Raw genomic sequence first — 456,508 nt, forward strand, 5'->3', positions numbered from 1 at the left:
CACTGTGCAGGGCCGCATAAATCAACTCAGCGAGTTTTTTGCTGATTCCAGGTGCTTTGGCAATTTCTTCGATGCTGGCACGTGATAACTCTTGCAGCCCACCAAAATAATTAAGCAGCTCACGCCGGCGCTTAGGCCCTACGCCCGCGACGTCCTCAAGTGTTGAGGTGCGACGGGTTTTACCGCGACGGGCACGATGTCCGGTGATAGCAAAACGGTGTGATTCATCGCGGATCTGCTGTATCAGATGCAGCGCTGGTGAATTCCCCGGCAAGGTGAACTCATGTGCGGCGTCATTCAAGTAGAGGGTTTCCAAACCCGGTTTGCGCGTGGTGCCTTTGGCGACGCCGAGCAGAATCAGGTCTGGCACCGACAGCTCTTCGAGCACTTCACGGGCCATGGCCAGCTGCCCTTTGCCACCATCGACCAAGAGGATGTCCGGCAGCTTGCCTTCGCCATCCTTGATCTTGCTGAAGCGCCGAGTGAGCGCCTGGTGCATGGCGGCATAATCGTCACCCGGCGTCACGCCCTCAATGTTGTAGCGGCGGTAATCGGATTTCAGCGGCCCCTCGGGGCCGAATACCACACAAGAGGCCACGGTCGCCTCGCCGCTGGAATGACTGATGTCAAAGCACTCCAGGCGTTGCGGCACTTCATCCATATCCAGCGCTTCGGCCAGGGCGTCAAAGCGCGCGGCAACGTGCTGTCGATTGGCTAGGCGTGCTGCAAGGGCCTGCTCCGCATTGGTCACGGCCAACTGCTGCCAGCGCGCGCGGGTACCGCGAACGCGGTAGCTGATGCTCAGCTCGCGGCCACGCAGCTCATCGATGGCGGCGATCAATGTGGGGAAGTCTTCGTGCTGCGCATTGACGATAAGCTCGCTCGGCAGATCGCGTTCCTGACTGCTCAAGTAATACTGCGCGAGGAAGGCAAGCAGTACGTCACTGCCTTCCTCCTCAATCGCCACCTGCGGGAAAAAGTTTTTACTGCCGAGCACTCGACCACCACGCACGCTGATCAAATGCACGCATGCGCCGCCTGGGTTGACCATGGCAGCGACCACGTCCACATCACCGGTTCCGCCTTCCATGCTCTGCTGGTCTTGAACCCGGCGCAGCAGCGATATCTGGTCGCGTAATCCGGCAGCCCGCTCAAAATCGAGGGCCATGGCGGCAGCCTGCATGCCGCTGGACAGCTCATCGGTCAGAGCATTGCTGCGCCCCTCAAGAAACATCACCGAATGGCGGACGTCATCAGCATATTCAGCGGGCTCTACCAGGCCGACACAGGGGCCTTTGCAGCGTTTAATCTGGTACTGCAGACAGGGCCTTGTGCGATTTTTGTAGAAACTGTCCTCGCACTGGCGCACCAGAAAAGTTTTTTGCAGCAGGTTAAGGCTTTCGCGAATGGCCCCTGCGCTGGGATACGGGCCGAAGTACCTGCCTTTCTGCTTTTTCGCCCCGCGGTGAATGCTCAGACGCGGGAAGTCGCCGTCGGAAAGCAGCACATAGGGATAGGATTTATCGTCGCGCAGCAGAATGTTGTACGGCGGCCGCCATTCTTTGATCAGCGTCTGCTCAAGCAGCAGGGCTTCGGTTTCGTTGGCGGTGATGGTGGTTTCGATCTGAGCGATTCGGCCGACCAACGCGGCGGTCTTTGGCGCTAAGCCGCTCTGGCGGAAGTAGCTAGCCAGGCGCTTTTTCAGGTTTTTGGCTTTGCCGACATACAGCAGTTTAGCGTCCACATCGAACATGCGGTACACGCCAGGACGACCGCTGCAGGTGGAGAGGAATGCGCTGGAGTCGAAAGCGGCAGGACTGTTATCAGGTGTTGGCATCAATCATGCCGTGGCGTACGGCCAGCAGGGCCAGTTCGACATCACTGGTAATCGAGAGCTTTTCAAAGATGCGATAGCGGTAGGTATTCACGGTTTTCGGCGACAGGCAAAGCTTATCGGAAATGGCCTGAACCTTTTGGCAGCCTGCAATCATCAGGGCGATTTGAATTTCGCGCTCGGACAGTAAGTCGAACGGTGAGTTACTGCTCTGTGGCTGAAATGACTTGAGTGCCAGCTGTTGTGCAATCTGCGGACTGATATAGCGTTGCCCGCTGAATACCATGCGAATCGCCTGAACCATTTCTTCCAGCGCAGCGCCTTTAGTGAGATAGCCAGCGGCACCAGCTTGCAGGAGGCGCGTGGGGAAAGGGTCTTCCTCACATACGGTTACGGCAACAACTTTAAGATCAGGATGGCTGCGAATCAGCTTGCGGGTGGCTTCAAGACCGCCGATACCTGGCATTTTGATGTCCATCAGAACAACGTCAGGTTTCAGCTCGCGGGCTTTTTTCAGGGACTCTTCGCCTGATTCGGCTTGACCGACCACCTGTAAACCGTCGATATCGGCCAGCATACGAGTAATGCCGGTGCGTACCAGGTCGTGGTCATCAACAACGAGAACTCTGATCAAGCGTCACCCCGGTCGACATCAACTGCGTTGAGCAGTTGCTGGGTTGAAAGTCTGGTGCATGTAGGCCACCAGCTTGGCGCATAACCGTCAAAAGGCAAGCGCCAATAAGTGAGCGCTAAATGACGGCCAGAGAAAATATGGCGGAAGCGGTGAGATTCGAACTCACGGAAGAGTTTCCCCTTCGACGGTTTTCAAGACCGTTGCATTCAACCGCTCTGCCACGCTTCCGGCGTTTGCGGGCGGCAATCTTACCCGAACGCAACACGCTGTCAAACTCTGCGTGTTGGCTCTTTATTCGCCTCTGCTATGATCGGGCCTGACCTTGGTCACGGAACCATCAGCCATTTCAGGAGTGTCGCCATGAACGAACACAATTATGCACTTGACCATACGCAGGTTGAGCAGCAAGAAGTCAGCCGCGTCCTGCGCAACACCTATGGCCTGCTGGCCATCACCCTGGCCTTCAGCGGCTTGGTGGCGTACATCGCGCAGCGCGCCAATGTGCCTTACCCGAATATCTTTGTGGTGCTGATCGGCTTCTATGGCCTGTTCTTCCTCACCGCCAAACTACGTAATTCGGCTTGGGGCCTGGTTTCGACCCTCGCTCTGACCGGCTTTATGGGCTACACCCTCGGCCCAATCCTCAATCGCTACATGGGCATGGCCAACGGTGCTGAAGTTGCCAGCTCGGCCTTCGCCATGACGGCCCTGGTGTTCTGCGGCCTGTCGGCTTACGTACTGACCACCCGCAAGGACATGAGCTTCCTCAGTGGCTTCATCACTGCGGGTTTCTTTGTCCTGCTGGGCGCGATGGTTGCTGGCTTCTTCTTCGAGATTAGCGGTCTGCAACTGGCGATCAGCGCAGGTTTCGTGCTGTTCTCCTCGGCCTGCATCCTGTTCCAGACCAGCGCAATCATCCATGGCGGTGAGCGCAACTACATCATGGCGACCATCAGCCTGTATGTATCGATCTACAACCTGTTCGTCAGCCTGCTGCAGATTTTCGGCATCATGGGCAGCGACGACTGATTAAAGTTGCTGTGAAAAGCCCGCTCCGGCGGGCTTTTTTATGCTTGCCATCCATGGCTCGCCCCCTTCGGGCCGTCGCTAGCGACGTTAAAAATAACTCCCGGTCATTTTTTATGCCTGCCGCGCGCATCTTGGCAGTTCAGGCTTTATCATTCCGGCAAATTGGCTCGCCAGGTTTGCTATGAAGTTCGCCATCGCCCTGTTCTCCCCTCCCCATGCGCCCTCCTCGCGCCGTGCGCTGCGTTTTGCGCAGGCTGCATTGGCGGGCGGGCATGAGATCGTACGGCTGTTCTTTTATCAGGATGGCGTACACAGCGCCTCGAGCAATGTGGTTTGCGCGCAGGATGGGGTGGACCTACCCCGCGAATGGCGAGAATTTGTGAAAACGCAGCAGCTGGATGGCGTGGTGTGTATCGCCGCCGCCTTACGCCGTGGCGTGTTGAATGACGATGAAGCCCGGCGCTACTCGCGCACGGCTGCCAACCTGGATGCGCCCTGGGAGCTTTCTGGCCTGGGCCAGTTGCACGAAGCGGCGCAGCTGGCGGATCGACTGGTGTGCTTTGGAGGGCCTTGAAATGAGCAAGTCGCTGTTGATCATCAGCCGTCAAGCGCCCTGGTCCGGCCCCGGCGCACGGGAAGCGCTGGATATCGCGCTGGCCGGCGGCGCCTTCGATTTGCCGATTGGCATGCTATTTCTCGATGACGGGGTATTCCAGCTGAGTGGCGCGCAGCAACCGGCCACCCTGCAGCAGAAAGACCTCAGTGCCAACCTGCAGGCCTTGCCGATGTTCGGTGTGGAGGCGCTGTATGTCTTGCAGCGCAGCCTGGCCGAACGTGGCCTGCAGGATCAACCCAGCAGCCTCGCTGTCGAGCGCCTCGATGACTCATCAATAAGCGCCTTGATTGACCGTTACGACCAGGTGATTACGCTCTGATGGCTACCTTGCACGTACTTTCGCACTCGCCCTTTACCGATAGCCGCCTGAGCAGTTGCCTGCGCATTCTCGGCAGCCAGGATGCCCTGCTGCTCTGCGGTGATGCCGTATACGCCTTGCAGGACGGCAGCGCGCAGCGTCAGGCGCTTGAATTGATGCCTGAAAGCATTGCGCTGTATGCGTTGGATGAAGACGTGCAGGCTCGCGGCCTGCTGTGCCCTACCCGCCTCAAGCAGGTCGATTACCCCGGTTTCGTTGCGCTGAGCTGTCAATACGACAAGGTAAACACCTGGCTATGACGGCATTGAATGTTGAAGGTCGCAGCCTGGCGCTGGACAAAGACGGCTATCTGCTCGACCTGGCGGATTGGTCCGAAGCTACCGCGCACGCCCTGGCGCAACGTGAAGGCATCACCCTGAGTGCCGAACACTGGGAAATCCTTTGGCTGGTGCGCAGCTTTTACGACGAATTTCAGTTGTCCCCGGCCAACCGTCCGCTGATCAAATTTATAGCCGTGAAAATCGGCCCCGAGAAAGGCAATAGCCTGAACCTCAATCGCCTGTTCAATGGCGCTCCTGCCAAACTCGCCGCCAAGCTGGCGGGCCTGCCCAAACCGACCAATTGCCTATGAACCTTGTTACTCCGCCGGAACATCCTTTCGCTCAATTTGTACGCATTCTAGGTAAGGGCAAGCGTGGCGCACGTAACCTGACTCGCGAGGAAGCCCGAGACGCCATGGGCATGCTGCTTGATGGGAAAGTCGAAGACACCCAGTTGGGTGCCTTTTTGATGCTATTGCGGCACAAGGAAGAAAGCGCCGAGGAAATGGCCGGCTTTGCCGAAGCCGTGCGCGCGCGCCTGCAAGCGCCAGCGATTCAGGTTGATCTGGATTGGCCGAGCTATGCCGGGAAGAAGCGCCACCTGCCTTGGTTCCTGCTAGCCGCCAAAGCACTGGCAAATAGCGGTATTCGCATCCTGCTGCATGGCGGCGGCCCACACACAGCCGGGCGGATGTACAGCGAACAGCTGCTCGAAACCCTGCACATCCCGCTGTGCCGTAACTGGGATAGCGTCGAGCAGGCATTGGCACACCAGCACCTGGCGTTTATCCCGCTGGGCGACTGGATGCCGCAACTGCAACGCATGATCGACCTGCGCAATATCCTCGGCCTGCGCTCACCGATTCATTCCCTGGCGCGCATTCTCAACCCGCTGGGCGCGCGTTGCGGCCTGCAGAGCATCTTTCATCCGGGTTATCAGGCAGTACACCGTGAAGCCAGCCAGTTGCTTGGCGATAGCGCTGTGGTGATCAAGGGCGAAGGCGGCGAAATCGAGATCAACCCGGACGCCACCAGCCACCTATATGGCACGGCTAACAGCACCACCTGGGATGAAGAATGGCCGGCACTATCGCCGCAGCGCCATGTCAAACCCGAATCATTGCAGCCCGCTCACCTGGCCGCGTTCTGGCGTGGTGAAGTGGCCGATGATTACGGCCAGCTTGCCGTAATCAGCACCATGGCTCTGGCCCTGCGCGCCCTCGGCGAACCGCGTGAACAAGCCCTGGAGCGCGCCGCCCAGATGTGGGGGGCGCGCAATCAGACGCTCGCCTGAGCCCCTTCGAACCAGGCCAGTTTCTCCCGCAGCTGTACCACTTCGCCGACTATGACCAACGTCGGCGCATGCACCTCATGCTCCGCCACCAGCTCCGCCAGATTGGCCAGGGTGCCGGTAAACACCCGCTGGTTCTGCGTGGTGCCCTGCTGGATCAATGCTGCCGGGGTTGTCGCGGCGCGGCCATGGGCAATCAGCTGCTGACAGATGATCGGCAAACCCACCAGCCCCATATAAAACACAAGAGTTTGACTGCTGGCGGTGAGTTCATTCCAGGGTAAATCACTGCTGCCATCTTTCAGGTGACCGGTAACAAAACGCACCGACTGCGCATGGTCTCGGTGGGTCAGCGGAATCCCAGCATAAGCGGCGCAGCCAGAGGCTGCGGTAATGCCAGGAACAACCTGAAAGGGGATGCCGTGGGCGGCCAGCTCTTCAATTTCCTCTCCGCCGCGGCCAAAGATGAACGGATCTCCGCCTTTAAGACGTAGCACCCGCTTACCTTCTTTGGCCAGATTGACCAAGCGCTGGTTGATCTGCTCTTGCGGTACGGCATGCTCGGCACGCCGTTTGCCGACATAAATGCGCTCGGCATCACGGCGGCACAGTTCGATAATCGCAGGCGCCACCAAGCGGTCGTAAAGCACTACATCGGCTTGCTGCATCAGGCGCAAGGCGCGGAATGTCAGCAAATCAGGATCACCCGGCCCTGCGCCAACCAGATACACCTCGCCCAAGGTGCGCGGGGCAATGCCGGCAATTTTCTCTTCCAGCAGACGCTGACCTTCCTGCAGCTTACCGGCGAATACGCTTTCGGCCACCTGGCCCTGGAACACATCCTCCCAGAACACCCGGCGCTGCTGTACATCGGGGAAGAGCCCTTTGACCTGGGCACGAAAACGTTTGGCCAGACCAGCCAGCTGGCCATAGGTTGCGGGAATCCAGGTCTCGATCTTGGCGCGAATCAGCCGTGCCAATACAGGAGCATCGCCGCCACTGGTAATCGCCACAATCAAAGGTGAGCGATCAACAATGGCGGGGAAAATCACGCTGCACAGATTCGGCGCATCCACCACATTGACCGGAATGCCAAGGGCCTGCGCCTCAGCCGATATTTGCGCATTCAGCGGTTCGTCATCGGTGGCCGCAATAATCAGCGCCACACCGTGAAGATCCGTCGACTGGTAATCACGCAGCAGCACCTCGCCTTGCCGAGCGCTGGCCATCTCACGCAGCTCATCGCGAATCTCCGGCGCAACCACACGCAAGGTGGCACCTGCATCACTGAGCAAGCGCGCCTTGCGCACGGCAACTTCGCCGCCACCGACCACCAGTACCAGGCGATCCTGCAGTTTGTGGAACAGGGGCAGAAAATCCATGACGCACGCTCTCGATCTGATAAACAAAACGGGGCGGCACTGGCCGCCCCGTCGCAGGTAACTGAAATTCGGATTAACCGATGATTTCGATACCGCCCATATAGGGCTTCAGCACGTCCGGCACGCGGATGCTGCCATCGGCCTGCTGGTAGTTCTCCAGCACGGCGACCAGTGTGCGTCCTACCGCCAGGCCTGAGCCGTTGAGGGTGTGCACCAGCTCGGGTTTTCCGGTTTCTGGGTTGCGGTAGCGTGCTTGCATGCGACGCGCCTGGAAGTCGCCGCAGTTAGAGCACGAGGAAATCTCGCGGTACTTATCCTGGCTCGGCACCCAGACTTCCAGGTCATAGGTTTTCACCGCACCGAAGCCCATGTCACCGGTACACAGCGCCAATTTGCGGTATGGCAGCTCAAGCAGCTGCAGCACACGCTCAGCGTTGGCGGTCAGACTTTCCAGCGCTTCGAAAGATTTGCTCGGCTCGACGATCTGCACCATCTCAACCTTGTCGAACTGGTGCTGACGAATCATCCCGCGGGTATCACGACCCGATGCGCCTGCTTCGCTACGGAAGCACGGGGTGTGCGCAACCAGCTTGAGTGGCAGCTGCTTAGGGTCAAGGATCTCGCCAGCAACGATATTGGTCAGCGACACTTCAGCAGTCGGGATCAGGTAAAGATCGGCTTCGCCTTCGCGACTGATCTTGAACAGGTCTTCCTCGAACTTCGGCAGCTGGCCGGTGCCTTGCAACGCCGGCGCTTGCACCAAATACGGCGTGTAGGCTTCTTCATAGCCATGCTCGCCGGTGTGCAGGTTAATCATGAACTGTGCCAGGGCGCGGTGCATACGGGCGATGGGGCCCCGCAGCAAGGCAAAGCGCGCGCCAGAGAGCTTTGCGGCAGTCTCAAAGTCCAGCCAGCCGTGCTGCTCGCCGAGGGCAACGTGATCCTGAATCGGGAAGTCGAAGCTGCGCGGCGTGCCCCAGCGCGACACCTCAACGTTACCTTCTTCGTCTGCACCAACCGGCACCGACTCATGCGGCAGATTGGGGATATTCAGCAGCAGGTTGTCGAGCTCGGTCTGGATGCTGTCGAGGTCACGTTTACCCTGCTCCAGATCGCTGCCCATCTGGTCCACTTCCGCCAGCAGCGGCGCGATGTCTTCACCGCGCTGCTTGGCCTGGCCAATGGATTTAGAGCGACTGTTGCGCTCGGCCTGCAACTGCTCGGTGCGGGTCTGCAGTGTCTTGCGCTGGGCTTCTAACGCTTCAAAACGCGCAACATCGAGGACAAAGCCACGGGCAGCCAGGCGCTCGGCCACTTCATGGAGCTGGGTACGAACGAGTTTGGAATCAAGCATGTTCTGGTCTCAACACTTCACAAGGGTTTGCATGGCTTTGGCCATGCCGCGCAATGCCGCGCAGTTTAAGGCTTTAGCGGGGGGAAGTGCCAATCGACAACGCCGTTACTGACACAGTCGCGCCAAGCTAAGTCCCGCCCAGGTCGCTAGCAGGCTACCCAACACGCTGACTGCCGCATAGCCCAGGGCCAACGGTAGCTGACCGCTCTCCAGCAGCCGTAAGGTGTCGAGGGAAAAAGATGAAAAGGTGGTCAGGCCGCCAAGAAAGCCAACAATCAGCCCCGCGCGCAACTCCAGCGGCAGCTCAGGGCGCAACAGGAACAGGCCATATAGGTAGCCGATCAGTAGGCAACCGAGAATATTCACCGCCAGGGTCGCACCGTAGAAGTGCTGCGGCCAGTTTGCGCTGACCCAGTTGGCCGTGGCGAAGCGCAACAGCGTGCCGAACATACCGCCCAGGGCTACGGCAACCACTACACCGATCATGGTTTTCTCCGCTGCCGAGGGCTATTGCGGTCCTGGCTTTTCAAATGCTGCAGCTTGTCGCGAATCTTCAACTCCAGACCACGTGGCACTGGCTGGTAATACTCGCGCGGCTCGAAGGTTTCCGGAAAGTAATCCTCACCTGCCGCATAGGCATCGGGTTCATCGTGGGCGTAGCGGTATTCGTCGCCATACCCCAACTCTTTCATAAGTTTGGTCGGTGCATTACGCAGGTGCAGTGGGACTTCCTGCGAGCCATGCTCGGCAGCGTCACGCTTGGCGGCGTTGAAGGCGTTGTAGACCGCATTGCTTTTCGGCGCGCAGGCGAGGTAGACAATCGCCTGAGCCACTGCCAGCTCGCCCTCGGGACTGCCCAGGCGCTCTTGTACATCCCAGGCGTTTAGGCACAGGGTCAGCGCCCGTGGGTCGGCGTTGCCGATGTCTTCGCTGGCCATGCGCACCACGCGCCGGGCGATATACAGCGGATCACAGCCTCCATCGAGCATGCGCGCAAACCAATACAGAGCGCCGTCCGGGCTGGAGCCGCGTACGGATTTGTGCAGCGCGGATATCTGGTCGTAAAAGGCCTCGCCGCCCTTGTCGAAGCGCCGACGGGTATCGCCAAGCAGATTGAGCAGCAACTCACTGCTGATCTCGCTGCCGTCTTCGGCCAGATCCGCAGCGTTTTCCAGAAAATTGAGCAAGCGCCGGCCATCACCATCGGCGGCGGCTTGGAGAATCTGGAAGCTTTCTTCTGGAAGGCTAAGTTTGCGCTCGCCCAGGCCCTTTGGGTCGCTCAAGGCGCGATCGACCAGTTTGCGCAGCGCGCTTTCATCCAGGCTTTTCAGCACATACACGCGAGCCCGTGAGAGCAAGGCGTTGTTCAACTCGAATGACGGGTTTTCCGTGGTGGCGCCGATAAAGATCAGCGTGCCGTCTTCCACGTAAGGCAGGAAGGCATCCTGCTGCGACTTGTTGAAGCGGTGCACTTCATCGACAAACAGGATGGTCTGACGGCCATATTGCGCGGCATGCTGCTGCGCTACCTCCACGGCCTGGCGAATCTCCTTGACCCCGGAGAGCACCGCAGAAATCGTCTCAAAATGCGCATCGGAAACCTGCGCCAGCAGCCGCGCCAGGGTGGTCTTGCCGACGCCTGGCGGGCCCCAGAAGATCATCGAGTGCAGCGCGCCCTGCTCCAGCGCTTCACGCAAGGGTTTGCCACGGGCCAGCAAGTGCTCCTGACCGACGTACTCATCCAGGCTGGCTGCACGCAAACGGGCAGCCAGGGGTTGAGCAACGGGAGCCTTGCGAAACAGATCCATGACTGCGGTTTAACGCCTCTTGCTTTAAGCTTTCTACTCTTGAATCACGTCCGCGCCGGCCGGAATTTCGAAGGTGAACTGCGCATCGTCCTGAGGCTCATTCATTTTCACGTTGAGGAAAAGAATGTTGGTGCGCTGGCCGATGCTGTCGATCAGCTGCATATCGTTGAGCACCTTGTTGCGGAACGACAGACGCAGGCTGTCGAACAGAGTGTCCTTGGATTTTGGCTTGAGAATAAAATCGACCACGTTGCCACCCTCTTTGTGGCTGATCTCGAAGTTCTCACGGATCTTCGACACATCGCCGGACAGCAGCAGCGCCGGGGTGTGGGTCAGGCGCTGATCGAGGGTCTGAATGGTCACCTGTTGCAGATCCGGGTCATACAGCCAGACCTTCTCGCCGTTGGAAACCAGCAGCTGCTCCATCGGCGCATCGGTGTGCCAGCGGAACAGACCCGGACGTTTCAGCGCGAGCTGGCCAGCAGTTTCCTGCAGCTGGGTGCCGCTGCCGTCGAGGGTCAGCTGGGAAAAGCGTGCGTTGATGGTCTGCGCCTGGTTAAGCAGCTCGGTCAAACGCTGCACGGCAACTTCATCGTCGGCCATGGCGGCAACGCTGGTAAAACTCAGTACGGTCAGCAACAACATGCGAATCAGGCGCATGGGACTCCTTATCAGATCGGGCTAGGCGTTAATCGCGAACGGGGCTTGGTGCTATGACCTCGCGAGAGCCATTGGTGTTCATTGAGGTGACGACGCCGGCCATTTCCATGGCCTCGATCATCCGTGCGGCTCGGTTGTAGCCGATCTTCAGCTTGCGCTGCACCGCAGAAATAGAGGCGCGGCGACTTTCCAAAACGAAATTGACTGCTTCGTCGTAAAGCGGATCGGACTCGCTGCCTTCACTGCCTTCGCCGCTGCCACCCTCAAAGCCGCTACCGGACTCTTCAGCGCCGGCCAGGATGTCATCGATATAGTCAGGCGTGCCGCGCTGCTTCCAAGCCTCAACCACGCGGTGTACTTCCTCGTCGGAGACGAAAGCACCGTGTACGCGAATCGGCAAGCCGGTGCCCGGCGGCATATAGAGCATGTCACCGTGGCCCAGTAGCTGTTCGGCGCCGCCTTGGTCAAGGATGGTGCGCGAGTCGATCTTGCTCGATACCTGGAACGCCATACGGGTCGGGATGTTGGCCTTGATCAGACCGGTGATCACATCCACCGAGGGGCGCTGGGTCGCGAGAATCAGGTGAATCCCCGCGGCACGGGCTTTCTGCGCGATACGGGCGATCAGCTCTTCAACCTTCTTGCCGACGATCATCATCATGTCGGCGAACTCGTCGACCACCACCACGATGGTCGGCAGGGTTTTCAGCAGCGGCGCTTCGTCGTGCATGCTTTCGCGCTTGTACAACGGGTCGCTAAGCGGCTCGCCCGCCTCTTCGGCGTCTTTGACCTTGCGGTTAAAGCCGGCCAGGTTGCGCACGCCCATCTTCGACATCAGCTTGTAGCGACGCTCCATCTCGGCCACCGACCAGCGTAGGGCGTTGGCGGCTTCCTTCATGTCGGTCACCACCGGGCACAGCAGGTGCGGAATGCCTTCGTAGATCGACAGTTCGAGCATTTTTGGGTCGATCATGATCAAGCGCGCCTCTTCCGGCGTGGACTTGAACAGAATCGACAGGATCATTGCGTTAACCCCTACCGACTTACCAGAGCCGGTGGTACCGGCCACCAGCAGATGGGGCATCTTCGCCAGGTCGGTGATCACCGGTTTGCCGCCGATATCGTGACCCAAGGCCAGGGTAACGGGCGACTTGGCTTCGTCGTACTCGGGCGACGACAGCACTTCGGAGAAGCGCACGATCTGCCGGTCTTCGTTGGGAATTTCGATACCGACGGTGGTCTTGCCCGGAATTACTTCCACCACGCGTACGCTGATAATCGCCATCGAACGCGCCAGGTCCTTGGCCAGGCCAGAAATACGGCTGACCTTGACCCCAGCTGCGGGCTGAATCTCGAAACGGGTAATCACCGGGCCCGGATGAACCGACTCGACGATAACCTCGACGCCAAACTCCTTGAGCTTGATCTCAAGCAGGCGCGACATGGCTTCCAGGTATTCGGGTGAATATTTCTTCTGAACTTTCTCTGCCACATCGAGGATCGAAATCGGCGGCAGGCTGCCGGCCAGAGCGCTGTCCTCGAACAGGTTGACCTGCTTCTCTTTCAGCACGCGTTTGCTCGGCTCAGGTGCTTTCGGCGCGACTGGCGGCGTGATCACTGGAGCTGGACGGTTGACCCGCTCGCTCATGTGCTTGTTCAGCGACTCTTCGCGCTCAATCAGGCGTTCCTTGACCTTGGCCTGTTCGCGGCGATCCAGCACGATCGGCGCGGAGACTTCACTGACGCGCTCATCGACCTCACGTAGCTGCGCCACCAGTTGCTTTCGCTCAACTCGCGCACTCCACCAGCGGTTGGCCAGACTCTGGATCAGCTCGATCAGATCAAGGGTGATTTTGCCGGTCAGGTCCATCACCTTGAACCAGGACAGATCGGTAAACACCGTTAGACCGAACAGAAACAGCGCAATCAGCAGCAGCGTACTGCCTTGCACATTCAGCGCATTGATCGCCAGCGCTCCGAGGCTTTCACCCAGCGCTCCACCTGCGGATGCCGGCATGCTTGAGCTGGCGTGAAAATGGATATACGCCAGCGCGGCACCGGACAACACCAGAAAAACCAGGCCAATCAGCCGCCAGGAAAAAAGCCAGCCGCTCCACTGCCACGGCTGATGGCGGGCGCGGAACACCTGCAGGGTTTTTACTGCCAACAGCAGCGGGAATAGATAGGCGAAATAACCCAGCGCCATAAACAGAATGTCGGCAAACCATGCACCGGCGCGGCCGGCGGCGTTCTGTACCTGCTCAACATTGCTGGTGTGGGTCCAGCCCGGATCGGCCGCATCGTACGTCAGCAGAGCCATCCATAGATAAAGGCAAAGTGCGCCCAGGCCAATCAGCGCGCCTTCTTTGAGTCGATAAGGCAGCTGCTGACGCCAGAGAGGGGCTTGTGCGGTTGGGCTAGATTTCTTCAAAACGCATCTGTTCCTGCGCCAGAGGCGCCGAATAATTGGTTAATGGCAAAATATGCAGCGATTGTACGGGTTTAACCACACGATACCAGACCGAGCTGTATGCATGAACAGCTACGGCGGTTGACTCCCGCTCCTTGCCTGCTTCGGTGTAGCATATCCGCCAATATCTTCCGTGCGGCTCAATTGGAGCATGCATTCTCTTTTGTGACAAAGGCTTATGAGGTGTTTTTATGAGCGAAGTCAAGCATTCACGCTTGATCATCCTGGGCTCCGGCCCTGCTGGTTATAGCGCTGCCGTTTACGCTGCCCGCGCCAACCTCAAGCCTGTGATCATTACTGGCATTCAGCCCGGTGGTCAGCTGACAACTACTACCGAAGTGGACAACTGGCCTGGTGATGTTGAAGGCCTGACCGGCCCAGCGTTGATGGAGCGCATGCAAAAGCATGCCGAGCGCTTTGAAACCGAGATCGTCTACGACCACATCCACACTGCTGAGTTGCAATCGCGCCCTTTCACCTTGAAAGGCGACAGCGGTACCTACACCTGTGACGCACTGATTATCGCCACAGGGGCATCGGCTCAGTACCTGGGCCTGCCGTCCGAAGAGGCGTTTTCCGGCAAAGGCGTATCGGCGTGCGCCACCTGCGATGGCTTCTTCTACCGCAACCAGGTGGTCGCGGTGATTGGCGGCGGCAATACCGCGGTCGAAGAAGCGCTGTACCTGTCGAATATCGCCAAGGAAGTGCACCTGGTGCATCGCCGCGACAAGCTGCGGTCGGAGAAGATTCTTCAGGACAAGCTGTTCGAAAAAGCAGCCAACGGCAACGTGGTGCTGCACTGGAATCACGCTCTTGAAGAAGTGCTTGGTGATAACACAGGTGTTACCGGGGCGCGCCTGAAAGATACGCAGAGCGGCGTGAGCAAAGATCTGCCTCTAGCCGGCGTATTTATCGCCATCGGCCACAAGCCCAATACCGAGCTGTTCCACGGCCAGCTGGAGATGCGCGACGGCTATCTGCTGATCAAGGGTGGCAATGAAGGCAATGCCACTGCCACCAGCATTGAAGGTGTGTTTGCGGCGGGCGACGTGGCCGACCACGTTTACCGCCAGGCCATTACCTCCGCCGGTGCTGGCTGCATGGCCGCGTTGGATGTCGAGAAGTTCCTCGACGACAATTGATGCATTCAGGGCGGACGCACAGTCCGCCCTACCCTCCTCTGTCCAACTCCGGCCCTGCACATGCTGACGTGGCTGCAACGCGACTCACTGGATTTCCCGCATCTTAATAAAGCCCTGCGCGAGCCCAACGGGCTGTTGGCGGCGGGTGGCGATCTGCGCCCCGAGCGTTTGATCCAGGCTTATCGCCACGGTTGCTTCCCTTGGTTTCAGGATGGCCAGCCGATTCTCTGGTGGTCGCCCGACCCGCGCACCGTGTTGCTGCCTGACAAACTGCATGTCTCGCGCAGCCTCTCCAAGGTGCTGCGTCAGGGCCGTTATCGGGTGACCTTCGATCAGGCTTTCGCCAACGTTATCCGCGCTTGCGCCGCACCGCGCAGCTATGCGGCTGAAACTTGGATCACCAGCCCTATGCAGGACGCCTATCTGGAACTGCACAGGCGCGGTATAGCTCATTCAGTTGAGGTCTGGCGCGATAGCGAGCTGGTTGGCGGGCTCTATGGCCTGGCTATGGGCCAGCTGTTCTTTGGCGAGTCGATGTTCAGTAGCGCGGACAACGCCTCCAAAGTGGGCTTCGTTACTCTGGTTGAACACTTGAAGAACTGGGGTTTTGTGTTGATTGACTGCCAGATGCCAACCGAGCATCTGCTCAGCCTCGGCGCTCAGACGATTTCCCGTGCCGAGTTTGCCGGCTACCTGAGCGACCATCTTGATCAATCCAGCCAGGCCGACTGGGTCGCCTAGGCGAGTTTGCCAGCCTGGCTTACACTTAATTCAAGACCGATCCCGAGAGTCGATCATGACTGAGCTGGCCCGCCTGAAGTTTTATGCCACTCAACCGCACCCCTGCAGCTATCTGCCCGGTGAGCAGGCGACAACCCTGTTCCTCGACCCCAGCCAGCCCATGGATGCGGATGTTTATGCTGAGCTTTCGGAAATGGGCTTTCGCCGCAGCGGCGACCACCTCTATCGCCCGCACTGCCAACGCTGCACCGCCTGCGTCCCAGCGCGCATCCCTGCCGCGCAGTTCAGCCCGAATCGCCAGCAACGGCGCATTTTAAAGCGTAATCAGGACATTCAGGTTCGCCTGGTGCGCCCGGCATTTACCGAAGAGTATTACGCGCTGTACGTGCGCTACATTGAGCAGCGGCACGCCGATGGCGATATGTACCCGCCCAACCGCGAACAATTTTCGACCTTTCTGGTGCGTGATCTGGCTTTTTCGCGTTTCTATGAATTCCGCCATGACAACCGCCTACTGGCAATTGCCGTAACCGATGTACTGCCCAATGGGTTGTCGGCGGTTTACACCTTTTACGAGCCAGGCGAGGAACGACGCAGCCTTGGGCGCTTTGCCATCCTCTGGCAAATTGCCGAAGCGGCGCGTTTGGGACTGCATGCGGTCTATCTAGGCTACTGGATCAAGAACTGCCGCAAGATGAGCTACAAGACCCAATACCGGCCGATTGAGCTGTTCGTCAATCAACGCTGGGTCAGTCTTAACTGAAGCCCTTGGCGCAAACCCCAAATTTCGGGCACAATGCACGCCGCTTTTGCCTGGCGCCAGTTGCACCGGGCCATTCATTGGATACCGAGGGCTTTACTGCATGTCGAAAGAAGACAGCTTCGAAATGGAAGGCACTGTCGTCGACACCCTGCCCAACACCATGTTCCGTGTGGAGTTGGAAAATGGGCACGTCGTTACTGCGCACATCTCCGGAAAGATGCGCAAAAATTACATCCGCATTCTGACTGGCGACAAAGTTCGCGTTGAACTTACGCCTTATGACTTGAGCAAAGGCCGCATTACTTACCGCGCCCGTTAACAGGCCAGCGAAACTCAGTTTTCTGGCATCTGTTACACCAAGCTCCAGTAAAAACGCCCGGCAGAGCCGGGCGTTTTTGTGCGCGCAGGAAACTACGCCTAGGCCATTTCCGCCGTGGTTTCAAAATCGAAGGTCAGCTCGCCACTTTCGATATCGATATGCACCACACCGCCGTGCTCAGCCAGCTCACCAAACAGAATCTCTTCCGCCAGCGGACGCTTGATCTTGTCCTGGATCAGGCGCGCCATCGGTCGAGCACCCATCTGCACGTCGTAACCGCTTTCTGCCAACCAGCTGCGCGCTGCATCACTAACTTCCAGCGTGACGCGCTTGTCCTCCAGCTGCGCCTGCAGTTCGGTGAGGAACTTGTCGACGATGCTTTTGATTACTTCATGGCTCAGGCGGCCGAACTGGATAATGGTATCCAGGCGGTTACGGAACTCCGGAGTGAAGCTCTTCTTGATCACTTCCATGGCATCAGACGAGTGGTCCTGATGTGTGAAGCCGATGGATGCCCGCGCCGCTGTTTCAGCACCGGCGTTAGTGGTCATGATTACGATCACGTTGCGGAAATCAGCCTTGCGGCCGTTGTTATCGGTCAGGGTGCCGTGATCCATGACCTGCAGCAGCAGGTTAAAGACTTCCGGGTGAGCCTTTTCGATCTCATCGAGCAGCAATACGCAGTGCGGCGTTTTGGTGATGGCCTCGGTTAACAGACCACCCTGATCAAAGCCGACATAGCCCGGAGGTGCACCGATCAGGCGCGACACGGTGTGGCGCTCCATGTATTCGGACATGTCGAAACGAACCAGCTCAACGCCCATGGCCTTGGCCAGTTGGCGAGCGGCTTCAGTTTTACCAACACCAGTAGGGCCGGCAAATAGGAAGGAGCCTACCGGCTTATCCGGCGCCTTGAGCCCAGCCCGCGACAGCTTGATCGCGGTCGACAGCGAGTCAATCGCGGCGTCCTGGCCAAATACGGTGAGTTTCAGGTCGCGCTCAAGGTTGCGCAGCAGTTCTTTGTCCGAGCTGCTGACGTGTTTTGGCGGAATACGGGCAATCTTCGCCACGATGTCTTCGACCTGCGCCACATCGATGCGGGTCAGGCGTTTTTCTAGCGGCTGCAAGCGCTGATAGGCGCCTGCCTCATCGATTACATCAATGGCCTTATCAGGCATATGGCGGTCATTGATATAGCGCGAGGCCAGCTCAGCAGCTGCACGCAGGGCCTCATCACTGTATTCGATACTGTGATGTTGCTCGAAGCGACCTTTCAGGCCACGCAAGATGCCAATGGTGTCTTCCACTGAGGGCTCGACCACATCGACTTTTTGGAAGCGCCGCGCCAGAGCGCGGTCTTTCTCAAAGATGCCGCGGAACTCCTGGAAGGTTGTGGAACCGATGCAGCGAATCTCACCCGATGAAAGCATGGGTTTAAGCAGATTGGAGGCATCCATGACACCGCCTGATGCAGCGCCCGCACCAATGATGGTGTGGATTTCATCAATAAACAGAATGGCATGTGGGCGCTTGCGCAGCTCATTCAGCAGCGCCTTCAGGCGCTTCTCAAAATCACCACGGTACTTGGTGCCGGCCAGCAGTGCGCCTAGATCCAACGAGTAAACCACGCTGTCCGCTAGCAGATCAGGCACCTGGTTATCGACAATGCGCTTGGCCAGGCCTTCAGCAATGGCGGTCTTGCCGACACCCGCTTCACCCACCAATAGCGGATTGTTCTTACGCCGACGCGCAAGAATTTGCGCCACACGTTCGACTTCCGACTCGCGACCGACAAGCGGATCAATGCGGCCCTGGCGAGCGAGTTCGTTCAGGTTACTGGCATAAGCATCCAGCGGATTGCTCGAGCTGGAGGACTCGCCGCCCTCGTCGTCCTGCATTTCCTGTTCGGTTTCCGAATGGCCACCATGGCCCGGTACCTTGGAGATGCCGTGGGCAATAAAGTTGACCACATCGATACGCGCGACGCTCTGCTGCTTAAGTAAAAATACCGCCTGACTTTCCTGCTCGCTGAAGATTGCTACCAGTACGTTGGCACCGGTCACTTCACGCTTGCCGGAACTCTGCACGTGGAACACCGCGCGCTGCAGAACGCGCTGGAAACCCAGCGTAGGCTGCGTTTCGCGCTCTTCGTCGTGTTGTGGGATTAGCGGCGTGGTGGAGTCGATAAATTCCTGCAGATCATGCCGCAACTTGTCCAGGTTGGCCCCACACGCGCGCAGCACGCTGGCAGCGGCCTCGTTATCCAGGAGGGCCAGCAGCAAGTGCTCAACCGTCATAAACTCATGACGCTTGGTACGAGCCTCCTTGAAAGCCAGATTGAGGGTGACTTCGAGCTCTCGATTTAACATAGCTTCACCTCATGCCCAAGTGGCCGGCGTTAACCGTCCTTCTCTATTTCACAGAGTAGCGGATGCTGGCTCTCTCTCGCATATTGATTCACCTGTGTCGCTTTGGTTTCAGCAATATCGCGGGTAAACACTCCACACACTGCCCGCCCCTCTGTATGGACGGTCAGCATGATTTTGGTCGCCATTTCTCGATTCAGGTTGAAAAACACCTCGAGAATCTCGACCACGAAATCCATGGGCGTGTAGTCGTCGTTAAACAAAATCACTTTATACATAGGAGGCGCCTGCAGGGCAGGCTTGGATTCCTGAACGGCTAAGCCGAAGGAATCGTCCTCATGCTCTGCGGGGCGATCCTGATTGAATGTTAGTCGAATCTGGCTACGTGCATGCATGCTGAATAGCTTCGTTGATGGGCGAATAGTCTGTGCTAGACAGAGTTTGAACGGCTTCTCAGCCAGTTACAGCATTGCCTTGACTATCGGCAAAACGGTGTTACAAACAATGAATACCCACTGTGGGTATTAAGGGGTTTCACAGCTTTACTGGCTTACGTCAAGCAAAGCGTGGAATTGAAGTGGATGATACTCCAGTGATGGAGTCCTTTGCAGAGGGATATCAGCATGGTTAGCGGTAAGGTCAAGTGGTTCAACAACGCCAAAGGCTATGGGTTCATCCTGGCCGATGGTCGAGATGAGGACCTGTTCGCCCACTACTCGGCAATCCAGATGGACGGCTATAAAACGCTGAAGGCTGGCCAGCCGGTAAGCTTCGATATTATTCAAGGTCCAAAAGGACTCCACGCCGTAAACATCAGTGCGGCTACTGCCGTCAGTGAAGCGCCCGCCGCAGTCAAGCAACACCAGGGCTCAACGGTTGAAGTCTGATTACAGTTATCTGGGCAGTTAATCGCCCACAAAAAAGGCCGGTCATATGACCGGCCTTTCTTTATGTGACTGATTTGCTTACATGTGCGAAATCAGTGCATCACCGAATGCCGAGCAGGACAGCAGCTTGGCACCGTCCATCAGGCGCTCGAAGTCGTAGGTCACGGTTTTTGCACCGATGGCGCCATTTGTACCCTTGATGATCAGATCAGCCGCTTCGGTCCAGCCCATGTGACGAAGCATCATTTCGGCGGAGAGGATCAGTGAGCCTGGGTTCACCTGGTCCTTGCCAGCGTACTTCGGTGCAGTACCGTGGGTAGCTTCGAACATCGCAACGGTGTCGGACAGGTTGGCACCTGGAGCGATACCGATACCACCGACTTCAGCCGCCAACGCGTCGGACAGGTAGTCACCATTGAGGTTGAGGGTGGCGATTACGTCGTACTCGGCCGGACGCAGCAGGATCTGCTGCAGCATGGCGTCGGCGATGGCGTCTTTGACAATGACATTCTTGCCGGTTTTTGGGTTCTTGAACTGCATCCAAGGCCCGCCATCGAGCAGGGTTGCGCCGAATTCTTCAGCGGCAATTTCGTAGGCCCACTCTTTGAAGGCACCTTCGGTGAACTTCATGATGTTGCCTTTGTGCACGATGGTCAGCGAGTCGCGGTCGTTATCGACGACGTACTGCAGCGCTTTACGTGCCAGACGCTTGGTACCTTCTTTGGAAACCGGCTTAACGCCGATACCGCAGTCCTGGTCGAAGCGAATTTTGGTTACACCCATTTCCTCTTTGAGGAACTTGATCACCTTAGTCGCTTCTGGCGAGCCAGCTTTCCACTCGATACCGGCGTAGATGTCTTCCGAGTTCTCGCGGAAGATCGTCATGTCGACATCGCCAGGCTTCTTCACCGGGCTTGGCACGCCTTCGAACCAGCGTACTGGGCGCAGGCAGACGTAAAGGTCGAGCTGCTGACGCAGCGCAACGTTGAGAGAGCGGATGCCGCCACCGACTGGTGTGGTCAGCGGACCCTTGATGGAGACGACGTAGTCTTTGACTGCATCCAGGGTTTCCTGAGGCAACCAAGTGTCCTGGTCGTAAACCTGAGTGGCTTTCTCGCCTGCGTAAACTTCCATCCAGGAGATCTTGCGTTCACCGCCGTAGGCTTTCTGTACGGCAGCATCAACGACTTTGATCATCACCGGGCTGATATCGACACCGATACCATCACCTTCGATAAAAGGGATTATTGGATTGTTCGGTACGTTCAGGGATGTATCGGCATTGACGGTGATTTTGTCACCGGTGGCAGGCACCTGGATCTTTTGGTATCCCATGCTGGACTCCGTCTTGTGGTTAAAACAGTCATATCGCCCCAGAGTAACCCACTTGAATCGGGCGAAACCATATGTTCGTTGGTCTTATGCGCCAAGGCATTCTGCGACGCCTTAGCGCGGTGGTATACTTCGCAGATGACTCACAGGTCATAAGGCGCGGATCGTTCAAACAGGTTGTCCGCCTCTTGAATCCGTCGAACTGCTACAGCGCTTCAACGGCTCGAAACGTTCAACACTCTACTGGTGCATCCAACATCACCGCGGCAAGTCCTCGACTTCTGGCTCATCCATATGGGCCTCAGCGCTTACCTGCGCATATCGAGTGGCTATGCACGCTCAGCAAAGAAGAGAGTTCACTCAGAATGTCCACCCCCTCGAAGATCATCTACACCTTCACCGACGAAGCCCCAGCCCTTGCGACCTATTCGCTTCTGCCTATTGTAGAAGCCTTCGCAGCCTCTGCTGAGATTGCCGTCGAAACACGCGACATCTCTCTTGCAGGGCGCATCCTCGCAAGCTTTGCCGACCAGTTGGATGCTGACAAGCAAATCGCCGACGACCTCGCCAAGCTGGCTGTACTGGCCACCTCGCCAGATGCCAACATCATCAAATTACCGAACATCAGCGCCTCGGTGCCGCAGCTCAAAGGCGCAATCGCCGAGCTGCAAGCCCAGGGCTATAACGTCCCGAACTTCCCGGAAGACCCGCAAACTGACGCCGAGAAAGACGCCAGTGCCCGCTACAGCAAGGTACTTGGCAGCGCAGTAAACCCCGTGCTGCGTGAAGGCAACTCCGACCGCCGCGCACCTGCCGCAGTCAAAGCCTTCGTGCGTAAGCATCCGCACTCCATGGGCAAGTGGAGCATGGCCTCGCAATCCCATGCTGATTACATGCGCGGTGGCGATTTCTTCTCCAGCGAGCAGTCGATCACCATGGCCAAGGCCGGTGATGTACGCATCGAGTTTGTCAGCAAGAACGGTCAGGTCGTGGTCAAGAAGCAGCTCGCCCTGCAGGAAGGCGAAGTCTTCGACAGCATGTTTATGAGCTGCCGCAAATTGCGTGAGTTCTTCGAGAAGACCCTGCAGGACTGCAAGGAAACCGGCGTGATGTGGTCCCTGCACGTCAAAGCGACCATGATGAAGGTCTCCCACCCGATCGTCTTCGGCCACGCCGTCAGTGTCTACTACAAAGACGTGTTCGATAAATACGGTGAGCTGTTCAAAGAATTGGGCGTCAACCCGAACAACGGCATCAGCAGTGTCTACGACAAGATCAAATCCCTGCCCGCCTCGCGCCAGGAAGAAATTCTCGACGACATTCACGCCTGCTACAGCCATCGCCCGGAAATGGCCATGGTCGACTCAGTCAAAGGCGTCACCAACCTGCACATCCCGAGCGACGTAATCGTCGACGCTTCGATGCCAGCGATGATTCGCAGCTCCGGGCAGATGTGGGGCAAGGACGGCAAGCTCAAAGACACCAAAGCGGTGATGCCGGAAAGCACCTACGCCCGCATCTACCAGGAAATGATCAACTTCTGCAAAACCAATGGCGCGTTCGACCCGACCACCATGGGCAGCGTTCCAAACGTCGGTCTGATGGCGCAGAAGGCCGAAGAATACGGCTCCCACGACAAGACCTTCGAATTGACCGAAAGCGGCATCATGCGTGTCGTAGCAGCCGACGGCACTGTGCTGATGCAGCATGAAGTCGAAGCCGGCGACATCTGGCGCGCCTGCCAGACCAAAGATGCGCCGATCCGCGACTGGGTCAAGCTGGCCGTGACCCGCGCTCGCCAGTCCAACACCCCGGCAATCTTCTGGCTGGACCCGGAGCGCGCCCACGACCGCGAGCTGCAGAAGAAGGTTGAAGCCTACCTGCAGGAACACGACCTGACCGGCCTGGACATCCGCGTTATGGACTACAACCAGGCCATTCGCGTAAGCATGGAGCGTTTGATTCGTGGCCAGGACACCATTTCGGTAACCGGCAACGTACTGCGCGACTACCTGACCGACCTGTTCCCGATCATGGAGCTGGGCACTTCGGCCAAAATGCTCTCCATCGTCCCACTGATGGCCGGTGGCGGCATGTACGAGACCGGTGCTGGCGGCTCCGCGCCCAAGCATGTGCAGCAGCTGATCGAAGAAAACCACCTGCGCTGGGACTCGCTGGGCGAATTCCTGGCTCTGGCGGTTTCCCTGGAAGAAACTGGGATCAAGGCCAACAACCCGAAAGCCAAACTCCTGGGTATCACCCTCGATGCGGCCACCGGCAAGCTGCTGGACAACAACAAGTCACCATCGCGCAAGACCGGCGAACTGGACAACCGTGGTAGTCATTTCTACCTGGCGCTGTACTGGGCTCAGGAACTGGCCGCGCAGAACGATGACGCTGAGTTGAAAGCGCAGTTCGCGCCATTGGCCAAAAACCTGACCGAGAATGAAGCAACCATCGTTGCCGAACTCAGCGCCGTGCAGGGCAAACCCGTGGACATCGGCGGCTACTACCGCTCCAACCCGCAACTGACCAGCCAGGTCATGCGCCCAAGCGCGACCTTCAATGCCGCACTCGCTGCGCTGAACTAAAACGTAGCACCCTGTGCCCCCGGGCACAGCAACACCGCAAACCCCGGCCATGTGCCGGGGTTTGTGCATTCAGGGTAGAGCGAATCAGGATAAGATCGCCTTTTCTCATAACAGGTAGCACGTTTATGCAGTGGCAGCCGCATATCACCGTGGCCACGGTCATCGAAGACCAGGGCCGTTTTCTGTTGGTCGAAGAAATGGCCGAAGGCCGTGCCGTGTTCAACCAACCTGCCGGCCATCTGGAAGCCAATGAAAGCTTGCTGCAGGCGGCGCTGCGCGAAACCCTCGAAGAGACCGGCTGGGATGTCGAGCTGACTGGCGTTACCGGCATTTACCTGTACACCGCCCCCAGTAACGGCATCACCTACCAGCGCGTGTGTTTTGCTGCCAAACCCTTGCAGCAGCGGCCTAGTTACCCGCTGGATGACGGCATCATCGGCCCACGCTGGCTAAGCCGTGACGAACTAGCAGCGCAGCCCGAGCGCTGGCGCAGCGAACTGGTATTGCGCTGCATTGATGACTACCTGAGCGGCCAGTGTTTTCCCCTGAGCCTGATCCGCGATTAACGGCCACAGCTCTGCGCCTGCTAGAATCGCCCTCTTTTTAAGCCCGTGCCCAGTATCCCCATGCCAGATCCAACTACTCAGCGCGTAATCGTCGGCATGTCCGGCGGCGTCGACTCCTCGGTTTCAGCTCTACTCCTGCTTGAACAGGGTTATCAGGTCGAAGGCCTGTTTATGAAGAACTGGGACGAAGACGACGGCACCGAATACTGCACCGCTATGGACGACCTGGCCGACGCGCAGGCCGTGTGCGACAAAATTGGCATCAAGCTGCACACCGCCAACTTTGCCGCTGAATACTGGGACAACGTGTTCGAGCACTTTTTGGCTGAATACAAGGCCGGACGCACGCCGAACCCAGACATCCTGTGTAACCGCGAGATTAAGTTCAAAGCCTTCCTCGACTACTCCCTGATGCTCGGTGCAGACCTGATTGCCACCGGCCACTACGTGCGCCGTCGTGATATCGACGGGCACACCGAGCTACTCAAGGGCCTCGATCCGAATAAGGATCAGAGCTACTTCCTGCATGCGGTCGGTGGCGAGCAGATCGCCAAGACGCTATTCCCGGTCGGCGAGCTGGAAAAACCAGCGGTGCGCGCCATCGCAGAGAAATATGCGCTGGCCACGGCGAAGAAGAAGGATTCCACCGGCATCTGCTTTATCGGCGAGCGGCGTTTCAGCGACTTCCTCAAACAGTACCTGCCAGCTCAGCCCGGCAATATCGAAACCACCGAAGGCGAGATTATCGGCCGTCATCACGGCCTGATGTACCACACTATCGGTCAGCGCCAGGGCCTGGGCATTGGCGGTTTGAAAGACGCCAGTGACGAGCCCTGGTATGTCCTGCACAAGGACCTGAGCCGCAATGTGCTGGTGGTTGGTCAGGGTAATGAACACCCATGGCTGTTCAGCCGCGCCCTGCTCGCCTCGGAAATTTACTGGGTCAACCCGATTGATCTGAGCACGCCGCGTGAGCTGACGGCCAAGGTGCGCTATCGCCAGAGAGATCAGACCTGCACGCTGGAGAAAACCGCCAGCGGCTACCGCGCTGTATTCAATGAACCGCAGCGCGCAGTGACCCCGGGCCAGTCCGTGGTGTTCTACGACGGTGAAATCTGCCTGGGTGGCGGCGTGATTGAAACCGCTGAACCCTGGACTGTGCGGGAGCAAACGGCGTGAATCCTATCCGCGAGCAACTGATCGCCCTCGGCGCGGTATTCGAATCAGCCGTATTGGTCGACAAGCTGGCGCGTACAGGCCAGATCGGCGAGCCCGCCGTAGGCTGCATGATCAACAGCTTGTTGGTACGCAACCCGAAAGACACGCTCGACGTTTACGGCGGCGATGACCTCAACCTGCGTGATGGCTACCGCGCCCTGGTCAGCGCCCTGGAGCGCGATCCGGCCAGCCTGCAACGTGATCCACTGCGTTATGCCTTGGCACTGCTGGCCCTGGAGCGTCAGCTGGATAAGCGCGGCGATATGCTGCAAGTCATGGGCAGCCGCCTTGATCAAGTACAGCAGCAGGTTGAGCACTTCGGCCCGACCCATGAAAACGTGATATCCAACTGCGCCAGCCTGTATCAGGACACCATCAGCACCTTCCGCCAGCGCATCCAGGTGCAGGGCGATATGCGCCACCTGCAACAGACCAACAATGCCGCGAAGATCCGTGCGCTACTGCTTGCAGGCATTCGCTCGGCGCGCCTGTGGCGCCAACTGGGCGGCCACCGCTGGCAGATGGTGTTCAGTCGTAGCAAGCTGCTCAAGGAACTTTACCCGCTGCTGCGGTCCTGAGCGCATGAGCACGCGCTCGGTCAAGCCGCTGCAGGGCGCTGCCTTGCTGGCGCTTTCCGCTTTGCTGTTTTCCCTGATGGGTGTGGGCATTCGCGAAGTGTCGGTCAGCGTCAACAACGAGTCGGTGGTGTTCTTTCGCAACCTGGTTGGCGTGTTGTTCTTTATGCCGCTGGTCTTGCTCAAGGGGGTTGGCCCGCTCAAGACCACCCGTTTGAAGTCTCACCTGTGGCGCACCACCTATGGCCTGGCAGCGATGTACTGCTTCTTCTACGCCATTGCCCACCTGCCACTGGCCGACGCGATGCTGTTCACCTACTCGGCGCCGGTATTCACCCCGCTGATCGCCTGGTGGTGGCTGAAGGAGCCGCTCAGTAAACGCATGCTGCTGACCACTGGCATCGGCCTGGTTGGCGTACTGTTAGTGGCCAAACCCTCCGCTGCATTGCTCGACAGTCAGGCCCTGATCGGCCTTGCAGCCAGTGTGCTGGCCGCATTCGCCTTTGTCTCGATACGCGAGATGAGCGACACCGAGCCGGCTTTTCGTATTGTCTTCTACTTCTCCCTGTTCAGCGCACTGATCTCGGCTATCCCGCTGACCTGGGCCTGGCAACCGATGACCCAGCATGAGCTGGGCTTGCTCCTAGTGATCGGCCTGCTGGCCACCGCCAGTCAGATCATCATGTCCAAAGCCTATGGCCTGGCACCACCTGGGCTGATTGGCCCCTTCGCCTACCTGGCGATTGTGTTTGCTGGGCTGATTGCCTGGCTGCGCTGGGGGGAAACCCCGGACTTGACCTCGCTGATCGGTGCGGCGTTGATTTTCAGCGCCAGCCTGCTGTCGATTGCTCGAAGTAAACGCAGCTGAACGGTCGCAGCCAATCGCGATTCAGCGGCCAATTTCATGTATGATACGCGCCCTTTTCAATGCCCGATTGTCCGAGAACGCCTCCCATGCAGCTTTCCTCGCTCACCGCGGTTTCCCCCGTCGATGGCCGCTACGCCGGCAAAACCAGCGCACTGCGCCCGATCTTCAGCGAATACGGTCTGATCCGTTTCCGCGTACTGGTTGAGGTCCGCTGGTTGCAGCGCCTGGCCGCCCACGAAGGCGTCGCCGAAGTCGCGCCCTTCTCCGCCGAGGCCAACGCCCTGCTCAATGAGCTGGCGGACAACTTCGCCGTCGAGCATGCCGAGCGCGTCAAGGAAATCGAGCGCACCACCAACCACGACGTCAAAGCCGTGGAATACCTGCTCAAGGAACAAGCGGCCAAGCTGCCTGAGCTGGACAAGGTCAGCGAGTTCATCCACTTCGCCTGCACCAGCGAGGACATCAACAACCTGTCCCACGCGCTGATGCTGCGCGCCGGTCGTGACGACGTGCTGCTGCCGCTGATGCGCCAGACTGCCGAAGCCATCCGCGAACTGGCGATCAAATTCGCCGACGTGCCGATGCTTTCGCGCACCCACGGCCAGCCGGCTTCGCCGACCACCCTCGGCAAGGAACTGGCCAATGTGGTCTACCGCCTGGAGCGGCAGATCGCTCAGGTCGCAGCCGTGCCACTGCTAGGCAAGATCAATGGCGCCGTGGGCAACTACAACGCCCACCTCTCGGCTTACCCGCAGATCGACTGGGAAGCCAACGCTCGCCAGTTCATCGAAGGTGACCTGGGCCTGCAGTTCAACCCCTACACCACGCAGATTGAGCCGCACGACTACATCGCCGAGCTGTTCGATGCGATTGCCCGCTTCAACACCATCCTGATCGACTTTGATCGCGATATCTGGGGCTATATCTCCCTGGGTTATTTCAAGCAGCGCACCATCGCTGGCGAAATCGGCTCCTCGACCATGCCGCACAAGGTCAACCCGATCGACTTCGAAAACTCCGAAGGCAACCTGGGTATCGCCAACGCGCTGTTCCAGCACCTGGCCAGCAAGCTGCCTATCTCGCGCTGGCAGCGCGACCTGACCGACTCCACCGTGCTGCGTAACCTCGGTGTCGGCTTCGCTCACAGCGTTATCGCTTACGAAGCCAGCCTCAAGGGCATCGGCAAGCTGGAGCTGAACGAAGCACGCATCGCCGCCGATTTGGACGCTTGCTGGGAAGTGCTCGCTGAGCCGATCCAGACCGTGATGCGCCGTTACGCCATCGAGAACCCATACGAAAAGCTCAAGGAACTGACTCGCGGCAAGGGCATCAGCCCCGAAGCGCTGCAGACCTTTATCGATGGCCTGGACATGCCAGCAGAAGCCAAAGCCGAGCTCAAGCTCCTGACCCCTGCTAGCTACATCGGCAACGCGGTCGCTCAGGCCAAGCGCATCTAACCGGCAACAGCCTCCCAGACGCCCGGCTGCGCCGGGCGTTTTTATTTATGGGTATTTACTTACTTCAAGGGCTTAGCGATGAATCCTGATACTCCGCTGCAACTGTTGGGTGGCCTTACTGCTCGCGAGTTCATGCGTGACTACTGGCAGAAGAAACCCCTGCTGGTACGCCAGGCCATTCCCGGTTTTGAGAGCCCTATTTCCCCCGACGAGTTGGCCGGCCTGGCGCTGGAAGAAGAAGTCGAATCGCGCCTGGTCATCGAACATGGCGAGCGCCCCTGGGAGCTGCGCCGCGGCCCGTTCGCAGAAGACGCCTTCGCTGAGCTGCCCGAGCGCGACTGGACCCTACTGGTGCAGGCCGTCGACCAGTTCGTCCCGGAAGTCGCCGAACTGCTGGAAGAGTTCAAATTTCTGCCCAAGTGGCGCATCGATGACGTGATGGTCAGCTTCGCCGTACCGGGCGGCGGCGTGGGCCCGCACTTCGACAACTACGATGTGTTCCTCTTGCAGGGTTACGGCAAGCGCCGCTGGCAGGTCGGTCAGGTGTGCGATTCCGACAGCCCAATGCTGCAACACGCGGATCTGAAGATCCTCGCTGAATTCGTTAAAACTGAAGAATGGGTTCTGGAACCCGGCGACATGCTCTATCTGCCGCCGCTTCTGGCCCACTGTGGTACCGCTGAGGATGACTGTATGACGTATTCCGTAGGCTTCCGTGCGCCAAGCGCAGCTGAAGTTCTCACCCATTTCACCGACTTTCTCGGCCAGTTCCTGCCTGACGAAGAGCGCTACAGCGACGCTGACGCGCAGCCGACCAGCGACCCGACGCAGATCCAGCGCGACGCCCTGGATCGCCTCAAGGCCCTACTCACCGAACACATGAGCGATGAGCGGCTGCTGATGACCTGGTTCGGCCAGTTTATGACCGAACCCAAGTATCCAGAGCTGATTGCCGGCATCGAGATCGACGAAGAAGGCTTCCTCGGCAGCCTAGAAAATGGCGCAATCCTGATCCGCAATCCCAGCGCGCGCATGGCCTGGTCGGAAGTCGGTGACGACCTGGTGCTGTTCGCCAGTGGCCAGAGCCGCCTGCTGTCTGCCAGCCTGCGTGAACTGCTGAAGCTGGTGTGCGCGGCCGACGCCCTGCATATCGAAAACCTCGGCGCGTGGCTCGCCGATGACGAAGGGCGTAACCTGTTGGTTGAACTGGTCAAACAAGGCAGCCTGGAGTTTGCTGATGAGTGAGATACAGGTTCGTCTGGCGGACTGGCAGAAGGACAACGCTGACTTGCGGCGCATTCGCGAAACCGTGTTTATTGCGGAACAAGCAGTGCCGCCGGAGCTCGAATGGGATGCCGAAGACGCTGATGCCGTGCATTTTCTAGCGTTGGAAGGCGATTACCCGATTGGCACCGCACGGTTATTGCCTGATGGTCATATTGGTCGGGTGTCGGTGCTCAAGGACTGGCGCGGTCTGAACGTGGGCGTCGCGCTGATCCAGGCGGTGATCGCCGAAGCGGAAAAACGCGGCCTGACGCAACAAATGCTCAGCGCCCAGGTGCACGCCACGGCCTTCTATGAAAAGCTCGGGTTTGCCATCGTCAGCGGGGAATACCTCGACGCCGGCATCCCACACGTGGACATGGTGCGTCATAGCGCCTAGAGGCCAAGATGAACGACGAAAACGCCCCGAGTGACCCTACCGAGCCGCTGGAGCCTATAGAGCTCCCTGCTATCGAGTTTAAGTCACCGGGGCGTTTTGCTGTGCACAATCCGGGCAGCCCCAACTCGGATAGCCCACGGGCGGAGCCGGCGCCGTTTACCCTCGGCGCACATGCCACGCTGGAACGCTTCAACCAGCCCGAACAGGCCCGCGCCCATGCACTGGCCCTGTTGCAACAAGCACAGCGCAGCCTGTGCATCTACAGTCACGACCTGGAGCCTTGGCTCTATCACCACAGCAGTGTGCAAGACGCCTGCACGCGTTTTCTGCTTGCCAGCCCCCGCAACCAACTGCGCATTCTGCTGCGCGACCCCAGCCGTGCAGTCAAGGAAGGCCACCGCCTGCTCAGCCTTTCGCGCCGGCTGTCGAGCAACCTACAGATCCGCAAGCTGCACCCGGACTACCCTAGTGAGGAGCTGGCGTTTCTGCTGGCCGATGATCGCGGCTTGCTGCTCTTGCCGGAAATTGGCCAGGCCAGCGGCTATGCCCTGTACCAAGACCCCGGCCGCAATCGCCAGCGCCGTGCACAATTTGATCAAGCCTGGGACACCAGCATCACCGACGCTGATTTACGGAGTTTTCTGCTATGAAGGTTCGCGCCCTGCTCGCCGCCGCACTGTTGAGTTTTAGCCTGTCCCTAAGCGCCGCTACCGAAGTGATTCCGCTGAATTTCCGCACGGCTGATGAGGTACTCAGCGTGGTGCAATCGGTGCTCGGCCATGAGGGCAAGGTCAACGCCTATGGCAACCAGCTGATCGTCAATGCTGAACCGGCGAAGATTGCCGAAGTGCGCGCCCTGCTGCAGCAACTCGATACCGAGCCACGGCGCCTGCTGATCAGCGTCGACACCAATGAATCAGGCTTCCAGTCTGATCGCGGCTACCGCGCCGACGGCACGATCAGCGCGGGCGATGCCGAGGTGCAGATCGGCCAGGGTGAAATCAATGGTCGCGATCAGGTGCGCATCATTCGCCGCAGCACCGACAGCCGCAGCGGTGGCACTCAGCAGGTACAGGCCACCGAGGGCTATCCTGCTTTAATTCAGGTTGGCCAGAGCGTACCCCTGACCACCCGAGGCCGTGATGCCTACGGCCAGCCTTACAGCAACACCCAGTACCGCAATGTAACCCGTGGGTTTTACGTCACTGCCAGCCTCAGCGGCGAGTTGGTGCACATCAACATCAGCAGCAACCGTGACCGCCTCAGCCAGTCGCAGCCAGGCGCTATCGATGTGCAAAGTACCGATACGCGGGTCAGTGGCCGCGTAGGCGAGTGGATCAGCATTGGCGGCGTTAGTGAGCAGAGCCAGGGCGAGCAAGGCGACTTTATGCGACATCGCTCGACCCAGGGCCGCGAAGACATGAGCATGCGTGTCAAAGTCGACGTGGTGAACTAAACCTCGCAGCCCCCTCTCACTGGGCCGCCCTGGCCCAGTGCCGATAACCGCTCATCGGTTGATCTTCGCCGCTGCCGCAAAGCAAATACCTCGCAGCCATTGGCCAACCCCGCAAGCCGCCGGATAGAGCCGTAAAAGCTGACTTGTCAGTCGTTTTTGGATTTATGTAGTAGTCATACGAAAAGCACTACAAAATAATTGACGAACACTTTTGGCAGAGGCATGATGGCCCCGCTCCCGCTAATCAGAGGTGCTTAAAGGCCCTCCGAATCGCGCTCCAACTTACCGTCCGAGCCGATTTGCGTTGTAAAGCCCACAAGGCCGTTCGATGAGATTGCGACTGGAACGAAGTTGTCCTGAGGGACGGGGAAGCGTTTAGCCACAGTGCGCAGCAAGTTGAATGGTTTACGGGCTCACGTCCGATAAACACCAAATGACCCGCTCATTTGTAACAGCTGAAGCCGCGAACTGTTTAGCTCGTCACCCTCCTCCCGGATCAATTCCGTCTCAAGTCGATGTCTCGGCGTTCTGCAGTTGGCTACAACAACCTCCAGCAACACAGGTGTTCAGTGGGGAAGTCGGTGCTCAACCAAACACATACTTTGAAGGATTGACCATGTCAGCTTATCAAAACGACATCAAAGCCGTAGCCGCCCTTAAAGCCGCCGCAGGCAGCAGCTGGAGCGCTATTGACCCTGAGTCCGTGGCCCGCATGCGCGCCCAGAACCGCTTCAAAACCGGTCTGGAAATCGCTCAGTACACTGCCGACATCATGCGCAAAGACATGGCTGAGTACGATGCTGACTCCTCCGTCTACACCCAGTCGCTGGGTTGCTGGCATGGTTTCATCGGTCAGCAGAAGCTGATTTCGATCAAGAAGCACCTGAAGACTACCAACAAGCGCTACCTCTACCTGTCTGGCTGGATGGTTGCTGCTCTGCGTTCGGATTTCGGTCCGCTGCCGGATCAGTCCATGCACGAGAAAACCTCGGTTTCCGGCCTGATCGAAGAGCTGTACACCTTCCTGCGCCAGGCTGATGCCCGTGAGCTGGACCTGCTGTTCACCGCTCTGGACGCTGCCCGCGCTGCTGGCGACAACGCCAAAGCTGCTGACCTGCAGAACCAGATCGACAACTACGAAACTCACGTAGTACCAATCATCGCCGACATCGACGCTGGTTTCGGTAACCCGGAAGCCACCTACCTGCTGGCTAAGAAGATGATCGAAGCGGGTGCTTGCTGCATCCAGATCGAAAACCAGGTTTCCGATGAGAAGCAGTGCGGCCACCAGGACGGTAAAGTAACCGTTCCTCACGCCGACTTCCTGGCCAAGATCAACGCTGTTCGCTACGCATTCCTCGAGCTGGGCATCAACAACGGCGTGATCGTTGCGCGTACCGACTCCCTGGGTGCTGGCCTGACCAAGCAGATCGCTGTTACCAACCAGCCGGGCGACCTGGGCGACCAGTACAACTCCTTCCTGGATTGCGAAGAAGTCTCCCCTGCCGACCTGAAGAACGGCGACGTGGTTCTGAACCGTGAAGGCAAGCTGCTGCGTCCTAAGCGTCTGCCATCCAACCTGTTCCAGTTCCGTGCTGGTACCGGTGAAGCGCGCTGCGTACTGGACAGCATCACCTCGCTGCAGAACGGCGCTGACATGCTGTGGATCGAAACCGAGAAGCCACACGTCGGCCAGATCAAAGGCATGGTTGATGAAATCCGTAAGGTCATCCCGAACGCCAAGCTGGTTTACAACAACAGCCCATCGTTCAACTGGACCCTGAACTTCCGTCAGCAGGCTTACGATGCATTCGTAGCCGAAGGCAAGGATGTTTCCGCCTACGACCGCGCCAAGCTGATGAGCGTCGAGTATGACGAAACCGAACTGGCTCAGGTTGCTGACGAGAAGATCCGTACCTTCCAGCGCGATGGTTCGGCCAACGCCGGCATCTTCCACCACCTGATCACTCTGCCGACCTACCACACCGCCGCGCTGTCCACCGACAACCTGGCCAAAGGTTACTTCGCAGACCAAGGCATGCTGGCCTACGTGAAAGGCGTTCAGCGTCAGGAAATCCGTCAAGGTATCGCCTGCGTTAAGCACCAGAACATGTCCGGTTCCGACATCGGCGACGCTCACAAAGAGTACTTCGCTGGTGAAGCGGCCCTGAAAGCCGGCGGCAAAGACAACACCATGAACCAGTTCAGCTAAGAACCGGCTCACTCAACCGAGGCCACGATCAAGGTTGAGGGTGTTAAGAAAATCCCAGCAGAAATGCTGGGATTTTTTTATGGCCGGCCATCCATGGCGGCCACCCTTCTAGCCGTCGCTGTACGACGTTAAAAAATGGCTCCCGGCCATTTTTTGCCCGCGATTCGCCCTTCTTCCGGTTTTGTGCGCTTTCGCACAACCGCTGTCATTTTTACGTCAATTTCCTTGGATAGCGTCAGACACCCGTCGATTAATCCAAGGAGCCTGCATGAGCCAGAATAATGACAACTCAGTGCTGTTCGGCAATGGCGATGAATTGCCCAGCAATGCGTCCGATAACCCGCATATCAATCAGCTGATCGACGGCGTAGGCCGTAGGCAGGTGCTGGCCGCCGGTGCAGCGCTCGGCACCCTGGCGTTTCTCGGCAGTGTTATGCCTGGCGCCGCGGTGGCAGCAGAGCCAGCCGCCAAAGGCCTGGAAAAACTGCACTTTAGACCGCGCAGCAAGCTGCCCTTCACGGCTATCGCGACCAACCGCTTAGACAGCATCAGCGTACCGACCGGTTACCGTGCCACCCCCTTTATCCCTTGGGGTACGCCGATCACCGGTAATTACCCGGCCTACCTGAGTGACGGCAGCAACAGTGCCCAGGATCAGGCCGAGCAACTCGGCATGCACCATGACGGCATGCATTTCTTCCCGATTGACGCACAGCGCGGCGGCAAGAAAAGCGATCACGGCCTGCTGGTACTTAACCACGAATACATCGACGCGCCGCTGCTGCACCCCAACGGCCCGACCCTGGTGGCCGGCAAACGCAGCAGCGCCGAAGAAGTACGCAAGGAAATCAACGCCCACGGCGTTTCCGTGGTGGAAGTCCACCGTGGCCTGAATGGCAAGTGGAGCGTATTGCCGAGTGCCAGAAATCGCCGAATCACCGGCGCAACGCCCATGCAGATCAGCGGCCCGGCGCGCGGCCATGCGCTATTGAAAACACGCTACAGCCCAAAAGGCACGGCAACGCGCGGCACCTTGAACAATTGCTCCCATGGCTTTACCCCGTGGGGCACCTACCTGACCTGCGAAGAGAACTGGGCCGGCTACTTTGCCAGCCGCGATACCGATTTGCCGCGCGAGCTGAGCCGCTACGGCCTGCGCAGCAGCAGCCGCTACGGCTGGGATCACCTCAAGGGCGATGAGTTCGAGCGTTTCGATGCCACGCGTACCACTACCACGGCCAGCGCGGACTATCGCAACGAGCCCAACCACTTTGGCTGGATTGTCGAAATCGATCCATTTGCGCCGGAGTCCGTGCCCATCAAGCGCACAGCGCTCGGTCGCTTCGCCCACGAAGGCCTGGTGTTCGCCCCGGTGAAATCAGGCCGCCCGGTGGTCTGCTACTCCGGCGATGATTCACAGAACGAGTACATCTACAAATACGTCAGCCGTGACAAATACCGCCCAGGGCGTAGCAATGGCCGTTTGCTCGACGAAGGCACACTGTATGTCGCGCGCTTCGACGCCAGCGGCAAGGGTGAATGGCTGGCGCTGGATATCTACGACAAGAAATTCCAGCAAGCCTGCAGGGCTTCTGGAGTGAGTTTTGCCGACCAAGGTGAGGTATTGATCAATACTCGCCTGGCAGCTGACGTGGTGGGCGCCACCAAGATGGATCGCCCGGAATGGGGCGCGGTCAATCCGGACAACGGCGAGGTGTATTTCACCCTGACCAACAACAGTGCCCGGACCAGCGCCGATGCTGCCAATCCGCGCCCCGCTAACGCGTTCGGCCATATCATCCGCTGGCGTGAGCTGAGCAAGGATTACGCCGGCCGTCAGTTTGCCTGGAGCCTGTTTATGCTGGCCGGACCGGAGACCGACAGCATCGGCCCGAACGGTAAACCGCTGACGGCAGATAACCGCCTGGCCAGCCCCGACGGGCTGTGGTTTGACGAGGAAGGCCGGCTATGGATTCAGACCGACATGAGCGGCAGTCAATTAAGCAGTGGTCCATTCGGCAACAACCAGATGCTGGTGGCCGAGCCACGCACCGGTGAGCTGAAGCGTTTCCTGGTGGGTCCTGTCGGCGCCGAAGTAACCGGCATTACCGCGACCCCGGACTTCCGCACCCTGTTCGTCAATATCCAGCACCCGGGCGAAGGCTCAACGTCGACCAACCTGCTCAGCACCTGGCCCGATGGCCCCGGTCAGCGACCGCGCTCGGCTACGGTGATCATCACCCGCGAAGACGGCCGTAGATTGCTCTAATCGACTGGCAATAATGTGACCGGTCAGCCCTGGCCGGTCACATTTCGCTGTGACAGACTCACGCCCTTCCCTCTGCGCAAAGAGCATCAGCATGTCCAGCAACCGCTTGAGCCGTATCGTCGGCAAAATCCAGCAACTGCCCAGCGCTCTGCAAAGCCCGGCGCTGTCGCTGCTGTTTGGCTCCCAGGTGAAGTTCGCCGGTACCGCCAAGGTACGCGTGCATACGCTGACCCAACAGCAGGCGGTGATGAGCATCGCCAACAAACGCAAGGTGCAGAACCACATCAAAGGCGTGCATGCCGCCGCCATGGCGCTGCTGGCTGAATCCGCTACGGGTTTTCTGGTCGGCATGAACGTGCCCGATGACAAACTGCCGCTGATCAAAAGCCTCAAGGTCGACTACCTCAAGCGTGCTACCGGCAGCTTACGCGCCGTGGCAAGCCTGACACCCGAGCAGATTCAAGCCATCCACACCCAGGAAAAAGGCGAAGTGCTGGTTGCCGTGACCGTGACCGATGAAGCCGGCATCCAGCCGATCCAGTGTGAAATGCTTTGGGCCTGGGTCAGCAAGAAGCGCTGAAAGCAGACTGGTCTAAGCTGAAAACGCCGCACGATGCGGCGTCATTCAGGAGATAGCCGGTGCAGGGAAAACCTCTTCTAGTGGGTGGTGGGCTGGTGCTGATTGCGGTGCTCGGCACCTTGTATTGGCGCCTGCACAGCGAGCCGCAGGTTGTTGCGCAGGCCAGTCAGGCCGACAATTCCACCAGCGTGCTCTCGGGCGTTAGCCCAACAACGCCGATGCCCACCGAGGCGCAGTTGCACGAGCTGCTGCAAAACCCCGCCGTGAAAAACCAGGAGCAACGCCTGGCGTTCCATCAGGCTTACCGCAGCTTTGTCAGCGGCGCCGCCGAGCTGTCCCCCGCGCAACGTGAAAGCCAGGCGCAGGCCTTGCGTGAACAGATCGAAACGTACGAGCAACGCAGTGAACTGGCCATGAGTGAGTCGCTGTTACTGCAACTGGGCCTGATTCAGCTCACCACTGGCGATGAACAAGCGCAGAAAGATCAGGCCGCCGCATTGGTCGCCCGCTACAAGGCGATTAGCGCCGAGCGCGAAGCCAAGGCTGCGACACCCAGCGCCGAGTTTCGTCGTTACAAGGCCGATGAGAAACGCATCGTTGAGGAAGTCCTGAGCATGGACAGCTTTCCCGATGGTTTGAGCCGCGATGAGTACTTGCGCCAACGCCTGCAGCAGGCACGCGAACAGCACTATCAATAACCCGACCTGAGCAGGCTGCTCAGGTCGGGCGATAGCATTACAACAGTTGGTCGAGCGCGTAGTACAGCAGGTTGAAGGGTTTGTTGCGGTCGGCGGTGTCACTCTGCTCAGAGGCATCGAGTACCGGGCCGCTGCCATTCATCACGTTATTGACGAAGTCATCCAGCTGCAGGTTCTGCTCCTGAATATCCGCGTTGGCAAACTCGATGATGCTGGTGCAGTGGCTTTCATTAACCGCACGGTACTGCGGGAAGTAACCGCCGACATTCGGCAGGTTAGCAAGCTCGTTACGCAGCCTGCCGCTGTCCACATCCCACTTGGCGTGAATCAGCGCCTCCTTGGCGGCCTGGTTCGGTGCATTGATGATTTCCGGGTAGAAACGCTCATAGGAATAGGACGAATAATTCAGGTCCTTCCAGAAGTGCGTATGACCCATGCGATCAGCCGCCAGGTTGCTCGACAACGCCGGGTAAATGGTGCCCAGGTTGTTCAGGTTAAGCCCCGGCAAACGCGACTGCAGGTACGGTAACGGCCCAGCGTCCAGCCCCCAGGCATTGCGGATAAAGCCCTGCAACGGCAGAGAGGGATAAGCCTCGTTACCACCGCCAGTGATGGCCGAGAACACCGGGCCGGAGTCATTGATCAGGAAGCTGCGCGTCGGCGCAATGTCCTGCCGGGTTGGTGCATAGTTGGTCAGGCTGCCGGCACCGCCTGCGCTGCAACCGGTGGTCAGCATCTGCGTGGGGCGCGGCAGGTTGTCTTTCAGCCAACCCACCACCGCGCGCATATTGCGCAGGCCGTTGTGGTGCCAGACCAATGGCGCCTGCTGGCTTTGCGGGTCTTCATAGACCGCGACCTTGTCGCCGGAGTAGATGTCGCCGGTGCAATACGGCACATAGACCATGTTCCAGTTCTGAGTCTTTACCCGCGTCCAGGGATGCAGACGCACCACGAAGGGGCTGACCAGACTGGCACCCGGATTGAGTAGGCTCATGTAGTCATTGGGAATGCCGTCGGGGTTACGTGCGCCGCGAATGCCGCTTTGCCCGGTGCAACTGGCGTAATCCCAGCAGGCCCCGCCGCCCTCCAGGTAGATGATGGTGTTGCGGGTATTGGGCACGCGGTTGACGAAGAATTTGTACGGCGAGCCGTTGCCACACACGGCGCCGGTTTGCGGGGCCATTTGCACAGTTTGCCAGGCGTAGTAGTTAGCCGGTTTGAAGCCGCTGTTGAAACCGCTCGGGTTGGCCAGCAGCGGATACGGCCCTAACCGTTGCGCCGGAGTGACCTTGTTATCTGCCGCAGGTGCAACCACCAGGTTGCTCAGGGTTTGCCAGAAGTTGTAATCGCCCTGTTCGGCCTGCACCGGCATTGCCAGGGCCGAAACCATCAGCGGCGCGGCACAGCGCCGAAGTGTTATCGCTACAGACATAGTGAGTCCCTCATCTTGTTTTTATCGATGGGTCCACATACCCGAGCCGTTGTACGAATCCCCTCCAGCTGTCACCCGAAATCAGCCCATCACCCACTGGAGACTGCTCATACACCGCGCCGAAGCAGCAGTAACTGCGCGCACCCAAACGTGTCGCCGCTGCTCAAATTTCAAGCGGGCCCGGCGATTCATGCACGCTAGTCCAAGAAACTCTGACTAACCACAGCCCTACATATTTATTGGATATAGCGCTGCTGGTTTTAAGCTGCGGCGGTTATCTGCGGCCTGCGCCGACAGAACACTGCTCATGACAATAAAAAAGGGAAGCCAAACTTCCCTTTGTGTATGCCTGCCTCAGGTGCTAGATGCGGAATTGACGCACCAATGCGCCCAGGCGTTCGCCCAGCCCAGCTAGATTGCGCGCGGTCTGCGCGCCCTGTTGGGTTTCGTCGGCCACGCTGTCAACCGCCACGGCAATCTTGTGCACGCTGCGGTTGATCTCTTCGGCCACAGCGGTTTGCTCTTCGGCGGCGCTGGCGATCTGCGCGTTCATCGCGTTGATGGTGGCGATCAATTGAGCGATGGCATCCAGCGAGGTGCCGGCGCGGTTAGCTTGCTCGCTGGTGACATCACCGGCATCACTGGAGCGACGCATCGCGGTCACTGCATCCTGGGTGCCCTTCTGCAGGCGATCGATCATTCCCTGAATTTCCTGGGTACTCTGCTGCGTACGGCTGGCCAGCGCGCGCACCTCGTCGGCCACTACAGCAAAGCCTCGCCCAGCTTCACCTGCACGTGCCGCTTCGATGGCCGCGTTGAGGGCCAGCAGGTTGGTCTGCTCGGCGATGGAGCGAATCACATCGAGCACGCTGACAATCGACGACACGTCTTTTTGCAGCGTGTCGAGCGACACGCCGCTGTCGCGGATATCCTGCACCAGGGTGTGGATGCGCTCGATGCTGCCATCGACCACGTGTTTCGCAGCCTGGCCTTCGGTGTCGGTTTTTTGCGCCGCTTCTGCTGCGCCCTGAGCACTTTGCGCGACTTCATGGGCGGCGGCGGACATTTCATTGATGGCCGTAGCCACCTGATCGGTCTCATGGCGCTGACGCTCCATGGCCTCTTCTGAACGCTGCGTCTGGGCCGAAACCTGGCCGACCAACTCAGTCAGCTGGCCGGTCATGTCGACGATCTGCCGAACCAGGCCGTGGATTTTTTCGACAAACCGGTTGAACGAGCCGGCCAGCTGGCCAAGCTCGTCGTCGCCATTGATCGGTAGGCGACGCGTCAGGTCGCCTTCACCGGCGGCGATGTCATCGAGGTTGTCCTTGATCTGCTGCAGCGGGCGCAGGAAGGTGTTGCTCAGCACCACCCCGACAATGCCGAATATCACCAGCAGCACGGCGGCAATCACCATGATGCTGGTAATGATGGTGCTGATACGCTCGTCGATTTCACCTTGCACCTGAGCAATCTGCGCTTCGACGCCGTCGAGGTTGATTGCCGTGCCTAGGGCCATGTCCCATTTTGGCAGGTAGTAGCTGTAGGCCATTTTCGGCACCAGCACAGAGTCATCAGTCGGTAGCGGCGAACTGTAATTGACGTAGTAGCTGTTGTTCTTGGCGACATTCACCAGTTCACGGTTGATGTATACGCCATTCGGGTCGCGGCGATCGGCCAGGCTTTTGCCGACGTCTACCGGACTATCGCCGCGGAACAGGCGCACCACGTTGGAGTCGTGGCCAAAGAAGTAGCCGTCCTTGCCGAACTTGATCTTCGACAGAATGACGATTGCCTGTTCTCGGCTGGCCATGTCGCCTTGCGCAGCACCGTCATACAGCGTTTGTACAGATCCAAGGGCGATCTGTACGTAGTGCTGCAGCTCGTTGCGGCTTTCCTGCAGCAGACGTTCGCGGGTTTCTTTGACTTCCTGAGCGGCCAGGTTCTGTAACACCTTGGCGGCAGCACCACTGAGCACCAGGGCAAACAGCACCACCGGGATCAGTGCCAACAGCACGACTTTTGATTTCAAGGTTAGGCGCATCGGCAGGTCCTTGGTTGGCAGTGGAGCGAAATAAAAACGGGGCTATCGATTTATCGGTAGCCCCGCTGAAAAGTTGAATCACCTAAAGCAATAACGCTGCAGGCGAGCAATGCCCCGGTTAAATCACCATAGCTGCTGCCCAACCGAATACCAGCAGCGGCAGGTTGTAGTGCAGGAAAGTTGGCACAACGCTGTCCCAGATGTGGTTGTGCTGGCCATCGACGTTAAGCCCGGCGGTTGGGCCAAGGGTAGAGTCGGAGGCTGGCGAGCCGGCATCACCCAGTGCGCCGGCGGTGCCAACGATGCACAGGATGGCCAGCGGACTGAAGCCGAGTTGCAGACCCAACGGTACGAAGATCGCCGCGATGATTGGCACGGTGGAGAACGACGAACCGATGCCCATGGTTACCAGCAGGCCAACCAGCAACATCAGCAGCGCACCCAGCGCCTTGTCATGGCCAATCAGTTCAGCAGAGCTCTCGACCAGGCTTTTCACTTCACCGGTCGCCTTCATCACTTCGGCAAAACCGGCGGCAGCGATCATGATAAAGCCGATCATTGCCATCATTTTCATACCTTCGGTAAACAGGCCATCGGCCTCTTTCCAGCGCACCACGCCAGACACCGAGAAGATGATAAAGCCGACCAGGGCACCGATGATCATCGAGTCCAGCCAAAGCTGCACAACAAACGCGGCAGCAATCGCCACACCCGCCACCAGCAGGCTCAATGGGTTGTAGGCAACATCCACGCGCTCGGCCTGCTCAATCTTGCTCAGGTCGTAGACACGTTTTTTGCGGTAGCTGAAGAACACCGCCACCAGCAAGCCAAACAGCATACCCAGTGCGGGTATCGCCATGGCTTTGGTCACGTCCAGGCCGCTGGTGTCGACGCCGCCACTGGCGACATTGGCCAGCAGAATGTCATTGAGGAAGATTCCGCCAAAACCCACCGGCAGAAACATGTACGGGGTAATCAGGCCGAAGGTCAGCACGCAGGCGATCAAGCGGCGATCAAGCTGCAGCTTGCTCAGCACATACAGCAGCGGCGGCACCAGCAGCGGGATAAAAGCGATGTGAATCGGCAGGATGTTCTGCGAGGAAATCGCCACCACCAGCAGTAGACCGATCAGCAGCCACTTGAGCAAACCGGCGCCTTTGGCGTCCTGTTTGCCAACCATGGCCAGGGCTTTGTCAGCTAAGGCGTGGGCCAGACCGGATTTGGCAATCGCTACGGCGAATGCACCGAGCAAGGCGTAGGACAGTGCCACTGTCGCCCCGCCGCCCAGGCCTTTATTGAATGCCGCCAGCGAGCCTTCAATACCCAGGCCACCAAGCAGACCGCCCGCCAATGCACCGACGATCAGGGCCACCACCACATGCACACGGCACAAGCTGAGGATCAGCATGATTCCCACTGCCGCAACGACTGCGTTCATCGATTTACTCCCGCGATTTAAATAGGTCCACGAAGGTTTGACCCATTGTGGATGCTGCGCCGGCTCGGCGAAGGGCGCGTACTCTGCCTAATGCTGACTGACCTGTCAAAACAGCCGTAAATTATTCTATACACTGCGTTGCAGATTTCGATTACCCTGCGGTTTAAATTGTTAACACTGGCCTGCTATTTGCTCTGCTTAACTTGACGTAACACTTAAAGAAAAGCGCCTATGCGCCGATAGGCGTTCTAAGCCACTGCCCTATAAAGGTCCTGAAAATGTTGTTCAGCCGACTTTCCATCCAGTTGAAAATCACCCTATTGGCCGGCCTGTGCTTGCTGGCCATTGTTGCGGTGCTGGTATCCGCCTCGGTCATTCAGGCCTCACGCAGTGCCAGCCTGGTCAAGCAGGCCAGCACCGCCATGCTGCAGGAGTCTGCGCAACTGCGGATGTCCGCACGCGGCGAATCCCAAGCGTTGCAGATTCAACGCTACTTTATGGACGCCTATCAATACGGTCGCGGCGCGGCGACGCAGGTGTTGTTTATTCGGGAACAGGCTGAGAAGCGCTTTCTAGATGCCTTTGACCTGCGTGAAGACCTGACTCGACAGGTGCGCAGTGCGCTAGAGGCCAACCGCAGTTTGCTGGGTATTTATGTCGCATTCGAACCGAACGCGCTGGATGGCAAAGATGAGCTTTTTGCTGATCAAGGCAACCTCGGTAGCAATGACAAAGGTCGCTTTTCGGTCTATTGGTCACAGGGTGATAACGGTGAGCTGAGCTCCGAGGCCATGACAGAAGAAAGCCTCAATGACACCACCCCGGGAATCAGCGGCGCGCCCTACAACGCGTGGTACAGTTGCCCACTGCAGAAAAAAAAGGTGTGCCTGCTTGATCCCTATATTGATGAGGCTGACGGGGTAAAGACTCTGATGACCAGCATCGCCTTCCCCTTGCTCCAAGGCGACAAGGTGATTGGCGTATTGGGGGTTGATATCAGCTTGACCAGCCTGCAAGAGCTCAGCACCAGTGCTCATCAAGGTCTATTCGACGGCGCCGGCCATGTGAGCATCATCAGCCCCGCCGGCTTGCTGGCTGGTCACAGCCGCGACAGCAGCCTGCTGGGCGGGAAACTGGAAAAAGCCTTTACCAATCAACACAACGAAATCCTCAGCCTGGTGGCAAGCAATCGTCAGGAAACTTTGCACCATGATGGCGCACTGCAAGTGCTGCAACCGCTGCTGCCAATCCCTGAGTCGCAGCCGTGGGGGGTGCTGATGGAGGCGCCTGAGAAGGTTTTGTTAGCGCCCGCTGCCCATCTCGAAACGCAAATGGATGAAATGGGCACGCGCAACACTGCGGTGTCCTTGGGCCTTGGCCTGGTTGCCGGGGTGGTGGGGATTCTGCTCATCTGGTTGACGGCGCTTGGGGTCACCCGGCCGATTATCGGTGTTGCAGCAATGCTGAAGAACATCGCCAGCGGCGAAGGTGATCTGACCCGTCGCCTGGAGTACGCCAAGCAGGATGAACTGGGCGAACTGGCCAGCTGGTTCAACCGTTTCCTCGACAAACTGCAACCCATCATCGCTGACGTTAAACGCAGCGTGCAGGATGCGCGCAGCACAGCCGATCAGTCCGCCCTGATCGCCAGCCAGACCAGCGACGGCATGCAGCAGCAATACCGTGAAGTGGATCAGGTGGCTACAGCGTTCCAGGAAATGAGCGCCACAGCGCAGGATGTTGCGCACAACGCGGCTCAAGCCGCAGAAGCCGCGCGCACTGCCGACCAAGCCAGCCGTGAAGGCATGAGTGTGATCGGTAAAACCACTTCGACCATCGAACTGCTGGCCAATGAAATGAACGTCGCCATGCAGGAAGTCGAAGGCCTGGCCAATAGCAGCGAGAAGATCGGCTCAGTACTCGAAGTGATCCGCTCGATCGCTGAACAGACCAACCTTTTGGCCCTGAACGCTGCGATTGAAGCCGCCCGCGCCGGTGAAGCAGGCCGTGGTTTTGCCGTGGTGGCGGATGAAGTGCGCAACCTCGCGAAACGCACCCAGGACTCGGTGGAGGAAATTCGCCAAGTTATCGAAGGCTTGCAAAGCGGCACCAAGGAAGTGGTCAGCACCATGCACAGCAGTCATCGCCAGGCGCAGGGCAGCGTTGAGCAGGTTGAGCAGGCAGTGGCCGTGCTGCAACGCATCAGCCAAGCGGTCAGCGTGATCACCGACATGAACTTGCAGATCGCCAGCGCGGCTGAGGAGCAGAGCTCGGTGGCCGAAGAAATCAACCGTAACGTCGCTTCGATCCGGGATGTCACTGAATCGATTTCCGCCCAGGCAGACGAGTCAGCAAAAATCAGCCAAGGGCTGAACAAATTGGCCAACCACCAGCAAAGCCTGATGGACCAATTCCGCGTTTAACGCAGATGGCATGATCGGACCGCCACTCTGGCGGCTGCTTCCTTGTGACGCAGGCTAACCATTGTTAGCCTGCGTTTTTTATTGATGCCGCAGAAATCGAGAGGTGAACGATGCTCAATATAGCCCTAGTGGCCGGTTCCAGCCGCAGTAACAGCCAATCGGGCAAGGTTGCCCGCTTTTTGCGCCAGCGTCTGATTCAGTTGGGCTACACCGATGATGCGCAAAGCAATGTGATCGACCTGGGCCTCGCCCCGCTGCCGCTGTGGCCTGCTGAAGACGCCGGTCCATGGGGGCTGTACAGCAAGCAACTGGCCGCTGCCGATGCCGTGGTGATCATTTCTCCGGAGTGGAATGGCATGGCCTGCCCGGCCATCAAGAACTTCTTTATCTACGCCAGCAAAGCTGAGCTGGCGCACAAGCCAGGCCTGTTAGTGGGCGTTTCGTCAGGGGTAGGTGGGGCTTATCCGATCAGCGAGCTGCGCGCCTCCAGCTACAAAAACTGCCGCCTCTGCTACTTGCCTGAGCACTTGATCGTACGCAATGTCGAGAAGGTGCTGAACACGCCAGAACCGAGCCACGAAGAGGACCAGCGCCTGCACGCACGGATCGATTACGAGCTGGATATTCTGGTCAAGTATGCGCACGCCCTGCTCCCCGTTCGCGCCAGTATTGATATGAGCAACCCGGCATTTGCCAACGGCATGTAAAGATTGCACTGAACGCACCTGATGACCTCAGGTGCGTTTTAGCGGCAAGCTGACCGTGACGCGCAACCCATCCAGCGGGCTCTCTGCCAGCTGTAAACTTCCGCCCCACGCATCAACAATATCGCGCACGATACCCAGCCCCAGGCCGTGACCGGCGACCTGTTCATCCAGACGACTACCACGGCTGAGCACTTCGTCCCGCAGCGCGGCGTCGATACCCGGGCCATCATCATCAATCGTAACTTGGTAGCCCGCTGTCACTTTGCAGATATGCAGCTGTACCTGGCTATCCGCCCACTTGCAGGCGTTGTCCAGCAGGTTACCGAGCAGTTCCAGCAGGTCTTCACGGTCCCAGGGTAAGCGCAAACCAGGCTCGGCCTGCCACTCCAGTTGCAGGTGGTTGCCGTGGATCATTGTCAGGGTCGAGAACAGCTCCGGCAGCTCGCTGGCGCAGTCAAAATGCGCGCCGGGCAAGGCCTCCCCAGCTAAACGCGCACGCCCCAGTTCACGGGCGATGCGCTGCTCGATCTGTTGCAACTGACTGTTCAGGCTTTCGCGCAATTGCGGCAGCTGTTTGAGCTCTTCCCGCGTCGCCAGACTGACCAACACCGCAAGCGGTGTTTTCAATGCATGGCCGAGGTTACCCAACGCATTGCGCGACCGTTTGAGGGTGTCTTCGGTGTGCGCCAGCAGGTGGTTGATCTGCGCCACCAGCGGTTCCAGCTCAAGCGGCACCTGCTGATCCAGCTGGCTACGTTGGCCTTGCTGCAACTGCAAAAGCTGCCTGCGGACTTGTTCCAGCGGGCGCAATGCCCGACTGACGATCAGCCGTTGCAGCAACAAAATCAGCACAAGTGCACTGACTCCCAAGCCCAGAATAAATTTCTGCACCTGACTGAAACTATCGAGTATCGGCCTGTAATCACGCGCCACATGAATCACGATGGGCTGGCCATAACGCTGATAATCAGCACGGTAGACCAGCCATTGCTGACCTTGCGGCCCGTCGCCGAGTGCGTCCTTCAAGCCTTCGGCTTCAACTTTGTGCAGCTCTCGGTCCCAAAGTGAGCGCGAGCGCCAGCTCTGCTCATTCAGGTCGATGCGAAAGTACAAACCGGAGTATGGCCGCTTGTAGGCGGCACTGAGACGACGTTCATCCAGCTGCAAGCCATTGGGCCCACGCACGACCGCGCCCAGTAACGTCTGAGTTTCATCCTGTAAGGTTGTTTGCAGGTAACCCCGTAGGCTGCGGTCAAACAGCCAAAGGCTGCTTTGCGCCAGCAGCAGACCGACAATCAGCAATACGCTGACCAGGCCAAGGCTCAAACGCCGTTGAATCGACCTCAAGCAGTATCCCCGCTGAATCGATAGCCCTGCCCGCGGCGGGTTTCGATGATCTCGCGCCCCAGCTTGCGCCGCAGATGGTTAACGTGCACTTCGATGACATTCGAGTCGCGTTCGCTTTCACCGTCATACAGGTGCTCAGCCAGGTGGCTCTTGGACAGCAATTGCCCAGCATGCAGCATGAAATAGCGCAGCAGGCGGAATTCCGCAGCAGTCAGCTGCACTTCTTCGCCGTTGCGTTGTACCGATTGTCGCCCTTCATCCAGTTGCAAGCCCGCCGCTTCGAGTTGCGGCTGGTTAGCCAGACCATGAGCGCGGCGCAGCAAAGACTGGATTCGCAGGTGCAGCTCTTCTGGATGGAAGGGTTTGCTCATGTAGTCATCGGCGCCCGCCTTGAGCCCTTCAATCCGCTCAGCCCAGGAGCCGCGTGCGGTAAGGATCAAGACCGGTGTGGTGAGCCCACCAGAACGCCATTCCTGCAACACCTCAATCCCCGGTTTGCCAGGCAAGCCGAGGTCGAGAATGATCAAGTCATAGGGTTCAGTGGCCCCCTGATAAGCCGCATCGCGGCCGTCTGCCAACCAATCCACCGCATATCCTTGGCGGATCAAACCGGCCAGCAGCTCATCAGCCAGGGGAACATGGTCTTCAACCAGCAACAGGCGCATTCAGTCTTCCACCTCATCCTTGAGCACTTCGCCGGTGCTGGCATGTAATTCCAGTTCGCGCACAGTGCCGTCGTCAGTCACCAGTTCGACTTCGTAGACCAGTACGCCGTCCTCTTCTTCCAGCTCGACTTCCAACAGCACCGCGCCAGGATGGCGCTGCAAGGCCATCTGCAGCAATTGCTCAAGGGGCATGATCAACCCCTCGCGGCGCAGACGGAGTGCTTCATCCTGATCCAGGTCGCGCGCACTGCTGCTGAGCGTCAGCGTCAGCAGCAGGAAGGCCAGGAGTGCGCGAGGCAGCCAAGCAGTGGTGTTCATTAATCGTCTCGTTGGTTCTTCAGCACTTGTGCATTAGTGGCATCCAGTTCGACATCCCACTGCACGCCCTGGGCGTCGCGAACTTCTACCTGATAGATGTAGCGGCCGTACTCTTCTTCCAGCTCGGTGTCTTCGGTCTTGCTGCCTGGATGCAGCGCCAGAGCGGCGGCATTGAGTTTTTCGAAGGACTGAATGGTACCAGCGTCACGCAGTTTGAGTGCTTCATCCGGGCCCAGGTCACGGGCTTGAACGAGGCCGGCAGTCAAAGTCAGAGCAGCAGCGGCACATACAGCAGTCAGTGTTTTCATGTTCAGATTCCTTAATGGAGTTGGCTTTCGACGGAGTCCAAGTTACTGCACACGACTTAACTCAAGCTGAATTTGCTTAATACTTGGCGCAAGCACTATTTATCTCAACCCACGCGCACATCATTCACACGCTGAAGTCGCTTGGCCTGGCCATTCAGCACCCTATAATCGCTGCCTTGCGCGATGGAGGCCAGCATGAGTGCGATATTAATCAAGTCCCCTGCTTTGACAATCAAGGCCGGCAAACGCGCCCTCGCGCGTATTCGCGAGCACGGCTTGCAACCAGCCGATGTCGGCATTCTGCCCGGCGCTGCGGGTGGGCCGAAAGCGTTAGGGATTCAGGGGTTGGATCTGGCGCTGTTCGGCGACTGGCTGCAGCGCGCGCCGCGCGAGCGTTCGCTGATCGGAGCCTCCATCGGTTCTTGGCGTTTCGCCAGCGCCTGTTTGCCGGATGCTGCAGCAGGCCTGCGTCGCCTCGGCGAGCTGTATACCTCGCAGCGCTTTGCCAAAGGCGTGAGCATGGCGCAGGTGTCGAGTAGCTGCAGCCTGATGCTTGATCAACTCCTCGGCAACGACGACGCCAACATCCTCAGCAACCCGCATTACCGTTTGAATATCGTCGTGGTGAAAAGCCATGGCCTGCTCCAGCACGATCACCGCGGGGCACTCGGCCTGGGCCTGTCATCGGTGATTGGCAGCAATCTGCTGGGCCGTCCGCGACTGGCTAAGCACTTCGAGCGGGTGATTCTGCACGACGCCCGCCTTGCTCCGCCCTTAGGGACGCTCAGCGACTTCCCCTCGCGTTATCTGCAACTCGACAGCGGTAATCTGCGTCATGCATTGCTGGCCTCCGGTTCCATCCCGATGATCATGCAAGGGGTCCGCGATATCCCCGGCGCCGGCCCTGGCACCTACCGCGATGGTGGCCTGCTTGATTACCACCTCGACCTGCCGTACAGCGGCGACGATATCGTGCTCTACCCGCACTTCACTGATAAGGTCATTCCCGGCTGGTTCGACAAAGGCATGCCCTGGCGCCGAGGTGATGGCGGACGCCTGCAGGATGTTCTGCTGCTGGCCCCCTCACGTGACTACCTAGCCCGCTTGCCCCATGGCAAACTCCCAGACCGCAAGGACTTCAGTCGTTATCTGGGCGATGATGCCGGCCGCGAGCGCTATTGGCGCACGGCCATGAGCGAAAGCCAGCGGCTTGGCGACGAATTTCTCGAACTGGTCGACAGCGGCCGCCTCGGCGAGCGTCTGCAGCCACTCTAAAAACTGAAGCCGACCGAACACCCAAAGCAGCATGACCAAGGATGGGCAGGATGAAACTCGCAGTCGCCATTATCCACGGCATCGGCACGCAACCCGACCTGCGTGACGACGAAGGCCAGCACGCTTTCGCCCACAGCCTGATCGCCGGGCTGCGCCAACGCCTCGGCGCCGAAGCCGACCAGGTGGCTTTTCAGACGTTGTACTGGGCCAGCGTGCTGGATAAGCGACAACTGGCTTTTCTCGACAAACTGCGCGACCAGCCCGTGCGCTGGCGCTGGTTACGACGCATCGTCACGCTGTTTCTGGGTGATGCCAGCGGCTATCGCAAAGTCAGCCAGGCATACGACACCACTTATGAAGAAGTCCATCAGTGCCTGCGCAGTGGCCTCAATGCCTTGCGCGCCAAGGTCGATGCCGATACGCCGCTGGTGGTGCTGGCGCACTCACTAGGCGGGCATATTTTCTCCAATTTCGTATGGGATCAGCAGCGCATCAATACCGCTGAAGAATGCCCATTGGATCCCTTTCTGGCCTTGGAAACCCTGAGCGGGCTGATCACCTTTGGCTGCAATATCCCCCTGTTTACCTTTGCTTATGACCCGGTCGTGCCGATCCGCTTCCCAGGCCACTGCCTGACTGACGCGGTGACCAAACAGGCGCGCTGGCTAAATCTCTACGCGCCTGCTGACCCGCTGGGTTATCCGCTGCGCCCATTGCCCAACTATGCCTCCGTGGTCGCTGAAGATCGCGCCATGCCAGTGGGGCCCTGGTACAAGCGCCATACCCCGTTGAGCCACTTGGGCTATTGGGATGATCGAGGCTTTCAGCGCTATATCGCTCATTACCTGCAGCAATTACTGGCCGTCTGCAAAGGCTCAGAGAAGGCCTAACCTCCCTCTTCCTCGCCCTGTTTCTCGGCTTACACGATTAAAACTGTGATTTATCGGACAATTCCGTGCATTTTTTCGCCAGCATGTGACTTGCTGGTCAGCTTCGGTCATCAACAACTATGACTGGCAAATGTGAATTCACCGTTTGCCCTTGTGTATTTGGGATCACCTCGGAGAAACCGACCCCATGAACGCACCGCTGCGTTTTAACGAAGCCCTGCTGATTGCCGACCGCGCCTTTCAACCTTTCCAATGCGTCGCCTGGGCCCCGCAAGATGGCACTGGCAACCTCAGCCTTAGCGTGATTGACCGGACCAGCACCCGCCTGCTCGGCCGCACGCAGCTGTCCAGCACCATCTACAGCGACCCGGTGCAATTTGCCGACGTGCTCAAGCAGTCCCGTGAGCAACTCAGTCAGCAAGGTTTCGCCTTGGAGCCCTGGAGCATGCCGGAGTAATCGGCTGCTGTAATAAGGGCTCTGAGCTGCCAATCGGCCCCTCTTGTCAGAGCCCTTCCCTTCCTTCTTTACCCCGTTTCAAATCCCACCCTGCGGCCCTTGCACTCATTTCCTGACTGAGCTTTGCTGCACCCGTGCATTAGCGCTTATGCTCAGCAAATCAATCATTGCGAGGAGTTTGCCATGCTGCAATTGCGCCCCAACTGTGAATGCTGCGACCGAGATTTGCTGGCTGACTCCACTGATGCATTGATTTGCTCGTTCGAATGCACGTTCTGTCGGGAGTGTGCGGACAACAGGCTTAATGGCACCTGTCCTAACTGTGGGGGCGAATTGCTCCAGCGTCCTCGTCGTCCCGCCGCCAAACTGCTCAAGTACCCCGCGTCAACTGAACGAGTCAATAAAGCCTAATTCGTTTAAGGCCACTCAGGACAAAGCAGGAGACACACATGAGCGACGAGGACAACAAGCCGTTGACGCTGTGGGAGATGATGCAAAGCGTATTAAGCGCAGCGTTCGGTGTGCAGAGCGGAAAGAACCGTAGCCGTGACTTCTCAAGGGGCAAGCCCAGCCACTTCATCATTCTCGGCGTGCTGTTTACCGCCGTCTTCGTGCTGGTGATCTTCGGCATCGTCAAACTCGTGCTGCACCTGGCAGGCGTCTGACTTATTGCAGCAGCGGTTTTATGGAGAACTGGTAATCCTTGAGCTGCGGTCGGTAGACGGCACTGAACTGGCGAAAATCAAGGCCAAAACCTGGCACTTTGAGGCGTTTCTGCAAATGAGCAGCTTGTTTGGCGTCCAGTAAGCTGAAAAGCGGGTCGACTCGGTCTTTGCCACCACGCTCGGCAAAATCCAGCCCTGCATGGTAGTCATGCAACATCACCATGGCCCACCCTCCGAGGGTGAAATGCCCGGCCACCAAGACGCATAGTTTGCGGTCTATACGCGCTTGCAAAACCGCGTCTGAGTTATTCAGCGCCGACAGATAAATATCCTTGCCCGGTTGCCGGCCGATTTCTTGTGCTGCTTGCATCACACCAAACGCCATTTCATCGTTAGCCGACCACACCAGCTTTGCCTCCGGGTGGCGTGGAAGGATCAGTTGCGCCTGTTCATAAGCGCGTTGACGCTTCCACTCACCTTGCAACATCTGCTGCAATTTGATCTCCGGGTGCTCACGCAAGGCACGATGCAGGCCCTCTTCACGCAAGCTTGAAGAGGGGGTGAATCGCACACCAGCAAATGCCAGCAGACTGCCGGGCTTACCCTCCAGCTTGGCGATCAAGGCCTTAGCCATCCAATAGCCTGCTTGCTCGTCGTTGGGCACCAAGCTGCCAATCCAGTTGCGATAGCGTTCGCGTGAGGCGCCGATAAGCTGTTGCTGTTCAGGCGTAAGGGTACTGTGCAGGGAAAACAGCTTGATCGGACTGTCGGCAAACTGCCGGAGCAACTCCGGCGCGGTGTACATCTCGTTGACGAATATCAGGTAATCCGGTGGGTTATCGCGGGTCAGTAACTCGCGGGCTTTTTCCAGTAGCTGCGACGGGTTGCGCTCACCGTAGATAATCTGCAGCTGCATGCCCAGGTCATCGGCAGCGGCTTGCATAAAGTCACTGTAACCGACCCAGAAAGGCTCATCGGAAAACCCCGGATTGAGAAAGACCACCGAAGCCGGCGTCTTTCCCGCTGTGCGCGCGCTCTCGGCGATGACCGGTGTTGTCACGCCAAGTGCCCATATGCACACAGCGCTGATAACCGTTAAAACAAACCTGAACACGCAATGCCTCCTCATCGGGACGCTGAGTATATCGGCAAAGCCATAGCAATTAGCCATCTCATCGAAATGAGCGGCCTGTGCAACCAAGACGGCACACAGTGCAGTCGTTACAATCGCCTCCCTGCGCTTTCGTTGATCGGTGTTATATGTCGCCTCTGGAAATCATTGCTTCAGCCCTTGGCGTGTGGGCCGTTTGGCTGACCGTGCGGCAAAACCGCTGGTGCTGGCCGCTGGGTTTGCTGATGGTGCTGATGTACGCCTGGATCTTCTATGACGGCAAGTTGTACTCAAACATGCTGCTGCAAGGTGTGTATGCCGTCTTGCAAGGTTATGGCTGGTGGCTTTGGACGCGCGGCGGTAGCAGCCAGACTGGCGTACAGGTCAGCCGACTGAGCCAGCAAGGCATGATGATCAGCTTAGCAACAGGTGCAGCCGGTGCACTTGTGCTCGGGTATCTGATGGCCACATTCACCGATGCGGCCGCGCCCTGGCAGGATGCAGCGCTAAGTGCATTCAGCCTGGTCGCGCAGGTATGGATGGCGCAGAAACGTGTGGAGTGCTGGCCACTGTGGGTCATTCTTGATCTGCTTTTCGTCGCGCTGTTTGTACAGCAAGGCTTGTACCCGACAGCTGCACTGTATGGGCTGTTTACCCTGTTAGCGGTCAATGGCTGGCTGACATGGCGGCGTGATCACGCGCTGGTTAACCCATGAAGGTACAAGCATGAAGGTGCTGGTACTCACCGGGCCAGAGTCCAGCGGTAAAAGCTGGCTGTCTGAGCATATCCAGGCGAATTTTGGCGGCGTGTTGGTAGGCGAATACGTGCGGCATTTTATCGAGCGTGAGCAGCGTGACACCTGCTATGCCGACATCAACGCGATCGCCCAGGGCCAATTGGCCTGGGAAGATCAAGCCCGGGCTGAACGCCCTGAATTGCTCATCCTCGACACACATTTGCTCAGCAACATGCTCTGGAGCCACGCGCTGTTTGGGGACTGCCCCGCCTGGATTGAACCGGCCTTACTCGAACGTGACTATCACCTGCACCTGCTACTCAACCCTGTCGATGTGCCCTGGGTCGACGATGGCCAGCGCTGCCAGCCAGCGCTGGCTCAACGGTTGACGTTTTACCAACACTGCGAACACTGGCTGCGGCAGCATCAACAGCCGCTGCAATGCATTCAAGGCAACTGGTCGCAGCGCCGAGAGCAGGCGCTGGTCACCGTGGCTGACTGGCTCAACTCAACGCAATAGCACGCTGGCCCATGCCAGCAGCAAACTCAGGCAGACAACCAACGTCAGCGGTCGGCGTAGCCGTGGGTACCATTGCGGTGCCAAGCCCAGTTTGACGGCCCTCAAGTCAGCGGCATACAACCCACCGAACGCTACTAAGCACAGCGGTAACGCCAAGCTGGTTGGCATACCGCCGCTGATGGCCAGCCAGCCCAGCAAAGGCGGCACCACGGATAACCCCAGCTGCATCTGCGCTTGCTCGTCAGTACTTTCCGCACGCATTGCCAGGCCCCAGTGGATCGCCCCCATAAATGCCAAGATCACAGCGGCATAATCCAACAACGCAGCCAACACCAGCTCTCGCCACCCTTCAGGTGTCACCCAGATGCCCAGTGCGCCGGTGACAAAAGGCACCAACCCGGCATAGCCCAACATCAACGCTAATTTGGGCGGCTGTGGCGCGTCAAATGGATGCATCAATTCACTCCTGTGGGTTATTTCGTCATCACCGCACTGTAAAACGATTTTCGCCCCTAGAAGAAGCCTATTTCCGGGATTTTGCTGTAATGGCTGCTTGCCATCTGCGGCTGCAGTTGGCATAAAAACAACAAACAAAAACACCACAAGGAAGTTTCCATGCGCATCCTCCGTCGGGCCCTGTATGGGCTTCTTTTACTATTTATCGCAGGCTTGCTGATCGCCCTGTACTTCATCGCCAATCCCAACCTGCCGGTTTATCAGCAGCCAGACAAGCTGCACTACCTCGATCAGTGGTCCTCTGATGAACGCCAAACCTATTACTACACCCCTCAGGGTACCCAGGTAAAAGGCCTGCGCTATGAGTGGTTCCGTGCCCTGGAGCTGCCGTTCAGCACCAGCAAGTTCGCCACCCCCGACTATCTGGCGCGTTTTGGCTTTCTCGTCGATCCCGCGCAACAACCTACGCCGCTGAATCCTGGAAACCTGCCCGTGGGCTTTGCCCGCCACGCAGATGCGGAGAGTGGTGAGCATTATTTGGATATCAGCTGCGCCGCTTGCCACACCGGTGAGTTGCGTTACCAGGGCCAAGCTGTGCGCATTGATGGTGGTGCTGCGTTGCACTCACTGGCATCCACGGTACCGACCGTGCGCGGCGGCAGCTTTGGCCAAGCGCTTGGGATGAGCATGGCGTTCACCTACTACAACCCACTGAAATTCAACCGCTTCGCCCAGCAAGTACTGGGAGATGAGTACGCCCGTCACAAGGCGCAGCTGCGTCGAGACTTCAAGGTAGTGCTCGACCGCTTGTTGGGCACCGCATTCAATGACTGGCACCGTGGCTTGTATCCAACCGAGGAGGGCTTTGGTCGTACCGATGCTTTCGGCCGTATCGCCAATAGCGTATTTGGTGATGCCATTGACCCAAGCAACTACCGCGTTGCCGATGCGCCAGTGAGTTACCCGCAGGTCTGGGATATCTGGAAATTCGACTGGGTACAGTGGAACGGCTCAGCCATGCAGCCCATGGCCCGCAACGTCGGCGAGGCCTTGGGAGTCGGTGCGACCCTGCGCTTGCTGAATACTGACGGTCATCCGGTAGCCGAAGCTGAACGCTATGCCTCCAGCGTGCGGTTGCGTGACCTGTTCACCCTTGAAGAAACCCTGAAAAAGCTGCGACCACCGACCTGGCCTGAAGACGTTTTTGGCAAGGTCGATCTGCCGCTGGCCAGCCGCGGCCGTGCGTTATTTACCGAGAACTGCGCGTATTGCCATGCCCCTGATCCAAAAACACCTCAGGACAGCTTCGCACCTGCCCGCGATCCGGAATGGCGGATGCGCGTGGTCCCGACCTCAATCGTCGGCACTGACCCTACTACTGCTGACAATATTGCCGACCACCGCTTCGATATCAGCAAGCTGGGCTGGACCAAGGCCGAACTGAGTAAGCTTGATGTACGCCTGTACGGCGCGAAGCTGGATGACATCGACATGCGCAGCATCTCCAGTGCCAAGGCCCTGGCCTACGTCACCGCCTATGTGGAAAACCGCGCGTATCAGGATGCCGGCATCACACAACCCGAACGCGGCAATATGGATGGTTTCAACCTCCCTATCGGCGTACAGGAAAAACGTGGCTACAAGGCTCGTCCGCTCGACGGAATTTGGGCCACACCGCCCTTCTTGCATAACGGCTCAGTGCCGACCCTGTTCCAGCTGTTGTCGCCGGTGTCGGAACGGCAAACCGAGTTCTGGGTAGGCAATTTCGAGTTCAACCCCAAGCAAATTGGTTACCAGAGTGAGAAATTCACCGGTGGTTTCCATTTCGATACGCAGGTCACCGGCAACAGCAATCGCGGTCATGAATTCCGTGCGGGATGCCGTGAAGATGGGGTAATTGGCCGCGCTCTGCAACCGGAAGAACGCTGGGCGCTGATCGAGTACCTCAAGGTTTTGGGTAACCCAGCATTGGAACAACAATTACAGCCGGTGGCCGCCAAAACGTGGACGCCCGGCCCGTCTTGCCAGAACTGAACTGCACTGCGCCTGTGATCGCACACTGAGAATAATTAAAAGGAATTGACTCCATGTTTAAACGATTCTGGCTCTGGCTCGGCCGCATACTGGGCAAATTACTGGTGCTCGTATTGGCTATCGGCATCGGCGGCTGGGCCATTGGAGCCGCCTATTACGGCTGGAAGTTCTCCGGCCCTGTATCTACTGAAGAGCAGATCCCGCCCGATGAAGCCGCGCTCACCCAAGGCATCATTGAAGATGCCATCCGCGTGGTCGAACAGCACCGCGACAATACCCGCGTGCTGCGCGATGCCCACGCCAAGGCCCATGGCTGCATGAAGGCCGAAGTCACCGTCAGCGCCAATATCGATAGCAGCCTGCAACGCGGCGTACTCAGCGAACCAGGCAAGACCTGGCAAGCCTGGATGCGCCTGTCCAACGGCAATGCCTACCCGCAATTTGACCGCGCCCGCGATGCCCGCGGCATGGCAATCAAGCTACTGGATGTCCCTGGTGAAAAGCTGACACAAAGCCCGCAGCATGCCAGCGAGCAGGACTTTGTGATGTTCAATCACCCAGCTTTTTTCGTGCGCGATGTGGCCGAGTACAAAAGCAATTTCGCTGCCCAGGCCGACGGTAAAAAGGTCATGGCATTCTTCCCCAGCTGGAACCCCAACACCTGGGAAATCCGCCACCTGATCATTGCCCTTAAAACACTGTCCCCTGCCCCGGAAACACCCGTGGCGACCACCTACAACTCCATCGCGCCATTCAAACTGGGTGAGCACAACATCAAGTACCGAGTTATTCCTCAACCAGAGGCCTGCCCGGAGTACCAGTTACCTGAACAGAATCAGGATCTGCCAAATTTCCTGCGCAATGCGCTGTACCAGCAGCTGTCGCTGGACCGCGTACCCGCCTGTTTTGCCCTGCAAGTGCAGCGACAGAACGCCGAGTACTACATGCCTATCGAAGACCCCAGTGTTGAGTGGAGCGAAGCCATTTCACCGTTCGAAACCGTCGCCACCATCAAGGTGCCGGCGCAGGACTTTGATAGCCGCGAGCAGAACCTGTTCTGTGACAACCTCTCCTTCAACCCCTGGCATGCACTGCCCGAACATCGTCCGATTGGCGGCATCAATCGCCTGCGCAAGGCGGTCTACGAGGCTGTCAGCATCTACAGGTTGGAGCGGAATCAACCATAAAACTGTATCCAATTCTCTGTGCTACTCGGTTAACAGCCGCTGAGCTGGTAATATTCGCGCCTTGCTAAACGCGCTGTTAGCCGCGTACCACCTGAGAGAAAGACCGTGGAATTGTTCAAAGAGTTTATGTTCGAGGCCGCGCACCGCCTGCCTCACGTCCCCGAAGGGCACAAATGCGGGCGTCTGCACGGCCACTCCTTCAAGGTCGCGGTGTATATCGAAGGTGAGGTTGACCCCTACACCGGTTGGATTCGCGACTTCTCCGAGATCAAGGCGATCTTCAAGCCGCTCTACGAACAACTCGACCACAACTACCTGAACGATATTCCTGGCCTGGAAAACCCCACCAGTGAAGTGCTGGCCAAATGGATCTGGCAGCAACTCAAGCCGCTGTTACCTGAGCTGTCGCGTATCCGTATTCATGAAACCTGCACCAGCGGCTGTGAATACCGCGGCGATTGATTCGCCGCCTGGCGCCCGATCGAGGCGCCAGGCACCTCCCAGCTCCTCGCCGTTCTCCATTGGACTGCCAAATCAAGTGAGCTGCACGCAAGAACAGCGGCTTGCAAAAAATCCACCGAAAGATTTCATAAATTTGAAACCGGTTTGAAAACAAGCAGGCGAACTTGTTATTGCCCGTGCACTGCTTTAGGGTGCCCGTGCACTTTACCTGGATGGGTAAAGCTTCTTATGGATAAGCGAAAAGGAATCACAACATGTTGAAGAAAATTGCTCTGGCTGCCGGCCTGGTTACCCTGCTCAGCGGTTGCGCTTCTGGCCTGTCGCCAGTCAGCGTTGGCCTGATCACCGACGTTAAAGGTCCGATCACCGCCACCACCGCTTCCGGTAACAAAACCGGTACTGCTTGCGCCACCACCATCATTGGTCTGATCAACAAAGGCGACGCTTCCATTGCTGCCGCCAAGGCCAATGGCAACATCGGCACCATCGCTACCGCTGATTACCACACCAAAGGCTTCTACCCGTTCTTCGGCGAAACCTGCGTGAACGTAACCGGTAACTAAGTTGCCCGACTGCCCCCAAACCCTGTTTGGGGGCAGTACAGAAAACTCGCACCTCTAGAGGCCGTAGCCTGCCAAGGCTGACAAGAACTGCGCCTCGTCAATCACCCGAACACCCAGCTCACTGGCCTTTGCCAGCTTCGAACCAGCACCAGGCCCAGCCACCACACAACTGGTTTTTGCCGAAACCGACCCTGCTACCTTGGCGCCCAGACTTTCCAGCTTTTCCTTGGCCACATCGCGGCTCATCACTTCCAGCGTGCCGGTCAGCACCCACGTCTGACCAGCCAGCGGCAAGCCTTCGATCACTTTTTTCTCGCAGTGCCAGTGCATGCCAAAGACTTTTAGCTGCGCTTCGATGGCGCGCGCGCGCTCTGCATTGGCAGCAACCTCGAAAAACTCGCGCACCGCCTTCGCTTGCTTCTCGGGCAAGGTCTGCCGCATATCCAGCCAGTCAGCCGCCAATACTGCATCCAGGCTGACAAATTTATCCGCTAGCTTCTGCGCGCCACCGGGGCCTACGGACGGGATATTTAGCTTGTCGAGCATTCCGGCCAGGGTAGCGCTGGCACTGAACTCGGCACTCAGCTCGCCTTGCTCCTGCAGTTGCAGCCCGCACTGATCACTGGCCAACAAGGCCGCGATAACCTGCTGGTTATGGCTGTCGGCAAAGAAACTGTGGATCTCATGGGCCACTTCCAGACCGATATCCGGCAGATAAGTCAGCACTTCCGGCAAAGCCTGCTGCACGCGTTCCAGAGATGCCAGCGATCGAGCCAACACCTTAGCGGTTTCCTCGCCTACATCGGGTATGCCTAGGGCATAGATAAACCGCGCCAGGGTCGGTTGTTTACTGTCGGCGATGGCCTGCAGCAGCTTGTTGCAGGAGACCTCGGCAAAGCCTTCCAGGTTGATGATCTGTTCATAGCTCAGCGTGTACAGATCGGCCGGCGAGGCGATCAACTGCTCATCGACCAGCTGCTCGATGGTTTTATCGCCTAAGCCTTCGATATCCATGGCGCGGCGCGAAACGAAGTGGATGATTGCCTGCTTAAGCTGCGCAGCACATGCCAAACGACCGACACAGCGGTACACCGAACCTTCGCTAAAGGTTTCCTTGCCCTTGCTGCGCTTGACCAGCTGGGTGCGCTCAACATGGGAGCCGCACACCGGGCAGCTTTCAGGAATCTGCACAGGCCTGGCATCCAGTGGACGCCGCTCAGGCACCACCTGCACCACCTGCGGAATCACATCACCGGCTCGGCGGATGATTACCGTATCCCCGATCATCACCCCCAGGCGCGCCACCTCATCCATATTGTGCAGAGTGGCATTAGACACCGTAACTCCAGCCACTTTGACCGGTTTCAGGCGCGCCACCGGAGTAACCGCACCGGTACGGCCAACCTGAAATTCCACATCCAGCAACTCGGTCAGCTCTTCCATCGCCGGGAATTTGTGAGCAATCGCCCAGCGCGGCTCGCGGGCGCGGAAGCCCAGTTCGCGCTGATAGGCCAAGCTATTGACCTTGAACACCACACCGTCGATCTCATACGCCAGCGACTCGCGACGCTCTCCAATACTGCGGTAGTAAGCCAGACACTCATCGGCGCCTCTGGCCAACTTCAGCTCGCGACTGATCGGCATGCCCCATTGCTTGAGGGCCTCAAGAATGCCGATATGCGTTTGTGGCAGCTCGCCTTGCACCTGACCAATGCCGTAGCAGCAGAATTCCAGCGGACGGCTGGCGGTAATTTTAGAATCCAGCTGGCGCAGGCTGCCGGCTGCCGCATTACGCGGATTGGCGAATGTCTTACCACCCTGCTCCAGCTGCCGTGCATTCAGCGCCTCGAAACCGGCCTTGGACATAAAGACTTCGCCACGCACTTCCAGCACAGCCGGCCAGCCCTCGCCCTGCAGCTTTAATGGCACATTACGAATGGTGCGCACGTTAACGCTAATGTCCTCGCCCGTGCTGCCATCGCCACGCGTAGCGCCACGCACCAGCAGGCCATCGCGGTACAACAGGCTGACCGCCAGGCCATCAAGCTTAGGCTCACAGCTGTATTCAACCTCGGCGCCGCCACCAAACAGATCGCCTGCAGGCAAATCCAGCCCTTCACGCACCCGGCGATCAAAGTCGAGCAAATCGGCCTCTTCAAAGGCGTTGCCCAAGCTGAGCATTGGCACTTCGTGCTTAACCTCACCGAAGGCCGAAAGCGCCAGGCTACCGACGCGCTGGGTCGGTGAGTCGGCCGTGACCAGCTCTGGGTGTTCGACCTCAAGTGCTTTGAGCTCATCGAACAGGCGATCATATTCGGCGTCGGGAATACTCGGCTCATCGAGTACGTGATAGCGATAGTTATGCCCATCCAGTTCGTCGCGCAGTTGCACTATGCGCTGGGCAGCAATCGAGGCATCGGTCATTGCGGTGTGCTCTCAAACGAAAAGAGCAGCCTTGGCTGCTCTTGGTATTTCATCGATTAAATCAGCGCTTATTGGTCAGTTGCTTGCGTTCATATTCGACGATGCGCTGGCGGTAGTGTTCGATAGTTTGCGCGGTCATCACGCTGCGCTGGTCATCTTTCAACTCGCCATTGAGTTCATGGGCCAGTTTGCGCGCTGCGGCAACCATTACATCGAAAGCCTGTTTGGGATGACGCGGGCCAGGCAGACCGAGGAAGAAGCTCACAGCACGGGTGCTGAAGCCCTCGATATCATCCAGGTCAAAGGTGCCAGGTTTTAGTGCATTGGCCATGGAGAACAACACTTCACCATTACCGGCCATGCTTTCGTGGCGATGGAAGATGTCCATTTCGCCAAAGCGCAGGCCACTTTCCAGAATGTTCTGCAGCAACGCCGGCCCCATAAAGCCTTCATCGCCACGGGCGATCACGTTGATCACCAGTACTTCTTCAACCGGCGGCAATTCCTTGGTGCTTTCTTTGACCGGGCTTGCAGGTTTGCCTACCACCTCATCATCAACTGGGTTGAGCAATGTCGGTACGGGTTCATCCTGGCCCAAATTCAGGTCGCCCTGTTGCGGCTCTCCGCTGCGACGACGATTCAGTTCACGGGCGCTTAGCGATGGCAGGTCTTCTTCATCAAAAGCCGGCTCATGGCTGCGGTCAATTACACGCGGCGGGCTAAGCAGATCGGGATCGCTGTCATCATCAGGCAGATTGGCAAAACTGCGGTCAAGTTTGAACTTGAGTTTGCCCTTACCACCGCGCATCCGCCGCCAGCCATCAAACAGGATGCCGGCAATCACAATAATGCCGATGACAATCAGCCACTCGCGCAGACCGAATTCCATGAAATACCTTAACCCCTAATAAAAATGTGATGAAAAAGGCCTTCCTGGGCCATTTTGCTAATTCTTTTCCGCGACGCCAAGCCTATGTTATGCCAGGCCTTTCCCTGAGTTATAACGCCACGTCTAATAACAATGCGCATTAAGCTAGCACGACGAAAGATAACTTTACACCGCCCTGGCCATCATGATTCAACCAAGGCCAGCGCTTCCTCCACATCCACGGCCACCAATCGCGAACAACCGGGCTCGTGCATGGTTACGCCCATCAACTGATCAGCCATTTCCATGGCGATTTTATTGTGGGTGATATAGATAAATTGCACCGTTTCAGACATCTCTTTTACCAGCCGTGCGTAGCGCCCGACGTTGGCATCGTCCAGCGGTGCATCTACTTCATCGAGCATGCAGAACGGCGCCGGATTGAGCTTGAAGATGGCAAACACCAAGGCCAAGGCCGTCAGCGCCTTTTCCCCACCAGAAAGCAAATGAATGGTGCTGTTTTTCTTGCCCGGCGGACGCGCCATGATGGTTACGCCGGTATCCAGCAAATCTTCACCGGTCAGTTCCAGATAAGCGTTGCCGCCACCGAAGACTTTCGGGAATAGCGCTTGTAGGCCACCGTTAATCTGATCGAAGGTTTCCTTGAAGCGATTGCGGGTTTCCTTGTCGATCTTGCGAATAACGTTTTCCAAAGTATCCAGCGCTTCCACCAGGTCGGCGTTCTGCGCGTCCAGGTAACGTTTACGCTCGGATTGCTGCTGGTATTCATCGATCGCCGCCAGGTTGATCGGCCCCAAGCGCTGAATACGCGCGGCCAGGCGTTCCAACTCTTCTTCCCAAGCTTTCTCGCTGGCCTCTGCGGGCAAGGTCGCCAGCACGCCATGCAGGTCGTAGTTGTCTTCCAGCAACTGATCCTGCAACGCCTTACGCCGCACGGTCAGCGATTGCCAATCCATACGTTGCTGTTCCAATTGGCCGCGCAACAATTGCGATTGCTGCTCGGCCTGAGTGCGGCGCTTCTCCGCATCACGCAACTCGCGGTCGGCATCTTCCAGGGCCAGACGCGCCAGCTTGAGCTCGTCTTCCACGGCCATACGCTTGTCGAGCTGCTCTTCGAGCTTCATGCGCAGCTCTTCCAGCGGCGCTTCGCCCTCCTCCAGATTGAGGTTGAGCTGCTCGCGCTTCTCGTGCAGACGCTCGGCCTGCAACTCCAGGCGTTCCAGGGCCTGGCGGGTGGAATCATGCTGGGCTTTCAGCGAACCCAGGCGCACGGCTAGCTGGTGGGCATGATCCTTGTGCTGACGAGCTTCCTGGCGCACGCGGTCGAGGCGTTCACGCAGGCTGTCGCGGCGGGCCAACAGACCTTCGCGCTGCTCATTGTCATTGGCCATGGCATCCAGGGCATCTTGCAGCTGCAAGCGCGACTCACCCAGTTGCTCATGTTCGATTTCACGCTGTTCGCCCAGCTCCAGCAACTCACTGTCCAGACGAGTACGGCGCAAAATCAGCTGTTCGACCTTGGCCTGGCCGGCAGACAGCTGAGCCTTCAGCTCGCCGAGACGACGGGCCAGGTCCTGCGCTAAGCGCCGCTGCTGCTCGCGCTGTTCTTCCTGAGCACGCTGGTTTTCGCGCAGATGGGTCAAGCGCTCATCCAGCACGGCCAATGCAGCTTCACGCTCATCGCGTTCCAGCGTTAGCCGTTCGATCTCCTGACCACGGGCCAGCACACCGCTTTCCGCTTCACTGGCGCGGCGCACACGTAGGAAATGTCGACCGACCCAGTAACCATCACGGCTGATCAGACTTTCGCCTTCGGCCAGGCTCAAGCGTACGGCCAGTGCTTCATCCAGACTCTGCACCGGTTTGACCTTGACCAGCCAAGGCGCCAGATCGACGTTGGCTTCGACCTTATCCAGCAAACTACCCGCCACCCGCGCGCCGCCCTTGCTCGGGCTGGCCAGGCGCAGATCGCCTTGAGTCAGGCCGGCAAAATCCAGCCCTTGGAAATCATCCAGCAACACGGCCTGCAGATCGGCGCCGAGCACGGTTTCCACCGCCAGTTCCCAGCCGGCTTCAACCCGAAGGCCTTCAGCCAGACGTGGGCGTTCGCTCAGTTGCTGCTCGCGTAGCCAGTCGCCAGCACCTTTGCCGGGATCAAGCGCCGCTTGCTGCAGCGCCTCCAGCGAGGCCAGGCGACCATTCAGGCGTTGCAATTCACCTTGTGCCTTCTGCTGGGCCTGACCGCTGTGCTGCAAATCATTGCGCAGCTGCTGCAGACGCTCGGCCTGCTGCTCTTCTTCCAGCTGCAGGTCTTCCAGGCTGATTTCACCGGCGGCAATCTGCTCGCTCAGTTCGATAATCGCGGCATCTTCCGGGTCGGCCGCCAGTTGCTGCAGCTCATCGGTGAGACGCCGCTGGCGCTCGGCCAAACGCTCCAGGCTCTGCTCCAGCTGGGCGATTCGGGATTGTTGCACCTCGGCCTGACGCCGAGGTTCGGCGCTGCGCTGGTTGAAGCTGTCCCACTGTTCCTGCCAGCCATGCATAGCCGTTTCGGATTCTTCCAAGCCGGCGGCGGACTCTTCGGCCGCCGCTGCAGTCAGCTCCTGCTCAGGCTCGAGCATGGCCAGCTCTTCGCCCAGAGTTGCCAGTAGCGTGCGGTCGTGCCCCAGATGCGATTCGGTTTCCAGGCGCGCGCGCTCGGCTTCGTTAAGATCATCCTGCAACTGGCGCAAACGCTGCTGGCCGTGCTGGATGCTCTGCTCAATACGCGCGATATCGCCGCCCACCGAGTAGAAACGGCCCTGCACCAGGTTGAAACGCTCGCTCAGCTCATGGTGGCCATCGCGCAGGCGTTCGATGCTCGCATCGGCGTTGCGCTGCTCGGCGACCAGGGCTTCGAAGCTGACTTCCTGGTTGCTGATCACCGCCTCGCGGCTACCCACCTGCTCATTCAGCGCCTGCCAACGCAGGGCGGTGAGCTGGGCTTTGAGCTGACGCTCCTCGGCCTTGTATTCCTGATACTTCTCCGCCGACTGGGCCTGGCGGTGCAGGCGGTCGAGCTGACGCTCCAGCTCTTCCCGCAGATCGGTCAGACGCGCGAGGTTTTCATGGGTGCGACGGATGCGGTTCTCGGTTTCGCGGCGGCGCTCCTTGTACTTGGAGATGCCGGCAGCTTCCTCGATAAAGTTACGCAGGTCTTCCGGCTTGGCTTCGATCAGCTTGCTGATCATGCCCTGCTCGATGATCGAGTAGCTGCGCGGGCCCAGACCGGTGCCGAGGAAGATATCGGTAATGTCGCGGCGACGGCATTTGGTGCCGTTGAGGAAATAGGTGTTCTGGCTGTCGCGGGTGACCCGGCGGCGGATCGAGATTTCGTTGTAGCCGGCGTATTCGCCGGTCAGGGTGCCGTCGGAGTTGTCGAAGATCAGCTCGATCGATGCCTGGGTCACCGGCTTGCGGGTATTGGAGCCGTTGAAGATGACGTCGGTCATCGACTCGCCACGCAGGTTCTTCGCCGAGCTTTCGCCCATCACCCAGCGCACGGCATCGATGATGTTCGACTTACCGCAGCCGTTAGGCCCGACCACTGCCGCCATATTACTGGGGAAGGTCACAGTGGTTGGGTCAACAAATGACTTGAAACCGGCCAGTTTGATGCACTTGAGCCGCATAAACAGCCTTCCTTAAGCGTCGGCCAGTGCGGCCAGCACCAGCTGACAATTGTGCTCGCCGTAACCCAGCAATACCTCACGGATGGCCTGGTGGTCACGGGCGATAATTGCCTGCAGCAAGGCGGCAAAGGTATTGAGGAACTGGCCCATTTCACCTTTGCGCCGCTCCAGCGCCAGGTGATAGGTGCGGCTGATGGCCGGTAGCAGGTTCTCCACGGTTTCCTGCAGGTAGGGATTATTGGAGAACGGGAAGGCAGCACGCATGATGTCAAAGCTGCTTTCGACAAAAACGTTGATATCTTCGCGCTGCAGGCTGTCCTGCAGACGTTGCTGAATCAACAGGAACGGCCCGAGATCCGCCTCGACCTGCCAGCTATCCGCAACCGCCTTGCCCAGCAGGATGTACAGCTCCATGACAAGGGCATAAAGGCTCTTGACGTTATGCGGCGTCAGTTCAGCCACCTGCGCGCCACGGCGCGGTGGAATCACGATCAAGTGCCGGCGTTCCAGAATCAGCAGCGCTTCACGCACCGACCCCCGGCTGACATTCAGCGCCTGGGTAACTTTCTGTTCCTGAATCCGCTCACGCGCCTTCAACTCACCACGAATGATGCGTTCGGCAAGGTGATGGGCGATCTGCTCAGCGAGGCTATCCGGTGCCTTGAACGTCATGATGATCCTTAGGCTCTATCTGACCTATTGGAGAGGCTTAAAGCGGCTAAACCCGCGCCAGGCTTGGCCTGAGCGGTCGAGCACCGGCGCGAGTGTAACACAGGGTGTTACCGGGCCAAGGCCACCAGCGCCCTGCTTTCAAACCAAAAGGTGGGCTGCAAGGGGATGGGCAGCAACATGGATTGTCCTACAATCCAACCATCACCCCATTCCAACAATAACAAGTACGGAGCCACCATGTTCGAACGCCTGCCCTCCAACTGGATGCTTGTGATTAAAAGCATCGGCTACTGGTTCTGGTTGATCCCTGTATTGGGCATCCCATTGAGCTATTACTGGTCATTAAACAGCCAATACGCCAACGCCTGGCCCTGGCTGGTGGTGCTGGTGGTGTTCGGCGTTATCCCGCTGCTGGATTTCATCATCGGCCGTGATCCGGCCAACCCCGACGAGGCCGTGCAAGTACCGCAAATGGAGCAGCAAGGTTACTACCGCCTGCTTAGCCTGATCACCGTGCCGGCTTTGCTCGGCATGCTCGGCTGGGCTGGATGGGTATTCGTCAACCATGAGGCCTGGAGCTGGGTTGGCCAACTCGGCTGGGTGCTGTCCGTCGGCACGGTGACTGGCGCCATCGGCATCACCGTGGCCCATGAGTTTATCCATAAGGACCCGCAGCTGGAGCAGAACGCCGGCGGTTTGCTGCTGGCCGCCGTGTGCTACGGCGGCTTCAAGATCGAGCATGTGCGCGGTCACCATGTGCATGTATCGACCCCGGAAGATGCCAGCTCCTCGCGTTACGGCCAGAGCCTGTATGCCTTCCTGCCGCACGCCTATGTGCACAATTTCCTCAATGCCTGGAAGCTTGAAGCAGAGCGGCTGAAACGCAAGAGTCTGCCTGTCCTGCACTGGCGCAATGAGCTGATTGGCTGGTACGCGGTCAGCGCGCTGTTTCTCCTCGGTTTCAGCCTGGCCTTCGGCTGGCTCGGCGCGCTGTTCTTTATCGCGCAGTCGGTGGTCGCCTTCACCTTGCTGGAAATCGTCAACTACGTGGAGCATTACGGTCTGCACCGCCGCAAGCTGGAGAATGGCCGTTATGAGCGCACCAATCCGACGCACTCATGGAACAGCAACTTCCTGCTGACCAACCTGTTTCTCTTCCATCTGCAGCGCCATTCCGACCACCACGCCTATGCCAAACGCCGCTACCAGGTGCTGCGCCATTTCGAGGACAGTCCGCAGCTACCTAACGGCTATGCCGGGATGATTGTCCTGGCGCTGTTTCCGCCGCTGTGGCGCGCGGTGATGGACCCACGGGTACGTGCCTACTACGCCGGCGAAGAGTATCAACTGACTGATTCGCAGCTGACCCATTCCTAAACGCAGTTACCGCAACAAGAAAACGCCAAGGGCACACGCCCTTGGCGTTTTTTATGTCCTGCACTTTTGTTTCTGCAGCGCCTTGCTTGGCATAAAAACGGCTAGCGTTTAGCCGAGCTGCAAGGCTTTTCGTGCTCATAACTGAATCGCATGACAATCACCTGACCAAAGAGTCAAATATTTGTTGACCCTAAAGTCAGAAAACTCTAGATTCGCCTCATGCCAAGCCGTGTGGAAACGCTGCGCCGTTGTGCTCAGTCGTTTCAGCAGAGCCTGATACGAGAACAATAAAGTGCCTGGAGGTCGTCCTTGATCCAGTTTTTACTCAACCGGGAGCTGCGTACTGAGCATGCCCTGGACCCAAACATCACCGTGCTCAACTACCTGCGTGAGCATGTCGGCAAATCCGGAACCAAAGAAGGCTGCGCTTCTGGCGATTGCGGTGCCTGCACCGTGGTAGTCGGTGAGCTGATTGGAGAGCGCGTGCGTTATCGCACCCTCAACTCCTGCCTGACCTTCGTTTCCTCCTTGCACGGCAAACAGCTGATCACGGTTGAAGACCTCAAACACCAAGGCCAACTGCACAGCGTGCAGCAAGCCATGGTCGACTGCCATGGTTCGCAATGTGGCTTCTGCACCCCAGGTTTCGTTATGTCGCTGTTCGCCCTGCAGAAGAACAGCAGCGGCTTCAACAAGGCTGACACCATGGAAGCCCTGGCCGGCAACCTATGCCGTTGCACCGGCTACCGCCCGATTATCGACGCCGCCGAGCAAGCCTGCTGCCAGAAGCTGCCGGACCAGTTCGACACTGCCGAAGCGCAAACCGTCGTGCAACTGAAAGCCATCGCCCCGCAGGACACCGCCGAGCTCAACAGCGGCGACAAACGCTGCCTGCTGCCGCTGACCGTTGCTGACCTGGCCGATATCTACGCTGCCAACCCAGAGGCACGCCTGCTCGCTGGCGGCACCGACCTGGCGCTGGAAGTCACCCAGTTCCACCGCGAACTGCCGGTGATGATCTACGTCGGCCATATCGAAGCGATGAAGCGCGTCGACGTGACCGCCGAGAGCATTGAAATCGGTGCCGCCACCGCGTTGTCCGATTGCTACGCCGCCCTGGCCCAGGATTACCCGGACTTCGGCGAGCTGCTACACCGCTTCGCCTCGCTGCAAATCCGTAACCAAGGCACCCTGGGCGGCAATATCGGCAACGCCTCGCCGATTGGTGACGCCCCGCCGCTGCTGATTGCCCTCGGCGCGCAGATCGTGCTGCGCAAAGGCAACACCAGCCGCACCCTGCCGATCGAAGACTACTTCCTCGACTACAAGGTGACTGCGCGCCAGGAAGCCGAATTTATCGAGAAGATCATCGTGCCGCGCCATCAGCCCAGCCAGGCGTTCCGCGCCTACAAGGTGTCCAAGCGACTGGACGATGACATCTCCGCCGTCTGCGCCGCCTTCAACCTGGTGGTCGAAGATGGCGTGGTGCAAAGCGCGCGTATCGCCTTTGGCGGTATGGCGGCCATCCCGAAACGCGCCGCTGCCTGCGAAGCCGCGTTGCAAGGTTCGGCCTGGTATCCGGGTGTGATCGAACGCGCCTGTGCCGCGCTGGCCGAGGATTTCACTCCGCTCAGCGATTTCCGCGCCAGCAAGGAATACCGCCTGCTCACTGCACAGAATCTACTGCGTAAATTCTTCCTCGAGCTGCAAGCTCCCGAAGTTGAAACCCGGGTGACCGCCTATGTCTAATCATCATGTAATTAAAAGCCAGGCCGAACTGGCCGAACTGTTCCGCGCCGACATCACCACTGGCGTCGGCAAGAGCGTCAAACATGAAAGTGCGGACAAACACGTCTCCGGCGAAGCCATCTACGTCGACGACCGCCTGGAATTCCCCAATCAGCTGCACGTCTATGCCCGCATGAGCGACCGCGCCCATGCGCGCATCGTCAGCATCGACACCGCGCCCTGCTACGCCATTCCTGGCGTGGCGATTGCCATCACCAAGGATGACGTACCGGGCCAGCTGGACATCGGCCCGGTCGTGGCTGGCGATCCGCTGCTGGCGGACGGCAAGGTTGAATACGTTGGTCAGGTGGTATTGGCCGTAGGTGCCGATAGCTTGGAAACCGCACGCAAGGCGGCCATGGCCGCAATCATCGAATACGAAGACCTTGAGCCGGTACTCGATGTCGTCGATGCGCTGCGCAAGAAGCATTTCGTCCTCGACAGCCACCAGCACAAGATCGGCAACTCCGCCGCTGAGCTGGCCAGCGCGCCGCGTCGACTGCAAGGCAGCCTGCATATCGGCGGCCAGGAACACTTCTACCTGGAAACCCAGATTTCCTCGGTGATGCCGAGTGAAGACGGCGGCATGATCGTCTACACCTCGACGCAGAACGCCACCGAAGTGCAGAAACTGGTGGCCGAAGTACTCGGCGTACCGATGCACAAGATCGTTATCGACATGCGCCGCATGGGCGGCGGTTTCGGCGGCAAGGAAACCCAGGCCGCAGGCCCGGCGTGCCTGTGCGCGGTGATCGCGCACCTTACCGGCCGGCCGACCAAGATGCGCCTGCCGCGCGTTGAAGACATGCAGATGACCGGCAAGCGCCATCCGTTCTACGTTGAATATGACGTTGGCTTCGATGACAACGGCCTGCTGCACGGCATCGAGATTGAACTGGCTGGCAACTGCGGCTACTCGCCGGATCTGTCCGGCTCGATCGTCGACCGCGCGATGTTCCACTCCGACAACGCCTACTTCCTCGGCAACGCCACCATCAATGGTCACCGCTGCAAGACCAACACTGCCTCGAACACCGCCTACCGCGGCTTCGGCGGCCCGCAAGGCATGGTCGCCATCGAGGAAATCATGGACGCAGTGGCGCGCAGCCTCGGCAAAGACCCGCTGGAAGTGCGCAAGACCAACTACTACGGCAAGACCGAGCGCAACGTCACCCACTACCACCAGACCGTCGAGCACAACGTTATCCACGAGATGACCGCCGAGCTGGAAGCCAGCAGTGACTACGCCAAGCGCCGCGAAGAAATCCGCGCATTCAACGCCAAGAGCCCCGTGCTGAAGAAAGGCCTGGCGCTGACCCCGGTGAAATTCGGCATCAGCTTTACCGCCACCTTCCTCAACCAGGCCGGCGCGCTGATCCATATCTACACCGACGGTTCGATCCACCTGAACCATGGCGGCACCGAGATGGGCCAGGGTTTGAACACCAAGGTCGCGCAGATCGTCGCCGAAGTGCTGCAGGTGGATATCTCGCGTATCCAGATCACCGCGACTAACACCGACAAGGTGCCAAACACCTCGCCGACTGCTGCATCCAGCGGTGCCGACCTCAACGGCAAAGCCGCACAGAACGCCGCCGAAACCCTCAAGCAGCGTCTGGTTGATTTCCTGGTGCGCGAGTACAAGGTCACCCCGGAAGATGTGGAGTTCCGCAACAGCCAGGTGCGCGTACGCGACCTGTTCCTGAGCTTCGAGGAAGTGATCCAGAAGGCCTACTTTGGCCAGGTATCGCTATCCAGCACCGGCTTCTACCGCACGCCGAAGATTTTCTATGACCGCGACAAGGCTGCCGGCCGTCCTTTCTACTACTTCGCCTACGGCGCAGCCTGTTCGGAAGTGATAGTCGATACCCTGACTGGTGAGTACAAGATGCTGCGCACCGACATCCTGCATGACGTGGGCGCATCGCTGAACCCGGCTATTGATATCGGCCAGGTCGAAGGCGCATTCGTCCAGGGCATGGGCTGGCTGACCATGGAAGAGTTGGTGTGGAACGGCAAGGGCAAGCTGATGACCAATGGTCCGGCCAGCTACAAGATCCCGGCCATCGCCGACATGCCACTGGACCTGCGTGTCAACCTGGTGGAAAACCGCAAGAACCCGGAAGACACCGTGTTCCACTCCAAAGCCGTTGGTGAACCACCCTTCATGCTCGGCATCGCCGTGTGGTGTGCGATCAAGGACGCCGTGGCCAGCCTGGCGGACTACCGCGTACAGCCGCAGATCGACGCGCCGGCCACGCCTGAGCGCGTGCTCTGGGGTGTGGAGCAAATGAAGAAACTGCAGCAGACCGCCAAGTCGACGGCCGCTGCAGAGGTTGAACCGGCGTAATGCCAAACCGCCTGGGTGGTCACCCACCCAGGCACTGCACACACAGGTGTACAACAATGACAAAACACACCGAGCCAAAAAACCAGACACCCCGACCGATACCCGTACCCATACTGGATCCGTCCCCTAGCAACTGGCGCTTGCCGCGCCCTGGACAGACCACGCCTTCCTGGAGGCTGAGCAAATGAGCTGGATCAGCGCCCTCGCCGACCTGCAGCAACGCGGTGAACCCTGCGTGCTGGTGACCATCATCGAAGAACGCGGCTCAACCCCGCGCAATGCAGGCTCGAAAATGGTGGTCACCGCTGACCGCATCTTCGAGACCATCGGTGGTGGTCATCTGGAGTTCAAGGCGATGGAGCTGGCCCGCGAAATGCTCAGCAGCCGCAGCCAGGACACCCGCCTGGAGCGCTTCAGCCTCGGCGCCAGCCTTGGCCAGTGCTGCGGCGGTGCCACTGTGCTGCTGTTCGAGCCCATGGGCCAGCCGCAGGCACAGATCGCAGTGTTCGGTGCCGGCCATGTTGGCCGCGCCCTCGTGCCGCTGCTCGCCAGCCTGCCATGCAAGGTGCGCTGGATCGACTCGCGGGAAAACGAGTTTCCCGAGCAGATCCCCGCAGGCGTGGACAAGGTGGTCAATGAAGAGGTGATCGACGAGATCGAACGCATGCCCGCCGGCAGCTACTTTATCGTCATGACCCACAACCATCAGCTCGACCTAGAGCTGACCGCCGCAATCCTCAAGCGCAACGACTTTGCCTACTACGGCCTGATCGGCTCGCAGACCAAACGCGCCAAATTCGAACACCGCCTGCGTGATCGCGGTTTCGACCCAGGCGTTGTCGCGCGCATGCGTTGCCCCATGGGCATTGCCGAGGTGAAAGGCAAATTACCGGTGGAAATTGCCGTATCCATCGCCGGCGAAGTAATCGCCACCTACAACGCCGCCTTTGGCCAAGAGAGCAAAAAGGGCCAGTCCAGCGTGGCCAAGCTGCTGCCCGCCTCTCGCCGAAGCCAGGCCTGACTATCTGCCCAGGCGCCCGCGTGCCTGAGCGACCAACTCCATAGATTGAGATCAGCGTTACATGACTAGCCCAGTGAAAGCCTACCGCGCCGCCATCCTGCACAGCATTGCCGACCCAGCCGTGGTGGGCGTTGAGCAATCCTATGAGTATTTCGAAGACGGTGTGCTGGTCGTAGAGAACGGTCAGGTGGCCAAAGTCGGCCACGCCGTAGACCTGCTGCCAACGCTCAAGGGCGTTGAAATCACTGAGTATCGTGATGCTCTGATCACCCCCGGTTTTATCGACACCCATATCCACTACCCGCAAACCGGGATGATCGCCTCCTACGGCGAACAGCTGCTGGACTGGCTGAACACCTATACCTTCCCCACCGAGCAGCAGTTTGCCGACAAGGCCCATGCCGCGGACGTGGCCGGTATCTTCCTGAAAGAGCTGCTGCGCAACGGCACCACCACCGCCCTGGTGTTCGGCACGGTGCACAAGCAATCGGTGGACGCCTTCTTCGAAGCCGCCGAAGCGCTGAACCTGCGCATGATCGCCGGCAAGGTGCTGATGGACCGCAACGCCCCGGACTACCTGACCGACACGGCCGAATCCGGCTATGCCGACAGCAAGGAGCTGATCGAGCGCTGGCACGGCAAGGGCCGTCTGCATTACGCAGTCACCCCACGCTTTGCCCCCACCAGCACCCCGGAGCAACTGACCCTGGCCGGCAAGCTGCTGGGCGAATACCCGGACCTGTATATGCACACTCACCTGTCCGAGAATCGCAAGGAAATCGAATGGGTAAAAGCGCTGTTCCCCGAGCGCAAGGGCTATCTGGATGTGTACGACCACTACAAGTTGATCGGCGCCCGCTCGGTATTCGCCCACGGCGTGCACCTGTGCGACGACGAATGCAAACGCCTGGCCGAAACCGGCTCGGCCGTGGCCTTCTGCCCGACCTCCAACCTGTTCCTCGGCAGCGGTTTGTTTGATCTGAACAAGCTGGAAGAGTACGGCGTGCGCGTCGGCCTGGGCACCGACGTGGGCGCTGGCACCAGCTTTAGCCAACTGCAATCGCTGAACGAGGCGTACAAGGTGATGCAACTGCAGGGCAAGAAGCTCGATCCGTTCAAGTCGCTGTACCTGGCCACCCTCGGCGGTGCCAACGCGCTGTACCTGGACGACAAGCTCGGCAACTTCGAAAGCGGCAAAGACGCCGACTTCGTGGTGCTCGACTATAACGCCACGCCGCTGATCAGCTACCGCATGCAACAGGCCAAGACCTTGGACGAGAAGCTGTTCGCCCTGACCATGCTTGGCGACGACCGCGCCGTGAAGGAAACCTTCGCCGCCGGCCAGTCGGTGCATCGCCGCGATTGAGGTAGGCAAAACCCCAACCAACAAAAAGCCCGCTCATTGAGCGGGCTTTTTCGTTTAGGCCGGTTGCCCCTATTAGCGGCTCGCGGCTTTCTTCTTGCTGCCTGGCAGCAGGTGCGAGAACACCGCGTGCAGGTCATCGGAGGCGGTTTCGCCGTCCAGGTTGAGCTTGGCGTCGACGCTGTCCATGTGGCGCATCATCAGGTCCACGGCCACTTCCACATTGCCGGCCTCGATAGCGTCGATCACCTGGTCGTGTTCGGCATCCGAGCAATGCGTGCGGCTGTTGCTTTCGTAGAGGGCGATGATCAGCGAGGTCTGCGAAATCAGGCTACGCAAAAAGCCCAACAAGGTCAGGTTGCCGGCAGCTTCCGCAAGTTTCAGGTGGAACTCACCCGACAGGCGAATGCCCATGCCGCGATCACCACGGGCGAAGCAGTCGCGCTCATCGATCACCATCTGGCGCAGTGCGGCAATCTGTTCCGGCTTGGCGTTCTTGCAGGCCAGTTCGGTAATCGCCCGCTCGATCATGCGGCGTACATAGAAAATCTGCCGCGCTTCTTCCGCACCTGGGCTGGCCACTACCGCGCCACGGTTAGGCCGCAGCAGCACCACACCTTCGTGGGCCAGGCGCGACAAGGCGCGACGGATGATGGTGCGGCTGACGCCGAAGATTTCACCGAGCGCCTCTTCACTGAGCTTGGTGCCAGGAGCCAGACGCTGCTCGAGAATGGCATCGAAGATATGGGCGTAAACGACATCGTCCTGAGTCCCGCTGCGAGTGCTTTTGCCTTCGCGCGTCTGCTTCTTAAGGGGCTGCAATTGTTCGTTCATTGTGGCTCGCGTGATCAAGGTTCGGCGGTTGCTGATGCAACTCTACTGTGTGCTACCTACCCTCTGGCAAGCGGCAAATCAGTGAAAAGTCACAAATAAAAAGCCTTTGCATTGTACACAATGTAACCAGCACGTACACCGCTACCAAGGCATAACCCTTGTGCAAAGGTGCATTTGCACACGCTTTCTGTTCGCACCTCTCTGCCGAAGAACGCGCAGTCGGCAGATTCATTTCTTATATCCAGCATTTTTCTTGTTCGCGAATCTGCTTAGCAACTGCCCTGGTGAGTTACGGCGGCAACACCGCGATGCCCACGATTATTGCCGAAGCCCCACTGATCATGAGGGGTGTAAACGCCTCGTCAGATCAGCGAAACAAATGCTGCGGAACACATCAGTAACAGGACAGGTACTGCATAGGTAAAAAAGCCGAGTACATAGCAGCTTTTAACCAGAAACATTATTTGCTTTTTTTGTATACAACATCATAATCGGCCCCAGCGTTATTTCTTGACCGAAAGGTCAGCTAAGCACGCCAGCAAGGCAAAAAAACACCACCTACCTCAAGAGTCGAGCAGTGCGCAGCACAGGCTCTGGGTGGCACACAACAAGAGATGAGGAGTACCCCTGTGGAAAGCGCTAAACAAGAACAACAGGCGACGCAGATGCAAGACCTGATCAAACCCGGTCTGCTTGACCGCTTCTTCAAACTGACCGAACACCGCACCACAATCAAAACCGAACTGCTGGCGGGCCTGACGACTTTCGTCACCATGGCTTACATCATTTTCGTTAACCCCAACATCATGGCCACGGCTGGCGTCGATCATGGCGCGGCGTTTGTTGCCACCTGCATCGGTGCGGCCATCGGTTGTTTCCTGATGGGTCTGTACGCCAACTGGCCAGTCGGCCTGGCACCAGGCATGGGTCTGAATGCCTTCTTCACCTACACCGTTGTCGGTGAAATGGGCTATAGCTGGCAGATTGCGTTGGGCGCGGTGTTTATCTCCGGCGTGCTATTCATGATCATGAGTCTGTCAAAGATCCGCGAATGGCTGCTTAACAGCATCCCCATGAGCCTGCGCTTTGCCATGGGTGCGGGAGTCGGCTTGTTCCTCGGGCTGATCGGTCTGAAGACTGCAGGCATCGTCGTCGACAGCCCAGCCACGCTGCTGACCATGGGCTCGTTCGGTGAACCGAGTGCAATCCTGGCGGCCGTGTGCTTCCTGCTGATTGCCGTGCTCAGCCATCGCAACGTGTTCGGCGCCATCCTGTTCAGCATGCTCGGCGTGACTGCCATCGGCTGGGCTGTGGGCCTGGTTGAATACAACGGCCTAGTTTCCATGCCGCCAAGCCTGGCGCCGACCTTTATGGCGATGGACATCGCCGGGGCCTTCAACATTGCCATGGTCAGCGTGATTCTGGCCTTCCTCTTCGTGAACATGTTCGACACCGCTGGCACCCTGATGGGCGTTGCCCATCGCGCTAACCTGGTGGATGAAGACGGCAAGATCCAGAACCTTTCCAAAGCCCTCAAGGCGGACAGTACCTCCAGCGTGGTTGGTGCCATGGTCGGTTGCCCGCCGGTAACCAGCTATGTGGAGAGTGCTGCTGGCGTTGCTGCCGGTGGCCGTACCGGTCTGACCGCTGTCGCTGTGGGCGTGCTGTTTCTCTGCGCGATGTTCTTTGCCCCACTGGCCGGCATGATCCCTGCCTACGCTACCGCTGGCGCACTGATTTATGTAGCAATGCTGATGATGAGCGGCATGGCGCATATCGACTGGAAAGATCATACCGACACCATCCCGGCGATCGTTACCGTGGTCATGATGCCGCTGACTTTCTCTATCGCCAACGGTATTGCCCTGGGCTTCCTGACCTACGCGACACTGAAACTGCTGACCGGTCAGCGCGACAAGGTATCGGTAAGCTTGTACGTTCTGTGCATCATCTTTATCGCCAAGTTCGCCTTCCTGTAAGGTTGGCCGGCTGGTAACCAAGCCCCGGCGCACGCGTCGGGGCTTTTGCGCATCTGGAGAATCGCTAATGAGCCTGGAAACCTGGCTGTTGTTCGCAAGTGCTGCACTGGTGGTGATTCTGATCCCTGGGCCGCTGTCACTGTTGATGGTCAGCAACAGCCTGAACTACGGCCTGCGCCGCTCGGCGCCGGCCTTTATTGGCGGGGTGTCCGCCTCGATCTGCCTGTTGAGCGCCTCGGCCCTCGGCCTTGGCGCGCTGCTGCTGGCCTCGGAGCAGCTGTTCAGCTTGCTGAAGATTGTCGGCGCGCTGTACCTGTTTTACCTCGCCTGGCAAAGCTGGCAGGAATCGCGCAAAGCCGCCAAGCCTATGACGGCCGAAGAGCAGCCGGTCAATCCGAGCTTTCGCGCCATGTTCTGGAAGGCCTTCGGCCTGGGCGCCAGTAACCCCAAGGACATTCTGTTCTTTGCCGCCTTTCTGCCGCAGTTCATCAGCGCCGAGCGTCCCATGCTTGGCCAGCTGCTGGTGATGATCGCCACGTGGGCGGTGCTGGACTTGGCCTGCAAGCTGTTCTACGGCCTCAGTGCCCAGGGCGCGGCGCGTTATCTGCGCTCGGGCAAGGGCCAGGTGTGGTTCAACCGCATCAGCGCGGCCTTGTTTGGCGGGGCTGGCGCGGCCTCGCTGCTTAGCCGCTAGGTTATTGCTGAGCGCGCGAAGCTCACTGTTTGGGTTTCGTGCAGCCCAAACACCCGGCCCCGATCAGCACCTCAAATCGCAGGCAAAAAAAAGCCCGCAGTGTGTACGGGCTAGGGACTCTTAAATTGAGTCAGAGGGTGACAAGTATTCGGTTCAGCTACCGCGGTAGGTGGAGTAGCTGTAAGGGGAAATCAGCAGCGGCACGTGGTAATGCTCCTGCCCGGCATCAATACCGAAGCGCAGCACCACAACATCGAGAAAGGCCTGTTCAGGCAATTTGACGCCGCGCGCGCGGTAGTAATCGCCAGCATGGAAATGCAGCTGGTAAACCCCACTGCGGTAATCGTCACCTTGCAGCACCGGCGCATCACAGCGCCCGTCGTGGTTGGTGACAACGCTATTGAGCAGCTCCATCTGAGCCCCTTCAACGCGATACAACTCAATCTTCAGTTCGCTGCCTGGGCAACCATGGGCGGCATCCAGTACGTGTGTGGTCAATCGTCCCATCGCTTATGGGCACCTGCGCAGATAAGCCTACGTAGACGCCGCACCTCCTCTACTTTTATTGAATTCGGCAGATTTATCAGGCTAAGCAGCCTCGACTGAGCTGAAGCATAGCATGCTGAAATTCAAAAATAAGACACTTTTATAAAAAACTGTACACAATAAATCGATCATTACGCCTGCTCAGCGCACCGTAAACGGGCAGTAAATCGGCCATAAGTGCTTGCGAGCACTGCTTTTGCACAGCAACAGCTGACGCACTGGACAGAATCAGCATTAAGGCAAAATTTCGCAAAATAAGTGAATTTTAGATTTACAAGATGCAAAGCACTTTGTATACAATTAACCCATCACGGTCGTGCAACGCATTCATGCCTGCCAATGACCGCCACAAACAGCAAGAAGGAAGACTGCAGTGAGCGCTGACTACCCACGCGACCTGATCGGTTACGCCAACAACCCGCCCCATCCGCACTGGCCCAATGATGCGCGCATCGCCCTGTCGTTTGTTCTTAATTACGAGGAAGGCGGCGAGCGCAACATCCTGCACGGCGACAAGGAATCCGAGGCATTTCTCTCCGAGATGGTTTCCGCGCAGCCGCTGCAAGGCCAGCGCAACCTGTGCATGGAATCGCTCTACGAGTATGGCAGCCGTGCCGGCGTCTGGCGTTTGCTGAACCTGTTCCAGAAACACAACATCCCGCTGACCATCTTTGCCGTGGCCATGGCCGCGCAGCGTCATCCAGATGCGATCAAGGCGATGGTCGCCGCAGGCCACGAGATCTGCAGCCACGGTTACCGCTGGATCGACTACCAGAACATGAGCGAAGCCGAAGAGCGCGAGCATATGCTCGAAGCCATCCGCATCCTGACTGAACTGACCGGCGAACGCCCGGTGGGCTGGTACACCGGCCGCCTCGGCCCGAACACTCGCCGCCTGGTACGTGAAGAAGGTGGCTTTCTGTATGACAGCGACACCTACGACGACGACCTGCCCTACTGGGACCCGGCCAGCACCGTAGCCAAACCGCACCTGGTGATCCCTTACACGCTGGACACCAACGACATGCGCTTCACTCAGGTGCAGGGCTTCAACAAGGGCGATGACTTCTTCGAATACCTGAAAGACGCTTTTGATGTGCTTTACGCCGAAGGCGTGGCCGGCGCGCCGAAGATGCTTTCGATCGGCATGCATTGCCGCCTGCTCGGCCGTCCGGCGCGTCTGGCATCACTCGCGCGCTTCCTTGAATACGTGCAGAGCCACGAAAAAGTCTGGTGCGCCCGCCGCGTCGACATCGCCCAACACTGGCACGCGACCCATCCGCTGCAAGAGCCATCCAAGGAGAGCTCGAAATGAGCCGTTTTCAAACCCTGACCCCGTCCCGTTTGAGCCGCGAAGACTTCGTAAAAGTCTTCGCCGATATCTACGAACACTCGCCCTGGGTCGCCGAGAAAGCTTTTGACCTGGGCCAGGATGACAGCATCAACGAAATCAACGGCCTGCATCAGCGCATGGCCGACCTGTTGCTCAGTGCCAGCCATGCTGCACAGCTGGCGCTGATCAATGCTCACCCGGATCTGGCCGGCAAGGCAGCCGTTAGTGGTGAGTTAACCGCCTCTTCGACGTCGGAGCAGGCCGGTGCGGGCATTCATGAATGCACCGCAGAAGAGTTCGCCCGCTTTACCGAACTGAACGATGCCTACAAAGCCAAGTTCGGCTTCCCCTTCATCATGGCGGTGAAAGGCAGCAATCGGCACCAGATTCTGGCGGCCTTCGAGGAGCGGATTCATAACTCCCCGGAGCAGGAATTCGCCTGCGCCCTGGCCGAGATCAACAAGATCGCGCTGTTCCGCTTGCAGCAGCTGTAGGCCGCAAGCCCTCCGCCCTCCCCAACGCCATCACTAAGGCAGACATTTCATGAAAGCTTACGCCGTACCCTTTGAGAAATACGTCAACCTCGCCGACGCACGCCTGGGCACCAAGGCCATCTCGGTCACCGACGACTGGTTCGCCGACGTTAACCGTCTGTTCCAGCCGACCCCGGCCGTATGGAAGGAGGGCGTGTTCGATGACAACGGCAAGTGGATGGATGGCTGGGAATCGCGCCGCAAGCGCTTCGAAGGTTATGACAGCGCGGTAATCCGCCTGGGCGTACCGGGCTCGATCAAGGGTGTGGACATCGACACCAGCTTCTTCACCGGTAACTTCCCGCCGTCGGCATCCCTGGAAGGCTGCTTTGTCGCTGAAGGTGACCCAACCGACGCCACCCAGTGGACCGAAGTGCTGGGCGCAGTCGAACTGCAAGGCAACAGCCACCACTATCACGAAATCAATAACGCCCAGGCCTTCACCCACCTGCGCTTCAACATCTACCCAGACGGCGGCGTCGCCCGTCTGCGCGTCTACGGCGTGCCGTTCCGTGACTGGAGCAATGTCGGCGACAACGAGCAGATTGACCTGGCAGCCGCACTGAATGGCGGTCGCGCCCTGGCCTGCTCGGACGAACACTTCGGCCGCATGAGCAACATCCTCAACCCAGGCCGTGGCATCAACATGGGCGATGGTTGGGAAACTGCACGTCGCCGTACCCCAGGTAACGACTGGGTGATTGTCGCCCTCGGCCATCCGGGCGAGATCGAACGCATCGTCGTCGACACCCTGCACTTCAAAGGCAACTACCCGGACAGCTGCTCGATCCAGGCGGCCTTCGTCAAAGGCGGCACCGACAGCCAGATCGAAACCCAGAGCCTGTTCTGGCGCGAGCTGCTGCCAAGCCAGAAACTGCAGATGCACGCCGAGCATGAGTTCAGCGAGCAGATCAAAGCGCTGGGCCCGATCACCCACGTACGGGTGAACGTGTTCCCGGACGGTGGTATCAGCCGCCTGCGCCTGTTCGGCAAAGTCGCCAAGTAAGCCAATAAAACCCCTCTCCCATTGGGAGAGGGGCATAAACGAACGAACAAGAAGACCAACATGCGCACATTGATCATTGAGCCGCTGAGCAAAGAAGCCTTCGCCCCCTTTGGTGACGTTATCGAAACCGAGGGCAGCGAGTACTTCATGATCAACAATGGCTCCACTCGCCGCTATCACAAACTGGCCACGGTCGAGACCGCACAGCCAGAGGATAAGGCGATCATCAGCATTTTCAGTGCCGAGGCCCTGGATATGCCGCTGACCATTCGCATGCTGGAGCGTCATCCGCAGGGCAGTCAGGCGTTTATTCCGCTGCTCGGCAACCCCTTTCTGATCGTGGTCGCGCCACTTGGCGATGCACCTGAATCAGAGTTGGTCCGCGCTTTCCGCAGCAACGGCAGGCAGGGCATTAATTACCATCGCGGCGTTTGGCACCACCCGGTGCTGACGATCGAAAAGCGGGATGACTTCCTGGTGGTTGATCGCAGTGGTTCTGGCAACAACTGCGATGAGCATTTCTTTACCGACGACGAGCAACTGCTCCTCGCCCCCCACCAATAAGAGAAGCCCAGCATCGGCGTGCCGGCACTGGGAAAGAGGTACTGATTGTGGAAGCGCATTTGACTGAGTGGCTGAACCTGGGTATCCGCTGGATCCATATGATCACCGGCATCGCCTGGATCGGCGCATCCTTCTATTTCGTCTGGCTGGAAAATAACCTCAACCGCAGTAACCCTCGCGAAGGCCTGTCTGGTGACCTGTGGGCGATTCACGGTGGCGGTATCTACCACCTGGAAAAATACAAACTGGCTCCGCCGAAAATGCCGGAGAACCTGCATTGGTTCAAATGGGAGGCCTATTTCACCTGGCTGTCGGGCGTAGCCCTGATGCTGGTGGTCTATTACCTCAACCCGAGCCTGTACCTGCTCAAGCCGGGCGTTGATCTGGCCCCGGAAATGGCCATTGCCATCGGCTTCGGTTCGATGGTGGCGGGCTATGTGGCGTATCACTTCCTCTGCGATTCGCCGCTGGGCAAACGCCCGGCCCTGCTTGGCGCCGTGCTGTTCGTGCTGATCATCGCTGCCGCCTATGGCTTCAGCCAGATCTTCAGCGGCCGCGCTGCCTATATCCATGTCGGCGCGATCATCGGCACCATCATGGTCGGTAACGTGTTCTTCACCATCATGCCGGCCCAGCGCGCGCTGGTTAAGGCCATCGAAGACAACACCACGCCGGACCCGACTCTGCCGGCCAAAGGTCTGCTGCGTTCGCGCCACAACAACTACTTCACCCTGCCGGTGCTGTTCATCATGATCAGCAACCACTTCCCGAGCACCTACGGCAGCCAATACAACTGGCTGATTCTGGCGGGTATCGCGATGCTGGCGGTACTGGTGCGCCACTACTTCAACACTCGCCATGACAGCAGCAAGTACATCTGGACCCTGCCTGCCGCCGCACTGGGCATGATCTGCCTGGCGTTCGTCACGGGGCCGAGTATGAAAGCCGCCAACACCGAAGCGCCTAAAGCAACCGCTATTACCTACGCAAAAATTCCGGCCACTGCTGTAAGCGGTAATCCGGATGTAACCAAGGCAGCTGAACCCGCCAGCACACCCGCTGAGCCAGCAGCCACCACACCTGTTGTAGCAGCTGTCGAGTTTGCCAAGGTCAGCAGCGTGATTCAGGAACGCTGCAGCGTCTGTCATTCGGCCACGCCGAGCAGCCCAATGTTCAGCGCGCCACCGGCCGGCTTCATGCTCGACACCCCTGAGCAGATCAAAGCGCAAGCCGCAAAGATTCATGCGCAAAGCGTGGCCTCACAGATCATGCCGCTGGGCAACATCACCCAGATGACCCAGGAAGAGCGCGACTTGATCGGCTCATGGATCGACCAGGGCGCACAGCTCAACTGATCCACCCGCATGCCGCACCCGCTCAGGGTGCGGCATTTGTCTTTCGGCCAACAGCCGCACGCCCCTCCCCGCGCCAATACGCCCTGCCACACGCCCTACGCACGTTTTGCCGTGACGTTCAGCAATCTGACTGGCGGTGCATTTTTTGTGCACAATATTTAAATAAATTGTTTTTAACGATGTAAACAAATTGCTATAGTCAATCAACCTGACTACGCGGACAACTTTATGTCGCATTCAGGACAGAGGCCCGTGAAGCCTCATGTAAGCCCATGACCATATAAGAACAACTGGCAGGCTCAGACATGACAACCCCTCACACTCCACGCACCCCAGCTCCGTCTGAGGTCAGCCACAAGCGGATGACCCCATTGGTAATTCGCGCACGGATACGGCTCAGCGCTATCCCCCTGGCCGCAATCAAACTGATCCCGAAAGCCACGCTGCCAAAGCCAACCCAGGCCGATCTGCCCAATTCGCTATACGCCGCCCTGCATGAGTTCAACACGCCCCAGCGGCCCAGTTGAGACGTCACACTATTTGCCTGTTCGACCCTGCGGTTCGCCACGGGGCTGAGAAACCCTGTAAGTCCACAATAAGGAAAACGTGATGAAACTGAAGCACCTGCCCCATTGCATCGCTCTCTCAGCCGGTCTGTTTACCGGCCAGCACGCCTTCGCCGAGGGTGCCTTCCTCTGGCAAGACACCAGCCTCTCCTACCTCTATGGCAGCAACTTCCAGCGACTGAACAACAACGGTGAAGAACAGCGCTCGCAGACCACCTTCACCCTGGAAAACGCCAGTGGCTGGACCTGGGGCGATACCTTCTTCTTCCTCGACTACATCGACGCCGACAACAAGCAGGCCCGTGGCAGCAACTTCGGCAACCTGGATGTCGATGAGAAGAGCAGCTTCTATTACATGGAATTCTCGCCACGCGTCAGCCTCAGCTGGCTGACTGGCCAGGACCTGTCCGCAGGCCCGCTGAAGGATGTATACGCAGCCTTTACCTATGAAAAAGGCAACGGCGGCCCTGGCACCGAGAATTACCTGTACGGCATCGGCACTGCCTGGAACGCTCCAGGCTTCGCCTACCTGAACGCCAACCTGTATGCGGTGAAGGTCAACAACCACATCTTCTTCGATCATGACTTCAAGGCATCGGACAAGGGCAACGGCCACACCTACCAGCTGACCGTGAACGGCGCTTATCCGTTTGCCATTGGCGAACAGGACTTTGTGGTCGACGGCTACATCGACTGGCGCGCGCCATCCAAGGATGCCGGCACCCAGACATCAGTCGGCTCCTCAATCCAGATCAAATGGGATGCGGGCAAGGCGCTGTTCGGTGAAGGTCGCAAACTGTATGTCGGCACAGAACTGAACATGTGGCACAACAAGTACGGCATCAAGCCAATCGACGGTTCCACCGATGGCTTCGATCAGACCGCAGTACAAGCGCTGGTGAAGTACCACTTCTAAGCCCATATGCTTGATGTGGGTTGCCGGGTAGGCGGCAACCCTCAACAAAAAGGGGATGGCAACGATGCCATCCCCTTTTTTATTGCGCCTATTCCCTCTTGTTACGCGCAGAAAAAACCGCTCACTTGGAGCGGCTTTTGTTAGCTCAGCGCATTACTGCGATTGCGCGTCCTTGAGCTTTTTGCGCTCGATAAAATCCAGCTTCCACTGCTCCAGGCCGATGCGGTCAGCCTCCAGATTAGCCTCGACCTTGTACTTACTTTTCAGCGCGACAATTGCAGGCTGCTGCTCGCTCAAGAATCGGTCAAAACGCTGCATAAACGTCGCATGCTTGAGCGTGGACAGCTTGAAGCTGCCACGGCTGTGCGGCAACTGCGCATCGAATATCAGCGCGCCCGGACGCGCGCGGATGTTGTCCAGATAATGGGTGGCCACCACCACGTTGAAATAGGCGCCATCGGTGTCCTTCTTCAGCGCCTGGCGAATCATCTGGCGTAGATCATCGCTGTAAGTCAGCTCAATCTGCCCGGCATCGATACGTTCCTGATAGCCCCGTGGCGTCCAGCCGTTGACCATGGCCAGGCGCTTGATCTGCTCGATGAGCTGGCCATGACGCTGCGGCGCCACCAGCACACCATCGACATACTCGACCACGCCCTGGCTGTAGCTCAGGGCCTTGCCGGCCTTCTGCTCCTGCGCCCAGGTTTCGCTGTCAGGGTATTTGAAATCCACCTGGCCGCTTAGCAGCGCGGGCAACAGCTGCTCAACAGGCAGCACCTTGTAACTCAGCTCCACTCCGCTGGTCTGCGCGAACAGCTCGAACAGCTCACGGGCAAAGCCCTGGTACTGGCCTTGCGCATCGATGCTGTAGTGCGGCGCAAAGGCCAGCTTCTCTACACCGATCACATAGCTTTCAGCGCTGACCGCGCTGGAACAGACAACGGCGAACAAACTGCAGACGTGCGAGGGCTTCACAGCAAACCTCCTGTTTAATCGTGGTGTTGAAATAAAGGGAACCGCCAAGGCGGTGGCAAGCAGTTCGGCGCTAGCCGCCGGTCATGCTCATAAAGCGAATAACCTGCACCTGGGCATCGGTCTCGAAGTGGTGACGTTCGGGTTTCAGTTGCAAGGCTTGCATCAAGGCTTCACTCAGGCGCTGGCTGTCGCCGGGGTGGGCACGCATAAGGCCTTTCAGATCCAGGGCATTTTCATGACCCAGACAGAGCACCAACTTGCCCTCGGCGGTGACCCGCACGCGGTTGCAGTCGCCGCAGAAGTTGTGGCTGTGCGGTGAGATAAAACCAACCTGGGTGTCGCTGCCGACCACCTGCCAGTAGCGCGACGGCCCGCCGGTCAGCTTGCTGCTACGCACCAGGGCATAACGCTGCTCGATGCGCTCACGCACCTCATCGCTGGAGCAGAAGGTCTGCTCGCGCTGATGGCTGGAAATACTGCCCAGCGGCATTTCTTCGATAAAGCTGATGTCCAGGCCCCGCGCCATGGCGAACTCGACCAGGTCGAGCACTTCGTCATCGTTGCGGCCTTTCTGCACCACGGCATTGAGTTTGATCTTGCGAAAACCCGCCGCGCGCGCCACCTCGATGCCGTCCAGCACCTGATCGAGCTTGTCACGCCGAGTAAAGGCAGCAAAACGCTCGCGCTGCAACGAATCCAGGCTGACGTTCAGGCGCTTGACCCCGGCTGCGTGTAACTGCGGCGCCAGGTCAGCCAGCTGTGAGCCATTGGTGGTGATGGCCAGGTCTTCCAGCTCGGCACGCTGGCCCAGGCGGGTCAGCAGGCTGATTAGGTTCTTGCGTACCAGCGGCTCGCCACCGGTAATGCGGATACGCTTGACCCCGAGGCCGATAAAAGCGTCCGCCACTGCATAGAGCTCTTCGAGGGTGAGGATCTGCTCGCGCGGGGCGAACACCATGTCCTCACTCATGCAATAGGTGCAGCGGAAATCACAGCGATCGGTGACCGATAACCGTAGATAGGTGATGCGCCGACCGAAGGGGTCAACCAATTGATTGTTCACTACGTGTCTCCTGGAGCTCAACGAGCCGAGACTTTTTGTTATGAATGCATGCAGCGAGATAAAAACAGAAATATTAAATTTTGTATACAACAACCTGACCTGCAGGTCAGATAGCCCGCCGAAGCCCAGGCCACAAGCCTTGAGCGCCGCTCAAAGCCGGTGCTACCATCCCGGCGCTGCCCAGCGACGGGCGTTCGACAGAAGCAAAGAGGCTTATGACCAGTATTCGCGAGCGTAACAGAGAGCTGATTTTACGCGCAGCCAGTGAGGAGTTCGCCGACAAAGGCTTTGCTGCCAGCAAAACCAGCGATATCGCCGCCAAGGCCGGGGTGCCCAAGCCCAACGTCTACTACTACTTCAAGTCGAAAGAAAACCTCTACCGCGAAGTGCTGGAAAGCATCATCGAACCGCTGCTGGAAGCCTCTTCGCCGTTCAATCAGCCAGGCAAACCGGCCGACGTACTGCGCGCTTATATCCGCTCGAAAATCCGTATCTCCCGCGAACTGCCGTTTGCCTCCAAGGTATTCGCCAGCGAAATCATGCACGGCGCGCCGCATCTGTCCGCCGACCAGACCGCGCAACTGAATGCCCAGGCCAAGCACAATATTTCCTGCATCCAGGGCTGGATCGACCAGGGCCTGATGGCCAAGGTTGACCCGCACCACCTGCTGTTCAGCATCTGGGCCGCAACTCAGACCTACGCTGACTTCGACTGGCAGATTTCCACCGTCACCGGCAAAGCCAGCCTGGATGAGGCCGACTACGAAGCCGCCGCGCAAACCATCATCCGCCTGGTGATCAAGGGCTGCGAAATCGACGAAACCCAGCCCAGCCCCTCCGAGCAGGTCACCAACGCCTAAGCCCGGTTATCCGCCCTGCCCTTGGCTTAAGGCAGCCATAAATAAAAACGGTGAATGCCGCAAAGCATCCACCGTTTTTTTATTGCCTGAAACCATTGTGGGAGGCGCTTTATTGGCGAGCTGTTAATCGCATCAGTCGCGGCTACGACTGCATGGACGGCGAAGCAGGACGCCAGAGCCGAAAGCCGCTCCCACAAACCGCGCACTATCAGGCGGCGATACCCGCATCCGGCTTCAGCCCGACCGATACCACTGCGCTCACGGCGCATTGCTCATCGATATCCGACGTATCACCGGTGATGCCCACTGCGCCAATTACCTCGCCACGCTCATCACGAATCAGCACACCACCCGGTGCCGGCACCAGCTGACCGTCTGCCAGGTTGTTAACCGCGCCGATAAACGCTGGGCGCTGCTGCGCGTCGGCGGCGATTAGGCGCGAGCCCTTGCCCAGTGCCAACGCGCCCCAGGCCTTGCCGATGGCAATTTGCGGGCGTAGCAGGCTGGCGCCGTCTTCGCGCTGCAGGCTGATCAGATGCCCGCCGGCATCCAACACGGCAACAGTCAGCGGCGCGGCGGAAATTTCCCGGCCGACCGCCAGGGCGCGGTTACTGATGGTGGTGGCGATTTGCAGATTCAACGTACTCATGTTGGGTCTTCCTCGATGCTGATAAATCCTACGAAACACCCGGCGCCGCGCTGCCTGCAGGGCGGCTGACAGCGGCCGGGCAATCCAAAGCTCAACACCACTATCCCACTAGAAACAAAAAACTCAATAGACGCATACAATTCAAACAGTACTTGTATACATTTATCCGGGCTATTTTCCGCAGCAGATCAAGCACCCCAGCTAAAACGGTTGTTTTAAAAGATTTTTTACCAGACAGCGCCTCGACAATAAAACGTGTTGACCGGAAGGTCAGGCCATGAATAGAATCCAAGCCAGCTGTTTTGTATACAATCTGATAACAAACGAGGCACAAGACAATGGCCAAAATGAGAGCAATCGAGGCCGCCGTACTGGTGATGCGCCGCGAAGGCGTTGACACTGCGTTCGGCATCCCCGGCGCCGCCATCAACCCCCTGTACGCTGCACTGAAGAAAGTTGGCGGTATCGACCACGTCCTGGCTCGCCACGTCGAAGGTGCCTCGCACATGGCTGAGGGTTACACCCGCACCAATGCCGGCAATATCGGTGTGTGCATCGGCACTTCCGGCCCTGCAGGCACTGACATGGTCACCGGGCTGTACTCGGCATCGGCCGACTCCATTCCAATTCTGTGCATCACCGGTCAAGCACCGCGTGCCCGCATGCACAAGGAAGACTTCCAGGCCGTCGACATCACCAGCATCGTCAAACCGGTGACCAAGTGGGCGACTACCGTGATGGAGCCAGGCCAAGTGCCGCGCGCCTTCCAGAAAGCCTTCTATGAAATGCGCAGCGGTCGTCCTGGCCCGGTGCTGATCGACCTGCCGTTCGACGTGCAGATGGCCGAGATTGAATTCGACATCGACGCCTACGAGCCGCTGCCACTGGCCAAACCGGCGACCAACCGCGTGCAGGCAGAAAAAGCCATCGCCATGCTCAACGACGCCGAGCGTCCGTTGCTCGTTGCCGGTGGCGGTATCTTCAATGCCGACGCCGCCGACAAACTGGTGGAGTTCGCCGAACTGACCGGCGTGCCGGTTGTACCGACCCTGATGGGCTGGGGCGTGATCCCGGATGACCACAAGCTGATGGTCGGCATGGTCGGTCTGCAGACTTCACACCGTTACGGCAACGCCACCCTGCTGGCTTCCGACCTGGTGTTCGGTATCGGTAACCGCTGGGCCAACCGCCACACCGGTTCGGTTGATGTCTACACCGAAGGCCGCAAATTCATCCACGTCGACATCGAACCGACGCAGATTGGCCGTGTATTCAACCCGGACCTGGGCATCGTTTCCGATGCGGGTTCGGCGCTGGACGCTTTCCTGGAAGTGGCTCGCGAGTGGAAAGCCGCTGGCAAGCTGAAAGATCGCAGCGCCTGGCTGGACAGCTGCCGCGAGCGTAAGCGCACCCTGCAGCGCAAGACCCACTTCGACAACGTGCCGGCCAAGCCGCAGCGCGTGTACGAAGAGATGAACGAAGCGTTCGGCAAGGACACCTGCTACGTCACCACCATCGGTCTGTCGCAGATCGCCGGCGCGCAGTTCCTCCACGTCTACAAGCCGCGTCACTGGATCAACTGTGGTCAGGCCGGCCCGCTGGGCTGGACTATTCCGGCAGCCCTGGGTGTGGTCAAGGCCGACCCGACCCGCAAGGTCGTGGCGCTGTCTGGCGACTACGACTTCCAGTTCATGATCGAGGAACTGGCGGTGGGCGCGCAGTTCAACCTGCCGTACATCCACGTGCTGGTGAACAACTCCTACCTGGGTCTGATCCGTCAGGCGCAGCGCGGCTTTGAGATCGACTACTGCGTACAGCTGGCGTTCGAGAACATCAACGCGCCGGAAATCAACGGTTACGGCGTTGACCACGTTGCCGTGGTTGAAGGCCTGGGCTGTAAGGCAATCCGCGTGTTCGACCCGAACGAGCTGCAGAACGCCTTCGCCGAAGCCAAGCGCCTGATGGCTGAGCACCGCGTACCGGTGGTGGTGGAAATTATCCTGGAGCGTGTCACCAACATCTCCATGGGTACCGAAATCAACGCCGTCAACGAGTTCGAAGAACTGGCCGAGCGCGGCGTCGACGCCCCGACCGCCATCTCGCTGCTCGACTAAATCGCCTTTGAACCAGCAGCCCGGATGCTTTATCCGGGCTGCGCAAGACAAGGAGCACACCATGCCCCGTTTTGCCGCCAACCTGTCCATGCTGTTCACCGAAGTGGACTTTCTGGACCGTTTCGACGCTGCCGCAGCCGCAGGCTTCAGCGGTGTCGAATACCTGTTTCCCTATGATTTTCCGGCTGAAGTGATCAAGGCACGCCTGGATGCCAACCGTCTGGAGCAGGTGCTGTTCAACCTACCCGCCGGTGATTGGGCCAAGGGCGAGCGAGGTATCGCTTGCCACCCCGACCGCATTGAAGAGTTCCGCGCCGGTGTCGACCAGGCCATCGCCTACGCCAAGGTGCTGGGCAACAAGCAGATCAACTGCCTGGCCGGTATCCGCCCGCAAGGTCTGGATTGCACCACCGTCGAGCAGACCTTTGTCGACAACCTCAAGTTTGCCGCCGGTAAGCTCGAAGCTGCGGGCATCAAGCTGGTCATGGAAATGATCAACACCCGCGACATTCCGGGCTTCTACCTGAACACCACGAAGCAGGCTCTGGCGATTCGCGACAAGGTCGCAAGCCCCAACCTGTACCTGCAATACGACATCTACCACATGCAAATCATGGAAGGTGACCTGGCGCGTACCGTCGAGGCCAACCTGCCTGTGATCAACCATGTGCAGCTGGCTGACAACCCGGGCCGCAACGAGCCGGGCACTGGCGAGATCAACTACCGCTTCCTCTTCGAGCACCTGGACCGCATCGGTTACCAGGGCTGGATCGGCTGTGAATACAAGCCGGCAACCACCACCGCTGCCGGTCTCGGCTGGATGAAAGCGCACAACGCAATCTGAATCAGAGGATATTTCTCATGGCAAAAATCGGATTTATCGGCACCGGCATCATGGGCAAGCCTATGGCGCAGAACCTGCAAAAAGCCGGGCACACCCTGTTCTTCTCCGAACACTTCGACAAGGCCCCGGCCGACCTGCTGGGTGACAACGGCATCGGCCTGGCCAACCCGCGCGAAGTAGCGCAGGAAGCCGAATTCATCATCATCATGGTTCCGGACACCCCCCAGGTTGAAGACGTGCTGTTCCGCGCTGACGGCGTAGCCGCAGGCGTGGGCGCTGGCAAAGTAGTGATCGACATGAGCTCGATCTCGCCGACCGCCACCAAGCAGTTCGCCGAGAAAATCAAAGCCACTGGCGCGGCCTACCTGGACGCCCCGGTATCCGGCGGTGAAGTCGGTGCCAAAGCGGCCACCCTGTCGATCATGGTCGGCGGTTGCCCGAATGCCTTCGAACGCGCCCTGCCGCTGTTCCAGGCCATGGGCAAGAACATCACCCGCGTTGGCGGTAACGGTGACGGTCAGACCGCCAAGGTCGCCAACCAGATCATCGTTGCCCTGAACATCCAGGCAGTGGCTGAAGCCCTGCTGTTCGCCGCCAAGAATGGCGCCGATCCAGCCAAGGTGCGTGAAGCACTGATGGGCGGTTTCGCCGGCTCGAAGATCCTTGAAGTGCACGGCGAACGCATGATCAAGGGCACCTTCGACCCAGGCTTCCGTATCAGCCTGCACCAGAAGGACCTCAACCTGGCCCTGGCCGGTGCGCGCGAGCTGGGCCTCAACCTGCCCAACACCGCCAACGCCCAGCAAGTGTTCAGCACCTGTGCGGCCATCGGTGGCAGTAACTGGGACCACTCAGCGTTGATCAAAGGCCTGGAACATATGGCCAACTTCAACATCCGCGGTGAGTAAGTAACAGGTTTCAGGGCGGGGTCAGCCGCGCTGAAACAACCCTTTCGATCTGTCCGGCAGGCGGTGTCACGGCCTGCCTGCCGGGTGGGTCGATTCTAGTGCGCAGCGTCTGCATCGCGGAGGCTGCGCACTAGAATCGAAGTCAGTCATAAGCAGTTGATCCAGACCAAGAGAGATCACCATGTCCATCGATCCGTCTTTCAATCCAACGTCTCTGCTGCGCGAGCTGTTCGCCAGCGCCATCGACGCCGCTCACCCGCGCCAAGTGCTGGCTGATTACCTGCCGGAAGACCGCAGCGGCCGCGTTATCGTGATCGGCGCAGGTAAAGCCGCCGCAGCCATGGCCGAAGTGATCGAGCAGGAATGGCAAGGTGAAGTCTCTGGCCTAGTGGTCACCCGCTATGAACACGGCGCCAACTGCCGGAAGATCGAAGTGGTCGAAGCCGCCCACCCGGTTCCAGATGATGCCGGCGAGCGCGTAGCGCGCCGCGTACTGGAACTGGTGAGCAACCTCAGCGAAGCCGACAAGGTAATTTTTCTGCTGTCCGGTGGTGGCTCTTCCCTGCTCGCCCTGCCCGCTGCCGGCATCAGCCTGAAAGACAAACAGGCGGTCAACAAGGCGCTGCTGAAATCCGGCGCCTCGATTGGCGAAATGAACTGCGTGCGCAAGCACCTTTCCGCCATCAAAGGCGGCCGCTTGGCCAAAGCCAGCTGGCCGGCCAGCGTCTACACCTATGCGATTTCCGATGTACCGGGCGATGAAGCCACGGTGATCGCCTCCGGCCCGACCGTGGCCGACCCGACCACTTCGGCCGAGGCACTGGCAATCCTCGCCCGCTACAGCATCGAGATCCCGGCCAACGTACGCGCCTGGCTGCAGAACCCGGCCTCGGAAACCGTCAAACCAGGCGACCCGTGCCTGGCCCGCAGCCACTTCCAGCTGATCGCCCGCCCGCAGCAATCCCTCGACGCCGCAGCGGCCAAAGCCCGCGCAGCAGGCCTCCCGGTGCTCATCCTCGGTGATCTGGAGGGCGAATCGCGGGAAGTGGCCAAGGTGCATGCCGGCATTGCCAAACAGGTGCGCTTGCATGGCCAGCCGATCAAGGCACCCTGCGTGATTCTCTCCGGCGGTGAAACCACCGTGACCGTGCGCGGCAATGGCCGTGGCGGGCGCAACGCCGAATTTCTCCTGAGCCTGACTGACAGCCTCAAGGGCCTGCCTGGCGTCTACGCCCTGGCTGGCGACACCGATGGCATTGACGGTTCGGAAGACAACGCCGGGGCCATCATGACCCCCGACAGCTATGCCCGCGCCGCGGCGCTGGGGCTAAGCAGCAGCGATGAGCTGGATAACAACAACGGCTACGGCTACTTCGCCGCCCTCGATCAACTGATCGTCACCGGGCCGACGCGTACCAACGTCAACGATTTTCGCGCCGTTCTGATTTTAGGGTCTGTTGACGTTTCGCTCGCGGCCGCGCCGGAGCCAGTTTTTGCGCGGGGCAAGGCATGAGGAGAGAAGTTTGGCCATTCCAAATGAACGACGAATAACGCAGTACCGCGCAAAAACTGGCCCGGCCCTCCGGGTTGCGCGGCAAATGACGCCATGCGGCGTTGCGAGACTTGGCAAGGGAACAACCATTGCCTGCGTCCCGCGCCTTGCCTGGCGTCATTTGGCGCAGCAACGCGGCTCGCGCCGAAACGTCAACAGACCCTAGAGACCCCTGCCAAATGAACGCCGACAAGAAAGTAAAAATCCTCGCCACCCTTGGCCCAGCGATCAAAACTATCGATGACATCCGCCAGCTGGTGGAGGCCGGGGTCAACCTGTTCCGCCTCAACTTCAGCCACGGCGAACACGCCGACCACGCCCAGCGCTTCGACTGGGTGCGTGAAGTCGAGCAGCAGCTGAACACCCCGATTGGCACCCTCATGGACTTACAAGGGCCGAAGCTGCGCGTCGGCCGTTTCGCCGAGGGCAAGGTCAATCTGCAACGCGGCCAGACCCTGCGCCTTGATCTGGACAGCACGCCGGGTGACGTCAACCGGGTCAACCTGCCACACCCGGAAATCATCGAAGCACTGCAACCGGGGATGAGCCTGCTGCTCGACGATGGCCGCCTGCGCCTGCAAGTTACTGCCAAGCACAGCGATGCAGTGATCACTGAAGTGATCGCCGGTGGCGAGCTGTCCGACCGCAAGGGTGTCAACGTGCCGGAAGCCGTGCTGCAATTGAGCCCGCTGACCGAGAAAGACCGCCGCGACCTGAGCTTCGGCCTGGAACTGGGTGTGGACTGGGTCGCGCTGTCGTTTGTGCAGCGCCCGGAAGACATTGTCGAAGCCCGTCAGCTGATCGGTGATCGCGCCTTCCTGATGGCCAAGATCGAGAAGCCGTCTGCGGTGATTCACCTGGAAGAGATCACCCAGCTTTGCGACGCAATCATGGTCGCCCGTGGTGACCTAGGCGTGGAAGTGCCAGCCGAGAACGTGCCGCGCATTCAGCGAGACATCATCCGCACCTGCCGCCAGCTCGGTAAGCCGGTGGTGGTGGCCACGCAGATGCTCGAGTCCATGCGCTTCTCCCCTGCGCCGACCCGCGCCGAGGTCACCGACGTGGCCAACGCCGTTGCCGAAGGTGCCGATGCGGTGATGCTGTCAGCGGAAACCGCCTCCGGCGACTACCCGCTGGAAGCCGTGCAGATGATGAGTAAGATCATCCGCCAGGTGGAAAACGGCCCGGACTTCCAGGCTCAGCTGGATGTCAGCCGCCCGCAGGCCGAAGCCACCGCCTCGGATGCGATCAGCTGCGCGATCCGCCGCATCAGCACCATCCTGCCGGTGGCCGTGCTGGTCAACTACACCGAGTCGGGCAACTCCAGCCTGCGCGCCTCACGCGAGCGGCCGAAAGCGCCGATCCTCAGCCTGACGCCGAGCCTGGATACCGCGCGGCGCCTGAGCGTGGCCTGGGGCGTCTACTCGGTGGTCAACGAGCGCCTGCACAAGGTTGAGGAAGTCACCCGCACCGCTCTGGAAACCGCCCGTTCAGCTGGGCTGGCGAAAACCGGCGATACCGTGGTGATTACTGCCGGCGAGCCATTCGGCCAACCGGGCAGTACCAACAGCCTGCGTATCGAAATTCTGCACTGATCCAGTTCTGCGGCAGGTTGTAAGACCCGCTGCAGAACGCAACTCCCACGCTGGCTTTGCCAGTTTGAAGGCACTCACTGTTCCCGCGGTGGGTGCCTCTTTTTATTCCCGCCCCGGTGATTGTTTATTCAGGTTCGTCTGTATGTCGCCATTACCGCTCCCCACCCACGCCCTGCAAGGCTTTCGCGCATTACTCAACGGCTTTAGCCAGATATTTCTGCAAACCAATCCCGCCTGCGGCTTGCTGGTGCTGTTGGCGATTGCCATCGGTGCGCCGCAACTGCTCGGCGGCGCCCTGCTTGGCTGCCTGAGCAGCACACTGACGGCTCAGCGTCGCGGTTATGCCAAGGCAGATATTGAAATTGGCTTGTATGGCTATAACGGGGTCCTGCTGGGCATGCTGATCAGCCTGCAGTTCGCCTGGTCAGCACTGTTGCCGCTGCTGATCATCGTCAGCGCCGGGGCATCCAGCCTGCTGCTGGCCGCCTGGATGCAGCGCATGCGCGAGCGTCAGTGGCTGCCTGCGTTCACCTTCCCCTTTGTCGGCTTGAGCTGGTTGCTGTTGTGGTTGGCTCCTGCGCTGCAGCTTGAGCTGGCACAGACCATACCTAGCCAGGCGCAGCCACTCGATTGGTGGGCCAGCCTGATTGCCATGGCGCGCGGCTTAGGTCAGGTGATTTTTCTCGATCAACCATTGGCCGGTGTCTGTCTGCTGCTTGGCCTGTTACTGGCGGATCGACGCGCCGCCTGCTGGGCGCTGCTCGGCTCCACTGGTGGCCTTGCTCTGGCGCTGTATCAAGGCCTGCCGCAGCACAGTGCGCTGACCGGCCTGTATGGCTATAACGCAGCGCTGGCGGCCATCGCCCTCAGCCAGGTGCATCGCCGTCCTTGGCTGCCAGCTCTCGGTATCGCCCTGGCGCTGGTGCTGCAACCCGGCTTTAGTGCACTGGGCCTGCCAGCCCTGACCATGCCGTTTATTCTCACCTGCTGGCTGGTAAGCGCCACCCAGCGTCTACTGCGCAAAGCCGCGGCCGACTGCACACCGCTGCCTACCAGCAAAGGTAAAGGCTTGCATCACCGCGACAAAACTCCCTAGGCTGCTTGCCTGTTCGCGTTATCAGCGAACACCGCATACGGAGCAGCCAGAGCATCATGGACACGCCGCAGAACCTGCGTCAGCAGCTGTACAGCATCATCTTCCATACCGACACACCAGCCGGTCAGCGCTTCGACCGCTACCTGTTGCTGACCATCATGGCCAGTCTGGTAGTGGTGATGCTCGACAGCATCGACAGCGTGCACAGCCAGTACGCACCGCTGCTAGCGGGTATTGAGTGGGGATTTACCGCGTTGTTCGCCATCGAATACGTGGTGCGCCTGTACTGCTCACCGAAACCACTGCGCTACGCCTTCAGCTTCTTCGGCCTGATTGACCTGCTGGCGATCCTGCCGGGCATTCTCGCTCTGTTCTACGCAGACGCCCAGTATCTGCTGATCATCCGGGTGATCCGCATGCTGCGGGTGTTCCGCGTGCTCAAGCTCAGCCCGTATCTACGTCAAGCCAACTTCCTGCTCACCGCGCTGCGCGGCAGCAAGCAGAAGATCATCGTGTTCTTCGCCTGCATCGCCACCATGGTTACGGTGTTCGGCACCCTGATGTACGTGATCGAAGGGCCCGCGCACGGCTTTACCAGCATTCCCAAGGGCATTTACTGGGCGGTGGTTACGCTGACTACCGTCGGCTTCGGCGATATCGTGCCGAAAACCCCGCTGGGCCAGGCGCTGTCGACCCTGGTGATGATCACCGGTTACTCGATCATCGCCGTGCCCACCGGCATCTTCACCGCAGAACTGGCTAACGCCATGCGCGGCGGCGACGAACTGATTCACGATTGCCCAAGCTGCGCGAAAAACACCCACGAACACGGCGCCGCCTTCTGCACCCGCTGCGGCAACCCGCTGTTTCCGCGGCAGGTCGACAAACCTGAGTAATCACCCGGCCAATAAAAAACCGCAGCGAGCTGCGGTTTTTTATGTGTTCTCAGTTAACTCAGCCACGTTCGATTGGCGTAGAGGTCAGCTCAAAAGGGCTGTTGCTGCGGCGCTGGTTGCGGTCTTCGCGCGGGGTGGCGCCGAAGAAGTTGCGGTAGGCGCTGGAGAAATGCGGGCCGGAAGAAAAGCCGCAGGACAGGCCGATCTGGATGATCGATTTGCTGGTTTGCATCAGCAACTGGCGCGCCTTGTTTAGACGCAGCTCTAGATAATACTGGCTGGGGACGCGGTTGAGGTACTGCTTGAAGATGCGCTCAAGCTGACGCCGTGACACGCAGACATGCTGGGCAATTTCGTCGGTGGTCAGCGGCTCTTCAATATTGGCTTCCATCAGCAACACGGCCTGAGTCAGCTTGGGGTGGCTGGAGCCCAGACGGTTCTGCAACGGAATACGCTGGCGCTCGCCACCTTCGCGGATACGCTCTACTACCAACTCCTCGGATACCGCACCGGCCAATTCGGCACCGTGGTCACGGGCCAACAAGGCCAGCAGCAGATCGAGCACGGCCAGGCCGCCACAGGCGGTCAAGCGATCACGGTCCCAGTCGAACAGATGGCTGGTGGCGATGACCTTGGGGAAGCGTTCAGTGAAATCATCCTGCCAGCGCCAGTGCACCGAAGCACGGTAGCCATCGAGCAGGCCCAGCTGCGCCAGCGGATAAACCCCGGCGGCAATCGCACCGATCACGCAACCGCCGCGCACCAGTTGTTTAAGCGCACCGGAGAGCGCTGCAGGCATCGGTCCTGGTGGTTCGTCGGCAAGCAGAAAGAGCTTCTGGCAGCCTTCCAGCTTGCCCACCCAGGATTCCCCCGGTAGCCGCCATGCGCCTTCAAGCGGCGCTTCAGCCTGCAAGAACACCAGCTCGTAGACCACCTCGGGGTGAACGCGCTGGGCAACGCGCAGCGCTTCTTCCGCCAAAGCCAGGGTCAAGGGCTTGGTGGTGGGCCAAAGCAGGAAGCCAATTCGGTGCGCATTCATGGGGGGCAGTTTAGGCTCTGTTGGCGATTATGGGCATAGCGTGGGTGCGTGCAGATGTTGCCGCGGGTTATTTGAGACTGCCAGAGAGGAACTGCTGCAAGCGCTCGGATTGCGGATTGGCCAACACTTCTCTCGGGCAGCCGCGCTCTTCCACCACGCCTTTGTGGAGGAACACCAACTGGTTGGAGACTTCACGGGCAAAGCCCATTTCGTGGGTCACCACGACCATGGTGCGACCTTCCTGGGCCAGGTCCTGCATGACTTTCAGCACTTCACCCACCAGTTCCGGGTCCAGCGCCGAAGTCGGCTCATCAAACAGCATCACCTCAGGTTCCATGGCCAGGGCGCGGGCAATCGCTACACGCTGCTGCTCGCCGCCGCTCATGTGCGCCGGATAGGCATCTTTACGATGAGCCACGCCAACTTTGTTCAGGTAGTGCTCGGCCTTTTCCAGGGCTTCCTTCTTGCTCATGCCAAGCACGTGCACGGGGGCTTCCATCACGTTTTCCAGGGCGCTCATGTGCGACCACAGGTTGAAGTGCTGAAACACCATGGACAGGCGCGAACGCATACGCTGCAGCTGCTTGGGATCAGCGGCTTTCAGGCCACCGTCCTTGTTGGCCACCAGTTTCAGCTCTTCGTTGTTGAGCAGAATTTTGCCACCGTGGGGCTGTTCCAGCAGGTTGATGCAACGCAGGAAGGTACTCTTGCCCGAGCCGCTGGAGCCGATGATGCTGATTACATCGCCGGCCTTGGCCGCCAGTGACACGCCCTTCAATACTTCGTGGCTGCCGTAGCGCTTGTGCAGATCCTGAACTTCAAGTTTGTACATGGTTTCCACTCTCTTGAATCAGTCGCTGAGCAAGCGACCCTGGCGAATAGGGGTACGACCGGCCACTTTAGCCAGCCACAAACCGGGCTGAGCAAAACGCAACCGCTCGCGCGCATAGAGCACACCATCTGTAACGGCACAGACAGTTGTGTGGCGATCGTCCAGCGGATCGATCACTTCAAACAATGGGTCGCCGGCCTTAACCCACGCGCCCACCGGTTGCAGAAAACTCACCACCCCAGCATGTGGGGCATAGGCGTATTGCGCACCATCAAATGGCGTGGCATCGCAGCTTTCAGCAGGTGCGGGCGGCCAGTCACCGGCAATCAGGCCCTGCTCGGCAAGGAATGCCAAAATGCTTTCGGCGCTGGCTTCGGCTTCTGGCTTGCCAGTATCGGCCATGCCGCCCAGCTCAACGGTTACTGCCAGACAAGCCAGCGGCACAGAGGCCTGGGGAAAATGACGGGCTAAGTGAACCCAAGGCAAGGCGCAGGCTTCATCAAATGAACTGCCGCCGGAATCCTCGACGGTCAGCGCCGCCCCGGCCTGCAGGCGTGCAGCCAGCGAGCGCAGTTGCGGCCACTGTTGTGGCAGCAGGTATAGATGCACTGCGGCATCAAAATCACAATGCAGATCAAGCACCACATCGGCATCGCAGGCATGTTTTAGCAACAATCGCTGCATGCCTTGCAGTTCTGATCCGGCGGGTGGCAAGGCTTCCAACGCAGCTTGCATGGCGGCGCGAATCAGCCGCACATTGCTCGGGCCATCACTGCCCAGGCAGCCTTCCAGCGCCGGCGCGATGGCAGTGGCCAAAGCAAAAAAGTCGCGGTTGAAGTTCTTCCCGCTGCCCATTTCAAAACGGCCCTGATGGGTCGCCTGGAACATCTGCCCCAAACCAATCGGGTTGGCCACCGGCACCAGCTCGATCACCCCAGTCAGCCGCCCCTGGGCTTCCAGTTGACGCAAGCGGCGCTTGAGTTCTACCGCTACGCGCATCCCAGGCAGTTCGTCAGCATGCAGCGAGGCCTGAATGTAGGCCTTGCACGGCCCCTGACCGAAACGGAATACGCTAACGTGGCGTTCGGTGCCGGGGCAGCCCCAGGGCAGTGGATGGTCGATACGCTGCATGCTCTCTTCCTCAGGCCTTACGCGGGGCCAGGTAAGCCAGCCAGCGGCGTTCGGCCAGCTTGAACAGGCGTACGAGGATAAAGGTCAGGCACAGGTAGAACAGGCCGGCAGTGATAAACGCCTCGAACGGCAAGTAGTACTGCGAGCTGACGGTACGTGCTGCGCCGGTGATGTCGATCAGGGTGACGATCGAGGCCAGCGACGTGGTGTGCAGCATCATGATTACTTCGTTGCTGTACTGCGGCAGTGCGCGGCGCAGGGCAGACGGCAGCAGGATGCGGCGGTACAGTTTGAAGCGCGACATACCCATGGCCTTGGCGGCTTCAATCTCGCCATGCGGCGTGGCTTTCAGGCTGCCAGCGAGAATCTCCGCGCTGTAGGCACTGGTGTTGATGGCAAACGCCAGGCAGGCGCAGAAGGTGGCGCTGGAAAAGTACGGCCACAACACGCTCTCACGGACGGCCTCGAACTGCGCCAGGCCGTAATAGATGAGAAACAGCTGCACCAGCATCGGTGTACCGCGAATCACGTAGGTGTACAGCCAAGCTGGAAAGTTGACCAGAGGCGACTTGGAGACGCGCATCAAGCCCAAAGGAATGGCCAAGGCCAAGCCGCACGCCAGGGAAATCAGCAGAATTTTCAGGGTGACGCCCACTCCGCTGATGTACAGCGGCAGGTTTTCCCAGATTACGGTGTAGTCAAAAATCATCGCTGCGCTCCCCGCTTACAGATCAGCGGCTTTAATGCCGACCGAGTAACGTTTTTCCAGGTAACGCAAAGCCAGCAGCGACACGCTGGTCAGCACCAGGTACAGGGCCGCTACAGCCAAGTAGAAGGTGAAGGGCTCGCGGGTCGCATCGGCGGCACTTTTCGCCTTGAACATCATGTCCTGCAGACCCACCACGGAAATCAGCGCGGTAGCCTTGGTCAACACCAGCCAGTTGTTGGTGAACCCAGGAATGGCGAAGCGAATCATCTGCGGCACCAGGATGCGGAAGAACACCTGCATGCCATTCATGCCATACGCCGCGCCTGCTTCAGCCTGCCCTTTGGGGATGGCCATAAAGGCGCCGCGGAAAGTCTCCGACAGGTAAGCACCAAAGATAAAACCCATGGTGAACACGCCAGCAATAAAGGGGTTGATATCGATGTAATCGTCGTAGCCGAGCATCGGCGCCAAACGGTTAACCATGTCCTGACCGCCATAGAAGATCAGCAGGATCAGCACCAGATCGGGAATCCCGCGGATCACCGTGGCGTAGGTTTCGCCCAGCAGCGCCAGCCACTTGATCGGCGACAGGCGAAACGCCGCGCCCAGCAGCCCCAAGACAATGGCCACGGCCATCGAGGTCAGCGCCAGAATCAGGGTGAGCCATGCACCGTCGAGAATTGTCGAGCCGTAGCCGTTGAGCATGCTCTGGTTACCTCATGCAAGCGCCAGGCGGCGCCAGGAAGCACAACAAGAAAGTGACGCAGGCCTACAGGCTGCGGGCTTGCGCCACTTTGAGTGAAGACGACGCGGTCAGGAAAATCAGTCGCCGTAGACGTTGAAGTCGAAGTACTTGTCCTGCACTTCCTTGTACTTGCCGTTGGCGCGGATCGCCAGGATGGCAGCGCTGATTTTATCAGCCAGGGCCTTGTCGCCTTTGCGCACGGCAATACCAGCGCCCATGCCGATGTATTTCTCGTCGGCGAAGTCTGGGCCTACCAGGGCGAAGCCTTTACCGGCGTCAGTCTTGATAAAGCCATCGTCGATGTTGACGACGTCAGCAAAGGTGGCGTCCAAACGACCGGAAGTCAGGTCGAGGAAGGCTTCGTTCTGCGAGCTGTAACGCACGATTTCGACACCGGCAGGTGCGAAGATATCGGTGGCGTAACGGTCGTAGGTGGAGGCGCGCTGTACGCCGACTTTTTTGCCTTTCAGATCCACCAGCGGGTCGTTGATCACGGTGCCGGCCTTCATCGCCAACTTGCCTGGGGTCTGGTAGTACTTGCCGCTGAAATCAACCGATTTCAGGCGATCTTCGGTGATGCTCATCGAGGAAAGTACGGCGTCAAACTTGCGTACTTTCAGGGCTGGGATCAGGCCGTCGAACTCCTGCTCGATCCATTTGCATTCCACTTTCATCTCTTCGCACAGGGCGATGCCGATGTCGTAGTCGAAACCGCTGATGGCACCATCAGCCGTTTTGAAGGCGAACGGCGGGTAAGCCGCTTCGATACCGATACGCAGAGGCTTGGCGTCTTCAGCCATGGTCAACGGCGACAGCATGGACAGCGCCAGTGCGCCGAGAAGTGCAATCTTCTTCATTGTGTGACTCCTTCGAATGGGAATGGCATCGGTTGGCAGAGATTGTTCGGGTATGCATCCAGCCTTGCATGAATTGTAGTGAGTCACCGCCAAGCTGCGCGCTACGCAGGCGCCGGACGGCCCCAGCCGGGTGAGCGGCATTCTAGCGACAGCTCGGAAGTCGATATTTCTTCAATGCGACAAGTAATTACAAAAGGCCAGGACGGGTATAGCGAGGATATTGACAGGCTCTGAAATTTATGCAGAGACAGAAAAGGCAGTTAACCATTGGTTAAAGCAATTAACGCGCCCAGTTTTAACAAGGCCTTTATTTACCTGGCCTGGTGGCAGTTTTTATTTCTACAGCCGCAGCGAACGACGCGCCATCTTGGCGCAAAACGTTCCCGCACACCCCATAAAAGTGCGCGTTGTTACGCCCGAGTGACAACGAAATACCCAGATGAAAATCGATAATGCCGCACAAAGCACAACGCCCTGCCCGGCTTGTGGCCGAAACAGGGCGTTGTTTACAGGCGCTTCAACCGAAGTCAGGCAGCCTGCATCTCGCGGTGAGTGTCGATAAGGTGCTGCACCACGCCAGGATCGGCCAGCGTGGAGATATCGCCGAGTGCATCGTATTCGGCGGTTGCGATCTTGCGCAGGATACGGCGCATGATCTTGCCCGAGCGGGTTTTCGGCAGGCCTGGGGCCCACTGAATCACGTCCGGCGAGGCAATCGGGCCGATCTCCTTGCGCACCCAGTTTTTCAACTCTTGGCGCAATTGCTCGGATGGCTGCTCGCCGCCATTCAAGGTGACGTAGACATAGATGCCCTGCCCTTTGATGTCATGCGGCACGCCAACCACGGCGGCCTCGGCGACTTTCGGGTGAGCCACCATGGCGCTTTCGATTTCGGCGGTGCCCATACGGTGGCCGGACACGTTCAACACGTCGTCGACGCGACCGGTAATCCAGTAGTAACCATCTTCGTCACGACGCGCACCGTCACCAGTGAAGTACATGCCCTTGAAGGTTTTGAAGTAGGTGTCGACGAAACGGTCGTGGTCGCCATACAGCGTACGCGCCTGGCCCGGCCAGGAATCAATGATCACCAGATTGCCTTCGGCAGCGCCCTCGATCAGATTGCCGAGGTTATCCACCAGCGCTGGCTGCACGCCGAAGAACGGACGGGTCGCCGAACCCGGCTTGAGTGCAGTAGCACCCGGCAACGGGCTGATCAGGATGCCGCCGGTTTCGGTCTGCCACCAGGTATCGACAATCGGGCAACGCTCTTTGCCGACAGTCTTGTAATACCAGTTCCAGGCTTCCGGGTTGATCGGCTCGCCGACCGAGCCAAGCAGGCGCAGGCTGGAGCCATCAGCACCGGCAACCGCCGCATCACCCTGGGCCATCATCGCGCGGATCGCTGTCGGTGCGGTGTAGAGGATATTGACCTTGTGCTTGTCGATGATCTTCGACACCCGGGTAATGTCCGGATAATTCGGGATGCCTTCGAACAGCAGCGTGGTCGCGCCATTGGCCAGCGGGCCGTAGACGATATAGCTGTGGCCGGTGACCCAACCCACGTCGGCGGTACACCAGTAGACGTCGCCTGGTTTGTAGTCGAACACCCGCTCATGGGTCAGCGCGGCATACACTAGGTAGCCGCCGGTGGTGTGCTGCACGCCTTTCGGCTTACCAGTGGAGCCGGAGGTGTAGAGGATAAACAGCGCTTCCTCGGCGCCCATTTCCTTCGGCGCACAATGGCTGGACGCCACGGCCATCAGGTCTTCGTACCAGATGTCACGGTGCTGGTTCCACTTGATCGGGCTGCCGGTGCGCTTGCACACGATGACCTTCTGCACACTGCTGGTTTCCGGGTTGGTCAGCGCGTCGTCGACGTTGGCTTTCAGCGGGGTTTTCTTACCGCCGCGCAGGCCTTCATCGGCGGTGATTACCACCTTGGATTGGCAGTCGATGATGCGGCCGGCCAGTGCTTCCGGGGAGAAACCGCCGAACACCACCGAGTGGATCGCACCGATACGGGTACAGGCCAGCATCGCCACAACCGCCTGCGGAATCATCGGCATATAAATAGTCACTACGTCACCGCGGTGCACGTCCTGGCCGCGCAGGGCGTTGGCGAACTTGCAAACCTGTTCGTGCAGCTGGCGGTAGGTGATTTCCTCGTGCTCGGACGGGTCATCGCCTTCCCAGATGATCGCCACCTGATCGCCACGTTCTTCCAGGTGACGGTCCAGGCAGTTGTAGGACACGTTGAGGGTGCCATCGGCGAACCACTTGATATCGACGTGGTGATCGTCGAAAGAGGTCTGTTTGACCTTGGTGAACGGCTTGATCCAGTCCAGGCGCTGAGCCTGTTCACGCCAGAAACCGTCAGGATTGATCACCGACTGCTGGTACATGGCTTTATAGGTGGCCTCATCAGTCAGCGACTGGGCCGCCACCTCAGGGCGCACGGGATACAAGGACGCAGCACTCATCAGAAACACCTCGGTGGGTAGTTGTTGTTCTATGGGCCATTTTGTAGCCAGGACCCCACCTTTGAGCCATTCGACCATGGTCTTAACGCTCTACGACCATGGTTGCAGACGCTTTTTTCAGGCAAAAAAATTACCGGGAGCAATTTTTAACGTCGCCTAGCGACGGCCAGCAGGGTGACGGCCAGGGATGGCACGCCACAAAAACGCCAGGAGCGTTTTTGCGCGCAAGCCCCGTCGAGGGAGAAGCACATGGATGTGCTGAACATAAAAAAGGCGGTCATCTGACCGCCTACCCAAATCATTCCAGGGAGAGGAATGGAGAAACGCTTGCATCCAAACCACGCAGGATTGGAACGCCGCCACTTTCGCCCAGCACGCTGCGCTGCACTATTGCACCTTGGTCGTAGGCTGCGGCGTACTCGCCTGCCTGGCACTCAACGCAACAAACCAGGGCTCCAGCCGACGACCGAAGGCGACTTCGGCGCTAAACAGCTTCTGATAACCCGAGTAGTCGACGCCTTGCTGCTCAGCTTGCTGGGGCAGGCTGTCGAACGTTGCATGCCAGCGCTGCGGCAGATTGAGGCTCTGCACCCCTGGGGTTTCGGCCGAACCGCCGAGCTGCCAGGTCCAGCGCTGGTTATCCGGGCGCGGATCATCGCCCTCTCCATCCCAGTCAGTCGCTACGCTGCTGGCCTGCACCTCGATGATGCTGCGCACAATGGCGTAGCGCGCACGATCAGGGTAACGCTCGCGCAATGCCTGCTGATCCATTCCAACATCGACCACCAGCAAGCGAGTGGCGCGCCGCCGCTCATAATCCAGCGCATTAGCAGCATGCTGAGCTGCCTCGCGCAGCTCTTTGCTGTCCGGCACAGACTTCTGCAAGCGCAAGGCTTCGGCATGGGCGGCAACCTGCAGCGCCACTTCACGCTGATAAGCCGGACCATCGAGTTCCAACACCAGCAACGCATCGCGGTCCAGCTGACGACGGTAACGCCGCACGGTCTGCTCGTTAAGCTCAGTGGGTACATTGAAGCCTAGCTCGGCCATCTTTTCGGCGCTGATCGACGGGTAGTAGTGGTCATCATCCGCCTGGCTCGGCCAGCGGTAATCAAGGCGCAGCGCCAAGCTGCTGTTGTCCTTGCGCCAATAGGCGTAGGTCGCGCCCAGCTCGCGCTCGGACAGTTGTAGGCGGCTGTCCTCAGGCTCCTGGCGATTCCAGGCCACGCCCGCCAGGACAATGGCGTTAACCAGCCCGATCAGCAGCAGCCCGGCAATCAGATAACGCGCACGCACACCGCTCATTGCCCACCTCCCAGCAAACCGTGGCGGCTACGCAAGCGCCGCAGAACCAGCAAAATCAGCACCGCACTCAAACCCAGCACCAGGAAGAACAGATATTTGGGCATGCTCTCCCACCACCAGTCGAACAGCTTGGTGTAGAGAAAAATCACAAAGAAACTCAGCCCGGTGTTCACCACATCCGCCCAGCCACGGCGCACGCCTAGCCAGATCACCAACGCTGCGAGGATAAAGCCGCCGATATGGTAGGCATTCTCGATGTACTCGGGCGAATAGTCGAAGTAACTGCCAGCCCCCCAATGCGCCAGCACCAGTACCGGCACAAACACCCCAAGCAGGCCAAATACCCGATAGATAGCGGCAAAGCCATCAAAACGGCGCTGATCAATCAGCAGCGGCACCGCAAAGACCAGCAGCGCCGGCAGGATGAAATTCTCCGGCCGCTGGGCAAAACCCAGCCAGTAGATGCCGTCCCAACTGCCAATCCGCGCCGCGACAAAGGCCAGCAGACAGCTCAGCCCGGCCGCCAACAGCAGACGCGCACCACAGGCATAAGCCAGCAGCAACGCGTAGAGCGCCCAAGGCAACAAGGCGTTGTTCGAGGGAGTGATATTGAAGATCTGCCCAAGCATGACGATGTTCAGCACAAAGCAGGTAAAGGCTACCAACGCCGCAAGCTTGCTGAAATAGCCCGAGCTATCGAGGCGTTGCACCCACAGTGTCAGACCAAACGAAGCGATGCTCGCGGTCAGCAGAATCGCCACTTGGCTCTGAGTCCCGAACAGCCCCCAGAACTGGTAGAACAGGAAAAACACACTGGCCGCCAACGCCAGCGCGCCGAGAAACGAGGCAATGCGCATGCCCAGCGACAGCTGCCGAGCCTGAATATCGTGATCGATATCGAAGGCCGCTAGGTAGCTGTTGAGTAATTGCTGCTGATAGCCGTGCAAATTGGCACGCTGGCTATCGCTTAGGTTCAACACCTGCTCTGCCTCAAGGCGCGCCAATTCACGGTTGAAAACGCCAATGTCATCGGCACGTTGCTGGGCATCACTGCGGTTTATGTTGGGCATGGCAATCCTTGCGGCGGGTCCATCAGGTCATAGGCTGATCAGCACACTCTAGCGCTAAAGTTTCGGCGATGGGCTGACCCAGTAGAAGGTTCGTAACTGCGAATAGCCCTTACGGCTAAAGGCTCCCTACTCCTTCCCCAACCCATGCTGACGCAGCTTGTTGGCAATCGTGGTGTGTGACACACCAAGACGCTTACCTAACTGACGGCTGCTGGGATGGTCATGGAACAGACGCTCCAGCACGGCTTTCTCGAAGCGCCCGAGAATCTCGTCCAGGCCGCCTTCCACCGAGAACTCGCCCAGCGGCTGCGGCGCGCCGTAGTCCGGCAGGCGGATATGCTCGCCCTTGACCACGCCGCCGTCGCACAGTGAAACAGCCTGGAACAGCACGTTCTCCAGTTGGCGCACGTTGCCCGGCCAATGGTAATGGCTGAGTTTGTCCAGCACTTGCGGTGCGAGTTTGGGCAGCGGGCAACCGATCTGCCGGCTGGCCTGGTCAAGAAAGTGCTCCACCAGCGGCGGCAGGCCATCCAGGCATTCGCGTAGCGGCGGGATATGCAGGCTTAGTACGTTGAGGCGGTGATACAGATCCTGACGAAACTCGCCCTTGGCGCACAGCTCGGACAAATCGACCTGGGTGGCGCAGATCACCCGCACATCCAGATACACCTCCTCGTCACTGCCGACCCGGCGAAAGCAGCCGTCCTGCAGAAAGCGCAGCAGCTTGGCCTGCAGCCGCGGGCTCATCTCGCCGACGCCATCGAGAAACAGCGTGCCGCCTGCAGTCAGCTCCAGCAGGCCGAGCTTGCCTTCAGGCCGAGCACCTTCAAAGGCACCAGGGCCGTAGCCGAACAGCTCGGTTTCTGCCATGGATTCCGGCAGACCGGCGCAGTTCAGCGCCATAAACGGCGACTGCCCACGCGGGCTGGCCAGGTGGCAGGCGCGGGCCAGCAACTCCTTACCGGTACCGGTTTCGCCCTCGATCAGCAACGGCGCATCTAGCGGTGCCATCCGCCGCGCTTCGCGCACTACAGCGGCCATTACCTTGGAACTCTGAAAGATCGAATCGAAGCCACGCAGTTCCTGCTTGCGCACGTTGTAGATGCGCTCGCCTACTCGATCCGCGCGGTGCAGGGTCAACACCGCGCCGGCCATGGCATCGCTCTCTTCATGCTCGGTTTGCAGCGGTGCGATATCGGCGAGAAACACATCGCCCTTAACTTTCACCCGCAGCCCATTGATCCGCGACTTGTTGGCGTGCACCAGCTCGGGCAGGTCGAAGTCCTCGGCATAACGCGACAGCGGAATGCCCGGCACCTCGTCCACCCGCACGCCCAAGAGCTGCGCGGCGCTGCGGTTGGCGGCGACGATAGAGCCACCCATATCAATCGACAACACCGGAAAATCCAGCGCACCGAGCAAGGCATTCAACTCCAGATGACGACGTTCGCTGGGCATCAGACCCACACGCTTAACGCCGAACACCCCGGAAATCGCCTCGAACTTAGGTCGCAGCGATTGGAACTGCAGGTTGATCAGGTTCGGGCAGTGCAAGTAGATGGCGTTGCCCTGCTCGCCACCAACTTCACCGCGGGCGACGTTGATGCCGTATTCGACCAGCAGGTTGAGGATGTCGCGCAGGATGCCAATTCGGTTCTGGCAGTGGACTTTGATACGCATGGCAGGGCTCTTATGGGTCTTGTTATGACCGTAAACGACGAACAATCGACGTTGCCGGCGGATTATCCGTCAAGAATATGTGACAGATTAGCGCATCAGCAAGACGATAGTTCGCTGCACCGACGCTAACGTAACCAATTCTTTACGCAATAACTGCCCTTTTCTCCCTTAACAGACCCAACCCAGGGCTGCATTACCGCACGAGCTGGCGTATTCCTGAGTCCAATACAACAACAAAGCCCCAGCAGGAGGCAGTGATGAAGAGCACGCAATACCTGGCGCGTGAACCGGATGACAGCGGCTTTATCCATTACCCGGAGGCCGAGCATCAGGTGTGGAACACTCTGATCACCCGTCAGCTCAAGGTAATTGAAGGGCGTGCCTGCCAAGAGTACTTGGATGGCATCGAGCAGCTCGGCCTGCCACATGAGCGTATTCCGCAGCTCGGCGAGATCAACCAAGTGCTGCAAACCAGCACCGGTTGGCGCGTGACACGGGTGCCGGCACTGATTCCTTTTCAGACCTTCTTCGAGCTGCTGGCCAGCAAGCAATTTCCGGTAGCGACGTTTATCCGCACGCCTGAAGAGCTGGACTACCTGCAGGAGCCGGACATCTTCCACGAGATTTTTGGCCACTGCCCGCTGCTGACCAACCCCTGGTTCGCCGAATTCACCCACACCTACGGCAAGCTCGGCCTGGCCGCCAGCAAGGAAGAGCGCGTGTACCTGGCGCGGCTTTATTGGCTGACCATCGAGTTCGGCCTGGTTGATACCAGCCAGGGCCAGCGCATCTACGGCGGCGGTATTCTTTCCTCTCCGAAAGAAACCCTCTACTGCCTGTCCGATGCACCGCAACGTTTGGCTTTCGACCCGATTGAGGCGATGCGCACGCCCTACCGAATCGACATCCTGCAGCCGCTGTATTTTGTTCTGCCCGAGCTTAAGCGCCTGTTCGAACTGGCCCATGAAGACATCATGGCCATGGTGCAGCAAGCCATGCGCCTGGGCTTACATGCACCGAAGTTTCCGCCGAAAGCGGCATAACCTTTGTAGGATGGCCCCACACCCATCCTACGGCTCACTTTTGACCCTTGGAGAATACCCATGTCCCTTGCCCAAGCCCAATGCGAAGCCTGCCGCGCCGATGCGCCAAAAATCAGCGATGACGAACTGGCCGAACTGATCCGCGAGATTCCGGACTGGAACATCGAAGTACGTGACGACCACATGGAGTTGGAGCGGGTTTACACGTTCAAGAACTTCCGTCATGCCCTGGCCTTTACCAACGCCGTCGGCGCAATCGCCGAAGAGGTCGGCCACCACCCAGCGCTGCTCACCGAATGGGGAAGAGTCACCGTGACCTGGTGGAGCCATGAGATGCGCGGCCTGCACCGGAACGACTTCATCATGGCCGCACGCACCGATGTTCTTGCCGCCAGCGCCGAGGGCCGCAAGTGAGCTATTTCCACAGCATTGTGCGAGTGCCTGGCGACCCAATTCTCGGCCTGATGGACGCCTACCGCGCTGACCGCAACCCGGCCAAGCTCGACCTCGGCGTGGGCGTGTACAGGGACGCTCAGGGCCTGACGCCGATTCCCCGCGCGGTAAAGCTCGCCGAACAGCGGCTGGTGGAAAGCGAAACCAGCAAAAGCTATATCGGCGGCCATGGCGACCCGCTGTTTGGCAGCCTGCTCAGTCAGCTGGTACTGGGCGCCGATAGCCCGTTGCTGGCCGAACGTGCAGGCACCACCCAGACCCCAGGCGGCACCGGGGCGCTGCGCCTGTGTGCGGACTTTATCGCTAACTGCCTGCCGGGCCGTGGCATCTGGCTGAGTGACCCGACCTGGCCAATCCACGAGAGCATCTTTGCTGCCGCCGGCCTGCGCGTTGGGCATTACCCCTATGTCGGCGCGGACAACCGGCTGAATGTCGAGGCGATGATCGCCGCCCTCGCCCACGTGCCCAAAGGCGATGTGGTGCTGTTGCACGCCTGCTGCCACAACCCCACCGGCTTCGACCTCACCCCACGCGACTGGAAGCGCGTGCTGGAGGTGGTCAAAGCCCGTGAGCTGCTGCCGCTGATCGACTTTGCCTACCAGGGGTTTGGTGATGGCCTGGAGCAAGATGCCTTTGCCGTGCGCCTGTTTGCCGCCGAGTTGTCGGAGTTACTGATCACCAGTTCCTGCTCGAAAAATTTCGGCCTGTACCGCGAACGCACCGGCGCGCTGATCGTCTGCGCGGAGAACGCAGAAAAACTGCTGGATGTACGCAGCCAGCTGGCGTTTATCGCGCGCAACCTCTGGTCCACCCCGCCCGCTCATGGCGCGGCAGTGGTCGCCAGTATTCTGGCTGACGGTGAACTGCACAGTCTCTGGGTCAGCGAGCTGGACGCCATGCGCCAGCGCGTCGCCAGCCTGCGCGCCGGCCTGGTCGAAGCCCTGCAGCCGTATGACCTGAGTGAGCGTTTTGCGCATATCACGGTGCAGCGCGGGATGTTCTCCTACACCGGCCTGAGTCCAACCCAGGTGCAACGCCTGCGCGATGAGTTCAGCGTGTATATGGTCGGTTCAGGCCGTGCGAATATGGCCGGGCTCGACGCCGAGCGCCTGGATCAGCTGGCCAACGCTATTTCGCGCGTCTGCTGCGACTGACGCGCACCTGAGCCCCGCACAGCGCTGGGGCTCTGGTAGCAGCATGTGCCGATAAGCTTGCTATAGTCGCCGCACGCCCATCGCACCGAGACGCCCGTGCCCCGCTTGTTGAATTTCGCCTTCCGCCTGTACCAGCGCATCTTGCACAGCCTGGCCCTCTACCCAACGCTCATCGCATTGGGCTTCTTCGTTTTGTGCCTGCTGAGCATGAGCATCGAATATCAGCCCTGGATGATGTCGCTCAAAGGCGAGATTGATGTCGGCCTGGTGCGCAATGCCGACAATGCCCGCTTGATTCTCGGCACGTTGGTCGGCGGCATCCTCTCGCTGATGGTGTTCAGCTTCTCCATGGTCATGGTGGTGCTCAACAATGCCGCCGCCGCGCTGTCACCGCGCGTAGTGCCTGGCCTGATCAGCGACAAGAGCCATCAGAAGACCCTCGGTTTCTACCTCGGCACCATCCTCTTCTCACTGCTGCTGATCACCACGATTGAACTGGACAACTCCACCCAGGTACCCAGCCTCGGCGTATTGATGGCATTGGCGATGGGCATCGCCTGCCTTGGCCTGTTTGTGCACTTTATCCACTCGATTTCCCGCTCGATTCAGGTGGAGTACATCCTCAACAACCTGTACCACACCACCCTGGCGAAACTCGCCGCGCGCGAAGCCAAGCTGGCCGCTATCGACAACCTGCCCAGTTGGCCAGAGGAGCAAAACTGGCAGGAGGTCTGCGCGCAACGCAGCGGTTATTTCAAAGAGCTCAATGTCAACACGATCAACACCATCTTGTGTGAGCACGACCTGCGCATGACCGTGATGATCCACCGCGGCTTCTTCGTGATGAGTGGCCGGCCGCTGTTCAAGCTAGACCGCCAGGTCGATTCGGCAATCACTGACGCGCTACTCGACTGCTTCGATTTCTTTCTCGAGGAATACGCGCACTCCCACTACCTGTTTGGCTGCACGCAGATGTCGGAAATCGCCGTCAAGGCGCTCAGCCCCGGCATCAACGATCCCGGCACGGCGATTACCGCCATCGACCTGCTCAGCGTGCTATTCAGCAAGCGCCTGGCGTTGCCGGACCTCGATGTCACCCTGGCGGACGATGGCCCACCACGCCTGCTGCATTACGAACTCTCGCTGGATGAGTTGCTGCAACGGGTATTCGGCCCCATTCGCCACTACGGCTGCGCCGATGTGAGTGTGCTGATCGGGTTGCTGCAGGCCTTCAAGAACCTGCTCTACCAGCCGCTGCGCGCAGCGCAGAAAACCGATCTGCTGCGGCATGTGCGTAGCGTGCAGGAAACTGCCGATCAGCACCTGAGTAACAGCCGCGATCGCCAAGCCATCAACCAGCTGCTCGAACGCATCAACCAGAACAGTTCAGCCCTGGAGCCGATTGCCCTGCTTGGCATACCGGGCAGCAAGAGTGCGGAAAACAACACCCAGCAACCTTCTACCGGTTCGCGGGAAGCCCTGTAAGCGCGAAGGGAAGCCTAGGGCGGAGCGCGAGCAGTATTGGTGCTGCACGGCGTTTCAGCGCCCTCGGCGCACGCACAGGCAATGCCTGGAAAAATCAAAATACCGTTTATCTATAAAATTAACTGTTTAAAAACAACAACTTAATTCGTTACCTGACTAAGCATTGGCACCCTTCATGCTTGCACTCAGCGGCATAGTTCCCTAGGGTAGTTCGCCATGTGGTCCCTGATTGCCCCTATCAGCTCGTTGCTCGGTGGGGTTGCTTTACTCCTCCTCGGCAATGGCCTGCTCAACACCCTACTGACCTTGCGTGGCGTCGCCGAAGGCTACTCCACCTCGATGCTCGGCCTGATTATGTCCGGGTACTTTGTCGGTTTTCTCCTTGGCACCTGGCTGGCGATTCCGCTGGTCCGCCGCGTTGGGCATATCCGTGCGTTTGCCTTTTGCGCCGCCCTCGCCGCCATCACCGCCCTGCTGCATGTACTGATCGTCGACCCGTGGGTCTGGCTGGGCCTGCGCGTGCTCTACGGCCTGGCGCTGGTCAGTCTGTATATGGTGATCGAGAGCTGGCTTAACGCCCAGGTGCCCAACGACAAACGCGGCCAGGTGTTTGCCGTGTATATGGCGGTCAACCTCGGCGCGCTGGCCGCCGCGCAGCAGCTGCTCAACCTGGCTTCGCCCAGCGACTTCGTGCTGTTCGCGCTTGCCGCCATGCTGATCAGCGCGGCCTTGATGCCCATCACCCTGACTCGGCAGATCCAACCCAGCGTGCCGGACACCCTGCACACCAACCTGCAGCAGATCGCCGGTATCGCCCCATTGGCGCTGGCCGCCGCTGGCTTATCCGGCCTGGCCCTCGGCGCGTTCTGGGGCATGGCGCCGGTATACGCCAGCCTGAACGGCTTCGATGCCACCGGCGTGGGTTTGCTGATGAGCAGCACGATCCTTGGCGGCGCCCTGCTGCAATGGCCGATTGGCATTTACTCGGATAAACACGACCGCCGCCTGGTGCTGTTCTGGGTGGTCGCGCTGGCCGTAGTGGTTGCCGTGCTGATGAGCCTGTTGCCGGCCGGTCGCCTGCTGCTCGGGCTGATATTTATCTGGGGCGGTTTGGCCTTTGCTATCTACCCGATTGCAGTGGCGCAGCTGATCGACCAATTGCACAGCGATGAAATCCTCGCCGGTTCCAGCAGCCTGCTGATGGTCAACGGCATCGGTTCGGTGTGCGGCCCGCTGCTCGCCGGCCTGCTGATGCATCACCTCGGCGCCCAGGCGCTGCCGCTGTATTTCGCCGCCACGCTCGGCCTGCTCGCGGCTTACACGCTGTACCGCCTACGTCATGTCAGCGACCTGGTCAGCGCACCGGCCGGGCACTTTATGCCCATGCTGCGCACCAGCCACACGGTACTTGAGCTGATGCCCGATGCACCGCCCACAGACGACCCAGACCCAACTGACTCACATGAGGACCCGCCCAACCCGGCGCCGCAGACGCCTGGGTAAACCAAGAGACGAACGCCCCGTGGCGCAATCGTCCATAGCTCGTCGGCTTTTGTCGGCGCGTCACTGCACCCACTTAACTGGACAGGAAGACAGCGCATGTTACTTGCCACCGATCTCGATGGAACCTTTCTCGGCGGCGATCCCAAGGATCGCTTAAGCCTTTACCAAACCATCGCCGCCCACCCGGAAATCCGCCTGGCCTACGTCACCGGCCGCAGCCTGGAGTCGGTGCTGCCACTGCTGGCAGACCCGACCCTGCCGCAACCGGATTTCATTATCTCCGACGTCGGCGCCAGCCTGGTACATGGCGACAGCCTGCAGCCGATTCAGCCGCTGCAAAGCGCGGTGGACGCCCTCTGGCCCGGCGACAGTCAGGTGGCCAGCGCCATTGAGCGCTTTGCCCTGGAGCGCCAGGACGTACCGCAGGTGCGCCGCTGCTCCTACTTCTGCAACCCTGAGCAGGCGGCCAACCCGGAACTGTTGGAAGTTGCAGAAAGCTTGGGCTGCGACCTGCTCTACTCAGCCGAACGTTACCTGGACTTTCTGCCTAAGGGCGTGAACAAGGGCAGCAGCCTGCAGGCGCTGATCGACTGGCTGGAACTGGACAACGACCAAGTGTTGACTGCCGGCGACACACTCAACGACCTTTCCATGCTGAGCGGCCAGTTCAAAGGCGTGTGCGTCGGCGCATCCGAGCCGGGCCTGCTGCAGGCCACGCGGCAATATTCGCGGGTGTTCCACGCCGAGCGCGCCGGTTGCGGCGGTATTCTTGAAGCCTTTGTGCACTTTGGCTTTCTCGGCAAACAGGGCATCGCCGCCGAAGGCAAGCAAGTTGCCGAACCCGGCAAAGCCGATCTGGTGATGGTCTACCACCGTCTGCCTTACGAAGAATTCCGCGGTGCCGATGGTAAGTTGCAACGCCGCCGCCCGACTTCCCCCAACGGCATTATTCCGACCCTGCTGAGCTTCTTCGGCGATGGTCGCGCCGGCTCCTGGGTAGCCTGGGCTGAGCATGACGAAAACAGCGGCGAAACCTTCGACAGCCACACCACCGTGGATGCCGAGCGTTACCCAAAGCTGACCGCCGCGCGGGTGGCGCTGAGCAAGGAAGAGGTCGACATCTTCTACAAGCGCTTCTCAAAGGAAGCCTTCTGGCCGACCCTGCACACCTTCTGGGAGCGCGCGCAGTTCCGTGAGGACGACTGGCAGGTGTTCCTCAAGGTCAACCGCGCTTTTGCCGAGCGCACCGCCCTGGAAGCAGCCGAAGGCGCCACCGTCTGGCTGCACGATTACAACCTGTGGATGGTGCCCGGCTACCTGCGCGAGCTGCGCCCGGACCTGCGCATCGCCTTCTTCCACCACACCTACTTCCCATCGGCGGATGTGTTTAACGTACTGCCTTGGCGCCGGCAGATCATCGGCAGCCTGCTGCAGTGCGACTACATCGGCTTTCATATCCCGCGCCAGGTGGAAAACTTCGTCGATGCCGCGCGCGGCGTGATGCCGCTGCAAACCGTCAGCCGGCAGAACTGCGCGCCACGCTTTATTACCTATGGCTGCGCCGTGGGCCTGGAGCGCATGACCACCGCCGTGGACACTGGTAACCGCGTGGTCAAACTTGGCGCCCACCCGGTGGGCCTGGATATCGAGCGGGTACGCAGCGCCCTGGCCGCACCGAAGATCAGGGAAATGATGGAACGTCTGCGCAGCGAACTTGCCGGGGTCAAACTGATTCTCTCGGTAGAACGCCTCGACTACACCAAAGGCATTCTGGAAAAGCTCAACGCTTATGAGCGCCTGTTGGAAGAAAACCCCGAGCTGCTCGGCAAGGTCACCCTGGTAACCGTGTGCGTGCCGGCGGCCAAGGAAATGACCATTTATGACGAGCTGCAAGGGCAGATCGAGCAGGCCGTGGGCCGCATCAACGGCCGCTTCGCCCGCATCGGCTGGACGCCGCTGCAGTTCTTCTTCCGCAGCCTGCCGTTCGAGGAAGTCAGCGCCTGGTACGCCATGGCCGACGTGATGTGGATTACCCCACTGCGCGACGGCCTCAACCTGGTGGCCAAGGAATTTGTCGCCGCTCAAGGCCTGCTGGATGGCCGTGGCGTGCTGGTACTTTCGGAGTTTGCCGGCGCTGCCGCCGAGCTCAAAGGCGCGCTACTGACCAACCCGCATGACCCGGTGGATATGACGCAAACCTGTTATGTGGCGCTGAACATGCCTAAGGCCGAGGCCCAGGCACGCCTGCGTGAGCTGTTCGATATCGTCAACTACAACGATATCCGCCGCTGGGGTGATGAATTCCTCGCCGCCGTCAGCGACCCGCAGGAGCAACTGGACCGTGCCCTCGGGCTGGTCGGCTAGGCGGCAACAGCGCAGCTGCATAGATCAGCGGCGCCGAGCCAAGCCTGCATACCTAGCCCATCTGCGCATCAATATCGCAGTTAATCATCCAGCCGACGCCAAAGCGGTCGGTGAACATGGCAAAGCGCGTGGCCCAGAAGGTCGCCTGCAACTCCATCTGCACCGAACCGCCCGCTGACAGCGCTTTATACAGGCGCTCGGCCTCTGGCACATTTTCCACCTGCAGGGAGACGGAAGCGCCTTTGATGCCCTCGTACGGCATACCGGGGAAGGTGTCGGACGCCATCAGCAGCTGATCGCCCACGGTCAGGCACACGTGCATCACACGGTCATGAAACTGCTCCGGCACATTGCCTGCTTCCGGGCTTTCGCCCATGCGCATCAGCTCCAGACTGCCGCCCAGGCATTCAGCGTAATAGTTAAAGGCCGCTTCGCACTGGCCATCGAAGGTCAAGTAGGTATGGATCTTCATCTGCACTCTCCTTAGAACTCGCGTACTTGATTGATAGCCTGCCACTGGGGCTTTTTCCGGGTATGTAATGGCAGACCGCAAACCCAAGGCTAGGTTCTGTACGCTGGTCGAACGGCGAAATGGCCAATCGACAGGCGTGCAAAAAGTACTGAAGTTAACCCCCACTCACAGCTGACGCGGGTGAGGCAGCGGACACTCAGCCAGCTGACTGCTCAGGTAATCGAGAAAGCAGGTGATGCGCGAGGTCAGCGCGGTGTTGCGGTAATACACCGCATGAATCGGTTGACGCACCTCGACGGTGTCGCGGGCCATCAACTGCACCAACGCACCGTTGGCCCGGTCAGCGCCGGTCATAAAGTCTGCCAGGCAGACGATTCCAGCGCCGCTCAAGGCCAGCTGACGTAACGTCTCGCCGCTGGACGCGCTCAGACTCGGAGTAATGCTGTAGGCATCGCCCAGCGCATGGCGCAGCGGCCATTGGTTAAGGCTGTCGGGCTGGGTAAAGCCGAGCAAGCTATGCCCGCTCAGATCTTCAACACGTTTCGGCATGCCCTGTGCCTTGAGGTAAGCCGGGCTGGCAAGAATACGCAGGCGATTACTGCCCAGTGGGCGCGCATGCAGGGTGGAGTCGCGTAATGGACCGATACGTATTGCCACGTCGGTGCGCTGCTCCAGCAGATCGATGATCTGGTCGCTGCTGTGCAGCTCCAGCTGAATCTCCGGGTATTGCGCCCGAAAACCCGCCACCAGCGGTACCACTGCATGCAGCATGAAAGGCGCGGCGGCATTCACCCGCAAGCGCCCTGCTGGCTTCTGCCGCCGCTTCATCATCTGCTCTTCGGCGCTTTCCACGGCATCAAGTATTTTGCGCGCCTGTACCAAGAAGGCCTGGCCCTCCTCGGTCAGCTCCAGACGCCGGGTGGTGCGGCGCAAAAGGGTGACATCGAGCTTTTCTTCCAGCCGACTCAGCGCACGGCTGACACCGGAAGCCGTCTGCGTCAGTTGTTCGGCAGCGGCACTGATCGAGCCGCCGTCCACCACGCTAACAAAGGCCAGCAGTTCATCAAGGGTCGTTTTCATTCATGCATATTAGTCAAATATTCACGCCTAAAAACACTGCATTTACTCACGAAAATAAGCTGATAGCGGCTGTTTTAACCACGCAGCGGACTGTAAGCAGATTATTAGAAGTCGACCTTGCCACGCCCGGCCTTGATCGTACCGCGGATGCTCTTGCCTTCCAGGCGGCGTTTTTTCGAACCCAGGGTCGGTTTGGTCGGACGGCGGGCTTTCTCAGTCTTAGCGGCGCTGCGAATCAGCTCGGCCAGGCGCTCCAGCGCGTCGGCGCGGTTCTGCTCCTGGGTGCGGTACTGCTGGGCTTTGATAACCACCACACCTTCGGCGGTGATGCGCCCGTCGCGCAACGCCAGCAGCCGCTCCTTATAGAACGGTGGCAAGCTGGATGCCTGGATATCGAAACGCAGATGGATCGCGCTGGACACCTTATTGACGTTCTGCCCGCCTGCGCCCTGGGCACGAATGGCGGTCAGCTCGACCTCATCGTCGGGCAGGTGAACGCTGTTGGAAATGATCAGCATGGCGTGCAAGTTCAGAAACCAGGGCGCACAGGATAACTCGCAGCACTGCCTGTCGACACAATGCAGCTAAGCGCAATGCGCGCGACGGCGAAGCAAGGAAGCGGTTCGATCGCCTCAGTGGCATGTCACGAGCCCAATGAGGTTGTAGCTGGCCACACAAAACCTGGGCCCCACAGCTAAACAGCGGCACATCCCCCACGAAAATACGCATCAGATGGTTTAGTGAACGGTTTACGGGGCTCTCGACCATCGTTTATTTGCGCGCCCAGTATCGCCGTTAACGGCTACACATGACGCCTGTCGCGAGCACGCGCCATTGGCACAGAGCGATGCAAACGCATGAGAAGGAAATACGAAGTAAACGCATTAGCTGCACACAGCCAGACGATTGATATGGCTCGGAAAAACCATTCACGTTAAACAAGCACAAGGCGCTACTGCACTAGGCTATGAGTGACCTAGACTGTGGAAAAACAGAGGCCATTGCTATGCCACTCCGCTCGCTCCTGACCTTGGTCCTGTTAACCCTGTTTTGCTCATCATTACACGCCAAGCCGCTGCTACGCGTGCTGGCTTGGCCCGGCTATGCCGATGCGGACTTAGTCGAAGCCTTTGCCGAACGCTATGACGCTGACGTGGAAGTCACCCTTGTCGGCAACGATGATGAGTTGCGCCTGAAATTGAGTAAGGATGGCGGCCAACATTACGATGTGATTGCGGCCAACACCTCAGAAATCAACTATTTCGTGCAGCAGCAACTACTGCAGCCTCTGCGCTTGTCGAATTTGACCCAGCGTAGCCGCCAGCTTCAACAGTTCCGTCAACTCAATGACATCCCAGGCTTGATGCACGATGGGCAGGCGTATGGCGTTCCGTATGCCTATGGCGAGATGGGGTTGATCTATAACCGCAAAATGATGAGCCGCCCGCCGACCTCCATCAACAGCCTGTGGGACCTACGCTGGCAGGGCCAAGTGCTGGCCTATGACGGCAGCAGTCATAACTTCTCCCTGGCCAGGCAAACCTTGGCTAAACCGCCCTTCGCCATCCCCAGCGAAGACATGCCCGCCACCGTAGACAAGCTTATTGCACTGCGGCGCAACGTGTTGAGCTTCTACAGCCTGCCAGAAGAGTCCGTCAGCCTGTTCATGCAAAACTCCATTGCCTTGATGTACGCCAACTACGGTCGACAGCAACTCAAGTTACTCCAAGATGCGGGCGCTGATGTGGGTTACGTGATCCCCCAGGAAGGTGCTCTTGCCTGGCTCGATTGCTGGGCCATTACCCGCACCACCCCCCACCGTGACCTGGCTGAACAATGGATCAACTACACCCTGGAACCGCAAGTCAGCGGTGCTCTGACCGAGCGCCATGGCCTGGAAAACACACTGCGTACCCTGCAAGCCTCCAGTGCTCCTCTGCGCCTGATTTGGCTAGAGCCGGTGGCAAACGCTGAACTGCGCGCCAAGCTCTGGAAATCCATACTCGCCGGTGATCGTCCGGGAAATGTGGTGCTGCCTTGAAATTACGCCTGGGCAATAAACTCACCGTACTGCTTTGCATGTTCGGCTTGCTGCTGGGCGGTATTGCCAGTTATTACTCGCTCAGTAGCAGCAAGCAAATATTGATTGCGGCTGCCAAACGCGACCTGCTGCTGGCCAACCAAGTGCTGGGACGTAACCTGCAGATCAGCCTGGAAAATTTTGCCAGAGACCTAAAGGTACTGAGCGACCAATCGCAACCGGTTGAAGTGCTGCAAGACATGCCGAATAACAGCAAGGAGGTAGAGGAGTTAGCCAGGCTGTTCACCTCGATGCTGGATGCTCACCCCGAGTACCAACGGATTCGTCTGATCGAAGCCAAAAACTATGGTTTAGAACGCATCAATGTTGATCGTCAGGGCATCGTTGCCAGCACGGCGTTACAAGAAAAGGGCCACATTCCCTATGTATTCAAAACGCTGAAACTGTCGCCCGGCCAGCAATTCTTCTCTGAGATAGCCCCTTCGCGCCTGGATCCCGACAAAGCCTTAACGCTGCACATCGCCAGCCCCATTTGGACAAACGAACCCCGTGCCGTGGGGGTGATCGTGCTGAGCATCGACGTTAAAACGCTGTTCAGCCGGCTAAAGCGTGAGCTACCGGACTACTACCAGTTTTTTTTAGCCAACAGCCAGGGCGAATTACTCCTCAATCCAGAGCGTGAGCAATCCCAAGATCAAGGCTCTATTGCCATGCTGCAAGCTCAGCTGCCGGAGATTCTTACGCTGCTGAGCGGTAAAAGCAGCAGCATGCTTGGCATTCTGCCCGCTAAACGCGAACAGCCCTCACGACTGGCGGCATTCACGACCATCAGCATCGAAGCCGAAAGTAATCATTTACTCCTCGGTCTAGCGGTTCCCGAAAAACATATTCTGCAAGCATCCCAAGCACTCGATCAGCGCCTGATTCAGATCATCGCCGCGCTCGGCCTTATCACCCTGATACTGTCCCTGTGGCTTGCACGACAAATGATTCGCCCGTTAAACCAAATCGGCCTGGCGATAGCCCACTTCAGCCAAGACCTCAGCCTGCAGCCCCTGCCAACCGAGCGGGGGGACGAGCTCGGCAAGCTGGCACGGGATATCCGTGCCATGCAGGAGAAAATCCTTGCCCAGATCATCCAGCTCAACACCAACCAGCAAGAGCTGCAGCGCATGGCGCATATCGACCCATTGACCGGGCTACCCAATCGCCGCCTGTTTTTCGATCGTTTAGAACATGCAATCAGCAACGCAGAGCGCAGCGGGAAATTATTGGGGTTGCTCTATGTCGACCTTGATCACTTCAAGGAGATCAACGACACCCATGGCCACGCTGCCGGTGACGAGGTGTTGAGTAACGTGGCACACCTGCTGGTTTCAGTGACCCGCAGCGGGGATACCGTGGCCCGCCTGGGCGGTGATGAGTTCGTTATTCTGTTTGACGAGGTGGAAAGCCGCGCGACCCTGCTGGGAATAGCTCAAAAACTCCTGTCCTTGCTGCAAAACCGTCTGTTAATTGATGGTAAAGACCTTCAGGTAAGGGCCAGTCTCGGTATCAGCCTGTACCCGCAAGACGGCAGCGATGCGCAAACGCTGCTGCAAAACGCCGACCGCGCCATGTACAGCTCCAAGCGCAGTGGGCGCAATACAATCACCAGCAGCCACATCACATAAGTACCCCTTGCAGTTGCGAGTGCTGGGAATGCCTACCCGCTACTCACGCGCGACCTGACTCGTGCTGCCGATACTGAGTTGCCCCATGGTTGTGGCACTTGGTGCATCAGCCATTGCCCTGTGAATGTGCTGCGGTCATCACTCGCACCGCGCAGAACTGCCAGCACCGACGGTGCCACCGCGCATCTGATCCGCTTTTTATTTGAAAACCTGAGTCTGTTACTCAAACAGACGTGCTCGCATTATGCCCCTCGCCTGATAAAGCCCGACGAGGCCCGCAATGAGCGAACGCATACCTGCGCAGATCATCGAAACCATCGACCCGCGCCAACCTATCCGCCTGACGCCTTCACAAGCGGGTGGACCGATTCATACCCGCAGTTTCAGCGGCCGTTTTCGTAACCTGCGCCTGTACGGAGCAGGTTTGCTGTTTCTGATTTTCTTCGGCACCGCATGGCTTGACTGGGATGGCCGGCAGGCGGTGCTGTGGAACTTGGCCGAGCACCGCTACTACATTTTTGGCGCAACCTTCTGGCCGCAAGACTTCATATTGCTCTCAGCATTACTGATCATCGCCGCCTTCGGTTTGTTCGCCATCACGGTAGTGGCTGGGCGCGTATGGTGTGGCTACACCTGCCCGCAAAGTGTGTGGACCTGGGTGTTCATGTGGGCGGAGAAGATCACCGAGGGCGAACGCCACCAAAGGATCAAGCTGGATGCGGCCCCCTGGTCGCTGAACAAGTTGGCGCGGCGCAGTGCCAAGCACGCCATCTGGCTGGCGGTTAGCCTGCTCACGGCCCTGACCTTTATTGGCTACTTCACGCCAATCCGTGAGCTCACCCGCGAACTGCTGAGTTTTCAACTGGAGAGCGGCACGCTGGTCTGGGTACTGTTTTTTATGACGGCTACATACCTGAACGCCGGTTGGCTGCGTGAGAAAGTCTGCGTGCACATGTGCCCCTACTCACGCTTTCAAAGTGCCATGTTTGACGACGACACCCTGCTGGTGGCCTACGACGCCACGCGTGGTGAAGGCCGTGGCCCACGTAAGAAGGAAAGCGATCACAAAGCTGAAGGACTGGGTGATTGCATCGACTGTTATATGTGCGTGCAAGTGTGCCCCACCGGTATCGACATCCGTGATGGCCTGCAGATCGACTGCATCAGCTGCGGAGCATGCATCGATGCATGCGATTCCATCATGGACAAAATGGGCTATGCCCGGGGCCTGGTTGGCTACCACTCAGAACGCGAACTGCAGGGTGGCAAAACCCACTGGCTTCGGCCACGGCTGATTGGCTACGGCATCGCGTTGGTATTGATGATCGGGGCCTTCATCTGGGCATTGCATGACCGCTCGATGCTGTCCATTGATGCAGCCAAAGACCGCAGCATGTTCCGTGAGAACCAATTGGGGCAGATCGAGAACACCTACCTGCTCAAGGTGATCAACAAGACCCAGCAACCACAGCGCTATGCGCTGACACTGGCCGACAGCCCTGATCTGCGTCTACAGGCTCCTGCGCAACTGCAGCTCAACCCTGGGGAAATCCTCGACGTACCGGTGACCGTGATCCAGGAAAACCAGCAGGCCACATCCAGCACCCTACCCGTGCAGTTCGTGATCCAGAACCTGGCCAATGCCCGTGAGCAGGCACAGACGCAGAGCATCTTTCTCTCACCCAGTGGGCGCTGACAGTCGCATGGTCAGGCAACTCCTCGTAGAGTGCGCGAATCTGCAACGCGCACCTACGGACACGATGAAACGCTACGAGATATTTGCCGACCAGATTGCCGAACTGATCCGCAGCGGCATGCTCGCGCCTGGTGAAAAAGTGCCCTCGGTGCGCCACGCCAGCCGCACCTATGGGGTCAGCCCATCCACGGTGTTCCAGGCCTATTACCTGCTGGAAGACCGTGGCCTGATCCAGGCGCGCGCCCGCTCCGGTTACTTCGTGCGCGAGCTGGCGCGGCATTCCCTGGCCGAACCGGAAACCAGTCAACAGCCGACCCAGACCACCGAGGTGGATGTCAGCGAGTTGGTGTTCTCAGTCCTTGCGTCGCTAAAAGACCCCGGCACTGTGCCATTCGGTTCGGCGTTCCCCAGCCCACAGCTATTTCCCCTGCCACGCCTGGCCCGTTCAATGGCCCAGAGCGTGCGCGACATGCAGCCACAGGCGGTGATTGCCGACATGACCGAGGGCAACCCCAGCCTGCGCCGGCAAATTGCCCTGCGCTACATGGTCAGCGGCGTGATGCTGCCTTTGGAAGAACTGGTGATCACCAGTGGCGCCATGGAAGCACTCAATCTGTGCCTGCAAACCGTCACCCAACCCGGTGATCTGGTGGCCATCGAGGCGCCCGCCTTTTACGCCACGCTGCAGGTGCTGGAGCGCTTGAAGCTCAAGGCCGTGGAAATCCCGGTCAACCCACGTGAAGGCATCGACCTGGACGTGCTCAGCGAACGTCTGGCCAGCCTGCCAATCAAAGCCTGCTGGTTTATGAGCAGCCTGCAGAACCCGCTGGGCGCGAGCATGAGCGATGACAAAAAGCGCGCCCTTTATGAGGTGCTCCATCGCCATCAAGTACCGCTTATAGAAGATGACGTGTACGCCGAACTGTACTTCGGCAGCCAACCACCTAAACCCGTCAAGAGCTTCGACCGCGACGGCCTGGTGATGCACTGCGGCTCGTTCTCCAAATGCTTGGCCCCGGGTTATCGGGTTGGCTGGGTGGCCGGCGGACGTTATGCCGAGCAGATCAGCCGGCTCAAGCTGATGACCACCATCTCCCCCTCCGTACCAGCCCAGGCCGCCCTGGCCGATTACCTGCAGCACGGCGGCTACGATCGCCACCTGCGCAAACTGCGCCATGCTCTGGAAGCGCAACAGGCGTCAATGCTCGCCTCCGCCGCACGCCATTTCCCCGCCACGACCAAGGTCTCTCGCCCCAACGGGGGCTATTTCCTCTGGTTCGAGTTCCCTGAGCAGGTTGATGCACTGCGCCTGTTCCGACTGGCCCTGGCCCAGGGCATCAGCCTGGCACCAGGGCCGATCTTCTCGGCCACCCGGCGCTTCGGCAACTGCGCTCGCCTGAACTATGGCCACCCCTGGGATGCGCAGAGCGAACAGGCGATGGCTGTGCTGGGGCGCATACTCGCCTCGTTCTGATCAAGGCTACCCAGGCCGTATACAGCGGCCTGCTCATGATCAATCGGCATAAGGCTATTACAGCCTCACGCTCAGCCTGTACAACTTTCGTATAACCCGACAGATGATCTGCCTGCTCAGCTTGGCAGATCAATTCGCCCTTCCTGAACCTCAATAAACCCCATATTTGCGGGCATTACGGCCATTTCAAGGACTCCTGTGCAGCGCCGTTACCGGCCATCTATCACTATGGCTAAAACCCAAAACAAAATTGTACAAAGCAATTATTATGTATAAGATTTGCATAAGAGAGTACTCACCACCTGCTGAGCCTCCCCTTAACGCTATAAGCAGTCGCCGCCCCAAGGGGCAAGAGGAGTCGATTTCATGCAATCACAATTGAGTATTGCGCAACGCCTGAGCCTTGGATTTGGCTTGATCCTGTCACTGATGATCCTAATTACCCTCATCGGTGTAATACGCGTTGGCTTTATCGACGAGACCCTGACCGCAGTCAGTGAAGGGGCCTCGCTCAAGCAGCGTTATGCCATCAACTTTCGTGGCAGCGTGCATGATCGCGCCATCGCCATCCGCGATGCCGTGTTGGTGGATAACGATGTGGCGCTGAACCGTCAACTGAGCGAAATTCAACGCCTTAAAGACTTTTATCAAGAGTCGGCGCGATCCATGGACAGCTTGCTGCGCGAACAAGCGCCAACAGCTACCGAACAGCGTCTTCTGAGCGATATTCAAACTATTGAGCGCAGCACCCTGGCCTTGACCGAGCAATTGGTCAGCCTGCGCAGTCAAGGCGATACGGACGCAGCTAGAACTCTGCTGATGGAGCAAGCCTCTCCGGCTTATGGCGAATGGCTCAAACGCATCAATGCTTATATCGACCATCAGGAACAAGAAATCGGCCAGGATATTGGTGCGGTGCGTGAGGCCGCCGGCGGCTTTCGCCTGCTGATTCTGCTGGTTACCGCGGCGGCCGTACTGCTGAGCATTGGCGTGTCACTGATCATCATCAACAAGTTGAAATCCACGCTGGGCGCCGAACCCTACAAAGTCGCCGAGATTATTCAGCGTCTGGCCAATGGCGAACTCAATCAACGCATCCAGACCCACTATCCGGACAGCGTTATGGGCGCCCTGCAGGACATGGTCAAACACCTGGCTGATACCATTACCCAGGTACGCGGAGCCGCCAGCGAACTGACTCTGGCCTCAGACCAACTGCTGACCACATCCGACAGCAACAATAAGCAGATCCGCCTGCAATCCAGCGAGGCTGAGCAGATGGCCACCGCCATCAACCAGATGGCCGCCACCGTCAATGAAGTGGCCAACTACGCAGCCAGTGCAGCCTCCGCCACCCGCAACGCAGACAGCGAAGTCGCCACCGGCAATCAAGTGGTCGGCGCTACCGCCAGCGCCATCCAGAACCTGGCGCGCACCCTGGAAAGCGCTGCCGAAAGCGTGCAGCAGGTGTCCACGGACAGCGAGAGCATCGAGAAAATCATCGAGGTGATTACCTCCATTGCCGAGCAAACCAACCTGCTCGCCCTTAACGCCGCCATTGAGGCCGCACGAGCGGGCGAACATGGCCGTGGCTTTGCCGTGGTGGCCGACGAAGTACGCTCCCTAGCTACCCGTACTCAGGATTCCACCCGGGAAATTCGCGGCATGATCGGCAAGCTGCAGGAAGGTGCTGGCAAAGCCGCAGAAGTAATGCGCAATAGCCGTCAACTGGCCCAACAGACCGTCGAACAGACCGGTCAGGCCGAAACTGCGCTGAACAAGATTCGCCGCGAAGTCACCGCCATCAACGAAATGAACGCACAGATCGCCAGCGCCTCGGAAGAGCAAAGCGCGGTGGCTGAAGAGGTCAACCAGAACATCAACCGCATCCACAGCGCCACCCTGGAAACCTCCTCCGGCTCCGAACAGGTGGCAGCCTCCAGCCGTGAACTGGCCACCCTGGCCAATCGCCTAACGGACAAAGTCAGCTTCTTTAAGTTATGACTGTAGGCAAGGAGAGCCCTGGCGCAGAGGCCATAGATTCCAATGCGCGGGGCGATTTGCACTATTGATTCCGGCAGAGCAATGGCACAGTGATATCATCCGCTATGTTCTACAATCCTACAGCGCGACAGTATCAGTAGTGCCTGCTTCTTCTACGGAGTCACCTTATGACCTTCTCCGCTCGCCGCCTGTTTTCAACACTTGTTTTACTGACTATCAGTTCAGCGCCTTGGGCGGAGACTTCCTGGCAGGAGCAACCGTCAGGGCCGCTGATACTGACTATCAGCGGCGAACTGGACTGCTGCCCCAGTGGCACTGCCTATTTTGACCTGCAACGCCTGGATGCTCTGCCGCAGAGCGTTGTCAGCACCATGACCCCCTGGACTGAAACCACCGACAGCTATTCAGGTGTCAGACTGAGTGAATTGCTCACAGCCCTGGGCGCCAAAGGCAACAAGATAAGTGCAACGGCACTGAATGATTACAGCACTGAGTTCAGCAGTGATGCCTCGCTAGAGTACCCGGTCATTTTGGCAACCCGCCGCAATCAGCAATTGATGCGTGTACGCGACAAAGGGCCCATCTGGATCATGTATCCGCTGAACGACTATCCGCAGTTACGCAAAGAAGAACACCACCACGCCATGGTCTGGCAGCTCAAATCTCTGCAGATCAGTGAGTAATTCAGATGCGGCGTCTGCGCTATGTCTTTTTGTTGTTGGTGACACTGGGCTTTGCCATTGGTATCGCGGCATCACTCATCAGCAGCCAGCGCAGTGCAGAATTGACCTCCAGCCGTATCCAGCTATCCGCATGGTCGTTAGCCCAGCTTGAGCATGAATTTCTAAAGTTTCATGCCAGCCTGCGACTATTCCAGGCAGATAAGCTGCTGGCGGAACAGCTGCAGCTTGATTACGACTTGCTCTGGAACCGTTTGGAAGTTTTCCTCAATGGTGAAGAAAACCGAGCGATTCGCGAGCGCTTTGATGCCGCCGCGCTGGCAAGAAGCTTACTGAACCAGCTGAAACAGGATGAAGCACTGCTGTTTGCGCCCCAACTGCAGCCAAGCGAGCAAATCGAGCAATTGATTGCGGCTTATAGCCAGTACCAACAGCCCATTCGACGACTGATTGTGCGCAATTTCACGGGCCCAGAGGCGGCCAGTATCGTCGATGAAGCTCATGCCCAGCGCTTTCTGACTCAAGGCCTTCTGCTCGGTTTACTGTTTTGCGGCGGAGCCCTGCTGTCGCTGCTGTTCTTTGAAAGCCGCCGCAACAACTTTCTTGCGCGCAACGACGCCCTGACTCAGCTACCCAACCGCCAGAGTCTATTGGCATTGCAAACATCCAGTATGCGCACAGCCACTTACAGTGCTGTTGCGGTCATTGAGATGAACAACTTTCGTACGGTCAACGAAACCATCAGCCATGAGGCAGGTGATCGTCTACTGGAAAGAATTGGCCAGACCTTGAACCAGTTAAAACCCGAAGGCAGCTTTATTGCGCGCGTTGGCGGTGATGAGTTCCTTATGACATTCAGTGAACGCTTCCCCGCAGACTTGGTCATTGAAACCCTGAAAGCGCTGACAAAAGCCCTGAGCTTTGACTTCCAGAGTGATAAACAGCTTTTTCAGGTCAACGCCCGCATTGGCGTCGTATTCAACAGCGACAATACCCACAGCATCGAAAAGCTTTACTACTGCGCAACGCTTGCTACACGCGAAATGCGCCTGAGCCACACCCGTGGGCTCAAGGTATTCGATGAAGAAATTAACCACCGTTATCTGCGCAGCCAGCAGCTGCTGAGCGATCTACGCCGCGCCATAAATGGCACGTTCCCCGGCCTCGCGCTGCATTACCAGCCGATTCTCGGGCTCAAGCAAGATGTCATGGGCGTTGAGGTGTTGCTGCGCTGGAACCATCCAAGCATGGGTTACATCTCGCCGCTGGAAGTCGTGGAACTGGCCGAGAATAATCGGCTTGGCTTAACGTTTGGCCGCTGGTTGCTGCAACGACTGAAGCAGGATCTTTATAAGCTGCCGGACGAGATGCGCGAGCATCTGTACTTTTCTATCAACGTATCGCCTTCCCAGTTCACCCCTCGCTTACCTAACAGCCTGGCCAAATGGCTGGCGGATGCGCCCATAAGCGCAGACCAGTTGCTACTGGAAATGACCGAGTCGATTTCTGTGGCCAATTTCAATGAGTGCCAAGGCATTCTGCAGCAGATAAATGCACTAGGCATTGATATTGCACTGGATGATTTCGGCACCGGTTACTCCTCGCTCTCCTACCTCAGCAGCTTAAAAGTGCAGCGCATAAAAATTGATAAATCCTTTATCCAGGGCATCAGCAAGGATCTGCAAATGCAGAGGGTTGTGCGCAGCATTATCGAGCTGTGTCATGGATTCAATTTCAGTGTCATCTGTGAGGGCATTGAAGACCGTGCTGATGACCAGCAGATTCGCTCGCTTGGCAGCGACTATGCCCAAGGCTACTTCTACGGCAGGCCGATGGCTTTGCCTGGCTTAATCGCCTGGTATAGCGAAAACCGCCCACAGCTACTCTTCAGCGCCCAAGAAGTGCATGACCATCACGTCCGCCACTGAAACCTTTGCTCGAAAATTAGCCGCTGCCAAAACCTGGGCGTTCGGCTAATTTAGCCGCCTGTTTAATTCAGAGATCAGTCATGGACTCGATAACCCAGGCGGTACTGGGCGCCACTATTCAGGGCGCACTGCTCGGTCGTTGGCAGGGACGCAAGGCGCTGCTTTATGGCGCCATGCTCGGCACATTGCCAGATCTGGATGTAGTCATAGATTATGGCGACGCCGTGGCTGATATGACCTACCACCGGGGATTCAGCCATTCGCTGTTTGTCCTCACCGGTCTCGCGCTGTTCCTGACGTGGATCACACGACGCTTTCGCAACCACCCTGGTTATTCCGCCCAACGTCTGTTCGTGACGGTGTGGCTGGTGCTGATTACCCACCCATTGCTCGACAGCTTTACCAGTTACGGCACCCAGTTGCTCTGGCCGCTAACCCCTGTACCAACTGCATGGTCGAGCATCTTTATTATCGATCCGCTCTACACCGTGCCACTGTGCATCGCCGTGGCGCTCGGGTTGCTTTATGGCTTACGCGACACCACTGGGCAGAAGACGGCCACCAAGGCGCCCGCACTGGCCTTGCTGGTGTCTTCGCTGTACCTGGGTTTTACCGTCGCGGGTAAGTACATGGCCGAGCAACGCGTGGAAGCCGAACTGGCGCGTCAGGGCATCGAGCCCCAGCAAATCTTCAGCACCACCACGCCGTTCAACAGCCTGCTGTGGCGGGTGATCGTTTTGGATGGCGAGGATTACCACGAGGCGCTGGTCAGCTGGTTTGACGATACGCCACCGACGCTAGAGCGCATCCCCCGGGGGACGCACCTAGCAGCAGCGCTGGCAGATTCACCAGCGCATGCCCGGCTGGCCTGGTTTACCAATGGTGTGCTGCGCTATGACCAGCTCGGTAATCACTTGGTCGTGACCGATATCCGCCTGGGCATGACCGGCTTCCACCCCTTCCGCTTCGACTTCGCCACCCTGGAAAGCGGCCAATGGCGCGTACATGACAACATACAGCGCCTGCCGGTAGAACGCGGCGATGTATCGCGCCTGCAGCTGCTGTGGGCGCGCATCTGGCAGCCTGAGGTGCAAGTACCGCTGCTGGTCTGGGCTGATGAGTTACGTAAAGTGCCGCTGGCCAGCAGCGACTTGCCATAACCGAGCCTGCCGGCCTGCATAGGCCGGCCCTACAGAGATGCTGCGCATGGTCTAGGCTGAACTCCAACCTCTATCCGTTGGAGTCTAACCATGAATATCCGGCAGAAAATGATCGCCTGTGGTGCTATCAGCGTACTCGCAGCCACCCTGCTGGGTAGCATTGGTTTCTGGGGGCAAACCCGCCTGGCCAGTGCCCTCAACGAGAATCAGCTGAGCGTCAGCGCCCTGCGCAACCACTTGGAAGGCGACATGATGCATGACGCCCTGCGCGCCGATGTACTCGCAGCCTTCTATATCGACCCCGCCGACAGCGCGGCGGTCACCCAAGTACGCGATGACCTGCGCGAGCACAGCGAATGGTTTACCCGTACCCTGAATGACAACGCCAAACTGCCGCTCAGTGCGGATATTCGCCAGGCCATCAGCCAATCGCAGCCGGCCCTGGCCAGCTACATTCAGCAGGCCGAGGGCATCGTCAATCTGGCTCTGACTGACCCACAGGCCGCACGGCAACAGATGGCTGCCTTCGATGCCAGCTTTGGCGACCTGGAAGAAAAGAACGAAGCCCTCAGCGGCCTGATCGAAACGCATTCGGCAAAAACCCGTAGCGACGGCGAGGCCGCCGTGCAACAGGCGGCCTGGTTGCTGATTGGCGGCATTCTGATGGTCTGCTGCCTGCTGTGCCTGCTCACCACCCAGTTAATGAAAGCCGTTTTGCGCCCACTGGAGAAAATCATCGGGGTGGCGCGCAATATTGCTCAAGGCAACCTGCGTAGCACCATCACCATCGACAGTAACGATGAAGCCGGACAGCTGCAGCAAGCACTGGCGGATATGCAAACCAACCTTCGGCAAATGATTGATGACATTCGGCAGGAGGGTGAGCAGTTGCAGCAAACAGCGCGCAACCTCAACGGTGCTTCGCAGAGCATCGTACACAGCACCACAGAAGAATCACAAAGCGCCAGCAGCATGGCTGGCGCGATGGAACAGATGATGCAAAACATCGAACAAATTGCCGGCCATGCACGCAATGCTCAGGAAATTTCTTCGCACTCGGAACACCTGGCCAGTAACGGCGGCCAGGTCATCATGGGCGTGGTCGATGGCATGAGCCGGATCGCTGAAGCCGTCAATGAATCCAGCGCCACCATCACCGCGCTGGGCGAATCGTCCGAAGAAATTCACTCGATCATCCAGGTGATCAAAAGCATCGCCGAGCAAACCAACCTGCTCGCACTCAACGCGGCCATTGAGGCTGCTCGCGCCGGTGAAGCAGGTCGTGGCTTTGCCGTGGTAGCCGATGAAGTACGCAACCTCGCCGCACGTACCGCGCAATCGACCCAGGAAATCACCGGGATGATCGAACGCATCCGTAGTAGCACCGAACAAGCAGTGAACAGCATGCAGACGGGGGTAACTCGGGTCAGTGATGGCGTGGCGCTGGCTCGTCAAGCCGGTGAGTCGATCAACGAGATCCGTGGCGGCGCGCACCGTGCAGCTGAAGTGGTGGAAGAAATATCGCAAACCATCAACGAGCAGAGCCGTGCCAGCAGTGAAGTGGCGCAGCAAGTCGAACATATCGCGCAGATGTCGCAACAAAACAGCCGCACCGTCAATGAGTTGGCCAGTGCGGCGCAAAGCCTCGACCGCGTTGCGCGCAGCATGCAGAACGCCGTGCTGCAATTTCAGACCTGAGCCACGCACTGAGCCGGTTACTCAATACCCTTGGTCAGCCCACCGAGCCCAACCGCTCGGTGAGTTTCGCACATCAATCAGCTGCGGAACTGCGCCACAAGCCCCTGTAACTCAACGCCCAAGCGCGCCAGTTCGGCACTGGATGTTGCTGTTTGCTGACTGGCACTGGCGCTTTGTTCGCCGATATCGCGCACCCGCGTCACGCTTTCACTGATGGTTTCCGCCACCGCGCTCTGTTCTTCGGCGGCCGCAGCAATTTGCTGGTTCATCTGCTCAATGGTGCTCACCGCCTGAGTGATACGGCCCAGTGCAGCGCCAGCTTCGCCGGCCAGAGTGACAGTGCGCTGCGTCAGATTGCGGCTGCTGTCCATCTTGTCCACGGCGCCCTTGGCCAGGCGCTGCAAGCTGGCGATCAGACCTTCAATTTCTTCGGTAGAGTCCTGCGCGCGCTTGGCCAGGGCACGGACCTCATCGGCAACCACCGCAAAGCCACGCCCCTGCTCGCCAGCCCGTGCGGCTTCGATCGCCGCATTCAATGCGAGCAGATTGGTCTGCTCAGCTACGTTGCGAATCACCTCCAGCACACCGCCAATTCGAGCGCTTTCCTGATTCAGCGCGGCAATCGCTTCGGCAGATTCTTCAACTTCGCTGGCCAAGCTGCTGATCTGGCTGACAGCTTGCTGCACCACCTGGTTGCCCTGTTGCGCTTCCTGATCGGCGGCGCGGGCGGCCAAAGAAGCCTGCTCGGCGTTCTGCGCCACTTCCTGCACGGTTGCAGCCATTTCATGCATAGCGGTGGCGGTCTGTTCGGTTTCCATCTTCTGGTTCTGCACACCAACGCTGGTTTGCGCGGTAATCGCCGACAGCTGCTCGGCGGCAGCAGCAATCTGGCTGACGCCACCGCCAATGCGCCCAACCAGGGTGCGCAGGCTCACGCTCATCACTTGCATGGCGGCCATCAGTTGGCCCGGCTCGTCACGGCGATCCTGCGGCAGGTCGTGGGTCAAGTCGCCGGCTGCGATGCGCTGGGCAAACACCACGGTCTGCTGCAAGGGCGCAACAATCAAGCGGGAGATAATCAGCGCCGCCAGCATGCCGATAATCACCGCAGCAATGCCCATCGCGCCGAGCAACAGCATGGCTTGGCGGCTATCAGCGGCCATGGCCTGCTCTTGCTGAACCTTGGCTTCATCCACCAATGCCAGCACGGCCTGGGCACGTTCAACCATGGCAACTTCGCTCTGCTGGCTCTGCCCGCGTACCTGTTGGTAATTAGTGAATGCCTGCTGATACAGGGTCAACGCCTTCAAAGCCGTTTCGATGGCGCCTTTCTGATCGTCATCCAGCCAAACCATCAAGCTGCGTGCGACGGTTTGCAGGTCGTCATTGATATAGGTCCACTCTTCCAGGGCTTCGGCCGAGCCATCGATGATGTACTGGCTCTCATGGCCGCGCAGGTCGAGCATGCGTTTGCTCAGGCCCGAGGCGGTTTCCGCCAGGGTCAGCGGGTCGCTGCCGCGCAGCTTGTCACCTTCCAGGCGCAGCTCACGTACCGCGTCATACATATCCAGTTCGATCACATCGAACTGATCACGCGCCTCGCCGGCCGCTTCACGCATCTGCGTGCGCGCCGCGCGGGCATTGCTCTGCTGCTCGACAAAGCTGTCGAACTGCCGGCGATAGTCGTCGATGGCCTGCTGCATGCTTTGCAGACGCGCCTGATCGGCGCCGGAAGCGGTCGCCAGCTGCTGAGCGAGCGTGGCGCCGACCCGATCCAACTGCTCACGCACCTGCGCGGCGGCCTCGCTGTTCTGCCGCAGAGCAAAATCACGCTCGGCGCGGCGCGCCTGCAACACCTGCGCATCGATTGCCGACAAACCACTGGTACTGGCATGCCCATCCAACACGGCTTGCACTGCCAGAAAGCCACTGCCGGTAACGGCAACTGTGAGCAACAGCACCAGGCCGAAGCCACACATAAGCTTTTTTCCGACAGACAGATCGGCGAACAGACGCGCGGCAGAAGAGGACATAGCAACAACTCCGTTTTTATTATCGAGCGCAGCAAGGCGGCGTGATGGCGGCCTAGGCAAGCTCATGAACAACTGATGGCAGTTTAGCCCCGCTTTATTGCAACCCTTGCGCCAGAGGCCTGACCCGGGCTTAGGTATCAGCGCCAAGGCCCGAGCCAGAGCCGTTGACCGTTGTTCAGCGAGATAAAGCCAAAGGTCGAAAGCTGCGGATAACCCGGCTTATCGGCATGTTTCCGCTGATGCCTTACCGAGAGTGGCGATTTATCGCCAAAAAGCCCACGCCAAGGTTATGGCGGACCAATCTGTAAATAAGAAAAAAGGCGCACGGCTTTTGCCCGTGCGCCCTTCTCTATTGCGGCTCAGCTTGGCGTGATTAACGCCCGGCAAGCGCCGGTACGACTCGTGGTCGCAGCACTTCACCGAGCACCGCGAGCAAGCCAATGGCGCCAGCAATCCAGTACCACTGGGCAATCGGGTCAAACATCAACCAGCCCAGAGCGTGGAGGAACACCACCATGATCAGCACCGGGCTGACGTAGCGCACCATAAACAGCCAAAGTGCATAGCCCAGCGGCGGCAGGTTCAGCTCATCACGCATGATTTCATCGCGCAGGGCGTAACCGGCCAGCAGCACCATGAAGATCCCGCCCAGCGGCATCATCCAGCGCGAAGTCAGGTAATCCAGCCAGTCGAAGAAGTTCTTGCCCAGCGGCGTCCAACCGGCCAGCAGGTTGAACGAGAGCATCGCCAGCAGACTGATCACCAGCAGCACCGCACCGGACGCGGCAGCGGCCTTGACCCGGCTGACGCCGTGTTTCTCGTTGAGATAGGCAACCAGTGCCTCGATCATCGAGATGGCCGAGGTCAGCGCCGCCACCGACACCATGGCGAAGAACAACACACCGAAGACAGTGCCAAACGGCATCTGCTGGAAGGCCAGCGGCAAGCTCATAAAGATCAGGCCAGGTCCCGCGCTCGGACTCATGCCGTTGGCGAAGATGATCGGGAAGATCGCCAGCCCCGCCAGCAGCGCCACGCAGGTGTCGCAGACCACCACCATAAAGGTGGTACGGGTAATCGACTGGCCGTCAGGAATATAGGAGCCGTAGGTGAGAATCGCACCGGACGCCAGGCTCAGGGTAAAGAAGGCATGGCCCAGAGCCGCCAGCAACGCTTCGCCTGTAATTTTCGAGGCATCGAAGGTAAACAGGAAATCAAAGCCGGCCTTGAAGCTGCCACTGGTGAAGGCATAGCCGACCAGTACGATCAGCATTACAGCCAGGCCCGGCATCATCCAGCGAAAGGCTTTTTCGACACCAGCCTGCACGCCCTTGCCGACAATCCACAGGGTCAGCAGCGCAACCAACACGCTCCAGCCACCGAGTTGCCATGGGTTGGCGTTATGCGCTTCGAATACCCCGCCCAACTGTTCGACACTGGTTGCCGCCAAGGAGCCGTCGAGCATCTTCCACGTATAGGCAAAGGCCCAACCGGCCACCACCACGTAGAAACACAGGATCATAAAGCCGGCCAGCATGGCCATGCCGCCGACGGCCTTCCACAGCGGGTTACCGCCGTTTTCCTTGACCACCCGACCAATCGCATCAATGGGGCTGCCACGGCCGCGTCGACCAATGGCGATCTCGGTCATCATCACCGGAATGCCGATGGCCAGGATGCAGGCCAGGTACATCAGTACAAACGCACCACCGCCGTATTCGCCGGTGATGTAGGGGAATTTCCAGATATTGCCCAGGCCCACAGCGGAGCCGGTTGCAGCAAGAATAAAGCCCCAGCGCGAGAGCCAGAGGTTCTTTGGTTTTTCACGGGTCATGCGTCACCTGTTTGTTTTTATCTGTGACGAAATAGAACCCGCAGCGCTTATGGCGCGGCGGAGTGGCAAGGCATTCAGATCGGTTTAAAGCTACTGCGCTCGGCTATGCCGCTTTGCGCCTACCTGAGGAAGCCGGATTCGCCAGACCCTAGCGGCGGCGAAGCCGGCTGGGATCACTGAGCGTCGGGTTGCACCTCCGGCGCCGCCTGTTTAAAGGCATCCAGAGACTCACAACGCGCCGCCATGGCGAGGATGCGCGGGTACGCATCAAGGTCACAGTTAAAACGGCGCGCATTATACAGCTGTGGAACCAGACAGGCTTCCAGATATCCGGGCCGTTCGCCGAGTGACAGGCGATCATTGAATACCGCCAGCCCAGCCTCGACCGCAGCCAGCCCCTTGTGCAGCCAATGGCGATACCAAACGTCCTTGGCCGGCTCGCCCACCCCAAGCTCTCCGGTCAGATACTGCAGCACCCGCAGGTTGTTCAGCGGATGCAGATCACAGGCGATATGCAGAGCCAGAGCGCGCACCTGAGCACGCTGCGCCGGATCGCTGGGCAGCAGCGCCGGCGTCGGAAACACCTCATCAAGGTATTCAAGAATCGCCAGCGACTGGACGATGCGCACCCCGCCGTTGCCTTTGTCCACCAGCAAGGGCAGCAGCTCCTGCGGATTCAGCGCCTGATACTCGGCCGAATGCTGCTGACCGCCGTCCTTAACCAGATGTACCGGTACTTGCTGGTAGGCCAGACCCTTGAGATTAAGCGCGATACGCACCCGGTAGGCCGCGCTGGATCGCCAGTAGCCGTAGAGCGTCAACTCAGTGTTCATAACGCTCCACCGCCTGGTCGATGGCGCCGAACAGGCTATGGCCGGCGGCGTCGAACATTTCGATGCGCACCCGGTCACCGAACTTGAGGAACGGGGTTTTCGCCTCGCCGCTCTCGATGATTTCTAGCATGCGTTTCTCTGCCAGGCAGCTGGAACCCGCGCTGCGGTCGTAGTTCGACACGGTGCCGGAACCGATGATGGTGCCGCAGCACAACGGCCGGGTCTTGGCGGCGTGGGAGACCAGGGTCGGGAAGTTGAAGGTCATGTCCACGCCGGCATCCGGCTGGCCGAACAGCGCGCCGTTGATATGCGACACCAGCGGCCGATGCACCTTGCCATCACGCCAGGTGTCGCCCAACTCATCCGGGGTGATCGCCACAGGCGAGAAACTCGACGACGGCTTGCTCTGGTAGAAACCGAAGCCCTTGGCCAGTTCGCCGGGAATCAAATTACGCAGTGACACATCGTTGACCAGCATCAGCAGCTGGATATGCCCGGCGGCCTCGGCAGCGGTCGCGCCCATCGGCACGTCATCGGTGATCACCGCAATCTCGGCTTCCAGGTCGATGCCCCAGGCTTCGTCGGCCATCTGAATCGGGCTATGCGGCGGGATAAAGCAGTCGGCACCGCCTTGGTACATCAGCGGGTCATGCCAGAAGCTTTCCGGAATTTCGGCGCCACGCGCCTTGCGCACCAGCTCCACGTGATTGACGTAGGCGCTGCCGTCGGCCCAGTGATAGGCGCGCGGCAATGGGCTGTGGCAGGCCGCCTGATCGAAGGCAAACGCGCCCTCTTCCAGACCATCGTTCAAACGCTGATACACAGCCTCCAGCTTGGGCTTTGCCGCTGCCCAGTTATCCAGCGCGGCTTGTAGGGTAACGGCAATCGCCGGGACTACAGTGGCGCGACTTAGATCGCGGGACACCACGACGAGTACACCGTCGCGGCCTTGCTTCAGTGATGCGAGTTTCATCAGGATTCCTTGCCCGGCGCACGCCAGGAATTCACATATTCGGGAACATCCACCCCGGCGGCGGCTTCGCCGACTTCCAGGGCGCGGCGGGTATCGATCATCACCGCCACTTCATCGATAAAGGTGGCCGGATCGGTCTGCGCCTTTTTCAGCGCCTTGGGATGCGGGCCGTGGGGGAAGCCGCACGGATGCAGAGTGACCATGCCCTGCTCGATATTGTCGCGGCTGAAGAAGTTGCCACGGTGGTAGAACAGCACTTCGTCGTAGTCGTCGTTGTTATGATAGAACGGCACCTTCAGCGCGCCGGGGTCGCTTTCCACCGGGCGAGGGGTAAAGGTGCAGATCACAAAACCATTGGCCACGAAGGTGGTGTGCGCCGACGGCGGCAGATGATAACGGTGGCTCATCAGCGGGCGAATATCGCGCCAGTTGAGGCGCACCACGGTGTTATCGCCATGCCAGCCGACCACATCCAACGGGTTGTAGGGATAGGTCACGGTGCTGATCTGGCCGCGGCGCTTGATGCGAATCTGCCAGGTGTTCTCGTCCTGCTGGGCTTTGAAGGCGTCATCGATACGCGGATGATCGAGCACCGCCGGATCGAAGATCGCCTGCGGGCCGAGCAGGCCCTTGTCCGGTAGCTGATAGGCACCGTCGGTGCTTTCGATCAGCAGCATAAAGGTCGGCTCGCTGGCCTCGATGCGCCAGGCGGTGCCACGCGGAATCAGCAGGTAATCGCCATCGCGGTAGGTCAAATGACCAAAGTCGCAGTAGAAGTGCCCTGCCCCCTCATGGATAAACAGCAGGTCATCGCCATCGGCGTTGCGCACCAGATGACGCATGGCGCCGTGGGTTTTCCACACGCGCAGCTTCACATCGCTGTTATGCAGGGTCAGCGGCGCGGCAAGCGGGCAGTCGCGCTCGCTGGAAATATCATTGAAGTTGAACGCATGCGGGCGCAGCGGCCCCTGCCAATCGATCCAGCCAGTGGGTGGATGCTTGTGGTGCAAGTGCGCCGTAGGCCCGAAGAAACCCTCGCGGCCCATCTCGCGCTCGTAAGTGCCTTCGGGAAAGTCGCAGTGCGCCTGACGCGAACACTCGCCTTCACGCAGGGGAAAACTGATCCAGTTACGGCTCATAACAGAACTCCATCGTGGATAAACCCGGCCCCGGTTGCGGGGCCGAACCCGCTATCAGTCCGCGGAAATCACGCCGCGCTTGATCTGGTCTTCCTCGATGGACTCGAACAGCGCTTTGAAGTTGCCCTCGCCAAAGCCCTGGTTGCCCTTGCGCTGGATGATCTCGAAGAAGATCGGGCCAATCACTGTATTGGTGAAAATCTGCAGCAGGATGCCGTCATCGCCCGGCGCGCCGTCGATCAGGATGCTCAGTTCGCGCAGTACATCCGTCGGCTCACCATGCCCGGCCACGCGGGTGTCGACTTTGTCGTAATAGGTGCCGGGGGTGACCATGAATTGCACGCCATTGGCGCGCAGCTGGCGCACGGTGGCGTAGATGTCTTCGGTGCTCAGGGCGATATGCTGGATACCCTCGCCCTGGTACTCGCGGATAAATTCCTCAATCTGCGACTTGTCGTCGGCCGACTCGTTGATCGGGATGCGAATCTTGCCGCACGGCGCGGTCATGGCGCGCGACAGCAGGCCGGTGAGCTTGCCTTCGATGTCGAAGTAGCGGATCTCGCGGAAGTTGGCGATGCGCTCGTAGAAGCCTGACCACACATCCATCTGCCCGCGTTTGACGTTGTGAGTCAGGTGGTCCAGCTCTTTCAGCCCGACCGCATTGTCGTTCGGCGTGCGGCCTTCGATGTACTCGAAATCGACGTCGTAGATGCTCTTGTCGCCGAAGCGGTCCACCAGATACAGCAAGGAGCCGCCGATACCCTCGACGCAGGGGATGTTCAGCTCGCCGAAGTTGGCGTGACTACCGACCAGTTTGGCGCCCTGGGATTCCACATAAGCCGCTGCCTGAGCGGCGTTCTGCACGCGGAAGGCCATGGCGCAGGCACTCGGGCCGTGTTTAAGACCGAACTCGCGCACGTGCCCGATGGGGCTGCCGTTAAGCACGAAGTTGATGTCGTTCTGCTGGAACAGCCAGACCTCTTTCGAGCGGTGCTTGGCGGTTTCGGTAAAGCCCATGGCAGTGAACAGCTCACGCAGCTGCTGGATGCCTTCCGGGGTCGGCGCGGTGTATTCAACGAACTCGAAGCCGTCGGTACCGATAGGGTTGTGCTGTTCGATCTTGTTCACGGCGTTCATTGCGCCTCCTCGTTGTTGTTTTGATCAGCCGCTGCGTCAGCGGGATTGACCTCATAACAACCGAGCACAGGCCCGCTAACAAGCCAGCCCAGAGCGCCCTGCCCCAGGCTTGGCCATGGCTTTCGGCAAGTTTTTAATACAGCTAGAGAAACAGCGGGAATGCTGACCGAAAGCACTCACCATGCGTAACGATAGATTTACAAAGCGGTCGATTTAACTGCCAGGTGCGAGGTCGCAGGGACTCAGGCCTGATTGAAACTCACAACAAATCGCGGGCATGGCCCGCTCCTACGCGGGTAGGAGCAGGCCATGCCCGCGAAATAACGGTGCGTTTAATGCTTTTTTAGTGCTGCAGATGGCCGTAGAGCTTGGCGTAGAGCCCGCCTTCGGCAATCAACTCCTGGTGGCCGCCGTCTTCGGCGATGCTGCCGCCGTCGAATACCAACACCCGATCAGCCTGCTTAACCGCACTCAGGCGGTGAGCGATGATCAGCGTGGTACGGCCATGCAGAAACTGATTGAGCGCCTGGTGCAGGGCGTATTCGGTGGCGGCATCCAGAGCCGAGGTGGCTTCATCGAGAATCACCACTTTCGGCTCGGCCAGCACCATCCGGGCAATCGCCAGACGCTGACGCTGGCCGCCGGAGAGGCGCACGCCGGAGCGACCAACGATGCTGTCCAGGCCTTGTGGCAGGCCGTGAATGGTGTCAGCCAATTGAGCAATCTCCAGGGCACGCCAGCAAGCGTCATCGCCCCGCTCACGGCCCATGCACAGGTTGGCGCGCACCGTGTCGTTGAACAGAGCCGGATGCTGCAACACCACCGCGACGTGCTCACGCACACCTTCCAGACCGATCTCTTCCTGGCTGCTGCCGCCAAAACGAATGGTCCCGGCCTGCGGCGTATACAGCCCAAGCAACAACTGCACCAGGGTGCTCTTGCCGCCGCCGCTGGCGCCGACGATGGCGACCTTCTCGCCTGGGGCGATGCTCAGGTTGAGTTGATTCAGCACCGGCTCGTCGTTATAGGCAAAGGTCAGCCCACTGACTTCGATGCCCACGGTGTCGCGGCCTTTGAACGGATCGACGCGCCCGGGGTATTGCGGCTCGTCCTTGCGCGCCAGCAGCTCGTTGATTCGCGTCAGCGCGCCACCGGCGGCGTAGAAGGCATATTGCAGGCTAAGCAGCTGCTCGACCGGGCCGATCATAAACCACAGGTAACTGAACACCGCGAGCATCTGGCCGATCGACAGATCAGAGAACAGCACGGTGAGCATCGCCGCCGCGCGGAACACGTCGATACCGAACTGGAACAACAGACCGCTGGCGCGGTTCGAGGCATCGGTCTTCCACTGCGAGGCCACGGCGTAGTCGCGCACTTCCTTGGCGCGGCCACCGAGACGACCAAGGAAGAAGCCCTGGCGGTTGCCGGCACGGATTTCCTGAATCGCTTCGAGGGTTTCGGTCAGCGCCTGGGTAAAGCGCGAAGTGCTGTCGTTCTCCAGCTTCTTCAGGTGTTTGACCCGCTTGCCCAGTTGCACCGTGGCGTAGATCACCAGCGGGTTGAACAACAGGATCAGCAGCGCCAGCTGCCAGTGCATCCAGATCAGGATCGCCGAGGTGCCGGCCAGGGTGAGCATGGCCACCAGAAAACGGCTAAGCGTCTCGCCGACAAATTTATCGAGGGTATCGAGGTCGGTAACCAGGTGCGTGGTCACCGTGCCGCCGCCGAGACTTTCATATTCGCCAAGGGAAATCCGCTTGAGCCGTTCGATCAGGCGAATGCGGATGCGGTAGACGATGTCTTTCGACAAGCGGGCAAACAACCGCGCCTGCAGCACGTTGAAGATCAGCGCACCACCGCGCAGAAACAGGGTCAGCACCAGCATCAGGCCGATATAGCCGGCGGCAGTTTCCCAGTGCGCCGGCAGGAAGTTATCCATGACCTTGAGCGCGGCGTCACCGTCGTTGAGCAGCACTTCGTCGACCAACAGCGGCAGCAACAGCGGGATCGGCACGCTGCATAGAGTGGCCAGCACGGCAACCAGGTTGGCCCAGATCAACGCCTTCTTGTGCTGCAGGGCCAGCCGACGAACTTCTGCCCAACTCAAACGATCAGGCATGGGCAACCCGCTCCAGCCAGCGCGTCAACAAGGGCTGCAACACGTCCAGGGGTTGATAGCCGTTGGTCAGCAGCGCCAGTTGGCCGTTGCGTTCAGCGAGCAGCGTGGGAAAGCCGGCAATGCCCAGATCCTGAGTCCAGCTGAAGTCAGCGGCGGTGGCGGCGCGCTGTGCAGCGCTGTCGAAGGCTTCGGCAAACACGATGCGCGGAATCCCGGCGCGCTCGGCCAACTCCACCAACACACTGGCGCGGGTGACATCCACGCCTTCGGTGTAGAACGCCCGCTGAATCAGTCGGGCCAGCGGCCAGACCAGCTCGGGCGCCAGGTTGCGTGCAGTCACCAAAGCGCGGCAGGCCGGTTCGGTGTCGTAGACCAACCCCTCAGGCAAACCAGCATTGAAGTTGAATAGCTGCCCGGTGCTGGCATTGACCGCCTGCCAATAGCCCAGATATCGCACGCGGGCGGCGGCATCAATAGCCACCCCATCACGGCGCAAACCGCCCATCACTAACTCCAGCCCAACACCGGCCGCAGCCGCTTGCTCGGCGAGGGACTCGAGCACTGGGGCAAAACCCCAGCACCATGAACACATCGGGTCCATCACATAGAGCAGGCGTGCGTGCATGCTTAAGCCTCGCGATTTTGTCGGGGGTTGTAGCCCAATGGGTGCGGCTGATTGCGCTCTTTAGCCAATTCAATCTGCCGTTGACGCTCGCGGGCGCCGGCGCGGGTTTTCTCCGGCAGCGAATCCCAACAATGCGGACAGCTGACGCCAGGGGTGTAGAACTCGGACTGACGATCTGCCACCGACACCGGAGTGCGGCAGGCGTGGCATTGGTCGTAATCGCCTTCGCTGAGGTCGTGACGTACGGTAACGCGGTTATCGAAAACGAAGCAGTCGCCCTGCCATTTGGTCTCTTCCTGCGGCACTTCTTCGAGGTACTTGAGGATGCCGCCCTTGAGGTGGAAAACCTCCTCAAAGCCCTCACCGAGCATATAGCTGGAAGCCTTCTCGCAGCGGATGCCTCCGGTGCAGAACATCGCAACCTTCTTGTGTTTTGCCGGGTCGAAGTGCGCTTTGATGTAATCGGGAAACTCGCGGAACGACTTGGTTTTCGGATCGACCGCGCCCTCGAAGGTGCCAATCGACACTTCGTAATCGTTGCGCGTATCGATCAGCAGCACTTCGGGGTCGCTGATCAGCGCGTTCCAGTCCTTGGGCTCGACGTAGGTGCCGACCTTCTGGTTCGGGTCGACGCCGGGCACACCCAGGGTGACGATTTCCTTCTTCAACTTGACCTTGGTGCGATAGAACGGCTGCTCGTCGCAATAGGATTCCTTGTGGTCGATATCGGCAAGACGCGGATCCTGGTCAAACCAGGCCATCAGGCCATCGATACCGGCACGCGAGCCGGAGACGGTGCCATTGATGCCCTCTTCAGCCAGCAGCAAGGTGCCCTTTACCGCGTTATCCAGCATGCATTGCAGCAGCGGCTCACGCAGGTCCTGGAAGTCAGGCAGGGAAACGAATTTATAAAGCGCGGCGACAACGATCTTGTCAGTCATAAGCAAATCCTTCAGTAGTCGCCCACGTAAAGGGCGGACCGGGATACAAACGTGACCAGCAGCGGCTTTGCCAGGCTGGAGGACCACAAAAAATTGCCGGGAGCAATTTTTGACGTCGCTCCGCGACGGCCCCGCAGGGGTGGCCGCCATGGAAGGCGGGTCACAAACAAAACCGCCGGCGCTAGGCCGGCGGGGTGCGCAGTTTACTGCCCTTGAGAAGCGACGTGTAGAGGCGAATTGCCTCAGAACCTGTTTACGATCTGCTGCGCGTCGGCCCTGCTGCGTTAAAAGCAGGCTCGGATGCTCATGTACAACTCGTACACTGCGCGTCCTCGCCTGCTTTTGCCTTACGGGGCTCTAGCTCGCGAGATCGTAAGCAGGTTCTCAGTGGCCGCCCTTGCAGGTCGGCGAAGCCGGAGCCACGCCCTGCTGTGTCCACTCATCGGGTGTGTAGGTATGCAGCGCCAGGGCATGGATCTGCCCCATCAGTTCACCTACGGCGGCGTAGACTTTCTGATGGCGTTTAACCGCATTCAGGCCAGCAAACTGCTCGCTGACGATCACCGCCTTGTAATGGGTTTCCAGCCCCCGGCTGTGCATATGGCTTTCATCCAGCACATCGAGTTGCTGGGGCTGCAGGCTTGCCAGAGCGGCCTGCAACAAATCGATCTTCGGCATAGGGACTGTCACTCAGGGCTTCTTTGGAGTCAGCTTGGTGGTCATTTCCGCCAACAGCTGATTGACCTTGGGTACGGCGGCTTCCAGCTTGCCCTGGGTCAGCTGCGCCGACTGTGCGGTCAGCGTTGGCATTTTCTCCAGGACTTTCTTGCCCAGTGGCGATTCGTAGAAACGGATCAGGTCCTTCATTTCCTGCTCGTTGAAGTTGCTGGTGTAGAGCTTGACCATATCCGGCTTGAGCTTGTCCCAACCCACGGCCTGTTCCAGAGCCGCATTGGCCTGAGCCTGGTAGGTTTCCAGCACAGCCTTCTCGCTCTGCGGCGCATTACTTTCGGCAAAACGCTGGGCAAACATCTGCTGCACCTGGGCATACACCGGAACAGCCAGCTTGTCAGCACGTGCCAGCAGCAGGAAGCGCTCAGCGTCAGCCGCGTGGCTTTTGGCATCGGCGAGCACCTGAGCACTACCGCACGTCAGTATTAGGGCAGCGCAAAGGGCAGGTAAACGTGACATGTACTACTCCTGAGAAAGGGTATGAGTGCTGTTGGACTCAATTGCCGGCATTTTGTGCCCAACCGCGGGTCACACTCAAGCCAGTCAGAGCATCGATTGATTCACGCTACAACTGTGCACTGGCGCACTGACTGGTTAAAGGCCAAAATGCCAGCACTTGCCGAGCAGGTCTGCGCCTGTGCATGCTCGACGAGATAAGCCATCTTCTGCTTCAGCGCGCCTTTGAGCCCACAAGGTAGGCGCCAGCACACACATGGACGTGTCGATGAACAGTTTCACTCACCCAGAGCCTTTTGCCGCCATCGCACTATGCGACAGCCGCGGCCTGCTCAACCCGCAGGCCATCGGCTGGTCGCCAAGGCCCATGATCGATTGCGCCATACCCGGGCACTTCGGTCGGCGCAAACGCTGGAACCATTGGTGCATCACCACCCCGCAGTGGATGCTCTCCTTCACCCAGGCCGACCTTGACTACCTGGGTTACGCCGCCGCCTACTTCCTTGATCTGCAAAGCGGCCAAGCCGTCGCCTACAGCCAGTACCGCCTGTTCGGCCGTGGCTGTGACCTGCCAGACCAACCGCAGGCAAGCCACGAATTCAACCACCCACGCCTACAACTGCGCGTGGCTGAACACACCGGACGCACCCGTATCACCATCAATGCACCGGATATTGGCGGGCAACCACTGCAAGTCGCCCTGGACATTCAGCGCCCTAGCCACCTGGATTCGGTCAACCTAGTCGCCCCGCTTGGCCCGCATAGCTTTCACGCCACCAGTCGTCAGCTTGGCCTGCCCTGCAGTGGCAGCGTGCAACTGGGCAAACAGCATTACAGCTGTGTAAACGGGCAAAGCTTTGCCTCACTGGATTTCGGCCGTGGCGTCTGGCCGCTCAATAGTCACTGGACCCGCGCCGCTTTTGCCGCGCCGGGTGGCATCGCCGGCAACTTCGGCTCTGGCTGGACGGATCATAGTGGCCTGTCGGAGAACACCCTGTGGTTTGGTGGCGAGTTGCAGCATCTGGATATCCCCATTGCCATCACTCAGGCGCCGCACAACCCCCTGGCGCCCTGGCAACTGCGCAGCCCGGATAATGCCGTACAGCTGACCTTCACCCCACGTCAGCGTCACCAGGCCTACCGCCGTCTCGGGCCGTTTTATGCTGATACGCAGCAGTGGTTCGGACATTTCGAGGGGGTTTTACGCGGTCCGGAAGGTGAACGAGTGCCAGTCAGCAACGCCCTTGGCTGGCTCGGTGAAACCCGCGCCCGTTGGTAATCGGCCATTGCGGTTGAACCTCTCCTGCTGCATCGCAACCTAAGCTGACAGACACCCCGCCGGGCAAGTTGCTTGCTGCACGTTCAACCCTCAGGAGAATCGCCATGAGCCGCACTGAAACCGACAGCCTCGGCCCCATCGACGTACCGGATGAAGCCTACTGGGGCGCACAGACTCAGCGCTCGCTGATCAACTTCGCCATCGGCCAGGAGCGCATGCCCTTGCCAGTGGTGCATGCCCTGGCGCTGATCAAGAAAGCTGCGGCGCGGGTTAATCAGCGTATCGGTGAATTGCCCGCAGATCTGGCCCGGCTGATTGAGCAGGCCACCAATGAAGTCTTGGCCGGCCAGCATGATGAGCAATTTCCCCTGGTGGTCTGGCAGACCGGCAGCGGTACGCAGAGCAATATGAACGTTAATGAAGTGATCGCTGGGCGCGCCAATGAACTGGCCGGCAACGGCCGTGGTGGCAAAACACCGGTGCACCCCAACGACCACGTCAACCGCGCACAAAGCTCCAACGACAGCTTTCCCACCGCCATGCATATCGCCGCCGTGCAAGCGGTGCAGCAGCAACTTCTGCCCGCACTGCGCGAACTGCGTGATGGCTTGCAGGAGCAGGCTGAACGGCATGCTCGGCTGGTCAAGACCGGGCGCACACACATGATGGACGCCACCCCAATGACCTTCGGCCAGGAGCTATCGGCCTTTGTCGCACAGCTGGGTTATGCCGAACGCGCCATCCAGGCTGCGCTGCCAGCCGTCTGCGAACTGGCCCAAGGCGGTACGGCCGTCGGCACCGGACTGAATTCACCGCAGGGCTTTGCCGATGCTATGGCTGCCGAACTGGCCGCCTTAAGTGGCCTGCCACTGGTCAGTGCGCCGAACAAGTTTGCCGCCCTCTCCGGCCATGAACCTTTGGTGGCGCTGTCCGGTGCCTTGAAAACTCTGGCGGTGGCCCTTATGAAACTGGCTAACGATCTGCGGTTGCTGGGTTCCGGCCCGCGTGCCGGCTTGGCCGAGGTGCGTTTGCCGGCCAATGAGCCAGGCAGCTCGATCATGCCGGGCAAGGTCAACCCGACTCAATGCGAGGCGCTGTCTATGCTGGCGTGTCAGGTACTGGGTAACGACAGCACGATTACCTTTGCCGCAAGCCAGGGCCATCTGCAACTCAACGTATTCAAGCCGGTGATCATTCACAACCTGCTGCAATCGATCCGCTTGCTGGCGGATGGCTGCCATAACTTCCAACAACACTGCGTCGCTGGCCTGCAACCGGACGCAGGGAAAATGGCCGAGCACCTGGAGCGCGGTCTGATGCTGGTCACGGCGCTGAACCCGCATATCGGCTATGACAAAGCCGCACAAATCGCCAAACAGGCCTACCAGGACGGCACCACCTTGCGCGAAGCAGCACTGCAGTTGGGCTACCTGAGCAATGAACAATTCGACGCCTGGGTGCGTCCTGAAAACATGCTGGAGGCAGGTCAACATGAGTGAAGCGGTAAAGAGTGGCGCAACGCCACTAGAAGGTGATGGCAAACGCATCCTGATGATTCTCGGCACACCGAAAAGCAACAGCTTCTGCCATGCCCTCGGTGAAGCTTACGCTCAAGGCGCACGCAGCAAGGGCCACGTGGTACGCCAGCTGAAACTGGGTGAAATGATCTATGACCCGGTACTGCGCGACGGCTATGAGCAGAGCCAGCAGCTGGAGCCCGACCTACTGGAGGCGCAGCGGCAGATTCACTGGGCCGAGCATCTGGTCTTCGTTTATCCGGTTTGGTGGGGCGGCATTCCTGCGCTGCTCAAAGGCTTTTTTGACCGCACCTTTCTACCCGGTTTCGCCTTCAAGTATCGCAACCGCTCGCAACTCTGGGACAAGCTGCTGACGGGGCGCACGGCTGACCTGCTAGTGACCATGGATACCCCGCCCTGGTACTTCCGCTGGATTTATGGGGCACCCGGGCATCGGCAGATGACTCGCACCATCCTCGGTTTCAGCGGCATCAAAACTCGCCGCCTGGCCGAATTCGCGCCGGTGCGCCCTTCCAGCGAAGAGCAACGTCAGAGTTGGTTACGCCGTGCAGAAACGCTCGGCAGCCGGGCCTGAACGTTACTTACGTCAGAGCAGCCAAACGCGCCTTGCGGGTGCGCCAACCCGCCAACAACGACGGCCCCAGCGCCGTCAGCGCCGAGCCCAGCACCACCAGCACGGCGCCGCCATAGGCCAACCAGTTGATCTGTTCGGGCTGCACATGGTCAGGCCACCAACTGGCAGCCATGGCCACCGACGCAAACGTCACCAACGGCGTAATCGCCAATGCGGCGCTGACCCGCGAAGCCTCCCAATGCGCCAATGCTTCGGCAAACGCGCCATACGCCACCAGGGTGTTCAGGCAGCAAGCGAACAGCAGCCACCCCTGTAACGGGTTGAGCTCGAGTGCTTGCAGCGGGTGTGCCCAGGGCGTCAGCAATACAGCGCAGGCCAGGTAGATCACCATCATCACCTGCAGCGAATTCCACGCCGTCAACAGTTGTTTTTGCGCCAAGCCGTAGAACGTCCAAACAAACGCCGCAAGCAATACGATCAATACACCGGTGGTGTAGGCCGTCAGCGAGGTCAGTAGCTCATCCAGACGCTGGTTGAAGAACAAAGCAAAACCGACCAGCAGTACCAACAAGCCAAGCCCTTGGCCAACGCTGAATTGCTCGCGAAAGATAAAAATACTGCTGACAAGCAACAGAATCGGGGCTACCTGAATCACTAGCTGAGTCGTGCCAGGGCTAAGCAGGTTAAGCCCCGTCAAATACAGCACATAGTTGCCGGTCAGCCCGGCAATCGCCAGCAGCAGAAGCCCGCCACCTTTCTTGCCCAGCGGACGAAACGCGGGTAAGCGCTGACTGGCAGCCAGATAGGCCAACAAAATAGAGCCGGAAACCAGCAGGCGATACCAGGTCACCGTGACCGGGTCCATCACCTGCAGCACTTCCTTGAGTTTGATCGGCAGCACGCCCCACAGCACGGCGGTCAGCAGCGCGAGAAACAGACCGTAGAGCCAACGACCGGAAGAAATGTGCATAAACGCCTCGCAACCAGCACCATACCCCCTGCCCGATGCGGGTTGGAGCGGTGACACTGCATTCTAGGTCGTCCCTGCAAACCGGCACAGTCACAGACAAGCACCTCAATTCACGGAAACTGTACTGATGGCTGCACCGCATCAAGCCAGCGCTCTGGCGTCAAAAAATATGAAAACCAGTGAAATCAAGCCGAATTTCGGCAAAACCGACCATTTGTCGTCAAAATCTGCAGCCATCAAAACGCCGTTTAGACTGACCTCAGCAGCTCATTTTGCGGGAGGTTCATCTATGTTCGGCCAACGTCATATCGACCATAACCCCGGGACCCACTACCGCAGTGAGCGCGTCAGCGCGGTCAACGGGCAATACTTCTTTTCAACCCGCGAGGGCACGCTGGAAGGCCCTTACTTCAACCGAACGGATGCAGAACGGGAGATCGCTTTCTATATCCGCCGGATGAAACATGCCAACGAGATCATCGAAAGTCGCGCATTCTGAACACAAAAACCAGCCAATAAAAAACCGCGACATGTCGCGGTTTTTTATTGAGAGCAGGACGATCAGCGCACGGCTTCAAACAACCCGGTCGCGCCCATGCCGCCGCCCACACACATGGTGACGATGCCGTAACGCAGGTTACGCCGCTGCAGCTCACGCACCAAATGGCCGACCTGACGCGAACCCGTCATGCCGAACGGGTGGCCGATGGAAATCGAGCCGCCGTTGACGTTGTACTTGGCATTGTCGATTTCCAGACGGTCGCGGGCATACAGACACTGCGACGCAAACGCCTCGTTAAGCTCCCACAGGTCGATGTCGGCAATACTCAGGCCCTTGGCCTTGAGCAGTTTGGGCACCGAGAACACCGGGCCAATGCCCATCTCGTCGGGCTCGCAACCGGCGGCAACAAAGCCACGGAAGAACGCCAGTGGCTTGAGACCCAGCTCGATGGCTTTTTCCAGGCTCATAACCAGGGTCATCGACGCGCCATCGGAGAGCTGTGAGGCGTTGCCAGCGGTGACCGAACCGTCATCGGCAAACACCGGTTTAAGCGCGGCCAGACTTTCCAGAGTGGTGTCTGCGCGGTTGCAGTCGTCGTGAGCGACGACGCCGTCGACGATGCTCTTCTCGCCGGTGGCTTTATCTTCAACTTGATACTTGACGGGCATCGGCACGATTTCATCGTCGAACAGGCCTTCGGCCTGCGCCCGCGCAGTGCGCTGCTGGCTCTGCAGAGCATAAGCGTCCTGGGCTTCGCGGCTGACGTTGTAACGACGGGCGACGATCTCGGCGGTCTGGCCCATCGGGTAATAGATGCCCGGCACCTCTTTTTGCAGCAGCGGGTTGAACAGGTTCTGCGTGTTCATGCTTTTAAGGGTCATGGTGATCGACTCAACGCCGCCCGCCACGATTACATCGCTGCAGCCCGACGCCACCTGGTTGGCTGCAATCGCAATGGCCTGCAGGCCCGAGGAGCAGAAACGATTGAGGGTCATGCCCGCCACGTTGGTGCCCAGGCCGGACAGCACGGCCACGTTACGGCCAATGTTCATGCCCTGAGCGCCTTCATTGGAGCCGGCGCCAACGATGCAGTCATCCACCAGCGCTGGGTCGATACCGGTGCGCGCCAGCAATGCATTGACGCAATGAGCCGCCATGTCGTCTGGACGGGTCAGATTGAACTTGCCACGGAAGGACTTGGCCAAACCAGTCCGTACGCTGTCAACGATCACCACTTCACGCATGTCGCACCTCATTGTTATTGGATTGAGTTGCCAATAAGAATAAAGCCGGACAATCTCGCTCAGCGATGATCATTCATCAGCCGTATGCGCGACCATCCTCTTACCCATGTGCCTTAGTCTTTGCTGAACGCCGCTTCGAGCGCCTCGTTGATGGTGCGCAGCACCTTGATCCGGGCAAAGCGCTTGTCATTGGCTTCCACCAACGTCCACGGGGCGATTTCCGTGCTGGTGCGGTCGACCATATCGCCTACCGCATCGCGGTACAGCGGCCATTTCTCACGGTTGCGCCAGTCTTCTTCGGTGATCTTGAAGCGTTTAAAGGGGATCTGCTCGCGGGCTTTGAAGCGCTCCAACTGGGTCTGCTGATCAATCGACAACCAGAACTTCACCAGCACCACGCCGGCTTCGCTGAGCTGCTCTTCGAAATCATTGATCTCACCATAGGCGCGTAGCCAGTCGCCCGTACTACAGAAGCCCTCGACCCGCTCCACCAGCACCCGGCCATACCAGGAGCGATCAAATACGGTGAACTTACCGCGCGGTGGAATATGCCGCCAGAAACGCCACAGATAGGGCTGCGCGCGCTCTTCTTCGGTCGGCGCGGCAACTGGAACGATGCGGTACTGGCGCGGATCAAGCGCACCAATCACCCGGCGAATCGCGCCGCCCTTGCCGGCTGCATCATTACCTTCGAACACCGCGATCAGCGAATGGCGGCGCATGCGCTTGTCGCGCATCAGGCTAGACAAGCGTGCCTGCTCAACCACCAGTTGCTCGTTGTAGCTGTCCTTGTCCAGCGCCTGGGTCATGTCCAGGCTATCGATCAGCCCACGTTCATCCAGGCTGGATGTCAGCGGCGCGGCATGAGGATGAGGCACTGGGCGCGCCTTGGCCTTCAACGCGGCTTGCAAGCCATCGAGCAGAATGCGTCCGACCGTCAGGCTGCGGTAATACTCGTCAGCCCCCTCGACCACATACCAGGGCGCATAATCGCGACTGGTGCGGCGCAGCACACGCTCGCCAACGCGTACAAATTTGTCGTAGGTTTTTGACTGTTGCCAGTCCAATGGACTGATACGCCAGCTGTGCAGCGGGTCATCCTGCAGCGCCTTGAGCCGCGCCTTCATCTGCTGTTTGGACAGGTGGAACCAGAACTTGAAGATCAGCGTGCCCTCATCGCAGAGCATGCGCTCCAGCCCAAGGGTGGTATCGATGGCCTGATCGAGCACAGCATTCTTGATCCGCCCGTGCACCCGCCCCTGCAGCATCTGGCTGTACCAGTTGCCGAAGAAAATGCCGATACGTCCCTTGGGCGGCAGTTGCCGCCAGTAACGCCAGGCCGGCGGGCGCGCCAGCTCTTCATCAGTCTGCTGATCGAAGGTACTGACCTGAATCAGTCGCGCATCCATCCACTCATTGAGCAGCTTGACCGTCTCGCCCTTACCCGCACCTTCGATGCCGTTAATCAGAATAAGTACGGCAAAACGCCCTTGCTGCTGCAGCTCATACTGCGCTTCCAGCAGCGCTTCGCGCAGCGCGGGGGCCTCGGCCTCAAAGGTTTCTTTATCAATGCTGCGGCCGATCTCGGCGGATTCGAACATAGCCCACTCCCTGACAATATCGTTTGAGCCTAGCGGATCGGCGGTGGCTTTGGCCAAAGCTATTGTGGGGTTCACTCAGCGCCGGGTAATCAGCCCCTGCTTGGCTACGCGCGTCAACTGCCGCACGGTTTCATCCAGCTGCGCGGCCGTTGGCGCCTGGATCACCGCCATATCGAAATGATTGCTGGCAAAGCGTGCCAGGGATTCGCCGTCGTGAACAAGGTTGATCAGAAAGGTCCGCGGTCCCGGCCAACGCTTGGGCCAACCATCGAGGTAGCGCAGCAAGGTCGGCTGGTGGCTACCGCCAAGGAGGATTTTCGGATTGTGCAGGGTCAGCCCGGACGTGATCGGGGCTAGGCGAATAAGCGGTTGGGGACAGTGCATCGATATGTCTCCGCCTCATTGAGTCCGCTGGGCAGCGGTGAGAGGCGACACCGAACCAGCGCTTTAGCGGAATTTCAAAGCCTCAGAAGAGTGCTTCTCAGGGCACTGCAATCAGCAGTTAACCCGGCGCCCCGCAAGTAGCTGTTTAAATCGGCGCATGGGTTGGCATCCTAGAGAAGCCCGCGCAAAGCTGTCAAGCCACGATCCTGCGGCCCTCCCCAATCACCCCAACCTTTGACTGGTGGCACCCCTATTCGGCCGGCCAACCTGGCTTTTTGCCGCTGGCTCGCAGGCCGCTGATCCGCCATCTGGGGCCTGAATCCAGACCAGCACCGTTTCACCCCGTAACAAACCCGCGGCACCGCGCCTGCACCGGATTGCGCACAACTTCGATGTATCGCCCGTGGCAGAGGGCTATACGGCTGTTTGCGACTACTGGCATGGTTTCTGCCACTACCCTTGGGCTGATGTACGCGCCACGGGATGGGCGTTTTGGCTGCATGGATTGCCTTGAACTGCCCGATAAACCCTAGCGAGAGCACCAATGAACAACAATAAAACCCTGCTCGCCCTCTGCCTGGGCGCCGGCTTGCTGGCCTCTGGCAACACCCATGCTTTCTGGTTCGGCTCCTCCGGCTACACCCAGACCAAGTACCCGGTTGTACTGGCCCACGGCATGCTCGGCTTCGACAGTATCCTGGGCGTCGACTACTGGTACGGCATTCCTGCCGCGCTGCGGCGCGACGGTGCCAGCGTGTACATCACCGAAGTCAGCCAACTGAACACCTCGGAAGCACGCGGCGAAGAACTGCTGGATCAGGTGGAAGAGATTGTCGCCATCAGCGGCAAGCCCAAGGTCAATCTGATCGGCCACAGCCATGGTGGGCCGACCATCCGCTACGTCGCTGCCGTCAAACCAAACCTGATTGCTTCCGCTACCAGCGTCGGTGCACCACATAAAGGCTCGGCCACCGCCGACTTTATCCGCCAGGTACCGCCGGGTTCAGCTGGAGAAACCCTGCTATCGGGTATCGTCAATGGCCTCGGCACACTGATCAACTTCCTCTCTGGCAGTTCGAGCACCACCCCGCAGAACGCGCTGGGATCGCTGGAGTCTCTTAACAGCCAGGGTGCGGCGCGTTTCAACGCCAAGTTCCCACAGGGGATTCCAACCACCGCCTGCGGTGAAGGTGCTTACAGCGTCAATGGCGTGCGCTACTACTCTTGGAGTGGTACCAGCCCGGTGACCAATATCATCGACCCGAGCGACCTGCTGCTGGGCGCCACCGCGCTAACCTTCAATGGCGAAGCCAACGACGGCCTGGTTGGCCGCTGCAGCTCGCGCATGGGCAAGGTAATCCGCGATAACTACCGGATGAACCACCTCGATGAGGTCAACCAGACCCTCGGCCTGACCAGCCTGTTTGAAACGGACCCGGTCACGGTCTATCGCCAACATGCCAACCGCCTGAAAAACGACGGACTGTAACGGCTTCACCAGGGGCTGCCGTGCAGCCTCTGGTGCTGTTGTACGTTTCGCCAAACTCGCCTGCCCGCCTGAAGAGTGCCTGTGAAAAAATTTCTGCTGCTCTCACCGCTTTTGTTCGCCGCCTGCCTGGCTCTCGCGCTGTACCTGCAACCCGTGGATATTCCCGCGCAGCTCAGTGGCGATGCGCCACAGCCGATTCAACGCAGTGATACGCCATCGGCTTCACCAAGCCAGATCGGCATGCAGACCCAAGTCGCGCCACTAAAAAACCTGCCCGCTTCATTCGGCGGCACCACAGTGGATGGCGTCTTTCGTCTGGACGCTAACGGCAACCTGCTGATCAGCGAAGACATCCGGCGCATCTTCGATTATTTCCTTGCCGCAGCCGGTGAAGAACCGCTGCGTACCAGCGTCGAGCGGCTGCGTGCCTATATCGCCGCAGAACTGCCGGCCAATGCCCGTGAGCAGGCCCTGGTTCTGCTCAACCAGTACCTCGACTATAAGCGCGAGTTGGTACTGCTCGAACGCGACCTGCCGCAGATGGCCAATCTGGATGCCCTGCGCCAGCGCGAGGCCGCTGTGAAGGCACTGCGCGCGCGGATTTTCGACAGTGAAACGCAGCAGGCATTCTTCGCCCGCGAAGAGGCCTACAACCAATTCACCCTGCAACGCCTGGCGATTCTGCAGAACGGCGAGCTGGACGATGCCGGTAAAGCCGCCGCTGTTGACCAACTGCGTAACAGTCTGCCTGCAGAGATGCAGGACACCGTGCTGCCGCAACTGCAGAACGAGCTGCGCCAGCAAACCGCGCGACTGCAGGCGGCCGGCGCCAAACCGGAACAGATCCGCCAGCTGCGTCAGCAACTGGTCGGCGCCGAAGCCACCCAGCGCCTCGAAGTGCTCGATCAGCAGCGGCAAACCTGGAAAAAACGCATTGCCCAGTACAGCACTGAAAAAGCCGCCATCGAAAACAACCCAGGCATGAGCGCCAGCGACAAACGCGCCGCCATTGCCCAGCTGGCCGCAGAGAACTTCGATGAGCGTGAACAACTGCGCCTGGAAGCTGCCGAACAGCTGGCGACGCAGAACAAACCCCAACCCTGAAACGTAAAAAGCCCACCGAAGTGGGCTTTTTACTGGCTGCTGCGTATCGATTAACCAGCGATGCGCTTGTCCAGGGACAGCTTGCCAGCGCCCTCAATCAGGATTGCTACGCTGATCGCCAAGAGTGCCAGGGCAAACTCATAACCGTTGTTGCTCATGAAGAAACCATTGGCAAGGTGCACAGTGGCAATCGCCACCACCATGGTCACTGCCAGTACCGCTGCAGCTGGGCGCGCCAGCAGACCGATAATCAAGGCAATGCCACCAAAGAACTCGGCGCTACCGGCCATCAGTGCCAACAAGTAGCCTGGCGCCAGACCGATGCTTTCCATCCACTGACCTACGCCTTCCAGGCCGTAACCGCCAAACCAGCCAAACAGCTTCTGCGCACCGTGGGCGGCGAAGGTGATGCCGGCAATGATGCGCAGCACGGTAAGGCCATAGCCAGCTTGAGTTGCAACAACAGATTTGATCAGAGCGTTCATGTGCAGCAGTCCTTGTAGTCAGGGGTTGATGGAGAGAAGATTAACCCAATTAACCAATATTTAAAGCGCATAAAATCGCTTTAAAATATCGAATAAATTAATAAATCAACATTCTCAACCCGCGCGCTAGGGTTCAAGCAGATAGCGCTCACGGTCATAAGCAAGGTAGTACTTATTCACGCTATTCACATAGCTGACCACGCCCATGCCCATCTGCTCCATCGCCACCCGTTCGACCTGGAAGAACCACTGGTTAGGATTTAGGCCACGCCGACGCGCTTCAGCCCGCAAACTCTGCACCCGTTGCGGGCCCAGGTTGTAGCCAGCCAGGATAAAGGCCATGCGCTCACGTTCGTTAAGCTGTGGGCTGTTGAAGTAGTTGCGACGAATCATCGCCAGGTACTTGGCGCTGGCCTGCACGTTGTTATCCAGCACGCCGATATTGCTCACGCCAACACTGCGTGCGGCCGCCGGGGTGATCTGCATCAGACCGGTTGCACCGCCCGCACCTCGGGCGGCGGGGTTAAGGGTCGATTCCTTAAAGGCCACGGCAGCCAGCGCCAACCAATCGAAATCATGCTGGGTCGCATAGCGTTGTAGCACTGGACGGACTTTTTCCAGGCGCTGACGCTCGGTACGGCCCAGCGGATAATGCACTTTGTACAATCGCCGATAGACGCGCTGGAACGCGGCATCTAAATCCGCAGGATCACGGTAACCCTTGAGGAAGCGGTCGATACTGGCGCCAAGCATGGGGGTGTCGCGACGCACATACCAGCGCATGTCACCGTCGCTGGCCAATGGCAGGTGGCGGTCCAGGCGCAACTTAGGCATCACCTTGGCCCAACGTTCAGCAATCGGCTGCTCCACTGCGGTGACACTGAATATCCCAGCCTGGACCATTTCCAACACGTCCTCGACCGCCAAGCTCGGGTCAACCCACTCAACGATAATCGGTGAGCGTTTGCTGTCGATCAGCCGCTGATTGAGCGCCCGTACCGCCTCACCCGCCACACTGCCTGCAGGTAATGCCAAACTGCGTCCGGACAGCTGTTCGAGGCTCTGATAACGCCGGTTACCCTGCTTGGCAACGATGATCACTGGCACGTTGCTGCGGATCGCCGCGCTGGCGCTGAGGTTACTGCCGCGCGGCATATTCAATAGTTCGCCAGGCGCGACCAGATCGCCTTCACCCCGCTGCAGGGCGGCCAGCAATTGGTCCTTGGCGCGCGGAATGATCTTCAGCTTGAGTGTGCGGCCATCCCGCGAGTTGCGATTGAGGTACTGCTCGAAGGCGCGCATACGTTGATATTCAACACCAATGCTCTGGCCTTTGACTTCACCCGAGCTGTTGCGGCTCTGGTTGACCAGCACGCGCAATTCGCCGCTGCTGCGAATACTCGCCAGGTCGCGGACCGCCTTAGGCTGCTCGACTTCCAGCGGGCCAGCCACGCGCGCTACCGCCGTGCAAGACAGCAGCAATAGGCAGCAGATGAGCAGCACTCGCGACATCAAGGCTCCAGGGCAGAATCGGCCGAAAGATCAGCACCGCCACCCGGTTAAACAGGCTGCAGACAAGGCAACTGACCCCTCGCGCGGGGCGCGGAGGTTCGCACAGCCCGCACTCAGACGCCAGCCGACAATCACATACGACATCACATAAAAGCTTTAAGTTGCTGTATTTATTAGCTTTTAATCTATTAAAAAAGCTCTGCTATGCTGCCCAATCAATTCAGCAGGTAGCACCATGCAACTCATCGACATCGGCGTCAATCTGACTCACCCAAGCTTTGCTGAACAACGCGAAGCACTCCTCGCTCGCGCCTATGCGGCGGGCGTCCAGCAAATGCTGTTAACCGGCACCAGTCTGACGGAAAGCCAACACGCCCTGGAGCTGTGCCAGCAGTTGGATGACAGCGCAGAACATTTGTTCAGCACTGCCGGTATTCACCCCCACGACGCTAGCAGCTGGAACAGCGACAGCCATGCGCAGCTCAAAGCTTTACTGGAAGAACCCAGAGTGCGCGCGGTGGGCGAATGCGGGCTGGACTTCAATCGCGATTTTTCACCACGGCCACAACAGGAACAGGTGTTGGAGCAGCAGTTAGCCCTGGCGTTAGAACTGCAACTGCCGGTATTCCTGCATGAACGCGATGCCGACGAGCGCCTGCTGGCCATCCTGCGGCACTTCCGCGACCAGCTGCCGGCGGCCGTGGTGCATTGTTTTACCGGGGAGAAGCGCGCGCTGTTCAACTACCTGGATATGGACCTGCACATCGGCATCACCGGCTGGATCTGCGACGAGCGCCGCGGCAGTAACCTGCATCCGCTCGTCAAGGAAATCCCCCGCGGCCGCCTGATGCTGGAAAGTGATGCGCCGTTCCTGCTGCCACGCAGCCTGCGCCCGAAGCCGAAGAACGGTCGTAACGAGCCGGCCTTTCTGGTTGAGGTGTTGCGTGAAGTGGCGTTGCACCGCGGTGAAACCGAACAGGTTTTGGCGGCCCATACCAGCGCTACAGCCAGGGCCTTCTTCAACCTGCCCACCCCAAAGGGTACGACCGACTGACCCCTGAGTAGCGCAGTGAGTGCTAGCTTGTTGATAAGGATCAATAGCGCCGCAGTGTCGTTGACCGACACTACTGGCACTTTGCCAAGCCTTCACCTCACACAGAGACACCTGCATGGGCCATTGGATCAGCGACCTTTCCCTGAAGTACAAGTTCTGGGCCGTAAATGCCGTGGCCTTCTTTACCACGCTGCTGTTGGTACTCTATGCGCTGCAGCTGGAGCAGCAGGTGCATCACACCGCCGCCAAGCAGGCCGCACAGCAGCAGGCCCGACTATTAAGCCAATGGCCGCAGGATAAGGCCCTGCCAAGCGCGAGCAACCTGCTGAGCGTTGCAGCCGGCCAGACTCCACGCCTACCGGACAATCAGGGCAGCGCCCTGGCCAACGCCCGCGGCTGGGTCGATTTGAATGGCAGTGAGGGTCTGATTGGTGCCGAAGTCATCGTCCGTGAAGACGGTCAGCGCCTGGCTATCACCGCCTCGGCGCCAAGCCTGCCCGAGGTGTTTTTCGACCGTGCCCCGAGCTATGCCCTGGTTGTTGCGCTATTGATGCTGCTGTTGCTGGCGGCATCGCAGTTGCTGATTCGCTTTCTGCTCAGCCACCTCAACACCCTCAAGGATGTGATGCTGCAGGTGGAAAAAAGCGGCGACCTCAGCGCCCGCGTACCACTCGACTGCAAAGATGAAGTGGGCCAGATGGCCAGTGCCTTTAATGCCATGCAGGCCGGCTACCAGCGTGTTGTTGGCATCGTTGCCCAGTCAGCAGCGCAGCTGGATGAAGGTGCCGAACGCTTGGCCGGTAATATGCGCGATGTACGCCAGGGTATGCTCGAACAGCAAAGCGAAACGGAGCAAGCAGCTACGGCGATCAATCAGATGTCCGCCACCGTGCATCACATTGCCGAACACACCGCCGATACCCGTGACCAGTCCAAGAATGCCGAACACCTTGCGCACAGCGGCCAGCAGGCAGTCAACCGCGTGAGCCTATCGATTTCCGGGCTGTCCAGCGGCGTGCAGCAAACCGCGCAGATGATCGAAAAGCTGGCCGCCGATAGCCAGAAGATTGGTGGTGTGGTCAGTGAGATCCATGGCATTGCCGAACAGACCAACCTGCTCGCCTTGAACGCTGCCATTGAAGCGGCCCGCGCCGGTGAAATGGGGCGCGGCTTTGCCGTGGTGGCAGATGAAGTACGCAACCTGGCTAGACGGGTGCAGGACTCCACCGATGTGATCACCCAAATGATCAATACCCTGCAAAGCGGCACCCGTGATGCCGTGGACTTTATGCAGGACAGTTCGATCAAGGCCGACGAATGCGTCAAACAGGCCGGTGAGGCCGGCCAGGCGCTGGTGGCCATCACCGAGTCGGTGGCGCATATGCGTGAAAGCAACACGCAGATTGCCGTGGCGGCGGAACAGCAGAGCCAGGTGGCTGAAGAAATGAACCGCGCGGTGATCCGCATCCGCGACGTGACCGAGCAAACCGTCAGCCAAACGGGGGAATCGGCACTGACCAGTGCCAACCTGGCCAATTTGGCCGGCTCGTTGAACACCGCCATCCGTCAGCTCAAGCTGTGAAGAACGGGCAATTCAGCCGTTGCAGTACGTCACGGCAACGGCCGTAATCAGCGCTTAACCGAACACCGCCACTGTCTGCCGGCTGATGGCCAGCAACTCCCCTTTGGCGCTCCACATTGCTGCGGCCACATGGCCGTAGCCATCGCGGGCATGCTCAATGTGCGCCCGGTACAGACACCAGTCCTGCGTCGTCAGCGCCGTCATTGGCTGCACAAACTCAATCGTCCAGGTCAACGTACTACCGGGCGCTGGCGCACTCAGGTGTGGCAAAACCGCAGGCGGCCACGCATCCACCAAAGCCAGCAGGTGAGCCTCAGTGACCACCTCGACCGCTTCCTGGTCACGTAGACGCACCCAGCCGCCCATGTCCCGCGACGGATTATTGGTGAAAGGCAAACCACCAAACGCCCAGCGCATGGCCAAAAAACGGGTGAACTCAGGGGTTACAGTCGGGATATAAGGCATTTCCTGGCAGGCTTCCACGGCCTTGGCCTCCGGTGCCGGCTCTGCCGACACGGCGATACGCGAGTCGCGCCCAGCACCGAAGCTCCCCTGGACGATGGTCACCACTTGCCCATCTTGGATTGCCCGCCCCAATACCTGGCTGACGGCCTTGCCTTCACGCAGCACTTCCACCTCAAAGCACACGGGTACGTCAGGCGCCGCAGGGCCAACAAAGGTAATCGCCAGAGAACGCGGCGGTCGCCCGCTTGGCACCTGAGCACGCATGGCCTCATAGGCCAGCGCCGCCACCAAACCGCCGAAACTGGCACGGCCTTGACCCCATGCGGCAGGAATCCGCACCGCCTCAGGGTTATCACGCACTGCCTGGAGTAACTCGGAAAAGCCCATAAGCACCTCAACACTGAAGATGCGGGTGATCTTAGGGCAAAGACGCCAACGAATGACACGCCATTTCGGCCAAACACGCCGAAGGTTTAACGACTTTTCAGCCAACTCAGTCGTCAGCGCGCGCAAAACCTGTGGCCAATGCCTGCAAGGCCAGATCAGCTTGCTGCTCGGCGTCGAGCATCGCCGCCCGCCAAACCGCTACGCACGGTTGCAAATCTGCTTCGGCTTCGGCGCGCTGCAACCATTGCCAGTGGTCATGCCAATCACCCAGCGCGGACTGCGCCTGTTTAAGCTGCAGGCGCAGACGACCGGAAAAACCGGCCACCTGCGGATAGGCCTCGGCGGCATAACGCAGACGCTTGACCAGCAAGCGCAGGCGATGACGGTCATGTGCAGGGTCAAGCAGTGCCTGTTTCAGGCGCTTGCGATCCTTGCGCAAGCGTTGCTTGATCAACTTGTCCAAACCACGCAGTTGTCCGTTGCTAGCCGCCTGACGCCATTGCCACGGCCAGTCATCCAGAGCAGTGAGCAGGTGGGCCAACGGCGCGCAGTCCAACAGCTGCAGGTAGCCCTGCTGTAACAGTGGTAGCCGAGATTTAGCGGCGCTATCGAGCCCTTGCTGTTGCAGATAGTCCTGCAGCACTTCAAGGTCGCGCAGCGGACCGGTCAAGCGGCCCAGTTCTGCCGCCCGCTGCTGCAACGCCTCACAGGCGGCGACCGAAAATAACGGCCGCAGCAAGCTGCGCAACTGGCGCAAGGCAATACGCAGATCGTGCAGGGCCTCGCCATCGGTGGTCACCCGCAGCCGTTCACGACAGGCAAATAAGCGCATCTGAACCCGCAGTACGTGTCGTGGCACCTCATCAATCAAGCCCTGCATTGCCTCACTCCTGTGAAATCACTACCCAGACTATGCGCTTATTGATTAGCCACAAGTGGCCAATGGTCGCGGTACTAAGGTTCCAGGCGAGTAAGCCGCCAAGGCAGCGCGCGCCTGAGGGCCTTCAGGTGCAGGCGTAACTGCAGGGTAGAGAGTTCTTGCCCGGCATAACGCTGCGCCTCGAAGGCCGCCGCAAAATCGCCAATCGCTTGCGCCTGGGCTGGCATCAGCTGGGATGCCCGCACGGCATAGTCGCGCGGTCCTTCGCCGGGTTTACGCGGCACGCCATGGCGCGCCAACAAACCCTCAAAACGACGGAATAGCCGCTGCTGCACATCACGTTCACGCTGCCATGGCTTGAACAGCCAAAGTGATAGCAAACCAAGCAGCAGCGCCCCACCACCGACCAGGCCGATCACCAGCGACTGGGCATCCACCCGCCCCAGCCAACGCTGAAGAAACTCCAGCTGCTGCTGACTCTGGTAGCCCAACACCCAGCGTTGCCAGCCGTAATTGATATTGTCCCAGGCCAACCGCAACTCATTCAGCCAACTGAGGTTGCGATAGCGCAACGGCGAGAAAGGCGAGTCTTCGAGAAAACTCTGCTCACCTGCCAGGGCCTCTTCCAGGCCCATGTCGATCCGCTCGGGCGCCACCTGGAAGGTCGGATCGACACTGACCCAGCCCCGTCCCTCCTGCCAGTACTCAACCCAGGCATGGGCATCAAACTGGCGCACCTGCACATAGTTACCCGCCGGGTTGTATTCGCCCCCCTGATAACCCGCCACCACCCGCGCCGGGATGCCCGCAGCGCGTAGCACGTAGGTCATAGCTCCGGCGTAATGCGCACAGAAGCCGCTGCGGGTTTCAAACAGGAAATCATCAATATTGTTCACCCCTAACGTTGGCGGAGTCAGGGTGTAAGCAAAGGGCTCGCGGTTGAAATGGCTAAGCAGTGCCTGCACCAACAATTCGGGCTGCGGATGCTCGCGCTTAAGCTGCTCAGCCCAAGCGCGGCTGCGTGGCTCGCCTTGATCCGGTAACTGCAGGGCGCGGCGCAGGGCTTCCTGAGACGGCTTAGGCTCGCGTAGCGCCTGCGGCCAGGAGGTGGCCTGATAGATCAGCGAGCGATCCACCGGCTGCCGACGCTGCAGACGGAAATCGCTCATCTGCCGAGTCTGCTCCAATGTGGTTTCCGCCACATCCAAGGCAAATAGCCAGCGCTGTGTACTCGGCTGCATCACGATGCTGTAACTCAGCGCCTCACCACGTTTCTGCCACTGCGCGCCAGGGCCAAACTCGGCGTAATTGGATTGCGACCAACGCCGCCCGTCGAAGCTATCCAGAGTCAGCGCACGCCAGTACAACTCACTGCGCGGCGGGGTTTCACCGTTGAAACTGGCGCGAAACGCCAGGGCAGCGGAGCGACTTAGATCGGCAATATCCGCCGGCGCCATGCTGTCCGACAGCCCGGTGGTGGCCTTGTCATTCGGCACCGGCAACGACCACAGCGGACCCATGCGCGGGAAGAACACAAACAGCAGCAGCATCACCGGCAGCGCCTGCAGCAGCAGTCCCCCGGCCAAGCGTGCGGTCGGCCAGGGCTGGGTGGCCAGGCTGCTCTGCTGCAAACCAATCAGCGCAGCGAGCAAGGCGGTAACCGGCAACAAGCTGTAGAACGCCATCAGCATGCTGTCATCGAATAGGTAGGCAGTGACCACAACAAAGAAGCCGAGAAAGATCAGCACCAATGCATCACGCCGCGTGCGCATCTCCAGCAGCTTGAGCACGAATGCCGCGATCAGCAGCACCACCCCGGCATCCAGACCGATCAGGCTGCCGCGGGAAAGAAACACCCCGAGCGCTGCGGCCAGCATCAAACCGCCCTTGGCCCAGGCATTCGGGTAGCGCGCACGCATGCGGAAAATTTGAATACGCCAGGCCGCACTGCCCAGCCACAGACCAATAATCCACAACGGTAAATGCATCAGATGCGGAAGGATCACCAGCACCTGCGCCACCAGCAGCCAGGTCAGGCTGATGCGCGGAATCGCAGTAACCCGGCTCATGCTGCACGCCCGAATAGCGCCAGAGCGCGCAAGCAGGCATCCCGGTGCAACTCGCCACTATCGGCGCCCAGCACCTGGCCTGGCAGGCTCAGGGCAAAGGGTTGCTGACGCTCGGACAGCTGCAGCACCCAATGGCAAAGCAGCGACAGACGGGTTTCGACATCACCGGCCAATGCATCGAAATCCAGGTACAGGTCACGCCCGGTGATCGAGGCAAAATCCTTGACCAGCAAACCCTGGCCACGGGAATAGGCTTTCCAGTGCAAGCGACGCTTCGAGTCGCCCGGCTGATAAGTCTTCAGCCCCTGATAATCATCCACGCCCTGACCGTGGGGCCGACTGCCCTCCTCGTCCTGATCCTCACTGGCGCCGGCGGACAGCGGCAGATCACCGGGCAAGGGACGCGGATAAACCAGTACGCGCTGATCCAGATCGACCCAGCTCCAGGCCACCAGAATCCCCAGGGGGAAACGGCTCTCGACCCGCAGACGACCGGGCCTTAGCCAACCGCGCTGCAACGCTGGCAGGTTTAGCTGGCATTCGCTCACGCCTTCGGCTGGCACATCCAGCGTCTGCAATTCGGCCGGTGGCCAACCCAGGCTGACGGCCTGATGAGGCCGCTGACTGCTTTCCAGGCGCACGCGAAAACCGGCTGGCTCGCCAACAAATACTGCCGGCGCACTGCCGGCCTTGAGGATCAACCCGGCCAGGTTGCGGTAGGTGTGCAGAATGGCGACTACAAACACCGAGGCCAGCAGGAAGGTCAGGCCATAGGCCAGGCTGTTCTGGTAATTGATCGCCGCCAGCAACATCAACAGCAGCGCCAGCATAAAGGCCGCGCCAACACGGCTGGGGATGATAAAGATCCGCCGCTGGTTCAGGCGTACGCTGCTGGCTGCCGGAATGCGCCGCGCCAGCCAGCGGTTCCAGCGCGGTCGGAGCTGGGCGATCAAAGCGCCGGCACCTCACGCAGCAACCACTGCACCAGGCTGCCGGCACCATGTCCGGCCGGGTCCGCCCGCTCACGCAGGCGATGGCCGACCACTGACGGCAGCACGGCCTGCACATCTTCTGGAATCACGTAATCTCGCCCGGCGAGGAAGGCCCAGGCTTTCGCAGCCGCAAGCAGCGCCAGGCTGGCCCGAGGCGACAGGCCCCAGGCGAATTGCGGCTGAGTACGGGTGGCATCGACCAGGCGCAACACGTAGTCGATCAATGCATCGCTGGCACGCACTTTCGGTACTTCGGCCTGCAGCAGAGCCAGTTCAGCGTGATCCAGCAGTGCCGGCAGCGTCGGCAACAGCGAACGCCGTGAGTCGCCCAGCAGCAGGGCCTTTTCCGCCGCCTTGCCTGGGTAGCCAAGCGATAGACGCATCAAAAAGCGATCCAGCTGCGACTCAGGCAAGGCGAAAGTGCCACCCTGACTGACCGGGTTCTGCGTGGCGATTACAAAGAACGGCTCAGGCAGCGGCCGAGTCGCACCTTCGATGGTCACCTGACCCTCCTCCATGGCTTCAAGCAGCGCACTCTGGCTTTTCGGCGTGGCGCGGTTGATCTCATCGGCCAGCACCAGCTCGGCGAAAATCGGCCCCGGATGGAAGATAAATTGCCCGGTGTCCTTGTCGAAAACTGAGGTGCCGAGGATGTCACCTGGCAGCAGGTCGGAGGTGAACTGTATGCGCTGAAAACTCAAGCCCAATACCTTGGCCAGGGCATGGCTGAGGGTGGTTTTGCCCATGCCGGGCAAGTCCTCGATCAGCAGATGGCCCTGGGCCAACAGGCAGGTCAGCGCCAGACGCACCTGCGGTTCCTTGCCCAGAAGCACGTGATTGACCGTCTGCAGCACAGTTTCCAGTTTGGCGCGCATGTATCACTCCTTTAAGACCGATTGACGATGCTACTGCGCCGCGTTGCCACGGCATAGCGGCTGGAAATCTTTACTGACGAACTTGTGAGCCATTCAATTGATCCAAGCTAACACCCACCTCGTTTGTGGTGTTTAGGCTAAAGACCCGAACAGCGCTGGAGCACATTGAATGCAAGCGCCATCAGGTCATGACTGGCACGCCCAGCCAGGGCAACAAGGCCTGCAGAACCTCAACAGCAGTGCCCAAGGTCTGGACAGTTCCGACGCCGCCCAACGCCTCAGCGAGCATGGTCCCAACCTGCTGCCACAACCACAGGCCAACGGGCCGTTTAAGCGCTTTGCGCTGCAGTTTCACAACCTGCTGATCTACGTCCTGCTCGGCGCTTGCCTGCTTACTCTCTTGCTGGGCGAGTGGCTCGACAGTACGGTGATCTTTGCCGTGGTGCTGATCAACGCCCTGGTCGGTTTTGTCCAGGAAGGCAAAGCCCAGCACGCCATGCTGGCGATTCAGCAGATGCTCAGCCTGGAAAGCCGGGTACGTCGTAACGGCCAGGTGCACAGCATTGCCGCCGAACAACTGGTGCCCGGCGACTGGGTGCTGCTGGAGGCCGGCGACCGCGTGCCTGCTGACCTGCGCCTGCTGGAGACCCGTGATCTGCGCATTGACGAGGCCGCGCTGACCGGTGAATCCCTACCCGTGGATAAACACCACGACGCCGTAGCCGCCTCGGCCAGCCTGGCCGACCGCCGCAGCATGGCCTATTCCGGCACACTGGTGAATGCCGGCAGCGCTGCGGGCGTGGTGGTGGCCACGGCCAAGCAGACCGAGCTGGGCAAGATCAGCCACATGCTGGAAAGCGTGGTCAGCCTGCAAACGCCGCTGCTGGTCGATATGGCTAAGTTTGCTCGCCACCTGACCCTGGGCATTCTTGCCCTGGCGCTGCTGACCTTTGCCTTTGGCGTGCTGCTGCGGGGGTACAGCGCAGAGGACATGCTGCTGGCCTCAGTCAGCCTGGCGGTGGCTGCAATTCCGGAAGGCCTGCCGGCGGTGCTGACGATCATCCTCGCCCTCGGCGTGCAGCGCATGGCCAAGCGCCGGGCGATCATTCGCCATCTGCCAGCGGTGGAAAGCCTCGGTGCGGTCACGGTGATCTGCTCGGACAAAACCGGCACCCTGACGCGCAACGAGATGACCGTGCAGCAAGTATTTACCGCCGCACATCATTACCGCGTCGAGGGCGTCGGCTATGCCCCGCAGGGCAGCATTCACTGCGATGACGGCCTGCTCTGCCAACTGGACGCCGCTGAAGACCTGCGCGAGCTGGCCCGTGCCGGCCTGCTGGCCAATAACGCCAGCCTGCGCAGCGGCGAGAACGGCTGGTGCATCACCGGCGACCCCACCGAAGCCGCGCTGCTGACCCTGGCTGGCAAGGTCGGTCTGGAGCTGCAGCATGAAGCGCGTAATCTGCCGCAGGTCGATGCCATCCCCTTCAGTTCCGAGCAACGCTGCACCGCCAGCCTGCACCATGATCATGCCCACCATGGCCTGATCTATATGATCGGCGCTCCGGAACGCCTGCTCGAAGCCTGCAACCGCCAATGGCGCGACGGCCATCCCGAACCGCTCGACCCACGCCACTGGCACCAGGCCCTAGACAGCGGCGCCCGCCAGGGGCTGCGCATGCTCGGCCTGGCCATTCGGCCGCTCGGCGAACCGCAGCAGAGTCTCGACTATCAGGACCTGGACGGCGATTACGTGCTGCTCGGTCTGGTCGGTATGCTCGATCCACCGCGCGAGGAAGCCATTGCCGCCATCGCCGACTGCCACAGCGCAGGTATCGCGGTAAAGATGATCACCGGCGACCATGCCGGCACCGCCAGCGCCATTGCCCAGCGCCTTGGCCTGGGGGATGGCAAACCGCTGACTGGGGCCGATCTCGACAGCCTCAGCGACAGCCAACTCGATCAGCTGATACCCACCACCAACGTGTTCGCCCGCACCAGCCCTGCGCACAAACTGCGCCTGGTTGAGCGCCTGCAAGCCTGCGGCGCGCGGGTGGCCATGACCGGCGACGGCGTCAACGACGCGCCGGCCCTGAAACGCGCAGACATCGGCATCGCCATGGGCATCAAGGGCACTGAGGCGGCCAAGGAAGCCGCGCAAATGGTATTGGCCGACGACAACTTCGCCACCATCGCCCATGCGGTCGAGGAAGGCCGCACGGTCTATGACAACCTGAAGAAGACCATCCTGTTTATCCTGCCCACCAATGGCGGCGAAGCGATGATCCTGCTGGCGGCCATCGCCCTGGGCCTGACCTTGCCGATCACTCCGCTGCAGATTCTCTGGATCAATATGATCACCGCCGTGACCCTGGCGCTGGCCCTGGCGTTTGAGCCGGCAGAAGCCGACCTGATGCGCCGCCCGCCACGCGATCCCAGGGTCAATCTGCTCAGCCGCCATCTGCTCTGGCGCGTGCTGTTTATCGGAGCGTTGATGACCCTGGCCAGCCTGGGCCTATTCCTCTACACCCAGACTCTTGGCTGGAGCCTTGAAAGCAGCCGCACCCTGGCGGTCAACGCAGTGGTTGCCGGCGAAATCGGCTACCTGTTCAGCAGCCGTCGCCTAGAAGGGTCGGCGAACTTCGGCCTACGCGATAATCCGATGATCTGGAGCATGATCGGCCTGTTGCTCAGCCTGCAACTGCTGCTCACCTACTGGCCGGCGATGCAGCAGGTCTTCGCCACTGCCGCCCTGCCAGCATATGCCTGGGGTTGGTGCCTGCTGGTAGCGCTGGGGGTATGCGTCTGTGTTGAAGCGGAGAAGTGGCTGTTGCGGCGGCAACGCCCCTAGGGGCGTTGCAACTCAAAGCGCTGCAAGGTGCGGGTATAACCACTGCCGCCGAGACGTCCAATCAGGTCGAGTTGCTGGCTGTCGATACGGCCCTGCTCATTGAGCACCGCATCGTCGATATGCGCCAACAGCACTTCGGCGAAGATCAGATGGCAATTGGGCTTATCCGCTGGGTAGGCCTGGATCTGCGCTACCCGGCATTCAAAGGCCACTGCCGCACCAGCTACCCGAGGCGGCGCCACCCGCTGCGATGGCAGGCTGGCGATACCGCACTGCTCGAACTCGCTGATGCCATAGGGCAGCACCGCCGCACTGGCATTCATCGCCTCGGCCTGGGCGAAGGACACCAGCTGAATCACCAGCTCGCCGCTGGCCTGCACATTCAGCAGCGTGTCCTTCAGTCCGCCATCCGCACGATGATTAATGTTGACCATCAGGGTCGGCGGGTCATCGCTGATCACCTGAAAAAAGCTGAACGGCGCCAGGTTGCTGACCCCTGCGTCCGATTGGCTGGAGACCCAGGCAATCGGTCGAGGCGTGATAGTCGAGGCCAACCAGCGGTAGCGTTCGAGCGGTTCAAGCGCGTTGAAATCCAGTTGCATCAGCGGCCAGCTCGCGACTCACGGATATAGAAACGGGCGCGCTCGGACTTCGCCGTACAGCCCTTGTAGCCCTCGAACTGCTGCTGGGTTTTCGCCGCAGTCAGCAGCGACACCGCCTTGGAATAACTCACCGTGCCGGCAAACCCTTCGGCCTTGGCCAGATCCAACTCGCGCCAGGCGGCGTCCAGCTGATTGGCGCAGCTGGTGCGATAGGCCGTTTTTCCCGCACAACCGCTTAGCACCAACAGCAACATGGGCAACACGATCAACAGTTTCATCTGGTAACTCCTGCAAAGAGACATACGTTTCACTCGGTATAAGGACACATCGCCAGACTCATTGCGATGCATCAATACAGCCAGTAAGACGTGCAAAACAGGCAAAAGTGCCAACGCCTCCAATTGCCGTCGCACTTAGGCCCGAATGCCGTGGATACTAGCAAATCGCGCCTTGGCGGCGCGCGGCACGGCGCGTATGTTCGCTGCATTAATAGTTACGAGGAACATCAGGATGAGTAAGCGCATTGCGCTGGTACTGGGCTCCGGTGGTGCGCGCGGTTATGCGCACATCGGCGTAATCGAGGAGCTGGAAGCCCGTGGCTATGAAATCGCCTGCATTGCCGGCTGCTCCATGGGCGCGGTAGTCGGCGGCATCTACGCCGCCGGCAAACTCAATGAATACCGCGAATGGACGCAGAGCCTGGATTATCTGGATGTGCTGCGCCTGCTCGATGTGAGCTTTCGCCTGGGGGCGATTCGCGGTGAAAAGGTCTTCGGCAAGATTCGCGAAATAGTCGGCGAGATCAACATCGAAGAACTGCCGATTCCTTTCACCGCCGTGGCCACCGACCTGACCAACCAGCAGGAAATCTGGTTCCAGGAAGGCTGCCTGCACCAGGCCATGCGCGCTTCAGCGGCAATTCCCAGCCTGTTCACCCCGGTGGTGCAAGGCAAACGCATGTTGGTCGATGGTGGCCTGCTCAACCCGCTGCCCATTGTCCCGGTGGTCTCCAGCCACTGCGACCTGATTATCGCGGTCAACCTCAACTCGACCAACCAGCAGCACTACGAGCTGCCGGTGATCGAACGCGCTCCCGCGCTCAAGGGCCGCTTCGATCTGCTGATGAGTTCCCTCGGCTCGCGCCTGCCCTCCTTCAAACGCAAACAGGGCGAGGACGACGAACTGCTTCTGCTGGAAGACCAGAGCCACGCCGTGCTGCCTGAAGCCATCAACCCCTGGCAACAGAACGTCCGTGGCAACCTGGACAAAGCGGCAGCACCTAAGTCTGCCAGCGGCTCACGGGTCGCCGACCTCAGCGGCCCAGCCTCATTGCTGGAGTTGATCAACCAGAGTTTCGAGGTGATGCAGACATCCTTGGCCCAGTACAAGATCGCCGGCTATCCGCCGGACATTCTGATCAACGTGCCCAAGCGCGTGTGCCGCTTCTTCGAGTTCTACAAGGCGCCGGAGCTGATCATGCTCGGCCGACAGATCGCCCGCGATACGCTAGATAAGTACGAACGCGGTGACCGTTAGGCTTCACGCAGGCGATAGCCAACACCTGCCTCAGTGACGATAAAACGCGGTGCGGTGGGGTCGTCGCCGAGTTTCTGCCGTAGGTGGCCGACCACCACGCGCAGGTAGTGGCTGTCCTCGCCGTGGGTCGGGCCCCAGATGTCCTTGAGCAGTTGCTGCTGAGTCACTACCCGGCCGATATGCCGCGCCAGTTGCGCCAGTACCGCATATTCCTTACGGGTCAGGCTGACTTCAACACCATCGAGGCTGACCCGGCGGTAGGCGAAATCCACCTGCAGCGGGCCGCTGCTGACCGCCGCGCTGGCCTGTTCCACACCGCCGGCCAGGCGCAGCAACACGCGCACGCGGGCGAGGAATTCCTGAATGCCGAACGGTTTGGTCACGTAGTCATTGGCGCCGCCATCCAGCGCCAGGACCTTTTCGCCCTCGCTGGCGCGCACCGACAGCACCAGTACCGGCACTTGCGACCAGGCGCGCAGCTCACGCAACACCTGTTGGCCGTCCATGTCCGGCAGGCCGAGGTCGAGCACCACCAGGTCCGGTTTACCCAGCGCGGCCTGGGCCAGGCCTTCCTGCCCCGTAGCGCCTTCCAGCACCTTGTAGCCCTGGGCCGTAAGGCTGATGCGCAGGAATTTGCGAATCTGCGCTTCGTCATCGATAACCAGAATGGTCGCGGGGTTTTGGCTCATCGGCTATCCATCACTGTTCTTCATCCATCTGCGGCTGGGTGTGCAACGGCAAGTGCAGGGTCAGGCTCGCGCCCAGGCCATCCAACCCTTCGCCCACCGTCACCCGGCCGCCATGGGCGCCAAGCATGCCCTGGCAGATCGCCAGGCCCAGACCAGTGCCCTGCCCGCCGCGATCACCACGGGCGGCGGTATAAAACATATCGAAAATCTTCGTGCGCTCATGCTCAGGAATACCCGGCCCCTGGTCACTGACAATAAAGCGCAGTTCCTCGGCATCCGCCTCGATGGCCACACGCAAACGCCCCTGGGGCGGGGAAAAACGCGCAGCATTCTCCAGCACATTGACTAACGCCTGCTCGATCAGCGCGGCATGCACATAGAGCAGCGGCAGCTGTTGCGGCACCTGTATTTCCAGCTGCAAAGCGGATAACACCGGGCGCAGGCGCTGCGTCGCACTGGCCACGATATCCGCCGGGGCCACCCAGTCACGCGCCAGCTTCAGCCCGCCATGGCCAAGACGGGTCATGTCCAGCAGGTTCTGGATATAGCGGTCGAGGCGCTCGGCCTCATCGCGGGTGCCCTCCAGCAGCTCGCGGCGATCCGCCAGGGGAATCTGCTCACCCAGCGCCAGCAGACTGTCGATTGAGCCGCGCATGGCGGTGAGCGGTGTGCGCAGGTCATGGGACACCGAGGCCAGCAGCGCGCTGCGCAGCTCCTCGGTCTGCCCGTGCAGGCGCGCGGCTTCCAGATCCTCCGCCAGCTGCGCGCGTTCCAGCGCCTGGGCCAGGGGCTGGCCCAGCGCCGTGAGCAGGCGCCGTCGCTCGGCAGGTAAGGCCCTGCCGTCCTTGGGGCTGATGCCGAGCAGCAGCAACGGCCCCTCTTCACCCGACAACGGCAACCACCACCAGCGCCCGTCCGGCAAGGTACCGGTGCCCAGTCCGGCGGGCTGATCGTGCTGCCAGGACCAGTCCGCCGCCGCCCGCTCCAGATCGGTGAGCAGGCGCTGCGCCCCCGCCTCCACCTTCCACAGCGCATCCGGACTACGCGACAGCAAGCTGACCTCGACGTCCTGCCACAGGCCCAGCTGCTGCATGGCCGCAGCCAGAACCGCCTGGCGGTCGGTGGCCGCTGTCAGTTTGCGCGACAGTTCCAGCAGTGCGCTGGTCTCTCGCTGCGTCTCACGCAGGGCCTGTAATTGCTGGCGCTGGCGGCTAGCCAGGTTACCGGTCAGCCCAGCCATAAGCAGAAAGAACAACAGGGTCAGCACGTCCTGCTGACGGTCGATGGTCAGGGTCAGGGTCGGCGGAATAAACAGAAAGTTGTACGCCAGAAACGACAGCCCCGCGCATGCCATGGCCGGGCCCAGGCTGCTGCGCACCGCCACCACCAATACCGCCGCCAGCAGAATCAGCGAGATATTCGGCAACGCCAGTACACGGGATAAACCCAGCGCAACGGCAGAGGCCAGCAGCGTCGCCAGCAAGGCCAGCAGATAGTCACGCCAGACTACAGGCTGGCGGCGCCGCGACAGGGCCGGAGTATGGCTTGCCTCGGTATCCAGCACGCTGATTTCCAGGCCCTGCCCCAGTTGCAGCAAACGCTCAGCCAGGCCCCGGCCGAGGTGCCAGATACGCCGCAGACGTTGTCGGCTGCGGCCGACCAGAATCAGGCTGGCGCGGCGTTCGCGGGCATGCTCGATCAGGGTTTTCGCCACCTCGCTGCCGCGCAGGCTGACCACCTCGCCGCCTAGGCGTTCGGCCAATTGCTGCGCGCCCTGCAAGTAACTCAAACGGGTTTCATCGCGCTCACCGCCGGTGTCCACATAAACCACCGACCAGGGCAGATGACGGCGCTCGGCCACCCGGCAAGCATGCCGCACCAGGCGCTCGGCCTGAGCATCGCCGTCAATGCCGACCAGCAAGCGGCCACGCAGCGCAGGCGCTTGCTGACCTTGCTGGCGGTAGCGTCGGCTGAGGTCCGCATCGACCCGCGCAGCAGCAGTCTGCATCGCCAGTTCACGCAACGCGGTGAGGTTGGTCTGGCTGAAAAATGCATCGATGGCGGCGCGCGCCTGTTCCGGCACATACACCTTGCCCTCACGCAGGCGCTCCAGCAGCTCGCGTGGCGGCAGGTCGATCAGCAGAATCTCGTCGGCTTCCTGCAACACCCAATCCGGCAGGGTTTCGCGCACCTGCACGCCGGTGATATCGCGCACCTGATCATTCAGCGCTTCGAGGTGCTGCACGTTGACCGTGGTGTACACGTCGATGCCGGCATCCAGCAGCTCCTGCACATCCTGCCAACGTTTGCTGTGGCGGCTGCCGGGGGCATTGCTGTGCGCCAGCTCATCGACCAGCAGCAGCTTTGGTGGCTTGGCCAGAATGCCGTCGAGGTCCATCTCGCTCAGCGCCACGCCACGGTATTCCAGACGCTGCTGCGGCTGTTGCGGCAAGCCGGTAAGCATCGCCTCGGTTTCCGCACGGCCGTGGGTTTCCACCACACCAACGCGCAGGTCGACGCCCTGGCGCAATTGCGCCTGCGCCGCCTGCAACATAGCGTAGGTCTTACCTACGCCGGGCGCCGCACCGAGGAAGACCTTTAGCCGGCCGCGCCCTTCTCGCGGCATCTCATCGAGCAGGGCATCGGCGCGTACGGCATCACTCATGCAAGTTACTCAGCTTTTGCGGGAGGCGAATTGTCGGCCAGCGCCAGGTTCAGCGCCAGCACATTGACCACTGCCGGCCCTACCAGTGGCTTTTCCACGTGCTGTTCGATCAGTCGTTCCAGGCTGGCCGCCGGGATGCCACGTGCTGCGGCGATTCGGGCGATCTGAAACTGCGCCGCTGCCGGCGACAGATGCGGATCGAGGCCACTGGCCGAGGTGGTCACCAGCTGCATGGGTACTGCGCCCTGACCTTCTGCCTGCAAGCGCTGGGCATCTGCGGCGATACGCTCGGCCAACGCCGGGTTGCTCGGTGCCAGGTTGCTGGCACCGCTGGCCACGGTGGCGTAACCACCGGCCGATAGACGCGGCTGAAACCACTGCGCGCCCTCGAAGGGTTGCGCCAATAAGGCGCTACCGAGCACATCGCCTTGTTGATTGTGCAACAGGCTGCCATTGGCCTGCGCCGGGAACGCCAGCTGCGCCACACCGGTAACGGTCAGGGGATAAACCACACCGGTGACCAGGGTCATAAAGGCCAGCACGCTAATGGCTGGGCGGATTTGTTTGAGCATGATGAATCTCCAGATTCTGTGTAGCCGGATGCAATCCGAGCCCGGAGTTCATCCGGGCTACGGATCGCAGTTGGTTAAACGAGGCCGACGGCCACCAACAGCAGATCAATCAGCTTGATCCCGACAAAGGGCGCCACCAGGCCGCCCAGGCCGTAGATCAACAGGTTGCGCCGCAGCAGGCTGGCAGCATCGGCGGCCTGTACACGCACCCCACGTAGGGCCAGCGGAATCAGCGCTACGATGATCAGCGCGTTGAACACGATGGCCGAGAGGATCGCGCTCTGCGGGCTGTGCAGCTGCATCAGGTTGAGCGCGCCAAGCTGCGGGTAGATGCCGGTAAACAGCGCCGGGAGGATGGCGAAGTACTTGGCCACATCGTTGGCCACCGAGAAGGTGGTCAGCGCGCCGCGGGTCACCAGCAGCTCCTTGCCCACCTGCACCACGTCGAGCAATTTGGTCGGATCACTGTCCAAGTCGACCAGATTCGCCGCCTCGCGCGCCGCCTGGGTGCCGTCGTTCATCGCCAGGCCCACATCGGCCTGGGCCAGCGCCGGTGCGTCGTTGGCACCGTCGCCGCACATCGCGACCATCTTGCCTTCGGCTTGCTCACTGCGGATGCGCTGCAGCTTCTTCTCCGGGGTGGCTTCAGCAATCACGTCATCGACGCCCGCTTCAGCGGCAATGGCGGCTGCGGTCAGCGGGTTGTCGCCAGTCACCATCACGGTGCGGATGCCCATGGCGCGCAGCTCGGCAAAGCGTTCGCGAATACCCGGCTTGACCACGTCCTTGAGATGAATGGCGCCGAGCAACTGACCGTCACCGGCTACCAGCAAGGGAGTGCCGCCACTCTGGGCGATCTTTTCGATTTCACGGGCCAATACCGGCGGCACGTCGCTGCGCTCGATGCTCAGATAAAGCAGCACCGCATCCACTGCACCCTTGCGATAGCTGTGACCGTTGTAGTCGGCGCCGGACAGACGCGTCTCGGCACTGAAGGCAATCGATTTGATCGCACTGCGCTCAGGCTCAACCATGGTATTCAGCGCACGCAGGTATTCGACAATCGACTTGCCTTCGGCGGTGTCATCCGCCAGCGAAGCCAGCAACGCTGCATCACTAAGCTGCTTGCCGGATACCCCCGGCGCTTTGTACAGCGCGCTGCAACGGCGGTTACCAAAGGTGATGGTGCCGGTCTTGTCGAGCAGCAGCACATGCACGTCCCCCGCCGCTTCCACCGCGCGGCCGGACTTGGCGATCACATTCAGGCGCACCAGACGGTCCATGCCAGCGATACCAATGGCCGAGAGCAGGCCGCCGATGGTGGTGGGAATCAGCGTCACCAGCAGCGCCACCAGGTACACCAGCGGCAGGTCGCCGTCGGCAAAACGAGCGAACGGCTGTAGCGTCGCCACCACCAGCAGGAAGATCAGGGTCAGGCCGATCAGCAGGATATCCAGCGCCACTTCGTTGGGCGTTTTCTGCCGTTTTGCACCTTCGACCAGGGCGATCATCCGGTCCAGGGTCGACTCGCCTGGATTGGCAGTGATCTGCACCAGCAACCAATCGGAGACCACTCGGGTGTTGCCGGTCACGGCCGAACGGTCGCCGCCGGACTCACGGATCACCGGCGCGGATTCGCCGGTGATCGCCGCTTCGTTGACTGCGGCGATACCTTCGACGACTTCGCCGTCACCAGGGATCAGTTCGCCGGCCTCAACCCGCACGATATCGCCCCGGCGCAGGCTGCTGGCCGCCACGGTCTCGAACTGCTGACCATTCTTGCGCCGCGCATTCAGACCCTGGCTGCCAGCCTTGAGGCTGTCTGCACGGGCCTTGCCACGACCTTCGGCAAGCGCTTCGGCGAAGTTGGCAAACAGCACGGTAAACCACAGCCACAGAGCGATCTGCACGGCCAGGCCGGTGGAGACCTGAGGGTTGGGGATAAAGCACAGCACGGTGGTGACCACGGCAGTCAGCTCGACCACCAGCATTACCGGTGAGCGCAGCAGCTGACGTGGATCAAGCTTGACGAAAGCCTGGCGCAGCGCCGGTTTCCACAGCGCAGCGAGCGAGGTTTTCGGGTGTTGCTGGGCGCTGTTCAGCGCCGGGCTTTTTACTTGAGTTTGGGCATTCATCATGGTTCTCCCTTAGAAGCCCTGGAACATGGTCATGTGCTCGGCAATCGGGCCGAGGGCCAGTGCGGGTAGGAAGGTCAGGCCGCCGACCAGCAGAATGGTCAGGGTCAGCAAGGTGACAAACAGCGGGCCGTGGGTCGGGAAGCTGTTGCTGCCCACCGGCGCGCGTTTCTTCGCCGCCAGGCTGCCGGCAATCGCCAGAATCGGCAGGATGTAGCCGAAACGACCGAGCAACATGGCCAGACCAATCATCAGATTGTGATACGGCGTGTTGGCACCAAAGCCGCCAAAGGCCGAACCGTTGTTGGCGGTACCCGAGGTGTAGGCATAGAGAATCTGGCTAAAGCCGTGTGCACCTGGGTTGCTCACCGAGGCCGCCGGGCCCGGCAGGCTGGCCGCCAGAGCGCCGAATACCAACACACCAATCGGCATCACCAGCAAGGTGGCCACCAGCAGGCGGACTTCGCGCGCTTCGAGCTTCTTGCCGAGGTATTCCGGGGTGCGGCCAATCATCAGACCGGCGAGAAATACCGCGATCAGCACAAACAGCAGCATGCCGTAGAGCCCCGCGCCAACGCCGCCGAAGATCACCTCGCCAAGCATCATGTTGAACATCGGGATCATCCCGCCCAGCGCGCTAAAGCTGTCGTGCATGGCGTTGACCGAGCCGTTGGAGGCGGCCGTGGTGGTCACTGCCCACAGCGCCGAGGCCGTGGTGCCGAAGCGGCTTTCCTTGCCTTCCAGCGAACCGCTTTGCTCAATCGGCAATGCGGCCAACGCAGGGTTCGGCTGATGCTCGGCATACAGCGTGCCACCCAGGCCGACGCTGAACAGAATCAGCATGCAGGCCAGCAACGCACGGCTCTGGCGCAGGTCTTTGACGTAATGGCCGAAGGTGAACAGCAGCGCAGCGGGGATCAGAATGATCGAGGCCACCTCGAATAGATTGCTCCAGGCCGTGGGGTTCTCGAACGGATGCGCCGAGTTGACGCCGAAGAAACCGCCGCCGTTGGTGCCCAGCTGCTTGATGGCAATCTGGCTGGCTGCTGGCCCAAGTGGCACAACCTGATCGGTGCCACCGATGGTGTGCGCGGTTACGTATTCGAGGAAGGTTTGTGGCACGCCCTGCCAAACCAGAAACAGCGCCAGCACCAGGCAGAACGGCAGCAGGCCGTAGAGCGTGGCGCGAGTCAGATCGACCCAGAAGTTGCCGACGCTATTGCTCGAACGCCGGGCGATGCCGCGGCAGAACACCACCAGCACGGCCAGACCGACAGCCGGGCTGACGAAGTTCTGCACGCCCAGGCCAACCATCTGGCTGAAATAGCTCATCTGCGCTTCGCCGCTATACGCCTGCCAGTTGGTATTGGTGACGAAACTCACGGCGGTGTTGAACGCCAGCGTCCACTCCAACCCCGGCAATTGCTGCGGGTTGAGCGGCAAACTGCCTTGCAGCATCAGGATGGCGAACAGCGTCAGCAGGCTGATCAGGGTGAAGGCCAGCAACGCCAGGCTGTAGGTTTTCCAGTCCTGCTCGCGGTTGCTATCGACACCGGCGATCCGGTAGCACAGCCGCTCGACCGGCTGCAGCACGGGGCTGAGCCAGGTTTTTTCGCCCTCCATCACCCGGTACAGGTAACGCCCGATAAAGGGCGCCGGCAGCAGAACCAGGACGAAGAACGCCAGGATCAAGGTGAAATCGTAACTGTGCATATGCGCTCCTACGCCTGATCAGCGCGCAACAGCGCAACCAGCAAATAAATGAATAGTCCCAAGGCCAGGCCCAGGGACACCCCGTCGAGAATGCTCATGTGTTTGCTCCTTATTGCGGTGGCTACCGCTTGGGGCAAATTGTCGGTAACCAGGGCGTAAAGGAACGAGTGCGGGCGATGCTGCCCGGCATAAAGAAAGCGTAAAGATCGCAGGCCGTGGACAAACAAAAACGGCCAGGCGCCCTGCTTTACAGGTCGTCTGGCCGTATGTGGCGCTCGCTACGCCTAGAGCGTAGCGCTGAAGGCGTTACTGAACGGGGCTTTGAGCCTCGCTGTCTTCCAGCAGCATTTCCTCGGCCGGGGTTTCAGGGGCCATGCCCGCCAAACCACCGCCACTGCTCATGGCCAGCGCGACGAACTGCTCCACAGTCATCTGCTTGCCATTGAAGGTCACCTGATCGTTGGCGTAATGCAGGCTGGAGCTGATGTCCTGCCCCTGCACCACTGCCAGTTCGCTGGCCACCGCCATGCCGCTGGCCATTTCACCGACCATCGCCGCCTGCTGGGCAATCGCTTCCTTGTCGGTTTCCCCGGCCAGAGTGGCCTGTACACCAATCACATCGGCAATCATCGCCTTGGACACCAGCAACTTGGCATCCAGTTGGGCGATCAACTGCTTGGCCAGTTCAGGCGCCGGCAGATCGAAGGACACCGGCTTGTCCAGGTCCAAGCCGAAGCTGAAGCTGCTCTCGCCATTGGCAGTCTTGAACGCCAGTTTTTCCAGAGCCAGGCCCGGTTTGCCGGCCAGCAGTTTTTCCAGATCAGTCTTGAATTGCGCAGTTTGCGCGTCGGTCAGCTCCGGCATACCGCTTTCAGTGTCGACCTTGCCGCTCTGCAGCAGTGTGCCGTACAACTCGATCATCGATTTCAGGGCGGCTGCATCAAGGTTTTTCACGGTCCAGAGCATCTGCGAAGAGCCGATGTCGGTACCTTGGTAGCTGACCATGCCAATGTCATAGCTGTAACGCGCGGACAGCTGCTGGTTGGCTTCGCTGGTTTCATCGCGCTGGACGAAATCCTTGAACAGGATGGGGGCGTTCTCGCCAACCTGCAGCTCGATCTGCTGCAAGCGCACCTCGTTCTGCCCCAGGTAGAAGTCGCTGACGCCCTTACGGGAATTACTGGTGAGGTCCATGTCCTTGAACTCAAGGCGCATGCTCTCATCGGTGGACAGGGTTGAAGTGACCTTGAAGCTGTCCATCACGCCATTGGCACTGATTGCCTCGACATCTGCACTGCTGTCGAAGTCAATTTGCAAGCCACTGAAATCAATCTGGGTCTGCTCATCCAGCGCCATCTGCAGGGGTTGCACGCGCAGGTTGCCGCTCATCGAACGGTCATAACCGAGGCTGACCTGGCCCTGCAGCGGCGCCCCACCTTGGCTACTGGCGAACCATTTTTCCAGCTCCGGGCTGCGCTCCAGGGCGTAATTGCTGGTGGCCATAACGGGTAGCAATTTGAGAGCTTGCAGCCGTGACAGCGGGAAAGGCCCGTGTTCAATGTGGTCAGTGACGAACCACTCGAAGTTGCTCGGCGATTCGCCATCCAGGCTGCCGGCAAACTGAATGCGGTAGCGCGCGTTGCTGCTGAACAGCTGGCGCTCCAGGGAAACCAGCTCAATGGTGGCGCTAAGGCCCAGGGCCGGCAGGGTTTTACCCATGTCCTCGTTGGCCTGTTTGATCGAGGTTTCCAACACGGCGGGGAGCTCCTGACCGGTGTACCAGGCTCCGGCGGTGCTCAGTACGCCTAGAACGACAACTGCGCCCAGGGCGCTGCCAACAATTTTCTTCATGGGGGATATCCTGCGTGTCCGTTATGGGGTGGGGCTTCCCTGCTACCGCGTCAATCACTGCACGGCAGTGTGGCGGTTTGAGGCGCGACGTCGGGCATGCGCACAACGCCTGGCTGCGCAAGCCAAGGCGTGGTCGCGAAGCGCCGCAAGGCTACCACCCCGGCTACAGGCGACCAAGGCGCCGCCGCGGAAATTTAGCGAAAATGCCAACCGGCTCGAACAGCTGTGCAGCCGTAATGAACACTCAGCTGTCTGTCTTCTCGGGCGATTCAACGCTGCTGACCGTGGTGTTGACGACAGGGCTACCGACCCAATCACTGAGCAGGCTGTAAGCCACGGCCAGCAATGTTGGGCCAAGGAACAGGCCCATAAAGCCGAACGCCAGAATGCCGCCAAACACCCCGAGCAGCACCACGATCAGCGGCAAGTTGCCGCCACGGCTGATCAGGTACGGCTTAAGGATGTTGTCGACGCCGCTGATCACAAAGAAGCCCCAAACCAGCAGGAAGAACCCCATGCCGACTTCGCCCTGCCAGAACAGCCAGGCCACCGCCGGCCCCCAGATCAACGGAGGAATCATGATCAGACTGAAGCCGAAGGTCATGATGCCAAGCACCAACGCCCCAGGCACGCCAGCGATGGTGAAACCGATAAAGGCCAGGATGGCCTGCGCTGCGGCAGTACCGATCACCCCATTGACCACCCGCTGCACGGTACCAGCCACCAGTTCCAGATAATGCTCAGCGCGATCACCGATCAAGCGCTGTAACAGGCTTTCGGCAAACGCCGCCAGACGCGGCCCATCGCGGTAGAAAAAGAACACCAGAATCAGGCTCAGAGCCAGTTCCACCATACCGCCACCGATCTGCGCACTACGCGCCAGCAGCCAGTTACCGACTTGCCCCAGGTACGGCCGCACAGTGGCGAAAAACGCCGCGCCCTGCTGGTCGATGGTCATCCAGAAGCCCACCAGGCGCTCCCCCACCAGCGGCACGCCAGCCAACCAGGCGGGAGCTGGCGGCAGCCCTTCGACCTGGAAATCCTTGAGCAGCGCGGTGACATCCTTGATGTGATCCGCCAGGTTGAAGCCCAGCATCACTAAAGGCACGGCCACCACGACGGTCCAAGCCAGGGTCAACAACCCCGCCGCCAATGCCTGACGACCATTGAGCAGGTGCGTCAGCACGCGCATCACCGGCCAGCTGGCAAACGACAACACCGCAGCCCAGAACAGCGCCGACCAAAACGGTGCCAACACCAACAGGCTGGCGCCCAGCAAGACCAACAGCAGTATCTGCACCAGCAAACGATCGTTATTGGCCATCCAAACAGCTCCCTGCACAACGCAAAAGGCTCTGCCTGGAAGGGCAGAGCCGGATCAATTCATAACGACAAGAGTACCGGGCGGAGCGTCTTAGCGCAGCACGTTGAGTTGTACGCCGCTGACATCTGCGTCACCCAGCTCCAGACGGCTGGCGCGCACCCGTTGCTCAACCAGGGCATCGCGCCAGGCTTCGGCTAGGGCGCCGCTGATGGTGACACGCAAGGTGCTGTCGAGCTTAAGGCTACGTGCCAGCAGTTCAATCCAGGCAGCGCTGGGTTCAACCTGCTTGGCCAGGCGCAGTTCACCGGTGCTTTTCAGCTGCCGCTGCAGGGTGGCTGGGGTCGGCAACACTTCGCCCAACGGCGCATTGGCCGTGAGCAACTCGGCATGCAGGTAGGCGCGCTTGTTACCACGGGTGATGCTGTACAGCCCCACCAGGCTGTCCTGACGTGGCTCAGCGAGACGCAGCAATGCGTACGTTTGCTGGTCATCCGAACCGGTCAGGGTAGCGTTATTGAATACCGCGTTAGCCCATAGACTGCTGGAGCCGCATTCACGACCCACGCACCAGTAAAGCAACTCGGCGTCCTGGGCTTGTAAATCACTGCGGGCCTTGGCAAACACCTCATTGGCCGTATGGGTGCGCGGCAGTTCATAAGTCACGGCGGTCAACTGGCCCTGAGTAGCTACTTCGCGCTCATACCGCAAGGTGCCACTGATGCGCCGAATCGCCCCTTGCGGGTAGATACGCTCCTGTTCGGCAACATCCTTGAAGCTGACAATCTTGCTCCCGGCAAAACGCGGCAGCACGTCGAGGTCCTGACTACCTGCAACATCGGCCCGGACAACGGCAGTAGCCAGCAACAGGCTGATGCCGAGGCCATAAATACTGAGACGGCTCATTTGATCAACATCGACTGGGCCGCTTTGACGATTTTCGCGCCGTCCTCTTCGCGCTGCGGCACCAGCAAACCACGCTGTACCGCAGGACGCTCAGCCAGCTCAGCCATCCAGCGCTGCAGATGCTCAAGGCCGTCAACAGAGACGCCGGCCCAGTCATGAATACGCACCCATGGGTAGGTGGCAATGTCGGCAATGCTGTAGTCATCGGCCAGGTACTGCGACTCGCTCAGGCGCGTATCGAGCACTTCATACAGACGACGGGTTTCGCGCTGGTATCGGTCAATCGGCCCCTGCAGCTTCTCCGGGAAATAGCGGAAGAACACGTTGGCCTGACCTTGCATCGGGCCAACCCCGCCCATCTGGAACATCAGCCACTGGATTACCCGCGAGCGGCCCTTGGCGTCGCTGGGCAGCAGCTGGCCGGTTTTCTCGGCGAGATACAGCAGAATGGCGCCGGACTCGAATACCGCGAAGTCATCATTAGCGCGGTCGACAATCGCCGGAATACGGCCATTGGGATTGATCTTGAGAAAAGCCGCAGTCTTCTGTTCCTGCTTATCGAAACTCAAAGCCTGCACGGTGTAAGGCAGCTGTAACTCTTCCAGTGCGATGGACGCTTTATGGCCGTTGGGGGTGGCGGCGGTATACAGGTCGATCATGCGAATCTCCGTGGGTATCCCCCACACCTTTCCCCAGTTGCCTTTAGCAAGTCAAGGCGCGCCCAGGAAAGCTTTGAAACAGTCTGCTACTAAACCCGCGCCCACGTCGTCATCCAGGTGCAGGTGATGGCCGCCAGGCAGCTGCGCCACCTCGATGGCCAGGCCCTCGACCAGCTGAGTAATACTCGGCTGCGCGAGCAACATGCCTTGCTGCGCCATCACCAGTTTGGCCGGACACTGCAGGCTACGTGCAAACGCCAGGGCATGGGCGTGGGTCAGACGCAGTGGCGACGGCAGTGTCAGGCGGCTGTCAGTGCGCCAGGTGTAACCGCCAGGCACCGGCATCAGGCCGCGCTTGGCGAGCAATTCTGCGGCCTCACGACTGACCGCCCCTACCCCGCGCATGCGCGCTTGCACAGCCCGGTCAAACTCGGCATATACCGGCTTGCTCTTGCCGGCCAGGGCCAGCTGCGCCTTGAGCGCTTCGCCGAGTTTCTGCGGCGCCGTGTCCGGCTCACCGGTGTAGGGAATCAGCCCGTCGATCAGTGCCAGGCGTTCGATTCGCTCCGGCATCGCCCCGGCCAATAGCACCGAGACAATTGCGCCCATGGAATGTCCGAGCAGGGAAAAGCGCTGCCAGCCGAACTGCTCGGCGACCTGCAGCACATCGTGGGCATAGTCCCAGATGGCGTAACTGCCGCCTGGCGGGCGGTGATCGGAATGACCGTGGCCGGCAAAATCCAGGGCCACAATACGCAACCCTGGCAACAGCGGAGCCAGGCGGGAAAAACTGGCGGCATTGTCCAACCACCCATGCAGGGCAATCACCGGTATACCGTCTTCCGGGCCATACAGATGGGCGGCCAGTTCGATATGCGGCAACCGTAGGCGGACTTCTTCGAAATGCAGGCTCATGCGTGTTGCTCACTGACAGGTTGACCGTCCCAACGCTGGAACAGCTTTTTTAGCAATTCGGCAGTATCTTGCGGACGTTCCAGGGGAAACATATGCCCACCGGGCAGCGTCAGGTACTCACCATTGGGAACACGGCGTACCAAGTGGGCATGATGCGGCATCACCACCCGGCTGTGCCGACCGCGCACCATGGCCAGCGGCACCTTCAGCTGCTGCGGCCGTCCTGGGCTGGTGTGCGGCACGCTGCGGTAGATACTGATTTCCGTGGCGGGATCAAACCGCAGGCGCAGGCTATTACCCGAGGCCTGCAGGCCATGCTGCACATAGGCGTCCAGGCACTCAGGATCGAAGCGACGGAATAGCCCTTTGCCTGCGAAATATCCGCGAGCCTCGGCCAGGTCAATAAACTCTTCACGCCGCCCCAGGGTACGTCCGGCCGGGGTGATGCGGTCGATAAAGCCAAAGCGTTTGGCCGCGCGAATCACCATCTTGTCTGCCAGGGTCAGGACTGGCGAATCAAGCATCACCACTCCACGGTAAAGCTCGGGGCGTAGCAACGCGGCGTGATAATGCAGCACGCCGCCCAGCGAATGCCCCACCCCCCAGACCGGCTGCTGGTTAGCCTCAAGGTGATGGATCAGTTCATCAACCAGATTGCTCCAGTTGTCGTTCACCGGAAAACGCGGGTCATGCCCATGTTGCTCCAGGTGCTGCACCGAATAGTCAGGCGCCAGTGCGGCAAACAGCTTGCCGTAGGTAGCCGAGGGAAAGCCGTTGGCATGGGCGAAGAACACGGACTGGGTCATGGCGGCGGGCTTATCTGGAAAGTTGCCGATGATTGTCCGGCAGTGTTTGAGATGCAGCAATGACAAAACGGCCAGTGAATGACGGCACTATAGTCAAAGCTGATGGGAGGCCTGCCAGCCGGAGCGGCAGTGGCGGACTTTACGGATTAACGCAGCGCAGGGCCATTCTCCCCCAGCGGCACAATGGCCATGGTCAGCCGGGAAATGCAGCTGGCCTTGCCATCCTCACCCGTCAAACGGATGTCCCAGACATGGGTGGTACGCCCTAGGTGCACCGGCCGAGCTACCGCGGTGACCCGGCCGCTGCGCACGCCACGCAGGTGGTTGGCGTTCACTTCCAGGCCTACGCAGTAAAACTTGCTGCTGTCGATGCACAGGTGGCTGGCGGTAGAACCGAGGGTTTCCGCCAGCACCACGGAGGCGCCGCCATGCAGCAGGCCGTAGGGTTGGTGGGTGCGTGCATCGACCACCATGCTGGCGGTCAAAGACTCGTCATCGAAGGCATCGAAACGGATATCAAGTTGCTCACCAATGGTGTTCTTCAGAAAGCCATTGAGCTGAGCTAGGTTCGGAGTTTGCTGCCAGAGGGCCATAGTCAGTCCTTTAGGGTCGATTCAGCCAGAACGTGGCCGGCATGATGCATGCCGGCCACACACCTGATCACTCGTGCCAGAGCACCGCTTCACTGCGTTCGGTCCATTCACTGAAGCGCCCGCCATACGTTCCCTCGACCACTGCGCGCTTGATTTTCAGAGTTGGCGTGAGGAAGCCGTTCTCAACCGCCCAGACCTCCTTGACCAACACCAGACGTTGCAGGCGCTCATGCTTGTCGAGGCTTTGGTTAACGTCCTCCAACAACTTCTTCAAACTACTCTCCAACTCGCCACGCCCGCTGGAAGCCTCACTGCGCCCCACATCGGACAGCACGCAAAGTGCCATGGGTTGTGGCATGCCATCGCCCACCACGCACACCTGTTCAATGCGTGAGTGCTCGCCGAGCAGGTTCTCAATCGGCGCTGGGGCAACGTACTTGCCTTTGCTGGTCTTGAAGATTTCCTTGATCCGACCGGTCAGGCGCAGATTGCCTTCGCTGTCCTGCTCGCCTTTGTCACCGGTGCGCAGGAAGCCATCGGGCGTGATGGTTTCTGCGGTTTTCTCAGGATCCTTGTAATAACCCTGCATGGTCGCACCGCTGCGTACCTGCACCTCGCCATCCTCGGCGATGCGCACTTCGACGCCAGGGCTGTTCTGACCGATCCAGCCCTGCTTGAACTTGCCCGGCCGGCACACATGGGAGTAACCGCAGTTCTCGGTCATGCCGTACACCTCCAGCACATCCAAGCCCAGGCGCTTGTACCAGTTGAGCAGCGCTTCGGGCACCGGCGCGGCGCCAGACAGCGCATAACGCACAGCATCCAGGCCCAGACCAACCAGCACTTTCTTGCCCACAATGCGGCCGATGATGGGCAGCTTGAGCAGGAAATCCAGCTTCTCGGCTGGCATCTTGCTGTAGACGCCCATCTGGAATTTGGTCCAGATACGCGGCACGCCGAACATCACCGTCGGCCGGGCGCGCTTGAGGTCTTCAAGGAAGGTTTCCAGGCTCTCGGCAAAGAAGATTGTCTGCCCAGCGTAAATGGATGCCAGCTCGACAAACATGCGCTCGGCCACATGGCACAGCGGCAGGTAGGACAGCACACGGTCATTCTCGCCAACGCCAAACAGCTCAGTGGCGTGGCTGGCGGCAAAGCCGAAATTGCTGAAGTGATGCATCACCCCTTTCGGCGTGCCAGTGGTGCCGGAGGTGTAGATGATGGTGGCGAGCTGATCGGCAGCCGCCTTGGGGTTGTCCTGAATCGGCGTGCAGGCCTGCAGGTCATCCCAGGTAAAGCTGAACTCGCCCTGCGGACGCAATGGCAGGCCGATGGTTGGCACATCCTGCGGCACACCGGGAGCCATTGCTGGCCAATCATCCAGCTTGCCGACGAACACCAGCGCCGCCTCTGAGTGGCGCAGCACCTGGCCTACCGACTCGGCGTTGAGATTGGGATAGAGCGGCACCGAGACGTGCCCAGCCATCCAGATCGCCAGATCGGTGACGATCCAGTGCGCACAGTTCTTGGAAATGATCGCAATGCGGCTGCCCTGCGGCAGTTCGCGGCTACGCAGCCAGTTGGCCGCACGGCGCGCCTGCTCGCCGACGTCGGCCCAGCTCAGTTCCTGCAGCTGACCGCCCGGCAGCGGCTGCACCATGTAGCGTTTATTCGGGTGCCGAGCCTCGCGCTCATAAAACACCTCAAGCGGCAAACGGATTGCATCAGCCACAGGGCTTCCTCCTTTGTTGTTTTTGTGGAGCCAACCAAGCAATTGCTTGGTTTGACTATTCCACGCACAAAGGCGGCCCGCAAGAGGAGAAATGTTTCGGTGTGTAGTGAGGCGTCAGGAACGGCTTGGATGCATGTGGGCAGACAATTCCATCAACCCAGCAGCCAGCTCATCACCTTCCAGCAACGCAAGACTGGCGGTGTTCATCGGCAGCGGTTGCTGACGATGACCATGTATCAGCAGGCCCGCCAAAGCGCCCACCAACGGCTGGTGGGTGACCAACAACAGCTCGTCGAACACATAACCATCCAGTTCCCGCAGCGCTTGGCGCAGATCACTCTCCGGCGTTAGCCAGGGCACGGTCTGCCGGATACCGCTAAAGGCCAAGACTTCGCAGGCCAGATCTGCCGTCTGCTGAGCCCGCACATAGGGGCTGACCAATACAGCCTGCAGCGGCCGCTCCAGCAACTGCGCAGCTGCCTCACGCACCTGCTGCCGGCCATAGGCAGTCAGGTTGCGTTCGGCATCAGTGCGCGCAGTCGGTTCTGCTTCACCGTGGCGCAGTAGCCAGAGCTTCACAGGCTTGCCCCAATAAGACGACGACTCAAAGCTTCGGCTCTTCGTCGCGCACCGGGTGGGCCGCCGGAGGAATGCTGTGCGGGGTCTCACCTTGTGGTGCTTGCGGGGTTGGCCAGTCAGCAAACGGCCAAGGCTTTTCATCAGTGTTGAAGGTGCCAAAGCGACCGATCTGCGCCAGGTACTGGCTCAGGCTGTCCCCAAAGCCCAGCAGGCCGGCATTCGGCGCACCGTAAAACAGGCGGTAACCCAGTTGCAGCAACACCACAGCGCCCAAAAGGATTTCCGCCAGTTGCCAAACGATGGTGAAAATCACCATCCAGAGGATTCGCAGCAGAATCGATTCGCGCTGCAGTTCCTGATTGCCATCACTCATGCTCATCTCCTTGCAGGTTCTAGTAAGGTGAATCTCAAAAACCGGTGGTGGGGATAAAATCAACGTCGGTCTTGGGCTCTGCATTCATCAGCGCACCGATTACCTGATTCAGCGTGCGCCCCTCGAACAGAATGGCATGCAAGCCCGCGACCAGGGGCATGTAGACCTGTAACTCTTCCGCCTTGGACTTCAGCACCTTGATGGTGTTCACCCCTTCCGCCACTTCGCCCAGGCGCGCTACTGCATCTTCCAGGCTTAAGCCCTCACCGAGGGCAAAGCCCACCTGGTAATTGCGGCTTTTTGGCGAGGAGCAGGTGACGATCAGATCGCCCACACCGGCAAGACCCAGAAAAGTCATGGGGTTGGCGCCCAGCTTGACCGCAAAACGGGTCATTTCCGCCAGAGCGCGGGTAATCAGCATGCTCTTGGTGTTTTCGCCCATGCCCATCGCTGCGGCCATGCCGGCGATGATCGCGTAAACGTTCTTCAGCGCACCGCCCAGCTCGACGCCAAAACGATCGGCACTGGCATACACACGGAACGTGCGGCCGTGCAACGCAGCTTGCACGTGTTGGCAGAGTTCTTCGTCCTCGCTGGCTACGACCGATGCGGTCAGTGCATGCTCGGCCACCTCACGCGCCAGGTTTGGCCCCGACAGCACGCCGATACGCGCCTGCGGGGCAATGTCTTCGAGAATCTGGCTCATCAGCAGAAAGCTCTGCGCCTCGATGCCCTTGGTGGTGCTGACCAGCTGCTTGCCGCTGAGTAACTCAGCCACCGGTTGCAGCGCCTGACGCAATGCACTGGAGGGCAAGGCGACGAAGATCAACTGACAGGCGTTCAACGTCGCCGCCAGGTCGGTGACAGGCTCAACGCCCAAATGAATTTTGATGCCTTTGAGGTAACGCGGGTTTTCACGGGTCAGCCGAATCGCCTGGGCCTGTTCGGGGTCGCGCATCCAGTGCAGGACATGCTGGCCGTTTTCGGCCAGCAAATTAGCAATCGCAGTGCCGAAGCTACCGCCGCCAAGCACGGCGATGGGGTGCTGATCAGTCATAACGTATCCGTGGTAAACCATTGAAAGTGGCGAATCGCTCGCATTATACGGCGGCGCCTCTATGCAACCAGCTTTTAGCAGGTTGCCTGGCACTGGCAAAGCCAAGCAGCTCAGTTAACATGCAGCCTTTAAAACGCAAACAAGGTTGTGGCGTGATCGACAGCACCCAAGCCCAGATTCATCCTGAGACCGCGCAAAACCGGCCAGTTCTCCAACGTCCGAACATTTTTTGCAGCAGCGGAGTGTCGCGATGATCCTGCGTCGTGGCTGGAATATCCATACCCGCACCCAATTGATCAGTGTCGGCCCTGCCCTGCTGCTGACCCTGCTGCTCACCGGGTTCTTCACCTTTGCCCGTCTGCAGGACCTGCGCCAGGAGGTCAACCACTACGGTCAGTTGATCGCCAGCCAGTTAGCCCCGGCCAGTACTTATGGGGTCATTTCCGGCAACCTTGAGGTGCTCGAGGCACTGCTGCAAGCCACGCTGAAAACCCCGCATGTGCGCTTTCTGGAAGTGCGCGATCACACCGGTAAAATTCTCGTTTACGTTGAGCAAGCCCCAGGCAGCGGCCACGCAAGCAGCCAGGTCGATGTGTTTCAGGCGCCCATACACCTGCAACGTGCAGCGCTGAACACCCCTGATCAACAGGCATTGGCCGATGACTACCTGGGCTATGTCGTCGTCGGCATGTCTAACGACGCCTTCAACACACGCCAGCAGGAAATCCTCTTTAAGGCCACCCTGCTCGCCCTGTTCGCCCTGGCCCTGACCTTTATTCTTGCCCGCCGCCTGGCTCGCCACCTGTCGCAGCCGCTGAGCGCCATGGGTGAAGCCGTCAGCGCAATTCAGGCCGGCAACTACCAGACCACCCTGCCCGAAGTCGGTGAAGGTGAGTTGCAGGCGCTGGCACGGCATATCAACAACCTCGCCCACGGCCTGGCCAGCGCCAGTGACGAACAACAACGCGCCATGGCCCTGCTGATTCAAGCACGCGAGCAGTCCGAGCTGGCCAACCGCGCCAAATCCGACTTCCTGGCGATGATGAGCCACGAGTTGCGCACGCCGATGAATGGCGTGCTGGGCATGCTGCAGTTGCTGGAAACCACTGAAATGACTCAGGAGCAGGCCGAATATGCCGCCCTGGCCACCGAGTCCACTGAACACCTGTTGAAAGTCATCAATGACATCCTCGATTTCTCGCGGATCGAACGCGGCGCACTGGAGCTCGAACGCATCCCCTTCTGCCTGCTCGACCTGCTACAAAGTTCGATTCAGGTGTTCCAACACAGCGCCCAACAGCGTGGCCTGCAATTACTGCTGGAAACCGAAAGTGGCCTGGAGAACCTACAGGTACAAGGCGACCCTACGCGGATTCGGCAGATTCTGGTCAATCTCATCGGCAACGCATTGAAATTTACCGAAACCGGCAATATTCGTGTGCACAGCAGCTGGCAGGCGCTGGATAACCAGGTGCTGTGGTTCAGCTGTGCGGTGCATGACAGCGGCATCGGAATATCCCCTGAGCGGCTTGAACATATGTTCGATGCCTTCCAGCAGGCTGACACTTCTATTTCAAGACGTTACGGCGGCACCGGGCTGGGTTTGCCGATTGCCCGAACCCTTGCCGAACGCATGGGCGGCACCCTGCGCGCAGTCAGTCAGGAAGGTCAGGGCTCGGTATTTACCCTGGAAGTGCCACTGCCGTTTTCCCAGCACGTCGCACCCGCTACCAGCGAGACACCACTGCCAGCGGACCAGGGGAACGGCCAACCGGTGCTGCTGGTCGAAGATAACCCGGTCAACCAGACCGTGATCGAAGCCATGCTGCGCAGCCTGGGCTATCGGGTCAGCCTGGTTGGAGATGGCGCACAGGCCGTGCATCAGGTCAGCCAGCAGCGTTATTCAGCGATTCTGATGGATTGCCGTCTGCCAATTATGGACGGCTACGAGGCCACACGGCAGATCCGTCGCCTGCCTGGCTGCAGCGAACTGCCTATTATCGCGCTGACCGCCAACGCCTTGCAGGGCGACCGCGAGGCCTGCTTACAATCGGGTATGAATGACTACCTGGCAAAACCCTTTAAACGGGCCGATTTGCAGCGAATCCTGCAGCGCTGGCTGCCTCCTCGACCATCGACGGGTAGTCAAGAAGGCTCAACTGCTGCAGGCTAATGAACATGGGCGCTATGACAGGCCAACAGGAGCGGAGTACAACTGTACTCACAAGGCTGTGACTTTCACCACAACGCAACAGTCTATGACTAGGCTGTTGGCAGGCGCAGCAGACTGTGCCGCCAGCCAGGACGATTCGCCCAGCCTTGGCGCATGGGACATATTGAGGAGCTCGCATGACCAAACAAAACGCCTTCACCCGGGAAGAACTGCTCGCTTGCGGTCGCGGCGAACTATTCGGCCCAGGTAATGCGCAACTGCCCGCGCCGAACATGCTGATGATCGATCGCATCACTCATATCAGCGACACCGGCGGCAAGTACGGCAAGGGCGAAATAGTCGCCGAGCTCGATATCACTCCTGATCTTTGGTTTTTCGCCTGCCATTTCGAAGGCGACCCGGTGATGCCAGGCTGCCTGGGCCTCGATGCCATGTGGCAGCTCGTGGGCTTTCACCTTGGCTGGCAGGGCAATCCAGGCCGTGGCCGTGCCCTGGGTTCGGGCGAAGTGAAGTTCTTCGGTCAGGTGCTGCCGACCGCCAAGAAAGTCACTTACAACATCCATATCAAACGCACCATCGCCCGCTCCCTGGTTCTGGCGATTGCCGATGGCAGCGTCAGCGTTGATGGTCGCGAGATTTACAGCGCCGAAGGCCTGCGCGTTGGTCTGTTCACCTCTACCGACAATTTTTAAAGGACTCTCTGCATGCGTCGCGTCGTGATTACCGGCCTGGGCATCGTTTCCTGCCTGGGCAATGACAAAGCCACCGTCTCTGCCAACCTGCGTGCTGGCAAGTCAGGCATCCGCTTCAACCCTGCCTATGCCGAAATGGGCCTGCGCAGCCAGGTATCTGGCTCGGTTGACCTCAACCTGGAAGAGCTGATCGACCGCAAGGTCTATCGCTTCATGGGGGATGCAGCGGCTTTCGCTTACCTCTCAATGGAGCAGGCGATCAAGGACTCGGGCCTCAGCGCAGAAGAAATCTCCAACCCACGCGTGGGCTTGATCGCAGGCTCCGGCGGCGCGTCGACCTTCAACCAGATGGAGGCCATGGACATCCTTCGCGAGAAAGGCGTCAAGCGTGTTGGCCCCTATCGCGTACCGCGCACAATGGGCAGCACCGTGTCCGCCTGCCTGGCCACGCCGTTCAAGATCAAGGGCGTTAACTACTCGATCTCCTCGGCCTGCGCCACCAGCGCCCATTGCATCGGTAATGCCATGGAGCAGATCCAGCTGGGCAAGCAGGACGTAGTGTTTGCCGGCGGTGGTGAAGAGGAACATTGGAGCCAGAGCTTCCTGTTCGACGCCATGGGCGCCCTCTCCACTCAGTACAACGAAACTCCAGAAAAAGCCTCGCGTGCTTACGACGCCAAGCGTGACGGTTTCGTTATCGCTGGCGGTGGCGGCATGGTGGTGGTCGAAGAACTGGAGCACGCACTCAAGCGCGGCGCGAAGATCTACGCCGAAATCGTCGGTTACGGCGCCACCAGCGACGGCTACGACATGGTCGCCCCGAGCGGCGAAGGCGCAGTGCGCTGCATGCAGCAGGCTCTGGCTACCGTCGATAGCCCAATCGACTACCTGAACACCCACGGCACCTCGACTCCGGTCGGCGACGTTGCGGAAAGCCGCGCAGTGCGCGAAGTGTTCGGTGCCAAGGCGCCCGCCATCAGCTCGACCAAGAGCCTGTCCGGTCACTCCCTGGGCGCCGCCGGCGTACAGGAAGCGATCTACTGCATGCTGATGATGGAAGGCAATTTCATCGCCGGCTCGGTCAACATCGACGAAGTCGACCCGGAAATCGCCGACCTGCCGATCCAGCGCAGCACCGTTGAGAACGCCAAGCTCGACACCGTGATGAGCAACAGCTTCGGCTTCGGTGGCACCAACGCCACTCTGGTACTCAAACGCTGGGCAGGCAAATAAGCCACACCCGATGTTTGCAGCATAAAAAAGGCCATCCCTCGGGATGGCCTTTTTTATTGTGGCTTGCGCCAAGCTTACTCAGATAGAAAAGCGCGCTACCAGTGCATTGAGGTCCACCGCCAGGCGTGACAACTCCTGGCTGGCCGCACTGGTCTGGTTGGCACCGGCTGAAGACTGCATCGACAGATCTCGGATATTCACCAGGTTGCGATCCACTTCGCGGGCCACCTGAGCCTGTTCTTCCGAAGCGCTGGCGATCACCAGATTGCGCTCATTGATCTGCGAAATCGCGGCAGCAATCTCATCCAGCGCTTGGCCGGCCGCCTTGGCCACATCAAGGGTTGAACGGGCACGGCTGTTGCTGTTCTGCATGGCGTTAACTGCTTTATCGGTGCCCTGCTGGATGCCGCTGACCATTTGCTCGATTTCACGGGTCGACTGCTGCGTACGGTGCGCCAGGGCCCGCACTTCATCGGCTACCACGGCAAAACCGCGTCCGGCCTCACCCGCACGCGCGGCTTCAATCGCAGCGTTCAGTGCCAGCAGGTTGGTTTGCTCGGCAATCGAACGGATCACATCCAGTACCTTGCTGATATCGCGCACCTGCCCGGCCAGCTGCTCCACTTCGGAAGCGGTATGGGTCACGTCGTCCGCCAGATGACTGATCGACTCAACAGTCTGGCGCACCTGCTCGCGGCCATGTTGCGCCGTACGATTGGACTCGCTGGACGCTTCAGAGGTGCTGACGGCATTACGCGCAACCTCTTCCACGGCACTGGTCATTTCATTGACCGCGGTAGCCGCCTGCTCGATTTCATTGTTCTGCTGATGCAAACCACGGGTGGAGTCTTCAGTGACCGCACTGAGCTCTTCCGAGGCCGAGGCCAGCTGCGTAGAGGAGTCCGAGATATTTTGGATAGTGTTACGCAGGCTTTGCTGCATGGTCTGCAGCGCACTCAGCAAACGTGCCGGCTCATCACTGCCCTGCACTTCAATTGATTGGGTCAGGTTGCCGCCTGCCACCACTTCAGCCACCCGTACCGCATCGGTCAGCGGCGCGACGATGCTACGGGTCAGCAGCAACGCCAGAATCACCGTCAGACCAAGGGCGGCCAGCATCATCACAATGACCCATGTACGGGCGCTGGAAAATACTTGATCAGCCTTTTCAGCCGCTGCGGAGGCTCCCACCCGATTCATTTCGGACAAATCAGCGAGGGCTTTGGCCATACTGTCCGCATGCCCATTCAGCTGGCCATTGGCAACCGCCAGTGCAGCATCAAGATCATTTTGACGGACAGCGGCTACGATCTTCGATTGCTCCTGCAGATAGCTGCTTTCAGCCTGTTTGAAACGCTCGTAAATCGTGCGTTCTTCAGGGCTCGAGATTAATTTTTCATAGTTACTCTGAGCCGTGTGCAACTGGTTTTTAAACTCCTCCACACGGACGAGATTCTGCTGCGTCGCACTTTCATCGCTGTTAAGCATCAGGCGCAGTGTCAGAGCTCGCAGCCTTAGAATGTCTTGGCTCATCTCACCCAGGCTCAGCACGCTGGGCAGCCAGTTTTCATTTACATCAGCTGATTGCTTGTTCATCTCTGACATTTGCAACAGGGAGAAGCTGCCCAGCAGCAGCACAAGAAGTGCGACTAAGCCAAAGCCAAGTGACGCTCTGGGAGCGATGTTTATATTTCTTAGGGTCATCACGGCCGTCCTTTACGGTTCTGAAGCAGCTTGCTCGATAGCATATGGCCATTATCCTTATAAGGACCTTAAGACCTTCAGCCAATATCTACAGATTCCGTATCGACTCTAGCACTAGATTCTTGACCCCTCGCACATAAAAAACCCGAGCCAAGGCTCGGGTTTAGCATTACGACTTCACTTAACTTCAACGCACGATAAAGCGCTGCTCCAGCAATTTGCGGTCATCCTGAAACACCATAAAGTGCCACTCACCTGGCACCACTTCATGCTTTTCGGTGAACTCAAAGGCCATGACATCCTGCGGCGCACCGGGAACCAGCTTTTGCGTGACCACAAATTTGTCGTGGCGCGTGCCTTGCGGAGTAACCACTCCAGGGGTGAGGTAGAGCAAAGTTAGCGGAGCGTCATCCGCCACCTTGCCGACCAAGGTATAGCGCATGCCGAACTTGGTACCGAGCTTGGCGGGGATCACGTCGCCTTGCTCAATCTGCTGGTTACTGCGGGTCAACACCCGCTCACCTTCCTGAAAGTCCTGATAGTCACTGGCGAAAACGCCGTATTCGATCGGACCTTCAACACGCACTTCGGCGTGCGCCAGGCTGCTGATCAACACAAGTGCGGCCAAGCCACTGAAACGGGTGTATTGCATGTCGCGCTCCTTATTTAGATGGCGCGAGCCTATGACACCCGTGTGACAGGGCTATGACAGCTCTACTCAGTCATCTCGGCTTGCACCTTACGTGGCAATACCGCGAGGAAATTGTCGAGCGCCACCTGATGGGCAACCTTCTCCGGTAAAGCATCGAGAAACGGCTTAAAGCCTTTCATGTAGTCCGGCAAACTTGAGAAACGCCCGACCACATCAGAGCCCAGCATAAAGCGCGCGGGATAGCTGCTGACCAACTTTACCCAGGCTGGATCAGGTTGCCCCTCAGCATCAAGCAGGTAGGGCCGAAGCATGGTCCAGGACAGATCGATATACAGATTGGGGTACTGTTTAAGCATCCGCTCCAGGGTGGGCAGGAGGAACTCCAGCTTTTCCTGATGCCGGTGAATTTCCATGCTGGTACCGGCATGCGCCCAGATAAACCGCACATGTGGATGGTTGCGCAGTGGGTCCTCGATTTCCTGCAGGTACAGCGGATTGCGTTCGCGCTTGGAGGTGATATTGGAATGCAGCATCACTGGCAGGTCGTACTCGGCAGCCAGGTGAAAGACCCGCGCCAGGGCTTCGTTGTTGGCCCGTGGCGCATCACCATGGATCAGCGCGGTGAGGTCGTCATGCCGAGTGAAAACCTCACCAATGCCCTGCCACAGCCCTGGGTCGAGTTCGAGCATTCGGCGGATATGTGCATCGGCATTCTTGTCGTTCGGATTAAAGCCCGAGAGAAACGGGTGCAGACGTTTGCGCTGTTCAGCGGGCACCTGTTTGTAGGCATGCGCCACCAACACATCGGTGGCGCTGTACCAATAGGCATTGGCATCATCACCCGCGTAATAACGAGGACGCTTGGGCTCATCCTCATGCCATTTCTTCGCCACCGGAATGCCTGAGAGCATCACATGCTCGATATTGCCGGCCGCCATCTGCTCGAACAACTCAGTCATACCCGCGCTTTCTTGAAAGAAATCCACGTAATGCAGATGGGCATCGCTGTAGCGATAGTCGCGGGCCTGGGCCATTGCACTCAGTAGGCCGAGCAACAGGGCAACACTCAAACGCGATACAGGCAAGGGCATATCCTCCAGACAGTCAGAGCAGCATAGACCCCAGGTGTCAGACGCAAGTTCAGGCGCAGAGCGGCGAGTAGCGAGCAAACAGCACCACAGAGGCCCAATCCACAACCTGCAGCACCAGAACAGGGCGGCCACAGTGACTGTTTTCCAGCGTCAGCAGCATGACGCGGCTCATCAGTGATGGCACTTGGCTTGCAGTGCAACCGCCAGACCCTAGAAGGAATTCGCCATGCTTCAGCTATTGCGCTCGACCCCACGCAAGAACACGGACGACATTGCGCTCGATGCGCTGTTCAATCAGCACGACCTCACCGCCCGCCTGGGCGATAACTATCGCTGGATGTCGCGCCTGAATGACTTCAGCGCAGGCCTGCACCAACGCATCCGCACCAGCCTGGGCGCAGCAGTCGGCATTGCTTCGCATGCCCCACAACTGGCACGTATCGCCGCCGCTAACCAGCAGAGCGGGCAAACGTTGGCGCAGTCCTCGGAACTGATCGCCAGCGCCAGTGAACAGGTCACCACCACCCTCGACGCCGAGTTGGTACCCGGCGCCGCCGAAGTCGCGCAGCTGTCCGCTGAAGTCACCGCCACCCTGCATGGTTGCCAACAGAGCGGCCAGGCGGTACTGCAACAAGTAGAGGTGATCGGCAAGAGCGAACAGCAACTGGAGCTGGTGATTCAACAACTGACTAGCCAGCTTGAAGAGGTCAGCAAAGTGATCGGGGTGATCGCTAGTATTTCCCAGCAGACCAACCTGCTCGCGCTGAATGCGGCCATTGAGGCTGCCCGCGCAGGCGAGCATGGCCGTGGCTTTGCCGTGGTGGCCGAGGAAGTACGGCGCCTGGCCGGGCATACCACCGACGCCACCACGCAGGTCAGTGACATCATCGAGCGTTTTCGCAGCGGCATGCAGCAACTCACCGAAGCAGGCAGCCACATGCACCAGGCCGTGGCCGATGGCCGCGATGGCATGCTCGCCGTTGGCGGTGGTCTGGACAGCACCCGCCAGGCCATGGATCGCCTGGACAGTCGCGTGGGCCAGATCGCCGCAGGCACCGAGCAGATCGGCCAAGCCGTGCGCTCAATCAACGGTGACGTGCAGAACATCGCCAGGGTCGCCGGCGAATTGCTCGGCAAGGCCAGCCAGGTGCTGCACCACAGCCAGGCGGTGCGCGAAGATGGCGACCGTCTGCTGGCGGGGCTGGGTGATTTCCGCCTGGAGATTCACCACGCCGTGCAGGCCAGTGTCGAGCAGCTGGCTAGCCAACCCGGCATGAGCGCGGATATGGCCACCGCCGAACGCCTGCTCGGTGAAACCCTCAAGCGCGATGCGCGGTTTGAGCTGTTCTACCTGGTCGACAACCGCGGCGTGCAGCTCTCCGAAAACATCTTTGCCGCCGATGTGAACCACAGTGAAAGCAGCAGTTGCAAAGGCCGCAATTGGCAGCAACGTCCGTGGTTTCGCGCCGCGGCCGATAGCATGTGCAGTCATATCACCCAGGTCTATCGCTCATCGGCAACCGACGACTTCTGTTTCACCATTTCGGTACCGATCCTCGATGCCCGTGGCCAATTACTGCGCGTACTAGGGGCCGATGTGCGGCTGTCTGCACTGGTCTGAGGCTGACACCATGGGCTAGGCTGATCACTCACTCAGCCCATGGCGTTGGAGTTCACATGATCAGCATCAGCAACGAAAAAGGCCTGTTGCAGCGCATCAGCATCGGCCCGCACACCCTGCACAGCGACGTGTCGGTGGAACTGGGCGGCGAAGGCTCAGCGCCTGAGCCCCATGACCTGTTCGATGCTGCGCTGGGCGCGTGCAAGGCGCTGACCCTGGCGCTGTATGCCAAGCAACGTGGGTTACCGCTGCAAGGGCTCGACGTGAAGCTCAACCGTGACGACAGCCAGGAACGCCAAGGCATCTACCACCTGAATATCGAGCTGACCCTGCATGGCGCACTGGATGACGCGCAACGCCAGCAGCTGCTGCGCGTCGCCGATAAATGCCCGATTCACAAGCTGATGACCAGCAGCGAGGTTCAGGTCAGCACTCAGCTAAGCGAGGGCATGGAATGAGCGACCTTCTGCTGATCCAGCCGCGCCCGGAAAACCTCGGCGGGCAACCTATCCTGCGTCCGCTGCCCTCGGCCAAGTGCCGCAGCGTCGGGCCGTTCGTGTTCTTCGACCATATTCTGGAAAACACCTACCCGGCTGGCAGCGGCATGAATATCAACCAGCACCCGCATATCGGCCTGTCCACCCTCACCTACCTGTTCAAGGGGCAATTGCAGCACAAGGACAGCCTCGGCTCGAATCAACTGGTCAGCCCAGGCGAGGTCAGCTGGATGACCGCAGGCCGTGCCGTCGCCCATGTCGAGCGCACCCCACAGACGCTGTGGGAAAGCGGCTCGCACATGCATGGCCTGCAGGTCTGGCTGGCCATGCCCGCCGCCGATGAGCAAAGCGAACCCCACTACAGCCATCACCCCGCAGACAGCCTGCCGCGCAGTACCAGCATGGGCGTGGACATCTGCCTGATTGCCGGGGCAGGCTTCTGCCTGCAATCGCCAGTACCGGTGCTGTCGCCCACTATCTATGCCGAGCTCAAACTGGCCGCCGGCAGCGCACTGCAAATCCCCGCCGAGCATGCCGAACGCGCGCTGTACCTGATTGACGGCGAGGCGACACTGGACGACCAGCAACTGCCGCTGCGTGGCCTGTTGGTACTGCCTGAAGGCGAGACTTATACCCTCACCGCTTGCAGCGAGAGCCACCTGGTGCTGATTGGCGGCGAGCCGATTGGCCCCCGCCGGATTAACTGGAACTTCGTTGCCAGCGATCCAGCACTGATCGACCAGGCGCGCCAACGCTGGGCCGCGCAGGACTGGCCAACCGTGCCAGGGGAAACCGATCGCATCGAGCTGCCCCGCTGACGGAGAAAATTTGTTGCACTCCCGAGACATCCAAAGCGCAGGTGCTCGGGTATAACCCTTGGCACGCTCACACATTCAGGAACCCTGTGCATGGCGCAGCCGCTGTTTGATTACGAAAGCCATCTGGAAGCCTGTGCTCAGCAGGATAAACGCGCATTCCAGGCGCTCTACCAACAGGAGGCCGCGCAGATGCTCGGGTTGGCCATTACCCTGCTCGGCCGTCGTGATCAGGCTGAAGACTGTGTGCACGATGCCTTTGTGCAAGTCTGGCGCAACGCCCAGCGCTTTCAGCGGGCACTGGGCAGCGGCCGCGCCTGGATCTACAGCATCCTGCGCTACCGCGCGCTGAATCAGCTGCGCAGCCGTGGTCGTACGGTGGAGATGGATGACGACTTTATCGAGCGCGCGGCCGACGACACCCCACAGGCGGCAGAGTTATTAGAGCAGCAAGGTGAACACCAACAACTGCGTCGCTGCCTGCAAGGCATCGAACGCAATCGCCGCCACCCGATCCTCCTGGCCTTTTACCGCGGCCTGACACATGAACAAATCGCCAACCGCCTGACCACCCCGCTGGGCACCATCAAAGGCCGTATTCGCGCAGGTTTGCGCGCCCTGCAGGAGTGTTTGCACGCATGATTTCGCAGCAACCTGCCGAACGCCGCGCCTTGATCGGCGAATATGTCCTGGGCTTACTTGATGAGGCCGAAGCCGCTGAAGTGCGCGAGTTGATCGAGCGCGACAGCGAAGCCGCGCAAATGGCTCTGCAGTGGCAACAGCACTTTCTCGAACTGAGCGATCAGCTGCCGCCGCAAACACCGTCTACACAATTGTGGCAACGCCTGCAGGACAGCCTCAGCCTGACCCCAACCGTCAGCCGGGTGAATGTCTGGCTGACGTGGTGGCAGAGCCTGGCCACCTGGCGCCTCACCAGTGCTGCCCTGGCGTTTGCCTTGATCGTCGCGCTGATGCCTAACCTGTGGCGCACAGACATGCCGGGCAACAGCTACACCGTGGTGCTGCAAGCACCTGGTGAAGCCGCCAAACCCGGCTGGGTAGTGCATGTGGACGGCACTGGCAGCCTGCGACTGCAACCACTGCTGGAGGATCAGATCCCGGCCGACCGTTCGGTGCAGTTCTGGACGTTGATCGACCCAGCCATCGGCCCGCGCTCCCTAGGCCTGGTCGAGCCGGGGAAACCGCTGCAACTGTCTGCCGAACAGATTGGCGCAGTGCAACCCGGCCAGCTGTTCGAACTGACCCTGGAACCGGCCGGCGGCTCGCCGAAGGATCGGCCTACCGGCAAGGTGCTGTATATCGGTCGCGCGGTGATGGCTTCGATCAACTGAAGCCATCGGCAAAAAAACTGAATTTATTTTCAGGCCGCGACATCCAGATGCGTTCTCGTGGGTATAGCTATCAGGTGTTTCATCGAGGCACCTGCAAGGCAGGCCTAAGCCGGCCTTGCATCGATGCTGGATAACCACAGATGAGAGAACGCATATGAACAGCTTCAATACCCTGCTGACCGCTGCCGTTACCACTGCCACCCTCAGCCTCGCCGCCGGCACTGCCAGCGCAGCGACCCTACTGGCCCTGGGCGCCGACGGTCAGCTGTTCAAGATTGACAGCGGCAGCCAGAAAGTCACCGCCACGATGGCAACCAACAGCCCAAGCCCGTTGCGCGGCATTGATGTGCGCCCGGCCAATGGGATGCTCTATGCCTTGAGCAATGACCATCAGCTCCACACCCTGGACCTGGCCACTGGCGCAGCCAGCAAGGTCGCCAGCCTGAACAAGCAACTGCCTGGCAGCGGCCAGGCGGTCATCGACTTCAACCCGGTTGCCGACAAACTGCGCATGCTCGCCGCCGACGGCACCAGCTTTCGCGTCAACGTTGAAACCGGTGAAGTGGTGGTAGACGGTTCAGTGGCTTACGCCGCCGAAGGCCCTTATGCCGGTAAAAGCGCCAAGGTAGTCGCCGGTGCGTATACCAACGCCTACGCCGGCACTCAGGCGACCGCGCTGTACACCGTGGACCTGGCCAGCAGCAATCTGATGCTGCAAAACCCGCCAAACGATGGCATCCAGCAAGCCGTGGGCAAAATCGTTGATGGCTTGCAGAATGCGGCGCTGGACATCGCCAGCGACGGCAAAGGCGGCAACACCGCGTACCTGCTGACAGGCACCACGCTGCACACCCTGGACCTGGCCACTGGCAAGCCGACCACCTTGGGCGACATCGCCGGCCTGCCGGGCAATATCATTGATATCGCTGTACTGCCAGGCATGTAATCCGCATGCGGGAAGGCCACCCGGCCTTCCCGCTCACGCCTTACTCGGCGAAAGTTTCCGCAAACAGATCATCCATGGCCTTGAACGCTCGCGCGGCCACTACCGGGTGGTACTCATTTCGCCCCGGCACATTGGCCACCGGATTGGTAAAGGAATGCACGGCGCCACCGTAGCTGACTAACTGCCAATCGACTTTCGCCGCTTTCATTTCCGCAATAAAGCCATCGACCTGCGCTTGCGGCACTGCCGGGTCATCTGCGCCATGCAGCACCAGGACCGGTGCCTTGATGTTCTGCGCATCACTTGGGTTGGGCGTATCCAGGTTGCCGTGGAACGAGACAAAGCCTTTCAAATCAGCGCCGGAACGCGCCAGCTCCAACACCGTACCGCCGCCGAAGCAGAAACCGATCGCCCCCAGTTTGCTGACATCCAGCGCCACCTGCGCAGTTTGTGCCTTGAGCACCTCTACAGCAGCTTGCGCACGTTTGCGCATCAGTGGTCGGTCGCCGCGTACCCGCGTCGCAGCAGCCTTGGCCTCGTCGGCATTGGTCGGACGCACCGCCTTACCGTACATATCGGCCATAAACACCACGTATTTGTTACTGGCAGCACGCGCGGCCTTCTTCGCCGAGTCATCGGTGACGCCTAACCAGTTGGGTACCATCAGCAGGCCTGGACGCGGCGTGGTGACCGTATCGTCGTAGATCAACAACCCTTCGAAGGCTTCGCCATCGATCTCATAGGGCACGGGCTTGACGACCACTGCAGCTTCAGCAAAACCGATCATGCCGGCGCACAGCAGGGGCAACAGAGACTTGGTGGACATGGCGAGGCTCCTCAGGCGAGTTAAACGCAGCGCTCACCATAGACCGCTGCCACGGGATGACCAAGCACCGGAATCCCCGGCAGCATGCCCAAAGGTTTCAGTCTGTTTCCGCCTCAGCCCTGCTCTGCCCAGCGCTCCTTGATAACCAGAATCGCCGGCAGCTGCTGGATAAACAGCTCGACCAGTTGTGGGTCGAAATGCCGGCCACTCTCTTCACGCAGCAAACCGACCGCGGCCTCAACCGTCCAGGCCGCCTTGTAGGGCCGCACGCTGGTCAAGGCGTCGAACACATCGGCTATCGCCACGATGCGCCCTTCCAGCGGAATCTCCTCGCCGCTGAGGCCATTGGGGTAACCGCTGCCGTCCCATTTTTCGTGGTGGGTCAGGGCAATGCGCTGTGCCGTGCGCAGCAGGCCCGAGGAATGCTCGCCAATAATCCGCGCGCCAATTTCGACATGCTGGCGCATCACCGCCCACTCCTGCTCATCGAGCTTGCCGGGTTTGCGCAGCACCGCATCAGGAATGCCGATTTTGCCGATATCGTGCATGGGCGCCGCATTGAGCAGCTCCTCGGCAGCCGCCTCGCTAAAGCCCGCTGCCAAGGCGAGGACCTTGGAGAAATGGCTCATGCGGATGACATGCAAGCCGGTCTCATTATCTTTGTACTCCGCGGCCATGCCGAGGCGCTGAACAATCTGCAAGCGGGTCTGGCGCAGCTCATCCATACGCACCAGCGACAAATGCGTGCGCACGCGTGCGCGCACGATCGGCGGGCTGACGGGCTTGGTGATGTAGTCCACGGCACCTACAGCAAAACCGCGGGCTTCATCCTCAACATCAACCAGCGCGGTGACAAATATCACCGGAATGGCCTCCAGCTCAGGTTGTGCTTTGAGTGCCTGGCACACCTCATAGCCCGTCATGCCCGGCATCATCACATCCAACAGGATCAGATTCGGCCGCTCACGCTCAGCCATTTCCAGGGCCTTGGCACCATCTTTGGCAAACAGCAGGCGGTAATCGTCCTGCAGGATGTGCCGCAGCACTTGTAGGTTCGTGGCTTCATCGTCGACCAACAGGAGCAGCGGACGAGCATCGGCTGGCGTGATCATGGTGTCTGGCTGTCCTCATCGTGCAGCTGATGCAGCAGTTCGGTCAGCGATTGCTGCGCCAGCTCAAAGTCAAAATCATCCAGCGCCTGGCGGATATGGTCCAGGGCCTTTTTCTGCTGCACACCTTGCAGCCCTTCAGTTAGGCAGCTCAGGGCCTGATCATCCAGGCCGCCACGATTGACCGCCTGCTGCAAACGCAGCAGTGCATCACGTAATTGCTCACGATCAACCGTCTGGGTCTTTTCAAGCGGCTTCGGCACCTGTGGCAGCGCCTCAGCCACCGCCGCTAAGGCACGGGATAGCTCCTGCAGCAAGCTGCGCAGATGCAAGCCTTCACGCTGATTGAACGCCTGCTCAATCGCTTGGCCAAGCCCCGCCAGGTGGGTCAGCGCCAGATTGCCGGCTGCCCCTCGGAAACGATGCGCCAGGCTGCGCCCCGTATCCCAGTCATTCTTTTCCAGCATGCAGGTAAGGTGTTCAACCAGTGCATCCTGCTCACTGAGGAAACGCTGAATCGCCTGGCTCATTTGTACCGGCCCGCCCCACAGGCTGGCGCCGCGCTGCCAGTCGAACATGCCGCCACTTGCCGTAACAGGCTGTTGTGGTTCGCCGCCCTGCTGAGCAGTGCCCAGCAGCCTGGCCATTTCGGCCAACAGGCCGGGCAGGTCGAGTGGTTTGGAGGCGAAACCATTCATCCCGGCATCCAGCGCCGCCTGACGATCCTGATCCAGCACGCTGGCGGTCAAGGCAATGATCGGCAGGGGCACGCGCTGCCCGGCTGCTTCCAGCGCGCGAATACGGCGGGATGCTTCCAGGCCATCGACCAGCGGCATTTGCACATCCATCAGAATCAGGTCAAAGGTGCCGTGGGTAAACGCTTCAACAGCGGCCTGGCCATCCGCCACACAGGTCACCTGATGCCCTAGCCGCTGCAAGTTGAGCTGCAGCAATTCCAGATTTTGCGGCACATCGTCAGCGGCGAGAATGTGCAATGCCGCCAGTTGTGGCAGCGACTGACGCACCTGCGGAGCCAGCCGTTGCCCCGCACGCAGAGGCAACTCGACAATAAAACGACTGCCCTCACCCAGTGTGCTTTCCACCCGCAAACGGCCGCCCATCAGCTCGACCAGCTGGCGCGAGATGGTGGTGCCCAAGCCTGTACCGCCGAACCGCCGACTCATCGACGCATCGGCTTGGGCAAACGGCTCGAAAATCTTCTCAAGGCGGTCAGCCGCAATGCCGATGCCGCTGTCTTCGACGATCAAGCGGATCGCGCCGGGTTCACCCTGCACATGCAGGCACACTCGGCCTTCACTGGTGAACTTCACCGCATTTCCCAGCAGGTTGGTCAGCACCTGCTGCAGGCGCAAGGCATCGCCCCGGTAGAACTCCAGTAACTGCGCTGGGTAATCGAGCTGCAAGGTAAGGCCTTTGTTCTCTGCGCTCAGACGTTGCGTGGCGCATACCTGTTCGCACAGTTCGCGCAAGGAAAAATCCAGGTCTTCCAGTTCAATCGCGCCCCGGTCCAACTTAGCGGTATCAAGGATGTCATTGAGCAAGCTGAGTAACGAGCGCGAAGCCTGCTGCACAGTCTGTAGATGACGGCGTTGATCGTCGGCCAATGGCGTGCCAATCAGCAGCTCAGTGAAGCCAATAATGGCATTCATCGGTGTGCGGATTTCATGGCTCATATTCGCCAGGAAGCTACTGCGCGCAGCGGCAGCGGCTTCAGCACGGTCGCGAGCGGCGCGGGTTTCCTGCTCCATGAGCCGGCGCGGCGTCAAATCGGTGGCCAGTTTCACCACTTTGAAGGGTTTGCCATCCGTGTTGAAAATGGGGTTGTACGTGGCCTGAATCCAGACTTCACGCCCGCCGTTACCAATGCGCCGGTACTCCCCGGCTGAGAACAGACCTTTGGCCAGGTCGACCCAGAATTGCCGGTAATCCTCGCTGTCGACATACAAAGGGTCACAGAACAGGCTGTGGTGCTGGCCCAGCACGTCTTCACGCTGGTAGCCAAACAGGTCCAAGGCGTTGTCATTGATCGCCAGCACATGGCCTTGCAGATCAAATTCAATCAGCGCCATGGCTTTGCTGATGGCGTTGACCTTGCCTTCGTACTCGGCGTTACGCAACTTGGTTTCAGTTTGATCAAGCAGTACGCCGTCAATCCAACGCGGGATACCCTGTTCGTCGAACACGGCGCTGCCACTCTCCCAGATCCAGTGCTCTTCACCATTGCGATCAAACAGACGGTACTCAACGGTGTAGTTACGCCGCTCCTCGATTGCGGTCATGACCTCATCGGCCACCGGCTGCAGGTCATCCGGGTGGTACAGGCTAGCGATGGCCTTGCGCTTGCTGATGAAGTCATCTGCGCTCCAGCCCGTAAGAGCTTGCACTGCATCGCTGATGAAAATCATGGTCCAGTCGGCATCGAGCAGGCAACGAAATGACACACCCGGAATGTTGCTGATCAACGAGCGATACTGCTGCTCGCGCTCACGCAACGCCTGCTCCATTTCAATCCGCTCACTGATGTCCGTGACGAACACCACGAACAAGGGATGCTGGCCGGAACGGGTCACCCCGATACTGATGCGCACCGGTTTTTCCTGGCCGCTTCGAATAACGCACAGCAACTGCTGCTCAGCTTTCGGAAGGCTGACCTGACCGGTTTTCACATACGTGTGTATGTGCTGCTCAAAAATGCGGGCCTCGGCAGGGTTAAGCAGTCTGGCCATCGGCATGCCGACCAGCTCATCCACTGACCAGCCAAACAGACGCGCGGCGGCGCGGTTAACCGAACGGATCGTGCCTGTGTGGTCAATGGTAAGAATGGAGTCCAGCGCGGTATCGAAGATCGACCGCAGGTGATGCTCGTTGGCACGCAGTTGCTGGCTCAGGTAGCGATAGCGCAGCAGTGCATTGGCAGCTACCACGAACACGGTCAGGGCGACCGTGATCAGTGAAATCGCACTGCCCAGGTACAGGCTATCGACCATGGCAAACGGCTGCGCCGACTCTGCCACTCCAACAAAGCGGGCAGCCGCCATACCGGTGTAATGCATGCCGCTGATGGCCAGCCCCATGACCAAGGCACTCAACAAAAGTGCTATGAGCGATGGCAGACGATTCTCCAAACCAAAACGCACCCACAAGGCAAGAATCGCCAGGGCAACCGCCACCAGAATCGACAGGGCAAACATCCAGGGGTCATAACGCAGCAATGGCGCCATCTGCATCGCGGCCATGCCGCTGTAATGCATCGCACCGATGCCCGCCCCGACTAATAACCCGCCCACGCAGAGCTGCAACACGCTCAGATTTCGCCGCGCCAGAACGGTCAGCGCAACCCAGGATGCGCCCAGGCTTGGCAGCATCGACAATAGGGTTACGCCCAGGTCAAAACGTACTTCGGCACACAGCTGGAATGCCAGCATGCCAATAAAATGCATTGCCCAAATACCGGCTCCCAATGCCAGCGAACCGGTGGCGATCGTGACCTGTCGCCACCAGGCTGAATCACTGTCACGGGCTACGCCGGCCAGTTGCAGAGCCATGCCCGACGTGAACACAGCAATGCACAACGACATGAGTACTAAGAGCGGATCATGATTGCTGAGGACCAGGACACTGGGGTCGGCGTTGACGATAAACAACTGATCAAAAAACGACATATCACCCCAGACTGCATTGGATGCGCACACACCACTGGCGCAGTGACAGCATCACAAACGAGCCTGCCCGGCCTGTCAATCAAGCACCGACAAAAAAGCCCGCCAATGGCGGGCTTTTTTATATCCGCTTGGATTAGGCGGAGAGTTCAACCAGTAGCTTGTTCAACCGCTGCACATAAGCGGCTGGATCTTTCAGGTTGTCGCCTGCTGCCAATGCCGCTTGGTCGAAGAGGATGTGGCTGAGGTCGGCAAAGCGATCTTCATCGGCCTCACCATCGAGCTTCTCGATCAGCGGGTGGCTTGGGTTGAATTCGAAGATCGGCTTGGAGTCCGGCACCTTCTGCCCGCTGGCTTCAAGGATCTGGCGCATCTGCAAGCCCAGGTCCTGCTCGCCAATAGCCAGGATGGCGGGCGAGTCGGTCAGGCGATGCGATACGCGCACTTCGGCAACCTGCTCACCCAGCGCAGTTTTCAGACGCTCGACCAGGCCTTCTTTGGCCTTGGCAACTTCTTCCTGGGCCTTCTTGTCTTCTTCCGAATCCAGCTTGCCGAGGTCCAGATCACCGCGCGCCACGTCAACAAACTGCTTGCCGTCGAACTCGGTCAGGTAGCTCATCAGCCACTCATCGATACGGTCGGTGAGCAGCAGCACTTCGATGCCTTTCTTGCGGAACACTTCCAGGTGCGGGCTGTTCTTCACCTGAGCGTAGGATTCGCCAGTCAGGTAGTAGACCTTGTCCTGACCTTCGGCCATGCGCGCGATGTACTCGCCCAGGCCAACGCTCTGCTCGCCATCTTCGGTGCGGGTGGAGGCAAAACGCAGCAGACCGGCGATCTTCTCCTTGTTAGCGAAGTCTTCCGCCGGGCCTTCCTTGAGCACCTGGCCGAAGTTCTTCCAGAAGCTCTTGTAGTGCTCAGGCTCGTTCTTCGCCAGCTTTTCCAGCATGTCCAGCACGCGCTTGGTCAGCGCCGATTTCATCGAGTCGATGATCGGATCTTTCTGCAGGATCTCACGGGAGACATTCAGCGACAGGTCGTTGGAGTCAACCACACCCTTGATAAAGCGCAGGTACAGCGGCAGGAACGACTCGGCCTGGTCCATGACGAATACGCGCTGCACGTAGAGTTTCAGACCACGCGGTGCTTCACGCTGATACAGATCGAATGGTGCACGCGCCGGGGTGTAAAGCAGCGAGGTGTATTCCAGCTTGCCTTCGACCTTGTTGTGGCTCCAGCTCAGCGGGTTCTCGAAATCGTGGCCGATGTGCTTGTAGAACTCCTGGTATTCCTCGTCCTTGATCTCGGTACGTGGACGGGTCCACAGGGCACTGGCGCGGTTGACGGTTTCCCACTCAACTTCGGCAGGCTTGTCCTTCTCTTCGCCGTGGAATTCCTTCGGCAGCTCGATCGGCAAGGCGATATGGTCGGAGTACTTCTTGATGATATTGCGCAGACGCCAGCCATCGGCGAACTCGTCTTCAGCCGCTTTCAGGTGCAGCACGATGCGGGTACCGCGCTCGGCTTTTTCAACGGTGGCAACTTCGAACTCGCCCTCGCCCTTGCTCGACCAATGCACACCTTCGCTGGCCGGGCTACCGGCGCGACGACTGAACACTTCAACCTTGTCGGCAACGATAAAGGCCGAGTAGAAGCCCACACCGAACTGACCGATCAGGTGCGAGTCTTTCTTCTGGTCGCCGGATAGGTTCTTCATAAAGTCGGCGGTGCCCGACTTGGCGATGGTGCCCAAGTGAGTGATCGCGTCTTCACGGCTCATGCCGATGCCGTTGTCTTCGAGGGTAACGGTCTTGGCGTCTTTGTCGAAGCTGACGCGAATTTTCAGCTCCGCGCCGCCTTCGAGTAGCTCAGGCTTGGCTAGCGCTTCGAAACGCAGCTTGTCGGTGGCATCCGATGCGTTGGAAATCAGCTCACGAAGGAAGATTTCCTTGTTCGAATACAGCGAATGGATCATCAGGTGAAGCAGTTGCTTCACCTCGGTCTGGAAGCCCAGGGTTTCTTTTTGAGTTTCCACACTCATGCTCTCTTACTCCACGTTGTTGACGAAGCCGCAGTGCGGCGGATGTCATACAGGTGGGGGCATGTTGTGGGATTTCAAGTGCTTGCTGCAGAACCTGTTTAGGATCTAGCGAGCTAGAGACCTGCAAGGCGCTACGTTAGTAACAGCCTACGGCTGGTCAAAGCGGCAAGAAACGTAGCGTAGCGCAGTAACAGCCGTAGGCTGGCCCACAGGGTGAGCGCAGCGAATCAAGCGGACTGGGCTCGCACACGAGTGTACTGTTGTACATGAGCATTACTCGCTTCACTCGCCCTTCGGGTCGCGCTAAAGCGCGTTAGCCGCAAGCGGCTTCTGAGGCTGTTTTTAACGCCGCAGGGCCGACGCGCAGCAGATCGTAAATAGGTTCTCAGGGCTCAAGCAACTCGATACGGGTAATCTCTTCCGGCTGCAGGCTGAAACTGACTTCACCCTGCCCGCTCATGCGCTGGCGCAAAGTGATCCGACCGTCCTGATCGATACCCTGAAAGCGACCTTCGGCACTGTTTCCGCGCTCAGTGGTGGCTCGCATGCTGAGGTTTTCATAGCGGTTGGGGTTGCGCAGCAAGCCATCAAGGCTGAAACGTACACGCCGATCCAGAGGCCGACTGACGCGCTCCGGAACGACTGCCGCCACTGCTACCGGTTTGGCCTCGGCAACCGGCGACGCAACGGCGCTAGGTAACGGCGGAAAACTATCGGCAGCGACTTGCCAGCCACGCTTATCCTGCTTCTGCAGCAGGATCGGCAACTGCTGCAGCTCACCGTTGATCCGCGCCTGGACGTTCAGATCAACCCTCTGCAGTGGAAAGTTCAGGTTACCGATTGGCAGCAATTCCACCCGGCGAGTGGCAAAGCGGCGCTCCAAGTAGTCCTGAATCACATGGCTGACGGTATCCACCGAGTCGAACTGGCGATCGACTTTATCGCCCTGATAACGCAGGCCATTGCGGAACAGCTCAAGCTTGCCGCTCAGGGTCGTTTTGAACTGCGGCGGCAGTACCAGATGGAAATCACCGGCCAGCTTGTTCGGCGGCACCGGCTGCAAATCCAGGTGCAAGGTGTAGCCTCGGCTCAAGCGCCGCGCTTCGGGCAACTCCTGCTCAGGCAATAACCAGCTGATTTCCACTTCCGGCAGTATGCCTTCATCGGCCGGCAACACATCGAACCGCACCGGGCCCGAAGCGACGCTGGGTAGACGAATTACCAGTTCGCTTTGGGCAAAGAAATCCTGCCCCTCACGCAAACTCAACACGCCATCAATCAGCTCAGCCTGTTGCGGCGAAAAGGGGCGGCCATTCAACTGGCCACTTAGCACAATCGCTAATTCGGCGGGTGCTTGCACTTCAGGCTCAAGCCACTTGAGGCTGAAGATGGCTTCCAGACGTTGCGCATCATGGCTGGCCAGCAAGGTCAGGCCGACCACCAGCGGAATAATCCCCAAACTAGCCAAGGCCAGCGCTGGCTGCGCCGAACGCCAATGGCGCAACACATACAGCAAGGTGAACGGTGGCAGGAAACTGGCCCAGCCCCACAGCAGGCCGGTAGCAAAGGCGCGCATCACCAGCCAGACCAACCCGGCGAGTATCAGCAGCAAGCCACCCAGAATCAGCAGCGCATCCATTCAGTAATCCTTAGCGATGGTTAAACGAGGGGTTATCCGCCTGGCCGGCATCCCTCAAGGTTCATCGACCTTAAAGTGCGCCCGCGCCGTAGCAATCGGCTCGGTCTGATTGGTTTGCCACGCGGTGATGGCCACGTTGGCGACCCGGCGACCCTGGCGCCAAACCTGGCATTGCACGAAGGTGTCACGATAATGGCCGGCACGAAGGTAATCTATCGAGAAGTCGATGATTTTCGGCAAATGTGGAATACCCATAAACATCAGCAGATGAAGCATTGCCGAATGCTCCATAAAACCGGCGATCACCCCGCCATGCAATGCGGGCAAGGTCGGATTACCGATATTGTCCTGGTTGGCCGGCAGGCGAAACACCATGTCATCACCCAGGCGCAGACACTCGATGCCAAGCAATTTGGCGTAGGGAATCAAGCTGATCAGTGAATCGTAGTTATTCTGCTCGTGGGCTTCGCGCACCAGCTGGTTGAGATTCAGCGTGCTCATTGGCCAGCACCCTTGGCAGTGCGTTGCAGATCAGCAGGTTTACCCATGCGCATGAAGGCGCCAACCACATGGGCTATCGGCTCATCGGGATTGTCCTGATAGGCATAGCCGCGGGTGAAGATGATGTTCTCAGTTACTCGGTAACATTCAGCGAAACCAAATACATCTTTGTTCGGCTCAGCCGGGCGCATGTAATCAATGCGCAGGTCGAGGGTTGGGCAGATTTCGAACTCTGGCAGCACACACACAGTGGAAATACCGCAGGTGGTATCCATCAGCGTGGTGATGGCACCACCGTGGATCACTCCGGTTTCCGGGTTACCAACGATCTGAGGACTATAAGGCAAACGCAGGATCAGCCCCTGTGCATCAGCGCTGTGCACACTGATGCCGAGCACCTGGCAATGACGCAGGACCGATAGAAAACGCTGCGCCCGCGCAACAATAGGAGAATCGCTCATGACTTCAGACTCAGGACAACTGTACAAAGGGTGAGCATGATACTCGCAGACACCAGGCCCGGCACCACGGAGCCGACCTGCTGACGAGAACTGCCATTAAATTAATAGGGAACTTCGGCGAAACTGCGTTGTTTAATGGCTATGCCCGGGCCACCCGGCATTGATTTCTACACTACAAGGAGTACTAACCGTGCAAAAGCCATTCACCTATGCCCTGCTTCTCGCCGCCATGCTCGGCCTGGCAGCTTGCGAGAAAACCCCGGAAGACAAAGTAGAGTCAGCCAAGGAGTCCGCTGCTGAAGCCATTGAATCCATGGGTGATGCAGTTGAAGAAACCGGCGAAGCCATTGAGCAGAAAGCTGATGAAGTGATGGGCACCGAGCCAACCACTGGCGAGAAAATCGAAGACGCTGCCAATGATGCAGCTGACGCTATCGAAGATGCTGGCGATGAAGTCAAAGATACTGTTGACGGCCAATAAGCCTTCCAGCTGAAACAAACAAGCCCGCTTAATGCGGGCTTGTTTGTTTATGGCGCAATCAAAGCGCTGGGGTAAGCATGAGCAGCAGGCTGCACAGCAGCCCAACCACCCAGACCAGACTGCGCTGCCAGTGCAGGTCGGCCCAGTAGAAGAGCAGATAAAGCACCCGCGCTACAACGAAGATCACCGCCAAGACATCCACCAGAACGCCGTGGTTATTGGTCACATGGGCCATCAGCACGCCGACGGCAAACAGCGGAAACGCCTCGAAGCTATTCAAGTGCGCCGCCAAAGCACGCGCGCCAAAACCGGTCAGACGCGCTTGCTGGGCGCGCGGATGGTGGTTGTCGTAATGACCGTCACCCTCCTTCGCCATGGCCTTGGCCACCGGGGCCTTGGCAATAAAGATCAGTAATGCGCTGATAAAAATGCACCAGAATGGAATGCTCATTCGCTTTTCTCCTTGGGCGATTCGAATGCCGGGGTCTGGGTGTAGACCATCACTTCCAGCACATCGGAGTGAAACTCGCGGCGGTACAACACCAATACCACACCTGCGCTGACCAGCATGAAAAACCATGGGTTGATAAACCAGGCCAGGGTTGCCATACCGAAGTAATAGGCACGCAACCCCTGGTTGAACTGGTTGGCGGCCATCGAGATCACCCGCGCGGTGCGTTCGGCGAAGGCTTTGCGCTCCTGCTCAGTGACATGTCGCTCCCCCACCATCGGCGCAGAACCCACCAGTACGGCGGCGAAGTTGTACTGGCGCATGCACCAGCTGAAGGTAAAGAAGGCGTAGACGAACACCACCCCCAAGCACAGCAGTTTGACTTCGGACAGCTCGCGGCTGGCGGCCTGGACAAACGGCAGATCGGCCAGCAGCGATACTGCGCGATCAGAGGCGCCGAGCACGGTCAGAATACCGGCGAGGATGATCAGCGTACTGGAGGCGAAGAACGAGGCGTTACGCTCCAGGTTGCCGATCACGTTGGCATCGGCGATGCGGTTATCGCGTAGCAGCATGCGGCGCATCCAGTCTTCGCGGTACAGGTGCAGCACGCTGGCCAGGCATGGCGTGGTACGACCCTTGGCCTGGGCATAGCGGGTGTAACCGGCCCAGCAGACGACGAACCAGAGAACGGCAAGCAGGTGCGGTAGGTAGTAGTCACTGATTGGCATGCAAACTCCTTGTTAACCTGCGCCGATTATAGACAGGCCTGGCTTTCAGCTGGCCAACAAAAAGGCCGCTCAGTGAGCGGCCTTTTGTAACCAACAGAACTTAGGCTGCGGCGGTCTTCGGCGCACCTAGCGCGCGATCCACCACAAAAGCCAGGACCAGGGTCAGCAGCACCGGCAACAGCCAGCCGAGGCTCTGGTCCGCCAAAGGCAGTTGGCTGAAGAAGTTCGGGATCAGCGCCTTGCCGCCGGCTGCGGCAATCCCGTCAACCAGGCCAAACACCAAGGTGACCGCCATCACCGGACGGAACACCCGCGCCGGTGAACACCACAGATCATCCAGCAGACTCAGCGCCACCAGCACGATGGCCAGCGGGTACAAGCCGACCAGTACCGGAATCGAGAAGCTGATCAGCTGGGTCAAGCCCTGATTAGCCACCAGCAGGCTGAACACGCCAAACGCGATCACCACCGTGCGATAGGAAACCGGCAACAGGCCGCTGAAGAACTCGCCACACGCCGTCAGTAAACCCACAGCTGTGGTCAGGCAGGCCAGGGTAATCACTACGGCCAGCAGCAAGCTGCCTGCAGTACCGAAGGTGTGCTGCACATAGGCGGTAAGAATCTGCACGCCATTCTGCGCTTCACCGGCAATGCCCTGGCTAGTCGCACCGAGGTAGAACAGCGCCAGATAGACAAGCGACAGGCCCACTGCAGCGATCAGGCCGGCAATCACCGAGTAGCGGGTAATCAGCTTGCCGTCGGTCACGCCATGGTCGCGAATCGCGGTGGCAATCACGATGCCGAATACCAGTGCGCCGAGAGTATCCATGGTCAGGTAACCCTGCAGGAAACCCTGCACAAAGGGCGTGCTCTGGTAATCAGGCGATACCTGGCCGATCTCCCCCGCCGGGATCAGCAGCGCAGCGCCGCCCAATACCAGCAGCGCCGCCAGCAGCACCGGGGTGATGTACTTGCCGATGCGATCCACCAGTTGCCCCGGATTGAGAGACAGGAACAGCACCGCAGCAAAGTAGGCTAGGGTGTAGAGCAACAGCGCCGTGCTGCTATTGCCGCTGAACGGCGCGACGCCCATCTCGAACGACACCACCGCAGTGCGCGGCGTAGCGAATAACGGGCCAATGGCCAGGTACACAGCGACCGCAAACATTATGCCTGCACGCTTGCCTAGCGGCGCGGTGAGCAGCGCCATACCACCACCGACGCGCGCCAAGGCAACGATGGTCAGCAGCGGCAAGCCGACACCAGTGAGTAGAAAGCCCAGCGCTGCCAGGCCGATGTTCTCGCCCGCCGCCATACCGGCGCTGGGCGGAAAGATGATGTTGCCGGCGCCCAGGAACAGCGCAAACGTCATAAAACCGAGGGCCAGGAGATCCGAGCCTTTCAAACGAGTCATAGAAGGGAATACCACAGGCAGAAGGTTAAAAGTTCCGAGGGTTTCCCGATGGATCGGGGGAAACGTCACCCAGCCGGTTAAGCGGGGCCACTGCAGCACCCTGAGCCGCTTGTGGCGGAGCAGGCGCTAATCGTTGCAAGCCTAACGAAATTGGCACGCCAGCGGCACTGGCACAGGTCAGGCTGTCGGACTGGTGAAAAAAGCTGTCGCATCGGCAACAGTTCATCCCTGGCCGCAATAAAAAAGACCACCCAAAGGTGGCCTTTTCTCAGATCAAAAAGCCTTAGGCTTTTTTCACTTCCCAACCGGTCAGCTCGGCCAGGGCCTTGCCGATGTCAGCCAGGGAACGCACGGTTTTCACACCAGCGTCTTGCAGGGCTGCGAACTTCTCGTCTGCAGTACCCTTGCCGCCGGAGATGATTGCGCCGGCGTGGCCCATACGCTTGCCCGCCGGAGCGGTTACACCAGCGATGTAGGACACTACTGGCTTGGTCACGTTGGCCTTGATGTAAGCAGCAGCTTCTTCTTCAGCCGAACCGCCGATCTCACCGATCATCACGATCGCTTCGGTCTTCGGGTCTTCCTGGAACAGCTTCAGGATGTCGATGAAGTTGGAGCCTGGGATCGGGTCACCACCGATGCCAACGCAAGTGGACTGACCGAAACCGGCGTCAGTGGTCTGCTTAACAGCTTCGTAAGTCAGGGTGCCGGAACGCGACACGATGCCTACTTTACCTGGCAAGTGGATGTGGCCCGGCATGATGCCGATTTTGCACTCGCCCGGAGTGATCACGCCTGGGCAGTTCGGGCCGATCAGGACCACGCCCAGCTCGTCACACTTGACCTTGGCTTCGAGCATGTCGATGGTCGCGATACCTTCGGTGATGCAGACGATCAGCTTGATGCCGCCCATGGCCGCTTCAAGGATCGAGTCCTTGCAGAACGGAGCCGGAACGTAGATCACGCTGGCGGTGGCGCCAGTTTGTTCAACTGCTTCACGCACGGTGTTGAACACCGGCAGATTCAGGTGAGTGGTGCCGCCTTTGCCCGGAGTCACGCCGCCAACCATCTTGGTGCCGTAGGCGATGGCTTGTTCGGAGTGGAAAGTACCCTGCGAGCCGGTGAAGCCCTGGCAGATAACTTTGGTGTCTTTATTGATCAGGACGCTCATTACTTGCCCTCCGCAGCTTTGACGACTTGCTGAGCAGCGTCGGTCAGGCTGGTTGCCGCGATGATGTTCAGGCCGCTTTCTGCCAGGACTTTAGCGCCCAGCTCAGCGTTGTTGCCTTCCAGACGGACGACAACCGGGATTTTCACGCCGACTTCTTTCACTGCGCCGATGATGCCTTCGGCAATCATGTCGCAACGAACAATACCGCCGAAGATGTTTACCAGTACGGCAGCAACGTTGCTGTCGGACAGGATGATCTTGAAGGCTTCGGTCACGCGCTCTTTGGTTGCGCCGCCACCTACGTCGAGGAAGTTGGCTGGCTTGCCGCCGTGCAGGTTGACGATGTCCATGGTGCCCATGGCCAGGCCAGCACCGTTGACCATGCAACCGATGTTGCCTTCCAGCGCTACGTAGTTCAGTTCGAACTTGGCAGCGTGGGCTTCACGCGGATCGTCCTGGGACGGATCGTGCATGGCGCGCAGCTTCGGCTGACGGTACATGGCGTTGCTGTCGATGTTGATCTTGGCGTCGAGGCAATGCAGATTGCCGTCAGCCTTGATCACCAGCGGGTTCACTTCCAGCAGAGCCAGGTCATAGTCCTGGAACAGCTTGGCCAGGCCAACGAAGATCTGAGTGAACTGCTTGATCTGATCACCTTCCAGGCCCAGCTGGAATGCCAGCTCGCGGCCCTGGAACGGCTGAGCGCCGACCAGCGGGTCGATGGTCGCCTTGAGGATCTTCTCAGGGGTATCGTGGGCTACTTTCTCGATGTCCACGCCACCTTCGGTGGAAGCCATGAACACGATGCGACGGCTGGAACGGTCAACGACCGCGCCCAGGTAGAGTTCCTTGGCGATGTCGGTGCAGGACTCGACCAGGATCTTGGTCACTGGCTGACCGTTGGCATCTGTCTGGTAAGTCACCAGACGCTTGCCCAGCCAGTTGGCGGCGAAGGCTTTGGCGTCTTCTTTGTTCTTAACCAGCTTCACGCCGCCCGCTTTACCGCGGCCACCAGCGTGGACTTGAGCCTTGACGACCCACTCGGTGCCACCGATTTTTTCGCAGGCTGCTGCGGCTTCTTCCGGGGTGTCTACCGCGAAGCCCTTGGATACGGGCAGGCCGTATTCAGCGAACAGCTGCTTACCCTGATACTCGTGGAGATTCATGCTTGTCTACCGTCTTCGTTTAGGTATTGCGCATACGGTGCTGCACTTGTGATGCCGCACCACCTGTGACTGCTTCTGGAGCAATCCGGCTAACGTTCCGCGCAGAACCTGAGGTCTACACGGGCAGTCGGCCGTGGTTCTTCCTGTTGAGCTGCACCTTCACCGCTACACAACGCCGGTGAAGGCATCCGCTCAAACAAACAACGACTTAACGCTTCTTGCGATTGGCGATGTGGATGGCGTGGCCATTCACTGCCAGAGCAGCTTCATGCAGCGCTTCGGACAGCGTCGGATGGGAGAACACCATCATCCCCAGATCCTCGGCGCTGGTGCCGAATTCCATACCAATTGCACCCTGCTGAACCAGTTCGGCAGCGCTTGGGCCAATCACGTGTACACCCAGAACGCGGTCGGTGTTGGCATCGGCGATCACCTTGACCATACCGCCGGTGTCGTTGGCCGCCATGGCGCGACCGCTGGCAGCGAACGGGAAGGTGCCGACGTTAACGGCAACGCCTTCGGTCTTCAGCTGCTGCTCGGTTTTACCAACCCATGCGATTTCCGGGTGGGTGTAGATAACCGACGGGATCAGGTCGTAGTTCATCTGGGCTTTGTGGCCGGCGATGCGCTCGGCAACCATGATGCCCTCTTCCGAGGCTTTGTGGGCCAGCATCGCGCCGCGTACCACGTCACCAATGGCGTAAACACCCGGTACGCTGGTGGCGCACTGGTCGTCAACGAAGATGAAACCACGCTCGTCCATGTCAACGCCGCTGTCGGCAGCCAACAGGTCGGTAGTCACCGGACGACGACCAACAGCAACGATCAGCTTGTCGAATACGATCTTCTGCTCGCCTTCGGCGTCGGTGAAGTTGACAGTGACCTGCTTCTTCTTCACTTCCGACCCAGTAACGCGAGCGCCCAGACGGATGCTCAGGCCTTGCTTGGTGAAGGTTTTCAGCGCTTCCTTGGCGATCTGCTCATCGGCAGCCGGGAGGAACTTGTCCAGTGCTTCCAGCACGGTCACTTCAGCGCCCAGACGCGCCCACACCGAACCCAGTTCCAAGCCGATTACGCCAGCGCCGATCACGCCCAGCTTCTTCGGCACGCTCTGGAATTCCAGGGCGCCAGTGGAATCAACGATCACGTCCTGATCAACCGGAGCTGGCGGGATGTCGATCGGCTTGGAGCCGGAGGCCAGAATCACGTTCTCTGCTTCGACGATCTGCGTCTTGCCGTCGGAGCCAGTGACTTCAACCTGCTTGTTCGCCAGCAGCTTCCCGTGACCTTCGAGCAGGGTCACGCCATTGGCTTTGAACAGCGTGGCAACGCCGCCGGTGAGGTTTTTCACAATATTGGCCTTGCGACCGATCATCGCAGGCACGTCGATGGTCACGCCCTTGGCTTCAATACCGTGAATTGCGAAGTGATCCTTCGCCTCATAGTATTTCCAGGAGCTGTCCAGCAGCGCCTTGGACGGAATGCAACCGACGTTCAGGCACGTACCACCTAGCGCAACCTTGCCCTCTTTATCCTGGTACTTCTCGATGCAGGCAGTCTTCAAGCCGAGCTGCGCTGCTTTGATGGCCGCTACATAGCCGCCAGGGCCGGCACCGATGACTACCACGTCGAATTTCTGGGTCATAACGTATTCCTTCTCGAATAAACCGGACGGCCCTGGTTAGAGAGCCGCCGAGGGAGAAACTGGCTTTTAGATGTCCAGCAGCAGACGCGCCGGGTCTTCCAGCAAGTTCTTGATGGTCACCAGGAAGGTCACGGCTTCCTTACCATCAATCAGGCGGTGATCGTAGGACAACGCCAGGTACATCATTGGACGGATTACCACCTGGCCATTCACGGCCATCGGACGCTGGATAATGTTGTGCATACCCAGAATCGCGGCTTGCGGCGGGTTGACGATCGGCGTCGACATCATCGAACCGAAGGTGCCGCCGTTAGTGATGGTGAAGGTGCCGCCAGTCATTTCTTCGATCGATAGCTTGCCGTCTTTGGCTTTCTTGCCAAAGGTGGCAATGCCGTTCTCGATTTCAGCCAGGCTCATCAGCTCGGCGTTACGCAGCACAGGAACAACCAGACCACGGTCGCTGGACACGGCAACGCCGATGTCGGCGTAGCCGTGGTAAACGATGTCTGTCCCATCGATCGAGGCGTTGACTGCTGGGAAACGCTTCAGCGCTTCAGTGGCAGCCTTGACGAAGAACGACATAAAGCCCAGGCGCACGCCGTTGTGGCTCTTCTCGAACAGGTCTTTGTACTTCGAACGCAGCGCCATGACTTCGGTCATGTCGACTTCGTTGAAGGTGGTCAGCATGGCCATGGAGGACTGAGCCTCGACCAGACGCTCGGCGATCTTGGCGCGCAGGCGGGTCATCGGTACACGCTTCTCGGTGCGGTCGCCGGTGGCGAATACCGGAGCGGCAGCGGCTGGCGCGGCTGGCTTGGCGGCAGGTGCAGCAGCAGGCGCGTTCTTCTTCGCGTCAACGGCAGCCACCACGTCTTCCTTGGTGACACGACCGCCTTTACCGGTGCCGGCGATGCTGTTCGGATCGATACCATTTTCTTCGGCAATCTTGCGCGCAGCTGGGGACAGGATCTGATCGTCGCCCGCAGCAGCGGCAGGTGCAGCGGCAGCAGGTGCAGCAGCCTGAGCGGCAACAGCCGGTGCAGGAGCAGCCGCGCCGCCCTCGCCCAGGGTACCGAGCAGTTCGTTGGACAGAACGGTGTCGCCTTCATTCTTGATGATCTGCGCGAGGACGCCGTCGGCCTCGGCCAGCACTTCGATCACTACCTTGTCGGTTTCGATGTCAACGATCAGCTCGTCGCGCTTGACCGCATCGCCCGGCTTCTTGTGCCAAGTGGCCACGGTGCCGTCGGCAACCGATTCCGGGAAAGTAGGGGCTTTGATCTCGATAGCCATTGTGTGTGGTTCCTTAAATTCGGTTTCTTCTAGCAGGCGACCCAGTTGGCCGCCTGTTGCGCGAAGGCGTTAAACAGTAAAGGCGTCTTGCAGGAGTTTTTCCTGCTGTTCGGCGTGCATCGATGCATAACCACAGGCAGGTGCAGCAGACGCATCACGACCGGCGTACTCGAGGAACAGCGCTTTCTTGTGCGCTGTCGCCACGCGACGCATGTGATGCTGGCTGCAGTACCAGGCACCCTGGTTCATCGGCTCTTCCTGACACCAGACGATGTGCTTGAGGTTCTTGTACGGAGCAATTGCCTCGGCCAGATCATCTTCCGGGAACGGATAGAGCTGCTCGATACGCACGATGGCGATGTCTTCGCGGCCTTCGTTGCGGCGCTTCTCCAGCAAGTCGTAGTAAACCTTGCCGCTGCACAGAATCAGACGCTCGACTTTCTTCGGATCGATTGCATCGATCTCCGGAATCACGGTCTGGAACGAGCCTTCGGCCAGATCTTCCAAAGTCGAGATGGCCAATTTGTGGCGCAGCAGCGACTTCGGCGTCAATACGACCAATGGCTTGCGCAACGGGCGAATCACCTGACGACGCAGCAAGTGGTAGATTTGCGACGGGGTGGTCGGTACGGCAACCTGCATGTTGTGCTCGGCGCACAGCTGCAGATAACGCTCCAGACGCGCCGAGCTGTGCTCAGGCCCCTGCCCTTCATAACCGTGCGGCAGCAGCATGGTCAGACCGCACAGACGGCCCCACTTGTGCTCGCCACTGGAAATGAACTGGTCGAACACTACCTGAGCACCGTTGGCGAAGTCGCCGAACTGCGCTTCCCAGATCACCAGCGACTGCGGCTGGGTGGTGGCATAGCCGTATTCGAAGGCCAGCACGGCTTCTTCCGAGAGGAAAGAGTCGTACAGGTCGAAACGCGGCTGACCCTGGTAGAGGTTTTGCAGCGGCAGATGAGTGCCGGCATCCTTCTGGTTGTGCAGCACCGCGTGACGGTGCGAGAAGGTACCGCGGCCGATGTCCTGGCCGGTCATACGGATTGGGTGGCCTTCGAACAACAGGGTGGCGTAGGCCATGGTTTCGGCGTAGCCCCAGTTGATCGGCAGTGCACCTGCACTCATCTTCTGGCGGTCTTCGAGAATTTTCGCGACCTGGCGCTGCACGACGAAGCCTTCCGGAATTTCCAGCAGCTTGTTGGACAGCTCCTGCAGGGTTTTCAGCTCGAAACGCGTGTCGTGACGCGCGGTCCAGGCATGGCCCAGGTACGGACGCCAATCGACGAAGAGTTCCTTGTTCGGCTCTTTGACCAGGCTTTTGACCACATGCTGACCGTTATCCAGCGCGGTACGGTACTCGTCGATCTTGGCCTGCACCTCATCTGCCGACTGACGCGCCGCAGCGGTCAGCACTTCGGCATACAGCTCACGGGTGGTGCGCTGCTTGGTGATTTGCTGATACATGATCGGCTGGGTGCCGCTCGGCTCGTCGGCCTCGTTGTGGCCGCGACGGCGGTAGCAGACCAAGTCGATGACCACGTCACGCTTGTACTGCATGCGGTAATCGACAGCCAGCTGGGTCACGAACAGCACCGCTTCCGGATCATCGCCATTAACGTGCAGGATCGGCGCCTGAATCATCTTGGCAACGTCTGTGCAGTACTCAGTGGAACGCGAGTCCAGCGGGTTGCTGATGGTAAAGCCGACCTGGTTGTTGATCACGATGTGGATGGTACCGCCCGTCTTGAAGCCGCGAGTCTGCGACATCTGGAAGGTTTCCATGACCACACCCTGACCGGCAAATGCTGCGTCACCGTGCAGGGAAACCGGCAGTACTTTCTCGCCAATCGCGTCGTTACGACGGTCCTGACGGGCACGTACCGAACCTTCGACCACTGGGGAAACGATCTCCAGGTGAGACGGGTTGAACGCCATCGCCAGGTGCACTTCGCCGCCAGCGGTCATCACGTTGGAGGAGAAACCCTGGTGGTATTTCACGTCACCGGACGACAAGCCTTCGGTTTTCTTGCCTTCGAACTCGTCGAACAAGTCGCGTGGGTTCTTGCCGAAGGTGTTGACCAGCACGTTAAGACGGCCACGGTGGGCCATGCCGATAACGATTTCCTTGGTGCCGTAGGAGCCGGAACGCTGGATCACTTCATCGAGCAGCGGAATCAGGCTCTCGCCGCCTTCCAGACCGAAACGCTTGGTGCCGGGGTATTTGGTGCCCAGGTACTTTTCCAAGCCTTCGGCTGCGGTCAGACGCTCAAGCAGGTGGCTCTGCACGTCAACCGAGAATTGTGGACGACCGCGCACGCTTTCCAGGCGCTGCTGGAACCAGCTGCGCTGCTCGGAATCAACGATATGGGTGAACTCAGCGCCAATGGTGCGGCAATATGTCTGCTGCAACGCATCGCGAATTTCGCGCAGAGTAGCCTCTTCCTTGCCAATGAACAGCCCACCGGTACGGAAGGTGGTGTCCAGATCGGCATCGGTCAGACCATAGTGATTGATTGCCAGATCAGCCGGGACAGGACGCTTCCAGAGGCCAAGCGGATCGAGCTGGGCAGCCTGATGGCCGCGCATGCGATAAGCCTGAATCAGGCGCAGCACTTCGACTTGCTTCTTTTCGTGCTCACTGCTGACGCTACCAGCAGACACCGGTTGGGCGCGGCGCTGGTTTTTGGCGAGCAGGACGAAATGATCGCGAATCGTTGAATGCGATACGTCTGTGGCGGCGCTGCCGTCAGTCGGCAACTTCTGGAAGTAAGTGCGCCACTCTTCTGGCACAGCGTTGGGATCGTGCAGGTAAAGCTCATAGAGCTCTTCCACATAGGCAGCGTTACCACCGGATAGGTGGGCACTGTCCCACATGCGCTGCATCACGCTTTCTTGCATGCTTGGTCACCCTCGGTAAGGGGACACCACCGGCGAAGAAACCGCATGGCTGTCAGTCCTGAAGCAGCGACTGGTAAGCCACTACGGATCCCGCAGATAGTCCGGGCACCAGCCCGGATGCCCCTGCTGGTCGTCATATTTTTCAAATTAGGGCCACCGCTTTGTGAGCAGCAGCCCTGGCTAAAACTACGGCGCTGGGTTGAAAGCAGCGCCGCAGGTGTTACAGGTCTAGCAAACAACCGTGAATCAGGTACCGCTTTGCAGCAACATGTTACGTACGTGGCCGATTGCCTTGGTCGGGTTAAGACCCTTAGGGCAGACGTTCACGCAGTTCATGATGCCGCGGCAACGGAACACGCTGAACGGATCATCCAACGACGCCAGACGCTGTTCGGTCTGAGTATCACGGCTATCAGCCAGGAAACGATAAGCCTGCAGCAGTGCAGCTGGGCCGAGGAACTTGTCAGGGTTCCACCAGAACGACGGGCAGCTGGTAGAGCAGCACGCGCACAGAATGCACTCGTACAGACCATCCAACTTCTCACGCTCTTCCGGCGACTGCAGACGCTCGATGGCCGGAGCAGGCGTGTCGTTCTGCAAATATGGCTGCACCTTCTCGTACTGCTTGTAGAAGATGCTCATATCAACAACCAGGTCACGAATGACTGGTAAGCCAGGCAGCGGCCGGATCACAAGCTTGCCACCTTTAAGGCCGGCAACCGAAAGCGGCGTGATGCACGCCAGACCATTCTTGCCGTTGATGTTCATGCCGTCGGAGCCACAAACACCCTCACGGCAGGAACGACGGTAAGAAAAGCCTTGATCCTGCTCTTTGATCAAAGCCAGCACGTCGAGGACCATTACATCCTTGCCGCCGGTATCGACCTGGAAGTCTTGCATAAACGGCGCTGCATCTTTTCCCGGGTTGTAGCGATAAACACTGACTTGCAACATATCAGTCACCCTTAATAAGTCCGGACCTTGGGTTCAAACGCCGGTACTGTCTTCGGCGCGAAATTGACGGCACGCTTACTGACGCGCTTATCCTCTGGAAGATAGAGGGAGTGGCACAACCAGTTTTCGTCATCACGCTCTTCAAAGTCTTCGCGAGCGTGAGCCCCACGGGACTCTTTACGGGCCTCCGCAGCGATCGCAGTAGCCTCAGCAACTTCGAGAAGGTTTTGCAGTTCCAGCGCCTCGATACGCGCAGTATTAAATGCCTGACTCTTATCCGCGATCTTGACGTTCGCGATGCGCTCACGCAGGTCGGTCAGTTGTTTGATGCCTTTTTGCATGTATTCGCCGGTGCGGAACACACCGAAGTAGTTTTGCATGCAGTTCTGCAGTTCTTTACGCAGCGGTGCTACGTCTTCACCTGTGGTGCGCTCGTTGACGCCAGCCAAACGCTTGAGCGACAGCTCAATGTCCGTCTCGGACGCGCCACGCGCATCTACGCCTTCTTTAAGCGCTTTTTCCAGGTGGATACCGGCGGCACGGCCGAACACCACGAGGTCAAGCAACGAGTTGCCGCCAAGGCGGTTTGCGCCATGAACCGATACGCAAGCCACTTCGCCCACAGCGAACAGACCGTCGATGATCTTGTCGTTACCGTTGGCATCCTGGGTGATGGCCTGACCATGGATGTTGGTCGGTACGCCGCCCATCATATAGTGGCAAGTCGGCACAACCGGGATAGGTGCAACAACCGGATCAACGTGTGCGAAGGTCTTCGACAGCTCGCAGATACCCGGAAGACGGCTATGAAGCACCTCCTCACCTAGGTGATCGAGTTTGAGCATCACGTGATCGCCTTCTGGACCACAACCGTTGCCGGCGATGATTTCTTTAACCATCGAGCGTGCAACAACGTCGCGGCCAGCCAGGTCTTTGGCGTTCGGAGCATAACGCTCCATGAAACGCTCGCCGTGCTTGTTGATCAGGTAACCACCTTCACCACGGCAGCCTTCGGTTACCAGCGTACCGGCACCTGCGATACCGGTTGGGTGGAACTGCCACATTTCGATGTCCTGCACCGGAACGCCAGCACGCAAAGCCATACCAACACCGTCACCCGTATTGATCAGGGCATTGGTGGTGGAGGCATAAATGCGACCAGCACCACCGGTAGCCAATACTGTGGCTTTGGAACGGATATAAACGGTTTCGCCGGTTTCGATGCAGATGGCGATGGTGCCAACTACGGCGCCGTCCTGGTTCTTCACCAGATCGACCGCGTACCACTCGTTGAGGAACGAGGTGCCAGCTTTCAGGTTGGCCTGGTACAGGGTATGCAGCAGGGCGTGACCGGTACGGTCAGCAGCAGCACAGGTGCGCGCAGCCTGAGTCGGGTTATTCGGGCCTTTGGACTGACCGCCGAACGGACGCTGATAGATGCGACCCTGCTCGGTACGGGAGAACGGCAGCCCCATGTGTTCCAGTTCAAATACGGCTTCCGGACCCACGGAACACATGTACTCGATAGCGTCCTGGTCACCGATATAGTCGGAGCCCTTGACGGTGTCGTACATGTGCCAGCGCCAATCATCGTTCGGGTCGGCCGAAGCGATGGCACAGGTGATACCACCCTGAGCGGAAACAGTGTGCGAGCGGGTCGGGAAGACCTTGGTCACGACTGCAGTTTTGTGACCACCCTGAGCCAACTGCAGTGCAGCGCGCATACCCGCGCCGCCGCCACCAACAATGATGGCGTCATAAGAAAGAGTGCGAATGCTTGTCATGGATCAGTTACCCCAAAAAATCTGCACGCCCCAGACGAAGAACGCGAACATGGCAACGCCACACGCGGCCTGGAACAGAAAACGCACGACAGTAGCCCACTTACCCAGGGCCATCGGCGTCAGGTAGTCGGTGGAAATTGTCCACATGCCAACCCAGGCGTGAACGCTAAGCGCCACCAGAGTCAACAGACTGAAGATACGCATTGCGTTATTGGAGAACAGCGCCTGCCATTCGGCATAACCCAGACCCGGGTTACACACAACAAAGCCAAGCAAAAACAGCACATAAGCCGCGAGGACGACAGCAGACACACGCTGCGCCATCCAGTCATAAAGACCCGAACGCGAGAAATTCGTGACGTTGGTTACCATATCCACACCCCCAGCAGCACGATCACGATCGTCGAGACGACGAGAACGATTTTCGAACCCAGCTTGCCGCCTTCCAGCGTCTCACCGATGCCCATGTCCATGATCAAGTGGCGTACACCGGCCACCAGGTGGTACAGCAGAGCGGACAACAGACCCCAAATCACAAACTTGGCCAGCGGGCTGGTCAAGCACTCTTTCACCTCAGCAAAACCTTCTGCAGATGCCAGCGATTTGTCGAGCCCGTACAGCAGCACAGCAATGCCGAAAAACAGAATGATTCCAGAAACACGGTGAAGGAATGACGTAACGCCAGTGATAGGAAGTTTGATCGTCCTAAGGTCGAGGTTTACAGGTCTTTGGCTATTCACGGCTTTTTATCACACTGAGAGCCCCTAACTATCAGGGCAAAGTTGTCGGGAGGTGCACTGGTCAGGTACCCATCACCCAAGGAGTGACAACTACCAAAAGACAGGCTAAAGCCCTTGGTAGCTGGGCGCAGAGTATAGACAGTTAGGTTACTAATGACAACGCAAAGCCCCCTACCTAAAAGCGCATTGCGTACCTTTTATAAATGGCGTAAAGAACCACTTTAAAAGCCCGAAAACCACCCGCAAACCCTTCTGCCGCCTGGGTTTTCGCAAATTGACATTCGAATTTATCTCACTATAGTGGTGCGGGCCCTGCGTGGGGGGCAGTCAGATGATTTCAAGCATAACTAGGAGGCCACACATGGCTGACAAAAAAGCGCAGTTGATCATCGAGGGCGCAGCCCCCGTCGAGCTGCCCATTTTAACCGGCACCGTTGGTCCCGATGTAATTGACGTGCGGGGCTTAACCGCCACGGGCCGTTTCACATTTGATCCTGGCTTTATGTCCACCGCCTCGTGCGAGTCGAAGATCACCTATATCGACGGCGACCAGGGCATTCTGCTGCATCGCGGCTACCCCATCGAACAGCTGGCAGAGCAATCCGATTACCTGGAAACCTGCTACCTGCTGCTGAACGGCGAACTGCCGAGCGCAGAAGAAAAAGCCAAGTTCGTCAGCACCATCAAGAACCACACCATGGTTCACGAGCAATTGAAGACCTTCTTCAACGGCTTCCGCCGTGACGCTCACCCGATGGCCATCATGTGCGGTGTAGTCGGCGCCCTCTCGGCCTTCTACCATGACTCGCTGGACATCAATAACCCGCATCACCGCGAAGTATCGGCCATGCGCCTGATCGCCAAGATGCCAACCATCGCCGCCATGACCTACAAGTACTCCATGGGTCAGCCGATGATGTATCCGCGTAATGACCTGAACTACGCGGAAAACTTCCTGCATATGATGTTCAACACCCCGTGCGAGATCAAACCGATCAGCCCGGTGCTGGCCAAGGCCATGGATAAGATCTTTATCCTGCACGCCGACCATGAGCAGAACGCCTCTACCTCCACCGTACGTCTGGCCGGTTCCTCAGGCGCCAACCCGTTCGCCTGTATCGCAGCCGGTATCGCCGCCCTCTGGGGCCCGGCGCACGGCGGTGCCAACGAGGCAGTGCTGAGCATGCTGGATGAGATTGGCGATGTTTCCAACATCGACAAATTCATCGCCAAGGCCAAGGACAAGAACGATCCGTTCAAACTCATGGGCTTCGGTCATCGCGTTTACAAAAACCGCGATCCGCGCGCCACCGTGATGAAGCAGACCTGCGACGAAGTACTGAAAGAGCTGGGTATCAAGAACGATCCACAGCTGGAACTGGCGATGCGTCTGGAAGAAATCGCCCTGACCGACCCGTACTTCAAAGAGCGCAACCTGTACCCGAACGTCGACTTCTACTCGGGCATCATCCTCAAAGCTATCGGTATTCCGACCAGCATGTTCACCGTGATCTTCGCCCTGGCGCGGACCGTCGGCTGGATCTCGCACTGGAAAGAAATGCTCTCCAGCCCTTACAAGATTGGCCGTCCGCGCCAGCTGTACACCGGCTACCCGCAGCGCGATCTGAAGAAGTAATTCAGTTCTCGCCGCACAAAAGGCTGCCCTCGGGCAGCCTTTTTTATTGCGCTGAATAAGCCAGCTTTATGGCTGTTCAGCCAACTGACGCAGCCCCTGCAAAGTATTGAACGGCGCATCCACGACAAAGCTGTTGGCCAACCAGGCCGGTACGCTGCCACCCGGCTCGGAATGAACTTCGTAGATCACCTCGATTTCGCCCTCGCGCGGCGTAAGGCTCCAGAAGCCCTCCACCTTGCTCACCCTCACAAAGCCTTGCTGCAGCGGCAAATAATCGGCAACCCCATGCAGAGTGCGGGTCACTCGGCCATCGGTATCACGCGTGGTAGTCACCTGCAGGATGGAATCACGCGGTTGCACTGGCCAAGGCGTGTGGAAGCGGCTGTAGGCCCAGCTCAGATCCCCCTCATGCTTGAGCAGTTTCTGCTCGCTGCACGCATGAATCCAAGCGCAGGCCGCGCTGACGTCATCCTGCAGGGCCAACAAGCGTGGCATATCCACTCGTATACGAGTGACACCGCGAAACGCCTGAAAACTTGAGCCTGGGATCTGCTGCAAATAGACCTGAATACCCGCTTCATCCTTAACCAGACGCCATTGCGCCGCCTGCGCCCCGCTCACCGCCAGCAACGCGGCAATACCCAAGAGCAGCCCTTTAAACCGCACCATCACGCCTCCAGCAGCCCAATAACGTTGCGCCACAGTATCAGACTGCAACGGCCGTGCTTTGCTCCAGCCAGCCAATCAACTGCAGCGCCTCTGCCGTATTGCTGCCGCATACATACTCGGCAGCATGAAATGCAGAACACACCGCAGGTCGCTCAGGCCGGCCAAAAATCAGGCAGTAGTTGTTCGCATCCAGCTGCACGCAGCGCACACCCGCCGGCTTGCCATCAGGCATACCTGGGATAGGGGAACTGATCGAAGGAGCGATGCAGCAGGCGCCGCAGCCGGCACGGCAATTCATGACAGGAAGACCTCAACATCACAGCACAGGGCATAGGCCGGCGATTCTACGTGGGTGCAGACGGCTTGGCAGCCGTTCATCCATAGATTCAGGCGAGTGGTAAACGCAGACGAAACTGCGTGCCCTGCCCTGGCGCGCTGCGTACCTGTAGATCAGCGCCGAGAATATCCACAGCCAGCTGGTGGGTGATATGCAAGCCAAGCCCGGTGCCTCCGCGTCCGCGCCGGGTGGTAAAGAACGGGTCGAAGATCTTCCCCAGCACCTCCTCGCTTATGCCGTCGCCGTTATCGCTGATTTCAATCACGCATTCGCAGCGCATCTCATCATGCTCAACCCTGACCGTAACCACGCCGTTCGTGCCCGAATCGAAAGCATGGATGAGCGCATTGTCGATCAGGTTCTGCAGGATCTGGCCCAGAGGCCCCGGATAGCTGTCGAGCATCAGGCTCGGCGGTAGCTCCAGCTTTACCCGATGGTTTGACTGCTTAAGCTTGGGAGTAAACAGCAGCATGACCTCACCGACCAACTCGACCAGATCAAAGCAACGTCGCTCGGTACTCGCACGGTCACTGGCCAGTTGCTTGAAGGCCCGGGTTAGCTGCGCCATGCGCATCAAACTATTGAGGATGATCGCCAGGCCTTCATCATTGCGCTGTACAAAGCGCTCCAGCGCCGAACGCTGCAACCCTTCACCGAGGCTCTTTTGCAGACTCTGATTACCCTTATCCAGAGTTGAGGCAGCCATGCTGGCGGCACCAATCGGCGTATTCAGCTCATGCGCCACCCCCGCGACCAAGGTGCCCAACGAAGAGAGCTTTTCCGCCTGAAGCAAGGCGCCGCGCGTGCGCTGCAGCTGATCAACCGTGTCACGCAGCTCCGCATTACGCTGCAACAGTGCCTGACTACTGACCTCCAGCGCCTGGCGCACCTGATCACGCTCGAACTCCGCCAAGCCGAGGCGCAACACCACCAGTAGCCCAAGAGAGAGCATCACGCAGACAAACAGCAATACCTGCCAGAATACTTGCCCGCGCAGGCCCTGAATTTGCTCCAGAGGCAGGTGCGAAACCAGTAACCAGTACTCACCTGTTGCCGCGTCCTGGCCACTGCCCTGGTAGGGATCGAACTTATTAAAGGCCCAGTAACCACCACTGTCGCTAAACACACCATCGTGGGCAGCCTGCATCCGCCGCCAGCTATCCGGAAAGCGGCTGGCCAGCGTTGCCTCAGGCTTGCCCAGAGCAAAACCCCAGGCATCCTGCTCATCAGCGGCGAGCATCCAGTAGCCTTCGTGGTCGACCAGAGTCAGGTTGTTACCGTAACTCTTGGACACCTCGGCCAGACGCTGCAGCAGCACTTGCCCAAGGTAATTGAGGATCAGGATGCCGCGGCGCTTGCCCTCACCATCGAAAATCGGCTCGGCACCCCGCAGAGTGGGCTTGAGTGGTTGTTCGACGCTGCCCATATCAGCGTTCAGGTCAAAACGTGAGAGGTAGAACGCGCCCTGAGGCAGGTTCATGGTCTCGACGAAGTAATAGTGCTGCGCCTGGTTGTGCAATTGCGCCTGATCACTTGTCAGCGGCTCGCCATTGCGCCAATCAACCCGCACCTGCTCTGCACCACGCTCATCCAGCCAGCGAATCTGGTCATAAACCATGCTGCTGCGGGCGAACTCGACAAACAGTTGACTCAGGGCGTGCCGGTTATCTGCACTTGGGTTCCGCAGCACCTCAGCCAGTAGTGGCTGTTGGATGAGAAATTGCAGATTGCCGCGCAAGGTCGCCAGGTGCCGATTGAGCACGCCAACGCCCTCGTTCAGACTGACCTGCTGATCGCGCAACAACGGTTCAAGTCGCGCATCCAGCAAGCGCTCGTAAAGCAGTGCCATCAGCAGCAGAATCAGCAGCGTCCACGGCACAAATAGCAGCAATAGGTTGCGCCTGACCGGCTGCGACAACAGCCTGGCGCGCCTGGATTGCTGCATCAGGCCGTGCACTCCGGCCAGTCACTCAACCAATTGAGTAAATCAGCGCAGGTCATCGGCTTGGCAAACAGATAGCCCTGCGCCTGCCGGCAGCCATGCTTGAGAATCCAGTCGGCCTGCTGTTGGGTTTCGACGCCTTCGGCAATGACCCGCATGCCAACCCGCGCGGCAATCTGGATCACCGCTTCGGCGATCATCTGCTGGTCGCTGACCTCACCGATTTCCAGAACAAAACTGCGGTCGATTTTCAAGCGATCGGCAGGCAACAAACGCAGGTAGCTGAGCGATGAGAAACCAGTGCCAAAGTCATCGATTGCCACCTCCACGCCCATGGCCCGCAGCGCACGAAGCTTTTCACAGACGGTGTCGAAGGTGCGCATGGCCACCGATTCGGTAATTTCCACTTCAATCTGCTCAGGCAGCACCCCGGCCACCTGCAAGTGCGACTTAAACTGCTCAATGAAGTCATGCTGCAACAGTTGCGGTGCCGAGACGTTAACCGCAACGCGGATGTGCGGGTACCCCGCATCAGCGAGCTGTTTTGCCGCCTGCAGCGCGAGACGCATCAGTAAATCGCCCAACGGCAAGATGTAGCCCGTGGCTTCAGCCAGAGGAATAAAGCTCAAAGGCGGAACCATTTTGCCATCAGTTTTACGCCAGCGCGCCAAAGCTTCCACACCCGTGACGCGGAGCGTTTCAAGGTCAATTTGCGGCTGCAATTCAACACTGATTTGGCCGGCGTCCACCGCATCACGCAAGGCCAGCAACATGCGATAGGACTCTGCATGCGCACCTTGCAGCCGAGGGTCGTAGACGCCGTGCTGGTCATGCCCCAAGCGCTTGGCCTGTTTCAGGGTCAACAGCGCATCCTGCAGGGCCACACTGGCGCTGCCGGTAAAGTCAGCTAGGTGCATGGTCACGCTGCTCAGGCTGTGCACCTGGCCCAACTCATAAGGGCGTTTATGCCGGCGAAACAATGCCACCACGTCTGCGGCATTAACCTGGGTTTGCGGGCCGAGGATGGCAAACAGGTCATCACGCACTCGGGCAATCAGCACCTCATGGGTGAAGGCGTCGCGCAGTTTCTTCGCCACCAGGCCGAGAATAAAATCGCCATAACCGGTGCCAAAGGCGGTGTTGGCACCAGAAAAATTATCGATATCGATAAGCACCAGCACGCGCTGATCCTTGGCCTCCGACTTCAGCGTCATGTCCAGCATGCGAATCAGCGCATTGCGATTGGGGATCTTCAGCAAGTCGTCCTGATAGGCCATTTCTTCCAGGCGGCTGAACAGCGCAACGTTGTAAAGGCCACGGCTGATACTGACACTGAACACCTTGAGCAGCTCCAACTCGGTGTCATCCAGAGCCCTTGCACTGTCGATATAGCAGGCGTAGTCAGAACCGGCCTGAAAGCGCGGAAAGAACAAGACCGTGCAATCGCTCAGACGCAGAGTCTGCTGCGCCCGCAGGCATTGGCGCACCGCCGCCGCGACCTGCGGCTGCAGCACGTCGAGATTGGCGTCGATGCTGTCGAAGAAGCGCCCGCTGGCGCTGACAATCCGCGCATTCGGCTCGGTAGTGGCGTCACCCTCATCGGCGCGCACGCAGACAATGCCCTCGGTCTGCAGGTCAAGCAGTGAGGTGATTTCCGACAGAATCTTGGCCGACAGCTCGCGGGTACTCTTCGAACAAAACAGTGCATTGCTCGACTCGACAATCATCTGCAAGCCACGCCGCGCGCTAGCTACAGCCCTGAGCTGCGCATAACCGCGCACCGCTGCGGTGAGCACCGTCAGCAAACGCTCGGCGCTGAGTTCACTCTTGGTCCAATAATCGTTGATGTCGTAATCACGCATCACTTCATGAGCCGGCGCCAGGCCTGGCTCACCAGTGAGCATCACCACGCGGGTTTCGCGATTGCCGATCACCTCACGCAGCGCCTTGATCAGGCGCAAGCCGGCGTCTTCGGTCTCCATCACCACATCGAGCAACACCAGGGCGATGTCATGGTGCTTGGCCAGCAGCATCGAGGCTTCACGGCAGCTGAACGCCTGGATCAGTTCAATACGCCCGCCCAGCAGCTCCAGCTCGCTCAGGGCAAAAGCGGTGGCGCGCTGGAAGTCGGCGTCATCATCAACTGCCAGTACGCGCCATACGGGCTGGCTGGTGGTGCTGGGAAGGTCGTCGCTGAATGCAAATTGATCATCCATGAACAGTGCCCGCATGCCTGAAAAGTGAGAACAGTGCCGAATCCATACTGGCTTTGAACCCAGTATAGACGGCCGTACTCAGCTGCCAGTTAGCGCTTGTTCAGGCGGGCCAACAGACTGGACGTGTCCCAGCGGCCGCCGCCCATGCCCTGCACATCGGCATAGAACTGATCGACCAGCGCGGTGACCGGCAGCTGCGCGCCATTGCTGCGCGCCTCGGCCAGCAAAATTGCCAGGTCCTTGCGCATCCAGTCCACGGCAAAACCATGCTCGAACTCGCCGGCCAGCATGGTTTTGTGGCGATTTTCCAGCTGCCAGGATTGTGCAGCGCCCTTGCTGATCACCTCCATCGCGCCATGCGTATCGAGTCCGGCACACTCCGCGAAATGCAGCGCCTCGGACAAGCCCTGCACCAGCCCGGCGATGCAAATCTGGTTGACCATCTTAGTCAACTGGCCGCTGCCGGCTTCGCCCATCAAGCGGGCCATGCGTGCATAGGCCTGAATGATTGGCTCAGCTTTGGCGTAGGTCGCCGCCTCACCGCCGACCATGATGGTCAACGCGCCGTTCTGCGCCCCAGCCTGACCGCCGGAGACCGGCGCATCGAGAAAACCCAGTTGGCGGGCAGCGGCCTGCTCGGCCAATTCACGTGCAACCTGCGCCGAGGCGGTGGTGTGATCGATCAGCACCGCACCAGCCTGCATGCCGACAAAGGCGCCCTGCTCGCCCAGCACAACACTGCGCAGATCATCATCATTGCCCACGCAGACCATCACAAACTCGGCACCCGCGGCCGCTTCACGCGGGGTTGGCGCGTGGCTGCCGGGGTATTCGGCGGCCCATTGCTCAGCCTTGGCGGCAGTGCGGTTGTACACACACACTTGATGCCCGGCACCCGCCAGATGCCCAGCCATCGGGTAACCCATTACGCCCAGCCCGATAAACGCCAACTTTGCCATATCCACCTCTACCGTCGAGCGTCCTTTACCGCACGCTTCTGATTAACTGCATACCTGCGCCATACAGCGGGTACGAACCTGGCTGCAAGCATGCCCGCCACCTGCAATCAACGCCAGTACAGCCATGTGGCAAAACTGTATGGATGCACCGAGCAACAGGCTTTACCCGACGCTGAAACTGCTTCCATACTGACTGCACGCTAAGGAGGGCTCATGCAGCACTGGCTGGTCATCGACCTAGAAGCCACCACCGAAGAAGGCGGTTGGCCGATTACAGACATGGAAATCATCGAAATAGGCGCCAGCCTGGTCAACGCGGGCGGCCATGAAATCGAGAGTTTCCAACGGTTTGTGCGACCTACCCGACGCCCACACCTGACCCACTTCTGCCGTCAGCTCACCCAGATCAACCAGGTCCATGTTGATGCCGCCGCGCCGCTGAGTGCGGTATGGGCACAATTCGAACGCTGGCTGCTGACCCATCAAGCGCAACTGGCGGGCTGGGCCAGCTGGGGCGACTACGACCGCCGCCAGTTTGAACAGGAATGGCGCGCCCATGGGCTGGAGAGTTACCTGAGCCAGATCCCGCACATCAACCTGAAAAAGCGCTTCGCCGAAGCCCGCCAGCTGCCCAGCCCGATTGGCTTGAAAATGGCGCTGAATCTCGCCGGCCTGCAGTTCCAGGGCCAGCAACACCGCGCCCTGACCGATGCGCGCAATACCGCCCGACTGCTGCCACTGGTTTTGCCTGCGCAAAGCAGATGACGAAGAAAAAACGCTTGGGCATACTGGCGGGCCTTTTTCTATGGCCTGTCGCTACTGGCGGCCAGCCTTTTTAATCCCCTATCGAGGAACTGCAGATGTTCAAGGTCAATGAATACTTCGACGGCACCGTCAAATCCATCGCCTTCGGCATGGCTGAAGGCCCGGCTACCATTGGCGTGATGGCTGCAGGCGAGTATGAATTCGGCACCAATCAGCTGGAAATCATGCACGTGGTCGCCGGCGCCCTGACCGTGAAACTGCCCGGCAGCGACAACTGGGAAACCTTCACCAGCGGCAGCAAGTTCACCGTACCGGCCGACAGCAAGTTTCAGCTCAAGGTGGCAGCAGATACTGCCTACCTGTGTGAATACCGCTAAGCCTTAGCCGTGGTGCATAAAAGCCGGCCCCAGTGGCCGGTTTTTTTATTACTGGATAGATAACCCAAAGGAACAGCCATGCCGCGCTCAACGCAATTCTCCCTGGTGATCCTGCCGATCATATTGCTGCTGATCGCCATGACCTCGATCCAGAGCGGCGCGTCCCTGGCCAAGGGGCTATTTCCGGAGATTGGTGCAAGCGGCACGACGGCCCTGCGCCTAAGCCTTGGCGCGCTGATCCTGTGCATTTTGATGCGGCCCTGGCAAGCCAAGCTGACACTGAAGTCCAGCCGTTCCCTGCTGGCTTACGGGCTGTCGTTGGGCGGTATGAACCTGCTGTTCTACCTCTCGCTGAAAACCATCCCCCTGGGTATCGCTGTCGCACTGGAGTTCACTGGCCCGCTGGGCCTGGCGCTGTTGTCGTCACGCCGTTTGGTGGATTTCGTCTGGATTGCTCTGGCGGTTTTCGGCCTGTGGCTGCTGTTGCCAACCGGGCAAAGCGATGTACCGCTGGACCCGGTCGGCATGGGCCTGGCCCTGGCGGCCGGGCTGTGCTGGGCGCTGTATATCGTTTTCGGGCAAAAAGCCGGCGCTGAGCACGGCAAGCAGACCGTGGCACTCGGCACCATCGTCGCGGCCTTGCTGGTGTTCCCGATTGGCCTGTGGCAAGCCGGCAGCGGCCTTTTTTCACTGGACCTGCTGCCCGTCGCCCTCTGCGTCGCCGTGCTGTCCTCAGCCCTGCCCTACAGCCTGGAAATGGTCGCTCTTACCCGCCTGCCCGCGCGCACTTTCAGCATCCTGATGAGCATGGAGCCGGCGATTGCCGCGCTTTCTGGCCTGCTATTCCTCAGCGAGCGCCTGACCCTCAGTCAATGGCTGGCGATCAGCGCCATCATCCTCGCCTCGGCCGGTGCAGCGGCGACCATACGCCCCAAAGCCAAGCCGCTTTAAACAGCGGCCTCCGCCTCGTTACTGAACTGCAACTCGGCTAAACGGGCATACAGCGGGCTGTTGCTGACCAGCTCGCTGTGCGTGCCAATCGCCGCCAGCTTGCCGTGCTCGATAACAGCGATGCGGTCGGCGCTTTTGACCGTCGCCAGGCGATGGGCGATCACCAGGGTGGTACGCCCTTCCATCAGCGGCGGCAAGGCTTGCTGAATCAAGTGCTCGCTCTCGGCGTCCAGCGCACTGGTCGCCTCGTCGAGCAGCAGAATCGGCGCATCCACCAACAATGCCCGAGCAATCGCCAAACGCTGACGCTGCCCGCCGGAAAGCCCTAAACCGGCATCGCCCAGGTGAGTCTGGTAGCCATCCGGCAGCTTCATAATAAATTCGTGGGCATGCGCCGCTTTGGCCGCCGCTTCGACCTCAGCCAGGCTGGCAGTGGTTTTGCCGTAACGGATATTGTCCTCCACCGAGCCGAAGAACAGCGCCGGGTTCTGCGACACCAGGGCAAAGCTACTGCGCAGTTCGCGAGGGTCGAGCTGCTGGATCGGCACACCATCAATCAGGATGCGGCCCTGCTGCGGGTCGAAAAAGCGCAGCAGCAGATCAAACAGCGTCGATTTACCCGCACCGGACGGCCCGACCAGGGCCAGGGTTTCCCCCGCTGCAACCTGCAGATCGATACCGTCCACGGCGAAACTGCCGGGGCGCGACGGGTAGGCGAAGCGCAGCCCTTGCAGTTGGATACGGCCCTGCACGGGCTGCGGCAGGTGCAGCACATCAGATGCCGGCGGGGTGATTTCATTGCGTGCCTGCAACAGTTCAGCGATGCGCTCGGCGGCACCGGCAGCGCGTTGCAGCTCACCGATTACTTCGCTCAACGTGCCGAAGGCCGAGCCGACAATCAGGCTGTAGAACACAAAAGCCGCAAGCTCACCGCCGGAAATCCGCCCAGCGATCACATCCATGCCACCGACCCAAAGCATCACCCCCACCGCGCCGAGCACCAGCACGATCACCACAGTAATCAGCCAGGCACGCTGGGCAATCCGCTGACGCGCGGTGTCGAAGGCGGCCTCAGCGGACAGGCCGAAACGGCGTTTGTCCTCATTCTGGTGGTTGTAGGCTTGTACGGTCTTGATCTGCCCCAGCACCTCACCAACGTAGCTACCAACATCCGCCACCCGGTCCTGGCTCTGCCGCGACAACGCACGTACACGGCGGCCGAATATCAGAATCGGCGCGACCACCAGTGGCAGCGCCATCAACACGATGCCGCTGAGCTTGGCGTTGGTCACCACCAGTAGCACACTGCCGCCGACCAGCATGATCAGGTTGCGCAGCGCCATCGACAGCGACGAGCCGATGACCGATTGCAGCAGCGTGGTATCGGCGGTCAGGCGTGACTGAATCTCCGAGCTGCGGTTGCTCTCATAAAAGCCCGGATGCAGTTCAATCAGGTGGTTGAATACGCGCTTGCGGATATCGGCGACAAAGCGCTCGCCAATCCACGACACCAGGTAGAACCGGGTAAAAGTACCGATGGCCAGCGCCAGTACCAGCACGAAGAACAGCCCAATCGACTGCTGCAAGGCCGCCGGCGATTGAGTCGCCAGGCCCTGATCAACCAACAGTTTGATGCCCTGCCCCATCGACAGGGTGATGGCGGCGGTAAACATCAGCGCCAGCAAGGCCCCAAACACGCGACCGCGATACGGCGCAATAAAGCGCCAGGCCATGCGCAAGGCATTGCGCTGACGGGAAGACAGGATCGAAAGCATGAAAGCTCGCTGGGGCGCTGACGCCCGTTAATGAGGAAGCGATTGCGGCGTTTCCGCCCGCCAAGCCAGCCAACACAGCGCCAGGGCGGCGAGGTTGGTGCTCAGCGGATTGAACGCCTGCAGCAGTAGATGGGGACTGAATAGCGCCACATCAAGCAGCAGCCCAATCAACAGCAGGCCGGCCAGCAACAAGGGCCAGCGCTGACGCCGCCACAACAGCAATAAACCCAAGATGATTTCCGCCAGACCAGCGATGCGCGCCACCCATTCGGGAACCGGCAGGTTGTGGACTTGGATCATCACCAGCTCATCCGGGCTTAACCAGAGAATCTTCGGCACCACGCCGTGCCAGATAAACACCAGGGCCAGGGCGATACGCGCTAGCCAGGCGATCTGCCGTAAACGCGGATCAGTCATGCAAAAAGCGCCGGGCATGATCGGCGTTTGGTATGAGGCAACTGTCGTAGCGGCCAAATAGCCGGTAGCGATTTAGCGCAATACGGTCATAGCACCAGTCACGTATGGGCCGCGGAATCAGCCGCAGCCAGGCCAGCAAGCGCCATGGCTTAGGCAGTTGGTCGACGATGCGCAGCACCGCGTCCGACCGCAGCAGCATCTGGTCATTTTCGATCAAGGCCATGGTATCGAAACGCTCGGTGGGCAAACCGCCCCAAGCCAGTAGCGCCTGGCCCTCGGCCGACTGCACCGAGGCCAAACGAAAGCGCTGCTCAACGTCATGGCGAATCAGAAACTTCGCCCAGCCGTTGCACAGCTTGCACACCCCGTCGAACAGCACCACGCGCTCGCCAGGCTGGATAAAAGGTGGAGACATGCGCAACTCCTTTGTGCAGCCCTCAGGCCTCGGGAATACGGTATTGGCCAGTAATCTTGAAGCGAAAGAGGATGTCTTCTTCCTGGGTGCCGCGGCCGATATTGTGCAGCACCAGGGGCACGCCGCTGCCGGCCTGGCGGTCGCTGATAATGCCGATATGGGTCAGGCCGCCGCCGAGATCCCAGGTGACGATATCACCAGGCCGATAGCGCTCGGCATCCTGGCCAAGCGGCAGCGCCCAGCCCTGACGTTTGAACCAGGTCATTAAGTTTGGCACACGGCGGTGGTCGATATTGCTGTCGGGCCGGCTTAGCCCCCAGTTTTTGGGATATAGGCGAAAGTTCGCGCGCATGTCCTGATGCAAGGCCTGCTGCAAGTCGAGCCCCTGTGCGCGCAGGGCGCGGATCACCACATCGGTGCACACGCCGGTATTTAACGGTACATCGCCATTGGGGTAACCAAGGCGGCGATAGGCCGGGTCATAAGTGAGCGTCACCCCGACCTGCTGCCGTGCAGCCAGCACCAGTTTGTCCGCCTCGATGGCCTGCGCAGCAAAGGTCAGTAGCCCAATCAGCAACGCACCCACGATCCGCATCGCGACCTCCTATCGACTCAGGGGATACAGCAGTTCTTCCTTATAACCGGCCCACACACGCACGGCATCGGGAAAGGCATCATCCAGCGCAACATCACCGCTGTCGACCAGCAGCGGGCGGCCTTCAAGCGTACCGAGCTTACGTTTGGTGGCGACTACCCGCAGGTTATCCAGGCCAATCGCGCGCAACACCCGTGGGCTGATCTGCTGGTTGCCGCGACCGATAATATGGCCCTGCCCGCCAATGGCGGTGACCAACAGACGCGCTGGATGACCGTCAATCAGCTCGAACAGCTGAGCCTCGGTTACATCGCAGGCCAGCAGCTGGCCGTTTTCGACCACATCGACGCCGAGCAAGGTGGTCTGCATACCGAGGTTCTGCGCCAGACCATGTAGGGTCGAACCCGGGCCGAAGACATAACGCACGTCGGCTTCCCAGCTGTCCTGCAGCCAGTCGGCCAGATCATTTAGCACCAGCTCTTCGGACTCCACGCCGCCCTGTTTGACCTGCTGCACATAGCCGCCTTCCTGCGGCACCGTCAGTTCGCCGTACCAGCGTGCGGTTACGCGCCCCTCACGCAGGGCGCTTTCATCAATATCGCGCACTTCACCGCTGCTCAGGCGCACCAAGCCGCCTTCGATAAGCCTCGCAGTCAATTCGCCGGCAGCGCGCGGGCTGATGGCGTAGACCCCGGACTGAATCTTCACCCCGGCCGGAATCCCCAATACCGGCAGGCCTTCACGTACGGCGGCGCAGATATCCCGCGCCGTACCATCGCCACCGGCGAACAGAATCAGCGCCACGCCAGCACCCTGCAGCAGCTCAACAGCTTGCCGGGTATCGGCGGCGCTGCTCGGACCAGCCGGTAGCTCACCGACCACACGGTGGGCAAAACCCATCTCGCTCAGCAGGTCAGCGCCCATCGCGCCGGGAAAGGTGACGAATTCCAGGCGCTCACGCAGCGGCAACAGCACCTCAAGGGTAGTTTGCGTACGCAGCGCCGACTTGGCCTCAACGCCCAAAGCCAAGGCCTGCTCGGCCATGCCGTCACTGCCCTTGAACCCCGCAGGGCCGCCTAGCCCGGCCAAGGGGTTGATGATCAAGCCAATATGGAAAAGCCCCATAAAACCCTCTAATTCAATACCTGCCTGCTCAATACCTGCCGGCCCTGGCACAGTGCCTGCAATGGCTAACTTGCCCTGTGTCTTGCGGCGGTTTTCTGCCGTCGCAGTTGTCATAGCGCCTTCATCTAACACTCATAAAATCGCGCTAACCGATGAGGAGACAAGCCATGCACAGCCAACAACAGAATTCGCAAAAAACCACGACAATGCCGATTGGCGGCTTTGTCATCGACGCCCAGGGCCGCGAAATCCCGATCACCGAAGAGATGATCCAGAAGGCCTGCAACGCGTTGGAAAAAGCTCAACAGCAAACCACCAAGCGTAAATAAGTTTCCCGCCAGGGCAGCATTCGCTGCCCTTCGCTACAGCTGATTCAACCTCGCACCCAACGCCTGCACCAGGCTGGCCAACGCCGGCGCACTACAGTTCACGCCCACCGTCAACCCGTCGATTTCCCGACGCATCGGGTAGTGTTTGCGCAGCCAGTCAAAAGCCGCACGCCGGGTTACCGCATCGCCCTGCAGGCTCCGGCGAAAATCCGCATCATCACGACGTGGGTCATACACTGCACGGCAGATACTAGCCAAGGCCCAGGCCGGATCAGCGCTGGGGTCGATAGTCAAATCACTCAGCCATGGCGCGGGCATCAGCTGCGCCAGCTCGGTAATAGGCTCAACGCCAAGGTGCTGACACAGCGCCTGATAGATCTGCGCCGTGCCGCGCAGCTTGCCGTCCAGGCTGTAGCCGGCAATATGCGGCGTGGCGATGCGGCACAACGCGGCCAGCTCGACATCGGCCTGTGGCTCGCCTTCCCAGACATCCAGCACCACCTGCAGATCGCTGCGCTGGGGCAGCAACTCGCGCAATGACTGGTTATCCACCACCGCGCCACGGCTTGCGTTGATCAGCCAGCTGCCTGGCTTGAGTGCGGCCAAGCGTGCGTGATCGAACAGGTGATAAGTCGGGTGCTCACCCAGACGTTCCAGCGGCGTATGCAAGCTGATCACATCGCACTCGGCTAGCACCTGCTGCAGACTGACGAAATCGCCGCCCTCAACGGCCTGACGCGGCGGATCGCAGACCAGCACACGCCAGCCCAGACCTCGCAGCACCTTAAGCAGACGGCTGCCTACCTGCCCCGCACCAACCACCCCATAGGTGCGCGTAGCCAGATCAACACCCTGCTGCTCAGCCAATACCAGCAGGCTGCCCAGCACATAGTCGACCACACCACGAGCATTGCAGCCCGGCGCGCTAGCCCAAGTGATACCGGCCTGTTGGAAATAGTCGAGGTCCAGGTGATCAGTGCCGATGGTGCAGGTGCCGACAAACTTGACTGCCGAGCCGTCTAGCAGCGCGCGATCAACCTGAGTTACTGAACGAACCAGCAAAAGATCCGCATCAGCTACAGCAGCCGCATCAATGCTGCGGCCGGGCAAGCGGCGAATCTCGCCAAAACCGGCGAAGAACTCATCAAGCAGGGGAATGTTTTCGTCGGCGACTATGCGCATGGCTGTGCTCCGCAAATCAGGCCGGCATTCTAACCTGCTTGCACCGCTTGGCTACGTTGAGTAGCGCAATGCGCCTGTCGTACTGAAACACTGTGCAACAAGGTTTCCTGACCAAGCCGTCAGGGCGTAGACTGCACGGTTTCCTGATACCAGCTGGATACTACTTTTCATGCTTGCCCAAACCCGCTTGCAACGCGCCAGCACCGAGTTCTACAGCCTGCTGAAGCTCGCAACGCCGATCATCATTGCCCAGTTGGCTAATACTGCCATGGGCTTCGTCGATACCGTGATGGCCGGCCGGGTCAGCCCGCAGGATCTGGCCGCGGTGGCGCTGGGCAACTCGATCTGGGTGCCGGTATTTCTGCTGATGACCGGCATTCTGCTGGCCACCACGCCCAAGGTTGCGCAGCGCTTTGGCGCAGGTGCGCATACCGAGATCGGCCCATTGGTGCGTCAGGCGCTGTGGTTGGCCCTGGCGGTGGGCATCGCGGCGGCGGTGATTTTGTGGAACGCAGAAATCGTCCTCAGCCTGATGAACGTCGACCCGGCGCTGATCGAACCCGCCATGGGCTACCTGCGTGCTGTGGCCTGCGGTTTTCCGGCTGTGGCGCTGTACCACGTGCTGCGTTGCTTCAGTGACGGCCTCGGGCATACCCGGCCGAGCATGGTCATCGGCCTGTGCGGCCTGGCGCTGAATATTCCGCTCAATTACATCTTTATCTACGGCAAGCTCGGGCTGCCGGCCATGGGTGGCGTCGGCTGCGGCTGGGCCACCGGCCTGGTGATGGGCTTTATGTTCCTGAGCATGCTCTGGTGGGTGAAGTGGGCGCCGTTCTATCAGGCGAGCAAAATCTTCAACCACTTCGAATGGCCGCAGTGGCCGGTGCACAAACGCCTGCTCTCGGTCGGCTTGCCGATTGGCATCTCGGTATTCGCCGAATCGAGCATCTTCGCGGTGATTGCTCTGCTGATCGGCGGCCTAGGCGCCACCGTGGTGGCCGGGCACCAGATCGCCCTGAACTTCAGTTCTATGGTGTTTATGATCCCGTATTCCCTGGGCATGGCTGCCACCGTGCGCGTCGGTCAGGCGCTTGGCCGTGGCGAGCCGCGTGAAGCGCGCTTTGCTGCCGGGGTGAGCATGGCGGCGGCATTGGGTTACGCCTGCCTGTCGGCTAGCCTGATGCTGCTATTGCGCGAAGAGATTGCGCAGATCTATACCCCAGACGGTGCAGTAATTGCGGTAGCCACCACGCTGCTGGTGTATTCGGCGCTGTTCCAGTTCTCTGATGCCATTCAGGTGACGGCTGCCGGCGCACTGCGCGGTTATCAGGACACCCGCGTGACCATGATCCTGACCCTGTTCGCCTATTGGGGCATCGGCTTGCCGGTGGGTTATGCGCTCGGCCTGACCGACTGGTTCGGCGAGCCCAGCGGCCCCAGCGGGCTCTGGCAAGGCCTGGTGGTAGGGCTGACCTGCGCCGGCGGTATGCTCGCCGTGCGCTTGGCCGGCAGCGCGCGCAAACGTATTCGAGCCGCTAAGATGGCCTGATGAACGCCCGCCTGCTGTTTCTATTCACTGCGCTTTGCCTGTGCGCCTGTACGCCCGCTGATGACGGCCTAGCCTTGCAGGCAGATTATCTGCAGCGTTTAAGTAACGCCTTGGATGTCGAACCGGCAACCGCTTTCGACTCCAGCGAGCTGACCCGTTACCGCCTGCCAGCTCGCCGCGAACGGCTGATAGAAATTGCCGAACTGCGCATCAGCCTGCTGGACCTGTTGGTCGATGTGCGTCGCTGCCCGGCGCTGCAACAGCAGATCAGCCAGCGCAACAACAGCCTCGGTAAACAACTGACACCCAGCAGCCGCCTGGCTTACGAAGGCGATCTGCTGCGCGCCCTGGACGCCTGCAGCGCACACCTGCGCAGCCAGGACGAGCAACCCCTGCGCAATACCCTTCAACAACTGGCGCAAGAAAAACGTGCGCAGCTGCCCGGCGTCTTCTGGAATGCCTTGAATGCCAGCCCGGAGATCGAGCGCTACCTGCGCTTTGCCGAACAGCCGCTGCCGCCAAATGCCAGCGAAGATAACGCGGCGCTGGAAGCCCTGGCGCAGCTGGCGGCCATCGGTAGCGCGCTGCCCGCAAGGTTGCCGCCGAGTACCGAACAGCTTGATCCGCTGTTCTTTGCCCTGCACGCCAGTGACCAGGGCGGCCAGCTGATCAGCAGCCTGGCCAGCCTGACCCACAGCCTCAACCAGGGCAGCGCTATGCTGCAAAGCCGCCAACAGGGTCGACCGCTTTGCCCCACAGGCAAGGCCACGGAACGTGCGCGCACCCTACAGAACATTTTCGTCAAGTATTACGCCGGTGGCCTGCAGCCCTACCTGGCGCTCGTGGATCAACGCAGCCAAGCCTGGAGCAGCAGCCTTCGCAGCCTCAGCGGCGTTGCGCAGATACCCCCAGCGACGCGGGAATACCTGCAGCAATTGAGCAGTGACGAGGCGTCGTTATGGGCGGACTTTCAACAGGCCACCGCACGGCATGTGCGCAGTTGGCAGGACGTGCTGAACAGCTGCGGCCTGGCGCCCGGTCAATCGGGATGGACGGGCCAAGCTGCCAGCGTCGACCAGTAGGCTTCGGACAATAACTCACGCCCCGCCAGCAGGTGGGCCAGGTAATCGGCGCTGGGCAACAGCCCTTCTTCACGAAAGACCGGGTTGGCGATATACACCCAGGCCGGCTGCACGCCGTGGGCCGCGACAATCGGCAGGCATTCGCGGCTGTAATAGATCGGCGTACCTTCAAAGTGATCCAGCTTGGCGATCTCACCAGCGTCGGCCAGGCGATACAGCACACCTTCCACCCGCCCCTCGCGCTGGTGACGGATATTGGCGTAGGCCCGCCCCGGCGCCCGATCCGCCGCCCGCTTGTTAAAGCACAGGCTGTAACCGGGGAGATGACCCGGCAGTGCCTCCAGCACCGTCATGCCGCGCGCCTGCATACGTGCCAGGTTCATATTCGAGCCGTAGGCGAAGTACCACTGCATCAGTCGAGTTTCTTGCGGATTAAGTACAGGTAGGTCGCGCCCTCTTCGGCCTGCTCCACCAGCTCATGGCCAAGAAATACGCAGAATTTTGGAATGTCGCGGCGGGTCGAGGGGTCGGTGGCTATCACTTTGAGCAGGCCGCCTGCCTGCAGGTCGCGCACCTTGTTGTGCAGCATCATCACCGGCTCGGGGCAATTGAGCCCGGTCGCATCAAGGGTAGCATCGGGAATGGCGGTGGTTTGCAAAGACATCGGCTGGCTCCAGTAGCAGGCCGCTATTCTCGCGCAAAGCTGACCCAAAGGTCATCTAGCGCCTGATGTAAAACACCTGTGTAGCGCGATTGGCCCGACAACAGGTCAACACAACCTTGGATGGGCAGGCAGCCACGCCCTGATCAGGCAGGCTGATCAGCGTCCACCATTCCAATAAGAGCCATTCATGCGCCTTGCCCTTCTACTTGCCACCCTGCTGCTCAGCGGCTGCGCCGCCCGTGATCAACTGCCGGACTTCAGCGCCACCGCGCAGCAGGATCTACCAGCCACCCACTTTGACGCAGTGATCCATGGCCGCGATGGCACACGGCTGTCGGCCACCGTATTCCAGCCTGCACTGAAGGCTGGCGAGCAGGCTCCGGTCATCGTGCACACCCACGGCTGGGGCGGCTGGCGCGTCACCCGGCCGAACGGCTTCTACGGCACGCAGATGATGTCCGGTCGCGCCGCAGTGAAAGCCTGGCAGGCTGGCTACTGGGTAATCAGCTACGACCAGCGCGGCTGGGGCGGCAGCGAGGGCGATATCGAGATGATGGACCCCGACTATGAAGTGCAAGATGCCCTTGCAGTAATCGACTGGGCCGCCGCCAACCTGCCACGCCTGAGCATGGACGCACCGAATGACCCCAAGGTCGGTATGCTCGGCGAAAGCTATGGCGGCGCCGTGCAGCTGCTTGCGTCAGCTACGGACCCGCGCATCGACGCGATTGTGCCGATTGCTACCTGGTACGACCTAAGCGAAGCCCTGGCCCCGGACAGCCACCTGAAAATCGGCTGGACAAGCGTGCTGCTCAGCCTGGGCCTGTCCACCGGTTATGACCTGGGCAAGTTCGTCCAAGCACCCTACCTGAAAAGCGCTGATGGCCGTATGCGCGAACCGGTGCGCGACGAACTCAAAGCCCACAGCTTGACCAGCTACTGCGCACGAGGCCAGCGTCCGCAGGCTGATGCCTTATTGATTCAAGGCATGCGCGACACCCTGTTCCCGCTCAACCAGGGCCTGGCGATTCGGGATTGCCTGCAACAAGGCGCCCGTGATGTGCGCCTGCTCGGCATGCAAGGTGGGCATATTTTGCCGCCGCCCATGCAACGCTGGAGCGGCCTGCCGCCGTTCAATAACGAAGCGGTGCTGAACTGCGATGGCCGGGCGATCAACCTCTACCAGAGCATCATCAGTTGGTACGAAGACAAGCTGCGCGGGCGCAGAGGTGTGGCAGCGAGCATTCCCGATTTCTGCGTCAGTCTCGATCTGGATCAGGGCGTGGCTCTGCAACAACTGCCGGCTAATCAGCGGATAGAGCTGCCGGCCACGTCGATTCGACCGCTTAGCAGCGGACTGCTACAGCCGTCGCGGTTTATCCCGCTGCAACAGGTACAGACGAGCAGCGCACTGGTTGGCGTGCCCCGCATGCATCTGGAAAACGCCGAAGGAATGCCAACGCTGTTTGCCGCCCTGGTGGTCAAGCGCGCCGATGGCAGCAGTGAGGTACTCAGTGAACAGGTCACCCCGTTCAATGGGCAAGCCAGCACGGAACTGGCTGCCGTTAGCGCAGAGCTGCAAACGGGCGACACCTTGGGCCTGCGTATCAGCGGCTTTAGTGGCCAATACCTGTTCAACGGTTCCTGGCAGCTCTCAAGCAGCACCCTGCAAGGTAGCGTCGAGTGGCCGCAGCTGCTGCCGCTACAGCCGCAACTGACCAGGCATTGAGGGGTTATTTACCTAAGCGGCGCAGGTGACAAGTGACTTCTTCACGGTCGTGGTAGAGCTGTTTGCAGGTAATCGACACCTTGATCTTGCGCTCGGCAAAGCCATCTTCCAGGCGCTGCAACAGGCGACGGACCTCGGCGTAACGCTGCTTCATCGGCAGCTTGAGGTTGACCACCGCCTCCCGGCAATGGCCATCGCCAATCCAGGTTTCCACCATTGCCGCAGTCCGCGCCGGTTTCTCGACGATATCGCAGACCATCCAGTCCACCGGCTGCTTGGGCGTCCAGGTGAAGCCATCGACCATCAAGTGGTTGACCAGACCCGTGTCCATCAGGCTTTCCGCCATCGGCCCGTTATCAATGGCCGTCACCAGCATGCCGCGCTTGACCAGCTGATAGGTCCAGCCACCGGGTGCAGCACCGAGGTCAACCCCGGTCATCTCATCGGACAGGCGCTCATCCCACTGCTCGCGGGGGATAAAGGTGTGCCAGGCCTCTTCCAGCTTGAGCGTCGAGCGGCTCGGCGCTTCGCGGGGGAACTTCAGCCGAGGAATGCCCATAGGCCACAGCGCCGAGTTATTCGCCTCGGCCATGCCGACAAACACCTCACGACCACTTTTGAAGGTCAACAACAGGCGTGGCTTGTGTGCATCGTCGACCAGCTTGCCGGCCTTAGTCAGGGCGTTGCGCAGCGGCGCCTCGAACTTCTTGCAGAAATTCGACAATTCCTTGCCATCGTTGGTGTCCAGCACTTCCAACCACAGGCTGCCGAATACCGGAAAATCTGCCAGATGGCCGAGCAGCACGCTGATCCGGTCCAACTCTGGCAGGTTGATAAACACCCCGCGTGCCCACTGCCGCGGGAAGATCAGCTGATTGAAGCGCACACCGCGCATCAGGCGCTCGGCACCGTCCTCCTCAGTGCAGATAAATTCCGCGCAGGCGGTACTTGGCTTGGCCTTGGCATAACCGGCAACGTCCAGGCGCGCGGCGTGCTCGGCGATCTCCGCGCACACCTCATTTTCAAAACCCGGACGGCAGTGCAACAACAACGTATTCATCAGCGACTCTCCTCAAGGCGCGCATCATAGCCGAGTCACCCGCCCGTGCTTGCTTTGCATCGGCCTTTTCCTGATCTGCAGGTTAGACTGGCGCCACTGCGCAAGGCTCTAGAGCCTGCCAACCGCTCATCGGCCGCCCCAGCAAAACAACGTGTCACACGGCCACAACCAGTCCCTTGTCGGTTACGCCTGGATTCACGGGCTAAACTTCCGCCAGCAACGGCCGAAGCACCGGTAACGTTTAAAGGAATAAAAAACGCCATGCGCAATAATCAACCTATTACTCAGCGCGAGCGCACCTTCCCCGCGCAGCAACGACTGATTTCCACCACCGACCTCAAAGGCCAGATCAGCTACTGCAATGACGCCTTTGTCGAGATCAGTGGCTTTAGCCGCGATGAGCTGATTCGTGCGCCACACAACCTGGTACGTCACCCGGACGTGCCTGCAGCGGTGTTCCAGCATATGTGGGACACCCTGAAAAAAGGCCGGCCGTGGATGGGGATCGTCAAGAACCGTTGCAAGAACGGTGACCACTATTGGGTCAATGCCTACGTCACGCCGGTGACAGAGAGCAACCAAGTCGTGGGCTATGAGTCAGTTCGGGTCAAACCAACGGCCGAGCAGATTCGCCGGGCCGAGGCGTTATACCAGCGCATCAACAGCGGCAAATCGGCCATTCCTGGCAGTGACCGCTGGCTGCCAATCGTGCAGGACTGGCTGCCATTTATTCTGGTCAGCCAGATCGGCTTCCTGATCGGTGCCTGGCTCGACTCCAGCTGGGGATTTGCCCTGGCAGCGGCGCTCTCGGTGCCGCTCGGCCTGGCCGGCTTGAACTGGCAACAGCGTGGCCTCAAACGCCTGCTGCGCTTGGCCGACCAGACCACCTCCGACCCGCTGATTGCGCAAATGTACACCGATAGCCGCGGCGCCCAGGGCCGCCTGGAAATGTCCATCCTCAGCCAGGAAGCGCGCCTGAAAACCTGCCTGACGCGCTTGCAGGACACCGCCGAACAGCTCACCCAGCAAGCCAAGCAGGCCGACACACTGGCGCACAACAGCTCCGCCGGGCTTGAGCGCCAGCGCAGCGAAACCGACCAGGTGGCCACTGCGATCAATGAAATGGCCGCCACCACCCTGGAAGTGGCGAGCAACGTCGCCCGTACCGCAATCGCCACCCAGGATGCCAACCGCCTGACCAGCGCCGGTCGTGGCATTGCCGCAGAAACCCGCGCAGCCATTCAGCGTCTGTCGCAATCGGTGGGTGATACCGGTGAAACGGTGACCCGCCTGGCCCAGGACAGCACTGAAATCGGCGGAGTGGTCGATGTGATCAAAGGCATTGCCGACCAGACCAACCTGCTCGCCCTCAACGCCGCCATCGAAGCAGCGCGTGCTGGCGAAATGGGTCGAGGCTTTGCCGTGGTGGCCGATGAAGTGCGCTCACTGGCGCAGCGGACCGCCGAATCTACCGGGCAGATTCACCAGTTGATCGCCAAACTTCAGCGCACCGCCGAGGAGGCGGTGCTGACCATGGAAATCGGCCGCAAACAGGCTGACGAAGGGGTTGAGCGTGTGCAGCAGGCCGATGAGGCTCTGGCCGGCATCAGCGACGCGGTGGCTAATATCACCGACATGGCCAACCAAATTGCCGCCGCTGCCGAAGAGCAGAGCGCGGTGGCTGATGAGGTCAACCGTAGCATCACCACCATCGCCCAACTAGCCGACAAGACCGCCGGTGAAGCACATGACACTGCCTTGCTCAGCGAAGCCCTGACGGCCACAGCACACGGCCAGTACGCGCTGGTAGAACGCTTCAACCGCTAAGATGCAACCGCGCACTGCCCCGCAGTGCGCGGTCTTCCCCGTTTACAAGTTCTGGTAGCGGTTCATATCCAGCACGCCAGCTTCCAGCGGTTCGGTTTGCTGGATATACGCCGACATATCGTGGAAGTAGCGCCAGAACTCCGGATGCGTACGGCGAATCCCCCAACGCTCGACGACTTTTTCGAAGGCCGCTGCGTCACGCGCCTGCTCCAGCGCCGTGACAAATTCCGCCGCCTGCTCCACCCGCACATTGAAGATAAAGTTCGGGTAGCTGCTGAGCACGCCCGGATACACCGTCAGGGTATCCAGCGCCGGCTGGTAGCGCAGTTCCTCACCGAGCATAAAGGCCACATTCGTGTGCGCACGATTGCGCAGCAGGCTGTACACCTCACGCTGGCCATCGGCCATTTCCACCCGCAGCAAGGTAGCCTCTGGCAGTTGCTCGATCACCTTGAGGGTGCCCGCAGGTTTTGCCGTCAACCGACTCAGAGACTGTTCGGCGCGCTGTAACTCGGCATCCAGCTCAGGGCGATGACAATACGCACCCGTGCAGCGGTTGATCGGGTCGGGCCGGGCATTCAGGCTGCCGTAGCGCTCCAGCAGCGTTTCGACAAAGCTGCGTTTAGGGTCGCTGTCAGGCAAGCGCAGGGCGCTCGGGCTTTCGCTGTCGATGGCCTGGTAATCCAGCCAGATCTTCAGTTTGCCGCTGCTCTGGTACCAGTCGCTGAGATAGCCCTGCCGCGACTCGGCTGGCATCAAGCGCAGAAAGTTGACCTCGGCGCCGTTGCGGATCAAATCGAAGTACAGCCGCGTTTGCGCCTGGTGCGACACGTTGCCGAACACATCGAAATTCACCACCAGCTGGTAATAGGTACGCTCCAGCAGCGGGAAATCCAGCCACCAGATGGTTTGCGGCACTTCGCCAATCAGGCCTTTGCGCACCGACGCACTGTCGTGCTGGCGAAAAATCGACAGCAGTGCGTTGTCGTTACCGGCCCAGATATGCGACCAACTGGGCGCTGGCGCATCGGCGTAGCGCTGCATACGCAGCGCTTCATACTGATTGCGCTTGTCGCGGTAAGTCCGCCACAGACCGAGCGTGTCGCCGATGCTGTCCAGTTGACCCGGCATGGCCAACAACTCCTTGGCCTCCTCACGGTACTCAGGGTCAGTGATATAGAGGTCATGCTGCGGGTCCTGGAACACCGCCCAGAAATTATCGCGAATCACGTCTGTGGCAATCTGTCCGCGGCACACCGGGCCGCGAATAAAGGTGCGCACAAAGTATTCAGCGTTATCCAGCATAAATTGGTAACGCGCCTGGGCCGGAATCGCCGCAAAGGTCTCAAATGGATTGGCACGGCGCTGCAGGCCATAACCTGGCACCGCGTCAGCCTGCCAATCGCTGGCAAAAAACAGTTCGTTGACCCGCTTCAACTTGGCTGCACTGAGGCCATAGGTGATGTGGGTCTTATGCACAATCACGCCCTGAACGGGGATCAGGCGGTAGTAGAACTCAGTGCCGGGGTCATCATTGGGCAGACGCGTGGCGATGATGTCCGCAGGTTTACCAGTAGGCGTGCGTGAACGCACCATCTGGAAGAAATGCCCCGGCTCACCGCCGGTGAAATGCAGATGGGCCAGAAACAGGTGCTCGTAGAGCCAGCGTGACACCAATGCTTCGCGGGCGCCTGGAGCGTTCATAAACGCTTCCCAGCTGGCGATTTGCTCTGCCTCCGCCGCGCTGGCCTGCAGCGCCTGCTCATCTACCGGTGCCCCCTGCGCCAGCCAAGCCTGCAGCGTCTGGTAGTCGGCATCACTCAGCCCGGTCACTGCGAACGGCATGCCGGCTTGCGGATTTTTCCGAGCAAACGCCTCAAATTCCTGAGGAAGCGGACATTGGTTGACCCGGTTGATGCCGATATTCAGCTGCGCCGGTAATTTGCTGTTGGCGGCAAACGGCTGCTGATGACCCAGTTCCAGCATGCGGGCCATCAACGCGGCCTGACTGCCCTGCTGATCCAGCACAGACACAAAGTCCTTACGCCGCCACGCGGCCTCACCGTGGGCATCAACAAACAGTCGCGTAGTGGCCTGGGCCTGGGTGCGCGTGCCGTTGTAAACCGCCGCCTTGCTGGCACCGCGCTGCACGCCTTCGCCACTGCCTAGATTGAGCTGGCAGGCCGCGTCGTAGCAGGCATGGCAAGCCACACAGTGCTGAGTAAAGATCGGTTGAACATCACGGCTATAGGAAATGGGTTCGGCCGCTTGTAATGAGCCAATGAACAACAAACACACAGCGAGCAGTAAGCGGCAGACCATAGAAACGTCTCTAAAATGGCTTAAATGGCGATTCTAGCTGGCCCTGGGTCACCTAGGCCAACCCGTGAACATGAGCAAGATTCATGTAAAAGCACAGCCCACTGCAAAAGCGTGCAGCTTTGTTATCATCGCGCATCTTTTTTTCACGCGTCCCAGGTAGTTCTCTCCATGTCTCTGTCCGATCGCAGTGCCCGCCTCAATGCCCTTCAGCAAGCCCTGAAGGAACGCATCCTGATCCTCGACGGCGGCATGGGCACCATGATCCAGAGCTACAAGCTGGAGGAAGAGGACTATCGCGGCACGCGCTTCGCCGATTGGCCAAGCGATGTAAAGGGTAACAACGACCTGCTGATCCTCAGCCGCCCGGACGTCATCGGCGCTATCGAGAAGGCCTACCTGGATGCCGGCGCGGATATTCTGGAAACCAACACCTTCAACGCCACCCAGGTGTCTCAGGCTGACTACGGCATGCAAGCGCTGGCCTATGAGCTGAACGTCGAAGGCGCACGCCTGGCTCGGCAAGTGGCCGATGCCAAGACCCTGGAAACCCCGGATCGCCCGCGCTTTGTCGCCGGCGTTTTAGGCCCGACCAGCCGCACCTGCTCGATCTCCCCGGACGTGAACAACCCCGGCTACCGCAACGTCACCTTCGACGAGCTGGTGGAAAACTACGTGGAAGCCACCCGCGGTTTGATCGAAGGCGGCGCGGACCTGATCCTGATCGAGACCATCTTCGACACCCTCAACGCTAAAGCGGCGATCTTCGCCGTGCAGCAGGTGTTCGAGGATGACGGCATTGAGCTGCCGATCATGATTTCCGGCACCATCACCGATGCATCCGGCCGCACCCTGTCGGGCCAGACCACCGAAGCCTTCTGGAACTCGGTGCGCCACGCCAACCCGATCTCTGTGGGTCTGAACTGCGCCCTCGGTGCAAAAGATCTGCGCCCGTATCTGGAAGAGCTGGCGGCTAAGGCCGATACCCATGTCTCCGCGCACCCCAACGCCGGCCTGCCGAATGCCTTCGGTGAATACGACGAAACCCCAGCGGAAATGGCTGTGGTGGTCGAAGAATTTGCCGCCTCGGGCTTTTTGAACATCGTCGGCGGCTGCTGCGGTACCACGCCTGCGCACATCCAGGCGATTGCCGAAGCAGTGAGCAAGTACCCGCCGCGGGTGATTCCGGATATCCCCAAGGCCTGTCGCCTGTCGGGCCTGGAGCCCTTCACAATCGACCGCAACTCGCTTTTTATCAACGTCGGCGAACGCACCAACATCACCGGCTCGGCCAAATTCGCCCGGCTGATCCGCGAAGACAACTACACCGAAGCCCTTGAAGTCGCCCTGCAGCAGGTGGAAGCCGGCGCCCAGGTGATCGACATCAACATGGACGAGGGCATGCTCGATTCACAGAAGGCCATGGTCACCTTCTTGAACCTGATCGCCGGCGAGCCGGACATCTCCCGCGTACCGATCATGATCGACTCCTCCAAATGGGAAGTCATCGAAGCCGGCCTCAAGTGCATCCAGGGCAAGGGCATCGTCAACTCGATCTCCATGAAGGAAGGCGTCGAGCAGTTCAAGCATCACGCCAAGCTGTGCAAGCGCTACGGCGCCGCCGTGGTGGTGATGGCCTTCGACGAAGCCGGCCAGGCCGATACCGCTGCGCGCAAGCGTGAAATTTGCCAGCGCAGCTACGACATTCTGGTCAATGAAGTGGGCTTCCCGCCGGAAGACATCATCTTCGACCCGAACATTTTTGCCGTGGCCACTGGCATCGAGGAGCACAACAATTACGCGGTCGACTTTATCGAGGCCTGCGCTTACATCCGTGACCACCTGCCCTATGCACTGAGCTCAGGCGGCGTGTCCAACGTGTCGTTCTCCTTCCGTGGCAACAACCCGGTGCGTGAAGCCATTCACTCGGTGTTCCTCTACTACGCGATCCAGAACGGCCTGACCATGGGCATCGTCAACGCCGGTCAGCTGGAAATCTACGACGAGATTCCCAAAGAGCTGCGCGACGCCGTGGAAGACGTGGTGCTCAACCGCCACGATGGCGCCACCGAAGCGTTGCTGGCCATCGCCGACAACTACAAGGGCGACGGCAGCGTCAAAGAGGCCGAAACCGAAGAGTGGCGCAACCTGAGCGTCGAAGAGCGGCTCAAGCACGCGCTGGTCAAAGGCGTGACCACGCACATCGTCGAAGACACCGAAGAGTTCCGTCAGCAGTGCGCGCGCCCGATCGAAGTCATCGAAGGCCCGTTGATGGCCGGGATGAACGTGGTCGGCGACCTGTTCGGCGCCGGCAAGATGTTCCTGCCCCAGGTGGTCAAGTCCGCGCGAGTGATGAAGCAGGCGGTCGCGCACCTGATCCCCTTTATCGAAGCCGAAAAAGGCGACAAACCAGAAGCCAAAGGCAAGATCCTCATGGCCACGGTCAAAGGCGACGTGCACGACATCGGCAAGAACATCGTTGGCGTGGTGTTGGGCTGTAACGGCTACGACATCGTCGACATGGGCGTGATGGTGCCGGCTGAAAAGATCTTGCAAACCGCCATTGCCGAGAAATGCGACATCATCGGCCTGTCCGGCCTGATCACCCCGTCGCTGGATGAGATGGTCCACGTCGCCCGTGAAATGCAGCGCCAGGGCTTCCACCTGCCGCTGATGATCGGCGGCGCGACCACCTCCAAAGCCCACACCGCGGTGAAGATCGAGCCCAAGTACCAGAACGATGCGGTGGTCTACGTCACCGACGCCTCGCGCGCGGTCGGCGTGGCCACGCAGTTGCTGTCGAAGGAATTGAAAGCCGATTTTGTCGAGCGCACCCGCCTGGACTACATCGAAGTACGCGAACGCACCGCTAACCGCAGCGCCCGCACTGAGCGTTTGAGTTACGCCAAGTCGGTGGAGAACAAACCCAAGTTCGACTGGGCGACCTATCAGCCGAGCGTGCCGACGTTTACCGGCGTGAAGGTGCTGGAGAATATCGACCTCAAGGTGCTGGCCGAGTATATCGACTGGACGCCGTTCTTTATCTCCTGGGACCTGGCCGGCAAGTTCCCGCGCATCCTCACCGATGAAGTGGTCGGTGAAGCCGCCACCGCACTGTATGCCGACGCCCAGGAGATGCTCAAGAAGCTGATCGACGAGAAGCTGATCAGCGCCCGCGCCGTGTTCGGCTTCTGGCCGGCCAACCAGGTCAACGATGACGACCTGGATGTGTATGGCGACAACGGCGAGAAGCTGGCCACCCTGCACCACCTGCGCCAGCAAACCATCAAGCCGGACGGCAAACCGAACTTCTCCCTGGCCGACTTCGTTGCGCCGAAAGACACTGGTGTCACCGACTATGTGGGCGGCTTTATCACCACCGCCGGCATTGGCGCCGAGGAAGTGGCCAAGGCGTACCAAAACGCCGGCGACGACTACAACTCGATCATGGTCAAAGCCCTGGCCGACCGCCTGGCTGAAGCCTGCGCTGAGTGGCTGCACAAAGAGGTGCGTACCCACTACTGGGGTTACGACCCGGAAGAAGCACTCTCCAACGACGAGCTGATCAAGGAAGCCTACAAAGGCATCCGCCCCGCTCCCGGCTACCCGGCCTGCCCGGACCACACCGAGAAAAAGACCCTGTTCACCCTGCTCGACCCGGCGGCCGAATTCAACAAGGCCGGCGCCAGCGGCGTGTTCCTCACCGAACACTACGCCATGTTCCCCGCGGCTGCGGTGTCCGGCTGGTACTTCGCCCATCCGCAGGCGCAGTACTTTGCCGTCGGCAAAATCGACAAGGATCAGGTGGAAAGCTATACCGCACGTAAAAAGCAGGACTTGAACGTCAGCGAGCGCTGGCTGGCGCCCAACCTCGGCTACGACAACTAAGCAAACCCCATAAAAAAGCCGCCTTAACAGGCGGCTTTTTTGTCACAACCGAATGCTTACTGCTGCAATTCCTGCTCGGTAAACATATCGCTAAACAACATGCTCGACAGGTAGCGTTCACCGGAGTCCGGCAGGATCACCACGATGGTTTTGCCCTGCATGCCGGGTTCGGCGGCGATACGCAGGGCAGCCGCCATGGCCGCGCCGCAGGAGATGCCACAGAGGATGCCCTCTTCGCGCATCAGGCGCAGGGCTACAGCCTTGGCGTCGTCATCCGTCACCAGTTCAACCCGGTCGACCATGGCCAGGTCGAGGTTGCCGGGAACAAAACCAGCGCCTATGCCCTGGATCTTGTGCGGACTGGGTTTGACTTCATCACCCGCGATGGTCTGGGTGATGACAGGCGAGCCAATCGGCTCGACCGCTACCGACAAAATCGGCTTGCCCTGGGTCTTCTTGATGTAGCGCGAAATACCGGTGATGGTGCCGCCAGTACCGACGCCAGCAACCAGCACGTCAATCGCGCCATCGGTGTCGTTCCAGATTTCCGGGCCAGTGGTCTTTTCATGGATCGCCGGGTTGGCCGGGTTGTTGAACTGCTGCGGCATAAAGTAGGTGGCACTGTCAGAGGCAGCAATTTCAGCGGCCTTCTCGATAGCGCCCTTCATGCCCTTGGCCGGCTCGGTCAGCACCAGCTCAGCACCCAAGGCCTTGAGCACCTTGCGCCGCTCCAGGCTCATCGAAGCTGGCATGGTCAGCAGCAGCTTGTAGCCACGCGCCGCAGCCACAAAGGCCAGACCGATACCGGTATTGCCCGAGGTTGGCTCGACAATCGTCATGCCTGGCTTGAGCACGCCGCGCTCCTCGGCATCCCAGATCATGCTGGCGCCAATGCGGCACTTTACCGAGTAGGCGGGGTTACGCCCTTCGATCTTGGCCAGAATGGTTACGCCCTCTGGGCCCAAACGATTGATCCGAACCAGCGGGGTGTTACCGATGGCTTGTGCGTTATCTGCGAAGATGCGGCTCATGGCGAGGTCCTTGTTCATGCGTTACCGAGTAAGCTCCCAAGCCTAAGGCCCGTTCGTGTGGCAGTCCAGCCATGTACACAGCTCGGCGGAAACCTATTGTGATTGGATAAGTCTGTTTCTGTATGAGAAAGCGCTACGCACTGCCCCTTTGGACTCTGCTCACCCTGGCCATCACCCTGCTGGCCCTGCATATCGCCCTGCCCTGGCTGCTGCGCGATTACCTGAATAACCAGCTGGCGAATATGGGCGATTACCGTGGGCAGATCAGCGATATTGACCTGGCGTTATGGCGCGGGGCTTATCAGATCAACGGCCTGAATATCGTCAAACTCAATGGCCAGGTACCGGTGCCGCTGCTCGAAGCCCCGGTCATCGACCTGGCCGTCAGCTGGCGCGAGTTGTGGAATAACCGTTCGATAGTCGCCAAAGTGGCCTTCGAGCGGCCGCAGCTGACCTTTGTTGACGGTGGTAACGCCGCCAATTCACAGACCGGTGAAGGCGTCGACTGGCGCGCCCAGCTCAGGGGCCTGCTGCCGATTCATATCAACGAAATCCGCGTAATCGATGGCAACTTGGCCTTTCGCAACTTCACCGCCAAGCCGCCGGTCGACCTGCAGGCCAGCGAGATCAATGGCAGCATCCTCAACCTGAGCAACGTCAGCGTCGCAGACAATACGCGTCCCGCCAGCCTGCAGGCCACCGCCAAGGTGTTCGAGCAAGCCCCTGTGCAAACCAGTGCCAATTTCGACCCGCTCGGCCAGCTGGACGACTTCGATCTGCGCCTGCGCATCACCGATATCCAGCTCAAGCAGCTCAACAGCTTTACCCGCGCCTACGCCGATTTCGACTTTGCCGCAGGCCAAGGCGACTTCGTCATGGAGCTGGATGCCCGCCAAGGCAAGCTCAAGGGTTATGCCAAACCGCTGCTGCGCAACATGGAAGTCTTCGACTGGCAGCAGGATGTCGCGGCCAAGGACAAGAACCTACTCACCGGAGCCTGGGAAGCCCTGGTCGGCGGCGGCAGCTGGCTGCTGAAAAACCAGCGTAAGGACCAGTTCGCCACTCGGGTGAACATTGAAGGTGACCTCAAAACCTATGACATCAGCCGCTGGCAGGCGTTTAAAGCGATCCTGCGCAACGCCTTTGTACGCGCCTTCAGCAGCCGCTTTGATAACCAGGAACAGCAACAGTAGCCAGGTGACCCGCCATTCAGTGACTGAATAGCCCGTCTACGTTCACAGTCACCGGGGCTGCGCGTTATAGTCCACTTTTCAAATACTGAACCCGCGGGTATGGCCCTGCGCGTTACCGTTCGAGGATTTACCGATGAAGTTCGAAGGCACCCAGTCCTACGTCGCCACCGACGACCTCAAGCTCGCGGTTAATGCCGCCATCACCCTGGAGCGCCCATTGCTGGTCAAGGGTGAGCCGGGCACCGGTAAAACCATGCTGGCCGAACAACTGGCCGAGTCTTTTGGCGCGCGCCTGATCACCTGGCACATCAAGTCCACCACCAAGGCTCACCAGGGCCTGTACGAGTACGACGCGGTCAGCCGCCTGCGCGACTCGCAACTGGACAGCGACAAAGTCCACGACGTGCGCAACTACATCAAGAAGGGCAAGCTGTGGGAAGCCTTTGAGTCGGAAGATCGGGTCATCCTGCTGATCGACGAGATCGACAAAGCCGACATCGAGTTCCCCAACGACCTGCTGCAAGAACTCGACAAGATGGAGTTCTACGTTTACGAGACTGACGAGACCATCAAGGCGACTAAACGCCCGATCATCATCATCACCTCGAACAACGAAAAAGAACTGCCGGACGCCTTCCTGCGCCGCTGCTTCTTCCACTACATCGCCTTCCCGGATCGCGCGACCCTGCAGAAGATCGTCGACGTACACTACCCCAACATCAAGAAGGACCTTGTCGCCGAGGCGCTGGACGTGTTCTTCGACGTGCGCAAGGTGCCGGGCCTGAAGAAGAAGCCATCCACCAGCGAACTGGTCGACTGGCTGAAACTGTTGATGGCCGACAATATCGGCGAAGCCGTGCTGCGCGAACGCGACCCCACCAAGGCCATCCCGCCTCTGGCCGGTGCGCTGGTGAAGAACGAGCAGGATGTGCAACTGCTTGAGCGCCTGGCCTTTATGAGCCGCCGCGCTAGTCGCTAAGACTCGGCTGCCGACCGGGAGGCGAATCCATGCACAGCGGCAGTTGCCTTTGCGCTGCAGTGAAATACCGCATCGATACGCCTATCGAGTCGGCGACTCATTGCCATTGTTCGATGTGCCGCAAAGCCCATGGTGCGGCATTCGCCACTTACGGCAACGTGCGACGCAAGGATTTCCACTTCACCCAAGGCGAGGAGTCACTGGGCATCTACCAGTCTTCATCGGGGGTGACCCGGACATTCTGCAAGCACTGTGGTTCGAGCCTGCAGTGGTATAGCAAACAGCCCCACCCGAACTGGCTGTCAGTCGCGCTGGGCACGCTGGATACACAAGTGGGTGAAATCGCGCAGAAGCATATTTTTCCGGAATCGAAGGCCGACTGGTACGCCATCAACGATGGCCTGCCATTGGAGCGGCGCTCCTAGCGCCATAGTCAGTTGAATTTACGAGGGCGCAGCCATGCTGCTCAACCTGTTTAACGAAATGCGCGCCGCCAAGGTGCCGGTGTCGGTGCGTGAGCTGCTCGACCTGATCAACGCGTTGAAACACAACGTGGTGTTCGCCGATATGGACGAGTTCTATTTCCTCTCGCGCACCATTCTGGTGAAGGACGAGCGGCATTTCGACAAGTTCGACCGCGCGTTCGGGGCCTACTTCAAGGGCCTGGAAAACCTTAATCAGCATATCGAGGCGTTGATCCCTGATGAATGGTTGCGCAAGGAGTTCGAACGCTCGCTGACCGACGAGGAGCGCGCCAAGATCGAATCCCTCGGTGGCCTGGACAAGCTGATCGAGGAATTCAAGAAGCGCCTCGAAGAGCAAAAGGAACGCCACGAAGGCGGCAACAAGTGGATCGGCACTGGCGGCACCAGCCCGTTCGGCTCCGGCGGCTTCAACCCGGAAGGTATCCGCGTGGGTGACGCCGGCAAGCGCCAGGGCAAAGCGGTCAAGGTCTGGGATCAGCGCGAGTACAAGAACCTCGACGATCAGGTAGAGCTGGGTACGCGCAATATCAAGGTGGCCCTGCGCCGCCTACGCAAGTTTGCGCGCCAGGGTGCTGAAGACGAACTTGATCTCAGCGGCACCATCGACCACACCGCCAAAGACGGCGGTCTGCTGAATATCCAGATGCGCCCGGAACGGCGTAACGCGGTGAAATTGCTGATCCTGTTTGACATCGGCGGCTCGATGGACGCTCACGTCAAGGTCTGCGAAGAGCTGTTCAGCGCCTGCAAGACCGAGTTCAAGCATATGGAGTATTTCTACTTCCATAACTGCGTGTACGAGTCGGTGTGGAAGAACAACCTGCGTCGCACCTCTGAGCGCTTCTCCACCCAGGACCTGCTGCACAAATACGGCGCGGATTACAAAGTGGTGTTCGTTGGCGATGCAGCCATGGCCCCTTATGAAATCACCCAGGCCGGCGGCAGCGTCGAGCACTGGAACGAGGAGCCGGGCTACGTCTGGATCAAGCGCTTTATGGAAAAGTACAAGAAGCTTATCTGGATCAACCCCTACCCCAAGGACACCTGGAGCTACACTGCCTCGACCAATATCATGCGTGAGCTGCTGGAAGACCAGATGTACCCGCTGACCCTGCAGGGGTTGGAAGACGGTATGAAGTTTCTCTCCAAGTAAAACCAACGGGCCCGACAGGGCCCGTTGTTCGTTAGGGTGCTTTAACTGAGATTGGTATCGCTGCCAGTCAGGCAGTCGACAAGCGCCGCAGCAAACCCCGACAACAGCTCGCGCTTGCGCACACAAACCTTCAAATCGCGCTGCGCCCAGGGCTCTTCCAGCTCAATCACGGCCAACTGCGCCCCAGCGGTTACCGCACTGCGCGGCACCAGGCCGATGCCAACGCCTGCGCTGACCATGCGGCACACCGCCTCAAAGCTGCGCACTTGAATCCGCACCTCGAGGTGCCGCCCCAATGCGGCGGCTGCGTTCATGGTAAAGGTGTGAATCGCCGAGCCTGAATGCAGCATGACAAAGGGATAATCCAGCACCTGGGCAAACAGGCTGCTGACCTGCACAGCGAGCGGATGATCGACCGGCGCAATCAGCACCAACCGGTCAGCTCGGTACGGGATCAGCTCAACCTCCGCGTCCGCAATCGTCCCCGCCACCACGCCGACTTCCACCTCGCCGCGCGCCACCGCCATCAGCACCTGCGGACTGGTGTGTTCTTCCAGGGAAATACTGACTTGCGGATGACGCTGCAAAAAGCTCGAAAGGCTGTCGGGCAGAAAGGTATGGGTGGCGTGGGTATTGGCCCACAGGCTGACATGGCCGCGTACGCCTTTGGCGTAGGGCGTAAGGTCAGCGTGCATCTGTTCGAGCTGAGCAAACACCTGGCGCGCATGGCGCAGCAGCGCTTCACCGGCACGGGTCAGGCTGACGCCGCGTGGTTCGCGGAGCAGCAGCGGCGTGCCAATCGACTCCTCCAGCACGCGCATGCGATGGCTGGCCGAAGACGCGGCCAAATGCACGCGTTCGGCACCGCGGGTTAAATTCTTTGCTTCGGCAATCGCCACAAACAGGCGCAGATCAATCAGGTCGTAATGCATTGTGTTAGTTAAATCCGAACGATTACTTATGAAAAAGCCAATTCTATAGCGATTCTAACCCCATCATCATTCGGCTCAGCACAACTCTTTAGGGATTACCCACATGCCATGGAAAACCTGGTCTGCTGAACGATTGGGCATTGCACTCGCGGTGCTCGCCGCATTCGGTTTCTCGTTCAAGGCGATCTTCGTCAAGCTGGCCTACGCTGCTGCGCCCGTGGACGCTGTTACCCTGCTGACGCTGCGCATGAGCTTTGCCCTGCCCATCGCGTTGTGGGCCACGCTGTGGCTGTGTCGCGCAGCGCCGCCGCTCACGCGCAAAGACTGGGGCATGCTGATTGCCCTGGGGCTGCTCGGTTACTACGGGGCCAGCATTCTTGATTTTATTGGCCTGCAGTACATCTCGGCGGCGCTGGAGCGGTTGATTCTGTTTATCTACCCAACCATAACCGTGCTGATTGGCGTACTGTTTCTGGGCAAGCGTCTGGAGAAACGCCAGATTGCGGCGCTGCTGCTGACCTACGCGGGCATCGGCCTGGCGTTCGCCCACGACCTGCACGTAGCAGAGGACCTGCATACGGTGCTGATCGGCGCCGCCTTTATCTTCGGCTCTGCAGTGTCCTACGCGCTTTACAGCTCGGGGGCCGAGGTGGCCATTCACCGGCTGGGCACCATCCGCTTTGCTGCCCTGGCGATTATCGTGTCCACCTTTGCCACGCAGCTTCACTTCCTCGCCACGCAACCGTTTTCTGCACTGCAGCAGCCGATGGAGGTGTATGCGTACAGCGCGGCGATGGCGATTTTCTCCACCGTGCTGCCGATATTCTGGCAATCGGCTGCACTGCGCCTGATTGGCTCGGCGCGTACCGTGCTGATTGGCACACTGGGGCCGATCCTGACGATTGTCTTCGCCTGGATGCTGTTATCGGAGCCGGTGTCGGTTGCCCAGTTGGCAGGTGCCGGACTGGTGCTGGCGGGGGTCTTGTTGGTGTCGCGGCGTAAAACAGTGTCCGTTCAGCCCGCACCTGCTACCGAGGATGCTCACGCTAACAAGCAGGCACTCGCCACACCGGCGTCACCTGTTAAGTAGGTTTAGAAGCGGCAGAAACATCAAGGGCTCTTACGAGCCCTTGATGTGATCCAACTTAGCGCCAGTGCCGCTGCTGCACCTTCTGACTGCGGCCCGCACCAAACAGCATGCCGACCAGCAGCGCCAGGCTTTCCAGCAGCCAGGCCAGCAACATCGCGCAGGCAATGCCCCAGGCGATGGCCTCGGGGGCCAGCAGCACCTGGTAGCGGTAAGCGGCGAAGGTTTCTTCCAGCAACTCATGGTCTGCGGCGGTAGCCAGATGCCAGACCTGACCGTACCAGGGCCCTTGCATCGCCTTGGATTCGCGCTCAAGGAATGCCGAACGCTCAACCAGGGTGCCCAAACTCTGCGCATCGCTGCGCATCACGGGGTCAGCGCTGGCTTGGTAATGGCCAACCAACGCGACCAGATCCCCCTTGAAAAAACGCTTTGCAGTCTCCCGAAAGCCTTTAAGCCCTTGCTCGGATTCAATCCGATGGGCTTCAACGCGCTTGCTGTAGTCGTCGATAAACCCCGGCACCTGCACCCCAACCAGCAAACCCAGGGCAAACAAGGCCAACCGCAGATAGCTTCTAAACATGTCCCCTCCCCCAATTCAGTCCGTTAGGCCTTGCGCCACGCATTCACCACCGCGCCACAACCGCCACTCGCCCGGCTGGTATAGCGTCCAGCTCTCGTTATCGGTCAACGGCTCAGTGGCCAACACGCTGACCACATCATTGGGCGTGGTTTCCGCCTGAAAATCCACCTGCATATCGGCATCTTTCAAATGCGCTGGGCCAAACGGCGCCCGCCGGGTGATATGCGCCAGCTTGCTGCTGCAGAAGCTGAACAGCCAGTCGCCATCACTGAGCAGGCAATTGAATACGCCGAGCTGACGATAGCCCGCACAGGCACTGACCAAAGTAGGCAGTAACCGCTCTACCGCAACCGGCTCGGGAAAGGCCTGACGCAGGCGATTGAGCAAATCACAGAAGGCCGCTTCGCTGTCGGTGTCGCCAATCGGCCGGTAGTTATCCAATTGCGGGGCAAAATCGGCCAATTGGCCGTTGTGGGCAAAGCACCAGTTACGCCCCCACATCTCGCGTACGAACGGATGGGTGTTGGCCAGGCAGACGCGGCCGACATTGGCCTGGCGGATATGGCCGATCACCACTTCGCTCTTGATTGGATAGCGTTGTACTAACTGCGCCACCTCTGACTCGCTGCTAGCACGCGGGTCCTGAAACAGGCGCAGGCCGCGCCCCTCGTAAAAACCGATGCCCCAGCCATCGCGGTGCGGGCCGGTCCGCCCGCCGCGCTGCATCAGGCCGGTAAAGCTGAAAACAATGTCGGTCGGCACATTGGCGCTCATGCCCAGCAATTCACACATTGCGTAACGCCTCGCGCAGCTGCTGCGCTTCAATTGCCAGACGCGCCTCGATGCGTTTGCGCGCCAGCGGCAGAAAACGCGTCAGAGCGCGCCACAGCAACGGCATTACATCGCCGCTGCGTCGTGGAATCAGGTGCAGATGCAGGTGTGGCACATGCTGATTGGAGGTCGGCCCGTCGTTGATCAAGAAATTGATGCCCTGCTCGCCATAGCCGGCCGCTCGCAGGGCTGCAGCCATGCGTTGCGCCAGCTGCAGCAACTGCTCGCTGGCCGCAGTGGAAAGGTCTTTAAGAAACGGCGCGTGTTCGCGGCTGACAATCAGCACATGGGCCGGGCGCAGGGGGAAGATATCCAGCAGGACGATAAAGTGCTCGTCCTCATAAATACGCTCGGCAGGCAATTGCTCGGCGGCGATTGCACAGAACACACACGTCATAAGCCTCTCCTTAATCAACAACCCAGCATGCTGAACGGCTGGCTGCGTTGGCACAAGGCCGGCGGCGTCAGGCAGCGCCGCCGCGGCTTACAGGCGGGGTTCAACTCGCAGGCGACGGTCGCCGCGGGCATCGTATCGGGTGTCGCCAAAATCCTGTTCATCACGCGTCATCATTTCGCGCAAGGTCGGCTCATCGTCGGCAGCCGGTGCTGGCCCCTTACGTGCCTGCCACCAACGCTCAATGGGCCAGCGCACCGCGACAAACAGCAGATAAAGAGTAAACATAATCAACGCGTACATGCTCAGGTCCGCCACTGCACGCCAGGCGTTATTGCCCACATCCAGCAACAGGTCCATGGCAGTAATTGCCACCGCAGGGGCGAACTGCTCCTTACCAGGGTCGACCACGGTTGGGCTGAACAGCAACACCAACACCAACACGCGCAGCGGCTCACGCAGGTAGCGCCACATCCAACTGGTCAGGCGAAACCACACCAACAGGCAACCAAGAGCGGCCAGAAGATAGGCGCCCCAGGCAAGCAGGTAGTCGTTTTCAGTCATAAAACACACATTCTCTGGCATTGAAGACCGTGCGGCGCATGCACATAAGCACGTAGATTTCAGCAGCCGACGGTCAAAGTGGCGCTTATGATAACGGCTTTTGCCTGCCTCGGCGTCCCCGCTGTCGGCCGCCATCCACAGGAGTTGTTTCATGCCACAAGCCCCCATAGCCCGTGCCGATAACGCTGCAGACCCGTATCGCTGGCTGGAAAACCGTGACAGCGCTGAGGTGCTTGATTACCTCAAGGCGGAAAATACCTACCTGGAACAACAGCTCAGCGACCAACTGGCGCTGCGCGAAACCTTGTTTCAAGAGATCAAAGGGCGCATCCGCGAAACCGACCTGAGCCTGCCGTCGCCGTGGGGGCCGTATCTGTATTACCAGCGCACCACGGCGGGCGACGAATACCCGCGGCATTACCGCTGCCGCAAACCCGCCGATGGCTCGCTGACGGTCGATGAGACCAGCGAACAGCTGCTGCTCGACCCCAACGACCTGGCCGATGGCGGCTTTATCTCCCTCGGCGCTTTCAGCATCAGCCCTGACCATCAGCGCCTGGCCTACAGCCTGGATACCAGCGGCGAGGAAACCTACCAGCTGTTTGTCAAAGAGCTGGCCGAAGACCGCCTGATCGAGCTGCCGTTCGAGGAATGCGACGGCAGCATGACCTGGGCCAATGACAGCCAGACCTTGTTCTTCGGTGAACTGGACGATACCCACCGGCCGCACAAACTCTACCGCCACCGCCTTGGCACCGACGCAGCCGAACTGGTGTTCCACGAGCCGGACGGACGTTTCTTCCTCAGCTGCTACCGCAGCAGCTCCGAGCGCCAGCTGATCCTACAACTGGGCAGCAAAACCACCAGCGAAGCCTGGGTGCTGGACGCCGAAACACCGCAAGCCGCGTTCAGCTGCGTGGTCCCGCGCGAAGAGGGTCACGAATACGACGTCGACCACGGCGCTCTGGATGGCCAGTGGCGCTGGTTTATCCGCAGCAACCAGCACGGCATCAACTTCGCGCTGTTTACTGCATGCGACGCAACGCTGAACCGTAGCGATTGGCAATTGCTGCGCGCCCATGACCCCGACGTGATGCTGGAAGGCGTTAGCCTCAATCAGCAAGCGCTGGTGCTGAGCCTGCGAGAAGGCGGTTTACCGATTATCGACGTGCAGCCGCAGGGGCAAGCGGCCTACCGCGTGCAGCTACCGGACGCCGCCTACAGCCTGTATGTACAGGACAGCCTGGAGTTTGACAGCCCCGCCATTCGCCTGCGCTATGAAGCGCTCAATCGCCCGGCGCAGGTGCGTCAACTGGAACTGGCTAGCGGCGCGCAAGTGGTGCTCAAGCAAACCCCAGTGCTCGGGCCGTTCGATGCCGACGACTATGTCAGCCAGCGCCTATGGGCCACTGCAGCCGATGGCAGCCAGGTACCGATCAGCCTGGTGGCCAAACGCGAAGTGCTCGGCACCTCTGCCCCGCTCTATCTGTATGGCTACGGCGCTTATGGCGAAAGCCTCGACCCCTGGTTCTCCCATGCGCGCCTAAGCCTGCTGGAGCGCGGCTTCGTGTTCGCCATCGCCCATGTGCGTGGCGGCGGCGAGCTGGGTGAAGCCTGGTACCGCGCGGGTAAACTGGAGCACAAGCAGAACTCGTTCGGCGACTTTATCGCCTGCGCCGAACACCTGATCAGCAGCGGTTATACCAGCGCGCAACAGCTGGTGATCAGCGGCGGCAGCGCCGGCGGTCTGCTGATGGGAGCAGTGCTCAACCAACGTCCCGAGCTGTTCGCCGCCGCTATCGCCGAAGTGCCGTTTGTTGATGTGCTCAACACCATGCAGAACCCCGACCTGCCGCTGACAGTCACCGAGTACGACGAATGGGGCGACCCTAGCCAGCCCGAAGTCTTCGAGCGGATCAAAGGTTACGCACCCTACGAAAACGTCCAGGCCCAAGACTACCCAGCGATTCTCGCGGTGGCCGGCTACAACGACAGCCGCGTGCAGTACTGGGAAGCCGCCAAATGGGTGGCCAAGCTGCGCGCGCAGAAAACCGACCACAACCTGTTACTGCTGAAAACTGAACTGGACGCTGGCCATGGCGGCATGAGCGGTCGCTACCAGGCGCTCAAAGATGTCGCCCTGGAATACGCCTTTATTCTCAAGGTACTCGGCCTGGTTTGACTCGCCACCACCGCGCTGCCGCCTGCTGTCAGGCGGTTAAGCCGCGCGACAAACGCTCAGAGTCATTCGCACTAAACAGCGGACGTTTAGCGCGAAAAATTACTTGACCGGTCATGCAGATTTAACCGGCCTGACGTACAAGTTCAACTACGCTGAATTGCACGCTGGCTTACTGCCATCCCCCCATTTCGCTGCCTGCTCACCATGGACGGTCTGTGATGAAAAACTGGAAGATCAGAACCCACTTATTCCTGCTTGCCGGCTGCCTGCTGCTGGGTTTGCTCTGTGTTGGTGGTCTGGGTTTGTATGGTTTGCAGGCCACCGTCAAGGGGCTGCAAACGGTGTACCTGGACCGCGTGGTGCCGCTGCGCGACCTCAAACTGATTGCCGACCTCTATGCCGTCAATATCGTTGACGCGACCCACAAGGCGCACAGTGGCGAATTGGATGAAAAAACGGCGCAACGGTTGATTGAAGAGGCGCAGGTGCGAATTGAGGACACCTGGAAAGCGTACTTGGCCACCGAACTGATCCGCGAAGAAAGTCAGCTGATTGAGCAAATCAACCCGCTTATGGAACAGGCACGACAACCACTCAATGAGCTACAGAACCTGCTTAACCGTGGTGATAAAGCAGGCATTGATGCCTTTGCCAGCCAACGTCTTTATCCATTGATCGACCCACTCTCTGAGAAATTCGCCGAGCTGATCGATGTGCAACTGCTCGAAGCAAAGCGCCAGTACCAACTGGGTGAGGCCGCTTATGCGAGCAACCTCAAACTGAGCATCAGTGTGCTGCTGATTGCGCTGTTGATTGGTCTGGCCCAGGTCATCTATTTCATCCGCTTGATGAGCCAGCAACTGGGGGCCGAGCCCGGTGAGCTGGAAGAAATCAGCGCACGGATTGCCGAAGGTCGCCTGGGCGGCGGCAAGAGCTTGGGTAACCAGGTGATGACCGGCGTGATGAAATCGGTGCAGAGCATGCGCCGCGGCCTGCAGGATATGATCGGCAATATCGGCGAAGCCTCCGAACAGATCGAATGCGCCACCCTGCAACTGGCCGCGTCCTCCGAACAAGTGCTGACCAGCGCCAACGTGCAAAGTGATACCGCGTCAGCGATGGCCGCCACCGTCGAACAACTGGCCGTAAGCATCAATCACATTGCCGAAAACGCCCAGCAAACCTATGACATGGCCAAGAAAGCCGGTGACATGACCGATGCCGGCATTTCTGTCATGGCCCGCGCCACCACAGAAATGCACAAAATCGCCGAGCTGGTTGCTGAGAGCGCGCAGGATGTCGAAACTTTGGCCGCGCAATCGCGCAACATCACCGCCATTGTCGACGTAATCCGCGGCATTGCTGAGCAAACCAACCTGCTTGCCCTGAATGCCGCTATCGAAGCGGCACGTGCCGGTGAGCAAGGTCGCGGTTTTGCCGTGGTCGCCGATGAAGTGCGCAGTCTGGCCGGGCGTACCGCCCACTCCACCACGGAAATCATCGCCCTGGTCGATGCCATTCACAGCGGCATGCATAAAGCAAAAATCAGCATGGCCGCTGGCTGTGAACGAGTGAGCATCGGTACGCAGTTGGTCGATCAGGCGGGCAATTCGATGACGGGCATTCGCCTGGCGCTGAATGAATCATTGCAAGCCGTCAGTGTGATTTCGCTGTCACTGCAAGAACAACGTGCGGCCAGCGAGCAGGTGGCTATGAACGTGGAACTGGTGGCGCAAATTGTTGAGGAAAACTCTGCGGCACAAGGCGGTATTGTTCAGGCTATCCAGTCCCTGCAGGCCATGTCCGGGCGACTGCAGGGTGTGATGCGGCGCTTCAGTTTCTAACCGGCATGGCGACTCGGCGGCACGTAACAGGTATCGCTGGCAGGTACCTTGGCGGGCGACCAAGGTCAATTTGTTCGACCGAAGTTACCCTCCCCCTGCGGCATGTTCGACGGCCTCACGCCCAACGAACTGCTCAGCGCTGCCTACTACTTCAAGGCTAGTAAATGAACCGGACGCAAGCATCTGCCGCTACGGCGATCCTAGTACCTGTATGTGCATCATCCATGCGGGTGCAGCTTCGGTTCGCCAAATCAATTCCAACAGCAAAAACATCGAACTGACTCGGCTGCGCAAGGGCCGCGCGTTTGGCGAGATGGCAGTACTCGACGGCGAGCGCCGCTCGGCCAGTTGCATCGCTGTAAGTGATTGCAGCCTGCTGATGCTGGCCAGGGGCTCACTGGACAAGCAGCAGCTCTAGTCACCCGCCACTCACTCGTTGGGCTTCGGCACCGGTTGGGTATTGCGCTCGCGCTGCTGTTGCAACAACGGCACATCCTGATCGCTACGCGGCTGGTTGGATTGTGGCTGCGGCGTCTGCTTGAGCAGTGGCGGATTATTGCGGGCCGGGGCGGGTAAATGCTGCGGCGCCACCTTGGGATAGGGTTGCGGCGTGGCGGTACCCGGGGCACCTGCTGCTGGTTCTGTGCTCGGCATTTTCGGTGGCTGCTGGGCAAGCAGCGAGGTGCTGGCCAGCGTGGTCATCATCAGTAATAGGGTTGTCAGGCGCATGGTGCTATCTCCGAGGGCAGTTATCCTCTTGGGCAGCAACCCTGCCGCTAAGTGCCGCATGGGCAGTTCTCACTGACCGCCGGCACGGCTAGACTGATCGCACAGCCCAGCGTACGAGAATCCAGATGAGCAGCGACAAATCCCCCTCCGCCACCGGCAAACTTGACCGCATCCTCGCTGAGGCCCAGCGCTCGCGTGAAGAAGGCTACCGCGACAAGGCGCTGAAGATGTACCCGCACGTCTGCGGCCGCTGCGCCCGCGAGTTCTCCGGCAAGCGCTTGAGCGAGCTGACCGTGCACCACCGCGACCACAACCACGACAACAACCCGCAGGATGGCTCCAACTGGGAGCTGCTGTGCCTGTACTGCCATGACAACGAACACTCGCGCTACACCGACCAGCAGTATTTCAGCGAAGGTTCGCTGAGCACACCGAAGACGGCCCAGGCGACCCACAACCCCTTCGCCGACCTGGCTGCAAGGCTGAAAAAGCAGTAACGCACGGCTGTCGAAACCCGTTTGCTGACGGTCTAAGGGTTAGTCGTATCGTCAGCAAGCTGCCCCACAGAAAAATCTGCCCGCTGCCATACAGGTATACTCGCGTCTTTTTTGCCGCCCTCCTTGGCGTGGCGCCAAAATCCCCTCGAAAATTCTGTGCGAGTGCCACCGTGGCCAACAAGAGATACGCCTGCATCGGCCTGTTCAACCCCAAATCCCCGGAAAACGTCGGCTCTGTGATGCGCGCAGCCGGCTGCTATGGCGCCGCCTCGGTGTTCTACAGCGGTAAGCGCTATGCCCGCGCCCGCGACTTTATTACCGACACCCAGCGTATCTATATGGATATTCCGCTGATCGGTGTGGAGGATCTGCAGCAGATCATCCCCATCGGCTGCACGCCGGTGGCCGTGGAGCTGGTCGAAGGCGCACGGCCGCTGCCGCAATACACCCACCCCGACCGAGCCATCTATATCTTTGGCCCCGAAGACGGCTCGCTGAGCAAGGAAGTGCTCGACTGGTGTGAGGACGTGATCTACATCCCCACCCAGGGCTGCATGAACCTCGCAGCCACCGTCAATGTGGTGCTCTACGACCGTATGGCCAAAGGCATCAACACCAAGTCCGGTCCCGGACTCAAGTAGACCGCAACCCTGTGCTTACAACCCTGACTTGAGCCGGCTAAAGGCGCGAGTTAATGCGCGGTTGAACGCCTTGGCGTTGTCGTTCTTGGTGTATAGCTGCGCGCGCACAGCGGCCGGCGGATAGGTGCCAGGGTCGGCGAGGATGGCTGGATCGACTGTGGCATTAGCCGCTGGCACCGCGTTGGCGTAGTAGATGGTGTTGGTGATGGCACCGATGACATCGGGCGCCATCAGGTGATCCATCAACGCCAGGCCCGCCTCTGGGTGCGGCGCATCCTTGGGAATCACCATCGCATCGAACCAGATCAGCGTGCCTTCACGCGGGATGCTGTAGTGCAGGCTGTAGGGCTTGCCCGCCTGCTCAGCCTGGCCAGCGGCAATCGACACATTGCCGTTCCACGACATCGCCAGACAGGTATCGCCGTTGGCCAGGTCAGTGATATTGCGGTCGTTGTCGAAGTAGCGAATCGACGGCCGCACCTTGGCCAGATGGGCTTCGGCCAGTTTCAGGTCGTCCAGGCTCTGCTGGTTGATATCCAGACCCAGGTAGCGGAACGCGGCAGCAAACACCTCATTGGGATCGTTGAGAAAACTCACCCCACAATCGGCAAACTTGGCCACCACCTGCGGATCCAGCAGCATGGCCCAGCTGTCGGTGGGCGCATCGGCCATGCGCTTGGCGATGGCCTGCTGCTGATAGCCAAAGCCCGTAGTGCCCCACACATACAACCCGGCATAGCGATTACCCGGATCAAACGCGGCCATGTGCCCAGTGAACTCCGGATCAAGCCCTTTGAAATGCGGCAATGCAGCTTTATCCAACGGTTGCAGCGCGCCACTTTTGATCGCCCGCTGCAGATGCTGGCCAGCCGTCAACACCAGGTCGTAGCCGCTGCGCCCGGTCAGCAGCTTGGTTTCGACGGTTTCCAGCGAGTCGAAATGATCGACCACCACTTTGATTCCGGTCTTCTGCTCGAAGCGACTGAGGGTGTCCGGTGCCAGGTACTCACCCCAGATAAACAGATTGACCTGCTTCGGCGCTTCGGCCGCCAGCGCCTGAACGCTGGCCGCCAGGCCAATCGCGAAGCCCAACAGGCTGACATGCAGTTTCATCGAAGCCTCCTAGGCGCGCTTAGGCGCGGCGTATTGCGGCATGGTGATGCAGGCGACGTTGCCGCCACCGAGGAGGATTTCCCGGGAGTTTTCGATACCGATAATCCGGTGCTTGGGGAACAGCTCGGCCAGGGTGGCTTGGGCCACGCGGTCGCAGGGGTCGTTGAAAAGTGGCACGACGATGGCCGAGTTGCCGGCGTAGTAGTTGATGTAGGAGGCGCAGATCTGCGTGCCGGCCTGACGGGTGTGGGTGGATTCATCCTGATCCAGGCCTTCGGCTTCTTCGGCCGTCCACTCCAGTACGCGAGGTTGCGGCAATTTGTGGATCTGCAGCTCGCGGCCTTGGGCATCGCGGGTGCTGCGCAAGATGTCGTAAGCCTCCTGGTAGATTTCCCACTGCGGATCATTACGGTCATCGGTCCACTGCATCACCACCACACCGGGGCGGACAAAGCAGGCCAGGTCATCGATATGGCCGTCGGTTTCATCGAACTTGCAGCCGCGCGGCAACCAGATCACCTGCTCGGCACCGAGATAGTCCTGCAGACGGCGAGTCATCTCGCCCTTACCCAAATGAGCGTTGCGGTTGCGGTTAAGCAGGCACTGCTCGGTGGTCAGCAGGGTTCGCTGGCCATCGGTCTGGATGCCGCCCATCTCGGCAATAAAGGGCGCGCGATAGCGGTCATAGCCTTCGATTTCGAGGATTTTCTGCGCGATCTGGTCGTCCTTGTCCCAGGGGTAGTACAAGCCGCCGTCGAGGCCGCCGTAGGCGTTGAACTCGAAATCCACGCCGCGGACTTCACCGCTGTCGTCATTGACCAGAAAGGCCGGGCCGCTATCACGAAACCAAGTGTCGTTGCAGGTCATCTCCACCACCCGCACATGGGCCGGCAGCTGACGCCGGGCGTTGGCGTACTGGCTGGCCGAGGCGCACACAGTCACCGGTTCGCTGCTGGCAATTGCCGTGACGATATCCACCCAGACCTTCTGCGCCGGCTTGGCGCCGTTGCGCCATACGTCCGTGCGTTCCGGCCAGCCCAGCCAACAGCCGGCCTTAGGTTCAAATTCGCCGGGCAGACGGAAGCCATCGGCTTTAGGGAGAGAAGTCAGGGAACGCGCCATCGGATGCACCTTATGCCTGTGGGGAAGATGGCCACACAGTACGCGGCGCGTTGGCCGGGCTTCCAACGACGATTATTGCGGAATAGCTGAATTCAATTCATCAGTCAGTCAGGTGATCACCCAGCCAATCTAAGAAGTGCGCCACCGCCGGCTTCTCCAGACGAATGCGTTCGCAGACCAGCGCATATTGCCCAAGCGCCGCCACACTGGCGTTGAACGGCCGCACCAGACGGCCGCAAGCCAAGTCTTCTGCGGCGGTAAGGTTATCGCCCATGGCCACGCCTTGCCCTTGCGCCGCCGCTTCCAGCGCCAGGCCGGCATGCCCCAGATACAGATGACGCGCGGGCTGGATATCACCGGCATGGGTGGTCAGCCAGGCGGTCCAGGTTTTGCCGTCCTGATCATCGTGCAGCAGGCCGTGACGGGCCAGGTCACGCGGATGTTTAAGGCCGCCCTGGTTGAATAGGCTGGGGCTGCACACCGGAAAGAACTGCAGGGTCGGCAGCGGCCGTACAAAGTAAGCACTGGCATCCTCAGGCCCGGTGCCGTAGGTGATTGCCAGGTCGATATCCGGGCTCGGCAGACTGGCTTCCAGCGGCTGGTCGTGTAGATGCAGGGTGATCTGCGGATAGCGGTCGCTGAAGTCGGCCAGACGGCTGACCAGCCATTTCTGCGCCAGCTCGGGGGTTACCGCGATACGCAGCACCGCCTGCGAGCCGGGGTCGCGCAGCTCCTCACACGCCTCGCCAATCAGTTCAAACGCTTGCTGCAAGCGCTGCAGCAAACGCCGTGCGGCTGGCGTCGGTACGACTTGGCGACCTTCGCGGGTAAACAGCGGCGTGCCGAGTTGTTCTTCTAGCTGACGAATCTGATGGCTGACTGCGCTGTCAGTAACGCACAGCTCAGCCGCCGCCCGGCCGAAGTGGGCGTGCCGGGCGGCGCACTCGAAGGTGCGCAAGGCGGTGAGGGACGGTAGGCGGCGCATGCTTACTCAGGGCGTGGGCTAGCGCAACAGCTTGTTGTCCAGCGTCTTCGAGGCGCTACCCATGACGTTCTCGCTGATCTCGATAAAGTCTTTGGTACTGGCTTTGTCGAGGCGCATCAGGCCGCGGGTCACGTCATCCAGCGAACGTGGCTGGGTGGTGCCTTTGGTGGCCTGGCGGATTTCCCGATCCAGCTCCTGCAGCAGCAACACCGCACGGGCGGTGACCGGGCCGCTGGAGTTGTTGGTGCGCAGGCTGTCCACCGGCTTGCTCCAGCGAATCAGCTGCTCGCGGATTTTCTGATAACGCTCCTCGCTGAGGCCGCCGGCGCGGCGCATCAGCTCAATGGCGTAATACTCCGCCAGGCCTTCGGTGATCCAGTCACTGCGATCACGGGCGCGAATCCGGCTGAACACATGCACCAGCTCATGCACCAGAGAACTGGTGCCATTCTCACTGACCAATGGACGGTCCGTGTGCATGTAGTAGGAGTTGGCTGCCGACAGGCCGCCGCGCCACATCGGGTCACCGGCGCCGACAATCAGCAGCTTGGCCGGGTCGCGCGGGAACACGTCCTGAGCATGCGGCCAGACGAAGGTCAGCAGGGTCATCACGTCCATGCGGCGCATGCCCTCGCCCACTGGCGCGGCGATAGCCACATCGGTTTCACCCAATTTGGCGCGGCGCGTGCCAACCTTGCCGGCCACCATCCAGCCAGTCGGGCGATCGAACTTGCGCTGTGGGTTGTCGATGCGGAATTTGTTCTTGCCGATGCGCGGCCAGCCGGTTTCGACGCTCTTCCAGCCCTTGGGCAGGTCGAATTGCAGGCGCGAGACCAGCTCGGTTTTATCTTCCTGGCGCAGCTTGACCGCCGGCACCAGGTCATCGCCGCGCAGCAACGCCCAGTCCGGGGTGATCCGCGCATCAAAGCGACCCGGGCTGCGCTCGTTATTGATGCGCACACGGTAGCTAAGGGTCGACTTGCCTTTGCCCGGCTGCCAGGTGCCTAGCTCAGGGCTGTTTTGCGTCCACTGGCCATCGGCCTTGAAATCGCTGTAGGCGCCCTGCTCGCCAAGGTTGAAGGCCAGACTGATCACCTGCGCGCCGTCTTCCAAGGTCAGGCTGACCTCGGCCTGCTCCGTGTCTGGCAGAAAGCGCACGCGATAATCCAGATCGACCTTCTTTGCCCAGACTGGCGTGCTCAGGCTCAGCAGAACAACGGACAGCAGCAAACGGCGCATCAACATGGCAAAGCTCCACAGTGCAAATCATTGATTCAGGCGAGTTTAGGCTGGCATTCACAGGCGAGGTTCAGCCAGCGCGGAAAATCATGTGGTCTTCCCACTCATCCTCGGCCACGCTGTTCTCGCTGAGCATGCGCCCAGCCTGGGAAATCCGCTGTTTGTGCACCTGCTCCGGGTCGCCGCAGACCAGGTGGTGCCAGAGCAACAGATCCTTGCCTTCGCTGACCAGGCGATAGGCACAGGTCGGCGGCAGCCACTGGAACTGGTCAGCCTGGGCCGGGGTGAGCTGGATGCAGTCCGCAACGAATTTGCGTCGGTTGCTGTAGTCGGTGCAGCGGCAGGTCTGCAGGTCCAGCAGTTTGCAGGCGATGCGCGTGTAATAGACGCTGCCATCGTCCTCGTCTTCAAGCTTTTGCAGGCAGCACAGGCCGCAGCCATCGCACAGCGACTCCCACTCGTCCTGATCCAGCTGTTCGAGGGTTTTACGTTTCCAGAAGGGTTCGACTTTGGCGGCCATGGCGAGGGTACAGTGAGGGGTGAAAAGGCCGGCAGTCTAGCGGCTGGGGCAACAACGGCCAAGGGCGGCGAGCCGAATGGTTAATTAATAACCACGAACAAAGTCCACGTGCCCGCGCAGTGCATGACCGGCCTTCCAGCGCGCCAGGTTATCGACAAACAACTTCACCAAGAGATGAGGATCAGTCGGCGCCGAGCTATGTCCGGTAAGCAGCAGACGCGGCGCATCCCAGAAGGGATGACCAGCAGGCAGCGGCTCTTCACGGCAGACGTCAATTACCGCGCCAGCCAGTTGCCCCTGCTCCAGCGCACTGACCAGCGCTTGATCGACCACCGCCACACCGCGTCCGGCATTGATAAACAACGCACTAGGCTTGCAGGCGGCGAACAGCGCGGTGTCATAAATATCGCGAGTGCTCGGTGTATCCGGCAGCAGGTTGATCAGGTAATCGACCTCGCCCACCAGGCTTGGCAGCTCGTCGAGCCCGACCACCTGGCGGAACGGCGGAAGATTGCGCGGACTGCTGGCGATGCCTAGTAGCTCGATGCCGAACGGCGCCAGAAACTGCGCCACGCTCAGGCCTATATCACCGGTTCCTACGATCAGTACCTTGCGCCCGGCCAGGCTACGCGGCAGACGATTGTCCCAGCGCTGCTCAACCTGAGAGGCCAGTGCAGCAAACAGCTGGCGCTCATGGGCCAGCAGATGGCACAGCACATACTCGGCCATCACCTGGCCGAAGATGCCCACGGCACGGGTTAACGCGTAATCCGTTGGCAAGTCCTTGGCGAGCAGCGGCGTAATGCCCGCCCAGGTCGATTGCAGCCACTGTGGCCGGCTGCCCTGACGCAGCAAAGGCGCGAGCAGATCCGGCTGGCCAAGCCATAGCGGGCAGCTCGCGGCGTATTCGGCCAACTCGGCCGGCTGATCACTGCTGCACAACTCAAGCTCGGGTGCCTGCTGGCGCAGCAACTCGGCATACAGGCCGTGTTCGGCTTCGGCAACCAATACACGCAGTGGGGCATTCGCAGTGGCGGGCATAGCGGTTACATCGGGTCGTTACGGCGCAACAACTCATCCGGCAAGTGTTCGATGTACTCGTCTTCCGGCGGTGGCATCTGCAGGTGGTAGCCCTGCTCGTCGAGGTTGGCCAGCACCTTGTGGATGTCTTCGCGAGCCAGAACGCGCTCGGGCGTCAGCACCATCTCGAAGGCCAGGGCTGGAGGGCCGAAAGCCAGCAGCAGGTTTTCCGGCACGCGCTTGAGGCCATCGCTGCGCAGCACATAGAGGTACATCTCATTCTTGCGCGGGCTTTTATAGATTGAGCAGATACGTTTCACGCGGACTCTCCGGTTGCAGCCAGGCAATCCAGCAGCGCCTGGCCCATCAATTCACGCCGCCAGCCGCGCAGCGACTCCGGCAGCTGATAAGGCCCTTTGGGATAGCCGGTTTTCAGCAAGGCTTCGAGGGTTTTCTTGCGCAGCATCAGCTCCGGGGCGATGTTCAGGCGCTCGCCTTCACGTTGACCAATGGCACGCAGCTTTTTCAGCAGCGACGCGGCCTCAAGCGGCAAGGGCTCAGGCAACGCTTCGGGCCACGTCTCAGGCGGGGTTGCGGCGGCTTGCTGGATCAATTGCAGAATAAAGTCGCCGTCCTGACGCACAGTTTTCGGGTGCATGTCCTCGATCCGCGCCAGCGCCACCAGGTTATCCGGCTGGGTGCGCGCCAGTGGCCACAACGAATGCTCACGGATAATCCGGTTACGCGGCTGGTTGCGTTTGCGCGCCTGCTCTTCACGCCAGGTGCACAGCGCTTTCAACACCGCAAGCTGTTGCCGGTTGAGTTTCCAGGCCAGCTTGGCTTCGCGGTAGGCCAGCTCGGGATCGACTTCGCGTTTGAGGTTGCTGACCAGCTCGGCGCCGTCTTCCAGCACCCAGGCGTATTTCTCGGCAGACAGCTGCGCCTTGAGCTGCGCATACACCTCGGCGAGGTGCAGCACGTCTTCGGCCGCATAGCTGACCTGAGTGGCCGACAACGGCCGCTGCAGCCAGTCGGAGCGGGTCTCGCCCTTGGGCAGTTCGATATTCAGCACCGCCTGCACCAGGCGCGAATAGCCCATGGAGAAACCCAGGTTGAGGTAGCCGGCGGCCAATTGGGTATCGAACAGCGGCGTAGGCAGGCTGCCGGTCAGGCGCAGAAAGACTTCCAGGTCCTCGCTGCAGGCATGCAGCACCTTGACCACGGCAGGGTCCTGCAACAGATCGGCAAAGGGCGCCCAGTCGCTGATCAGCAGTGGATCGATCAGGTACGCCCGCTCGCCCTCGCTGACCTGCAGCAGGCCGGCAATCGGGTAAAAGGTGTCGACCCGCATAAACTCGGTATCGACCGCCACAAACGCCAGCGTGCGCCAGGTTGCACAATGCTGCGCCAGGCTGGCGTCATCACCAATCCACTGAATATCAATCGCCACACAGCTCTCCCATCAAGAATGCCGCGCAGTATATATGCCCAGGCACTGTGCCGGGCATTTGCCGGCCATTTACCCCCGGGCATCACAGATGCGAATGAACCCTGTAATCTGGCCGGCGCTTGCATTTGCTTACCTTCATCACAGGGAATAAAAAAATGAAGAAACTGCTTGGCCTGCTTGTGGCCTTGATTGCGGCGGCGGCGATCTACCTCGCCGTCACGCCTAGCCCGATTGATCCGCTGGCCTGGGAAGCCCCGGCTATCCCGCCGATGACCGGCGTACTGGAGCCCAACGACACGCTGATGAAGGCCGAACTGCTCGGCCGTGGCCAGGTGCATGGCCCGGAAGACACCGCCGTAGATGCTCAAGGCCTGGTGTATACCGGCCTGCATGACGGCAAGATCGTGCGCATCAAAGCCGATGGCAGCGTGGAAACCTTCGTCGACACCAAAGGCCGCCCGCTGGGCATGGACTTTGACGCCGCCGGCAACCTGATCGTCGCCGACGCTTACAAGGGCTTGCTGAGTATCGACGCCCAGGGCCAGATCAAGGTACTGACCACCGAAGCCGAAGGCGTAGCCTTCAAGTTCACCGACGATCTGGATATCGCCCGCGACGGCACCATCTATTTCAGCGATGCCAGCCAGCGTTTCGAACAGCCCGACTATCTGCTCGACCTGCTCGAAGCCCGCCCCCATGGCCGCCTTCTCAGCTACAACCCGGCTAGCGGTGAAACCAAGGTGCTGCTCAAGGACCTGTACTTCGCCAACGGCGTGGCGCTGTCGGCCAATGAAGACTTCGTGCTGGTTAACGAAACCTACCGCTACCGCATCACCCGTTACTGGCTGAGCGGCGAAAAGGCTGGCACCCACGACATCTTTATCGACAATCTGCCGGGCCTGCCGGACAACCTGCAAGGCGACCGTAACGGTACCTTCTGGGTAGCCCTGCCAACTCCGCGCAAAGCCGATGCCGACATGCTGCACCGCTCGCCCTGGGCAAAATCGCAGCTGGCTAAACTGCCGCGCGCCTTCTGGCCCAAGGCCGTGCCTTACGGCTTTGCCATCGCCCTCAATGAACAAGGCGAAATCACCCAGAGCCTGCACGACACCAGCGGCACCCACCTGCGCATGATCACCTCGGTCAAGCCGGTGGGTGATTATCTGTACTTCGGCAGCCTGGATAATGACCGGATCGGCAAGCTGAAAATCCGCTAGCCCTGATGGGCCCGCATCCAAGCTGCATAACAGCTCAGTGCGGGCCCGTTTGCGCAAAAAAAACCTGCCAAAAAACCCAGCCCAGCCTGTACGAAGACTGTTTTACTGATCTAAATCAGCGTCCGCCGTATGCCGAACTTTTGCCTGCTTAAATCACTGCTATCGTGATAATTCCCACCTTCTCTGCAGGCTTTTGTCATGGATATAAACGCCCTATTTTCTCAAGTTCACAGCTTGCCCTGCATTCCCAAAGTCGCTCAGGATCTGATCCAGCAGTTTGATAACCCCCACACCAGCCTCGACAGCATCGCCCGCAACATCTCCCTCGACCCCGTGATTGCCGCCAAGGTGCTGCGTTTGGCCAACTCCGCCCGCTTTCGCGGCGCACGCGAGTCCGCCAGCGTTGAGGATGCGGCCATGCGACTTGGCTTCAATACCTTGCGCACCCTGGTGCTGGCATCGGCGGTAACGGGTGCCTTCCAAGCGCCGCCGGGTTTCGACCTCAAAGGTTTCTGGGCACACAGCTTCCAAGTCGCCAGTATCAGTCGATTGCTGGCCAAAACCCGGGGTGTCGCCGTTGAAATCGCCTTTACCTGCGGAATGATGCACAACATCGGGGAACTGCTGATCCAGACCGGTGTGCCTGAGCTGGCAGAACGTCTTAACCAGAACGGCAAGGATGTGGGAGCAGCCCAGCGGGTGGCGTTGGAAACTCTGCAACTGGGCTTCGGCTTCCCTGAGGTGGGCGCTGAACTGGCTCGGCGCTGGCAGCTGCCGGAACTGATCCAGCATGCCATCGCCTACCAGAGCCGCCCTTTCCAAGCACCGGTAGACATGCCCTTGCCGCGCGTGCTGGCTCAGGCTGTATCGATTGCCGAGGCGCTGCGCGAACACCCGGGCGCCATGTCCAAAGCGGTGGACACGCTGCAAGGCCCGCTATTCGAAGGGCTGGATGTGCCAAGTCTGTTGGATGAACTGCCCGCTGTTCTGGATGCCGACAAAGGCTTTGCCGAGTTGCTTGGCTGATCCAAACACCACTGAGCGCCTGGCTGCGCTCAGTGGTGGCTACCACTACTTGCTGGCAATCCAGATGGTATGCCGGGTGCCCTTGTTGCCATGGGCATAAACCTGCACTTCTTCGACCTTGAAACCGGCCTTGCGCACCTTATCGCTAAAAACCCGATCGGCACTGGCCGACCACACTGCCAGCACCCCTTTGGGTCGTAAGGCCTGGTAACAACGCTGCAGGCCCTGGGCCGAATACAGCCAGCTATTGCGCTTTTGAGTCAGGCCTTCTGGGCCGTTGTCGACATCCAGCATGATCGCGTCATAACGCTGATCAGCGTTCTTTAGGCAATTAGCCACGTCGTCCTGAATCACCCGGGTACGCGGGTCAAGGATTGGATAGCCGGCCTTAGCACCCAGTGGGCCACGGTTCCACTCCACCACGCCCGGAACCAACTCAGCCACTTCCACTTCGGCGCTCTTGCCCAGATTCTGCAACGCGGCGGCCAGGGTAAAACCCATGCCCAGGCCACCGATCAGCACACGCGAATCCGGCCGACCGGCGACCTTCTTGCAGGGGATCGCCGCCAGGGCATCTTCAGAACCATGCATGCGCGTGTTCATCAATTGGCCGCCATCGCCGCCGGCAATCTTGATCACGAAATCCTCGCCGTACTCGAACAGGCATAAGGCACCTGAGCCATCAGGAATCGGGGCGGTATCGAGCAGTACAAAACGCTTCATGGGTCGCAGCAACCTGGGTCAGCTAAAACGGGCATGCAGCATGCCCATAAACCACCAAAGATGCAGCGCCCTGTCGGCAGAAATTCTTCTGCGCATGCGGTCTCGACAGCCCAACGCCAGGGTTTATGATGCCGCCTGCCCTAGAATCTGTTCAGGATCTCGCGAGCTAGAGTCATGCAAGGCAAAAACAGGCGAGGAAGCGGAGTGTACTTTTGTACATGAGCATTCCGAGCCTGTTTTTAACGCCGCAGGGCCGACGCGCAGCAGATCGTGAGCAGGTTCTTATTTACCCACAGGATGACTGTATGCCCCTCGCCCAACTGATCAGTGCCGCCCAGCTGCAGCAACGCCTTGATGAGCCCGACCTGCTGATTCTCGATTGCCGTTTTGCCTTGGATGATCTCGCCTACGGCCAGCGTAGCTACACCGAAGGGCATATTCCCGGCGCGCAGTTTGCCGATCTAGAGCGTGATCTATCCGGGCAGATCCATAAAGGCATCACCGGCCGTCATCCCCTGCCAGAACCGGCGCAACTGCTGCAGCGCCTGCGCGAATGGGGCCTGAACAATCACAGCGAAGTGGTGCTGTACGACGACGGTCCGGGCGCCTTTGCGGCACGTGCCTGGTGGCTGCTGGTGTGGTTAGGCAAACGTGAGGGCGTTTACCTGCTTGATGGCGGCCTCAAAGCCTGGCGCGAAGCAGGCGGCGCCTTGACTCAGAACCTAGCTACGCCAACGCCAGGGGCATTCAATGGCAAAGCGGACGCCCACTTGGTGGTCAGCGCCGCCCAACTGCAGCAGCGCTTGGGAGATCAGCAAATGACACTGCTGGATGCGCGTGGCCTGCCGCGCTTCAGGGGCGAAGTCGAACCGATCGACCCGATCGCGGGGCATATCCCCGGCGCGCAGTGCGCGGCGTTCACGGACAACCTCGACAGCGACGGCCACTTCCTCAGCGCAGAGCAGCTAAGCCAGCGCTTTGCATCACAACTCGGTGAGCGCCAGGCCAGTGAACTGGTGGCCTACTGCGGCTCCGGTGTGACAGCCTGCCATAACCTGTTTGCCCTGTGCCTCGCCGGCTACCCGCTGGCGCCGCTGTATGCCGGCTCCTGGAGCGAATGGATCACTGACCCTGCTCGCCCAGTAGCCACTGGCGACTGATTTCAGTTCAGGCAGGCTGGCCGCGCGACTCATGCTCGCCAGCCGTGCTTAAGCACCAACTGGAATATAGGCAATAACCGAAAGCCGAAAACAATTTAAAAACAGCCCTTTACAGTAAAAAGGTCGCACTACACTTCAACTTGAGCGGCTAACCTCGCTCCCGGTGGGGCCTTTATCAGAATAAGTCGAAGCTGCCAGCGCCCCGGCCCCATCGGTCACCTTTCGCCGAGGGCTATATGGGAATTGCCGCCTGCGAGTTAAGCCAGTACGTCATCCGCCCTACCCTGCTCTATCTGGGCCGCCACTCCACCGCCGCCGAGGCCTTGTTGCTCGGAGCCGCCGCCAGCCAATCCGGGCTCGGCTCCGCCCTTGATGACAAACACGGCCACGGCCTCTACCGGATCGCCGCGCTGCGCCATCAACAGCTCTGGGATCAGCACCTGGCGTTGGATCCGGACCTCGCCAGCCAAGTACGCGGCCTCGCCAGCCAGCATGCCTTCCTCGCTGCACCGCACTTGGAACTGACCGTTAACCTGCGTTATGCCACAGCGATTGCATGGATGCTGATCGAAGCTGAGCACCGCGAGCTGCCAGCCGCTGATGATCTGCTGGGTATGGCGCACGTTTGGCGCCGAGTGTTCAAACCGCACGGTCGCACCAAAGACTTTATCGCAGCCTGGCAACGCTGCATCGGCAGCCTCAGCCAAGTGGCTTGAAGCCTAACGGGCTAGCAGATTGTCTGACAACATCCACGCGATTAGCAGAAAATAGCGTCATGATAAAGGCATAAAACCGCTCTATCTCGGGAACTTCAAAGGCTTGGCAAGGGTCATGGAAAGTTGCTAGTTTCCGCCCCCCGCTAAACCCTAGGAGTCCTCCGTGCCTAAAAGAGTCGTCAAGACCTGCCTGTCAATTGCCTTCATTTCTGCTGCCAGTCAAAGCGTTGCCGGTGGCTTTGCCATCAATGAACAAAGCGTCAGCAGCATGGGCACCGCTTTCGCAGGTCGCTCGTCGTCTGCCGATGATGCCAGCACCGTATTCGGCAACCCCGCTGGCATGGCCCGCATAAAGCGCGAACAAGTCAGCGGCGGCATTGCCCTGATCCACGCTAAAACCGATATCGACAACACCAGCGGTTCTGCCCGCGGCAGCAATGACGGCGACATGGTTCCGTTTATCGGCGCGCCCATGGGCTATTACGTCAAACCGCTGGACGACAACTGGAGCTTCGGCCTGGGCCTGTATGTGCCGTTCGGCCTGGTGACCGACTATGAGCGCAGCTTCCAGGGCCGCTATCACGGCGACCGTAGTGAAGTGCGGGTGATTACCCTGCAGCCGACCCTGAGCTATCGCTTCAACGAGCAACTGTCGATCGGCTTCGGCCCAACCATCAACCGCATCGACGGCGAGCTGACTTCGGCCATCGAAAACCCGTTCGCCGGCGGTGACGGCAAGGTCGAAATCAAGGGCGATGACACCGCGCTGGGCTACAACCTCGGCGTACTGTTTGAAATCACCCCACAAACCCGCTTCGGCCTGACCTACCACTCCAAAGTGGACTACCGCCTGAAGGGTGACACCACAGTCTCTGGCCCAGGCGTTATTGCAACTTCGGCTGGCACCTACGATGCGTCACTGGAGCTGACCACTCCGGAGTCGGTGGATGTCTCCGTCACCCATGAACTGAATGCCGACTGGACCCTCTACGCCGGCAGCACCTGGACGCGCTGGAGCCGTCTGGAAGAAATTCGCGCAAATAACAAAGGCGTCGGTGGCTTGTTGGCGGGCAAGCTCAGCAGCATCAGCGAACCGCAGAACTGGCACGACACCTGGGCTCACGCCGTTGGTGCTGCCTACAAGCTGAACCCGCAGTGGACCCTGCGCGCCGGCCTGGCCGTGGACCAATCCCCCACCAACAACACCGACCGTTCGCCGCGCATTCCTACTGGCGATCGCACCATCGTCAGCCTGGGCACAGCCTGGAGCCCGAATGATGACGTGACCATCGACCTGGCCTACTCCTACCTGATGGAAGACGACGCACATATTGAGCGCGACGACTACAGCGCCACCTACAAAAACACCGCTCACGGCCTGGGCGCTCAGGTGACGTACCGCTTCTAAATCACCCTGCAGTTTGGGTTACACTCGCGCGGCGCATACAACAATAAGAAGAATGGTCTGGAACCGTTCTAACGTCGCGTAGCGACTGCCCGCGGGTGGCCGCCATGGATGGCAGGCCATGAAGCCGCCTGAGACAGCCCTGATGACCACACTCTGCACTGCCCTGCCCGAACAGCTCAGCCTGCTCCTGGTGGACGACCACCGTATTTTTCTTGATGGCCTCAGCCTGGCCCTCGGCCCACTCTGCGCCGACCTGCACATTCGCACCGCCGAATCCGCTGCCGCCGCCGAAGCCTGCCTGCAACACACCACCTTCGACCTGATTCTGCTTGACCTGCGCTTGCCCGACCTGCCGGGCCTGGAGTTGCTGCAGCGTTGGCAACAACAAGGCCGCATGACCCCGGTGGCAATCCTCAGCGCCAGCGATTCGAACCTGGATGCTCAAGCAGCCTTAGCCGCCGGTGCGCTGGGCTTTATTCCGAAAAGTGCCAATAGCGATGAACTGCGTCAGGCAGTAACCCGCGTACTGCTGGGTGAAACCCTGCCCGCACCGCAAACGGGCGACAAACCGCAGCTCACACCCCGGCAGATGGAAATCCTCCAGCTACTCGCCGAAGGCTTGCCAAATAAGTCGATCAGCCGTCAGTTGGGGGTCTCCGAGGACACGGTGAAAACCCACCTGAAATCACTGTTCCAGGAATTTTCTGTGCACACCCGAACAGCCTGTGTCAGTGCGGCGCGGCAACGGGGCTGGCTCTGAGCTCTGCGGGCAACAGCACTGCCAGCGCTTGGCGCAAACGGGCTGGCAACAGCGGCTTACCGAGCAAAGTGACATGGGCACGGGTGCAGCGCTCTTGCAGGTCAGCGCTGACATCGGCAGTAATCAGCAACGCTGGGAGCATGCGTCCGGCTTCTTCACGTAACCGCTCGATCACGCGCAAGCCGTCCTCGGTAGCGGCCAGGCGGTAGTCGCTAATCAGCACCTGCGGCTGCGCCTCACGCAAACACTGCATGGCCTCTGCGGGGTTGGCGCAGGCCCAGACATCACAGCCCCAGCGCTGCAACAAACCGGACAGGGCTTCACGCCCTGCGGCGTCGTCTTCCAGTAATAACACCCGCCCGCTCAATGCTGCGGCAACGGCTGCAGGTGGCTGCCACTCACCGGCTTCAGCTTGCGACAGTTGCAGGATAAAACGCGCTCCGCCGCCAGGGCTTGAATCCAGCCGCAGCGGATGCCCTAGCAACTGCGCCAGTTGCTGAACGATGGCCAGACCCAGACCCAGGCCACGTTCGGCATTACGCCCAGGGTTATCCAGCTGGCGGAACTCTTCAAAGACCTGACTCTGTTCTTCTTCACTCAGGCCCTGGCCGTCGTCACCGACCTCCAGCTGCACTACGCCCTGCTCGACACGGACATGCAGCCAGACTTGCCGCGCCTGGGCATGCCGCAAGGCGTTGCTCAGCAAATTGCGTAGCACGCGCTCGAGCAGCAGCGGATCACTGCGCACCCAGAGCTCCGCGCATTGCAGCTGCAGCTCGACACCCTGAGCATCGGCCTCGGCGCGGCTTTCACCACTCAGGCGCACCAGCAAGGGACGCAAGGCAAACACCTCCGGTTTGGCCTGCACGCCGCCGGGCAAGGTCAGACGGGTGTAATCAAACAGCGACTGCAGCAGTCGACTGAGCTGCTCCACAGCAATCGCCAGGCGGCTGCTGATGCGGTGTACGTTGGGATCCTGATTTTGTTCCAGCAAGTGCTGGGCATACAGGCCCATCGCGTTGAGGGGCTGGCGCAGGTCATGGCTGGCCGCTGCCAGCAGGCGCAGCTTACGCGCGTCGTCCGCTTCCGCACGCTGCCTCGCCAGATCGAGCAATCGCAGATTAAGCCAAGCACCGCGCTGGCCATGCTCTTGCAGGTACGCGCCGACACTGCCGATCAGGTTGGCGCAAAACAGAAACAACCCCTGGTAACCCAATGCCACGCTTCCACCCGTGACAACCCACCCCAGCCACAGGAACAACCCGCAGACGCCCCAGGACGCCAGGCTCACCGCACGAAACGAAACCCCCAACAGCACATAGCCAAACAGCAGCACCAGAAACAGCCCGTCATAGGGCATGGCCACACCCTGGCTCCAACACAGGTGAATAATCACCGCAACCGAAGCGCCATTGAGTGCATAGGCCGCCACATAGGCCAACAAGGCGCTTTGCGGTGGCGTATGCGGGCGGCGACAGTAGAAGAAGGCCAACAGCGCACCGCACATCCCCAACAGCCGCATGGGCAGAGTTGCCAGGCTGGCGTTGAGGGGCAGTAACACCAGGTCAAGGGCGGTGTAGACCAGTTGGAAGATGACTGCCGTACTGATGATCAGCAGCAGGCGGCGGCGAATACGCAGCACCCGATGGTCGAGAAACTCATCCTCCAGAACACCAGTAAAGCGCAGCCGCCGGTAACCACGCCGCTGCTGGGCCAACAGCAGCGACTCCTGACGCTCCAGGCTCATGCCTTACAACTCGGGGGATTGATTTTCCTGCTGCTTGGCGGCGATGGCGTCATAGGTTTCCACCCGGTGCTGATCTTCGGCGCTGAACAGGCGCTGACGTAACCGTTGCTGCTCCTGCTGCTGATCCGTAGCACTGAGGCCATTGGCCTGCAATGCGGCAAGTTCCTGCTGGTAGGTGGCATAACGCTGTTGCCAGGCGCGCTCATTGCGCTGTTCGTCGAGTACACGCTCGACCGTGGGCGGATCATAGGTCAAGGCAAGCAGCTGGCGCACCTGCTCTTCACTGGCGCCGTCTTGCCAGAGCTTGTCGGTCTGAACTTGTAGTGCTTGCGCCTGCGCCTGGCGCTCCTCACTGGCGCGCATGGCCTCGGGTAGCTGCGCACGCAGACGCTCTTGCGCCTGAGCCTTGGCGTGCTCACTGAGATCAGTACGGGCCATCAAGGCCAGATTATCCAGGGTGTAGCGGCCATAAGCCTCTTCCGCACCAAACAGGGCCTCGGCAGCGGCACTGGAAAAATGCGCCCGGCGTAACTCGGCAAGCTGTTCAAAAGCCCGCTGCAACGCAACAAGTTGGCCATCTGGGGTGCTTTGCTGGGCCGTGCTCAAGGGCTGTTGCAGTAACGCCAGGCTGGCGCGTTTGTAATCCATGTAGTCGCCGAGCAGGCCAATAAACTGGCCGAGGGCAGGCTCCGGCAAACGCCCGCGGGCGTCGGCCAGCATTGCTTCGACCACCGTTTCCAACCCAGCCTGATCCGCGGCACTAAGGAAGTAATCCAGATAATCGCGCAGCGCCAGGTTCAGCTGCAGATTGCCGGCGCTGTCCGCCTTGAGTTCACCATCCACCTCCGTGTCCTGCAAACCCGGCAGGCTGGTCGGCGCACGAGGGACTGAGCGCTCTGATTTAACGAGGGGTAACTGAGAGGGGGTGACAACAGCTAAAGGCGCCGAAGCAGTGACCGGCATAGCCGTCGCACCGGGTGAGGCAGCATCTGGCCACTGCCAATACAACGTAAAGCCGGCAACGCTGCCGGCCAGGAGTAAAAGAGGAACCGTTGATCGTAACGACATGGCCATATGACCTCCAGAATGCGGGCTGCAGGACGCAGCCCGCTGAGGTGACGGTCAGACGCCTTTGCTTTTCAGGCGGTTGGCATGTTGGCGGTACAGCGAAACTGGATCGGTCCAGCCACGTACGCCGAACAGGTGATTGATCGCATCCACATGGTTCATGTTGTAACCATCACCAATGACCTGCCCCAGGTAAGTTGAACAGACGCCAACCAGGCCGTCGTTCTTCTCGCTGCCAAACGCCAGGCCGGTGATGGCCAGAAACGGATCAACCGCATCAAAGACGTTGGTGTACGGGGTATTACCGGTCCATGAGTAGTAACGAATGTTGTGCCCGCGCACGTTGTGCACTTCGGTGGACTTGGCGCAGTAGCTGCTGCTGTTCACGCCCCATGGGTGACGGCCATTGAGTGCCGTGGTGCCTGCGGTGGTGAGCGTCTTCAGGGCCGCCAAGCCGTTCTGCGGGTTGTTGTTACCCGACAGCAGGTTGATCAACGAACCGATGGCGTTGGCCAGGCCATTGGCCCCGCCTTCGATGGCGCTGTTCGCCGGGATCACACCGCGCAGCACGTCGGCCACTTTCGAGCCTTTGTTAACGCCATTGACCGAGGTCACCGACGCCACCAGATCCGGACGTAACGAAGCGGCCACGCGCGAGGTTGGCGACCCCTGGCTATGACCAATCAGGTTGACTTTGCCGCCATTGGCGCTGGCCCACGGCACAATCTGCTGCGCCAGAGAGGCGCCACGTTGCTCACTGTCATTGAGCGCAGAAACACTGGCCACATAGACCTTGGCGCCATCGCGTTCAAGGTTCCAGGGGATGGTGTGGAAGTAGTTGATCAGACCGCCGATGGTGTCAAAGCCGGTCACCCCGTGCACCAGCACGATTGGGTATTTGGTCTTGGTGTAGTTGGCCTGAGCCTCAACCGCGCCGACCAGGGCGCATACAGCTAGAGCAGAAGTAATAACGCGACGCATGGGTGCCTCCTTATTTTTCTTGTTGGCACGCCGGGAGAACTGCGTCCGGCGTACTCACAACTTTAAGGAGGTGCTGCGGTGTGGACTATCGCCCAGATGGGTGAGGCACTCACCCATCTGAGTATCAGCGCTGCGAAGCCATGGCCTGCTCGACGGCGGCCAGGAATGCCGGATCATCCGGCGTGGTGCTGCTGGGGAAGCTGGCGATCACCTTGCCCTTAGCATCAATCACATACTTGGAAAAATTCCAGCGTGGTGCTTGGCTTTGTGCGGCCAACTCTTTGAACAGCGGCAGCGCCTCACTGCCTGTCACACGTTGAGTTTCACTCATGGGGAAAGTCACGCCGTAATTGACGTAACAGACTTTCGCCGTTTCTTCGCTGTTGTCTGATTCCTGACGAAAATCATCAGAAGGCACGCCAAATACCTGTAAGCCTTGGGCTTTGTAGCGTTGATACAGCGCTTCAAGGCCTTTGAACTGCGGCGTAAACCCGCAGAAGCTGGCGGTATTGACCACCACCAGCGGTTTACCGGCAAACTGGGCACACAGATCTATACGTTCCTCGCTGCGCAACTTCTGTACTTCGCCTTGCAGTAACACCGGGCACTCATCAGCCTGCGCAGGGATAACCCAGGTACTCAGCAAAGCGACAACCAGCAGGGTAAAACGCCACATCCGAATCACTTTGAACCCCTTTCACGACGCCGTAATTGCTTTAACACACACCCAAACCCAGCTGCAGAAAAGCCAGACCACTTTGTAACCAACCCCACCAGGCCAGGCCCAAAGCCAACATGCCGCCCATCACCAGCGCGGTATTCCAACCGTAATCGGTGTTCATGCATTCGCCTCCTGTTGTTGCAAGCGCGCCACGGGCAACTCACGTACTGGCCAGTTGAGTGCGGCGGCCAGCAAACTCAGCAGCACGGCAATCTGCCAGACCAGATCATAACTGCCGGTGTGGTCATACAGATAGCCGCCCATCCAACCGCCGAGAAACGCCCCCAGCTGGTGGAACAGAAACACAATACCACCGAGCATCGACAGGTTGCGTACGCCAAACATCGTCGCCACCGTGCCATTGGTCAACGGCACCGTCGACAACCACAGCAAGCCCATGGCCACACCAAAGGCGTAGGCGCTCCACACCGTCAGCGGCGTCACAATAAACGCCACGATCACCACCGCGCGGGCCAGATACAGCGCACTAAGCAGGCGCGGCTTGGACATCCGCCCGCCCAGCCAACCGGCAATGTAAGTGCCAAAGATATTGAACAAACCGACCAGCGCCAGCACTGTGGTGCCGACCAGCGCGGGCAGATGCTGATCGACCAGATAAGCCGGCAAATGCACGCCGATAAACACCACCTGAAAACCGCAGACGAAAAAGCCCAGCGCCAACAGCCAGAAGCCGGAATGGCTGCAGGCCTCGCGCAAGGCCTCGCCCAGGGTTTGCTCTTGGCCGGTGAGCGGCAGTGGCGTGTCCTTGAGCATGGCTGCCAGCGGTATGATCAGGGCCACCAACAGGCCCAGCGCCATCAGCGCTACCGACCAACCGAGCCAGCTAAGCAGGCCCAGGGTGCCAGGAAGCATGACGAACTGGCCAAAGGAGCCCGCTGCCGCCGCGATGCCCATGGCCATGCTGCGTTTTTCCATCGGTACGGCGCGACCCACTGCACCGAGAATCACCGAGAACGAAGTGCCGGACAAACCAATACCGATCAGCAACCCGGCGCTCAGCGACAGGCTTAGAGGCGAGTCGGCCAGGCCCATGCAACCGAGGCCAATGGCATACAAAATGCCGCCGACAATCACCGTGCGCTTGGCGCCGAAGCGGTCAGCCAGGGCGCCGGTAAAGGGCTGGGTCAAGCCCCATATCAGGTTCTGCAAAGCGATGGCGAAGGCGAACACCTCACGCCCCCAACCGAACTCGGCGCTCATCGGCGGCAGGAACAAGCCAAACCCATGGCGAATACCCAGTGACAGCGCCAGCACCAGCGATGCGCCCAGCATTAACCAGCCACTGGTGCGCCATAACGAAGTCATACGGTGTCCTATGCGGGGCCTGGCCCGCTCTCGATAAATCGGCAAGATGACGCAGGTATATACCCCTACCCGCGCTGGCAACAGCTACAGCTGCTCGGCAATCCGGTGTTACAGATTGCACGCTGAATTGACCATGCCGACAAGCCGACCATCGGCTAATCGAACCGCAGCGGCGCGTCGCTGGCGCGCTGAGCAAAAAACTGCAGCAACGCATCGTGGTAATGGCTGTACACCTCAGGCGGCAGCCAACGCTGGTAAATCGCCAGGGTGCTGGCGGGCGCGGCGGAAACCTCGCGAATCGCCTGATCGAGACGCCGAGCCATCTGCGCGCCCCATGGTGTGCGCGAGCAATAGATGCCCACCGTCACCAGTTCAGCGTTCTCGCGCAGCGGTAAGCTGACCAGCGCATCACTGAGACTGAAATGGCGCATTACCTCGGTGTAGATCACGGGGTAATCGAAGACATAATCCAGACGGTGATGGCTGACCATCAGCAGCAAATTCTCGCCGGCCAGGCTACCGCCTAGCTCAGGGATGCGGCCTTCGGCGTGCGCTTTAAGTAGGCGATCACGAATCGGCGCGGGATAGACGCGACTCTTGGCCAGAGCCCCTCGCAAATAAGGATTACCGAATAGCCAGTCAAGGCTGACCTGACCGTCTTCGATCAGCAGTTGATCCAGGGTTTGCCTGCGTACCAGCACATGGATCGGTGTGCTCGCCACATAGGGTACGAAGTAACCCAACTGGTCGCGTTCGGGGCTCTGCAGCTGGCCACTGCTGCACAGTTCACCCTGCTCGCTCATGCGTTGTTCAACCCGAGCCATGGGTAAAACCTCAAAACGCATCTGCAACTCGGGTAGACGGGCGGCCAGCAGTTGCATGACCTCGTACAGCACGCCATCAATCACCTCACCGTCACGCACATTGAAGGCGCCGGGTATCGGTACAACGCCCCATACCAGCTCCTCGGCCTGAATGGTATCCACACAGGGCACGATCCCAAGCAGTGCCGTCGCCAGCGTCGAGTAAAGCAACCTACGCCCCATGTCCATCCCTGCTGTGTCTTGCTGTCCTTACACGCTAGCAGGCTAACGCCACAACCACCGCGCACTCGGCGATTTCCAGCAGAGCTCCAGCGGTATCACCGGTGGTGCCATCCAAACGCTTGAGCATCAAGCTGCGCAGCAAGATAAATACGCCCCCGGCCACCAGCAAGGCGAGCAAAGCCGACCATCCAAACAGCAACATGGCCAGCACATTGGCAACCAACACCCAGGGCAGTTGCCGGCGCGGAAGGTGTTCGGCCAAGGCCTGACCGAGGCCGCCGGCGCGCACATAGGGTGTGGTCATAAATAGCAGCGGCAATAGACAACGCGCCAGCCAAGGCACCAGTAGCAACAGCAATCCGGCGCCGCTCTCCAGCAAGGCCACCAGCGCGGCGAACTTGAGCAGCAACAGCAGCACCAGCACCACCACTGCGATCGGTCCGCTGCGAGGGTCTTTCATGATCGCCAGGGTGCGCTGCTTATCGCCAAAACCACCGACCCAGGCATCGGCACTGTCGGCCAGGCCATCCAGGTGCAAGCCGCCGCTGATACCCACCCACAGCGCCAGCAACAACGCCGCCTGCAGCAGCACCGCGCTATCGCCCAGCAAGTGTTGCGCAGCGAGCAACAACAGGCCGATCAACAGCCCCACCAGCGGATAGAACAACAGCGAGCGACCGACCTGCTTAGGCGTCGGCATGCCGGCCAGGGTCACGGGCAAACGGGTAAGGAACTGCAGGGCAATCCACCAAGGCGTCATGCGCGCTCCCACAGCTCACCTTGTTCATCCAGGCACAGTTGATAGCGCTCGGCATGACCCACAGCAACCTGCAGCAGATCATTGCGCGGCAAGCCACGGGCACGCGCCAGCAGCAGGCGAATCACCCCGCCATGGGTGACCAGCAACAAGCGCTCGCCGGCATACCGGGCCTGCAAGCGTTGCAAGGCACCCAGTATCCGCGCCTCAAAGGCCAGCAAGGTCTCGCCTTCGGGCGGGGTGAAACCATAGGGATCGTTCCAGAAACGGCCCAACTCTTCTGCGTTGGTCTGCATCAGCTCGGCGGTACTGCGCCCTTCCCAAGCGCCGAAATGCAGTTCCTGCAGATCAGGCTCCAGACTGAGTGGCACGCCATGCTGCGCGGCCAGCTCTTCGGCAAAACGCGCGCAGCGCTGCAAAGGCGAGCTGATCAAGCGATCCCAGCGGCTGCCGTCAGCCACTGCCGTGCGCAGCTGCGCCCAACCGGTTTCGGTCAGGGCATCGTCGAGGCTACCGCGCAGGCCGCCGCCCAGTTCGGTTTCACCGTGACGCAGCAGTTCCAGATAGACCGTCATAGCGGACGCTCGGCTACCGCCGCCTCGGCAAAGGTGGCCATGTCGTTGTGCAGGCTGCAGGCCAGTTGCAGCAGTGGCACCACCAAAGCCGCGCCACTGCCCTCGCCCAGACGCAGGCCCAGATCAAGCAGCGGCTCGGCCTGCAGCGCCTTGAGCACCCGCTGATGGCCGGGCTCGGCGCCGCTGTGAGCAAACAACAGCCAGTCGCGGCAAGCCGGATTCAGGCGCACCGCCATGAGCGCGGCCACGCTGCAGATAAACCCATCCACCAGTGCAGTGATGCCCCGCTGCGCGCAAGCCAGATAAGCGCCGCTCAGCGCCGCAATCTCAAAGCCGCCGAGGCGCTGCAGGATATCGATGGGGTCGCTGATCGCCGGGCGATGCAAGGCCAGGGCTGCCTCGATGACCTTGGCTTTATGCGCCACACCCGCGCTATCCAGGCCGGTGCCGGGGCCGACCAACTCTTGCGCCGGACACTCCAGCAGCAGGCAGGCCATGGCTGTGGCGGCAGTGGTATTGCCGATGCCCATCTCGCCGCCGATAAACAGCTGGCTGCCAGCTTCACAGGCACGCTGCACGCTGGCTTGGCCGGCAGCCAGGGCCTGCAGTAACTGCGCGGCAGTCATCGCCGGGCCTTGGACGAAATTCTGCGTACCTTCACCGAGATGCAAATGACGCACGCCGCGCAGCGGTTCCAACAGCAGCGCGGTACCCAGGTCGATCACCTCAAGCGTCGCGCCCAATTGTTTGGCCAGTACGCTGATCGCCGCACCTCCATTGACGAAGTTGCGCAGCATCTGCCCGGTGACGGCTTGGGGGAATGCCGAAACCCCTTCAGCGACCACACCATGGTCACCGGCAAAAATGCTGATCCACAGCCGGTCGACCTGCGGCCGCTGGCTGCCTTGCATGGCCGCCAGCTCAATCGCCAGCTGCTCCAGCTGGCCGAGGGAGCCGGCCGGCTTGGTCAGCTGCTGCTGCCGCGCCTCGGCGGTGTTGCGCGCAGGCCTGTCCAACGCCTGACAGCCTTGCTGCCACCATTGCTCACTCACAGCGCCTCTCCTTTGAGAACCATCGGCAGACCCGCCACGGTAAACACCACACGCTCACAGCGTTCGGCCAGGGCCTGGTGCAACCAGCCGGCCTCATCAACATAACGCCGGGTCAGCTCGCCCAGCGGCACCACGCCCAGGCCGGTCTCATTGCTGACCAGCAGTAGCCGCCCCGGCAAGTCGCTGAGGCAATCCAGCAACGCATCGCGCTCGGCGCTCAGGCGCGCCGGATCATCGAGCATTAACAAGTTGGTCAGCCACAGCGTCAGGCAATCGACCAGCAGACACTTGTCGGCACCCGCCTGTTCGCGCAGCACTCGGGCCAGAGCCAGCGGTTCTTCCACCAGGCCCCAATGCACCGGCCGACGTTCGCGGTGATGTTGAATACGGCTATTCATCTCACCATCCAGAGGCTGACTGGTGGCGATATAAGTCACGGCCAGGCCGGATTCGGCCGCCAAACGCTCGGCGAGACGACTTTTGCCAGAGCGGGCACCGCCGAGAATCAGTTCATGCATGACCTACTCCACATAACTCGCGCAGCCGGGCCGTATCCAGATGCGCCTCGACCAGATCAGCCAGGCGCTCGATATCACGCTCACGCAGGGCGTGGTAATCCACCGACTGCACGTCACGCAGCCCCGCCCAGCGCAGCAAGGCGCTGCACGCCTCCGGGGTTTCAAACAGGCCGTGCAAATAGGTGCCGAGCACCTGGCCATCCGCGCTAAGCGCGCCGTCGCTGCGACCATCATCGAGGCGCACAGCCGCGTTCAACCCCTGGCCAGAGCTGACCCCAGCATGAATTTCGTAGCCACTGACCGGGGCATTTTCCAGACACAGCTGGCCGCGTACATTGCGCAGCTGCTTCTCCGGCTCCAGCACCGTGTGGAAATCCAGAAGCCCCAACCCAGGGCTGAAACCTGCCGCGCCTTCCAGCCCATGCGGATCATCAATCTGATGGCCGAGCATCTGCAGCCCACCGCAGATACCCAGTAACTTGCCGCCATAGCGCAAGTGTTTGTTAAGGACTGCCGGCCAGCCCTGCTCACGCAGAAAGGCCAGATCGCTGCGTACGCTTTTCGAGCCGGGCAAGATAATCAGGTCGGCCGCAGGAATGGCCTGGCCCGGGCCGACAAAGGTCAGCTCAACCTGCGGATGCAGGCGCAGCGGATCGAAATCGGTGTGGTTGCTGATGCGGGGCAACACCGGTACCACCACCTTGATCCGCTCGGCCGTCTTGGCGCTCTGGCGAATATCAATGGCGTCCTCGGCCTCCAGATGGAAATCCATCAGATAAGGCAATACGCCCAGTACCGGTTTGCCGGTGCGCTGCTCCAGCCAATCCAGCCCCGGTTGCAGCAAGGCGATATCGCCGCGAAAGCGGTTGATCACAAAACCCTGGACCCGCGACTGTTCGCTCTCGGAAAGCAATGCCAGGGTGCCGACCAGATGGGCAAACACCCCGCCCTTGTCGATATCGGCAATCAGAATCACCGGGCAATCCACCGCCTCGGCAAAACCCATATTGGCGATATCGCCGGCGCGCAGGTTGATCTCCGCTGGCGAACCGGCGCCCTCCACCATCACCACCGGATAAGCGGCGCTCAGACGCTGGTGCGACTGCAGCACCGCCTGCATCGCCACCTTTTTGTAATCGTGGTACGCCACAGCATCCATGCTGCTCAGGGCGCGGCCGTGGATGATCACTTGGGCGCCGGTGTCGCTATTGGGTTTGAGCAGCACCGGGTTCATGTCAGTATGCGGCGCCAGCCCGGCGGCCTGGGCCTGTACTGCCTGGGCGCGACCGATTTCGCCACCATCGGCGGTGACCGCTGAGTTGAGCGCCATATTCTGCGGTTTAAACGGCACCACGCTAACGCCCTGGCGCTTAAGCCAGCGGCACAGTGCGGTGACCAGGGTGCTTTTGCCAGCATCGGAGGTGGTGCCCTGCACCATCAGTGTGCTCATGCCAGCTCTCCAGCGAAGACCGCCAGCGCCTGCTGCAAACGCTGCCAGCCGGCTTCATCCGGTGGCAAACCAAACCGCAGGCTCAGCGGCTTTTCAAACAGGCGGGTAAGGATGCCTTGCAGGGCGAGAAACTCATGCAGCAAGGCAGCCTGCGGTGTGCAACAGAACTGGAACAACGCGCAACCACCTGTGGGGCTGAACCCATGCGCAGCCAACAGCGCCGCCAGGCGTTCACCGTCGGCGAGTAACCGCTCACGTTGCGCCTGCTGGCCGGCAATGTCCTGCAACAACGCCGTGGCCACCACGCGGCTCGGTCCGCTGATGGCCCAAGGGCCGAGCAATTCGGCCAGTTGCGCCAGCAGCTGCGGTTGCGCCAGGACAAAACCCAGACGAATGCCCGCCAAACCGAAAAATTTGCCAAACGAGCGCAGCACGATCAACCCGGGCAACTCACTGAACGCCGCCAGGCTGAATGCCGGCGCGCAATCGATAAAGGCCTCGTCCACCACCAGCCAGCCGCCCCGCTCGGCCAACCGCCGATGCCACTCCAGCAAACGCGCAGGTTCAATACAGCGGCCGGTGGGGTTATTCGGGTTGACCAGCAACAGCACATCGATGCGCTCCAGCGCTCGCTCGATGGCTCCTTCGCTGAGTTCCAGCAAACGATGCCCTTCGCGCTGCCAGGCCGCCGCATGCTCGGCATAAGCGGGTGAAACAATGCCCACAGTGACGTGCCGCAGCAGACGCGGCAGCGTCTGAATGGCGGCTTGCGAACCCGCCACCGGTAGCAGGTTGGCGACGCCGTAGTAATCACGCGCAGCGATTTCCAGACCGTCCTGCTGCTCGGGCAAGCGTGTCCAGGCACTGGCCGGAATGGCGGGCAAGGGCCAGCCGTAGGGTGCAATGCCGGTGGACAAATCCAGCCACTCCGCCAGGGCTATGCCATAACGCAGCGAGGCTGCGCGTAGCCGGCCACCATGTTCAAGCATAAAACAGCCCCCACAGCAGTAGCAGCGCCAGCCACAGCAGCACGCCGCCGTAGACCAGATTGACTGCCCGTTCGATATCCCTCGCCCGGGGCGGCGGCCCCGCACCCAGATCAGGCCGCACATGCACCTCACCGTGATATTCCGCCGCACCGCCCAGGCTCACGCCCAAGGCCCCTGCACCCGCTGCCATCACGGGGCCAGCATTCGGGCTGTCCCACAGCGGCGCCTGAGTGCGCCAGCAACGCAGCGCCAACAGGGTTTTACCCAGCAACGCGTAGGTCAAGGCGACCAGCCGCGCAGGCAGATAATTGAGTGCATCGTCGATCTTCGCCGCGGCCCAGCCGAAGCGCTCAAAGCGTTCATTGCGATAGCCCCACATGGCGTCCAGGGTATTGCTCAGGCGATACAGCACCACGCCCGGTGCGCCAGCCAAGACAAACCAGAACAGCGCGGCGAACACCGCGTCGCTGCCGTTTTCCAGCACCGATTCGCTACCCGCGCGGGCCACACCCGTGGCATCCAGCTGCGCAGTATTGCGGCTGACCATATAGCCAACCCGCTCGCGGGCCAGGCGCAAATCCCCCAGACGCAGCGCCTGCGCCACTGGCATGGCATGCTCGCCCAGGCTTTTCAGACCCAGGGCGGCATACAAGGCAATGATCTCCACCGCCCAACCCAGCCCGCTGATCTCACTCAACAGCCAGGCCAGCAGGGTCAGCGGCAACACCGCCAGGCACCAGGCGCTGACGCCATGGCTGCGCCAACCGCTGCCCGCCGGATTGAAGCGTTGCTCGATACGCTCGGCCATACGACCAAAGGCCACCAGCGGGTGCCAGCCCTTGGGTTCGCCAAAAATCGCATCCAGAACGACTCCGGCGCAGGTACTCAGCACCAGGCTCATGGCGTGCCCCACTGATTCTCGAACAGCAACTCGTTGAGCGGCCGAGGCTCAGCCCACCCCTGCTGCACCAGCATCGGCGCCTCATAGAATTCCGTCACCGGTCCCAGGCACAGCACCGCCAATGGCTTGCTGCCGGTCGGCATGTTGAGCAGATCCGCCAGGGCTTGGGGCTCGAACAGCGACACCCAGCCCATGCCCAAACCCTCTGCGCGGGCCGCCAGCCAGAGGTTCTGAATCGCGCAGGCCAGGGAGGCTAGGTCCATCTCCGGCAAGGTGCGGCGGCCAAACACATGGGCCTCACGCCCGTCCATCAGGGCCACCACCAACAGTTCGGCGCAATCGCGTATACCCTCGACTTTCAACCGCATAAATTCATCGCTGCGCTCACCCAACGCCTCGGCGGTGCGCGTGCGCTCCTTCTCTACCAGGCCGTGGATCGCTTCGCGCAAGGCCGGACGGGTGATGCGAATAAATCGCCAGGGCTGCATCATGCCCACGCTGGGCGCCTGATGCGCAGCTTCGAGCAAGCGCGCGAGCAACTCGGGTGCCACCTCGCCACCGCTGAAATGGCGCATATCGCGCCGTTCAGCGATGGCGCGGTACACCGCCGCACGCTCTTCGGCACTGAAAGCCTGCTCACTCATGCCGGCGCACCGGGACAAAACAACGCGGCAGCGGCAACCGGATCGGACGGCAGATAGAAGTGAATATAGGAGGCGGTCATCCGCCCCTGGCGATAGACCGCCTCACTGGTGCGCTTGTAGTTCGGGCACTCGCCACGGGTAAGCGGTTGCAGTTCGCTGCTGAGCGCCGAGTAGTGAAAACTGTGGCCGCGCAGCAGCCCTTCCGGCAGCTCAGCCTGTTGCAGGGCCATGGCGGTCATGCGTGGTTGCAGGGTCGCCTCGCCGTTTAACAAACCGAGCATCTGCCCGCTGGCGCCCTGTTTGTCGGTCAGTTTGTCGAGCAGGTAAAGCATGCCACCGCACTCGGCGTGGATCGGTTTGCCTGCCTCATGGTGAGCGCGGATTGCCTCGGCCATGGCCTGGTTAGCTTCAAGCGTGGACAGGTGCAACTCCGGGTAACCGCCGGGCAGGTACAGGCTGTCGATATCCGGTAACTGTTCATCTGTAAGCGGCGAAAAGAACGCTAATTCAGCGCCCAGCTCGCGCAGCAAATCGAGGTTGGCCTGATAGAGAAAGGCAAAAGCGCTGTCGCGCGCTACGCCAATGCGTACGCCCTTAAGCAACGGCGCGGGCCTGGCCTGTTCGGGCGCGGCGAAGCTGACTGGCGGCGGCAGACTGGTATCGGCACTGGCAGCCAAGGCATCGGCGGCGGCATCCAGACGGGCATCCAGGTCGAGCAGTTCGCCCGCCTGAACCAGGCCGAGATGGCGGCTCGGTAAACCGACCTCGGCGCTGCGCGGTAGCGCGCCGTACCAGCGAATCGAGGCTGGCAGCGCATCACGCAGAATCTCGCCATGCCGCGCACTGCCAACCCGATTACCGAGCACGCCAGAAAACGGCAAATCCGCCTGGAAGGTCGCCAGTCCATGGGCCATAGCGCCAAAGGTCTGCGCCATGGCCGAACCGTCGATCACCGCCAGCACCGGCACACCAAAGTGCCGGGCCAAATCGGCTGCCGAAGGCGTGCCATCGAACAGGCCCATCACCCCTTCAATCAGAATCAGGTCAGCCTCACCCGCCGCCTCCCAGAGCAGACGACGACTCTCGGCTTCACCGACCATCCACAGGTCGAGCTGATACACCGGCGCGCCGCTGGCGCGAGCAAGAATCATCGGGTCAAGAAAGTCCGGGCCGCACTTGAACACCCGCACGCGCTTGCCCTGGCGTGCATGCAAGCGCGCCAAGGCTGCGGTGACCGTGGTTTTACCCTGACCGGAGGCCGGTGCAGCGATCAATAACGCGGGGCAAGAGTGGGCGCTGTTCAAAACTCCACGCCCTTCTGCGCCTTAACCCCGGCCTTGAACGCATGCTTGACCAGGCTCATCTCGGTCACGGTATCCGCTGCCTCGATCATCCCCGGCAACGCGCCACGACCGGTTACCACCACATGCTGTAGCAGCGGCCGCGCTTCGATGTCGGCGAGCACCGCGTCGAGTTCCAGATAACCGTACTTCAGGGCGATATTCAGCTCGTCGAGCACCACCAGACCGATGGCCGGGTCATTCAGCAGCTGCGCCGCCACCGTCCAGGCTTCGCGCGCCTTGTCGATATCACGCTGGCGATCCTGGGTCTCCCAGGTAAAGCCTTCGCCCATCACGTGGTAGCTGACTTCATCGGGAAAACGGCGAAAGAAGGCTTCTTCGCCTGTGCTGGCTGCACCCTTGATAAATTGCACCACGCCCACTTTGAGGCCGTGGCCCAGGGCGCGGGCAACCATGCCGAAGGCGCTGCTGCTCTTGCCCTTGCCATTACCGCTGTGCACCAGCAGCAGGCCGTACTCATCCTGGGCCTGGGCAATCTTTTCATCGATAAGGGCTTTCTTGCGGGCCATGCGCGCCTTGTGCCGGGCGTCACGTTCAATCGATTCAGTCATCGCATGCTCCACCGCCACAGGGCGATCTGGCTGGAAAAAGCATGCGGGGATAGGGAAAGCGCGGGCCTGCGCACAGCGCACACCACACGCCAGCCATCGCCCTCCGCGATGCCGTGGACTGCAGCAGGCCGGTCTCCGGGCTTGTGAGCGAGCCGAATGGCTCACGACCGCACCTTCCCATGCATCACGCACAGTGGTTCTTGCGGCGTTTGACTCACTTACCGTTGCGGGGGCAGCGTCGGAATAGCGGGCGTTCACACGCACAGCGCACCGACTTCCCTGTTTCACCCCGCACACGCAATGCGTTGGGGGCACCTGCTACAAGGCGCGAAGGTTAGAGAGTTCATGATTAAGCGTCAAACGAATGCGCCATTTGGCGCAGACTGCTTAAGCCACCAGGGTTACTTGGCCTGACACTTCATCTCGGGCGAGCCATAGCCCCACACCACGGTCGCCTCCCCCTGGTGCTCCCAGAATGATTCGTTGCGCCCCTGATATTTGCTGCCGCTGGCTGCAGGCTGCTGATACATCAACGACACGCTGTCAGCAAACTCGGCCACCAGGGTCCCAGGCTCGGTGGGGTAGTAGGTGACGATGACTTCCTTGGCCGGCAGACCATCGCATTGAAAACGCACCGGACCGGTCCCTTTCAGTAACGCGTAGCGCGCCTGCAATTCGGCAATCCGCAGGCGATAGCTCTCGGCTACGCACTGCTCACGGTCAGCGGCCTTCCAGCAGTCATTGCGGCCTTTTATCCAACCTCTCTGCTCAGCCTTGAGTACCGGTGGATGCTGGTTTATGGCCTTGGCCGACGCCTGCTGATAAACATTCGACATTTTCTGATCAAGCTCGGCCAGAGCAGGCGCCTGACAAATCAGCTCCTCGATACTGCCAGCCTCAACCTTGGTACAGCTGAACGATGGCTCAGCCGCCTGCAGGGTCGCTAACGGCAGGCCGAGCAGAGCTAAAAGGGCAAAACGCTTAGGGGTAAACATGCTGATTCCTCGTCCGCTTTACGTTGGTTTTTAATAGCCGTATCCAGGCGTACACCCTGCTTGCGACAAGCTGCATGCTTCGTCAGCTAAGGCCAGACCAGAGCACCTACCACTGCCCCTTGAGTACCCGCCGGGTTGCTTCACGTACCGTCAGCGGGTAGTCCGTATTCATGTACCAGACTGCCGGGTGCTCGGTGACAGATAGCGCTCGCTGATCCGGCGGCAGGTTGGTACGCAGCAGCAAGATCACATCACTGCTGACCCAGGGATGACGGTACCAGTAGTGATGCCCGACGATATCAAAGCCGCGCTCGCTGCTATTACCGGAAACATCCAGCAGAGTGACATTGTTCAAGTGCCGCCTGCGGGTGAACTGGTGCAGGCTCTGCTCGGCCCGACTGCTGCCAATCCGCGCGCCACCGGGCATCAGGCGCTGCGCGTAATCCAGCGCCTCGTCCTGATCGGACACGGTGATCATCACCTGTTCAGCGACGCGACTGATTGCCGGCAGACGCCCTTCAAATACTTCCTCGGGGACATCCGCAGCGGCAAACACCACCGCGCCAATCCGATAACGCGCCTGTAACTGCGCGGTATTCAAATCCGGATGACGATTCTGGAACGCCTGCAACGCCAGAGATGCCACGCGCCCACCGGCGCTATAGGCGATCAGGTTGATCCGCTCAGCAGCGGTATGTCGCGCCAGCAGCTCGATCAACTGCGCCAACGCCTGGCTGGAATCACGAGCGCGATTCACATCGATGCCGAGCAGATAACTGGCAATGTTCTGGTGTGACGGCCAGTCGAACGCCAGACCGACAAAGTCGCGCCCGGCAAAATGCACAAGCTCGCCCGTCAGTTCACAGGCATTGGCAAAATCCACTTTTGCACCATGCACATAGATGATGATTTCCTTGTCGCGGGCCTTGTCCAGCGCCAGATTGATCGCATCGACATAGCTCTGCACCGCCGGCGCCAAAGGCACATCAACCGGCCGCTGCACCGGCAGTATCGCTGTTTGCTGAGCCTCAATCAGACTCAGTGGCAGCTCACGCGCGCGCAGCTCGCTGACCGAAGCCGAATGCAATTGCGACCAATCACTCTGCTGATCGCCCAAACGCACCTGGGCACGCCCCAGTTGCAAGGTTGGACTGACGCGATTGCCATAGCCCACGCCCTCTGGCGCCCGAGTAGTGGCGTAGAACAGTGCCACATCGGGCACCCGTTCTGCCGGTGACAAATGGGCGAAAGGATCGATAGCAGCCTGGTGATAAATCACCGGCGTACTCATCAGCATCAGCGGCGTTGGCCCAGCACAGGCGCCCAACAACAGAGCAAGGCATACATATGACAGCGCGCGTAAACAGGTCATCGGCAGTCGCCACTACTAAGAGTTCAGAAGGTCATCACAAACAAGCAGCAAGCCTAGCCGCGATTCAATGTCTGGGCATAAAGCCCGCCGGCTTGCTGGCCAGCCACTCGACAAACGTACGTAGGCGTTCGTCGCTGAGCAGGCTGTCGCGATTGTTATAGGTCAGCGCCAGCTCCTTTTCGCTGAACAGCCGGTGGATCTGGTTGTGGCAGGCGCGGCAGACCCAGAGCGTGGCGCTGATGCGCTCGCTTTTGCCGAAGCGCTTCTGCACATAAACCTTGTTGTGCAGCGCCTTGGGGATCAAATGGTGACGCGTCAAAGCGGCCGCACGGGCGCAGAGCTCGCAGGCATCAGGTTGTTCGGGCAGACGAATCGGTTCAGGCATACGGGTTCAGCGTTTACGGCACAGGCTCAGACCGTCGCCCAACGGCAACAGGGACAGGTCGATGCGCGGATCATCACGCAGCGCCAGGTTAAGCGCCTGAATGGCTCGGGTGTCGTCGCTTTCGGGGTTCTGCTCAAGCACACGTCCGCTCCACAGGGTGTTATCGAACAGGATCAGTCCACCCTGGCGCACCAGGCGCAGGGCATGTTCCAGATAGGCGAGGTAATTGGCCTTGTCGGCGTCGATAAACAGCAGGTCGATACTGCCAGCCAAACCTTCAGCTTCTAGCTCCACCAGGGTCTGTAGCGCCGGCGCCAAACGCTGTTCGATACACCCACTCAATCCCGCGGCGCGCCAGTAATGCTCAGCTGTGGCGTTGTATTCGCCGGGAATATCACAGCAGATCAGCCGACCACCCTCAGGCATGGCCTGGGCCATGCAGATGGCGCTGTAGCCGGTAAAGGTGCCGACCTCGACAATCCGCCGCGCTCCCGTCAGCTGCACAAGCAAGGCCATAAACTGCCCCTGCTCGGGAGCAATCTGCCAACGCGCCGTACTCAGCTGCGCGGTTTCCTCACGCAGACGTTTGAGCAGCGGTGTTTCACGTAGGGAAACATCCAGCAGGTATTGATACAGGGTGGAATCGAGATTGAGCGTTCGGTTGGTCATGCCTACTCCCTCTGCAAACCAAAGCTGTCAGGGGTTGCGCGCCAGTTCCGGGGTGAACACGCGCTTGGCATTCAGATAAGTGCGTTGCCAATACGTATTGCTCAGGCTGTCCAGGCGTACGGTGCCGCCGCTTGAAGGTGCATGAACAAAACGGCCATCGCCGACATAGATACCCGCGTGACTGACCTGGCTGCCGCCATTAGTGGCGAAGAACACCAGATCACCACTTTGCAGGCGATCACGGCCGACAGTCGGGGCGCGCATGCTGATCAGCTCGCGGGTCGAACGTGGCAGTTTGATGCCCGCCGCATCGCGGTAGACATAGCCAATCAGACCGCTGCAATCAAAGCCGCCATCAGGGGTATTGCCGCCGTAGCGATAGGGTGTCCCGACTAAACCGAGGGCACGAAAAAGCACATCTTCAGCATTGCCGTTAAAGCTGCTGATAGGCGCATGCACAACTGGCTTGGGGGTTGGCGTGGGGGCATTGCTGGCGCAGGCGCTGAGCAACGCGGCAAGCACAATCAAACTGAGACGGGTGATAGCGGTCATGGACGAGCGATCCTGAGCCGGGATGCACCCTACTCTGCCGGCTTGCACATCGTAGTGCAAGCTTTAGCTTTGCTTGGCAGGTTGTTGAAAATTATCGAGATAGGACGGGAGTGTCAGTTAATCGCAGCGACCGAACAGATTCAGTCGCTATTCACGAGATCAAGGGTGACGTACAACCGACTCGCTTGGCGCCAGCGCCAGGGCACGCTTGGCCTCGATAAAGGTACGCGACCAGTAACGATCATCCAGACTATCGACCCGCACGCCGCCACTGCGGCTGCTGCTGGAGTGGATAAACTGGTTATCGCCCATATAGATGCCGGCATGGCTGACGCGGTTACGGCCACTGGTGCTGAAGAACAGCAGATCACCCGGCTCCAAGTCATCACGCGACACCAGCGGTGCGTCGATATTGATCATGTCGCGTGACGAGCGTGGCAGTTTCATGCCCAGCTCTTCCTTGAACAGATAACCGATAAAGCCGCTGCAATCGAAGCCGGATTTCACCGAGCTGCCACCGTAACGATAACGGGTACCTACCAGCGACAGGCCGTGAGTCAGGATGCTGTCAGCCAGTTGCGGCAGTTTGTAGGATTTGTCTTCAGTGAAGTCGCCCAAAGCCGCTTCTTTGGCTTGTTCGTCAAACTCGGCAAGTTCTGTCGAGGAGAACACCGCAGGCTGGGTTGCCAGCTCTGGCTGTGGGGCATGGTTGGCGCAGGCGGCCAGAACCAGGGAGAGTGCGATAGGCACGAGGGGTGCGAGGCGTTTGAGCATGGGCACGACCGTGTCGGTGAATTTCACAAGAGCGTGACTATGCCCTCTATGGCATGCATTTGCAAATTCTATGGCTCTAAATGTGACTCAGTAGTTCCGGCAAAACATCTAAAGCCCGCCCTTGCAGATGAACATCCACACGAGCGCTCAAGTCGGTTCGCTGCGGGTTAATTTCCACGGTAAAGCCACCCGCCTGGCGGGTACGCAGCAGTGGCTCGACGATATACGGGAAGCTCGCGCTGGTACCGATGCTGATCACCACCTCAAAACCTTTGCGCACTTCGGTATAGAGCGTGTCGATGGCCTGCTCTGGGAGCATTTCCTCGAACAGCACCACGGGCGGACGCAGCACCCCGGCGCATTGCCGGCATTTTGGTGGCAGCGGCCGTTCAAGGTGTTCCGCCAGCTCGGTATCGACAGCGCCACAGGACTGGCAATACAGCGGCGCCAGCTCGCCATGAATCTCGATCACGCGCTGCATCGGGCTACCAGCGGCGCGGTGGTAGCCGTCGATATTCTGGGTGAGCAGCCAGCACTCTGGCTTCTTGCGCTGCAGCTCGGCAATCGCGTGATGTCCCGCATTGGCCTGGGCGCCCAGGCAGGCCTTACCCAGCTCCGCCAGGTATTTCCAGCACAGCGCCGGATCACGCTGCAGCATCGAGCCCGACAACGCCGCCTCAATCGGCAAGCCTTCGGCTGTGTGACCGTTATACAGGCCGCCGAGGCCGCGATAGGTGGGCAAACCGGAATCGGCGGACAACCCGGCACCGGTAATCAGCAGGATACGCTCAGCCTGTTTGAGCTGCTGTGCGACCTGCTTGATTGCCCGCTCCATCACTAGCCCCTCAGTGGTTGACCGTATGCGCCAGCATCACTGACAGCTGGCACAGCGGCCGCCCGCTCTGCTCCTGCCATTGGTTGAACGCGGCCTGCACGGCGGCCCGCTCTTTTAGGCTGGTCGGCACCTTGTCGATAATATTCTGCGCCTTCAGCGCGGCAACCATGTCATCACTAGGGACGAAGGTGTCCTTGCCAACCATGCGCAAGAACCGCGGTGCGGACAGTCCGCCTAACTGACAGCCATGTTTGGCCAAATACTTCCACAGGCCAACGATATCGCTCACGGGCCAATCAGCAATCAACGCACCAAAACTGCCCTTCTCCTTTTGCACATCAAGGATGAACTGGGCATTGCGCGGCACACTTTTGAGCTTGCCCAGGTGACGGATGATGCGCGCATCCTGCATCAGGTTTTCCAGGCGCTCGGCGCCCATCAGCACCACTTTCTCCGGATCGAAACCGAAGAACACCTGCTCGAATGCAGGCCACTTGGCATCGACCAGGCTGTGCTTTAGGCCCGCGCGGAACACCCGCAAGCTGAGCACTGAGAGGTAGCGATCATCACTGATCGCGCGCAGCTCATCAGCTGTGCGCGGCTGCGGCAGGATCGACTCCAGCGCAGCGACCGAGCCGAAACGGTTCAGGCAGTACTCATGCAGCCATTTGTAATCACGCATCGGGCATTCCTTGAGGCGGAAAACTGCTGGATCAGAGGTTCATCACATCAAGGAAGCGCGGTGTGGCGCTGTCGTCGATCTTCAGGCTCTTGAAGTCGAACAGGTTGCGGTCAGCCAGCTGCGACGGCACCACGTTCTGCAGGGCACGGAACATGATCTCGGTGCGGCCCGGCGACTTGCGCTCCCAGTCCTGCAGCATCTCCTTGACCACCTGGCGCTGCAGGTTTTCCTGAGAACCACAGAGGTTGCACGGAATGATCGGGAATTCCTTGAGCTGGCTGTAAGCCTCGATATCCGCCTCATTGCAGTAAGCCAGCGGGCGAATCACCACGTTGCGGCCGTCGTCGGCGCGCAGCTTGGGCGGCATGGCCTTGAGCGTGCCGCCGTAGAACATATTGAGGAAGAAGGTTTCCAGGATGTCGTCGCGGTGGTGACCTAGGGCCATCTTGGTCGCGCCGATCTCATCGGCAAAGGTGTACAGCGTGCCGCGACGCAGGCGCGAGCACAGCGAGCAGGTGGTCTTGCCTTCCGGGATCTTCTCCTTGACCACCGAATAGGTGTCCTTCTCGACGATGTGATACGGCACACCGATGGACTCCAGATAGGCCGGCAACACATGCTCGGGGAAACCCGGCTGCTTCTGGTCCATATTCACCGCTACGATCTCGAACTTGATCGGCGCGACCTTCTGCAGGTGCAGCAGCACGTCGAGCATGGTGTAGCTGTCCTTGCCGCCAGACAGGCAGACCATGACCTTATCGCCGTCCTCGATCATGTTGAAGTCGGCAACGGCTTCGCCGGCCTGACGACGCAGGCGCTTTTGCAGTTTGTTCTGATTGACCGAGAGGGTGCCCATGGTGCGTTGGAGTCCGGAAGTCGTTGAAGAGGCGGCATTTTACGCAGAAAGCGTGACGTGCCCTACCCCAGAGTTGCTGAAATGCTAGGCTCGACCGATGAATGACGACTTCGACCCGGGCCTCGACTTGCCCGAACAACTGCACCAGCTGCTGCGCGCGGTCCCTGAAGGCCTCGGTGAATACCAGCTAATCCAACAATTGAAAGCCCGCCAGTGTGTGCACATCCCCAATCTGCCACTGACCGACAAGCTGGTGCTATTCCGCACCCACTTTCTGCTGTTCAACGCCCTCTACCGGCTGCGTGAACGGCTGTGGACGACGCAGAGTGGTTACCTGCAGATCAGTGCGCTGAATATCCAATTGCTGCCCTATCAACCCGGAAGCGCGGAACTGAGCGAACACGACCCGCTGCGTGACTATTACCTCGATCTCAGCCAGCTCAACGACACCGACGAGCAGGATGTAGCCAAGCTGCTATTGAGTTTCTGGACGCGCATGCAAGGCAGCGAAGAGAAACAGGCGGCGCTGGAGCTGTTCGAGCTCGAAAGCAGCGAACAGACGCTCAATATCGCCATGATTAAGCACCGCTACCGACAACTGGTGAGCCTGCATCACCCTGATCGCGGCGGCAACACGGCGCGCCTGCAGTCGATCAACAAGGCCATGGAAATCCTCGAACGCTATTACGGACGTGCTTGAGAGTCCGATTTGCTCTAACACCCAGCCTTTGCCAATTGCGACCTCTGCCTATACTGCGACATACGGTCGCATAGGTTCGGCCTTGTACCTGATGACGCTGCACACGCGAATCAGGCGCTGCGCTGGGGGGCGACCGCTATAAAAACAGGAGGTCTGGCATGATCCATCACGTTTGGGGGCTATTCACCCATCCTGACCAGGAATGGCAGGAAATCCGTGGCGAAGAAGAAACCATCAGCCACATGTATCTCACCCACGTACTGATTCTCGCGGCAATTCCCGCAGTCTCGGCCTATATCGGCACCACCCAGGTCGGCTGGGCAATCGGCGATCGAGCGCCGGTGATGCTGACCGAAGCCAGTGCGTTGCAAATGACCGTCATGACCTACCTGGCGATGCTTGCCGGGATCGCAGTGATGGGCGCGTTTATCCACTGGATGGCACGCACCTACGATGCCAGTCCGAACCTTACGCAATGCGTGGTATTTGCGGCTTATACCGCTACACCGCTGTTTATCGGTGGCTTGGCGGCGCTCTATCCACACCTTTGGCTAGCCATGGTGGTGGGCACGGCGGCCATCTGTTACACGGTTTATCTACTCTACGTCGGCATACCGACTTTCATGGGCATACCCGAGGATGAAGGCTTCATGTTCTCCAGCTCGGTGCTCGCTGTAGGTTTGGTGGTGCTGGTGGCGATGATTGCCAGTTCGGTGATTCTCTGGGGCTTTGGGGTCGGCCCGGTCTACACTAGCTAACGCCACACTTGATGACACAAGACGAAACCACCTGCGGGTGGTTTCGTCGTTTCAGAGCTGTGATCACTGCGCTGCTTGGGCATAATCGCAGCCCCGATCCTGATCACCGCACTTATGTCTGAACACCTTCTAAGCCGCGTAGAACAGTGCTACCAGCAGGCTGAAGCCTTTTTCAAACGCCCCTTTGCCCGCGCCGAGGTGAGTTTCAAGCTGCGTGGACAAAAGGCCGGTGTGGCTCACCTGACGGAAAACAAGCTGCGCTTCAACCCGCAGCTGTACCGGGAAAACCGCGAAGACTTTCTCAAACAGACCGTGCCGCATGAAGTGGCGCACCTGATCGCGCATCAGCTGTTCGGCCTGAAGATTCAGCCCCATGGAGAAGAATGGCAGTTGATCATGCGCGGCGTGTATGAGCTGCCGCCCAATCGATGCCACAGCTATGCGGTTCAGCGGCGCACGGTCAGCCGTTATATCTACCGATGCAGCTGCCCTCAGGGCGAGTTTCCGTTTTCAGCCCAGCGTCATTCCCTAGTCAGCAAAGGCCGGCGCTACTTCTGCCGGCGTTGCAAGGTGACCTTGAGCTATACAGGCGAGCAGCGCGTCGAATAAGCCGATGTTGGCATTAGAGGACGTAACGCAACACCGCGATAAAGTGCATCAGGCTGCCGCCCATAACAAACAAGTGCCAGATGCCATGCCAATGGCGGAAGCGGCTGTCATAGGCGAAGAAGATGATCCCCACGGTGTACAGCACCCCGCCACCGGCCAGCCAGATAAACCCTTCCATGCCCAGGGCAGCGATCAACGGTTTGACCGCAATCAACACAATCCAGCCCATCACGGCGTAGATCACAATCGACAACACGCGCGCCTCGGAGCGTGGCTTGATCTCCTGCAGCATGCCAATGATTGCCAGCGTCCAGACAATGCCAAACAACGTCCACCCCCAGGCACCTTCGAGGGTGATCAGGCAAAACGGCGTATAACTGCCGGCGATCAGCAGGTAGATCGACAGGTGATCAAGCTTGCGCATCAGCACTTTCGCCCGCCCCTGCACGCTGTGGTAAAGCGTGGAGATGCTGTAGAGCAGCACCAGGGTCAGGCCATAAATCGCCACACTGATGATCGTACGCAGCTCACCGTCCAGGCTCGCCAACACCAAGAGCCACACTGCACCCGCGCAGGCCAGAAGCGCCCCGACCAGATGGGTCCAGGCGTTGAAGCGTTCCCCGTGATACATGTTTTCCGTTCCCAAGCTGCCCGATGGCGAAAATGCATCAGGCTTATGCCGGAAAACTCAGCGTTTGACGAGTGTCAGTGTGCATCCCGCAAGTGACGGGATTGCGCTAACGCCTGCATCACTCGCTCAGACCACCACTTTAGCTGCCTTGAGCTGGGCGATCTGCTCGGCGCTGTAGCCCAGCTCTGTCAGTACTTCTGCGGTATGTGCACCCAGGGTTGCGCCGATATGCCGGGGCGCGGGCAAGCCACTGGAGAATTTGATCGGGCAGGCGATCTGCGCCTGTGGGGCGTTGCCTGCACGCGGAACTTCGGTGACCAGACCGCGCGCCTTGATCTGCGGATGTTCGACCGTTTCACTGAGGTTGAGCATCGGCTCGACGCAGGCATCCAGGCTGGCGAATACCTGACTCCACTCTGCAAAGTCGCGCTTCTCGAACTCGATTTCAATCTCACGTTTAAGCGCTTGCTGATCCTCCGGCTTCTGCGACAGCCCGCGCGCAGCCAGCTCAGGGCGGCCGATGGCGGCGCAGAACTGCTGCATAAACTGCGGCTCCAGGCTGCCGACCGAGAACCAGCGGCCGTCGCGGGTGCGGTAGTAGTCGTAGAAGCTGCCGCCATTCAGCGCCTGGTTTTCCATCGCCGGCTCCACGCCAGCGGCCAGATAGCCCGCGCCGGCCATGCCATGCAGGCTAAAGGCACAGTCGGTCATGCTGATATCCACCTGCTGCCCCTGCCCCGTGGCCTGACGCTGGATCACCGCCGCCAGCAGGCCGATCACCCCGTGCAGCGAGCCGCCAGCAATATCCGCCGCCTGAATACCCAGTGGCAGCGGCCCGGTTTCACGGCGCCCGGTGTAGCTGGCGATACCGGCCAGGGCCAGGTAGTTGATGTCATGACCGGCGCGGTCCTTGTACGGGCCGCTCTGGCCGTAACCGGTAATCGATACATAGATCAGCTTCGGGTTGATTGCCTTGAGCGCTTCGTAGCCCACACCGAGTTTATCCATCACCCCAGGACGAAACTGCTCCAGCACGATGTCGTACTCGGCCACCAACTGTTTGACCATTTCCACCGCTTCAGGCTTTTTCAGGTCTAGAGCGATGCAGCGCTTGTTGCGGTTGAGGTAGGCGTGACTGGCCGATACGCCGCCGTCATGCGGCGGCAGTACACGCACCAGATCCATGCGCGAAGGCGACTCGACCCGCAGCACTTCCGCGCCCATGTCGGCTAGCAGCAGCGAGGCAAACGGCCCAGGCAACAGGGTGGAGAAATCCAGCACTTTCAGTGACGACAGCGGGCCTTGCATAACAGCTCCTCAGGGATCTCAATCCCGTAGCCCGGATGCAATCCGGGGAATATCAACAGACTCCCGGATTGCATCCGGGCTACTAAGCGCTCACTGCCAATGCAGCGGCTGCTTGGCATCCAGCTCACTGAGCTGATCGGCAAAGCGAGCTTCCAGTACGTTGCGGCGAATCTTCATGGTCGGGGTCATGCAGCCGTTGTCCACGGTCCAGGCCTCACGCACCAGCACAAAGTGACTCACCCGCTCATGCGCTTGAAGCTGCGCATTGATCTGTTGCAAGGTCTGCTGCAAGTCCGCGGTGACTTGCTCACGCGATTGCTCGCGGGCCGCCGGCGACAGCTCGATCAGCGCCAGCGGCTGATCAAGATTGCTGCCCATCAGGCACACCTGCTCGACCCAAAGGTTCTTGGCAATCTCACCCTCAATCGGCGCCGGGGCGATGTACTTGCCCTTGCTGGTCTTGAAGATGTCTTTCACACGCCCGGTGATTTTCAGGTAACCGGCCGCGTCGACCTCGCCCTTGTCACCGGTGTGCAGCCAGCCATCGGTGATGGTTTCGGCGGTTTTCTCCGGGTCCTGGTAATAGCCCAGCATCAGACTGGGGCAACGCAGGAGAATTTCGCCATTCTCGGCGATGCGCAATTCATTACCTGGCATCGGCCGGCCCACGGTGCCAAAACGCACCTGCCCCGGCCGGTTGAAACAGCCATAGGCCAGGTGCTCGGTCATGCCGTAGCCCTCGCAGATGGTGATGCCGATGCTCTGATACCAGTCGAGCAAGGCACGTGGAATCGCCGCCGCGCCGCTGACCAGAATGCGTGCACGATCCAAGCCTAGGCCTTTGCGAATCTTGCGCGCCACCAGGCCACCAATCAGCGGAATACCTAGCAGCCGTGCCAGCTTGGGCTGCGGCAGTTTTTCCAGCACGCCCTGCTGAAAGCGCGTCCACAGGCGCGGCACGGAGAAGAACACAGTCGGCCGTACATGGCGCAGGTCACAGGCAAAAGTCTCCAGCGACTCGACAAAGGCCACCCGTCCACCGCTGTACAGCGCATTCATCTCTACCAGAAAACGCTCGGCGGCATGCGACAGCGGCAGGTAGGAGAAATACTGATCCTGCTCGGTAATCTGCAGTTCCTTCACCGAGCGCCCGCCGGCAATGGCAAACGCCTTGGCCGAGAGCATCACGCCCTTGGGCTGGCCGGTGGTGCCGGAGGTATAGAGAATGCTCAGCAACTCATCCGGTAACTGCGTATGACCATCGCGTAACGGCTGGTGCGCTGCCAGCAAGGCATGCCAGCCGTGATTGGCCTCGATGGTCGGGTACGGCATGGCGATACGCATGACCTCGGCCGGAATACCCGGCGCGAGCTTGGCCGGCTCATCCAGTTTGCCGAGGAAGATCGCCTTGCACTGCGAATGGCGCAGCACATAGTCGATGCTTTCCGCCGACTGCAACGGATACAACGGCACGCTGATAAGCCCGGCGAGCATGATCGCCAGGTCGGCAATGATCCACTCGGCGCAGTTCTTCGCCAGCAACGCCACCCGATCCCCTGGCATGCAGCCCAGCGCGTGCAAAGCCGTGGCCATTCGCCGCGCCTGGTCGTCCACCTGAGCCCAGGTGAAGTCATGCCACTGGCCGTTTACCGGCTGGCTGAGCCAGACCGCATCCGGGCGTTTTTCAACCCAGAGCGCCAGGCGCTCCAGAGGCAGTTGATCGGTCATCGCAATCCCTCGTTCTTATTGTTGTACCGACATGAACGTTAGCGTTTGAACAGCTTCCCTCGGTAAAAAATATCCTACGGCCTAAAGGCGGCGACCCCGATAAACCGCCGGGATCGCCAGGTGGCGGCGCGTGCTCTACAACTTCATGCCGCGGCTGATGATCTCTTTCATGATCTCCGAGGTGCCAGCGAAGATGCGCTGGATGCGCGCATTCGCGTACATCTTGCAGATCGGGTATTCCCACATATAACCCCAGCCGCCGTGCAGTTGCACGCCTTCGTCGACCACCTTGCACAGCAACTCGGTGGTAAACAGCTTGGCCTCGGCAGCTACTTCCGGTGTGAGTTTCTTCTCGTTGTGGTCGGCTACGCAGCGATCTACAAACACCTGCGCCACATCGATCTGCGTGCGCATTTCGGCCAGCTTGAAACGGGTGTTCTGGAAGTGCGAAATCGGCCGATCGAAGGCCTTGCGTTCCTTCACGTAATCGATGGTGGTCTGCAACGCCGCCTCGGCCGCCGCCACTGCGCCGCAGGCGTTGGTTAGGCGCTCCTGGGCGAGCATGTTCATCAGGTAGAAGAAGCCACCCTTGGCGTCGCCCAGCAGGTTGGCCTTGGGCACCTTGACGTTATTGAAGAACAGCTCAGCGGTGTCCTGACTCTTCATGCCGAGTTTTTCCAGGTTCTTGCCGCGCTCGAAACCTTCCATACCGCGCTCAACCAGGAACAGGCCCATGGCGTGTTTGTTATTTGGGTCGGTCTTGGCAGCCACGATTACCACATCGGCCAGCAGGCCGTTGGAGATAAACACCTTGGAACCGTTGAGTACGTAATGGTCGCCCTGATCCACCGCGCTAGTGCGCATACCGGCCAGGTCGGAACCAGCACTCGGCTCAGTCATCGCCACCGCGAGGATCAACTCACCACTGATGATGCCCGGCATGAAACGCGCCTTCTGCTCGGCATTGCCGTACTCGGCGATATAGGGGCCGCACAGTGCGGAATGCAGCGGCAACATAAAGCCCGGCTCGTTAATCTTCGCCAGTTCTTCGCACATGATCTGCTCATAGCGGAAGTCCTTGAGCCCAGCGCCGCCGTACTCCTCATCGGCCCAGGGCAGCAGAAAGCCCATGTCGCCGGCCTTCTTCCATACCTCGCGGCTGACCACGCCGGCGGCTTCCCACTCATCCTGATGCGGGACCACTTCCTTTTTCAGAAAGGCGGCAAAAGCGTCGCGGAACATGTTGTGTTCGGTGTCGAAAATAAGGCGCTGCATGCGGGTGTGCTCCCTGAGCTGAAGTCGTGCAGCAGGTTAGGCTCCACGCCCCTGCCGCCTCAATGACCCATGCGCTCAGCCTGGATTGACTCATTCGGTCATCTCACGCGCGGCTTGCCGGCGTTTGCCAGGTATAAAAAAGCCCGCCATTAGGCGGGCTGAATGACAGCGTATTTCCCTCAGCTCAGTTCGGCCTTGGCCGCTACTGGAGCAGGCTGCTCCTTACCGCCGCTGCTCAACTCGCGCTGCAGGGTGTCTTCATCCAGTTCCTTGCACCACTTGGCCACCACCAGGGTTGCCACACCATTACCAATCAGGTTGGTCAACGCGCGGGCTTCGGACATAAAGCGGTCGATGCCGAGGATCAGCGCCAAGCCGGCAACCGGCAAATGGCCTACCGCCGACAGCGTGGCCGCCAGCACGATAAAACCACTACCGGTGACCCCTGCCGCGCCCTTGGACGCCACTAGCAACACCAGCAACAGGGTGATCTGATGAGTCAGGTCCATCGGTGTATCCGTGGCCTGGGCGATAAACACCGCCGCCATGGTCAGGTAGATCGATGTACCGTCGAGGTTGAACGAGTAACCGGTGGGGATTACCAGGCCGACCACGGACTTCTTCGCCCCCAGTTTCTCCATCTTGGTCAGCATGCGCGGCAGCACTGATTCAGACGATGAGGTGCCGAGCACAATCATCAACTCCTCACGGATGTACTTGATGAACTTGAGGATGCTGAAGCCATGGCCACGCGCTATACCGCCCAGCACCACCAGGATGAAGAACAGGCAGGTGATGTAGAAACAAATCATCAGCTGGCCCAGCTGGACCAGCGAACCGACACCGTACTGGCCGATGGTGAACGCCATGGCACCGAACGCGCCGATAGGTGCAAGCTTCATGATCATGTTGATGATGCCGAACATCACCTGGGCGATGCGCTCAATGAACTCCAGCACCGGGCGGCCATAGTCGCCCATGCGCTGCAGGGCGAACGCAAAGATCACCGAGAAGAACAGCACCTGCAGGATGTCGCCATTGGCGAACGCCCCCACCACGGTGGACGGTATTACATTGAGTAGAAAGCCGATGGTGCTCTGCTGCGCGCCGGCGGAGGCATAAGCGGCGATGCTGCTGGCATCCAGGGTATTCGGGTCAATGTGCATACCCACACCCGGCTGCGCCAGGTTGACCACAATCAGACCAATCACCAGGGCGATGGTGGAGACGATCTCGAAATACAACAGCGCATACCCGCCGGTCTTGCCAACGGCCTTCATGTCTTGCATGCCGGCAATGCCACTGACCACAGTGCAGAAAATAATTGGCGCAATCACCATCTTGATCAGTTTGACGAAGCCATCACCCAGCGGTTTGAGCGCCACACCGGTTTCCGGGTAAAAGTGGCCGAGCAGAATGCCGATGGTGATGGCAGCCAGCACCTGGACATAAAGCATTCGGTAGAAGGGTTGACGGGGTGCTTCGAGCGTCGTGGCGGTCATGGCAGGGTCCTCCATGGTGTTGCGGCGCATCATCCATCGACGCTCGCAACACCCTAAATAAGCGCTAACCCCTTAACAGAGGGGACTTGTTATCGGCGCGTTCAGCGCAGCCTTAAAGTCCCTATCGCAAGCCCCGTGCCACTCCATGAAAAATAATTAAATCTTTAAATATCAATACTTTATGAAAATAACCGGACTACCAAAGAGCCAGCCTGGCGGATTCCCGCACGATCATCTGCTCCGGTTTGGCGGATATCCCACGCCCTGCCCACCGCGTAACCTGACTTAAGCGACAGCGGCCCCAGCAAAGGGTTTGCTTGTTGCGCAGGCCAGCGTCTGGCTACCATCGGCATACTTTCAAGGAGCCCCCATGCGCGAACGCACCATCGCCAGCCACTTTGTCCGTGCCGCCTTACGCGGCGCCGAACGCCAGGGCCATGACTGCACGCCACTGCTGCGCCAATTGGGTATCCAACCGGCGCTGCTCGACGAACCCCGTGCGCGGGTCGCACCTGAACAGTTCGCCCACTTGGTGCAGCTGCTGTGGGAAAACCTTGATGACGAATACCTCGGTTTTGGCCGCCTGCGCAGCAAACGCGGCACCTTCGCCATGATGTGTTACGCCATCATCCACTGCCATTCACTGGAAAAAGCCCTGGGTCGTGGCGCGCTGTTCTACAGCCTGTTCCCGGAAGCGCCGGCTATCAGCATTCAGCGCGAAGGCGACTGGGCACGCCTCAGCGTGGACGACTCCACCCTGTGGGATCCCGACCACTTTCTGGTGGAAAGCCTGCTGGTGATCTGGCATCGCCTCGGCAGTTGGCTGATCGGCCAACGCATCCGCCTAGAAGAAGCCACCTTCACCTACAGCCAACCCACCCACGCAGGCGAATATGAACTGCTATTCCCCTGCACACGGCGCTTCACGGCCGGGCGCACCAGCCTGCTGTTCCATGCACGCTATCTGGCCATGCCGCTGCTGCAGGACGAACGCACCCTCAAACAGTTCCTCCAACACTCTCCCGCCGACCTGCTGGCCCGCCCGGATGGCGGCGACAGCCTGATCAGCCAGATCCGCCGCCTACTCGGCCGCGACTGCAGCAACTGGCCGGACCTGGATGCCGTTGCCCAGCAATTGCACATGAGCCCGCAAACGCTGCGCCGGCACTTGCGCGAGGAAGGGTCGAGTTTTCAAGAGTTGAAGGATCATCTGCGTAGGGACCTGGCGATTTATCACCTGGGCCGTGATGAGTTGGCGATTCAGGATATTGCCGAACAGCTGGGGTTTTCCGAACCATCGGCGTTTCATCGGGCGTTTAAGAAATGGACGGGGCTGACGCCAGGGGCTTATCGGGCGCAGGAAGGGTGAACCTTCAAATCACCTGAAAGTGCTGTGCCCATTAATTAAACCGCAGAAAACATAGCGCGACGCTATCTAGAGGTGGAGTGGTCTCAATGTTTAAGGGTTAATGCCAAACCCCAAAAGCGACCTTTCACAGCATCAACGCCCGCAAATCCTCTTCATTTACTGCCAATGCTTAGCGATGCATAACCTCTGCAGTCGAATGGCGGGCAGCGCATTCACCGTCTAGTCAATTTCCACACGATTGCGGCCACTAGCCTTGGCTCGATACAGCGCCAGATCCGCGCGCTGGTACAGACTGGCGGTCGTGTCGCTGGCATTGCTGAAGCTCGCACCCAGGCTGGCGGTCATGACCTGGGCGGGGTTTTTAAGGTGCTCAATCGCAAGTTCGTCGCTGATCTTTCGGCGGATGCTTTCGCAGGTACTGGCCAAGTAGGCGCTATCCGGGTTGCGCAACACCATGGCGAACTCCTCACCACCCAGACGCGCGGCAAAGTCGAGATCGCGACGCGGATGGCTGGCCAGCACGCCAGCAATGCGCTGCAAGGCAAGGTCTCCGGCCGGATGGCCATAGCAATCGTTGTAAGCCTTGAAGTGGTCGAGATCGAGCATGATCAGCGCGATACGCGTTTGCTCACGCAGGGCTTCCTGCAATGCACGCTGCAACAACAGATCAAAACTGCGGCGGTTGTAAAGTTGGGTCAGGCCATCGGTATCGGCCATGGTTCGCAGGTCGCGTTTGGTTAGAAACAGCACGCGCATTGAGTGCTCCTGGCAGTAACCAGCCGTTGCGGCGGCAATGGTCGCTAGCGTCAGGTAGGCCAGGGACGTCAGGTATTGGATAGGCGATTCGCCTGAGGTGGTCAGCTGTAATGCCAGGCCGGTACATAAAAGCGTGGCGATGCCCAAATAGAGGCTGTTGCGGTAGCTATAACCGATGGGCACGAAGATCACTATCTGGATCAGCATCATGCCCTCCAGGCCATAGGGCAGTTGCATCTGCTCCAGGCCCTGGTGATATATCAGCGTCACCAGCAGCATGCCCAGGCTAAGGCAGCCAAGGCCGATAGGTATCCAGCGATAGCCAGTGGCAACATCCGGAGACTTCAATACCCGGTAGGCAGCAAACACAATAATCAGCAACGCACACAGACGCACCAGCATAACCGGCAGGGTTATCGGGTTGGCGCCAACGCTGTAGAGCAACAGTAGATCAAAGGCGAAGAAGGCCAAAAAGCTGGCTAGCAGTAGGCATATAGCCACGCGCCGGGTTTGCCGGTAGCTGCGATAAGAGAAATCACGGTATTCGGCCTCAAGCTCAGGCTCGAAGAGGCGTAAGGCAAAACCTGTTGCTAACCGATCTACAGCGGCGACGTGGTGATTGGCAACGGCTGATTCAGCTTGAGACGGCATGGCTGACCTCGCAGCGAGCCTTATCGGCTGGCCTATGGCGAAGGTTTAAGGAAATTTCACTAACGCTGACAATAGCCGACCAGTGCGATTATTAGAGCCATTCATCTCTGCGCTTCTGCCTCTGCGCATCCACACGGGCTTGTTTCAGTCGCTGAACCGTACACGAAAACTCGCGCCGCCCAACGCCGAATCCTCCAGCAGCAACTCCCCATCGTAGCTTTCGATAATGTCTTTAACTACTGCGGTGCCGATGCCCTGCCCCGGATGCTGAGCATCCAACCGCTCGCCACGGCGCAGGATGCGCTCGCGCTGATCAGCCGGTACACCGGGCCCGTCGTCTTCGACGCAGAGTTCAAGCACACTGCCCTGCTGACGCACGCTCACGCGCACCTGGCCGAGACACAGGCGGTAAGCGTTTTCCAGCAGGTTGCCGAGCAACTCCAGTAACGCGCCGCGTTCCATAGGCAGGTGCTGCTCGCTGGAAAAATCGCGCAGCATCTGGACCTGCTTGTCGCGGTAGACCTTATCCAGCGCACCGCAGAGCGTATCGAGTAAAGGCGCCAAATGTGTGCTGTGGCGGATCAAGCCGCTTTTGCGCAGGCTGGCGCGCTGCAGTTGATAGCCTATCTGCTGGCTCATGCGTTCGATCTGCTGTTGCAGCACCTGCGACTGATCGCGGTTCTGCAGCTGCTTGTCGATCACTTCAGCCACGCTTTGCAGCACGGCCAAGGGGGTTTTCAAGCTGTGGGCCAGGTCATCCAGCGAATGCCGGTAACGTTCGCGTTGCTGGCGTTCACTTTCCAACAGGCGGTTGAGCGAGCCGGTCAGGCGCAGCAGCTCGCGCGGGTGCTCTTCACTCAGGCTGGCACGGGTGCCCGCCTCCACTTGATCCAATTCGGCGCTAAGCCCGCGCAGGCTACGAAAGCCCCAGGTCAGGCCAAACCACAGCAACCCCAGCAACACCAACAGCGCGCCACCGAGCCAGAGGTAGAGCTGGCCCATAAAGCCGTCGTACATGGCCTGGTAATCGCTGGCCGGCTGCATGGTCACCACGCTGAAGGCCGCGCTCTGACCGCGCAGCAGGTCGATTTCTACGTCGTAGACAAAGAACTCACGGCCTTGAGCATCAGTGATGCGCACAAACTCGTGACCACGGCCGTCGTAGCGTGGGCGATAGTCGACGCTTTCATCCAGGGAAGAACGGGACTGCCAGACCAGCGTGCCCTGACGGTCGTAGATAAAGCCCAGCAGCTTGGCTTCCAGGCTGTCGAATTCTTCAGCCGGTAGTTTCTCCGGCATGCTCAATCGGCCCTGCTCGTTGCGTGCAGCAGAAACCAATCCAGCCGCATCCGAGGCCAGGCGTTTTTCGATGGACTGTTCAAGGGCGATCACAAACGCGCCGCGCAAGGCCGGCAGCAGCGCCAGCATAAACAGTACCGCCAGCACGGCCGTGCCGAGCATCAGGCGTAGGCGTAGAGACTCACCGCGACGGCCGGCGACCGGTTTGCTCAACTCGGCCTCGCTCATCGGCAGCGCTCGGTAAACAGGTAGCCTTGGCCGCGCACAGTTTCGATGGGTTTGAAATCCAGCTGACCTTCAAGTTTGCGACGCAGGCGGCCGACCAATACTTCGATCACGTTGGGGTCGCGCTCTTCATCATCCGGGTAGAGCTGCTCGATCAATCGCTCCTTGGCCACCACCTGCTGCTGGTGGCGCATCAGGTATTCGAGAATACGGTACTCAAAGGCGGTCAGTTGCAGGGCTTCGCCATCGAGCAGCGCCTGTTTGCGGTTGAGGTCGAGCAGCAGCGGCCCGGCGGCAATACTCGCCTGGGTAAAGCCCGAGGCGCGGCGCAGCAAGGCGTTCAGGCGCGCCTCCAACTCTTCGAACTGAAAGGGTTTGACCACGTAATCATCGGCACCGGCGGCCAGGCCTTCGACCTTGTCCTGCCAGTTGCCACGGGCGGTGAGAATCAAAATAGGGAAGCTCTTGTCCTGACTGCGCAACTGACGAATCAGGTCCAGCCCGCTCATGCCGGGCAGGCCGAGATCGATCACCGCCAGGTCATGGTTGTATTCCGCAGCGCGGTACAGGGCTTCTTCGGCATTGGCCACGGCATCGACCACATGGCCCTGCTCGCCCAGCCGGCTATAGAGGTGGTGACGCAGCAGCGCTTCATCTTCCACGACCAACAGTTTCATCCTGCACATTCCTCCCATAAAGCGGCCGGGCATGCTGCCCGGCCCTTTTGGCCTACCTGCTGCTTAGAACTTGTAGTTGGCACCCAGGTACAGCTGGCCGCTGCTGTGCAGGTCCAGCGAGCCAGCCTTGCCTGCGCCGTGTTGCGCCATTTCGGTGCTGGCATTGGTGCGCAGGTAGCGGTAGCCGGCTTCAATCGAGGCATTCTGGTTGATGTCCTGAAGAATGCCAGCCTGCAGGCCGAGGGCAAAGCCGATATCGCTGTCACGCTTGAAGCCTTTGCTCTCCTGCTCCAGCTTGACCAGGCCAGCGGTGGCACCGCCGAACAACTTGGTGTTGTAGTCGCCAACCGGCAGGAACACATCGTAGCTACCCAGCAGGTTCTGCTGACGCAGCTTGTTGCCGCGATCAGTATCCGAGACATTCTCGTAGGTCATGTAGTAACGGTTTGCATCGCTGACCTGACCGGCGCGTAAGCCCCAGGTGCCAGTGTCGTTGATTACTTTGTCGAGCTTGGGGCTGTTCAGGTTGCTGTTGAGCGCGCTGGATTTCTGGATGTTGTTGTCGGTCTGACCCCAGGTCAGGCCAACAAAGTTGTCGCCGGCATTGGCCGCAGCCGCAGCGAAGGTCAGGGAAGTTGCCAGGGCCAGTTTGCTAAGAGTGCGGTTCATGGTGTGTCCTCAGTGGTTAGTCGGTGTTGCTTAACTCGAGGTTCATGTTGCCTACCCCAAGCTGAACGCCCACTGAACCCTTGCTGAACAAACGCTGAACGCCCTCTTACAACTTGCGCGCGTTAACACCGGCTGCGACAAATAACACGGCCAATATCGCCAGCATTGGCAGCCAGCCGGCGTGCTCCCAGATATACCCAGCGGCGTAGCCAATCACGCTGGAGCCCAGGTAGTAGGCGCACAGGTACAACGCCGATGCCTGCGCCTTGGCGCCGTGCGCACGCTGCCCCACCTGGCCGCTGGCCACCGCATGGGCGGCAAAGAAGCCCAGGGTGAACAAGGCCAGCCCCGCCACCGCAGCGCTTAACCAGGGCGTGGCACACAGCGCCACACCCAGCAGAATGATGACGATACCGCCCTGCATCACCTGGCGTGCGCCCAAGCGTGGCACCAGTCGCCCCGCCCAACCGGCGCTGACGATTCCCAGCAGATACACCGTAAACAGCAGACCGATCAGGCTGGAAGACAGGTTGAACGGCGCCGCTGCCAGACGAAAACCGACGTAGTTGAACAGCGCGACAAAGCCGCCCATCAACAGAAACGCCAGGAGAAACAGACGGCGCAACTCACCATTACCCAGGTGCGTAGCAAAGTTGCGCAACAGGCCGCGCAGTGACAGCGACTGCGCGGTGAAATGCCGCGACGGCGGCAGCAGCCAGACAAACAGCACCAACGCCAACAAGCCCATGCCGGCAATCCCGGCCAAGGCCAGCGGCCAACCGCCTAGATCACTGAGCAAACCAGCAAGCAGGCGCCCGAGCAAACCACCTAACGCGGTGCCACCGATATACAGGCCCATCGCCGCCGGCAATGCCTCGGGATCGAACTCCTCGCCGACATAGGCCATGGCCAGCGCTGGCAATCCACTCAGGGCCAGGCCAAGCAAGGCGCGCAGCCAGAGCAGGTGATCCCAGCTGTCGACCAGCGCACAGGCAATCCCCAGCAGCGACGCCAGGCCCAGGGCCGCCACCATAACCGGCTTGCGGCCCCAGCTCTCGGCCAGCGCGCCAGACACCAGCAGGCAGATGGCCAGGCTCAGGGTGGTCAGCGATAACGCCAGGCTGCTGCCCGCCGCCGATACGGAAAAATGCGCGGCCAGCAGTGGCAGCAGCGGCTGCACGCAGTAGAGCAAGGCAAAGGTGGCAAACCCGGCACAGAACAGCGCCAGGGTCGCGCGCCGGTAAGCGGAAGTGCCACGCATCAGGTGCGCAGAGGAATTGGCAGCAGGCATCGGCAGGCTCACAGAAAGGCTCTAAATCAGCCGTCCTGGCAGATTAGCACGCAGCCAGCCGGGCTGGTTTTGCGCACGGTGCATAGCCATTGTGCTTAAGGCGATGAGTACAAAGCCTGCCCAGTGACAAACGCAGCGCAAAAAAAACGGGAGCCCAAACGGGCTCCCGTACTCATTCTCAGAGAAATGCCGGAACAAGCCTCACGCCTGCGCCAGCTACAACCTCACCTGCGTCCCCGAAGAAACGCATGCCGCAGTGTGGCGAAAAAGCCTCGGCAACTCCGTTTAGCTTTGTTGCCGCTTTGCAAAGAAATGTAAACGCCCGCGCCGGCTGGCCGTAAAAACCGCCGCGCGGCAGAATAGGCCGATGAATACAGCCTACTTGCCATCCTGCTGCAGCCCGCTGAATGACCACTGGCCACTGCCGCATACGCTGCCGGCGGTGCAGCTGATCAGCACACGCTTTAGCCCCGAGCTGCTGGATGCAGAGGATTTCAGCCGCTGCGCCATCGAGCCGGTGCGCGGCGTGGCCAAACGCCAAGCCGAATATCTGGCCGGTCGGCTATGTGCGCGTGAGGCCTTGATGCGTTTGACGGGCATCGCCGCCACGCCGGCCTGCGGTGAAGACCGTGCGCCGCAGTGGCCACTAGGCATGGTCGGTTCGATCACCCACGGCAGCGGCTGGGCCGGCGCCGTGGTGGGTAACAGCACGGATTGGCGCGGCCTGGGCCTGGACATCGAGCAGATCATGCCAGCCAGCCGCGCCGAACGCTTGGCAGCGGAAATCCTGACGCCCTCCGAGCTGTTCCGTCTGGAAACCTTACCGAGCGAACAACGCGCCCAACGCATCAGCCTGACTTTTTCGCTCAAGGAAAGCCTGTTCAAGGCGCTCTACCCGCAAGTGCTGCAGCACTTCTACTTTCAGGATGCCGAGCTACTCAGCATCGACACCGACAATAACGTGCGTATGCGTCTGCTGATTGACCTGCATGCGGACTGGCCCGCTGGCAGTGAGCTGGCAGGCCAATTCGCCGAGTTCGACGGTTATCTGCTGAGCCTGGTCAGCATCCCGCGCTGATCTGTCGAGCGCGGCAGCCCAAAGCGCTAGGCAAATCCGCTAAACTCGGCCGATTGCCGTCTGGAGTGCCCTATGCGCGAAGATTTGAATCAAGGCCTGATTGAGTTCCTCAAGGCCTCGCCAACCCCTTTTCATGCCACCGCCAGCCTGGCTCAACGCCTTGAAGCGGCCGGTTTTCAGCACCTGGACGAGCGCGCCAGCTGGCACACCGAGGCCGGCGGCCGCTACTACGTGACGCGCAACGACTCCTCGATCATCGCCTTCAAGCTAGGCAAGCGCGCGCCACTGGAAGGCGGTATCCGCCTGGTCGGCGCACACACTGACAGCCCGTGCCTGCGGGTCAAGCCACAACCAGAACTGCAGAAGCAGGGTTTTTTCCAGCTCGGCGTTGAGGTGTATGGCGGTGCCTTGCTGGCGCCCTGGTTCGACCGCGACCTGTCGTTGGCCGGTCGTGTCACGTACCGCCGCGATGGCAAGGTGGAAAGCCAGCTGATCGACTTCCAATGCCCGATTGCCGTGATTCCCAACCTGGCCATTCACCTCAACCGTGAAGCTAATCAGGGCTGGGCAATCAACCCGCAGAACGAGCTGCCGCCAATCCTCGCGCAGCTATCCGGCGATGAACCGGCCGATTTCCGCGCGCTGATCACCGATCAACTGGCCCGCGAACACGACTTCAGCGCCGATGCGGTGCTCGATTACGAACTGAGCTTCTACGACACCCAGAGCGCGGCAGTGATTGGTCTGAATGGCGACTTTATTGCCGGTGCGCGCCTGGACAACCTACTGTCTTGCTACGCCGGGCTGCAGGCGCTGCTGGCAGCGCCGGATGAAGAAAGTTGCGTGCTGGTGTGTACCGACCACGAGGAAGTCGGTTCCTGCTCGGCCTGCGGCGCCGATGGCCCGATGCTCGAACAGGTGCTGCGCCGCGTGCTGCCGGACGGTGATGCCTTTGTGCGCACCATCCAGCGCTCGCTGCTGGTCTCGGCCGATAACGCCCACGGCGTACACCCCAACTATGCCGACAAGCATGACCAGAACCACGGCCCCAAACTCAACGCTGGCCCGGTGATCAAGATCAACAGCAACCAGCGCTACGCCACCAACAGCGAAACCGCCGGGTTTTTCCGTCACCTGTGCCTGGAAAATGAAGTGCCGGTGCAGAGTTTCGTCACCCGCAGTGACATGGGTTGCGGCTCGACCATCGGCCCGATCACCGCCAGCCAGCTGGGCGTGCGCACCGTGGATATCGGCCTGCCGACCTTCGCCATGCACTCGATCCGCGAACTGGCCGGCAGCCATGACCTGGCGCATCTGGTGAAAGTGCTGACGGCGTTTTACGCCAGCGCTGAGCTGCCATGACGCTCATTATCTAAAAGCTCACGACATTGTAGGGTGGATGAAAAAGCGCCATCCGCCCTACGCTGTTACCGTCATTCCGGGACCTCGACGCTCACATGCAGAGCGTCGTGGCGCCAGAACTCCAGATCGCAATCAATCAGTCGGCCATGCTGGTCGCGGTTGATCCGCACAATGCGCAGCGCGGGGCTGCCCACCGCTACTTTCAATGCAGATGCGGCTTCGCTGTGCAACGCCGTGGGCACCATATCAAAACGCACCCGGCCGTAATGAATGCCGTATTCGCTGGCATACAGCTCGGTCAGCGAACGGGTCAGGTCGAAATCCAGGATGCCGGCGAAGTAATTCGGATTGAGGTAGTGCTCGACATAGAGCACAAGGCGACCGTCAATCCGTCGTGCGCGGCGGATCTGGTAGACGCTGGACAACGCCGGCAAAGCCAGTAGCTGGCAGATCTCGGCGCTGGCCGGAATCAGCTTGGCGCTAAGCACTTCGGTGGCCGGCACCCGACCCTGCTCGCCGACCATGGCGTGAAAGTGGCTGCGCACCAGCGGGTTATAGGCCACGCGCGGCGGCGAAACAAACCAGCCGCGACGCTCCTCGCGATAAATCAGCCCCTGAGCCTCCAGCTGGCCCAGCGCCTCGCGCAGAGTAATGCGCGTGGTATCGAATACCTCGCTGAGCTTACGCTCGGCCGGCAACTGACTTCCCGACGGCAACAGACCGTGTTCGATCTGCTCTTCCAATGCCCGGCATATAGCTGTGACTGCCCGCGGCGCTTCATCGCGCATCAAGACCTCCAAAATTGGACTAGTCCAGCCCCATTTCGGGGCATCAACATGTGAATGCAGCAGTAAAAACCATGTTTCAAGTTTAAGCAGTCTTGATGACCACGCCATGACAACTTTCTTTCAGCGCCAGTAAAAGCTGATAAAACTTGGGCTGCAGGCCATACATGACTGAATTTATTCATGGTCTACGCTAGTGGTGCGCCAGTTTGTGCAACCCGGCTCGAGCCGGTAAATGACCAACGTACATAAAACTGTCATTTAACAAGCCTAAATTGGCCTGGGTCTTGCTGATCTAGACCAGAACTTTTCACTGCACGCACTTCAATCGCAAAGGAGTTTCCAATGAAACAACTGCTGCTGGCTTCACTGATGGGCTCAGCCATCGCCCTGGCCACCTCGGCCATGGCTGCTGAAACGGATTTGCAAGCACTGGAAAAGGCCGCGCGCGCTGAAGGCGCGGTGAACAGTGTGGGTATGCCGGACAGCTGGGCCAACTGGAAAGACACCTGGGCCGACCTGAACAAACTGTATGGCTTGAAGCATATGGATACCGATATGAGCTCGGCCCAGGAAATTGCCAAGTTCGCCGCTGAAAAAGACAACGCCACCGCCGATATCGGCGACGTAGGCGCAGCCTTTGGCCCCATCGCCGTGCAGCAGGGTGTAACCCAGCCCTATAAGCCGAGCACCTGGGAACAGATTCCAACCTGGGCCAAGGACACCGACGGCCACTGGATGCTCGCCTACACCGGCTCCATTGCCTTTATCGTCAACAAGCAGCTGGTCAAGGACATCCCACGCTCCTGGGCTGACCTGAAAAAGGGCACCTACAAAGTCTCTGCCGGTGATGTCAGCACCGCCGCACAAGCCGTAAACGGTGTACTGGCTGCCGCCATCGCCATGGGCGGTAATGAAAGCAACGTGCAACCGGCGCTGGATTTCTACGGCGAGCTGGCCAAACAAGGCCGTCTGTCGCTGGCCAACCCAACCATCCAGACCCTGGAAAAAGGCGAAGTAGAAGTGGGCGTGGTATGGGACTTCAACGGCCTGAGCTACCGCGACCAGATCGACCCAAGCCGCTTCGAAGTGCTGATTCCTTCCGATGGTTCGGTGATTTCCGGCTACAGCACCATCATCAACAAGTGGGCGAAAAACCCCAACGCGGCCAAACTGGCGCGTGAGTACATCTTGAGCGACGCCGGCCAGATCAATCTGGCAAAAGGCAACGCCCGGCCTATCCGTGCCGAGCACCTGACCCTGCCAGCCGAAGTGCAAGCCAAGCTGCTGCCGCAGGAGCAATACGCCAAGGTACAGCCGATCAAGGATGCTGCTGCCTGGGAAGCCACTTCCAAAGCACTGCCGCGTCTGTGGCAGGAACACGTCATCATCAATATGAACTAATGCAATCTGGCCCCGGATACACTCCGGGGCCGATTCGGTTGCTAAGGCTTTCAATCATGTCGCACAACGTCATCCTCGTGGTTCTGGATGGCTTGAGCTATCAGGTGGCTCAGCACGCGCTGGGGCATCTGCAGGCTTACTGCCAGGCTGGACGCGCCGCGCTGTACAAGCTCGACTGTGAACTCCCGGCCCTGTCACGCCCGCTGTATGAAGCGATTCTGACCGGTGTTGCGCCCATCGACAGCGGCATCGTCAATAACGATGTCTCGCGCCTGTCGACCCAGCGCAGCATGTTCCACTACGCCCGCGACGCTGGGCTGATTACCGCTGCGGCGGCCTATCACTGGGTCAGCGAGCTGTATAACCGCTCGCCATTCCAAGCGGCGCGCGACCGTCACACGACAGACGCCAACCTGCCGATTCAGTACGGCCACTTCTACTACGCCGATCATTACCCGGATTCGCACCTGTTTGCCGACGCGGAAAGCCTGCGCCTGCGCCATACGCCCAACCTGCTGCTGGTGCATCCGATGAATATCGACGACGCTGGCCACAAGCACGGCCTCGACAGCGCGCAGTACCGTAACAGCGCGCGCATGGCCGATGTGTTGTTGGCCGAATATATTCAGCCCTGGCTAGATGCCGGCTACCAGATTCTGGTAACCGCCGACCACGGCATGAACAACGATCGCAGCCACAACGGCTTGCTGCCGGAAGAACGCGAAGTGCCGTTGCTGGTACTCGGCAGTGCCTTCAGCCTCGATCCCAACGCTCAGCCGAAACAGCTGGCGTTGTGCGGCACGGTCTGCGAACTGCTCGGTGTAGCCCACGACAAACCTGTCTGCCGGGAGCTTCTAGCATGATGTCTGCCCTGCGCGGCAAATGGCTGGCGCTGCTGTGCCTGCTGCCCTTTGCCCTGTTCTTTATCGCCTTTCAGATCGCCCCGCTGCTCTGGGTGGCCAGCAACAGCCTACACACCGCTGAAGGCTGGGGCCTGGGCAATTTCCAGCAGGCCTTCTCCTCACCGTTCTACCGCCAGGCGATGCGTCACAGCCTGGAAGTGGCGTTCTGGTCGAGCCTGATCGGCATCAGCATTGCCATACTCGGCAGCTACTCGCTGCGGCAAGTCGACAGCAAGCTGCGCGACTTCGTCATGGCGTTTTCCAACATGACCAGCAACTTCTCCGGGGTGCCGCTGGCCTTCGCCTTTATCATCCTGTTGGGGTTTAACGGCGCACTGACCATCCTGCTCAAGCAGGCGGGGATCATCGAGGATTTCAACCTCTACTCGAAAACCGGCCTGATCGTGCTGTACACCTACTTCCAGATTCCCCTGGGTGTGCTGTTGCTCTACCCAGCCTTCGACGCCTTGCGTGAAGACTGGCGCGAATCGGCTGAATTGCTCGGCGCGAGCAACTGGCAGTTCTGGCGGCATATCGGCTTGCCCGTCTTGACCCCAGCGCTGCTCGGCACCTTTGTGATTCTGCTGGCCAACGCCCTCGGCGCCTACGCCACGGTGTATGCGCTGACCACTGGCAACTTCAATATTCTGCCGATTCGGATTGCCGCCATGGTTTCCGGCGACATCTTCCTCGACCCGAATATGGCCAGTGCCCTGGCGATGATTCTGGTTGGCCTGATGACCCTGATCACCATCGTTCACCAATGGCTGCTGCGCCGGAGCTACCATGTCCCACGCTGAAAAACGCTCGCCGCTGTTCCACCAGCTGGTGGTCTACAGCCTGCTGCTGATCCTTTTGCTGCCGCTGCTCGGCACCCTGCTCTACTCGTTCTCCACCAGTTGGTCGGCCAGCGTGCTGCCTAGCGGGCTGACCTTCAAGTGGTACCTGGCGCTGTGGAGCGATGCACGCTTTCTCGCCGCGTTTGGCCGCTCGCTGCTGGTTTGCCTGGCGGCGCTTGCGCTGTCGCTGGTGCTGATTCTGCCGCTGCTGTTTGTGGTCAGTTATCACTTCCCCAAGCTCGATGCGGTAATGAACGTGCTGATCCTGCTGCCGTTCGCCATCCCGCCGGTGGTGTCCTCGGTCGGTCTGATGCAGCTATTCGCCGGCGGCCCACTGCCGATCCTAGGTACGCCGTGGATTCTGATTGGCTGCTTCTTCACTATCGCCCTGCCCTTTATGTACCGAGCCATCAGTAACAACCTGCAGGCGATCAACCTGCGCGACCTGATGGACGCCGCCCACCTGCTCGGTGCCAGCACCTGGCGCGCGGCCTTTATGGTGGTGCTGCCTAATCTGCGCAAGGGCTTGATGGTCTCGGTGTTTCTCTCCTTCAGCTTCCTGTTTGGTGAGTTTGTGTTCGCCAACCTGCTGGTCGGCAGCCGCTATGAAACCCTGCAGGTGTACCTCTACAACATGCGCAACGACAGCGGTCACTTCACCAGCGCGTTGGTGATTTCCTACTTCATGTTCGTGCTGCTGATGACCTGGGCGGCCAACCGCCTTAATAAGGACAAGTCATGAGTTATCTGAGTATTCAAGGCCTGCACAAGCGCTACGGCGATACCGCGATCTTCAGCGATATCAACTGCGAGATCGCCAAGGGCGAATTCATCACCCTGCTCGGCCCGTCCGGCTGCGGCAAATCCACCCTGCTGCGCTGCATCGCCGGCCTGACCGGGGTCAATGGCGGGCAAATTCTGCTCGACGGTGAGGACCTGGTGCCCGTTGCCCCGCAAAAGCGCGGCATCGGTATGGTGTTCCAGAGCTACGCGCTGTTCCCCAATATGACCGTGCAACAGAACGTTGCCTTTGGCCTGCGCATGCAGAAGGTAAAAGGCAGCGAAGCAGAACAGCGGGTCAAGGAAGTGCTGGAGCTGGTTGAGCTGAATGACTTCGCCGGCCGTTACCCGCAGCAACTGTCCGGTGGCCAGTGCCAACGCGTGGCTCTGGCCCGTTCGCTGGTCACCCGCCCACGCCTGCTGCTGCTCGATGAGCCGCTGTCGGCGCTGGACGCGCGGATTCGCAAGCACCTGCGCGAGCAGATCCGCAGCATCCAGCAGGAGCTGGGCCTGACCACCATCTTCGTCACCCATGACCAGGAAGAAGCGCTGGTCATGAGCGACCGTATCTTCCTGATGAACGCCGGTAAGATCGTCCAGAGCGGCGACGCGGAAACCCTTTACACCGCCCCCGCCGACGCCTTTGCCGCCGGGTTTATCGGCAACTACAACCTGCTCGACGCCGATACCGCCAGCCGCCTGCTGCTGCGCCCGGTCAACAGCCGCGTGGCAATCCGCCCGGAGGCCATCCAGATTGGCGCCCAGGGCAGCATCGAAGGGCAGATCCGCAGCCATCGTCTGCTCGGTAACGTGATCCGTTACCGCATCGAGGCGCGCGGCGTCGAACTGCTGGTGGACGTGCTCAACCGCTCACCGGCAGACCTGCACGCCAGCGGGCAACGCATCAACCTGAACATTGAAGACAACGCAATCTGTGAGGTGGCCTGATGGCCCTGGCAATTTTCGACCTGGACGAAACCCTGATCGGCGGCGACTGCGCCAGCCTGTGGACCCAGGAAATGGTCAAGCTCGGCTGGGCCGACGCCGACAGTTTTATCGCCCATGAACAGGAGCTGATGCGCCAATACGCCGCCGGCAGCCTGGCCATGGAAGACTACATGGCCTTTACCCTGTCGCCGCTGGTGGGCCGCACGCCGGAAGAAGTCGCCCACGTGGTGGAGCCCTTTGTCGAAGACGTGATCGAGCCGATTTTCTATAGCGACGCCACCCGCTGCCTGGCCAACCACCGCGCCGCCGGTGACCGGCTGCTGGTGATTTCCGCCTCGGCGCATTTTCTGGTCAGCGCCGTCGCCGCACGTTTGAAGATCGAGGAAGTACTGGCCATCGACCTGGAAGTTCAGCACGGCCACTACAGCGGCCGTACCCAGGGCGTGATGACCTACCGCGAAGGCAAGGTCACGCGCCTGCGTGATTGGCTGCAAGAGCACGGAGAAGCCCTCGACGGCGCCTACTTCTACTCCGACTCACGCAACGACCTGCCGCTGCTGCAGGTGGTCGACAAGCCCTATGTGGTCAACCCCGACCCCACTCTGCTTGCGCACGCGCAGCAGGCCGGTTGGCCGATCCTTAACTGGCGTTGATTGAGGCTGGATGTGGCGCGTAGGGCTGTCTACAGGCTATAACGCGTCACCTCACCGCCACGCGCCTGATTTCATGCCCAGCAATTCCCCCCTCGTCGCCTATCAGCAAGCCATCGACTGTGATGGCTTTCAATCCGATCCAGCACAGTGGCAGGCCGCCCAAGCCTTGCACGATTGCTATCAGGCCTTGCACCAAGACGAACCCTTGGACTCAATCAACGGGGTGTATCTGTGGGGGCCGGTGGGCCGTGGCAAGACCTGGCTGATGGACAGCTTTTACAAAGGACTAAAGGTCCCTGCGCGGCGCCAACACTTTCACCACTTTATGCGCTGGGTGCATATGCGCCTGTTTCAGCTCACCGGCACGCCGGACCCGCTGCAGGCGCTGGCTGTGGAGCTGAGCCGCGAGGTGCGCGTGCTGTGCTTCGACGAGCTGTTTGTCAGCGACATCGGCGATGCGATTATTCTCGGCCGGCTGTTCCAGGTGATGTTCGAACAGGGCGTAGTGCTGGTCGCCACGTCCAACCAGCCGCCCGAACTGCTGTATGCCGAAGGCTTTAACCGCGAGCGTTTTCTGCCTGCGGTGGCCGCCTTGCAGCGGCATATGCAGGTGGTGAGCATCAACGGCGAGGAAGACCATCGCCTGCACCCAGGCGCCGCGCATACCCGCTATTGGGTTGCCACGCCTGGGCTGCCCAGTGTGCTGAGCCGGACCTTCAGTCAGTTGGCCGCAGGTAGGCCCAGCAGCGATCCACCGCTCACGCTCGGCAACCGCAGCGTGCAGACCCTGCGCCACTGCGACGGCGTGCTCTGGTGCCGCTTTGCCGATCTGTGCGAGCAGCCCTTGGCCGCGCCGGACTTTATCGCCCTGTGCGACCGCTTCCAGGCCATTCTGCTCAGCGAAGTACCCAACCTGAGCAGCCCGCAACGCGCGGCAAAGATTGCCCGTGGTACCGAGGATGGCGTCGAGCGGGTGCAGGCCGGTGACCGCCAGCTGCCCGCCCTGTCGGTCAAGGATGACAGCGTGCGGCGCTTTATCGCCCTGGTGGATGAGTGCTACGACCGCAAGGTGCCGCTGTACCTCGAAGCCCAGGTGCCGCTGGCCGAACTCTATACCGAGGGCTACCTGAGCTTCGCCTTTCGCCGCACCCTGAGCCGATTGCAGGAGATGCAACTCCAGCGCTTCGGCGCGTAATGCTTTGGGGCTTTAAGAATCTTTTTGAAGTCTTGCGAGCTAGAGCCATGCAAGGCAAAAGCAGGCAAGGAAGCGGAGTGTACTTTTGTACATGAGCATTCCGAGCCTGCTTTTAACGCTGCAGGGCCGACGCGCAGCAGACTGTAAGTAGGCTTAGGCCTGCATGGCCCAGCCGTGCACATTCATCGCCGCCTGGCGAAGCGCCTCCGAGCGGGTCGGATGCGGGTGGCAGATCAGCGCAATATCTTCGGCCGAAGCGCTGAACTCCAGGGCCACACAGTACTCGCCGATCAACTCGCCGGCGCTGGGGCCGATGATATGCACGCCAAGAATCTGGTCGGTGCGCTCATCGGCCAGCACTTTGACGAAGCCTTCGGCCTCGTGGTTGATCTTCGCCCGGCTGTTGGCGGTGAAGGGAAACTTGCCGATCTTGTAGGCGCGCCCTTCGGCCTTCAGTTGCTCCTCGGTCTTGCCCACGGTGGCGACTTCCGGCTTGGTGTAGATCACCCCGGGAATCGCCTCGTAATTGACCTCGGCAGCATGCCCGGCGATGCGTTCGATACAGGCGATGGCTTCATCTTCGGCCTTGTGCGCAAGCATCGGTCCGGAGGTCACGTCACCGATAATCCAGATGCCCGGCACGCTGCTGCGGTGCTGCTGGTTTTCCAGCATGCCGCGCTTGTCGGTGGCGAGACCCACGGTTTCCAGCCCCAGGCCGGCGGTATAGGGGCGGCGGCCAATGGCGACCAGCACAAAGTCAGCCTGTAGTTGCTCGACCGCGCCGCCAGCAGCGGGCTGCAGGTCAAGGGTTACGCCGTTGGCCGTGGCCTTGGCGGCGCTGACCTTGGTTGCCAGTTTGAAATTCATGCCCTGCTTGCTCAGGGTGCGCTGCAGGGTTTTCGCGGTTTCGTTATCCAAGCCTGGGCAGATGCGGTCGAGGTACTCCACCACCGTCACTTCGCTGCCCAAACGCCGCCATACCGAACCCAGCTCCAGGCCGATCACCCCGGCGCCGATCACCACCAGGTGCTTGGGTACTTGCGGCAAGGCCAGTGCACCGGTGGAATCGAGAATGCGCTGGTTATCAATCGTCACCCCTGGCAGCGGCGTCGGTTCCGAGCCGGTGGAGATCACAATGTCCTTGGCCTGCAACTCACGCACACTGCCATCGGCGAGAGTCACCGTGACCTTGCCCGGCCCATTCAAACGGCCCCAGCCTTTGATCCACTCGACCTTGTTCTTGCGAAACAGAAACTCGATACCCTTGGTCAGGGCCGTTACGCTCTCATCCTTTTGCTTCATCATCTGCGCCAGATTGAGCGTCGGCTTGACCTCGATACCGAGGTTGTTGAGCTCACCGCTGGTCGCCGCCTCATACAACTCCGAGGCATGCAGCAACGCCTTCGAGGGCATGCAGCCGACATTCAGGCAGGTGCCGCCCAGGGTTTCGCGGCCCTCGATGCAAGCGACTTTCAGGCCCAGTTGCCCGGCGCGGATGGCAGCGTTATAGCCGCCGGGGCCGCCGCCGATGATCAGCACGTCATAGTTGCTCATTGAGTTACTCCTAGGCTGCAGAGGTTTAGCGAACCAGGGCCGCGTTCGCTGCCGGCCGTGGCCGCAGCAGGTGGAAGGCGCAGAACGCCGCGACGGCGAATAAACTGTTCAGCAACACCATAGGCCAAGCCGAGCCATCCGCCAGCAGGCTAAGCAAGACGCCGCTGCAGGTGGCGCCGGCCATTTGCGCAAAGCCCATAAAGCCTGCGGCCAGACCGGCGCGGTGGGCATTAGGGATCACCGCGCCAGCCACCGATGCCGGCAGCAACATGCCACCACCCAAGGTGACCAATACCTGGGGTAACGACAGGCCAAGCAGCGACAAACCAAACAGCAGATAAATCGCCAACGTGGCCAGCGCTCCGCTCGCCACCAGCGCCGCGCCTATGCCGACTATCTTCTCCGGGCCCAGCTGCAAGATGCGCCGCTGGGTAAACAGCGCGCCGGCGATCAGCGCCGAAACAATTGCCGCAAAGGTGATGCCGTATTGCGCCGGGCTCAGCCCGAGCAGGCCGATATACACAGCCGAGGAGCCGGCAATTACCGCAAACATCGCGCCATAGGTACAGGCCAGCGTCAGGGCCAGCGCGCGAAACGAGGCGGAGCGCAGCAGATCGGCATAGTTGCCGGCCAAGCTGCTCAGTTGCCCAGCCTGAGGGTCGAGTTGCCGATTGCTTTCACGGTACAGGCCCAACACCGCAGCCACGATGGCAACGCCGATCAGCAGTGCCAAGGCAATCGGCGCACGCCAGTCGCCATACAGCGTCAGCACGCCGCCCAGCATCGGCGACAGGACGATGGCGCAGAGCATGCCAATTACCGTCAGCGCCAATGCAGGCCCAGCCTGCGCCTGCCACACATCGCGGACGATGGCCCGCGCAAGCCCCAAGCCCCTGCAGCACGCGGGCGGCAATGAATTCGCCCATGCTGCTGGCCAGCAGCATCCACAAGGTGGCGAGCAGATAGACCAGCAACCCGGCGATCAGCACCGGACGCCGGCGATGCGATCCGACAGCGGGCCGAGCAGCAACTGGCCCAGACCAAAGGCGGCGACGAAAGCCGATAGAGCCAGCAGGCTGCTGCCGGGGCGAGCCGTCATGATCAGCTCGATAACGCCCAGGCTGGGAATGATCAGCTGAGTGGAAATCTCTCCAAGGGCGGTCAGGGTCACCAGAATCAACAGCAGGCTGCGCGACGGCAAGGGATAGCGATGCATGGGCGTGGGTCCTGTGATCACGGGCTGGCGTGGCTCGCCAAACAATAACATTTTGACCATAATATAAATAATTAAATTATGCTTGTAATTTCAACCCCCACAGCAGACGAGGCCTGATCCATGAGCATCCCATCACGCGAAGAAAAACTGGCTGAATGGCTCGCCGCTGAACAGGTCATGCGCGCCAGCCTCGGTGCATCCGGCAGCATGAGCCTGGCACAGGTTAGCGAACTGTTGCCGCAGGAGTTCTTTGACGGCATCGGCCGCGGTGAACTGCCCTCGCCGCCCATAGGCCATCTGCTGGATTTTGTTCCGCTAGAATGGTCATCCGGGCGCTTTGTCTTCCAAGGCACACCGGACGCGCGCCACTACAACCCGCTGGGCAGCGTGCACGGCGGCTATGCGGCCACCCTGCTCGACTCCTGCATGGGCTGCGCCATCCACACCCAATTACAGCGCGGCCAGGGTTACACCACCACCGATCTGCGCATCAGCTACATTCGCGCCCTCAGCACCAAGGTCGGGCCGATCCGCGCCGAAGGCCGCATCGTGCATATCGGCCGCACCACGGCGCTGGCTGAAGGGCGCATTTACGATGTCGACGACCGCCTTTACGCCGTCGGCTCAACCACCTGCCTGATTCTCAGCATGCCTGGGACATCGCCTACTCCCGGCACTGAAACACCGGGTCGAAGCGAGTAAGATGGCAGGCAACATCTGAAACCAGCGGCCAGGCACTCCATGCGATATTCCGAAGACCACAAAGCCCAGACCCATCAGCGCATCATCGAAGAGGCCGCGCGCCTGTTCCGCCGCGACGGCGTTGGCGCCACCGGCCTGCAGCCGCTGATGAAGACCCTCGGCTTGACCCATGGCGGTTTCTACGCCCACTTCAAATCGAAAGATGAACTGGTGGAAACCGCCCTGCGCCACAGCGCTGACAAGCTGATGGCGGTCACCAACGAGATAGCCAACAGCGATAAACCGTTGACCCACCTGATCAGCGGCTACTTGTCGTCCGCCCACCGTGCCAACCCGGGCGATGGCTGCCCGCTGCCGACCATGTCCGCCGAGCTGGGCCAGCGCGGCGCACCCAGCCCAGTGACCGATGAGCTGATCCGCGACCGCCTGCAAGCCATCGAGGCCGGTCTTAGCGTTGAGCATGCCGATGAGCAGAGCGTGCTGATTCTTAGTGCCATGGTCGGCGCCCTGCTGCTGTCACGCAGCGTCAGCGACCCGAAACTGTCTGACCGGCTGCTGAAAACCACCCGCCGCCTGCTGATCGAACAGAACACCGGCGACGCGGCCCCAAGCGCCTGATTGCAGAAAATCAGTGCCACACAGCAAAGGCCCTGACTGTCTCCAGCCAGGGCTTTTTGTGTTGTGGCCAGCGATTTACTTGTAACGAGCAGCCGCGCTGCTGTGCGACAGGTTCGGGGCCAGCTTGCCGCGAGCATCGGTAAAGGCCTGCCAGTCAGCGGCATCAGGCAGCGATGGAATGGTGATCAGCTCGCCCTGGTCGAAACCGGCCAGCGCCGCATCAACCATTTCGCCAACCTCCATGATCATGCTCGCCGGCAGTGCCGAATCATCCATTCCGCTGCGCTCCCAGATTTCGGTGCGGGTAATACCGGGCAATACGGCCTGCACCTGCAGGCCCTGCGCCTTTACTTCACCGTTGAGGGTCTGGGTCAGGCTCAGTACATAGGCCTTGGTGGCGCTGTACACGGCATTGAACATTTCCGGAGCCAAGGCCACCACCGAGGCGATATTGATGATTGCTCCACGCCCTGCGGCCCTAAAGTTGGCAGCGGCTGCGGTGGACAGGTGAGTCAGCGAAACCACGTTGAGCAGAATCATCCGATCAACGGTGTCGAGATCGGCCTCGGCAAGCTGACCGTTCATGGCCATACCGGCGTTGTTGACCAGCGTGCTGATGGTCTTGTCGGTACGCAGGCGCTGGGTAACGGTATGCAGATCAGCCTTGTCAGTCAGGTCGGCCTTCAGCGTTTCGATCTTTACCCCGTACTGCTCGGTCAAGCGCGCAGACAGCGCCTGCAAGCGCGGCAGATCGCGGGCAACCAACAGCAGGTTGTAACCGCGTTGCGCCAGGCGCTCGGCGTAGGTGGCACCAATGCCTGATGAAGCGCCGGTGATCAATGCAGTGCCTTTCTCGTTATGTGTGCTCATGGTGCGTCTCCTGGCTGTGCGGGGGTAGGTGGTGCGTCTGGAGGTATAGTGCGCCAAATTATATTACACACATAATATAAATATTATATTTCGATCATAATAAAAACTATCGACAGCTATGCCGCAAACGCCTGGGACGTAAAAAAACCCGAAAGGATCGCTAACCGCCTGATGGCATAGCACAAAAAAGCGGACAACCCGCAAAGGTTGTCCGCTCTGGTGCGACGTAGATCGTCGAGCTTGTTAGCTGCGGATCAGATGATCGAAGGCACTCAGGGAGGCCTTGGCGCCCTCGCCCACAGCGATGACGATCTGCTTGTACGGCACAGTCGTCACGTCACCGGCAGCAAACACACCCGAGATATTGGTAGCACCCTTGGCGTCGACGATGATTTCACCGAAACGCGATAGCTCGACACTGCCCTTCAGCCAGTCGGTGTTAGGCAGCAAACCGATCTGCACGAAGATGCCTTCCAGCTCGACGCTGTGCAGCTCTTCGGTGGTGCGATCCTTATAGACCAGCGCATTAACCTTCTGACCATCACCTTTGACTTCGGTGGTCTGCGCGCTCTTGATCACAGTAACGTTGGGCAGGCTGTGGAGTTTCTTCTGCAGCACGGCGTCGGCACGCAGGGTGTCGGCGAACTCCAGCAGGGTCACGTGAGCCACGATACCGGCGAGGTCAATCGCTGCCTCGACGCCGGAGTTACCACCGCCAATTACTGCAACACGCTTACCCTTGAACAGCGGACCGTCGCAATGCGGGCAGAAGCACACGCCCTTGGCCTTGTATTCCTGCTCACCGGGCACACCCATCTCGCGCCAGCGCGCGCCGGTGGAGAGAATCAGGGTTTTGGCCTTGAGACTCGCGCCATTGTCGAACTTCACCTCATGCAAGCCGCCTTCGCTGCTCGCAGGAACCAAGGCGCTGGCGCGCTGCAGGTTCATGATGTCGACTTCGTATTCACGCACGTGCTCTTCCAGAGCGCGCACCAGTTTCGGCCCTTCGGTTTCCTTCACTGAAATGAAGTTTTCGATCGACATGGTATCAAGCACCTGGCCGCCGAAACGCTCGGCTGCAAGGGCGGTACGAATACCTTTACGCGCTGCGTAAATAGCTGCAGCAGAACCGGCTGGGCCACCGCCGATCACCAGCACATCGAAGGCTTCCTTCGCGCTCATCTTCTCGGCATCGCGGTTGGCGGAGCCAGTGTCGATCTTGGCGAGGATTTCCTTCACATCCATACGACCGGAAGCGAACACTTCACCGTTCAGGTAGATGCTTGGCACGGCCATCACCTGACGACGCTCGACTTCCTCCTGAAACAGCGCACCGTCGATCGACACGTTGCGGATATTCGGATTGAGCACCGCCATCAGGTTCAGTGCCTGAACCACGTCCGGGCAGTTCTGGCAGGACAGCGAGTAGTAGGTCTCGAACTCGAACGAACCTTCGATGCTCTTGATCTGCTCGATGGTCTCGACATCCAGCTTGGACGGATGGCCGCCCACCTGCAGCAGCGCCAGTACCAGCGAGGTGAACTCGTGGCCCATGGGAATGCCAGCGAAGGTCAGGCCAATGTTTGCGCCTGGACGGTTCAGCGAGAACGACGGACGACGGGCATCGCTACCATCAGTCTTCAGGGTGATCTTGTCGGTCAGGCCGACGATGGTTTGCAGCAGCTCGAGCAGTTCCTGGGATTTCGCACTGTCATCGAGGGACGCGACGATCTCGAACGGCAGGGTGACCTTTTCCAGGTAGGCCTTCAACTGGGTTTGCAGGTTAGCGTCCAACATGGCGGATAGTCCTCAATGACAAAAATTCTGGGCAATAAAATGCCCGGGCGGATCGCGCCCGGGCATCGGGCACCACTAGGGTCGGGTTGCGACCCTGACAGCGCTAAGTACTCCCCACCCAGGGCCTGAGCCCAGGGAGGGTGTTGGCAGATTTAGATCTTGCCAACCAGGTCCAGGGAAGGAGCCAGAGTCTTCTCGCCTTCTTTCCACTTGGCTGGGCACACTTCGCCTGGGTGAGCAGCGGTGTACTGAGCAGCTTTCAGCTTGCGCAGGGTTTCCGACACGTCACGAGCGATTTCGTTGGAGTGGATTTCAACGGTCTTGATCACGCCTTCCGGGTTGATCAGGAAGGTGCCACGCAGGGCCAGACCTTCTTCTTCGATGTGCACACCGAAAGCGCGGGTCAGGGCGTGGGTTGGATCACCAACCAGCGGGAACTGAGCCTTGCCTACAGCTGGCGAAGTTTCGTGCCAGACTTTGTGGGAGAAATGGGTATCGGTGGTGACGATGTAAACTTCAGTGCCGGCATCGCGGAACGCAGCGTAATTGTTGGCAGCGTCTTCGATCTCAGTCGGGCAGTTGAAGGTGAAGGCAGCTGGCATGAAGATCAGTACCGACCACTGGCCTTTCAGGGACTGCTCGGTCACTTCGATGAATTTGCCGTTGTGGAAAGCGTTAGCCTTGAACGGTTGAACTTGGGTGTTGATGAGATTCATCTCTGATTCCTTGTTGAGGGTTAGAAATTTACAGGGCGCATCTTAGCGCCTTGTGCAAAAAAAGCTTATTGATTGCCGCCATGATTCCGATTGATTAAGCCAATCGACCCTAGGCTTCACTCCAAGGTTGAGTCTATGACCAGCACCAGCTTGCCGTTGACCTGATTGCTCGCCAACGCAGCAAAGGCGGCCTCCGCATCTTTGAGCGCATAAGCCTGCTGAAGTTGCGGGTTAAGGCGCCCTTCGGCGAAAAGCGGCCAGACAAATTGCTGCAAATCGCGCAACAGATCAGCCTTGAATTGCTCATCACGATTGCGCAGGGTCGAGCCGATCAACGCAATGCGCTTGCCCAATACCACCGCCAGATCGATCTCAGCCTTGCGTCCGCCGAGCAAGCCGATGTTTACCCAGCGGCCATCCACAGCCAGCAAATCCAGGTTAAGCGCGGCGTAGCTGCCGCCTACCGGGTCGAGAATGACATCGAACGGAGCAAAATCGCGCAGGGCCTGCAGTTGCTCTTCACCGCGCAGTACCCCGCCCTGAGCACCCAGGCTTTCGCAGTAAGCCAACCGTTCAGCAGAGCCGACGCTGACCCAGCAAGGGCTGCCAAAGGCTTTACACAATTGAATGGCTGCCGAACCCACGCCACTGGCACCGGCATGTAGCAACACCTTCTGCCCGGGCTTCAACGCTGCCAGCTGGAACAGATTGAGCCAGGCTGTGGCGTACACCTCCGGCAACGCTGCCGCTTCGGCCAACGTCATGCCTTCGGGCACCGGCAAGGCGTGCCGTGCATCAACCACGACCTCTTCGGCCATACCGCCACCGCTTAACAGCGCGCACACCCGGTCGCCTACTTTCCAGTCGCAACCGGCACCCACTTCGCTGACGATACCGGCGCACTCCAACCCAAGCACCTCGCTGGCGCCAGGCGGCGGCGGATAAAGCCCAGCCCGCTGCAACAAGTCGGCACGATTCAACCCGGCAGCCGCTACACGGATGCGAATTTCCCCTACATCACAGGCCGGCGCGGGGTGTTGCGCCCATTCCACACGGCCTTCAACGCCTTGCAATGCCTTCACGCTGCCTCCATAGTGCATTTGAACCGAGCCCGGCGCTGACCGCCGGGCTTTTGCATTGCGCCGATGGAACCTGGCGCCCTTAAAGACGGCCTAATATGCGTTATCAACTGCCCACACGTCGAATTAGCATGAAGCGATCCCTACTTAGCGTCACCCTCGCCTTTTCGTTTGCCCTGAGCGCTCTGCCGCTCGCGGCGAAAACCACCAGTGACGACTCCTGGGAATACCTGCAGCCTGACCGCGAACAGGTTATCGCCAGCCTCAACGTCGTGGAGTTGTTGAAGCGCCATCACTACAACAAGCCACCGCTTAATGACGAGCGCTCGGAAAAGATCTATCAGGGCTACCTGAAGATGCTCGACCCCTCGCGCAGCTACTTTATTGCTTCCGATATCGCCGAGTTCGATCAATGGCGCACGCGCTTTGACGACCTGTTGAAAAACGGCGACCTGCAGCCAGGCTTTGTCATCTACAAACGTCACTTGGAGCGTTTGCAGAGCCGCCTGCAGTTCACCTTGAATATGCTCGAAAACGGTGTCGACACGCTCGATTTCAATACCGACGAAACATTACTGATCGACCGCGAGAACGCCCCCTGGGTCAAAGATCTTGCCGAGCTCGATGACCTGTGGCGCAAGCGCGTTAAAGATGAAGTCCTGCGCCTGAAAATCGCCGGCAAAGAGCCCAAGGCGATCCAGGAGCTGCTGACCAAGCGTTATAACAACCAGCTCGCGCGCCTCAAGCAGACCCGCGGTGAAGACGTGTTCCAGGCTTACATCAACGCCTTTGCCATGTCCTACGATCCGCACACCACCTATCTGTCGCCGGACAACGCGGAAAACTTCGATATCAATATGAGCCTGTCGCTCGAAGGTATTGGCGCCGTACTGCAAAGCGACAACGAACACGTCAAGGTTGTGCGCTTGGTACCGGCTGGCCCGGCAGAAAAGAGCAAGCAGATCGCACCCGCCGACAAAATTATCGGTGTAGCCCAGGGCAGCAAGGAAATGGTCGACGTGATCGGCTGGCGTCTTGATGAAGTGGTCAAGCTGATTCGTGGTCCGAAAGGCTCACAAGTGCGCCTGGAGGTGATTCCAGCGAGCAATGCGCCAAATGATCAAACCAGCAAGGTTGTCGCCATTACCCGTGAGGCTGTGAAGCTGGAAGAGCAAGCTGCGAAAAAGTCCATTCTCAATCTCAAACACGATAACCGCGACTACAAGCTCGGGGTTATCGAGATACCGGCGTTCTACCTGGACTTCAAAGCCTTCCGCGCCGGCGACCCGAACTACAAAAGCACCACCCGTGACGTCAAACGCCTACTCACCGAACTGGAGAAGGAAAAAGTCGACGGCGTGGTGATTGACCTGCGCAACAACGGCGGCGGCTCGCTGCAAGAAGCCACAGAACTGACCGGACTGTTTATCGACCAGGGTCCGACCGTGCTGGTACGCAACAGCGATGGTCGCGTTGACGTACTGGCCGACGAAAATACCGGCATCTACTACAAAGGCCCCATGGCCGTGCTAGTCAATCGCCTCTCGGCCTCGGCTTCAGAGATTTTCGCCGGCGCGATGCAGGACTATCACCGCGCGCTGATTCTCGGTGGCCAGACCTTCGGCAAAGGCACCGTGCAAACCATCCAGCCTCTCAACCATGGCGAACTGAAGCTGACCCTGGCCAAGTTCTACCGCGTATCCGGGCAGAGCACCCAACACCAGGGTGTGATTCCCGATATTCGCTACCCGGATATCATGGACACCAAGGAAATCGGTGAGAGCGCTCTGCCCGAAGCCCTGCCATGGGACAGCATCAAGCCGGCGATCAAACCGGAGTTGGACCCAATCAAGCCGTTCCTCGCCGAACTGCAAAGCCGTTTTGAAGGCCGTACCGCCCAGAACCCGGACTTCACCTTCGCCCGTGAACGCCTGCAACTGGCGCAAAAGCTGATGGAAGAAACCACCGTCAGCCTCAATGAAACCAAACGCCGCGCTCAGCAGACCGATATAGAAGGCCAGCAGCTCGCCATCGAGAACAGCCGCCGCAAAGCAAAAGGCGAAAGCCTGCTAAACAAACTCAAGGAAGAAGACGAAGACGCCCTGCCGGTTGAAGATGAGAAAACCAAGCCGGAAGATGACGCCTACCTCGCCGAAAGCGGACGCATCCTGCTCGACTACTTGGGCTTGAATACGCGCCTGGCAAAACAGTAAAACAGCGAGCGTCATCAAAGGGTCATCAAACTGTCGTGAAATGCGGGGACTGGTAGCAATGCCAGTCCCCGTTTTTTTATGCACAGAGAGCCGCCATGATCGTCACCGAGCAGTTCAGCGCGTTGGACTCCATCCTCGCCAATGGCGACCTGCACAGCTTGTTTCAACCGATTTTTTCGCTCTCCGAACGACGCATTCTGGGCTACGAAGCCCTCAGCCGCGGCCCGTCCAACAGCGCCCTGCACTCGCCGATCAACCTGTTCGCTGTGGCGCGCAGCGCAGGCCGCCTGAGTGAACTGGAGTTGCTGTGCCGCAAGAATGCCTGCCAGCGATTCAGCCAGCTCAAGCTTGACGGCAAACTGTTCCTCAACGTCTCGCCCGACTCGCTGATGGAACCCAAACACCAACCGGGGCGCACTTTACAACTGTTGCAAACCCTGGGCATTCCGCCGAGCCAAGTGGTGATCGAACTGACCGAGCAATCGCCCACTGACGATTTCGCCCTGCTCGACACCGCACTCCACCACTACCGCGCCATGGGCTTTTCCATCGCCCTGGATGACCTTGGCGCCGGTTATTCCAGTCTGCGTTTGTGGTCTGAGTTGCGCCCGGACTACGTAAAGATTGATCGCCACTTTATCGACGGCATTCATCAGGATGCGGTCAAACGCGAGTTCGTCGGCTCGATCCTGAAAATGGCCAAAGCCTCCCGTGCCCAGGTCATTGCTGAAGGCATCGAACTGCCCGAGGAGCTGGCCGTACTCGCCGAAATGGGCGTCGACCTGCTGCAAGGTTATCTGCTCTGCCGCCCGCAGGAGCAGCCGCCGCGTGATGCCCTCAATCTATTGCCTAGCACCACCAGCAGCAGCCCACTCAGCGAAGAGTCCAGCGACCTGCGTGGCCTACTCAACACACAACAAGCCGTGGCCCTGAGCACACCGACCAGCGAGGTGCTGGAACTGTTTCGCGCCCAGGCCAACCTGAACTCGCTGGCAGTGCTCAACCCCGCGCAGCAACCCGTCGGTATCGTTCACCGTCACTCGCTGGCCGAAGCCTTGCTCAAACCCTTCGCCAACGAGTTGTTCGCCCGCAAACCGATCAGCCGCCTGATGAGTGATGACTACCTGGCGGTGGAATGCAGCCAGTCGCTGCAACAAGTCAGCCGCCTGCTCACCAGCCGTGCCCGCCAACGTATCGAAGAAGATTTCATCATCATTGAGGACGGCGGCTACATCGGGCTCGGCCGGGTGATCGATGTTCTCAAGCTGATCACCGAGCTGAAAATCCAGCAGGCCCGTTATGCCAATCCACTGACCCTGCTACCAGGCAATGTGCCGATCCAGCAGTGCCTGACTCGTCTGCTGCAACAGTGTCGTGAAGTGGTGGTGTGCTATGTGGATATCGACAACTTCAAGCCGTTCAATGACATCTACGGCTATGCCAAAGGTGATGAGGTGTTGCTGAGCCTGGCGCAGTGCCTGAATGACCGAGTTGATCCGTCGCGGGACTTTGTCGGCCACATCGGCGGTGATGATTTTCTCTTGGTACTCGGCTCGCAGGACTGGCGCGCGCGGCTCAATCGCCTACTGGAGGATTTCCAGAGCCAGTGCCGACGCTTCTACCGTGAAGAAGACCTGCATGCAGGCTGCTTTATCGCCCATGATCGCAGTGGCAAACGCCAGGAATATGCCCTGCTGTCTTTGTCTCTAGGTGTCGTTCACGTCCACCCCGAGCAGTGTGCGCAATTGGATGCGAGCCAGCTGGCGGCAATGGCCTCAGAGGCCAAGCGTCATGCCAAGGCCGTGCCGGGCTATAGCCTGCATATCATCGACACCCAGGCGGATTCGGCAGCCTGATGGCAGTACCTGGAGGCAAGATCAGAGGCCGCTCAGGCGATTGGATAACGCCGCGAAATGCTCGGCTTGCACCGCATCAGCGTTGACACCCGCAGCACCGCTGCGGTACAGCTCAGCCAAGCGATAGGCAGCAGCTGGGTGCCCCGCCTGCGCAGCCAGCGTCCACCATTCAACAGCCTTGGCGGCATCTGCCGCCTGCTGAGCATCACCCGATAGATTCAACACACCCAACTGGTAAGCGGCCTTGGCATCGCCAGCCTTGGCCGCCAAGCTGAGTAACCGTCGACCCTCGTTGCGAGCGCCCAAGCCTTGGCCACGAAACAGCAGGATATGCCCATAGAAACTTTGCGCCTGGGTATCGCCCAACGCAGCCATGCGCGCAAACTGCCCTTCCATCCAACGCCAGGCCTGCGGCTGCTTAACCAACCCGCTCCAGTGGAACAGGCGGCGCGCAATCAGATAGCCGATACGGGCTCGCAGTGCGCCGAACATCAGGCCTCTTCCGGGTAGCTGAACTCGAACACACGCGCCACTTCAGCAGCATGCCAGGAGGCAGCAGCTATGCCATCGGATGCACCACTGAAGCGGCCCAGACGGCTTACACACTCGAAGAAGCCAGTACGCGGCAAGCGGCTGGCTCCCTGACTGATCACCAGTGCACTGCGCAACGGGCGCTCGGCTCGCGCATCCAGTGCCGCCAGATGCTCCAGCGCGGCGGCTAACGTCTGCATTGCAGGGCTAGGCAAGGCCAAGCGCTCGATCAAGGCACGGTAGGTAAGCAGGTGACGTTGACGCTGGGCATCTTCAAGCTCACCGAGCAACGCCTGCCAGTGTTGCCGACTGATGCTTACGCTCAAGACTGTGCCTCCCAACCAGCAACGCCAAGATGCCAGGCCAGCGCACGCTGGATGGCCGCGTCGGGCTGGCGTTCGCCGCTCTCGATCATGCCCAGGTAATGCGGGCTGATGCCGACATTGCGTGCCAGCTGCTCAGCACTCATACCTTTGGCCTCACGCAAGGCTGCCAGCTGATCCAACGTCGGCTTGTTGCTATCGGCTACCACAGCGGCTGCCTTAGGCACCTGTCCAGCAGCCTGCAGCAAAGCCTGATACTGCGCCCAGGGCAGCACTGCATATTCAGGCTGGCCATCGCGCTCGATCACTTGCACATTCATCTGTAAATCTCCATGCAGAGCACTTCCATCACTCTCGGCAACTCCAGAACAGGCGGCCATCTTAACAGCCCGGCACGATAAAGAGCGTGATCTATACTGCCATCAGGTTATCAAGCGGTAGCTGGGGGCTGGTTTGCGCACACTGATAACAATACTGTTGATTAGCTGCGTTGGCTGGGCCTGCGCAGATGAGCTGCGCTGGGGTTTCGCTACGGCTGATGGCATGCCCTATGTCGATGTCCACGAGCAGCAATTACGTGGTGGTTTCATCTACCAGCTGGGCCAATTGGCCAGTCAGCAGCTGGGCTTCGACGCAGCATTTGTTGAAACGCCAAATAAACGCATTGATGAATTTATGCAGCGCGGGCGTATCCATGTGATCTGCAACAGTAACCCGCAATGGATAGACAAACCGGAGCGCTATCACTGGTCAGCCCCACTCTACAGCGAAGAGGACGTGCTGCTGTTGCACAGTCAGCATGCACCAATCAGCAACCTGCACGAACTCCACGGCAAGACCGTAGGCACTCAACTGGGTTACGTCTACAGCGGAGAACTGATGGAGGCGTTCGCCAAGCAGCAGATCATCCGCCAGGATCTGCGTGACCACAGTGCCGGGCTTAACCTGCTGCGCAAACAGCGCCTAGACGCGATCATCGACATGCGCCGGCCACTGCGCTTCCAGCTGGACAAACGCGCTGATACACCGCTACGGATAAACCCCTGGGTAATCGAACGCTATGACATGCACTGCACGTACAGCCCTCAATTGCCGGTCAGCGCTGAGTTACTGGACAGAACACTGCAAGAGTTACGCGACAAGGGCATGATCGAACAGATGCTCAACAAAATATAAGCCTTCGCCCCGCTACTCCACACGTCCCTGCACTGGTGTCAGCGACTCATCCAGCTCTGGTAGCCGTTCAACAACCCGCAGCACTTCAGGTGCCTGCGCCGTTCGCCACTGCTGAAACGCCGCCAGTTCCGTCTGCCAAGTACGCAACACCCAGGCCAGCACTGCCAAATCATCAACCAGGCCGATGCCAAACAGCCAGTCGGGCATAGCATCAAGCGGCGTCACGAAGTACACCAAAGCCGCGACTACGGCCATTAAGGCACGCGAGTCGATGGCCCGATACTCACCGCGCCACCAAGCCAGGCAAAGCGCCTGCAGCAATTTCAGCTGATCGGCCAACTCCGCAAAGCCGCTGCCAAGTTTTTCACGCTTTCGGGCGACGGATAATAGCAATGCCGGTAACCGTCCAAGCTTGAGGAAACGCTTGGCTAAAAACTGGTAACGCGCGAAATTCTTCGGTGCTTTCATCGCTTTCTCCCGGCAACCCGCGCACGGGCTGGGCTGGCCATGGTTATCCACTAAAGCTGTGGATAACCTTGTGAACAGTTTCTCGATAACCCTGGCAAACGCCCAGCCCATGCGGCCTCGCCATAGATCGAACATTTTTTGCCCACACAGTAAAAAATCATATAAATCAATAAGTTAAAAATGGCAAAGGGTTTCTATAAGAAAGTTACCCTAATCCGTCACGGCTAATTTTAGAAATGTGCATAACCGTAACACCACCCCCATTTCAAACACCCACTGAGACACTCCAGTCAAGCGAAAAGTGCCGAAAGCAGCCTGCAAAAACGACAACGCCCCGTCGAGACGGGGCGTTGTCAGGAAACGCTGAAAATTACTCTTGAGCGGCGGCGTCTTTGATCGCAATCAGCTCCAGATCAAACACCAGCACCGAGTTGGCTGGAATGGCCGGAGTCGGGCTCTGCTCGCCGTATGCCAGCTCGCTTGGGATGTACAGCTTGTACTTCTCGCCAACATGCATCAGCTGCAGGCCTTCAACCCAACCTGGGATCACGCCGTTAACCGGCAGATCAATCGGGCTGCCACGCTCAACCGAGCTGTCGAACACGCTGCCATCGGTCAGCTTGCCTTCGTAGTGAACAGTCACCACGTCAGTGGCTTTAGGCTGAGCGCCGTCGGCCTTCTTCACAACTTCGTACTGCAGGCCGGAAGCGGTGGTGGTCACGCCTTCACGCTTGGCGTTGTCTTCCAGGAACTTCTTGCCGGCTTTGGCCGACTCTTCATTCAGAGTAACCATGCGCTCTTCGGCACGTTTTTGCAGGAAGGCAAAGGCTTCGATCAGCTCTTCGTCTTTCAGGCGCTGTTCTTTCTTGCCAATGGCGTCTTCGATGCCTTGAGCAACGGCGTTGGAATCCAGGTCATCCATGCCTTCCTGAGCCAGGCTTTTGCCCATGTTCAGGCCGATACCGTAGGACGCTTTCTGTGCTGGGGTTTCCAGGGTGATTTCGCTGGTTTGCGAATCGCAACCTGCGAGAACCAAACCTACCAGGGCGACCGCCGCTGCTAAACGATGCTGTTTCATGCTTGTTCCTTGTCCGGTGCGCCCTAGGGCAAATGGTGTGAAAGCGCGAGCTTAGCAGGCTGCCGCGATCACTGGCTACCGTGTTAGGAGACAGAAAATGCTTATAAGTTCAGATGTTTAGCTGATTATTCAGAAAGGATTTTGCGAGGTATTGCGATATGTCACAGAGGGGATGAAGCGAGGATAAAAATGGCGCAGCGGACGGGACTCGAACCCGCGACCCCCGGCGTGACAGGCCGGTATTCTAACCGACTGAACTACCGCTGCGCGTAACTTCAAAAAGCGAGTTGGTGGGTGATGACGGGATCGAACCGCCGACCCTCTGCTTGTAAGGCAGATGCTCTCCCAGCTGAGCTAATCACCCTTCACTCTCGAAGTGGGGCGCATTCTAGAGAGCGATCCGCACCTTGGCAAGCACTGTTTTGAAATTTTTTTATTGATGCAGCAAAGGCTTAGCGCAGACTTGGCCTCAAGCACCACTCGGGGGAATAATGCGCCCCGAATGCAACGCACAGGTTGCCCAACGGGTCATAGCGCTGCGGCCAACCTGAAACAGCACCCACATAGGGTACTGACGACTTGTGATACCTGCCGCTGCCGGCGGGTCTGTTAATGGAGATACACCCTCTTATGTGGTTCCGTAACCTGCTGGTTTATCGCCTCACCCAGGACATCCCGTTTGATGCCGAGGCACTCGAAACGGCCCTCTCAGCCAAACCGGCCCGCTCGTGCGCCAGTCAGGAACTCAGCACCTACGGTTTTATCGCGCCCTTCGGCAAAGGCGGCGATGCACCGCTGGTGCACGTCAGTGGTGATTTCCTGCTGATTGCCGCACGCAAGGAAGAACGCATTCTGCCGGGCAGCGTGGTGCGCGATGCGCTGAAGGACAAGGTCGACGAGATCGAAGCCGAGCAGATGCGCAAGGTCTACAAGAAGGAGCGCGACCAGCTCAAGGACGAGATCGTGCAGACCTTCCTGCCGCGCGCCTTTATCCGTAAATCCGCCACCTTCGCCGCTATCGCCCCCAAGCAGGGACTGATCCTGGTTGACTCGGCCAGCGCCAAGCGCGCAGAAGACCTGCTGTCGACCCTGCGCGAAGCCATCGGCTCGCTGCCAGTACGTCCACTGACCGTGAAGATCGCACCAAGCGCCACCCTCACCGATTGGGTCAAGGTCCAGCAGGCCGCTCCAGACTTCCACGTGCTCGATGAGTGCGAACTGCGCGACACCCATGAAGATGGCGGCGTGGTGCGCTGCAAACGCCAGGACCTGACCAGCGATGAAATCCAGCTACACATGAGCTCCGGCAAGCAGGTCACTCAACTATCCCTGGCCTGGCAAGACAAACTGTCCTTCGTCCTCGACGACAAGCTGGTGGTCAAGCGCCTGCGCTTCGAAGACCTGCTGCAGGATCAAGCCGAACAGGACGGTGGCGACGACGACCTCGGCCAGCAGGACGCCAGCTTCACCCTGATGATGCTGACCCTGGTGGACTTCCTCCCGGCGCTGTTCGAAGCCCTGGGCGGCGAAGAGATTCCGCAGGGGATTTAAACCATTGCACAGCCGCAGAGAAATAGACCACTGGTCCTCTGCGGCTTGCCCTACCCCTGCCAATGTGCAAAATACTGCACAGCGTGAGGACGACCTCACCACTCTGCGAGTGATCACCACGGGACGGCCCCTCTATCTGTTTTGGAGGTTCGTATGTCCTGGTTCATTCTGCTGCTAGCCGGCCTGTTCGAAGTAGGCTGGGCTGTTGGCCTGAAATACACCGACGGTTTTACCCGCCCTCTCCCCACTCTCCTGACTGTTGCGGCGATCATCGTCAGCCTGGCATTGCTGGGCCTGGCCATGAAGGAATTGCCGCTGGGCACCGCCTATGCAATCTGGACCGGTGTCGGTGCCGTGGGCACGGTGATTGCCGGCATCATGCTGTTTGGCGAGGCCGTGACGCTGCTGCGTATCGCCAGCGTGGCGCTTATTGTCTGCGGCCTGATCGGGCTAAAACTCAGCCACTAAGCCGCCAAAGCTGCACAAAAAAGCCCGCCAAATTGGCGGGCTTTTCCATCTCTGTGGTTTAACGTCGCTCACCGCGCAACTCAGCCACCTGGGCCTGCAGCAACTCGCGCTTGACCAGCTCGGGCGCAACCGGCTTACCGGCCACCAGGGTGATGCGCGACCACAGGCGCTTGAACAAGCCCTTATGCGGATCACGACTGAAAAAGCTACCCCACAAGCCCTGCAACGCCATGGGAATCACCGGCACAGGGTTAGCTTCGACGATGCGCTCGATGCCATTTTTGAACTCATTCAACTCGCCGTCGGTGGTCAACTTGCCCTCAGGGAAGATGCACACCACTTCGCCATTGCGCAGGTATTCGGCGATTTTCTTGAATGCGGCGTCATAGATCAGCAGGTCTTCGTTGCGCCCAGCAATCGGCACAGTGCCGGCGGTGCGGAAGATAAAGTTGAGCACCGGCAGGTTGTAGATCTTGTAATACATGACAAAGCGCACCGGCCGGCGCACCGCGCCACCGATCAGCAGTGCATCGACAAACGACACGTGGTTGCACACCAGCACTGCCGCACCTTCATCTGGGATCGCCTCCAGCCCCTTGTGCTCAACCCGGTACATCGAATGACTGAGCAGCCAGATCATAAAACGCATGGTGAATTCGGGAACGATCTTGAAGATGTAGCTGTTGACCGCGATGTTCATCAGCGAAATGGTCAGGAACAGCTGCGGAATCGACAGCTCGGCGACGCTGAGAAACAGGATCGAGACAATCGCCGAGATCACCATAAACAGCGCATTGAGGATGTTGTTGGCGGCAATCACCCGCGCCCGCTCATGCTCCACCGTGCGCGACTGGATCAGCGCATACAGCGGCACGATATAGAAGCCGCCGAACAGACCGATGCCGAGGATCGAGCCGAGAATCCACCAGGCCTGGCCAATGCTCAGCACCGCCAGCCAGTCATGCGCCACCGCTGCTTCGGGGAAGCCGCCGGAAAACCACCAGAGTAGAATGCCGAACAGGGTCAGGCCGATGGAGCCGAACGGCACCAGGCCAATTTCCACCTTGTGCCCACTCATGCGCTCGCAGAGCATCGAGCCCAGCGCGATACCGACCGAGAACACGGTAAGAATCAGCGTGACCACGCTTTCATCGCCGTACAGCCACTCTTTGGCATAGGCCGGAATCTGCGTTAGGTACACCGCGCCGAGAAACCAGAACCACGAGTTACCGACCATCGAACGCGACACGGCCGGGCGCTGACCCAGGCCAAGCTTCATCGTCGCCCAGGACTGACGCAGGATGTTCCAGTCCAGTTTGAGCTGCGGCATGGCCGCCGAGGCGGCAGGAATACCCCGGCTGGCCAGATAGCCGAGTATCGCCACCAGCACCACAGCCACTGCAACGATATGTGCATAAGCACTGCTGGCCATGATGATGCCGGCGCCAATGGTGCCGGCGAGGATGGCCAGGAAAGTACCCATCTCCACTAAGGCGTTGCCACCCACCAGCTCCTGCTCTTCAAGGTGCTGCGGCAGGATCGAATACTTAACCGGTCCGAACAGCGCCGACTGGGTGCCCATGGCAAACAGCACGGCAAGCATCAGCGGCAGATTGCCGATGACCACACCAACAGCACCCAACAACATGATGATAATTTCGGCGAACTTGATCTTGCGGATCAGCGAGTCCTTGGCGAATTTCTCACCAAACTGCCCACCCAGAGCCGAGAACAAAAAGAACGGCAGGATAAACAGCAAGGCACAGAGATTGACCAACAGATCCTTGTCAGCGCTTGAGCTGATTTTGAACAGGATGGCGAGAATCAGTGACTGCTTGAAGATATTGTCGTTGAAGGCACCCAGCAACTGGGTCAGGAAAAACGGCAAAAAGCGCTTTTTACCCAGCAATGCGAATTGAGAGTGTTCGGTCATCGTCCGTGTACCTGTCTAGAGTGGCCAGTGTTAGGCATTTGACTGCAAGAGCCCCCGACAAAGCCACAGCGAAACATGCCTTTTGCTGCATTTTCTACAAATCCAGGCGGCAAATAACCCTGCTTACAGGGGTAACTGACCCAACAACCAACGCACCATAAAGAACACCAGCAGACCACCGCCGATGGTAGCCAGCAGATGCCGGGTCAACGCAGCGATGGCAATAGTCGCCAGCCCGGCCAACAGGTAGGCATTGTCCAGACTGAACGCCCACTGCTGGCCATCGGGGATCAGCATGCCCGGCAGGACAATGGCACTCAGCACGGCAGTCGGCACGTAATGCAGCCCCTGCCGCACCAGCGGCGGGAAACGCAGATCGGGAAAGGCAAACAGGCTGTAGCGAATCGCAAAGGTGATCAGCGCCATGCCGAGAATCAGCAGCCAGGTATCCATCACGCGCCCTCCCCGGCAGTCACCGACGGCTTACGACGCTCAAGCCATACACCGATCGCAATGCCACTGAGCGCAGCGGCCATCAGCCCCAGCTTGTAAGGCCAGGCGTGGCACAGCAGCGCCACCGCACCGGCTACAAGAGCGGCAGCAATCTGCGGCTGATTGCGCAGCGCCGGCACCACAATGCCGATAAAGGTCGCCAGCATGGCGAAGTCCAGCCCCCAGCCCGCCAGGTTCGGTACGTTCTGGCCAAACAGTGCGCCTACCAGCGAGCTCGACACCCAGGACAGGTAAAGCGCCAACGCCACGCCAGCGTGATACCACTGGCCGTGATCGGTCATGCCGCGCGCCAGATAACGCCGCTGCACCACGGCGAAGGTTTCATCAGTCAGGCCGAACGCCAGCGGCACCCGCCAGCGCTGCGACAGCTTGCCGACATAAGGCTGCAATGCGGCGCTATAGAGCACATGACGTAGATTGACCACCAGCGTGGTGAGCAGAATCACCACAGCGCCGCTGCCCAGTGTCAGCAGGCTGATGGCAATAAATTGCGCGGAACCGGCATACACCAGCAGGGACATACCCAGCGCTTGCCCCAGGCTCAGCCCAGCCAGGCTGGCCAACGCGCCATAGATCAGACCAAACGGCAGAATGCCGACAATCATCGGGATGCTGTCGCGACACCCATAGAGAAACTGCTGCAAACGGCTCATGCGCCCTCCTTTGCTGCATAGCCTGGCGCATCCCGATCGCGGCGTATTGAACAATCTTGCGCTGCAATAACGCCGCAGGCTGACCTGCCGCAATACAGCCTAAACCCCACTGGCTAGACTGCCAGCATTACCCGCCCAGGATCTGCTCATGCCGGAAGCCCTCGACACCTTGCTGAACTTCGCCAGCGCCCTGGCCGCCGGCCTGCTGATTGGTGCCGAGCGTGGCTGGCAGGGGCGTAATACCGAGGACACCCAGCTGGTAGCGGGGATTCGTACCTTCGCCCTGAGCAGCCTGCTCGGCGCCTTTGCCATGCTGCTAGGCGAACACTTCGGCGTGGTGGCCTGGGCGGTGATCTTTACCGGTTTCGCCCTGCTGGTAGTGGCTTCCTACTTTGGTGAACTGCAACGCCTGGGCGACTTGGGCCTGACCAGCGAAGTAGCGCTGCTGATCACTTTTCTGCTCGGCAGTCTGGCCATGGCCGGTTATGCAGGATTAGCGGCGGCCGGCGCAGTGGCGGTGGCACTGCTGCTGAGCCTCAAGCAATCCCTGCACGGCGCCCTGCAACGGCTCAGCGAGGCGGAAGTTTCCGGCGCACTGAAGCTGCTGTTTATTTCCCTGGTGTTGCTGCCAGCGCTGCCCAATCAGGGTTACGGCCCGTGGCAAGCCTTCAACCCCTACGCCATCTGGTGGATGGTGGTGCTAATCGCCAGTATCGGCTTTGCCGCCTATGTGGCGATTCGCCTGGTAGGTACGCGTCATGGCCTACTGATCACCGCGCTGCTCGGCGGCGTGGTGTCGTCCACGGCGATGACCGTGACCCTGGCGCGCCTGGCTCCGGGACGTAATCTGCAGGCGATTCTGGCCTGCGGCCTGCTTGCCACCTCGGCGCTGATGTTTCCACGGGTGTTGCTGGAAGTCGGCCTGGTCAACGCCAGCTTGTTGCCGCAGCTGATCTGGCCGCTCGGCATCGCCACTCTGGTGTATACGGGCGGCGCGCTGCTGTACTACCGCCGCGCCGGAACGGAGAGCGAAGAACAGGCCGAACCACCGCTGAAAAACCCCTTCGAGCTGGGCCCTGCGCTGCGCTTTGCCGCGTTGCTGGTGTTGATTTTGTTGATGGTCGAAGGCGCGCAGCGCTGGCTTGGCGATGTCGGCGTCTACCTGGTGGCACTGCTCTCGGGGCTGGCCGATGTGGATGCCATCACCCTGTCACTGGCACGCAGCGCCAAGGGCGAATTGCATGCTCAGGTAGCGGTGCAGGGGATCTTTCTCGCCGCGCTCAGCAACAGCCTGGTCAAAGGCTTTCTGGTCGCGCTGATCGGTGGCCGCAAGCTGGCGCTGATGACCCTGCCGGTGATGACTGCCGGTCTGCTGGCCGGCGCGGCGGCATTACTGCTGCTTGCATAGCAGCCCCTGCAATACGGCAATACCCCCCCTAACCAAGGGCTGGATTTACTTTGCCAAGCGGCTCATCTGCCCGCGTACAACCCGCGCATAGCCCTATTGCAGAGGGGTTCCAGCCTCCCCAGTAACACCGTAACAGGCCCTGCTATTAGCCCAAAAGTTGGCTAGGCAGATTCCACCCGAGCGTCCAACACTAGCCGAGACATCGAATGATGCAACGGTCAGCCATGACAATCCGGAGACGCCGCATGCCCATTGCCCTCGCCTTTATCACCCAGCGCCACTCACTAACGCTCGCTCTGCATCGGACGGTCGTATGAACGCGCCAGCAGTGCTGCCATATAAAGAGCGGCAGGCCGAACAGCTTTGGATTCAGGGCGATGGTGCGCAGCTGGCGGCCTACCGCTGGGGTAACCCGAACAGCCCGACTCTGCTGCTGGTGCACGGCTACCCGGACAACCACGAAATCTGGCTACCCCTGGTGCGCGAGCTGGCAGGTGATTACCAGATCATCGCCTACGACGTGCGCGGCTTTGGCGCATCGGATATTCCACGCAAGCGCCTGGACTATCACCTAGAGAAACTGGCGAATGATCTGGAGGCGGTGATCAAGGCCCTCAGCCCCGATCAGCCGGTGCATCTGGTGGCCCATGACTGGGGCTCGATTCAGGCCTGGGAGGCGGTCACCGAGCCACGCATTCAACCATTACTGGCCTCCTACACCAGCATCTCCGGGCCTTGCCTGGACCATGTCGGCCACTGGATGCGCGACAAGCTCAAGCAGAAGACGCCGAGCTCGCTGCTGCAGGTGCTCGGCCAGTTGCTCAGCTCCTGGTATATCGCGATGTTCCACACCCCACTGCTGCCCGAGCTGACCTGGCGCCTGGGCCTGGACCGCGCTTGGCCAAGGCTGTTGCTCACAGTCGAAGGGCTGCGCAATGTGCCAATCAGCAGCAGTCAACGCTCGGACGGTGTGCACGGGGTCAAGCTGTACCGCGCCAACTTTATCCGCAGCTTGTTCACCCCACGCCTGCGTCATACGCAAGTACCGGTGCAGCTGATCGTACCGACCCGCGACCGCTTTGTGCGGCCGCAACTGTTTGATCAGTTGCAGCACTGGGCACCCAGGCTGCAGCGACGCGAGGTCAATGCTAGCCACTGGCAACTGTTGGTGGAGCCGCAGCAATTGGCCGTATGGCTGCGTGAGTTCACCGCACACCATCCTGCGACTGCGAAGCAAGAGCGGCTAAACGCGTAAACCGCACATATGACGGGAATCCTCAGCCTCATTTATCAGTTCGGCACAGCGGGCAGGTTCGGCGCTTGCAGGGGCAACAGAGGCGCTACTCGCTGGCTTCATCCAGCACCATCACTCCGGCCGCCTGTTCGAGCAGTTCAACAGGCAGACTTTTGCTGGCGCGGGCGCCGAGCAGCTTGAGGTTTTCCACCCGACTGATGATATTGCCGCGCCCCTCACAGAGCTTGTTGCGAGCGCCGGCATAGGCTTTATCCAGTTGCTGCAGGCGCGCGCCCATTTCATCCAGATCCTGAATAAAGGCGACGAACTTGTCGTACAGCGCCCCAGCGCGCTCGGCAATCTCGCGGGCGTTCTGGCTCTGTCGCTCCTGCCGCCACAGGCTGTCGATCACCCGCAAGGTAGCCAACAGCGTGGTCGGGCTGACGATCACGATATGTTGATCAAAAGCCTCCTGAAACAGACCCGGATCGGCCTGCAATGCTGCGGCGAAGGCGGCTTCGATCGGCACGAAGAGCAAGACGAAATCCAGGCTGTGCAGGCCTTCCAGGCGCTGGTAGTCCTTGAGCGACAAGCCTTTCAAATGGCTGCGAAGCGACAGCACATGCTGCTTGAGCGACAGCTGTCGGCTGGCGTCGTCCTCTGCGGCAATATATTGCTGGTACGCAGTGAGGCTGACCTTGGCGTCCACCACCACTTGTTTATCGCCTGGCAACTGAATCAGCACATCCGGCTGAAAGCGCTCACCATCGGCACTCTTCAGGCTGACCTGGGTCTGGTACTCGCGGCCTTTCTCCAGGCCAGCGTGTTCCAGCACGCGCTCCAGCACCAATTCGCCCCAATTGCCCTGGGTTTTCTGCCCTTTGAGGGCGCGGGTCAGGTTGGTCGCCTCATCGCCCAAACGCTGGTTGAGCTGCTGCAAACGCTCCAGCTCTTTACCCAAGGAGAAGCGCTCGCGGGCTTCCTGCTGATAGCTTTCTTCCACGCGTTTTTCAAAGGATTGGATGCGCTCCTTGAGCGGATCGAGCAACTGACCGAGCTGCTGCTGACTGGTCTCGGCAAAGCGCTGCTCGCGCTCATCGAAGATTTTCCCGGCCAGCTCGGCAAATTGCGCGCGCAGCTCATCGCGCGAGCCTTGCAGGTCGCTCAGGCGCTGTTGATGGCTGTCCTGCTGTTCTTTAAGTTCGGCGCTAAGGGCCGCACGCTGGGCATCCAGACGGCGGATTTCAGCTTCCTGCTGCTCGCGCTGATTGCTCCAAGCCTGAGCGGCTTCGCGGGCGATCTGCCGCTCCTGTTGCAGCAAGTCGGCTTCACGACGCAGCGCCGCCAGTTCGGCCTGCTGATCGGCCTTGATCTCACTGATCTCGGCGACTTCCTCGCGACAATCATCCAGCTGCGCCGTCAGGCCGGTCTGAGCCAGCTGCGCATTATTCAGACGCTCTTGTAGCAGGCTGAATTCCAGCTGCTGACTGGCCAGGCGACGTTGCAGCGACCAAGCCATATATAGAATAGGAAGTGCCGCGGCGGCAAAACCGAGCAGCGCAGGTGCCAGTGCGGTAGAGAGGTCGATGGGCATAAGCAGCTCCGCAGAAAAGTACTGGCAGTATAACCAGTACTCCAGACTGCGTCAGAGCTGTTTAAGCAGTTGCTGCGCCTCTGGCGAACCCTGTCCCGCTGCTAGCTCCAGCCAATGACGGGCCTGTTGCGGTTCATTGTTGCGCGGCTGGCTATACAGCTGGCCGAGTTCCAGCTGGGCGCCCATATCGCCGGCGCGGGCGGCCTGGCGCAGCAGCTCAAAACCCATGCGCCGATCACGCGGGTTGCCGCAATCACGGCAAAGCATTTGTCCCAGCCGACTCTGCGCCTGCACCACACCCTGCAAAGCAGGCTGCTTAAGCAGGCGACCGGCGAAACGTTTGACGCTGGGGGCGTGACCGAGGCGAGGACTGTCCAGCAGCCAAAGCGCCACACGGGTTGGCAGGCGAGGAACCGAGGTTGAAGCGATAGGTAGTCGAGTGATTGCGCGAGGCATAAAAAGCAGCGGTAGCCGGGAAGGCGCGCAACTCTACTCCTTTTTTCAGCCAGGTAAAGTCTTGCAAAAAAGCGCTGACTGGCGGTCTAGAGCAAGCGCTCGGGTTAATCCACAGAAGCTGTGGATAACTTCGTGGATAACATGGGAGCAAGCGGCCTCAGCGCCTATGGCGTGGGGCCCAAGGTCAAACTGGTGATTTTTTCACCAGCGTAAAAAATCCATATATTTCATTGACTTATAAAATCAATAAAAAGAATCAAGGGTTTACGTCAAGCACTGCATCTTGCTTGACAAGGCGCATCGCAATTGTGCACAAGTTGCTGCGTCACGCCGTCGCACTGCCCTTTTTCAGGGCAAAACGCCCTGAAAAAGCCGCCCCGTCTAGGCCGGACGTGGCAGGCGTCCCTCCACTTGATAGGCGTCGAGACGAAAGACTCTGGGAGTATCCGGAATCTGGGCATTCTTGAATGCCACATAGTCGCCGGTGGTTTCGCATAACCAGCTCAACAAATTACGCGGGCGCTTCTCCAGCAACGCAGCGGGCACAAACAGCGCCACGTTTTTGCCTTGCAGCGGACAGCGCGCCGACCGGTATTCAAACGCCTCAACACCTGCTCCGCGCATCGCCGCGCCTAGGGCCTGGCACGGTTGATAAGCACTGGCGTGACTCAGCTCAGCCTGGAAGTCCGCAAACGGCGGATGCTGCAACTGAATACCGCGCTCAACCTGATAGCGCGCCTCGAAGGTGCAATGCTCGGAAAGGATGCGCCCACTCGGCGGCGCGATGCTCATACCATCCCACAGCAGAAAACGGTAATACGCGGCCTCGGCCATGGCGGTGTCGATACGCAACGCGCCATAGAACAGGCTCGGCTCATGCACCGAACCAAAGCGCGAGCCCCAGCGCAGCGGCGGATAACGAAATGGGGTTTTCAGCAGGTAATGCAGCGGCTCGGCGCTCTGCGGCAGCGGCGGCTTGCTGGTTTCCAGCAGCTCTTCGAGCAGCGCTTGTTCGGCAAGGGTATCGACCAGTTGCAGCGTGGCGACCTGGGCCTGGCTCTCAACCAAGCGCACCAGGCGCCCGCGTAAGGGTTTGATCTGCTGCGGGCCTTGGCAGCGTTGCCAGATATCCATGGTGGCGTTGTCCTTAACTTTTATTATTGTTGGCTACTGCGCTTACCGGTTACGACTCAACCCTTGCCACGAATCGCATCGAGATACTCCACCACCCGCACCAAACCCTGTACCTGCATCATCAGGGATAAGGGCGTTGCATCCAGATGACGGTTATCGGTGCGCAGAAAATGCTGCATATCCGCCAGGTTGCCGCCGAACAGGGCAAACAGTGAGCGGTATACACGCACCAGCAGCAAGGCCAGCTCACCGGTCTTACTGTGCACGCGCAGACCACCCTCAGCCCAGCGCGAGATGGCCGTACGGTGTACGCCAATAATTTCCGCCAGTTCCTGCTGGGTCAGGCCCAGCTGTTCACGGGTATTGAGCAGCGCTTTGGCCAGCACCGCATCGGCGTCGGCAACCGGTCGAATCAATGCGCTCATCACGGCCTCCTACTTTCATAATGTCTGTTTACAGCAAAACTACCACTAAATGCTGTAATTACACAGAAGAGAATAACCCGTGATTGGCAGCCTGCCAGACATGGGTTAACGTCCTGCCACGCAACTCCCCACTATGGATCAGTGCTTATGCCCAGCCGGCGCACCTGGCTGCGACTTATCAGTTGCCTGGTTTTACTGCTCATATTGCTTGGCGTTTACGGCTACCTGAGCCTGAATCGTCTGCTCGAACGCGAGCAGATCGATAATCTCGAATGGCGCGGTCTGGGCCTATCCACCCAGGGCATACAGCTTGAACAGCTCAGTCTGCAGCACCCTAGCGGCGCAGTGCAGCTGCAACAGGTGCAATTGCACTGGAGCGGATTCAGCCTGGCGCTGCCCTTCTGGCAGCAGGTGCATATCACCAGCCTGCACCTGAATCTGCCCTCTCAAGCCGAGCCTGCATCTGAAGACAGCACGGATTTTGAGGTGCCGCTTGAGCAGCTCTCTGCCGTTATCAGCCTCTTGCCGCAACGCGTGCAGATTGATGCACTGCAGATCGAGCTGCCCTGCGCCGCCACGCGCTGCCAGCTGCTGGGCGATCTGCAACTACTTAGAGACATCTCGCAGGTTGATGCGCAACTCAACCTGCAACATCAGCAAAACCAACTGAGCTGGCACGCGCAGTTGCAGGGCGACGCCACAACTTCAGCGCTGCAGCTCAGCCTGACGATCAATCAGCAACGGCAATTGCAGCTCAGCAGTAGCCTGCAACAGAGCGCCGCCGGGCAACTCTGGCAAGGCGATTTCACCGGTGATCTGCAGCAAAGCGCGGTGCTGCAAAGCTGGCTCAGCCAATGGCTGCCCAACGCCGCAGGCACACTGCCTGAGGCTCCGGCGGCAGCGCAGCTGAAGGCAAGCTGGCAACTGCAGCTTGCCCCTGGCCCACTTAACCTGGCGCAACTGCAGCAGGCCAGCGGCCAGTTGCAAGCCAGCGCCAACCTGCCAGAGCCCTGGCCCATTCCCGCTATCGGTCAATTGCAGGGCAGCTTCGATTTGTCCGCCCAGGCGCTGGATGGGCAGTGGCTGGCCGATAGCCTGAATGCCGACCTCAACCTCAAGCAAATTGCCAATGACCTTATCAGTGGCGTACCGGCAGAGCTGCATCCCGAAGCGCTGCAGCTAACAATCCAGTCCACCGAAACGCCCGAAAACTTGGCTGCACAACTGGTTGATCGCGCCCTGCCCCTGCAACTGCTGCTAAAGGGCCAGGGGCGTAGCCAATTCGAGCTGCGCGGTACGCTGGCCCTGGCAAATAGTTTGCCCTGGGGCTTGCAGCTGCTGGACGGCAGCCTTAGCGCATACACCCAGGCATTTCAGTTGGAGAGTTGGAAGATCGGCGCGCTGCAGACGCAGTTGCAACTCGACGCTTTTCTGGATGCACAGCAGCTGGATCTCGCCCTGGGCAAAGGCTCACAGCTCAGCCTGCAGCATCTGCGCAATGCGGATGTGCAAGCACAGCAACTCAAGGCCAGCAGCAGCGGGCTGCAACTGCAGGCACAACTGGCGGCGGGCAAGCAGCTCGACTGGCAGCTAAAAGGCCCGCTCGACCTCAGTGCGCAGCTGCAACATAGCCAATTGCAACCCCAGCGCTGGTACTGGCAAGGCCCCGTGAATACCAGCCAACTGCAAGCGGAGCTGAACGGCACACTGCGCAACGATGCCGGGCTGCAACTCAAGCTGCAGGCGCAACACAGCAGCGCCAAGGGTCTGAGCCTGCAAGCACAACTGGCGGAGCTGTTTCTGCGCAGCGGCAACCCTTTAAAAGACAGCTTCACGGCCTGGCCAGCCCTGCTGGACTTGAACAACGGTCGCCTGAATGCCAACGCCAGCCTGACCCTCGCCAGCGATCAACAGCTGCCCACGGTCAAACTCGAACTGACCGGCAAGGGCCTGGGCGGGATTTATGACCGCACCGCGCTGGAGGGTTTGAATAGCCGCATCACTGTGCGAGTCGACCCCAAACAACTGCAGCTTGAGTTGAGCGAGCTGCGCCTGGCCCAGGCCAACCCCGGCATACCGCTGGGGCCGCTGCAGCTCAGCGGCCGCTACAACGCAGCCCTGCAAACACCGACCCAAGGCCAGCTACAGCTGCGCCAGGCCGAAGCAGCGCTGATGGGCGGCACGCTGCAACTGGCACCCGGACAATGGAGCCTGGCCGCCGAATCGCTGCTGTTCCCTGTGCAGGTGCAGGGCCTGGAACTTGAGCAGCTGTTTATCCTCTATCCCACAGAGGGCCTGGCCGGCAAAGGCACCCTGGATGGCGAATTGCCGCTGCAGATCAGCAGCCAGGGCGTGACCATCGAACAAGGCCAGCTGGCAGCCCGGGCACCCGGCGGGCAGTTGCAGTTTCACTCTGAGCGTATCCGCGCCCTGGGCCGCAGCAACCCAGCGATGCAGCTGGTGACCCAATCGCTGGAGGATTTTCGCTTTACGACTCTGAGCAGCCAGGTCAACTACGATCAGCAAGGCAAGTTGGCGCTGGCCATGCGCCTGGAGGGGCAGAACCCGGACATCGAACAAGGCCGACCGATCCACTTCAATATCAACCTGGAAGAAGACATTCCGACCCTGCTGGCCAGCCTGCAACTGACCGATAAGGTCAGCGATATCATCAAGCAGCGTGTGCAACAGCGTATGCTGGAACGCAATGCCAAAACGGCCCCGACAGAGCCATGACCAAGGAGAAGCGCCATGCGCTTGCGTAGTTGTTTCGCCGTCCTGCTACTAGGGCTGCTCAGTACGGCCTGCACCCCGACCGTACAGCTGGCGATGCCCAATGAGCCGATCAACATCAACCTGAATGTGAAGATCGAGCACGAAATCTATATCAAGGTGGATAAAGCCCTGGACAGCATGTTCAGCGAATCCAGCGGATTGTTCTAAGGAGCCCAAACATGAATATCTATAAGCGCCTTGCCAGCCTGTTACTGCTGCTCAGCCTGAGCCTGCCGGCCGTAGCCCTGAACCTCAACGAAGCTATGTCGGCCCTGAGCGACGCCAAAGCCAGCGGCCAGTTGGGCGAAATGCCTAATGGCTATCTGGGCGTGGTCAGTAACGGTGGCCAGGCCTCCGAAATCGCCCAGTTGATCAACCAAGCGCGGCGCGCTGAATACCAGAAGCTGGCAGCGCAGAACGGCATCCAGCTCAGTGATGTGGAAGCGATTGCCGGGCAGAAAGCCATCGACAAAACGCCGACCGGACAATACATCCAGCTTGAAGGTAAGTGGCAGCGCAAATAGCTTGCCGCAAGAACCAACAAGGAGCGCATTGCGCTCCTTGTTTGTTTTACCTAGAGCCTACTTACGATCTCGCGAGCTAGAGTCCTGCAAGGCAAAAACAGGCGAGGAAGCGGAGTGTACTTTTGTACATGAGCATTCCGAGCCTGTTTTTAACGCCGCAGGGCCGACGCGCAGCAGATCGTATGCAGGCTCTCAGCGCTGCTGAATCAACGGCTGCCCCGCTTTCGGTTTGAAGTACAGCGTTTCACCGCGAGTGAGGTTGGCCAGGCTGAGATGATCCTTGGCCACTTCAGCTTCGATCGGCTCGCTCTGCCCGGCAACTTTAAGGGTTACGCGGGTGATTGCGCCGAGCAGGCGAATGTCGCGTACTTCACCGGCCTGGTGGCCTGCTTCGGCTTGGCGCGAGAGGTGAATCTCGTGCGGACGGAACAGCACGTGGGTGTCGTTGCCGACGTACAGGCGGTTGGCATCGCCGAGGAAGTGATAGACGAAATCACTGGCCGGCTTCTCATACACCTCGCCCGGCGAGCCGATCTGCTCGACCACGCCTTTGTTCATCACCACGATGCGATCAGCCACCTCCATGGCCTCTTCCTGGTCGTGGGTGACGAATACCGATGTCAGGTGCACCTCTTCGTGCAGACGCGCCAGCCAGCGGCGCAGCTCTTTACGCACCTTGGCATCCAGCGCGCCGAAGGGTTCGTCGAGCAGCAGCACTTTCGGCTCTACCGCGAGGGCGCGGGCCAGGGCGATACGTTGACGCTGGCCACCGGAAAGCTGCTCGGGGTAACGATCCGCCAGCCAGTCAAGCTGCACCAGATCAAGCAGATCGTGGACCTTCTTCTTGATCACATTCTCGTTCGGCCGCTCGCCCTTGGGCTTCATGCGCAGGCCGAAGGCAACGTTGTCGAACACGGTCATATGGCGAAACAGCGCGTAGTGCTGGAACACGAAACCGACGTTACGGTCGCGCACATCGTGGTTGGAGACATCTTCGCCGTGGAACTCGATGCTGCCGCTGTCCGGCGTTTCCAGGCCGGCGATGATGCGCAGCAACGTGGTCTTGCCGCAGCCGGAGGGGCCGAGCAAGGCGACCAGCTCGCCACTCTGGATATTCAGGTTGATGTCGTTCAGCGCTTTGAACGCATTGAAATTCTTGCTGACGTTAGAGATTGCAATCGACATGACTTATTCCTCGCCAGCACTGGCTTTCAGGCGGTTGATACGCGACTCGCTCCACTGCTTGAGCAGCAGGATAAACACCGCCAGCAACAGCAGCAGGCTGGCGACGCTGAAGACAGCAACGTGGTTGTATTCGTTGTAGAGAATTTCGACATGCAGTGGCAGCGTATTGGTGTAACCCCGGATATGCCCGGAAACCACCGACACCGCGCCAAACTCGCCCATGGCCCGCGCAGTACAAAGCACCACGCCGTAGATCAGGCCCCATTTGATATTGGGTAGGGTCACGTGCCAGAACATCTGCCAGCCGTTAGCGCCGAGCAGGCGGGCGGCCTCCTCTTCCTGGGTGCCCTGCTCCTGCATCAGCGGGATCAGCTCACGGGCGATAAAGGGCACGGTGACAAACACCGTGGCCAGGACGATGCCCGGCAAGGCGAAGATGATCTGGATATCGTGCTCGCGCAGCCACGGGCCGAAAAAGCCCTGGGCGCCGAACAGCAGCACGTAGATCAGACCGGCAATCACCGGCGACACCGAGAACGGCAGGTCTATCAGGGTGACCAGAATGCTCTTGCCACGAAACTCATACTTGCTCACGCACCAGGCGGCGGCCACGCCGAACACCAGGTTGAGCGGCACCGAAATGCCCACCGCGAGCAGGGTCAGCTTCAACGCACTGATCGCGTCAGGTTCGAAGATCGCACCAAAGAAGGTGCCAAAGCCGTGCTTTAACGCCTCACTCAGTACGATAAACAGCGGCAACACGAGGAACAGCACAAACACCAGCCAGGCGCTGATGATCAGCAGACGACGACCGAGCACATTGCCGCGTCGTGCGGCGTTGGCAGAGGCTGACGCGCTTAGGGTTACAGAAGACATGGCGACCTCCTCAGGACTTGGCAATCTGGCGCTGCAGCAGGTTGATCAGCAGCAGCAGAATGAAGGAGACCACCAGCATCAACACGCCAATCGCGGTGGCACCGGTGTAGTCGTACTGGTCAAGCTTGACCATGATCAGCAGCGGCAGAATTTCGGTTTTCATCGGCATATTGCCGGCGATAAAGATCACCGAACCGTACTCGCCAACGCCACGGGCAAACGCCAGGGAAAAGCCGGTAAGCCAGGCAGGCAATAAAGCCGGCAACAGCACATGGCGAAACACCTGCAGTGGTTTGGCACCGAGGCAGGCAGCAGCCTCTTCGACCTCACGCGGGATGTCTGCCAGCACCGGCTGAATGGTGCGCACCACAAACGGCAGGGTGACAAAGGTCAGCACCAGGGTGATGCCGATGGGCGTGTAGGCAATCTTGAAGCCCAGGTCGGTGGCGAACTGGCCGACCAGGCCGCTCGGGGCATACAAGGCGGTCAGGGCGATACCGGCAACGGCGGTGGGCAAGGCAAAAGGCAGGTCGATCATCGCCTCTATCACCTTGCGGCCTGGGAAGGTGTAACGCACCAGCGTCCAGGCCAGTAATGTACCGATAATGCCGTTGATCACGGCGGCCGCGAAGGCAGTGGCAAAGCTCAGTTTGAGCGCAGCCAGCACCCGCGGTGCGGAAATAATCGCCCAGAACTCAGCCCAGGTGAGCTGAGCGGCGTGAACGAACATGGCACCCAGAGGAATCAGCACCAGCAGGCTGAGGTACACCAGGGTGTAGCCCAGCGTCAGCCCGAAGCCGGGTATGACGGGGGAAGTACGACGAGACATGATTTGGCCTTGTGCTTGTTAAGCGACGATCTAACGACGCGTTGCGAGCGAAGGTCAGACAAGGCGAAAGCCGGCGAGGGACGCGGAGTTTACGGGCTGTAAATGAGCAGTCCCGAGCCGGCTTTCAACGCAGTATGACCGAGCGCAGTAGCGTCACTGCGCCTGATAGATCTGATCGAACACCCCACCGTCGTTAAAGAACTTCGGCTGTGCGGTTTTCCAACCGTTGAAGTCCTTGTCGATGGTCACCAGCTTCAGTTCCGGGAACTGCTTGGCGAACTCACCGGCAATGGCCTGGTTACGCGGACGGTAGAAGTGCTTGGCGGCCAGACGCTGACCTTCATCGCTGTACAGGTAGTTGAGGTAGGCCTCAGCCACTTTGCGCGTGCCCTTCTTGTCGACGTTTTCATCGACTACAGCCACCGGCGGCTCGGCCAGAATAGACAGTGACGGTGCGACGATTTCGAAGTTGTCGCCGCCCTCTTCTTTCAATGCCAGGAAGGCTTCGTTTTCCCAGGCCAGCAGCACGTCGCCGATCTGGTTGTTGACGAAGGTGATGGTCGAACCACGGGCACCGGTGTCGAGTACTGGCACGTTCTTGTAGAGCTTCTCGACAAACTCTTGGGCTTTCTCTTCGCTGCCGTACTTCTGCTGGGCGTAGGCCCAGGCGGCGAGGAAGTTCCAGCGCGCACCGCCGGAGGTTTTCGGATTCGGGGTGATCACTTCAACACCCGGCTTGACCAGGTCATCCCAGTCCTTGATGCCTTCCGGGTTACCCTTGCGCACCAGGAACACGATGGTCGAGGTGTACGGCGTGCTCGATTGCGGCAGACGCTCCTGCCAGTTTTCCGGGATCAGCTTGCCGAGCTTGTACAGCTCATCGATATCACCGGCCAGGGCCAGGGTTACCACGTCAGCACGCAGGCCATCGATTACCGCACGGGCCTGCTTGCCCGAGCCACCGTGGGACTGCTGAATAGTGATGGCTTCATTGCCCTGGGCTTGCCAGTGCTTGTTGAACGCGGCGTTGAATTCACTGTACAGCTCGCGGGTCGGGTCGTAAGACACGTTGAGCAGGGTTTCAGCGGCGGCCACCGAGCCTGCAAAAATGGCGCTGGCCAGGGCAGCGAGGGCGAAATGACGAATGGACATGATGCGGCTCCTACTGGGACAAATACGGGGTTGGCGTTCAATGGGTCGATGCTCTCGCCACCTGCCGTGGCTATCCGGCGTGGTGCGCGTGGGCTCGACTCTTTTCATTGCACACCCTCCGGTGGTCCGGTCGGGCTTTGCGGCGTGTGGCGTTCGGGGTGTCAGTTAGCTGCTCTTGTTGCTCTGAGCGTGTGGGCGAAACTTCTCTTTACGCTCGATCTGCACGACCTGACCGTTGTGCACGGTGATTTCCACCGAGCCGAACTTCAGGCCATTCAGCGCAGCCTGGATCTCACGCAGGATGCTGGCGTCGTACTGATCTTCAAGGTTCTGCAGGGTTGCGGTCATGCTGATGCTCCATGAAATAGCCCCTATAAGCGGCGAAGAACAGCCGTAGTCAGTAGGCGTGGAGCGGATAGTAGAGAGGCCTTTATATTCTTAAAAATACCATTTAATAACATTTATATATCTTTTATGAATATAAAGAGTCACACCCTCTGCTCACCGAAAAAAATAGCTTCAGGCATAAGCAAATAATTTCTTATTCTTTTTGATATTCAAAAGCCCTCCCTACACTGCAGCCATTCACATCTGCAGGAGGGCGCACGATGCGCAACCAAACTATCCGTTACCTGATAGTGCCGGGCTGGCAAGGATCGGCAGACGACCATTGGCAGAGCCACTGGCAGCGCAGCCTGCCGAACAGTGCGCGGGTGGAACAGGCCGACTGGCTAAACCCCAAGCGTGAAGACTGGGTCGCCGAACTGCAGCGCAGCATCGCCAGCGATCCGCGTCCGACCATCCTGATTGCCCATAGCCTGGGCTGCATCACCGTGGCGCATTGGGCAGCTCATGCCCCTGTGGAGTCGCTGCGCCGGGTGCGCGCGGCATTGCTGGTCGCCCCAGCCGATGTCGAACGGACCAACTGCCCGCCAGCGCTGCAGAACTTTGCGCCGATTCCGCAGCACTTATTGCCCTTCCCCAGCCTGTTGCTCGGCTCGGACAACGACACCGCCGCCAGCGCTGCGCGTGCTGGCGAACTGGCCCGTAACTGGGGCAGCGAGGCGGTGGTCCTCAGCGGCGTCGGGCATATCAACGTGGCGTCTGGGCATCAGCGCTGGGAACAGGGCTTTGCCTACCTGTATCGTTTACAAAGCCGTATCGAGCGGCACGCGCGCCGAACTGCCTAAGAGTCACGGCTAGTTAAACCCCAGGCCCCTTGGCCAGTTCGGCTTGCAGCCAATCGACAAATACCTGGGTCAAACGCTGGCGACGTTTACGCTCGGGCAGCACCAGGTAGTAACCCAGTTCCGAATGCGCGACTTCATCGCCCATGCGGCACAACAGGTTCTGCGTCAGCAGTTCATCGACCAGATGCCGCCAGCCGATGGCCACGCCCTGCCCGGCGATGGCTGCCTGAATCAGCAGTGTGTAGTTATCGAAACGTAGGCTGCCGGGGCTTGGGGTTTGCTGCAGGCCGAAGGCGCGAAACAGCCCGGCCCAATCGAACCAGCGCGAACGGTTTTCCGGGCGCAGGTGCAGCAGTGGCAGGCTGGCCAGTGCTGCAGCTGGCAAAGGCAATGTTTGCCCCTTGAGCAACTGCGGGCTGCACACCGGGAACACCTCTTCGCGAAACATCAGCTGCGCCTCGGCGTGCTTGAAGCGCCCGTCGCCGAAGTTGATCGCCACATCAATCTCCGTCGGCAACGTGCCCTGATCACGCTCGCTGGTAATCAGGCTGACATCCACCTCCGGGTGCAACTGATGGAAGCGCTGCAAGCGCGGCATTAACCAGTAGGCGGCAAAAGCAAAGTCGGTGGCCACCTGCAGCACCTCATGCTGCTGTTGCGCGGTCACGGCCTGCAGACCGGCATCCAGACTCTGCAGGCCATCCTGCACATAACTCAACAAAAGCTCACCGGCATCGGTCAGGGCAATACCCCGGTACACCCGGTCGAACAGCCGCGTGGCTAGCTGCTGCTCTAGCCGTTTGATCTGCTGGCTGATCGCCGGTTGGCTGGTGCCCAGCTCACTCGCAGCGGCGGTAAAGCTCAGCTGGCGGGCGGCGGACTCGAACACCCGCAGCACATCCAGCGACACGCCATCGATGCGTTCAAACATAAGCTCAGGTTATCCAATGCATCTGCTGACAGCAGGTTTACCCAGCTTTTGCTAAGCCGGATGATCAAGCCAGCACTGTCGCATAAATCTTTTATATGGAATACCGGCTGCCATGAAACGCCCGAACATCCTCTTTATCATGGCCGATCAAATGGCCGCGCCGATTCTGCCGCTGCACGATGCCGCCTCACCGATCCAGATGCCCAACCTGATGCGCCTGGCCGCCGACGCTGTGGTGTTCGACGCCGCCTACTGCAACAGCCCGCTGTGCGCGCCGTCGCGCTTTACCCTGGTCAGCGGCCAACTGCCCTCGAAGATCGGCGCTTACGACAACGCTGCCGACTTCCCCGCCGATGTACCGACCTACGCCCATTACCTGCGCCGCCTGGGCTATCGCACCGCGCTGTCGGGCAAGATGCATTTCTGTGGCCCGGACCAGTTGCATGGCTATGAAGAGCGCCTGACCAGCGACATCTACCCCGCCGATTACGGTTGGGCGGTGAACTGGGATGAGCCGGATGTGCGCGCCAGTTGGTACCACAACATGTCTTCCGTAATGCAGGCCGGGCCGTGTGTGCGCACCAACCAGCTGGACTTCGATGAAGAGGTGGTGTTCAAGGCCCAGCAGTATCTGTATGACCACGTCCGCCGCGACGGTGATCAGCCTTTCTGCCTGACCGTGTCGATGACCCACCCACATGACCCTTACACCATCCCGACCGAGTTCTGGGACCTCTACCGCGACGAGGACATCCCGCTGCCGCGCCAGCACATCGATCAGGCCGAGCAAGATCCGCACTCGCAACGCCTGATGAAAGTCATCGACCTGTGGGACAAGCCGCTGCCTGAACAGAAGATCAGGGACGCGCGCCGCGCCTACTTCGGTGCCTGCAGCTACATCGACAGCAACATCGGCAAGCTGCTGAAAACCCTCAAGGACTGCAACCTGAGCGACAACACCATCATCGTGTTCTCCGGCGACCACGGCGACATGCTAGGTGAGCGCGGACTCTGGTACAAAATGCATTGGTTTGAAATGGCCGCCCGCGTGCCACTGCTGGTGCATGCCCCCAAGCAGTTTGCTGCGCGCCGAGTAAGCCAGAACGTCTCGACCATGGACCTGCTGCCAACCCTGGTAGAACTGGCCGGCGGCACGCTGCAAGCCAACCTGCCGCTGGATGGCCGCTCGCTGCTGGCACACCTCGAAGGTCGTCAGGGGCATGATGAAGTCATCGGTGAATACATGGCCGAAGGCACCATCAGCCCGCTGATGATGATCCGCCAGGGCGAGTGGAAATTTATCTATTCGGAACACGACCCCCTGCTGCTGTTCAACCTGCGCCAAGACCCGCAAGAGCGCGAAAACCTGGCAGAGTCCGCCGAGCACCAAAGCCGGCTGGCTGACTTTATCAACCAGGCCCAGGCGCGCTGGGACATGCAGGCTATTCATCAGGCCACCCTGGCCAGCCAGCGCCGCCGGCGTTTTGTCGCCAGCGCCCTGACCCAGGGGCACCTGACCAGCTGGGACCATCAGCCAATGGTCGATGCCAGCCAACAGTACATGCGCAACCACATTGATCTCGACGACCTCGAACGTCGCGCCCGTTTCCCGCAACCCTGATTGCAAGCCACTGCCGCGTTGATCCAAAAACTAATAATTCAAGAGGACATTGCCATGCACACACTTCGCACAGCGCTTATCGGTAGCCTGTTACTGGCCGCCAGCAGCTATACCTTCGCCGAGGACGCCAGTTGCGCCACGGTGAAACTGGGCGATCCGGGTTGGAGTGATATTGCCGTGACCAATGGCATCGCCAGCTTCCTGCTCGACGGCCTGGGCTACAAGGCGCAGCCGCAGACCCTGGCCGTGCCGATCATCTTCGCCGGGCTGCAGAAAGGTCAGGTGGATGTGTTCCTCGGCAACTGGATGCCGGCGCAGCAGAGCAACTACGACAAGTTCGTCAGCAGCGGTGAAGTCGAGCAACTGGTGGAAAACCTCGGCGGCACCGAGTACACCCTGGCCGTGCCCGCCTACGCCTATGAGGCTGGGGTGAAAACCTTTGCCGACCTCGATCAGCATGCCGACAAGTTCAGCCGCAAGATCTATGGCATCGGTTCCGGCGCACCGGCCAACGAATCCATCCAGAAGATGATCGCCGCCGACGAATTCGGTCTCAAGGACTGGAGCCTGGTCGAATCCAGTGAGCAGGCCATGTTGGTGCAGGTTGGCCGCGCAGTGAAACGCGAGCAATTTGTGGTGTTCCTGGGCTGGACCCCGCACCCGATGAACGTGCAATACGACATGCGCTACCTCAAGGGCGGCGAGAAGTACTTCGGTGCCAGCGGCAGCGTCAACACCCTGGCCCGCAAAGGCTATGCCGTGCAGTGCCCGAATGTCGGCAAGCTGCTGAGCAACCTGAAATTCACCCAGGAAATGGAGAACGCCATCATGGATAAAGTGCTGAGTAAGCAAGCCAGCAACGATGAGGCAATCAAGGCGTGGCTCAAGGCCAATCCAGCGGTGGTTGCTGGTTGGCTTGAGGGCGTAACCAGCCGCACGGGCGGTGATGGTCTGGCGGCAGTTAACGCCAAGCTTTGAATCGGCCGGCTTGATTCCCTAAAGTAGACGAGCCGCTGCTGTGCAGCGGCCTTGTCCATCGCCTGCACAAGAAGCCTACGCATGCCACTGCTCCGCCTTCAGACCCTGCTGCCCTTTCTGCGCTGGCTGCCACATTGCAGCAAACGCAGCCTCGGTAAAGACCTGCTGGTGGGGCTCAACGGCGCCATCCTCGCGCTGCCGCAATCCATCGCATACGCCCTGATCGCCGGGCTACCGCCGCAATACGGCTTGTACGCGGCCATCGTGCCGGTGCTGATAGCCTGCTTGTGGGGCTCCTCCAGCTTTCTGATCTGCGGCCCCACCGCCGCGATCTCCATCGTGCTGTTCAGCAGTGTCAGCCCAATGGCGACACCGGGCAGCGACCACTTTATTGCCCTGATTCTGCTCCTGACCCTGCTAGCCGGTATATGCCAATGGCTGCTCGGGCTGCTGCGCTTCGGCGCGCTGGTGAATTTCGTTTCGCACTCGGTGGTGCTCGGCTTCACCCTGGGCGCCGCCCTGGTGATCGGCATCGGCCAGTTGCCCAACCTGCTCGGCCTGACGGTTACCAGCCAGGCCACCGCGCTCACAAGTCTACTCAGCCTCGGCGAGCACCTGGCCGAGAGTGACTGGCGCACCATGGCCGTAGCGCTGTTCACCTTGGCCATCAGCCTGTTGTGCAGGCGCTTGTGGCCGCGGGCGCCGGCTTTACTGATCGGGATTGTGGCCGCCAGCCTGCTGGTCATGGCCTGGCCGGGGCAGCTTGGCCACGTTGCACTGGTCAGCCGTTTTGCAGGAAGCCTGCCGCCCTTCGCGCTGCTGGAGTTCAACCTCACCCACATCCTGCAACTGCTGCCCGCGGCCGTGGCCTGCGGTTTGCTCGGGCTGGTCACCAGCCTGTCGATTGCCCGCGCCCTGGCAGATAAATCCCAGCAACTGTTCGATGCCAATCAGGAAGTCCGCGCCCAGGGCCTGTCGAATATCATCGGTCCCTGGTTCGGCGGCTCGCTGTCGGCCGGCTCCTTCACCCGCTCAGCACTCAACCAGCAAGCCGGCGCCTGCTCGCCTATGGCCGGGGTGTTCGCTGCCCTGCTAGTAGCATTATTCGCCTTGTATGGCAGCCGCCTGTTTGCCTATGTGCCAATTCCCGCCATGGCGGCGAGCATTCTGCTGATCTGCTGGGGACTGTTCGACCTCACCGCCGTCAAAGCCCTGAAGCGCGTGAGCCGCAGTGAGTTTCTGGTGATGCTGCTGACCGTGCTGGCGACCTTGGTGCTGGAGCTGCAAAGCGCCATCTACGCCGGCGTACTGGCCTCACTGATCGTCTACCTCAAGCGCACTTCACAGCCGCGCGTGCGCCAGTGGCAGGACGGCGAGCAGGAATGGCTGTGTATCGAAGGTTCGATCTTCTTCGGTGCCTGTCATTACCTGCAGCAACGCCTGCAACGCAGCGGTGCAGCGTGGGTAATGATCGACGCGCGGCATATCAACTTTATCGACTACGCCGGCGTCACCATGCTGCACCAGGAAGCACGCCGCCTGCACAGCCAGCAGCGGCATCTGGTGTTGCACCACGCACGGCCACAAGTGATCGACGAAATTCGCAAGCTGGAAGGCCCGGAGCGCTGCCCGGTGCAGTTCGCCTAGCCGCCTGGAAAAGCTGCCAGACAGTGGTGTACAGCCGTGCAGGTCGGAAGGGCTCCGACCTGCGCTTAGCTGACCTACAAAGGCTGCAGGTCAGAACATGGCATCAGCGTTGTGATGCCATGTCATGGCTGATGATGATTTCCACCCGCCGGTTCATCTGCCGACCTGAAGCCGACTCATTACCGGCAACTGGCATGCTCTCGCCCTTGCCCGAAGCACCCAGGCGGCTTGGGGAAACGCCCTGATTGGTCAGGTAATGCATCACCGAGTCGGCGCGACGTTGCGACAGGCTCAGGTTCATTTCTTCGCTGCCGACGTTATCGGTATGCCCTTCAATCAGTACTTGGCGCTCAGGATGCTGGCCGAGAAAAATCGCCAGCTTGCCGAGGTTATTGGCCGTACCCGCACGTAACTCCGAGCGCCCGGTAGCGAATAGCAGATCACCCAGGGTCATGACCAAGCCACGTTCGGTTTGCTTGGCATTCAGCTCATCAATCTGTTGCTGCAACTGGCTGTTCTGCCGCTGCGCCTGGTCGGCCTCGCGGGTGCGCGAATCCAGACGCGCGCCTTCACGCTGCTGGCTGAGGATTTTGCGCTGATCCTCGTAGAAGCGTGTCTGCGCCAGCGCCGTGGCAATTTCCACTTTGCGGTCAGCCATCACCACCAGATGCTGGCCCAAGGCCTGCTCTGCGTCCTGATCCTTACGCGGCTGTTCGGCAACGATCACCGCATCTTCAGCGGCCTTGAGCGCGACAGGCGCGCGAGTATTCAGCTGTGGATCGGCTTGCAAGCGGGTGAGCTTGCCGCGCACATCGGCGGCGCCTTCCGGCATGCTCGGTTTAGCGGCGCAGCCGGCCAGCGCAAGGCTGATTGCGCTGACCAGCAGCAGGTGCTTCGCGTTATGAGCAAGGTTCATTGTTGAGCTCCCGTGTTGCGTTGCATTTCCTGTTTCAGGCTGTTGGTGCTTTTCTGCATTTCGTCATTGACTACCTTGGCTTTGGTCGCCTGTGACTTGGCCAGGGCCAGCTCGGCCTCTACCCGCGACTGATCTGCCAGGCGCTCGGCGAGCAGCATCTCCTCACGCTGCACAGCCATATTCGCGGCGGTCAATTTTTCCCGAGCGACACCCAGCTCCGGTGAGGCGTAATCGGCCACGCGGGCCTGTTCGGCATTGCTGATCGCCGATTCGGCAGCTTGCAACGCCTGGCTTGGCGGCAGGGGCGGTGAAGCGCAGGCGCTGAGCATCAGCAGCCCGGCGCAAAGGCCGGCAAAACGCAACGCAGCCATGCCATCAACGATGGATGAAGTCCTGTTCATAGGAATGTCCTCAAAAACAATTACGGATAAGCACGCCACAGCTTTCGCCGCACACGGGCCCAGGTGGGCTAAGCCACAGCGCTCGGTCAGCGCGGCAGACAGCATTCTTGGTCGCCAGATCAATGGCCTATGGCATGGCGCTCTGCGCCAGGCTCATGGCAATCAGCAGACTGCTCACGGCAAGGACGGCATAGGCAATGGCAAACGCCAGCAAGAGCGGGCGGTAGTGGATTTTCATGGCGCATCTCCGACGATTAATGCACAGGCAACTGCAGGCTAAACGCCACTTTGAAACACGGCACTCACGCCACGGCTGCAGCTCGCCTGGAGCGACAATCGCAGCTCGGCGCAGTCCTGTCGGTACGCTGGCGCGCATAGACCGCACAATCGCGGGTATCGCGATACGCCCTGCGTACGCAGGCGCACAGACACGTCCATTTACGCGTCTTAAGCTTGCGTTCGGTCGTCGACGACGGCTCACGATCAGGAGCAGCAAGATGGACCTCTATCGCCACCACGTTTCAGGCTTCTTTATCCAACGCAGCACCGCTGAACAGGCACTGGCCCAGTTGATTCAGCGCGGCATGCACCACGAACAGCTGGAGATCGTTGCAGGCAACGCCGATGCCCCACCCGCTCCTGCACCGCAGGGGAAAAGCAACAAGGTGCTCAAGGACATGCTGGTGGACATCGCTATTGGTACCGGTATTGGTATCGGCATTGGTGCCTTGATCGCGGTGGCGTTGATCGTCAGTGAAGTCAGCCTGTTCCACGCCAGCCCGATCCTTGCGCCCTTCTCCCTGATGGGCATGGGGGGCTTTATCGGCGGTTTTCTCGGCAGTGTGATCGGCGCCTCATCCGGCGCTGGCCAGCATCACGGACGCTTTGCCAAGCTGGTGAGCAAGGCGATTACCCACGGTGATGTGGTACTGGTGGCACAGACCCACAACGAGCAGGAGACCCGCATGGCACGCGAGGTGATCAGGGCCACATCCGGCCTGGTCAAGGACATCAACATGGCCGCTGCACCCGAGCTGCAGCAGCAACGTTGAGCCCAGGTCCTTACTGAGTCAGGGTCAGCAGAATATCGGCATACCAGGTGCAATTGAGCCCTAGGGCCTCGTCCACCTCTAGATCCCGGCTACCCAGATCAAGCCGCGCCGAATGCACGCCCAGCAGCACCCATGGCAACTCATCTGTCTCGCTGTCCGGTATGCGCATTACCACTGGCGCACCACTAGTGCCGCGGTGTGTGCGGGCATCGGTAAGAAAGTACCCCTGGCCCTGAAAACGCAGGCCGAATGACGACGCCACCACAGCATGCCGCACCACCGCGATATGGTGCAGGGTGTCGTGAAAACCCAAGGGGAAACCCACCACCAGCAAGGACGTACCGACCTCGACCGTGGTTTGCGGCTGCAGCAGATGCTCCGGGGTAAAGGCGTGATAGACCATACCCTCAGGCAGCGCCTTGCGCTCGATCTCCAGCACCGCCACATCAACCTCACCAGCGCCATCGCAGCCCTGACGCCAGAGGCTCTGGCAATCGCGATAGAGCGGCATGGAGAAGCCGGTGGTCTGCGCCACATTGTGCAAATCGGTGTGCACTTCGATCTCTATACGATCGGGAAAATGCTGGCTCGGCTCATCAATCATCACGTGCCGACTGGTTACCAAGAACAAACGCTCATCGCGGGCGAAGTAAAAGCCGCTGGCGTTGGTCAGCAACTGCTCCCCGGCAAAAGTACAGACGCGTGCAGCCGTCAGCAGCACAGGTTCGATCATCGACATTGCGGCATATCCTTGAATTGACTGCAGGCATGCCAGAACAGGCCCATGAGGCTCTAAACAGAGCAATTGCCACGCCACTTCACCTACGGCGCGGCAATCAGGCTATCGGCGCAGCGCCATGGCGTCGGTACGCAAACCCGCATAAGCGCTGTAGCGCACCGACTGGCGACCTCAGCTTTGACAGGCTGGCATCAGCACAATTCCGCTCTGACCGCGCAACCGGCCCAGCGCGGTAAACTCAGGAGCACCACACATGAGCAGACCCGTTGCCGAAATCATCCAGAAAAACTGGCGCAAACTGGCCGGCCTCGCCCTGATTGTCTGGGACGAGCTGACCCTGGATGAACTGATCAAATCCGAAGGCGACGCGCAGAAACTGACCAACCTGGTGCAGCAGCGCTACGACATGCCCCGCGAGGACGCCAGCAAGCAGGTCATGAGCTTCTTCGAAAGGCACCGCACCAGCTGACAGCGCGCCAACGCTGGCAAGCAAGCGACCGCCTCACTTCAAGCGATAGCGCGCCAGCTCAGCCGGCGTCAGCACGCGCATGCGCCGCGGCTCGGTGCTGTTGATCGCCGCAAGCAGTTCCGGCGGAATCTGCATTTCCTTGAAATAGGCGGTTTGAGTGGCGCGGCTCGGCCCGAAGGCAGATGCCGAATGCACCGAATCACTGCCCGCATAATACGGCCTGTGAATCCCCACATAACCGCGCACGCTTTTGCCATGCCCCGCCGCCAGCAGGTACACGCAACTGCCCTGGCACACCCCGGTGGACGGCACCAAAGCGTCGAAGCCGGTTTCACGCAGCAAACGCCCCATGCGAATGGCCTCGGATACGCTGCCGCCGATGCTGTCGAGCATGACGATTTTCTTCGCGTACTTGCCCGGGTTGGCTTTGATGCCCTTGAGCAGCGCCTCGTAATCGCCCGGCGCAATATCCTCGGAGACCTTGGCCAGCAAAACCCGCCCGAGCGTCTTGTGCTGCCCGGCCTGCACCTCGACCTTGGCCAACGCGGTGCTCGAACACAGCGCTGCCACGCAGATAATCACAACCTGAAACACAGTACGACTCATAAACCCGGTAAATCCTTAAGCGATGCGGTCAACGGATGGGCGAAGATACCTGTTGCCGAGCAATCGCGCATAATTTGCAGCATTGGGAGCATGCCTCGACAACCCGGCCTGCCCTACCAACCTGTAAGCAACGCCGCTACCACCTGCTCAAGTGAGAATTACCGTGGCCCCGATGTTCAAAATCCAGCACCGCACTCCTGAAATCTACCGTCAGCAAACCCGCCGCAGCACCCTGACGATAGCGGCAATCTTCGTCGCCCTGGCCATGCTGCTGTCGAGCAGCGCTGTGCTGCTATTCGGCACCCCAGGCGGCGACAACTTCCGCTTGAACCTTGGTGGGGTTATCGCCGCATTAGCGCTGACCGTGGTCCTGGTGCGCGTAGTGCTGTGGCCACAGCCCTTTATGGCCGCTGCCGTGTACGGCTGGCGCCTGAAACGCAGCCTGATGCGCGTGACCAACCTGATGCACCACGTCAAAGCCGGCGTCGCCGCACGCGACCCAGCCGCCATGCAGCTCCTGCGCTTCTACCACCTGGGCCTGACCCAAATGCACCAGTTGGATGGCAACTCCAGCACCCTGAGTGAAGCGGTGGCGGAAATCAACCAACACCAGGAACGTATGGAAGAACTGGGTATGGATATTGACCAACTGCAACTCAATGCGGACTGGCTTGATGCTGTGAAAAAGATCCAGCCCTTGCCCCGCTAACCTGCAAGTAAGCGCTGGCCGATGGGCAACAGCATAAAAAGGACAGGCTTGGAGAATTTTTAGGACTGTATACCCTAAAATCTAAGCCCACAAAAAAGCCCGCTGGTATCTATCAAGACTCCAGCGGGCTTTGCTTACTTCAATATGGCGGGAAGATAGGGATTTGAACCCGTCTGTGAGCGTTCCAGTCCGTGCCAAACCCGCTCAATACGCGGCTTCTGCCCTCCTCGCCTGCTCGTTTCGGCTCAATTCGGCACAGTGTTTTCGACACTTTTTCGACACATCCGCAACTTGATCTAATCAGGGCAACTGCAAACAGGGTGCGTCATGGAAACCTCTGCAAGTCAGTCGCCATCATTCCATGAACCAAGCCAGCGGGTGTAGAATTTGGCAAAAATTGGCAAGAGGCATACCCAATGAGCACCATGAATATCTCCCTGCCAGACACACTCAAAAGCTTTGTCGATGAGCAAGTGAACCAACGCGGTTACGGCACCAGTAGTGAATACGTACGTGAACTGATTCGTAAAGATCAGGATCGTCAAAACCTCCGTGGCCTTCTGCTTGCCGGTGCAGCATCTGCTCCAGCCGCTCCAGCCGATGCTAACTACTTCGAATCGCTCCGTGCACGTGTGCGGAACGCTCAAGGATGAAGCAAAAGCCCGTCATCCCGCGTGAGCTAGCAAACCGAGACGTAGATGGCGCGATTGCCTACTACTTAGAGCAACAGGCCGAAAAAGCCGCACTAGGCTTCATTGACGCCCTAGAGCGAGCGTATAAGCAGATCAGCCGCCACCCTACTTCCGGCTCTGCTCGCTACGCCCATGAGCTAGACCTACCGGGCATTCGCTCCTGGCCACTCCAACGCTATCCCTATCTTGTTTTTTACGTCGAGCAAGATGGCCATATCGATGTTTGGCGCATTCTGCATGAAATGACAGACATACCCCAATGGCTGAGCGGCTCAATAGAAAACGACTCACCACAGTAAGTCCTATATCGACGCCACACCCACTTTAAATAACGGCACTATTATTGAAAGTTAAGGAATCAAAAATTGATCAGTGGAAGATTGCTAAAACGATACGACATGCCAGTCGCACTCGGCATAACACACCTGACCACAGTAGCCTTCCTGCTTAGCAGCAGTGAAGACACGCCTACATGGGTCGCCTCATACGCCTATTTCTTTGCTTTAACCTGCATCTTGCTTTGCAGGATATTCCAGCCTACAAAAGGCTTTCTCTCTGGTATTGCCGTTGCGACTTTTTTGGCGACCATCATCAGGTCAATAAATGAAGCATCTACCAACCTACACGGCCCTGGCGTCGACTTTCCGCTAGGTTTAATGGGTGCAGGTGCTGGCGCAATTGCTGCCCTCATTTATTCCAAGAGCAACACTGGCCGGGTCATTGGAAGCGGATTCGCAATTGGATGCGTAGGAACCTTGGGCGGCTATCTTCTGAGTATGTTTTTTGCGTGCAACACAGTGCTGTATTGCGGCCCTGCATTTTCATGGGGCTTTTAGCTTCCTGACCCGACCAAAGCACCTTGTCGCCGAGCCAGTCGCTGAAAGCAGAGACAAAAAAGCCCGACACTTGTTCGGGCCTTTCATCAATCTGATGGGTAACGGTGGAATTTGAACCCGTCTGTAAGCGTTTCAGTTCGTGCCAAACCCGCTCAATTCGGGGCTTCCGCTTCCCTCACCAGTTCGTTTCGCCTCAATTCGTCGCAGTGTTTTCGACACTTTTTCGACACCTACTCAGCAACGGCACGCTCATGTTGCCTGGATTAGCGCTGCACGCTTTCCAGAACGCCGCCAGTAACATCAACAATCATGTCACTTTCGTTGTAAATCACGCCTGACCGATTTTCCTCAACAATGAGATCAAATCCATTTGCCTTACCGTAGCTGGCAACAATTTCTCTAGCGCGAATTTCAGTTTTTTGAGCCACGCTACGCTCATACACCTGTCTTGCCTGACGAAGCTTCTCATGAGCCTGTACTTTAAGATTCAAGTCGGCAATTAGTTGATCATCGTCTATAGCGGTTAAACATTTTTGATATGCACCACTGGCCTCAACCCGATCACGGTGTTGTTGAATGTAATAACTATCACCCTCCGCCGAAGAAAGAAAAACATTAGGCTTCTGAGGAATCATGCTCTGAGGCAAGTGCAGTTTCTTGCAATTTTCAGACGCACTACTCTTCAATCGTGCAACCTGATTTCTAATCCTCATATATTCATCTTCCCCATTCCGCACTGCTTCTAGCTCAGCTGGGTATGGATTCTCAGCAGCCACTACGTCTTTGACTACCTCACGCACTTTATTGACATCAACAGTCGCCCACTTCACAGGCCGAAGGCTAGATAAATTAATATCGCAACCAGAGACAGCGACAACTGCCAAACACAGGGCTACTTCCTTAAACATATATCCTCCCTTGATTTATTTGATTTTCAACTGTGCTCACTCAACCCATCGGACTAAAACTGCTTGATGCTGAGCAATAGCGTTGCTTCATACGATCACTATGATCTTTTCGATCATTGTCGTAGCGCGCTCGCCATGTTTTGCATTCTTCGTGGTAGTGCTGCTTAGCCGCTTTGCGGCATTCGCGGTAGTCGATTGAGCCTTTGCGGTGGTTGGCGCATACGCTGCCGCCATCAATGTAGTTATTGACAGAAATCCACTCGGCTAAGTAGTTGGTGCCGCCATTCCAGCTCTTGATCCACTTCGAGGTTCGCTCTCGGCTTACCTGGCGCTGCTTTCGTTCGCTGACAGTTGGGGCGGAGGCTATTTGTGTTGGGGGTGGTGTGTAGGTGTTAGCTGGTTGCTTGGGCCTGTAGTTATTGTCGTTAAAACTGTTCTTCGCCCGTTCTGTCGCGATGGCTTCCATCCGCTCCATCCACTCGATCTCAGCCTTACTTGCTGGCGGCTGAACAACCGGTTGAGCAGGTTCTAGTGGCATAGATGGTAAACGGATTGGCTCAGCAGGTTCGCTGTATGCTGGGGCCTGGGCTTGAACTGGCTGTTCGCTGAATAGCGGTTGACCATTAACGCGAATGGCCTGCTTAAGCTGGTTAACGTCGATGACGATTGGCTTGGCAAATAGCGCGATCAGCCCCCATGTGATCGCTGAGCCAACGCCCAGGATGACGACCGTACGCCATGGGGATTGCTTCTTGTTGTTGCGGATATAGTCTGGCGCATCATCCCAGTCGCTTTTCATGCTGCTTCCTTGCAATGAGCCTAATATCAGAGAAAAAACGCCAAAAGCAGAAATCCAAAACAGGATTTAACTTAACCCAAAAGCAAGGAAGATATATCCGCACTTTTCGCCACATGCTTGAGCCGCAACCTTTCAAGCAATATCCTGGAGAATTCTATCCTTCGGACTACTGAGTCATGACATCCTGCTTTCACTATCAATAACTTTATATGCTCTGGAATCCCATCAATATCGACCAGGCTAATTCTTTGATTATGGCAATCATTCAAAATCACATCGACCAACTCATCATCAAATTTGTTCGAAGGTTGATTCCCGCTACGATAAAAATCTAACCACTCATCACCATAGATACTATGAGTAACAGCAAAGAAACTTGCATAGTCATTTCCTTCTTTGTAAAAAGTATACGCCAGCCCAATATTTGCATTCGAGCCTTCCCCATCTTCATCATCTTCAATGCTGTCTTCCATAATGCAGATAGCGCAGTACATTTTTCTCAATAATTTTATGCAACCATCTTCCTCATCAATCAAACCTGTAAAATCTTTTATGAAGTTTTGCAGCCTCGGAATTATCCATACCTGCTCAACTATATCGCTATTGATGTCGTAAGCCATGGACATCACAGAATCCCAGGTATTAACAAAGAATATCTTGTCAAACACCTCGTATTTTTGCGCACTTGCATTGGTAACTAAAAACAAAGCCGTGAAATATTCTTGAAAAGAACGATGTGTAAATGCAAAGCCGAGTCCATCTCTTTGCATAATGCAGACACTATCCAATAAGTCACTGAGGAAATCATTGACATCCACACTTACACCGCAAATTCTTATTGCTTTATGCAAATACTCAAACAGCTTCTCCTCCTCAAAATAATATGCTTTTTCTGCGTAACCCAGTACACAAAATGCAGAAAGAACCTTTTTAAACTCATCCAAAGGCAATCCTGAACACGACTTCCTCTTATAAAGACTTTTTAGCGAGTCATGCTTATTAAACAGCGTAAGAAATGCCTGCTCGTAAAACAAATGAATCTTATTTGGTATTTCTGCAATCTGCTCATAAGTTAGCAACATCATAGTAAGGAGCAGTGGATTACTGGAAAAGCTCTCATGATCTTCGTAAAGATTTTCATCTAACGCAATTAAAAACTTATCTTTTAATTCTTGATCGTATTCTAACTGACCAATCAAGTTTAGCGCTTTTTTCTTAGTTAATGGCTTAACGCCATATCTATAAAATTCCTCCCAAGAAGAAAATCTACTATCCGGCCTACTTGAGATAAGAATCAATATCTTGTGATACTTATTCGAAAGTTCAATAATCTCCTTCTCGTAAACAAATCTTCTATCACCATTAATCTCATCAAAACCATCAAATATAAGCAAGAACCTGCCTTTGCTCAAAGCATATTCCAGCTGTTGCCGATCAAATGAAGGTTCTATATCAGAAAGCATGCTCACTACATAATCTATGAGACTGCGATTGCTCTCACTATTCAAATGACGCAGCTCAACAAAAATAGGAATGACCCCCATTTTCTTTTCGAGCACTTCAATAAAAATGCTTTTGCAAAAAGTAGACTTACCCGACCCTGCCGTACCACTTACAATAATTCTTTTATTTGTCTTTATTTGTGTTAAAAAATCCTGCTCACTAATCGTCCGAAACTCCAGAACCAAATCTGTTCGAACATAGAAATTCTTAATGCTAACTGGCCGCTCGCGATACAATAAAGTTTTTGTCTTCGAATACCGCTCATAACTTCTCTCTAGGTACTTAGGAAGACAAACACCCAAGTTAACTTCAAGTTTAGCTAACGTCTCTCTACCAATATCTTTGGCCCCCTTTAACATTGATGAGCACAAATCCGTCACTACACTAGCTGTAATTTCGTTGATATTTAAATCATTCATAAAATTTATGCTCATTCCTTTAACAAGTATCGGCCTTCCTACGCGTATACCAGCATTTAGCTATTTCTTTTGAGATCACTATCCCGCGTTTTGATCGGGTAAGTTTGAACCAGCCTCTGCGGAATCCGGACTAATCTGACCGGCCTCTGGGGCAACCTGTCCACTTACTACCCACAAAGCAAACTGAGGGAAAAGCTTCACAATAGCCTCAATTTCTTCAGCCTTGATCTCACGATTTCTCGCAGTGTTCTTGAGGTTATTCCAGGTGTAACGACTGATCCCAGTACGCTGCTCCAACTCCGGCAAGCGAATTCCTGAGCTCTTCAAAATAGTTATAACGCGCTCTTTAATCATAGCCACTTGATCTATAGGTGATGTATCCAATATGGATCAACAGTGGCATTATCCGTTTCGAGACTATCCATTTCGGATAACGCAATGCTGAATAACTGGCATTGAAACGAATAGTGACGGAACGAGCATGGAACTGGAAGAGCTGGAACTTTCGAAGCTGATAGGCCCGCAACAGGACGTTGAAACCGTCGAATCTTGGGCGGATCGCAACGGCCTTACCTACGGCACTGCACGTGCCTGGGCCATGAAAGGCGTAGTGCCTACGGTGAAGCTCGGTAAGCGCCGCATGGTGAATAGCACTCTGCTGCGCTCCTGGCTGCTGGAACAGGAGTGGACGGCATGAGCAACGGGCCTTGCGTCGTTCAAGTAGCCAGCTACCACGGCAAAACCCGTCAGAAGCGCTGGCACCGTTGCTTCCGTGGCGACTCTCGCCAGGAATGCCACCTCTTTATAGATATGGCTGTGGCTGAGGTGGTTGCAGACGACCCGCTGGCCTCGCTGCTCGCCCAGGAACAGGCCCGCGAGAACTTCCGCATTTACAAGCTGTGGGGTATGGCATGAGCGCAGACCTCTATAGCAAAGAAGCCTTCGCGGCCTTGGTTGGCGTGCCTGTGGAAGTGGTCGCTGGCTGGATCAAGCACGGCAGAGTTCCCAGCGTGAAACTCGGCAAAACCCGGTTGGTGCGTTTTGTGAGGGTGAACCCATGAGCCGCACAGACGCGCAATTCAAGCTGCGCATGCCTGCTGCACTGCGCGCCCAGGTCGAGCAAGCCGCCAAAGAGGCGCGCCGCTCTCTGAATGCTGAAATCGTCCTTCGCCTTGAGGCGAGCTTTGCCCAGGTAAAGCAGGAGGTTTCTCAATGATCTACGCCAGCTCCGGTTACCCAGGCGAGGGCATGAGCTATGACGCCATTCAGCTACAGCAACCAGCAGCACGCCGAGAACTGCGACTGCTCTGTCTGCTGGTCAAAGGCCGAGATGGCCAAGCCCGATCCTTGCCCGTCCACACCCTGCGACCAATGCCGCCCTGCGTTTGCCCGACCCGTGCGCACACTCAAGATGCGCCTCGTCGCTGGTGCCTGGATTCCCTTGCTGTCCCAGTGGGAAATAACCCCGGCCTTTACCTGCGAGAAACACACGCCAAGCGACCGACCGCCCAAGTATTGGAGCGTTGTGGCCAACATCGGCAAGCCGGTGCCTTTCGTGCCGCTGCACGAACCTTTCGAGCTGACGGGGTGAGCCATGCAATGGATTGAAGTTATCGCCCTGTCTTTGTCCTTCATGTGCGTGGGCATATTGATTGGCTATTCCTTCGGTCGCGTCGCCCAGGCACGTGCTGTTAAGGCTGATCCATTTCTTGCTTACACCCGCGCTGAACTCAAGGGTTTCACTTGCGGCATGCTCGCGGCACTGGTTGCCATTCACAGCAAGCCAGCCCCGCCCAGTAGGTCGCCGCCTGTGTCCGGGGCTGGTTTACCAGTCGCGGGCGCAGGTGGCGAAACGGGATGACAAGGGCGAGGCCCTTGGTGTTTCGACTTAATACATCAACAACATTGATGTGTGCTGAATCCAAAAAGCTCAATTAGTTTCAATTCAGCACAATGTTTAACGCCAAAACTTAAACAATCAAAAGATTTCATAATGGTTTTAATCGCTGCAAAAACTGCGTATTAATAACTAGGCAATTCCACCGCAAGCCGCGCCACACCTAGCAGATAAAGAACTTTAGCAGTTCTTCTGCTTGGGATTACTCGGCCTGCAATAAGGCAAAACCGCGCACTAACGCGCAACTAAGCGAGGAAACAAAAGATGGCACGTTCAACTATGGAAGTTGCATTTCTCGGCACTCAGCGTTTCGACGGCGAGAACGGCCAGAAGTACATCAAGGTGTTTTATGGCGATGAGCCGGACGGCAAAACCGAGCACGGCCTTTCGATCATCGGCATGGCAGCTGAGGAAGATGCAGCCGAAGAAATCTTCGCCGCGGGCACCCGCTTCGAACCGCTGCAACTGGTGCGCATCACCTTCGACGTTGCCCGTGGTGGCCAGAACAAGGGCAAAAATCTCGCCCTGCACATCGAAGCGGTAGACAAGCCAACCGCCCGCGCTGCGGCTCCACAACCCAACGCCCAGCAGCAGGCTAAGCCCGCTGACCCGGCCAAGGCCTGAGGCTGACTGCCGTGCTGATCCGTGACCGTGTGCTGTGTGATGAGTGCCTAGGCCCAATGGGCCAACTGCACCACATGCCTGTCGATCACAGCGACCACTTCACGGACAACAGCACGGCCCCCGATTACTGCGTGTGCCCTGACTGCAAAGACGCTTTAACCGCTCAACCTTTACCGGCTGACGACTAAGCGCCTTGCAGCAGGCCACGCACAACCCCGGAGGCATCAGGTATGGCGAGCTACTTAGCCAACATCACCTTGGGCGACCTCTGGGCGCTCCAGTTCATTCAAGGCGTCGTGACCATCATGGCCCTTGGTTTGATTCACGGGCATCAGAGGTAACGGGCTATGGCTTTCACCTGGGGGCAATACCTCGTTATCGCTGGGCTTCTCGTGGGTTCCCTGGGTATCGGCGTCGCCTGGGGTGCTTTCCGGCTCGGCTGGAAAGAACTGATAGACGCATCAACAAGCTGAGGATGTACCTATGTACCAAAGCAAAAAAGAAGTCGCCATTCGTGGCGGCCAGCTCGTACAGCAAGAAGGCACCAGTGTCGGTAAAGCACTGGGCGGCAAAGCCGTGGCTCTCTTCCTGACCGGTTCCGCTGCCTTGACGGCGGGTTCTGCCAATGCGGCCATCACCGTTCCACCTGAACTGCTCGACGTATTCACCGATCTGGCCACAGCCTTCGGCACCCTGGTGGCTGCCGGTGCCATCCTGTTCGGGGTGATTCGCGGCACCTTGGCTCTGTTCAAACTGGCTCGCAGCGTCTTCGGCGCAGCTGGGGCTTAACAGGCCAGGAGGCTAATAGATGCGCGCGGCTATTAGCCTTCGTTTGCTGCTTGCTCTCACCCTTATGGGGTGGGGGCAATTGGCGTTTGCTGCTGTTAAGTACTATTCCAATGCTGGAGATGCTTTTTCAGCATGTCAGGCTGATGAGAGGTCAGGCACTTATCCGGGTTCTTTTTGCCAATACTACCCAGCGCAAACCATGGCAGTCCTTGTTAGCAATATTGGTAGTTCTATTCATAGTTACCGATATTCTGGCTGTCCATCCGGTGGTGCTCCAACCGGTCCTGGCGGTCTATGCGTAACGCCTCCGCCCCCCAAAGACTGCTCCGCCCACAACGGCAAATTCATCATTGCTGCTGTTTCTGGCTCTCAGGCTGGAAGCTCTTTTTCAACCCCTGGCACTGTTTCAATAGACGGTGCTCGGTATGTTTCTGCCCCTGACGGCAAAACTCGTTGTAAGCCAAATTTTGACGGATCTGGCACGGCTATTTGCGCCGCCCGATATGGCGGTGATGGCACCTGTATGCCCGCTGGTCATTCCTCATCTGATGATTTAACCCCAGGCACCTTTGTCGACGTCACCGATACTTCAAGCGGCGAGCAAAAGTGCTTTAGCTTTGGCGGGAAAGAGCTGTGCTTGTCACCCGACAACGCCGGTTGCGATGTCTATAACGGCAATCCCTGGTGCTACCAAACCGGCGATAACTGCGGTGAGGTAAACGGCACCTTTGTCTGCTTCCCCAAAACGGCCCGTCAGTGCACCTACGCTAACGGCAAGATGGAATGCATCGAAACCGGCAACCCTCCAGGCTCTAAGCCGCCGTCTTACATCCCGCCGACTTCCTCCGACCACCCTTACAACGGCGGCAACGCCGATGGTAATGACAAGAACGACCCGAAAGCCCCTGGCACTGGGAGTGACACGAACTATGTCGGTGGTGGTGGCCCACCCACTGATTTGAGCCAAACCAATGATGAGCTGCGTGGCCTGGGCGACAAGCTCGACGAATCCACCGGCCTGCTTGAAGACATCCGCGACCTGCTGACCGGCGAAGGCGAGGACGACTCCGGCAACTCTGATGGTTCTGCCGCCGATGCCGAATCCGAAGGCACTGCCGTTGGCAACGCCATTGGCGAGTCCATCACCACACACATGGAAGCCGTCGACGAAGAGCGCAACGAAGAGGTTGAGGGCGTTCTCGACGAACTGCCCAACCAAGTCAGCCAGTGGTTTGGCGCGGACGGCTCAGCCGTTGGCCTCGACTTTATCGACAACATCCTTCCTACACCTGTGGCCTGTGCCGATTACATCGTGCCGCTTTCCCTCAATGGCTACACCGCCAACATCCGCATGCCGGTCTGCGCCCTCATGCCCTACAAGCCGATTTTAGAGTGGGTCATCTATTGCCTAACGGCCATTGGTGCGTGGCGCATTGGGTACTCCGCACTGCGCCAGGAAGACGCTAAAGCCGCTAAAGGAGGTTTCTAATGGGCTGGTTCCTGAACTTCTTCAAGAAGCTGTTTCCCACCGCATTCTCCTGGCTGGCCAAGTTCCTGCTCGGCCTGATCATGCCCATCCTGGCCCCGATTATTCAGGCGGTTGCCGCACTGCTGCGCAAGATCGGGATCTTCCTGCTGATCATCGCCGCCATCGGTGCGGCCATTGCCGTGCTGGCTGCGGGTATCGACTACGTGGTGTCGGGCATTGGCTCTTTGGTCGCGCCCGATCTGGTGATCGTTGGCCGCATGTTTCTCCCCAGCAACCTGTCGTTCTGCATTTCGCTGCTGGTGTTTCTCAAGCTCAAGTCTCTGGTTTTCTACTGGGTGACCAAGCTCTCCGAAAAACTCATACACACCTGAGCACTGCCATGGCCGTCTATATCGTGACCGGCAAACTCGGTGCCGGAAAAACCCTGCTGTGCGTGATGCGCATCCTCGACTACCTCAAGCAAGGTCGCCGTGTGGCGGTGAACGTCGATGTGTTCATGGACAAGCTGTGCAAGCGCGACAACAAACATTCGCGCCTTGTTCGCCTGCCGGATCTGCCAACTGCTGATGATCTCACTGGCCTGGGCGTTGGCTGCGATGTGTACGACGAAGAAAAATTCGGCGGGATCTTCCTCGACGAAGCTGGTGTGTGGCTCAACTCGCGCGACTGGAACAGCGGTGGCCGTACCGACTTGCTCAAGTTCTTCCTGTTCCTGCGTAAACGCCGCTGGGATCTGTGGTTGTGCGTGCAAAACGTCAACGTCATCGACAAACAGATCCGCGAGTCGATTGCCGAGCATGTCGTCTATATCAACCGCCTAGACCGCATAAAGCTGCCGTTTCCGGTCGGCCCACTGCTGCGCGTGCTGTCCCTCGGCATATTCAAGGGTCGCTTGCCGAAGATGCACCAAGCCATCGTCAAGTACGGGGCCAAATTCAACTCACCCAAGGTCGATGACTGGTTCTACCGGGGGCACGACTTCTACAGCTTCTACGACACCACCCAGGAATACGACAAAGCCTACGACAAAGGCTCCTACTCGATGCTGCCGCCTGGGTACTGGCGTCGCCCTGTACCTACTGCCCAGCGCAACGCGGGGTTCTATATGCGCACCACAAAAATCTTCTTCAAACGCTTCGGCGTGATCAATGGCTTCGCGGCTGGTGCCCTGGTCGCTCTAACCATCAGCGTGCCGGTGTTCGGCGGCATTGCAGCATCGCACCGCTACGCCCAGGCACCCACGCCCCATATAGCCAGCGTCACCAGTCAGCCCAGCGGGCAAACCCTCACGACTGAGTTTGAGGGCTACCGCATTGCGACCTACGGCGAGCTGTCCGGCGAGACCTTCTACATCTTCGTTGACCCAGAGGGCCGGCGCATCAAGTCCGAGGATCTGTTTAACCGCGATGTGCTGGTCAAGGATCGCGGCCCACGGGAAGCCCTGTTGGTTCGGGGCGATGACTTTCTCTCCATCTACAGGTGATCCCATGACCTCCCGCGTACACAACTGGTTCTGCCTCTACGTCATATTCTGGCTCAGCGCATTCCTGCTGATTGCACCACCTGCGCACTCCACTGAGCGCGTCGAACTGTATGACGCCACCCTGCAGGATTTTGTTGAGTGGTCAGCTGTTCAGCTCAACAAGTCGGTGGTGGTCGGTTCGGATATCCGCTCTGCGCCGGTCTCCATCTTCGCCACCTACAGCAGCGACAAAGAGCTTGAGCAGCTTCTGGAAAACGCGGTGCAGTCGTCCGGCTTTCACTTCTCCTCAACGCCGACCACCATCCGCATCAGCTCTCAGCAGATCCCGCAGTCACCCGAGCTGGTCACCGAAGTGATGCAACTGCAGCACCTGCAGGCAGACTTTGCCGAACAGTCGGTTCGCGATGTACTCAGCTCCCGTACCGATAACAGCGAGCCGTCATCCACCCAACTGATGGTCACGCCTTCACCGACCACAAACGCCATCATCGTCACCGCTACCGCCCAGCAACTGGAAGCGATACGGCAAGTCATCACCGAAATCGACCAACCGCGGCGACAGGTGGAAATCACCGCGGTTATCGCTGAGCTGTCCGATGATGACTTCACCGCGCTCGGCCTCAACGTCAGCGGGCAAACCGACCGCCTCGACCTGGCTGGGGCCTCGTTGCGTGCAAGTGATAAATCCGACCTTGGGTTTAGCCTGACCTTTTCAGGCCCGACCATTTCGGCATTCTTGCAGGCCATCAAAACCAGTGGTAGCAGCCGTCTACTGTCCACACCTCAGCTGCTCACCCTCAACCGCGAAGCCGCCTCCATCGTCGTTGGCCAGAACGTCCCGTTTATCACCGGCCAGACCACCAGCGGCTCCACACCGGCCTCCGATCCGTTTCAAACCATCGTGCGCCAGGATGTAGGCGTGTCCCTTGAGGTCACACCCTTTATCACTCCAGCCGATGCGATAGAGCTGCAGGTTAACCAGTCCGCCTCCAGTGTTTCCGATGACAAGACCGCCGCCGACATCATCACCAACACCAGACGGGTGTTAACGCGCGTACAGCTCAAGGATGGGCAAGGCGTGCTGCTGGGTGGTTTGCGATCACAGCAAAACGACAAGTCCGTCGCCGCTGTTCCCATCCTCGGGGATATCCCCTACCTCGGCCGGATCTTCCGTTCTGAGTCTGAGCGGGTGCGCACAACCAACCTCGTTGTCCTCTTGACCGCCCGTATTCATCGCCTGGGGGATTCCGTGGTGGTGCCTGATACGACGAAGCCCTGGGTGGATCTATCGCTCTGGCGGCCCGGCGAGGGTTTACGCGCAGCGGGAGACCTCGCCGGGCGCGCCGAGAGCGCCCGGTGACGTCCCTGTAACACGTCAGATAAATAAGTTTAAACAGTCTCAATTCGTCACTATTTGGAGCAGTAGAAAATGACCGTAAAAGATCAAATTCGGGTAGACCGCAAGTTCAAAGAGTCGGCAACTGGTCGCGTCTTCTTCGACCAGAAAACGGCCAAGATCACCGATCTGACAAAAGTGCGCTTGCTGCGCTGTGGCGTCGATACGGTGCGCCAGTTGTATCGGGGCATGATCCGTCCGGAGATCATGGCGCTGTTTGAGAAACCAGGCACCTTGGTCGACTTCGCGGGTCAGCGCTGGCACTCCGGTCGTGTAGGCCGTGACTCGGGCTACCAGTACAAGCTGCAAAACGCTGACCTGGGCATCATCCTGTTGGTGAAAAACTTCAACGCCAAGCTGGACTGCATCGGTCCACACCTGAAAATCGAAGTGTCACCCCATGCAATCGACAGCCTATCGCCTGAGCGCCTGCAGGCTCGGTTAGATTTCTATGCGTCTGAGGTCATGACCCATGTTGAAATCAATCAGTGTGCCGTCCACCTTGCGCTAGACCTCCAGGGCTGGACACCTCCCACTGATCTGGTGGCTCGCATGCACTGCAAAGCACGTGTGCAGCGTGACATAACCGGCATCAACGAAATCAACTGGGCTACCAAGTCCAGCACCTACGGACGTGGCGAAACCTCGATGTTTGGCTCGGCCAACGGTGTCCAACTCTGTATCTACAACAAGACCGAACAAGCCCGAGCTACTGACAAGCTCGACTACTGGGAAAGCGTCTGGAAACGTCGCGACAGCTTCGACGAAAAAGACCCTGACAACTACAACCCAGACCAACCGGTATGGCGTGTAGAACTGCGCTATCACCACTCAATCATCCAACAATTCGCCAGCGGCTCGCTTGATGTGAGAACCGGTGAGGCCATCGACACCATTTCGTTTGCAGCGTTTGCCGGGCATCTGGACGGCCTGTGGCGCTATGGCCTGCGCCAATTCAAGTTGCTCGACCGCCCTGGTTACTTCTCCCCTATCTGGACACTCATTCGCGAGGATGTGCGCGTGGATCTACCTGTCGATTCCCTGCTTGAGGACACTGAATACAAGCGCTACTACAAGACCTCCCGTGGCTTCTCAGGCAAGAACGTCGAACTGTTCCTGGGCAACTTCGTCAGCCTGCTGGCAAGGGAACGGGTGGGTGCAAAAAAGGCGTTTGACCGGCTGCAAACCTGGGAATGCTGGCCGGTTATTCGTGATCACTACGCTGCCAAAGACATGAGTGAATACGACATCTACAAGCACATCAAAACCCTGCTGGAAGAACGCAACGTCAGGTGGGGGCGTGCGGTGTAATGGCTATCGAACAACAACCTGACGGACGCTGGAAGGTCGATGTAGAACCGATCAAGGGCAAACGCTTTCGTAAGACCTTCAAGACCAAAGCTGAGGCCCAACGCTTCGAGGCAACGTGCCGTGCCAAGGTCATAGATGCCCCTGCTTGGTCTCCAAAACCCAAGGACAGACGCCGCCTGAGTGACCTGATCGACCGATGGGCAACACTGCATGCGCATACCCTTTCAGATGGTGAGGCTCGCCGCCGTTTGCTTGATACGCTCGCAAAAGACCTGGGCAATCCGATAGCTATCAAACTGACGGGTAATGAGTACGCCGAGTACAGAACCAACGCGCTCAAGGCCGGTGCCAACCCCAAGACCTTAAACAATCGCCTGGGCTACCTGCGCTCTGTATTCAACGTGTTGTTTCAGCTCAGCGACATTGATTATCCAAACCCGCTGGCGCGTGTCCGCCCTCTTCGCCTGCAGGAAAAGGAACTGGCCTACCTGACCGATCAGCAGATCGAAAAACTGTTTGCCACAATCCACAGCTATTGCCGGACGCCTCACGTCGCCATGATCGCGGCAATCTGTTTGGCTACTGGCGCTCGATGGGGAGAGGCTCAGGCACTGACACCTGAAAAGGTACGCAACCAGCTGGTTACGTTCGTGAACACCAAAGGCAAGCGCGTCCGCTCGATTCCGGTCGCCCAGGAACTAGAACAGCAGATCCACCGGCACTTCAAACAGCACGGCCAGTTCAGCAACTGCCTCAACAGCTTTGATAAGGCTCTAGCTGAATCTCGCTTACCTGTACCGGCTGGCCAGTCATCGCACGTCCTGCGGCATACCTTCGCCAGTCACTTCGTAATGAGCGGCGGTAACATCCTCACGCTGCAGAAGATCCTGGGCCATACAACCTTGGCCATGACCATGCGTTACACGCATCTGGCACCTGATCATTTGCAGGATGCAATCAAATTAGGGCCTGTATCTGACTATACGAAGCTGCTTGGAGAAGGAGTTGCTATGCATGGTGTGCCAGCTTGAATAGCCAGCACATCCATCAGGCATTCACTGACGAGGAACAAGCTCGATATCGTGAATCTGCTCTTTACCTACGCTTTTGGTGTAGATGTTGTAGCCGGGAGCATTCACAAAAATTACGTGGCTAGGGATGAACGGCCCTGTCAGGTTATAGGCACCCATGGCATTCGTCGTGGCGCTGACATTGTTAATGGTCACTGACGCCGACGATATAGGGTTACCTGTTGGCTTGTCTCGCACTACACCACTGATATTCATACATCCGGCAAGCGTAGCGATAAGAGGAATGGTCAGGAATAGGTGTTTCAGGGACTTCATACAAATCATCCTTGGTTTAAAAAGTGCTGATCATTAGCACTTTGCCATCACATGTCCACTCTTAGAAAAGACTTTCGACTTCATACCTCAGCCATAACCGATGACCTGTGCTTTCCTATGCGGCGTGCATTGTTTAGCATGCATACAACGTATATACGTTGTAGATACGAACTGACTTAGAGGTATCGCACCATGGCCAAAGAAGCCGTTTTCAATTTGAAGTTGGAACCCGAGCTACGCGAAGGATTCATGGCAGCAGCTCAAGCTGCACACATGCCGGCCTCACAAGTGATGCGTGACCTCATGCGCGATTTCATCCGCCAGCAACAACAAGCCAAAGAGCATGATGAATTCTTGCAACGTAAGGTTGCTGCAGCCAGGGTATCGGTCGAGGCTGGCCGTGGTCGATCGAATGATGATGTAGAAGTAGAATTCGCCGCTCGCCGTGCTAAGGCTCAAGGGAATTAATGAAGGTTATTTGGACACCCGAAGCTCTTCAGGATCGTCTGGATATCTGGGAATACATCGCCGCTGATAACCCCGTCGCTGCCGTACACATGGATGAACTATTCAGCGCTGCTGCGTCCACCCTTGCTGACTTTCCGCAAAGAGGGCGACTGGGAACGGTTGTCGGCACCCGCGAGCTGATACCCCACGAGAACTACCGCCTTATCTATCAGACCGAGAGTGACGGTGTCTGGATTCTTGCCCTAGTGCACGTCGCCAGAATGTGGCCTCCGCTCCAAAGCTAACCCTACCCACCTTTCGACACTTCTTCGACACTTGCCCAGCCTGAAACGAAAAAGCCCCCGAAACTCTAGGAATTTCAGGGGCTTAGACGATCTATATGGCGGGAAGATAGGGATTTGAACGCTAGTAGTAAACTTTGTACACCGCTGCAGGCCGCAGAAAACCTAGACGAAAGAATTCCTTAACGGTCTAGAAAGGCCCAAGGCGGCCTCACTTTTGCCCAAATTTTGCCCAAAAAATCTATTGCTATCGTGCGTCTAAATTAAAGGCCGACTAAAGGCATATCCTGCAGGATCTGGCTCAGCACCGCGCGCAGCTTGCCCGGTTTGACTGGTTTGTTGAGCAGAGGCACACCCATGCCGTGCAGTTCACGACGGCACTGATCGCTGCGATCAGCGGTAATCATCACCGCGGGAATCGTCACCCCGAAGTGCTCACGCAAGTGCTGCACCACCTGGCTGCCGACCACCCCATGGTCGAGGTGGAAGTCGGCCAGGATCAGCTCCGGTGCCTGCTGGCCAAGCACCTGCAACGCAGTGGCCTGATCGGTGGCGGTCAGTACTTCGCAGCCCCACTGTTCCAGCAGTGCTTTCATGCTGTGCAGAATGCTCAGCTCGTTATCCAGCACCAGCAATCGCCGCCCTGGCAGCGGATCCCCCAGGCGCTGTTGTGGCGGCATCGGCGCTGCCAATGTACGCGACTGGCTGCCGCTGGCCAGTGGCACCTGAATGCTGAACACCGAGCCACGTCCTGGTTGCGAACGCACCTTGATCGGGTAACCGAGGATGCGTGCAATCCGTTCGACAATCGCCAGGCCCAAGCCCACGCCCTTGCGCTCGGCGGCGCGGCCGACATTCAGCTGATTGAACTCAAGGAAGATGCTTTGCAACTGGTCTTCGGCAATCCCCGTGCCGCTGTCCCATACCTGCAACTCGACATACCCGCCACGCTTGCGCCCGCCAAGCAGCACGCGGCCCTGCTCGGTATAACGGCAGGCGTTGCTGAGAAAATTACGCAGGATGCGCGTGAGCAGGCGCAGGTCGGTATTGAGCAGGTGCTCGCCATGGCGTACGCGCAGTTGCAACCCGGCTGCAGCTGCTACCGGCTGAAACTCCGAGGCCAACGGCGCAAGCAGTTCGTCGAGGCTGTAGACATCCAGATCGGGCTTGATCGCCGCCTGGTCCAGGCGGGCAATGTCCAGCAGATCGGTGAGCAGGTCTTCCGCGCCTTCCAGTGCCTGGTGAGTACGTTCCACCAGGTTCTGCTCACTGGCCGGCAGGCTGCGTTCGCGCAGGGTCGAGATCAGCAGACGTGCGGCGTTCAACGGCTGTAGCAAGTCATGGCTGGCGGCGGCCAGGTACTTGTCCTTGCTGCGGTTGGCCTCTTCAGCCGCATCACGCGCCTCGCGCAGGGCCTTCTCGATTCGTTTGCGCTCGACGATCTGCTGCAGCAGGTTGCGGTTGGCTTCCTGCAACTCACCGGTGCGTGCGCCGACCCGTTGTTCCAGTTCGTCATTGAGTTGTTGCAGGCGTTGCTGGGCCTGTTTGCGCTCGGTGATATCAGCGACAAAACCTTCGAACAGACCGTTCTCATCGGGTTTGAGCAGCAGGTTCATCAACACGTCGATCACGCTGCCGTCACGGCGGCGCAACTGGGTTTCATAGCCAAACAACCCGGGCTCATGAGCCAGCACGCTGCGTATATGTTCCAACTCGGCGACACCGCCAACAAACAGGTAGTTGGCCAAGCCCGTCAGCGACCAAAGCACCTGTTGCGGATCGTCGTACCCCAGCATGCGCGCCAGGGCTGGATTGGCGGCCAGCAGCCCGTCCTGCAGACTGGCCTGGAAAATCCCGTGCACAGCATGTTCGAACAACCATTTGTAGCGATTGCGCTCGGTTTCCAGCTCTTCCAAACGCGCCAGCAGTTCGGGGTAATGGCTTTTGCGTGCCGAATGACTGCCCAGGCCCAGCAGGCCGGCCAGAGCCTCGCTCTGCGACTGCGGCAAATCAGAGGGCTTCGCCATACACAACCTCGACATCACGCTGACTGGACTCACGCGGGTTGGTCAGGATGCACGGGTCTTCCATCGCATGCCGCGAGAGGAACGGAATATCGGAACTGGAAACCCCATGCAGCTTGAGGGTTTCATGAAAGCCCACCGACTTCTTGAACGTCACCAGATGCTCTACCAACCGCTGGCGGATCTGGTTGTGGTTGAGCCCGCGCACATCGATACCAAGGGTTTGCGCAACCATGCTGAAACGCTCGGGTGCCGCGCTGTAGTTGAACGCCACCACATGCTCGACCAGCGCTGCATTGCACATACCATGAGGCAGATCGAGAAAGCCGCCGAGGCTATGGCTCATGGCATGCACCGCGCCGAGAATCGCGTTGGAGAACGCCAGCCCGGCCTGCATGCTGCCGAGCATGATCTTCTCGCGCAGGGCGATGTCGTCGGGGGTGGCGATCATCTGCACCAGGTTGCCATTGATCAGGCGCATGGCCTCCAGCGCATGGGTATCGGTGAGCGGACCGCTGCCGGTGGAAACAAACGCTTCGATGGCGTGCACCAGCGCATCGATACCGGTACAAGCGCTGAGGAACGGGTCCATGCTCAGGGTGGTTTCCGGGTCGATCAGCGACACATCCGGCACCACCGCCTTGCTGACGATGGAAAACTTCATCCGTTCCTGCTGATTGGAGATGATCACGAACTGCGACACGTCGGCCGAGGTGCCGGCGGTGGTCGGGATCAGGATCAGCGGCGGGCTGGGCACGCGGATGGTGTCTACGCCTTCGAATTCAAGAATGCTGCGGCCATGGGCCACCGCAATGCCGATACCCTTGGCGCAATCCATCGGGCTGCCGCCACCGATGGCAACGATCACGTTGCAGGCGTTGGCTCGGTAGATTTCCGCGCCGAGCATCACCTCTTCCACCCGTGGGTTGGGCGACACATCGGTGTACAGGCAGTAGTCGATATTCTGCGCCTGCAGGCTGGCTTCGACATCCGCGACCCAGCCGGCGGCAACCACGCCGGGGTCGGACACCACCAGCACCTTACGCGCACCAAAGGTACTGGCGTAGTTGGCAACGTTGTGCCGGCAACCGGCACCAAAAATGATTTCCGGTGAAACGAATTTACGTAACTGGCTGAGGGTGTGGCTCATACAACGGCCTGTTCTTGTTGTTATGGAATAGGTTAAGCGAGGTATGCGCCAGCCTACTGCATTGCTCGGTTTATGCAATGCGACCTGCGCTCAGCTCAACTGCTGATAAAACCCATATTCGGCACACAACGCGGCGGCCAGATTGGCGGCCTGACGGAAACCGTGGCGTTCGTCGGCGAACAGCTGATATTCCACCGGCAACCCACGCTGGCGTAATGCTTCGACCATGGCCTCGGTCTGGCTCGGCACCACCACGGCATCCAGCGCGCCCTGGAAGAAAATCACCGGAGCCATGATCCGCTCGGCCTGCACCAGGGGTGTGCGCTCCCGGTAACGTTCGGCATCCTGTTCCGGGTCGCCAATCAGCCAGTCGAGGTAATCCGCCTCGAACTTGTGGGTCTGCCTGCGCAGCGCCAGCGGGTCACTGACGCCATAAAGACTGGCGCCACCACAAAGCTGCGGCAACTCGACCAAGGCCCGCAGCGCGCTGAAGCCCCCCGCGCTGGCACCGCGTACGAACACGCGTTGCGAATCGATACGGCCCTCGCGCGCCAGCGCATCGATAGCGGCGCGAATGTCCTCGACCTCCAACTCGCCCCACTGGCCAGCCAGACGCAGGCGATAGGCGCGGCCGTAACCGCTACTGCCACGGTAATTGAGGTCGAGCACGGCGTAGCCGCGCAGGGTCCAGAAGGCGATACGCGGGTCGAACACCGGGTAGCAGGCCGAGGTGGGGCCGCCATGCAGAAAGATCACCAGCGAAGGACGCTCTCCGCTTGATACGGGCGAGTAAAAAAAACCGTGGCTGCGCTCGCCTTCACCCACAACGCAGTTAAATGACTGGGGGCGGGACAGCTGTGCTTCACTCAAGGGCTGCTCGCCACCGGACAGTATTTGTACAGCGCCATCACTACGCCGAATCGCCAGCACCGCCGACAGACGATCCGGTGCGGCAGCGATGCAGTAAAAATGCTCGGCATCGGCGGCCAGACTGCGAAAACGCGTGAAATGCTCTGCGAAGTGCCGCTCGTAAGGTGCGCTGTGCGCACTATCAGTCTCGAAAGCGCACCCTACCAGTACGCCTGTGCCTTGCTCGAAACGCGTCAGCAGCAGTTCGCCGTTTTCCAGCGGCAGGTAGGTTCGGCCACCCAGCTGCCAGGGCGCGGGAGCATGATCGAAGGGTGCAGCGCATGCATCATGCTGTCTATCAACACACCAGGGCTGCCACCAACCCGCCTTGTCGCTCAACACCCACAACCGGCCCTGCCCATCGAAACGCGGCTGCTGCAAGGATTGATCACGGTCCTGCCCAGCCAGCACCTGGGTGCGTTCGCCCGACTTACGTTGGCACAGACGCGTGGCAACCCAGGGCTGATCGGGGCGATCCCACTCGATCCAGGCCAACCGCTGGCCATCACCATCGGCCACTGGCGCGGCGTAAAAATCAGCGCCTTCAACCAGTACCTCGCGCTTGCCCGTCAGGCCAATGCGTACCAGGCGATGTATCACCGCTCCGCCTTCATGGCTTTCCTCCACAGCCAGCAGCGCCTGCCAGGCGGGCACAAAACACAGGTCGCCATAACGGCAGTTGGGCGAGTCGGTCACCGCGCAGGGTGCGCCATACGCACCACCGCCCTCGGTGATATCGATCAGGTAAACCTGCTGATCATTTTCATTGACGAAGGCCACGCCCTGCTCCGTTGCACAGCATGCACCGCCGCCGTATTCGTAAACCCGGCTGCGTACGGAGAACCCCGGCGGCGTCAGTTCAGTCACGACACCATCACGGCAAAAGAACAACCCACAACGTGCCAGCAACGGATCAAACGCCACCCACAGCACTCCGCCGAGTGCAGCGTGCAGTTCGGCGAAGTCAGCGCTGGCCGCTGCGGCCTGTTCGGCGCTCCAGATCGCGTCGGGGTCGGTCAGGCCTTGCATATGATCCGCGAGGCCTTATCATTGCGATACTGCAGGGCCTCCAGCCCCAGCGGCGCGTCATCAGCCTGCTGGCGCGCGGCGAGAATCACGCCATGCTGCGCCGACTTGCTGCACACTGGGTCGGCGTTGCTGGCGTCGCCAGTGAGCATAAAGGCCTGGCAACGGCAGCCGCCGAAGTCCTTGTGCTTCTCGTCGCAGCTGCGGCATGGCTCGGGCATCCAGTCGTCGCCACGAAAGCGGTTGAAGCCGAATGAATCTCGCCAAATATGTTCGAGACTGTGCTCGCGCACATTGGGAAACTGCACCGGCAGCTGCCGCGCGCTGTGACAGGGCAAAGCGGTGCCGTCCGGGGTGATGTCGAGAAACAGATTGCCCCAGCCGTTCATGCAGGCCTTGGGTCGTTCCTCGTAGTAGTCCGGGGTGACGAAGATCAGCTTGCACGGATGATTCTCGGCCGCCAGCTTGTCGCGCCACTGGTTGGTGATGCGTTCGGCGCGCTCCAGTTGGGCGCGGGTCGGCAGCAGCCCTGCGCGGTTGAGTTCGGCCCAGCCATAGAACTGGCAGGTGGCGAGTTCGACGAAATCCGCCTCCAGCTCCAGGCAGAGCTCGATGATCCGCTCGATGTTGTCGATGTTGTGCCGGTGGGTGACGAAGTTCAGCACCATCGGGTAGCCATGGGCCTTGACCGCACGGGCCATGGCCAGCTTGTGAGCGAAAGCCTTCTTCGAGCCCGCCAGCAGATTGTTCACTTCCTCGTCGGCGGCCTGAAAGCTGATCTGGATATGATCGAGCCCGGCGTCGGCGAACTCGGCGATACGTACTTCGGTCAGGCCGATGCCGGAGGTGATCAGGTTGGTGTAGTAACCCAGGCCGCGCGCCGCGGCGATCAGCTCGGCCAGGTCCTGGCGTACCAGCGGCTCACCGCCGGAAAAACCCAGTTGTGCAGCACCCAGTTCACGGGCCTGGCGGAATACCTCGATCCATTCGGCGGTCGACAACTCTGCGCCCTGCTGGGCGAAATCCAGCGGGTTGGAGCAGTACGGGCATTGCAGCGGGCAGCGATAGGTCAGCTCGGCCAGCAGCCACAGCGGTGGCCCTGGTTCATGACCTGCCTTAGCGAAGCTCGATCCAGAACTGAGCATGGGCCACCTCCATGAAGGCAAGAATGTCTTCGTCGATCCCCGGCACATCCGGGAAGCGCTGGTGCAGGCTGTCGATGATCTCGGCCACCGAGCGCTTGCCATCGACCTGCTGGAGAATCTCGCTGGCACTGTCGTTGAGCTTGATCATGCCTTCCGGATAGAGCAGCACATGGCAACCCTGGGCCGGCTCGAATTGCAGGCGAAAGCCTCGGCGAATGGCAGGGATAGTGGGCAGGATGGTTGCGGTCATAGTCTCGGCTCCGTTGCGGTGCGCGCGGCGCGCCCTACATAACGTCCAACCGTAGGGTGCGCCGTGCGTACCGCTTGTCTGTGGCTCATAGCGCAATCCCCCGATGCCAGACGCGCTCGGCGGTCACCGTGTGATACGGCGCGCGCTCCAGCTGGTAGGCCATGCTCATGGCGTCGAGCATGCTCCACAGGACATCAAGCTTGAATTGCAGGATTTCCAGCATGCGTTCCTGGGCTTCACGGGTGCGGTAGTGTTCCAAGGTGATACGCAGGCCATGCTCAACATCGCGACGCGCCTGCTGCAGCCGCGTGCGGAAATAGCGGTAACCCTCGGCATCGATCCAGGGGTAATGCTGCGGCCAGCTGTCCAGACGTGACTGGTGGATTTGCGGGGCGAACAGTTCGGTCAGCGAGCTGCTGGCGGCTTCCTGCCAGGACGCGCGGCGGGCGAAATTGACGTAGGCATCCACGGCAAAGCGTACGCCGGGCAGCACCAGCTCTTGCGACAGCACCTGCTCGCGCTCAAGGCCCACGGCTTCGGCCAGGCGCAGCCAGGCTTCGATACCACCCTCCTCGCCCTGCGCACCGTCGTGATCAAGAATGCGTTGCAGCCATTCACGGCGGGTGTCGCGATCAGCGCAGTTGGCCAGGATCGCCGCATCCTTGAGCGGGATGTTCAGTTGATAGTAGAAGCGATTGGCCACCCACCCTTGAATCTGCTCACGGCTGGCGTGGCCGGCATACATCGCCTGATGAAACGGGTGGTGAATGTGGTAGTACGCGCCCTTGGCGCGCAAGGCCTGCTCAAACTCGGCAGGGCTCATGGCGGGTTGGCTCATCAGTATCTCCAATACGCGTTGCCGTAGTGTGTGCCCTGCGCACCCGCATTCTTTGAGGTGCGCACGGCCTGGGCGCGCTACAAAACGATGCTCATGCCATCGAACGCGACCTCGATACCGTGCGCGTCAAGTTCGGCGCGCTCAGGCGAATCCAGGTCGAGAATCGGGTTGGTGTTGTTGATATGAATAAGGATCTTGCGTGCAGATGGCAGGCCATCAAGCACCTCGATCATGCCACCCGGACCGCTCTGACACAGGTGGCCCATCTCGCTGCCGAGCTTGTCGCCCACTTCGCACAGGCGCATTTCGTCATCGCGCCACAGCGTGCCGTCCACCAGCAGGCAGTCGGCACGGCGCATCCAGGCCAGCAATGGTTCATCGACCTGACCCAGACCGGGGGCATAGAACAGCGTGCCGCCGGTGCGGCGATCCTCGACAAACAAACCAATGTTGTCGCCCGGATGCGGGTTGCCACGGTGCGGTGAATACGGCGGTGCACTGCTGCGCAACGGCACGGCCGTGATCGACAAGTTGGCACAGGCCGCAATGCTGAACGGCTCGCCATCGAGGGCAATCAGGTTGTGCTGCAAGCCGCCATTCCAGTGGCTGAGCATATTGAACAGGGGAAAGCCGCTGGTCAGGTCCTGATGCACCATCTCGCTGCACCAGACCTGATGCGGGCAGCCTTCGCGCAGGGTCAGCAGGCCAGTGGTGTGATCGATCTGGCTGTCAAGCAGGATGATCCCGGCAATCGCGCTGTCGCGCAGCCGACGCGCCGGGTTGAGCGCAGGAAAGGCTTCGATCTGTACGCGGATATCCGGAGAGGCGTTGCACAGGATCCAGTCTTGGCCATTGTCACTCAGGGCAATCGAAGACTGGGTACGTGGCTGCGCCCGTACGCTGCCCGCGCGCACGCCACGGCAGTTACGGCAGTTGCAGTTCCACTGGGGGAAGCCACCGCCGGCGGCGGAGCCAAGAATCTGGATATGCATGGACGCTTCCGATTGCGATGCCGATGGGTATGCCTGTTGGGATGCCCCGGCAATGCCGGGGCAAAACGGCTCAACGATTGGCGAAGTACATGGTCACTTCGAAACCAATACGCAGGTCGGTGTAGGCGGGTTTAGTCCACATGGCGCGGTCCTCTTCTTATCGACGCCGGCGAATTCCGGCCCCTTCATTAAGCCCCCCGACCGGCAGCAGCCAAATGGTACTTTGGGATGAATTTCTGCTGACATTGGTAGCGTTTACGGGCCCCGGCTGATGCCAACCGACGTAGGGTGCGCCGCGCGCACCGTAATAGCTGAAGTACTGGCCTGTGGTGCGCACGGCGCACCCGACAGGTACATGCTTGGCACGGCGCAATAAAAAACGCGGCCGAAGCCGCGTTGCGATAGTGACCTGCTGCAGCAGTTATCTGCCCAGACCACAAACAGATCTCGCCGACCGGCGAATCGCAGGAAGGAGCCCGGCGCACTGGAGCGGATACGCCGGGGTTACACGAGTTAGAAGAAGCCCAGCGGGTTGATGTCGTAGCTCACCAGCAGGTTCTTGGTCTGCTGGTAGTGGTCGAGCATCATCTTGTGGGTTTCACGGCCCACACCGGATTTCTTGTAGCCACCGAACGCGGCGTGCGCCGGGTACAGGTGGTAGCAGTTGGTCCATACGCGACCGGCCTTGATTGCCCGACCCATGCGGTAGGCGACGTTGATGTCGCGGCTCCACACGCCTGCGCCCAGGCCGAACTCGGTGTCGTTGGCAATCGCCAGCGCTTCGGCTTCGTCCTTGAAGGTGGTCACGCCGATCACCGGGCCAAAGATTTCTTCCTGGAACACGCGCATCTGGTTGGTGCCCTTGAGCAGGGTCGGCTGGATGTAGTAACCGTTGGCCAGGTTGCCTTCGAGTTTCTCCACGCCACCGCCGGTGAGCACTTGGGCGCCTTCCTGCTGGGCGATCTCCAGGTAGCTGAGGATCTTGTCGAACTGCTGCTGCGAGGCCTGGGCGCCGACCATGGTGTCGGTGTCCAGCGGATCGCCACGCTTGATCTGCTTGATCTTTTTCATGACCTCGACCATGAACGACTCATAGATCGATTCCTGCACCAGCGCACGCGACGGACAGGTGCACACTTCGCCCTGGTTGAAGAAGCCCAGCACCAGGCCTTCAGCGGCCTTCTCGATAAATGCCGGCTCGGCATTCATGATGTCGGCGAAGAAGATGTTCGGCGATTTGCCACCCAGTTCGACGGTGCTCGGGATGATGTTTTCGGCGGCACACTTGAGGATATGCGAGCCCACTGGAGTCGATCCGGTGAAGGCGATCTTGGCAATGCGTTTGCTGGTGGCCAGTGCTTCACCGGCTTCACGGCCGAAGCCCTGGACGACGTTGAGCACACCCGGCGGCAGCAGGTCGCCAATCAGCTCCATCAGCACGGTGATCGACAGCGGCGTCTGCTCGGCCGGTTTGAGCACGATGGCGTTGCCAGCGGCCAGAGCCGGTGCGAGTTTCCAGGCACCCATCAGCAGCGGGAAGTTCCACGGGATGATCTGCCCGACCACGCCCAGCGGTTCATGGAAGTGGTAGGCCACGGTGCCTTCATTGATCTCGGCGGTGCTGCCTTCCTGCGCGCGGATGCACCCGGCGTAGTAGCGGAAGTGGTCAGCGGCCAGCGGCACGTCGGCGTTGAGGGTTTCGCGCACGGCCTTACCGTTATCCCAGGTCTCGGCCACGGCCAGCAGTTCAAGGTTGGCTTCGATGCGGTCGGCGATCTTCAACAGAATGTGCGAACGCTCCTGCACCGAGGTCTTGCCCCAGGCATCGGCAGCGGCGTGCGCAGCATCCAGCGCCTTGTTGATATCGGCGGCGTCGGAACGTGGGAACTCACCGATCACCGAACCATCCACCGGGCTGGTGTTGCTGAAGTACTGGCCACTCAGCGGGGCGACAAACTCACCATTGATGTAGTTGCCGTAGCGCGGTTTGAGGGTGATGACGGCGCCTGGCGTACCGGGTTTGGCGTAAAGCATGGGATTGACCTCTCTTGTTGGCGGAGCCTGCCCCCTGGGACGTGGAGCAGGTCATGGTTCGATCTTAGGAAGCGCCCTGCTCGACCGGTATGCGCCCATGGCACAAAACCTCTCGTCATTTGGTAGTAGAGCCGTAAAGCTCGCCCCAGAGCCGCGCACCGTCCCGGTTCAGGGCAGCTGCCGGCTAAACGCGCGGCCATCGGCATCCACCCAACGCAGCAGCAGCGGTGTCTGCCCAGCGGGCAGCAGCACCCTCCAGTAAGGGTTGGCCGCCAAACCCTCGAAAGGCTCGATGCGCAGCAGATTGCCGTGCGCCCCGCTGACCTCAAAATGTGTCGGCAAATGCCGGGGCAGCAGTTGACCATCCACGCTCGGACGCCGCCCGGTTTCCATTGGATGGCGCAACAGGCTGCGCAACTCCAGACCACGCCCCTGCGGTTCCAGCCAGGCCTGCAACGGCCCTAGGTTGCTGCCTGGCTGAGCGCTACTCGGCGACAGGCAACTGCTGTTCAACACCTCCACCGCCTGCGCCGCCAGCCACACACGCCCGCGCCCATCACGGGCCAGTACGATCAGTTGCTGACTTCGCGGCAGGCGCACACGGGTCGACAGACGCAGCGGCGCGTCCCAGGCCTGCACGTGCAGCGTGGCGATACGCGGATCGTCTTCGCCGCTGCGCAGCAGGCTGAGCGATACCGGGGGCTGGGCATCCTGCAGGGTCAGGTCAATGGCGACAAACGCGCCATCCTCGACCCAGGTCGGCACGTCCAGGCTCAACCCCTGGGTTTGCACCTCATGGCCCTGCAACCACTGTTCAACGCTGTGCTGTGCCTGGACCCAGGGCTGCGCAGCTACAGGGCCGGCCAGCACCAGCAAAATCAGCAGGCGCAGGGTCATGCCAAATGCCCCCAGGCATCCATGCAGATGCTCTGATACCAGGCCTCGGCCAGCGCCGCTTCCTGGGCCCGTAACCCGGCGGGCGGCTGCAACGGGCTGAGCGTCAGGCTGCCTGGCAGCTCGATCAGGTGCTGCTCCTGTACGCCGTAATCAGCCGCAATCGACACCGCCTGACCCGGTGCCAGCGCGCTGTAACAGGTGTTGCGCCAGCTCGCGGTTGGCGGCTCCTGGCCGGCCAGATCTGCCAGCAAGGCCGCCACTGCCACCTTGGCCTGAGCATTAGCGCTGTAGGCTGACTTGGGCATGGGCGCGGCGATGCAGGCATCCCCCGCCACATAGATGTCACTGGCCTCGCGGGCTTGAAAGGTGGTCGGACGGATCGGTACCCAACCGCTGGCATCGACCAGGCCACTGCGAGCAGCGATTTCGGCAGCTTTCTGCGGTGGAATCAGGTTGATCACCGCCGCGCGATGGCGCTGGCCAAACTCGCAGAGCAGCTCGCGCCGCCCAGCATCGGCGCGCACAACACGGCCATCGCCAGCACGCCCAACCCACTCGATGCGCTCGCCATAAAGCGCCTGCCAACCCTGCTGAAACAGCGCCTGCTTGGAGAAACTGTCCTTGCTGTCGAGGATCAGCACCTTGCTGCGTGGCTTGGCCTGGCTCAGGTAATGGGCAATCAGGCTGGCCCGCTCATAGGGCCCCGGCGGGCAGCGATAGGGGTTGTCCGGCACGCTGATGATCACCAGGCCACCATCGTCCATGGCCTGCAGTTGCCGGCGCAGCAGAGCGGTTTGCGCGCCAGCCTGCCAGGCATGCGGCAGACGGCTGGCGGCATTGCGGTCGTAGCCCTCGATGGCCTGCCAGTCCATGTCGATTCCGGGCGCCAGCAACACCCGGTCATAGCGCAGGCGCTGGCCGCCCTGCAGCACCACCTGCCGGGCCTGCAGGTCAATTTCCCGCGCCCGTTCGCGCACATGCAGCACCTGTTGCCGTTGCAAGGCGCGGTAATCCTGACGCAGGCTGTCCAGCTCACGCAGCCCGGCCAGTACATGGTTGCTGAACGGGCAGGTATGAAAGTCAGATTTCGGCTCAATCAGCACCACGTCCAGCTGCTCGGCCTGACGCTTCAGGTAACGCGCCGCCGTAGCACCGGCAAAACCGCCGCCGATCACCAACACCCGCGCCCGGCCGACGCGGGCTTGCAGCGCCCCCGGCAACAGCCAGGGCAGCATGGCGGCCCCGGCGAGCAATTGACGACGTGTAAAGCCCTGCATGCTTCCCCCTGCACCGAAAAACTCTGTGCGCGCATAAAATCGCAACAGAGCCTATCTGCACGCTGAAGCACAGCCGTAAACCAGACCATGCTTCTTTGGTCGTAAGTCATTGACACCAAAGCATGAAAACAAAAATGGCCGGTCTAGACCGGCCATCCTGTACAGGCTATCCGCCAATCAACGTTTGGCGACCAGCTCCTTGGGCAGTTTGAAGGTCCAGAGCATGCCGCCCTGGTTGTAGTTCTTCACACGCTTGGCCACTTCGCCGCCCCACAGCGGCACTGCACCACCCCAGCCGGAGAGCACCGAAACATACTGCTCGCCGTCCATCTCCCAGGTTACGGGCGAACCCAGCACGCCGGAGCCAGTCTGGAATTCCCAGACCTTCTCGCCGGTCTTGGCGTTGAAGGCCTGCAGGAAACCTTCCGGGTTGCCGGTGAACACCAGGTTGCCCTTGGTGGTCATCACCCCGCCCCACAGCGGTGCGTAGTTTTTCTGCCGCCAGACTTCCTTGCCGGTTTTCGGGTCGATGGCGCGCAGTACACCGATGTAGTCCTCGTTCAACGGCTTGATGGTGAAGCCAGCACCAAGGTAGGCCGCCCCCTTCTTGTAGGCGATGTCCTCGTTCCAGATGTCCATGCCCCACTCGTTAGACGGCACGTAGAACAACCCGGTGTCCTGGCTGTAAGCCATCGGCATCCAGTTCTTCGCACCGAGGAAGGCGGGTGCAGAGAACACGCTCGTGCCCTTCTCCTTCGCGCTTGGCGAGCCGGGACGGTTGCTGTCGTCGTAGATCGGCCGGCCATTCTTGTCCAGACCCTTGGCCCAGGTGATCTTGTCGACAAAGGGGAAGCCGCGGATGAACTTGCCGTTGGTGCGGTCGAGCACGTAGAAGAAGCCGTTACGGTCAGCGGTGGCTGCAGCCTTGATAGTCTTGCCGCCGTCCTGATAGTTGAAGGACACCAGCTCGTTGACACCGTCGAAGTCCCAGCCGTCATGCGGGGTGGTCTGGAAGTGCCACTTGATGCTGCCATCGTCCGGGTTCAGCGCCAGGCGCGAAGACGAATAGAGGTTGTCGCCCGGGCGCAGGTGCGAGTTCCACGGCGCCGGGTTACCGGTGCCGAACAGCAGCAGGTTGGTTTCCGCGTCGTAGTAACCGCCCAGCCAGGGGGCGGCGCCACCGGTTTTCCACAGGTCACCCGGCCAGGTCTTGCCGGCTTCACCACCGCTGATGCCGTTTTCAATCGCCTTGCCGTCCTGGTAGACGTAGCCCATGTGACCTTCCACGGTCGGGCGACTCCACAGCAGCTCGCCGTTTTTCGGGTCGTAGGCTTCGATCTTACCGACCACGCCGAATTCGCCACCGGACACCCCGGTGATCAGCTTGCCGTTGACCACCAGCGGTGCCGCCGTGATCGAGTATCCGGCCTTGTGGTCCGCCACGTTCTTGCGCCAGACCACCTTGCCGGTATCCTTGTGCAGAGCCACCAGCTTGGCATCCAGGGTGCCGAAGATCACCAGGTCGCCATACAGCGCCACGCCACGGTTGATCACGTCGCAGCACGGGCGAATGTCATCCGGCAGGCGCGCATCGTACTGCCACAGCTCGCGCCCGGTGCGGGCATCGACGGCAAACACCCGCGAGTAGGACGCGGTGACATACATCACGCCGTCCTTGATCAGCGGCTGCGCTTGCTGGCCACGCTGCTTCTCGCCACCAAAGGACAGCGTCCAAACCGGGCGCAGGTCCTTGATGTTGTCTGTGTTGAGTGTGGCCAGCGGGCTGTAGCGTTGGCCTTGCAGCCCCAGGCCGTTGGTGACGATCTGGTCGGTGGTGGTGGCGTCCTTGAGGATTTCCTCATCGGTCACCGCCAGGGCGGCGGCGGACGGCATCAGCATCGCCGCGCACAGCGCGGTGAGGAGGAAAGGCTGGCGAAGACCGGTGTGTTTCATTGCGGCTACCTCTGTGGGTTCATTGTTATCACCGGGAATTTTTCCCGATCTGCCACAGATTCTTGGCTGCCCAGCCTCCCCCAACAATTGAACGCAGTACCGATTTAGCTACTCCCTTGGTAGCAATACCGCCCGTTTTATCGCTGCCTGACGCACCTGCCACGCAGGCAATTTTCCCGCCCGGATGTGCACCCACACCGTACCGGCACATGGCCTGGCCGACTTAAGTGCTAGCCCAGCCCCCTGAAAAGAGCATACCCAGCCCCCGGCCCAGCCGTTAGAAAGCTACTCCCCCACGCTAAGGAGCAAGCCATATGGGCCGCACCACCCCACTCAGCCACCTGTTGTTGAGCAGCCTGCTGCTGGTAGACCTGGGCAACCTTGCCCAGGCCGAGCCCATCAAGATCGGCCTCAACTACCCACGTACCGGCAATTACAAGGATGAAGGTCTCGAGCTGCGCCGTGGTGCACTGCTGGCCGTGGACGAAATCAACCAAGCAGGTGGCGTGCTCGGCAAACCGCTGGAGCTGCTCAGCAAGAACACCAGCTCGCAGGCCGACAAGGCCGTCAGCAATGTCGATTACTTCGCCAACCAGGACGCACGCATGGTGTTTGGCGGCGCCACCAGTGAAGAGGCGATAGCCGCCGGGCAACGCGCCCGCGAGCGCGGCCTGCTGTACTTCGCCACCCTGAGCTATGCCAATGAAGTGACCGGCCTGGCCGGCCATCGCTATCTGTTCCGGGAGTCCAACAGCGCCTGGATGAGTGCACGGGTGCTCGGCGAATACCTGTCCTGGCATATGCCACGCCAGCGCTACCACTACATCATTGTCGATGACGCCTGGGGCCGCAGCATGGAAAACGCCCTGCGCCTGGCCACCAACAGCACCGACCGCGCACGCCATGGCCGTACTGCGCTACCCAGTGGTCTGGTGCGCCGTGAGCAGTACCTGGCGGCGCTCAATAAAGCGGCCCGCAGCGAGGCGGATATCCTCGTGCTGGTGCTGCTCGGCGAGAACCTGCAGCGCAGCATGCGCATGGTGCACAACATGGGCCTCAAGCAACGTACGCAGATCATCGTGCCCAACCTGACCAAGAGCGTGGTGCAGCAGGCCGGGCCGCTGGTGATGGAGGGCGTGATCGGCACCGAAGCCTGGACCTGGAACCTGCCCAGCCAGGACAACATCGCCCAGGGCCAGCAATTCGTTGAGCGCTATATCAGCGATTATCAGGAGTACCCCGGCAGCACCAGCGCCTCCGCCTACTCCATCGTCAAGCAATGGGCCGATGCCGTGCAGCGCACGCAAAGCCTGGACAGCGAACGGCTGATCAGCACCCTGGAAGACCACAGTTACCAGTTGCTCAAGGGGCAGCAGCAGTGGCGCGCCTTCGACCATCAGAATGTGCAGAGCATCTATGCGGTACGGGTACGCAAGCGTGACGACGTGATGCTCGACCCGTTCAAGCAGCACTACTTCGACATCATCCACCATATGGACGGCGACCAGGCCGCGCCGAGCCAGGATGAGTGGCAGCAGGAGCGCGGCGAGGAATTGCAGCTGCGCTAAGCCAATCATGTGTTGCCAGGGACAACCCGTAGGGTGCGCTGCGCGCACCGGGATTCAACGTCTGCGCGGACATACCCCCAATTAGACGAGTAATGACTTGTGCGCACGGCGCACCCTACGAAGCAAGAGCACCTCACGTCTGTGTCGATAAATACAGACGTACCACACTCGTGGTACAGAGCCACCGCATCTGGGTATCGCAGTTTTTCTTAGCGATCCACCCGCTGCATCGCGGCCTGCTCATAACGCGGGTAGAGATGACTGACGCTGCGGATCAGCTCATAACGGCTGAGGTTTACGCCGGCAAAGCGTTCCGGGATGGCGGTGCGGATCAGTTCATTCATTTCCGCGCCCTGCTCGGCACCGCTGCGCATGACGCCGTCCAGCCAGCCGAGGTAATCACGCATCTGGGCAAAGGGCGCAGCATCGCTGGCCAGCGGGCCATGGCCGGGCACGATCTGCTTCCAGGGCAGGTGCTGCAGCTGGTCGAGATCCGCCAGCCAGGTGGCCAGGCTCGGTGTGCCGGGTGTGGTCAGGGCACGTTGATAAAACACCAGATCACCGGCAAACAGCACGCCGCTCTGCACATCGAGAATCGCCAGATCAGCCCCGGTGTGGCCGCTCAGGGCCAGCAGTTGCAGCGTCCGCCCGCCTACCTCAAGCATTCCCGGCTCAAGGCTCTCAGTGGGCAGCAGCACTTCGGTGCCGCGCATCCAGTCGCCCACCAGGCGGTACATGTTCTCCGCCATGGTATCGCCCTGCTCTACCAGCAACGCGGTGGTGCCGGGCAAGGCGGCAATCGGCACATCGCTGAAGGCCTGATTGCCCAGCACATGGTCGGGATGATGATGGGTCAGCATGACCTTGAGCAGCGGCTTGTCAGTGACGCGGGCAATCGCTTGGCGCATCACCTCGCCGTAACGCCGCGACGGCCCGCTGTCGATCACCACAACGCCTTTATCGGTGACGATAAACCCGGTGTTGACGATATTGCCGCCATTGGCCTGGGAGAAGTTGTCCGTGCTGCCTTCAAACAGCCACACGCCATCGGCAATCTGCCGGGGCTGTAGGTCGTAGGCGAGCGGATTGGCGTGCACGCAGGCGCTGGCCAGCGCCGCCAGTATGAGTATCCAGCGCATAAGCACCTCGCGATAAGACGGGCAGCGCCGTGCTGGGCTGCCCAGGGCAGAACCGCCATTTAGGGCGCGAGGCGGACCTCGCTGATCTGCACCAGCGGCTGGCTGTCGGTAAAGTTCGGCAGATCGCCCATGATCCGTGCCGCGTGCGGGGCAAAGCTCTGCTCGAACACCGCCACGCTGTCGAAATACAGATGCCCCATGGCGATATAGGGCGCGGCCTCACCGGGCGTGGCGCTGGCCAGGCCAGCGTCCACGGCAATGCCTTGGCACGCGCTGCCCAGGCATTCGCGCACGATCGCCATATGCTGCTCGCAGTAATAGGTCATGTCGAAACGCACACCGGGAGTATTGGGGTACAGCACGCTGACTTTGATCATGGCAGGTCCTTGTGGCTTTCAGAGTTCGGCTTTGAATTCATTGCCGTTGTTGTCACGCAACCATAGCTCGGTCTCGACGTTGCCCTTTACATCCAGGCTGATGGTCGGGTTTTCGCTGACGGCGGGAAACAGTTCGAGGCTGGCCAGGGTGTTGCCGCTGCGATCACGCAACTGCGCCTGGTTGAGAAAAAATTCCGGAATACCGCCGACCAGGCCGTTGTCCATCGGGTGGGCCACCTGCACGCGAAGGCGGTTGGCATAAGCCAGGACAAAGCGCTTGCCGAGCACTTCACCCAGATGCTCCTCCCAACCGGCCTGGGCGCGCACCACACTGGGGGCTGTGCAGCCGCCACCGGCAGCATCGATTTGCGTCGAACCGACATGCCAGAGCCCGTCACGGGTCAGTACCGCCACCCGCAGCGGCGTGGCCTGCTCGACCCGAATGCGGATGGCCAGCCGTGGCAGCACCTGCTCACCCGGCTGGAAATCGAAGATCTGTGGAATCGGATTGAGTTCGGCCCAGGCCAGCATGCGCACCACCTGACCGTCGAAGGCACTGGCGTCGATCTGAATCGGCACCTGCCGCGCGTCCTCGGCAAACGGCGGCGCGCTGAGCTTGACCCGCTCATCGAAAACAAAGGCTTCGCCGCCCAGCAGACGCTCGTGGTAGTAGTCCCACATCACCGATGTGACCGGGTCGCGCTGGCTGCCCCAGCTGTCCCAGGGCACGGCAAACAGCGCCAGCAGTAGAAATGAACGCCAATCCAGTTCCATCCCACACCTCCCGGTGCCGTTGACCTGCAGCCCTACTCAACCTCCTGGTACAACCCCGGCAACTCATAACGCAGACCGTAGTGGCCATAGATACGCTTGAGCTCCCCGGCGAGAATCAGCTCTTCGAGCTTTTCTTCCAGGGCATAGGCCAATTGCCGATTGCTTTCATGCACCGCCATGCCGATGTCCCAGACCTGCTTGCCCATGTCCGGGTAAGCGTTCTCGGCCAGCGCCAGTTGCTCGTCAGCCGCCAGTTTGAGCTGCCAGTCGACCTCGCCGCGCAGCGCCATCACCGCATCCACTTCACCGGCTTTCATCGCCGCGAACGCTTGCTGAACATTGCTGTAGTGATGGGTCTGCTGGCTGAGCATGCCGTCTTTCACCGATGACAGATAAAAGGACGGCACGCTTTCCACCTCGACACCAATGGGGTGGCGCTGAAACACCGCCACACTGGGCACCGCGTCCAGCCGGCGGCGGTCGAATGCCACCTGCCAGCGCTCACGCTGATACGGGCCGAACATCACCACCAGTTCGTTGACCAGCTCGCCGAACTCGTTGCTCTTGTAGGAAAACTCGCGGTCATAAGGAACGCGCAGCATCACATCGGCCAGTTCGTGCGGACGCAGGTAATGCCCGCGCCAGATGTAATCACGCAGGTCATCATCGAGCTTCTCGCCCGGCGGTGCCCAGATCACTTCAAGCCTGAGCCCCAGACCTGCGGCCAAAGCCTCGGCGACCTCATAGTCGACGCCACGGGATTTCCCGTCCTGCTGAAAGCTGTAAGGCGCGAAATCCTGATACAGCGCCACCTTGAGCACACCGGACTCGACAATCGAGTCATAGCTGCGCACCTGCGCCTGCAGCGGCGTACAGACCGCCAGCAGTGCAGAACACCACAGCCCCAGCCACACCAGTCGCCGAGCCATGCCGATTACTCCTCGATGGCCACGCTCTCCAGGTAACTGCGCACGGCCCACAGCGCTTCCTGGCTGAGGTAGTCGGCCATTTTCGGCATATACACCCGACCATCACGCACGGCGCCATTGATCACCCGCTCCTTGAACCACTCATCGCCGCTGATGCCGGCTTCGAGCAGGCGCAGGTCCGGGGCAATGCCACCGGATTTGGCTTCCAGGCCATGGCACGCCGCGCAGTTCTGGTTGTAGGCCGAAGAGCCAATTTCGATGGCGCGCGGGTTGCCCCGGTAGGGGTTCTCATCACGCCATTCTTCGCCCAGCGGCTCCAGACCGTCGGTCTTCACCGCCTGGGGCACCACATCACCATGCGCCCAGAGGTTGGCCGAGAAGGCCAACAGCAGCAGAGCAAAACCGGTGTTCTTTTTAATTGTCATGTTCAAGGCCTCATCGAATGCACGCACACAGCTCGTACGGAGCTTGCTTGCGAGCATCTTAGAAACAGCGCCGCGCCCGCCGAATGCTGCTTTGGTGGCCCGCGACTAGTCCCTTGGTAGTAGGGCTTGCGACCCCATGACAGGTGGCTTTGGCAGCAAGGCTAAGTCATGTCCAGTTTGGGCATTCTTCCCGGCGCAGGCGGGAGTTTTTCCGTTTCGGCGCAATCCCCGTGGTTCCACTATCGGCTCGCCAGGTCGCCAACAGCACAGGACCTGCAACCTTCACCACCACGATGGGAAACCACAACCATGACAACAAGATCGTTACCCAGCATGCCGCGCCCCGTGGCACTTGCCGTCCACAGCCTGCTGCTGGCCGGTGGCCTGGCCTTGAGTGGCAGCGCCCTGGCCAAGAATGTCACCTGGGACGACATCGCCAACGACCACACCACCACCAACAACGTGCTGCAGTACGGCATGGGCACCAACGCCCAACGCTGGAGCCCGCTGGCCCAGGTCAACGACCAGAACGTGTTCAAACTGACGCCCGCCTGGTCCTTCTCCTTCGGTGACGAAAAGCAGCGCGGCCAGGAGTCCCAGGCCATCGTCCATGACGGCGTGATCTACGTGACCGGCTCCTACTCGCGGGTATTCGCCCTCGACGCGAAAACCGGCAAACGCCTGTGGACCTACAACCACCGCCTGCCGGACAACATTCGTCCGTGCTGTGACGTGGTCAACCGCGGCGCTGCCATCTACGGCGACAAGATCTACTTCGGCACCCTCGACGCCCGCGTCGTCGCGCTGAACAAAGACACCGGCAAAGTGGTGTGGAACAAGAAGTTCGGTGACCACGCCGTTGGCTACACCATGACCGGCGCGCCAACCCTGGTGAAAGACCAGAAGAGCGGCAAGACCCTGCTGATCCACGGCAGCTCCGGTGACGAATTCGGCGTAGTCGGCAAGCTGTTTGCCCGCGACCCGGACACCGGTGAAGAAGTCTGGATGCGTCCGTTCGTCGAAGGCCACATGGGCCGCCTGAACGGCAAAGACAGCACCCCGACTGGCGACGTGAAAGCACCGAGCTGGCCGGATGATCCCAACCACCCGACCGGCAAGAAAGCGGCCTGGAGTCAGGGCGGTGGTGCACCGTGGCAGAGCGCCAGCTTCGACGCGGAAACCAACACCATCATCATCGGTGCCGGCAACCCGGCCCCGTGGAACGGCTGGGCACGCACCAGCGAAGGTGGCAATCCGAAGGACTACGACAGCCTCTACACCTCTGGCCAGGTTGGCGTAGACCCGACCACCGGTGAAGTGAAGTGGTTCTACCAGCACACCCCGAACGATGCCTGGGACTTCTCCGGCAACAACGAACTGGTGCTGTTCGACTACAAGGATAAGGCCGGTAAAACCGTCAAGGCTACCGCCCACGCCGACCGCAACGGTTTCTTCTATGTAGTCGACCGCGCCAACGGCAAGCTGCAAAACGCCTTCCCCTTCGTCGACAAGATCACCTGGGCCAGCCATATCGACCTGAAAACCGGTCGCCCGGTGGAAAACGAAGGTCAACGCCCACCAAAACCGGAGCCGGGTGAAGCCAAAGGCAAATCGGTAGAAGTGTCGCCGCCTTTCCTCGGTGGCAAAAACTGGAACCCGATGGCCTACAGCCAGGACACCGGCCTGTTCTACGTGCCGGCCAACCACTGGAAAGAGGACTACTGGGCCGAGGAAGCCAACTACAAGGCGGGCTCCGCTTACCTGGGCATGGGCTTCCGCATCAAACGCCTGTTCGAAGACCACGTCGGCATCCTGCGGGCAATGAACCCGACCACCGGCAAGGTCGTCTGGGAGCACAAGGAAAAACTGCCACTGTGGGCCGGCGTACTGGCCACCAAGGGCAATCTGGTGTTCACCGGCACTGGCGACGGCTACTTCAAGGCCTTCGACGCGAAGAACGGCAAGGAGCTGTGGAAGTTCCAGACCGGCACCGGAATCATCTCCCCGCCCATCACCTGGGAACAGGATGGCGAGCAGTACATCGGCGTAACCACCGGTTACGGCGGAGCAGTACCGCTGTGGGGCGGCGACATGGCCGAGCTGACCAAACCGGTCGCGCAAGGCGGCTCGTTCTGGGTATTCAAGCTGCCAAGCTGGGATAACAAGACCACACAACGCTGATCGCAACTCGCATGACGCACCCCAGGGTGCGTCATGCGCACGCGCTTCCAAGCAACCACCTGCGTTGCCCCGTGGTGCGCACGGCGCACCCTACCCGAGGACTCGCCATGAATTACCTGCCTCTGCTTCTGCCCATCGTACTGCTGGTGCTGGGTACCGAACTGGTCAATGCCGATGAGGTGCTCACCGTCAACGGCTGCCGCATCGAAGCCGACAGCCAATGCCCCAAAGCCAACCTGCAAGGTGCCAACCTGAGCAACCAGGACATGCGCCGTATGAACCTGGAAGGTGCCGACCTGCGTGGTGCCGATTTACGCCATAGCCGCCTGGATCTGGCCAACCTGGAAAAAGCACAACTGCAAGGTGCCGACCTGACCCGTGCCAGCCTGCAACAAAGTCAGCTGCGCCTGGCCGACTTCAGCAACAGCACCCTGGTAGCCATCAACGGCTGGGCCATGTATGCCCAGGCGGCAAAATTCAACGCAGCCGATATGCGCGCTGCCAACCTGGAATTCGCCCGCCTGTCTGCCGCCAAACTGCACAATGCCAACCTGCAAGCGGCCAATCTGGAAATGACCTGGCTAAGCAAGGCTGACCTCAAGGGCGCCAACCTCAAGGACGCCAACCTGCAAGAGGTCAAACTCTCAGGCTCCAACCTCGCCGACGCCGACCTAAGCGGCACGCGCACCCACTACGGCAACTTCCAGGGCGCCAATATGGAAGGCTGCACCGCCTGCCCCGATGGCTGGGAATAACCTCACGCTAACGCCCCTCCTACACCCCCCCTTCCTCTGTAGGAGCGGGCCATGCCCGCGAACCTCTACACAGCACAAAGCCGTAGCCCGGCTGCACTCCGAGGAGTTCAGCCGGGCTACCTATTCTTTTATCTAGAAAAACGGCTCAGGCGCTTTCCAGGCCCAGGCGGATGACCCCGGTATCGATGGCCAGATGCACCAGCTCGGCCTGGGAGCTGACCTGCAACTTGCTCTTGAGCAAGGTCAGGTAGTTGGACACGGTCTTACCGCTGATGCACAGCCGCTCGGCAATCTGCCGGCTGGGCATGCCTTTGGCCAGCATCACGAATATCTCGAACTCGCGCTGGGTCATGCCGCGCAGGCGCGGATCACTGCTGCCCTCGCCAAGTGGATTGCAAGCCAGATGCGTGGCCAGCCCCTGCTCGATATAGGCATGTCCGGCCAGGGTACGTTTAACCGCTTCAACCAGCACCTCGGGTGAGGACGTTTTGGTCAGATAACCCAGTGCACCGGCCTCCAGGGCCTGACGAACCAGGGGCAGCTCATCGTGCATGCTGAAGAACAGCACCCGCAGTTGCGGCAAACGCTGACGCAGCCGCCGGGTGGTTTCCAGACCGCTGATCCCGGGCAGGCCGATATCCATGATGACCAGATTGGGGATTTCCTCCTGCACCATCTGCAGGGCCTGTTCGCCATCGCAGGCCTCGCGCACCTGCACCTCTGGTAACAAGGCCCGCAGCAGGCTGGCATAGCCCTGACGGACCACCGCGTGATCATCGACCAGCAGAATCTTCATAGCTCGGGCTCCGGCACTATCAGGGTCAGGCACAGTGCCCACCCCGCTTGAGGACGGCTGTGTACGCGCAGTACGGCACCCAGGCTGCGCGCCCGCTCGTGGATCGAGCGCAGGCCGATGCCGGGACGCTGCGGCAGTTGCGCACCACAACCATTGTCACGAATAAACAGACGCAAACGCTGCCCCTGATAATGCAGGCGCACGCGCACTTCGCTGGCCTGGGCGTGCCTGGCGACGTTGGTCAGGGCCTCCTGCACCAGCCGGTACAGATGCGCCTTGGTCGGCAGTGGCAAACTTGGCAGCCGGCGGCTGAGCGAAACCTGGCACTGCACGCGCTGTGCGGCCTGCCAGTTATCAGCGAGCAGTTGCAGCGCCTCGTCCAGTTCAAGGCGCTCCAGTACCACCGGGTAGAGATCACGGATCAAGGCGCGAAAACCGTCCTGCAAGCGCTGGCAGTGGTTGTCCAGATGCTGGGCGGTCAGGCGCACCTGCTCGGGCTGAGCGGCCACCGCTTGCAGCAGGCAGGCCTGGGCACGGATACCGCTGAGGTACTGGCCGAGGTCGTCATGCAGGGTCTGCCCAAGACGGGTGCGCTCGCGCTCTTGCAACGCCATCAGCGCTTGAGTCAGTTCGGTATTGTCGGCCTGCACCTGTTGCAGGGTGGTGGCCATGGCATTGAAATGCCCGGCCAGTTGCCGTGCCTCTGGCAGGCTGTGAGCCGGCAGACGCGCATCGAACTGGCCCTGAGTCACCTGTTGCAGACCGCATAGCAACTCATCCAGCACGCGCAGGCCACGGTGCACGGCCCAGCGAATCGCCACCAGGCTGATCAACAGCGCCAGCAGGCAGAGCAACAGCAGTTGCAGAAGCGAATCCCAGACTTCATCGATTTCATCCGCCGGATCGACGGCAATCTGCAACTGTCGGCCATCGGCCAGTTGCACCACACGCGGGCGGTGTTGCTGCGGGAACAGACGCTGCCCCAGCCATTGTTCAAGCGACAACTGTGGCACGGCGGCAGGTGCTGGTAGCCACTGCACCCGCACATGCCGCAGGTTGCCGGTCAGCCCGCTGTGCAGGCTGGCCGGGTCACGCTGAGCCGCTTCGTACAGGTACTCGACCACCGCCTCGGCAGCCTGCACCTCACGCTGTACATCCTCGCGGGCCTGGCGCAGCAGCAACGCCAGGCCCAGCACCGTGACCAGTGCAAAAAACAGCGTCACCAGCAGGTAGATGCGCCATAGAACGGACACGTTACTTGACCACGAAATGACCGAGCATGCCCTTGCCTTCCAGGCCCTTGGCATAGAAACGGAACGTGCCGGGCTTGATCGGTACGAAGAAGATCTCCGCCTCGCCGGCTTCCTCAAACTCCAGTTCGGTAAGGGTGATGGCCTTGATCTCCACGCCACCGGCTTCAACCTTGCGCAGGTAGATCGAGGTGGCGAATTCCGGAGCCTGGAAAGCGTACTCCTTCAGCCCGCTGGCGATGATCTTCAGTTGGTAGGCCTTGCCAGTTTCCAGCTGGTATTCGCTTTGCGACAGGCTGTAATCGCTGGCTTCGCTGCCCAGCAGCAGATCCGGCAGTTTCTCGGTGCGACGGGTCAGGTCGCCGGCCGCATAAATGTTGTCAAAACCGATCAGGCTGCTCAGCAGAATCAGCGCCAGGGCGAGTGTTTTGAGCGTGCTCATGGAGGGTACCTGTTCTTGTTTTATGGGATGGGATCATCCTAAAACGCTGACGCACCCGCCGACTTACTACCTTGGTACTGGCGTACTGGTACTTTGGGCATATTTCCCGAATACCGGGCTGTTCCTATGCTGGCAACACCTATCCAGGAGTTGCCCATGCGTCGGATCAGCCACCCCCTCATGCTCTGCGCCGCCGCGTTGTGCAGCCTGGCAACGCCCTGCCTGGCCAGCCCGACAACCGACACCTTGCAGGTGCGTATCGCTTACCTGGGTTACACCCCGGCAACCGGCCCGGTGCTGTCCAACGTCATCCCCGAGCCGGCCGATACCGGCCTGCGCGGGGCCGAGCTGGCGATTATCGACAGCAACAGCACTGGGCGTTTTCTCAAGCACAGTTACCAGCTCGACGTAGCCGAACGAGGCGACAACGACAGCCTGCTGGCTGCAGCCCGTGAACTGCACGCACAGGGCCTGCGCCTGTTCGTGGTCAATGCGCCGACAGCAACCCTGCGCCAACTCAGCCAGGCGCTGCCCGACAGCCTGCTGCTCAATGCCGGCAGCGCCGACGACAGCCTGCGCCACAGCCAGTGCCTGAACAATGTGCTGCACACCCTGCCCAGCCGCACCATGCTCGCCGATGCCTTGGCGCAGTTTCTCGCCGTGCGCAAATGGACGCGCTGGCTGCTGGTGACCGGCAGCACCGAGGACGATATCGCCTACGCCGCCGCGCTCAAGCGCGCCGCCAAACGCTTCGGCCACAAGATCGTCGCCGAGAAGCCATGGAGCTTCGACAACGACCAGCGCCGCAGCGCCCAGGCGGAAATGCCGCTGTTCACCCAGACGGCGGAATACGACGTGGTGCTGGTGGCCGACGAGCGTGGCGACTTCGGCGAGTACCTGCCCTACAACACCTGGTACCCGCGCCCGGTGGCCGGCACCCAGGGCCTGATCCCGACTGCCTGGCACAAGACCGTGGAAACCTTCGGTGCCGCGCAGTTGCAGAAACGCTTCGAGGCCCACGCCCAGCGCTGGATGAACGACCGCGATTTCGCCGCCTGGATGGCCGTGCGCAGCATTGCCGCCGCGGTGACCAAACTGCGCCAGAACGACGCCCAGGCAATCCGCACCCTGGCCTTGAGCGAGCAGCTGCCGCTCGATGGTTTCAAGGGTCGCAAGCTGAGCTTCCGCCCGTGGAACGGCGAACTGCGCCAACCAATCCCGTTGGTACAGCCACGCGCGCTGGTCAGCACCTCGCCACAGGATGGTTTTCTGCACCCCAACAACGAAATGGACAGCCTCGGCTATGACCGGCCGGAAGTGAGCTGCGATCTGGCAGGCAACAGTAATTGATGGTGCGCGCGGTGCACCCTACCGCGCGTAGAACCGTAGGGTGCGCCGCGCGCACCACCCACACAACTTGCAGCCCAAAACAACAAGAGGATCAACCCCATGCGCCTGACTCACCTTGCCTGCGCCATTGCCCTTGGCCTGACCAGCCACACCGCCCTGGCGGCCACCGCCTATGTGTCCAACGAGAAAGACGACAGCATCAGCGTGATTGATCTGGACAGCCTTGAGGTCACCGCCACCCTTGAAGTAGGCATGCGGCCGCGCGGCCTGCTGCTGTCTTCCGACAACAAGCTGCTGTACATCTGCGCCAGCGACTCGGACCGGGTACAGGTGATGGACCTGGCCACCCGCACCATAATCAAGGAACTACCCTCGGGCGCCGACCCCGAGCAGTTCGCCCTGCACCCCAACGACCGCTGGCTGTACATCTCCAACGAGGACGATGCACTGGTGACCGTGGTCGACACCCAGAGCGACGAAGTGCTGGCGCAGATCGACGTCGGCGTCGAGCCGGAAGGCATGGCTGTCAGCCCCGATGGCAAATGGGCGGTCAACACCAGCGAAACCACCAACATGCTGCACTGGATCGATACCAGCACCCAGCAGTTGGTGGACAACACCCTGGTCGATCAACGCCCCCGCCATGTCGAATTCGACAAGACCGGCAAACGCCTGTGGGCTTCAGCCGAGATCGGCGGCACAGTCAGCGTGATCGATGTGGCCAGCCGGCAGATCGAGAAGGTGCTGAACTTCCAGATCAAGGGCGTGCACCCGGACAAGGTCCAGCCGGTCGGGGTCAAGCTGAGCGACGATGGCAAGTACGCCTTTGTCGCCCTCGGCCCGGCCAACCATGTGGCCGTGGTCGATGCCAAAACCTATGAGGTGCTCGATTACCTGCTGGTCGGCCGCCGTGTCTGGCATATGGCGTTCACTCCAGATCAAAAACGCCTGCTGACCACCAACGGGGTCAGCGGTGATGTGTCGGTGATCGATGTCGACAGCCTCAAGGTGACCAAGTCGATCAAGGTCGGCCGCTACCCTTGGGGCGTGGTTGTCACGCCATGAGTGCACTCCAGGTACAGGGCGTGAGCTTCGCCTACGGCCCACGCCAGGCGTTACAGGAGGTCGGCTTCAATGTAGCGGCGGGCAGCTTCAGCGCACTGCTGGGGCCTAACGGTGCGGGCAAGTCGACGCTGATCGCCCTGCTCACCCGGCTTTATGACCTGCAACACGGCGACATCCACATCTTCGGCCACAGCCTGCGCTGCGAGCCGCGCCAGGCATTGCGCCAACTGGGTGTGGTGTTCCAGCAGAGCACCCTGGACCTGGACCTGTCGGTGCAGCAGAACCTCGCCTACCACGCCGCGCTGCATGGTCTGGGCAAACGCGAAGCCGGCGCGCGCATCGACGAGGAACTGGCCCGCCAGCAACTCGGCGAACGCCGCCACGAGAAGATCCGCGCGCTGAATGGTGGCCACCGCCGTCGCGTCGAGATAGCCCGCGCCCTGCTGCATCGGCCACGCCTGCTGCTGCTTGATGAAGCCAGCGTCGGCCTCGACCCGGCCAGCCGTCTGGCGCTGAACCAGCATGTGCGCACGCTGTGCAGCGAACAGCAACTGGCGGTGCTGTGGACCACCCACCTGCTCGATGAAATAGCGACGGGCGACGACCTGCTGGTTCTCAACCGCAGCCGCCTGGTCGCCCAGGGCCCAGCCGGCGAACTGGGTGATGATCTGGCCGCCAGCTTCAACCGACTCACTGCGCCAGCACCACAACCGATGGAGGTTGGTCGATGAATGCCTACTGGTATTGCCTGCAAGGCATCGTGCAACGCGAATGGCTGCGTTTCGTGCTGCAGCGCAGCCGCTTCTTCAGCGCTCTGGTGCGGCCATTGCTGTGGCTGCTGGTGTTCGCCGCTGGCTTTCGCGCGGCGCTGGGCATCGCCATCATCGCGCCCTACGACACCTACATCACCTACGAAACCTATATCGTGCCGGGGCTGGCCTGTATGATCCTGCTGTTCAACGGCATGCAGGGTTCTCTGTCGATGGTCTACGACCGCGAAATGGGCAGCATGCGTGTGCTGCTGACCAGCCCACTGCCACGGGCCTTTCTACTTGCCAGCAAACTGCTGGCGATTGCCCTGATCTCACTGCTGCAGGTGTACGCCTTTCTCGCCATTGCCTGGTTCTACGGCGTGCAACCGCCCGTCTGGGGCCTGCTCGCTGCGCTGCCGGCGTTGCTGCTGGTGGCTCTGCTGCTCAGCGCCCTCGGCCTGCTGCTGTCCAATGGCATCCGCCAGTTGGAGAACTTCGCCGGGGTGATGAATTTCGTCATCTTCCCGCTGTTTTTCCTCTCATCAGCGCTCTATCCGTTGTGGAAGATGCGCGAGGCCAGCGAGTGGCTGTACTGGCTGTGCGCCCTCAACCCCTTCACCCATGCCGTGGAACTGGTGCGCTTTGCCCTCTACCTGCGCTTCAGCCCCCTGGCGTTGGCCGTATGTCTGGGCCTAACCCTGCTGTTCGCAGCGCTCGCGGTGCTGACCTTCAACCCGCAACATGCAGCCCTGCGCAAAGGCAGCTAGGCATATCAGGCACCACGCATATCTACTACTTTGGTACTGGTTTTCATCTCCAACGTAGAATTCCCAAAGCATCGGCATTGCCCTGTAATAGATCCATAAAAAGAATCGAGAACAAAGGCGATGAAACACTGGCCAAAGGCCCTGATATTGCTTGCCAGCCTGCTACCGACCAGCGCCGTACTGGCCGATACCCCGTTGTTTTCTGCCGATGGCTACCGCCTCAGCCATTACCGCAGCCCCACACCGCTGACCCACGAACACGCACGCACCCTGGACACCGTTGCTCTGCAGCAGTTGCTGCGTGAACAGCCTGGCACTCGGCTGATCGACGTTTATCGCCAGCAATGGCTGCACGGCCAGTTCATCGAGGATGAAGTGCACGCCAACCTGCCTAACAGCCTGTGGCTGGCCAATACCGGCGACGGTGAGCTGAGTCCGCAGTGGCAGAATTACTTCCAGCGCAGCCTGGCCCAGGCCAGCCAGGGCAATCGCGCCTGGCCGCTGGTGTTCTACTGCCGCTCCGACTGCTGGCTGGGCTGGAATGCGGTAAAACGCGCCCATCATCTGGGTTACACCAACCTGTACTGGTACCGTGACGGCATCGACGCCTGGCAACAGGCCGGCCTGCCCCTGATACCCGCACAACCACTGCCCTTGCTGCGTTAAACCATGCGTTACGGCTGCAACCCCACCATAATCAAAACAACGAGGTGATAAGGCCATGTACAAAATTCTGATTGCCGATGACCACCCGCTGTTTCGCGAAGCCATCCACAACGTCATCAGTGACGGCTTCCCCGGCAGCAACATCATGGAAACTGCCGATCTCGACAGCGCCCTGGTAATGACCCAGGAACATGACGACCTCGACCTGATCCTGCTCGACCTGAACATGCCTGGCATGCACGGCCTGGGCGGGCTGATTAACCTGCGCAACGAGGCGCCGACCATTCCAGTGGTGATCGTCTCGGCCGAGCAGGACAAACAGATCGTCCTGCAGGCGATTACCTACGGCGCGGTCGGTTTTATCACCAAGTCCTCGCCACGGGCGCAGATGACCGATGCCATCCAGCAGATTCTCAACGGCAACGTCTACCTGCCGCCGGACATCATCCGCACGCAGAAGAGCGGCTCGCAGCGCAGCCACGCCGACCACCACAGCTTCCCGCCGGAACTGCTGCAGGCACTGACCCGCAAACAGCTGCTGGTACTCGAACGCATGACCAAGGGCGAGTCCAACAAACAGATCGCCTACAGCCTGGACATCGCCGAAACCACGGTGAAGGCCCACGTCTCGGCCATCCTGCGCAAGCTCAATGTGCACAACCGGGTACAGGCCATTCTCTCGGCCGGGGATATCGACTTCGCCGCTTATCTGCGCCGCTGAACCGCACCCACAGCCATATGCGGCAACGCCCACGGAGGGCGTCGAGTCGCCAGCTACTACTCACCTCACGCTCTCACTACAAGGCTTAGCGCATGTCTAAAACAGCACTGATCATCGTCGACCTGCAGAATGACTATTTCCAAGGTGGCAAATGGCAGCTCGAAGGCAGCGAAGCGGCCGCCGCCAATGCCGCACGCCTGCTCACCGCGTTTCGCGCCAAGGGCTTGCCGGTGGTGCACGTGCGCCATGTATTCGCCAGCAGCGATGCGCCCTTCTTCGCCCCAGGCTCCAAGGGTGCCGAGGTCTACCCACTGGTGCAGGAGCAACCGGGCGAGGCCGTGCTGATCAAGCAGCAGATCAACAGCTTTCGTGATACCGAGCTCAAACAGGTGCTCGACCAGGCCGGAGCCAGTCAGGTGCTTATCTGCGGGGCCATGAGCCACATGTGCATCGACGCCGTAACCCGCGCCGCACATGACTTCGGTTACAGCTGTGCGGTCGCGCATGACGCCTGCGCCACCCTGGCCCTGGAGTTCAACGGGGTGAGCGTGCCGGCCAGCCAGGTACACGCCGCCTATATGGCCGCACTGGCGTTCGCTTATGCCAAGGTGGACACCACCGACGCCCTGCTCGGTGATCTGGCGTAACCATCAGATGCGATATGCACCGGCCTGCTTTTCCGGCCGGTGCATCCACGAACGAAACGGCAACCAACCCTAGCCAGCCGCGCCGCGATCCAGCAAATGACTCATCGCCGTCTTCAGTTTCATCGGTCGCACCGGCTTGTGCATCAGGGTATGGCCCAGCTCACGCATCTGTTGTTTGAGTTCGTTGCTGTAGTTGGCGGTGATCATCAACGCGGGCAAGGGTGAGCTGCGACGGGCGTTGATCTGCGCCACGGCATCAACACCGTTGTGGTCGTCATCGAGGTGGTAGTCGGCGATCAGCAGGTCGGCATCGGCATGGAAGTTGTCGACCTGGCGTGCCAGGTCCTCTTCGGACAAGGCCGTCACCACCTGACAGCCCCAGGCTTCCAGCAGCGTGCGCATACCGGCACAGATGGCGGCATCGTTATCCAGCACCCAGATGCGCGAACCGCTAAGCCGCTCCACCAGCGGGTTGGGCGCTTCCTGCACGGCACGGGCACGCGGCGCGAGGCTGGTCAACGGCACTTCGATGGCGAACATCGAACCCTTACCCTGGCGCGAGGTCACGCGAATGCGGTGGCCGAGCATGCGGGCGATCTTCTCGACAATCGCCAGGCCCAGCCCCAGGCCACGGTCCTGCTTGCGGTGGCTGACATCACCGCGTTTGAACTCCTGGAAGATCTCGCCGAGTTTGTCATCGGCGATGCCGATACCGGTGTCCCACACCTCGATCGACAGGCTTTGCCGGCGCCGCCGGCAACCCAGCAAGATGCGCCCGCTGGAGGTGTAACGGATGGCATTGCTGAGCAGGTTGCGCAGAATCCGCGCGAGCAACTGAATATCGCTGCGCACCAGCGCCGAGCTGGGGATGAAGTCCAGGCGCAGGCCTTCGCTGCCGGCGATCTGGTGGTATTCGGCGGCCAGGTTTTCCAACAGTTCGCCAACCGCGAACGGAGCGATATCCGGCTTGATCACCCCGGCATCGAGTTTGGAAATATCCACCAGGGTGCCAAGCAGGCTTTCCACATCTTCCAGCGAGTTGCTGACATTGCGCACCAGGGCGGCGCTGTCGGCGAGGTCGCGTTTTTCCAGCAGTGCACTGGTAAACAGCCGCGCCGCATTGAGCGGCTGCAACAGGTCGTGGCTGACGGCAGCAAGAAACTTGGTCTTCGACAGGTTGGCCTGCTCCGCCTCGCCTTTGGCCTCACGCAGGCGGGCTTCCATTTGCGTGCGCTCATCGATCTCGCGGCGCAGCTGGGTGTTCAGATCGGTCAGTTCGGCAGTGCGTTCACGCACCCGCTGTTCCAGGTGCTGGTAGGCCTGATGCAGGGCTTCGGCAGTACGCCGGCGTTCGGTGATGTCGCGGATCAGCACGAAGATACCGACCACCTCACCGCTGGCCTGACGGTTGGGCACATAGGAACGCAGCATGTAGCGCTCCTGACCATGGTGATTGGTTTCGGCAAATTCAAAGGTCACGCTTTCGCCAGACAGCGCCCGTTCGATAAACGGCTCCAGCCGCCGGCAATGCTCTTCGCTGTGCACCACCCGCAGGCTTTGCCCGAGCATCGCATCACGGGGCCAGCAGTACCATTCCTCGTAAACCTTGTTGGTGAACTGGTAGACCAGATCCGCCGTGAGGTAAGCAATCAGCGCTGGCACATGGTCGGTGATCAGGCGAATCCAGCGCTCGCTTTCGCTCAGTGCCTTGGCATGGCGGTGGCGCTCGGTGATGTCGGTGAAGGTGTTGACGAAGCCGCCGGTGGGCAGCGGATGGGTGCGCACCTCCAGCATGCGCCCATCGAACAGGCACAACTCCAGCTCCGCAATCAGCCGACCGTTGGCATCGCGACTGGCCGGCGTCAGCAGTTCCAGCTCGCTCTCGGCCATTACCTCGGCAAACGGCCGATGGGCACTGATTGGCGCCAGGCCGCAGAGGTCGAGAAAACGGTGGTTCCACAACTCCAGCTGGCCCTCGGCATTGACCATGGCCATGCCTTGGGACAGGTTGTCCATGGCCCGTTGCAATAACCGCGACTTCTGCGCCAGGGCTTGCTCGCGGCGCATGGTTTCGTTGAGTTTGACCTCGGTGATGTCGGTGTAGAGGATCACCAGCCCGCCCTCGCGAGTCGGCCGTTCGCTGACCTGCACCCAGCGGCCGTCCTGCAGGCGGTAGAGCATGTTGTCGTCGCGATTGCCGCGCTGCTCCTCGACCACCAGGCCAGTGCTCTTGCTCAGGCGCTTGATCTCGGTCAGGCGCGTGCCGGGGGTGATCCGCGCCCGGCTGCCGGCCCAGAACGACTTGAAGCGGCTGTTGAACAGCACGATGCGCTGCTCGCGATCAAACAGCACGAAGGCATCGGAAATACTTTCGATGGCATCGATCAGGTGCTGGTGAGCCGTCTCTGCCCGCAGGCGCGCGTCGCTGAGCAACTGGTTGCTGGATTTCAGCTCGGCCATGGCCTGGTTGAGGGCATCGGTGCGCTCACGCACCTGCTCGGCCAGCACCACCGAATGCTGGAACGCGGCGTAGGCATCGTCACCGCGTGAATGCACCGATTCGACCCGCTCGATCAGTGCGCTGTTGATCTGCCGGAGTTTGCCATTCTGCCGCTCCAGTTCCAGGCAACGGGCTTGCAGCTCGGCCACATCAGCCGCGACCGGGACGGCCAATGGCGACTCCGGTAAAGGTCTGGTTGATGTGCATGCCATTGAACTGCTCTCCGTAGGTGTTGAAGCCGATCACGTTCTGGCTGCGCAGAAAGGCCGACACCGGCTCGACCCCGTCGCGCCCTTCGATTTCCAGACGACGCAGAAAGCAGTCGCAGCCTATCGTCAGCAGCAACGGCCCAAGCCGCTCACGCAGGCCGTCGAACACCCCTTGCAGGTCCGGCAGCAATGGTCCGGGCTGCATGGCGGTGAGCACGATGCCGTTCTCCACCGCGCAGTAGAAGGTCAAGCTGAGGTCATCGTTGACCCGCTGGATGGAGCGTACGTAGTACTGGCCACCAATACGCACGGCCAGCGGGTGAGCGGCAAACAGGCGATGGTCGAGGGCCTCCAGCGGCACGCCGATCAGCTCGGCATACTCCAGCGCCGCCGGTGCGGCATTGAGCTCATAGACCCGCCGGCTGGTGCTGTCGGCACGGGTTACTACCAGCTTCTCGTCGCGCGGCAGGATGTGATGGGTGCTGAACACCTCGAAATCCAGCCAGGTATTGAACAGCACCACCACCGCGGCCCCTGTGTGGAACTCGCCGTTGTAGTAGACGTGGGTGTGGGTCAGGTGGTTGTCGTCGCCGGCCGAGCCGCCGAAGTGCGGAATGCTGCCGAAGGCCGCGCTCAGCGCGCCGAGCACCACTTCCTCGCGGCTGGACAGGCCGTCGAGCAGCGTCAGGGCGAAACTGTGACCCTTGATGGTGGCCAGTTCATTGTTGCGGCAATCACTGACCAGGCGCTCAACCAGCTGTTGCGCATCGATCAGGCTGAAGCGCTCCATCTCGTCGATCAGCGCGCTGGCAATCGAAAAACTGCGGTGATCAAAGCCGATGGCGCTGACGCAGCCACGGTCATAGCCCTGAGCAGTGATCTCCCCCGCACTGGTGCAGCCCACCAGGTTGATCCCGCCGAAGTATTGATCCAGGGCTTCGCCCAGGCTCTGCAGGTCGTATTCCGCCGAGCAGAAGAACAGTACGAAGCCAAGGTGCGGGTGGATCAGCTGACGGGCCAGTTCCTGCGCCACCAGCTCGACATCCGTGGCGTTGGCGGTGGCGGTCACCACACCTTCGGTAAGCGTATGCGGCATCGCGGCCCCCATGAGAAACACGGTTATTACTGGGGTTATTCTACGAAGCCGCCCCACCGCCCCACATGCCACTTGAGTAGCGCAGGACTAGTTCCTAAGTAGCGGGCCAGAACAACAGTGTCAGCACCAGCAGGCCGCTGTAGAAGCCGATCTCCAGGGTTTCACTGAGCGGCTGAATACGCCGTAGAGCCCCGTAGATATGGACGATGATCATCATCACAGCCACGGCGGCGAGCACCTCGAAAGTCGTGTGAATCGCCTCGCCAGTCAATGCGGCGCGCAACATCAACGCTTCGACAATCAGGATAAAAGCCCCCAGGCAGCGCCCGAAATACACCGCCAGGTGGGTGTGGCTGGGCAGCGACCAGCCCATCAGACGGGCCCAGACCAGCGGGATGCAGAAAATCGGTAATGCAAAGACCAGGGTGGTGGCCAGAGTCAGCCACAGCAGGTATTGCTGGGCATGTGCACTCCATAAACCGAGCATGGTGTCTTCCTTGGTGTCTTCCTTGGTGTCAGGTGGGGTTACAGGCAACGCATCAGCACGAGTGGCAATGCGAGCAGTACGCTGCTGCAGGGCAGCAGAATCAGCAGGGCATCCAGGGGCATGGCAACCTCCAGGTAAAAGCCGGGCAAGGTTTGCCCGGCCTGTGCTGCATGCTTACCAGCTGAGAACGGCACCCACCGCGAAGGTGTTGGTGTCCTCACCCAGACCGCTGCCCTCGGCGGCATCGATCTCGTACTGGTTGTACTCGGCCACCAGCTTGAGGTTGTCGTTGATGGTGCGGAAGTAGGCAATGCCGCGAGTCTCGTAGTCGGCGGCCGTACCCAGGCCGTTGCCGTCATCCTCGGTTTTGCCATAGGACAGCGCCACGCGGTTTTTGCCGAAGGTGTAGGAGCCCTGCAGCAGGTAGCCTTCGCTGTCGATCTCGCGCAGCGTGGCTTCACCGGCGTTGTTGGTGAAGAACGGGTTGATCCCTTCAGCCTGGAAGCCCGACGCAGTGACCGAGAAGCCGGCCATCTTCGCCTGCACGCCGTAACCCAGGCCTTGCGAGGTCACGCTGTCGACGGCCTTATCGGTGTTATCGGAGGTTTGGTAAGCGCCGTTGAGCCAGGAGTAGATGGTCGCGTCGCCCACATCGAACTGGTAGCTGACCTCGGACTCGAAGCGCGGCTCTTCCTGGTAGGACTTGCCCACGGCGCTGTCATCGTTGGTGTCCACTGGGTCCATGATGCCCACGGCCACGCGCAGGCCTTCTGCCAGGTTGTTGTTGCGGTAGGTGATCTGCGACGTCGGGAACGGATACGGGTAGCCGGTGCCGATGTTGCCGAACGATACGCCGTTGCCATCCACCAGGCCCAGGGTGTCGCTGACGTTGCCATAACCGGCCAGCAGTTCGTCCAGGAAGATGTTCGAGCGCGAGAACAGGCCGAAGTCCTTACCCACCAGCACCTCGCCCCACTCCGGGCTGGAAACGGTGCCGTAGAACTGACGCACGTCGATGGCGGTATCAGTGCCGTTGGTTTCGCTGTCGTTGATGGTGACCCAGAACGACGAACGCCCGCCGAGTTTCAGACCATCAATCTGCTTGCCAAAGTTGAAGCCGATCCAGTTGGGCAGAAAGCCCATCTTCACCCGCGATTGGCGGCGGTCAAACTGATCGCCCTCACGGTCGACATCGCTGCTCACATAGAAGGCGTTGATATAGCCATCGGTGGAAAAGGTGGTTTCGTCCTGGTCATACAGGACGATCTCGGCAGCTGCATGTTGTGCTGTCGCCATGGCGACGGCAGCAGCCAGGGTCAGAGGCAGAAATCGGGTGCTGGCGATCTTGTTGTTGTTCATAACACTCTCCGCTGGATGGGACGACCGGCAACGGTCAGTCGGGTCGGAGGCGATTATCGAAAAGCCCTGATAGCGGCCATACGCTGCCATGGCCTTGATTGCCTGCTGCTTTGGCGCGTCCTGGAGGAGCTGTCGGAACGGTGTACGACCGCCGCTCCCAAAGACCCTGCCCGCAAGGATACCCACCCAAGGTCGTAGACGGACTAAGCCCTGCTCAGATGAACAATGGCGGCATGGGTACGGGTGAGAAATACATGGACGCGAACGAACCCGTCCGCAAACGGGCTGAACCCGAGAGGCGCGCAAACGTAGAGAAGGAACGTGGCGAGAAGCAGCCCTTAGATGTGAGCGGGCGCGGGCTCGTTGCTCAGCACGTACCAGCCCGCAGAAGCCTCAAGCAGCGCCTGCTGAGCCTGCTGCACGGCCTCCAGGCTGAGCGACTGCAACGCCTGTTGCACGGCCTCGCCATGTGCATCTGCAAGACCGGCCAGGTGCGCCAGCCAGGCTTGCTCGGCCAGCCCGTCACAGCTGCGCGCCTGCACCTGCCACTGGCCACGCAGTGCAGTAATCGACGCAGCCAATGCAGCCTGATCCAGCCCAGCCAGCCAGGCACTGCGCGCCTGCAGAAAAGCCTGAATGTGCTGCAGAATTTCTCCAGCCTTGCACCCCGGTGATTGCACACCGAACAGCAACCCGCGTCGCCCCTGGACCTGCCGGTAACTGCAGAACACCGCATACCCCAGCTGCAACTCACTGCGCAGACGCTGGTAGAACGCGCCCTGGTGCAGATGCGCCAACAGCCGCCAGCAGGCCTCGGTAGCGGGCGACTCATCCACTTGCGGGCAGAACAGCAGCAGCGCGCTGTCCCCGGGCGCGGTCCGTGTTCGCCAATACAAGCCAGATTGCAACGGGGCAACGAGCGCAGACGGCCAGAGCGCTGAGGTGCTGAACAGGCGCTCAATCCGTAACTGATCCGGGCGATCCAGCCCTACCCCGAGGGCTTCGATGCGCATCGGGCGATAACGCTGTTGCAACGTAATAGCCACCTCGCCCGCAAGCGCTTGTGCTTGACCTTGCATCAGCTCGGCAGACGCCGCCAACAACTGGCGTATCGGCATACTCGGCGCCTCAGCCTCCGCAAGCGCCGACCACTGCGCCAGCGCAGGCTGCAACAACGCCGGCATCAAAAGACCAACCGCCGCGGGAATCAACCTGGCACTGCCTTGCACACGCACACTCAGGCTGGCGGCCTCTGCCTCCAGACTCAGGCTGATACCGACGTTATGCAGATGCTGGGTCACGGCCCGCAAAGCGGTGTGCGCCAGGTTGAGCAATACGCTCGCACCCAATGGCTCAGCAAAACAGCAACGCGCCTGCCACACCGCCATGGCCGCCGCCGGCACCCTGTAATCAACCGGCGTCGCTAGCCAGCGCCATGCCGCAGGCACGGCAAGCTTCACCGTCGGCAACTCGACCGCTGCCAGCAAGGGGTTGCGTGCCGGCAACTGCCAACGACCACGCAGCACTGGCAGCGGCAGCGCCGGCTCGGCACGCATCTTCAAGGGGAAACCCGTACCAGGCCAGGTTGGCAGCTCGCGCTCATCCGCCAGCAGCACACAACGGCGCTGCGGCTCTTGCAACTGCTGCAACAGCTGGCAAATCGCCCCGCCATCATCAGATGCGGGAGCTTGCCAGTCACGGGCCAACGCCAGTGGTGTCATGCCACACAGGCGCAACTGGCGAGTCTGCTGATACGCCTCATGCCACGCCAGAGGATCGGCCTGCGCACTGACAAAGGCCAGCCAATCAAGCAGCAATGCCACCGCCTCATTCGGGGCAACACCACCGCGCATACTCAACAGCAACAAGGCTTGTCCCGCATGGCAGTACAACACCTGGGCACGCGCCACTTCGCCCAATCCACTCTCACGCAAGCCGGCATTCAAGCCTGCCGGCGCTTCATCCAATAGCCAGCCGAGCAGCCAATCAAGTGCGCTGTCCGCACGCGCTTCAGGCAACTCCAGGGCAAACCCCAGATGCAGAGTGGCGGCTGCACTCGGCAGGTTCAATCGCAGCCGTTCAGTGCGCAGCGGTAACAGTGGCGCCAGCCGACTGCGAACGACTGCCTGCGCCTCGGGCAGCAGCGCCCCATGGCGTTGCGACAGAGCCGTGAGATCCGCCAGTGACAACGGCGCCACGATGCTTAACTGACAATTGCCAGCGTGGTAGAACGCCTGATGAAAAGCCCGTAGCGCCTGCTGGAACGCTGCATCAGTAACCGGCAACGTGTCGCGATTACCCGCCTGAAACACAGCGCAACGATGCCCTTCGGCCAGGGCTTGCCCCAACGCAGCGCCAAGCAAGGTGTCGACATCCTGGCTACGGGCAATGAATTCGGCATGCACTACTTCTCGCTCGCGCAGTTGCTCGGCCTCTTCCAGCAGCGGCCGAGCCAGCATGTCCAACAGCCGCACCAGCGCCTCTTCCAGATAAAAGGTCGGTACCTCACAGAAATACTCGGTGTAATGCGCCTGCGTGGTGGCATTCACCTGGCCGCCGCACGCCTGCACAAAGGGCATCAGGCGTTGCTCAGCGGTAAATCCGGCGCTGCCAAGAAACAGCAGGTGCTCCAAAAAATGCGCCAACCCCGGATATTCCAGCGGCTCATCATGGCTGCCGGCATGTACCTGCAAACACAGAGCCGATTGGTTTAGCCAAGGAAGGCTGAACAACCTGACTGATAACCCGTTATCTAGGCGCAAACAAACGGGGCTCATATTCTGGAGGGAGTAACAATCGATTACATCGGACATAACGGGCAAAGCCGTAGGACGTAGGTTTAAGAACCAGCATTGACCACATCAAGCTGAGGCACAATAGTTCTTTGGAACTAATCAATACAGGCCGATTGCAGCTATTCGCCCCTGTAAACCAGCTCAATCGATCACTGCGCGCTCAGTTAACAAAACGCTGAGCACAGGAATAAGTTCACAAATGTGAACCTTCCATGCGCCAGAACGGTGTCCCAAAGCTTCAGCCATTTGCTCACTGCTGGTTTAAGTTCACAAAAGTGAACTTTTTATCCACTTGAACGCTTTTTAATGACCAGTCCTCATCCTTCCCTGAATAAAGTTCACATAAGTGAACTTTTTCTGCATCTAGCATCAAGGATTTGAGCAAGCACGCAATCGGGCCATTTTTTCGCTTGTCAAAACCCACTGTATCGTGGAAATATTAACTCGTAATGATGACCCATGTGCGGACATCAACCCTAGCTGGTGGCACCAGCACCTCAATTCGTTCACTTCCGGAACTTATAGGCGTGATCACCACCTTGGCAGAGTCATTTTGCCAACCATGCGGCAGTATTGTTTGCGCTCAGCATGCATCACACGCCAATTTCATCTCCGGCCTTAAAGTCACGGTGCGATGTCCTGACGTTCGTCAATGACCATAACCGCGGTCTTATCGCTACTCCGAAAAGATTCCAGTTCGACAACAAGCTGTTTAGACCGCCATCCTAGCCATAGTCTCGACTGTCGTTAGAAGATGACTTGCCCTAAACAGAGACGGCCTTGGTCGGGAAAGCTCAAAGCCACGCCGGTTATAGCTTTCACCAATCAGCGCCCCAGACATTCCTACTGACAATCACCTGTTTCTAGCTAGGCTAGACGGTGCCAACTCATACGCTGCGTCCAAAATGGACCTCTACCTGACAAGTAGACCTGTAGCTATGCAGACCTAAAAAGCTTTGCGGCTGTTTTTGTCAGGTAGCCAGCCTTCCCGCCGCCCGTTTCGGGCCTTCAGGGCCATGCATTGCAAAGGAGTGCCTATCGGCGCTCCACAGTTTCGCTCATCAGCCAGTGCGCATATCGCGTTAACACTAAACATCCCCGGCGGGAGTTGGCTGACTGCTTTTCGTTCTATCCGGACAACCACTTTTCAGAATGTTCGCCTTTAACTAGGCAAGGAGTATCCATGTCAAAAAATCACGGTTCACGTGACAGTAGAAACTTCGGCTTTGGCCGCAAGCTGCATTACGCGATCAAAAATTGCCTCCGCACACATTTCGCAGATGGGCATTACGCAACAGTGCAAGCACATTCAGAGCGCTGCCGCCTTTTCTGCGACTGGCTGTTGTCATCGCATCAAATTGCAGATGCTCGTCTTATCAACCAAGAAGTTTTCTATGCGTACGCTGCCCATGTTCGCGGCTTGCTAGAAAACGGTGACATCTCCGTCAGCACGGCAACAAATCGAATTTCCAGCGTAAATGTGGTTATGAAGATTCTTCGTGGCGACACCAAAGTTCATATTTCCAAGATTGGAAAAGTACTCGGAGAAAAGCGCAGCCACATCAGATCCGTCGCTCCGCACGGAATGATTTTTGAACACCTGAACCCATTGATTGATGACCTGATCAAGACCGACTTTCCGCGAGTGGCTGCAATAATCCTGCTAGCTAGGGTTACAGGTATGCGACTGAGAGAAGCCATCCTTGCAGACCTTCCCCGCTTAGCGCGGGAGGCCTCGAAGTTTGGAGAGATCAACATCCAGGACGGCTGCAAGGGCGGCCGCGGCGGTGCATTTGCACCTCGCTGGGTACCCGCAACGGACATTGTGCTTTCAGTGATTGAGTTCGCCAGAAGCGTTTCGCCACCAGGAAGTCGAAACTTACTGTCCCCTACCGAAAGTTACGTTGATTTTTTGAGGGGCACAGTTAACCCCTCACGCAATACCCTCAAGGCCCACGGCATACCACGCTTTCATGACCTGCGCGCGGCTTATGCCTGCAGCCGTTATAAGGATTTAGCTGGAGTTCAGGCCCCCGTGTGCGTATCGGACGATGAATCACCAGTTCTATCGAAGTCGAGCAATCGAGAGGCACGACAGAAAATCAGCCGTGAGCTAGGGCACGAAAGACTGGATGTCACCAACGCCTATCTGGGTAAGCACTCGTCATGAGCATCTGTATGAAAGCATTTCTTGGCGGAGTGCTCAGAGGGTCCGCTCACACCAAAAATCGTCACATCACGCAGGCCAACTGCATTCAAAAGGCTATTGCCGATCGCTGGCAACGCCATCACCCCGAACAATGGCGACTCAAGCACATCCACTGGTTCCTCGATATCCATCTCAAAAACTCATCTCAAGAAACTCGGTATAGGTATTGGCTGACCCTGCAAGTGATTTTGGTGCGGCTAGGAAAAGCTCGAGATTGGGAACCTCGGCTTCAGGGCAATTGGATAAGCCGTGCCGGCTCCAAAAATGTCTAGTCGCTGTAGCAACAGTTGCATTTTCAAAAGCCCTGACACGATGCCTATGACCTCATACATCACAGCTCATAGGAGATCAGCATTTGATCATCGTCATTGGTAGCAACAAAGGCGGCGTTGGCAAAACAACGCTTGCCACCAACTTGGCCGTAGCATTTGCAATCCGGATGAACAAGGTGGTGCTCGTTGATGCGGACCCGCAGGGGTCAGCTCTTTACTGGGGCTCAGTAAGGCAGCAAAGACAACACACACCACTTGTTCATGTCGCACAGCGACGAGGAAACCTGGTCGACGCTCTGAAGGTTCTAAGCCGCCAAAACCAGGTTGTAATCGTTGATGTGCCCGGCAGAAACAGCCCTGAGCTGATCAGTGCAATGTCCGTTGCGGACATAGTCATTTCTCCTCACGCTTGCAGCCAACTGGACCTGGAGACCCTGCAAGAATTAGAGGACCAGGTCCATGCTCTTCGGCCGTTGAATCCAAAAATACGGGTGTTGATTTACCAATCGATGGGGACGACCAACCCAAAGATTCGACAACGTGAACGAAGTGATTTTTGCAGCTATGTCAGCGTGTTTGAAAACCTCCTGCTAGCAAATTCATCAGGGTTTCAACGCTTGGCATATCGCGAGTGTATCTCCGAGGGAATTGGGGTTCTCGAAAGTAATAACCCCCTTGCAGCTGACGAGATTCAGCAGCTGCTCACGGAGATCCTCAATGGTTAATCCTCCTCGAAAACCAGTCCCACTGGCCGCCGAAGTAGATGCCCTTTCACGGACACTCGCCGACAGGTCTTACAGCGGAACAGACGGTCCATCAAAATCGCAGATGCGCCCCATAACGATCAATCTGCCCACTTGGATGATCCATCAGCTTGAGGAATCGGCACTACAGAATAAACGCAGCAACGCATCCAACAGATCTGTTAGCGCACTGGTTCGGTTCGCACTCATCGAGTCAGGCGTACTGGCCGGGAATGTACAACGGGAGATGTGACCTCACAGATCACAGATCACAGATCACAGATCACAGATCACAGATCATATTTTAGGCATGTCCACGGGAAGCCAAGATGTGCGCAAAATTGAGCTTAAACATAAAGGAAGCACTGGCTTTTCTTGTCGGGTTCGCTGCAGTGGCAGTACCTGGAACCCTGTTCTTACTCAGTCTAGAAGTCCAGGTCGCGACTTGGAAGCTTGCAGCCCTCATCACTGCGGAGTTCGCCAGTGGTGAGGCTATGCGCTCTGGTTTTCGCTATCTGAATACAAGAGGTAGAAACGATGAATACAGCTGACGGCATGAGTGACGAAGAGCTCGACACTTGGGCAGACATTTTCTACCAAGCAAAAATTGGCGGAGTAACAGCGGTGACTTTCAGCCAATTCCTCAGCTGCCCGTTCATTCACCTGAGCTCAGAGCCTCACAAGGTGGATAGGCCCGAGAAAGGAAAGCGATGCCTCCGCCTGGCGTACTCGACGAATTGATCACCAAAGACCAGCTTTAGCATCTAGGAAAATCACACTTAATTGATCCGCTAGACAATACAGCACATTGAAGCCGTCACCGCACCGACGGCAGTTCACCCCAGCGGCACGTATAGCCGGGGGATTTCAGCTGCTGCTTCATCGCCCAACTGCCGCTGGCAGGCACCCGCGCCAGGCGCACGGTGCCTCGGCCCATGGTGGTGTTGATCTTGTCCAGGGCGGTCATTAGCTCGGCGCTACGTGGGCGTGGCTCGGGGGCGAACAGGTCGCCTTGTAGATGTGCCGGGTTTACGAAGTGCATCAACACAACACCAGCCTTCTGGTAACGGTAGCCCGGCAGGTAGATGGCCTGCACGCCGGCCAAGGCCGCCTGGATCAGGTCGCGGGTGTCGTTGGTGGGATATGGCAGCGGCACGTTAGCGGTGCGCGAGTAGCGCTTCTCGTCAGGGTTGAACACACCAGTGCGGATATACACCTGCATCATCTGGCAGGCATCGCCTTGTTTGCGCAGCTTCTCGGCCGCCCGGCTGGCGTAGGTGGCCACTGCTTCGCGCAACGGCTCCAGCGCGGTCACCCGTTCGGAGAATGAGCGGCTGCAGGCGATAATCTGTTTCGGCTCCGGCCCTTCGTCCAGGCCATAGCATGGCTCACCGCGCAGTTCGCGGATGGTCTTCTCCACCACCACGCTGAATAGTTTGCGCATGCTCTTGGCATCCTGCTGGGCCAGGTCCCAGGCGGTGGTGATGTTCATGCCCGCCAGGTGCTTTTGCATCTGCCGGCCAACGCCCCACACCTCGCCCACTGGCGCCGCCTTCAACAACGCCTGTTGCTGCTCTATGCGTGTGGCGACCACAACGCCACTTTGGCTGTGCTTCTTCGCCGCCCAGTTGGCCAGCTTGGTTAAGGTTTTGGTGGTGGACACCCCTACCCCAACCGGCATGCCCGTAAGCCGCTCAACCTCAGCCTTGATGAACCGCCCATAAGCCGCCAACGGCCGGTGCACGCCGGTAAGGTCCAGGAAACTCTCATCGATGGAATACACCTCCATCCGTGGCGCCATTTCGCGCAGCACATTCACTACCCGCGCCGAGATATTGCCGTACAGCGCGTAATTGCTGCTGAACACCTCAACGCCGTGCGGCTCGATCAAGTCGCGGATCTTGAAGTAAGGCTCGCCCATACCGATGCCCAGCGCCTTGGCCTCGTTGCTGCGGCTCACCACACAGCCATCGTTGTTACTCAGCACCACCACCGGCAGGCCACGTAGATCTGGACGGAACAGCCGCTCGCAGCTCACGTAGAAGTTATTGCAGTCCACCAGCGCATAGACTCTGGGCATACTTATACCCCCGGCATTTTGTGGATGCAGTGCACCACCACGCCAAAGATCTCCAACTCTTCATCTTGGTTCAGACGGATGTCCTGGTAAGCCGGGTTGGCCGCACGCAGCACCGGTAAGCCAAGCTCAAAGGACAATTGCTTGCAGGTGAATTCTCCGCGCACTACAGCCACTACCACCATGCCGGCCACGGCACTCAGGGAACGGTCCACCACCAGAGTGTCGCCGTCGTAAATCCCCAGGCCGTTCATACTGTTGCCCAACACACGCAGAAAATACGTGGCCGCTGGGTGGCGCACGCATAGGTCGTCCAGCGAGAGATTGGCCTCAATATGGTCCTCAGCGGGCGAAGGAAAACCTGCTGAAATGCGGCTCAGGAAGAAAGGCAGCCGCAAACCTGGCCTGTCAACGCGGCCGAAAACTGTCATGGGCATGGGAAGTGACCTGCAAGAAATACTGTATCTACATACAGTATTATGCAAACCCCACACTGGCAACAGCAGCAGACCGGAGGCAAGCATGTGCGGAGGTGTTGAAGTGGCTGGGCGCTACAGCGCGACGGGCAAACCCATACGGATTTATTTCCCCAACCCCAAGGCCGCGCTGCCTGTGCTGCAGGTCGATGGCAGCGTGGAGTGGATTACCTGGGGCCGCCGCAAGGAACAGCCAGGCCACCTCCCTGCCACCGGCTGGGCGCGAGACGACTCCATCACCACCGGCAAATGGGCACGCTACCACCCACAGCCGGTGCAGATAGTCGCAGAGCGATTTATGGAGAAGGACGAAGCCAAGCAGTCCCATTGGTTTGACCTGGCAGAAGGCCAAACCATCGAGGCATTGCTACTGCAGCAGGGAGAAGAACGGCGGGTGTATGTGGTTACTACTGCTCCTCCAATAGATGCCCGCGACACTCACGATCGATGGCCAAGAATAAGCGCCTTACATTAGTAGTTTGCTTGTTTACTAATCACTTGCTCCAACGCGCTTGCTGCATTTACCACTCGACTGTACATTTCTCTAGACACAGAAAAATCTCGGCCATGTACTAACGCATTACGATAACGGATCAACTCAATCAAAGTGCTCGCAATGTCCGGGTCAATGTACCCCCCATCTTCCATCGCCTTAACCACCTTAATATTACTGATCCTATAACGCTTAGGAGGCCAGTTGTTTTTAGTGTAACTAACACCAGGCGAACCATCAATTGGAACAGCCCGATTAGAAACATTAAGATAATTATCATAAAAATAAGCCAGATGACTCTCGATACAATTGAAATGATAAAGAAAGCTAACCACATCACCAGGAGAACCTTGATGATTAGGCGAGTTACTTAACCTTTCTTTTTCTTCACGCGCGCCACTGCCATCTACTTCATCAACCACATCAACCACATCAACCACATCAAGCGTATCAGCAACTTCTAATGAAACCTCATCAACAGGCGTTAACACTGGATCATCGGAAGATCCTACGTTATGGAAAATATTAGGTACGGCGATATTTCCGTCTACTGTCAACGCACTCTCTAAATCTTTCTTGATCTTGTCGCTTGCATCTTCAATTCTGTGAGGCCTCATTGCGTCACGAACAAAAAAACCGGTAAAAATAAGTGAAATAAAGAACGTTGCAGAAGCAATATTTTTCATAGCCTCTCTAAGAAGTGAGTCAGGATGCTCTCTAAAGACGATAGCTAAAATTGAAAAGAAAATTGCCAGCAATGACACTACCGTCAGAAACGTAATAGATGAATACTGCGACTCCTTAATACTGGTTAGCGCTTCAGCAATAGTCTCATCCCTATCAGCGAGCCGATCTTGCTGATTCTGCAAAAATATATATCCAGTGATTGTCAAGCCATAAACAGCAGCAACAACTTGAGCTAGAGAAGAAAATATATAAAGCGTTTGATTTTCGCTAAGACTTACAACTGGATAAAATAGCCCTACCCCCACCCACCCGCCTACAATAAAAAAAGCAGAAATATACATATTAAAACTTTTTAGCATACTTTAAAATCTTCTTATTAATTAATTCAGCATCTAATTACGCAAAACCAAAAATATTTTTCGTAATTAAAAATGACATATTTCTACAACGGATCGCCCACCAACACCGCAGCCCCGGTATCACCTTCACAGCCGTCCTGGGGCATCCACTCCAGGCTGGCGGTTTTGTGGTCGAAGCTTACAAACAAGTTGCGGTCGATGCATTCGGCCATCGCGCCTTTGGCCACGGCGTGTAACAGAGTTTCGGTCCACTCCACTACTTCGTAGTTGAACACCTGGGCCTCGATGTCTTCACCTTCGTCGTGGTGCAGTATGTTGGCAAAGGCTTCGCTGCAAACAGTCTTGGCCTGGTTGCAGCGGATCTCGATGGCATTGCGGCCAGGCTGGTCGTAACCCGCCACAGTCTTCCAACTTCCCCATATCAGCAAGTCGCCCTGGTGCTCCTGCACTGTTAGCGGGGGCACAGTGATGATATGGGATTGCTCAATTGGCGCAGGTGCGGCGTACCAGAGGGCCGCATATGCGGCCACTAAGGCAGAAGCGAGGGAGACAAGCAGGTATTTAATGTAGTGCATGATCGAATCCTTTCGAAAGTGGTGCCGTCCTGGCCAGTAGGAGTCTAGTTCATGTGGCAGAAATAACAAAAAATAGCGGAGGTGAATTCAGATTCACACAAATAAAACTACCCCTCCCAAATTATTAATTAGCAAAACTTAAGCACACTCAATCAATACGATGTGCTAAATCAACCAGTGCAAAATAAGTATTTATCACATTGTGGTGATTAGAAAAATCTATCGCAATACTAGTAATATACTTCTCTTCATGACCTGTCTGGTTTCTCAGATGCTCAGTTTCCGCGCCACTGCCTGCTGGAAAAAATCTCATGTAGACCCGAAAAATATCGTGCACATTTTGATTTGAATGATTGAAGTATAAGTATGTACCAGGAAATTTTCCCTTTATTGCTTCACAGGCACCTTGGACATCCCCCTGCCCCCTAGCCAACATGGAGTAATATTCCGGGCACTCTGACTTTATAAAAACAAGGTATGAAATAAAAAACAAATGAAGTCTATGCCCTTCCAAGCTATTACTTATAGCAACTATTTGCCTAAATAACTTGTCAAGCTCCCTCAAGGTTACATTAAATGTCATGGCAAGCGCCAAAAATAATACCTGTTGCTTATTTAAATTTTTCGGCCCGGATAAAACTGTATTGGAGAGTGGTTCAACAGGTGGACGACCAGAATAAAAACCTCGCTCTGATACGCGATCTATAGAATACTGTAGCTCAAATAATTTATCTTCATCAAAAACAGGAGCACAGGATTTAATCCATGCTGACTTATCACTATTGTCTAACGTAAACTCAGCATCAAAAAAACGCTTTATATACTTATCAGAAGCAAAACCTTCTCCATAAACAGCACGAACAGAGTGAAGCAGCTGACTTGTATCAGTTGCAATAATGAAAACACAATCATCAATATCAAAAAAATGCTTAACTCGTTCTAACAACTCAATGGCGAAAGTCGGGCGGCAACGATCCAGCTCGTCAATAAATATGTATGCCGGCTTTTTTGGCGCATCCCCAGAAACCTTATCAGAAGCCCATAACAACAGCTCCCTAAAAACAGCTTTAAAATCATTTACGGACTGGAGAGTTTCCTTGTTATTCTCGATCAGTTTTTCGACGGCTTTCTCCGCTGCATCAGCTAAGCTTTCAGAGTCAACAACCTCAGAAACTACGCCTATATCAACACCAGTAAATTTTTTAACAATACCTTTTGCTAAAACAGGAGTAGCCGCAACTATTGCCTTAGATGCACGCTGAGTAAAGTTACGAATCTTATCATTCGCCTCCCCAGCTCCACCGCTCATTTCTGAAAGCTGCTCTCGTATAGATGCAACTAAAGAAACAAATGCATCACCCGAGTAATCATTTTCCCAAGCATTAAATTTCACACAAACGCGATCTTTAGAAAGCTGAAGTTTCCAATTATTCAAAAAAAAAGTCTTCCCAGTCCCCCAAGGAGAATTAATATTTAAAACTTTAATGGGATAATTACTATCCAAATACTTAGTCAAAAAATTAGCAACACGCATTCTATCCATACTGTCTTCAGCCCACGGAAGACTTTTTTCATCACTCATAAACGCTCCACACCAATCATGCAAAAAACTAACAAGGCAACTCGCCGGTAGCAAGGAACGCTTCAAATTCAAATTCATTCATAATAAAAGCACCAGACTCTCTCGCAGATTCAATTTTTGAAGGCCCAGCGTTATAGCCAATACATAAAATTGAAAGTAATTTGGTAGGTGTTTTCATTACTCGAAGGCCGTTTTCAACAGCTTTCGCCTCAAGCGATTTTCGATCAGTAGATTTAAAACCTGTAAAAAGAATTTGCGGGCGCTGATCAAGTGCAGCTTTCGGAAGAGGTTGAGGGGCCGGAGAGGCTTTTTCGAACAACAGTTGCTCTTCACCACTGAGGTATCGCTGCACACGATCCTTTCGGAAGGTACGGGGAATATAGTCAGTTTCAGAGCGCCCCTGGATATACAGGCTGTTCTCTCGCCAACGAGTCAGTGTCCACTCAGCGGTTTCCCCTTTGGCGTTGGTATAAATGAACTTGAGCATCCCTACTCCTCATTTTTCCGCTAACTAGTCTTTAGGTTCATCTCAGCCATGGCAGCAGCCATCCGGGCCATAGCGGCGCGGTCGGCTTCGGGTAGGACGCGAAAATGCGTCAATACAGAGGACTCTTCAACAGTGAGGCTTGCAGACGGCAGCGGTTTGCGTTCGCCAGTCACGACATACAAAACGTCCACACCATGAGCAGCCACCGCCTCTAGGTAGTCGGCACCGGGGAAGCGCTCGCTACTTTCGTACTTCCCCTGGGCATTAGCTTTAACACCGCCAATCTCGCCAAAAGCAGCTTGAGAAAGCCGAAGACGCTCTCTTTCCTCACGCAGCCGCTCACCAATTCCACTCATTTGAATAGATAATCCCGTTTACACCACTCGCATGAGTGGCACTCTGTGGCCAATTGAACGCTTTTGAATGGTTTTGAATCATGCACGCGACCCGTACTCCAGCACAAGCAAAGGCCTGGCTCGATGAACAGGGCAAATCCATAAAAGAGTTTGCCGACGAGAAAGGCCTCGACCACGCCACTACCTACCAAGTGCTGGCAGGAACGAAGAAAGGAAAGCGAGGTGAAGCACACCGCGTTGCTGTAGCCCTCGGCATCAAAGAAGGCGTAGTCGCACAGTAGTGCGGCGGGCTCAAGGGGAAAACGAGAAGATGAAACGCCCGATTCTTGATAGCCGCCGCAAGGTCATCAGCGCTGTTATCTGTGCCTACCCCGGTGGCCGCGACTGCGCCGCCGCCCGCTTGGGCCTGGGGTTGAAGAAGTTCGACAACCAGGCCTACGAGAACGCAGGCCACCGCCCGCTAAGCGACGACCAGGTGCACATTCTTGAACAGGCTAGCTATCGTATGCGAGGCATCAGCAAAACCTTCTGTTATTACAAAGCTACTTTTCAAGATTTCCTCCGTCACCTGACCCACGAACGGTACGCAATAGGCCATTTTTCAACGTTTTCCTTCGGCATCATGATTTCAAGCAATGCTGATCGGCATGCTTGTTGATAACCAAATAGGAAGTGAAAAATGATTAAAAATGCAATTAACCTCGTGACTAAAGGTATCTGCGAGGCCGTCAGCATGAAAATTCATACTGTGGGTATCGACCCAATCTGTTTTGGACTTCGCACCGAAACTGATGAAGACGGTCAAATTATCGCTCACTGGAAAATTTCGACCACTGGGACGGATGGCAACCTCTACATCGATTTCTTGGATGACGTGAACGACTCTAACGAGGTCATTTTGGATCACACGCTCGAAGATTTCGGCATTGAGCTCACTGCTGAGCAAAAAGAAATTTTTCTCGAGTTCGAACCAAAACTCGGCGTTATTCGTCGCATTTTGCACGCACAGGAAAAGCTTGAGAGCCTCCAGGATGAGATCCACTGCTAAGTAGCTGCACTGCGGCTCTGATACATTTTTCGTATCAGAGCCGCACAGCACATAAAAGCGACTGCCCTTCGCGCTTAATTAACCGCCGCCATCAAAGCTCTACGAATCGGATTGATTCCAAACCTGCCCGCAACACTCCTTCCCGACACTTGCATAACCCACCCCCTATGGTCAGCTGTTACGAGCATTGCTGAGCCTGCTTGGTAACGAGCCAGCATCGCGAAAACTCTCGATAAAACACGTTATCAAGAGCTGTTGCCGTTATCGATTTAACCAGCGACAAAGTCACTTTAGCGAAAAGGGCGTGACCGGTTATGCAGTCAGAAAAGCGACTTTGGGCCAACAATCATAAGGAGCTGATTGAGGCGCCCTCCTCCGTTATTTGTTTGGTTTCTGAATGGCTCGCTAACCTCGACAACCAGCAGACACGGCGCGCCTACAGTTCCGATATCCGGGACTTTTTTGCGTTAGTCGGCGCGCGCTCAGTCGAGGACTTACTTGAAATATCACGTGGGCATGTACTGGTTTGGCGCGCAGCCCTAGAAAAATCAGGTTTAACCACAGCCACACGCCGGCGAAAACTTGCAGCTTTGGCATGCTTATTCGACTACCTGATCGAACGAGATCCGCGCTACACACGCAACCCTGTCCACGGGATCAAACGTCCACGAACTGAATACTACGAGGGCAAGACCCCTGCTTTGAGCAGCGCCCAGGCAAAGTTACTTCTCGACGCCCCCAACCTGCACTCAGCAAAAGGTTTACGAGACAGGGCCATCTTGGCGGTGCTGCTTTATCACGGCCTGCGGCGCCAAGAAGTTGCTTCTCTACGCGTGTGCGACCTGCAGAAGCGGGATGGTTTGCTGCATCTACGAATCCACGGCAAAGGTGGCCGATTGCGATACATCCCTCTTCACGGTGATGCAGAGAACAGCATCAATCAGTACCTAGGAGGTGCTTGCGTCGAGAGAGACAAAAGCTGCTTTATGTTTACAAGCCTTCGAGGCAGCAAAGCTGGCAGGAGCCTGAGCGCTGATGGCATCTATAAGCTTGTATGTCACTACGCGCTGCAAGCCGGAATAGATGTGGCTGGATTAGGCGTACACGGCCTGCGTGTTACTGCGGCTACCAATGCGTTAGAAAACAACGCAGATATTGCTCAAGTCCAGCACTGGCTTGGACACGCGAGCATCAGCACCACCCGACTGTATGATCGCCGCCAAAACCGCGCGAGCGACTCACCCTCATTTAAAATTCAGTACGAACTCTGAAAATATCTGGTCATGGCACCAAAACCAGCACTCTTGAGCGGGTTGCATATCCGAGAAGTCATGCTCACCTGAAGGCCCTATTTGTTGAGGCCATCAATCATGTACAGAACATCAGAAGAAGTTCGCGCAGCACTTTGGAGACATCTGCTCTACAGCAGCCAGTCGATTGTGATCGTGGTATCAGCAATGACAATTCGTTTGGGTTACTTGGAATATCCCCCATCAACGTCAGCACCTCAATTGATTGAAATAGCCTTGTGGCGACTCGCCTTACTCCTGTCTTTTCAATCGGCCCCGCTGGCATGGGCTGTGTTTCTCTTCAAAGGCTACAAGCACCGACGGCTATTAATCCCGCTCCACGAATCCATGAAGTTGCTGAGGTTACCGCTAGCGACATGGACATGTGTGTGCCTGCTCACCAGCACCGTTCTGTGGCCAATGCTGCGCGCTTGAAAGTCGCGTCTCTCTACCTTCATTAATACTTTGTCAGCCTAGGTGCGCCATGTCCCGAACTATCCTAACTGCCGTTTTCATAACCGTCCTGAGCGGTTGCGGCCTGCTCCCTCGAACCGGTACACCATCAGTGGCATTGCAAATAGCGGATGCGATGAGCATTCCTGCCTATGACATGTCACGCACCGAGCATGAAGAAACCTTTGCAGTGACTGGGTCTAGCGGTCGCAATCTTGATCACTCAGTGAGCGGCGCTGCACAGCTGATTGCATCCGGAGATCCAACAATGTTGCTGTTGAGTGGATTAACTCCGGGGAGCCCTACCGCGCGAATACAAATCGCCGCATGGGTGCCTGAAAGCCTGGCATCCACTCCAAGGAATGCTGTGGCTGCCGCTTCACAGGCCTATATAGAGGCGCGCGCGGATGTTTACAGCAAGGATGAGCATGGCCGGGAAAAGTTACTTTCGACCAAGGTTAGGCATGTGCTCGGCCAACCATTCGGTGAAGGTGGTTTGATACAGACCTATGCCCAACTATACGATCTGATTGCCGACCATTCCCCAAGCCTGGCGCCAGCCCCTTCATTTATGCCGGAATACGGTATGGCTTATGGCCCTATTTTCTTGGATGCCTGGGGAACACCTGCAAATGCAGAACACATCCGATTGATTACTGAGATGTCTAAGGCGTTGCCATCCTGGTTCTACATCTATAACCCTGGCCTGCAAGGGGTTTCCGCTAGGTCAATCCTAAACCAGGGACAAAAGCTACTTTTCGTTGAGCCGTAAACGCTAACTGTCACGACGTCTGTGGCACTGCAAATTGGCAAGTTTGCATCGAAATGGCCAAGCCTGGGAGTGTATTCCCAGGCTGCTTGCATATTCAAAATAATGGGGAAACTGGAACCGTAACCCAAACGGAGCCATACCCATGTCACTCGAAGAACAAATCACTTTTACCCCCGACCAACAGGTTCACCTGAATGCTTGGTCATCGGTTTACATCGATGCTCAGATACAGCAAAAGCTCGGCATTACGCTCTCACAATTCCTGATAAACCCGGGAAAGTATCTTTTCCTAGCATGGCTGACAGCCCCTCACATCCCGACGAATAACGGTTTCTTACCGCTGTTACCTGCTCAGGTAGCAGCTAGCCGGCGTATTCATCAGCGATGGGCAGAAGAGGACGAGGACGAATAAGTGCAGAACGCGAATATTGAATCTAGAAAAACGCCAAAAACAAAGGAGCCAAACTCATGTATGTAATCGCTGCATTCATCATATTCATAGTGGGTTGCGCCCTTCTCGCCGATTGGCTCGCAGGCGACCTAAGGAAGCGCAAGCACGAAGAATGGCTGCGCTTCCCTACTATTGAAGAGTACGCTCGGAAAACTCAATTGAGCCGCATTCAATGCTTGCACTGCAGGTCATGCAGCATCCGGCAGTATGGTCTTGAGGCACGTAATGACAAACGCCGAATACATGCATGCAATCAGTGCAACACGAATCTATATAGAACGACACGGGGCTAATGAAAAGCTGTTTTCCTTACTGTCCCAGTGTCGGTGAGGAAAACTGTTTAAAGGTGCCTATGGCACCTGAAATGCCTGCAGTGTTGCAGCTCAAGGCTTTTGGCTATTTAGTCTACGTTCAAGCAGCTTAGCGAACAAAAAACCTACGGTTCCGATCAAAGCAACCGCCAATACTGTACCCAAAATAAAGTAACCAACAGGTTCCATGCTACCCCCATGATCCAGCTCGATGGATTGATAATGCCTCCAGCATACGCCCCTCTCTGAAAAATGCTGATCTACCCAACCTACGGCCAACCGAAACCAGATAGAAAGACTCTTTTGGAAGCCGAACACCACTAAATCACCCAAGAATCTCATGACGTATCCGACAATCTAGCACTAGCCGTCAGCTGGGGTCATGAAGGGCTGCATTCGACCGATTCTGTTGAAAAAGTAGGTTTCGACGGCAGCCAGCAGATCAGGTGTGCCTGCTGCCGAAGTGGCTGCAAGCCACTTCAAGTTGCCTTTCGGCGTTTCACTGAGCGTCCTTGCTCAGGTTTGAGGGTTAATTTGAGGGTTTCTGCCCGCAGCAGGCTTACCTATCCTGTGAGCGGTGGCCCTTGAGGCAAAAGCTTGGCCATGCGTCGCAGGTTCTGCACCGTCGCCGCCAAAGTGAATTCGTCAGTGGCACCTGTCAGGCCACGCAGTCGTAAACGGTCGAGTTTCATGATCCGTTTGAGGTGGGCGAACAGCATCTCCACCTTTTTTCGTTCGCAGCGAGAGACGAGGTATTCCGGTGTCTTGGCGATGCGCCTGGCCACATCGCGGGCAGCCTCATGGATGCTGCGGACGATCTTCCGATTCGGCGTATTGGGGCAACATTTCGCTTTCAAAGGACAGGCGGTGCAGTCGGTTTGGCTGGAGCGATAAATGATGGTGTTGGCCTTGGTCACCCGCGATCTTTTATGGGTGAAGGCGCGCCATTCACTGCGTAGTGGTTTGCCGGCTGGGCAGCGGTATTCATTGGCTTCCTGATTCCAGTGAAAGTCGTTACTGGAGAGGCTGTCGTCTTTGCGCTCAGTCTTGTCCCACACCGGCACATGCGGCTCGATGTCCTTCTCTTCGACCATCCACGCCAGCATCGGGGCAGTGCCATAAGCGGTGTCGCCGATAAGGCGTTCCGGTGTGAGGTCGAACTGCGCTTCGACACGCTCGACCATCGTTCTAGTCGAATCGACTTCGGCGGTACGGTGCGCCGGGGTAGCTTCCACATCCATGATCACGCCGTGCTCAGTGTCGATCAGGTAGTTCGTGGAGTAGGCAAAGTAGGCCGGGCCGCCTGGCGCTGCTGTCCAACGGGACTGAGGATCGGTGAGCGAAATTTTCTTGGGAAGAGCTTCAGCCAGCGCCTCTTCATCAAGGGCTTCGAGGTACTCGCGCACGGCGCGGCTGCTGAGCTTTGGATCGTTCCAATCGACCTCATCTCCCGCCACCCCACGTTGCCGGCTGGCATCAGCCTTGATGATGCTGGCGTCGACGGCGAAACCTTCACCCTTGACTAGGCCGGCTGTCATGCAGCGCCGCAGCACCTCATTGAATAACCAGCGGAATAGATCGCTGTCACGAAAACGGCCATGGCGATTCTTCGAGAAGGTCGAGTGATTGGGGACTTCGTCTTCCAGGCCCAGCCGGCAGAACCAGCGATAGGCCAGGTTCAGGTGCACTTCTTCGCACAATCGCCGCTCGGAACGAATGCCATAGCAGTAGCCGACGACCAGCATGCGCACCATCAACTCCGGGTCAATCGAGGGACGCCCGATGGGGCTATAGAAATCCGCCAGGTAGGCACGCAGATCACTAAGATCCAGGCACTGGTCGATGCTGCGCAGGAGGTGTTGGCCCGGGACGTGATCTTCCAGATTGAACGAGTAGAACAGGCGCTGCTGTCCTCCCGGTAACTGTCCCATCATGCTGTTCGCCCCCATGCTCGCTGACAGAGCAATTTTGCCAACGGCATGGGGAGGTCGCTACTTTTTCAACAGAATCGACCATAAGCAGCCACTCGGATGCGCCTACAAAGCGAGGAGCAATTCAGCTTTCGTCAGTTAGCGGATGTGGTCCGGATATACCTATTGGTCCACTGATGCTTGCACAGGTCGCAACAGTAGTAATCACTGATATCGAAGTCTGTTTTCACCACCTGCCTCCATGACATCTCCCTAGTGTTGCGATCCATCACATGCTCCTGACTGGAGTATGTCCCCCTGAACTTCTCATCAGTCTTGAAGATGCGGACTAGGTTGGAGTTGCATTTATCGCAGCGGTTGTCGTGCAGTCCAGAAGAGATCGCGATGTAACCAACTACGCAGAAAGCTACTAGGGCAACCACAATCAAAAAGTTCCTCAGGGCCTCGTTGTGTTGATCGTGGGCCATGAGAGAGCCGAAGACTGCAGGCGCGAGAATAAAGAGCGCTAGAAGCGCAGCAATGGTTACTTTCTTGCGGTCAATAATCTGCGAAGCGTGCTGCTTGAGAGCGGCAACCTGCTGTTGCTCGGCCTCTCGTTCCAGCTTCTGCTTTGTCTCCAGCGCCGCCTTAACATCAGATTCATGGTAGCGAATCACATCGATATTCGACTTTTTGATGCCAAAGGTCAGGGTGTCTTTATCATCGGCCGTCAGGCTTGGCCATACGTCTAACTGCCACTCGCCCACAAAACAGGTCACATCGAACTCATGCGCGTCGAACTCGAATGTCACAATCTCCCCATCAAGTATCTGCTTCTCGAATTCATCCTCCTCCGCCAGATCTTCGTCGTAGGTCTGCACCTTCACGGTAACTGGGAGGTCAGAGTGCCCTTGCAATTTGTCACGACGCTTTACCGAAAAGTGCACTTCGCTCTCCCTCGCTCTTCAACCCTAAATGACGAGGGATAGTAACTTTGTTCGCGCGCTGGGTATATTCCAGAAGCTGCTCTGTAGCACCCGGCGCTTGGCTTTTCGATAGATGCCAGCAACAACCCCGCATATCTGTCCTCTGTGATCATATGACCGCCGCAGCAAGGCTATTACTCGGCCAAGGCCCGGGCGTGCACCGTAAAAATCTGATCAAGCTGCCCGAATCGGCAAGCCGACACTGCAATATCAGGTAAGAGTTCGACGACTTCGTGGAGATGGCAGCTCTGGCTATGGCCAACTGAATCGCCCCGATTTTCCTAGAGATCTCGAAGCCTCAAAGGAGGCACCCTCAGGCAAGGTTTGATCAGTCCGCTTTTGGCCGATAGCTGCCTGATTCAAAAGGCTCCTATCGACCCAAAGCGGCCGGTGGAGACGGGCAGAAAGCGGTAATCGAGCGCCTACAAAACCAAGGCCGATTCAGCATGCTAACTTACAGTCCGCCCTGCAATTTGCTCAGCTAACTCAGGAGAAAGTCCCTTTTCTATCATTTTCCTTACGTAGTCGCCCTCAGCATCCCCAGATGTAGCTCTGTATCCCCCATTATTTATTACACCAAGGACCCATGCAGCTGGCGCACCTCGAATTTTCCGCCCTTTTAACGCCCTCGTCAGCAGGGATACAACCTGCCTAGCTTCTGAATCAAGGAGCTTCTCCAACATACGGTCTATCGAACGCCTGTCCTCGCCACTCAGACAACTAGGCAACTCAAAGCGCCGTTCGGGTTCAAATGGTTGTTCATGTAGTGGTTGTTGGCACGACAAGCTCGCGTCACCCCCCCCATGCTGTTCATCTGCCACCCCCGTGCCCGCCAAAATGTCGCAACCAACCACATCTCGACTCACCGGCGACACTGACAGAAGCTCTGTGGACTGGTTATCTAGCCGAAGGGTATAGACACTGGACATTTGACGCCCCGTTATGCAGTAACGATAGGAAACGCTCAGAAACCCTCCTTCCTCTAGTTCCTTAATGGTTCTTTGCACCGTACGTACAGACACATCGCACATCTTAGCTACTCGCTTAATCCTCGGCCAACAAACTCCGTGGCCATCAGCGCTTTCAGAAAGAGCTAACAGAATTAATTTACTAGTTGGCTTCAGCTTTTTCCCCCAACCCCACTTGTATGCACGAATGCTCATTGTGCACCCGCCACAGCAATAGAATTAGCAAACCCAAATACGCGAAAAATAACGTGACAAACAATTGTTCTACGCACAGTCGTTAGTCTGCGAGCTAGAACAGTATGATCAACTAGAGTTCTCCACGGCCCTCCCCCAAGCCAACTCAAAGACTTTGTCAGTGGAAAAATTTTTAACAGTGGAATTTCGTAAGTATCAATTATCAATCTGCGGAACTTTTTCATAAGGCCTCGCCCACATCTGTATTTAAGTAGGGCAAGTACCAACTCAATGATTGCCCTCCTGCAGATTATTGGCTTCGTCAATAGCTGTTTTGTGCTGAATTACGTCCCGCCCCTGGGGCTAGATAGCAGCGCCAAAATTGTGATAGGCGAAGTTGGACCACCTGGTTACAAGCCCTCGTCCGCTCTAGTCCTCCCCCTCAAAAACCTCACTCGGCCACCCACAACATTGATGTGCATACGCCAACACAAACCAAAC

General features: G+C 59.4%; 431 protein-coding genes, 3 tRNA genes, 10 pseudogenes and 1 riboswitch (1 of these 445 cut by a window edge). Of the genes and pseudogenes, 196 read left to right on the forward strand and 248 right to left on the reverse strand.

The window, feature by feature from the left end; translation table 11 throughout:
• The 3 genes from uvrC to HCI85_RS10170 all read right to left on the reverse strand — a co-directional run.
• Positions 1-1,837 carry the 5' portion of an excinuclease ABC subunit UvrC gene (gene uvrC, locus HCI85_RS10160; protein ID WP_167144618.1) on the reverse strand. Its footprint begins 5 nt before the window's first position, so the window shows 1,837 of its 1,842 coding nt (coding positions 1-1,837); its start codon is at positions 1,835-1,837; its stop codon lies off the left edge, out of view.
• Positions 1,824-2,468 carry a response regulator transcription factor GacA gene (gene gacA / locus HCI85_RS10165; protein WP_160086933.1) on the reverse strand — a complete coding sequence of 215 codons (645 nt, stop codon included), beginning with the start codon at positions 2,466-2,468 and terminating at the stop codon, positions 1,824-1,826. The genes uvrC and gacA overlap by 14 nt, the downstream gene beginning before the upstream one ends.
• Positions 2,469-2,606: 138 nt before the next feature.
• A tRNA-Ser gene (locus HCI85_RS10170) sits at positions 2,607-2,696 on the reverse strand.
• A gap of 132 nt (positions 2,697-2,828) precedes the next feature.
• Here HCI85_RS10170 and HCI85_RS10175 point away from each other — a divergent pair.
• The 6 genes from HCI85_RS10175 (at position 2,829) to HCI85_RS10200 (ending at position 6,046) form a co-directional block, all read left to right on the forward strand.
• Positions 2,829-3,497 carry a Bax inhibitor-1/YccA family protein gene (locus HCI85_RS10175; protein ID WP_167144619.1) on the forward strand — a complete coding sequence of 223 codons (669 nt, stop codon included), beginning with the start codon at positions 2,829-2,831 and terminating at the stop codon, positions 3,495-3,497.
• 181 nt (positions 3,498-3,678) lie between these two features.
• Complete coding sequence (tusD, locus tag HCI85_RS10180) at positions 3,679-4,071, forward strand: sulfurtransferase complex subunit TusD (RefSeq protein WP_167144620.1); 393 nt, start codon at positions 3,679-3,681, stop codon at positions 4,069-4,071.
• 1 nt (position 4,072) lies between these two features.
• Complete coding sequence (tusC, locus tag HCI85_RS10185) at positions 4,073-4,432, forward strand: sulfurtransferase complex subunit TusC (RefSeq protein WP_167144621.1); 360 nt, start codon at positions 4,073-4,075, stop codon at positions 4,430-4,432.
• Positions 4,432-4,731 carry a sulfurtransferase complex subunit TusB gene (tusB, locus tag HCI85_RS10190; protein ID WP_167144622.1) on the forward strand — a complete coding sequence of 100 codons (300 nt, stop codon included), beginning with the start codon at positions 4,432-4,434 and terminating at the stop codon, positions 4,729-4,731. Before tusC ends, tusB begins: the two co-directional genes overlap by 1 nt.
• A complete protein-coding gene (locus tag HCI85_RS10195) occupies positions 4,728-5,063 on the forward strand; it encodes a TusE/DsrC/DsvC family sulfur relay protein (protein ID WP_167144623.1) in 336 nt (111 codons plus the stop codon). The genes tusB and HCI85_RS10195 overlap by 4 nt, the downstream gene beginning before the upstream one ends.
• Positions 5,060-6,046 carry a glycosyl transferase family protein gene (locus HCI85_RS10200; protein WP_167144624.1) on the forward strand — a complete coding sequence of 329 codons (987 nt, stop codon included), beginning with the start codon at positions 5,060-5,062 and terminating at the stop codon, positions 6,044-6,046. Before HCI85_RS10195 ends, HCI85_RS10200 begins: the two co-directional genes overlap by 4 nt.
• Here HCI85_RS10200 and cysG read toward each other — a convergent pair.
• The 7 genes from cysG to HCI85_RS10235 all read right to left on the reverse strand — a co-directional run bounded on the left by cysG (position 6,031) and on the right by HCI85_RS10235 (position 13,940).
• Positions 6,031-7,425 carry a siroheme synthase CysG gene (cysG, locus tag HCI85_RS10205; protein ID WP_167144625.1) on the reverse strand — a complete coding sequence of 465 codons (1,395 nt, stop codon included), beginning with the start codon at positions 7,423-7,425 and terminating at the stop codon, positions 6,031-6,033. The two genes, HCI85_RS10200 and cysG, sit on opposite strands and share 16 nt — an antisense overlap.
• Before the next feature lie 73 nt (positions 7,426-7,498).
• A complete protein-coding gene (gene serS, locus HCI85_RS10210) occupies positions 7,499-8,779 on the reverse strand; it encodes a serine--tRNA ligase (protein ID WP_167144626.1) in 1,281 nt (426 codons plus the stop codon).
• Positions 8,780-8,884: 105 nt separating this feature from the next.
• Positions 8,885-9,265, reverse strand: a complete 381-nt coding sequence (gene crcB / locus HCI85_RS10215) for a fluoride efflux transporter CrcB (protein ID WP_167144627.1) — start codon at positions 9,263-9,265, stop codon at positions 8,885-8,887.
• Entirely contained in the window at positions 9,262-10,587 is a 1,326-nt protein-coding gene (locus HCI85_RS10220) for a replication-associated recombination protein A (protein WP_167144628.1), read from the reverse strand. The genes crcB and HCI85_RS10220 overlap by 4 nt, the downstream gene beginning before the upstream one ends.
• Positions 10,588-10,620: 33 nt before the next feature.
• Positions 10,621-11,247, reverse strand: a complete 627-nt coding sequence (lolA, locus tag HCI85_RS10225) for an outer membrane lipoprotein chaperone LolA (protein WP_167144629.1) — start codon at positions 11,245-11,247, stop codon at positions 10,621-10,623.
• Between the two features lie 28 nt (positions 11,248-11,275).
• Positions 11,276-13,678 carry a DNA translocase FtsK gene (gene ftsK, locus HCI85_RS10230; protein ID WP_167144630.1) on the reverse strand — a complete coding sequence of 801 codons (2,403 nt, stop codon included), beginning with the start codon at positions 13,676-13,678 and terminating at the stop codon, positions 11,276-11,278.
• Entirely contained in the window at positions 13,665-13,940 is a 276-nt protein-coding gene (locus tag HCI85_RS10235) for a hypothetical protein (RefSeq protein ID WP_167144631.1), read from the reverse strand. The genes ftsK and HCI85_RS10235 overlap by 14 nt, the downstream gene beginning before the upstream one ends.
• Between HCI85_RS10235 and trxB the strand changes: the two genes are divergently transcribed.
• From trxB to infA, 4 genes are all read left to right on the forward strand, one after another.
• Complete coding sequence (trxB, locus tag HCI85_RS10240; RefSeq protein ID WP_160086959.1) at positions 13,909-14,859, forward strand: thioredoxin-disulfide reductase; 951 nt, start codon at positions 13,909-13,911, stop codon at positions 14,857-14,859. The two genes, HCI85_RS10235 and trxB, sit on opposite strands and share 32 nt — an antisense overlap.
• Before the next feature lie 60 nt (positions 14,860-14,919).
• Positions 14,920-15,600: a leucyl/phenylalanyl-tRNA--protein transferase gene (gene aat, locus HCI85_RS10245; protein WP_167144632.1), complete on the forward strand. Its 681-nt coding sequence runs from the start codon at positions 14,920-14,922 to the stop codon at positions 15,598-15,600.
• A gap of 55 nt (positions 15,601-15,655) precedes the next feature.
• A complete protein-coding gene (locus tag HCI85_RS10250; protein WP_167144633.1) occupies positions 15,656-16,363 on the forward strand; it encodes an arginyltransferase in 708 nt (235 codons plus the stop codon).
• A 100-nt stretch (positions 16,364-16,463) separates the two neighbouring features.
• On the forward strand, positions 16,464-16,682 hold the full coding sequence (gene infA / locus HCI85_RS10255) for a translation initiation factor IF-1 (protein ID WP_002553999.1): 219 nt from the start codon (positions 16,464-16,466) through the stop codon (positions 16,680-16,682).
• Positions 16,683-16,780: 98 nt separating this feature from the next.
• Here infA and clpA read toward each other — a convergent pair whose 3' ends face one another.
• A complete protein-coding gene (gene clpA, locus HCI85_RS10260) occupies positions 16,781-19,051 on the reverse strand; it encodes an ATP-dependent Clp protease ATP-binding subunit ClpA (RefSeq protein WP_167144634.1) in 2,271 nt (756 codons plus the stop codon).
• 29 nt (positions 19,052-19,080) lie between these two features.
• Positions 19,081-19,443 carry an ATP-dependent Clp protease adapter ClpS gene (clpS, locus tag HCI85_RS10265; RefSeq protein WP_090253676.1) on the reverse strand — a complete coding sequence of 121 codons (363 nt, stop codon included), beginning with the start codon at positions 19,441-19,443 and terminating at the stop codon, positions 19,081-19,083.
• Between the two features lie 228 nt (positions 19,444-19,671).
• Here clpS and cspD point away from each other — a divergent pair, with 228 nt between their 5' ends.
• On the forward strand, positions 19,672-19,935 hold the full coding sequence (gene cspD, locus HCI85_RS10270; protein WP_160086966.1) for a cold shock domain-containing protein CspD: 264 nt from the start codon (positions 19,672-19,674) through the stop codon (positions 19,933-19,935).
• 78 nt (positions 19,936-20,013) lie between these two features.
• On the opposite strand, the gene icd is transcribed toward cspD, so the two are convergent.
• On the reverse strand, positions 20,014-21,270 hold the full coding sequence (gene icd / locus HCI85_RS10275) for an NADP-dependent isocitrate dehydrogenase (RefSeq protein WP_090253672.1): 1,257 nt from the start codon (positions 21,268-21,270) through the stop codon (positions 20,014-20,016).
• Between the two features lie 362 nt (positions 21,271-21,632).
• On the opposite strand from icd, the gene HCI85_RS10280 reads away from it, so the two are divergent.
• The 14 genes from HCI85_RS10280 to HCI85_RS10345 all read left to right on the forward strand — a co-directional run bounded on the left by HCI85_RS10280 (position 21,633) and on the right by HCI85_RS10345 (position 37,420).
• The gene (locus tag HCI85_RS10280; RefSeq protein WP_167144635.1) at positions 21,633-23,858 is read left to right on the forward strand and encodes an NADP-dependent isocitrate dehydrogenase; all 2,226 of its coding nucleotides are present in this window, start codon (positions 21,633-21,635) and stop codon (positions 23,856-23,858) included.
• A 125-nt stretch (positions 23,859-23,983) separates the two neighbouring features.
• Positions 23,984-24,424, forward strand: coding sequence for an NUDIX hydrolase (locus HCI85_RS10285; RefSeq protein ID WP_167144636.1), 441 nt, complete (start codon positions 23,984-23,986; stop codon positions 24,422-24,424).
• A gap of 60 nt (positions 24,425-24,484) precedes the next feature.
• On the forward strand, positions 24,485-25,603 hold the full coding sequence (mnmA, locus tag HCI85_RS10290) for a tRNA 2-thiouridine(34) synthase MnmA (RefSeq protein ID WP_167144637.1): 1,119 nt from the start codon (positions 24,485-24,487) through the stop codon (positions 25,601-25,603).
• Complete coding sequence (gene hflD, locus HCI85_RS10295; RefSeq protein ID WP_160086974.1) at positions 25,600-26,220, forward strand: high frequency lysogenization protein HflD; 621 nt, start codon at positions 25,600-25,602, stop codon at positions 26,218-26,220. The genes mnmA and hflD overlap by 4 nt, the downstream gene beginning before the upstream one ends.
• Positions 26,221-26,224: 4 nt before the next feature.
• Positions 26,225-27,085: a DMT family transporter gene (locus HCI85_RS10300; RefSeq protein ID WP_167144638.1), complete on the forward strand. Its 861-nt coding sequence runs from the start codon at positions 26,225-26,227 to the stop codon at positions 27,083-27,085.
• An 86-nt stretch (positions 27,086-27,171) separates the two neighbouring features.
• Positions 27,172-28,542 carry an adenylosuccinate lyase gene (gene purB, locus HCI85_RS10305; protein WP_167144639.1) on the forward strand — a complete coding sequence of 457 codons (1,371 nt, stop codon included), beginning with the start codon at positions 27,172-27,174 and terminating at the stop codon, positions 28,540-28,542.
• A gap of 78 nt (positions 28,543-28,620) precedes the next feature.
• Complete coding sequence (locus HCI85_RS10310) at positions 28,621-29,787, forward strand: ribosomal protein uL16 3-hydroxylase (RefSeq protein ID WP_160086978.1); 1,167 nt, start codon at positions 28,621-28,623, stop codon at positions 29,785-29,787.
• The gene (locus HCI85_RS10315; protein ID WP_090253657.1) at positions 29,780-30,205 is read left to right on the forward strand and encodes a GNAT family N-acetyltransferase; all 426 of its coding nucleotides are present in this window, start codon (positions 29,780-29,782) and stop codon (positions 30,203-30,205) included. The genes HCI85_RS10310 and HCI85_RS10315 overlap by 8 nt, the downstream gene beginning before the upstream one ends.
• Positions 30,206-30,213: 8 nt before the next feature.
• A complete protein-coding gene (locus HCI85_RS10320; RefSeq protein ID WP_167144640.1) occupies positions 30,214-30,855 on the forward strand; it encodes a DUF7931 domain-containing protein in 642 nt (213 codons plus the stop codon).
• Complete coding sequence (locus tag HCI85_RS10325) at positions 30,852-31,661, forward strand: secretin N-terminal domain-containing protein (RefSeq protein ID WP_167144641.1); 810 nt, start codon at positions 30,852-30,854, stop codon at positions 31,659-31,661. The genes HCI85_RS10320 and HCI85_RS10325 overlap by 4 nt, the downstream gene beginning before the upstream one ends.
• 616 nt (positions 31,662-32,277) lie before the next feature.
• Positions 32,278-33,873 carry an isocitrate lyase gene (locus tag HCI85_RS10330; protein ID WP_167144642.1) on the forward strand — a complete coding sequence of 532 codons (1,596 nt, stop codon included), beginning with the start codon at positions 32,278-32,280 and terminating at the stop codon, positions 33,871-33,873.
• Positions 33,874-34,141: 268 nt separating this feature from the next.
• The gene (locus tag HCI85_RS10335) at positions 34,142-36,142 is read left to right on the forward strand and encodes a PhoX family protein (protein ID WP_167144643.1); all 2,001 of its coding nucleotides are present in this window, start codon (positions 34,142-34,144) and stop codon (positions 36,140-36,142) included.
• Positions 36,143-36,233: 91 nt separating this feature from the next.
• Complete coding sequence (locus HCI85_RS10340) at positions 36,234-36,722, forward strand: DUF4442 domain-containing protein (protein ID WP_167144644.1); 489 nt, start codon at positions 36,234-36,236, stop codon at positions 36,720-36,722.
• 59 nt (positions 36,723-36,781) lie between these two features.
• Positions 36,782-37,420 carry a hypothetical protein gene (locus HCI85_RS10345; protein WP_167144645.1) on the forward strand — a complete coding sequence of 213 codons (639 nt, stop codon included), beginning with the start codon at positions 36,782-36,784 and terminating at the stop codon, positions 37,418-37,420.
• A 37-nt stretch (positions 37,421-37,457) separates the two neighbouring features.
• Here HCI85_RS10345 and HCI85_RS10350 read toward each other — a convergent pair whose 3' ends face one another.
• From HCI85_RS10350 to HCI85_RS10360, 4 genes and pseudogenes are all read right to left on the reverse strand, one after another.
• On the reverse strand, positions 37,458-38,852 hold the full coding sequence (locus HCI85_RS10350; RefSeq protein ID WP_167144646.1) for a pectin acetylesterase-family hydrolase: 1,395 nt from the start codon (positions 38,850-38,852) through the stop codon (positions 37,458-37,460).
• A gap of 361 nt (positions 38,853-39,213) precedes the next feature.
• Positions 39,214-40,230 (reverse strand): annotated as a pseudogene (locus HCI85_RS21285) (methyl-accepting chemotaxis protein); the annotation flags it as partial.
• 93 nt (positions 40,231-40,323) lie between these two features.
• Positions 40,324-40,896: pseudogene (locus HCI85_RS21290) on the reverse strand (cache domain-containing protein); the annotation flags it as partial.
• Positions 40,897-41,014: 118 nt separating this feature from the next.
• Complete coding sequence (locus HCI85_RS10360) at positions 41,015-42,334, reverse strand: Na+/H+ antiporter family protein (RefSeq protein WP_167144648.1); 1,320 nt, start codon at positions 42,332-42,334, stop codon at positions 41,015-41,017.
• Between the two features lie 497 nt (positions 42,335-42,831).
• Between HCI85_RS10360 and HCI85_RS21295 the strand changes: the two are divergent.
• From HCI85_RS21295 to HCI85_RS10370, 3 genes and pseudogenes are all read left to right on the forward strand, one after another.
• Positions 42,832-43,899: pseudogene (locus HCI85_RS21295) on the forward strand (PDC sensor domain-containing protein); the annotation flags it as partial.
• A 345-nt stretch (positions 43,900-44,244) separates the two neighbouring features.
• Positions 44,245-44,757: pseudogene (locus HCI85_RS21300) on the forward strand (methyl-accepting chemotaxis protein); the annotation flags it as partial.
• Positions 44,758-44,867: 110 nt separating this feature from the next.
• A complete protein-coding gene (locus HCI85_RS10370; RefSeq protein ID WP_167144649.1) occupies positions 44,868-45,464 on the forward strand; it encodes an NADPH-dependent FMN reductase in 597 nt (198 codons plus the stop codon).
• A gap of 27 nt (positions 45,465-45,491) precedes the next feature.
• On the opposite strand, the gene HCI85_RS10375 is transcribed toward HCI85_RS10370, so the two are convergent.
• The 4 genes from HCI85_RS10375 to HCI85_RS10390 are packed head-to-tail and all read right to left on the reverse strand — an operon-like array spanning position 45,492 to position 48,102.
• Complete coding sequence (locus HCI85_RS10375; RefSeq protein WP_167144650.1) at positions 45,492-46,811, reverse strand: sensor histidine kinase; 1,320 nt, start codon at positions 46,809-46,811, stop codon at positions 45,492-45,494.
• Positions 46,808-47,476, reverse strand: a complete 669-nt coding sequence (locus HCI85_RS10380) for a response regulator transcription factor (protein WP_090253630.1) — start codon at positions 47,474-47,476, stop codon at positions 46,808-46,810. The genes HCI85_RS10375 and HCI85_RS10380 overlap by 4 nt, the downstream gene beginning before the upstream one ends.
• Complete coding sequence (locus HCI85_RS10385; RefSeq protein WP_160087006.1) at positions 47,477-47,794, reverse strand: PepSY domain-containing protein; 318 nt, start codon at positions 47,792-47,794, stop codon at positions 47,477-47,479. It abuts the gene before it with no gap.
• Positions 47,794-48,102, reverse strand: coding sequence for a PepSY domain-containing protein (locus HCI85_RS10390; protein ID WP_160087008.1), 309 nt, complete (start codon positions 48,100-48,102; stop codon positions 47,794-47,796). The genes HCI85_RS10385 and HCI85_RS10390 overlap by 1 nt, the downstream gene beginning before the upstream one ends.
• A gap of 195 nt (positions 48,103-48,297) precedes the next feature.
• Between HCI85_RS10390 and HCI85_RS10395 the strand changes: the two genes are divergently transcribed.
• From HCI85_RS10395 to HCI85_RS10415, 5 genes are all read left to right on the forward strand, one after another.
• Positions 48,298-49,377: a patatin-like phospholipase family protein gene (locus tag HCI85_RS10395; RefSeq protein ID WP_160087010.1), complete on the forward strand. Its 1,080-nt coding sequence runs from the start codon at positions 48,298-48,300 to the stop codon at positions 49,375-49,377.
• Positions 49,378-49,427: 50 nt separating this feature from the next.
• On the forward strand, positions 49,428-50,267 hold the full coding sequence (locus HCI85_RS10400) for a hypothetical protein (RefSeq protein WP_167144651.1): 840 nt from the start codon (positions 49,428-49,430) through the stop codon (positions 50,265-50,267).
• A gap of 187 nt (positions 50,268-50,454) precedes the next feature.
• A complete protein-coding gene (locus HCI85_RS10405) occupies positions 50,455-50,724 on the forward strand; it encodes a hypothetical protein (protein WP_090253619.1) in 270 nt (89 codons plus the stop codon).
• 183 nt (positions 50,725-50,907) lie between these two features.
• Positions 50,908-51,135: a DUF1272 domain-containing protein gene (locus HCI85_RS10410; RefSeq protein WP_160087014.1), complete on the forward strand. Its 228-nt coding sequence runs from the start codon at positions 50,908-50,910 to the stop codon at positions 51,133-51,135.
• Positions 51,136-51,173: 38 nt separating this feature from the next.
• Entirely contained in the window at positions 51,174-51,389 is a 216-nt protein-coding gene (locus HCI85_RS10415; RefSeq protein ID WP_167144652.1) for a DUF2970 domain-containing protein, read from the forward strand.
• 1 nt (position 51,390) lies between these two features.
• On the opposite strand, the gene HCI85_RS10420 is transcribed toward HCI85_RS10415, so the two are convergent.
• Positions 51,391-52,518, reverse strand: a complete 1,128-nt coding sequence (locus tag HCI85_RS10420) for an ABC transporter substrate-binding protein (protein WP_167144653.1) — start codon at positions 52,516-52,518, stop codon at positions 51,391-51,393.
• 131 nt (positions 52,519-52,649) lie between these two features.
• Between HCI85_RS10420 and pnuC the strand changes: the two genes are divergently transcribed.
• On the forward strand, positions 52,650-53,216 hold the full coding sequence (pnuC, locus tag HCI85_RS10425) for a nicotinamide riboside transporter PnuC (protein WP_167144654.1): 567 nt from the start codon (positions 52,650-52,652) through the stop codon (positions 53,214-53,216).
• A 10-nt stretch (positions 53,217-53,226) separates the two neighbouring features.
• Positions 53,227-53,757, forward strand: a complete 531-nt coding sequence (locus tag HCI85_RS10430; RefSeq protein WP_167144655.1) for an AAA family ATPase — start codon at positions 53,227-53,229, stop codon at positions 53,755-53,757.
• Here the strand turns inward: HCI85_RS10430 and HCI85_RS10435 are convergent.
• Positions 53,746-54,213 carry a DUF3429 domain-containing protein gene (locus HCI85_RS10435; protein ID WP_090253607.1) on the reverse strand — a complete coding sequence of 156 codons (468 nt, stop codon included), beginning with the start codon at positions 54,211-54,213 and terminating at the stop codon, positions 53,746-53,748. The genes HCI85_RS10430 and HCI85_RS10435 overlap by 12 nt on opposite strands.
• Before the next feature lie 159 nt (positions 54,214-54,372).
• On the opposite strand from HCI85_RS10435, the gene HCI85_RS10440 reads away from it, so the two are divergent.
• The 4 genes from HCI85_RS10440 (at position 54,373) to HCI85_RS10455 (ending at position 58,459) form a co-directional block, all read left to right on the forward strand.
• Positions 54,373-56,247: a di-heme-cytochrome C peroxidase gene (locus HCI85_RS10440; protein WP_167144656.1), complete on the forward strand. Its 1,875-nt coding sequence runs from the start codon at positions 54,373-54,375 to the stop codon at positions 56,245-56,247.
• Between the two features lie 53 nt (positions 56,248-56,300).
• Positions 56,301-57,434: a catalase family protein gene (locus HCI85_RS10445; protein WP_167144657.1), complete on the forward strand. Its 1,134-nt coding sequence runs from the start codon at positions 56,301-56,303 to the stop codon at positions 57,432-57,434.
• Positions 57,435-57,539: 105 nt separating this feature from the next.
• Complete coding sequence (gene queD, locus HCI85_RS10450) at positions 57,540-57,896, forward strand: 6-carboxytetrahydropterin synthase QueD (RefSeq protein ID WP_090241991.1); 357 nt, start codon at positions 57,540-57,542, stop codon at positions 57,894-57,896.
• Between the two features lie 254 nt (positions 57,897-58,150).
• Positions 58,151-58,459 carry a TRL-like family protein gene (locus HCI85_RS10455; protein WP_090253600.1) on the forward strand — a complete coding sequence of 103 codons (309 nt, stop codon included), beginning with the start codon at positions 58,151-58,153 and terminating at the stop codon, positions 58,457-58,459.
• Positions 58,460-58,513: 54 nt separating this feature from the next.
• Here the strand turns inward: HCI85_RS10455 and ligA are convergent, their stop codons facing one another.
• From ligA to HCI85_RS10475, 4 genes are all read right to left on the reverse strand, one after another.
• The gene (gene ligA, locus HCI85_RS10460; RefSeq protein WP_167144658.1) at positions 58,514-60,883 is read right to left on the reverse strand and encodes an NAD-dependent DNA ligase LigA; all 2,370 of its coding nucleotides are present in this window, start codon (positions 60,881-60,883) and stop codon (positions 58,514-58,516) included.
• A gap of 61 nt (positions 60,884-60,944) precedes the next feature.
• Positions 60,945-61,772, reverse strand: coding sequence for a cell division protein ZipA (gene zipA, locus HCI85_RS10465; protein ID WP_167144659.1), 828 nt, complete (start codon positions 61,770-61,772; stop codon positions 60,945-60,947).
• Positions 61,773-61,954: 182 nt separating this feature from the next.
• Positions 61,955-65,443, reverse strand: coding sequence for a chromosome segregation protein SMC (gene smc, locus HCI85_RS10470; protein ID WP_167144660.1), 3,489 nt, complete (start codon positions 65,441-65,443; stop codon positions 61,955-61,957).
• 12 nt (positions 65,444-65,455) lie between these two features.
• Positions 65,456-66,115: a GntR family transcriptional regulator gene (locus HCI85_RS10475; RefSeq protein WP_167144661.1), complete on the reverse strand. Its 660-nt coding sequence runs from the start codon at positions 66,113-66,115 to the stop codon at positions 65,456-65,458.
• 237 nt (positions 66,116-66,352) lie between these two features.
• On the opposite strand from HCI85_RS10475, the gene HCI85_RS10480 reads away from it, so the two are divergent.
• The 5 genes from HCI85_RS10480 to guaD all read left to right on the forward strand — a co-directional run bounded on the left by HCI85_RS10480 (position 66,353) and on the right by guaD (position 74,017).
• Positions 66,353-67,492, forward strand: coding sequence for an alkane 1-monooxygenase (locus tag HCI85_RS10480; RefSeq protein ID WP_167144662.1), 1,140 nt, complete (start codon positions 66,353-66,355; stop codon positions 67,490-67,492).
• 309 nt (positions 67,493-67,801) lie between these two features.
• Positions 67,802-69,241 carry a xanthine dehydrogenase small subunit gene (gene xdhA / locus HCI85_RS10485; RefSeq protein ID WP_167144663.1) on the forward strand — a complete coding sequence of 480 codons (1,440 nt, stop codon included), beginning with the start codon at positions 67,802-67,804 and terminating at the stop codon, positions 69,239-69,241.
• Positions 69,234-71,630, forward strand: a complete 2,397-nt coding sequence (gene xdhB / locus HCI85_RS10490; protein WP_167144664.1) for a xanthine dehydrogenase molybdopterin binding subunit — start codon at positions 69,234-69,236, stop codon at positions 71,628-71,630. Before xdhA ends, xdhB begins: the two co-directional genes overlap by 8 nt.
• 184 nt (positions 71,631-71,814) lie before the next feature.
• On the forward strand, positions 71,815-72,651 hold the full coding sequence (gene xdhC, locus HCI85_RS10495) for a xanthine dehydrogenase accessory protein XdhC (RefSeq protein ID WP_167144665.1): 837 nt from the start codon (positions 71,815-71,817) through the stop codon (positions 72,649-72,651).
• A gap of 61 nt (positions 72,652-72,712) precedes the next feature.
• The gene (gene guaD / locus HCI85_RS10500; RefSeq protein ID WP_167144666.1) at positions 72,713-74,017 is read left to right on the forward strand and encodes a guanine deaminase; all 1,305 of its coding nucleotides are present in this window, start codon (positions 72,713-72,715) and stop codon (positions 74,015-74,017) included.
• A gap of 72 nt (positions 74,018-74,089) precedes the next feature.
• On the opposite strand, the gene HCI85_RS10505 is transcribed toward guaD, so the two are convergent.
• Entirely contained in the window at positions 74,090-74,848 is a 759-nt protein-coding gene (locus HCI85_RS10505; protein WP_090253579.1) for a GntR family transcriptional regulator, read from the reverse strand.
• A gap of 629 nt (positions 74,849-75,477) precedes the next feature.
• On the opposite strand from HCI85_RS10505, the gene HCI85_RS10510 reads away from it, so the two are divergent.
• Both HCI85_RS10510 and HCI85_RS10515 read left to right on the forward strand, forming a co-directional pair.
• Positions 75,478-76,827 carry an NCS2 family permease gene (locus HCI85_RS10510; RefSeq protein ID WP_446730781.1) on the forward strand — a complete coding sequence of 450 codons (1,350 nt, stop codon included), beginning with the start codon at positions 75,478-75,480 and terminating at the stop codon, positions 76,825-76,827.
• A 67-nt stretch (positions 76,828-76,894) separates the two neighbouring features.
• On the forward strand, positions 76,895-77,521 hold the full coding sequence (locus HCI85_RS10515; RefSeq protein WP_167144667.1) for a LysE family translocator: 627 nt from the start codon (positions 76,895-76,897) through the stop codon (positions 77,519-77,521).
• Positions 77,522-77,674: 153 nt separating this feature from the next.
• Here the strand turns inward: HCI85_RS10515 and uraH are convergent, their stop codons facing one another.
• Positions 77,675-78,028: a hydroxyisourate hydrolase gene (uraH, locus tag HCI85_RS10520; RefSeq protein ID WP_090253575.1), complete on the reverse strand. Its 354-nt coding sequence runs from the start codon at positions 78,026-78,028 to the stop codon at positions 77,675-77,677.
• A gap of 412 nt (positions 78,029-78,440) precedes the next feature.
• Between uraH and puuE the strand changes: the two genes are divergently transcribed.
• The 7 genes from puuE to HCI85_RS10555 all read left to right on the forward strand — a co-directional run bounded on the left by puuE (position 78,441) and on the right by HCI85_RS10555 (position 84,340).
• Positions 78,441-79,382: an allantoinase PuuE gene (gene puuE, locus HCI85_RS10525; RefSeq protein ID WP_167144668.1), complete on the forward strand. Its 942-nt coding sequence runs from the start codon at positions 78,441-78,443 to the stop codon at positions 79,380-79,382.
• Positions 79,379-79,894, forward strand: coding sequence for a 2-oxo-4-hydroxy-4-carboxy-5-ureidoimidazoline decarboxylase (gene uraD, locus HCI85_RS10530; RefSeq protein WP_167144669.1), 516 nt, complete (start codon positions 79,379-79,381; stop codon positions 79,892-79,894). Before puuE ends, uraD begins: the two co-directional genes overlap by 4 nt.
• A gap of 49 nt (positions 79,895-79,943) precedes the next feature.
• Positions 79,944-80,939 carry an allantoicase gene (gene alc / locus HCI85_RS10535; protein ID WP_167144670.1) on the forward strand — a complete coding sequence of 332 codons (996 nt, stop codon included), beginning with the start codon at positions 79,944-79,946 and terminating at the stop codon, positions 80,937-80,939.
• Positions 80,940-80,999: 60 nt separating this feature from the next.
• Positions 81,000-81,503 (forward strand): ureidoglycolate lyase, encoded by a 504-nt coding sequence (locus HCI85_RS10540; RefSeq protein ID WP_108486424.1) that lies wholly within the window; start codon positions 81,000-81,002, stop codon positions 81,501-81,503.
• A gap of 47 nt (positions 81,504-81,550) precedes the next feature.
• Positions 81,551-82,858 carry a urate hydroxylase PuuD gene (locus HCI85_RS10545; protein WP_167144671.1) on the forward strand — a complete coding sequence of 436 codons (1,308 nt, stop codon included), beginning with the start codon at positions 81,551-81,553 and terminating at the stop codon, positions 82,856-82,858.
• Between the two features lie 305 nt (positions 82,859-83,163).
• Positions 83,164-83,385 (forward strand): hypothetical protein, encoded by a 222-nt coding sequence (locus tag HCI85_RS10550; protein WP_167144672.1) that lies wholly within the window; start codon positions 83,164-83,166, stop codon positions 83,383-83,385.
• A gap of 82 nt (positions 83,386-83,467) precedes the next feature.
• A complete protein-coding gene (locus HCI85_RS10555; RefSeq protein WP_167144673.1) occupies positions 83,468-84,340 on the forward strand; it encodes an outer membrane protein OmpK in 873 nt (290 codons plus the stop codon).
• A 153-nt stretch (positions 84,341-84,493) separates the two neighbouring features.
• Here the strand turns inward: HCI85_RS10555 and HCI85_RS10560 are convergent, their stop codons facing one another.
• Together HCI85_RS10560 and moaA are read right to left on the reverse strand one after the other, a co-directional pair.
• Positions 84,494-85,315 carry a substrate-binding periplasmic protein gene (locus HCI85_RS10560; RefSeq protein ID WP_167144674.1) on the reverse strand — a complete coding sequence of 274 codons (822 nt, stop codon included), beginning with the start codon at positions 85,313-85,315 and terminating at the stop codon, positions 84,494-84,496.
• 70 nt (positions 85,316-85,385) lie between these two features.
• Complete coding sequence (gene moaA / locus HCI85_RS10565; protein WP_374725322.1) at positions 85,386-86,378, reverse strand: GTP 3',8-cyclase MoaA; 993 nt, start codon at positions 86,376-86,378, stop codon at positions 85,386-85,388.
• 215 nt (positions 86,379-86,593) lie between these two features.
• On the opposite strand from moaA, the gene HCI85_RS10570 reads away from it, so the two are divergent.
• On the forward strand, positions 86,594-87,238 hold the full coding sequence (locus HCI85_RS10570; RefSeq protein ID WP_160087066.1) for a TetR/AcrR family transcriptional regulator: 645 nt from the start codon (positions 86,594-86,596) through the stop codon (positions 87,236-87,238).
• A 208-nt stretch (positions 87,239-87,446) separates the two neighbouring features.
• On the opposite strand, the gene HCI85_RS10575 is transcribed toward HCI85_RS10570, so the two are convergent.
• On the reverse strand, positions 87,447-87,887 hold the full coding sequence (locus HCI85_RS10575; RefSeq protein WP_167144676.1) for a GlcG/HbpS family heme-binding protein: 441 nt from the start codon (positions 87,885-87,887) through the stop codon (positions 87,447-87,449).
• Between the two features lie 338 nt (positions 87,888-88,225).
• Here HCI85_RS10575 and gcl point away from each other — a divergent pair, with 338 nt between their 5' ends.
• From gcl to HCI85_RS10610, 7 genes are all read left to right on the forward strand, one after another.
• Positions 88,226-90,001: a glyoxylate carboligase gene (gene gcl, locus HCI85_RS10580; protein ID WP_167144677.1), complete on the forward strand. Its 1,776-nt coding sequence runs from the start codon at positions 88,226-88,228 to the stop codon at positions 89,999-90,001.
• A gap of 61 nt (positions 90,002-90,062) precedes the next feature.
• Positions 90,063-90,845 (forward strand): hydroxypyruvate isomerase, encoded by a 783-nt coding sequence (gene hyi / locus HCI85_RS10585; RefSeq protein ID WP_167144678.1) that lies wholly within the window; start codon positions 90,063-90,065, stop codon positions 90,843-90,845.
• A 17-nt stretch (positions 90,846-90,862) separates the two neighbouring features.
• Complete coding sequence (locus HCI85_RS10590; RefSeq protein WP_167144679.1) at positions 90,863-91,753, forward strand: 2-hydroxy-3-oxopropionate reductase; 891 nt, start codon at positions 90,863-90,865, stop codon at positions 91,751-91,753.
• Positions 91,754-91,934: 181 nt separating this feature from the next.
• Entirely contained in the window at positions 91,935-93,266 is a 1,332-nt protein-coding gene (locus tag HCI85_RS10595; protein WP_167144680.1) for a glycerate kinase type-2 family protein, read from the forward strand.
• Between the two features lie 218 nt (positions 93,267-93,484).
• Entirely contained in the window at positions 93,485-94,900 is a 1,416-nt protein-coding gene (gene pyk, locus HCI85_RS10600; protein WP_167144681.1) for a pyruvate kinase, read from the forward strand.
• A 142-nt stretch (positions 94,901-95,042) separates the two neighbouring features.
• On the forward strand, positions 95,043-95,996 hold the full coding sequence (locus HCI85_RS10605; protein WP_167144682.1) for an urea transporter: 954 nt from the start codon (positions 95,043-95,045) through the stop codon (positions 95,994-95,996).
• A 56-nt stretch (positions 95,997-96,052) separates the two neighbouring features.
• Positions 96,053-96,892, forward strand: a complete 840-nt coding sequence (locus HCI85_RS10610; RefSeq protein WP_167144683.1) for an ion transporter — start codon at positions 96,053-96,055, stop codon at positions 96,890-96,892.
• Between the two features lie 58 nt (positions 96,893-96,950).
• On the opposite strand, the gene argR is transcribed toward HCI85_RS10610, so the two are convergent.
• The 10 genes from argR to HCI85_RS10660 form a co-directional block, all read right to left on the reverse strand.
• Complete coding sequence (gene argR, locus HCI85_RS10615) at positions 96,951-97,931, reverse strand: transcriptional regulator ArgR (RefSeq protein WP_090253542.1); 981 nt, start codon at positions 97,929-97,931, stop codon at positions 96,951-96,953.
• Positions 97,932-97,998: 67 nt separating this feature from the next.
• Positions 97,999-98,763, reverse strand: coding sequence for an ABC transporter ATP-binding protein (locus tag HCI85_RS10620; RefSeq protein ID WP_160087080.1), 765 nt, complete (start codon positions 98,761-98,763; stop codon positions 97,999-98,001).
• An 18-nt stretch (positions 98,764-98,781) separates the two neighbouring features.
• A complete protein-coding gene (locus HCI85_RS10625; RefSeq protein ID WP_167144684.1) occupies positions 98,782-99,894 on the reverse strand; it encodes a succinylglutamate desuccinylase/aspartoacylase family protein in 1,113 nt (370 codons plus the stop codon).
• Between the two features lie 10 nt (positions 99,895-99,904).
• Positions 99,905-100,603, reverse strand: a complete 699-nt coding sequence (locus HCI85_RS10630; protein WP_090253536.1) for an ABC transporter permease — start codon at positions 100,601-100,603, stop codon at positions 99,905-99,907.
• Between the two features lie 15 nt (positions 100,604-100,618).
• The gene (locus HCI85_RS10635) at positions 100,619-101,308 is read right to left on the reverse strand and encodes an ABC transporter permease (RefSeq protein WP_090253534.1); all 690 of its coding nucleotides are present in this window, start codon (positions 101,306-101,308) and stop codon (positions 100,619-100,621) included.
• A 117-nt stretch (positions 101,309-101,425) separates the two neighbouring features.
• Complete coding sequence (locus HCI85_RS10640; RefSeq protein ID WP_090253532.1) at positions 101,426-102,205, reverse strand: ABC transporter substrate-binding protein; 780 nt, start codon at positions 102,203-102,205, stop codon at positions 101,426-101,428.
• Between the two features lie 527 nt (positions 102,206-102,732).
• Positions 102,733-104,688 (reverse strand): acetate--CoA ligase, encoded by a 1,956-nt coding sequence (acs, locus tag HCI85_RS10645; protein ID WP_167144685.1) that lies wholly within the window; start codon positions 104,686-104,688, stop codon positions 102,733-102,735.
• Between the two features lie 387 nt (positions 104,689-105,075).
• Positions 105,076-105,993 (reverse strand): DUF4824 family protein, encoded by a 918-nt coding sequence (locus HCI85_RS10650; protein WP_167144686.1) that lies wholly within the window; start codon positions 105,991-105,993, stop codon positions 105,076-105,078.
• Entirely contained in the window at positions 105,990-107,063 is a 1,074-nt protein-coding gene (locus HCI85_RS10655) for a DUF2157 domain-containing protein (RefSeq protein ID WP_167144687.1), read from the reverse strand. Before HCI85_RS10655 ends, HCI85_RS10650 begins: the two co-directional genes overlap by 4 nt.
• Positions 107,064-107,189: 126 nt before the next feature.
• Entirely contained in the window at positions 107,190-108,743 is a 1,554-nt protein-coding gene (locus HCI85_RS10660) for a sigma-54-dependent transcriptional regulator (RefSeq protein WP_167144688.1), read from the reverse strand.
• A 257-nt stretch (positions 108,744-109,000) separates the two neighbouring features.
• Between HCI85_RS10660 and phhA the strand changes: the two genes are divergently transcribed.
• The 6 genes from phhA (at position 109,001) to ggpS (ending at position 116,745) form a co-directional block, all read left to right on the forward strand.
• Positions 109,001-109,786, forward strand: a complete 786-nt coding sequence (gene phhA, locus HCI85_RS10665; protein ID WP_167144689.1) for a phenylalanine 4-monooxygenase — start codon at positions 109,001-109,003, stop codon at positions 109,784-109,786.
• Positions 109,787-109,846: 60 nt separating this feature from the next.
• Entirely contained in the window at positions 109,847-110,200 is a 354-nt protein-coding gene (locus HCI85_RS10670) for a 4a-hydroxytetrahydrobiopterin dehydratase (RefSeq protein WP_167144690.1), read from the forward strand.
• On the forward strand, positions 110,197-111,393 hold the full coding sequence (locus tag HCI85_RS10675) for an amino acid aminotransferase (RefSeq protein ID WP_167144691.1): 1,197 nt from the start codon (positions 110,197-110,199) through the stop codon (positions 111,391-111,393). Before HCI85_RS10670 ends, HCI85_RS10675 begins: the two co-directional genes overlap by 4 nt.
• 96 nt (positions 111,394-111,489) lie before the next feature.
• Entirely contained in the window at positions 111,490-112,878 is a 1,389-nt protein-coding gene (locus tag HCI85_RS10680) for a DUF2254 domain-containing protein (RefSeq protein WP_167144692.1), read from the forward strand.
• Between the two features lie 216 nt (positions 112,879-113,094).
• Positions 113,095-114,381 (forward strand): MFS transporter, encoded by a 1,287-nt coding sequence (locus tag HCI85_RS10685; protein ID WP_167144693.1) that lies wholly within the window; start codon positions 113,095-113,097, stop codon positions 114,379-114,381.
• A 96-nt stretch (positions 114,382-114,477) separates the two neighbouring features.
• Positions 114,478-116,745: a glucosylglycerol-phosphate synthase gene (gene ggpS / locus HCI85_RS10690; RefSeq protein WP_167144694.1), complete on the forward strand. Its 2,268-nt coding sequence runs from the start codon at positions 114,478-114,480 to the stop codon at positions 116,743-116,745.
• Positions 116,746-116,797: 52 nt separating this feature from the next.
• Here ggpS and HCI85_RS10695 read toward each other — a convergent pair whose 3' ends face one another.
• The 3 genes from HCI85_RS10695 to arfB all read right to left on the reverse strand — a co-directional run bounded on the left by HCI85_RS10695 (position 116,798) and on the right by arfB (position 118,815).
• Positions 116,798-117,217: a VOC family protein gene (locus HCI85_RS10695; protein WP_167144695.1), complete on the reverse strand. Its 420-nt coding sequence runs from the start codon at positions 117,215-117,217 to the stop codon at positions 116,798-116,800.
• 165 nt (positions 117,218-117,382) lie between these two features.
• The gene (locus HCI85_RS10700; RefSeq protein ID WP_167144696.1) at positions 117,383-118,297 is read right to left on the reverse strand and encodes a LysR family transcriptional regulator; all 915 of its coding nucleotides are present in this window, start codon (positions 118,295-118,297) and stop codon (positions 117,383-117,385) included.
• A 104-nt stretch (positions 118,298-118,401) separates the two neighbouring features.
• Positions 118,402-118,815 (reverse strand): alternative ribosome rescue aminoacyl-tRNA hydrolase ArfB, encoded by a 414-nt coding sequence (arfB, locus tag HCI85_RS10705; protein WP_167144697.1) that lies wholly within the window; start codon positions 118,813-118,815, stop codon positions 118,402-118,404.
• Between the two features lie 566 nt (positions 118,816-119,381).
• Between arfB and HCI85_RS10710 the strand changes: the two genes are divergently transcribed.
• The 11 genes and pseudogenes from HCI85_RS10710 (at position 119,382) to HCI85_RS21320 (ending at position 132,651) form a co-directional block, all read left to right on the forward strand.
• Positions 119,382-120,338: an extracellular solute-binding protein gene (locus tag HCI85_RS10710; protein WP_241693769.1), complete on the forward strand. Its 957-nt coding sequence runs from the start codon at positions 119,382-119,384 to the stop codon at positions 120,336-120,338.
• Between the two features lie 47 nt (positions 120,339-120,385).
• Positions 120,386-122,011, forward strand: coding sequence for a GGDEF domain-containing protein (locus HCI85_RS10715; RefSeq protein WP_167144699.1), 1,626 nt, complete (start codon positions 120,386-120,388; stop codon positions 122,009-122,011).
• Between the two features lie 280 nt (positions 122,012-122,291).
• Positions 122,292-123,707 carry a cytochrome c oxidase accessory protein CcoG gene (gene ccoG, locus HCI85_RS10720; protein WP_167144700.1) on the forward strand — a complete coding sequence of 472 codons (1,416 nt, stop codon included), beginning with the start codon at positions 122,292-122,294 and terminating at the stop codon, positions 123,705-123,707.
• A 64-nt stretch (positions 123,708-123,771) separates the two neighbouring features.
• Entirely contained in the window at positions 123,772-125,181 is a 1,410-nt protein-coding gene (gene mapR / locus HCI85_RS10725) for a GntR family transcriptional regulator MpaR (RefSeq protein WP_167144701.1), read from the forward strand.
• A 366-nt stretch (positions 125,182-125,547) separates the two neighbouring features.
• Positions 125,548-126,060: pseudogene (locus HCI85_RS21305) on the forward strand (MCP four helix bundle domain-containing protein); the annotation flags it as partial.
• Positions 126,061-126,480: 420 nt separating this feature from the next.
• Positions 126,481-127,185 (forward strand): methyl-accepting chemotaxis protein, encoded by a 705-nt coding sequence (locus tag HCI85_RS21310; RefSeq protein WP_372239949.1) that lies wholly within the window; start codon positions 126,481-126,483, stop codon positions 127,183-127,185.
• 167 nt (positions 127,186-127,352) lie between these two features.
• Entirely contained in the window at positions 127,353-127,868 is a 516-nt protein-coding gene (locus HCI85_RS10735) for a hypothetical protein (protein ID WP_160087118.1), read from the forward strand.
• A gap of 5 nt (positions 127,869-127,873) precedes the next feature.
• On the forward strand, positions 127,874-129,793 hold the full coding sequence (locus tag HCI85_RS10740; protein WP_167144703.1) for a putative bifunctional diguanylate cyclase/phosphodiesterase: 1,920 nt from the start codon (positions 127,874-127,876) through the stop codon (positions 129,791-129,793).
• Positions 129,794-129,873: 80 nt separating this feature from the next.
• On the forward strand, positions 129,874-130,953 hold the full coding sequence (locus tag HCI85_RS10745) for a metal-dependent hydrolase (RefSeq protein WP_167144704.1): 1,080 nt from the start codon (positions 129,874-129,876) through the stop codon (positions 130,951-130,953).
• A 90-nt stretch (positions 130,954-131,043) separates the two neighbouring features.
• A pseudogene (locus HCI85_RS21315) lies at positions 131,044-131,796 on the forward strand (HAMP domain-containing protein); the annotation flags it as partial.
• A 141-nt stretch (positions 131,797-131,937) separates the two neighbouring features.
• Positions 131,938-132,651: a methyl-accepting chemotaxis protein gene (locus HCI85_RS21320; protein ID WP_446730788.1), complete on the forward strand. Its 714-nt coding sequence runs from the start codon at positions 131,938-131,940 to the stop codon at positions 132,649-132,651.
• 77 nt (positions 132,652-132,728) lie between these two features.
• Here the strand turns inward: HCI85_RS21320 and HCI85_RS21325 are convergent, their stop codons facing one another.
• The 12 genes and pseudogenes from HCI85_RS21325 to HCI85_RS10805 all read right to left on the reverse strand — a co-directional run bounded on the left by HCI85_RS21325 (position 132,729) and on the right by HCI85_RS10805 (position 145,479).
• The gene (locus HCI85_RS21325) at positions 132,729-133,610 is read right to left on the reverse strand and encodes a methyl-accepting chemotaxis protein (RefSeq protein ID WP_372239950.1); all 882 of its coding nucleotides are present in this window, start codon (positions 133,608-133,610) and stop codon (positions 132,729-132,731) included.
• A pseudogene (locus HCI85_RS21330) lies at positions 133,587-134,750 on the reverse strand (methyl-accepting chemotaxis protein); the annotation flags it as partial. The pseudogene HCI85_RS21330 and the gene HCI85_RS21325, both read right to left, overlap by 24 nt.
• A gap of 307 nt (positions 134,751-135,057) precedes the next feature.
• Positions 135,058-136,518: a sodium-dependent transporter gene (locus tag HCI85_RS10760; protein ID WP_167144707.1), complete on the reverse strand. Its 1,461-nt coding sequence runs from the start codon at positions 136,516-136,518 to the stop codon at positions 135,058-135,060.
• 173 nt (positions 136,519-136,691) lie between these two features.
• Positions 136,692-137,351 carry a maleylacetoacetate isomerase gene (gene maiA / locus HCI85_RS10765; protein WP_167144708.1) on the reverse strand — a complete coding sequence of 220 codons (660 nt, stop codon included), beginning with the start codon at positions 137,349-137,351 and terminating at the stop codon, positions 136,692-136,694.
• A complete protein-coding gene (locus tag HCI85_RS10770; RefSeq protein ID WP_160087130.1) occupies positions 137,341-138,324 on the reverse strand; it encodes a fumarylacetoacetate hydrolase family protein in 984 nt (327 codons plus the stop codon). Before HCI85_RS10770 ends, maiA begins: the two co-directional genes overlap by 11 nt.
• A complete protein-coding gene (locus tag HCI85_RS10775) occupies positions 138,324-139,463 on the reverse strand; it encodes a homogentisate 1,2-dioxygenase (RefSeq protein ID WP_160087132.1) in 1,140 nt (379 codons plus the stop codon). The genes HCI85_RS10770 and HCI85_RS10775 overlap by 1 nt, the downstream gene beginning before the upstream one ends.
• A gap of 54 nt (positions 139,464-139,517) precedes the next feature.
• Positions 139,518-140,600 (reverse strand): 4-hydroxyphenylpyruvate dioxygenase, encoded by a 1,083-nt coding sequence (gene hppD, locus HCI85_RS10780; protein WP_160087134.1) that lies wholly within the window; start codon positions 140,598-140,600, stop codon positions 139,518-139,520.
• A gap of 343 nt (positions 140,601-140,943) precedes the next feature.
• Entirely contained in the window at positions 140,944-142,722 is a 1,779-nt protein-coding gene (locus HCI85_RS10785; protein ID WP_090253478.1) for an ABC transporter ATP-binding protein, read from the reverse strand.
• Positions 142,715-143,347: a DsbA family protein gene (locus tag HCI85_RS10790; RefSeq protein ID WP_167144709.1), complete on the reverse strand. Its 633-nt coding sequence runs from the start codon at positions 143,345-143,347 to the stop codon at positions 142,715-142,717. Before HCI85_RS10790 ends, HCI85_RS10785 begins: the two co-directional genes overlap by 8 nt.
• A gap of 2 nt (positions 143,348-143,349) precedes the next feature.
• Positions 143,350-144,288 carry an oxygen-dependent tRNA uridine(34) hydroxylase TrhO gene (trhO, locus tag HCI85_RS10795; protein ID WP_167144710.1) on the reverse strand — a complete coding sequence of 313 codons (939 nt, stop codon included), beginning with the start codon at positions 144,286-144,288 and terminating at the stop codon, positions 143,350-143,352.
• Between the two features lie 384 nt (positions 144,289-144,672).
• Positions 144,673-144,966 carry a BolA family protein gene (locus tag HCI85_RS10800; RefSeq protein ID WP_090253472.1) on the reverse strand — a complete coding sequence of 98 codons (294 nt, stop codon included), beginning with the start codon at positions 144,964-144,966 and terminating at the stop codon, positions 144,673-144,675.
• 12 nt (positions 144,967-144,978) lie between these two features.
• On the reverse strand, positions 144,979-145,479 hold the full coding sequence (locus HCI85_RS10805; RefSeq protein ID WP_167144711.1) for a DUF2059 domain-containing protein: 501 nt from the start codon (positions 145,477-145,479) through the stop codon (positions 144,979-144,981).
• Between the two features lie 265 nt (positions 145,480-145,744).
• Here HCI85_RS10805 and HCI85_RS10810 point away from each other — a divergent pair, with 265 nt between their 5' ends.
• The 3 genes from HCI85_RS10810 (at position 145,745) to HCI85_RS10820 (ending at position 148,867) form a co-directional block, all read left to right on the forward strand.
• Positions 145,745-146,755, forward strand: a complete 1,011-nt coding sequence (locus tag HCI85_RS10810) for a DUF2804 domain-containing protein (protein ID WP_167144712.1) — start codon at positions 145,745-145,747, stop codon at positions 146,753-146,755.
• Between the two features lie 104 nt (positions 146,756-146,859).
• Positions 146,860-148,254 carry a class II fumarate hydratase gene (locus HCI85_RS10815; RefSeq protein WP_167144713.1) on the forward strand — a complete coding sequence of 465 codons (1,395 nt, stop codon included), beginning with the start codon at positions 146,860-146,862 and terminating at the stop codon, positions 148,252-148,254.
• Complete coding sequence (locus HCI85_RS10820) at positions 148,247-148,867, forward strand: NAD(P)H-dependent oxidoreductase (RefSeq protein WP_167144714.1); 621 nt, start codon at positions 148,247-148,249, stop codon at positions 148,865-148,867. Before HCI85_RS10815 ends, HCI85_RS10820 begins: the two co-directional genes overlap by 8 nt.
• Before the next feature lie 7 nt (positions 148,868-148,874).
• Here the strand turns inward: HCI85_RS10820 and HCI85_RS10825 are convergent, their stop codons facing one another.
• A complete protein-coding gene (locus tag HCI85_RS10825; RefSeq protein ID WP_167144715.1) occupies positions 148,875-149,837 on the reverse strand; it encodes a DMT family transporter in 963 nt (320 codons plus the stop codon).
• A 289-nt stretch (positions 149,838-150,126) separates the two neighbouring features.
• On the opposite strand from HCI85_RS10825, the gene HCI85_RS10830 reads away from it, so the two are divergent.
• Positions 150,127-150,336, forward strand: a complete 210-nt coding sequence (locus HCI85_RS10830; RefSeq protein WP_167145728.1) for a DUF6316 family protein — start codon at positions 150,127-150,129, stop codon at positions 150,334-150,336.
• 62 nt (positions 150,337-150,398) lie between these two features.
• Here the strand turns inward: HCI85_RS10830 and HCI85_RS10835 are convergent, their stop codons facing one another.
• From HCI85_RS10835 to HCI85_RS10845, 3 genes are all read right to left on the reverse strand, one after another.
• Positions 150,399-151,583 carry a thiolase family protein gene (locus HCI85_RS10835; protein ID WP_167144716.1) on the reverse strand — a complete coding sequence of 395 codons (1,185 nt, stop codon included), beginning with the start codon at positions 151,581-151,583 and terminating at the stop codon, positions 150,399-150,401.
• Between the two features lie 113 nt (positions 151,584-151,696).
• Positions 151,697-153,184, reverse strand: coding sequence for a polyphosphate:AMP phosphotransferase (pap, locus tag HCI85_RS10840; RefSeq protein WP_090253452.1), 1,488 nt, complete (start codon positions 153,182-153,184; stop codon positions 151,697-151,699).
• Positions 153,185-153,259: 75 nt separating this feature from the next.
• Entirely contained in the window at positions 153,260-153,568 is a 309-nt protein-coding gene (locus tag HCI85_RS10845; protein WP_167144717.1) for a class I SAM-dependent methyltransferase, read from the reverse strand.
• 544 nt (positions 153,569-154,112) lie between these two features.
• Here HCI85_RS10845 and HCI85_RS10850 point away from each other — a divergent pair.
• Both HCI85_RS10850 and HCI85_RS10855 read left to right on the forward strand, forming a co-directional pair.
• A complete protein-coding gene (locus HCI85_RS10850) occupies positions 154,113-155,057 on the forward strand; it encodes a triacylglycerol lipase (protein ID WP_090253448.1) in 945 nt (314 codons plus the stop codon).
• Between the two features lie 81 nt (positions 155,058-155,138).
• Entirely contained in the window at positions 155,139-156,161 is a 1,023-nt protein-coding gene (locus HCI85_RS10855) for a lipase secretion chaperone (RefSeq protein WP_167144718.1), read from the forward strand.
• Positions 156,162-156,211: 50 nt separating this feature from the next.
• On the opposite strand, the gene HCI85_RS10860 is transcribed toward HCI85_RS10855, so the two are convergent.
• Together HCI85_RS10860 and HCI85_RS10865 are read right to left on the reverse strand one after the other, a co-directional pair.
• Entirely contained in the window at positions 156,212-156,646 is a 435-nt protein-coding gene (locus HCI85_RS10860; RefSeq protein ID WP_090253443.1) for a DoxX family protein, read from the reverse strand.
• 126 nt (positions 156,647-156,772) lie between these two features.
• Positions 156,773-158,158: a transglycosylase SLT domain-containing protein gene (locus tag HCI85_RS10865; protein WP_090253440.1), complete on the reverse strand. Its 1,386-nt coding sequence runs from the start codon at positions 158,156-158,158 to the stop codon at positions 156,773-156,775.
• A gap of 235 nt (positions 158,159-158,393) precedes the next feature.
• Between HCI85_RS10865 and HCI85_RS10870 the strand changes: the two genes are divergently transcribed.
• Positions 158,394-159,212 carry a TatD family hydrolase gene (locus HCI85_RS10870; protein ID WP_167144719.1) on the forward strand — a complete coding sequence of 273 codons (819 nt, stop codon included), beginning with the start codon at positions 158,394-158,396 and terminating at the stop codon, positions 159,210-159,212.
• 115 nt (positions 159,213-159,327) lie between these two features.
• On the forward strand, positions 159,328-160,794 hold the full coding sequence (locus tag HCI85_RS10875) for a methyl-accepting chemotaxis protein (RefSeq protein ID WP_167144720.1): 1,467 nt from the start codon (positions 159,328-159,330) through the stop codon (positions 160,792-160,794).
• 54 nt (positions 160,795-160,848) lie between these two features.
• Here the strand turns inward: HCI85_RS10875 and HCI85_RS10880 are convergent, their stop codons facing one another.
• The 5 genes from HCI85_RS10880 to HCI85_RS10900 all read right to left on the reverse strand — a co-directional run bounded on the left by HCI85_RS10880 (position 160,849) and on the right by HCI85_RS10900 (position 166,462).
• On the reverse strand, positions 160,849-161,646 hold the full coding sequence (locus HCI85_RS10880) for an acyl-CoA thioesterase (RefSeq protein WP_167144721.1): 798 nt from the start codon (positions 161,644-161,646) through the stop codon (positions 160,849-160,851).
• 106 nt (positions 161,647-161,752) lie between these two features.
• The gene (locus HCI85_RS10885; protein WP_167144722.1) at positions 161,753-162,526 is read right to left on the reverse strand and encodes a CHAD domain-containing protein; all 774 of its coding nucleotides are present in this window, start codon (positions 162,524-162,526) and stop codon (positions 161,753-161,755) included.
• 74 nt (positions 162,527-162,600) lie between these two features.
• Positions 162,601-164,595, reverse strand: a complete 1,995-nt coding sequence (locus tag HCI85_RS10890; protein WP_167144723.1) for a transglutaminase TgpA family protein — start codon at positions 164,593-164,595, stop codon at positions 162,601-162,603.
• Positions 164,592-165,548 carry a DUF58 domain-containing protein gene (locus HCI85_RS10895; protein WP_167144724.1) on the reverse strand — a complete coding sequence of 319 codons (957 nt, stop codon included), beginning with the start codon at positions 165,546-165,548 and terminating at the stop codon, positions 164,592-164,594. The genes HCI85_RS10890 and HCI85_RS10895 overlap by 4 nt, the downstream gene beginning before the upstream one ends.
• The gene (locus HCI85_RS10900) at positions 165,545-166,462 is read right to left on the reverse strand and encodes an AAA family ATPase (RefSeq protein WP_090253419.1); all 918 of its coding nucleotides are present in this window, start codon (positions 166,460-166,462) and stop codon (positions 165,545-165,547) included. The genes HCI85_RS10895 and HCI85_RS10900 overlap by 4 nt, the downstream gene beginning before the upstream one ends.
• Positions 166,463-166,631: 169 nt before the next feature.
• Between HCI85_RS10900 and HCI85_RS10905 the strand changes: the two genes are divergently transcribed.
• Positions 166,632-169,316: a cation-transporting P-type ATPase gene (locus tag HCI85_RS10905; protein WP_167144725.1), complete on the forward strand. Its 2,685-nt coding sequence runs from the start codon at positions 166,632-166,634 to the stop codon at positions 169,314-169,316.
• On the opposite strand, the gene HCI85_RS10910 is transcribed toward HCI85_RS10905, so the two are convergent.
• Both HCI85_RS10910 and HCI85_RS10915 read right to left on the reverse strand, forming a co-directional pair.
• Complete coding sequence (locus HCI85_RS10910) at positions 169,313-169,918, reverse strand: flavin reductase family protein (RefSeq protein WP_167144726.1); 606 nt, start codon at positions 169,916-169,918, stop codon at positions 169,313-169,315. The two genes, HCI85_RS10905 and HCI85_RS10910, sit on opposite strands and share 4 nt — an antisense overlap.
• Positions 169,918-170,196 (reverse strand): hypothetical protein, encoded by a 279-nt coding sequence (locus HCI85_RS10915; RefSeq protein WP_090253413.1) that lies wholly within the window; start codon positions 170,194-170,196, stop codon positions 169,918-169,920. The genes HCI85_RS10910 and HCI85_RS10915 overlap by 1 nt, the downstream gene beginning before the upstream one ends.
• Positions 170,197-170,428: 232 nt before the next feature.
• On the opposite strand from HCI85_RS10915, the gene HCI85_RS10920 reads away from it, so the two are divergent.
• On the forward strand, positions 170,429-171,454 hold the full coding sequence (locus tag HCI85_RS10920; RefSeq protein WP_167144727.1) for a patatin-like phospholipase family protein: 1,026 nt from the start codon (positions 170,429-170,431) through the stop codon (positions 171,452-171,454).
• Here the strand turns inward: HCI85_RS10920 and HCI85_RS10925 are convergent.
• The 17 genes from HCI85_RS10925 to HCI85_RS11005 form a co-directional block, all read right to left on the reverse strand.
• A complete protein-coding gene (locus HCI85_RS10925) occupies positions 171,451-172,143 on the reverse strand; it encodes a response regulator (protein ID WP_167144728.1) in 693 nt (230 codons plus the stop codon). The genes HCI85_RS10920 and HCI85_RS10925 overlap by 4 nt on opposite strands.
• Positions 172,144-172,153: 10 nt before the next feature.
• Positions 172,154-174,808 carry a sensor histidine kinase gene (locus HCI85_RS10930; protein ID WP_167144729.1) on the reverse strand — a complete coding sequence of 885 codons (2,655 nt, stop codon included), beginning with the start codon at positions 174,806-174,808 and terminating at the stop codon, positions 172,154-172,156.
• 5 nt (positions 174,809-174,813) lie between these two features.
• Entirely contained in the window at positions 174,814-175,380 is a 567-nt protein-coding gene (gene kdpC / locus HCI85_RS10935) for a potassium-transporting ATPase subunit KdpC (protein WP_090253400.1), read from the reverse strand.
• 74 nt (positions 175,381-175,454) lie between these two features.
• Positions 175,455-177,515, reverse strand: coding sequence for a potassium-transporting ATPase subunit KdpB (gene kdpB / locus HCI85_RS10940; RefSeq protein ID WP_167144730.1), 2,061 nt, complete (start codon positions 177,513-177,515; stop codon positions 175,455-175,457).
• Positions 177,516-177,527: 12 nt separating this feature from the next.
• Entirely contained in the window at positions 177,528-179,228 is a 1,701-nt protein-coding gene (gene kdpA, locus HCI85_RS10945; RefSeq protein ID WP_167144731.1) for a potassium-transporting ATPase subunit KdpA, read from the reverse strand.
• A gap of 8 nt (positions 179,229-179,236) precedes the next feature.
• The gene (kdpF, locus tag HCI85_RS10950; RefSeq protein WP_090253391.1) at positions 179,237-179,326 is read right to left on the reverse strand and encodes a K(+)-transporting ATPase subunit F; all 90 of its coding nucleotides are present in this window, start codon (positions 179,324-179,326) and stop codon (positions 179,237-179,239) included.
• A gap of 208 nt (positions 179,327-179,534) precedes the next feature.
• Positions 179,535-181,079 (reverse strand): YdgA family protein, encoded by a 1,545-nt coding sequence (locus HCI85_RS10955; RefSeq protein WP_167144732.1) that lies wholly within the window; start codon positions 181,077-181,079, stop codon positions 179,535-179,537.
• A gap of 244 nt (positions 181,080-181,323) precedes the next feature.
• A complete protein-coding gene (locus HCI85_RS10960) occupies positions 181,324-182,403 on the reverse strand; it encodes an AI-2E family transporter (protein ID WP_167144733.1) in 1,080 nt (359 codons plus the stop codon).
• A 90-nt stretch (positions 182,404-182,493) separates the two neighbouring features.
• On the reverse strand, positions 182,494-183,306 hold the full coding sequence (locus HCI85_RS10965; protein WP_167144734.1) for a DUF4892 domain-containing protein: 813 nt from the start codon (positions 183,304-183,306) through the stop codon (positions 182,494-182,496).
• Complete coding sequence (locus tag HCI85_RS10970; protein WP_090253376.1) at positions 183,303-183,965, reverse strand: glutathione S-transferase family protein; 663 nt, start codon at positions 183,963-183,965, stop codon at positions 183,303-183,305. The genes HCI85_RS10965 and HCI85_RS10970 overlap by 4 nt, the downstream gene beginning before the upstream one ends.
• A 51-nt stretch (positions 183,966-184,016) precedes the next feature.
• A complete protein-coding gene (locus tag HCI85_RS10975; protein WP_167144735.1) occupies positions 184,017-184,880 on the reverse strand; it encodes an alpha/beta fold hydrolase in 864 nt (287 codons plus the stop codon).
• Positions 184,877-185,686, reverse strand: coding sequence for an alpha/beta fold hydrolase (locus tag HCI85_RS10980; protein ID WP_167144736.1), 810 nt, complete (start codon positions 185,684-185,686; stop codon positions 184,877-184,879). Before HCI85_RS10980 ends, HCI85_RS10975 begins: the two co-directional genes overlap by 4 nt.
• A gap of 146 nt (positions 185,687-185,832) precedes the next feature.
• Positions 185,833-186,279 carry a hotdog fold thioesterase gene (locus tag HCI85_RS10985; RefSeq protein WP_167144737.1) on the reverse strand — a complete coding sequence of 149 codons (447 nt, stop codon included), beginning with the start codon at positions 186,277-186,279 and terminating at the stop codon, positions 185,833-185,835.
• A 67-nt stretch (positions 186,280-186,346) separates the two neighbouring features.
• On the reverse strand, positions 186,347-188,011 hold the full coding sequence (locus tag HCI85_RS10990) for an AMP-binding protein (RefSeq protein ID WP_167144738.1): 1,665 nt from the start codon (positions 188,009-188,011) through the stop codon (positions 186,347-186,349).
• 114 nt (positions 188,012-188,125) lie between these two features.
• Positions 188,126-188,590 carry a phosphohistidine phosphatase SixA gene (sixA, locus tag HCI85_RS10995; RefSeq protein WP_167144739.1) on the reverse strand — a complete coding sequence of 155 codons (465 nt, stop codon included), beginning with the start codon at positions 188,588-188,590 and terminating at the stop codon, positions 188,126-188,128.
• A gap of 25 nt (positions 188,591-188,615) precedes the next feature.
• The gene (locus HCI85_RS11000) at positions 188,616-188,963 is read right to left on the reverse strand and encodes a DUF4389 domain-containing protein (protein ID WP_090253357.1); all 348 of its coding nucleotides are present in this window, start codon (positions 188,961-188,963) and stop codon (positions 188,616-188,618) included.
• Positions 188,964-188,997: 34 nt separating this feature from the next.
• Positions 188,998-190,020: an NAD(P)H-dependent glycerol-3-phosphate dehydrogenase gene (locus tag HCI85_RS11005; protein WP_167144740.1), complete on the reverse strand. Its 1,023-nt coding sequence runs from the start codon at positions 190,018-190,020 to the stop codon at positions 188,998-189,000.
• Between the two features lie 250 nt (positions 190,021-190,270).
• Here HCI85_RS11005 and HCI85_RS11010 point away from each other — a divergent pair, with 250 nt between their 5' ends.
• The 3 genes from HCI85_RS11010 to fabB all read left to right on the forward strand — a co-directional run bounded on the left by HCI85_RS11010 (position 190,271) and on the right by fabB (position 194,118).
• On the forward strand, positions 190,271-192,193 hold the full coding sequence (locus HCI85_RS11010; protein WP_167144741.1) for a response regulator: 1,923 nt from the start codon (positions 190,271-190,273) through the stop codon (positions 192,191-192,193).
• 176 nt (positions 192,194-192,369) lie between these two features.
• Positions 192,370-192,885 (forward strand): 3-hydroxyacyl-[acyl-carrier-protein] dehydratase FabA, encoded by a 516-nt coding sequence (fabA, locus tag HCI85_RS11015; RefSeq protein WP_090253349.1) that lies wholly within the window; start codon positions 192,370-192,372, stop codon positions 192,883-192,885.
• Between the two features lie 12 nt (positions 192,886-192,897).
• Entirely contained in the window at positions 192,898-194,118 is a 1,221-nt protein-coding gene (gene fabB / locus HCI85_RS11020) for a beta-ketoacyl-ACP synthase I (RefSeq protein ID WP_160087208.1), read from the forward strand.
• 78 nt (positions 194,119-194,196) lie between these two features.
• On the opposite strand, the gene HCI85_RS11025 is transcribed toward fabB, so the two are convergent.
• The 4 genes from HCI85_RS11025 to HCI85_RS21110 all read right to left on the reverse strand — a co-directional run bounded on the left by HCI85_RS11025 (position 194,197) and on the right by HCI85_RS21110 (position 197,737).
• Complete coding sequence (locus HCI85_RS11025; protein WP_167144742.1) at positions 194,197-195,822, reverse strand: methyl-accepting chemotaxis protein; 1,626 nt, start codon at positions 195,820-195,822, stop codon at positions 194,197-194,199.
• Between the two features lie 187 nt (positions 195,823-196,009).
• Complete coding sequence (locus HCI85_RS11030) at positions 196,010-196,474, reverse strand: DUF3859 domain-containing protein (protein ID WP_167144743.1); 465 nt, start codon at positions 196,472-196,474, stop codon at positions 196,010-196,012.
• A gap of 62 nt (positions 196,475-196,536) precedes the next feature.
• Complete coding sequence (locus HCI85_RS11035) at positions 196,537-197,508, reverse strand: amidohydrolase family protein (RefSeq protein ID WP_446730789.1); 972 nt, start codon at positions 197,506-197,508, stop codon at positions 196,537-196,539.
• 106 nt (positions 197,509-197,614) lie between these two features.
• Positions 197,615-197,737 (reverse strand): hypothetical protein, encoded by a 123-nt coding sequence (locus tag HCI85_RS21110; RefSeq protein WP_275113194.1) that lies wholly within the window; start codon positions 197,735-197,737, stop codon positions 197,615-197,617.
• A gap of 540 nt (positions 197,738-198,277) precedes the next feature.
• On the opposite strand from HCI85_RS21110, the pseudogene HCI85_RS21335 reads away from it, so the two are divergent.
• The 7 genes and pseudogenes from HCI85_RS21335 to HCI85_RS11065 all read left to right on the forward strand — a co-directional run.
• A pseudogene (locus HCI85_RS21335) lies at positions 198,278-198,622 on the forward strand (methyl-accepting chemotaxis protein); the annotation flags it as partial.
• 228 nt (positions 198,623-198,850) lie between these two features.
• Entirely contained in the window at positions 198,851-199,186 is a 336-nt protein-coding gene (locus tag HCI85_RS21340) for a PDC sensor domain-containing protein (RefSeq protein WP_446730790.1), read from the forward strand.
• Positions 199,187-199,242: 56 nt separating this feature from the next.
• Entirely contained in the window at positions 199,243-199,644 is a 402-nt protein-coding gene (locus HCI85_RS11045) for an OsmC family protein (RefSeq protein WP_167144746.1), read from the forward strand.
• On the forward strand, positions 199,641-200,501 hold the full coding sequence (locus HCI85_RS11050; RefSeq protein WP_160087220.1) for a pirin family protein: 861 nt from the start codon (positions 199,641-199,643) through the stop codon (positions 200,499-200,501). Before HCI85_RS11045 ends, HCI85_RS11050 begins: the two co-directional genes overlap by 4 nt.
• A 90-nt stretch (positions 200,502-200,591) precedes the next feature.
• Entirely contained in the window at positions 200,592-201,140 is a 549-nt protein-coding gene (locus HCI85_RS11055) for a sigma-70 family RNA polymerase sigma factor (protein WP_167144747.1), read from the forward strand.
• A complete protein-coding gene (locus HCI85_RS11060; RefSeq protein WP_167144748.1) occupies positions 201,137-201,850 on the forward strand; it encodes an anti-sigma factor in 714 nt (237 codons plus the stop codon). The genes HCI85_RS11055 and HCI85_RS11060 overlap by 4 nt, the downstream gene beginning before the upstream one ends.
• 154 nt (positions 201,851-202,004) lie before the next feature.
• Positions 202,005-202,796, forward strand: coding sequence for a DUF4394 domain-containing protein (locus HCI85_RS11065; protein WP_167144749.1), 792 nt, complete (start codon positions 202,005-202,007; stop codon positions 202,794-202,796).
• Between the two features lie 40 nt (positions 202,797-202,836).
• Here the strand turns inward: HCI85_RS11065 and HCI85_RS11070 are convergent, their stop codons facing one another.
• The 7 genes from HCI85_RS11070 to HCI85_RS11100 form a co-directional block, all read right to left on the reverse strand.
• Positions 202,837-203,622 carry a dienelactone hydrolase family protein gene (locus HCI85_RS11070; RefSeq protein WP_167144750.1) on the reverse strand — a complete coding sequence of 262 codons (786 nt, stop codon included), beginning with the start codon at positions 203,620-203,622 and terminating at the stop codon, positions 202,837-202,839.
• Between the two features lie 113 nt (positions 203,623-203,735).
• The gene (locus HCI85_RS11075; protein WP_167144751.1) at positions 203,736-204,734 is read right to left on the reverse strand and encodes a response regulator; all 999 of its coding nucleotides are present in this window, start codon (positions 204,732-204,734) and stop codon (positions 203,736-203,738) included.
• Positions 204,731-208,414, reverse strand: a complete 3,684-nt coding sequence (locus HCI85_RS11080) for a PAS domain S-box protein (RefSeq protein WP_167144752.1) — start codon at positions 208,412-208,414, stop codon at positions 204,731-204,733. The genes HCI85_RS11075 and HCI85_RS11080 overlap by 4 nt, the downstream gene beginning before the upstream one ends.
• Positions 208,415-208,547: 133 nt before the next feature.
• Positions 208,548-210,452: a molecular chaperone HtpG gene (htpG, locus tag HCI85_RS11085; RefSeq protein WP_160087234.1), complete on the reverse strand. Its 1,905-nt coding sequence runs from the start codon at positions 210,450-210,452 to the stop codon at positions 208,548-208,550.
• A 385-nt stretch (positions 210,453-210,837) separates the two neighbouring features.
• Positions 210,838-212,091, reverse strand: coding sequence for an MFS transporter (locus tag HCI85_RS11090; RefSeq protein WP_167144753.1), 1,254 nt, complete (start codon positions 212,089-212,091; stop codon positions 210,838-210,840).
• 54 nt (positions 212,092-212,145) lie between these two features.
• Positions 212,146-212,592: a PaaI family thioesterase gene (locus HCI85_RS11095; protein ID WP_090253305.1), complete on the reverse strand. Its 447-nt coding sequence runs from the start codon at positions 212,590-212,592 to the stop codon at positions 212,146-212,148.
• On the reverse strand, positions 212,589-213,053 hold the full coding sequence (locus tag HCI85_RS11100) for a PaaI family thioesterase (RefSeq protein WP_090253302.1): 465 nt from the start codon (positions 213,051-213,053) through the stop codon (positions 212,589-212,591). The genes HCI85_RS11095 and HCI85_RS11100 overlap by 4 nt, the downstream gene beginning before the upstream one ends.
• 190 nt (positions 213,054-213,243) lie before the next feature.
• Here HCI85_RS11100 and HCI85_RS11105 point away from each other — a divergent pair, with 190 nt between their 5' ends.
• Positions 213,244-213,534, forward strand: a complete 291-nt coding sequence (locus HCI85_RS11105; protein ID WP_090253300.1) for a hypothetical protein — start codon at positions 213,244-213,246, stop codon at positions 213,532-213,534.
• Positions 213,535-213,592: 58 nt separating this feature from the next.
• On the opposite strand, the gene HCI85_RS11110 is transcribed toward HCI85_RS11105, so the two are convergent.
• The 12 genes from HCI85_RS11110 to sdhC form a co-directional block, all read right to left on the reverse strand.
• Entirely contained in the window at positions 213,593-213,985 is a 393-nt protein-coding gene (locus tag HCI85_RS11110; protein ID WP_167144754.1) for an MAPEG family protein, read from the reverse strand.
• Complete coding sequence (locus HCI85_RS11115; RefSeq protein ID WP_090253295.1) at positions 213,982-214,716, reverse strand: DUF599 domain-containing protein; 735 nt, start codon at positions 214,714-214,716, stop codon at positions 213,982-213,984. The genes HCI85_RS11110 and HCI85_RS11115 overlap by 4 nt, the downstream gene beginning before the upstream one ends.
• A gap of 100 nt (positions 214,717-214,816) precedes the next feature.
• Entirely contained in the window at positions 214,817-216,130 is a 1,314-nt protein-coding gene (gene brnQ / locus HCI85_RS11120) for a branched-chain amino acid transport system II carrier protein (protein ID WP_167144755.1), read from the reverse strand.
• A 283-nt stretch (positions 216,131-216,413) separates the two neighbouring features.
• Positions 216,414-217,301 (reverse strand): succinate--CoA ligase subunit alpha, encoded by an 888-nt coding sequence (gene sucD, locus HCI85_RS11125; RefSeq protein WP_090242057.1) that lies wholly within the window; start codon positions 217,299-217,301, stop codon positions 216,414-216,416.
• Positions 217,301-218,467 (reverse strand): ADP-forming succinate--CoA ligase subunit beta, encoded by a 1,167-nt coding sequence (sucC, locus tag HCI85_RS11130; RefSeq protein WP_090253289.1) that lies wholly within the window; start codon positions 218,465-218,467, stop codon positions 217,301-217,303. Before sucC ends, sucD begins: the two co-directional genes overlap by 1 nt.
• Positions 218,468-218,675: 208 nt before the next feature.
• Positions 218,676-220,112, reverse strand: a complete 1,437-nt coding sequence (gene lpdA / locus HCI85_RS11135; protein ID WP_167144756.1) for a dihydrolipoyl dehydrogenase — start codon at positions 220,110-220,112, stop codon at positions 218,676-218,678.
• A gap of 66 nt (positions 220,113-220,178) precedes the next feature.
• Complete coding sequence (odhB, locus tag HCI85_RS11140) at positions 220,179-221,405, reverse strand: 2-oxoglutarate dehydrogenase complex dihydrolipoyllysine-residue succinyltransferase (protein ID WP_167144757.1); 1,227 nt, start codon at positions 221,403-221,405, stop codon at positions 220,179-220,181.
• A gap of 69 nt (positions 221,406-221,474) precedes the next feature.
• Positions 221,475-224,306 carry a 2-oxoglutarate dehydrogenase E1 component gene (locus tag HCI85_RS11145; RefSeq protein ID WP_167144758.1) on the reverse strand — a complete coding sequence of 944 codons (2,832 nt, stop codon included), beginning with the start codon at positions 224,304-224,306 and terminating at the stop codon, positions 221,475-221,477.
• 246 nt (positions 224,307-224,552) lie between these two features.
• Positions 224,553-225,260, reverse strand: a complete 708-nt coding sequence (locus HCI85_RS11150; RefSeq protein ID WP_167144759.1) for a succinate dehydrogenase iron-sulfur subunit — start codon at positions 225,258-225,260, stop codon at positions 224,553-224,555.
• 11 nt (positions 225,261-225,271) lie between these two features.
• Complete coding sequence (gene sdhA, locus HCI85_RS11155) at positions 225,272-227,044, reverse strand: succinate dehydrogenase flavoprotein subunit (protein WP_167144760.1); 1,773 nt, start codon at positions 227,042-227,044, stop codon at positions 225,272-225,274.
• Between the two features lie 3 nt (positions 227,045-227,047).
• A complete protein-coding gene (gene sdhD, locus HCI85_RS11160) occupies positions 227,048-227,416 on the reverse strand; it encodes a succinate dehydrogenase, hydrophobic membrane anchor protein (protein ID WP_160087252.1) in 369 nt (122 codons plus the stop codon).
• Positions 227,410-227,784, reverse strand: a complete 375-nt coding sequence (gene sdhC, locus HCI85_RS11165; RefSeq protein ID WP_160087254.1) for a succinate dehydrogenase, cytochrome b556 subunit — start codon at positions 227,782-227,784, stop codon at positions 227,410-227,412. Before sdhC ends, sdhD begins: the two co-directional genes overlap by 7 nt.
• A 361-nt stretch (positions 227,785-228,145) precedes the next feature.
• Here sdhC and gltA point away from each other — a divergent pair, with 361 nt between their 5' ends.
• A complete protein-coding gene (gene gltA, locus HCI85_RS11170) occupies positions 228,146-229,420 on the forward strand; it encodes a citrate synthase (protein ID WP_160087256.1) in 1,275 nt (424 codons plus the stop codon).
• Between the two features lie 66 nt (positions 229,421-229,486).
• Here gltA and HCI85_RS11175 read toward each other — a convergent pair whose 3' ends face one another.
• The 5 genes from HCI85_RS11175 to HCI85_RS11195 form a co-directional block, all read right to left on the reverse strand.
• Positions 229,487-230,089: an START domain-containing protein gene (locus HCI85_RS11175; protein WP_167144761.1), complete on the reverse strand. Its 603-nt coding sequence runs from the start codon at positions 230,087-230,089 to the stop codon at positions 229,487-229,489.
• Positions 230,090-230,126: 37 nt separating this feature from the next.
• Entirely contained in the window at positions 230,127-230,387 is a 261-nt protein-coding gene (locus HCI85_RS11180; protein ID WP_167144762.1) for a YkgJ family cysteine cluster protein, read from the reverse strand.
• Positions 230,388-230,475: 88 nt separating this feature from the next.
• Positions 230,476-232,371, reverse strand: coding sequence for a sensor histidine kinase (locus HCI85_RS11185; protein WP_167144763.1), 1,896 nt, complete (start codon positions 232,369-232,371; stop codon positions 230,476-230,478).
• Complete coding sequence (locus HCI85_RS11190) at positions 232,371-234,584, reverse strand: GGDEF/EAL domain-containing response regulator (protein ID WP_167144764.1); 2,214 nt, start codon at positions 234,582-234,584, stop codon at positions 232,371-232,373. Before HCI85_RS11190 ends, HCI85_RS11185 begins: the two co-directional genes overlap by 1 nt.
• A gap of 89 nt (positions 234,585-234,673) precedes the next feature.
• The gene (locus HCI85_RS11195) at positions 234,674-235,549 is read right to left on the reverse strand and encodes an NAD(P)-dependent oxidoreductase (protein ID WP_275113196.1); all 876 of its coding nucleotides are present in this window, start codon (positions 235,547-235,549) and stop codon (positions 234,674-234,676) included.
• A 207-nt stretch (positions 235,550-235,756) separates the two neighbouring features.
• On the opposite strand from HCI85_RS11195, the gene HCI85_RS11200 reads away from it, so the two are divergent.
• From HCI85_RS11200 to rhtA, 3 genes are all read left to right on the forward strand, one after another.
• Positions 235,757-236,308: an exonuclease domain-containing protein gene (locus HCI85_RS11200; RefSeq protein WP_167144766.1), complete on the forward strand. Its 552-nt coding sequence runs from the start codon at positions 235,757-235,759 to the stop codon at positions 236,306-236,308.
• Between the two features lie 95 nt (positions 236,309-236,403).
• Positions 236,404-236,685 (forward strand): pyrimidine/purine nucleoside phosphorylase, encoded by a 282-nt coding sequence (gene ppnP, locus HCI85_RS11205; protein ID WP_090253248.1) that lies wholly within the window; start codon positions 236,404-236,406, stop codon positions 236,683-236,685.
• A 78-nt stretch (positions 236,686-236,763) separates the two neighbouring features.
• Positions 236,764-237,636, forward strand: coding sequence for a threonine/homoserine exporter RhtA (gene rhtA, locus HCI85_RS11210; RefSeq protein ID WP_160087268.1), 873 nt, complete (start codon positions 236,764-236,766; stop codon positions 237,634-237,636).
• Here rhtA and HCI85_RS11215 read toward each other — a convergent pair.
• From HCI85_RS11215 to HCI85_RS11235, 5 genes are read right to left on the reverse strand one after another with little or no spacing between them, the layout of a single operon-like run.
• Entirely contained in the window at positions 237,633-239,411 is a 1,779-nt protein-coding gene (locus HCI85_RS11215; protein ID WP_167144767.1) for an ABC transporter transmembrane domain-containing protein, read from the reverse strand. The genes rhtA and HCI85_RS11215 overlap by 4 nt on opposite strands.
• Before the next feature lie 27 nt (positions 239,412-239,438).
• Entirely contained in the window at positions 239,439-239,828 is a 390-nt protein-coding gene (locus HCI85_RS11220) for a DoxX-like family protein (RefSeq protein ID WP_167144768.1), read from the reverse strand.
• The gene (locus tag HCI85_RS11225; RefSeq protein ID WP_167144769.1) at positions 239,821-240,243 is read right to left on the reverse strand and encodes a thiol-disulfide oxidoreductase DCC family protein; all 423 of its coding nucleotides are present in this window, start codon (positions 240,241-240,243) and stop codon (positions 239,821-239,823) included. Before HCI85_RS11225 ends, HCI85_RS11220 begins: the two co-directional genes overlap by 8 nt.
• Positions 240,244-240,265: 22 nt before the next feature.
• Positions 240,266-240,838 carry a DUF1287 domain-containing protein gene (locus HCI85_RS11230; protein WP_167144770.1) on the reverse strand — a complete coding sequence of 191 codons (573 nt, stop codon included), beginning with the start codon at positions 240,836-240,838 and terminating at the stop codon, positions 240,266-240,268.
• 9 nt (positions 240,839-240,847) lie between these two features.
• Positions 240,848-241,963 carry an ATP-NAD kinase family protein gene (locus tag HCI85_RS11235; protein WP_167144771.1) on the reverse strand — a complete coding sequence of 372 codons (1,116 nt, stop codon included), beginning with the start codon at positions 241,961-241,963 and terminating at the stop codon, positions 240,848-240,850.
• 152 nt (positions 241,964-242,115) lie between these two features.
• On the opposite strand from HCI85_RS11235, the gene HCI85_RS11240 reads away from it, so the two are divergent.
• On the forward strand, positions 242,116-242,292 hold the full coding sequence (locus HCI85_RS11240; protein WP_342636231.1) for a PA1571 family protein: 177 nt from the start codon (positions 242,116-242,118) through the stop codon (positions 242,290-242,292).
• Between the two features lie 33 nt (positions 242,293-242,325).
• Here the strand turns inward: HCI85_RS11240 and pdxB are convergent, their stop codons facing one another.
• The gene (gene pdxB / locus HCI85_RS11245) at positions 242,326-243,474 is read right to left on the reverse strand and encodes a 4-phosphoerythronate dehydrogenase PdxB (protein WP_167144772.1); all 1,149 of its coding nucleotides are present in this window, start codon (positions 243,472-243,474) and stop codon (positions 242,326-242,328) included.
• Positions 243,475-243,643: 169 nt separating this feature from the next.
• Here pdxB and HCI85_RS11250 point away from each other — a divergent pair, with 169 nt between their 5' ends.
• Entirely contained in the window at positions 243,644-245,023 is a 1,380-nt protein-coding gene (locus HCI85_RS11250) for an MATE family efflux transporter (protein ID WP_160087282.1), read from the forward strand.
• Entirely contained in the window at positions 245,023-246,105 is a 1,083-nt protein-coding gene (locus tag HCI85_RS11255) for a DUF3080 family protein (RefSeq protein ID WP_167144773.1), read from the forward strand. The genes HCI85_RS11250 and HCI85_RS11255 overlap by 1 nt, the downstream gene beginning before the upstream one ends.
• Here the strand turns inward: HCI85_RS11255 and HCI85_RS11260 are convergent.
• Together HCI85_RS11260 and tusA are read right to left on the reverse strand one after the other, a co-directional pair.
• Positions 246,063-246,518: a gamma-glutamylcyclotransferase family protein gene (locus HCI85_RS11260; protein ID WP_167144774.1), complete on the reverse strand. Its 456-nt coding sequence runs from the start codon at positions 246,516-246,518 to the stop codon at positions 246,063-246,065. The two genes, HCI85_RS11255 and HCI85_RS11260, sit on opposite strands and share 43 nt — an antisense overlap.
• Positions 246,518-246,769 (reverse strand): sulfurtransferase TusA, encoded by a 252-nt coding sequence (tusA, locus tag HCI85_RS11265; protein ID WP_090253220.1) that lies wholly within the window; start codon positions 246,767-246,769, stop codon positions 246,518-246,520. Before tusA ends, HCI85_RS11260 begins: the two co-directional genes overlap by 1 nt.
• 187 nt (positions 246,770-246,956) lie before the next feature.
• Here tusA and HCI85_RS11270 point away from each other — a divergent pair, with 187 nt between their 5' ends.
• Positions 246,957-248,498: a CocE/NonD family hydrolase gene (locus HCI85_RS11270; RefSeq protein ID WP_167144775.1), complete on the forward strand. Its 1,542-nt coding sequence runs from the start codon at positions 246,957-246,959 to the stop codon at positions 248,496-248,498.
• Positions 248,499-248,502: 4 nt separating this feature from the next.
• On the opposite strand, the gene rlmM is transcribed toward HCI85_RS11270, so the two are convergent.
• Positions 248,503-249,558 (reverse strand): 23S rRNA (cytidine(2498)-2'-O)-methyltransferase RlmM, encoded by a 1,056-nt coding sequence (gene rlmM, locus HCI85_RS11275; RefSeq protein WP_167144776.1) that lies wholly within the window; start codon positions 249,556-249,558, stop codon positions 248,503-248,505.
• 261 nt (positions 249,559-249,819) lie between these two features.
• Between rlmM and HCI85_RS11280 the strand changes: the two genes are divergently transcribed.
• Positions 249,820-251,385, forward strand: coding sequence for a methyl-accepting chemotaxis protein (locus tag HCI85_RS11280; RefSeq protein ID WP_167144777.1), 1,566 nt, complete (start codon positions 249,820-249,822; stop codon positions 251,383-251,385).
• A gap of 42 nt (positions 251,386-251,427) precedes the next feature.
• Here HCI85_RS11280 and HCI85_RS11285 read toward each other — a convergent pair whose 3' ends face one another.
• Positions 251,428-253,707: a fatty acid cis/trans isomerase gene (locus tag HCI85_RS11285; protein ID WP_167144778.1), complete on the reverse strand. Its 2,280-nt coding sequence runs from the start codon at positions 253,705-253,707 to the stop codon at positions 251,428-251,430.
• A 168-nt stretch (positions 253,708-253,875) separates the two neighbouring features.
• Between HCI85_RS11285 and metH the strand changes: the two genes are divergently transcribed.
• Positions 253,876-257,592, forward strand: coding sequence for a methionine synthase (gene metH, locus HCI85_RS11290; protein WP_176600633.1), 3,717 nt, complete (start codon positions 253,876-253,878; stop codon positions 257,590-257,592).
• A gap of 56 nt (positions 257,593-257,648) precedes the next feature.
• On the opposite strand, the gene cysK is transcribed toward metH, so the two are convergent.
• On the reverse strand, positions 257,649-258,623 hold the full coding sequence (gene cysK, locus HCI85_RS11295; protein WP_090253204.1) for a cysteine synthase A: 975 nt from the start codon (positions 258,621-258,623) through the stop codon (positions 257,649-257,651).
• A gap of 122 nt (positions 258,624-258,745) precedes the next feature.
• Between cysK and HCI85_RS11300 the strand changes: the two genes are divergently transcribed.
• From HCI85_RS11300 to HCI85_RS11315, 4 genes are all read left to right on the forward strand, one after another.
• Positions 258,746-259,816 carry a DUF748 domain-containing protein gene (locus HCI85_RS11300; RefSeq protein ID WP_167144779.1) on the forward strand — a complete coding sequence of 357 codons (1,071 nt, stop codon included), beginning with the start codon at positions 258,746-258,748 and terminating at the stop codon, positions 259,814-259,816.
• Between the two features lie 133 nt (positions 259,817-259,949).
• On the forward strand, positions 259,950-260,795 hold the full coding sequence (locus HCI85_RS11305) for an AAA family ATPase (RefSeq protein ID WP_160087303.1): 846 nt from the start codon (positions 259,950-259,952) through the stop codon (positions 260,793-260,795).
• Between the two features lie 29 nt (positions 260,796-260,824).
• Entirely contained in the window at positions 260,825-261,220 is a 396-nt protein-coding gene (locus HCI85_RS11310; protein WP_167144780.1) for a GFA family protein, read from the forward strand.
• Between the two features lie 34 nt (positions 261,221-261,254).
• Entirely contained in the window at positions 261,255-262,433 is a 1,179-nt protein-coding gene (locus tag HCI85_RS11315; protein WP_090253197.1) for a vWA domain-containing protein, read from the forward strand.
• 41 nt (positions 262,434-262,474) lie between these two features.
• Here HCI85_RS11315 and HCI85_RS11320 read toward each other — a convergent pair whose 3' ends face one another.
• A complete protein-coding gene (locus HCI85_RS11320; protein ID WP_167144781.1) occupies positions 262,475-263,365 on the reverse strand; it encodes a LysR substrate-binding domain-containing protein in 891 nt (296 codons plus the stop codon).
• Positions 263,366-263,468: 103 nt separating this feature from the next.
• Between HCI85_RS11320 and HCI85_RS11325 the strand changes: the two genes are divergently transcribed.
• Positions 263,469-264,455 carry a DMT family transporter gene (locus HCI85_RS11325; RefSeq protein WP_167144782.1) on the forward strand — a complete coding sequence of 329 codons (987 nt, stop codon included), beginning with the start codon at positions 263,469-263,471 and terminating at the stop codon, positions 264,453-264,455.
• A 55-nt stretch (positions 264,456-264,510) separates the two neighbouring features.
• Here the strand turns inward: HCI85_RS11325 and HCI85_RS11330 are convergent, their stop codons facing one another.
• The 4 genes from HCI85_RS11330 to HCI85_RS11345 all read right to left on the reverse strand — a co-directional run bounded on the left by HCI85_RS11330 (position 264,511) and on the right by HCI85_RS11345 (position 266,824).
• A complete protein-coding gene (locus HCI85_RS11330) occupies positions 264,511-265,035 on the reverse strand; it encodes a DUF2937 family protein (RefSeq protein WP_160087311.1) in 525 nt (174 codons plus the stop codon).
• A gap of 15 nt (positions 265,036-265,050) precedes the next feature.
• Complete coding sequence (locus tag HCI85_RS11335; RefSeq protein ID WP_167144783.1) at positions 265,051-265,827, reverse strand: class II glutamine amidotransferase; 777 nt, start codon at positions 265,825-265,827, stop codon at positions 265,051-265,053.
• Positions 265,820-266,263, reverse strand: coding sequence for an HIT family protein (locus HCI85_RS11340; protein ID WP_167144784.1), 444 nt, complete (start codon positions 266,261-266,263; stop codon positions 265,820-265,822). The genes HCI85_RS11335 and HCI85_RS11340 overlap by 8 nt, the downstream gene beginning before the upstream one ends.
• Positions 266,264-266,350: 87 nt before the next feature.
• Positions 266,351-266,824, reverse strand: a complete 474-nt coding sequence (locus tag HCI85_RS11345) for an MFS transporter (protein WP_167144785.1) — start codon at positions 266,822-266,824, stop codon at positions 266,351-266,353.
• Between the two features lie 151 nt (positions 266,825-266,975).
• Here HCI85_RS11345 and HCI85_RS11350 point away from each other — a divergent pair, with 151 nt between their 5' ends.
• The 3 genes from HCI85_RS11350 to HCI85_RS20985 all read left to right on the forward strand — a co-directional run bounded on the left by HCI85_RS11350 (position 266,976) and on the right by HCI85_RS20985 (position 271,268).
• Entirely contained in the window at positions 266,976-269,006 is a 2,031-nt protein-coding gene (locus tag HCI85_RS11350) for a S9 family peptidase (RefSeq protein ID WP_167144786.1), read from the forward strand.
• Between the two features lie 218 nt (positions 269,007-269,224).
• Positions 269,225-270,850: a methyl-accepting chemotaxis protein gene (locus tag HCI85_RS11355; RefSeq protein ID WP_167144787.1), complete on the forward strand. Its 1,626-nt coding sequence runs from the start codon at positions 269,225-269,227 to the stop codon at positions 270,848-270,850.
• Between the two features lie 211 nt (positions 270,851-271,061).
• A complete protein-coding gene (locus tag HCI85_RS20985) occupies positions 271,062-271,268 on the forward strand; it encodes a cyclic nucleotide-binding domain-containing protein (protein ID WP_241693770.1) in 207 nt (68 codons plus the stop codon).
• An 11-nt stretch (positions 271,269-271,279) separates the two neighbouring features.
• On the opposite strand, the gene HCI85_RS11365 is transcribed toward HCI85_RS20985, so the two are convergent.
• Positions 271,280-271,579 (reverse strand): hypothetical protein, encoded by a 300-nt coding sequence (locus HCI85_RS11365; protein WP_167144789.1) that lies wholly within the window; start codon positions 271,577-271,579, stop codon positions 271,280-271,282.
• Positions 271,580-271,704: 125 nt separating this feature from the next.
• Here HCI85_RS11365 and HCI85_RS11370 point away from each other — a divergent pair, with 125 nt between their 5' ends.
• Positions 271,705-272,076 carry a YajD family HNH nuclease gene (locus tag HCI85_RS11370; RefSeq protein ID WP_090253165.1) on the forward strand — a complete coding sequence of 124 codons (372 nt, stop codon included), beginning with the start codon at positions 271,705-271,707 and terminating at the stop codon, positions 272,074-272,076.
• Positions 272,077-272,246: 170 nt separating this feature from the next.
• Positions 272,247-272,717 carry an RNA methyltransferase gene (locus HCI85_RS11375; RefSeq protein WP_167144790.1) on the forward strand — a complete coding sequence of 157 codons (471 nt, stop codon included), beginning with the start codon at positions 272,247-272,249 and terminating at the stop codon, positions 272,715-272,717.
• A gap of 15 nt (positions 272,718-272,732) precedes the next feature.
• On the opposite strand, the gene HCI85_RS11380 is transcribed toward HCI85_RS11375, so the two are convergent.
• From HCI85_RS11380 to rnd, 8 genes are all read right to left on the reverse strand, one after another.
• Entirely contained in the window at positions 272,733-273,830 is a 1,098-nt protein-coding gene (locus HCI85_RS11380; protein ID WP_167144791.1) for an extracellular solute-binding protein, read from the reverse strand.
• A gap of 9 nt (positions 273,831-273,839) precedes the next feature.
• Entirely contained in the window at positions 273,840-274,952 is a 1,113-nt protein-coding gene (aguA, locus tag HCI85_RS11385) for an agmatine deiminase (protein ID WP_167144792.1), read from the reverse strand.
• Between the two features lie 100 nt (positions 274,953-275,052).
• A complete protein-coding gene (locus HCI85_RS11390; protein ID WP_167144793.1) occupies positions 275,053-275,937 on the reverse strand; it encodes a LysR substrate-binding domain-containing protein in 885 nt (294 codons plus the stop codon).
• 18 nt (positions 275,938-275,955) lie between these two features.
• Entirely contained in the window at positions 275,956-277,182 is a 1,227-nt protein-coding gene (locus tag HCI85_RS11395; protein ID WP_167144794.1) for a hypothetical protein, read from the reverse strand.
• A gap of 64 nt (positions 277,183-277,246) precedes the next feature.
• Positions 277,247-277,696, reverse strand: a complete 450-nt coding sequence (locus HCI85_RS11400; RefSeq protein WP_160087331.1) for a YcgN family cysteine cluster protein — start codon at positions 277,694-277,696, stop codon at positions 277,247-277,249.
• Positions 277,697-277,780: 84 nt separating this feature from the next.
• Positions 277,781-278,713: a D-2-hydroxyacid dehydrogenase gene (locus tag HCI85_RS11405; RefSeq protein ID WP_167145733.1), complete on the reverse strand. Its 933-nt coding sequence runs from the start codon at positions 278,711-278,713 to the stop codon at positions 277,781-277,783.
• A 29-nt stretch (positions 278,714-278,742) separates the two neighbouring features.
• Positions 278,743-279,036 carry a YcgL domain-containing protein gene (locus HCI85_RS11410; protein WP_090253148.1) on the reverse strand — a complete coding sequence of 98 codons (294 nt, stop codon included), beginning with the start codon at positions 279,034-279,036 and terminating at the stop codon, positions 278,743-278,745.
• Entirely contained in the window at positions 279,033-280,166 is a 1,134-nt protein-coding gene (gene rnd / locus HCI85_RS11415) for a ribonuclease D (protein ID WP_167144795.1), read from the reverse strand. Before rnd ends, HCI85_RS11410 begins: the two co-directional genes overlap by 4 nt.
• A gap of 155 nt (positions 280,167-280,321) precedes the next feature.
• Here rnd and HCI85_RS11420 point away from each other — a divergent pair, with 155 nt between their 5' ends.
• Complete coding sequence (locus tag HCI85_RS11420) at positions 280,322-281,383, forward strand: SMP-30/gluconolactonase/LRE family protein (protein WP_167144796.1); 1,062 nt, start codon at positions 280,322-280,324, stop codon at positions 281,381-281,383.
• Between the two features lie 198 nt (positions 281,384-281,581).
• On the forward strand, positions 281,582-282,409 hold the full coding sequence (locus HCI85_RS11425) for an HDOD domain-containing protein (RefSeq protein WP_160087346.1): 828 nt from the start codon (positions 281,582-281,584) through the stop codon (positions 282,407-282,409).
• Between the two features lie 45 nt (positions 282,410-282,454).
• Here HCI85_RS11425 and HCI85_RS11430 read toward each other — a convergent pair whose 3' ends face one another.
• Positions 282,455-283,132 carry a spermidine synthase gene (locus HCI85_RS11430; protein ID WP_160087348.1) on the reverse strand — a complete coding sequence of 226 codons (678 nt, stop codon included), beginning with the start codon at positions 283,130-283,132 and terminating at the stop codon, positions 282,455-282,457.
• A 305-nt stretch (positions 283,133-283,437) separates the two neighbouring features.
• On the opposite strand from HCI85_RS11430, the gene HCI85_RS11435 reads away from it, so the two are divergent.
• The 4 genes from HCI85_RS11435 (at position 283,438) to HCI85_RS11450 (ending at position 287,176) form a co-directional block, all read left to right on the forward strand.
• Positions 283,438-284,292 carry a sulfurtransferase gene (locus HCI85_RS11435; protein WP_167144797.1) on the forward strand — a complete coding sequence of 285 codons (855 nt, stop codon included), beginning with the start codon at positions 283,438-283,440 and terminating at the stop codon, positions 284,290-284,292.
• A 236-nt stretch (positions 284,293-284,528) separates the two neighbouring features.
• Entirely contained in the window at positions 284,529-285,008 is a 480-nt protein-coding gene (locus HCI85_RS11440) for a hypothetical protein (protein ID WP_167144798.1), read from the forward strand.
• Between the two features lie 163 nt (positions 285,009-285,171).
• Positions 285,172-286,416, forward strand: coding sequence for an OmpP1/FadL family transporter (locus HCI85_RS11445; protein ID WP_167144799.1), 1,245 nt, complete (start codon positions 285,172-285,174; stop codon positions 286,414-286,416).
• 118 nt (positions 286,417-286,534) lie between these two features.
• Complete coding sequence (locus HCI85_RS11450) at positions 286,535-287,176, forward strand: response regulator transcription factor (RefSeq protein WP_170048763.1); 642 nt, start codon at positions 286,535-286,537, stop codon at positions 287,174-287,176.
• On the opposite strand, the gene HCI85_RS11455 is transcribed toward HCI85_RS11450, so the two are convergent.
• The 26 genes from HCI85_RS11455 to ttcA form a co-directional block, all read right to left on the reverse strand.
• A complete protein-coding gene (locus HCI85_RS11455) occupies positions 287,145-288,923 on the reverse strand; it encodes an ATP-binding response regulator (protein WP_167144800.1) in 1,779 nt (592 codons plus the stop codon). The genes HCI85_RS11450 and HCI85_RS11455 overlap by 32 nt on opposite strands.
• Positions 288,924-288,926: 3 nt before the next feature.
• Positions 288,927-289,766, reverse strand: coding sequence for a lipase secretion chaperone (locus HCI85_RS11460; RefSeq protein ID WP_241693771.1), 840 nt, complete (start codon positions 289,764-289,766; stop codon positions 288,927-288,929).
• A 279-nt stretch (positions 289,767-290,045) separates the two neighbouring features.
• Positions 290,046-290,972: an esterase/lipase family protein gene (locus tag HCI85_RS11465; protein ID WP_090253124.1), complete on the reverse strand. Its 927-nt coding sequence runs from the start codon at positions 290,970-290,972 to the stop codon at positions 290,046-290,048.
• 124 nt (positions 290,973-291,096) lie between these two features.
• Positions 291,097-291,648: a glutathione peroxidase gene (locus HCI85_RS11470; protein ID WP_160087364.1), complete on the reverse strand. Its 552-nt coding sequence runs from the start codon at positions 291,646-291,648 to the stop codon at positions 291,097-291,099.
• Positions 291,649-291,688: 40 nt separating this feature from the next.
• On the reverse strand, positions 291,689-291,814 hold the full coding sequence (locus tag HCI85_RS21115; protein ID WP_256665152.1) for a hypothetical protein: 126 nt from the start codon (positions 291,812-291,814) through the stop codon (positions 291,689-291,691).
• Positions 291,811-293,019, reverse strand: a complete 1,209-nt coding sequence (locus tag HCI85_RS11475) for an MFS transporter (protein ID WP_167144802.1) — start codon at positions 293,017-293,019, stop codon at positions 291,811-291,813. Before HCI85_RS11475 ends, HCI85_RS21115 begins: the two co-directional genes overlap by 4 nt.
• A 155-nt stretch (positions 293,020-293,174) precedes the next feature.
• Positions 293,175-294,005: a hypothetical protein gene (locus tag HCI85_RS11480; RefSeq protein ID WP_167144803.1), complete on the reverse strand. Its 831-nt coding sequence runs from the start codon at positions 294,003-294,005 to the stop codon at positions 293,175-293,177.
• Positions 294,006-294,099: 94 nt separating this feature from the next.
• The gene (locus HCI85_RS11485; RefSeq protein WP_167144804.1) at positions 294,100-294,825 is read right to left on the reverse strand and encodes an adenosylcobinamide-GDP ribazoletransferase; all 726 of its coding nucleotides are present in this window, start codon (positions 294,823-294,825) and stop codon (positions 294,100-294,102) included.
• Positions 294,822-295,397: an alpha-ribazole phosphatase family protein gene (cobC, locus tag HCI85_RS11490; protein ID WP_167144805.1), complete on the reverse strand. Its 576-nt coding sequence runs from the start codon at positions 295,395-295,397 to the stop codon at positions 294,822-294,824. The genes HCI85_RS11485 and cobC overlap by 4 nt, the downstream gene beginning before the upstream one ends.
• Positions 295,394-296,449, reverse strand: a complete 1,056-nt coding sequence (cobT, locus tag HCI85_RS11495) for a nicotinate-nucleotide--dimethylbenzimidazole phosphoribosyltransferase (RefSeq protein WP_167144806.1) — start codon at positions 296,447-296,449, stop codon at positions 295,394-295,396. Before cobT ends, cobC begins: the two co-directional genes overlap by 4 nt.
• Positions 296,446-296,967, reverse strand: a complete 522-nt coding sequence (gene cobU / locus HCI85_RS11500) for a bifunctional adenosylcobinamide kinase/adenosylcobinamide-phosphate guanylyltransferase (RefSeq protein WP_167144807.1) — start codon at positions 296,965-296,967, stop codon at positions 296,446-296,448. The genes cobT and cobU overlap by 4 nt, the downstream gene beginning before the upstream one ends.
• Positions 296,960-298,417 carry a cobyric acid synthase gene (locus HCI85_RS11505; protein ID WP_167144808.1) on the reverse strand — a complete coding sequence of 486 codons (1,458 nt, stop codon included), beginning with the start codon at positions 298,415-298,417 and terminating at the stop codon, positions 296,960-296,962. The genes cobU and HCI85_RS11505 overlap by 8 nt, the downstream gene beginning before the upstream one ends.
• Positions 298,414-299,406 (reverse strand): threonine-phosphate decarboxylase CobD, encoded by a 993-nt coding sequence (cobD, locus tag HCI85_RS11510; RefSeq protein ID WP_167144809.1) that lies wholly within the window; start codon positions 299,404-299,406, stop codon positions 298,414-298,416. Before cobD ends, HCI85_RS11505 begins: the two co-directional genes overlap by 4 nt.
• Positions 299,399-300,307, reverse strand: coding sequence for an adenosylcobinamide-phosphate synthase CbiB (gene cbiB / locus HCI85_RS11515; protein ID WP_167144810.1), 909 nt, complete (start codon positions 300,305-300,307; stop codon positions 299,399-299,401). The genes cobD and cbiB overlap by 8 nt, the downstream gene beginning before the upstream one ends.
• A complete protein-coding gene (gene bluB, locus HCI85_RS11520) occupies positions 300,304-300,951 on the reverse strand; it encodes a 5,6-dimethylbenzimidazole synthase (protein ID WP_167144811.1) in 648 nt (215 codons plus the stop codon). The genes cbiB and bluB overlap by 4 nt, the downstream gene beginning before the upstream one ends.
• A complete protein-coding gene (locus HCI85_RS11525) occupies positions 300,948-302,255 on the reverse strand; it encodes a cobyrinate a,c-diamide synthase (protein WP_167144812.1) in 1,308 nt (435 codons plus the stop codon). Before HCI85_RS11525 ends, bluB begins: the two co-directional genes overlap by 4 nt.
• The gene (cobO, locus tag HCI85_RS11530; protein ID WP_090253090.1) at positions 302,252-302,863 is read right to left on the reverse strand and encodes a cob(I)yrinic acid a,c-diamide adenosyltransferase; all 612 of its coding nucleotides are present in this window, start codon (positions 302,861-302,863) and stop codon (positions 302,252-302,254) included. Before cobO ends, HCI85_RS11525 begins: the two co-directional genes overlap by 4 nt.
• 109 nt (positions 302,864-302,972) lie before the next feature.
• A riboswitch (cobalamin riboswitch) is annotated at positions 302,973-303,197 on the reverse strand.
• Positions 303,198-303,264: 67 nt separating this feature from the next.
• Complete coding sequence (locus tag HCI85_RS11535; protein ID WP_090253088.1) at positions 303,265-303,858, reverse strand: MliC family protein; 594 nt, start codon at positions 303,856-303,858, stop codon at positions 303,265-303,267.
• Between the two features lie 106 nt (positions 303,859-303,964).
• A complete protein-coding gene (locus HCI85_RS11540; RefSeq protein WP_167144813.1) occupies positions 303,965-305,230 on the reverse strand; it encodes an alpha/beta hydrolase in 1,266 nt (421 codons plus the stop codon).
• A 64-nt stretch (positions 305,231-305,294) separates the two neighbouring features.
• A complete protein-coding gene (locus HCI85_RS11545; RefSeq protein ID WP_167144814.1) occupies positions 305,295-305,615 on the reverse strand; it encodes a hypothetical protein in 321 nt (106 codons plus the stop codon).
• Positions 305,616-305,621: 6 nt separating this feature from the next.
• Complete coding sequence (locus tag HCI85_RS11550) at positions 305,622-306,284, reverse strand: O-methyltransferase (protein ID WP_090253080.1); 663 nt, start codon at positions 306,282-306,284, stop codon at positions 305,622-305,624.
• A 27-nt stretch (positions 306,285-306,311) separates the two neighbouring features.
• Positions 306,312-306,836, reverse strand: a complete 525-nt coding sequence (locus HCI85_RS11555) for a C40 family peptidase (RefSeq protein WP_167144815.1) — start codon at positions 306,834-306,836, stop codon at positions 306,312-306,314.
• A 159-nt stretch (positions 306,837-306,995) separates the two neighbouring features.
• Complete coding sequence (locus HCI85_RS11560) at positions 306,996-307,610, reverse strand: C40 family peptidase (protein WP_167144816.1); 615 nt, start codon at positions 307,608-307,610, stop codon at positions 306,996-306,998.
• 76 nt (positions 307,611-307,686) lie between these two features.
• A complete protein-coding gene (locus HCI85_RS11565; protein WP_167144817.1) occupies positions 307,687-308,445 on the reverse strand; it encodes an NAD-dependent deacylase in 759 nt (252 codons plus the stop codon).
• Positions 308,446-308,455: 10 nt separating this feature from the next.
• Positions 308,456-309,127: a DNA-3-methyladenine glycosylase I gene (locus tag HCI85_RS11570; RefSeq protein ID WP_167144818.1), complete on the reverse strand. Its 672-nt coding sequence runs from the start codon at positions 309,125-309,127 to the stop codon at positions 308,456-308,458.
• Positions 309,128-309,158: 31 nt separating this feature from the next.
• Positions 309,159-309,983: a tRNA 2-thiocytidine(32) synthetase TtcA gene (gene ttcA / locus HCI85_RS11575; RefSeq protein WP_090253070.1), complete on the reverse strand. Its 825-nt coding sequence runs from the start codon at positions 309,981-309,983 to the stop codon at positions 309,159-309,161.
• Positions 309,984-310,080: 97 nt separating this feature from the next.
• Here ttcA and HCI85_RS11580 point away from each other — a divergent pair, with 97 nt between their 5' ends.
• The 3 genes from HCI85_RS11580 to HCI85_RS11590 all read left to right on the forward strand — a co-directional run bounded on the left by HCI85_RS11580 (position 310,081) and on the right by HCI85_RS11590 (position 312,050).
• The gene (locus HCI85_RS11580) at positions 310,081-310,683 is read left to right on the forward strand and encodes a DNA-J related domain-containing protein (protein WP_167144819.1); all 603 of its coding nucleotides are present in this window, start codon (positions 310,081-310,083) and stop codon (positions 310,681-310,683) included.
• 158 nt (positions 310,684-310,841) lie between these two features.
• Positions 310,842-311,441, forward strand: a complete 600-nt coding sequence (locus HCI85_RS11585) for a Yip1 family protein (protein WP_090253063.1) — start codon at positions 310,842-310,844, stop codon at positions 311,439-311,441.
• Between the two features lie 114 nt (positions 311,442-311,555).
• Positions 311,556-312,050 (forward strand): SprT family zinc-dependent metalloprotease, encoded by a 495-nt coding sequence (locus HCI85_RS11590; RefSeq protein WP_160087406.1) that lies wholly within the window; start codon positions 311,556-311,558, stop codon positions 312,048-312,050.
• A gap of 13 nt (positions 312,051-312,063) precedes the next feature.
• On the opposite strand, the gene trhA is transcribed toward HCI85_RS11590, so the two are convergent.
• The 5 genes from trhA to HCI85_RS11615 form a co-directional block, all read right to left on the reverse strand.
• Positions 312,064-312,681 carry a PAQR family membrane homeostasis protein TrhA gene (gene trhA, locus HCI85_RS11595; protein WP_167144820.1) on the reverse strand — a complete coding sequence of 206 codons (618 nt, stop codon included), beginning with the start codon at positions 312,679-312,681 and terminating at the stop codon, positions 312,064-312,066.
• A gap of 126 nt (positions 312,682-312,807) precedes the next feature.
• On the reverse strand, positions 312,808-313,989 hold the full coding sequence (locus tag HCI85_RS11600; RefSeq protein WP_167144821.1) for a CaiB/BaiF CoA transferase family protein: 1,182 nt from the start codon (positions 313,987-313,989) through the stop codon (positions 312,808-312,810).
• A gap of 90 nt (positions 313,990-314,079) precedes the next feature.
• Positions 314,080-315,717: an AMP-binding protein gene (locus tag HCI85_RS11605; protein WP_167144822.1), complete on the reverse strand. Its 1,638-nt coding sequence runs from the start codon at positions 315,715-315,717 to the stop codon at positions 314,080-314,082.
• A gap of 135 nt (positions 315,718-315,852) precedes the next feature.
• Entirely contained in the window at positions 315,853-316,992 is a 1,140-nt protein-coding gene (locus tag HCI85_RS11610; protein WP_167144823.1) for an acyl-CoA dehydrogenase family protein, read from the reverse strand.
• Positions 316,993-317,171: 179 nt separating this feature from the next.
• A complete protein-coding gene (locus HCI85_RS11615) occupies positions 317,172-318,494 on the reverse strand; it encodes a dicarboxylate/amino acid:cation symporter (RefSeq protein ID WP_167144824.1) in 1,323 nt (440 codons plus the stop codon).
• Between the two features lie 370 nt (positions 318,495-318,864).
• Here HCI85_RS11615 and HCI85_RS11620 point away from each other — a divergent pair, with 370 nt between their 5' ends.
• Positions 318,865-319,863 (forward strand): AraC family transcriptional regulator, encoded by a 999-nt coding sequence (locus HCI85_RS11620; RefSeq protein ID WP_160087412.1) that lies wholly within the window; start codon positions 318,865-318,867, stop codon positions 319,861-319,863.
• A 219-nt stretch (positions 319,864-320,082) separates the two neighbouring features.
• Here HCI85_RS11620 and HCI85_RS11625 read toward each other — a convergent pair whose 3' ends face one another.
• From HCI85_RS11625 to HCI85_RS11645, 5 genes are all read right to left on the reverse strand, one after another.
• Positions 320,083-321,270, reverse strand: coding sequence for a GGDEF domain-containing protein (locus HCI85_RS11625; protein ID WP_167144825.1), 1,188 nt, complete (start codon positions 321,268-321,270; stop codon positions 320,083-320,085).
• A 144-nt stretch (positions 321,271-321,414) separates the two neighbouring features.
• Positions 321,415-322,797, reverse strand: coding sequence for an ATP-binding protein (locus HCI85_RS11630; protein WP_167144826.1), 1,383 nt, complete (start codon positions 322,795-322,797; stop codon positions 321,415-321,417).
• Positions 322,794-323,471: a response regulator gene (locus HCI85_RS11635; RefSeq protein ID WP_167144827.1), complete on the reverse strand. Its 678-nt coding sequence runs from the start codon at positions 323,469-323,471 to the stop codon at positions 322,794-322,796. Before HCI85_RS11635 ends, HCI85_RS11630 begins: the two co-directional genes overlap by 4 nt.
• A 63-nt stretch (positions 323,472-323,534) precedes the next feature.
• On the reverse strand, positions 323,535-324,140 hold the full coding sequence (locus HCI85_RS11640; protein WP_167144828.1) for an outer membrane beta-barrel protein: 606 nt from the start codon (positions 324,138-324,140) through the stop codon (positions 323,535-323,537).
• 106 nt (positions 324,141-324,246) lie between these two features.
• Positions 324,247-325,431, reverse strand: a complete 1,185-nt coding sequence (locus HCI85_RS11645; protein WP_167144829.1) for an MFS transporter — start codon at positions 325,429-325,431, stop codon at positions 324,247-324,249.
• A gap of 367 nt (positions 325,432-325,798) precedes the next feature.
• Between HCI85_RS11645 and HCI85_RS11650 the strand changes: the two genes are divergently transcribed.
• The gene (locus HCI85_RS11650) at positions 325,799-326,509 is read left to right on the forward strand and encodes a 4'-phosphopantetheinyl transferase family protein (RefSeq protein ID WP_167144830.1); all 711 of its coding nucleotides are present in this window, start codon (positions 325,799-325,801) and stop codon (positions 326,507-326,509) included.
• Between the two features lie 72 nt (positions 326,510-326,581).
• Entirely contained in the window at positions 326,582-327,871 is a 1,290-nt protein-coding gene (locus tag HCI85_RS11655) for a M18 family aminopeptidase (RefSeq protein ID WP_160087424.1), read from the forward strand.
• Positions 327,872-327,942: 71 nt separating this feature from the next.
• Here the strand turns inward: HCI85_RS11655 and HCI85_RS11660 are convergent, their stop codons facing one another.
• Positions 327,943-328,659, reverse strand: a complete 717-nt coding sequence (locus HCI85_RS11660; RefSeq protein ID WP_160087426.1) for a UTRA domain-containing protein — start codon at positions 328,657-328,659, stop codon at positions 327,943-327,945.
• 342 nt (positions 328,660-329,001) lie between these two features.
• On the opposite strand from HCI85_RS11660, the gene HCI85_RS11665 reads away from it, so the two are divergent.
• From HCI85_RS11665 to zapE, 7 genes are all read left to right on the forward strand, one after another.
• Complete coding sequence (locus HCI85_RS11665) at positions 329,002-330,060, forward strand: ABC transporter substrate-binding protein (RefSeq protein ID WP_167144831.1); 1,059 nt, start codon at positions 329,002-329,004, stop codon at positions 330,058-330,060.
• A gap of 56 nt (positions 330,061-330,116) precedes the next feature.
• Positions 330,117-330,923: an alkaline phosphatase family protein gene (locus HCI85_RS11670; RefSeq protein ID WP_167144832.1), complete on the forward strand. Its 807-nt coding sequence runs from the start codon at positions 330,117-330,119 to the stop codon at positions 330,921-330,923.
• A complete protein-coding gene (locus HCI85_RS11675; protein ID WP_167145738.1) occupies positions 330,923-331,762 on the forward strand; it encodes an ABC transporter permease in 840 nt (279 codons plus the stop codon). Before HCI85_RS11670 ends, HCI85_RS11675 begins: the two co-directional genes overlap by 1 nt.
• A complete protein-coding gene (locus HCI85_RS11680) occupies positions 331,749-332,543 on the forward strand; it encodes an ABC transporter permease (protein WP_090387003.1) in 795 nt (264 codons plus the stop codon). Before HCI85_RS11675 ends, HCI85_RS11680 begins: the two co-directional genes overlap by 14 nt.
• Positions 332,540-333,529 carry an ABC transporter ATP-binding protein gene (locus HCI85_RS11685; RefSeq protein WP_167144833.1) on the forward strand — a complete coding sequence of 330 codons (990 nt, stop codon included), beginning with the start codon at positions 332,540-332,542 and terminating at the stop codon, positions 333,527-333,529. Before HCI85_RS11680 ends, HCI85_RS11685 begins: the two co-directional genes overlap by 4 nt.
• Positions 333,529-334,182, forward strand: coding sequence for an HAD family hydrolase (locus HCI85_RS11690; RefSeq protein ID WP_167144834.1), 654 nt, complete (start codon positions 333,529-333,531; stop codon positions 334,180-334,182). Before HCI85_RS11685 ends, HCI85_RS11690 begins: the two co-directional genes overlap by 1 nt.
• Before the next feature lie 73 nt (positions 334,183-334,255).
• A complete protein-coding gene (zapE, locus tag HCI85_RS11695; RefSeq protein WP_167144835.1) occupies positions 334,256-335,377 on the forward strand; it encodes a cell division protein ZapE in 1,122 nt (373 codons plus the stop codon).
• A gap of 153 nt (positions 335,378-335,530) precedes the next feature.
• Here zapE and lpdA (HCI85_RS11700) read toward each other — a convergent pair whose 3' ends face one another.
• Positions 335,531-336,931, reverse strand: a complete 1,401-nt coding sequence (gene lpdA, locus HCI85_RS11700) for a dihydrolipoyl dehydrogenase (RefSeq protein WP_167144836.1) — start codon at positions 336,929-336,931, stop codon at positions 335,531-335,533.
• Between the two features lie 25 nt (positions 336,932-336,956).
• Positions 336,957-338,147 (reverse strand): annotated as a pseudogene (locus HCI85_RS11705) (MFS transporter).
• A gap of 120 nt (positions 338,148-338,267) precedes the next feature.
• Here HCI85_RS11705 and HCI85_RS11710 point away from each other — a divergent pair.
• Together HCI85_RS11710 and HCI85_RS11715 are read left to right on the forward strand one after the other, a co-directional pair.
• A complete protein-coding gene (locus HCI85_RS11710) occupies positions 338,268-338,849 on the forward strand; it encodes a PaaI family thioesterase (protein ID WP_167144837.1) in 582 nt (193 codons plus the stop codon).
• A 39-nt stretch (positions 338,850-338,888) separates the two neighbouring features.
• A complete protein-coding gene (locus HCI85_RS11715) occupies positions 338,889-339,467 on the forward strand; it encodes a TetR/AcrR family transcriptional regulator (RefSeq protein ID WP_167144838.1) in 579 nt (192 codons plus the stop codon).
• 75 nt (positions 339,468-339,542) lie between these two features.
• Here HCI85_RS11715 and HCI85_RS11720 read toward each other — a convergent pair whose 3' ends face one another.
• The 4 genes from HCI85_RS11720 to HCI85_RS11735 all read right to left on the reverse strand — a co-directional run bounded on the left by HCI85_RS11720 (position 339,543) and on the right by HCI85_RS11735 (position 343,932).
• Positions 339,543-340,337: an SDR family NAD(P)-dependent oxidoreductase gene (locus HCI85_RS11720; RefSeq protein WP_167144839.1), complete on the reverse strand. Its 795-nt coding sequence runs from the start codon at positions 340,335-340,337 to the stop codon at positions 339,543-339,545.
• 243 nt (positions 340,338-340,580) lie between these two features.
• Positions 340,581-342,134 carry an alkyl hydroperoxide reductase subunit F gene (gene ahpF / locus HCI85_RS11725; RefSeq protein WP_167144840.1) on the reverse strand — a complete coding sequence of 518 codons (1,554 nt, stop codon included), beginning with the start codon at positions 342,132-342,134 and terminating at the stop codon, positions 340,581-340,583.
• A 152-nt stretch (positions 342,135-342,286) separates the two neighbouring features.
• Positions 342,287-342,850 (reverse strand): alkyl hydroperoxide reductase subunit C, encoded by a 564-nt coding sequence (ahpC, locus tag HCI85_RS11730; RefSeq protein ID WP_090252986.1) that lies wholly within the window; start codon positions 342,848-342,850, stop codon positions 342,287-342,289.
• Between the two features lie 116 nt (positions 342,851-342,966).
• Positions 342,967-343,932: an NAD(P)H-quinone oxidoreductase gene (locus HCI85_RS11735; RefSeq protein WP_167144841.1), complete on the reverse strand. Its 966-nt coding sequence runs from the start codon at positions 343,930-343,932 to the stop codon at positions 342,967-342,969.
• Between the two features lie 128 nt (positions 343,933-344,060).
• Here HCI85_RS11735 and HCI85_RS11740 point away from each other — a divergent pair, with 128 nt between their 5' ends.
• A complete protein-coding gene (locus HCI85_RS11740; RefSeq protein WP_167144842.1) occupies positions 344,061-346,142 on the forward strand; it encodes a carboxy terminal-processing peptidase in 2,082 nt (693 codons plus the stop codon).
• A gap of 95 nt (positions 346,143-346,237) precedes the next feature.
• Positions 346,238-347,998 (forward strand): bifunctional diguanylate cyclase/phosphodiesterase, encoded by a 1,761-nt coding sequence (locus tag HCI85_RS11745; protein ID WP_090252977.1) that lies wholly within the window; start codon positions 346,238-346,240, stop codon positions 347,996-347,998.
• Between the two features lie 21 nt (positions 347,999-348,019).
• On the opposite strand, the gene HCI85_RS11750 is transcribed toward HCI85_RS11745, so the two are convergent.
• The 3 genes from HCI85_RS11750 to HCI85_RS11760 are packed head-to-tail and all read right to left on the reverse strand — an operon-like array spanning position 348,020 to position 349,172.
• The gene (locus HCI85_RS11750) at positions 348,020-348,490 is read right to left on the reverse strand and encodes an SEL1-like repeat protein (RefSeq protein WP_167144843.1); all 471 of its coding nucleotides are present in this window, start codon (positions 348,488-348,490) and stop codon (positions 348,020-348,022) included.
• Entirely contained in the window at positions 348,490-348,855 is a 366-nt protein-coding gene (locus HCI85_RS11755) for a hypothetical protein (RefSeq protein WP_090252971.1), read from the reverse strand. The genes HCI85_RS11750 and HCI85_RS11755 overlap by 1 nt, the downstream gene beginning before the upstream one ends.
• The gene (locus tag HCI85_RS11760) at positions 348,852-349,172 is read right to left on the reverse strand and encodes a helix-turn-helix domain-containing protein (protein WP_167144844.1); all 321 of its coding nucleotides are present in this window, start codon (positions 349,170-349,172) and stop codon (positions 348,852-348,854) included. Before HCI85_RS11760 ends, HCI85_RS11755 begins: the two co-directional genes overlap by 4 nt.
• A 223-nt stretch (positions 349,173-349,395) precedes the next feature.
• On the opposite strand from HCI85_RS11760, the gene HCI85_RS11765 reads away from it, so the two are divergent.
• Positions 349,396-350,028: a substrate-binding periplasmic protein gene (locus HCI85_RS11765; RefSeq protein ID WP_167144845.1), complete on the forward strand. Its 633-nt coding sequence runs from the start codon at positions 349,396-349,398 to the stop codon at positions 350,026-350,028.
• 12 nt (positions 350,029-350,040) lie between these two features.
• On the opposite strand, the gene HCI85_RS11770 is transcribed toward HCI85_RS11765, so the two are convergent.
• The 4 genes from HCI85_RS11770 to HCI85_RS11785 form a co-directional block, all read right to left on the reverse strand.
• Positions 350,041-350,496 carry a YkvA family protein gene (locus tag HCI85_RS11770; protein WP_167145740.1) on the reverse strand — a complete coding sequence of 152 codons (456 nt, stop codon included), beginning with the start codon at positions 350,494-350,496 and terminating at the stop codon, positions 350,041-350,043.
• A 370-nt stretch (positions 350,497-350,866) separates the two neighbouring features.
• Complete coding sequence (locus tag HCI85_RS11775; protein ID WP_090252963.1) at positions 350,867-351,574, reverse strand: FKBP-type peptidyl-prolyl cis-trans isomerase; 708 nt, start codon at positions 351,572-351,574, stop codon at positions 350,867-350,869.
• A 190-nt stretch (positions 351,575-351,764) separates the two neighbouring features.
• Positions 351,765-351,841 (reverse strand) — tRNA-Asp (locus HCI85_RS11780).
• A gap of 21 nt (positions 351,842-351,862) precedes the next feature.
• A tRNA-Val gene (locus tag HCI85_RS11785) sits at positions 351,863-351,938 on the reverse strand.
• 266 nt (positions 351,939-352,204) lie between these two features.
• On the opposite strand from HCI85_RS11785, the gene rdgC reads away from it, so the two are divergent.
• Both rdgC and sugE read left to right on the forward strand, forming a co-directional pair.
• Complete coding sequence (rdgC, locus tag HCI85_RS11790; RefSeq protein ID WP_167144846.1) at positions 352,205-353,125, forward strand: recombination-associated protein RdgC; 921 nt, start codon at positions 352,205-352,207, stop codon at positions 353,123-353,125.
• A 153-nt stretch (positions 353,126-353,278) separates the two neighbouring features.
• Positions 353,279-353,593, forward strand: a complete 315-nt coding sequence (gene sugE / locus HCI85_RS11795) for a quaternary ammonium compound efflux SMR transporter SugE (RefSeq protein ID WP_090387039.1) — start codon at positions 353,279-353,281, stop codon at positions 353,591-353,593.
• A gap of 58 nt (positions 353,594-353,651) precedes the next feature.
• On the opposite strand, the gene HCI85_RS11800 is transcribed toward sugE, so the two are convergent.
• From HCI85_RS11800 to HCI85_RS11810, 3 genes are all read right to left on the reverse strand, one after another.
• A complete protein-coding gene (locus HCI85_RS11800; protein WP_167144847.1) occupies positions 353,652-355,526 on the reverse strand; it encodes an MFS transporter in 1,875 nt (624 codons plus the stop codon).
• A 123-nt stretch (positions 355,527-355,649) separates the two neighbouring features.
• On the reverse strand, positions 355,650-355,979 hold the full coding sequence (locus tag HCI85_RS11805) for an AzlD domain-containing protein (protein ID WP_160087466.1): 330 nt from the start codon (positions 355,977-355,979) through the stop codon (positions 355,650-355,652).
• Positions 355,979-356,692, reverse strand: a complete 714-nt coding sequence (locus tag HCI85_RS11810) for an AzlC family ABC transporter permease (protein ID WP_167144848.1) — start codon at positions 356,690-356,692, stop codon at positions 355,979-355,981. The genes HCI85_RS11805 and HCI85_RS11810 overlap by 1 nt, the downstream gene beginning before the upstream one ends.
• A 148-nt stretch (positions 356,693-356,840) precedes the next feature.
• Here HCI85_RS11810 and HCI85_RS11815 point away from each other — a divergent pair, with 148 nt between their 5' ends.
• Both HCI85_RS11815 and HCI85_RS11820 read left to right on the forward strand, forming a co-directional pair.
• Entirely contained in the window at positions 356,841-358,100 is a 1,260-nt protein-coding gene (locus HCI85_RS11815) for an MgtC/SapB family protein (protein ID WP_167144849.1), read from the forward strand.
• Between the two features lie 313 nt (positions 358,101-358,413).
• Positions 358,414-359,355, forward strand: a complete 942-nt coding sequence (locus HCI85_RS11820) for an alpha/beta fold hydrolase (RefSeq protein ID WP_167144850.1) — start codon at positions 358,414-358,416, stop codon at positions 359,353-359,355.
• A gap of 85 nt (positions 359,356-359,440) precedes the next feature.
• Here the strand turns inward: HCI85_RS11820 and rmuC are convergent, their stop codons facing one another.
• From rmuC to HCI85_RS11840, 4 genes are all read right to left on the reverse strand, one after another.
• Positions 359,441-360,802, reverse strand: a complete 1,362-nt coding sequence (gene rmuC, locus HCI85_RS11825; protein WP_167145742.1) for a DNA recombination protein RmuC — start codon at positions 360,800-360,802, stop codon at positions 359,441-359,443.
• Positions 360,803-360,979: 177 nt separating this feature from the next.
• On the reverse strand, positions 360,980-361,384 hold the full coding sequence (locus tag HCI85_RS11830) for a tetratricopeptide repeat protein (protein WP_167144851.1): 405 nt from the start codon (positions 361,382-361,384) through the stop codon (positions 360,980-360,982).
• A gap of 381 nt (positions 361,385-361,765) precedes the next feature.
• Complete coding sequence (locus HCI85_RS11835) at positions 361,766-362,518, reverse strand: RES family NAD+ phosphorylase (protein WP_167144852.1); 753 nt, start codon at positions 362,516-362,518, stop codon at positions 361,766-361,768.
• Between the two features lie 56 nt (positions 362,519-362,574).
• Positions 362,575-362,943: an antitoxin Xre/MbcA/ParS toxin-binding domain-containing protein gene (locus HCI85_RS11840; protein ID WP_167144853.1), complete on the reverse strand. Its 369-nt coding sequence runs from the start codon at positions 362,941-362,943 to the stop codon at positions 362,575-362,577.
• Positions 362,944-363,090: 147 nt separating this feature from the next.
• Here HCI85_RS11840 and HCI85_RS11845 point away from each other — a divergent pair, with 147 nt between their 5' ends.
• The 3 genes from HCI85_RS11845 to HCI85_RS11855 are packed head-to-tail and all read left to right on the forward strand — an operon-like array spanning position 363,091 to position 366,242.
• Positions 363,091-365,679, forward strand: a complete 2,589-nt coding sequence (locus HCI85_RS11845; RefSeq protein WP_167144854.1) for an intermembrane phospholipid transport protein YdbH family protein — start codon at positions 363,091-363,093, stop codon at positions 365,677-365,679.
• Between the two features lie 15 nt (positions 365,680-365,694).
• Entirely contained in the window at positions 365,695-365,886 is a 192-nt protein-coding gene (locus tag HCI85_RS11850; RefSeq protein ID WP_090252927.1) for a YnbE family lipoprotein, read from the forward strand.
• A gap of 11 nt (positions 365,887-365,897) precedes the next feature.
• Positions 365,898-366,242 (forward strand): YdbL family protein, encoded by a 345-nt coding sequence (locus HCI85_RS11855; RefSeq protein ID WP_167144855.1) that lies wholly within the window; start codon positions 365,898-365,900, stop codon positions 366,240-366,242.
• A gap of 192 nt (positions 366,243-366,434) precedes the next feature.
• Here the strand turns inward: HCI85_RS11855 and HCI85_RS11860 are convergent, their stop codons facing one another.
• The 5 genes from HCI85_RS11860 to oscA all read right to left on the reverse strand — a co-directional run bounded on the left by HCI85_RS11860 (position 366,435) and on the right by oscA (position 370,632).
• Positions 366,435-367,427 (reverse strand): sulfate/molybdate ABC transporter ATP-binding protein, encoded by a 993-nt coding sequence (locus HCI85_RS11860; RefSeq protein WP_167144856.1) that lies wholly within the window; start codon positions 367,425-367,427, stop codon positions 366,435-366,437.
• Positions 367,428-367,430: 3 nt separating this feature from the next.
• Positions 367,431-368,303, reverse strand: coding sequence for a sulfate ABC transporter permease subunit CysW (cysW, locus tag HCI85_RS11865; protein ID WP_167144857.1), 873 nt, complete (start codon positions 368,301-368,303; stop codon positions 367,431-367,433).
• 10 nt (positions 368,304-368,313) lie between these two features.
• Positions 368,314-369,132 (reverse strand): sulfate ABC transporter permease subunit CysT, encoded by an 819-nt coding sequence (gene cysT / locus HCI85_RS11870; RefSeq protein WP_167144858.1) that lies wholly within the window; start codon positions 369,130-369,132, stop codon positions 368,314-368,316.
• A 153-nt stretch (positions 369,133-369,285) separates the two neighbouring features.
• Positions 369,286-370,284, reverse strand: coding sequence for a sulfate ABC transporter substrate-binding protein (locus HCI85_RS11875; RefSeq protein WP_167144859.1), 999 nt, complete (start codon positions 370,282-370,284; stop codon positions 369,286-369,288).
• Positions 370,285-370,449: 165 nt separating this feature from the next.
• Positions 370,450-370,632, reverse strand: a complete 183-nt coding sequence (oscA, locus tag HCI85_RS11880) for a sulfur starvation response protein OscA (RefSeq protein WP_167144860.1) — start codon at positions 370,630-370,632, stop codon at positions 370,450-370,452.
• Positions 370,633-370,892: 260 nt separating this feature from the next.
• Here oscA and HCI85_RS11885 point away from each other — a divergent pair, with 260 nt between their 5' ends.
• Complete coding sequence (locus HCI85_RS11885; protein ID WP_167144861.1) at positions 370,893-371,474, forward strand: alpha/beta hydrolase; 582 nt, start codon at positions 370,893-370,895, stop codon at positions 371,472-371,474.
• A 13-nt stretch (positions 371,475-371,487) separates the two neighbouring features.
• Here HCI85_RS11885 and HCI85_RS11890 read toward each other — a convergent pair whose 3' ends face one another.
• On the reverse strand, positions 371,488-372,405 hold the full coding sequence (locus HCI85_RS11890; RefSeq protein ID WP_167144862.1) for a choline sulfate utilization transcriptional regulator: 918 nt from the start codon (positions 372,403-372,405) through the stop codon (positions 371,488-371,490).
• A 112-nt stretch (positions 372,406-372,517) separates the two neighbouring features.
• Between HCI85_RS11890 and betC the strand changes: the two genes are divergently transcribed.
• From betC to HCI85_RS11905, 3 genes are all read left to right on the forward strand, one after another.
• Positions 372,518-374,026 carry a choline-sulfatase gene (gene betC / locus HCI85_RS11895; RefSeq protein ID WP_167144863.1) on the forward strand — a complete coding sequence of 503 codons (1,509 nt, stop codon included), beginning with the start codon at positions 372,518-372,520 and terminating at the stop codon, positions 374,024-374,026.
• A 54-nt stretch (positions 374,027-374,080) separates the two neighbouring features.
• On the forward strand, positions 374,081-375,004 hold the full coding sequence (gene choX / locus HCI85_RS11900) for a choline ABC transporter substrate-binding protein (protein ID WP_167144864.1): 924 nt from the start codon (positions 374,081-374,083) through the stop codon (positions 375,002-375,004).
• 81 nt (positions 375,005-375,085) lie between these two features.
• On the forward strand, positions 375,086-376,651 hold the full coding sequence (locus HCI85_RS11905) for a SulP family inorganic anion transporter (RefSeq protein WP_167144865.1): 1,566 nt from the start codon (positions 375,086-375,088) through the stop codon (positions 376,649-376,651).
• Between the two features lie 103 nt (positions 376,652-376,754).
• Here HCI85_RS11905 and HCI85_RS11910 read toward each other — a convergent pair whose 3' ends face one another.
• Both HCI85_RS11910 and HCI85_RS11915 read right to left on the reverse strand, forming a co-directional pair.
• Positions 376,755-377,567, reverse strand: a complete 813-nt coding sequence (locus tag HCI85_RS11910) for an OmpA family protein (protein WP_167144866.1) — start codon at positions 377,565-377,567, stop codon at positions 376,755-376,757.
• Complete coding sequence (locus HCI85_RS11915) at positions 377,564-377,968, reverse strand: DUF4398 domain-containing protein (RefSeq protein ID WP_241693772.1); 405 nt, start codon at positions 377,966-377,968, stop codon at positions 377,564-377,566. Before HCI85_RS11915 ends, HCI85_RS11910 begins: the two co-directional genes overlap by 4 nt.
• Positions 377,969-378,465: 497 nt before the next feature.
• Here HCI85_RS11915 and HCI85_RS11920 point away from each other — a divergent pair, with 497 nt between their 5' ends.
• Entirely contained in the window at positions 378,466-379,020 is a 555-nt protein-coding gene (locus HCI85_RS11920; protein WP_176600634.1) for a hypothetical protein, read from the forward strand.
• Positions 379,021-379,030: 10 nt separating this feature from the next.
• Here HCI85_RS11920 and HCI85_RS11925 read toward each other — a convergent pair whose 3' ends face one another.
• Entirely contained in the window at positions 379,031-379,759 is a 729-nt protein-coding gene (locus HCI85_RS11925) for a trypsin-like peptidase domain-containing protein (protein WP_241693773.1), read from the reverse strand.
• Positions 379,760-380,012: 253 nt separating this feature from the next.
• On the opposite strand from HCI85_RS11925, the gene HCI85_RS11930 reads away from it, so the two are divergent.
• Positions 380,013-380,228: a general stress protein CsbD gene (locus HCI85_RS11930; RefSeq protein ID WP_167144867.1), complete on the forward strand. Its 216-nt coding sequence runs from the start codon at positions 380,013-380,015 to the stop codon at positions 380,226-380,228.
• 33 nt (positions 380,229-380,261) lie between these two features.
• Here HCI85_RS11930 and HCI85_RS11935 read toward each other — a convergent pair whose 3' ends face one another.
• Positions 380,262-380,834, reverse strand: coding sequence for a COG3904 family protein (locus HCI85_RS11935; RefSeq protein WP_167144868.1), 573 nt, complete (start codon positions 380,832-380,834; stop codon positions 380,262-380,264).
• A gap of 172 nt (positions 380,835-381,006) precedes the next feature.
• On the opposite strand from HCI85_RS11935, the gene HCI85_RS11940 reads away from it, so the two are divergent.
• From HCI85_RS11940 to HCI85_RS11955, 4 genes are all read left to right on the forward strand, one after another.
• Entirely contained in the window at positions 381,007-381,543 is a 537-nt protein-coding gene (locus HCI85_RS11940; RefSeq protein ID WP_167145746.1) for a DUF3087 domain-containing protein, read from the forward strand.
• Between the two features lie 416 nt (positions 381,544-381,959).
• The gene (locus HCI85_RS11945) at positions 381,960-382,196 is read left to right on the forward strand and encodes a type II toxin-antitoxin system ParD family antitoxin (protein WP_167144869.1); all 237 of its coding nucleotides are present in this window, start codon (positions 381,960-381,962) and stop codon (positions 382,194-382,196) included.
• The gene (locus HCI85_RS11950) at positions 382,193-382,534 is read left to right on the forward strand and encodes a type II toxin-antitoxin system RelE/ParE family toxin (protein ID WP_167144870.1); all 342 of its coding nucleotides are present in this window, start codon (positions 382,193-382,195) and stop codon (positions 382,532-382,534) included. The genes HCI85_RS11945 and HCI85_RS11950 overlap by 4 nt, the downstream gene beginning before the upstream one ends.
• A gap of 99 nt (positions 382,535-382,633) precedes the next feature.
• Positions 382,634-383,071 (forward strand): hypothetical protein, encoded by a 438-nt coding sequence (locus tag HCI85_RS11955; protein ID WP_167144871.1) that lies wholly within the window; start codon positions 382,634-382,636, stop codon positions 383,069-383,071.
• Between the two features lie 263 nt (positions 383,072-383,334).
• On the opposite strand, the gene HCI85_RS11960 is transcribed toward HCI85_RS11955, so the two are convergent.
• From HCI85_RS11960 to HCI85_RS11975, 4 genes are all read right to left on the reverse strand, one after another.
• Entirely contained in the window at positions 383,335-383,979 is a 645-nt protein-coding gene (locus tag HCI85_RS11960; protein ID WP_167144872.1) for an OmpH family outer membrane protein, read from the reverse strand.
• 40 nt (positions 383,980-384,019) lie between these two features.
• Positions 384,020-384,778: a hypothetical protein gene (locus HCI85_RS11965; RefSeq protein ID WP_167144873.1), complete on the reverse strand. Its 759-nt coding sequence runs from the start codon at positions 384,776-384,778 to the stop codon at positions 384,020-384,022.
• A gap of 71 nt (positions 384,779-384,849) precedes the next feature.
• Positions 384,850-386,700: an NACHT domain-containing protein gene (locus HCI85_RS11970; protein ID WP_167144874.1), complete on the reverse strand. Its 1,851-nt coding sequence runs from the start codon at positions 386,698-386,700 to the stop codon at positions 384,850-384,852.
• Between the two features lie 78 nt (positions 386,701-386,778).
• Positions 386,779-387,054, reverse strand: a complete 276-nt coding sequence (locus tag HCI85_RS11975; protein ID WP_167144875.1) for a helix-turn-helix domain-containing protein — start codon at positions 387,052-387,054, stop codon at positions 386,779-386,781.
• A 127-nt stretch (positions 387,055-387,181) separates the two neighbouring features.
• Between HCI85_RS11975 and HCI85_RS11980 the strand changes: the two genes are divergently transcribed.
• From HCI85_RS11980 to HCI85_RS12040, 14 genes are all read left to right on the forward strand, one after another.
• Positions 387,182-387,397 (forward strand): DNA-binding protein, encoded by a 216-nt coding sequence (locus HCI85_RS11980; RefSeq protein ID WP_167144876.1) that lies wholly within the window; start codon positions 387,182-387,184, stop codon positions 387,395-387,397.
• A complete protein-coding gene (locus HCI85_RS11985; protein ID WP_167144877.1) occupies positions 387,394-387,615 on the forward strand; it encodes a hypothetical protein in 222 nt (73 codons plus the stop codon). Before HCI85_RS11980 ends, HCI85_RS11985 begins: the two co-directional genes overlap by 4 nt.
• Entirely contained in the window at positions 387,612-387,761 is a 150-nt protein-coding gene (locus HCI85_RS11990) for a helix-turn-helix domain-containing protein (RefSeq protein ID WP_167144878.1), read from the forward strand. The genes HCI85_RS11985 and HCI85_RS11990 overlap by 4 nt, the downstream gene beginning before the upstream one ends.
• The gene (locus HCI85_RS11995) at positions 387,758-387,916 is read left to right on the forward strand and encodes an Arc family DNA-binding protein (RefSeq protein WP_167144879.1); all 159 of its coding nucleotides are present in this window, start codon (positions 387,758-387,760) and stop codon (positions 387,914-387,916) included. The genes HCI85_RS11990 and HCI85_RS11995 overlap by 4 nt, the downstream gene beginning before the upstream one ends.
• 39 nt (positions 387,917-387,955) lie before the next feature.
• On the forward strand, positions 387,956-388,291 hold the full coding sequence (pflM, locus tag HCI85_RS12000) for a lysogeny maintenance protein PflM (protein ID WP_167144880.1): 336 nt from the start codon (positions 387,956-387,958) through the stop codon (positions 388,289-388,291).
• 570 nt (positions 388,292-388,861) lie between these two features.
• Positions 388,862-389,221, forward strand: a complete 360-nt coding sequence (locus tag HCI85_RS12005; protein WP_167144881.1) for a hypothetical protein — start codon at positions 388,862-388,864, stop codon at positions 389,219-389,221.
• 483 nt (positions 389,222-389,704) lie between these two features.
• Positions 389,705-390,010, forward strand: a complete 306-nt coding sequence (locus HCI85_RS12010) for a hypothetical protein (RefSeq protein ID WP_167144882.1) — start codon at positions 389,705-389,707, stop codon at positions 390,008-390,010.
• Positions 390,011-390,435: 425 nt separating this feature from the next.
• The gene (locus tag HCI85_RS21120) at positions 390,436-390,567 is read left to right on the forward strand and encodes a hypothetical protein (protein WP_275113197.1); all 132 of its coding nucleotides are present in this window, start codon (positions 390,436-390,438) and stop codon (positions 390,565-390,567) included.
• A gap of 80 nt (positions 390,568-390,647) precedes the next feature.
• The gene (locus tag HCI85_RS12015; protein WP_167144883.1) at positions 390,648-391,499 is read left to right on the forward strand and encodes a hypothetical protein; all 852 of its coding nucleotides are present in this window, start codon (positions 390,648-390,650) and stop codon (positions 391,497-391,499) included.
• Positions 391,499-391,870, forward strand: a complete 372-nt coding sequence (locus HCI85_RS12020) for a hypothetical protein (RefSeq protein WP_167144884.1) — start codon at positions 391,499-391,501, stop codon at positions 391,868-391,870. The genes HCI85_RS12015 and HCI85_RS12020 overlap by 1 nt, the downstream gene beginning before the upstream one ends.
• A gap of 8 nt (positions 391,871-391,878) precedes the next feature.
• A complete protein-coding gene (locus tag HCI85_RS12025) occupies positions 391,879-392,982 on the forward strand; it encodes a zonular occludens toxin domain-containing protein (RefSeq protein ID WP_167144885.1) in 1,104 nt (367 codons plus the stop codon).
• A 4-nt stretch (positions 392,983-392,986) separates the two neighbouring features.
• The gene (locus HCI85_RS12030; RefSeq protein WP_167144886.1) at positions 392,987-394,342 is read left to right on the forward strand and encodes a type II secretion system protein GspD; all 1,356 of its coding nucleotides are present in this window, start codon (positions 392,987-392,989) and stop codon (positions 394,340-394,342) included.
• A gap of 69 nt (positions 394,343-394,411) precedes the next feature.
• Positions 394,412-395,689: a hypothetical protein gene (locus HCI85_RS12035; RefSeq protein ID WP_167144887.1), complete on the forward strand. Its 1,278-nt coding sequence runs from the start codon at positions 394,412-394,414 to the stop codon at positions 395,687-395,689.
• On the forward strand, positions 395,689-396,720 hold the full coding sequence (locus HCI85_RS12040; protein ID WP_090252663.1) for a phage integrase: 1,032 nt from the start codon (positions 395,689-395,691) through the stop codon (positions 396,718-396,720). Before HCI85_RS12035 ends, HCI85_RS12040 begins: the two co-directional genes overlap by 1 nt.
• Positions 396,721-396,744: 24 nt before the next feature.
• Here HCI85_RS12040 and HCI85_RS12045 read toward each other — a convergent pair whose 3' ends face one another.
• Positions 396,745-397,035 (reverse strand): carboxypeptidase-like regulatory domain-containing protein, encoded by a 291-nt coding sequence (locus HCI85_RS12045; RefSeq protein WP_167144888.1) that lies wholly within the window; start codon positions 397,033-397,035, stop codon positions 396,745-396,747.
• 192 nt (positions 397,036-397,227) lie between these two features.
• On the opposite strand from HCI85_RS12045, the gene HCI85_RS12050 reads away from it, so the two are divergent.
• Both HCI85_RS12050 and HCI85_RS12055 read left to right on the forward strand, forming a co-directional pair.
• On the forward strand, positions 397,228-397,503 hold the full coding sequence (locus HCI85_RS12050) for an antitoxin of toxin-antitoxin stability system (RefSeq protein ID WP_167144889.1): 276 nt from the start codon (positions 397,228-397,230) through the stop codon (positions 397,501-397,503).
• Entirely contained in the window at positions 397,503-397,787 is a 285-nt protein-coding gene (locus HCI85_RS12055; protein WP_090252654.1) for a type II toxin-antitoxin system RelE/ParE family toxin, read from the forward strand. Before HCI85_RS12050 ends, HCI85_RS12055 begins: the two co-directional genes overlap by 1 nt.
• Positions 397,788-398,047: 260 nt before the next feature.
• On the opposite strand, the gene HCI85_RS12060 is transcribed toward HCI85_RS12055, so the two are convergent.
• From HCI85_RS12060 to HCI85_RS12115, 12 genes are all read right to left on the reverse strand, one after another.
• The gene (locus HCI85_RS12060) at positions 398,048-399,811 is read right to left on the reverse strand and encodes a NahK/ErcS family hybrid sensor histidine kinase/response regulator (RefSeq protein WP_167144890.1); all 1,764 of its coding nucleotides are present in this window, start codon (positions 399,809-399,811) and stop codon (positions 398,048-398,050) included.
• Positions 399,795-400,958 carry an alcohol dehydrogenase-like regulatory protein ErcA gene (ercA, locus tag HCI85_RS12065; protein ID WP_167144891.1) on the reverse strand — a complete coding sequence of 388 codons (1,164 nt, stop codon included), beginning with the start codon at positions 400,956-400,958 and terminating at the stop codon, positions 399,795-399,797. Before ercA ends, HCI85_RS12060 begins: the two co-directional genes overlap by 17 nt.
• A gap of 90 nt (positions 400,959-401,048) precedes the next feature.
• A complete protein-coding gene (locus HCI85_RS12070; RefSeq protein ID WP_167144892.1) occupies positions 401,049-402,896 on the reverse strand; it encodes an alpha/beta hydrolase family protein in 1,848 nt (615 codons plus the stop codon).
• Positions 402,884-404,038 carry a pyrroloquinoline quinone biosynthesis protein PqqE gene (gene pqqE / locus HCI85_RS12075; protein ID WP_167144893.1) on the reverse strand — a complete coding sequence of 385 codons (1,155 nt, stop codon included), beginning with the start codon at positions 404,036-404,038 and terminating at the stop codon, positions 402,884-402,886. The genes HCI85_RS12070 and pqqE overlap by 13 nt, the downstream gene beginning before the upstream one ends.
• The gene (gene pqqD, locus HCI85_RS12080) at positions 404,010-404,288 is read right to left on the reverse strand and encodes a pyrroloquinoline quinone biosynthesis peptide chaperone PqqD (RefSeq protein WP_167144894.1); all 279 of its coding nucleotides are present in this window, start codon (positions 404,286-404,288) and stop codon (positions 404,010-404,012) included. The genes pqqE and pqqD overlap by 29 nt, the downstream gene beginning before the upstream one ends.
• Before the next feature lie 85 nt (positions 404,289-404,373).
• Positions 404,374-405,126 carry a pyrroloquinoline-quinone synthase PqqC gene (pqqC, locus tag HCI85_RS12085; protein WP_167144895.1) on the reverse strand — a complete coding sequence of 251 codons (753 nt, stop codon included), beginning with the start codon at positions 405,124-405,126 and terminating at the stop codon, positions 404,374-404,376.
• A gap of 77 nt (positions 405,127-405,203) precedes the next feature.
• Positions 405,204-406,118, reverse strand: coding sequence for a pyrroloquinoline quinone biosynthesis protein PqqB (pqqB, locus tag HCI85_RS12090; protein ID WP_167144896.1), 915 nt, complete (start codon positions 406,116-406,118; stop codon positions 405,204-405,206).
• Positions 406,119-406,188: 70 nt separating this feature from the next.
• Entirely contained in the window at positions 406,189-406,260 is a 72-nt protein-coding gene (gene pqqA, locus HCI85_RS12095; RefSeq protein ID WP_003243383.1) for a pyrroloquinoline quinone precursor peptide PqqA, read from the reverse strand.
• A 371-nt stretch (positions 406,261-406,631) separates the two neighbouring features.
• Positions 406,632-408,152, reverse strand: coding sequence for an acetaldehyde dehydrogenase ExaC (exaC, locus tag HCI85_RS12100; protein WP_090252831.1), 1,521 nt, complete (start codon positions 408,150-408,152; stop codon positions 406,632-406,634).
• Positions 408,153-408,320: 168 nt separating this feature from the next.
• Positions 408,321-409,049, reverse strand: a complete 729-nt coding sequence (locus tag HCI85_RS12105) for a thiosulfate oxidation carrier protein SoxY (RefSeq protein ID WP_167144897.1) — start codon at positions 409,047-409,049, stop codon at positions 408,321-408,323.
• Positions 409,046-410,326, reverse strand: a complete 1,281-nt coding sequence (locus HCI85_RS12110; RefSeq protein WP_167144898.1) for an NAD(P)/FAD-dependent oxidoreductase — start codon at positions 410,324-410,326, stop codon at positions 409,046-409,048. The genes HCI85_RS12105 and HCI85_RS12110 overlap by 4 nt, the downstream gene beginning before the upstream one ends.
• A gap of 177 nt (positions 410,327-410,503) precedes the next feature.
• Positions 410,504-412,279: a methanol/ethanol family PQQ-dependent dehydrogenase gene (locus tag HCI85_RS12115; RefSeq protein WP_167144899.1), complete on the reverse strand. Its 1,776-nt coding sequence runs from the start codon at positions 412,277-412,279 to the stop codon at positions 410,504-410,506.
• 314 nt (positions 412,280-412,593) lie between these two features.
• Here HCI85_RS12115 and HCI85_RS12120 point away from each other — a divergent pair, with 314 nt between their 5' ends.
• Positions 412,594-413,847 (forward strand): ABC transporter substrate-binding protein, encoded by a 1,254-nt coding sequence (locus HCI85_RS12120; protein ID WP_167144900.1) that lies wholly within the window; start codon positions 412,594-412,596, stop codon positions 413,845-413,847.
• Between the two features lie 209 nt (positions 413,848-414,056).
• On the opposite strand, the gene HCI85_RS12125 is transcribed toward HCI85_RS12120, so the two are convergent.
• Genes HCI85_RS12125 through pedF form a run of 5 tightly spaced genes read right to left on the reverse strand, consistent with a single transcriptional unit; the run spans position 414,057 to position 417,491 of the window.
• Positions 414,057-414,986 carry a quinoprotein relay system zinc metallohydrolase 1 gene (locus HCI85_RS12125; protein WP_090252817.1) on the reverse strand — a complete coding sequence of 310 codons (930 nt, stop codon included), beginning with the start codon at positions 414,984-414,986 and terminating at the stop codon, positions 414,057-414,059.
• A gap of 59 nt (positions 414,987-415,045) precedes the next feature.
• The gene (locus HCI85_RS12130) at positions 415,046-415,363 is read right to left on the reverse strand and encodes an EthD family reductase (RefSeq protein ID WP_090252814.1); all 318 of its coding nucleotides are present in this window, start codon (positions 415,361-415,363) and stop codon (positions 415,046-415,048) included.
• Positions 415,364-415,381: 18 nt separating this feature from the next.
• A complete protein-coding gene (locus HCI85_RS12135; protein WP_167145748.1) occupies positions 415,382-416,131 on the reverse strand; it encodes a quinoprotein dehydrogenase-associated SoxYZ-like carrier in 750 nt (249 codons plus the stop codon).
• Positions 416,132-416,169: 38 nt separating this feature from the next.
• Entirely contained in the window at positions 416,170-417,066 is an 897-nt protein-coding gene (locus HCI85_RS12140) for a substrate-binding periplasmic protein (RefSeq protein ID WP_090252812.1), read from the reverse strand.
• 5 nt (positions 417,067-417,071) lie between these two features.
• Complete coding sequence (pedF, locus tag HCI85_RS12145) at positions 417,072-417,491, reverse strand: cytochrome c-550 PedF (RefSeq protein ID WP_090254087.1); 420 nt, start codon at positions 417,489-417,491, stop codon at positions 417,072-417,074.
• A 309-nt stretch (positions 417,492-417,800) separates the two neighbouring features.
• Here pedF and exaA point away from each other — a divergent pair, with 309 nt between their 5' ends.
• On the forward strand, positions 417,801-419,672 hold the full coding sequence (gene exaA, locus HCI85_RS12150) for a quinoprotein ethanol dehydrogenase (protein ID WP_167144901.1): 1,872 nt from the start codon (positions 417,801-417,803) through the stop codon (positions 419,670-419,672).
• 107 nt (positions 419,673-419,779) lie between these two features.
• Complete coding sequence (locus tag HCI85_RS12155) at positions 419,780-420,427, forward strand: pentapeptide repeat-containing protein (RefSeq protein WP_090252807.1); 648 nt, start codon at positions 419,780-419,782, stop codon at positions 420,425-420,427.
• Between the two features lie 145 nt (positions 420,428-420,572).
• On the opposite strand, the gene HCI85_RS12160 is transcribed toward HCI85_RS12155, so the two are convergent.
• From HCI85_RS12160 to HCI85_RS12170, 3 genes are read right to left on the reverse strand one after another with little or no spacing between them, the layout of a single operon-like run.
• Positions 420,573-421,223 carry a response regulator transcription factor gene (locus HCI85_RS12160; RefSeq protein WP_090252804.1) on the reverse strand — a complete coding sequence of 217 codons (651 nt, stop codon included), beginning with the start codon at positions 421,221-421,223 and terminating at the stop codon, positions 420,573-420,575.
• Entirely contained in the window at positions 421,220-422,476 is a 1,257-nt protein-coding gene (locus tag HCI85_RS12165; protein WP_090252801.1) for a HAMP domain-containing sensor histidine kinase, read from the reverse strand. Before HCI85_RS12165 ends, HCI85_RS12160 begins: the two co-directional genes overlap by 4 nt.
• 1 nt (position 422,477) lies before the next feature.
• A complete protein-coding gene (locus HCI85_RS12170; protein WP_090252799.1) occupies positions 422,478-422,915 on the reverse strand; it encodes a copper-binding protein in 438 nt (145 codons plus the stop codon).
• A 156-nt stretch (positions 422,916-423,071) separates the two neighbouring features.
• Here HCI85_RS12170 and HCI85_RS12175 point away from each other — a divergent pair, with 156 nt between their 5' ends.
• From HCI85_RS12175 to HCI85_RS12205, 7 genes are all read left to right on the forward strand, one after another.
• Positions 423,072-424,265: an ABC transporter substrate-binding protein gene (locus tag HCI85_RS12175; protein WP_167144902.1), complete on the forward strand. Its 1,194-nt coding sequence runs from the start codon at positions 423,072-423,074 to the stop codon at positions 424,263-424,265.
• A 99-nt stretch (positions 424,266-424,364) separates the two neighbouring features.
• On the forward strand, positions 424,365-425,330 hold the full coding sequence (locus HCI85_RS12180; RefSeq protein ID WP_167144903.1) for a YVTN family beta-propeller repeat protein: 966 nt from the start codon (positions 424,365-424,367) through the stop codon (positions 425,328-425,330).
• Entirely contained in the window at positions 425,327-426,061 is a 735-nt protein-coding gene (locus HCI85_RS12185) for an ABC transporter ATP-binding protein (RefSeq protein WP_090252790.1), read from the forward strand. The genes HCI85_RS12180 and HCI85_RS12185 overlap by 4 nt, the downstream gene beginning before the upstream one ends.
• Positions 426,058-426,849: an ABC transporter permease gene (locus tag HCI85_RS12190; protein WP_090252788.1), complete on the forward strand. Its 792-nt coding sequence runs from the start codon at positions 426,058-426,060 to the stop codon at positions 426,847-426,849. Before HCI85_RS12185 ends, HCI85_RS12190 begins: the two co-directional genes overlap by 4 nt.
• Positions 426,850-426,969: 120 nt before the next feature.
• A complete protein-coding gene (locus tag HCI85_RS12195; protein ID WP_090252785.1) occupies positions 426,970-427,515 on the forward strand; it encodes a PQQ-dependent catabolism-associated CXXCW motif protein in 546 nt (181 codons plus the stop codon).
• 55 nt (positions 427,516-427,570) lie between these two features.
• Positions 427,571-428,236, forward strand: coding sequence for a response regulator (locus HCI85_RS12200; RefSeq protein WP_090252782.1), 666 nt, complete (start codon positions 427,571-427,573; stop codon positions 428,234-428,236).
• 92 nt (positions 428,237-428,328) lie between these two features.
• Entirely contained in the window at positions 428,329-428,883 is a 555-nt protein-coding gene (locus HCI85_RS12205) for a cysteine hydrolase family protein (protein ID WP_090252780.1), read from the forward strand.
• Positions 428,884-428,952: 69 nt separating this feature from the next.
• On the opposite strand, the gene nahK is transcribed toward HCI85_RS12205, so the two are convergent.
• From nahK to pqqF, 5 genes are all read right to left on the reverse strand, one after another.
• Complete coding sequence (gene nahK / locus HCI85_RS12210; protein ID WP_167144904.1) at positions 428,953-431,595, reverse strand: hybrid sensor histidine kinase/response regulator NahK/ErcS'; 2,643 nt, start codon at positions 431,593-431,595, stop codon at positions 428,953-428,955.
• Positions 431,534-432,688 carry a nitric oxide-sensing protein NosP gene (nosP, locus tag HCI85_RS12215; RefSeq protein WP_167144905.1) on the reverse strand — a complete coding sequence of 385 codons (1,155 nt, stop codon included), beginning with the start codon at positions 432,686-432,688 and terminating at the stop codon, positions 431,534-431,536. Before nosP ends, nahK begins: the two co-directional genes overlap by 62 nt.
• 94 nt (positions 432,689-432,782) lie before the next feature.
• Entirely contained in the window at positions 432,783-433,175 is a 393-nt protein-coding gene (locus tag HCI85_RS12220) for a hypothetical protein (RefSeq protein WP_167144906.1), read from the reverse strand.
• A gap of 174 nt (positions 433,176-433,349) precedes the next feature.
• Positions 433,350-434,534: a porin gene (locus tag HCI85_RS12225; RefSeq protein ID WP_167144907.1), complete on the reverse strand. Its 1,185-nt coding sequence runs from the start codon at positions 434,532-434,534 to the stop codon at positions 433,350-433,352.
• Positions 434,535-434,872: 338 nt separating this feature from the next.
• On the reverse strand, positions 434,873-437,347 hold the full coding sequence (pqqF, locus tag HCI85_RS12230) for a pyrroloquinoline quinone biosynthesis protein PqqF (protein ID WP_342636235.1): 2,475 nt from the start codon (positions 437,345-437,347) through the stop codon (positions 434,873-434,875).
• Positions 437,348-438,512: 1,165 nt separating this feature from the next.
• Between pqqF and HCI85_RS12235 the strand changes: the two genes are divergently transcribed.
• The 3 genes from HCI85_RS12235 (at position 438,513) to HCI85_RS12245 (ending at position 440,535) form a co-directional block, all read left to right on the forward strand.
• Positions 438,513-439,499 (forward strand): integrase domain-containing protein, encoded by a 987-nt coding sequence (locus HCI85_RS12235; RefSeq protein WP_167144909.1) that lies wholly within the window; start codon positions 438,513-438,515, stop codon positions 439,497-439,499.
• An 8-nt stretch (positions 439,500-439,507) separates the two neighbouring features.
• Positions 439,508-439,810 carry a hypothetical protein gene (locus HCI85_RS12240; protein ID WP_342636236.1) on the forward strand — a complete coding sequence of 101 codons (303 nt, stop codon included), beginning with the start codon at positions 439,508-439,510 and terminating at the stop codon, positions 439,808-439,810.
• Positions 439,811-439,893: 83 nt separating this feature from the next.
• Positions 439,894-440,535: an AAA family ATPase gene (locus tag HCI85_RS12245; RefSeq protein WP_167144911.1), complete on the forward strand. Its 642-nt coding sequence runs from the start codon at positions 439,894-439,896 to the stop codon at positions 440,533-440,535.
• An 835-nt stretch (positions 440,536-441,370) separates the two neighbouring features.
• On the opposite strand, the gene umuC is transcribed toward HCI85_RS12245, so the two are convergent.
• Positions 441,371-442,633 carry a translesion error-prone DNA polymerase V subunit UmuC gene (gene umuC / locus HCI85_RS12250; protein ID WP_167144912.1) on the reverse strand — a complete coding sequence of 421 codons (1,263 nt, stop codon included), beginning with the start codon at positions 442,631-442,633 and terminating at the stop codon, positions 441,371-441,373.
• Between the two features lie 2 nt (positions 442,634-442,635).
• Positions 442,636-443,067, reverse strand: a complete 432-nt coding sequence (locus HCI85_RS12255) for a LexA family protein (RefSeq protein WP_167144913.1) — start codon at positions 443,065-443,067, stop codon at positions 442,636-442,638.
• 85 nt (positions 443,068-443,152) lie between these two features.
• On the opposite strand from HCI85_RS12255, the gene HCI85_RS12260 reads away from it, so the two are divergent.
• Entirely contained in the window at positions 443,153-443,581 is a 429-nt protein-coding gene (locus tag HCI85_RS12260) for a hypothetical protein (RefSeq protein ID WP_167144914.1), read from the forward strand.
• On the opposite strand, the gene HCI85_RS12265 is transcribed toward HCI85_RS12260, so the two are convergent.
• From HCI85_RS12265 to HCI85_RS12285, 5 genes are all read right to left on the reverse strand, one after another.
• Positions 443,578-444,627, reverse strand: coding sequence for a hypothetical protein (locus tag HCI85_RS12265; protein ID WP_167144915.1), 1,050 nt, complete (start codon positions 444,625-444,627; stop codon positions 443,578-443,580). The two genes, HCI85_RS12260 and HCI85_RS12265, sit on opposite strands and share 4 nt — an antisense overlap.
• Before the next feature lie 101 nt (positions 444,628-444,728).
• A complete protein-coding gene (locus HCI85_RS12270) occupies positions 444,729-445,220 on the reverse strand; it encodes a hypothetical protein (protein ID WP_241693775.1) in 492 nt (163 codons plus the stop codon).
• A 148-nt stretch (positions 445,221-445,368) separates the two neighbouring features.
• The gene (locus tag HCI85_RS12275) at positions 445,369-446,802 is read right to left on the reverse strand and encodes a KAP family P-loop NTPase fold protein (protein ID WP_167144916.1); all 1,434 of its coding nucleotides are present in this window, start codon (positions 446,800-446,802) and stop codon (positions 445,369-445,371) included.
• A 28-nt stretch (positions 446,803-446,830) separates the two neighbouring features.
• Positions 446,831-447,289 (reverse strand): BRCT domain-containing protein, encoded by a 459-nt coding sequence (locus HCI85_RS12280; RefSeq protein WP_167144917.1) that lies wholly within the window; start codon positions 447,287-447,289, stop codon positions 446,831-446,833.
• Positions 447,290-447,309: 20 nt separating this feature from the next.
• Complete coding sequence (locus HCI85_RS12285) at positions 447,310-447,645, reverse strand: transcriptional regulator (protein ID WP_167144918.1); 336 nt, start codon at positions 447,643-447,645, stop codon at positions 447,310-447,312.
• An 80-nt stretch (positions 447,646-447,725) separates the two neighbouring features.
• On the opposite strand from HCI85_RS12285, the gene HCI85_RS12290 reads away from it, so the two are divergent.
• The 6 genes and pseudogenes from HCI85_RS12290 (at position 447,726) to HCI85_RS12315 (ending at position 451,619) form a co-directional block, all read left to right on the forward strand.
• Positions 447,726-447,926, forward strand: coding sequence for a DNA-binding protein (locus HCI85_RS12290; protein ID WP_167144919.1), 201 nt, complete (start codon positions 447,726-447,728; stop codon positions 447,924-447,926).
• A 29-nt stretch (positions 447,927-447,955) separates the two neighbouring features.
• A pseudogene (locus tag HCI85_RS12295) lies at positions 447,956-448,138 on the forward strand (YmfL family putative regulatory protein); the annotation flags it as partial.
• A gap of 186 nt (positions 448,139-448,324) precedes the next feature.
• Positions 448,325-448,693 (forward strand): hypothetical protein, encoded by a 369-nt coding sequence (locus HCI85_RS12300; RefSeq protein WP_167144920.1) that lies wholly within the window; start codon positions 448,325-448,327, stop codon positions 448,691-448,693.
• Between the two features lie 314 nt (positions 448,694-449,007).
• On the forward strand, positions 449,008-449,964 hold the full coding sequence (locus HCI85_RS12305) for a tyrosine-type recombinase/integrase (protein ID WP_167144921.1): 957 nt from the start codon (positions 449,008-449,010) through the stop codon (positions 449,962-449,964).
• A 607-nt stretch (positions 449,965-450,571) separates the two neighbouring features.
• The gene (locus HCI85_RS12310; RefSeq protein ID WP_167144922.1) at positions 450,572-451,207 is read left to right on the forward strand and encodes a hypothetical protein; all 636 of its coding nucleotides are present in this window, start codon (positions 450,572-450,574) and stop codon (positions 451,205-451,207) included.
• A 142-nt stretch (positions 451,208-451,349) separates the two neighbouring features.
• Entirely contained in the window at positions 451,350-451,619 is a 270-nt protein-coding gene (locus HCI85_RS12315) for a hypothetical protein (RefSeq protein ID WP_167144923.1), read from the forward strand.
• 913 nt (positions 451,620-452,532) lie between these two features.
• Here HCI85_RS12315 and HCI85_RS12320 read toward each other — a convergent pair.
• The 3 genes from HCI85_RS12320 to HCI85_RS21345 all read right to left on the reverse strand — a co-directional run bounded on the left by HCI85_RS12320 (position 452,533) and on the right by HCI85_RS21345 (position 456,028).
• On the reverse strand, positions 452,533-453,903 hold the full coding sequence (locus tag HCI85_RS12320) for a transposase (protein ID WP_167144924.1): 1,371 nt from the start codon (positions 453,901-453,903) through the stop codon (positions 452,533-452,535).
• 131 nt (positions 453,904-454,034) lie between these two features.
• Positions 454,035-454,826: a hypothetical protein gene (locus tag HCI85_RS12325; protein WP_167144925.1), complete on the reverse strand. Its 792-nt coding sequence runs from the start codon at positions 454,824-454,826 to the stop codon at positions 454,035-454,037.
• A gap of 488 nt (positions 454,827-455,314) precedes the next feature.
• The gene (locus HCI85_RS21345; protein WP_167144926.1) at positions 455,315-456,028 is read right to left on the reverse strand and encodes a helix-turn-helix domain-containing protein; all 714 of its coding nucleotides are present in this window, start codon (positions 456,026-456,028) and stop codon (positions 455,315-455,317) included.
• Positions 456,029-456,508 lie beyond the last annotated feature (480 nt).

This window comes from Pseudomonas sp. OTU750018, from assembly GCF_011636575.1.
GTDB classification, from domain to species: Bacteria; Pseudomonadota; Gammaproteobacteria; order Pseudomonadales; family Pseudomonadaceae; genus Aquipseudomonas; species Aquipseudomonas peli.

Coding starts and splice junctions, on each gene's coding strand:
- HCI85_RS10175 (WP_167144619.1), top strand. CDS start 2,829: ATGAACGAACACAATTATGCACTTGACCATACGCAGGTTGAGCAGCAA.
- tusD (WP_167144620.1), top strand. CDS start 3,679: ATGAAGTTCGCCATCGCCCTGTTCTCCCCTCCCCATGCGCCCTCCTCG.
- tusC (WP_167144621.1), top strand. CDS start 4,073: ATGAGCAAGTCGCTGTTGATCATCAGCCGTCAAGCGCCCTGGTCCGGC.
- tusB (WP_167144622.1), top strand. CDS start 4,432: ATGGCTACCTTGCACGTACTTTCGCACTCGCCCTTTACCGATAGCCGC.
- HCI85_RS10195 (WP_167144623.1), top strand. CDS start 4,728: ATGACGGCATTGAATGTTGAAGGTCGCAGCCTGGCGCTGGACAAAGAC.
- HCI85_RS10200 (WP_167144624.1), top strand. CDS start 5,060: ATGAACCTTGTTACTCCGCCGGAACATCCTTTCGCTCAATTTGTACGC.
- cysG (WP_167144625.1), bottom strand. CDS start 7,425: ATGGATTTTCTGCCCCTGTTCCACAAACTGCAGGATCGCCTGGTACTG.
- serS (WP_167144626.1), bottom strand. CDS start 8,779: ATGCTTGATTCCAAACTCGTTCGTACCCAGCTCCATGAAGTGGCCGAG.
- crcB (WP_167144627.1), bottom strand. CDS start 9,265: ATGATCGGTGTAGTGGTTGCCGTAGCCCTGGGCGGTATGTTCGGCACG.
- HCI85_RS10220 (WP_167144628.1), bottom strand. CDS start 10,587: ATGGATCTGTTTCGCAAGGCTCCCGTTGCTCAACCCCTGGCTGCCCGT.
- lolA (WP_167144629.1), bottom strand. CDS start 11,247: ATGCGCCTGATTCGCATGTTGTTGCTGACCGTACTGAGTTTTACCAGC.
- trxB (WP_160086959.1), top strand. CDS start 13,909: ATGAGCGAAGTCAAGCATTCACGCTTGATCATCCTGGGCTCCGGCCCT.
- HCI85_RS10235 (WP_167144631.1), bottom strand. CDS start 13,940: ATGATCAAGCGTGAATGCTTGACTTCGCTCATAAAAACACCTCATAAG.
- aat (WP_167144632.1), top strand. CDS start 14,920: ATGCTGACGTGGCTGCAACGCGACTCACTGGATTTCCCGCATCTTAAT.
- HCI85_RS10250 (WP_167144633.1), top strand. CDS start 15,656: ATGACTGAGCTGGCCCGCCTGAAGTTTTATGCCACTCAACCGCACCCC.
- infA (WP_002553999.1), top strand. CDS start 16,464: ATGTCGAAAGAAGACAGCTTCGAAATGGAAGGCACTGTCGTCGACACC.
- clpA (WP_167144634.1), bottom strand. CDS start 19,051: ATGTTAAATCGAGAGCTCGAAGTCACCCTCAATCTGGCTTTCAAGGAG.
- clpS (WP_090253676.1), bottom strand. CDS start 19,443: ATGCATGCACGTAGCCAGATTCGACTAACATTCAATCAGGATCGCCCC.
- cspD (WP_160086966.1), top strand. CDS start 19,672: ATGGTTAGCGGTAAGGTCAAGTGGTTCAACAACGCCAAAGGCTATGGG.
- icd (WP_090253672.1), bottom strand. CDS start 21,270: ATGGGATACCAAAAGATCCAGGTGCCTGCCACCGGTGACAAAATCACC.
- HCI85_RS10280 (WP_167144635.1), top strand. CDS start 21,633: ATGTCCACCCCCTCGAAGATCATCTACACCTTCACCGACGAAGCCCCA.
- HCI85_RS10285 (WP_167144636.1), top strand. CDS start 23,984: ATGCAGTGGCAGCCGCATATCACCGTGGCCACGGTCATCGAAGACCAG.
- mnmA (WP_167144637.1), top strand. CDS start 24,485: ATGCCAGATCCAACTACTCAGCGCGTAATCGTCGGCATGTCCGGCGGC.
- HCI85_RS10300 (WP_167144638.1), top strand. CDS start 26,225: ATGAGCACGCGCTCGGTCAAGCCGCTGCAGGGCGCTGCCTTGCTGGCG.
- purB (WP_167144639.1), top strand. CDS start 27,172: ATGCAGCTTTCCTCGCTCACCGCGGTTTCCCCCGTCGATGGCCGCTAC.
- HCI85_RS10310 (WP_160086978.1), top strand. CDS start 28,621: ATGAATCCTGATACTCCGCTGCAACTGTTGGGTGGCCTTACTGCTCGC.
- HCI85_RS10315 (WP_090253657.1), top strand. CDS start 29,780: ATGAGTGAGATACAGGTTCGTCTGGCGGACTGGCAGAAGGACAACGCT.
- HCI85_RS10320 (WP_167144640.1), top strand. CDS start 30,214: ATGAACGACGAAAACGCCCCGAGTGACCCTACCGAGCCGCTGGAGCCT.
- HCI85_RS10325 (WP_167144641.1), top strand. CDS start 30,852: ATGAAGGTTCGCGCCCTGCTCGCCGCCGCACTGTTGAGTTTTAGCCTG.
- HCI85_RS10330 (WP_167144642.1), top strand. CDS start 32,278: ATGTCAGCTTATCAAAACGACATCAAAGCCGTAGCCGCCCTTAAAGCC.
- HCI85_RS10335 (WP_167144643.1), top strand. CDS start 34,142: ATGAGCCAGAATAATGACAACTCAGTGCTGTTCGGCAATGGCGATGAA.
- HCI85_RS10340 (WP_167144644.1), top strand. CDS start 36,234: ATGTCCAGCAACCGCTTGAGCCGTATCGTCGGCAAAATCCAGCAACTG.
- HCI85_RS10350 (WP_167144646.1), bottom strand. CDS start 38,852: ATGTCTGTAGCGATAACACTTCGGCGCTGTGCCGCGCCGCTGATGGTT.
- HCI85_RS10360 (WP_167144648.1), bottom strand. CDS start 42,334: ATGAACGCAGTCGTTGCGGCAGTGGGAATCATGCTGATCCTCAGCTTG.
- HCI85_RS10370 (WP_167144649.1), top strand. CDS start 44,868: ATGCTCAATATAGCCCTAGTGGCCGGTTCCAGCCGCAGTAACAGCCAA.
- HCI85_RS10380 (WP_090253630.1), bottom strand. CDS start 47,476: ATGCGCCTGTTGCTGGTTGAAGACCATGTTCCCCTGGCTGATGAGCTG.
- HCI85_RS10385 (WP_160087006.1), bottom strand. CDS start 47,794: ATGAACACCACTGCTTGGCTGCCTCGCGCACTCCTGGCCTTCCTGCTG.
- HCI85_RS10390 (WP_160087008.1), bottom strand. CDS start 48,102: ATGAAAACACTGACTGCTGTATGTGCCGCTGCTGCTCTGACTTTGACT.
- HCI85_RS10395 (WP_160087010.1), top strand. CDS start 48,298: ATGAGTGCGATATTAATCAAGTCCCCTGCTTTGACAATCAAGGCCGGC.
- HCI85_RS10400 (WP_167144651.1), top strand. CDS start 49,428: ATGAAACTCGCAGTCGCCATTATCCACGGCATCGGCACGCAACCCGAC.
- HCI85_RS10405 (WP_090253619.1), top strand. CDS start 50,455: ATGAACGCACCGCTGCGTTTTAACGAAGCCCTGCTGATTGCCGACCGC.
- HCI85_RS10410 (WP_160087014.1), top strand. CDS start 50,908: ATGCTGCAATTGCGCCCCAACTGTGAATGCTGCGACCGAGATTTGCTG.
- HCI85_RS10415 (WP_167144652.1), top strand. CDS start 51,174: ATGAGCGACGAGGACAACAAGCCGTTGACGCTGTGGGAGATGATGCAA.
- HCI85_RS10420 (WP_167144653.1), bottom strand. CDS start 52,518: ATGAGGAGGCATTGCGTGTTCAGGTTTGTTTTAACGGTTATCAGCGCT.
- pnuC (WP_167144654.1), top strand. CDS start 52,650: ATGTCGCCTCTGGAAATCATTGCTTCAGCCCTTGGCGTGTGGGCCGTT.
- HCI85_RS10430 (WP_167144655.1), top strand. CDS start 53,227: ATGAAGGTGCTGGTACTCACCGGGCCAGAGTCCAGCGGTAAAAGCTGG.
- HCI85_RS10435 (WP_090253607.1), bottom strand. CDS start 54,213: ATGCATCCATTTGACGCGCCACAGCCGCCCAAATTAGCGTTGATGTTG.
- HCI85_RS10440 (WP_167144656.1), top strand. CDS start 54,373: ATGCGCATCCTCCGTCGGGCCCTGTATGGGCTTCTTTTACTATTTATC.
- HCI85_RS10445 (WP_167144657.1), top strand. CDS start 56,301: ATGTTTAAACGATTCTGGCTCTGGCTCGGCCGCATACTGGGCAAATTA.
- HCI85_RS10455 (WP_090253600.1), top strand. CDS start 58,151: ATGTTGAAGAAAATTGCTCTGGCTGCCGGCCTGGTTACCCTGCTCAGC.
- ligA (WP_167144658.1), bottom strand. CDS start 60,883: ATGACCGATGCCTCGATTGCTGCCCAGCGCATAGTGCAACTGCGCGAC.
- zipA (WP_167144659.1), bottom strand. CDS start 61,772: ATGGAATTCGGTCTGCGCGAGTGGCTGATTGTCATCGGCATTATTGTG.
- smc (WP_167144660.1), bottom strand. CDS start 65,443: ATGCGGCTCAAGTGCATCAAACTGGCCGGTTTCAAGTCATTTGTTGAC.
- HCI85_RS10475 (WP_167144661.1), bottom strand. CDS start 66,115: ATGACGTTCAAGGCACCGGATAGCCTCGCTGAGCAGATCGCCCATCAC.
- HCI85_RS10480 (WP_167144662.1), top strand. CDS start 66,353: ATGTTCGAACGCCTGCCCTCCAACTGGATGCTTGTGATTAAAAGCATC.
- xdhB (WP_167144664.1), top strand. CDS start 69,234: ATGTCTAATCATCATGTAATTAAAAGCCAGGCCGAACTGGCCGAACTG.
- xdhC (WP_167144665.1), top strand. CDS start 71,815: ATGAGCTGGATCAGCGCCCTCGCCGACCTGCAGCAACGCGGTGAACCC.
- guaD (WP_167144666.1), top strand. CDS start 72,713: ATGACTAGCCCAGTGAAAGCCTACCGCGCCGCCATCCTGCACAGCATT.
- HCI85_RS10505 (WP_090253579.1), bottom strand. CDS start 74,848: ATGAACGAACAATTGCAGCCCCTTAAGAAGCAGACGCGCGAAGGCAAA.
- HCI85_RS10515 (WP_167144667.1), top strand. CDS start 76,895: ATGAGCCTGGAAACCTGGCTGTTGTTCGCAAGTGCTGCACTGGTGGTG.
- uraH (WP_090253575.1), bottom strand. CDS start 78,028: ATGGGACGATTGACCACACACGTACTGGATGCCGCCCATGGTTGCCCA.
- uraD (WP_167144669.1), top strand. CDS start 79,379: ATGAGCCGTTTTCAAACCCTGACCCCGTCCCGTTTGAGCCGCGAAGAC.
- alc (WP_167144670.1), top strand. CDS start 79,944: ATGAAAGCTTACGCCGTACCCTTTGAGAAATACGTCAACCTCGCCGAC.
- HCI85_RS10540 (WP_108486424.1), top strand. CDS start 81,000: ATGCGCACATTGATCATTGAGCCGCTGAGCAAAGAAGCCTTCGCCCCC.
- HCI85_RS10550 (WP_167144672.1), top strand. CDS start 83,164: ATGACAACCCCTCACACTCCACGCACCCCAGCTCCGTCTGAGGTCAGC.
- HCI85_RS10555 (WP_167144673.1), top strand. CDS start 83,468: ATGAAACTGAAGCACCTGCCCCATTGCATCGCTCTCTCAGCCGGTCTG.
- HCI85_RS10570 (WP_160087066.1), top strand. CDS start 86,594: ATGACCAGTATTCGCGAGCGTAACAGAGAGCTGATTTTACGCGCAGCC.
- HCI85_RS10575 (WP_167144676.1), bottom strand. CDS start 87,887: ATGAGTACGTTGAATCTGCAAATCGCCACCACCATCAGTAACCGCGCC.
- gcl (WP_167144677.1), top strand. CDS start 88,226: ATGGCCAAAATGAGAGCAATCGAGGCCGCCGTACTGGTGATGCGCCGC.
- hyi (WP_167144678.1), top strand. CDS start 90,063: ATGCCCCGTTTTGCCGCCAACCTGTCCATGCTGTTCACCGAAGTGGAC.
- HCI85_RS10590 (WP_167144679.1), top strand. CDS start 90,863: ATGGCAAAAATCGGATTTATCGGCACCGGCATCATGGGCAAGCCTATG.
- HCI85_RS10595 (WP_167144680.1), top strand. CDS start 91,935: ATGTCCATCGATCCGTCTTTCAATCCAACGTCTCTGCTGCGCGAGCTG.
- pyk (WP_167144681.1), top strand. CDS start 93,485: ATGAACGCCGACAAGAAAGTAAAAATCCTCGCCACCCTTGGCCCAGCG.
- HCI85_RS10605 (WP_167144682.1), top strand. CDS start 95,043: ATGTCGCCATTACCGCTCCCCACCCACGCCCTGCAAGGCTTTCGCGCA.
- HCI85_RS10610 (WP_167144683.1), top strand. CDS start 96,053: ATGGACACGCCGCAGAACCTGCGTCAGCAGCTGTACAGCATCATCTTC.
- argR (WP_090253542.1), bottom strand. CDS start 97,931: ATGAATGCGCACCGAATTGGCTTCCTGCTTTGGCCCACCACCAAGCCC.
- HCI85_RS10620 (WP_160087080.1), bottom strand. CDS start 98,763: ATGTACAAACTTGAAGTTCAGGATCTGCACAAGCGCTACGGCAGCCAC.
- HCI85_RS10625 (WP_167144684.1), bottom strand. CDS start 99,894: ATGCAGCGTATCGACCATCCACTGCCCTGGGGCTGCCCCGGCACCGAA.
- HCI85_RS10630 (WP_090253536.1), bottom strand. CDS start 100,603: ATGATTTTTGACTACACCGTAATCTGGGAAAACCTGCCGCTGTACATC.
- HCI85_RS10635 (WP_090253534.1), bottom strand. CDS start 101,308: ATGCTCAACGGCTACGGCTCGACAATTCTCGACGGTGCATGGCTCACC.
- HCI85_RS10640 (WP_090253532.1), bottom strand. CDS start 102,205: ATGAAGAAGATTGCACTTCTCGGCGCACTGGCGCTGTCCATGCTGTCG.
- acs (WP_167144685.1), bottom strand. CDS start 104,688: ATGAGTGCTGCGTCCTTGTATCCCGTGCGCCCTGAGGTGGCGGCCCAG.
- HCI85_RS10650 (WP_167144686.1), bottom strand. CDS start 105,993: ATGAGCGGTGTGCGTGCGCGTTATCTGATTGCCGGGCTGCTGCTGATC.
- HCI85_RS10655 (WP_167144687.1), bottom strand. CDS start 107,063: ATGCCCAACATAAACCGCAGTGATGCCCAGCAACGTGCCGATGACATT.
- HCI85_RS10660 (WP_167144688.1), bottom strand. CDS start 108,743: ATGCGTATCAAAGTCCACTGCCAGAACCGAATTGGCATCCTGCGCGAC.
- phhA (WP_167144689.1), top strand. CDS start 109,001: ATGAAGAGCACGCAATACCTGGCGCGTGAACCGGATGACAGCGGCTTT.
- HCI85_RS10670 (WP_167144690.1), top strand. CDS start 109,847: ATGTCCCTTGCCCAAGCCCAATGCGAAGCCTGCCGCGCCGATGCGCCA.
- HCI85_RS10685 (WP_167144693.1), top strand. CDS start 113,095: ATGTGGTCCCTGATTGCCCCTATCAGCTCGTTGCTCGGTGGGGTTGCT.
- ggpS (WP_167144694.1), top strand. CDS start 114,478: ATGTTACTTGCCACCGATCTCGATGGAACCTTTCTCGGCGGCGATCCC.
- HCI85_RS10695 (WP_167144695.1), bottom strand. CDS start 117,217: ATGAAGATCCATACCTACTTGACCTTCGATGGCCAGTGCGAAGCGGCC.
- HCI85_RS10700 (WP_167144696.1), bottom strand. CDS start 118,297: ATGAAAACGACCCTTGATGAACTGCTGGCCTTTGTTAGCGTGGTGGAC.
- arfB (WP_167144697.1), bottom strand. CDS start 118,815: ATGCTGATCATTTCCAACAGCGTTCACCTGCCCGACGATGAGGTCGAG.
- ccoG (WP_167144700.1), top strand. CDS start 122,292: ATGAGCGAACGCATACCTGCGCAGATCATCGAAACCATCGACCCGCGC.
- mapR (WP_167144701.1), top strand. CDS start 123,772: ATGAAACGCTACGAGATATTTGCCGACCAGATTGCCGAACTGATCCGC.
- HCI85_RS21310 (WP_372239949.1), top strand. CDS start 126,481: ATGGCCGCCACCGTCAATGAAGTGGCCAACTACGCAGCCAGTGCAGCC.
- HCI85_RS10735 (WP_160087118.1), top strand. CDS start 127,353: ATGACCTTCTCCGCTCGCCGCCTGTTTTCAACACTTGTTTTACTGACT.
- HCI85_RS10740 (WP_167144703.1), top strand. CDS start 127,874: ATGCGGCGTCTGCGCTATGTCTTTTTGTTGTTGGTGACACTGGGCTTT.
- HCI85_RS10745 (WP_167144704.1), top strand. CDS start 129,874: ATGGACTCGATAACCCAGGCGGTACTGGGCGCCACTATTCAGGGCGCA.
- HCI85_RS21320 (WP_446730788.1), top strand. CDS start 131,938: ATGGAACAGATGATGCAAAACATCGAACAAATTGCCGGCCATGCACGC.
- HCI85_RS21325 (WP_372239950.1), bottom strand. CDS start 133,610: ATGGCCGCCATGCAAGTGATGAGCGTGAGCCTGCGCACCCTGGTTGGG.
- HCI85_RS10760 (WP_167144707.1), bottom strand. CDS start 136,518: ATGACCCGTGAAAAACCAAAGAACCTCTGGCTCTCGCGCTGGGGCTTT.
- maiA (WP_167144708.1), bottom strand. CDS start 137,351: ATGAACACTGAGTTGACGCTCTACGGCTACTGGCGATCCAGCGCGGCC.
- HCI85_RS10770 (WP_160087130.1), bottom strand. CDS start 138,324: ATGAAACTCGCATCACTGAAGCAAGGCCGCGACGGTGTACTCGTCGTG.
- HCI85_RS10775 (WP_160087132.1), bottom strand. CDS start 139,463: ATGAGCCGTAACTGGATCAGTTTTCCCCTGCGTGAAGGCGAGTGTTCG.
- hppD (WP_160087134.1), bottom strand. CDS start 140,600: ATGAACGCCGTGAACAAGATCGAACAGCACAACCCTATCGGTACCGAC.
- HCI85_RS10785 (WP_090253478.1), bottom strand. CDS start 142,722: ATGCCTGATCGTTTGAGTTGGGCAGAAGTTCGTCGGCTGGCCCTGCAG.
- HCI85_RS10790 (WP_167144709.1), bottom strand. CDS start 143,347: ATGCACGCACGCCTGCTCTATGTGATGGACCCGATGTGTTCATGGTGC.
- trhO (WP_167144710.1), bottom strand. CDS start 144,288: ATGACTGACAAGATCGTTGTCGCCGCGCTTTATAAATTCGTTTCCCTG.
- HCI85_RS10800 (WP_090253472.1), bottom strand. CDS start 144,966: ATGCCGAAGATCGATTTGTTGCAGGCCGCTCTGGCAAGCCTGCAGCCC.
- HCI85_RS10805 (WP_167144711.1), bottom strand. CDS start 145,479: ATGTCACGTTTACCTGCCCTTTGCGCTGCCCTAATACTGACGTGCGGT.
- HCI85_RS10810 (WP_167144712.1), top strand. CDS start 145,745: ATGAACAGTTTCACTCACCCAGAGCCTTTTGCCGCCATCGCACTATGC.
- HCI85_RS10815 (WP_167144713.1), top strand. CDS start 146,860: ATGAGCCGCACTGAAACCGACAGCCTCGGCCCCATCGACGTACCGGAT.
- HCI85_RS10820 (WP_167144714.1), top strand. CDS start 148,247: ATGAGTGAAGCGGTAAAGAGTGGCGCAACGCCACTAGAAGGTGATGGC.
- HCI85_RS10825 (WP_167144715.1), bottom strand. CDS start 149,837: ATGCACATTTCTTCCGGTCGTTGGCTCTACGGTCTGTTTCTCGCGCTG.
- HCI85_RS10830 (WP_167145728.1), top strand. CDS start 150,127: ATGTTCGGCCAACGTCATATCGACCATAACCCCGGGACCCACTACCGC.
- HCI85_RS10835 (WP_167144716.1), bottom strand. CDS start 151,583: ATGCGTGAAGTGGTGATCGTTGACAGCGTACGGACTGGTTTGGCCAAG.
- pap (WP_090253452.1), bottom strand. CDS start 153,184: ATGTTCGAATCCGCCGAGATCGGCCGCAGCATTGATAAAGAAACCTTT.
- HCI85_RS10845 (WP_167144717.1), bottom strand. CDS start 153,568: ATGCACTGTCCCCAACCGCTTATTCGCCTAGCCCCGATCACGTCCGGG.
- HCI85_RS10850 (WP_090253448.1), top strand. CDS start 154,113: ATGAACAACAATAAAACCCTGCTCGCCCTCTGCCTGGGCGCCGGCTTG.
- HCI85_RS10860 (WP_090253443.1), bottom strand. CDS start 156,646: ATGAACGCTCTGATCAAATCTGTTGTTGCAACTCAAGCTGGCTATGGC.
- HCI85_RS10865 (WP_090253440.1), bottom strand. CDS start 158,158: ATGTCGCGAGTGCTGCTCATCTGCTGCCTATTGCTGCTGTCTTGCACG.
- HCI85_RS10870 (WP_167144719.1), top strand. CDS start 158,394: ATGCAACTCATCGACATCGGCGTCAATCTGACTCACCCAAGCTTTGCT.
- HCI85_RS10875 (WP_167144720.1), top strand. CDS start 159,328: ATGGGCCATTGGATCAGCGACCTTTCCCTGAAGTACAAGTTCTGGGCC.
- HCI85_RS10880 (WP_167144721.1), bottom strand. CDS start 161,646: ATGGGCTTTTCCGAGTTACTCCAGGCAGTGCGTGATAACCCTGAGGCG.
- HCI85_RS10885 (WP_167144722.1), bottom strand. CDS start 162,526: ATGCAGGGCTTGATTGATGAGGTGCCACGACACGTACTGCGGGTTCAG.
- HCI85_RS10890 (WP_167144723.1), bottom strand. CDS start 164,595: ATGAGCCGGGTTACTGCGATTCCGCGCATCAGCCTGACCTGGCTGCTG.
- HCI85_RS10900 (WP_090253419.1), bottom strand. CDS start 166,462: ATGCGCGCCAAACTGGAAACTGTGCTGCAGACGGTCAATCACGTGCTT.
- HCI85_RS10905 (WP_167144725.1), top strand. CDS start 166,632: ATGCAAGCGCCATCAGGTCATGACTGGCACGCCCAGCCAGGGCAACAA.
- HCI85_RS10910 (WP_167144726.1), bottom strand. CDS start 169,918: ATGCAACTGGATTTCAACGCGCTTGAACCGCTCGAACGCTACCGCTGG.
- HCI85_RS10915 (WP_090253413.1), bottom strand. CDS start 170,196: ATGAAACTGTTGATCGTGTTGCCCATGTTGCTGTTGGTGCTAAGCGGT.
- HCI85_RS10920 (WP_167144727.1), top strand. CDS start 170,429: ATGAGTAAGCGCATTGCGCTGGTACTGGGCTCCGGTGGTGCGCGCGGT.
- HCI85_RS10925 (WP_167144728.1), bottom strand. CDS start 172,143: ATGAGCCAAAACCCCGCGACCATTCTGGTTATCGATGACGAAGCGCAG.
- HCI85_RS10930 (WP_167144729.1), bottom strand. CDS start 174,808: ATGAGTGATGCCGTACGCGCCGATGCCCTGCTCGATGAGATGCCGCGA.
- kdpC (WP_090253400.1), bottom strand. CDS start 175,380: ATGCTCAAACAAATCCGCCCAGCCATTAGCGTGCTGGCCTTTATGACC.
- kdpB (WP_167144730.1), bottom strand. CDS start 177,515: ATGAATGCCCAAACTCAAGTAAAAAGCCCGGCGCTGAACAGCGCCCAG.
- kdpA (WP_167144731.1), bottom strand. CDS start 179,228: ATGCACAGTTACGATTTCACCTTGATCCTGGCGTTCTTCGTCCTGGTT.
- kdpF (WP_090253391.1), bottom strand. CDS start 179,326: ATGAGCATTCTCGACGGGGTGTCCCTGGGCCTGGCCTTGGGACTATTC.
- HCI85_RS10955 (WP_167144732.1), bottom strand. CDS start 181,079: ATGAAGAAAATTGTTGGCAGCGCCCTGGGCGCAGTTGTCGTTCTAGGC.
- HCI85_RS10960 (WP_167144733.1), bottom strand. CDS start 182,403: ATGGCCAATAACGATCGTTTGCTGGTGCAGATACTGCTGTTGGTCTTG.
- HCI85_RS10965 (WP_167144734.1), bottom strand. CDS start 183,306: ATGAGCCGTCTCAGTATTTATGGCCTCGGCATCAGCCTGTTGCTGGCT.
- HCI85_RS10970 (WP_090253376.1), bottom strand. CDS start 183,965: ATGATCGACCTGTATACCGCCGCCACCCCCAACGGCCATAAAGCGTCC.
- HCI85_RS10975 (WP_167144735.1), bottom strand. CDS start 184,880: ATGAGCCTGCATTTCGAAGAAGTCCGCCTACGGTTGCCGCATATCGAA.
- HCI85_RS10980 (WP_167144736.1), bottom strand. CDS start 185,686: ATGACCCAGTCCGTGTTCTTCGCCCATGCCAACGGCTTTCCCTCGGCT.
- HCI85_RS10985 (WP_167144737.1), bottom strand. CDS start 186,279: ATGGCCCTCTGGCAGCAAACTCCGAACCTAGCTCAGCTCAATGGCTTT.
- HCI85_RS11000 (WP_090253357.1), bottom strand. CDS start 188,963: ATGAGTGATGGCAATCAGGAACTGCAGCGCGAATCGATTCTGCTGCGA.
- HCI85_RS11005 (WP_167144740.1), bottom strand. CDS start 190,020: ATGACTGATCAGCACCCCATCGCCGTGCTTGGCGGCGGTAGCTTCGGC.
- HCI85_RS11010 (WP_167144741.1), top strand. CDS start 190,271: ATGATCCTGCGTCGTGGCTGGAATATCCATACCCGCACCCAATTGATC.
- fabA (WP_090253349.1), top strand. CDS start 192,370: ATGACCAAACAAAACGCCTTCACCCGGGAAGAACTGCTCGCTTGCGGT.
- fabB (WP_160087208.1), top strand. CDS start 192,898: ATGCGTCGCGTCGTGATTACCGGCCTGGGCATCGTTTCCTGCCTGGGC.
- HCI85_RS11025 (WP_167144742.1), bottom strand. CDS start 195,822: ATGACCCTAAGAAATATAAACATCGCTCCCAGAGCGTCACTTGGCTTT.
- HCI85_RS11030 (WP_167144743.1), bottom strand. CDS start 196,474: ATGCAATACACCCGTTTCAGTGGCTTGGCCGCACTTGTGTTGATCAGC.
- HCI85_RS11035 (WP_446730789.1), bottom strand. CDS start 197,508: ATGGCCCAGGCCCGCGACTATCGCTACAGCGATGCCCATCTGCATTAC.
- HCI85_RS21110 (WP_275113194.1), bottom strand. CDS start 197,737: ATGAGCCGCGTCATGCTGCTGACGCTGGAAAACAGTCACTGTGGCCGC.
- HCI85_RS21340 (WP_446730790.1), top strand. CDS start 198,851: ATGGCCACCGCCGAACGCCTGCTCGGTGAAACCCTCAAGCGCGATGCG.
- HCI85_RS11045 (WP_167144746.1), top strand. CDS start 199,243: ATGATCAGCATCAGCAACGAAAAAGGCCTGTTGCAGCGCATCAGCATC.
- HCI85_RS11050 (WP_160087220.1), top strand. CDS start 199,641: ATGAGCGACCTTCTGCTGATCCAGCCGCGCCCGGAAAACCTCGGCGGG.
- HCI85_RS11055 (WP_167144747.1), top strand. CDS start 200,592: ATGGCGCAGCCGCTGTTTGATTACGAAAGCCATCTGGAAGCCTGTGCT.
- HCI85_RS11060 (WP_167144748.1), top strand. CDS start 201,137: ATGATTTCGCAGCAACCTGCCGAACGCCGCGCCTTGATCGGCGAATAT.
- HCI85_RS11065 (WP_167144749.1), top strand. CDS start 202,005: ATGAACAGCTTCAATACCCTGCTGACCGCTGCCGTTACCACTGCCACC.
- HCI85_RS11070 (WP_167144750.1), bottom strand. CDS start 203,622: ATGTCCACCAAGTCTCTGTTGCCCCTGCTGTGCGCCGGCATGATCGGT.
- HCI85_RS11075 (WP_167144751.1), bottom strand. CDS start 204,734: ATGATCACGCCAGCCGATGCTCGTCCGCTGCTCCTGTTGGTCGACGAT.
- HCI85_RS11080 (WP_167144752.1), bottom strand. CDS start 208,414: ATGTCGTTTTTTGATCAGTTGTTTATCGTCAACGCCGACCCCAGTGTC.
- htpG (WP_160087234.1), bottom strand. CDS start 210,452: ATGAGTGTGGAAACTCAAAAAGAAACCCTGGGCTTCCAGACCGAGGTG.
- HCI85_RS11090 (WP_167144753.1), bottom strand. CDS start 212,091: ATGGATGCGCTGCTGATTCTGGGTGGCTTGCTGCTGATACTCGCCGGG.
- HCI85_RS11095 (WP_090253305.1), bottom strand. CDS start 212,592: ATGAGCACGCTGAATCTCAACCAGCTGGTGCGCGAAGCCCACGAGCAG.
- HCI85_RS11100 (WP_090253302.1), bottom strand. CDS start 213,053: ATGAGCGATTCTCCTATTGTTGCGCGGGCGCAGCGTTTTCTATCGGTC.
- HCI85_RS11110 (WP_167144754.1), bottom strand. CDS start 213,985: ATGAGCATTCCATTCTGGTGCATTTTTATCAGCGCATTACTGATCTTT.
- HCI85_RS11115 (WP_090253295.1), bottom strand. CDS start 214,716: ATGCCAATCAGTGACTACTACCTACCGCACCTGCTTGCCGTTCTCTGG.
- brnQ (WP_167144755.1), bottom strand. CDS start 216,130: ATGACTCGTTTGAAAGGCTCGGATCTCCTGGCCCTCGGTTTTATGACG.
- sucD (WP_090242057.1), bottom strand. CDS start 217,301: ATGAGCGTCCTGATCAATAAAGACACCAAAGTTATCTGCCAGGGCTTC.
- sucC (WP_090253289.1), bottom strand. CDS start 218,467: ATGAATCTCCACGAGTATCAGGGTAAGCAGCTGTTCGCTGAATACGGC.
- lpdA (WP_167144756.1), bottom strand. CDS start 220,112: ATGACCCAGAAATTCGACGTGGTAGTCATCGGTGCCGGCCCTGGCGGC.
- odhB (WP_167144757.1), bottom strand. CDS start 221,405: ATGGCTATCGAGATCAAAGCCCCTACTTTCCCGGAATCGGTTGCCGAC.
- HCI85_RS11145 (WP_167144758.1), bottom strand. CDS start 224,306: ATGCAAGAAAGCGTGATGCAGCGCATGTGGGACAGTGCCCACCTATCC.
- HCI85_RS11150 (WP_167144759.1), bottom strand. CDS start 225,260: ATGTTGCAAGTCAGTGTTTATCGCTACAACCCGGGAAAAGATGCAGCG.
- sdhA (WP_167144760.1), bottom strand. CDS start 227,044: ATGACAAGCATTCGCACTCTTTCTTATGACGCCATCATTGTTGGTGGC.
- sdhD (WP_160087252.1), bottom strand. CDS start 227,416: ATGGTAACCAACGTCACGAATTTCTCGCGTTCGGGTCTTTATGACTGG.
- gltA (WP_160087256.1), top strand. CDS start 228,146: ATGGCTGACAAAAAAGCGCAGTTGATCATCGAGGGCGCAGCCCCCGTC.
- HCI85_RS11175 (WP_167144761.1), bottom strand. CDS start 230,089: ATGGTGCGGTTTAAAGGGCTGCTCTTGGGTATTGCCGCGTTGCTGGCG.
- HCI85_RS11180 (WP_167144762.1), bottom strand. CDS start 230,387: ATGAATTGCCGTGCCGGCTGCGGCGCCTGCTGCATCGCTCCTTCGATC.
- HCI85_RS11185 (WP_167144763.1), bottom strand. CDS start 232,371: ATGCAGCAATCCAGGCGCGCCAGGCTGTTGTCGCAGCCGGTCAGGCGC.
- HCI85_RS11190 (WP_167144764.1), bottom strand. CDS start 234,584: ATGGATGATCAATTTGCATTCAGCGACGACCTTCCCAGCACCACCAGC.
- HCI85_RS11200 (WP_167144766.1), top strand. CDS start 235,757: ATGCAGCACTGGCTGGTCATCGACCTAGAAGCCACCACCGAAGAAGGC.
- ppnP (WP_090253248.1), top strand. CDS start 236,404: ATGTTCAAGGTCAATGAATACTTCGACGGCACCGTCAAATCCATCGCC.
- rhtA (WP_160087268.1), top strand. CDS start 236,764: ATGCCGCGCTCAACGCAATTCTCCCTGGTGATCCTGCCGATCATATTG.
- HCI85_RS11215 (WP_167144767.1), bottom strand. CDS start 239,411: ATGCTTTCGATCCTGTCTTCCCGTCAGCGCAATGCCTTGCGCATGGCC.
- HCI85_RS11220 (WP_167144768.1), bottom strand. CDS start 239,828: ATGACTGATCCGCGTTTACGGCAGATCGCCTGGCTAGCGCGTATCGCC.
- HCI85_RS11225 (WP_167144769.1), bottom strand. CDS start 240,243: ATGTCTCCACCTTTTATCCAGCCTGGCGAGCGCGTGGTGCTGTTCGAC.
- HCI85_RS11230 (WP_167144770.1), bottom strand. CDS start 240,838: ATGCGGATCGTGGGTGCGTTGCTGATTGGGCTACTGACCTTTGCTGCG.
- HCI85_RS11235 (WP_167144771.1), bottom strand. CDS start 241,963: ATGGGGCTTTTCCATATTGGCTTGATCATCAACCCCTTGGCCGGGCTA.
- HCI85_RS11240 (WP_342636231.1), top strand. CDS start 242,116: ATGAGGAGACAAGCCATGCACAGCCAACAACAGAATTCGCAAAAAACC.
- pdxB (WP_167144772.1), bottom strand. CDS start 243,474: ATGCGCATAGTCGCCGACGAAAACATTCCCCTGCTTGATGAGTTCTTC.
- HCI85_RS11250 (WP_160087282.1), top strand. CDS start 243,644: ATGCTTGCCCAAACCCGCTTGCAACGCGCCAGCACCGAGTTCTACAGC.
- HCI85_RS11255 (WP_167144773.1), top strand. CDS start 245,023: ATGAACGCCCGCCTGCTGTTTCTATTCACTGCGCTTTGCCTGTGCGCC.
- HCI85_RS11260 (WP_167144774.1), bottom strand. CDS start 246,518: ATGCAGTGGTACTTCGCCTACGGCTCGAATATGAACCTGGCACGTATG.
- tusA (WP_090253220.1), bottom strand. CDS start 246,769: ATGTCTTTGCAAACCACCGCCATTCCCGATGCTACCCTTGATGCGACC.
- HCI85_RS11270 (WP_167144775.1), top strand. CDS start 246,957: ATGCGCCTTGCCCTTCTACTTGCCACCCTGCTGCTCAGCGGCTGCGCC.
- rlmM (WP_167144776.1), bottom strand. CDS start 249,558: ATGAATACGTTGTTGTTGCACTGCCGTCCGGGTTTTGAAAATGAGGTG.
- HCI85_RS11280 (WP_167144777.1), top strand. CDS start 249,820: ATGCGCAATAATCAACCTATTACTCAGCGCGAGCGCACCTTCCCCGCG.
- HCI85_RS11285 (WP_167144778.1), bottom strand. CDS start 253,707: ATGGTCTGCCGCTTACTGCTCGCTGTGTGTTTGTTGTTCATTGGCTCA.
- metH (WP_176600633.1), top strand. CDS start 253,876: ATGTCTCTGTCCGATCGCAGTGCCCGCCTCAATGCCCTTCAGCAAGCC.
- cysK (WP_090253204.1), bottom strand. CDS start 258,623: ATGAGCCGCATCTTCGCAGATAACGCACAAGCCATCGGTAACACCCCG.
- HCI85_RS11300 (WP_167144779.1), top strand. CDS start 258,746: ATGAGAAAGCGCTACGCACTGCCCCTTTGGACTCTGCTCACCCTGGCC.
- HCI85_RS11305 (WP_160087303.1), top strand. CDS start 259,950: ATGAAGTTCGAAGGCACCCAGTCCTACGTCGCCACCGACGACCTCAAG.
- HCI85_RS11310 (WP_167144780.1), top strand. CDS start 260,825: ATGCACAGCGGCAGTTGCCTTTGCGCTGCAGTGAAATACCGCATCGAT.
- HCI85_RS11315 (WP_090253197.1), top strand. CDS start 261,255: ATGCTGCTCAACCTGTTTAACGAAATGCGCGCCGCCAAGGTGCCGGTG.
- HCI85_RS11320 (WP_167144781.1), bottom strand. CDS start 263,365: ATGCATTACGACCTGATTGATCTGCGCCTGTTTGTGGCGATTGCCGAA.
- HCI85_RS11325 (WP_167144782.1), top strand. CDS start 263,469: ATGCCATGGAAAACCTGGTCTGCTGAACGATTGGGCATTGCACTCGCG.
- HCI85_RS11330 (WP_160087311.1), bottom strand. CDS start 265,035: ATGTTTAGAAGCTATCTGCGGTTGGCCTTGTTTGCCCTGGGTTTGCTG.
- HCI85_RS11335 (WP_167144783.1), bottom strand. CDS start 265,827: ATGTGTGAATTGCTGGGCATGAGCGCCAATGTGCCGACCGACATTGTT.
- HCI85_RS11340 (WP_167144784.1), bottom strand. CDS start 266,263: ATGACGTGTGTGTTCTGTGCAATCGCCGCCGAGCAATTGCCTGCCGAG.
- HCI85_RS11345 (WP_167144785.1), bottom strand. CDS start 266,824: ATGACTGAAAACGACTACCTGCTTGCCTGGGGCGCCTATCTTCTGGCC.
- HCI85_RS11350 (WP_167144786.1), top strand. CDS start 266,976: ATGCCACAAGCCCCCATAGCCCGTGCCGATAACGCTGCAGACCCGTAT.
- HCI85_RS11355 (WP_167144787.1), top strand. CDS start 269,225: ATGAAAAACTGGAAGATCAGAACCCACTTATTCCTGCTTGCCGGCTGC.
- HCI85_RS20985 (WP_241693770.1), top strand. CDS start 271,062: ATGTGCATCATCCATGCGGGTGCAGCTTCGGTTCGCCAAATCAATTCC.
- HCI85_RS11365 (WP_167144789.1), bottom strand. CDS start 271,579: ATGCGCCTGACAACCCTATTACTGATGATGACCACGCTGGCCAGCACC.
- HCI85_RS11370 (WP_090253165.1), top strand. CDS start 271,705: ATGAGCAGCGACAAATCCCCCTCCGCCACCGGCAAACTTGACCGCATC.
- HCI85_RS11380 (WP_167144791.1), bottom strand. CDS start 273,830: ATGAAACTGCATGTCAGCCTGTTGGGCTTCGCGATTGGCCTGGCGGCC.
- aguA (WP_167144792.1), bottom strand. CDS start 274,952: ATGGCGCGTTCCCTGACTTCTCTCCCTAAAGCCGATGGCTTCCGTCTG.
- HCI85_RS11390 (WP_167144793.1), bottom strand. CDS start 275,937: ATGCGCCGCCTACCGTCCCTCACCGCCTTGCGCACCTTCGAGTGCGCC.
- HCI85_RS11395 (WP_167144794.1), bottom strand. CDS start 277,182: ATGTTGATGCGCCGTTTGCTGCTGTCCGTTGTTCTGCTGAGCCTGAGC.
- HCI85_RS11400 (WP_160087331.1), bottom strand. CDS start 277,696: ATGGCCGCCAAAGTCGAACCCTTCTGGAAACGTAAAACCCTCGAACAG.
- HCI85_RS11420 (WP_167144796.1), top strand. CDS start 280,322: ATGAAGAAACTGCTTGGCCTGCTTGTGGCCTTGATTGCGGCGGCGGCG.
- HCI85_RS11425 (WP_160087346.1), top strand. CDS start 281,582: ATGGATATAAACGCCCTATTTTCTCAAGTTCACAGCTTGCCCTGCATT.
- HCI85_RS11430 (WP_160087348.1), bottom strand. CDS start 283,132: ATGAAGCGTTTTGTACTGCTCGATACCGCCCCGATTCCTGATGGCTCA.
- HCI85_RS11435 (WP_167144797.1), top strand. CDS start 283,438: ATGCCCCTCGCCCAACTGATCAGTGCCGCCCAGCTGCAGCAACGCCTT.
- HCI85_RS11440 (WP_167144798.1), top strand. CDS start 284,529: ATGGGAATTGCCGCCTGCGAGTTAAGCCAGTACGTCATCCGCCCTACC.
- HCI85_RS11450 (WP_170048763.1), top strand. CDS start 286,535: ATGAAGCCGCCTGAGACAGCCCTGATGACCACACTCTGCACTGCCCTG.
- HCI85_RS11455 (WP_167144800.1), bottom strand. CDS start 288,923: ATGAGCCTGGAGCGTCAGGAGTCGCTGCTGTTGGCCCAGCAGCGGCGT.
- HCI85_RS11465 (WP_090253124.1), bottom strand. CDS start 290,972: ATGCGTCGCGTTATTACTTCTGCTCTAGCTGTATGCGCCCTGGTCGGC.
- HCI85_RS11470 (WP_160087364.1), bottom strand. CDS start 291,648: ATGTGGCGTTTTACCCTGCTGGTTGTCGCTTTGCTGAGTACCTGGGTT.
- HCI85_RS21115 (WP_256665152.1), bottom strand. CDS start 291,814: ATGAACACCGATTACGGTTGGAATACCGCGCTGGTGATGGGCGGCATG.
- HCI85_RS11475 (WP_167144802.1), bottom strand. CDS start 293,019: ATGACTTCGTTATGGCGCACCAGTGGCTGGTTAATGCTGGGCGCATCG.
- HCI85_RS11485 (WP_167144804.1), bottom strand. CDS start 294,825: ATGACGCCTTGGTGGATTGCCCTGCAGTTCCTTACCCGTTTGCCCGTG.
- cobC (WP_167144805.1), bottom strand. CDS start 295,397: ATGACGGTCTATCTGGAACTGCTGCGTCACGGTGAAACCGAACTGGGC.
- cobU (WP_167144807.1), bottom strand. CDS start 296,967: ATGCATGAACTGATTCTCGGCGGTGCCCGCTCTGGCAAAAGTCGTCTC.
- HCI85_RS11505 (WP_167144808.1), bottom strand. CDS start 298,417: ATGAGCACACTGATGGTGCAGGGCACCACCTCCGATGCTGGCAAAAGC.
- cobD (WP_167144809.1), bottom strand. CDS start 299,406: ATGCTTGAACATGGTGGCCGGCTACGCGCAGCCTCGCTGCGTTATGGC.
- cbiB (WP_167144810.1), bottom strand. CDS start 300,307: ATGAGCCTGGTGCTGAGTACCTGCGCCGGAGTCGTTCTGGATGCGATT.
- bluB (WP_167144811.1), bottom strand. CDS start 300,951: ATGAGTGAGCAGGCTTTCAGTGCCGAAGAGCGTGCGGCGGTGTACCGC.
- cobO (WP_090253090.1), bottom strand. CDS start 302,863: ATGACTGAATCGATTGAACGTGACGCCCGGCACAAGGCGCGCATGGCC.
- HCI85_RS11535 (WP_090253088.1), bottom strand. CDS start 303,858: ATGTTTACCCCTAAGCGTTTTGCCCTTTTAGCTCTGCTCGGCCTGCCG.
- HCI85_RS11540 (WP_167144813.1), bottom strand. CDS start 305,230: ATGACCTGTTTACGCGCGCTGTCATATGTATGCCTTGCTCTGTTGTTG.
- HCI85_RS11545 (WP_167144814.1), bottom strand. CDS start 305,615: ATGCCTGAACCGATTCGTCTGCCCGAACAACCTGATGCCTGCGAGCTC.
- HCI85_RS11550 (WP_090253080.1), bottom strand. CDS start 306,284: ATGACCAACCGAACGCTCAATCTCGATTCCACCCTGTATCAATACCTG.
- HCI85_RS11555 (WP_167144815.1), bottom strand. CDS start 306,836: ATGACCGCTATCACCCGTCTCAGTTTGATTGTGCTTGCCGCGTTGCTC.
- HCI85_RS11560 (WP_167144816.1), bottom strand. CDS start 307,610: ATGCTCAAACGCCTCGCACCCCTCGTGCCTATCGCACTCTCCCTGGTT.
- HCI85_RS11565 (WP_167144817.1), bottom strand. CDS start 308,445: ATGGAGCGGGCAATCAAGCAGGTCGCACAGCAGCTCAAACAGGCTGAG.
- HCI85_RS11570 (WP_167144818.1), bottom strand. CDS start 309,127: ATGCGTGATTACAAATGGCTGCATGAGTACTGCCTGAACCGTTTCGGC.
- ttcA (WP_090253070.1), bottom strand. CDS start 309,983: ATGGGCACCCTCTCGGTCAATCAGAACAAACTGCAAAAGCGCCTGCGT.
- HCI85_RS11580 (WP_167144819.1), top strand. CDS start 310,081: ATGAATGACGACTTCGACCCGGGCCTCGACTTGCCCGAACAACTGCAC.
- HCI85_RS11585 (WP_090253063.1), top strand. CDS start 310,842: ATGATCCATCACGTTTGGGGGCTATTCACCCATCCTGACCAGGAATGG.
- HCI85_RS11590 (WP_160087406.1), top strand. CDS start 311,556: ATGTCTGAACACCTTCTAAGCCGCGTAGAACAGTGCTACCAGCAGGCT.
- trhA (WP_167144820.1), bottom strand. CDS start 312,681: ATGTATCACGGGGAACGCTTCAACGCCTGGACCCATCTGGTCGGGGCG.
- HCI85_RS11600 (WP_167144821.1), bottom strand. CDS start 313,989: ATGCAAGGCCCGCTGTCGTCACTGAAAGTGCTGGATTTCTCCACCCTG.
- HCI85_RS11605 (WP_167144822.1), bottom strand. CDS start 315,717: ATGACCGATCAACTGCCTCTGGAGCGCCTGGCGCTCTGGGTTGAAAAA.
- HCI85_RS11610 (WP_167144823.1), bottom strand. CDS start 316,992: ATGCAGCGCCTTATTTTCGACACCGAACACAACATGTTCCGCGACGCT.
- HCI85_RS11615 (WP_167144824.1), bottom strand. CDS start 318,494: ATGACCGCCACGACGCTCGAAGCACCCCGTCAACCCTTCTACCGAATG.
- HCI85_RS11620 (WP_160087412.1), top strand. CDS start 318,865: ATGCGCGAACGCACCATCGCCAGCCACTTTGTCCGTGCCGCCTTACGC.
- HCI85_RS11625 (WP_167144825.1), bottom strand. CDS start 321,270: ATGCCGTCTCAAGCTGAATCAGCCGTTGCCAATCACCACGTCGCCGCT.
- HCI85_RS11630 (WP_167144826.1), bottom strand. CDS start 322,797: ATGAGCGAGGCCGAGTTGAGCAAACCGGTCGCCGGCCGTCGCGGTGAG.
- HCI85_RS11635 (WP_167144827.1), bottom strand. CDS start 323,471: ATGAAACTGTTGGTCGTGGAAGATGAAGCGCTGCTGCGTCACCACCTC.
- HCI85_RS11640 (WP_167144828.1), bottom strand. CDS start 324,140: ATGAACCGCACTCTTAGCAAACTGGCCCTGGCAACTTCCCTGACCTTC.
- HCI85_RS11645 (WP_167144829.1), bottom strand. CDS start 325,431: ATGCCTGCTGCCAATTCCTCTGCGCACCTGATGCGTGGCACTTCCGCT.
- HCI85_RS11650 (WP_167144830.1), top strand. CDS start 325,799: ATGAATACAGCCTACTTGCCATCCTGCTGCAGCCCGCTGAATGACCAC.
- HCI85_RS11655 (WP_160087424.1), top strand. CDS start 326,582: ATGCGCGAAGATTTGAATCAAGGCCTGATTGAGTTCCTCAAGGCCTCG.
- HCI85_RS11660 (WP_160087426.1), bottom strand. CDS start 328,659: ATGCGCGATGAAGCGCCGCGGGCAGTCACAGCTATATGCCGGGCATTG.
- HCI85_RS11665 (WP_167144831.1), top strand. CDS start 329,002: ATGAAACAACTGCTGCTGGCTTCACTGATGGGCTCAGCCATCGCCCTG.
- HCI85_RS11670 (WP_167144832.1), top strand. CDS start 330,117: ATGTCGCACAACGTCATCCTCGTGGTTCTGGATGGCTTGAGCTATCAG.
- HCI85_RS11675 (WP_167145738.1), top strand. CDS start 330,923: ATGTCTGCCCTGCGCGGCAAATGGCTGGCGCTGCTGTGCCTGCTGCCC.
- HCI85_RS11680 (WP_090387003.1), top strand. CDS start 331,749: ATGTCCCACGCTGAAAAACGCTCGCCGCTGTTCCACCAGCTGGTGGTC.
- HCI85_RS11685 (WP_167144833.1), top strand. CDS start 332,540: ATGAGTTATCTGAGTATTCAAGGCCTGCACAAGCGCTACGGCGATACC.
- HCI85_RS11690 (WP_167144834.1), top strand. CDS start 333,529: ATGGCCCTGGCAATTTTCGACCTGGACGAAACCCTGATCGGCGGCGAC.
- zapE (WP_167144835.1), top strand. CDS start 334,256: ATGCCCAGCAATTCCCCCCTCGTCGCCTATCAGCAAGCCATCGACTGT.
- lpdA (WP_167144836.1), bottom strand. CDS start 336,931: ATGAGCAACTATGACGTGCTGATCATCGGCGGCGGCCCCGGCGGCTAT.
- HCI85_RS11710 (WP_167144837.1), top strand. CDS start 338,268: ATGAGCATCCCATCACGCGAAGAAAAACTGGCTGAATGGCTCGCCGCT.
- HCI85_RS11715 (WP_167144838.1), top strand. CDS start 338,889: ATGCGATATTCCGAAGACCACAAAGCCCAGACCCATCAGCGCATCATC.
- HCI85_RS11720 (WP_167144839.1), bottom strand. CDS start 340,337: ATGAGCACACATAACGAGAAAGGCACTGCATTGATCACCGGCGCTTCA.
- ahpF (WP_167144840.1), bottom strand. CDS start 342,134: ATGTTGGACGCTAACCTGCAAACCCAGTTGAAGGCCTACCTGGAAAAG.
- ahpC (WP_090252986.1), bottom strand. CDS start 342,850: ATGAATCTCATCAACACCCAAGTTCAACCGTTCAAGGCTAACGCTTTC.
- HCI85_RS11740 (WP_167144842.1), top strand. CDS start 344,061: ATGAAGCGATCCCTACTTAGCGTCACCCTCGCCTTTTCGTTTGCCCTG.
- HCI85_RS11745 (WP_090252977.1), top strand. CDS start 346,238: ATGATCGTCACCGAGCAGTTCAGCGCGTTGGACTCCATCCTCGCCAAT.
- HCI85_RS11750 (WP_167144843.1), bottom strand. CDS start 348,490: ATGTTCGGCGCACTGCGAGCCCGTATCGGCTATCTGATTGCGCGCCGC.
- HCI85_RS11760 (WP_167144844.1), bottom strand. CDS start 349,172: ATGAATGTGCAAGTGATCGAGCGCGATGGCCAGCCTGAATATGCAGTG.
- HCI85_RS11765 (WP_167144845.1), top strand. CDS start 349,396: ATGCCCTATGTCGATGTCCACGAGCAGCAATTACGTGGTGGTTTCATC.
- HCI85_RS11770 (WP_167145740.1), bottom strand. CDS start 350,496: ATGAAAGCACCGAAGAATTTCGCGCGTTACCAGTTTTTAGCCAAGCGT.
- HCI85_RS11775 (WP_090252963.1), bottom strand. CDS start 351,574: ATGAAACAGCATCGTTTAGCAGCGGCGGTCGCCCTGGTAGGTTTGGTT.
- rdgC (WP_167144846.1), top strand. CDS start 352,205: ATGTGGTTCCGTAACCTGCTGGTTTATCGCCTCACCCAGGACATCCCG.
- sugE (WP_090387039.1), top strand. CDS start 353,279: ATGTCCTGGTTCATTCTGCTGCTAGCCGGCCTGTTCGAAGTAGGCTGG.
- HCI85_RS11800 (WP_167144847.1), bottom strand. CDS start 355,526: ATGACCGAACACTCTCAATTCGCATTGCTGGGTAAAAAGCGCTTTTTG.
- HCI85_RS11805 (WP_160087466.1), bottom strand. CDS start 355,979: ATGGATACCTGGCTGCTGATTCTCGGCATGGCGCTGATCACCTTTGCG.
- HCI85_RS11810 (WP_167144848.1), bottom strand. CDS start 356,692: ATGAGCCGTTTGCAGCAGTTTCTCTATGGGTGTCGCGACAGCATCCCG.
- HCI85_RS11815 (WP_167144849.1), top strand. CDS start 356,841: ATGCCGGAAGCCCTCGACACCTTGCTGAACTTCGCCAGCGCCCTGGCC.
- HCI85_RS11820 (WP_167144850.1), top strand. CDS start 358,414: ATGAACGCGCCAGCAGTGCTGCCATATAAAGAGCGGCAGGCCGAACAG.
- HCI85_RS11830 (WP_167144851.1), bottom strand. CDS start 361,384: ATGCCTCGCGCAATCACTCGACTACCTATCGCTTCAACCTCGGTTCCT.
- HCI85_RS11835 (WP_167144852.1), bottom strand. CDS start 362,518: ATGGATATCTGGCAACGCTGCCAAGGCCCGCAGCAGATCAAACCCTTA.
- HCI85_RS11840 (WP_167144853.1), bottom strand. CDS start 362,943: ATGAGCGCATTGATTCGACCGGTTGCCGACGCCGATGCGGTGCTGGCC.
- HCI85_RS11845 (WP_167144854.1), top strand. CDS start 363,091: ATGCCCAGCCGGCGCACCTGGCTGCGACTTATCAGTTGCCTGGTTTTA.
- HCI85_RS11850 (WP_090252927.1), top strand. CDS start 365,695: ATGCGCTTGCGTAGTTGTTTCGCCGTCCTGCTACTAGGGCTGCTCAGT.
- HCI85_RS11855 (WP_167144855.1), top strand. CDS start 365,898: ATGAATATCTATAAGCGCCTTGCCAGCCTGTTACTGCTGCTCAGCCTG.
- HCI85_RS11860 (WP_167144856.1), bottom strand. CDS start 367,427: ATGTCGATTGCAATCTCTAACGTCAGCAAGAATTTCAATGCGTTCAAA.
- cysW (WP_167144857.1), bottom strand. CDS start 368,303: ATGTCTTCTGTAACCCTAAGCGCGTCAGCCTCTGCCAACGCCGCACGA.
- cysT (WP_167144858.1), bottom strand. CDS start 369,132: ATGTCTCGTCGTACTTCCCCCGTCATACCCGGCTTCGGGCTGACGCTG.
- HCI85_RS11875 (WP_167144859.1), bottom strand. CDS start 370,284: ATGTCCATTCGTCATTTCGCCCTCGCTGCCCTGGCCAGCGCCATTTTT.
- oscA (WP_167144860.1), bottom strand. CDS start 370,632: ATGACCGCAACCCTGCAGAACCTTGAAGATCAGTACGACGCCAGCATC.
- HCI85_RS11885 (WP_167144861.1), top strand. CDS start 370,893: ATGCGCAACCAAACTATCCGTTACCTGATAGTGCCGGGCTGGCAAGGA.
- HCI85_RS11890 (WP_167144862.1), bottom strand. CDS start 372,405: ATGTTTGAACGCATCGATGGCGTGTCGCTGGATGTGCTGCGGGTGTTC.
- betC (WP_167144863.1), top strand. CDS start 372,518: ATGAAACGCCCGAACATCCTCTTTATCATGGCCGATCAAATGGCCGCG.
- choX (WP_167144864.1), top strand. CDS start 374,081: ATGCACACACTTCGCACAGCGCTTATCGGTAGCCTGTTACTGGCCGCC.
- HCI85_RS11905 (WP_167144865.1), top strand. CDS start 375,086: ATGCCACTGCTCCGCCTTCAGACCCTGCTGCCCTTTCTGCGCTGGCTG.
- HCI85_RS11910 (WP_167144866.1), bottom strand. CDS start 377,567: ATGAACCTTGCTCATAACGCGAAGCACCTGCTGCTGGTCAGCGCAATC.
- HCI85_RS11915 (WP_241693772.1), bottom strand. CDS start 377,968: ATGAACAGGACTTCATCCATCGTTGATGGCATGGCTGCGTTGCGTTTT.
- HCI85_RS11920 (WP_176600634.1), top strand. CDS start 378,466: ATGGACCTCTATCGCCACCACGTTTCAGGCTTCTTTATCCAACGCAGC.
- HCI85_RS11925 (WP_241693773.1), bottom strand. CDS start 379,759: ATGTCGATGATCGAACCTGTGCTGCTGACGGCTGCACGCGTCTGTACT.
- HCI85_RS11930 (WP_167144867.1), top strand. CDS start 380,013: ATGAGCAGACCCGTTGCCGAAATCATCCAGAAAAACTGGCGCAAACTG.
- HCI85_RS11935 (WP_167144868.1), bottom strand. CDS start 380,834: ATGAGTCGTACTGTGTTTCAGGTTGTGATTATCTGCGTGGCAGCGCTG.
- HCI85_RS11940 (WP_167145746.1), top strand. CDS start 381,007: ATGTTCAAAATCCAGCACCGCACTCCTGAAATCTACCGTCAGCAAACC.
- HCI85_RS11945 (WP_167144869.1), top strand. CDS start 381,960: ATGAGCACCATGAATATCTCCCTGCCAGACACACTCAAAAGCTTTGTC.
- HCI85_RS11950 (WP_167144870.1), top strand. CDS start 382,193: ATGAAGCAAAAGCCCGTCATCCCGCGTGAGCTAGCAAACCGAGACGTA.
- HCI85_RS11955 (WP_167144871.1), top strand. CDS start 382,634: ATGCCAGTCGCACTCGGCATAACACACCTGACCACAGTAGCCTTCCTG.
- HCI85_RS11960 (WP_167144872.1), bottom strand. CDS start 383,979: ATGTTTAAGGAAGTAGCCCTGTGTTTGGCAGTTGTCGCTGTCTCTGGT.
- HCI85_RS11965 (WP_167144873.1), bottom strand. CDS start 384,778: ATGAAAAGCGACTGGGATGATGCGCCAGACTATATCCGCAACAACAAG.
- HCI85_RS11970 (WP_167144874.1), bottom strand. CDS start 386,700: ATGAATGATTTAAATATCAACGAAATTACAGCTAGTGTAGTGACGGAT.
- HCI85_RS11975 (WP_167144875.1), bottom strand. CDS start 387,054: ATGATTAAAGAGCGCGTTATAACTATTTTGAAGAGCTCAGGAATTCGC.
- HCI85_RS11980 (WP_167144876.1), top strand. CDS start 387,182: ATGGAACTGGAAGAGCTGGAACTTTCGAAGCTGATAGGCCCGCAACAG.
- HCI85_RS11985 (WP_167144877.1), top strand. CDS start 387,394: ATGAGCAACGGGCCTTGCGTCGTTCAAGTAGCCAGCTACCACGGCAAA.
- HCI85_RS11990 (WP_167144878.1), top strand. CDS start 387,612: ATGAGCGCAGACCTCTATAGCAAAGAAGCCTTCGCGGCCTTGGTTGGC.
- HCI85_RS11995 (WP_167144879.1), top strand. CDS start 387,758: ATGAGCCGCACAGACGCGCAATTCAAGCTGCGCATGCCTGCTGCACTG.
- pflM (WP_167144880.1), top strand. CDS start 387,956: ATGACGCCATTCAGCTACAGCAACCAGCAGCACGCCGAGAACTGCGAC.
- HCI85_RS12005 (WP_167144881.1), top strand. CDS start 388,862: ATGGCACGTTCAACTATGGAAGTTGCATTTCTCGGCACTCAGCGTTTC.
- HCI85_RS12010 (WP_167144882.1), top strand. CDS start 389,705: ATGTACCAAAGCAAAAAAGAAGTCGCCATTCGTGGCGGCCAGCTCGTA.
- HCI85_RS21120 (WP_275113197.1), top strand. CDS start 390,436: ATGTTTCTGCCCCTGACGGCAAAACTCGTTGTAAGCCAAATTTTGACG.
- HCI85_RS12020 (WP_167144884.1), top strand. CDS start 391,499: ATGGGCTGGTTCCTGAACTTCTTCAAGAAGCTGTTTCCCACCGCATTC.
- HCI85_RS12025 (WP_167144885.1), top strand. CDS start 391,879: ATGGCCGTCTATATCGTGACCGGCAAACTCGGTGCCGGAAAAACCCTG.
- HCI85_RS12030 (WP_167144886.1), top strand. CDS start 392,987: ATGACCTCCCGCGTACACAACTGGTTCTGCCTCTACGTCATATTCTGG.
- HCI85_RS12035 (WP_167144887.1), top strand. CDS start 394,412: ATGACCGTAAAAGATCAAATTCGGGTAGACCGCAAGTTCAAAGAGTCG.
- HCI85_RS12040 (WP_090252663.1), top strand. CDS start 395,689: ATGGCTATCGAACAACAACCTGACGGACGCTGGAAGGTCGATGTAGAA.
- HCI85_RS12045 (WP_167144888.1), bottom strand. CDS start 397,035: ATGAAGTCCCTGAAACACCTATTCCTGACCATTCCTCTTATCGCTACG.
- HCI85_RS12050 (WP_167144889.1), top strand. CDS start 397,228: ATGGCCAAAGAAGCCGTTTTCAATTTGAAGTTGGAACCCGAGCTACGC.
- HCI85_RS12055 (WP_090252654.1), top strand. CDS start 397,503: ATGAAGGTTATTTGGACACCCGAAGCTCTTCAGGATCGTCTGGATATC.
- HCI85_RS12060 (WP_167144890.1), bottom strand. CDS start 399,811: ATGGCGAAGCCCTCTGATTTGCCGCAGTCGCAGAGCGAGGCTCTGGCC.
- ercA (WP_167144891.1), bottom strand. CDS start 400,958: ATGAGCCACACCCTCAGCCAGTTACGTAAATTCGTTTCACCGGAAATC.
- HCI85_RS12070 (WP_167144892.1), bottom strand. CDS start 402,896: ATGCAAGGCCTGACCGACCCCGACGCGATCTGGAGCGCCGAACAGGCC.
- pqqE (WP_167144893.1), bottom strand. CDS start 404,038: ATGCTCAGTTCTGGATCGAGCTTCGCTAAGGCAGGTCATGAACCAGGG.
- pqqD (WP_167144894.1), bottom strand. CDS start 404,288: ATGACCGCAACCATCCTGCCCACTATCCCTGCCATTCGCCGAGGCTTT.
- pqqC (WP_167144895.1), bottom strand. CDS start 405,126: ATGAGCCAACCCGCCATGAGCCCTGCCGAGTTTGAGCAGGCCTTGCGC.
- pqqB (WP_167144896.1), bottom strand. CDS start 406,118: ATGCATATCCAGATTCTTGGCTCCGCCGCCGGCGGTGGCTTCCCCCAG.
- exaC (WP_090252831.1), bottom strand. CDS start 408,152: ATGCTTTACGCCAAACCCGGTACGCCAGGCGCCGTCATCACCCTCAAA.
- HCI85_RS12105 (WP_167144897.1), bottom strand. CDS start 409,049: ATGACCCTGCGCCTGCTGATTTTGCTGGTGCTGGCCGGCCCTGTAGCT.
- HCI85_RS12110 (WP_167144898.1), bottom strand. CDS start 410,326: ATGCAGGGCTTTACACGTCGTCAATTGCTCGCCGGGGCCGCCATGCTG.
- HCI85_RS12115 (WP_167144899.1), bottom strand. CDS start 412,279: ATGAAACACACCGGTCTTCGCCAGCCTTTCCTCCTCACCGCGCTGTGC.
- HCI85_RS12120 (WP_167144900.1), top strand. CDS start 412,594: ATGGGCCGCACCACCCCACTCAGCCACCTGTTGTTGAGCAGCCTGCTG.
- HCI85_RS12125 (WP_090252817.1), bottom strand. CDS start 414,986: ATGCGCTGGATACTCATACTGGCGGCGCTGGCCAGCGCCTGCGTGCAC.
- HCI85_RS12130 (WP_090252814.1), bottom strand. CDS start 415,363: ATGATCAAAGTCAGCGTGCTGTACCCCAATACTCCCGGTGTGCGTTTC.
- HCI85_RS12140 (WP_090252812.1), bottom strand. CDS start 417,066: ATGGCTCGGCGACTGGTGTGGCTGGGGCTGTGGTGTTCTGCACTGCTG.
- pedF (WP_090254087.1), bottom strand. CDS start 417,491: ATGACAATTAAAAAGAACACCGGTTTTGCTCTGCTGCTGTTGGCCTTC.
- exaA (WP_167144901.1), top strand. CDS start 417,801: ATGACAACAAGATCGTTACCCAGCATGCCGCGCCCCGTGGCACTTGCC.
- HCI85_RS12155 (WP_090252807.1), top strand. CDS start 419,780: ATGAATTACCTGCCTCTGCTTCTGCCCATCGTACTGCTGGTGCTGGGT.
- HCI85_RS12160 (WP_090252804.1), bottom strand. CDS start 421,223: ATGAAGATTCTGCTGGTCGATGATCACGCGGTGGTCCGTCAGGGCTAT.
- HCI85_RS12170 (WP_090252799.1), bottom strand. CDS start 422,915: ATGAGCACGCTCAAAACACTCGCCCTGGCGCTGATTCTGCTGAGCAGC.
- HCI85_RS12175 (WP_167144902.1), top strand. CDS start 423,072: ATGCGTCGGATCAGCCACCCCCTCATGCTCTGCGCCGCCGCGTTGTGC.
- HCI85_RS12180 (WP_167144903.1), top strand. CDS start 424,365: ATGCGCCTGACTCACCTTGCCTGCGCCATTGCCCTTGGCCTGACCAGC.
- HCI85_RS12185 (WP_090252790.1), top strand. CDS start 425,327: ATGAGTGCACTCCAGGTACAGGGCGTGAGCTTCGCCTACGGCCCACGC.
- HCI85_RS12190 (WP_090252788.1), top strand. CDS start 426,058: ATGAATGCCTACTGGTATTGCCTGCAAGGCATCGTGCAACGCGAATGG.
- HCI85_RS12195 (WP_090252785.1), top strand. CDS start 426,970: ATGAAACACTGGCCAAAGGCCCTGATATTGCTTGCCAGCCTGCTACCG.
- HCI85_RS12200 (WP_090252782.1), top strand. CDS start 427,571: ATGTACAAAATTCTGATTGCCGATGACCACCCGCTGTTTCGCGAAGCC.
- HCI85_RS12205 (WP_090252780.1), top strand. CDS start 428,329: ATGTCTAAAACAGCACTGATCATCGTCGACCTGCAGAATGACTATTTC.
- nahK (WP_167144904.1), bottom strand. CDS start 431,595: ATGGCATGCACATCAACCAGACCTTTACCGGAGTCGCCATTGGCCGTC.
- nosP (WP_167144905.1), bottom strand. CDS start 432,688: ATGCCGCATACGCTTACCGAAGGTGTGGTGACCGCCACCGCCAACGCC.
- HCI85_RS12220 (WP_167144906.1), bottom strand. CDS start 433,175: ATGCTCGGTTTATGGAGTGCACATGCCCAGCAATACCTGCTGTGGCTG.
- HCI85_RS12225 (WP_167144907.1), bottom strand. CDS start 434,534: ATGAACAACAACAAGATCGCCAGCACCCGATTTCTGCCTCTGACCCTG.
- pqqF (WP_342636235.1), bottom strand. CDS start 437,347: ATGTCCGATGTAATCGATTGTTACTCCCTCCAGAATATGAGCCCCGTT.
- HCI85_RS12235 (WP_167144909.1), top strand. CDS start 438,513: ATGTCAAAAAATCACGGTTCACGTGACAGTAGAAACTTCGGCTTTGGC.
- HCI85_RS12240 (WP_342636236.1), top strand. CDS start 439,508: ATGAAAGCATTTCTTGGCGGAGTGCTCAGAGGGTCCGCTCACACCAAA.
- umuC (WP_167144912.1), bottom strand. CDS start 442,633: ATGCCCAGAGTCTATGCGCTGGTGGACTGCAATAACTTCTACGTGAGC.
- HCI85_RS12255 (WP_167144913.1), bottom strand. CDS start 443,067: ATGCCCATGACAGTTTTCGGCCGCGTTGACAGGCCAGGTTTGCGGCTG.
- HCI85_RS12260 (WP_167144914.1), top strand. CDS start 443,153: ATGTGCGGAGGTGTTGAAGTGGCTGGGCGCTACAGCGCGACGGGCAAA.
- HCI85_RS12265 (WP_167144915.1), bottom strand. CDS start 444,627: ATGTATATTTCTGCTTTTTTTATTGTAGGCGGGTGGGTGGGGGTAGGG.
- HCI85_RS12270 (WP_241693775.1), bottom strand. CDS start 445,220: ATGCACTACATTAAATACCTGCTTGTCTCCCTCGCTTCTGCCTTAGTG.
- HCI85_RS12275 (WP_167144916.1), bottom strand. CDS start 446,802: ATGAGTGATGAAAAAAGTCTTCCGTGGGCTGAAGACAGTATGGATAGA.
- HCI85_RS12280 (WP_167144917.1), bottom strand. CDS start 447,289: ATGCTCAAGTTCATTTATACCAACGCCAAAGGGGAAACCGCTGAGTGG.
- HCI85_RS12285 (WP_167144918.1), bottom strand. CDS start 447,645: ATGAGTGGAATTGGTGAGCGGCTGCGTGAGGAAAGAGAGCGTCTTCGG.
- HCI85_RS12290 (WP_167144919.1), top strand. CDS start 447,726: ATGCACGCGACCCGTACTCCAGCACAAGCAAAGGCCTGGCTCGATGAA.
- HCI85_RS12300 (WP_167144920.1), top strand. CDS start 448,325: ATGATTAAAAATGCAATTAACCTCGTGACTAAAGGTATCTGCGAGGCC.
- HCI85_RS12305 (WP_167144921.1), top strand. CDS start 449,008: ATGCAGTCAGAAAAGCGACTTTGGGCCAACAATCATAAGGAGCTGATT.
- HCI85_RS12310 (WP_167144922.1), top strand. CDS start 450,572: ATGAGCATTCCTGCCTATGACATGTCACGCACCGAGCATGAAGAAACC.
- HCI85_RS12315 (WP_167144923.1), top strand. CDS start 451,350: ATGTCACTCGAAGAACAAATCACTTTTACCCCCGACCAACAGGTTCAC.
- HCI85_RS12320 (WP_167144924.1), bottom strand. CDS start 453,903: ATGATGGGACAGTTACCGGGAGGACAGCAGCGCCTGTTCTACTCGTTC.
- HCI85_RS21345 (WP_167144926.1), bottom strand. CDS start 456,028: ATGAGCATTCGTGCATACAAGTGGGGTTGGGGGAAAAAGCTGAAGCCA.